Annotated in this window: 413 protein-coding genes, 15 tRNA genes, 1 other RNA gene, 2 pseudogenes and 1 riboswitch (2 of these 432 cut by a window edge); of the genes and pseudogenes, 199 read left to right on the top strand and 232 right to left on the bottom strand. The window is 56.0% G+C overall.

Annotated features, from left to right (window positions below):
- Positions 1 to 279, top strand: the final stretch of a protein-coding gene (locus ACWPW2_RS07040; RefSeq protein WP_454122063.1) for an enoyl-CoA hydratase-related protein. The gene continues 1464 nt to the left of window position 1, outside the view; only the last 279 of its 1743 coding nucleotides appear in the window; the start codon falls outside the window, past its left edge; the stop codon is at positions 277 to 279.
- 79 nt (positions 280 to 358) lie between these two features.
- Complete coding sequence (locus ACWPW2_RS07035; RefSeq protein ID WP_094193033.1) at positions 359 to 733, top strand: MysB family protein; 375 nt, start codon at positions 359 to 361, stop codon at positions 731 to 733.
- Here ACWPW2_RS07035 and ACWPW2_RS07030 read toward each other — a convergent pair whose 3' ends face one another.
- From ACWPW2_RS07030 to mdoG, 3 genes are all read right to left on the bottom strand, one after another.
- Positions 734 to 952, bottom strand: a complete 219-nt coding sequence (locus ACWPW2_RS07030; protein ID WP_370277280.1) for a YceK/YidQ family lipoprotein — start codon at positions 950 to 952, stop codon at positions 734 to 736.
- A gap of 76 nt (positions 953 to 1028) precedes the next feature.
- A complete protein-coding gene (mdoH, locus tag ACWPW2_RS07025) occupies positions 1029 to 3557 on the bottom strand; it encodes a glucans biosynthesis glucosyltransferase MdoH (RefSeq protein WP_124968721.1) in 2529 nt (842 codons plus the stop codon).
- Positions 3550 to 5085 carry a glucans biosynthesis protein MdoG gene (gene mdoG, locus ACWPW2_RS07020; protein ID WP_454122060.1) on the bottom strand — a complete coding sequence of 512 codons (1536 nt, stop codon included), beginning with the start codon at positions 5083 to 5085 and terminating at the stop codon, positions 3550 to 3552. The genes mdoH and mdoG overlap by 8 nt, the downstream gene beginning before the upstream one ends.
- A gap of 275 nt (positions 5086 to 5360) precedes the next feature.
- Between mdoG and mdoC the strand changes: the two genes are divergently transcribed.
- On the top strand, positions 5361 to 6509 hold the full coding sequence (mdoC, locus tag ACWPW2_RS07015) for a glucans biosynthesis protein MdoC (protein ID WP_454122058.1): 1149 nt from the start codon (positions 5361 to 5363) through the stop codon (positions 6507 to 6509).
- 20 nt (positions 6510 to 6529) lie between these two features.
- On the opposite strand, the gene ACWPW2_RS07010 is transcribed toward mdoC, so the two are convergent.
- The 6 genes from ACWPW2_RS07010 to ghrA all read right to left on the bottom strand — a co-directional run bounded on the left by ACWPW2_RS07010 (position 6530) and on the right by ghrA (position 11543).
- A complete protein-coding gene (locus ACWPW2_RS07010) occupies positions 6530 to 8023 on the bottom strand; it encodes a phospholipase D-like domain-containing protein (RefSeq protein WP_454122056.1) in 1494 nt (497 codons plus the stop codon).
- On the bottom strand, positions 7956 to 8498 hold the full coding sequence (gene ymdB / locus ACWPW2_RS07005; RefSeq protein ID WP_187802069.1) for an O-acetyl-ADP-ribose deacetylase: 543 nt from the start codon (positions 8496 to 8498) through the stop codon (positions 7956 to 7958). The genes ACWPW2_RS07010 and ymdB overlap by 68 nt, the downstream gene beginning before the upstream one ends.
- A 127-nt stretch (positions 8499 to 8625) precedes the next feature.
- Positions 8626 to 9120, bottom strand: coding sequence for a DUF1097 domain-containing protein (locus ACWPW2_RS07000; protein ID WP_454122054.1), 495 nt, complete (start codon positions 9118 to 9120; stop codon positions 8626 to 8628).
- Positions 9121 to 9204: 84 nt separating this feature from the next.
- Positions 9205 to 9765 carry a TorD/DmsD family molecular chaperone gene (locus tag ACWPW2_RS06995; protein WP_054803140.1) on the bottom strand — a complete coding sequence of 187 codons (561 nt, stop codon included), beginning with the start codon at positions 9763 to 9765 and terminating at the stop codon, positions 9205 to 9207.
- A gap of 19 nt (positions 9766 to 9784) precedes the next feature.
- The gene (locus tag ACWPW2_RS06990) at positions 9785 to 10522 is read right to left on the bottom strand and encodes a PHP domain-containing protein (RefSeq protein ID WP_454122051.1); all 738 of its coding nucleotides are present in this window, start codon (positions 10520 to 10522) and stop codon (positions 9785 to 9787) included.
- 82 nt (positions 10523 to 10604) lie between these two features.
- Positions 10605 to 11543, bottom strand: a complete 939-nt coding sequence (gene ghrA, locus ACWPW2_RS06985; RefSeq protein WP_454122049.1) for a glyoxylate/hydroxypyruvate reductase GhrA — start codon at positions 11541 to 11543, stop codon at positions 10605 to 10607.
- Between the two features lie 238 nt (positions 11544 to 11781).
- Between ghrA and ACWPW2_RS06980 the strand changes: the two genes are divergently transcribed.
- The 3 genes from ACWPW2_RS06980 (at position 11782) to ACWPW2_RS06970 (ending at position 12801) form a co-directional block, all read left to right on the top strand.
- Positions 11782 to 11869 (top strand) — tRNA-Ser (locus ACWPW2_RS06980).
- A gap of 660 nt (positions 11870 to 12529) precedes the next feature.
- Positions 12530 to 12617, top strand: a tRNA-Ser gene (locus tag ACWPW2_RS06975).
- A 46-nt stretch (positions 12618 to 12663) separates the two neighbouring features.
- Positions 12664 to 12801: non-coding RNA, RtT sRNA (locus ACWPW2_RS06970), on the top strand.
- Positions 12802 to 13256: 455 nt separating this feature from the next.
- Here the strand turns inward: ACWPW2_RS06970 and phoH are convergent.
- From phoH to efeU, 4 genes are all read right to left on the bottom strand, one after another.
- The gene (gene phoH / locus ACWPW2_RS06965; protein ID WP_023481530.1) at positions 13257 to 14045 is read right to left on the bottom strand and encodes a phosphate starvation-inducible protein PhoH; all 789 of its coding nucleotides are present in this window, start codon (positions 14043 to 14045) and stop codon (positions 13257 to 13259) included.
- 534 nt (positions 14046 to 14579) lie between these two features.
- Positions 14580 to 15863: an iron uptake transporter deferrochelatase/peroxidase subunit gene (efeB, locus tag ACWPW2_RS06960; protein WP_454122046.1), complete on the bottom strand. Its 1284-nt coding sequence runs from the start codon at positions 15861 to 15863 to the stop codon at positions 14580 to 14582.
- A gap of 2 nt (positions 15864 to 15865) precedes the next feature.
- Positions 15866 to 16993: an iron uptake system protein EfeO gene (efeO, locus tag ACWPW2_RS06955; protein ID WP_454122044.1), complete on the bottom strand. Its 1128-nt coding sequence runs from the start codon at positions 16991 to 16993 to the stop codon at positions 15866 to 15868.
- Between the two features lie 49 nt (positions 16994 to 17042).
- Positions 17043 to 17876: an iron uptake transporter permease EfeU gene (gene efeU, locus ACWPW2_RS06950; protein ID WP_023481492.1), complete on the bottom strand. Its 834-nt coding sequence runs from the start codon at positions 17874 to 17876 to the stop codon at positions 17043 to 17045.
- Positions 17877 to 18158: 282 nt separating this feature from the next.
- On the opposite strand from efeU, the gene ACWPW2_RS06945 reads away from it, so the two are divergent.
- Positions 18159 to 19343, top strand: coding sequence for a NupC/NupG family nucleoside CNT transporter (locus ACWPW2_RS06945; protein WP_042713519.1), 1185 nt, complete (start codon positions 18159 to 18161; stop codon positions 19341 to 19343).
- 39 nt (positions 19344 to 19382) lie between these two features.
- On the opposite strand, the gene ACWPW2_RS06940 is transcribed toward ACWPW2_RS06945, so the two are convergent.
- Together ACWPW2_RS06940 and putP are read right to left on the bottom strand one after the other, a co-directional pair.
- Positions 19383 to 19811, bottom strand: a complete 429-nt coding sequence (locus ACWPW2_RS06940) for a DUF3574 domain-containing protein (protein ID WP_023481675.1) — start codon at positions 19809 to 19811, stop codon at positions 19383 to 19385.
- 99 nt (positions 19812 to 19910) lie between these two features.
- Positions 19911 to 21419: a sodium/proline symporter PutP gene (putP, locus tag ACWPW2_RS06935; RefSeq protein ID WP_454122041.1), complete on the bottom strand. Its 1509-nt coding sequence runs from the start codon at positions 21417 to 21419 to the stop codon at positions 19911 to 19913.
- Between the two features lie 418 nt (positions 21420 to 21837).
- Between putP and putA the strand changes: the two genes are divergently transcribed.
- Entirely contained in the window at positions 21838 to 25800 is a 3963-nt protein-coding gene (gene putA, locus ACWPW2_RS06930; RefSeq protein WP_454122040.1) for a trifunctional transcriptional regulator/proline dehydrogenase/L-glutamate gamma-semialdehyde dehydrogenase, read from the top strand.
- A 144-nt stretch (positions 25801 to 25944) separates the two neighbouring features.
- Here putA and ACWPW2_RS06925 read toward each other — a convergent pair whose 3' ends face one another.
- The 6 genes from ACWPW2_RS06925 to ACWPW2_RS06900 form a co-directional block, all read right to left on the bottom strand.
- Positions 25945 to 26493 (bottom strand): SIS domain-containing protein, encoded by a 549-nt coding sequence (locus tag ACWPW2_RS06925; protein WP_376748468.1) that lies wholly within the window; start codon positions 26491 to 26493, stop codon positions 25945 to 25947.
- Between the two features lie 50 nt (positions 26494 to 26543).
- On the bottom strand, positions 26544 to 28181 hold the full coding sequence (locus ACWPW2_RS06920; RefSeq protein WP_454122038.1) for an FGGY-family carbohydrate kinase: 1638 nt from the start codon (positions 28179 to 28181) through the stop codon (positions 26544 to 26546).
- A gap of 16 nt (positions 28182 to 28197) precedes the next feature.
- Complete coding sequence (locus ACWPW2_RS06915; RefSeq protein ID WP_023481569.1) at positions 28198 to 29151, bottom strand: ABC transporter permease; 954 nt, start codon at positions 29149 to 29151, stop codon at positions 28198 to 28200.
- Between the two features lies 1 nt (position 29152).
- The gene (locus tag ACWPW2_RS06910; RefSeq protein WP_023481635.1) at positions 29153 to 30139 is read right to left on the bottom strand and encodes an ABC transporter permease; all 987 of its coding nucleotides are present in this window, start codon (positions 30137 to 30139) and stop codon (positions 29153 to 29155) included.
- Positions 30132 to 31631 carry a sugar ABC transporter ATP-binding protein gene (locus ACWPW2_RS06905; RefSeq protein WP_454122035.1) on the bottom strand — a complete coding sequence of 500 codons (1500 nt, stop codon included), beginning with the start codon at positions 31629 to 31631 and terminating at the stop codon, positions 30132 to 30134. Before ACWPW2_RS06905 ends, ACWPW2_RS06910 begins: the two co-directional genes overlap by 8 nt.
- A gap of 107 nt (positions 31632 to 31738) precedes the next feature.
- Positions 31739 to 32722 (bottom strand): autoinducer 2 ABC transporter substrate-binding protein, encoded by a 984-nt coding sequence (locus ACWPW2_RS06900; protein WP_023481662.1) that lies wholly within the window; start codon positions 32720 to 32722, stop codon positions 31739 to 31741.
- Between the two features lie 406 nt (positions 32723 to 33128).
- On the opposite strand from ACWPW2_RS06900, the gene ACWPW2_RS06895 reads away from it, so the two are divergent.
- Positions 33129 to 33524 (top strand): lysozyme inhibitor LprI family protein, encoded by a 396-nt coding sequence (locus ACWPW2_RS06895; RefSeq protein WP_454122032.1) that lies wholly within the window; start codon positions 33129 to 33131, stop codon positions 33522 to 33524.
- On the opposite strand, the gene rutR is transcribed toward ACWPW2_RS06895, so the two are convergent.
- Positions 33521 to 34147 (bottom strand): HTH-type transcriptional regulator RutR, encoded by a 627-nt coding sequence (gene rutR / locus ACWPW2_RS06890; RefSeq protein ID WP_023481850.1) that lies wholly within the window; start codon positions 34145 to 34147, stop codon positions 33521 to 33523. The two genes, ACWPW2_RS06895 and rutR, sit on opposite strands and share 4 nt — an antisense overlap.
- Before the next feature lie 183 nt (positions 34148 to 34330).
- Complete coding sequence (locus tag ACWPW2_RS06885; RefSeq protein WP_023481335.1) at positions 34331 to 34516, bottom strand: con-10 family general stress protein; 186 nt, start codon at positions 34514 to 34516, stop codon at positions 34331 to 34333.
- A gap of 445 nt (positions 34517 to 34961) precedes the next feature.
- Here ACWPW2_RS06885 and ACWPW2_RS06880 point away from each other — a divergent pair.
- Positions 34962 to 35077, top strand: a pseudogene (locus ACWPW2_RS06880) (NAD(P)H:quinone oxidoreductase); the annotation flags it as partial.
- Between the two features lie 42 nt (positions 35078 to 35119).
- Positions 35120 to 35347 (top strand): YccJ family protein, encoded by a 228-nt coding sequence (locus ACWPW2_RS06875; RefSeq protein ID WP_023481800.1) that lies wholly within the window; start codon positions 35120 to 35122, stop codon positions 35345 to 35347.
- A 41-nt stretch (positions 35348 to 35388) separates the two neighbouring features.
- Here the strand turns inward: ACWPW2_RS06875 and agp are convergent, their stop codons facing one another.
- Complete coding sequence (gene agp, locus ACWPW2_RS06870; RefSeq protein WP_454122029.1) at positions 35389 to 36636, bottom strand: bifunctional glucose-1-phosphatase/inositol phosphatase; 1248 nt, start codon at positions 36634 to 36636, stop codon at positions 35389 to 35391.
- 145 nt (positions 36637 to 36781) lie between these two features.
- Positions 36782 to 37498: an SDR family oxidoreductase gene (locus ACWPW2_RS06865; RefSeq protein ID WP_454122027.1), complete on the bottom strand. Its 717-nt coding sequence runs from the start codon at positions 37496 to 37498 to the stop codon at positions 36782 to 36784.
- Between the two features lie 162 nt (positions 37499 to 37660).
- On the opposite strand from ACWPW2_RS06865, the gene ACWPW2_RS06860 reads away from it, so the two are divergent.
- A complete protein-coding gene (locus ACWPW2_RS06860; protein WP_454122025.1) occupies positions 37661 to 38554 on the top strand; it encodes an AraC family transcriptional regulator in 894 nt (297 codons plus the stop codon).
- Between the two features lies 1 nt (position 38555).
- Here the strand turns inward: ACWPW2_RS06860 and ACWPW2_RS06855 are convergent, their stop codons facing one another.
- Positions 38556 to 39938 (bottom strand): diguanylate cyclase, encoded by a 1383-nt coding sequence (locus ACWPW2_RS06855; protein WP_454123599.1) that lies wholly within the window; start codon positions 39936 to 39938, stop codon positions 38556 to 38558.
- A 381-nt stretch (positions 39939 to 40319) separates the two neighbouring features.
- Here ACWPW2_RS06855 and ACWPW2_RS06850 point away from each other — a divergent pair, with 381 nt between their 5' ends.
- Entirely contained in the window at positions 40320 to 40889 is a 570-nt protein-coding gene (locus ACWPW2_RS06850) for a helix-turn-helix transcriptional regulator (protein WP_080263019.1), read from the top strand.
- 48 nt (positions 40890 to 40937) lie between these two features.
- On the opposite strand, the gene ACWPW2_RS06845 is transcribed toward ACWPW2_RS06850, so the two are convergent.
- The 18 genes from ACWPW2_RS06845 to ACWPW2_RS06760 all read right to left on the bottom strand — a co-directional run bounded on the left by ACWPW2_RS06845 (position 40938) and on the right by ACWPW2_RS06760 (position 60232).
- Positions 40938 to 41939, bottom strand: coding sequence for a hypothetical protein (locus tag ACWPW2_RS06845; RefSeq protein ID WP_454122022.1), 1002 nt, complete (start codon positions 41937 to 41939; stop codon positions 40938 to 40940).
- A gap of 10 nt (positions 41940 to 41949) precedes the next feature.
- Positions 41950 to 42882, bottom strand: a complete 933-nt coding sequence (locus ACWPW2_RS06840) for an ACP S-malonyltransferase (RefSeq protein WP_454122020.1) — start codon at positions 42880 to 42882, stop codon at positions 41950 to 41952.
- An 11-nt stretch (positions 42883 to 42893) separates the two neighbouring features.
- Positions 42894 to 44282, bottom strand: coding sequence for a hypothetical protein (locus ACWPW2_RS06835; RefSeq protein WP_454122018.1), 1389 nt, complete (start codon positions 44280 to 44282; stop codon positions 42894 to 42896).
- Complete coding sequence (locus tag ACWPW2_RS06830; protein WP_454122016.1) at positions 44279 to 45046, bottom strand: outer membrane lipoprotein-sorting protein; 768 nt, start codon at positions 45044 to 45046, stop codon at positions 44279 to 44281. The genes ACWPW2_RS06835 and ACWPW2_RS06830 overlap by 4 nt, the downstream gene beginning before the upstream one ends.
- 13 nt (positions 45047 to 45059) lie before the next feature.
- Positions 45060 to 46358: an ABC transporter permease gene (locus ACWPW2_RS06825; RefSeq protein WP_454122014.1), complete on the bottom strand. Its 1299-nt coding sequence runs from the start codon at positions 46356 to 46358 to the stop codon at positions 45060 to 45062.
- A gap of 11 nt (positions 46359 to 46369) precedes the next feature.
- Positions 46370 to 47026 carry a hypothetical protein gene (locus ACWPW2_RS06820; protein ID WP_454122012.1) on the bottom strand — a complete coding sequence of 219 codons (657 nt, stop codon included), beginning with the start codon at positions 47024 to 47026 and terminating at the stop codon, positions 46370 to 46372.
- Positions 47010 to 47717 carry an ABC transporter ATP-binding protein gene (locus tag ACWPW2_RS06815; RefSeq protein ID WP_279791888.1) on the bottom strand — a complete coding sequence of 236 codons (708 nt, stop codon included), beginning with the start codon at positions 47715 to 47717 and terminating at the stop codon, positions 47010 to 47012. Before ACWPW2_RS06815 ends, ACWPW2_RS06820 begins: the two co-directional genes overlap by 17 nt.
- The gene (locus ACWPW2_RS06810) at positions 47714 to 48628 is read right to left on the bottom strand and encodes an ATP-binding protein (RefSeq protein WP_454122009.1); all 915 of its coding nucleotides are present in this window, start codon (positions 48626 to 48628) and stop codon (positions 47714 to 47716) included. The genes ACWPW2_RS06815 and ACWPW2_RS06810 overlap by 4 nt, the downstream gene beginning before the upstream one ends.
- Positions 48629 to 48701: 73 nt before the next feature.
- Entirely contained in the window at positions 48702 to 49928 is a 1227-nt protein-coding gene (locus tag ACWPW2_RS06805; RefSeq protein WP_454122007.1) for a beta-ketoacyl synthase N-terminal-like domain-containing protein, read from the bottom strand.
- A 4-nt stretch (positions 49929 to 49932) separates the two neighbouring features.
- Positions 49933 to 52491 (bottom strand): beta-ketoacyl synthase N-terminal-like domain-containing protein, encoded by a 2559-nt coding sequence (locus tag ACWPW2_RS06800; protein ID WP_454123597.1) that lies wholly within the window; start codon positions 52489 to 52491, stop codon positions 49933 to 49935.
- A gap of 97 nt (positions 52492 to 52588) precedes the next feature.
- Positions 52589 to 53746, bottom strand: a complete 1158-nt coding sequence (locus ACWPW2_RS06795) for an aminomethyltransferase family protein (protein WP_454122005.1) — start codon at positions 53744 to 53746, stop codon at positions 52589 to 52591.
- 30 nt (positions 53747 to 53776) lie between these two features.
- Positions 53777 to 54058 (bottom strand): acyl carrier protein, encoded by a 282-nt coding sequence (locus ACWPW2_RS06790; RefSeq protein WP_454122003.1) that lies wholly within the window; start codon positions 54056 to 54058, stop codon positions 53777 to 53779.
- A 14-nt stretch (positions 54059 to 54072) separates the two neighbouring features.
- Positions 54073 to 54621 (bottom strand): 3-hydroxyacyl-ACP dehydratase FabZ family protein, encoded by a 549-nt coding sequence (locus ACWPW2_RS06785; RefSeq protein ID WP_454122001.1) that lies wholly within the window; start codon positions 54619 to 54621, stop codon positions 54073 to 54075.
- Positions 54622 to 54624: 3 nt separating this feature from the next.
- Positions 54625 to 55380: an SDR family NAD(P)-dependent oxidoreductase gene (locus ACWPW2_RS06780; RefSeq protein WP_454121999.1), complete on the bottom strand. Its 756-nt coding sequence runs from the start codon at positions 55378 to 55380 to the stop codon at positions 54625 to 54627.
- A gap of 19 nt (positions 55381 to 55399) precedes the next feature.
- On the bottom strand, positions 55400 to 55783 hold the full coding sequence (acpS, locus tag ACWPW2_RS06775; RefSeq protein WP_454121997.1) for a holo-ACP synthase: 384 nt from the start codon (positions 55781 to 55783) through the stop codon (positions 55400 to 55402).
- 5 nt (positions 55784 to 55788) lie between these two features.
- Positions 55789 to 57429: a ShlB/FhaC/HecB family hemolysin secretion/activation protein gene (locus ACWPW2_RS06770; protein WP_454121995.1), complete on the bottom strand. Its 1641-nt coding sequence runs from the start codon at positions 57427 to 57429 to the stop codon at positions 55789 to 55791.
- Positions 57430 to 57492: 63 nt separating this feature from the next.
- Entirely contained in the window at positions 57493 to 59919 is a 2427-nt protein-coding gene (locus tag ACWPW2_RS06765) for a two-partner secretion domain-containing protein (RefSeq protein WP_454123595.1), read from the bottom strand.
- Positions 59920 to 59998: 79 nt separating this feature from the next.
- Positions 59999 to 60232 carry a hypothetical protein gene (locus ACWPW2_RS06760; RefSeq protein ID WP_454121993.1) on the bottom strand — a complete coding sequence of 78 codons (234 nt, stop codon included), beginning with the start codon at positions 60230 to 60232 and terminating at the stop codon, positions 59999 to 60001.
- A gap of 1100 nt (positions 60233 to 61332) precedes the next feature.
- Between ACWPW2_RS06760 and ecpA the strand changes: the two genes are divergently transcribed.
- From ecpA to ACWPW2_RS06725, 7 genes are all read left to right on the top strand, one after another.
- Positions 61333 to 61914, top strand: coding sequence for a common pilus major fimbrillin subunit EcpA (ecpA, locus tag ACWPW2_RS06755; protein WP_023481615.1), 582 nt, complete (start codon positions 61333 to 61335; stop codon positions 61912 to 61914).
- A 53-nt stretch (positions 61915 to 61967) separates the two neighbouring features.
- Positions 61968 to 62636 carry an EcpB family pilus assembly chaperone gene (locus ACWPW2_RS06750; RefSeq protein ID WP_023481619.1) on the top strand — a complete coding sequence of 223 codons (669 nt, stop codon included), beginning with the start codon at positions 61968 to 61970 and terminating at the stop codon, positions 62634 to 62636.
- 18 nt (positions 62637 to 62654) lie between these two features.
- A complete protein-coding gene (locus tag ACWPW2_RS06745) occupies positions 62655 to 65186 on the top strand; it encodes a CS1-pili formation C-terminal domain-containing protein (protein WP_454121990.1) in 2532 nt (843 codons plus the stop codon).
- Positions 65176 to 66816 carry a fimbrial adhesin EcpD gene (gene ecpD, locus ACWPW2_RS06740; protein ID WP_454121988.1) on the top strand — a complete coding sequence of 547 codons (1641 nt, stop codon included), beginning with the start codon at positions 65176 to 65178 and terminating at the stop codon, positions 66814 to 66816. Before ACWPW2_RS06745 ends, ecpD begins: the two co-directional genes overlap by 11 nt.
- Positions 66761 to 67483, top strand: a complete 723-nt coding sequence (locus ACWPW2_RS06735; protein ID WP_034813946.1) for a fimbria/pilus periplasmic chaperone — start codon at positions 66761 to 66763, stop codon at positions 67481 to 67483. The genes ecpD and ACWPW2_RS06735 overlap by 56 nt, the downstream gene beginning before the upstream one ends.
- Positions 67484 to 67774: 291 nt before the next feature.
- Positions 67775 to 68641: a winged helix-turn-helix domain-containing protein gene (locus tag ACWPW2_RS06730; protein ID WP_279791906.1), complete on the top strand. Its 867-nt coding sequence runs from the start codon at positions 67775 to 67777 to the stop codon at positions 68639 to 68641.
- Positions 68634 to 69113 carry a hypothetical protein gene (locus ACWPW2_RS06725; protein ID WP_454121985.1) on the top strand — a complete coding sequence of 160 codons (480 nt, stop codon included), beginning with the start codon at positions 68634 to 68636 and terminating at the stop codon, positions 69111 to 69113. The genes ACWPW2_RS06730 and ACWPW2_RS06725 overlap by 8 nt, the downstream gene beginning before the upstream one ends.
- Positions 69114 to 69227: 114 nt before the next feature.
- Here ACWPW2_RS06725 and ACWPW2_RS06720 read toward each other — a convergent pair.
- A tRNA-Ser gene (locus tag ACWPW2_RS06720) sits at positions 69228 to 69315 on the bottom strand.
- 139 nt (positions 69316 to 69454) lie between these two features.
- Positions 69455 to 71083 carry an ABC transporter substrate-binding protein gene (locus ACWPW2_RS06715; RefSeq protein ID WP_454121983.1) on the bottom strand — a complete coding sequence of 543 codons (1629 nt, stop codon included), beginning with the start codon at positions 71081 to 71083 and terminating at the stop codon, positions 69455 to 69457.
- A gap of 268 nt (positions 71084 to 71351) precedes the next feature.
- On the opposite strand from ACWPW2_RS06715, the gene yccA reads away from it, so the two are divergent.
- Both yccA and tusE read left to right on the top strand, forming a co-directional pair.
- On the top strand, positions 71352 to 72011 hold the full coding sequence (gene yccA / locus ACWPW2_RS06710; protein ID WP_023481827.1) for an FtsH protease modulator YccA: 660 nt from the start codon (positions 71352 to 71354) through the stop codon (positions 72009 to 72011).
- An 88-nt stretch (positions 72012 to 72099) separates the two neighbouring features.
- Entirely contained in the window at positions 72100 to 72429 is a 330-nt protein-coding gene (gene tusE, locus ACWPW2_RS06705) for a sulfurtransferase TusE (protein WP_454121980.1), read from the top strand.
- On the opposite strand, the gene yccX is transcribed toward tusE, so the two are convergent.
- Positions 72426 to 72707, bottom strand: a complete 282-nt coding sequence (gene yccX, locus ACWPW2_RS06700) for an acylphosphatase (RefSeq protein WP_023481878.1) — start codon at positions 72705 to 72707, stop codon at positions 72426 to 72428. The two genes, tusE and yccX, sit on opposite strands and share 4 nt — an antisense overlap.
- Positions 72708 to 72798: 91 nt before the next feature.
- Between yccX and rlmI the strand changes: the two genes are divergently transcribed.
- Together rlmI and hspQ are read left to right on the top strand one after the other, a co-directional pair.
- Complete coding sequence (gene rlmI, locus ACWPW2_RS06695) at positions 72799 to 73989, top strand: 23S rRNA (cytosine(1962)-C(5))-methyltransferase RlmI (protein WP_454121978.1); 1191 nt, start codon at positions 72799 to 72801, stop codon at positions 73987 to 73989.
- 60 nt (positions 73990 to 74049) lie between these two features.
- Positions 74050 to 74367 carry a heat shock protein HspQ gene (gene hspQ, locus ACWPW2_RS06690; RefSeq protein ID WP_023481608.1) on the top strand — a complete coding sequence of 106 codons (318 nt, stop codon included), beginning with the start codon at positions 74050 to 74052 and terminating at the stop codon, positions 74365 to 74367.
- A gap of 29 nt (positions 74368 to 74396) precedes the next feature.
- On the opposite strand, the gene ACWPW2_RS06685 is transcribed toward hspQ, so the two are convergent.
- Positions 74397 to 74810, bottom strand: coding sequence for a CoA-binding protein (locus ACWPW2_RS06685; RefSeq protein WP_279792713.1), 414 nt, complete (start codon positions 74808 to 74810; stop codon positions 74397 to 74399).
- A 136-nt stretch (positions 74811 to 74946) separates the two neighbouring features.
- Between ACWPW2_RS06685 and mgsA the strand changes: the two genes are divergently transcribed.
- The gene (gene mgsA / locus ACWPW2_RS06680; protein ID WP_023481788.1) at positions 74947 to 75405 is read left to right on the top strand and encodes a methylglyoxal synthase; all 459 of its coding nucleotides are present in this window, start codon (positions 74947 to 74949) and stop codon (positions 75403 to 75405) included.
- A 25-nt stretch (positions 75406 to 75430) separates the two neighbouring features.
- Here the strand turns inward: mgsA and helD are convergent, their stop codons facing one another.
- Positions 75431 to 77485: a DNA helicase IV gene (helD, locus tag ACWPW2_RS06675; protein WP_454121975.1), complete on the bottom strand. Its 2055-nt coding sequence runs from the start codon at positions 77483 to 77485 to the stop codon at positions 75431 to 75433.
- A gap of 122 nt (positions 77486 to 77607) precedes the next feature.
- Between helD and ACWPW2_RS06670 the strand changes: the two genes are divergently transcribed.
- Together ACWPW2_RS06670 and yccS are read left to right on the top strand one after the other, a co-directional pair.
- The gene (locus tag ACWPW2_RS06670) at positions 77608 to 78054 is read left to right on the top strand and encodes a YccF domain-containing protein (RefSeq protein ID WP_279791917.1); all 447 of its coding nucleotides are present in this window, start codon (positions 77608 to 77610) and stop codon (positions 78052 to 78054) included.
- 14 nt (positions 78055 to 78068) lie between these two features.
- Positions 78069 to 80195, top strand: a complete 2127-nt coding sequence (yccS, locus tag ACWPW2_RS06665; protein WP_454121973.1) for a YccS family putative transporter — start codon at positions 78069 to 78071, stop codon at positions 80193 to 80195.
- On the opposite strand, the gene ACWPW2_RS06660 is transcribed toward yccS, so the two are convergent.
- Positions 80192 to 80812, bottom strand: a complete 621-nt coding sequence (locus tag ACWPW2_RS06660; RefSeq protein ID WP_023481698.1) for a TfoX/Sxy family DNA transformation protein — start codon at positions 80810 to 80812, stop codon at positions 80192 to 80194. The two genes, yccS and ACWPW2_RS06660, sit on opposite strands and share 4 nt — an antisense overlap.
- Before the next feature lie 216 nt (positions 80813 to 81028).
- On the opposite strand from ACWPW2_RS06660, the gene sulA reads away from it, so the two are divergent.
- Both sulA and ompA read left to right on the top strand, forming a co-directional pair.
- Positions 81029 to 81538, top strand: a complete 510-nt coding sequence (gene sulA / locus ACWPW2_RS06655; RefSeq protein ID WP_023481514.1) for an SOS-induced cell division inhibitor SulA — start codon at positions 81029 to 81031, stop codon at positions 81536 to 81538.
- 367 nt (positions 81539 to 81905) lie between these two features.
- The gene (ompA, locus tag ACWPW2_RS06650; RefSeq protein WP_023481315.1) at positions 81906 to 82955 is read left to right on the top strand and encodes a porin OmpA; all 1050 of its coding nucleotides are present in this window, start codon (positions 81906 to 81908) and stop codon (positions 82953 to 82955) included.
- 86 nt (positions 82956 to 83041) lie between these two features.
- Here ompA and matP read toward each other — a convergent pair whose 3' ends face one another.
- Positions 83042 to 83494, bottom strand: coding sequence for a macrodomain Ter protein MatP (gene matP, locus ACWPW2_RS06645; RefSeq protein ID WP_023481810.1), 453 nt, complete (start codon positions 83492 to 83494; stop codon positions 83042 to 83044).
- Positions 83495 to 83676: 182 nt separating this feature from the next.
- Here matP and ACWPW2_RS06640 point away from each other — a divergent pair, with 182 nt between their 5' ends.
- Both ACWPW2_RS06640 and fabA read left to right on the top strand, forming a co-directional pair.
- The gene (locus ACWPW2_RS06640) at positions 83677 to 85422 is read left to right on the top strand and encodes a Lon protease family protein (protein ID WP_312119747.1); all 1746 of its coding nucleotides are present in this window, start codon (positions 83677 to 83679) and stop codon (positions 85420 to 85422) included.
- Positions 85423 to 85506: 84 nt separating this feature from the next.
- Positions 85507 to 86025 carry a bifunctional 3-hydroxydecanoyl-ACP dehydratase/trans-2-decenoyl-ACP isomerase gene (gene fabA / locus ACWPW2_RS06635; protein ID WP_023481591.1) on the top strand — a complete coding sequence of 173 codons (519 nt, stop codon included), beginning with the start codon at positions 85507 to 85509 and terminating at the stop codon, positions 86023 to 86025.
- Positions 86026 to 86094: 69 nt separating this feature from the next.
- Here fabA and rmf read toward each other — a convergent pair whose 3' ends face one another.
- The 6 genes from rmf to rlmKL all read right to left on the bottom strand — a co-directional run bounded on the left by rmf (position 86095) and on the right by rlmKL (position 94028).
- On the bottom strand, positions 86095 to 86262 hold the full coding sequence (rmf, locus tag ACWPW2_RS06630; RefSeq protein ID WP_023481470.1) for a ribosome modulation factor: 168 nt from the start codon (positions 86260 to 86262) through the stop codon (positions 86095 to 86097).
- Positions 86263 to 86517: 255 nt separating this feature from the next.
- The gene (gene pqiC, locus ACWPW2_RS06625) at positions 86518 to 87090 is read right to left on the bottom strand and encodes a membrane integrity-associated transporter subunit PqiC (protein ID WP_094420316.1); all 573 of its coding nucleotides are present in this window, start codon (positions 87088 to 87090) and stop codon (positions 86518 to 86520) included.
- A complete protein-coding gene (pqiB, locus tag ACWPW2_RS06620) occupies positions 87087 to 88727 on the bottom strand; it encodes an intermembrane transport protein PqiB (protein ID WP_270220624.1) in 1641 nt (546 codons plus the stop codon). Before pqiB ends, pqiC begins: the two co-directional genes overlap by 4 nt.
- Positions 88717 to 89988 (bottom strand): membrane integrity-associated transporter subunit PqiA, encoded by a 1272-nt coding sequence (pqiA, locus tag ACWPW2_RS06615; protein ID WP_023481363.1) that lies wholly within the window; start codon positions 89986 to 89988, stop codon positions 88717 to 88719. Before pqiA ends, pqiB begins: the two co-directional genes overlap by 11 nt.
- Before the next feature lie 11 nt (positions 89989 to 89999).
- Positions 90000 to 91907: an ABC transporter ATP-binding protein gene (locus tag ACWPW2_RS06610; RefSeq protein WP_454121967.1), complete on the bottom strand. Its 1908-nt coding sequence runs from the start codon at positions 91905 to 91907 to the stop codon at positions 90000 to 90002.
- Positions 91908 to 91919: 12 nt separating this feature from the next.
- Complete coding sequence (rlmKL, locus tag ACWPW2_RS06605; protein ID WP_454121965.1) at positions 91920 to 94028, bottom strand: bifunctional 23S rRNA (guanine(2069)-N(7))-methyltransferase RlmK/23S rRNA (guanine(2445)-N(2))-methyltransferase RlmL; 2109 nt, start codon at positions 94026 to 94028, stop codon at positions 91920 to 91922.
- A 100-nt stretch (positions 94029 to 94128) separates the two neighbouring features.
- On the opposite strand from rlmKL, the gene ACWPW2_RS06600 reads away from it, so the two are divergent.
- Positions 94129 to 95238 carry a YcbX family protein gene (locus ACWPW2_RS06600; RefSeq protein WP_454121963.1) on the top strand — a complete coding sequence of 370 codons (1110 nt, stop codon included), beginning with the start codon at positions 94129 to 94131 and terminating at the stop codon, positions 95236 to 95238.
- On the opposite strand, the gene zapC is transcribed toward ACWPW2_RS06600, so the two are convergent.
- A complete protein-coding gene (zapC, locus tag ACWPW2_RS06595) occupies positions 95235 to 95777 on the bottom strand; it encodes a cell division protein ZapC (protein WP_454121961.1) in 543 nt (180 codons plus the stop codon). The genes ACWPW2_RS06600 and zapC overlap by 4 nt on opposite strands.
- A gap of 167 nt (positions 95778 to 95944) precedes the next feature.
- On the bottom strand, positions 95945 to 96955 hold the full coding sequence (gene pyrD, locus ACWPW2_RS06590; RefSeq protein ID WP_454121959.1) for a quinone-dependent dihydroorotate dehydrogenase: 1011 nt from the start codon (positions 96953 to 96955) through the stop codon (positions 95945 to 95947).
- Between the two features lie 249 nt (positions 96956 to 97204).
- Between pyrD and ssuE the strand changes: the two genes are divergently transcribed.
- The 5 genes from ssuE to ssuB are packed head-to-tail and all read left to right on the top strand — an operon-like array spanning position 97205 to position 101455.
- Entirely contained in the window at positions 97205 to 97780 is a 576-nt protein-coding gene (gene ssuE, locus ACWPW2_RS06585) for an NADPH-dependent FMN reductase (protein ID WP_279791932.1), read from the top strand.
- Positions 97773 to 98744 (top strand): sulfonate ABC transporter substrate-binding protein, encoded by a 972-nt coding sequence (locus tag ACWPW2_RS06580; protein WP_128483252.1) that lies wholly within the window; start codon positions 97773 to 97775, stop codon positions 98742 to 98744. Before ssuE ends, ACWPW2_RS06580 begins: the two co-directional genes overlap by 8 nt.
- Positions 98741 to 99886: an FMNH2-dependent alkanesulfonate monooxygenase gene (gene ssuD, locus ACWPW2_RS06575; RefSeq protein ID WP_128483253.1), complete on the top strand. Its 1146-nt coding sequence runs from the start codon at positions 98741 to 98743 to the stop codon at positions 99884 to 99886. Before ACWPW2_RS06580 ends, ssuD begins: the two co-directional genes overlap by 4 nt.
- 7 nt (positions 99887 to 99893) lie before the next feature.
- Positions 99894 to 100682 (top strand): aliphatic sulfonate ABC transporter permease SsuC, encoded by a 789-nt coding sequence (ssuC, locus tag ACWPW2_RS06570; protein ID WP_454121956.1) that lies wholly within the window; start codon positions 99894 to 99896, stop codon positions 100680 to 100682.
- A complete protein-coding gene (gene ssuB / locus ACWPW2_RS06565; RefSeq protein WP_454121954.1) occupies positions 100679 to 101455 on the top strand; it encodes an aliphatic sulfonates ABC transporter ATP-binding protein in 777 nt (258 codons plus the stop codon). Before ssuC ends, ssuB begins: the two co-directional genes overlap by 4 nt.
- A gap of 805 nt (positions 101456 to 102260) precedes the next feature.
- On the opposite strand, the gene pepN is transcribed toward ssuB, so the two are convergent.
- Positions 102261 to 104873 (bottom strand): aminopeptidase N, encoded by a 2613-nt coding sequence (gene pepN, locus ACWPW2_RS06560; protein WP_454121952.1) that lies wholly within the window; start codon positions 104871 to 104873, stop codon positions 102261 to 102263.
- A gap of 263 nt (positions 104874 to 105136) precedes the next feature.
- Between pepN and pncB the strand changes: the two genes are divergently transcribed.
- The 4 genes from pncB to ACWPW2_RS06540 all read left to right on the top strand — a co-directional run bounded on the left by pncB (position 105137) and on the right by ACWPW2_RS06540 (position 110956).
- Positions 105137 to 106339, top strand: coding sequence for a nicotinate phosphoribosyltransferase (pncB, locus tag ACWPW2_RS06555; RefSeq protein WP_454121950.1), 1203 nt, complete (start codon positions 105137 to 105139; stop codon positions 106337 to 106339).
- Between the two features lie 159 nt (positions 106340 to 106498).
- On the top strand, positions 106499 to 107899 hold the full coding sequence (gene asnS / locus ACWPW2_RS06550) for an asparagine--tRNA ligase (protein ID WP_454121948.1): 1401 nt from the start codon (positions 106499 to 106501) through the stop codon (positions 107897 to 107899).
- A 606-nt stretch (positions 107900 to 108505) separates the two neighbouring features.
- Entirely contained in the window at positions 108506 to 109579 is a 1074-nt protein-coding gene (ompF, locus tag ACWPW2_RS06545) for a porin OmpF (protein WP_023481877.1), read from the top strand.
- A gap of 186 nt (positions 109580 to 109765) precedes the next feature.
- On the top strand, positions 109766 to 110956 hold the full coding sequence (locus ACWPW2_RS06540) for an amino acid aminotransferase (RefSeq protein ID WP_454121946.1): 1191 nt from the start codon (positions 109766 to 109768) through the stop codon (positions 110954 to 110956).
- Positions 110957 to 111003: 47 nt separating this feature from the next.
- On the opposite strand, the gene ACWPW2_RS06535 is transcribed toward ACWPW2_RS06540, so the two are convergent.
- From ACWPW2_RS06535 to cmoM, 7 genes are all read right to left on the bottom strand, one after another.
- Positions 111004 to 111651, bottom strand: coding sequence for an MBL fold metallo-hydrolase (locus tag ACWPW2_RS06535; RefSeq protein WP_023481588.1), 648 nt, complete (start codon positions 111649 to 111651; stop codon positions 111004 to 111006).
- Positions 111652 to 111677: 26 nt separating this feature from the next.
- Positions 111678 to 112226, bottom strand: a complete 549-nt coding sequence (locus tag ACWPW2_RS06530) for a YcbK family protein (RefSeq protein WP_312119780.1) — start codon at positions 112224 to 112226, stop codon at positions 111678 to 111680.
- A gap of 188 nt (positions 112227 to 112414) precedes the next feature.
- On the bottom strand, positions 112415 to 114220 hold the full coding sequence (gene ldtD / locus ACWPW2_RS06525; RefSeq protein WP_279791943.1) for a L,D-transpeptidase: 1806 nt from the start codon (positions 114218 to 114220) through the stop codon (positions 112415 to 112417).
- Positions 114221 to 114400: 180 nt separating this feature from the next.
- On the bottom strand, positions 114401 to 118849 hold the full coding sequence (gene mukB / locus ACWPW2_RS06520; RefSeq protein ID WP_454121942.1) for a chromosome partition protein MukB: 4449 nt from the start codon (positions 118847 to 118849) through the stop codon (positions 114401 to 114403).
- Positions 118849 to 119553: a chromosome partition protein MukE gene (mukE, locus tag ACWPW2_RS06515; RefSeq protein ID WP_454121940.1), complete on the bottom strand. Its 705-nt coding sequence runs from the start codon at positions 119551 to 119553 to the stop codon at positions 118849 to 118851. The genes mukB and mukE overlap by 1 nt, the downstream gene beginning before the upstream one ends.
- Complete coding sequence (mukF, locus tag ACWPW2_RS06510; protein WP_023481712.1) at positions 119534 to 120856, bottom strand: chromosome partition protein MukF; 1323 nt, start codon at positions 120854 to 120856, stop codon at positions 119534 to 119536. The genes mukE and mukF overlap by 20 nt, the downstream gene beginning before the upstream one ends.
- Positions 120849 to 121643, bottom strand: coding sequence for a tRNA uridine 5-oxyacetic acid(34) methyltransferase CmoM (gene cmoM, locus ACWPW2_RS06505; RefSeq protein WP_023481626.1), 795 nt, complete (start codon positions 121641 to 121643; stop codon positions 120849 to 120851). The genes mukF and cmoM overlap by 8 nt, the downstream gene beginning before the upstream one ends.
- 118 nt (positions 121644 to 121761) lie before the next feature.
- Between cmoM and elyC the strand changes: the two genes are divergently transcribed.
- On the top strand, positions 121762 to 122541 hold the full coding sequence (gene elyC / locus ACWPW2_RS06500; RefSeq protein WP_454121937.1) for an envelope biogenesis factor ElyC: 780 nt from the start codon (positions 121762 to 121764) through the stop codon (positions 122539 to 122541).
- Here the strand turns inward: elyC and ACWPW2_RS06495 are convergent.
- The 14 genes from ACWPW2_RS06495 to ACWPW2_RS06430 all read right to left on the bottom strand — a co-directional run bounded on the left by ACWPW2_RS06495 (position 122518) and on the right by ACWPW2_RS06430 (position 138341).
- A complete protein-coding gene (locus tag ACWPW2_RS06495; RefSeq protein WP_124968859.1) occupies positions 122518 to 123411 on the bottom strand; it encodes a YcbJ family phosphotransferase in 894 nt (297 codons plus the stop codon). The two genes, elyC and ACWPW2_RS06495, sit on opposite strands and share 24 nt — an antisense overlap.
- Before the next feature lie 133 nt (positions 123412 to 123544).
- On the bottom strand, positions 123545 to 124294 hold the full coding sequence (gene kdsB / locus ACWPW2_RS06490; protein WP_124968861.1) for a 3-deoxy-manno-octulosonate cytidylyltransferase: 750 nt from the start codon (positions 124292 to 124294) through the stop codon (positions 123545 to 123547).
- Positions 124291 to 124473, bottom strand: coding sequence for a Trm112 family protein (locus tag ACWPW2_RS06485; RefSeq protein WP_124968863.1), 183 nt, complete (start codon positions 124471 to 124473; stop codon positions 124291 to 124293). Before ACWPW2_RS06485 ends, kdsB begins: the two co-directional genes overlap by 4 nt.
- Positions 124474 to 124523: 50 nt before the next feature.
- Positions 124524 to 125756 carry a winged helix-turn-helix domain-containing protein gene (locus ACWPW2_RS06480; protein ID WP_454121934.1) on the bottom strand — a complete coding sequence of 411 codons (1233 nt, stop codon included), beginning with the start codon at positions 125754 to 125756 and terminating at the stop codon, positions 124524 to 124526.
- A 45-nt stretch (positions 125757 to 125801) separates the two neighbouring features.
- On the bottom strand, positions 125802 to 126779 hold the full coding sequence (lpxK, locus tag ACWPW2_RS06475) for a tetraacyldisaccharide 4'-kinase (RefSeq protein WP_454121932.1): 978 nt from the start codon (positions 126777 to 126779) through the stop codon (positions 125802 to 125804).
- Entirely contained in the window at positions 126776 to 128524 is a 1749-nt protein-coding gene (gene msbA / locus ACWPW2_RS06470; protein WP_023481332.1) for a lipid A ABC transporter ATP-binding protein/permease MsbA, read from the bottom strand. The genes lpxK and msbA overlap by 4 nt, the downstream gene beginning before the upstream one ends.
- Positions 128525 to 128560: 36 nt before the next feature.
- Positions 128561 to 130825: a ComEC family protein gene (locus ACWPW2_RS06465; protein WP_454121929.1), complete on the bottom strand. Its 2265-nt coding sequence runs from the start codon at positions 130823 to 130825 to the stop codon at positions 128561 to 128563.
- Positions 130826 to 131042: 217 nt separating this feature from the next.
- On the bottom strand, positions 131043 to 131327 hold the full coding sequence (gene ihfB, locus ACWPW2_RS06460; RefSeq protein WP_007374142.1) for an integration host factor subunit beta: 285 nt from the start codon (positions 131325 to 131327) through the stop codon (positions 131043 to 131045).
- Positions 131328 to 131506: 179 nt separating this feature from the next.
- Positions 131507 to 133180 carry a 30S ribosomal protein S1 gene (gene rpsA, locus ACWPW2_RS06455; protein WP_023481457.1) on the bottom strand — a complete coding sequence of 558 codons (1674 nt, stop codon included), beginning with the start codon at positions 133178 to 133180 and terminating at the stop codon, positions 131507 to 131509.
- A 121-nt stretch (positions 133181 to 133301) separates the two neighbouring features.
- Positions 133302 to 133985: a (d)CMP kinase gene (gene cmk, locus ACWPW2_RS06450; RefSeq protein ID WP_023481374.1), complete on the bottom strand. Its 684-nt coding sequence runs from the start codon at positions 133983 to 133985 to the stop codon at positions 133302 to 133304.
- Between the two features lie 163 nt (positions 133986 to 134148).
- On the bottom strand, positions 134149 to 134916 hold the full coding sequence (loiP, locus tag ACWPW2_RS06445) for a metalloprotease LoiP (RefSeq protein ID WP_023481474.1): 768 nt from the start codon (positions 134914 to 134916) through the stop codon (positions 134149 to 134151).
- A 134-nt stretch (positions 134917 to 135050) separates the two neighbouring features.
- Entirely contained in the window at positions 135051 to 136334 is a 1284-nt protein-coding gene (gene aroA, locus ACWPW2_RS06440; protein WP_454121926.1) for a 3-phosphoshikimate 1-carboxyvinyltransferase, read from the bottom strand.
- 66 nt (positions 136335 to 136400) lie between these two features.
- Positions 136401 to 137486: a 3-phosphoserine/phosphohydroxythreonine transaminase gene (gene serC / locus ACWPW2_RS06435; RefSeq protein WP_454121925.1), complete on the bottom strand. Its 1086-nt coding sequence runs from the start codon at positions 137484 to 137486 to the stop codon at positions 136401 to 136403.
- Positions 137487 to 137648: 162 nt separating this feature from the next.
- A complete protein-coding gene (locus ACWPW2_RS06430; RefSeq protein WP_023481687.1) occupies positions 137649 to 138341 on the bottom strand; it encodes a DUF421 domain-containing protein in 693 nt (230 codons plus the stop codon).
- A 137-nt stretch (positions 138342 to 138478) separates the two neighbouring features.
- Here ACWPW2_RS06430 and ycaO point away from each other — a divergent pair, with 137 nt between their 5' ends.
- From ycaO to pflA, 4 genes are all read left to right on the top strand, one after another.
- Positions 138479 to 140239, top strand: coding sequence for a 30S ribosomal protein S12 methylthiotransferase accessory factor YcaO (gene ycaO, locus ACWPW2_RS06425; RefSeq protein ID WP_279791965.1), 1761 nt, complete (start codon positions 138479 to 138481; stop codon positions 140237 to 140239).
- A 405-nt stretch (positions 140240 to 140644) separates the two neighbouring features.
- Positions 140645 to 141502 (top strand): formate transporter FocA, encoded by an 858-nt coding sequence (gene focA / locus ACWPW2_RS06420; RefSeq protein ID WP_034813933.1) that lies wholly within the window; start codon positions 140645 to 140647, stop codon positions 141500 to 141502.
- 51 nt (positions 141503 to 141553) lie between these two features.
- Positions 141554 to 143836, top strand: coding sequence for a formate C-acetyltransferase (gene pflB / locus ACWPW2_RS06415; protein ID WP_023481517.1), 2283 nt, complete (start codon positions 141554 to 141556; stop codon positions 143834 to 143836).
- Between the two features lie 192 nt (positions 143837 to 144028).
- Positions 144029 to 144769 carry a pyruvate formate lyase 1-activating protein gene (gene pflA, locus ACWPW2_RS06410; protein ID WP_023481584.1) on the top strand — a complete coding sequence of 247 codons (741 nt, stop codon included), beginning with the start codon at positions 144029 to 144031 and terminating at the stop codon, positions 144767 to 144769.
- A gap of 76 nt (positions 144770 to 144845) precedes the next feature.
- Here pflA and ACWPW2_RS06405 read toward each other — a convergent pair whose 3' ends face one another.
- From ACWPW2_RS06405 to lrp, 6 genes are all read right to left on the bottom strand, one after another.
- Positions 144846 to 145994 (bottom strand): MFS transporter, encoded by a 1149-nt coding sequence (locus ACWPW2_RS06405; protein WP_454121924.1) that lies wholly within the window; start codon positions 145992 to 145994, stop codon positions 144846 to 144848.
- A 298-nt stretch (positions 145995 to 146292) separates the two neighbouring features.
- Positions 146293 to 147585, bottom strand: coding sequence for a serine--tRNA ligase (gene serS / locus ACWPW2_RS06400; protein ID WP_054803087.1), 1293 nt, complete (start codon positions 147583 to 147585; stop codon positions 146293 to 146295).
- 92 nt (positions 147586 to 147677) lie between these two features.
- Positions 147678 to 149021: a replication-associated recombination protein RarA gene (gene rarA, locus ACWPW2_RS06395; protein WP_023481842.1), complete on the bottom strand. Its 1344-nt coding sequence runs from the start codon at positions 149019 to 149021 to the stop codon at positions 147678 to 147680.
- 9 nt (positions 149022 to 149030) lie between these two features.
- Complete coding sequence (gene lolA / locus ACWPW2_RS06390; RefSeq protein ID WP_454121923.1) at positions 149031 to 149642, bottom strand: outer membrane lipoprotein chaperone LolA; 612 nt, start codon at positions 149640 to 149642, stop codon at positions 149031 to 149033.
- Between the two features lie 117 nt (positions 149643 to 149759).
- The gene (locus ACWPW2_RS06385; RefSeq protein ID WP_454121922.1) at positions 149760 to 153902 is read right to left on the bottom strand and encodes a DNA translocase FtsK 4TM domain-containing protein; all 4143 of its coding nucleotides are present in this window, start codon (positions 153900 to 153902) and stop codon (positions 149760 to 149762) included.
- A gap of 120 nt (positions 153903 to 154022) precedes the next feature.
- Positions 154023 to 154517 (bottom strand): leucine-responsive transcriptional regulator Lrp, encoded by a 495-nt coding sequence (lrp, locus tag ACWPW2_RS06380; RefSeq protein ID WP_000228469.1) that lies wholly within the window; start codon positions 154515 to 154517, stop codon positions 154023 to 154025.
- A gap of 550 nt (positions 154518 to 155067) precedes the next feature.
- On the opposite strand from lrp, the gene trxB reads away from it, so the two are divergent.
- The 5 genes from trxB to infA all read left to right on the top strand — a co-directional run bounded on the left by trxB (position 155068) and on the right by infA (position 160948).
- Positions 155068 to 156033 carry a thioredoxin-disulfide reductase gene (gene trxB / locus ACWPW2_RS06375; protein WP_023481757.1) on the top strand — a complete coding sequence of 322 codons (966 nt, stop codon included), beginning with the start codon at positions 155068 to 155070 and terminating at the stop codon, positions 156031 to 156033.
- A 114-nt stretch (positions 156034 to 156147) separates the two neighbouring features.
- Positions 156148 to 157914 carry a heme ABC transporter permease/ATP-binding protein CydD gene (gene cydD / locus ACWPW2_RS06370; protein WP_454121921.1) on the top strand — a complete coding sequence of 589 codons (1767 nt, stop codon included), beginning with the start codon at positions 156148 to 156150 and terminating at the stop codon, positions 157912 to 157914.
- Positions 157915 to 159636 (top strand): heme ABC transporter ATP-binding protein/permease CydC, encoded by a 1722-nt coding sequence (gene cydC, locus ACWPW2_RS06365; protein ID WP_454121920.1) that lies wholly within the window; start codon positions 157915 to 157917, stop codon positions 159634 to 159636.
- A 102-nt stretch (positions 159637 to 159738) separates the two neighbouring features.
- Positions 159739 to 160440: a leucyl/phenylalanyl-tRNA--protein transferase gene (aat, locus tag ACWPW2_RS06360; RefSeq protein WP_454121919.1), complete on the top strand. Its 702-nt coding sequence runs from the start codon at positions 159739 to 159741 to the stop codon at positions 160438 to 160440.
- Between the two features lie 289 nt (positions 160441 to 160729).
- Positions 160730 to 160948: a translation initiation factor IF-1 gene (gene infA, locus ACWPW2_RS06355; protein ID WP_001040187.1), complete on the top strand. Its 219-nt coding sequence runs from the start codon at positions 160730 to 160732 to the stop codon at positions 160946 to 160948.
- 611 nt (positions 160949 to 161559) lie between these two features.
- On the opposite strand, the gene clpA is transcribed toward infA, so the two are convergent.
- The 3 genes from clpA to ACWPW2_RS06340 form a co-directional block, all read right to left on the bottom strand.
- The gene (clpA, locus tag ACWPW2_RS06350) at positions 161560 to 163848 is read right to left on the bottom strand and encodes an ATP-dependent Clp protease ATP-binding subunit ClpA (RefSeq protein WP_023481807.1); all 2289 of its coding nucleotides are present in this window, start codon (positions 163846 to 163848) and stop codon (positions 161560 to 161562) included.
- 31 nt (positions 163849 to 163879) lie between these two features.
- Positions 163880 to 164200, bottom strand: coding sequence for an ATP-dependent Clp protease adapter ClpS (gene clpS, locus ACWPW2_RS06345; RefSeq protein WP_023481436.1), 321 nt, complete (start codon positions 164198 to 164200; stop codon positions 163880 to 163882).
- A gap of 330 nt (positions 164201 to 164530) precedes the next feature.
- Positions 164531 to 165688: an esterase/lipase family protein gene (locus ACWPW2_RS06340; RefSeq protein WP_312119855.1), complete on the bottom strand. Its 1158-nt coding sequence runs from the start codon at positions 165686 to 165688 to the stop codon at positions 164531 to 164533.
- A 573-nt stretch (positions 165689 to 166261) separates the two neighbouring features.
- Here ACWPW2_RS06340 and cspD point away from each other — a divergent pair.
- Complete coding sequence (cspD, locus tag ACWPW2_RS06335) at positions 166262 to 166483, top strand: cold shock-like protein CspD (RefSeq protein WP_023481381.1); 222 nt, start codon at positions 166262 to 166264, stop codon at positions 166481 to 166483.
- A gap of 64 nt (positions 166484 to 166547) precedes the next feature.
- Here cspD and macB read toward each other — a convergent pair whose 3' ends face one another.
- Together macB and macA are read right to left on the bottom strand one after the other, a co-directional pair.
- Positions 166548 to 168494 carry a macrolide ABC transporter ATP-binding protein/permease MacB gene (macB, locus tag ACWPW2_RS06330; protein ID WP_454121918.1) on the bottom strand — a complete coding sequence of 649 codons (1947 nt, stop codon included), beginning with the start codon at positions 168492 to 168494 and terminating at the stop codon, positions 166548 to 166550.
- Positions 168491 to 169606 carry a macrolide transporter subunit MacA gene (macA, locus tag ACWPW2_RS06325; RefSeq protein ID WP_454121917.1) on the bottom strand — a complete coding sequence of 372 codons (1116 nt, stop codon included), beginning with the start codon at positions 169604 to 169606 and terminating at the stop codon, positions 168491 to 168493. Before macA ends, macB begins: the two co-directional genes overlap by 4 nt.
- A gap of 159 nt (positions 169607 to 169765) precedes the next feature.
- Between macA and ACWPW2_RS06320 the strand changes: the two genes are divergently transcribed.
- The gene (locus ACWPW2_RS06320; protein WP_454121916.1) at positions 169766 to 170722 is read left to right on the top strand and encodes a VirK/YbjX family protein; all 957 of its coding nucleotides are present in this window, start codon (positions 169766 to 169768) and stop codon (positions 170720 to 170722) included.
- Here the strand turns inward: ACWPW2_RS06320 and ACWPW2_RS06315 are convergent.
- Positions 170719 to 172377: an ATP-dependent endonuclease gene (locus ACWPW2_RS06315; protein ID WP_279791986.1), complete on the bottom strand. Its 1659-nt coding sequence runs from the start codon at positions 172375 to 172377 to the stop codon at positions 170719 to 170721. The two genes, ACWPW2_RS06320 and ACWPW2_RS06315, sit on opposite strands and share 4 nt — an antisense overlap.
- Before the next feature lie 177 nt (positions 172378 to 172554).
- On the opposite strand from ACWPW2_RS06315, the gene ACWPW2_RS06310 reads away from it, so the two are divergent.
- The 3 genes from ACWPW2_RS06310 to hcr all read left to right on the top strand — a co-directional run bounded on the left by ACWPW2_RS06310 (position 172555) and on the right by hcr (position 176230).
- A complete protein-coding gene (locus tag ACWPW2_RS06310; protein WP_454121915.1) occupies positions 172555 to 173454 on the top strand; it encodes a lysine exporter LysO family protein in 900 nt (299 codons plus the stop codon).
- 144 nt (positions 173455 to 173598) lie between these two features.
- Positions 173599 to 175251 carry a hydroxylamine reductase gene (gene hcp / locus ACWPW2_RS06305; RefSeq protein WP_454121914.1) on the top strand — a complete coding sequence of 551 codons (1653 nt, stop codon included), beginning with the start codon at positions 173599 to 173601 and terminating at the stop codon, positions 175249 to 175251.
- Between the two features lie 10 nt (positions 175252 to 175261).
- The gene (gene hcr, locus ACWPW2_RS06300; RefSeq protein WP_454121913.1) at positions 175262 to 176230 is read left to right on the top strand and encodes an NADH oxidoreductase; all 969 of its coding nucleotides are present in this window, start codon (positions 175262 to 175264) and stop codon (positions 176228 to 176230) included.
- 281 nt (positions 176231 to 176511) lie between these two features.
- Here the strand turns inward: hcr and ACWPW2_RS06295 are convergent, their stop codons facing one another.
- Positions 176512 to 176940 (bottom strand): DoxX family protein, encoded by a 429-nt coding sequence (locus ACWPW2_RS06295; protein ID WP_124968905.1) that lies wholly within the window; start codon positions 176938 to 176940, stop codon positions 176512 to 176514.
- Positions 176941 to 177092: 152 nt separating this feature from the next.
- Here ACWPW2_RS06295 and poxB point away from each other — a divergent pair, with 152 nt between their 5' ends.
- From poxB to ACWPW2_RS06275, 4 genes are all read left to right on the top strand, one after another.
- On the top strand, positions 177093 to 178811 hold the full coding sequence (gene poxB / locus ACWPW2_RS06290; protein WP_454121912.1) for a ubiquinone-dependent pyruvate dehydrogenase: 1719 nt from the start codon (positions 177093 to 177095) through the stop codon (positions 178809 to 178811).
- A 38-nt stretch (positions 178812 to 178849) separates the two neighbouring features.
- Positions 178850 to 179848, top strand: a complete 999-nt coding sequence (gene ltaE, locus ACWPW2_RS06285) for a low-specificity L-threonine aldolase (protein ID WP_454121911.1) — start codon at positions 178850 to 178852, stop codon at positions 179846 to 179848.
- 9 nt (positions 179849 to 179857) lie between these two features.
- On the top strand, positions 179858 to 181294 hold the full coding sequence (locus ACWPW2_RS06280; RefSeq protein WP_454121910.1) for a DUF2867 domain-containing protein: 1437 nt from the start codon (positions 179858 to 179860) through the stop codon (positions 181292 to 181294).
- Between the two features lie 90 nt (positions 181295 to 181384).
- Positions 181385 to 182398 (top strand): NAD-dependent epimerase/dehydratase family protein, encoded by a 1014-nt coding sequence (locus ACWPW2_RS06275; RefSeq protein ID WP_023481285.1) that lies wholly within the window; start codon positions 181385 to 181387, stop codon positions 182396 to 182398.
- 5 nt (positions 182399 to 182403) lie between these two features.
- Here ACWPW2_RS06275 and ACWPW2_RS06270 read toward each other — a convergent pair whose 3' ends face one another.
- A complete protein-coding gene (locus ACWPW2_RS06270; RefSeq protein WP_279791996.1) occupies positions 182404 to 182964 on the bottom strand; it encodes a WG repeat-containing protein in 561 nt (186 codons plus the stop codon).
- 35 nt (positions 182965 to 182999) lie between these two features.
- Complete coding sequence (locus tag ACWPW2_RS06265; protein ID WP_312119886.1) at positions 183000 to 183845, bottom strand: N-acetylmuramoyl-L-alanine amidase; 846 nt, start codon at positions 183843 to 183845, stop codon at positions 183000 to 183002.
- A 100-nt stretch (positions 183846 to 183945) separates the two neighbouring features.
- On the opposite strand from ACWPW2_RS06265, the gene ACWPW2_RS06260 reads away from it, so the two are divergent.
- The 6 genes from ACWPW2_RS06260 (at position 183946) to artJ (ending at position 188441) form a co-directional block, all read left to right on the top strand.
- Positions 183946 to 184461, top strand: a complete 516-nt coding sequence (locus tag ACWPW2_RS06260) for a lipoprotein (RefSeq protein ID WP_023481341.1) — start codon at positions 183946 to 183948, stop codon at positions 184459 to 184461.
- 209 nt (positions 184462 to 184670) lie between these two features.
- Positions 184671 to 185399, top strand: a complete 729-nt coding sequence (gene artP / locus ACWPW2_RS06255; protein ID WP_023481454.1) for an arginine ABC transporter ATP-binding protein ArtP — start codon at positions 184671 to 184673, stop codon at positions 185397 to 185399.
- 19 nt (positions 185400 to 185418) lie between these two features.
- A complete protein-coding gene (gene artI, locus ACWPW2_RS06250; RefSeq protein WP_454121909.1) occupies positions 185419 to 186150 on the top strand; it encodes an arginine ABC transporter substrate-binding protein ArtI in 732 nt (243 codons plus the stop codon).
- A gap of 6 nt (positions 186151 to 186156) precedes the next feature.
- Entirely contained in the window at positions 186157 to 186873 is a 717-nt protein-coding gene (gene artQ, locus ACWPW2_RS06245) for an arginine ABC transporter permease ArtQ (RefSeq protein WP_023481425.1), read from the top strand.
- The gene (gene artM, locus ACWPW2_RS06240; RefSeq protein ID WP_023481628.1) at positions 186873 to 187541 is read left to right on the top strand and encodes an arginine ABC transporter permease ArtM; all 669 of its coding nucleotides are present in this window, start codon (positions 186873 to 186875) and stop codon (positions 187539 to 187541) included. Before artQ ends, artM begins: the two co-directional genes overlap by 1 nt.
- A gap of 168 nt (positions 187542 to 187709) precedes the next feature.
- The gene (artJ, locus tag ACWPW2_RS06235) at positions 187710 to 188441 is read left to right on the top strand and encodes an arginine ABC transporter substrate-binding protein ArtJ (RefSeq protein WP_023481799.1); all 732 of its coding nucleotides are present in this window, start codon (positions 187710 to 187712) and stop codon (positions 188439 to 188441) included.
- Between the two features lie 321 nt (positions 188442 to 188762).
- Here the strand turns inward: artJ and ACWPW2_RS06230 are convergent, their stop codons facing one another.
- The 11 genes from ACWPW2_RS06230 to ACWPW2_RS06180 all read right to left on the bottom strand — a co-directional run bounded on the left by ACWPW2_RS06230 (position 188763) and on the right by ACWPW2_RS06180 (position 200177).
- Complete coding sequence (locus ACWPW2_RS06230) at positions 188763 to 191090, bottom strand: FdhF/YdeP family oxidoreductase (RefSeq protein WP_454121908.1); 2328 nt, start codon at positions 191088 to 191090, stop codon at positions 188763 to 188765.
- Positions 191091 to 191201: 111 nt separating this feature from the next.
- Positions 191202 to 192329 carry a 23S rRNA (uracil(747)-C(5))-methyltransferase RlmC gene (gene rlmC, locus ACWPW2_RS06225; protein WP_454121907.1) on the bottom strand — a complete coding sequence of 376 codons (1128 nt, stop codon included), beginning with the start codon at positions 192327 to 192329 and terminating at the stop codon, positions 191202 to 191204.
- Between the two features lie 42 nt (positions 192330 to 192371).
- Positions 192372 to 192848 (bottom strand): YbjO family protein, encoded by a 477-nt coding sequence (locus ACWPW2_RS06220; RefSeq protein WP_454121906.1) that lies wholly within the window; start codon positions 192846 to 192848, stop codon positions 192372 to 192374.
- A gap of 66 nt (positions 192849 to 192914) precedes the next feature.
- Positions 192915 to 193760: a putrescine ABC transporter permease PotI gene (gene potI / locus ACWPW2_RS06215; RefSeq protein ID WP_023481845.1), complete on the bottom strand. Its 846-nt coding sequence runs from the start codon at positions 193758 to 193760 to the stop codon at positions 192915 to 192917.
- Positions 193757 to 194710 (bottom strand): putrescine ABC transporter permease PotH, encoded by a 954-nt coding sequence (potH, locus tag ACWPW2_RS06210; RefSeq protein WP_023481728.1) that lies wholly within the window; start codon positions 194708 to 194710, stop codon positions 193757 to 193759. The genes potI and potH overlap by 4 nt, the downstream gene beginning before the upstream one ends.
- Before the next feature lie 9 nt (positions 194711 to 194719).
- A complete protein-coding gene (potG, locus tag ACWPW2_RS06205; protein ID WP_023481693.1) occupies positions 194720 to 195853 on the bottom strand; it encodes a putrescine ABC transporter ATP-binding subunit PotG in 1134 nt (377 codons plus the stop codon).
- Between the two features lie 139 nt (positions 195854 to 195992).
- Positions 195993 to 197105: a spermidine/putrescine ABC transporter substrate-binding protein PotF gene (potF, locus tag ACWPW2_RS06200; protein WP_312119914.1), complete on the bottom strand. Its 1113-nt coding sequence runs from the start codon at positions 197103 to 197105 to the stop codon at positions 195993 to 195995.
- 349 nt (positions 197106 to 197454) lie between these two features.
- Complete coding sequence (locus ACWPW2_RS06195; RefSeq protein WP_454121905.1) at positions 197455 to 197937, bottom strand: YbjN domain-containing protein; 483 nt, start codon at positions 197935 to 197937, stop codon at positions 197455 to 197457.
- Positions 197938 to 198022: 85 nt separating this feature from the next.
- A complete protein-coding gene (gene rimK, locus ACWPW2_RS06190) occupies positions 198023 to 198925 on the bottom strand; it encodes a 30S ribosomal protein S6--L-glutamate ligase (RefSeq protein WP_454121904.1) in 903 nt (300 codons plus the stop codon).
- 73 nt (positions 198926 to 198998) lie between these two features.
- Positions 198999 to 199721 (bottom strand): oxygen-insensitive NADPH nitroreductase, encoded by a 723-nt coding sequence (gene nfsA, locus ACWPW2_RS06185; RefSeq protein ID WP_139965040.1) that lies wholly within the window; start codon positions 199719 to 199721, stop codon positions 198999 to 199001.
- 84 nt (positions 199722 to 199805) lie between these two features.
- Positions 199806 to 200177 (bottom strand): inner membrane protein YbjM, encoded by a 372-nt coding sequence (locus ACWPW2_RS06180; RefSeq protein ID WP_242388855.1) that lies wholly within the window; start codon positions 200175 to 200177, stop codon positions 199806 to 199808.
- A 280-nt stretch (positions 200178 to 200457) separates the two neighbouring features.
- Between ACWPW2_RS06180 and ACWPW2_RS06175 the strand changes: the two genes are divergently transcribed.
- Positions 200458 to 202143, top strand: a complete 1686-nt coding sequence (locus tag ACWPW2_RS06175) for an aspartate:alanine antiporter (protein WP_023481407.1) — start codon at positions 200458 to 200460, stop codon at positions 202141 to 202143.
- 230 nt (positions 202144 to 202373) lie between these two features.
- On the opposite strand, the gene ACWPW2_RS06170 is transcribed toward ACWPW2_RS06175, so the two are convergent.
- From ACWPW2_RS06170 to ACWPW2_RS06150, 5 genes are all read right to left on the bottom strand, one after another.
- A complete protein-coding gene (locus tag ACWPW2_RS06170; RefSeq protein ID WP_454121903.1) occupies positions 202374 to 202703 on the bottom strand; it encodes a hypothetical protein in 330 nt (109 codons plus the stop codon).
- A 72-nt stretch (positions 202704 to 202775) separates the two neighbouring features.
- The gene (locus tag ACWPW2_RS06165) at positions 202776 to 203360 is read right to left on the bottom strand and encodes a hypothetical protein (RefSeq protein WP_454121902.1); all 585 of its coding nucleotides are present in this window, start codon (positions 203358 to 203360) and stop codon (positions 202776 to 202778) included.
- Between the two features lie 243 nt (positions 203361 to 203603).
- On the bottom strand, positions 203604 to 203777 hold the full coding sequence (locus ACWPW2_RS06160) for a hypothetical protein (RefSeq protein WP_454121901.1): 174 nt from the start codon (positions 203775 to 203777) through the stop codon (positions 203604 to 203606).
- A 32-nt stretch (positions 203778 to 203809) separates the two neighbouring features.
- Positions 203810 to 204274, bottom strand: a complete 465-nt coding sequence (locus tag ACWPW2_RS06155; protein WP_454121900.1) for a hypothetical protein — start codon at positions 204272 to 204274, stop codon at positions 203810 to 203812.
- 75 nt (positions 204275 to 204349) lie between these two features.
- Positions 204350 to 204817 (bottom strand): hypothetical protein, encoded by a 468-nt coding sequence (locus tag ACWPW2_RS06150; RefSeq protein ID WP_454121899.1) that lies wholly within the window; start codon positions 204815 to 204817, stop codon positions 204350 to 204352.
- Positions 204818 to 204983: 166 nt separating this feature from the next.
- Here ACWPW2_RS06150 and ACWPW2_RS06145 point away from each other — a divergent pair, with 166 nt between their 5' ends.
- Complete coding sequence (locus ACWPW2_RS06145; RefSeq protein WP_270220574.1) at positions 204984 to 206186, top strand: MFS transporter; 1203 nt, start codon at positions 204984 to 204986, stop codon at positions 206184 to 206186.
- 30 nt (positions 206187 to 206216) lie between these two features.
- Here ACWPW2_RS06145 and ACWPW2_RS06140 read toward each other — a convergent pair whose 3' ends face one another.
- Complete coding sequence (locus tag ACWPW2_RS06140; RefSeq protein WP_454121898.1) at positions 206217 to 207449, bottom strand: MdfA family multidrug efflux MFS transporter; 1233 nt, start codon at positions 207447 to 207449, stop codon at positions 206217 to 206219.
- A 251-nt stretch (positions 207450 to 207700) separates the two neighbouring features.
- Between ACWPW2_RS06140 and ybjG the strand changes: the two genes are divergently transcribed.
- A complete protein-coding gene (gene ybjG / locus ACWPW2_RS06135) occupies positions 207701 to 208309 on the top strand; it encodes an undecaprenyl-diphosphate phosphatase (protein ID WP_454121897.1) in 609 nt (202 codons plus the stop codon).
- 64 nt (positions 208310 to 208373) lie between these two features.
- Entirely contained in the window at positions 208374 to 209132 is a 759-nt protein-coding gene (gene deoR / locus ACWPW2_RS06130; protein WP_023481309.1) for a DNA-binding transcriptional repressor DeoR, read from the top strand.
- 29 nt (positions 209133 to 209161) lie between these two features.
- Here the strand turns inward: deoR and dacC are convergent, their stop codons facing one another.
- Positions 209162 to 210364: a serine-type D-Ala-D-Ala carboxypeptidase gene (gene dacC, locus ACWPW2_RS06125; RefSeq protein WP_270220572.1), complete on the bottom strand. Its 1203-nt coding sequence runs from the start codon at positions 210362 to 210364 to the stop codon at positions 209162 to 209164.
- Positions 210365 to 210597: 233 nt separating this feature from the next.
- Between dacC and ACWPW2_RS06120 the strand changes: the two genes are divergently transcribed.
- Positions 210598 to 211227, top strand: a complete 630-nt coding sequence (locus ACWPW2_RS06120; RefSeq protein WP_454121896.1) for a glutathione S-transferase family protein — start codon at positions 210598 to 210600, stop codon at positions 211225 to 211227.
- 153 nt (positions 211228 to 211380) lie between these two features.
- On the opposite strand, the gene ACWPW2_RS06115 is transcribed toward ACWPW2_RS06120, so the two are convergent.
- From ACWPW2_RS06115 to ACWPW2_RS06105, 3 genes are all read right to left on the bottom strand, one after another.
- Positions 211381 to 211536 carry a PQQ-dependent sugar dehydrogenase gene (locus tag ACWPW2_RS06115; protein ID WP_454121895.1) on the bottom strand — a complete coding sequence of 52 codons (156 nt, stop codon included), beginning with the start codon at positions 211534 to 211536 and terminating at the stop codon, positions 211381 to 211383.
- 49 nt (positions 211537 to 211585) lie between these two features.
- Positions 211586 to 212692, bottom strand: a complete 1107-nt coding sequence (locus tag ACWPW2_RS06110) for a PQQ-dependent sugar dehydrogenase (protein WP_454121894.1) — start codon at positions 212690 to 212692, stop codon at positions 211586 to 211588.
- A 130-nt stretch (positions 212693 to 212822) separates the two neighbouring features.
- Entirely contained in the window at positions 212823 to 213206 is a 384-nt protein-coding gene (locus ACWPW2_RS06105; RefSeq protein ID WP_023481846.1) for a biofilm formation regulator BssR, read from the bottom strand.
- 183 nt (positions 213207 to 213389) lie between these two features.
- Here ACWPW2_RS06105 and ACWPW2_RS06100 point away from each other — a divergent pair, with 183 nt between their 5' ends.
- Positions 213390 to 213755, top strand: coding sequence for an SH3 domain-containing protein (locus tag ACWPW2_RS06100; protein ID WP_454121893.1), 366 nt, complete (start codon positions 213390 to 213392; stop codon positions 213753 to 213755).
- Between the two features lie 10 nt (positions 213756 to 213765).
- Here ACWPW2_RS06100 and ACWPW2_RS06095 read toward each other — a convergent pair whose 3' ends face one another.
- Positions 213766 to 214815, bottom strand: coding sequence for an NAD(P)-dependent alcohol dehydrogenase (locus ACWPW2_RS06095; RefSeq protein ID WP_454121892.1), 1050 nt, complete (start codon positions 214813 to 214815; stop codon positions 213766 to 213768).
- 110 nt (positions 214816 to 214925) lie between these two features.
- Here ACWPW2_RS06095 and ACWPW2_RS06090 point away from each other — a divergent pair, with 110 nt between their 5' ends.
- Entirely contained in the window at positions 214926 to 215309 is a 384-nt protein-coding gene (locus ACWPW2_RS06090) for a winged helix-turn-helix transcriptional regulator (RefSeq protein WP_054804100.1), read from the top strand.
- A 17-nt stretch (positions 215310 to 215326) separates the two neighbouring features.
- Complete coding sequence (locus ACWPW2_RS06085) at positions 215327 to 215908, top strand: histidine phosphatase family protein (protein ID WP_279792031.1); 582 nt, start codon at positions 215327 to 215329, stop codon at positions 215906 to 215908.
- Here the strand turns inward: ACWPW2_RS06085 and ACWPW2_RS06080 are convergent, their stop codons facing one another.
- Positions 215909 to 216802, bottom strand: a complete 894-nt coding sequence (locus ACWPW2_RS06080; RefSeq protein WP_454121891.1) for an alpha/beta hydrolase — start codon at positions 216800 to 216802, stop codon at positions 215909 to 215911.
- A gap of 133 nt (positions 216803 to 216935) precedes the next feature.
- Complete coding sequence (locus ACWPW2_RS06075; protein ID WP_454121890.1) at positions 216936 to 217601, bottom strand: DUF2625 domain-containing protein; 666 nt, start codon at positions 217599 to 217601, stop codon at positions 216936 to 216938.
- Between the two features lie 192 nt (positions 217602 to 217793).
- Between ACWPW2_RS06075 and ACWPW2_RS06070 the strand changes: the two genes are divergently transcribed.
- Positions 217794 to 218252 (top strand): YbjP/YqhG family protein, encoded by a 459-nt coding sequence (locus tag ACWPW2_RS06070; RefSeq protein ID WP_454121889.1) that lies wholly within the window; start codon positions 217794 to 217796, stop codon positions 218250 to 218252.
- 10 nt (positions 218253 to 218262) lie between these two features.
- On the opposite strand, the gene ACWPW2_RS06065 is transcribed toward ACWPW2_RS06070, so the two are convergent.
- Together ACWPW2_RS06065 and ACWPW2_RS06060 are read right to left on the bottom strand one after the other, a co-directional pair.
- Entirely contained in the window at positions 218263 to 218865 is a 603-nt protein-coding gene (locus ACWPW2_RS06065) for a LysE family translocator (RefSeq protein WP_454121888.1), read from the bottom strand.
- A gap of 14 nt (positions 218866 to 218879) precedes the next feature.
- The gene (locus tag ACWPW2_RS06060) at positions 218880 to 219266 is read right to left on the bottom strand and encodes an NUDIX hydrolase (protein WP_454121887.1); all 387 of its coding nucleotides are present in this window, start codon (positions 219264 to 219266) and stop codon (positions 218880 to 218882) included.
- A 104-nt stretch (positions 219267 to 219370) separates the two neighbouring features.
- On the opposite strand from ACWPW2_RS06060, the gene ACWPW2_RS06055 reads away from it, so the two are divergent.
- Together ACWPW2_RS06055 and ACWPW2_RS06050 are read left to right on the top strand one after the other, a co-directional pair.
- Positions 219371 to 220120 (top strand): DeoR/GlpR family DNA-binding transcription regulator, encoded by a 750-nt coding sequence (locus ACWPW2_RS06055; protein WP_454121886.1) that lies wholly within the window; start codon positions 219371 to 219373, stop codon positions 220118 to 220120.
- A gap of 15 nt (positions 220121 to 220135) precedes the next feature.
- The gene (locus ACWPW2_RS06050) at positions 220136 to 220885 is read left to right on the top strand and encodes a nucleotidyltransferase domain-containing protein (RefSeq protein ID WP_454121885.1); all 750 of its coding nucleotides are present in this window, start codon (positions 220136 to 220138) and stop codon (positions 220883 to 220885) included.
- Here the strand turns inward: ACWPW2_RS06050 and ACWPW2_RS06045 are convergent.
- Entirely contained in the window at positions 220882 to 222216 is a 1335-nt protein-coding gene (locus tag ACWPW2_RS06045) for an aminotransferase-like domain-containing protein (protein WP_454121884.1), read from the bottom strand. The genes ACWPW2_RS06050 and ACWPW2_RS06045 overlap by 4 nt on opposite strands.
- A 102-nt stretch (positions 222217 to 222318) precedes the next feature.
- On the opposite strand from ACWPW2_RS06045, the gene ACWPW2_RS06040 reads away from it, so the two are divergent.
- The 4 genes from ACWPW2_RS06040 to rimO all read left to right on the top strand — a co-directional run bounded on the left by ACWPW2_RS06040 (position 222319) and on the right by rimO (position 225424).
- A complete protein-coding gene (locus ACWPW2_RS06040) occupies positions 222319 to 223209 on the top strand; it encodes a DMT family transporter (protein ID WP_454121883.1) in 891 nt (296 codons plus the stop codon).
- 72 nt (positions 223210 to 223281) lie between these two features.
- Positions 223282 to 223626, top strand: coding sequence for a cupin domain-containing protein (locus ACWPW2_RS06035; protein ID WP_454121882.1), 345 nt, complete (start codon positions 223282 to 223284; stop codon positions 223624 to 223626).
- A gap of 8 nt (positions 223627 to 223634) precedes the next feature.
- On the top strand, positions 223635 to 223946 hold the full coding sequence (locus ACWPW2_RS06030) for a hypothetical protein (protein ID WP_454121881.1): 312 nt from the start codon (positions 223635 to 223637) through the stop codon (positions 223944 to 223946).
- Positions 223947 to 224098: 152 nt separating this feature from the next.
- Positions 224099 to 225424 carry a 30S ribosomal protein S12 methylthiotransferase RimO gene (rimO, locus tag ACWPW2_RS06025; RefSeq protein ID WP_023481461.1) on the top strand — a complete coding sequence of 442 codons (1326 nt, stop codon included), beginning with the start codon at positions 224099 to 224101 and terminating at the stop codon, positions 225422 to 225424.
- 218 nt (positions 225425 to 225642) lie between these two features.
- Here the strand turns inward: rimO and ACWPW2_RS06020 are convergent, their stop codons facing one another.
- On the bottom strand, positions 225643 to 226578 hold the full coding sequence (locus ACWPW2_RS06020; RefSeq protein ID WP_454121880.1) for an aromatic alcohol reductase: 936 nt from the start codon (positions 226576 to 226578) through the stop codon (positions 225643 to 225645).
- Between the two features lie 85 nt (positions 226579 to 226663).
- On the opposite strand from ACWPW2_RS06020, the gene ACWPW2_RS06015 reads away from it, so the two are divergent.
- A complete protein-coding gene (locus tag ACWPW2_RS06015) occupies positions 226664 to 227065 on the top strand; it encodes a winged helix-turn-helix transcriptional regulator (protein ID WP_454121879.1) in 402 nt (133 codons plus the stop codon).
- 201 nt (positions 227066 to 227266) lie between these two features.
- Here the strand turns inward: ACWPW2_RS06015 and ACWPW2_RS06010 are convergent.
- The 7 genes and pseudogenes from ACWPW2_RS06010 to gsiA form a co-directional block, all read right to left on the bottom strand.
- A pseudogene (locus ACWPW2_RS06010) lies at positions 227267 to 227785 on the bottom strand (LysR substrate-binding domain-containing protein); the annotation flags it as partial.
- Between the two features lie 285 nt (positions 227786 to 228070).
- Entirely contained in the window at positions 228071 to 228436 is a 366-nt protein-coding gene (locus tag ACWPW2_RS06005) for a hypothetical protein (RefSeq protein ID WP_454121878.1), read from the bottom strand.
- A gap of 273 nt (positions 228437 to 228709) precedes the next feature.
- Positions 228710 to 228934, bottom strand: a complete 225-nt coding sequence (locus tag ACWPW2_RS06000; RefSeq protein WP_454121877.1) for a hypothetical protein — start codon at positions 228932 to 228934, stop codon at positions 228710 to 228712.
- Between the two features lie 243 nt (positions 228935 to 229177).
- Complete coding sequence (gene gsiD / locus ACWPW2_RS05995) at positions 229178 to 230089, bottom strand: glutathione ABC transporter permease GsiD (RefSeq protein ID WP_034813897.1); 912 nt, start codon at positions 230087 to 230089, stop codon at positions 229178 to 229180.
- A 2-nt stretch (positions 230090 to 230091) separates the two neighbouring features.
- Positions 230092 to 231012 (bottom strand): glutathione ABC transporter permease GsiC, encoded by a 921-nt coding sequence (gene gsiC / locus ACWPW2_RS05990; protein WP_042716730.1) that lies wholly within the window; start codon positions 231010 to 231012, stop codon positions 230092 to 230094.
- A 49-nt stretch (positions 231013 to 231061) separates the two neighbouring features.
- A complete protein-coding gene (gsiB, locus tag ACWPW2_RS05985; protein ID WP_454121876.1) occupies positions 231062 to 232600 on the bottom strand; it encodes a glutathione ABC transporter substrate-binding protein GsiB in 1539 nt (512 codons plus the stop codon).
- A 33-nt stretch (positions 232601 to 232633) separates the two neighbouring features.
- A complete protein-coding gene (gene gsiA / locus ACWPW2_RS05980) occupies positions 232634 to 234505 on the bottom strand; it encodes a glutathione ABC transporter ATP-binding protein GsiA (protein ID WP_454121875.1) in 1872 nt (623 codons plus the stop codon).
- Between the two features lie 170 nt (positions 234506 to 234675).
- Here gsiA and moeA point away from each other — a divergent pair, with 170 nt between their 5' ends.
- The 6 genes from moeA (at position 234676) to ACWPW2_RS05950 (ending at position 242629) form a co-directional block, all read left to right on the top strand.
- Positions 234676 to 235908 (top strand): molybdopterin molybdotransferase MoeA, encoded by a 1233-nt coding sequence (moeA, locus tag ACWPW2_RS05975; protein ID WP_454121874.1) that lies wholly within the window; start codon positions 234676 to 234678, stop codon positions 235906 to 235908.
- Between the two features lie 2 nt (positions 235909 to 235910).
- On the top strand, positions 235911 to 236681 hold the full coding sequence (moeB, locus tag ACWPW2_RS05970; protein ID WP_454121873.1) for a molybdopterin-synthase adenylyltransferase MoeB: 771 nt from the start codon (positions 235911 to 235913) through the stop codon (positions 236679 to 236681).
- A gap of 151 nt (positions 236682 to 236832) precedes the next feature.
- Positions 236833 to 237732 (top strand): glycyl-radical enzyme activating protein, encoded by a 900-nt coding sequence (locus ACWPW2_RS05965; RefSeq protein WP_454121872.1) that lies wholly within the window; start codon positions 236833 to 236835, stop codon positions 237730 to 237732.
- Between the two features lie 4 nt (positions 237733 to 237736).
- On the top strand, positions 237737 to 240169 hold the full coding sequence (locus ACWPW2_RS05960) for a formate C-acetyltransferase/glycerol dehydratase family glycyl radical enzyme (RefSeq protein ID WP_454121871.1): 2433 nt from the start codon (positions 237737 to 237739) through the stop codon (positions 240167 to 240169).
- Between the two features lie 234 nt (positions 240170 to 240403).
- The gene (locus ACWPW2_RS05955) at positions 240404 to 241219 is read left to right on the top strand and encodes a Cof-type HAD-IIB family hydrolase (protein ID WP_454121870.1); all 816 of its coding nucleotides are present in this window, start codon (positions 240404 to 240406) and stop codon (positions 241217 to 241219) included.
- Positions 241220 to 241369: 150 nt separating this feature from the next.
- A complete protein-coding gene (locus tag ACWPW2_RS05950; RefSeq protein WP_454121869.1) occupies positions 241370 to 242629 on the top strand; it encodes a DUF1479 domain-containing protein in 1260 nt (419 codons plus the stop codon).
- Here the strand turns inward: ACWPW2_RS05950 and ACWPW2_RS05945 are convergent.
- Complete coding sequence (locus ACWPW2_RS05945; RefSeq protein WP_200134047.1) at positions 242626 to 243699, bottom strand: LacI family DNA-binding transcriptional regulator; 1074 nt, start codon at positions 243697 to 243699, stop codon at positions 242626 to 242628. The two genes, ACWPW2_RS05950 and ACWPW2_RS05945, sit on opposite strands and share 4 nt — an antisense overlap.
- Before the next feature lie 304 nt (positions 243700 to 244003).
- Here ACWPW2_RS05945 and ACWPW2_RS05940 point away from each other — a divergent pair, with 304 nt between their 5' ends.
- Positions 244004 to 245305, top strand: a complete 1302-nt coding sequence (locus tag ACWPW2_RS05940; RefSeq protein ID WP_023481536.1) for an MFS transporter — start codon at positions 244004 to 244006, stop codon at positions 245303 to 245305.
- Between the two features lie 15 nt (positions 245306 to 245320).
- On the top strand, positions 245321 to 247687 hold the full coding sequence (locus tag ACWPW2_RS05935; RefSeq protein WP_454121868.1) for a glycoside hydrolase family 31 protein: 2367 nt from the start codon (positions 245321 to 245323) through the stop codon (positions 247685 to 247687).
- A 418-nt stretch (positions 247688 to 248105) separates the two neighbouring features.
- Here ACWPW2_RS05935 and ACWPW2_RS05930 read toward each other — a convergent pair whose 3' ends face one another.
- Positions 248106 to 249698, bottom strand: coding sequence for an ABC-F family ATPase (locus tag ACWPW2_RS05930; RefSeq protein WP_023481823.1), 1593 nt, complete (start codon positions 249696 to 249698; stop codon positions 248106 to 248108).
- Between the two features lie 207 nt (positions 249699 to 249905).
- Between ACWPW2_RS05930 and ldtB the strand changes: the two genes are divergently transcribed.
- Positions 249906 to 250826: a L,D-transpeptidase gene (ldtB, locus tag ACWPW2_RS05925; protein WP_023481393.1), complete on the top strand. Its 921-nt coding sequence runs from the start codon at positions 249906 to 249908 to the stop codon at positions 250824 to 250826.
- 183 nt (positions 250827 to 251009) lie between these two features.
- Here the strand turns inward: ldtB and ACWPW2_RS05920 are convergent, their stop codons facing one another.
- The 9 genes from ACWPW2_RS05920 to mntR all read right to left on the bottom strand — a co-directional run bounded on the left by ACWPW2_RS05920 (position 251010) and on the right by mntR (position 261684).
- A complete protein-coding gene (locus tag ACWPW2_RS05920) occupies positions 251010 to 251726 on the bottom strand; it encodes a GntR family transcriptional regulator (RefSeq protein WP_054804087.1) in 717 nt (238 codons plus the stop codon).
- Between the two features lie 16 nt (positions 251727 to 251742).
- Positions 251743 to 253062 carry a PTS sugar transporter subunit IIC gene (locus ACWPW2_RS05915; RefSeq protein ID WP_454121867.1) on the bottom strand — a complete coding sequence of 440 codons (1320 nt, stop codon included), beginning with the start codon at positions 253060 to 253062 and terminating at the stop codon, positions 251743 to 251745.
- Between the two features lie 23 nt (positions 253063 to 253085).
- Positions 253086 to 254462 (bottom strand): glycoside hydrolase family 1 protein, encoded by a 1377-nt coding sequence (locus ACWPW2_RS05910; RefSeq protein WP_279792083.1) that lies wholly within the window; start codon positions 254460 to 254462, stop codon positions 253086 to 253088.
- Positions 254463 to 254662: 200 nt separating this feature from the next.
- A complete protein-coding gene (locus tag ACWPW2_RS05905) occupies positions 254663 to 255703 on the bottom strand; it encodes an aldo/keto reductase (RefSeq protein WP_454121866.1) in 1041 nt (346 codons plus the stop codon).
- Positions 255704 to 255803: 100 nt separating this feature from the next.
- Positions 255804 to 257327, bottom strand: a complete 1524-nt coding sequence (locus ACWPW2_RS05900; RefSeq protein ID WP_124969010.1) for an efflux transporter outer membrane subunit — start codon at positions 257325 to 257327, stop codon at positions 255804 to 255806.
- A gap of 1 nt (position 257328) precedes the next feature.
- Positions 257329 to 258900 (bottom strand): DHA2 family efflux MFS transporter permease subunit, encoded by a 1572-nt coding sequence (locus ACWPW2_RS05895; protein WP_076769596.1) that lies wholly within the window; start codon positions 258898 to 258900, stop codon positions 257329 to 257331.
- Positions 258897 to 260006 carry an HlyD family secretion protein gene (locus ACWPW2_RS05890; RefSeq protein ID WP_076769595.1) on the bottom strand — a complete coding sequence of 370 codons (1110 nt, stop codon included), beginning with the start codon at positions 260004 to 260006 and terminating at the stop codon, positions 258897 to 258899. The genes ACWPW2_RS05895 and ACWPW2_RS05890 overlap by 4 nt, the downstream gene beginning before the upstream one ends.
- A gap of 101 nt (positions 260007 to 260107) precedes the next feature.
- A complete protein-coding gene (locus tag ACWPW2_RS05885; RefSeq protein WP_054804084.1) occupies positions 260108 to 261217 on the bottom strand; it encodes an anion transporter in 1110 nt (369 codons plus the stop codon).
- Positions 261214 to 261684 carry a manganese-binding transcriptional regulator MntR gene (mntR, locus tag ACWPW2_RS05880; protein ID WP_187801874.1) on the bottom strand — a complete coding sequence of 157 codons (471 nt, stop codon included), beginning with the start codon at positions 261682 to 261684 and terminating at the stop codon, positions 261214 to 261216. Before mntR ends, ACWPW2_RS05885 begins: the two co-directional genes overlap by 4 nt.
- A gap of 186 nt (positions 261685 to 261870) precedes the next feature.
- Here mntR and mntS point away from each other — a divergent pair, with 186 nt between their 5' ends.
- Positions 261871 to 262002: a manganase accumulation protein MntS gene (gene mntS / locus ACWPW2_RS05875; protein WP_023481863.1), complete on the top strand. Its 132-nt coding sequence runs from the start codon at positions 261871 to 261873 to the stop codon at positions 262000 to 262002.
- Between the two features lie 277 nt (positions 262003 to 262279).
- Complete coding sequence (locus tag ACWPW2_RS05870) at positions 262280 to 263869, top strand: phosphoethanolamine transferase (protein WP_454121865.1); 1590 nt, start codon at positions 262280 to 262282, stop codon at positions 263867 to 263869.
- Positions 263870 to 263937: 68 nt separating this feature from the next.
- Here the strand turns inward: ACWPW2_RS05870 and ompX are convergent, their stop codons facing one another.
- Positions 263938 to 264453, bottom strand: a complete 516-nt coding sequence (gene ompX / locus ACWPW2_RS05865) for an outer membrane protein OmpX (RefSeq protein ID WP_023481426.1) — start codon at positions 264451 to 264453, stop codon at positions 263938 to 263940.
- 358 nt (positions 264454 to 264811) lie between these two features.
- Here ompX and rhtA point away from each other — a divergent pair, with 358 nt between their 5' ends.
- From rhtA to ybiO, 6 genes are all read left to right on the top strand, one after another.
- Positions 264812 to 265702 (top strand): threonine/homoserine exporter RhtA, encoded by an 891-nt coding sequence (gene rhtA / locus ACWPW2_RS05860; protein WP_454121864.1) that lies wholly within the window; start codon positions 264812 to 264814, stop codon positions 265700 to 265702.
- A gap of 294 nt (positions 265703 to 265996) precedes the next feature.
- On the top strand, positions 265997 to 266500 hold the full coding sequence (gene dps / locus ACWPW2_RS05855; protein WP_454121863.1) for a DNA starvation/stationary phase protection protein Dps: 504 nt from the start codon (positions 265997 to 265999) through the stop codon (positions 266498 to 266500).
- 367 nt (positions 266501 to 266867) lie between these two features.
- A complete protein-coding gene (glnH, locus tag ACWPW2_RS05850; protein ID WP_094420411.1) occupies positions 266868 to 267614 on the top strand; it encodes a glutamine ABC transporter substrate-binding protein GlnH in 747 nt (248 codons plus the stop codon).
- 86 nt (positions 267615 to 267700) lie between these two features.
- Positions 267701 to 268360, top strand: coding sequence for a glutamine ABC transporter permease GlnP (glnP, locus tag ACWPW2_RS05845; RefSeq protein ID WP_023481646.1), 660 nt, complete (start codon positions 267701 to 267703; stop codon positions 268358 to 268360).
- Positions 268357 to 269079: a glutamine ABC transporter ATP-binding protein GlnQ gene (gene glnQ, locus ACWPW2_RS05840; protein ID WP_023481528.1), complete on the top strand. Its 723-nt coding sequence runs from the start codon at positions 268357 to 268359 to the stop codon at positions 269077 to 269079. Before glnP ends, glnQ begins: the two co-directional genes overlap by 4 nt.
- 115 nt (positions 269080 to 269194) lie before the next feature.
- Positions 269195 to 271432 carry a mechanosensitive channel protein gene (gene ybiO, locus ACWPW2_RS05835; protein ID WP_454121862.1) on the top strand — a complete coding sequence of 746 codons (2238 nt, stop codon included), beginning with the start codon at positions 269195 to 269197 and terminating at the stop codon, positions 271430 to 271432.
- Here ybiO and rlmF read toward each other — a convergent pair.
- Entirely contained in the window at positions 271422 to 272357 is a 936-nt protein-coding gene (rlmF, locus tag ACWPW2_RS05830; RefSeq protein ID WP_128483335.1) for a 23S rRNA (adenine(1618)-N(6))-methyltransferase RlmF, read from the bottom strand. The two genes, ybiO and rlmF, sit on opposite strands and share 11 nt — an antisense overlap.
- Before the next feature lie 94 nt (positions 272358 to 272451).
- Between rlmF and ACWPW2_RS05825 the strand changes: the two genes are divergently transcribed.
- From ACWPW2_RS05825 to ybiJ, 3 genes are all read left to right on the top strand, one after another.
- Positions 272452 to 273066, top strand: coding sequence for a flavin reductase family protein (locus ACWPW2_RS05825; RefSeq protein ID WP_054804079.1), 615 nt, complete (start codon positions 272452 to 272454; stop codon positions 273064 to 273066).
- Between the two features lie 594 nt (positions 273067 to 273660).
- Positions 273661 to 273927 carry a DksA/TraR family C4-type zinc finger protein gene (locus tag ACWPW2_RS05820; RefSeq protein ID WP_279792105.1) on the top strand — a complete coding sequence of 89 codons (267 nt, stop codon included), beginning with the start codon at positions 273661 to 273663 and terminating at the stop codon, positions 273925 to 273927.
- 285 nt (positions 273928 to 274212) lie between these two features.
- Entirely contained in the window at positions 274213 to 274473 is a 261-nt protein-coding gene (gene ybiJ, locus ACWPW2_RS05815) for a DUF1471 family protein YbiJ (protein WP_054804628.1), read from the top strand.
- Between the two features lie 108 nt (positions 274474 to 274581).
- On the opposite strand, the gene ybiB is transcribed toward ybiJ, so the two are convergent.
- Together ybiB and dinG are read right to left on the bottom strand one after the other, a co-directional pair.
- A complete protein-coding gene (ybiB, locus tag ACWPW2_RS05810) occupies positions 274582 to 275550 on the bottom strand; it encodes a DNA-binding protein YbiB (protein WP_454121861.1) in 969 nt (322 codons plus the stop codon).
- A gap of 25 nt (positions 275551 to 275575) precedes the next feature.
- Entirely contained in the window at positions 275576 to 277717 is a 2142-nt protein-coding gene (gene dinG / locus ACWPW2_RS05805; RefSeq protein WP_454121860.1) for an ATP-dependent DNA helicase DinG, read from the bottom strand.
- Between the two features lie 323 nt (positions 277718 to 278040).
- On the opposite strand from dinG, the gene licT reads away from it, so the two are divergent.
- From licT to ACWPW2_RS05785, 4 genes are all read left to right on the top strand, one after another.
- Complete coding sequence (gene licT, locus ACWPW2_RS05800) at positions 278041 to 278877, top strand: BglG family transcription antiterminator LicT (protein WP_023479241.1); 837 nt, start codon at positions 278041 to 278043, stop codon at positions 278875 to 278877.
- A gap of 159 nt (positions 278878 to 279036) precedes the next feature.
- A complete protein-coding gene (locus ACWPW2_RS05795) occupies positions 279037 to 280869 on the top strand; it encodes a beta-glucoside-specific PTS transporter subunit IIABC (RefSeq protein ID WP_289746888.1) in 1833 nt (610 codons plus the stop codon).
- Positions 280870 to 280880: 11 nt separating this feature from the next.
- A complete protein-coding gene (locus tag ACWPW2_RS05790) occupies positions 280881 to 282353 on the top strand; it encodes a glycoside hydrolase family 1 protein (RefSeq protein ID WP_094420419.1) in 1473 nt (490 codons plus the stop codon).
- A gap of 9 nt (positions 282354 to 282362) precedes the next feature.
- Positions 282363 to 283754 (top strand): glycoside hydrolase family 1 protein, encoded by a 1392-nt coding sequence (locus ACWPW2_RS05785; RefSeq protein ID WP_454121859.1) that lies wholly within the window; start codon positions 282363 to 282365, stop codon positions 283752 to 283754.
- A 772-nt stretch (positions 283755 to 284526) separates the two neighbouring features.
- On the opposite strand, the gene rhlE is transcribed toward ACWPW2_RS05785, so the two are convergent.
- Positions 284527 to 285957, bottom strand: a complete 1431-nt coding sequence (gene rhlE / locus ACWPW2_RS05780) for an ATP-dependent RNA helicase RhlE (protein ID WP_454121858.1) — start codon at positions 285955 to 285957, stop codon at positions 284527 to 284529.
- A 282-nt stretch (positions 285958 to 286239) separates the two neighbouring features.
- Between rhlE and cecR the strand changes: the two genes are divergently transcribed.
- Genes cecR through ACWPW2_RS05755 form a run of 5 tightly spaced genes read left to right on the top strand, consistent with a single transcriptional unit; the run spans position 286240 to position 291886 of the window.
- Complete coding sequence (cecR, locus tag ACWPW2_RS05775) at positions 286240 to 286914, top strand: transcriptional regulator CecR (protein WP_454121857.1); 675 nt, start codon at positions 286240 to 286242, stop codon at positions 286912 to 286914.
- The gene (hlyD, locus tag ACWPW2_RS05770) at positions 286914 to 287909 is read left to right on the top strand and encodes a secretion protein HlyD (RefSeq protein ID WP_139965379.1); all 996 of its coding nucleotides are present in this window, start codon (positions 286914 to 286916) and stop codon (positions 287907 to 287909) included. The genes cecR and hlyD overlap by 1 nt, the downstream gene beginning before the upstream one ends.
- The gene (locus ACWPW2_RS05765) at positions 287902 to 289641 is read left to right on the top strand and encodes an ATP-binding cassette domain-containing protein (RefSeq protein ID WP_454121856.1); all 1740 of its coding nucleotides are present in this window, start codon (positions 287902 to 287904) and stop codon (positions 289639 to 289641) included. The genes hlyD and ACWPW2_RS05765 overlap by 8 nt, the downstream gene beginning before the upstream one ends.
- Positions 289631 to 290764 (top strand): ABC transporter permease, encoded by a 1134-nt coding sequence (locus tag ACWPW2_RS05760; RefSeq protein ID WP_312123005.1) that lies wholly within the window; start codon positions 289631 to 289633, stop codon positions 290762 to 290764. The genes ACWPW2_RS05765 and ACWPW2_RS05760 overlap by 11 nt, the downstream gene beginning before the upstream one ends.
- Before the next feature lie 9 nt (positions 290765 to 290773).
- Positions 290774 to 291886 (top strand): ABC transporter permease, encoded by a 1113-nt coding sequence (locus tag ACWPW2_RS05755; RefSeq protein WP_454121855.1) that lies wholly within the window; start codon positions 290774 to 290776, stop codon positions 291884 to 291886.
- On the opposite strand, the gene ACWPW2_RS05750 is transcribed toward ACWPW2_RS05755, so the two are convergent.
- Positions 291839 to 292258, bottom strand: coding sequence for a YbhQ family protein (locus tag ACWPW2_RS05750; protein ID WP_023479034.1), 420 nt, complete (start codon positions 292256 to 292258; stop codon positions 291839 to 291841). The genes ACWPW2_RS05755 and ACWPW2_RS05750 overlap by 48 nt on opposite strands.
- A gap of 133 nt (positions 292259 to 292391) precedes the next feature.
- Here ACWPW2_RS05750 and ACWPW2_RS05745 point away from each other — a divergent pair, with 133 nt between their 5' ends.
- From ACWPW2_RS05745 to ACWPW2_RS05735, 3 genes are read left to right on the top strand one after another with little or no spacing between them, the layout of a single operon-like run.
- Entirely contained in the window at positions 292392 to 293153 is a 762-nt protein-coding gene (locus tag ACWPW2_RS05745; RefSeq protein WP_270222229.1) for an endonuclease/exonuclease/phosphatase family protein, read from the top strand.
- Positions 293150 to 294394, top strand: coding sequence for a cardiolipin synthase ClsB (clsB, locus tag ACWPW2_RS05740; RefSeq protein ID WP_023479029.1), 1245 nt, complete (start codon positions 293150 to 293152; stop codon positions 294392 to 294394). Before ACWPW2_RS05745 ends, clsB begins: the two co-directional genes overlap by 4 nt.
- Positions 294394 to 295359: a lysylphosphatidylglycerol synthase domain-containing protein gene (locus ACWPW2_RS05735; RefSeq protein WP_023479030.1), complete on the top strand. Its 966-nt coding sequence runs from the start codon at positions 294394 to 294396 to the stop codon at positions 295357 to 295359. The genes clsB and ACWPW2_RS05735 overlap by 1 nt, the downstream gene beginning before the upstream one ends.
- Positions 295360 to 295938: 579 nt before the next feature.
- On the opposite strand, the gene ACWPW2_RS05730 is transcribed toward ACWPW2_RS05735, so the two are convergent.
- The 7 genes from ACWPW2_RS05730 to moaA all read right to left on the bottom strand — a co-directional run bounded on the left by ACWPW2_RS05730 (position 295939) and on the right by moaA (position 300184).
- The gene (locus tag ACWPW2_RS05730; protein WP_454121854.1) at positions 295939 to 296649 is read right to left on the bottom strand and encodes a Bax inhibitor-1 family protein; all 711 of its coding nucleotides are present in this window, start codon (positions 296647 to 296649) and stop codon (positions 295939 to 295941) included.
- A gap of 61 nt (positions 296650 to 296710) precedes the next feature.
- Positions 296711 to 297418, bottom strand: coding sequence for a Bax inhibitor-1/YccA family protein (locus tag ACWPW2_RS05725; protein WP_023479511.1), 708 nt, complete (start codon positions 297416 to 297418; stop codon positions 296711 to 296713).
- A 64-nt stretch (positions 297419 to 297482) separates the two neighbouring features.
- Positions 297483 to 297935 (bottom strand): molybdopterin synthase catalytic subunit MoaE, encoded by a 453-nt coding sequence (gene moaE / locus ACWPW2_RS05720; protein ID WP_023479530.1) that lies wholly within the window; start codon positions 297933 to 297935, stop codon positions 297483 to 297485.
- A 1-nt stretch (position 297936) separates the two neighbouring features.
- Positions 297937 to 298182 (bottom strand): molybdopterin synthase sulfur carrier subunit, encoded by a 246-nt coding sequence (gene moaD, locus ACWPW2_RS05715; protein ID WP_454121853.1) that lies wholly within the window; start codon positions 298180 to 298182, stop codon positions 297937 to 297939.
- Positions 298175 to 298660 (bottom strand): cyclic pyranopterin monophosphate synthase MoaC, encoded by a 486-nt coding sequence (gene moaC / locus ACWPW2_RS05710; protein ID WP_023479526.1) that lies wholly within the window; start codon positions 298658 to 298660, stop codon positions 298175 to 298177. Before moaC ends, moaD begins: the two co-directional genes overlap by 8 nt.
- A 3-nt stretch (positions 298661 to 298663) precedes the next feature.
- Positions 298664 to 299176, bottom strand: a complete 513-nt coding sequence (moaB, locus tag ACWPW2_RS05705; RefSeq protein WP_454121852.1) for a molybdenum cofactor biosynthesis protein B — start codon at positions 299174 to 299176, stop codon at positions 298664 to 298666.
- Between the two features lie 18 nt (positions 299177 to 299194).
- The gene (gene moaA, locus ACWPW2_RS05700) at positions 299195 to 300184 is read right to left on the bottom strand and encodes a GTP 3',8-cyclase MoaA (RefSeq protein WP_454121851.1); all 990 of its coding nucleotides are present in this window, start codon (positions 300182 to 300184) and stop codon (positions 299195 to 299197) included.
- Positions 300172 to 300330, bottom strand: a riboswitch (molybdenum cofactor riboswitch). It overlaps the preceding gene by 13 nt.
- A 281-nt stretch (positions 300331 to 300611) precedes the next feature.
- On the opposite strand from moaA, the gene yvcK reads away from it, so the two are divergent.
- The 4 genes from yvcK to pmrB all read left to right on the top strand — a co-directional run bounded on the left by yvcK (position 300612) and on the right by pmrB (position 305055).
- Complete coding sequence (yvcK, locus tag ACWPW2_RS05695; RefSeq protein ID WP_454121850.1) at positions 300612 to 301520, top strand: uridine diphosphate-N-acetylglucosamine-binding protein YvcK; 909 nt, start codon at positions 300612 to 300614, stop codon at positions 301518 to 301520.
- Positions 301521 to 301628: 108 nt separating this feature from the next.
- Positions 301629 to 303272, top strand: coding sequence for a phosphoethanolamine transferase EptA (eptA, locus tag ACWPW2_RS05690; RefSeq protein WP_454121849.1), 1644 nt, complete (start codon positions 301629 to 301631; stop codon positions 303270 to 303272).
- Entirely contained in the window at positions 303269 to 303943 is a 675-nt protein-coding gene (gene pmrA, locus ACWPW2_RS05685; RefSeq protein ID WP_042713847.1) for a two-component system response regulator PmrA, read from the top strand. The genes eptA and pmrA overlap by 4 nt, the downstream gene beginning before the upstream one ends.
- On the top strand, positions 303943 to 305055 hold the full coding sequence (gene pmrB, locus ACWPW2_RS05680) for a two-component system sensor histidine kinase PmrB (RefSeq protein WP_454121848.1): 1113 nt from the start codon (positions 303943 to 303945) through the stop codon (positions 305053 to 305055). Before pmrA ends, pmrB begins: the two co-directional genes overlap by 1 nt.
- 120 nt (positions 305056 to 305175) lie before the next feature.
- Here the strand turns inward: pmrB and uvrB are convergent, their stop codons facing one another.
- Both uvrB and ACWPW2_RS05670 read right to left on the bottom strand, forming a co-directional pair.
- Positions 305176 to 307197, bottom strand: coding sequence for an excinuclease ABC subunit UvrB (gene uvrB / locus ACWPW2_RS05675; protein ID WP_094420432.1), 2022 nt, complete (start codon positions 307195 to 307197; stop codon positions 305176 to 305178).
- A 508-nt stretch (positions 307198 to 307705) separates the two neighbouring features.
- Positions 307706 to 307846, bottom strand: a complete 141-nt coding sequence (locus ACWPW2_RS05670; RefSeq protein ID WP_454121847.1) for a hypothetical protein — start codon at positions 307844 to 307846, stop codon at positions 307706 to 307708.
- Between the two features lie 108 nt (positions 307847 to 307954).
- Between ACWPW2_RS05670 and ACWPW2_RS05665 the strand changes: the two genes are divergently transcribed.
- On the top strand, positions 307955 to 308677 hold the full coding sequence (locus tag ACWPW2_RS05665; RefSeq protein ID WP_454121846.1) for an ABC transporter ATP-binding protein: 723 nt from the start codon (positions 307955 to 307957) through the stop codon (positions 308675 to 308677).
- Here ACWPW2_RS05665 and bioD read toward each other — a convergent pair.
- The 4 genes from bioD to bioB are packed head-to-tail and all read right to left on the bottom strand — an operon-like array spanning position 308619 to position 312261.
- Positions 308619 to 309341 carry a dethiobiotin synthase gene (gene bioD, locus ACWPW2_RS05660; RefSeq protein ID WP_454121845.1) on the bottom strand — a complete coding sequence of 241 codons (723 nt, stop codon included), beginning with the start codon at positions 309339 to 309341 and terminating at the stop codon, positions 308619 to 308621. The two genes, ACWPW2_RS05665 and bioD, sit on opposite strands and share 59 nt — an antisense overlap.
- Positions 309334 to 310083, bottom strand: a complete 750-nt coding sequence (gene bioC / locus ACWPW2_RS05655) for a malonyl-ACP O-methyltransferase BioC (protein WP_454121844.1) — start codon at positions 310081 to 310083, stop codon at positions 309334 to 309336. The genes bioD and bioC overlap by 8 nt, the downstream gene beginning before the upstream one ends.
- Positions 310070 to 311224, bottom strand: a complete 1155-nt coding sequence (gene bioF / locus ACWPW2_RS05650; RefSeq protein WP_454121843.1) for an 8-amino-7-oxononanoate synthase — start codon at positions 311222 to 311224, stop codon at positions 310070 to 310072. Before bioF ends, bioC begins: the two co-directional genes overlap by 14 nt.
- Positions 311221 to 312261 carry a biotin synthase BioB gene (bioB, locus tag ACWPW2_RS05645; protein WP_023479503.1) on the bottom strand — a complete coding sequence of 347 codons (1041 nt, stop codon included), beginning with the start codon at positions 312259 to 312261 and terminating at the stop codon, positions 311221 to 311223. The genes bioF and bioB overlap by 4 nt, the downstream gene beginning before the upstream one ends.
- 85 nt (positions 312262 to 312346) lie before the next feature.
- Here bioB and bioA point away from each other — a divergent pair, with 85 nt between their 5' ends.
- From bioA to ACWPW2_RS05625, 4 genes are all read left to right on the top strand, one after another.
- Positions 312347 to 313642, top strand: coding sequence for an adenosylmethionine--8-amino-7-oxononanoate transaminase (gene bioA, locus ACWPW2_RS05640; RefSeq protein ID WP_454121842.1), 1296 nt, complete (start codon positions 312347 to 312349; stop codon positions 313640 to 313642).
- A gap of 47 nt (positions 313643 to 313689) precedes the next feature.
- Positions 313690 to 314370 carry a type 1 glutamine amidotransferase domain-containing protein gene (locus ACWPW2_RS05635; RefSeq protein ID WP_139569059.1) on the top strand — a complete coding sequence of 227 codons (681 nt, stop codon included), beginning with the start codon at positions 313690 to 313692 and terminating at the stop codon, positions 314368 to 314370.
- Between the two features lie 13 nt (positions 314371 to 314383).
- Complete coding sequence (locus ACWPW2_RS05630; protein WP_128483361.1) at positions 314384 to 314860, top strand: kinase inhibitor; 477 nt, start codon at positions 314384 to 314386, stop codon at positions 314858 to 314860.
- A gap of 112 nt (positions 314861 to 314972) precedes the next feature.
- Positions 314973 to 316256, top strand: a complete 1284-nt coding sequence (locus ACWPW2_RS05625; RefSeq protein WP_124969074.1) for a putative acyl-CoA thioester hydrolase — start codon at positions 314973 to 314975, stop codon at positions 316254 to 316256.
- A gap of 69 nt (positions 316257 to 316325) precedes the next feature.
- On the opposite strand, the gene pgl is transcribed toward ACWPW2_RS05625, so the two are convergent.
- Positions 316326 to 317321 carry a 6-phosphogluconolactonase gene (pgl, locus tag ACWPW2_RS05620; RefSeq protein ID WP_454121841.1) on the bottom strand — a complete coding sequence of 332 codons (996 nt, stop codon included), beginning with the start codon at positions 317319 to 317321 and terminating at the stop codon, positions 316326 to 316328.
- Between the two features lie 155 nt (positions 317322 to 317476).
- Between pgl and ACWPW2_RS05615 the strand changes: the two genes are divergently transcribed.
- On the top strand, positions 317477 to 318295 hold the full coding sequence (locus ACWPW2_RS05615) for a pyridoxal phosphatase (RefSeq protein ID WP_454121840.1): 819 nt from the start codon (positions 317477 to 317479) through the stop codon (positions 318293 to 318295).
- Here ACWPW2_RS05615 and modC read toward each other — a convergent pair whose 3' ends face one another.
- The 4 genes from modC to ACWPW2_RS05595 form a co-directional block, all read right to left on the bottom strand.
- Complete coding sequence (gene modC / locus ACWPW2_RS05610; protein WP_454121839.1) at positions 318296 to 319354, bottom strand: molybdenum ABC transporter ATP-binding protein ModC; 1059 nt, start codon at positions 319352 to 319354, stop codon at positions 318296 to 318298.
- Positions 319355 to 319357: 3 nt separating this feature from the next.
- Positions 319358 to 320047: a molybdate ABC transporter permease subunit gene (modB, locus tag ACWPW2_RS05605; RefSeq protein WP_023479527.1), complete on the bottom strand. Its 690-nt coding sequence runs from the start codon at positions 320045 to 320047 to the stop codon at positions 319358 to 319360.
- Positions 320044 to 320820 carry a molybdate ABC transporter substrate-binding protein gene (gene modA, locus ACWPW2_RS05600; RefSeq protein ID WP_270222212.1) on the bottom strand — a complete coding sequence of 259 codons (777 nt, stop codon included), beginning with the start codon at positions 320818 to 320820 and terminating at the stop codon, positions 320044 to 320046. Before modA ends, modB begins: the two co-directional genes overlap by 4 nt.
- A gap of 177 nt (positions 320821 to 320997) precedes the next feature.
- Positions 320998 to 321159: an AcrZ family multidrug efflux pump-associated protein gene (locus ACWPW2_RS05595; RefSeq protein WP_454121838.1), complete on the bottom strand. Its 162-nt coding sequence runs from the start codon at positions 321157 to 321159 to the stop codon at positions 320998 to 321000.
- 136 nt (positions 321160 to 321295) lie between these two features.
- On the opposite strand from ACWPW2_RS05595, the gene modE reads away from it, so the two are divergent.
- The 9 genes from modE to gpmA all read left to right on the top strand — a co-directional run bounded on the left by modE (position 321296) and on the right by gpmA (position 330864).
- Positions 321296 to 322084 (top strand): molybdenum-dependent transcriptional regulator, encoded by a 789-nt coding sequence (gene modE, locus ACWPW2_RS05590; protein WP_454121837.1) that lies wholly within the window; start codon positions 321296 to 321298, stop codon positions 322082 to 322084.
- Between the two features lie 67 nt (positions 322085 to 322151).
- Positions 322152 to 323621: a molybdate ABC transporter ATP-binding protein ModF gene (modF, locus tag ACWPW2_RS05585; RefSeq protein ID WP_454121836.1), complete on the top strand. Its 1470-nt coding sequence runs from the start codon at positions 322152 to 322154 to the stop codon at positions 323619 to 323621.
- A 179-nt stretch (positions 323622 to 323800) separates the two neighbouring features.
- The gene (locus ACWPW2_RS05580) at positions 323801 to 324730 is read left to right on the top strand and encodes a DUF2167 domain-containing protein (RefSeq protein ID WP_454121835.1); all 930 of its coding nucleotides are present in this window, start codon (positions 323801 to 323803) and stop codon (positions 324728 to 324730) included.
- 2 nt (positions 324731 to 324732) lie between these two features.
- Complete coding sequence (locus tag ACWPW2_RS05575) at positions 324733 to 325428, top strand: site-2 protease family protein (RefSeq protein ID WP_042712013.1); 696 nt, start codon at positions 324733 to 324735, stop codon at positions 325426 to 325428.
- A gap of 216 nt (positions 325429 to 325644) precedes the next feature.
- Positions 325645 to 326661 (top strand): UDP-glucose 4-epimerase GalE, encoded by a 1017-nt coding sequence (gene galE / locus ACWPW2_RS05570; RefSeq protein ID WP_023479508.1) that lies wholly within the window; start codon positions 325645 to 325647, stop codon positions 326659 to 326661.
- A gap of 11 nt (positions 326662 to 326672) precedes the next feature.
- Positions 326673 to 327719 (top strand): galactose-1-phosphate uridylyltransferase, encoded by a 1047-nt coding sequence (gene galT, locus ACWPW2_RS05565; protein WP_312122219.1) that lies wholly within the window; start codon positions 326673 to 326675, stop codon positions 327717 to 327719.
- A gap of 2 nt (positions 327720 to 327721) precedes the next feature.
- A complete protein-coding gene (gene galK / locus ACWPW2_RS05560) occupies positions 327722 to 328870 on the top strand; it encodes a galactokinase (RefSeq protein ID WP_454121834.1) in 1149 nt (382 codons plus the stop codon).
- Entirely contained in the window at positions 328864 to 329904 is a 1041-nt protein-coding gene (galM, locus tag ACWPW2_RS05555; RefSeq protein WP_454121833.1) for a galactose-1-epimerase, read from the top strand. The genes galK and galM overlap by 7 nt, the downstream gene beginning before the upstream one ends.
- 207 nt (positions 329905 to 330111) lie before the next feature.
- Positions 330112 to 330864, top strand: coding sequence for a 2,3-diphosphoglycerate-dependent phosphoglycerate mutase (gpmA, locus tag ACWPW2_RS05550; protein WP_023479514.1), 753 nt, complete (start codon positions 330112 to 330114; stop codon positions 330862 to 330864).
- Between the two features lie 194 nt (positions 330865 to 331058).
- Here the strand turns inward: gpmA and aroG are convergent, their stop codons facing one another.
- Positions 331059 to 332111 (bottom strand): 3-deoxy-7-phosphoheptulonate synthase AroG, encoded by a 1053-nt coding sequence (gene aroG / locus ACWPW2_RS05545; protein ID WP_454121832.1) that lies wholly within the window; start codon positions 332109 to 332111, stop codon positions 331059 to 331061.
- Positions 332112 to 332429: 318 nt separating this feature from the next.
- Between aroG and ACWPW2_RS05540 the strand changes: the two genes are divergently transcribed.
- Positions 332430 to 332813, top strand: a complete 384-nt coding sequence (locus ACWPW2_RS05540) for a YbgS-like family protein (RefSeq protein WP_023479524.1) — start codon at positions 332430 to 332432, stop codon at positions 332811 to 332813.
- A gap of 115 nt (positions 332814 to 332928) precedes the next feature.
- Positions 332929 to 333861, top strand: a complete 933-nt coding sequence (gene zitB, locus ACWPW2_RS05535; RefSeq protein ID WP_034812825.1) for a CDF family zinc transporter ZitB — start codon at positions 332929 to 332931, stop codon at positions 333859 to 333861.
- Here the strand turns inward: zitB and pnuC are convergent.
- From pnuC to sdhC, 26 genes are all read right to left on the bottom strand, one after another.
- The gene (gene pnuC / locus ACWPW2_RS05530) at positions 333858 to 334577 is read right to left on the bottom strand and encodes a nicotinamide riboside transporter PnuC (protein WP_076769566.1); all 720 of its coding nucleotides are present in this window, start codon (positions 334575 to 334577) and stop codon (positions 333858 to 333860) included. The genes zitB and pnuC overlap by 4 nt on opposite strands.
- Before the next feature lie 45 nt (positions 334578 to 334622).
- On the bottom strand, positions 334623 to 335666 hold the full coding sequence (gene nadA / locus ACWPW2_RS05525) for a quinolinate synthase NadA (RefSeq protein WP_034812829.1): 1044 nt from the start codon (positions 335664 to 335666) through the stop codon (positions 334623 to 334625).
- A gap of 615 nt (positions 335667 to 336281) precedes the next feature.
- A tRNA-Lys gene (locus ACWPW2_RS05520) sits at positions 336282 to 336357 on the bottom strand.
- Positions 336358 to 336479: 122 nt separating this feature from the next.
- Positions 336480 to 336555: transfer RNA gene (locus ACWPW2_RS05515), tRNA-Lys, on the bottom strand.
- A 241-nt stretch (positions 336556 to 336796) separates the two neighbouring features.
- Positions 336797 to 336872, bottom strand: a tRNA-Lys gene (locus tag ACWPW2_RS05510).
- 2 nt (positions 336873 to 336874) lie between these two features.
- Positions 336875 to 336950, bottom strand: a tRNA-Val gene (locus ACWPW2_RS05505).
- Between the two features lie 73 nt (positions 336951 to 337023).
- A tRNA-Lys gene (locus ACWPW2_RS05500) sits at positions 337024 to 337099 on the bottom strand.
- 164 nt (positions 337100 to 337263) lie between these two features.
- Positions 337264 to 338070: a cell division protein CpoB gene (cpoB, locus tag ACWPW2_RS05495; protein ID WP_094420453.1), complete on the bottom strand. Its 807-nt coding sequence runs from the start codon at positions 338068 to 338070 to the stop codon at positions 337264 to 337266.
- Positions 338071 to 338079: 9 nt separating this feature from the next.
- Positions 338080 to 338595: a peptidoglycan-associated lipoprotein Pal gene (gene pal, locus ACWPW2_RS05490; RefSeq protein WP_007373922.1), complete on the bottom strand. Its 516-nt coding sequence runs from the start codon at positions 338593 to 338595 to the stop codon at positions 338080 to 338082.
- 30 nt (positions 338596 to 338625) lie between these two features.
- Positions 338626 to 339918 carry a Tol-Pal system beta propeller repeat protein TolB gene (gene tolB / locus ACWPW2_RS05485; protein ID WP_023478234.1) on the bottom strand — a complete coding sequence of 431 codons (1293 nt, stop codon included), beginning with the start codon at positions 339916 to 339918 and terminating at the stop codon, positions 338626 to 338628.
- Positions 339919 to 340048: 130 nt separating this feature from the next.
- Positions 340049 to 341374: a cell envelope integrity protein TolA gene (tolA, locus tag ACWPW2_RS05480; RefSeq protein WP_454121831.1), complete on the bottom strand. Its 1326-nt coding sequence runs from the start codon at positions 341372 to 341374 to the stop codon at positions 340049 to 340051.
- A gap of 39 nt (positions 341375 to 341413) precedes the next feature.
- Positions 341414 to 341842, bottom strand: a complete 429-nt coding sequence (tolR, locus tag ACWPW2_RS05475; protein ID WP_023478226.1) for a colicin uptake protein TolR — start codon at positions 341840 to 341842, stop codon at positions 341414 to 341416.
- A gap of 3 nt (positions 341843 to 341845) precedes the next feature.
- Positions 341846 to 342538: a Tol-Pal system protein TolQ gene (gene tolQ / locus ACWPW2_RS05470; protein WP_023478229.1), complete on the bottom strand. Its 693-nt coding sequence runs from the start codon at positions 342536 to 342538 to the stop codon at positions 341846 to 341848.
- Positions 342535 to 342939: a tol-pal system-associated acyl-CoA thioesterase gene (ybgC, locus tag ACWPW2_RS05465; RefSeq protein WP_034811764.1), complete on the bottom strand. Its 405-nt coding sequence runs from the start codon at positions 342937 to 342939 to the stop codon at positions 342535 to 342537. The genes tolQ and ybgC overlap by 4 nt, the downstream gene beginning before the upstream one ends.
- Before the next feature lie 148 nt (positions 342940 to 343087).
- Positions 343088 to 343381, bottom strand: coding sequence for a cyd operon protein YbgE (gene ybgE / locus ACWPW2_RS05460; protein WP_023478215.1), 294 nt, complete (start codon positions 343379 to 343381; stop codon positions 343088 to 343090).
- Entirely contained in the window at positions 343381 to 343494 is a 114-nt protein-coding gene (gene cydX / locus ACWPW2_RS05455) for a cytochrome bd-I oxidase subunit CydX (RefSeq protein WP_071789428.1), read from the bottom strand. The genes ybgE and cydX overlap by 1 nt, the downstream gene beginning before the upstream one ends.
- 14 nt (positions 343495 to 343508) lie before the next feature.
- Complete coding sequence (gene cydB / locus ACWPW2_RS05450) at positions 343509 to 344648, bottom strand: cytochrome d ubiquinol oxidase subunit II (RefSeq protein ID WP_023478221.1); 1140 nt, start codon at positions 344646 to 344648, stop codon at positions 343509 to 343511.
- Between the two features lie 15 nt (positions 344649 to 344663).
- A complete protein-coding gene (gene cydA, locus ACWPW2_RS05445; RefSeq protein WP_023478219.1) occupies positions 344664 to 346232 on the bottom strand; it encodes a cytochrome ubiquinol oxidase subunit I in 1569 nt (522 codons plus the stop codon).
- An 811-nt stretch (positions 346233 to 347043) separates the two neighbouring features.
- A complete protein-coding gene (sucD, locus tag ACWPW2_RS05440; RefSeq protein ID WP_023478233.1) occupies positions 347044 to 347913 on the bottom strand; it encodes a succinate--CoA ligase subunit alpha in 870 nt (289 codons plus the stop codon).
- On the bottom strand, positions 347913 to 349079 hold the full coding sequence (gene sucC, locus ACWPW2_RS05435) for an ADP-forming succinate--CoA ligase subunit beta (RefSeq protein WP_034811760.1): 1167 nt from the start codon (positions 349077 to 349079) through the stop codon (positions 347913 to 347915). Before sucC ends, sucD begins: the two co-directional genes overlap by 1 nt.
- Positions 349080 to 349202: 123 nt before the next feature.
- On the bottom strand, positions 349203 to 350429 hold the full coding sequence (odhB, locus tag ACWPW2_RS05430) for a 2-oxoglutarate dehydrogenase complex dihydrolipoyllysine-residue succinyltransferase (RefSeq protein WP_023478231.1): 1227 nt from the start codon (positions 350427 to 350429) through the stop codon (positions 349203 to 349205).
- Positions 350430 to 350443: 14 nt separating this feature from the next.
- Positions 350444 to 353251, bottom strand: a complete 2808-nt coding sequence (gene sucA / locus ACWPW2_RS05425) for a 2-oxoglutarate dehydrogenase E1 component (RefSeq protein WP_023478236.1) — start codon at positions 353249 to 353251, stop codon at positions 350444 to 350446.
- Positions 353252 to 353605: 354 nt separating this feature from the next.
- Positions 353606 to 354322 carry a succinate dehydrogenase iron-sulfur subunit gene (locus tag ACWPW2_RS05420; protein ID WP_023478213.1) on the bottom strand — a complete coding sequence of 239 codons (717 nt, stop codon included), beginning with the start codon at positions 354320 to 354322 and terminating at the stop codon, positions 353606 to 353608.
- 16 nt (positions 354323 to 354338) lie between these two features.
- A complete protein-coding gene (gene sdhA / locus ACWPW2_RS05415) occupies positions 354339 to 356105 on the bottom strand; it encodes a succinate dehydrogenase flavoprotein subunit (RefSeq protein WP_034811756.1) in 1767 nt (588 codons plus the stop codon).
- Positions 356105 to 356452, bottom strand: a complete 348-nt coding sequence (gene sdhD, locus ACWPW2_RS05410) for a succinate dehydrogenase membrane anchor subunit (RefSeq protein WP_023478217.1) — start codon at positions 356450 to 356452, stop codon at positions 356105 to 356107. The genes sdhA and sdhD overlap by 1 nt, the downstream gene beginning before the upstream one ends.
- Positions 356446 to 356850, bottom strand: a complete 405-nt coding sequence (gene sdhC, locus ACWPW2_RS05405; protein ID WP_034811753.1) for a succinate dehydrogenase cytochrome b556 subunit — start codon at positions 356848 to 356850, stop codon at positions 356446 to 356448. The genes sdhD and sdhC overlap by 7 nt, the downstream gene beginning before the upstream one ends.
- Positions 356851 to 357174: 324 nt before the next feature.
- Between sdhC and ACWPW2_RS05400 the strand changes: the two genes are divergently transcribed.
- Both ACWPW2_RS05400 and ACWPW2_RS05395 read left to right on the top strand, forming a co-directional pair.
- Positions 357175 to 357282, top strand: a complete 108-nt coding sequence (locus ACWPW2_RS05400) for a hypothetical protein (protein ID WP_420028337.1) — start codon at positions 357175 to 357177, stop codon at positions 357280 to 357282.
- A 203-nt stretch (positions 357283 to 357485) separates the two neighbouring features.
- A complete protein-coding gene (locus tag ACWPW2_RS05395) occupies positions 357486 to 358772 on the top strand; it encodes a citrate synthase (RefSeq protein ID WP_023478210.1) in 1287 nt (428 codons plus the stop codon).
- Positions 358773 to 359228: 456 nt separating this feature from the next.
- On the opposite strand, the gene nei is transcribed toward ACWPW2_RS05395, so the two are convergent.
- The 8 genes from nei to ACWPW2_RS05355 form a co-directional block, all read right to left on the bottom strand.
- Positions 359229 to 360020 (bottom strand): endonuclease VIII, encoded by a 792-nt coding sequence (gene nei, locus ACWPW2_RS05390; RefSeq protein ID WP_454121830.1) that lies wholly within the window; start codon positions 360018 to 360020, stop codon positions 359229 to 359231.
- 12 nt (positions 360021 to 360032) lie between these two features.
- A complete protein-coding gene (pxpA, locus tag ACWPW2_RS05385; protein WP_454121829.1) occupies positions 360033 to 360773 on the bottom strand; it encodes a 5-oxoprolinase subunit PxpA in 741 nt (246 codons plus the stop codon).
- A complete protein-coding gene (gene pxpC / locus ACWPW2_RS05380) occupies positions 360763 to 361695 on the bottom strand; it encodes a 5-oxoprolinase subunit PxpC (RefSeq protein ID WP_312121649.1) in 933 nt (310 codons plus the stop codon). The genes pxpA and pxpC overlap by 11 nt, the downstream gene beginning before the upstream one ends.
- Positions 361689 to 362345 carry a 5-oxoprolinase subunit PxpB gene (pxpB, locus tag ACWPW2_RS05375; protein WP_454121828.1) on the bottom strand — a complete coding sequence of 219 codons (657 nt, stop codon included), beginning with the start codon at positions 362343 to 362345 and terminating at the stop codon, positions 361689 to 361691. Before pxpB ends, pxpC begins: the two co-directional genes overlap by 7 nt.
- 11 nt (positions 362346 to 362356) lie before the next feature.
- A complete protein-coding gene (locus ACWPW2_RS05370) occupies positions 362357 to 363100 on the bottom strand; it encodes a type 2 GTP cyclohydrolase I (RefSeq protein WP_094420463.1) in 744 nt (247 codons plus the stop codon).
- A 9-nt stretch (positions 363101 to 363109) separates the two neighbouring features.
- Positions 363110 to 364522 (bottom strand): deoxyribodipyrimidine photo-lyase, encoded by a 1413-nt coding sequence (gene phrB / locus ACWPW2_RS05365; protein ID WP_454121827.1) that lies wholly within the window; start codon positions 364520 to 364522, stop codon positions 363110 to 363112.
- Between the two features lie 7 nt (positions 364523 to 364529).
- Positions 364530 to 365483, bottom strand: a complete 954-nt coding sequence (locus ACWPW2_RS05360; RefSeq protein WP_034811748.1) for a YbgA family protein — start codon at positions 365481 to 365483, stop codon at positions 364530 to 364532.
- Positions 365484 to 365585: 102 nt separating this feature from the next.
- Complete coding sequence (locus ACWPW2_RS05355; RefSeq protein ID WP_023478218.1) at positions 365586 to 365792, bottom strand: YbfA family protein; 207 nt, start codon at positions 365790 to 365792, stop codon at positions 365586 to 365588.
- Positions 365793 to 366668: 876 nt separating this feature from the next.
- On the opposite strand from ACWPW2_RS05355, the gene kdpF reads away from it, so the two are divergent.
- The 6 genes from kdpF to kdpE are packed head-to-tail and all read left to right on the top strand — an operon-like array spanning position 366669 to position 374456.
- Positions 366669 to 366758, top strand: a complete 90-nt coding sequence (gene kdpF, locus ACWPW2_RS05350; RefSeq protein ID WP_042713160.1) for a K(+)-transporting ATPase subunit F — start codon at positions 366669 to 366671, stop codon at positions 366756 to 366758.
- The gene (gene kdpA, locus ACWPW2_RS05345; RefSeq protein ID WP_454121826.1) at positions 366758 to 368434 is read left to right on the top strand and encodes a potassium-transporting ATPase subunit KdpA; all 1677 of its coding nucleotides are present in this window, start codon (positions 366758 to 366760) and stop codon (positions 368432 to 368434) included. Before kdpF ends, kdpA begins: the two co-directional genes overlap by 1 nt.
- A 20-nt stretch (positions 368435 to 368454) precedes the next feature.
- Positions 368455 to 370503: a potassium-transporting ATPase subunit KdpB gene (gene kdpB / locus ACWPW2_RS05340; protein WP_454121825.1), complete on the top strand. Its 2049-nt coding sequence runs from the start codon at positions 368455 to 368457 to the stop codon at positions 370501 to 370503.
- A 12-nt stretch (positions 370504 to 370515) separates the two neighbouring features.
- Positions 370516 to 371091, top strand: a complete 576-nt coding sequence (gene kdpC, locus ACWPW2_RS05335; RefSeq protein ID WP_454121824.1) for a potassium-transporting ATPase subunit KdpC — start codon at positions 370516 to 370518, stop codon at positions 371089 to 371091.
- Between the two features lie 3 nt (positions 371092 to 371094).
- Positions 371095 to 373782: a two-component system sensor histidine kinase KdpD gene (kdpD, locus tag ACWPW2_RS05330; RefSeq protein ID WP_454121823.1), complete on the top strand. Its 2688-nt coding sequence runs from the start codon at positions 371095 to 371097 to the stop codon at positions 373780 to 373782.
- Positions 373779 to 374456 carry a two-component system response regulator KdpE gene (gene kdpE / locus ACWPW2_RS05325; protein WP_454121822.1) on the top strand — a complete coding sequence of 226 codons (678 nt, stop codon included), beginning with the start codon at positions 373779 to 373781 and terminating at the stop codon, positions 374454 to 374456. Before kdpD ends, kdpE begins: the two co-directional genes overlap by 4 nt.
- 387 nt (positions 374457 to 374843) lie before the next feature.
- Here the strand turns inward: kdpE and pgm are convergent, their stop codons facing one another.
- Together pgm and seqA are read right to left on the bottom strand one after the other, a co-directional pair.
- Entirely contained in the window at positions 374844 to 376484 is a 1641-nt protein-coding gene (gene pgm, locus ACWPW2_RS05320; protein ID WP_023479953.1) for a phosphoglucomutase (alpha-D-glucose-1,6-bisphosphate-dependent), read from the bottom strand.
- A 24-nt stretch (positions 376485 to 376508) separates the two neighbouring features.
- Positions 376509 to 377063 (bottom strand): replication initiation negative regulator SeqA, encoded by a 555-nt coding sequence (gene seqA, locus ACWPW2_RS05315; protein ID WP_076769558.1) that lies wholly within the window; start codon positions 377061 to 377063, stop codon positions 376509 to 376511.
- A gap of 182 nt (positions 377064 to 377245) precedes the next feature.
- On the opposite strand from seqA, the gene ybfF reads away from it, so the two are divergent.
- The 4 genes from ybfF to fur all read left to right on the top strand — a co-directional run bounded on the left by ybfF (position 377246) and on the right by fur (position 379860).
- Positions 377246 to 378010, top strand: a complete 765-nt coding sequence (gene ybfF, locus ACWPW2_RS05310) for an esterase (RefSeq protein WP_454121821.1) — start codon at positions 377246 to 377248, stop codon at positions 378008 to 378010.
- 138 nt (positions 378011 to 378148) lie between these two features.
- Positions 378149 to 378430, top strand: a complete 282-nt coding sequence (gene ybfE / locus ACWPW2_RS05305) for a LexA regulated protein (RefSeq protein ID WP_023479957.1) — start codon at positions 378149 to 378151, stop codon at positions 378428 to 378430.
- Positions 378431 to 378593: 163 nt separating this feature from the next.
- A complete protein-coding gene (gene fldA / locus ACWPW2_RS05300) occupies positions 378594 to 379124 on the top strand; it encodes a flavodoxin FldA (protein WP_023480004.1) in 531 nt (176 codons plus the stop codon).
- Positions 379125 to 379413: 289 nt separating this feature from the next.
- A complete protein-coding gene (fur, locus tag ACWPW2_RS05295) occupies positions 379414 to 379860 on the top strand; it encodes a ferric iron uptake transcriptional regulator (protein WP_187801782.1) in 447 nt (148 codons plus the stop codon).
- Positions 379861 to 379960: 100 nt separating this feature from the next.
- On the opposite strand, the gene ACWPW2_RS05290 is transcribed toward fur, so the two are convergent.
- The 5 genes from ACWPW2_RS05290 to nagE form a co-directional block, all read right to left on the bottom strand.
- A complete protein-coding gene (locus tag ACWPW2_RS05290; RefSeq protein ID WP_454121820.1) occupies positions 379961 to 382615 on the bottom strand; it encodes a beta-N-acetylhexosaminidase in 2655 nt (884 codons plus the stop codon).
- Between the two features lie 41 nt (positions 382616 to 382656).
- Positions 382657 to 384054: a chitoporin ChiP gene (gene chiP, locus ACWPW2_RS05285; protein ID WP_454121819.1), complete on the bottom strand. Its 1398-nt coding sequence runs from the start codon at positions 384052 to 384054 to the stop codon at positions 382657 to 382659.
- 443 nt (positions 384055 to 384497) lie between these two features.
- The gene (glnS, locus tag ACWPW2_RS05280; protein ID WP_076769555.1) at positions 384498 to 386165 is read right to left on the bottom strand and encodes a glutamine--tRNA ligase; all 1668 of its coding nucleotides are present in this window, start codon (positions 386163 to 386165) and stop codon (positions 384498 to 384500) included.
- 83 nt (positions 386166 to 386248) lie between these two features.
- Entirely contained in the window at positions 386249 to 386677 is a 429-nt protein-coding gene (locus tag ACWPW2_RS05275; RefSeq protein WP_454121818.1) for a membrane lipoprotein lipid attachment site-containing protein, read from the bottom strand.
- Positions 386678 to 386791: 114 nt separating this feature from the next.
- Positions 386792 to 388819 (bottom strand): N-acetylglucosamine-specific PTS transporter subunit IIBC, encoded by a 2028-nt coding sequence (gene nagE / locus ACWPW2_RS05270; RefSeq protein ID WP_454121817.1) that lies wholly within the window; start codon positions 388817 to 388819, stop codon positions 386792 to 386794.
- A gap of 327 nt (positions 388820 to 389146) precedes the next feature.
- Between nagE and nagB the strand changes: the two genes are divergently transcribed.
- The 13 genes from nagB to ACWPW2_RS05205 all read left to right on the top strand — a co-directional run bounded on the left by nagB (position 389147) and on the right by ACWPW2_RS05205 (position 396742).
- Positions 389147 to 389947, top strand: coding sequence for a glucosamine-6-phosphate deaminase (nagB, locus tag ACWPW2_RS05265; RefSeq protein WP_023479948.1), 801 nt, complete (start codon positions 389147 to 389149; stop codon positions 389945 to 389947).
- Between the two features lie 59 nt (positions 389948 to 390006).
- Positions 390007 to 391155: an N-acetylglucosamine-6-phosphate deacetylase gene (gene nagA, locus ACWPW2_RS05260; protein WP_023479974.1), complete on the top strand. Its 1149-nt coding sequence runs from the start codon at positions 390007 to 390009 to the stop codon at positions 391153 to 391155.
- Positions 391156 to 391164: 9 nt separating this feature from the next.
- Positions 391165 to 392385 carry a DNA-binding transcriptional regulator NagC gene (gene nagC / locus ACWPW2_RS05255; RefSeq protein ID WP_023479921.1) on the top strand — a complete coding sequence of 407 codons (1221 nt, stop codon included), beginning with the start codon at positions 391165 to 391167 and terminating at the stop codon, positions 392383 to 392385.
- 42 nt (positions 392386 to 392427) lie between these two features.
- A complete protein-coding gene (locus ACWPW2_RS05250) occupies positions 392428 to 393180 on the top strand; it encodes an HAD-IIA family hydrolase (protein ID WP_023479994.1) in 753 nt (250 codons plus the stop codon).
- 256 nt (positions 393181 to 393436) lie between these two features.
- Positions 393437 to 395101, top strand: coding sequence for an asparagine synthase B (gene asnB / locus ACWPW2_RS05245; RefSeq protein ID WP_454121816.1), 1665 nt, complete (start codon positions 393437 to 393439; stop codon positions 395099 to 395101).
- Positions 395102 to 395320: 219 nt separating this feature from the next.
- Positions 395321 to 395397, top strand: a tRNA-Met gene (locus ACWPW2_RS05240).
- A gap of 9 nt (positions 395398 to 395406) precedes the next feature.
- A tRNA-Leu gene (locus tag ACWPW2_RS05235) sits at positions 395407 to 395491 on the top strand.
- A 23-nt stretch (positions 395492 to 395514) separates the two neighbouring features.
- Positions 395515 to 395589: transfer RNA gene (locus tag ACWPW2_RS05230), tRNA-Gln, on the top strand.
- A 38-nt stretch (positions 395590 to 395627) separates the two neighbouring features.
- Positions 395628 to 395702, top strand: a tRNA-Gln gene (locus ACWPW2_RS05225).
- Between the two features lie 28 nt (positions 395703 to 395730).
- Positions 395731 to 395807 (top strand) — tRNA-Met (locus ACWPW2_RS05220).
- Positions 395808 to 395851: 44 nt separating this feature from the next.
- Positions 395852 to 395926, top strand: a tRNA-Gln gene (locus tag ACWPW2_RS05215).
- A gap of 34 nt (positions 395927 to 395960) precedes the next feature.
- Positions 395961 to 396035, top strand: a tRNA-Gln gene (locus ACWPW2_RS05210).
- 122 nt (positions 396036 to 396157) lie between these two features.
- Positions 396158 to 396742 carry a hypothetical protein gene (locus ACWPW2_RS05205; protein WP_454121815.1) on the top strand — a complete coding sequence of 195 codons (585 nt, stop codon included), beginning with the start codon at positions 396158 to 396160 and terminating at the stop codon, positions 396740 to 396742.
- 34 nt (positions 396743 to 396776) lie between these two features.
- On the opposite strand, the gene ubiF is transcribed toward ACWPW2_RS05205, so the two are convergent.
- Positions 396777 to 397949, bottom strand: coding sequence for a 3-demethoxyubiquinol 3-hydroxylase (gene ubiF / locus ACWPW2_RS05200; RefSeq protein WP_454121814.1), 1173 nt, complete (start codon positions 397947 to 397949; stop codon positions 396777 to 396779).
- A 173-nt stretch (positions 397950 to 398122) separates the two neighbouring features.
- Here ubiF and miaB point away from each other — a divergent pair, with 173 nt between their 5' ends.
- The 9 genes from miaB to ACWPW2_RS05155 all read left to right on the top strand — a co-directional run bounded on the left by miaB (position 398123) and on the right by ACWPW2_RS05155 (position 407749).
- On the top strand, positions 398123 to 399547 hold the full coding sequence (gene miaB, locus ACWPW2_RS05195) for a tRNA (N6-isopentenyl adenosine(37)-C2)-methylthiotransferase MiaB (protein ID WP_023480007.1): 1425 nt from the start codon (positions 398123 to 398125) through the stop codon (positions 399545 to 399547).
- Positions 399548 to 399688: 141 nt separating this feature from the next.
- Positions 399689 to 400735 carry a PhoH family protein gene (locus ACWPW2_RS05190; RefSeq protein ID WP_023479981.1) on the top strand — a complete coding sequence of 349 codons (1047 nt, stop codon included), beginning with the start codon at positions 399689 to 399691 and terminating at the stop codon, positions 400733 to 400735.
- Positions 400732 to 401199, top strand: a complete 468-nt coding sequence (gene ybeY / locus ACWPW2_RS05185) for an rRNA maturation RNase YbeY (protein ID WP_454121813.1) — start codon at positions 400732 to 400734, stop codon at positions 401197 to 401199. The genes ACWPW2_RS05190 and ybeY overlap by 4 nt, the downstream gene beginning before the upstream one ends.
- 103 nt (positions 401200 to 401302) lie before the next feature.
- A complete protein-coding gene (gene corC / locus ACWPW2_RS05180) occupies positions 401303 to 402181 on the top strand; it encodes a CNNM family magnesium/cobalt transport protein CorC (protein ID WP_124971495.1) in 879 nt (292 codons plus the stop codon).
- A 5-nt stretch (positions 402182 to 402186) separates the two neighbouring features.
- Positions 402187 to 403725 carry an apolipoprotein N-acyltransferase gene (gene lnt, locus ACWPW2_RS05175; protein ID WP_454121812.1) on the top strand — a complete coding sequence of 513 codons (1539 nt, stop codon included), beginning with the start codon at positions 402187 to 402189 and terminating at the stop codon, positions 403723 to 403725.
- Between the two features lie 802 nt (positions 403726 to 404527).
- Positions 404528 to 405448, top strand: a complete 921-nt coding sequence (locus ACWPW2_RS05170) for an amino acid ABC transporter substrate-binding protein (protein WP_023479987.1) — start codon at positions 404528 to 404530, stop codon at positions 405446 to 405448.
- 158 nt (positions 405449 to 405606) lie between these two features.
- Complete coding sequence (locus ACWPW2_RS05165; RefSeq protein ID WP_312121209.1) at positions 405607 to 406347, top strand: amino acid ABC transporter permease; 741 nt, start codon at positions 405607 to 405609, stop codon at positions 406345 to 406347.
- Positions 406348 to 406349: 2 nt separating this feature from the next.
- The gene (gene gltK / locus ACWPW2_RS05160; protein ID WP_023479932.1) at positions 406350 to 407024 is read left to right on the top strand and encodes a glutamate/aspartate ABC transporter permease GltK; all 675 of its coding nucleotides are present in this window, start codon (positions 406350 to 406352) and stop codon (positions 407022 to 407024) included.
- Positions 407024 to 407749 carry an amino acid ABC transporter ATP-binding protein gene (locus ACWPW2_RS05155; protein ID WP_023479949.1) on the top strand — a complete coding sequence of 242 codons (726 nt, stop codon included), beginning with the start codon at positions 407024 to 407026 and terminating at the stop codon, positions 407747 to 407749. The genes gltK and ACWPW2_RS05155 overlap by 1 nt, the downstream gene beginning before the upstream one ends.
- A 42-nt stretch (positions 407750 to 407791) precedes the next feature.
- Here the strand turns inward: ACWPW2_RS05155 and ACWPW2_RS05150 are convergent, their stop codons facing one another.
- Positions 407792 to 408274 carry a zinc ribbon-containing protein gene (locus ACWPW2_RS05150; RefSeq protein ID WP_023479977.1) on the bottom strand — a complete coding sequence of 161 codons (483 nt, stop codon included), beginning with the start codon at positions 408272 to 408274 and terminating at the stop codon, positions 407792 to 407794.
- A gap of 233 nt (positions 408275 to 408507) precedes the next feature.
- On the opposite strand from ACWPW2_RS05150, the gene leuS reads away from it, so the two are divergent.
- The 15 genes from leuS to lipA all read left to right on the top strand — a co-directional run bounded on the left by leuS (position 408508) and on the right by lipA (position 424199).
- Entirely contained in the window at positions 408508 to 411090 is a 2583-nt protein-coding gene (gene leuS, locus ACWPW2_RS05145; protein WP_454121811.1) for a leucine--tRNA ligase, read from the top strand.
- 14 nt (positions 411091 to 411104) lie between these two features.
- Positions 411105 to 411674, top strand: a complete 570-nt coding sequence (gene lptE / locus ACWPW2_RS05140; RefSeq protein WP_023479965.1) for an LPS assembly lipoprotein LptE — start codon at positions 411105 to 411107, stop codon at positions 411672 to 411674.
- Positions 411674 to 412705 (top strand): DNA polymerase III subunit delta, encoded by a 1032-nt coding sequence (gene holA, locus ACWPW2_RS05135; RefSeq protein WP_042715225.1) that lies wholly within the window; start codon positions 411674 to 411676, stop codon positions 412703 to 412705. Before lptE ends, holA begins: the two co-directional genes overlap by 1 nt.
- Complete coding sequence (nadD, locus tag ACWPW2_RS05130) at positions 412698 to 413348, top strand: nicotinate-nucleotide adenylyltransferase (protein ID WP_454121810.1); 651 nt, start codon at positions 412698 to 412700, stop codon at positions 413346 to 413348. The genes holA and nadD overlap by 8 nt, the downstream gene beginning before the upstream one ends.
- 25 nt (positions 413349 to 413373) lie before the next feature.
- On the top strand, positions 413374 to 413991 hold the full coding sequence (locus ACWPW2_RS05125; protein ID WP_279792243.1) for an adenosylcobalamin/alpha-ribazole phosphatase: 618 nt from the start codon (positions 413374 to 413376) through the stop codon (positions 413989 to 413991).
- A gap of 244 nt (positions 413992 to 414235) precedes the next feature.
- Positions 414236 to 414553, top strand: coding sequence for a ribosome silencing factor (gene rsfS, locus ACWPW2_RS05120; RefSeq protein ID WP_023479923.1), 318 nt, complete (start codon positions 414236 to 414238; stop codon positions 414551 to 414553).
- 3 nt (positions 414554 to 414556) lie between these two features.
- Positions 414557 to 415024 carry a 23S rRNA (pseudouridine(1915)-N(3))-methyltransferase RlmH gene (rlmH, locus tag ACWPW2_RS05115; RefSeq protein ID WP_003858701.1) on the top strand — a complete coding sequence of 156 codons (468 nt, stop codon included), beginning with the start codon at positions 414557 to 414559 and terminating at the stop codon, positions 415022 to 415024.
- A 26-nt stretch (positions 415025 to 415050) separates the two neighbouring features.
- On the top strand, positions 415051 to 416952 hold the full coding sequence (gene mrdA, locus ACWPW2_RS05110; RefSeq protein ID WP_454121809.1) for a peptidoglycan DD-transpeptidase MrdA: 1902 nt from the start codon (positions 415051 to 415053) through the stop codon (positions 416950 to 416952).
- A gap of 2 nt (positions 416953 to 416954) precedes the next feature.
- Positions 416955 to 418067 carry a peptidoglycan glycosyltransferase MrdB gene (mrdB, locus tag ACWPW2_RS05105; RefSeq protein ID WP_023479966.1) on the top strand — a complete coding sequence of 371 codons (1113 nt, stop codon included), beginning with the start codon at positions 416955 to 416957 and terminating at the stop codon, positions 418065 to 418067.
- Between the two features lie 10 nt (positions 418068 to 418077).
- A complete protein-coding gene (rlpA, locus tag ACWPW2_RS05100) occupies positions 418078 to 419316 on the top strand; it encodes an endolytic peptidoglycan transglycosylase RlpA (RefSeq protein WP_454121808.1) in 1239 nt (412 codons plus the stop codon).
- 138 nt (positions 419317 to 419454) lie between these two features.
- Positions 419455 to 420666: a D-alanyl-D-alanine carboxypeptidase DacA gene (gene dacA / locus ACWPW2_RS05095; RefSeq protein WP_023479926.1), complete on the top strand. Its 1212-nt coding sequence runs from the start codon at positions 419455 to 419457 to the stop codon at positions 420664 to 420666.
- Between the two features lie 103 nt (positions 420667 to 420769).
- Positions 420770 to 421033, top strand: coding sequence for a DUF493 family protein YbeD (gene ybeD, locus ACWPW2_RS05090; RefSeq protein WP_017455881.1), 264 nt, complete (start codon positions 420770 to 420772; stop codon positions 421031 to 421033).
- Between the two features lie 87 nt (positions 421034 to 421120).
- Complete coding sequence (gene lipB, locus ACWPW2_RS05085; RefSeq protein WP_094420487.1) at positions 421121 to 421762, top strand: lipoyl(octanoyl) transferase LipB; 642 nt, start codon at positions 421121 to 421123, stop codon at positions 421760 to 421762.
- Between the two features lie 307 nt (positions 421763 to 422069).
- Positions 422070 to 423023 carry a YbeF family transcriptional regulator gene (locus ACWPW2_RS05080; RefSeq protein ID WP_023479963.1) on the top strand — a complete coding sequence of 318 codons (954 nt, stop codon included), beginning with the start codon at positions 422070 to 422072 and terminating at the stop codon, positions 423021 to 423023.
- Between the two features lie 210 nt (positions 423024 to 423233).
- Positions 423234 to 424199, top strand: coding sequence for a lipoyl synthase (lipA, locus tag ACWPW2_RS05075; protein WP_034813118.1), 966 nt, complete (start codon positions 423234 to 423236; stop codon positions 424197 to 424199).
- A gap of 67 nt (positions 424200 to 424266) precedes the next feature.
- On the opposite strand, the gene tatE is transcribed toward lipA, so the two are convergent.
- Both tatE and ACWPW2_RS05065 read right to left on the bottom strand, forming a co-directional pair.
- Positions 424267 to 424464, bottom strand: coding sequence for a twin-arginine translocase subunit TatE (tatE, locus tag ACWPW2_RS05070; protein WP_023479962.1), 198 nt, complete (start codon positions 424462 to 424464; stop codon positions 424267 to 424269).
- Between the two features lie 128 nt (positions 424465 to 424592).
- Positions 424593 to 425381: a deaminated glutathione amidase gene (locus ACWPW2_RS05065; RefSeq protein ID WP_454121807.1), complete on the bottom strand. Its 789-nt coding sequence runs from the start codon at positions 425379 to 425381 to the stop codon at positions 424593 to 424595.
- Positions 425382 to 425470: 89 nt separating this feature from the next.
- Here ACWPW2_RS05065 and crcB point away from each other — a divergent pair, with 89 nt between their 5' ends.
- The gene (gene crcB / locus ACWPW2_RS05060; protein WP_454121806.1) at positions 425471 to 425854 is read left to right on the top strand and encodes a fluoride efflux transporter CrcB; all 384 of its coding nucleotides are present in this window, start codon (positions 425471 to 425473) and stop codon (positions 425852 to 425854) included.
- Between the two features lie 56 nt (positions 425855 to 425910).
- On the opposite strand, the gene cspE is transcribed toward crcB, so the two are convergent.
- From cspE to ACWPW2_RS05025, 7 genes are all read right to left on the bottom strand, one after another.
- Positions 425911 to 426120, bottom strand: a complete 210-nt coding sequence (cspE, locus tag ACWPW2_RS05055) for a transcription antiterminator/RNA stability regulator CspE (protein WP_007373839.1) — start codon at positions 426118 to 426120, stop codon at positions 425911 to 425913.
- Positions 426121 to 426310: 190 nt separating this feature from the next.
- Positions 426311 to 426874, bottom strand: a complete 564-nt coding sequence (pagP, locus tag ACWPW2_RS05050; RefSeq protein WP_454121805.1) for a lipid IV(A) palmitoyltransferase PagP — start codon at positions 426872 to 426874, stop codon at positions 426311 to 426313.
- 170 nt (positions 426875 to 427044) lie between these two features.
- Positions 427045 to 430164, bottom strand: coding sequence for an efflux RND transporter permease subunit (locus ACWPW2_RS05045; protein ID WP_454121804.1), 3120 nt, complete (start codon positions 430162 to 430164; stop codon positions 427045 to 427047).
- On the bottom strand, positions 430161 to 431600 hold the full coding sequence (locus ACWPW2_RS05040) for an efflux RND transporter periplasmic adaptor subunit (protein WP_454123590.1): 1440 nt from the start codon (positions 431598 to 431600) through the stop codon (positions 430161 to 430163). Before ACWPW2_RS05040 ends, ACWPW2_RS05045 begins: the two co-directional genes overlap by 4 nt.
- Complete coding sequence (locus ACWPW2_RS05035; protein WP_454121803.1) at positions 431600 to 432853, bottom strand: TolC family protein; 1254 nt, start codon at positions 432851 to 432853, stop codon at positions 431600 to 431602. The genes ACWPW2_RS05040 and ACWPW2_RS05035 overlap by 1 nt, the downstream gene beginning before the upstream one ends.
- 12 nt (positions 432854 to 432865) lie before the next feature.
- The gene (locus ACWPW2_RS05030) at positions 432866 to 433192 is read right to left on the bottom strand and encodes a copper-binding protein (RefSeq protein WP_454121802.1); all 327 of its coding nucleotides are present in this window, start codon (positions 433190 to 433192) and stop codon (positions 432866 to 432868) included.
- Positions 433193 to 433246: 54 nt separating this feature from the next.
- The gene (locus tag ACWPW2_RS05025) at positions 433247 to 433654 is read right to left on the bottom strand and encodes a DUF2946 domain-containing protein (protein WP_429176959.1); all 408 of its coding nucleotides are present in this window, start codon (positions 433652 to 433654) and stop codon (positions 433247 to 433249) included.
- Positions 433655 to 434000: 346 nt separating this feature from the next.
- On the opposite strand from ACWPW2_RS05025, the gene dcuC reads away from it, so the two are divergent.
- The 4 genes from dcuC (at position 434001) to uspG (ending at position 437411) form a co-directional block, all read left to right on the top strand.
- Positions 434001 to 435374: an anaerobic C4-dicarboxylate transporter DcuC gene (gene dcuC / locus ACWPW2_RS05020; protein ID WP_094193105.1), complete on the top strand. Its 1374-nt coding sequence runs from the start codon at positions 434001 to 434003 to the stop codon at positions 435372 to 435374.
- Between the two features lie 100 nt (positions 435375 to 435474).
- Entirely contained in the window at positions 435475 to 436278 is an 804-nt protein-coding gene (gene rna / locus ACWPW2_RS05015) for a ribonuclease I (RefSeq protein WP_454121801.1), read from the top strand.
- 148 nt (positions 436279 to 436426) lie between these two features.
- Entirely contained in the window at positions 436427 to 436837 is a 411-nt protein-coding gene (gene rnk / locus ACWPW2_RS05010; protein ID WP_042715712.1) for a nucleoside diphosphate kinase regulator, read from the top strand.
- Positions 436838 to 436982: 145 nt separating this feature from the next.
- Positions 436983 to 437411: a universal stress protein UspG gene (uspG, locus tag ACWPW2_RS05005; protein WP_454121800.1), complete on the top strand. Its 429-nt coding sequence runs from the start codon at positions 436983 to 436985 to the stop codon at positions 437409 to 437411.
- A gap of 218 nt (positions 437412 to 437629) precedes the next feature.
- Here uspG and ahpF read toward each other — a convergent pair whose 3' ends face one another.
- Both ahpF and ahpC read right to left on the bottom strand, forming a co-directional pair.
- The gene (ahpF, locus tag ACWPW2_RS05000; protein ID WP_023479972.1) at positions 437630 to 439192 is read right to left on the bottom strand and encodes an alkyl hydroperoxide reductase subunit F; all 1563 of its coding nucleotides are present in this window, start codon (positions 439190 to 439192) and stop codon (positions 437630 to 437632) included.
- Positions 439193 to 439373: 181 nt separating this feature from the next.
- Positions 439374 to 439937, bottom strand: a complete 564-nt coding sequence (gene ahpC / locus ACWPW2_RS04995) for an alkyl hydroperoxide reductase subunit C (RefSeq protein WP_023479935.1) — start codon at positions 439935 to 439937, stop codon at positions 439374 to 439376.
- 364 nt (positions 439938 to 440301) lie between these two features.
- Here ahpC and dsbG point away from each other — a divergent pair, with 364 nt between their 5' ends.
- A complete protein-coding gene (gene dsbG, locus ACWPW2_RS04990) occupies positions 440302 to 441048 on the top strand; it encodes a thiol:disulfide interchange protein DsbG (RefSeq protein ID WP_042715709.1) in 747 nt (248 codons plus the stop codon).
- 4 nt (positions 441049 to 441052) lie between these two features.
- Here dsbG and ACWPW2_RS04985 read toward each other — a convergent pair whose 3' ends face one another.
- On the bottom strand, positions 441053 to 442213 hold the full coding sequence (locus tag ACWPW2_RS04985; RefSeq protein ID WP_454121799.1) for a pyridoxal phosphate-dependent aminotransferase: 1161 nt from the start codon (positions 442211 to 442213) through the stop codon (positions 441053 to 441055).
- Between the two features lie 117 nt (positions 442214 to 442330).
- Between ACWPW2_RS04985 and ACWPW2_RS04980 the strand changes: the two genes are divergently transcribed.
- From ACWPW2_RS04980 to ACWPW2_RS04970, 3 genes are read left to right on the top strand one after another with little or no spacing between them, the layout of a single operon-like run.
- Positions 442331 to 442945: a methylthioribulose 1-phosphate dehydratase gene (locus ACWPW2_RS04980; RefSeq protein ID WP_023479934.1), complete on the top strand. Its 615-nt coding sequence runs from the start codon at positions 442331 to 442333 to the stop codon at positions 442943 to 442945.
- A complete protein-coding gene (mtnC, locus tag ACWPW2_RS04975; RefSeq protein WP_454121798.1) occupies positions 442942 to 443631 on the top strand; it encodes an acireductone synthase in 690 nt (229 codons plus the stop codon). The genes ACWPW2_RS04980 and mtnC overlap by 4 nt, the downstream gene beginning before the upstream one ends.
- Positions 443628 to 444170, top strand: coding sequence for a 1,2-dihydroxy-3-keto-5-methylthiopentene dioxygenase (locus tag ACWPW2_RS04970; protein ID WP_124969185.1), 543 nt, complete (start codon positions 443628 to 443630; stop codon positions 444168 to 444170). The genes mtnC and ACWPW2_RS04970 overlap by 4 nt, the downstream gene beginning before the upstream one ends.
- Before the next feature lie 33 nt (positions 444171 to 444203).
- On the opposite strand, the gene ACWPW2_RS04965 is transcribed toward ACWPW2_RS04970, so the two are convergent.
- Together ACWPW2_RS04965 and ACWPW2_RS04960 are read right to left on the bottom strand one after the other, a co-directional pair.
- Positions 444204 to 444647: a DUF943 family protein gene (locus tag ACWPW2_RS04965; protein WP_454121797.1), complete on the bottom strand. Its 444-nt coding sequence runs from the start codon at positions 444645 to 444647 to the stop codon at positions 444204 to 444206.
- A 45-nt stretch (positions 444648 to 444692) separates the two neighbouring features.
- Positions 444693 to 444920, bottom strand: a complete 228-nt coding sequence (locus ACWPW2_RS04960; protein WP_128483415.1) for a helix-turn-helix domain-containing protein — start codon at positions 444918 to 444920, stop codon at positions 444693 to 444695.
- Positions 444921 to 445026: 106 nt separating this feature from the next.
- Here ACWPW2_RS04960 and ACWPW2_RS04955 point away from each other — a divergent pair, with 106 nt between their 5' ends.
- From ACWPW2_RS04955 to ACWPW2_RS04945, 3 genes are all read left to right on the top strand, one after another.
- Positions 445027 to 445281: a helix-turn-helix domain-containing protein gene (locus ACWPW2_RS04955; protein ID WP_128483416.1), complete on the top strand. Its 255-nt coding sequence runs from the start codon at positions 445027 to 445029 to the stop codon at positions 445279 to 445281.
- 392 nt (positions 445282 to 445673) lie between these two features.
- On the top strand, positions 445674 to 447212 hold the full coding sequence (locus ACWPW2_RS04950; protein ID WP_454121796.1) for a methyl-accepting chemotaxis protein: 1539 nt from the start codon (positions 445674 to 445676) through the stop codon (positions 447210 to 447212).
- 450 nt (positions 447213 to 447662) lie between these two features.
- Positions 447663 to 448118 (top strand): lysozyme inhibitor LprI family protein, encoded by a 456-nt coding sequence (locus tag ACWPW2_RS04945; protein WP_454121795.1) that lies wholly within the window; start codon positions 447663 to 447665, stop codon positions 448116 to 448118.
- A gap of 146 nt (positions 448119 to 448264) precedes the next feature.
- On the opposite strand, the gene melR is transcribed toward ACWPW2_RS04945, so the two are convergent.
- Positions 448265 to 449182: a transcriptional regulator MelR gene (melR, locus tag ACWPW2_RS04940; protein ID WP_042715696.1), complete on the bottom strand. Its 918-nt coding sequence runs from the start codon at positions 449180 to 449182 to the stop codon at positions 448265 to 448267.
- A gap of 234 nt (positions 449183 to 449416) precedes the next feature.
- Between melR and melA the strand changes: the two genes are divergently transcribed.
- The 3 genes from melA to leuA all read left to right on the top strand — a co-directional run bounded on the left by melA (position 449417) and on the right by leuA (position 454158).
- A complete protein-coding gene (melA, locus tag ACWPW2_RS04935; RefSeq protein ID WP_454121794.1) occupies positions 449417 to 450769 on the top strand; it encodes an alpha-galactosidase in 1353 nt (450 codons plus the stop codon).
- 70 nt (positions 450770 to 450839) lie between these two features.
- The gene (gene melB / locus ACWPW2_RS04930; protein WP_454121793.1) at positions 450840 to 452258 is read left to right on the top strand and encodes a melibiose:sodium transporter MelB; all 1419 of its coding nucleotides are present in this window, start codon (positions 450840 to 450842) and stop codon (positions 452256 to 452258) included.
- A 229-nt stretch (positions 452259 to 452487) separates the two neighbouring features.
- Positions 452488 to 454158 (top strand): 2-isopropylmalate synthase, encoded by a 1671-nt coding sequence (gene leuA, locus ACWPW2_RS04925; RefSeq protein WP_454121792.1) that lies wholly within the window; start codon positions 452488 to 452490, stop codon positions 454156 to 454158.
- Here leuA and ACWPW2_RS04920 read toward each other — a convergent pair.
- From ACWPW2_RS04920 to ACWPW2_RS04890, 7 genes are all read right to left on the bottom strand, one after another.
- Positions 454148 to 454909 carry an AraC family transcriptional regulator gene (locus ACWPW2_RS04920; RefSeq protein ID WP_023479958.1) on the bottom strand — a complete coding sequence of 254 codons (762 nt, stop codon included), beginning with the start codon at positions 454907 to 454909 and terminating at the stop codon, positions 454148 to 454150. The two genes, leuA and ACWPW2_RS04920, sit on opposite strands and share 11 nt — an antisense overlap.
- Before the next feature lie 62 nt (positions 454910 to 454971).
- A complete protein-coding gene (locus ACWPW2_RS04915; protein WP_454121791.1) occupies positions 454972 to 455718 on the bottom strand; it encodes an IucA/IucC family C-terminal-domain containing protein in 747 nt (248 codons plus the stop codon).
- Complete coding sequence (locus ACWPW2_RS04910) at positions 455705 to 456502, bottom strand: ABC transporter ATP-binding protein (protein ID WP_454123588.1); 798 nt, start codon at positions 456500 to 456502, stop codon at positions 455705 to 455707. The genes ACWPW2_RS04915 and ACWPW2_RS04910 overlap by 14 nt, the downstream gene beginning before the upstream one ends.
- Before the next feature lie 11 nt (positions 456503 to 456513).
- The gene (locus ACWPW2_RS04905) at positions 456514 to 457545 is read right to left on the bottom strand and encodes a FecCD family ABC transporter permease (protein ID WP_454121790.1); all 1032 of its coding nucleotides are present in this window, start codon (positions 457543 to 457545) and stop codon (positions 456514 to 456516) included.
- Complete coding sequence (locus ACWPW2_RS04900; RefSeq protein WP_454121789.1) at positions 457535 to 458521, bottom strand: FecCD family ABC transporter permease; 987 nt, start codon at positions 458519 to 458521, stop codon at positions 457535 to 457537. The genes ACWPW2_RS04905 and ACWPW2_RS04900 overlap by 11 nt, the downstream gene beginning before the upstream one ends.
- The gene (locus tag ACWPW2_RS04895) at positions 458518 to 459417 is read right to left on the bottom strand and encodes an ABC transporter substrate-binding protein (protein WP_454121788.1); all 900 of its coding nucleotides are present in this window, start codon (positions 459415 to 459417) and stop codon (positions 458518 to 458520) included. Before ACWPW2_RS04895 ends, ACWPW2_RS04900 begins: the two co-directional genes overlap by 4 nt.
- A gap of 38 nt (positions 459418 to 459455) precedes the next feature.
- A protein-coding gene (locus ACWPW2_RS04890; protein WP_454121787.1) for a TonB-dependent receptor crosses the window boundary here: on the bottom strand, positions 459456 to 461373 show its 3' portion. 179 nt of this gene lie beyond the right edge of the window; the window shows 1918 of its 2097 coding nt (coding positions 180-2097); its start codon lies off the right edge, out of view; it ends in the stop codon at positions 459456 to 459458.

The raw sequence follows: 461373 nt of genomic DNA, 5'->3' as shown, positions 1-461373 counted from the left end.
GCCAGCGCGCTTATTGCGCCTGACGCCCTGCCCGATTCGCTTAAGGCCAAAGCGCGTGCTCAGGAGGCGATGCGCCGTGGGCGTCCCCTGTATGCGTATCGCCGGGAGGAGTTGCACAAGATGAGAGGCAACTTCTTCGCGGACGATCTTCACTTCTCTTCTCGCCGTACCGCGTTTGTGATGAAGCAGCCGCCTTGTCAGACACCAGAACATTTGCAGCGGTACAACGCCGCCGTGGCAGCGAGCCTGGGACAAGATAAAAGTAGGGAGGAAGTTTGACGCTGGCATAACCAGCGACTATAGATTTCTGCATGTCTACTATCGTTATCAAGGAGCGTTTTACATGGCTGATTCTGAACTGAACTATTACACAACTCTGGCCGAAGCCATTGACGCGGCGCGCGAAGCGTTTATCGCTAACAACCCCGACGTCGATGAAGATGACCTCAATGTGCAACAGTTCAATGTCCAGAAGTACGTGCTGCAGGATGGCGATATCGTCTGGCAGGCAGAATTCTTTGCCGACGAAGAGCAGCCGGGCGAATGCCTGCCGATGTATAGCGGCGAAGCAGCACAAAGCGTCTTTGATGGCGACTTTGACGAGATTGAGATCCGTCAGGAGTGGCTGGAGGAGAACACCCTGCACGAGTGGGACGAGGGCGAATTCCAGCTCGAGCCGCCGCTGGACACCGAAGAGGGTCAGGCTGCGGCAGACGAGTGGGACGAGCGTTAATTACTCATAGGGGCCGTGCTGGGCGTCTATCGGCAGCAGCAGGGTGTCAAACACCAGCGAGAGCGGCAGATCCAGCACGGTCAGGAAGCGCCATGAGGAGTCACGTACATCCCACTGCACGCCGGGATAGTACTGATTCCCGTGGCCCTGGCCTGGGATCGTCCGGCTGACAATACTGCCGCAGCCGCTTAATACGCACACCATGACCATCACCAGCATCACTCTCACCGCGTCCCCCTTCTGATTATGCAGATAAAAAAATACCGGCTAATGCCGGTATTTTCTTAATGATGGCTTATTTCGCCTTCAGCGCCAGTGGATTAAGCGACAACGTTTCGTAGTGCTTCACCCAGGACAAATAGCGCTCTGGTGATTCCCAGACGCGATAGTGCAGGCGTGAGAGCGTTACCGGGTCGCTTAACAGCACCAGACGACGATCGCGATTGAGCTTCTCAGGCGTTTCATTCAGCGCCTGCTCAACGTGACGGTCGCGGGCAATCTCCAGCACGTTACTGGCACGGTGACGAGCCGTTGCCATTGCCGTCGCCAGCGCGTTGAAGGAGGGGTTAAATACGGCATGCATAAACCCATCTTCCAGCGAGCGCGAGCGGTTCAGCTCCAGATAGCGGTCGGTATCAACCAGCACCTGCGGCGGAGAGTACTCTTCCGGGATCAGGAACAGCTTCCAGCGCTTGGTGCGCAGACCGACCGTTGAGCGGCTCGAGATCACCGACACGAACGGCGAGAGGATCAGCGAGAAGACAATCGGTGCCAGCCAGAAGAGGAAGCGCAGATCCAGCCATGCCATCCCCACTGCCCACACCAGGCCCAGTAGCAGCTGCGAGCCGTGACGCATAAAGGCTTCACCCCACGGCGTGGAGTCATCATCACGCTGCGGCGAGTTCCATACCACTTCCCAGCCGAGGAAGGCGCTGACCACGAACACCGTATGGAACAGCATACGTACCGGTGCCAGCAGCACGGAGAAGAGCACTTCCAGCAGCAGCGAGAGCGTGACGCGGAAGAAACCACCGTACTCTTTCGGCCCTTTGCACCAGACAAGGATGATACTCAGCAGCTTCGGCAGGAAGAGCAGCACCATGGTCGAGGCAAACAGCGCGATAGCCAGTTCAGGACGCCACTGCGGCCAGACCGGGAAGAGCTGGCGCGGTTGCAGGAAGTACTGCGGTTCCGTCAGCGCATGCACCACCTGCAGCGCCGTTGAGAGCGCGAGGAACATAAACCACAGCGGTGCCGAGAGATAGGACATCACACCGGTCAGGAACACCGCGCGGTGAACCGGGTGCATCCCTTTGACCAGGAACAGACGGAAGTTCATCAGGTTCCCGTGACACCAGCGGCGGTCGCGTTTCAGCTCATCAAGCAGGTTCGGCGGCAGCTCTTCATAAGAGCCAGGCAGATCGTAGGCAATCCACACCCCCCAACCGGCGCGGCGCATCAGCGCAGCTTCCACAAAGTCATGGGAGAGAATGGAACCGGCAAACGAGCCTTCGCCTGGCAGCGGTGCCAGCGCACAGTGCTCGATAAACGGCTGCACGCGGATAATCGCGTTATGGCCCCAGTAGTGGGATTCCCCCAACTGCCAGAAGTGCAGACCGGCGGTAAAGAGCGGGCCGTAGACGCGGGTAGCGAACTGCTGGCAGCGCGCATAGAGCGTGTCCATACCGGACGCGCGCGGCGAAGACTGGATAATACCGGCGTTCGGGTTGGCTTCCATCAGGCGCACCAGCCCGGTCAGGCAGTCACCGGTCATCACCGAGTCCGCATCCAGCACCACCATGTAGCTGTACTGGCTGCCCCAGCGACGGCAGAAGTCATCGATGTTGCCGCTCTTACGTTTCACGCGACGGCGGCGGCGACGATAGAAGATCTGCCCTTCACCCTGCACTTCGGCAATCAGCTCCATCCAGGCTTTTTGCTCCGCGACGCAGATATCCGGATTGTAGCTATCGCTCAGGATATAGACGTCGAAGTGCTTCTGCTGCCCGGTGGCTTTCACCGACTCCCAGGTGGCGCGCAGACCCGCGAAGACGCGATCGACGTCTTCGTTACAGATAGGCATGATCAGCGCTGTGCGATGTTCCGGGTTCAGCGGTTCATCGCCCACCGTTGAGGCGGAAATACTGTATTTATCGCGCCCAATCAGCAGTTGCAGGAAGCCCATCAACGCCGTCCAGAAACCGGCGGAGACCCAGCAGAAGAGGACGGCGAAGAGGATCAGGATCCCGGTCTGCAACACATAAGGCAGCAGCTGCATAAAGGAGACCCACAGATCCTGCCCTGCCATATCGGCAGGGTTGATCAGCGCCCAGCCCTGATAAGGCAGGATGGTTTTCATGTACCAGGTCGCAACGACAGTCTGCGCAATCGTCAGCACGAGCAGGATATAGCGGCGGATAGAGCCAACGGTGCGCCACTTTTCCTCGCGAACCTGCTCCTCTTTGGTCAGACGCGACATGTAGCGCGGCAGAACCTCACGACCGCGCAGGCGATCCCAGAAGCGACCAAGGGGGTTGGTGCGCCAGGGATCCGGGAACATCGAGGAGCGTTTGGCTTTCGGCATCGCCTGCAGCTGCGCGCGTCCCTCGTCGTCCTTAGCCAGTTGACCTTGCGCCAGCGAATCCGGCCAGCTGTTTTCCAGCCGCGCGGTCACCGATCCCAGCGGCGTGTCATCTTCACGCTTCCAGTCCGTGTGCTCCGCGTCCAGCGCTTCATGCACGCCGCGAATCGAATCCGTCGGCAGCGCTGCTTTCTGCTCCGCAGGGAGCGGCAGCGCGTCGATATACTCAGTTATCTTATTCATTGGCAGGTAGCTGATAGCTCCAGGTTTCACTCAGGGGCTGATCGGCGTTGACCAGCGCCGCGCGCATATCCGTGGTTTTCTTCGGATCTTTGACCTTCACGCGCAGCGTCAAACGCCAACCTTGGGTCACTGGATTATAGCGAACGACGTTTTCAACGATCTCACCGTTATCGCCAATGCTCGCCTGCGCCGTTACCGGCGTATCCTGCGGCAGTTTTTTCATATCCTGGCCGGTAAAGTCGATCACGAACGCGATGGTACCGTCCGGCTGGCGGATAAGGTTGGACTGCTTCACATCACCCGTTGAGCGACGAGTCTGCTTAACCCAGGCATTATCCGGCGCATGCAGTTTATCTTCGTCACGGCTAAAGGTGATGGTGTACTTGAAGTTCATCTCTTTGCCCGGCTCCGGCAGCTGATCCGGTGTCCAGTAGGCAACGATGTTGTCGTTGGTTTCGTCGTTGGTCGGGATTTCGACCAGCTCGACTTTCCCTTTGCCCCACTCGCCTTTCGGCGTGACCCACGCGCTCGGGCGCTGGTCGTAGCGGTCATCGATATCTTCGAAACGGGAGAACTCACGGCCACGCTGCAGCAGACCGAAGCCCTGCGGGTTTTCCATCGCGTAGCTGCTGACGGCCAGATGTTTCGGGTTGTTCAGCGGACGCCAGATCCACTCGCCGTTGCCGGCCAGCATCGACAGACCGTTTGAGTCATGCAGCTCAGGACGGTAGTTGATTGCCGGAGAGGGCTGAGACGGCCCAAACAGGAACATACTGGTCAGCGGCGCAACGCCCAGTTTGCCCACTTTGTCGCGCAGGTAAACTTTAGACTGCACATCAACCACGCTGTCGCGGCCCGGAATGATGACAAAACGGTAGGCGCCGGTAGCACGCGGGGAGTCGAGCAGCGCGTAGATGGTCAGACGCTTGTCGGTCGGCTTCGGACGCTCGATCCAGAACTCCTTAAAGCGCGGGAACTCTTCGCCGGAAGGCAGCGCCGTATCGATCGCCAGCCCGCGCGCGGAGAGACCATAGACCTGGCCCGCGCCAATCACGCGGAAGTAGCTCGCGCCCAGCATGCTGACGATTTCGTCGTTTTTATCTTTGCTATTGATGGGGTAAAGCACTTTGAAACCGGCAAAGCCGAGATCCTTAACGGTATCTTTATCGTGCTGAATGTTGCCGAAGTTGAAGTAGTCCGGGCTGTACTTAATCTGGTGCACGGCGGTCGCGGTCACTTCATTGATCGTCACCGGCGTGTCGAAGTACATCCCCTGATGATAGAACTCAAGCTTGAACGGTGTGTTGGTCTTGTTCCAGTAAGCTTTATCATGGTTGAACTGGATTTGTTGATAGTCCGCATACTTCATGTCGCGGAACAGTGAGGGCAGATTGCTTTTGGGTGCTTCATAGCTCTTGCCAGCCAGGGATTGCGCCTGTTTTGCGACATCGTCGATAGAAAAGGCCCAGCCTGATGACGTATAAAGTGACAACAGTACTGCTGCCCCTACCCAATGCATTTTCATCATTCGTAATTTAGGTTTCATAATAACTAAGCACTTCCCCCTTTGTGTGCTTAAATCGATCCGATCCATTTTAATGGAAACTCTGGCAATCCGACAACCGAATCCCTGCTTTGTTCTCAGGTACCGTTCATTGATTAAACAAATGCATCCGGCCACCCATTTCCTTTTGCAGTCTTATCCTGGAGACAGGTTATCTGACATAGTGTAGGGTTGGTTTGGAATGTAATCATTATTTGTCTTATGGATAAGACGAAAAGTCTGAGAATGCACGGAGATATATGTCTAAATCCCCCGCACAACGTGAATATTTCCTTGATTCCATCCGCGCGTGGTTAATGCTGCTTGGGATCCCGTTCCACATTTCACTCATTTACTCGAGCCATATGTGGCATGTCAACAGCACCTACCCTTCATGGTGGCTGACGCTGTTTAACGACTTCATTCACGCCTTTCGCATGCAGGTCTTTTTCGTCATTTCGGGTTACTTCTCCTATATGCTTTACCTGCGCTACCCGCTTAAACGCTGGTGGAAAGTGCGCGTTGAACGCGTAGGCATTCCCATGTTGACGGCTATTCCACTGCTGACGTTGCCGCAATTTATTATGTTGCAACATGTAAAGGAGAACACCGCTAACTGGCACACCCTGTCGACTTATGACAAATTCAACACGCTGTCATGGGAATTGATCTCCCATTTATGGTTCCTGTTAGTGCTCGTTATATTAACGACGATCAGCTTGTGGTTATTCCGCGCCATCAAAAACAACGCCGATCGCCTGCTTAACGACATTTCTCTTGGCAAGCTTTCTGTCTGGTTTCTGCTATTGGGCATCGCCTGGGCGGCATTTCGTCGCGGTGTGTTCCTCTTCTATCCGGAAATATTGCGCGACGCGCTGTTTAATTTCACCGTGATGCAGACGCTGTTTTATATCCCCTTCTTCCTGCTCGGTGCCCTGACCTTTATCAGCCCGCGCCTGAAGAACCTTTTTGTCACGCCATCGCCCTGGTGCATGGTGGGGTCAGCGCTGGCGTTTGTCGCCTATCTGCTTAATCAGCGCTACGGCAGCGGCGAAGGGTGGATGTATGAAACCGAAGCGGTAATTACCATGCTGATGGGCTTCTGGATGGTGAATGTGGTCTTTTCACTTGGCCACCGGCTGCTTAATTTCCAGTCCGCGCGCGTCAGCTACTTTGTTAACGCCTCGCTCTTTATCTACCTGGTGCATCACCCACTGACGCTGCTGTTCGGCGCATGGATTACGCCGCATATTCAGTCGAACGTGGTGGGCTTTTTCACCGGGCTGGTGTTTGTGGTTGGCATTGCCATCGTGCTGTATGAGATCCACCTGCGCATTCCACTGCTGCGCTTCCTCTTCTCCGGCAAGCCGCAGGAGAGGACGTCGAAATCACCGGTGCAGGCGGGGTAAAACCCTCGGCTGCTCTGAACTCAGAGCAGCCACTCCACCGGCAGCCAGTAGACCAGACGCACCAGAATGCGCTGCCACAAACGGGTTTGCGGCTCCTTTTTCAGCACAATCTCCTCGCCATCCTGCTGTTCAATCCAGTTGATACGCCCGAAGCGGTCAAGGCGTAGTTGCCAGGTGATATCTTTTTGGCTGCGCAGAAAACGGTGATGGATCTGCTTTGCCAGCGTTTCGCTGTCGATAACAAAGCCCATCTCAGTATTCAGCACCGCGGATCGCGGGTCGAAATTAAACGAGCCGATAAAGACCTTTTCACCGTCAATGCTGAAGGTTTTCGCATGCAGGCTGGAGCCGGAGTTACCGGTTAAACCGCGGTCATGCACCGGATGGATGGGCGCTTCCCCGCGCGTTGGTTTCAGCTCATAAAGCTCAATGCCGTGGCGCAGCAGCTTTTTGCGCCAGCGCGCATAGCCTGCGTGCACCACCGTGACATCGTTAGCGGCAAGGGAGTTGGTCAGAATGGCGATCTTCACCCCTTTACGCGCCAGCTGTAGCAGCAACGCAACGCCCGCGCGCCCCGGCACAAAATAGGCCGAGATAATATCAATCTGCCGGTCCGGCTTGCCCATCACATTCAGCAAACGCTGCGGCAATAACGTGTGCTCGCGCGCTTTGCCCTCCCCTTTACGCGGGTCGTCGCTCAGCAGACGCGTTTTTGCCCACATCAGCGGCAGCGTACCGTTTTCAAGGTGCGCGGCGAAATGCGTAGAAGCGAGTCTCTCCTGGTAGCGCACGGCGGTGATATCTTCCCGCCAGCTCTCCGGCAGGCGAATGCGCTCGGCAATCTCCTCCGGCGACAGGGAGAGCACGCTGCTCAGCGATGAGACCGAGGCCGAGTTCCAGTAGCGCACAAAATCCCGCTCCACCTCTTTCACCACCGGGCCGACCGCCATCACATCGAGATCGGTAAACAGCGGCTCTTCGCCAATGCCAAAATAGGCATCGCCAACATTGCGCCCGCCGACCAGCGTCACCACACCATCAACGGTGAAACTTTTATTGTGCATCCGCCGGTTAAGGCGCGCGAAATCCGTTAAATAGCCGAGCGCGCGCAGTGAGCGAAAGGAGAAAGGGTTAAACAGCCGCACCTGGATATTGGGGTGATTATCAAGCTGGCGCAGCACGCCATCCATACCCAGCGTGTTGTTGTCATCCAGCAGCAGACGCACCTGCACGCCGCGATCGGCGGCGGCAAGCAGCGCCAGCATCAACAAGCGGCCGGAGGTGTCATCTTCCCAGATGTAGTACTGCACATCGAGCGTACGCTCCGCCAGCTCCGCTAACCGGTAGCGGGCGACAAAAGCGTCCATACTGTCATCGAGAATATGCAGACCGCAAAGACCGGGGTGCGCCTCACAAACGGGTGCAACGGCGCGCCCAAGCCGGGAATCAGCGTGCAGGGTCGGCACCGTGTTGGGTGAGTAGGCGTTGATAGAGTCGCAGAGTTTCATCGTCATAGCAGACAAAGTATATCTGCCGTAACAGAGAATAGCGGGTTAGATAATCCGAAACGGTGTTGATGGCGATCTCCGCCGCAGCCGCTTTCGGGTAACCATAGACGCCGGTGCTGATAGCAGGAAATGCAATAGAGGCGTAGCCGTTGGCATCCGCCAGTTTCAGGCTGTTGCGATAGGCATCTTCCAGCAGATGGGCTTCGTTATCACTCCCGCCGCGCCAGACCGGCCCGACCGCGTGGATCACCGCTTTAGCGTTAAGGTTACCAGCGGCGGTAATCACCGCATGGCCCGGCGGGCACTCGCCCTGCTGCTGACGAACCTGTTTGCACGCCTCAAGCAGCGCTGGGCCAGCTGCGCGATGGATCGCGCCATCAACCCCGCCGCCGCCAAGTAAAGAGGCGTTGGCGGCGTTGACAATAACATCCACTTCAAGGGTTGTAATATCCCCCTGAATAACCTGCATACGTGATTCCATTATGGCTCCCTTGTCGGTGCAATACCGAGAACATGCACTAAGTGTATCCTGGCGCAACGGAAATGGTGGAGCCGCAAGCCAGCCGGCAGGAAATATTGTCAGGAAGAGAGATAAAGCGAATGTCGATTTACGCTTTTTTCGCTGCCGCCGCGCGGGATGTTATCCCGCGGGAAGCGAGCCACAGGCCGCTGTTTTTCATGGCATAGCCAAACAGCAGGCCCACCGCCAGCGAAGGGATCACCACTCTCCAGTCGCCCTGCCCGGCAAAGGTGGCGCAGGCGCCAATAAAGGTGCCGGGAACAAAGGAGAGCAGCAGGTTTTTGGCCTGCAGACACATCAGAAAAGCGACGATGCCGGTCATCATGTAGCCCACAATCTCAAGATGGGGAGCCAGTGCGCTACCGTACATAATCACCAGCGCCCAGACCACGCCGCTCATCACTGTGCAGGCAGAGATCATAAGCCCCTTCAGCCCACCCTGCGGACAGGCGAAATAGGCCGTACAGCCGAGAAAACCGGCCCAGCTTAAAAGTCCTGAAGCGACGGCAACCCAGCCCCAAAGGCCGGAGAGAATACCTGTCGTCAATGCGAGTGCGAAGAGTCTGTTCATGGCGCGCATCATAGCAGAAGCGCGCCGCTGCAAAGTGACATTCACCACATAAATTTAAACAACGAACTCATCGTTGCAAATTATTTGTGATCAATATCACTCTTCGTTCTCTGACTCTTCCTGAAGTTCTTCCCACATAGCGGCAATCGCGTCACGGGAGAGTTCGGCCAGCGTGCGCCAGAACGGCGTCGTAGCGTGTGCTTCCACTTTGCCAAAGAAGGTGCCGCACCACGGTAGCAGGTACTCTGCGAAGAGGGTTTCCAGCGCTTCACTCTCATCTTCCGCTGACTGATCTTCCAGCCACGAAGCTGCCAGCAGCAGCGTACCAATATGATCGGCCGGCGCGGCGCTCAGCGGCATGCCGCGGCTGGATAGAAACTCGCGAACTTCCGCTTCGCTCGCCCCTTCAACCCACGCGCTGCGCAGCGGCGAGACGCGACACTCATCGCCGACAAACAGCGCGTTGTAATCGGCGGCCAGCGTCTGGGCATCGCAGCTTTTTTGCAGACGCTCCAGCAGCGCATCCTGCTCAAGCGGCCAGCTCTCTGCCAGCTTTCCTTCGCGGATCATCGTGTAGAGCGGCACCAGCAGCGGATCCTGCGGCTGGCGGTAAAAGAGCGAGCCCAACACGCGGCAGAGGATAGAAAATTCGTTCATTCAGCTATTCCAGTCAGTATTAAAGTTCAGCAAATTCATTAATCGGCGCCATGCCGCGTGATTCAAGGAAACTCAGCATGCGGCGCGGTGATACGTTCAGGATGCGCTCTTCCGGGAAGCCGACCTCATCCAGCACTTTGCGGCACTCCGCAAAGTCGCCCAGCGTAAAGGCGGTGTGCGAGTCGGAGCCGAGCGCCACCCAGCCGCCCGCGTCGCGCACAGCAGCGGCAATAGCGCGGCAGTTCGCTTCACTGCCCTTGCGCGAGTGGATAAAGGAGGAGTTGTTAATCTCCAGCGCCACATCATATTTCGCCGCGGCGGCGGCCACCGCCGGGATATCAATCTCAAATTTCGGATTACCAGGATGGCTAATGATATGCACATTACCGCTGGCAATGGTGGCGATCATCGCCTCGGTATGGCTCGCTTTATCCTGCGGAGGAAAGACCGGCTCATGAAAACCGGCCACGATCAGATCGAGCGAGTCGAGCATCGGCCCGGTGCAGTCGATTTCGCCCGCGCGGTTTTTAATATTGGCTTCAATACCGCGCAGAATGCCGACGCCGTCAACCAGCCGCGGCCAGATGCGCATATTGATAAAGTGCCAGTGGTGAGGGGCATCGGCCATGTCCGGGCCATGATCGGTAATCGCGAAGAGCTTAATGCCTTTGCGTTTCGCCTCGGCAATATAGTCATGCAGCGTGCTGTAAGCGTGGGTGCTGGCGACGGTGTGCATATGCAGGTCAACGGGGTACATGGCTCACTCCTGTAGTCAATTGCGCAAGAATAGCAGCTATTGTTATGCAGTTTAATGAAAACCCGGCGCGACCGGGCTTATCTCAATACCCGCGCGCCCGGTCAACGCGACCGCTTACCGCCTCACCCTGTTCAAGCTGGCGAATGGTGTGGCAGATATAGTCAATCGCTTCCTGCGGGCGGGTTACGGCGGCGATGTGCGGCGTAATGGCGACGCGCGGGTGCGCCCACAGCGGGTTATTCGCAGGAAGAGGCTCTTCACGGAAGACATCCAGCATCGCCCCCTTCACTTTGCCGCTCTCAAGCGCGTGCAACAGATCGGCCTCTTCCACATGCACACCGCGCGCGAGGTTGAGCAGATAGCTCCCCTCTTCTAACTGCGCGAGCAGATAGTGATTGATGATGCCAGCCGTCTCCGGCGTGTTGGGCAGCAGGTTGATTAACACCCGCGTGCCATGCAGGAACTCCCCCAACTCTTGCGCGCCGGCAAAACTGGTGACGCCTGGCAGATCTTTTCGGCTGCGGCTCCAGCAGCGCAGCGGGAACCCCCACGGACGGAGCGCTTCGGCGACTTTTGCGCCCAACACCCCGGCGCCAAGAATGCCGACGGTGAACTCCTCATGCGCATACTCTGCGAGCGGTTGCCACTTCGCCTCACCTTTTAACGCCTGGTAATCATCGAAACGGCGGAACCAGTGCAGCACCTGGCTTACGGCATACTCCTGCATCTGCTGCGCCATGCCGGTGTCTTCAAGTCGAAACAGCGGCACCGAGGCGTCGAGCATCTGCGGATGCGCCTTCAGTTGCCCGAGGATCGCATCGACACCTGCCCCGAGGGCAAACACCGCCTTCAGTTTCCGCCCTTGGAGCATCTCCACGGGCGGATGCCAGACCAGCGCGTAATCGGCGGGGGCGTTATCGCCCGGTGTCCAGACGCGGATGTTGGCATCCGGCAGCGCTTTGTGCAGGGCATTCACCCAAAAGGCGTTATCAAATGAGGGGTGATAAAAGAGGATCTCCATCGGCACTCCGTTCTCTGTTGTCGGTGAGGCATTTTTATGCGGCTGATAAGCATAACAAATATCCTCTCCAGCGCGCGGGTTAAGTCGTAAGGCGAGAAAAAAAGCGTTTTCAGAACGTTTAAGAAGCAGGTTGTTTGAAGTTTGTCTAAACGCACTAATTTATTGCAAAAGTAGATTGACGCGGTTACGGGTTTTCCCTACATTAGCGCCCGTCCCGACGACATCGGGACAACAATGTGGTGAGGTGTCCGAGTGGCTGAAGGAGCACGCCTGGAAAGTGTGTATACGGCAACGTATCGGGGGTTCGAATCCCCCCCTCACCGCCATTCTTCGAAGAAGAGCTCGCATGAAAATGCGGGCTTTTTTTTCGCATGTACCTCCGCGCCAGGGGGGATGAGAACCCCCGACCGGGGTTCGACAACGGGCGACAGCGCGTTGGACAGACCGCGAACGCAGTGAGTGGGCTGCCCGCAGGGCGAGCGAAGTGAGTCAATCCCCCCCGGTGCACGCGTTGATACCGGAGCCAGTGCCTGATGGCGGCTTCGCCTTATCAGGCCTACGTGCCTGGGCCAACACCGAGCCGTGTCCAAATGCCTGATGGCGGCTTCGCCTTATCAGGCCTACGCGTCTGGGCCAACACCGAGCCATGTCCAAATGCCTGATGGCGGCTTCGCCTTATCAGGCCTACGCGTCTCGGCCAACTTTCGTGCCGTGTCCAAATGCCTGATGGCGGCTTGGCCTTATCAGGCCTACGTAATTTTGCCTTCCCAACCATCAAACCAGCGCCGTTCCGTAGGCCGGATAAGCGTGAGCGCCATCCGGCATTTTTATCCCTGCAAATCCCGGCATTCCCACCATCAATCCACGCCGTTGCTCACACCTTAAGCGAACAATCATCACGGCTGAAAATCTGCTTGACCGCTTCAGCGCAACTCCCTATAGTAGCGCCCCGTTGCCCTCCTGTATGGCGGGTGACAATACAATGTGGTGAGGTGTCCGAGTGGCTGAAGGAGCACGCCTGGAAAGTGTGTATACGGCAACGTATCGGGGGTTCGAATCCCCCCCTCACCGCCATTCTTCGAAGAAGAGCTCGCATGAAAATGCGGGCTTTTTTTTCGCATGTACCTCCGCGCCAGGGGGGATGAGAACCCCCGACCGGGGTTCGACAACGGGCGACAGCCCGTTGGACAGACCACGAACGCAGTGAGTGGGCTGCCCGAAGGGCGAGCAAAGCGAGTCAATCCCCCCCTCACCGCCATTATTTAAGATGAGAGCCTGTACGAAAGTACGGGCTTTTTTCTTTTATATTCCCCGAACAGGGGGGATGAGAATCCCCGACCGGGGTTCGACAATGGGCGACAGCCCGTTGGACAGACCACGAGCGCAGCGAATGGGCTGCCCGAAGGGCGAGCGAAGCGAGTCAATCCCCCCCGGTGCACGCGTCGACACCGGAGCCAATGCCTGATGGCGGCTACGCCTTATCAGGCCTACGTGCCTGGGCCAACACCGGGCCACTTCCAAATGCCTGATGGCGGCTACGCCTTATCAGGCCTACGCGCCTGGGCCAACACCGAGCCATGTCCAAATGCCTGATAGCGGCTACGCCTTATCAGGCCTACGCAATCGTGCCTGACAGAGCCGCAAATCCCCTGCCCCACAAAAAATAAAACCCGGTTTCCCGGGTTTTAACGCTAACTGTATCTTGCGCGCCGTTTAATCGTAGGCTTTCAACGTGCGCTGGCAGAGGGCGGAGCGTACGCAGTCGTCTTTATTAAAGCGCACCACACCAATCATCTCGTCCTCTTCAAAACGTGCCAGTGCATCGCTCAGCCCCGATTTGACACCGGAGGGCAGATCGCACTGGGTGATATCGCCGTTGACAATCACGGTCACGTTTTCCCCGAGGCGCGTCAAAAACATCTTCATTTGCGCAGCGGTGACGTTCTGGGCCTCGTCAAGAATGACCACCGCATTTTCAAACGTACGTCCGCGCATATAGGCGAACGGCGCGATCTCCACCTTGCCAATTTCCGGGCGCAGGCAGTATTGCATAAAGGACGCACCAAGACGTTTCAGCAGCACGTCATAGACGGGCCGGAAATAGGGTGCGAACTTCTCCGAGATATCGCCGGGTAAGAAGCCGAGATCTTCATCAGCTTGCAGGACCGGCCGGGTCACGATAATCCGCTCCACATCCTTATGGATCAGAGCCTCTGCAGCTTTCGCCGCGCTAATCCACGTTTTCCCACAACCCGCTTCGCCAGTGGCGAAAATCAACTGCTTAGTCTCAATCGCATGTAAATAATGCGCCTGAGCCTCATTGCGGGCAGCAATCGGAGAGTTATCACGGCAATCCCGCGCCATGCCAATTGCTTCTACACCACTCATCTGCACAAGCGAGGTGACCGACTCTTCTTCACGCTGTTTATGGCTACGTGAATCACGTCTCAGCACGCGTTTCGCTTCACGACGAGCTTTGATCACTGCTTTCTGTCTTCCCATGGATAGCACCTTGAGTTGTTGGTTTACATCACACGCATCGAAATCGACGCGATTATGCGCACGAACGTCTGAGGGTTGGCTTCCTTGTAAGCCATGGCTTGCCTTTGAAAATGACGTGGCGCAACGAACAGCAAAACCGTCTGCCACATCGTCAGAAGGAGTTAAAAAACAGGAGGAGGAGAAATCAGGGGTGAAAAAGTCGTTGCCGGAGGTGTGCTCCCCGGGCCGGGTTTTGCGAGGTCGTTTTGTCTGTCCACTACAGCACTTTACCATCCGCGATCTCCAGAAGACTTCATCACCGCAGGGATAACCGAATGAACTGCTCATCTAAAGCGTAGCATCAATGCAACAATGTTTTTACCAAACATTAACAGCTACGCACTCTGCGTCGTTCCACAGAGTCTCTTCGATGAATATTACAGAAATATAACAGATACTTTCTAATACATTAAAATTATGCGTGGATGGCAGAAAAAGTATGTCAAATTGCTACAGATAACAGAATATCCTGCCCGGACGGGCAGGATAGGATCTTCACGCTTCGAGAAGAGACTGGGCAAGATAGCCCTGCGTTGACTTCACGCCGGGTAAGGCGAAGAAGAAACCGCCGCCGATGGGCCGGATATACTCCTCCAGCGCTTCGCCATTGAGCCTTTTTTGCACGGTCAGGAAGCCTTTCTCCAGATCGTGCTGGTAACAGACAAACAGCAGGCCCATATCCAGCTGGCCAGAGTTGGTGACACCGAGAGAGTAACTGTAGCCCCGGCGCATCATCAGATTCGCCTGCGTCTCTTTCGTCCGCGGGTTCGCCAGGCGGATATGGCTGTCGAGGGCGATAACCTTGCCCTCGGGATCGCTGGCGTAATCGGGCACATCGTGCTCATGCTGCATGCCGAGCGGCGCACCGCCCTGTTTATCGCGCCCGAAAATAGTCTGCTGCTCTTTCAGCGGCGTGCGATCCCAGAACTCAACGTGGAACTGGATAATGCGCACCGCCTGATAGCTGCCGCCTACTGCCCATGCTGGCTCTCCCTGATCGCCGGTCACCCAGACGATCTCATCCATCAGCGGCGCATTGCTGCTGTCGGGGTTCGCGGTGCCATCTTTAAAGCCGAGCAGGTTTACCGGCGTCTCTTTCCCGCGGCTGCGCGCGGCGTGATCGGAGATAAACCCTTCCCGCTTCCAGCGCACGCTGAGCAGATCCGGCGTGTGCTTGATCACATCGCGCAAGGCGTGGATCACCGTGTCCTGCGTGTTGGCGCAGATCTGCAGCAGCAGATCGCCATGGCAGAGCGCGGCATCGAGCGAGTCGTTAGGAAAACGCATCATCTTCTGCAGCTTCTTCGGTTTCTGCGCCGCAAGACCGAATCGTTCATCAAACAGCGCAGACCCGACAGAGACCGTCATGGTCAGGTTATCCGGCGCGATAAACGGCCCGAGAATGCCTGAATCCATCGGCGGCAGTCGCGGGTTTGGTGTCTCCGGCGCCGGGCCGCCCGCCGTCAGGAAAGCAATACGATCGGTGAGCAGGCGAAACAGGCGGATAAGATCCGCTTTATCCGCCGCCAGCACATCAAATGCCACCAGCATCATCGAGGCCTGCTGCGGCGTTAAGATGCCCGCCTGGTGATCGCCGTAAAACGGCTGCTTTTCCATACGCGAGTCGGGCGAGAGCGTTCCCGGCGCGCTTTGTGGTTTTGCCGCATGCGCGACCGGACAACCGCCAGCGAGAGCAAGCGCGCCACCCAGCGCGCCCATCCCTTTTAACAACCGACGCCGCGAAGGTTCGCTGACGTCGTTTTCTTCATGCTGCTTCATTATTAATCCAGTCCAAGTACGCCGCGCAGCTGCGCCAGATCTTCCGCCAGGGTGGTGATTGGCCCCTTCAGCGCATTACGATCGGCATCGGTCAGCTTGTCATAGGTCTCAAAGCCCGTTTTGGTGCGGTACTTCGCTAAAATGGTATTCACTTTCTTGAAGTTGGCATCCACTTTTGCAAGCAGCGCGCTGTTCTCTTTTTGCAGCTGCGGACGCAGCAGGTCGACAATCTTCTGCGCGCCTTCGATATTGGCCTGGAAATCCCACAGGTCGGTATGGCTGTAACGATCCTCTTCACCGCTGATTTTGCTCGCAGCCACCTCTTCAATCAGCCCGGCTGCGCCACCCACCACTTTTGACGGCGGGAAAGCCAGCTCGTTGATGCGGGTTTGCAGTTCAAGCACATCATGATTGAGCTTATCGGCATAGCTCGCCATGTCTTTGACGCTGTTGTCGCCAAACAGCGCCTTCTCAAGGCGGTGGAAACCGGTGAATTTCGGGTCGGCGGCTTTCTGCTCGTAATCATCTTCACGGGCATCGATGCTGCCATCAAGATCGGAGAAGAGCTCAGCAATCGGCTCAATGCGCTCGTAGTGCTGGCGCGTCGGCGCGTAGAGCGCTTTCGCTTTTTCGATATCGCCCGCTTTCACCGCATCGGTAAAGGCTTTAGTGCCGGAGACCAACTGCGCGGTTTCGCCAACGACATAGGCTTTATAGGCGGTGATCGCCTCGCCAAGGCTCAGCAGTGCATCGCCTTTCGCCGCGTCAGCCGTCGCTTCACCTTTGACCACTAATTTCCCTTTCGGGTTGGTTAACAGACCGCAGGTCATCTCATATTCGCCCGGTTGCAGGTTGGCAGTAAGCTTCTGGCTAAAGCCCGGCGCGATGTTTTCGCGCTCCTCAACCACCATCACGCCTTTAAGGATCTCCCACTCCAGCGCTTTCTGGCTGTGGTTGAGGATCACAAACTGCGTTTTACCGGCGTTGACCGTCAGGTTCATCGGTTCGCACTGCTTATCCGTCACCGTCACTTTTACCTGCGGCACATCCGCTGCCTGTGCCCCGAACGCGCACGCCATCAGCGCGGCGACCCCGATTTGTACTGCGCTACGTCGAAAAAGAATTGCCATGACCCTTCCCTTTAATAAGTGTGTTGTAACTAAGAATCGTTATAGAGGCTTACGGCGCAGCGCGGGAGGGCTGCGCACCGGCACGCGGCGGCATGACAAACAGCACCAGCGCCGGGATTAAATAGAGGAAGTAGACCGCCACTTCGCTGACGCTTGGGGTCTCCTGGTAACCAAAAATGCCCTCCAGCAGCGTGCCGGTCAGCGAATGGGTGGTCAGTACGTTACTTAAATCAAAGGCCACATCCTGGAAATGGTTCCACAAGCCCGCTTCGTGGAAAGCGCGGATTGCACCTGCGGCAAGACCAGCGGCGACAAAAAGAATAAACAGGCTGGTCCATTTGAAAAACGCGCCGAGATTGAGACGTACGCCGCCCCAGTAGAGCAGAAAACCGAGCACCACGGCGGTGGCAAGACCGAGCACGGCGCCAAGCGGCGGCCAGATGCCGACATCTTGTTGAAACGCTGCCAGCAGGAAGAAGACCGACTCCAGCCCTTCACGGGCGACGGCGAAAAAGACCATCAGGATCAGCGCCCAGCCGTGGTTATTGCTGCGCGCCAGCGCGGTATCAACGGCCTGCTCCAGCTGCACTTTGACGTTGCGCGACACGCGGCGCATCCAGAACACCATCCATGTGAGGATCACTACCGCAATCGCCGCGACGATTCCCTCAAACAGTTCCTGCTCTCTTTGCGGGAACTCGCCGGTGGTTTCATTAATGGCGATGCCAAGCCCCAGACAGAGCGCGGCGGCGAGAAAAACGCCGACCCACATCACGCTGATCCAGCGTCCGCGTTGGGTGCGTTTCAGATAACTGGCAATCAGGCTTACAATCAGCGCCGCTTCCAGGCCTTCACGCAACATAATAAGGAATGGGACAAACATAGAACCGCCTTTGTGTTATGCACCGTCAATGGTTGCAAAGAAAGGTAAATTGCATTGATAGTGATTATCATTACGCCAAGAAGAAACTCAAGCGAAAAATATGTTGAGAATGATAACCGGATGTAACCGGCTAGCAGGCTAATGATTCCCTCGTTCGCTTTATGCAGAAGCCGTTGAAAAGCAGCAAAAAGTTAGCTAACGAAGCATTATCTTTCTGTTTACCGCCCCGCACGCCTGTGGCTAAATAAACGCCCGTTTCGTTTACCTGGCTACGCCCAAACTATGCTCAATTTTCTACATTTTCTGCTGGCGCTGGTGGTGATCCTCGCGCTGGCCTGGCTGGTGAGTTTTGACCGCAAGCGCATTCCGTTTCGTTTCATCCTGCAACTGATTGTGATCGAACTGGCGCTGGCCTGGTTCTTTTTACATGCCCAGAGCGGGTTAACGCTGATTAAATATGTCTCCGGCTTCTTTGAGGTGCTGCTGAAATTTGCCGCCGAAGGTACCGGTTTTGTCTTTGGCGGCATGAGCGAAAAAGGGCTGGCGTTTATCTTCCTCGGCGTCCTCTGCCCTATCGTCTTTATCTCCGCGTTGATTGGCATTTTGCAGCACTGGCGTATTCTGCCGATCTTTATTCGCCTGATTGGAACACTGCTCTCGAAGCTTAATGGCATGGGCAAACTCGAGTCCTTCAACGCCGTTAGTTCGCTTATCCTTGGCCAGTCGGAGAACTTTATTGCTTATAAAGGCATTCTGGCGGATCTCTCCTCACGCCGGATGTTCACCATGGCGGCGACGGCGATGTCGACGGTATCGCTGTCGATTGTCGGTGCCTATATGACAATGCTCGACGCCAAATATGTGGTCGCAGCGCTGCTGCTCAATATGTTCAGCACTTTTATCATTCTGTCGGTGATTAACCCATCGCGCGGGCAGGAAGAGGCGGAGATCAAGCTCGAGAAGCTGCATGAATCGCAAAGCTTCTTTGAGATGCTCGGTGAATACATTCTTGCCGGTTTCAAAGTGGCGATGATTATTCTGGCGATGCTGATTGGCTTTATTGCGCTGATCAGCGCCGTTAACGCCCTCTTCTCAGCGCTGTTTGGTATCAGCTTCCAGCAGCTGCTCGGCTACGTCTTCTACCCGCTGGCGTGGCTGATTGGCATCCCGCTAAGTGATGCGCTTCCGGCTGGCAGCATTATGGCAACCAAGCTGGTGGCGAATGAGTTTGTGGCAATGATTGAACTGCAAAAGGTCGCGGCGCAGATGAGCCCACGCGGGCTGGGCATTCTTTCCGTCTTCCTGGTCTCTTTCGCCAACTTTGCCTCTATTGGCATCGTCGCAGGTGCGATCAAGGGGCTGAACGAGCAGCAGGGTAATGCGGTTTCACGTTTCGGACTGCGGCTGGTGTATGGCGCGACGCTGGTGAGCCTGCTCTCCGCAGCGTTTGCCGGCGTAGTGCTCTAAGGTGAGATTTCCCTCTCCCGTTGCGGGAGAGGGACTCTGTCAGAACTGTACGCAGACCGCCTGGTCGACGCGCATCACTGACTCCTGGGCGAAACGCGATTTATAGACTCCGCGCAGCTCATCAATTTCTTTATCGCTTTGCGCATCCTTAGCGTGGATCAGCATCAGGGCTTTACTCGGCTCCCGCGCCACTTTGCCATCGTTACCAAGCCACTGGCCGCGCGCATCAAACACCGTTAACCCTTCGCGAAAACGCGGCGTCACATCGCCATCAACAAACTGCTGCCACTCCTGGGCGGTGATCGCCTTGCCTGCCGGGCGATTAAGACCGAAATAGAGCGTCGTTTGCTCCATCCGATCTGCCGGTGCGCACTGCTGCGCCAGTAGTTGCGGCTTTTGCGCGGGTGCATTACAGCCCGCCAGCAGACCTGCCACCATCAATGCCATCGCCACTTTTATTGTTTTCATTCCCCTGCCCTCACGGTTAATTGTCGGGAGATATCAGCGCAATCCTCATGATTTAGCAACAAAAAAACCCGCCGCAGCGGGTTTTATTAACGAGAGTACTTACTTCGCCTGCGCGCGAACCGGCGGCGCAGAGTGGTAATGGGCATCCGCTTCTGCGAAGCGCTGCTGCATAGCGGCAGACGGCGCTTTGCCGATCAGGCTGAAGACCACAATCCCGAGGCTGCCGAAGATGAAGCCAGGGATGATTTCATACAGGCCCAGCCAGCCGAAGTGTTTCCAGACGATAACGGTGACAGCGCCGATAATCATCCCCGCCAGCGCACCGTTACGCGTCATGCGTGACCACATCACCGAGAGCAGCACTACCGGGCCAAACGCCGCACCGAAACCGGCCCACGCGTAGCTTACCAGGCCAAGCACGCGGTTTTCCGGGTTTGCCGCCAGCGCAATCGCCACCAGCGCGACCACCAGCACCATCGCACGACCAACCCACACCAGCTCTTTCTGGCTTGCCCCTTTACGCAGGAACGCTTTGTAGAAATCTTCCGTAATCGCGCTGGAGCAGACCAGCAGCTGGCAACTCAGGGTCGACATCACCGCTGCAAGGATCGCAGAGAGCAGGATACCGGCAATCCACGGGTTAAACAGCACCTGCGCCAGCTCAATAAAGACGCGCTCGGCGTTCTGGTTTACCGCGCCCGCCAGCGACGGGTTGGTATCAAAGTAGGCGATGCCGAAGAAACCGACCGCCACTGCGCCCGCAAGGCAGAGGATCATCCAGGTCATACTGATGCGACGCGCATGCACAATGGTGTGGTGGGAATCGGCCGCCATAAAGCGCGCCAGAATATGCGGCTGACCGAAGTAGCCCAGCCCCCAGCCCATCAGCGAGACGATGGCGACAAAGTTGAGGCCTTTCAGCATATCGACGTTTTCGATGCTCTTCTGCTTGATCACTTCCAGCGAATCGCCAAAACCGCCGACGGAGATAATCACAATCACCGGGGTGAGGATCAGGGCGAAGATCATCAGGCTGGCCTGCACGGTGTCGGTCCAGCTAATCGCAAGGAAACCGCCGATAAAGGTATAAATAATCGTTGCCGCCGCACCGGCCCACAGCGCCGTTTCGTAGCTCATGCCGAAGGTGCTTTCGAACAGACGCGCGCCCGCCACAATGCCGGAAGCACAGTAAATGGTGAAGAAGACCAGAATTACCACCGCCGAGATAATGCGCAGCAGACGGCTGTTATCTTCAAACCGCCCGGTAAAGTAGTCCGGCAGCGTCAGGGCGTTATTGTTCGCTTCGGTGTGAACGCGCAGACGCCCCGCCACCAGCTTCCAGTTGACCCAGGCACCGACGGTCAGGCCAATGGCAATCCAGCTTTCAGAGATGCCGGAGATAAAGATCGCTCCCGGCAGCCCCATCAGCAGCCAGCCGCTCATATCAGAGGCACCGGCCGATAACGCCGTCACTAATGGCCCAAGGCTTCGACCGCCGAGAATATAGTCATCAAAGTTTTTTGTTGATCGCCAGGCAATAAAACCGATCAGGATCATGCCAAAGATATAAATAAGAAAGGTCACCATCATCGGTGTGCTTATTGCCATCAAAATAGTCTCCAGGATCTTCGTCGACAAATATCACTTTGCCGCTTTTATCCATCGCCGGAACGTAGCGACGGTGCGTATGTATTATTAGAAGCGCCCGTATCCTGCCGGAAGCCTCCGTTATTCACAATTGATTTAACACACCATTTACATCGAAGATATGCCTCGGGGAATAGGATTTTGTTATAGGTTGCACTCCATCACATTTTTAAAGGTTGCACCTTTGAAAAGTGTTAGCAACCGCATAAATCCTGGCTTTCCAGCAGATTGCATCGTTCCTGTTACCTGTTTAGCTAATTAACAATTCATTCATTTCTCACCTTGCCAGCCAGCTCACAATTAACAAGGTTGCACAAAGTTGCAACATGGTGGATATTTCAGCCTATTGTGCAAAACACCATATAAACAGGAGCAACGCATGGGCACCACCACCATGGGGGTCAAGCTTGACGACGCCACGCGCGAAAGGATTAAAGCTGCCGCAGCGACCATTGACCGCACGCCGCACTGGTTAATTAAACAAGCCATTTTTAATTTCCTCGAAAAGCTGGAGAGCAGCGAAGGATTACCTGAACTGGCGGGCGCCCAGGCGCACAGCGTGCAGGAAGATGAAGCCAGCGCGGTGATTGACGAAAGCCCGCAGCCGTTCCTCGACTTTGCCGAGCAGATCCTGCCGCAGTCGGTCTCCCGCGCGGCGATCACCAGCGCCTGGCGCTGGGCGGAAACAGATGCCGTGCCGATGCTGCTTGAGCAGGCGCGCCTGCCGCAGCCGGTGGCCGAGAGTGCCCATAAGCTGGCGTACCAGCTGGCAGAAAAATTGCGTAATCAAAAAACCGCGACCGGCCGCGCGGGCATGGTGCAGAGCCTGTTGCAAGAGTTCTCCCTCTCCTCGCAGGAGGGCGTAGCGCTGATGTGCCTCGCCGAAGCGCTGCTGCGTATTCCTGATAAAGCGACGCGCGATGCGCTGATCCGCGACAAAATCAGTAACGGTAACTGGCAATCCCATATTGGCCGTAGCGCCTCGCTGTTTGTGAACGCCGCCACCTGGGGTCTGCTGTTTACCGGCCGCCTGGTCTCTACCCATAACGAAGCCAATCTCTCCAGTTCGCTGAACCGCATTATTGGCAAGAGCGGCGAGCCGCTGATCCGTAAAGGGGTCGATATGGCGATGCGGCTGATGGGCGAGCAGTTTGTCACCGGAGAGACCATCGCCGAAGCGCTGGCCAACGCCCGTAAGCTGGAGGAGAAAGGGTTCCGTTACTCCTACGATATGCTCGGCGAAGCGGCGCTGACCGCCGCCGATGCGCAGGCCTATATGGTCTCTTACCAGCAGGCAATCCACGCCATTGGTAAAGCCTCGAACGGACGCGGCATCTATGAAGGGCCGGGCATCTCCATCAAGCTTTCCGCCCTGCACCCGCGCTACAGCCGCGCGCAGTACGACCGTGTGATGGACGAGCTCTATCCACGCCTAAAATCCTTAACCCTGCTGGCGCGTCAGTACGATATCGGTATCAATATCGATGCTGAAGAGGCCGACCGGCTGGAGATCTCCCTCGATCTGCTGGAAAAACTCTGCTTCGAGCCAGAGCTGGCGGGCTGGAACGGCATCGGCTTTGTGATTCAGGCCTACCAGAAGCGCTGCCCGTTTGTGATTGATTACCTGATTGAACTGGCAACCCGCAGCCGTCGCCGCCTGATGATCCGCCTGGTGAAAGGCGCCTACTGGGACAGCGAAATCAAGCGTGCGCAGATGGAAGGTCTTGAGGGCTATCCGGTCTATACCCGTAAGGTCTACACCGATGTTTCCTATCTCGCCTGCGCGAAAAAACTGCTGGCGGTGCCGAACCTGATCTATCCGCAGTTCGCTACCCACAACGCCCACACGCTGGCGGCGATCTACCAGCTGGCCGGGCAGAACTACTATCCGGGCCAGTATGAGTTCCAGTGCCTGCACGGTATGGGCGAACCGCTCTATGAGCAGGTGGTCGGTAAAGTCGCCGATGGTAAGCTCAACCGACCGTGCCGTATTTACGCCCCGGTCGGCACCCATGAAACCCTGCTGGCCTACCTGGTGCGCCGTCTGCTGGAAAACGGCGCTAACACCTCGTTCGTTAACCGTATTGCGGATAACACCCTGCCGCTGGATGCGCTGGTCGCCGATCCGGTTACGGAAGTGGAAAAACTCGCCGCCCAGGAGGGCCAGGTAGGCCTGCCGCATCCGAAAATTGCCCTGCCGCGCGCACTCTATGGCGAAGGCCGTATCAACTCGGCCGGTCTCGATCTGGCGAACGAACACCGTCTGGCTTCCCTCTCCTCTGCCCTGCTTAATAGCGCGGCGCAGAAGTGGTATGCCCATCCGATGCTTGAAGAGGCAGTAATGGAAGGCGAAGCGATTGCGGTTATCAACCCGGCAGAGCCGAAAGATGTTGTCGGTTATGTGGTGGAAGCGAGTGAAGCGCAGGTAAACCAGGCGCTGGAGAACGCGGTTAACCATGCGCCCATCTGGTTTGCTACGCCTCCGCAGGAGCGCGGTGCCATTTTGCAGCGCGCCGCAGTGCTGATGGAAGACAACCTGCAAACGCTGATTGGTATTCTGGTGCGCGAAGCGGGCAAAACCTTTAGCAACGCGATTGCGGAAGTACGTGAAGCGGTCGATTTCCTGCACTACTACGCAGGCCAGGTCAGCAGCGATTTCGATAATGAGACCCATCGCCCGCTCGGGCCGGTGGTCTGTATCAGCCCGTGGAACTTCCCGCTGGCGATCTTTACCGGGCAGATTGCCGCCGCGCTGGCGGCCGGTAATAGTGTGCTGGCGAAACCGGCGGAGCAAACCCCGCTGATTGCCGCCCAGGGCGTGAAGATCCTGCTTGAAGCGGGCGTACCGGCGGGCGTGCTGCAACTGCTGCCAGGCCGCGGTGAAACGGTAGGCGCACAGTTGACCGGCGATGCCCGCGTACGCGGCGTGATGTTTACCGGCTCGACCGATGTCGCCACGCTCTTGCAACGTAACATCGCCACCCGCCTCGATGCCCAGGGTCGTCCGACGCCGCTTATCGCCGAAACCGGCGGTATGAATGCGATGATTGTCGACTCCTCGGCGCTGACGGAACAGGTGGTGATTGATGTGGTCGCCTCGGCGTTTGACAGCGCGGGCCAGCGCTGCTCGGCGCTGCGCGTGCTCTGTCTGCAGGAGGATATTGCTGACCATACGCTGACCATGCTGCGCGGCGCGATGGCCGAGTGCCGGATGGGCAATCCGGGACGCCTCTCCACCGACATTGGGCCGGTGATTGATGCCGAAGCCAAAGCCAATATCGAAAAACATATTCAGGCGATGCAGGCGAAAGGCCGCACCGTCTACCAGGCAGTGCGTGAAAATAGCGAAGATGCCCGCGAGTGGCGCACCGGCACGTTTGTGCCGCCAACGCTGATTGAACTGGAAAGCTTTGACGAGCTGAAAAAAGAGATCTTCGGCCCGGTGCTGCACGTGGTGCGTTATTCACGTAACCAGCTCGATCAGTTGCTGGAGCAGATCAATGCTTCCGGCTACGGTCTGACGCTGGGTGTACACACGCGTATTGATGAAACCATCGCTCAGGTCACCGGCAATGCTCACGTGGGTAACCTCTATGTGAACCGCAATATGGTCGGTGCCGTGGTGGGCGTACAGCCGTTTGGCGGCGAAGGGTTGTCGGGCACCGGGCCAAAAGCCGGTGGGCCGCTCTATCTCTATCGCCTGCTGAGCAGCCGCCCGGAGAATGCGGTGCTGAAGACGCTTACCCGTCACGACGCCGAGCGCCCGCTCGATGCGCAGGTGAAAACCGTGCTGACCCAGCCGCTGGCAGCGCTGACCGCGTGGGCCGCCACGCAGCGCCCGGAATTACACAAGGTGTGCGAGCAGTTCAGCGAACTGGCGCAGGCCGGTACGCAGCGCCTGCTGCCAGGCCCAACCGGGGAGCGCAACAGCTGGACGCTGGCACCGCGCGATCGCGTATTGTGCGTGGCCGATAACGAGCAGGATGCGCTGGTGCAGCTTGCCGCCGTGCTGGCCTCCGGAAGCCAGGCGCTGTGGCAGGACGACACGCTGCATCGCGATCTGGTGAAACAGTTACCGGAAACCGTCAGCCAGCGGATTAAATTCGCCAAAGCGGAGAGCCTGATGGCGCAGCCGTTTGACGCAGTGATTTTCCACGGCGACTCCGATCAGCTGGTGCATCTGTGCGAAAACGTTGCAGCACGCGATGGCGCGATCGTCTCCGTTCAGGGCTTTGCGCGGGGTGAAACCAATATTCTGCTCGAACGCCTGTGGCTGGAACGCTCCCTCAGCGTTAACACCGCAGCAGCCGGTGGTAATGCCAGCCTGATGACGATTGGTTAAGTCGGTGAAATGCCCGATGGCGCTGCGCTTATCGGGCCTACGGTGTGGTGTTTCAGCCGCAGTTGTAGGCCGGATAAGGCGTTAGCCGCCATCCCATCCGACAGCGTGTCGGGAGTGACAGAATCGTTGTAATAAAAAAGCGCCTTACGGCGCTTTTTTTCGTAGTGTTAAACCGACATCGCCGCCGGGGTGCACAGCGAGCAATGTCTCTTTTGAGTACCCGCTTTCGCTCATCAGGCAGGCGCAGGCGGCGTCAAAAATCGCCAGCACCAGCACGATGGAGGTGGTAGCCAGCATATTGAGCGGATCGATCTCGCGCTGCACGCCGGTGGAGATCACAAGCCTTGATGCCAGCGCTATCGCCGAGGAGGGGTTTTCCGTCACGCAGAGGACAGGCGTATCTTTCATCGCTAACCCAGGCAGCAACCGCGTTAACTCGTCAGAATTGCCGCCGCGCGAGAGCATAATCACCAGATCGTCTGGCCCGACAAAACCGAGATCGCCGTGTGCAGCATCGGTGGCGTTGAGGTAGATAGCCGGGCGCTCGACGCAGGCCAGCATATGGGCGATTTTACGCGCCGCAATGCCGGAGGTGCCCACGCCGGTAACCACAATCTTTCCTTTGCAGCCGCGCAGTTCAGCCATCAGTGCCGCCCAAGTCGCGGGATCAAGATGGCGGCTCAGCGCGGCCATCTCTTCGCTGTAGATGCGCCAGGCATCGCACGCCTGCTGCCAGCTTTCGCTCATGCCTCCTCCTGCATCAACGCGCGGTACTTCATATGATCCGCGTACATCTCATGGAAGACGGTGTATTTACGATCGTAGTAAAGCTTGATGCGATTAGTCTGCGGCGTCACGGTTTTACCAATGCGGCTCATCGCCGACATCGCCTCCGGGAAGCTGTCAAACACACCGGCCGCAATAGTGCCCATCATCGCGCCGCCAAGCAGCATCGCTTCGCTCTCCTCCGGCAGCAACATCGCGCAACCGGTAGCATTGGCGTGCTCCTGCACAAAGATCGGATTTTTGGTACCGCCGCCGCTCGCCATTACCGTATCAATGCTGTAACCGCTTTGATTCATGGTTTCGATAATATGACGCGTGCCGAGGGCGATAGCCTGAATGGTCGCCAGATAATGCAGCGCCAAATCTTCCGGCGTGCGCGACAGTTTCAGCCCGCTAATCACGCCGGTCAGCGTCGGGTTGGCGCGCGGGGAGCGGTTGCCGTGGAAGTACGGCAGGATATGAATATCGCGGGTCAGAAAGGCGATATTCTCCGGCTCGCCCGCCATTTTGCGCAGCAGCGCATTGAGCACTTCATAAATGGTCTGCCCCTGGGTTTTAGCCTGCGCGAGCAGCGTTTCGTAACAGGGGTGAGACTGAATGACGTGATCGATCAGCGCCCCGGTTGCCGACTGCCCGCCCTCGTTCAGCCAGTAGCCCGGCAACACCGCCGAGTAGTAAGGCCCCCAGACGCCACCGATAAAGCGTGCCTGCGGCGAAATCGCCATATGCCCGGTGGAGGTGCCGCCAATCAGCGCGACGCGGCGGTCAAAATCGGCCATCTCACCCGACGGCCCGCTGGCACCAAGTGTACCCAGCGTACCGGCGTGGGCATCGATAATCGACACGCTGACCGCCGTGCCCGGCATCAGCCCCATCTCGGTAGCAGCGCGCTGCGACAGCCCGCGGCCAAGCGGTTCGCCCATCGTTTTCACGTAGCGGCCAATCTTCTCTGCGTCGTGTTCAAGCAGATCTTCAAGGCCAATCTGGCGGAAGTAGCTGGTATCCCACTTATCTTCATGGCCCATATAGGTCCATTTACACACCGTCGAGCAGAGCGAACGGGTATCGTCGCCGGTGGCGCGCCAGGTGAGAAAATCGGGCAGATCGAAGAAGAAGCCCGCGTTCGCCCAGGTGTTTGGCATGTGCTGTTTCAGCCACAGCAGTTTGGGCGTCTGCATCTCCGGCGAGATAATGCCGCCGACATAATCCAGCACCCGGTGATGGGTGGCGTTGATGCGATCCGCCTGCGCAATGGCGCGGTGATCCATCCAGACAATAATGTTCTGCTCGCTGCGCCCGGAGGGGCTGATGGTCAGCGGGTTGCCCTGTTTATCCAGCACCACCAGCGAACAGGTGGCGTCGAAGCCCAGCCCTTTGACCTGAATCGGGTTGATATCGGCCTGATTGATGGCATCGCGCACGGCGTTACAGACTGCCTGCCAGATGTTGTCGGAGGATTGCTCGACGAAATCGGCCTGCGGGCGATAGATCTCAATGCTCCTGCTGGCCTGGCTGACCATCCGGCCCGTCAGGTCAAAAATGCCCGCGCGGGCGCTGCCGGTCCCTACATCCACACCAATAAAGTAGCTCGCCATTTTTTTTCTCCCGAAATCAGGCTTTACGATTCTGTAATGCGATAAAGAGGATCAGCACCGCGCCCCAGAGCGCCATCGTCAGATAGCTGCTGATACCTAATAAATTAAAGCCACTTTCCAGCATCTGCAGCACCACCAGCGCCAGCACCAGCCCAAGCACGCGGCCAAAGCCGCCGTCCGGGTTAATGCCGCCGAGCACCGAGGCCAGAATGGTTACCAGAAGATAGGATTCGCCATACCCCGCTTTCGCGGAGTTAAATTTCGCCATCATCAGAATGGCGGCAACCCAGCCGAGCAGCGCGGAGATGACATACACCGCAATCTGCACGCGCACGGTGTTGACACCGCTATAGCGCGTTGCCTGTTCGTTCGAGCCCACCAGATAGAGGCTGCGCCCGAGCGTGGTGTGCTCCAGCAGCACCCACAGCAATAACGCCACCACTAAAAAGAGCAGCAGCGCCACCGGAATACCAACAATCGTGGCGTTACCGAGGTACTGGATCGCCGCCGGGAAGCCAGAGATCACCGTGCCGTTAGAGAGCAGAATATTGAGCCCGGAGATCAGCGTCATGGTGCCGAGGGTCGCGAGGATCGGCGAGACGCCCACCCAGGCGACTAAGGTGCCATTCAGCACGCCAATCGCCACCGCCGTCAGCAGCCCGGCAAACAGGGCTAACGCCAGAAAGAGTGGATTATCCGGGTGCATCACAATTACCGCCGCCATCACCAGCGAACAGGCGTTAGCCCCGGCGATAATGGAGAGGTTGATGCCGCCGGTAAGCATAGTGATCCCCATTCCGAGCGCCAGCATGCCGAGGATCGGCAGTTGCGATCCGATGGACTGGAAGTTAGCGACGCTGAAAAAGCGCCCGCCGAGCAGGAAAGAGAAGATCAGCGCGACGACGACAATAATCACGCACTGCAAGCGGATGATGGCATCACCGGGCAGGATTCGGACGATGGATTTCATCTTATAGCTCCCTTGCGAGTTTGCGTTTTTCATGCCACGCGGTGGCGCTGATACTGACCAGAATGATCGCGCCGCTAAAGACCGTGTGCCAATAAGAGGAGACGCCAAGCAGCGTTAAGCCGTTTTGCAGGAAGGCGAGCAGGATCACACCGAGCAGCGTACCGATTAAGGTACCGCGCCCGCCGGACATGCTGGTTCCGCCCAGCACCACCGCCGCCAGCACCGTCAACTCATAACCAAACAACGAGTTAGGTGCCACCGACTGGGTGATCTGCGCCTGTACCACCGCCGCAACGCCCGCCAGGATGCCCATATAGCCGTAAACATAAAAGTGCAGCTTCAGCAGGTTCAGCCCAAGACGCGACGCCGCATCGCGGTTGCCGCCCATGGCGTAGATCTGCCGTCCCAGACGGGTGTAGTTCATCAGCACGGCGGTAAAAATAATCGTCGCGCCAAGGCAGATCAGCGGCAGGGTCAGGCCATAGTCATAGCCGTCCGCGCCGGTAAAGGTGAACCAGCTGATGCCGTTCATAAACCAGTCCGGGAAGCCATACAGCCAGGTGCCTTTGGTGGCGTAGACCAGCAGACCGTAAAAGAGGTTCAGGGTGGCAATGGTGATGATGATGGCCGGTACGCGCAGCCAGTAGACCAGAAAGCCGTTGATCAAGCCGAGCAGTAGCCCCACAGCCATCGCTAACGCCAGCGCAAGCACAAAGTTGCCGCCGTGGGCAATCACCCAACTCGCCATCGCGTACTGCGCAATCGCCGTCATCGCCGGGAAGGAGATGTCGATGCCGCCGGAAATCAGCACCACAAACAGCCCACAGGCCAGAATGCCGAGGATGGCATAACTGGTGGCGACATCCGTTAAATTGCCGAGGGTGAAAAACTCATCGGTGCGGATCGTCAGACCGACCGCCAGCGCAACCACCAGCACGCCAAGCCAGAACTCATGTTGCCCAATCAAGCGGGCGAGCGAGTTACGCATTGACCACCTCCGCGATCTCCTCTTCGCTACAGCGGTGCGGATTGAACTCCGCCACCAGTTCACCCCGGCGCATCACCAGCACGCGGTGGCTGTTGTAATAGGCTTCCGGGATTTCATCACAAATCATCAATACTGCCATTCCCTGCTCTGCCAGCTGGCGGGCAATCTGATAGATGCCCTCTTTGTTGGCGATATCGACGCCTACGGTCGGCGAATCGAGGATCAAAATCCGCGGCTGCGTGGCGACCCATTTTGCGATAGCAATACGCTGGGCATTGCCGCCGGAGAGGGTTTTCACCGGCAGTTGCGGGTCGGAGACTTTGATATTCAGGTTACTGATAAGATCCTTTACCAACTGTCCGGCTTTGGCGTGATCGAGCAAGCCGCTGCGGGTATGGAGTTTGTCGAAAACCGTGACAATGGTGTTGTCATAGATCGACTGCTCCATAATCAGCCCCTGAGTTAAACGATCTTCCGAGACATAGCCGATACCGTGGCGAATGGCGTCATGGTTATTACGCATTTTTACCGGCTTATCATTAATGCGGATTTCGCCATCTTCAGGCTTCGTCATGCCAAACAGGCTCATGCAGAGTTCGGTGCGCCCGGAGCCCAGCAGCCCGACAATCGAGACGATCTCGCCGCCGCGCAGCGACAGATTGATATCGCGGTATTTTCCTTTACGGCTTAAGTGGCGCAGCTCCAGCATCGGCGGCTGGTCAACCGGTGGTTTTTCCGGTAGCGGGCTGTAGTGGAAACGCTGCCCGGTCATCAGATAGGCCAGTTCGTGGCTATCGAGTTCGCTGGCGGGCCAGGTGCCGACCAGCTTGCCGTCGCGCATCACGCTGATGCGATCCGCCACTTCCATCACCTCATCGAGGCGGTGGCTGACAAACACGACGCAGATACCGGCGGCTTTCAGTTCATTGACCACGCGCAGTAACCCATTCACTTCCTGACGGGTTAAAGACGCGGTTGGTTCATCCATGATCACCAGCCGGGCTTCGGCGGCAATCGCGCGGCAGATCGCCACCAGTTGGCGGTCGGCGATAGAGAGTTTTTCGACCTTTTTATCCGGGTCGAGGCGCACGCCAATGCGCGCCATCGCGGCCAGCGCCTGTTTGCGCATCGCACCGCGACGCACCCAGACGTCGCCGCCGGGCAGATAGCGATGCAGGGCGATATTTTCCGCCACGCTGAAATTGGGGAATAACGAGAGATCCTGGTAGATCACCTGAATGCCATAATGGGCGGAGAGCTGCGGCGTCAGCTGATGAAAGAGCTTGCCATCCAGCTCAATTCTGCCGCCTTTTTCCGGGTGATAGACACCGGAAATCACTTTGATGATGGTGCTTTTCCCGCAGCCGTTTTGCCCTGCCAGGCAGTGAACTTCGCCTTTTTTGAGGGTTAAATTCACCTTATCCAGCGCCAGCACGCCCGGGAATTGCTTGCTGATATTCTCAAGAGTGATAAATGCGGTGGGGTCGGTCATCGACAATACCTCTGCCAGCGCCCGTGAAGGACGCGAGGATGAAATCTGCGGCGGAAGAGCCGGCCTGAAAGGCCGGCGTTCCGGTTCCCTGGTGTGGCCAGTAAGGCTCAGAAACCGAGTGTTTTAGCGTTTTCTTTTGTCACTTCGAGGATCTTATTAAAGCGGATCACTTTCTTATTCATATCAACATCGGCTTTGCCCAGCCCCTCGATAGAGAGATCGGACGTCACTTCTTTTCCTTGCAGCAGCTGGTCGGCGACGGTCACCAGTGCGTAACCGGCATCACGCGGGTCCCACAGCAGTGCTTTTTTGATGTCGCCGCGCATCAGATAAGGTGCAGCCTGCGCCGGCATCGCGATGCCAACAACCGCCAGTTTATCCTTCGCGCGTTTCTTCTGAACGGCCTGCCCTGCGCCAATCGGCCCAAGCGATCCGAAACCAATTACCCCTTTCAGATCCGGGTAGGTTTTCATCAGGTCAAGGGTGGTGGCATAGGATTTATCAATGCTCTCTGCCACCGGCAAACGCGAGGTGACTTCAAACATATCCGGGTACTTCTCTTTCTGGTATTTGATGGCGTAATCAGCCCAGGCGTTGTGCAGCGGCACGGTCAGCGAGCCGACGTAAATGGCGTAACCGCCCTTACCGCCCATATCTTTTGCCAGCTCATCGACGTTAGCCTGCGCATACTTTTCGCTATCGATGGTTTCAATATCCCACTGGCCGATCTGCTGGTCCGGGGATTCGTGGGTCAGTACCACAATGCCTTTGTCGCGCGCTTTTTTCAGCACTGGCTCCAGCACCTTCGCGTCGTTTGGCACCACGATAATGGCGTTAACGTTTTTCGCGATCAGATCTTCGATCACTTTCACCTGCTGTGCCGGATCGGGTGTGGAAGGCCCGGTCTGGTAAGCATTAACATCCAGTTTTTTTGCCGCTTCGTTGACGCCGGTCTCCATGCGGTTAAACCACGGGATCCCGGTCACTTTGGCAACAACGGCAATCTCATACTTCTGGGCGGCAAAAGCCTGCCCCGAAAGCATGCTGGCAGAAATCATCGCTGCGCTAATCAGGGCGAGTTTGAATTTCATGGTTGTACCTTTCTTAAGGGAAAGTCGCGGTGAGAGATTAACAACGAAGGGAAGAGGCAAAACAGCGAAAATGCCATAAATGTGATGCATGCCCAAAGTTGTTATATTAAAGATAATTTATGGTTAAATTAAAGTTAAAAGAAGAAATGTCTGCCCCTGATTGCGCGCGAGGTTTGTTAAATAAAGAACCAATGACAACTTCTTATTAACATTTAATTAACTAAAACCTTTTTAAGAGGTTTTTATGTGCCCGATTCTGGCGTGTCTAGCACGCAGGAAAATATCAATTTTGTGAGCTGAAACGAATAGAGCAATCCATTCATCAGGTTGGCTGATGGCAAAGTGACATTTTTTAAAGGCTGTGTTAATAAATTTGCTGAATGAATTTGATAAGGAAGGGAAGACAATGAAACGATGCTTGTTGATGCTGAGCGCGCTACTGCTCAGCCAACCCCTCTACGCTGATGAGTGTGATAACGCCTCAACGCAGGGGGAACTCAATAGTTGCACCGCAGCGCAATATCAGACCGCGGACAAAAAGCTTAACCAGACTTATCAGGAGGCGCTGAAGCGTTCGTCGCCGCAGCAGGCTGATTTACTGAAAAAAGCGCAGAAAAGCTGGATAGCCGTACGCGACAACGACTGCGCGTTTGTCAGTTCCGGCTCAGAGGGCGGCAGCGTTCAACCGATGGTGCAAAACCAGTGCCTGGCGGATAAAACCAGTGAACGCGAAGCGTGGCTCGCCTCACTGTTGCAGTGCGAAGAGGGCGACATGAGCTGCCCGCTTCCGCCCGCTCATTAACGCACGCGGATGCCTTCAATAATCATGCGCTGAACGTTGTCGACGGTGCGCTGAAAAAAGGCTTCGTCCTGCAGGGTCGCGCCGGTGACCGCTTCCACCTGGGTGGCGAAATCGGCGTAGTGCTGCGTGGCCGCCCAGATCATAAAGATCAGATGGTGCGGATCGACGGCAGTGAGTTTGCCGCTGGCGATCCAGCCGGCAATGATCGCTGACTTCTCCTCCACCAGCGTTTTCAAATCACCAGTCAGCTCCGCTTTCAGCAGCGGCGCGCCCTGCAACATTTCATGGCAGAAAAGACGGGAGGCCTGCGGATGATCGCGCGATACCTCCAGCTTCAGGCGTATGTACTCTTTGATCGCCGCAAGCGGCTGTAAGTCTGAACGAAATGCTCTGAGCGGGGCCAGCCAGACATCCAGCAGTTGACGCAGCACGGCGACGTAGAGCGCCTCTTTTGACGGGAAATAGTAGAGGAGATTGGTTTTAGAGACACCAGCCTGATCGGCCACCTGCTCCACGCGCGCGCCGTGGAAGCCGAGACGGGAAAAAACTTCCAGCGCCGCGCTGAGAATAGCCTGCCGTTTTTCGCTGACTGCCCGTGTACGTTTACCCACTTCCTTTGCCATACCCACTCCATCACCCTAACCTGGCTGCAGCATAGCAAAGGTCGCCGTCTGGCTCGACCCTCTGAGCAGCTTTATCCGCTGGAAGATTGAAGATGGCGTGGGCGATCGGAGGCGAAAAAAAACCGCCGGGTCTCCCCGGCGGCGGGCATTTTCGATAACCTCCAGGGTTACCGACAGGTCGCGCTAGCTGTTGCCGTTATTGCTCCGGCTACCATGACTGTTTTTGCCCCCTTTTTTACCTGCTTCTGAGGCGCGCTGAGGATCGTTTTTAAAGTTCCCCCCGCTCTGCTGGCCGCCTTTGCGACCTGCTGCTGATGCTCTTTCACGGTCTTCAGCGAAGTTACCTGAACCACCACGATGATTTGCCATCTCTTCACCTCCAGTCGGTGTTAGTGAAATATCAGACATCTTTCTGCATTCAGTAAAAGAGAACTCTTTCACCTCACGACGTTAAAGCTAACCCTTTAACTGCGCCGCGTGAGAATAAGCTTAGTGGAACGCGGCCCATCGGCGAATGTTCATTAACATTTTGCAACAGCTTCGGGGCCGAGCGGCAGAAGTGACTTAAGCGAAACCAATAAATAATTCTTATGTATAGGGAAATTAACAGGGTTAAAAATGTGTCAAAACGTAACAATCAAATCGCGCGGGGAAATAGTCTTAATTATCAGCAATGACGCGTGTCGGTTTGCACTCTCGCTATCACGTCATACCCTTAAGGGGATGCGGCTTATCGCTGCGCAGTGAACGTTTCACGAGGAACAGCCAATAGCGGCACTGGCGCAGTCAGGAACATACAATTTCCTAATCCTGAACTACGCTTGCTCATCATGGGATGATGATTGTTCCCATCGGCAACGCCGCGAAAGAGCTGTCTGATATTTCGCATCTTGCGGCAGCACGCCTTATGGCGCGACAACGATTGCCGGCATGGCAGTCAAACTGAACGGCTAACTTTAACAGGAGGCGCTTATGCCAACTCAGGAAGCAAAAGCTCATCGCGTGGGTGAATGGGCCAGTCTGCGTAATACATCGCCAGAAATCGCCGAAGCGATCTTCGAACTGGCTGATTACGACGAGGTTCTCGCCGAGAAGATTTGGGAAGAAGGCAGCGATGAAGTGTTGATGCGCGCCTTTGAAAAGACTGACAAAGACTCCCTCTTCTGGGGTGAACAGACCATAGAGCGCCAGAACGTCTAGCGCTTCGGCTCCCCCATTTTTTGGGGGAGCGTACCTGCTTTTTACTCCGCGACTTTGCGCATCACTTCACTGAATTTTTCCATCGGACAGAATCCGTTACTGTCGGTCGGGCAGCCTGTTAGCTCCAGCGTGTAACGTTGCACCGGCGAATCAAATCCCATTTTTGCTACGTTACGCATCTGCTCGGCGGTGAAGTAGAGATACTCAATCTTCATCAGATCGCGGTTGCTCTTACCATCATGCCAGCGCTGGAACACCACTTTGCCGCTAATGGGCGTCTGCTCGAACTGTCCGGGCAGTTGCCACGGTTTGGCGTCCAGCGCCGCCAGCAGCGAGGCGATATTGGAGTCATGGCCAACCAGCAACGTCACTTTCGGCGCAGCGGCGGGCTTCTCCACCAGCTGTTGATCGAGGTAATTGAGCAGCGGTTTTGCCACATTGCGCGCCACCTCTGGCGTGGTAAAGAGAATCGACTGATAGCTGTTTTTCAGCTTCTCCAGCAGTTGCCACTGCTTGTCGCTTTTAATTCCGCCAAAGGCAACTTCATCCTGCGGGAAGCCTTCGTAATATTGCAGGGTAAATGCATCCACCAGCGCATTTGCCGTTTTTAGCGGCCCGCTAACGGAGGGCTCCAGCCGGTAATCGGCGCGGAAGGTATCCTTTCCATCACTGAGGGTGCAGGGTTTGTCGCTTTGCGCTTTGCAAGTTGGCGAAGCCGGATAATCGACAATCTGCTCCAGCAGCTTATAGCTCTCAGTCAGATCGACACGCTGGCGGCTAGTCTCCATTGCTTCAACCGCTTTCTGGCGAAAATCGTCGCTATCTTCAGTGATAACCGGGTTAAACAGCGGGTCCATTTCACCCATTTTGCGCTGATGGAAGATCGGCACATCGCAGGCAATAAAGACGTTACTGACAAAGAATTGCGCGGTGTCGTGGGTGCGCGGCAGGCTGTTTGCCCAGGCGAAAAACTGTTTCTTTGTCGGGCACTGTTCGGTAGAGAGCACTTTTTCGTGGGTCATCCACTTACGCATCTGGTGGGCAAAAAAGATCTCCACCAGCGCGCCGCGATCCGTTAACTCCCCGCCCGCCACTTTCCAGGTTGGCCACGGTTTGGCGGTGGCCTGCGCCAGCGCACTGCCGTTATTTGCCAGCGGCGCGCGAATACCGTGGCGGCTGACAATCACCACCTGTTGCAGGCTGTAGCCCTCCGGTGTCGTTTGTTGCGCCATCGCGCTGGGTAATGCCACGGCCGCGGCGATGGCGGCTGACCAGAATAAACGTTTCATCCCTTGTCCTTGTATCTCAAAACGATGAGGCAAGTGTGACACAACCGCGCAGGGAGTGGATGCAGGCAACCCCGCTTTAATCACATCAGCCGCCCTGGATCACAAAAAAAGGAGCCGCGAGCGGCTCCTTGCAACGGTGCAGATCTCAGTAAGGGCTTTGGGTATGGCGCACAATGATCTCGCTGACATCGACGCTGTCCGGCTGCTCAATGGACCACGCAATGGCATCGGCAATCGCCTCTGCGGGTAATGCGATACGGCGAAAACCCTCCATCGACGCTTTTGCACTGGCATCGGTAATATGATCGGTCAGTTCAGAGGCGACCACACCCGGGCTTACTACCGTGACGCGAATGCAGTCGCTCTCCTGGCGCAGCCCATCGGAAATGGCGCGAACAGCAAATTTGCTGGCGCAATAAACGGCAGAGAGCGGAAAGACCGCATGCGCGCCAATAGAAGCCACGTTGATGATCTGCCCTGCCCGCTGCTGCTGCATGGTCGGCAGCACCGCCGCGATGCCGTTCAGTACACCGTGAACGTTGACGTCGATAGTCTGACGCCACTCCTCCATTTTCAACGCCGCCAGCGGTGAGAGCGGCATTACGCCAGCGTTATTGATCAGAACATCGATGCGGCCATATTGCTGCAGCGCAACTTGCGCCATCTGCGCCAGGTCTTCCGCCTGGGTTACGTCAATAGCTAAACAGTCGATACTACCCAGCTCATCACGCAGAGCCTGCAAACGCTCAATGCGGCGCGCGCCAATAACCAGCTGATGACCCGCCTGCACCAGGCGACGTGCAGTCGCTTCACCAATCCCACTGCTTGCGCCAGTGAGCAGAATAATTTTGCGATTACTCATCTCTCTTCTCCTGTATTAAGTGACGCAAGCAGGTTAACCAGCGCGCGACTCGCAAAACAGGCGCATTCTTATCCCATGATTGCCTGTTTCTCTTCACATTGTTCACTTGTTGCGCGTGAATCGGCAGAATGCTTGCTTAAATATCAACACTTGTGAGGAACAATGATGGAGGAGATGGTGGCGCTGCTGCGGGCGCTTGCACCGCAAGAAGGCTGTACACGCTCGGCGCTGGAGAGCGTCTGCTTTATGCGCTCAGACCGCCCGCTGGCGCGCACGCCGGTGGTTTATAAACCCTCTATTGTTATCGTCTGCCAGGGGCAGAAGCGCGGTTATCTGGCGAATCGCGTTTATCACTACGATAAACAGCACTACCTGGTGTTATCGGTGCCGCTCCCCTTCTCGACGGAAACGGACGCCAGCCCTGAGAAGCCGCTACTGGCGCTGACAGTGGATCTTGATATGACGGTGCTCTCTGAATTGATGCTGTCGCTGGATCTTCCGCCCGGTCGCGCAGAGGCGGCACCGGAAGGCATTATGTCAACGCCGCTCGAAGCGGATCTTGCCGATACGGCAGTGCGATTACTGAAAGCGCTCTCGTCAAAGCAGGAGGCGCAGGTGCTGGGGCCGCAGTTAGTGCGGGAGCTCTATTACCGTGTGCTGATGGGCGAACGTGGCGATGCGCTGCGTGCGGCGCTGGTTAATCAGGGGCAGTTTGCAGCGATTGCTAAAGTTTTGCAGCGTATCCATACACACTTTACCGAGCCGCTGCATATTCCGACGCTGGCAAAGGATGCAGGCCTTAGCGTGCCTGCGTTTCATAAACACTTTAAATCCGTCACCAGCACCTCACCGCTGCAGTACATCAAGTCTGTGCGGCTTAACCAGGCGCGCTTGTTGATGATTCGCGATAACGCAACCGCTGCGGGTGCGGCTTTTCACGTCGGCTATGAGAGCCCTTCACAGTTTAACCGCGAGTTTCGCCGCCTGTTTGGCCGCAGCCCACGAGAAGAAGCCAATGAAATGCGAGCCTCTTTCGCGCTCTTTCCTCCTGTGTAATTTACTCTGCGCCTTGCCAGATATGGACACAGTTGCGGCCGCGCTCTTTGGCAATATAGAGCGCTTCATCAGCCCGCTGAATAAAGCGCTCGTAATCGGGGTGTCCATCGAACATGGCAGCTCCTATGGAGAGGGAAATCGGTACCCGCTCACCCTCAGGCGTTTTAACGATGGTTTTTTCGACACGAGAACGGATACGTTCGGCAATTCGATGGGTATCAAACTCGGTCGCTTCAGTTAACAGGATCACAAATTCATCGCCGCCATAACGAAAAACATAATCGCTGCTGCGCACGTTGTCATAAAACGCACTGGAGACTTTACGCAGGATCTCATCCCCCATCGGATGTCCCCAGCTATCATTTATTTGTTTAAATTTATCGACATCAATGATTAATACTGACAGCGGTGTCGAGGCCCTTTGCGCATGGGAAATTTCGCGCTTGAAAATGGTTGGCATAAATCGACGGTTAAGTAACTTCGTTAAGACATCCATACCTACTTCGTGACGGGAAACCTCTTCAAAGAGCTCCCGCAATAATGTGATTATTTGCACCACATTTTTTCTTACGGAAATAAGAAAGCTGACGCGCAGCGCGCGGTTGCTTAATGAGCGGGGTGTCGCCCGGGTAGAGCGAAATATTTCATCAAGCTCTTGCAGAAGACGGGAAATATGGCCAACCTCGGCAATCCCACTAAAATAGTGGCGTCCTTTGTGGTTAAACCATAAACCAAAATCGGACTGGCTGACGGACAGCGTATTGCCTAAATCAGCATCCATAATGATTTTATAAATTAGATCTATCTCCCAGCTGAGTAGCGCCGCGGTTTGCCGCTCTTTCTCCTCTTCTGCATTCTCCATCAGCGAGAAGATACGGTAATTTTCATCCTCTTTTGCTGAGTTATGCTCGCTGAAAGAGAAGGCTCGTGACATCACTTCCATTGCCAGGTCGATGCTGTTTATCGCATGGTGATAGACCTGCAATTTCTCTTCGGCGGTAAACTCACTTTCAATAATCACCGGGTAGAAGAGCTTCTTAAGCACGCGAAAGCCCATCTCGACCAGCTCAACGGAGATTCCAATACGCGCATGCACTTCGGCAACCGTATGCTGCTGCTGAATCAGGTGCTCGATATCATCCGGTGTGCAGGCTAATACTTCTTTTATCCAGCGCTCCAGCGCGGATTTAAGATGTATTTCAACCTGGGCATTAGAGAGAAATTCACGGGCATGGGGATCGGTTAGTACGATGCGGTAGAAGGTTTCACTGAGATCGTGGGCGTGGGTGTAAGCCACTTCAGCAGTGAGACGGCGAATATGCTGATCGGTCTTTTCTAATAGCGTGAGCCATTCGCCCTTCATCGATTTAAGATAAGTTTCCATCATTCAGACCCTTACGGTAGTTAACACATCTTACGTTCAGGATGTTGCAAACAAACGTCCATCGACGCAGATCGACAGGGCCAGAATTAGCGTGGCACCGCCCACATATTCCCTCTTTTAGCGTCCGGGCGGTCCTCGCTCACGATTTACAAATTACATGGTAAAACAGCGTGTTAGAGTTCATTTTAACCATGTAAGAAGGCAATAGTAGAAACGTACCGAAATAGAGTATAGCCCGTTCAATTGCTATCACAACCTGGAATAATAACCTGGGCTGAACGTTAAGATCTTATTTAAGACTATTTAATTACGGCTTCTCGCAGGAGCAATTTACAATCAGAAACACTCTCCCAGGCATTATTCTATATGGTAATTAATCATATGAAGATCTATACAATAAGCGACGATGTATATTTTCAGAACGGAATGATTTCATTGGCTAATGCAAGAGGCTGGACAATCGAAGCGCAACAATTCAATCCGCAATTACTCACCGAACTTACTCTGGACGATGTTGTTATTCTCCACCTCGATAAAAAGAACATGGCTTATGCTAAAGCCATCTCCCCTCTCAATAAAGTGTGCAAGCTGCTCGTTATCTCTGGCACAACGCGCAATATTTTGATCGACGAAGCCGATATTGTGCTTAAAGCTCAGGACTCGCTAAATGAGATTAGCCACGCGATTAAAAAACTCGCCAAACTCAGGAAAGAGGCCACGCATAAAGAAAATGTCCTCAGCGATATTGAAAGGATCGTGTTGAATGAATCGCTAAAGGGAAAAAACATTCACCTTATTGCCAAGCTGCTCTCTATTTCACCAAAACGGGTCTATGCCTACCGAAATAAAGCATGCAAAAAGATGGGCGGAAAAAAGATCAGCGATCTTCTGCTGATCAAAGATAATTTACTGGAGCATGCCCACCTTTCATCCCCTACTCTCTCTCCTTAAACTGGCAATGTCCGTCTGCAGTGTGTAACCACTACAGACGGACATGCACTACCAGAGCTGCGACTGCTTGTTGATCTCATCCCAGCGAAAACACATATCACACGCCATCAGAAAATCGTTGTGCCACAGCCTGTAAATATGCAGGAAGATAAACGCGAGGCACGGCAATAAACACAGCAGAAAATAGGCTTCGAAGAGGATAGCCAGGCCCGAGAAATCGAGTAATAAGCTGGTCAGGGCGATCCAGAGCACTTCAATCAACAGTAAGCCCAGGATCCGCAGCCAGAAAGGCGTACCCGTATTGGTGAACCGCGGTAACGGGCTGGCGAAATAGAAGTCAATTTCGCGCATAAAGAGGCGTCCGAGAAAGATATAGCGCCTCGATAGCCGTACAAAAAGCAGATTCATCGCCAGCACAATCCCGCAGAGCACCAGCATCGCGACCATGAGCGGCGCAAAGAACAGCCCCTGTTCGAGGGAGAATTCAGGCTGCTTTTTAAGCGGCACAATGGTTAACAGGCTTACGCTCAGGCTAATCATCAGGTAGCGGGCAACATAACGGTGAAGATGCTTAAATCGCAGCGTTTCATTCACCTCTTGCCCGATCAGCTTGATATAAGTGCTGCGGATAAAACGAAACACAACATAGAGAAAGAGCGGCGATAGCGCAGCCAGCAGAGGCAGCACCTGCTCTGGCGTAAAAAATAAAAGCGCCGCCTGCGTGATAAGCCAAAAGAGCGCTCCGCTCAGCAGGCTGGCGATCGCCGGTCGCGACAGCGCCCTTTCCAGTCGCCCCGCTTTTTTGCCAATGAAGAAGGAGAGATCGATATTTTTAATCACGCATTTATACGTCCAGTAGGCTTGTAGTTCCCAGATAAAATGAAACATCACCAGCCCAAGGATCGCACTGATCATCAGCGTATCCTGTGATGTCAGATTAAACGCCGCGTTTTTCCAGTATAGCCCCAGCAGCAGATAGATAATGATGCAGAGCAGCGGCAGGATTTTTTTGTCCTGGTGGCGAATAAAAGTCAGGTAATCAGGTATCACGAGGGCGTCCTCACGCTGATAAAAGCGTTTTACAGTGCCGGGACATCGCGGGCGTAAAACCGATAAAGTCAGTGAGCATCTGTGCGAGGTAAGCTTTATTGCTGATCTCAACAAACTGCACGCCCGGCTTATGAATAAGCCATCCCTCAATTGCGTCACGCCATTTAACGGTGTGAGTCAAATGGAGCGCGAGATTTTCTTTGATCTGCTCAGGATCATACTCTGCCTTGCCGGAAACATTCATTACCACCGTATGGCGCGGTGGCGTAACGTCTACCCCGGCGAGATAGTCCCGCATCAAGGCAACGCCCGCTGTCATCAAACGCGTATGCCACGCGCCGCTAACGCCGAGTTTGACCGATTCGAATCCGTTCTCCAGCAACAGACGAGAAAAATCACGTAGCGGCGCGCTAGCCCCGCCAATGACCTGCTGCTTTGGGCTGTTATCACAGCTGATATCAACAATTATCCCGGCATGGTCGATCAGTTCGCGCAGGCGCAGAACATCAATACCTTTCACCGCCGCCATCTCGCCTTTATGCAGACGGCTAATGTCATGCATAACCTTCGCGCGAAAGTGGATCGCCTCAAACAGACTCTCCAGGGAGAGCGCACCTGCGGCATACAGGGCGCTATATTCACCGACGCTATGCCCGCAGGAACCCACTATCGTACAGGGATCCATTTTTGGCTGGCAGAGGGTATAAAGCGAGACATTAATGGCCGTCACCGCCAGCTGCTGCACCGTAGTCTGAATTAGCCGGTTCATCGGGCCTTTCAGGCACAGGCGACGAACATCAATCCCCGATACATCGCTGGCGCAATCCCAAATATGTCTGGTTGCCGAAGTGAGATCCCATAAGTCAGCACCCATGCCGATTGCCGGATTTCCCTGCCCGGCGAACAGTAATACGAGCGGTTTTTCTGTTTTGTATTCACTCATCTTTCATGTCCTTATAAGAGATAGTTAAGCCCCAGATAAAATCCGACGGTTTTGCCAAAAAAAGCGAATTCCGTATCCTGCTTACCGAGCCCGGCCCAGCCGCTAGCATAGAGATTAAGACTGTCGTCAAAGGCCGCTACAGGCGTCGAAACGTGTATACCAAGCAGAGAGCTGTTATCACGCATATTCATCGTGATATAGGGCTGGAGCGCTACGTCCTTCTCGCTGCGAAAACTGCCATAAGCGCTCAAATAGTGTTTTCCCTGCAACTCTCCTCTGTTGGCGGCATTCCCTATTTCCGCTCCCATCAGATATTTGTATGCATCAAAGATCTGATCTAATAACGCCGACTGCGATGCTCTGTTCAGATAACGTGAAAACTCCACCTGCTGTTGCCATTCATTCTCTGAATAGCCTTCACTCTGGAAGTAGTATTCAAGCCCCAGCACAGCGAAGTCGCGGGTGGTGTATTGCGCGCCTAACGCCACTTCAACTCCCGCCTTGCGCTCTGCGCGATAAAGCGAAGAGGGAAATTGATAATCAACGACCTCTGCGGCACGTTCAGGCGAAAAATGGCGCCATTGCTGAGCGTTGTGCAACGCCACCTCGCCGTTAAAAGTGAGCGCTGGTGTGTAACTGAAGCTGTCCGAGAGCGCGAGAGAGCGCTTGTCGCCCAGCAACAGGCTAATAGCAGGCGTGTGGTTCGCCAGGCGATAGTCGGTATAACTTAAGAGATACCGCGCCTGAGCGTTGCCGCGCCGGTTTGCTGACCAGTGGCTGGATGTTTCATACCGCTGGTTAATGGTTGCCAACTGAGGCGCAACCGTAAATGCGAGGCTGTAGTCGCGTTGGTTATCAACTAACCGCGCCCCCCATGACGATTCGCTATAGTTCGACCGCATAGCGGGATCGTAAATACGGGTGCTTTTAAAGCCTGCGTAATAGTTGCTCATCAGGGCTGCGGGCGATTTGAGAAAAAAGAGCCCCGGCGTTGCCGTTAACTTCCCGGCTTCCAGGCGAAGCCGGTCTGAGAGGGTGTAATTGAGTTGTAACCTGTTGAGCAGCACACGCGATCGCTGCTGATCCTCTTCAAAAGAGCCGGGCAGATGCCATGCATAATAAACAAGGCCATAGAGGGAAAAATCAATATCCAGACGGTTTTCAATGACCGCACACTTGCTGCTGAATTTTATCCCGGCATCCTGAAAAGCATTTGTCGGTGTATAAGCTCTTTCTCCGGCGGTGCTCCACGGCGAAGCGGTTCGCTTTATATAAGAGGTTTGCAGCATCAGCGCGGTTTCGCTATTTGCGGCCACCTCATCGCCTGAGAGACAGGACGCCTGTGAGAAAGAGGTAAGTAATGACAAAGGAATAAGCAGAGTATTAATGAGCGTTTTCACCTGACACCCCGCTGGATAGCTTCCCTGGTAAAGTAAAATTCGGGCAAAGACTCAAGTCTGACATCGCTATATTCCATAACGGTAAATCCCTTGTGGTGGCGTGCATCATGCACAATGATTTTCATTGGCCGCGCTTCTCCGAGCACGGTCTGGTAATCCAGATAACTCACCTCCTTAAGTAATTTCTCATCCTGTGAATAAAAGGAGGCGGTATAAGGACGAAAGCTCTCTTTCTCGACCAGATAGATAATTTTGGGATAGGTTGTCGCGGCGGTTTTCCGTTCAAGGGAGAGTCGATAACAGAGACGCTTTCCACAAGCCGTTTCGCCAGTGAGTTGAGCGTTATAGGCGTAATCGAAATTGGTGACAATGACATCGCTATTCGCGATCTGCCCGACTAAGCGCTGCTCAGGCGAAACAGGCATTGGACGACGTAACTCCGGGGAGTAAAACCATAAGTCATACCAATCCGAGAGCATAATTTTGCCTTTATCTCTGGCAGGATAGATAAAACGCACAAGGGATCTTGCATCCGCAGGCTGGCCATTTTCGGGCTTCATAAAGCGCATCGACACATCGAAAATCTGTGTATTGACCGCCTCAGCGGCCTTTTCTTTATATTCACGCACCGTGACGGTATAGCGAAACGGTTGATTTGGGGAGCGTATTTCGTCAGCCCGGCGGATAATGTCCTGCGCCGGCGTCGCATTGCAGACCGCAGGGATTATCGCCAGCGCGATAAAACATAGAGAGAAAATATTCATCAGCTGTCCTGTTTTATGAAAATTTAAAAGCATCGGCCAGGTTCAGTTTCGCTGCGCGTAATGAAGGACGCAGGGAAGCGAAAGTCGCGGTAATAACCGGTAAGAAAAAGGTAAACCAGACCGTATCCACATCCGTGGTTTTAATAAATGCGGTATACCCCTGCGACTGTCCCGGTGAGGGCGGCATCGCAATACCTTTCACATTAATAAGCCAGGCAAGGGCAAACCCTATCGCCAGACTTCCTGCTGCGCCAATAATGCCAATAAATATCCCTTCAAGAATAAATAGCCGCGTAACATGCCATGGCCTTAGCCCGATAGCGCGTAAGGTGGTAATTTCCCGGGTACGCTCAACGATATTCATGGTAAGGGAGTTACCGATCATAAAAATAACAACTACTGCAACAAGAAGTTTAATAAAGAAGTAAATGCCAGAGAGAAGTTCTTCGACCTGCTGATAAAATGGCGAGACGCTATTCCACTCTTTTACGATCAACGGTAAATGATGTTGGGCAATAAAATGCCGAAGTTTAACCGCAAAGCCTGAGACGTTTTCTGTATTGAGCAGAATCAAAACCTTACTGACGCCCTCAGTTCCCATCAGGCGCTGTGCTGTCGTTAACGGCATCTTTATTGCCGTATCATCGTAGTCTTTAATGCCGGAGGTAAAAACACCTCGTACTTTTAAAGAGATAGCCCCCTGGCCTCCCTGGGCATTCACCACCATAATATCCAGCCAGTCGCCATACGCGGCGTTAAGGGTTTTGGCCAGACCGCTTCCAGCGGTCACTTCGTCCGTTTTTACACGTGACAAATCGCTACCGCTGATCAAATTATCGAATGAGCCAAGCTTTAATGCGGCTAAAGGTTCGACGCCAAGACCGGAGAAGTAACTGGTGGTTTCGTTTTCATATTGTGAGGCCACGCCAGTAAACTCAAGTTGGCCTGAAATCGTCGAAATATCAGCCGATAACTCTGGCTGGGCAAGAATGGTTTGCTTTAACGCAGCATAATTCTCAATTAAGCTCTGGCTCCTCTTTGCACTCTCAAAATAGGCCGGATTATAAATTTGCACATGACCAATATTGGTACGAATGGTTTGCTCTTTCAAAATCCAGAAGGAGTACTGAATAAAACCGCCATAAAGAAAAATGGCGACACCGCCAAGCATTATTGCGGCCAGTGTCGATAAGGTACGCCGCCGATGGCGAAAAATATTTAATAAAGCAAACTGCGCATCTTTGAAGCGGAAGAGTAAACAAAAAACAATAAAAAGCAGGACAGAGCTCATCGCCAGATTAATAAATAACATGGTGTATTCCTTTACTTCTCTTTCAATAGTGGCATAACGACCTGCGTCAATTCCTGCAGATCCCACTCTGGTGCGGTGCCAGACGCTAAGAGAGTATATTTCTCCACGCGCGTTCCCAATTTCCTTAAATCGTTTAACAGAATCGCGGCATCGTGCGTTCGCCCGCAATCAATGAGCGCGCGGTAGCGCATATAACGAATGGGGATGAGCATATTCTCATCAAATAAGTCTGTTGCATTCACCAGGCGTTCGGTGTCATGCAGAGCGATGATGCACCGGCCGTTTTTTGCAGGTAAGTAAGCATCAATACGCGCACGTAAATAGTGCAATCGCAGATTATCGTCGTTTGACTCCACTGCTTCATCGAGAAAGAAAAACCCGGTTTTTGCATACTCTGCGGCGTGGATAAAGTCATTTATCGCAGCATAGTGTTTTGCCTGTTGTAGTACGCCGTAGGCGTAAAAGATCAGCGAGGCGACATGGTGTTCGCGGCGATATTCATTCCATAATGCGGAGGTGGTTTCGGCCAACGCCTGCTCCTGTGCAGGAAAACCCTGCGCTATTATCTTCTCAACTTCAGACGCTGGGGCGGCAAATGCCGCGTTCACCACCAGCGATAAGCCGATTATTACTCCGTTAAGTCCATCGCGTTTACCGGGCCGAATCATAAGTTAATTCTCCATCCGTGATTTCAATAACCCGCTTTGCCCGATCCTTGAGCTGGGTGGAATGCGTGGAAACAATAAAGGTGGTTTGTGTTTGCTGATTAATGTTTAACAGCAAATCCATGATCGCCTCGCCGGTGGCTAAATCCAGATTGCCCGTCGGTTCATCGGCGACAACAACGCCAGGCTGATGCGCAAGCGCGCGGGCAATCGCCACACGTTGCTGCTGACCACCGGATAATTGACCGGGTTTTCGACGTGCAAGCTGCGCGAGGCCGACGCTGTCGAGCGCATGTAGTGCACGCGCTTTCGCCTCTTTTCTATCGCAATAGCCGTTGAGAACCAGCGGATAAAAAATATTATCCAGCACGTTCAGTACCGGGATCAGATTGAAGAACTGGAAGATAAAGCCGAGATGTTGACCACGAATCGCGGCCATCTCCTTTTCAGGAAGGCCGTTGAGCAGATGATTTAAAAAAATAACCTGTCCTGCGCTCGGTTGATCAATCCCCGAGAGGATATTAAGCAGCGTACTTTTGCCACTGCCGGAAGGGCCGCACAGCGCGATAAATTCCCCTTTCGCAATCTCGAGGCTCACGCTTTTCAATGCGCTAACCTGGCTTTCACCTGTGCCAAATTGTTTTGAGATATCGCTGAGAACAATGGCAGGTAGAGCTTTTACGCTGTTTTTCATGCGCCTTCCTTTTCCATTTCGAGCCAGCTGTCGAACCAGGCGCTACCACCGAAGCTGTCCTTTACGATAGTGCGTATTTTTGTCCCGCGAGGCGCATTTTGTTGCAGGAACTCCCAGCTCAGAGCGGGGGTTAAACAGCCGCTGGCACCAAAAATCGCGCTGAGATCAATGACGTTTACCCCCTGTTCAGGCGCCCTGGGATTCGTCATCGGTCCGGCCTGCGCAAACAGATCGATATCGCTCGCATTCTCGTAGAGTTCACGCTGAGTTTGTGCGCCATCCTGCCAGCTATGGTAATTTCCGCAGCGAATTTTGATGCCACCTGCGCGACGGCTAAAAATAAAGCAGCCGGCACGCTCAACGCAGAGGTGAATGCCGCTTTTTTGCTGCGCCCTTTTATTTCCGCCCTCACCCGTTAATGTTGCCTCGGAGAAGACCAGCAGCGGTATCGCACGCCAGGCCGCGCAGACCACCACAAAATCAAACATATTCCAGCGAAGATAATCCTGCGCCCAGCGCATCGCGGCGATCAGCGATAATTTCTCGCCGCGCATTTTGCAACTAACATCTTTGATGGCGAATTTCTTCAGGAGATTTTTCGGCAGGGTATCGATGGTGGAGGTGTGCAATGCGCTGCTTATATTTTCAAAAATTGCACTCTCGCCCCACGCATCAACGTAGATAAACGCGGTACGTGATTTTAATAACAGCATCCGCTCTTTTGCGCCCAGGCTCTGTAATGCACTTTCCGCTGCCTGCTCAAGCGCTTCGATATAGTGGATATAGTCCGGTTTACGCACCATTTCTCGTGCATAGACCGCTTTGCTGGTACCGAAGCGTTTAAAACCCCAGCCACGCTTAGCCGTTGCTTTTAAAGACTGGTTGTAGAGATGGGATTCCCAGACGTTCAACCACCCGGGAGAGTAAATATAGAAATCATCTCCGGCTCGGTCATCGTAAAGGCATTGAGAAACATTGCATCGCTCATAGCCTTGCCTCCCCTTTCGCGAAGAGAGAGAGGACAACGCCGATAATGGAGCCATCCACGCCGAGACCGGTTTTTAATAGATGTGATTTTTGATGAGGCAGCACGGACTGATTAATTAATAGCTGATGAGATATTTCATCACTTACTTCATCATTCGCCACTGCCGGAATTAACTCTCCCTTTCGTAAAGCCTCTGCACCGATAATGAGATCGATAAGACCGGAGCCAGTAGCGGTATACCCCAGCATCCCTTTGTAGGCCAGGACCGGTATCGTCTGCTCGCCCACCAGCATTGAAATCGCTTTCGCCTCCGATGTATCGCTGGTCGAAGATCCATTGCCGTGCGGAATAATGGCGCAGAGTTGATCCGGCGTCACCGCTGCTTCACTCAATACACTGCGCATCACTTTTAATAGATTAGAACTGAGCCAGCCAGCATCGTGGCTACGCCCGGCACTGGTCTGGATGTAATTTGATTTTAACCGGACAGCGTTCTTTCGCTTCTGACCGCCACGGTATCTATGGCGCTCCAGTAACATCACCGAAAAACCTTCTGCAAATAAGACAGCCTGACTGTTTTTACCAAACGGTTGCACCACTCTGCTTGCCAGCATCGACTGGTTTTCCAGGAACCAGATATCCTGGGTATTAATTTTTGAACAATTAATAACGCAAACCAGATCAAGGCCACCGCTCTCAATTGCATGACAACCCAAATGAAGGGCCGTCAACGCGGAATTACTGGTGCAGTTCATCGCGGCGGGCAGGATTTGCAGGCGGTATTTTTCTGCCAGTTTGAAAGCCAGATAATCCTGGGACATATTTTTGACATGCAGATTTTTTATCGATGCGGAAAGCGCAACGTCTTCAGTATCGTTTTTGTCGTAAAAGGATTTGTAATCCATCGCATCGACTCGCGGCCCGAGGCCAGTCACATAGACTCGGACAGCCCCCCCCGCCAACGCGGCAGGGGGTAAGGCTGCCTGCGCCAGTGCCTCTTCGATTAAGCGGTAGATCAGGTCAAGATCAGACTCCTTCATTGCATTAAGCCTGGCTACGCTGACATTACGCTTAAATCCGCATTTGATTGCCTCTTCTTCACTGGCAAACCACGGCGTGGTGTTAACGCGGATGCCCTGTCGCAGATTATTCATCAACTGAGCAGGATGATGAGCATAAGGTAATGAAAGGCTGTAGCCGGAAATCAAAGCTGCATTTTCCACTGCGCTATCCTTTTATAACCATCGCGTAGTAGTTGCCGCCCTCTGTTGCGCCGACCAACAGCGCATGGCGAACAGCAAGCGTCAGCGGCTGGCGCACAAAATTAATTTGATTATCGAAGAAGGACTCGGTGCCAGGAATCGCCGGTACGGTTTGCGTTTTGATGCACTCGGTAAGCACCAGCAGGTTCAACAGACCGGCCGACGACGCGACAAAACCGAAGCAAGCGTTGTAGTTAACAACCGGCACCTGCGGGTGCGACTGATGGAAAACGGCATAAAGGGCATCTATCTCAACCTGCGAATGCGCAGGCCCGCCATGGCTGCTGCCGCACACCAGATCGATCTCGTGGGCCTCCACCCCAGCATCGGCAAGGGCACGTTGAATAGCCAGCACCATAGCTTCGGATTTTTCGCCTGATTGGGCAGGATCAAACCAGCTGTTATCACAAGATTTGCCGTAGCCAATGATTTCGGCCAGTACTTCAACACCGCGCTCGCGAGCAGCCTGCGGCTCCTCAAGCAACAGCATGCAGGCACCTTCGCCGGGTACATACCCTTTTGCCTTCGCGCTATAAATTTGATAATCGGCCGCGTCGGCGATCATGGCGATTTTCTGCGTAACGGCATCCATATAGAGCGCCATCGAGGGAAAAAACTCATCCGCGCCGCCGACAATGACCTGTGGTTGCAGATTCTGCCGCACGAGTTCATAACCATAGGTCAGTGCGCCAAGCGCGGCATTTTCACCGGTTGCCAGCGTCGTGGTGTAGCCTTTGATCCCTTCGGAGATGCCACAAAAAGTGGCAATTGCGTTCATTAGCGAACCGGGAAATTCCGAAGTACGAACTTTGCGCGGATCGGGTTTCAGGCTTTGCAAATATTTATAGGTTGTCTCCTGCGGTCCGCGTGACATCCCCATCACCATGCCGAGGTTTTCACCGTCGCGCTTAATTTTGCGTTTACCGCTGTTCAACGCCTCAGAGAGTGCTACCAGCGCAAAGGTCCCGCCACGAGTGGCTTTACGAGAATCAAAGCGGCGCAGATATTTACGGGGTTCCAGATTGCTCACCTGGAATGTTTTAAAATGTGCCTCCTCTTCCGGCAGCTTTCCCGTACCCAAGGCGTGCTCACTGCCAAAGATGTTCCTCAACTGGTCGGTTTTCTCCAGAACAGCTAATAGCTCACGCGCCTCTGCCAATGTGTCCTGTGGGAATATCACGTCGCCCAGGGTTCCGGTGGCGCTGCCCTGCCAGATGTTATGCAGAATGTCGCTTACCGTGTGGCCAATAGCGGTAACGGCGCCAGCGCCGGTTATCGCAACACGTTTGGGGGAATAGTTAGTTACAGGGACTGTGCCCGGTCGGGTACTGATAACCATGCAGCAGTTATTACCGCCAAACGCATAGTTGTTTTTCAAAAAAAGATTAACCTGTTTCTCTCTGAACTCATTTGCAACGTAATCAAGATCGCAATTCGGACGCGGGAGAGAGAAGTTGAGCGTAGGCAAAACGATATTGTCAGGTAGCGTGACCAGACAGGCGATTAACTCAACGATGCCGGCTGCGCCGATGTTATGTCCGAAGTAGGATTTTGTTGAGCTGACAAGCAAATCCTTGCGATGAGCGAAGACCTTGTTCATCGCCATGGTCTCGATCCGGTCGTTGGCTTCCGTTCCGGTACCGTGCGCATTGACATAATCAATCTGATCAGGGGTAACGCCTGCGTTCTCCATCGCTTTGAGCATAACCTGCACCGCCCCATTAGCTCGCGGGTAAGGTCCGGTCTCATGGTAGGCATCGCAGGAGGTGGCATAAGAGAGGATTTCGCCATAGATAGTAGCCCCGCGCGCTATGGCATGTTCGTACTCTTCCAGCACTAACGCCCCTGCGCCTTCGCCGATTGACATGCCCGGCTGGCCAGAGAAAGGTGTGCAGACATCGGGATGCATAACGTTAAGGGCATAGAAACCGGCGAAGGTCGGCAAATAGATCGGTTCCGTTCCCACGGCAAGCATGGTTTTGCTCTTCCCGTTTTGCAGATAATCGAACGCTATACCGATGGCATTAGGGCTGGCGGTGCAGGCGGTCGCCACCAGTTCCACCCCGCCTTTTAGACCAAGCAGCGTTGATACACTTGAGCAGCATGAGGCGAACCCGCCGGCATAAACGGCCTTACGCAGGGAAAAATCTTCAATGCGCTGTTCAAATAGCGGCAGGAAGGCTTCCGTGCCCGCAGAGGAGACACCAACAATTAACCCCGTCTCTTCAAGAGCACATGAGTTTGCGATGAGGCCCGCCTGATTTAATGCATCCTTGCCCACTTTATAGGCCCAGAGCGCAGCGTTATCTAATGACTGCACAATTTCGTCTGCCAGCTCAGGGCATTGGATGTCGTGCAACACTTCAGCTGCCCGGGCATTTTCGAACCAGGTTTCAAAACGTTGGCTATCCGTCACGCCGCACTTCTTATTAAGAAGTGCGCATTTAAAATCCTGAAGGTTTTCTGCCAGAGACGAGAGGATGCCCATCCCGGTAATAACGACTCTTTTTCTATTAATCTTCATCATGCTTCCCTGCAGCGGCAGTGAGAACAGACTGCCTGGTTCGATGCGGGTAACAACGCCAGCTCGCGCGTTTACTGATGGCTGACGTTGCGGACGATTAAGCGTGCCGTGCCTTCGTGGCATCGACATAGCTGTGCTCTGTCGGGCGGACCAACAAACTTAAGTTATAAAGAAAGGGAAGATTCTGTGTTTTCGCCGGGATCTTCGCTGCAGCGGTTTCGATAGTGAAACCTGAAATATCTGACCAGGCGTAATCATGATCGAGCAGCGCAAGGGCAATTGAAGTTCCCAGCGCGGGAGAACAGACAGACTTAACGATTACGCCGACCTGCTGTTCATCGACCAACACTTTGTCGTTGGAGGAGATCATGGCGCTCTCAGTCAGTGGACAGATACCAACAATTTTACGTTTCGCAGGCTCCAGGGAATGTTCGGCAGCAGCCTCTTTGCCGATAAACCCCTCCTTGTCGTATTGCACTGCCCACTGCATTTGCAACTCAACCGGATGACGGCTGAACTCACCATAGATATTTTCATCCCAACACATATTCTCAATGCGTACAGTGCGCTGATAATCAAGACCACCGGTTTTTAAATGATACCTTTCACCTCTATCAACAAGCGTTGACCATGCATCAACGAGTGTAGGCTGCGGGCCAATTAACAGGTAACCAAATTCACCATGCTTGCCACAGCGAAAAATGATTAGCTCACCGTCCTGATTGATATATTCATGGTAGGGTAAGCCGATAATATCGAAGCCATAAACTTCAGCCAGTAACTCCCAGGAATAAGGGCCTTCAACCATCAGTGCCCCCCACGCCTCTTCTGTCATTGACTTGATAGCAGGCATTTCGGAGATCTCGAGATATTCAGCATGTTGCAAGAGGTTATTCAGAGAGTTGATTATGTCGGAGGCCGAAATATTTTCTGACAAGATGTAGTAACCGTCAGGGGTACATAAAATATAGATATCACCTTTGATAGTGCCATCCTCATTAAGTACCAGGGAATAAAGGCCTTGTTCATCGCGAATAATAGAGACATCAGCCGAGGCCAGATGGTTAACTAAAGCCCATGCATCATCACCCATCACGCTTACTATCGACATGTGAGAGTAATCAACCAGCAGGGCATTCTCTCTTACCGCTTTATACTCGATAGCAGGTTCGTGATAAGCAGCAGGAATCAGATGGTTATTAAAAATGCCCATTTTAGCCTTGCCGGCCAGATGTAAGTCATGCAGCGATTTCATAATAGTCCTTATTAAAATAGTTAACCGAAATTAAGCCTGACGTTTCGTTATCACAAAAGAAGCAAGGCTGTTAATGCTGCGCATATAAGACGGATTGTCACTTTCACTTACCTGAATATCAAAAACCTTGTCCAGCATTACAATAATCTCGGTCGCATCGACCGAATCTAATTTCAGGCCATTGCCAAATAAGGGTGTATCATCGTCAATTTGCGATGGTTCACGAGGAATATTTAAGCGCTGGATGATCTCTGTTTTGATGGTGAAGAGGACATCTTTACGCTCTTCAATTTTACTCTGCATTACTGTCATGCTTTTCATCCCTGTTATTTAGTTTCTCGAAAATTGATAATGGTGCCATCGCTAATCTTTTTCTTACCAACATTTGCCGTAACGGAGTAGTGTTTGAACCCGGCAGGATCAGTGAAAGCGGGCTTGCTTATCACTTCGATGGTATCTCCTGGATAAGCAATATCCTTGAATTTTAAGTTCTGAGATGCCAGAACGCCATGGACTTGAGCGCGACGCTCGCGGATAATTTCGGTTAGTTCTGGCCTGTGAATAAAGCTATAAATATCACGTAAACTGGTTAATGACATACCGAAACGTTCTGCAAAGATGTCGCAAACATCGCTAATAAAAGAGAAATACTCACTCGCCTGGCCGAATATTTCCGCAACAATGACACCCGGCATAATAGGATTTTCGGGAAAATGTCCAACAAGATAAGGATCGTTATAGGTAACATGCTTGATTACCCGAATATAACCATTATTACCATATTTATAATCCTCTATGCGATCGACCATCATAAGAGGCTGGCGCCAGGCACCCATCTCAAGAAATAGTTTTGGAGGAATAGTATATTTTGACATAAATCACCGCATGACCAGCCCGCCATCAATCACGATGGTTTGCCCCACAATATAACTGGATGCTGAAGAAGATAACCAAACAATGGTATTAGCGACTTCGTTACAGTTTCCTAGTCGCTTGAGTGGTATAGAGTTTGTTACATCTCGAACGACGGTTCTTGAGACTTTCTTTACCATCTTTGAAGCAATCATACCCGGTGCCACGGCATTTACACGGATTCCACGCGGGGCAAGTTCAGCAGCAAGTGACCGGGTAAAACTGAGTAAGGCCCCCTTAGAAGCGCTGTAATTTGCTTGCCCTACACTGGGAATAATTCCAGCTATAGACGCAACATTAATAATCGTCGCGCCTTCTGCGCTTCGTAAGAGTTTCAACATCTCTTTTGTAAGATGAAAGGCACTTAACATATTGGTTTCAATGACAGTATTGAAATCGTCAAAACTCATTGAGGAAAAAAGATTATCTTTGACGATACCCGCATTGTTGACGAGAACGTCGAGTTGCGTGATAGCGGAACTAAGAGTGATAAACAGCTCACTTACACTCTCAGGAATAGTAAGATCGCACTGCAAAATAGTTAAACGGTGGCCGTTTTGATGACGTCCACTTAATATACGAAGGGGATCAGCGCTGCTTTTAAATATGGTATAAACGTTACAGCCCTGATCCAGATATTTCTCACATATTGCTAACCCGATGTCTCCGCTTGCGCCAGAGACAAGCACATTCTTAGTATCCAAATCCTTATATGTATACATTTTATTCCTTTGTCTTTCATCAGGAAATAATCGTTACCGCAACAGCATGTGTTCGACAGTGGGATATACTGAGAGAGATATGTTCGATATCTCGCTCTTTGATTATCTGTGCTATCCGGCCGGAAAGGGAAAAATAGGGGCATCCGAAGCGATCATGCCGGATCTCCATATCCTGAAAGGTTATCCCTTCTCGGAACCCCAAACCTAAAGCCTTAACGAGAGACTCTTTAGCAGCCCAAAAACCTGAAACTCTCTCATAATCCATCTCCTCTGCAATAAATTTTTTTCTTTCAGAAAGAGAAAAGACACGATGAAGAAAACCATCCCCTCCATTGTTTATTGCCCGCGTAATCTTACTTACTTCAACAATGTCCGTACCAATGTAAAAGCTTTTTTTTTCCATAGTAATTAAAGCTGATAACTGATGTTAAATTTTGCCGTAAAATCATCGACGATCATTTTTGATGGCGAGAGCAATGGAAGCGACAGGGATAGGTCATATCCCAAAGACTGAACGTTTCCTTTTACTCCTCCAGTAGCCCCCATGAGTTTGTCGCCCCCATAAATTTGCCGCGTAGATTGGCTCCCACCTACTTGCCCATAATCAACTCCGAAGAAAGTAGTTAATCCCTTGAAGGCAGTTGTAAAGTTAAGAGTATTTTGTATGTAGAAACCATTTATCGCATCAACACCAGAACTGTTTTCAAACCCTCTGACATTCCAGCGATTACCAATATTAAACTGATCCTGAATTGTTAGTGTCGCAGGACTGTATTGCGCACCGATGGACATCTCATACCAGGCAGGCAGCGATGACAACTTCAAAGCTTTTAAATAGTTCATATTTAAATTATAGATATGACTGGCACGGTCCACGTCGCCAGATAACATATCTGGTGTTTCTTTGCCATCCAGCCATTTGACAAATCGCTGCCAACTTATTGTTGAGTCTAATGAGGCACCGTCAAACCCCTGAATATAATTGAACGCCAGCTTAATGTTGCTCATATCGCGTTTCTGCATGGCCAGTTTGATGCCGCCAAACTCATAATCGGCTTTTCTTTTAAAAACTTCTAAGCTTGCGGAAATCTTCTTTGACATATCTCGAAAAAGCAAGCGCGAGGTTTTAAAGCTGTAATACTTATTCCTGCCAATATAATCATAATCCCAGTCAGCAATGGGTATATTTTGATCCGAGACGCTTGCGCTATAGGTAAATTCGTAGTCCCAAAATCCATATGGCAAGGAGTACCAGGCGGTTATATTTTTGTACCCTCCAGTTATGCTACTCGCTCCCGAAAGATAACCTACATCACTTATACCAGCAAGATTAAAGAGATAAAATGCGCCACTAGATATATTTTGCCCTGTATTTTTATCCCCCCAGTTACTATAGTTCGCTTTGGCGCTCCAACTCTTCGTACGGTGAGTATTTATAATGATATCGCTATAACCGCTTCGACCTCCGGGCGCAACATTTATTTTAACATCAACTGCCGGCGTCCTTTGTAAGTTTTCAAGGCCTTGCTCTATATCCCTTAGATTAAGAATATCACCCTGTTTAAAAGGGAGAATATGAGCATTAACGTCACCGCTTTCAATCAAAATACGTTCTATCCGGCCAGGAGTAACCGTTATGGCAAGCGCACCTGTAGTTAAATCTTGATTAGGAATGTCAACACGCGTGGTGACAAAGCCGGCATTAATAAAATAGTCTTGAATAATATTAACAAAACTTCTAATCCCATTAATACCAAGACATTCGCCAGTAAATTTATTCTTAATACCTTTAATATTCAGATCATTTATAAAATCATTATTAAGAGTAATTTTGGTTATGCGATAACATACTTTATCCTTAGGAATCTGGATATTATCAATGATCAACTCTCTTTTTTCAGAGAAAACATCTTTCTTCTCAATTTTATTTTCACGCAAAAGGTTTGAGTCGTTGCGCTGCTGCTCCCTCGCAAACTTATCCAAATTGTCTGCTGCGGTCACATGAAAACAAAAGAAAAAAATTAGAAAATGAATTTTATAGAGTTGCACTATTACGATCGCTCTCATTCAATTTAAAGCAGCAGCGGCGCTGCTGCTTTAATAATTTTTACATCATAAACCAACGATAGTGCCTGAACCGGTCAACTGTGAGGTTGTAAGTACAAGTCCCCTTTCACCACCTAAAACAGCATTAGATCCAGAGTTGTGTATTAATTTCGAAGTAATTACTGCGTTGCCTTCAGTAAAAATATTTTTGTAATTATAGATCGTGCGAGCAGCATTGACATCGAGATAATCCCAGGCAACGACATTACCATAGTTAGTTAAATCAACTGCGGCTTTGATAAACGCGGAACTACCGACCATATTGCCTTTGCTGCTATTGACAATACTGCCATCTGATTCAACATAAAGTACGGTTCCTGCTGCAATATTTTTTTCGTTGGTAAGGGTGCCACTTGTATCAACTTCCAATGTATTATCAGAAGAAATTGTATTGTAATTATGCAACGCCCCTGCAACACGAACTAAAGCATTCTGCTTACTGCTAACCCATCCATAATTGTTAAAACTACTCCCAACAATTAATGAAAGATATCGATCGGATGATATTATCCCTGTTGCATCATTGTTTTCGATGGTACCAGAGCTGTAGTTGGACAGAGAATCAACATCGATACTAAGATCGCCGGCACTGTGGAGAGTGGCATAATTATTAATCAAGCGCTTTGCATTAATTTTTGCATCACCGCCACTGGCTATCAAGGCACGATAATTATCAATTATTTCTACGACATTCAAGTTTAACGGACCATGCTCAGCAATAATACGGCTATGCGTGTTATTAATAGACTGAGCGTTGATTGTTACGCCATTAGTGCCAATTAATCCACCAATTTGGCCCGGTATTCCGAAGTAATTACCATACCACGATCCGAAATCTTCACCATAGGTGTTATTAACATTGGTCTTAGCATCAATATTGAGAATATTATTTGCAACCATTAACCCATGATAGTTATCAACGTCTGCTTCGGTTTTGATTGAGATATCTTTACCAAGAATCATCCCACCAACGTTTTTGACGTTTTTAGCTTTAATGTCAACGTTACCGAATTGTGAACTTACTAAACCAATGTGGTTGTTAAAATACCCAGACAAATCTATTTTAACCCCACGATCTCCCATAATTTGACCGACATAAAGACTATTGTCCATTGTAGAACCGATAATCGAGACGGTGTCTTTCGATAGCAGCCTTCCACTTGAGTTGTCGATATTGCCAATGGCAGAAAGCGACACGGCTTTATCAGCGGCTATTTTCCCATTACGATTGTTAATCGTACTGCTACTTTCCAGTGAGATTGTCCCTGATGAACTTATTCCACCAGTCGAATTATTAATCGTGCCTGCTTTTAATTTTATTCCGTTGTCACCTGCAATTAACCCTAAGGAATCGTTGCTAGTAGCATCAGCAGTGATATTGTCTTTATTGATAAAATACTTAGCCGTTTCAATCTGAATGCCACCGGCTTGAGACCTAATAAGACCTTTGGTGTTATCAATATTTCCGGAACTAATTATATCAATCTTACCAGCAGATTGAATTTCGCCTCCAACATTGGTTATCTCAGAAGTTTCGAATGCAAGGCCGCCCCCCCTGATCTGCCCAGTCCGGTTATCTAACTTACCTGTTTTCAGCGCGACAACAGTTGCTTCCAGACCTGCAGAACTGCCCTTACCACTGTTGATTAACGTTTTGCCATTAGTATTGATGCCTAACACACCGCCAGAAGCAATTTTACCGTTTTTATTATCTAACTCGCCACTATCTATGTAAATATCGGACTCTGAGGAAATACTACCGGCACTGGTATTATTTAAGGAATTATTTGTCGTATTAATAAATACCTGGCCTTTACCCGATATATTCCCACCGATGTTTTCCAGCACACCATTAGTTTTGATGTTAGTACCGCCAACCGATTGGACCTCACCGCCAGTGTTAATAAACTTACCATTTACGTCAATATGGATATTATCAGCACCACCTGCAAGAGTACCTGTATTTCTTACACCTACTCCGCTTTCAGTACTGATTAGATTGATGCGGTTAGCGTACATGCCACCCAGATCTGACACGTCCACGGCGTAAGTGTTTCTGACACCGCTTGCCGTTACATGTCCCAAGACCTCTGCATCTTTATTAATATAATTATTACCGGCGATGACGGTGAGTTCATCGGTGACAATTTGCCCTTGAACTGCAACAGAGCGAGCAAGAATCTCTGTGGGCGAAGAACTCATTAGTCCTTTGAGAGTGATAATACCGCCGCCAACTGAATAACCTCTCAACAAGCCGTTCTGAATATCCGGTTTACCGGTTGTGATAGTGGCTTTACTGGTGTTGATAAAGCCGCTTCCCATGCTTGTGGAGATACCATTAGGATTAGCAATAACTAAATGAGCCTTGTCTCCTGCGACTTCCATCAGGCCTTCAAGCATACTGGTCTTATTAGAAGTGACTTCATTAAGGATGACTTTGGCGCTACCAGAGGTAAGATTGCTATTACCCGCGATGGCTCCCCCAATTACAGTATTTGTACCAGAAGAGCTATTATTGAATAATTACGCCGTTCTTACCAACATTGAAATCATCATAAACGTTATGAGAAAGGCCATTATCATTTGGATTGGCAATATTGATTACGGGTACGCCATTTGAATTTGCTATAGTACCATTTTTGATATTAAGATCGGCTGCTTGAGCAAAAACCGGTAGAGCGAGTAGAATAGATGCCGCTACTGGATTGAATCTCATCAAAACCCGTGTTTTTCTTTCACCTTTCATTGATTTCCTACCTATAATTTATGCAACTTATTAAGATGAGTTTAGTCGCTTACTAAATCGACTTTTTAAGTACTTCATGCAGGCATCTAAACTCGTTATGCAGATTAAAAGTATCCTGACACTGGAGCTCCGATATTTATCTTAACGCTAATTTCAGCATGCGAAATTGAACTAGCCATACAAAAAAAATAATACACGTTCCTGACTAAGTTTAAGTAACGACAGACGTGTATTTATCTTACACCCTTCTAAATCCTGAAGAGCTAATAGGAATTTTTTAATTATTGCTAAAGAACGCATTAAAACAAGTGAATTATCCTTAAAAAAAAGCCTGGCACTTACTAGAGAAATTTAAGGTGAATTTCTATTTTATCATTTAATTCAAAGCATTATGCAAAACAAACATAGCACTCATGAATTTAAGAACCTTTCACATAATTAACATGGATTTTTCACTAGCAAAAACACCCTATATTAAAAAATTCACATGAGTAGCAAAAATGAGTACTTAGCTTTCCTCTGGCTATATAATCCCATAGAGATTGCACTGTTAGCATAAGAACTCTTCCACATAGCCACATGCTTAACATTTATATTATTTTGTGAAATCAACATCGGGGCTTGAGTTCTTAAAAGGAAATGGCATGATATATTTCTTAAATAATAAATACATCATTTAAATAATGCTTATGCTGTTCTTAAAAAGGGATAAGAGATCTTATCAATGTGACATCTATACGCTACGAAAATGTTATCAACGCAGCAGGAAACCGCATTCCCCCATGTAAAAAGAGATCAATAATTTAACACATATTATTTATTGGTTAGATAACAATTTATTACTACCCAATCATTTTGCGTCAAGGTTATTATTTTCGTCGGAAGCAGTGGCTTTACGTGAGATTGCGATTGATTCGAGTGTTCACTTGTTCGCTATCGAGCGTAAATGTACAGTATTGACTTGTTATTAGCACACTTATGCAAGTTATATCCTTTAGCTTCTTTTAATCGGATTACATAGTAGTGAATTCCGACTAGAAAAAAGCCTTGTTAATACAAGGAACCTTCAAGGTTAAAACCATTAAGAGTAAGGTGCATTTATGAAACGTAAAATTTTAGCGCTTGCATTGTTGTCTTCTTTTAGCATGGGTGCAGTTCAGGCAGCCGATACTACAGCACAAGCTGTGGCGACATGGTCCGCAACAGCAAAGAAAGATACTACCAGTAAATTAGTTGTAACGCCTCTGGGAAGCCTTTCATTCCAATACGCTGAGGGCGTTAAAGGGTTCAATACTCAAAAAGGTCTTTTTGACGTTGCAATTGAAGGAGATTCAAGCGCAACGGCATTCAAACTAACCTCACGATTAGTAAGTAACACGCTAACGCAGCTTGATGGATCAGGGTCAACGCTGAATGTTGGAGTTAATTACTTCGGTAATGCGGTCGATAAAACGTCTGATACAGTTCTTGTTGACACCGTTACAGGTAAAAGTGGTGGTCTGAGCAATATTGCTTCTAATTATAATAAAGCAGGTCGCTTTGCTGGTCAGGATGCATTTACATTCTCAATTGCAAATGCAACTACTGACGGCACAACGCCTGCAACTGATTTGAGCGTATTGCCAGAAGGTATCTGGAGTGGCGATGTTAGCGTCCAGTTTGATGCAACCTGGACTAGCTAATTCCATTAATTGAGGAGCGAGGGACCGCTCCTTTTTTTTTAGGAGAATGAATTATGAAAAAAATTTTTTTTGCGTGTAACCTTTCTTTAACTGTAATGATGCCGGCTTATGCGTTAGACATTGGTGATATATCCTCTTTTATGTATAGCGACAGCTCTGTTATCAGTAAAGAGATAAAAAACTCCACTGATACAGGACGCCTTATTAATATCAGAGTTGAAAGAATAACCAACCCTTTAGAGGGAGGTAGCATCATTCCTATGGAGAGTAGAAACGAACTTCTTTTGACACCAGGAAGTTTATTACTTCCCGCTAAAAGCAATGAGACTATCCGTTTTTTCTATAAAGGACCCGCTGACGATAAAGAACGTTATTACCGGATTCTTTGGTCCGATCAATCGTTGAGCGAAGGTAAAAGGAGCAACGCGAAGCGTCATGCTGTTGCCACAGCGTCAGCGCTTATTAGTTCTATATTGGTTGTCGCGCCTCGTAAAGCAAAGTACGAATATAAATATTCAGCAGGAAAAATCACCAATCCAGGAAATGCGACATTACGTATTATCGCCTATGGCCCATGCTTGAAACCAGCTGATGGGGAGTCTTGCAAAGAAAATTACTATCTTATGCCCGGAAAGTCGCGAACATTCACGCGAGTAAATGTTGCAGATAAAAGTGGCCGCGTAGCATTTTGGCAAGAGAATCATTTCGTTTCAGTCAAATAGTTTTGGGAGATGTTGTCTGTGCGCATTGTCGAGAATAAAATCCTTCAAGCTTGCGTTACTTATACAGTCATTTTCTTTGCTGGCATGAATGAAGTTAATTCTTCTCCTCTTCAGAGTTTACATGTCGCCGGCATCATGGTTCCTGATGCCTTTAGAAAAGCATTACAAGATGGTATGAGTATCCCATTATACATCCATCTAAATGGGGTTTCTGGTACACAGGATGATCAGCGTATCGGCACAGCTTCCATTTGGCTCGATGATAATATGGTAAAAGTACGTTTAATCGAGCTTGAAGATCAGAATGGCAATGCGTCTTTAAATGATCTCACACGGTCAAAAATTAATAGTCTCAAAGATATTCCATTTAATGAAGAGTCTAAAATACCCCTTACCGCTAATGCCTGGTTGTATCTAAACTTCCAGCAACTTACGTTGCAAATGATTGTCACTCAGCAAGCACTTAAAACCCTTTTTCGCCCTAAACTCGAGGATATCGGTGATTCAAGTGCAGCAAATCTGAGTAGTACACTTAGTTATAACTTTGGCATTTATAACAATAAGATGAAGGGAGGAGACAGTAGTACTTCAAATTATCTTTCATTCGATTCTGTTACAGCGTTGAAAGAGCACCATTTAATGATGAATGGCACTGTATACGGCCTGGGATCGAATTCCCAACAGGCTCAACTCTATCGTGCCATGTACGAACGTGATTTTTCAGGCTATAGACTTGCTGGTGGCATGTTAGACTCCTGGAACTTACAGTCTCTTGGATCGGTCACTGCGCTTCCTTCTGGAAAAATCTATGGTTTTTCCTGGGGCAATCATGCGCAGTCAACGGTCTTCAATGATTCGCACTCCGTTATCCCCGTCATTGTTTTCTTGCCCTCTGCTGGCGAAGTTCATCTTTCCCGGGAGGGTAAACTTCTCAGCGTACAGAACTTCAGTATGGGCAGTCATGAGGTTGACACCAGCGGCCTCCCCTATGGAATTTACGATATCAAAGTCGATGTGATCGTTAACGGTCAACATATGAGCCAAACTATTCAACGTGTTAACAAGCTTTTTGCGCGAGGTAAATCTGCGGGAATGCCATTCCGCTGGCAATTTTGGGGAGGCAATATACATATGGAGCGATGGGAGACCGGCGAAAGGGATGTCCAGAAAGCTAAAAATAGTCTTCTGCTAGGCTTGTCCACTTCCGGTGGGCTTAATGCGTTAGCCTGGATGGCTTCAGCATACAACTATGACTCAGTGACTGTCGGAGAACTTCAGCTCTCATGGCCTATTACCGAAACTTTACAGATCAGCATGCAAAATATGTTAGCTACAGATGGGTCCTGGAGTTCCATTAGTAGTCTAAATGCAACTATGCCCGGAAAATTTAGTTCTATATGGTTAAGCCAGGAAAAAACATCAATAGGAAATACCCTTCGGCGCAGCGATGCTACTAATATCGCAATTGGCGCATCATTAAATCTCAGCGCGCTTTGGGCTCCGCTAGGTTCCTTAAGTGCAAGTTATAACAAAGATCGCCAACATAATAGCCATTATTATACTGCTGATTATACGCAGACCCTTTACAACGGACAGTTTGGTTCATTAGGACTACGCGCGGGCATGCAACGCTACCAACACAGCAATAGCCGGCAAGCAGTGCGCATGCAAAAATATGTTGCTTTTGATTTTCTGCTCCCGCTCGGAAGCGCTTTTCGAGCCGGCATAACACAACAGAATGGCTATGCTATGGCAAACATTTCAGCTCAGAAGCAGTTCGAGGAGGGTGATGCTATACAAGCTATTGGTGCCGATATTTCCCGCGGTATTTCTGGAAAAAATAGTAATAATAAGAATTTAAGTGCCACTGCATGGACGAAATATGAGAATCGTTTTTCAACAGGTACATTAAGTGTCAATAGCGGCCTTGATGGATACTTAAGCACAAACTTTACGGCTAATGGTAGCATCGGCTGGCAAGGAAGTGAGATAGGTATGAGCGGCAGCACTGAGGGTAACGCTGGCGTGATATTACGTACTGACATTGAACATGATGGCCAACTCACTGCAAGGGTTAATGGTCGTCTTTTCCCATTGCTGGGTGAACGTAACTACCTTCCTTTGGATCCTTACTCACGTTATGAAATTGAGATTCTTAATAGTAAAAAATCTATCGATAGCTATAACATTGCAAATGGTAGAAAAGGTCAATTTACACTCTATCCAGGCAATGTTGTAACAATGGTGCCTGAAATCAAACAGATGGTAACCGTTTCGGGCCGGATACGCGCAGAGGACGGAACACTGCTTGCTAATGCCCACATTAATAATCACATAGGGAGAACACGCACGGATAGTAATGGCGAGTTCGTGATGGATATTGATAAAAAATTTCCTACTGTTGATTTCAACTACGACGACAACAAACTTTGCGAAGCAGATCTTGATATTAGTAATGCTCGAGGTGCAGTTTGGGTAGGCGATATTATTTGCCAGGGGTTGAAAACGTTCGCCAGTACAATGGTTGATGGAGAGGCTAATGAAGGTTAATTCATATTGGTTCCTAGCTTTTGTTTTAGTCTTCTTAAAAGTTAATATTGCAGAAGCCATTACCAAAACAGTCTTTTCCGACGCGCCTACTCGTGAATATGTTTTCGTAGAAAATAATAACAACGATAATTTTTTTGTTACTCCTACTGGTGTGCTGGATCCACGAATGACGGGCTCCAACCGCTGGACGGGACTAAAATACAATGGTTCCGGAACTATTTATCAGCAGAGTCTTGGTTATATTGACAATGGCTATAATACGCTTTTGTTGAGCAACCGTCGTTTCGATATGTGGCTGGAAAACGCGCCGACATCCCATTTAATTACTGGGTTACGCTGCATTAACTGGTACAAAGGCTGCGATATGGCGACGAGCTTGATTTTGCCAGAAGCTACAGATGCGGCAGGATTTTATGGCGTGTCTGTACCATCAGGAGGAGCTAAATGGATGCATGGGATGATGAGCGATCAATTTTATCATTATCTGAATAATGCTTCCGTGGGAAGTAACTTCACCATGACCATTAACACTTGTACTACTGTAGAAAGTTATAGCGCTAAATCTGGTCAACGCTGCCGCTATATGGGCTCTGGTAACTGGTACGTTCGCAAAGTGTCTTATACAAAAGGCGCTCATCTGAAGTTTGAGAACACTAACGGTATTTCAGAAGTCTTCATTAACAGCGATGGTGTTCCAACACTTGGCGAAGGCAACTCTGGCTGTTATCCCCTGGTTATTGGAAAGCTTTCCGGTCTGGCCTGCAAAATGCTCACCTATTCCTTACGTGACAATGGAATGAGCAACTCCACAATAAAAGTCTTTCCATCAATAAACAAACCTGCACTCGAATCTGCGATTAATACCGCGGATATGCAATTTAGTCTGGACAGCAACACATGGAAGACCGTGAGTAAAACAAGTCATTACTTCACATTTAACGAAATGAAAGGAAAAAAAAGTATTTATATTTTCTTTTCCCATAATTTTTTCAAGCAGATGATTAAATTGGGCATCAGCGACAGTAACACTAACGATCTTTTTAATTTCAGAATGCATAACGCTCTTGCACCTGAATCAGGCTGGTATGAGTTTTCCACTTCCAGTCAGCTTATCATCAAGCCGAGAGAGTTTAGTGTGAGCATAATTTCTACTGATTATGTCCAACACCCCTCCCGCTCCGGGAGAATTGGTAGAAACAGCCCTTCACTTGATTTTGATTATATCGTCACGACAAACGGTAAAACTTCCGCTGATGAAGTACTAATTAGCGTGACAGGCCCAACACAAAAGATCCATGGGCGTTCCTGGTGTATATTTAAATCATTCAAAAATCTGACTCAGGTTCCTTTTCCCGCATCGTTAACGTATAAAACCAGAAATGGGGTTAATAAAACATACGATGTCGGCTGCGATGGGCTATGGCGCGATATGACTGATGCGTTTTGGTTATCAACACCATGGTTTAGCTCAAACGGGGCAATGGGGTTGATGAATAAATCAAATGTTCGCTTCTCCATTCCCATGAACGATGAGCGCTCTCTCTATACATTAAATGATTCAACATGGTTCGGGGATGTTAGCGCATCGGGAGAAATTAGAATTAAGGCGACCTGGCGCAATGTTAATTAAAAAATTGATAAACTATTTCTGCTTTATTTTCTTGCTAACGCCATTTTTTGCAAATGCCATTTATGTCGGCAATCAAACCTTTTCGATTGATGCCGAAAGTAGTATGTTTGCTAAACTGGTGGTAAATAATAATAAATCCCCTCGCCTTTATCGTATAAGTATCAGGGCGATTGACAGCCCAGGCACTTCTGAAGTTTATTCTCAACCTGCTGATGGGGAGCTATTGTTTGCACCACGACAGATGATGCTGCAATCAGGGGAGAGTGATTTCTTCAAGTTTTATTATCATGGTCCTGCAGATGATAAAGAACGTTACTACCGTGTTGCATTCGAAGAGATCCCACCTCAAAACAGAACATCAAAGAGCGCTAATGACAGCATCATAAGTATGGTGCCGGTGATAGTAATGGACACAATTCTTGTCGTGAGACCTCGTAAGATAAATTTCAAATGGTCTCTGGATCATTCTAAAGGAGAGGTAGCTAATAAAGGAAACACCTGGTTTAAGTTGCTATTAAAACCTGGATGTGGAGCCAGTGAGGATGCCAGTACAACATGGTATCTCCGGCCTGGAGAGAAACTCAACAGTGGTCACGTTAAAAAGGCAGGTGAAATATTCATACTTTATAACGAGGCCTTTATAAAAGTACATGATAAATGCTCCTAACTCATCACTGAAGTTTATATTTTTAATGTTTATTATCCGTTCAGCCACCCACGCATAAGCAAATAGATTCTGAATTTAACAAGAAATTCATTTCAGCATTCATCACGTTAAGCTTTCATATAAGAAAATTGATGATTTGAGATCTTAAAGCCACCTAATCAATATTCATTTAAGTCATAAAAAAATATGGAAATTGCTCTCCCATCATGTTGAAATTACCGGATGGAGTAATGACTGTCTTAAATATGGAATGTTGATAAGGAACTCAGCTCTGGCTGCGTTGATAGGCATATGCACTGGATTATAAACGAATATATTGAATTCAGGCCCGTTTTAAAGAAATTAACCTCCCTTAAAAACCCTGAAGTGAGTGTGATCTTAACCACACCAGCAAGTCGGTGTCTTCTATTATTACTTGAAGCCTCTCCCGAAATTGTCTTACAGCAAGATTTTTTCAAGAAAGTATGGGAAGAGGAAGGTATGTTGGTTCCCGCCAATACCCTCTATCAGAATATTTCTATTGTCCGCCGCGGACTGCGTGCAGTGGGCGATACGGATCAAAAACTCATCGCCACCATCCCTCGTAAAGGCTTTCAAATTGATGATGGCGTCAGAATCATTAAACAGGATGATATTGTCAGGACAGATAACAAGATTGAACTTCCCACTCTTGACGTCCCGAGCCCTGCTCTTCCCGAAAGGAGTGTAGTTTCAGAGGATGTAGATGCTTCACCCGAGCCTGGGTTACCTCCGGCTTCCCAACCATTACCTGGCGAAGATGACAATAGAATTAAGAAATTACTTTTACCTCTCCTGCTGGTTCTTATCTCTTTTGTCACTGGTTTCATTGTCACGAGCTTCATTTGGTACAAGCATGCTGAACCTGCCTTCTTTAACACTTATACGCTTACAGAAACGGACAGCGGCTGTCATCTTCACACCAGGAATGACATTCATGATAACAATAATCCCTATTCAAAATACAAAACCTTAATTCTGAATACGGGATTGAGTTGCAAAAGCTATCCCTGGGTCTATTTCCCTCTTTCCGTAACCTCACCCACTTTGACCGCGCTAGCTTGTAAAAAAAAATATACAACGGAATCTTCGCCAGGATGTATCTCTCTCCATATTACTGGAATAAACCGAGATGACTAAAAAGAGGGTTAGCTTATTAATAATTTTTCTGTTTGCAGGTTTCGGATTCGGCTATCTGTACCTCATGGTAACGACGCACTCCCGCGCTGCGGAAACCTGCACGGCGGTTGTTGTTGTTTTTAACAAGGATGCGCAAGCTAATTTGACACTCGACTTTATGTACAACAGACGAACCCACAGCGGTATCGTCTCTGTCAGCGGGCGTTACCGTCATCCCAACTATATGGAGGACACGATAAGGAGGGATGTTGCTTATACGTGGGTTGAGAACAAAAACACTTTTCACCTTTTATCAACCAATATTAATAAGGTCGATAACGTTGAAACTTTACCTGAAGATGTTATCGCTACTGTCCTGCCGGCCTTTTATGTCTACCCTAACAGGCGGGTAAATTATGCAATTCAACCGCAAGGAAGTAGCAGTTTTCTATTCAGTGTCGGTAAACGACCTTTGTTTGTCTGTACCAGGTGATTGGCGATAAAGCCGTAAGCTGGCTCTTTAATAGTTTTTAAGTGGCGTATAGCGGGGCTTTCTTGCGAAGCAAAAAAAACAAGGGGTTACCTTTCGGTAACCCCTTATCAGATATGGCGGAAGCGCAGAGATTCGAACTCTGGAACCCTTTCGGGTCGCCGGTTTTCAAGACCGGTGCCTTCAACCGCTCGGCCACACTTCCGGTGTGAGGCGCACTATAAACATCCTCGCCCTTCATGTAAAGCGTGATAATGTTCGTTTGCGCGAAAAACGTTCAAACACACGTTAATCGCTCTAAACATCAACATAGTGCTCAATAAAGAAGCGGCTACGATATAGATCTAGTGCTTTTTGATGTACATATCCTGAGTAAGGTAGTAACCCAGCGGATCGGGATTGAAACCACCCACCCATGGTTTCACCAAATGTGTGCGTACATAGTGGTAAACCGGTATTGCCGGTACATCACGCGCCAGAATGTCTTCTGCTTGCTGATAATATTTTCCTCGCTCAGCAACATCTTTCGCCTTCGCCGCATTATCCAGCGCCTCATCATAGGCCGAATTGCTGTACTTGCTTGTATTCTCACTACTTCCGGTACGGAAGTTATTCAGGAAGGTTGCTGCATCATCGTAATCTGCGATCCATGCGTAGCGCACAGCGTCAAAATTGCCGGTATGCATCGTATCCAGCATTGTTTTCCATTCCTGATTCTGCAGTTTTGCCTCTACTCCAAGATTTTTTTTCCACATTGAGCTGGCAGCAATGGCAATACGTTGATGCGTCTCCATCGTGTTGTAGAGAAGGTTAAAACTCAAAGGGTGCGCTTCATTAAAGCCTGCCTCGTTTAACAATTTCTTCGCCTCTGCGAGGCGTTTTTCGCGAGGCCATGTTGAATAATCTGGCGGAGATAACTTAACTCCGCCGATCTCTGGCTGGCTGATGACCCATGCCGGCCTTTGGCCCTGCGCCATCACTTTGTCAGCAATAATATCTTTATCTAACCCCATATTGAGCGCGCGGCGCAGGCGTGGATCGTTGAAGGGGGGTTTAGTGGTATTGAACTCGTAATAGTAGGTTGCCAGTTGAGGCTCAACGCTGACCTGCTCGCCAAACGTTTTACGTAGCTGGGCAAACTGATTCACAGGAATTGTGTAAGTAATATCAATTTCCCCGGCCTTGAAGCGGTTCACATCCGCAGTTTCCGCGCTAATGGGGAGGTAGGTAACTTTATTAATCACTGTCGCCTTATTGTTCCAGTAGCGAGTGTTACGTTCCGCCACAATGCGTTCGTTGACTACCCAGTCGGTAACTTTATAAGCCCCGCTGGTCACGATATGTTCTGGTTTTGTCCACTTATCTCCGAAGCGGTTAACAAGCACTTGATCGATTGGAACCAGTGAGGGATGCGCCAACATAGGTAAAAAAGAGGCAGTCGGTTGAGTCAGAGTTACCTCGAGAGTCGAGTCATCCACTGCTTTGACACCCAATGAATCAACTGGCTTTTTACCTTGTGAGATATCAGCTGCGTTGAGGATATGCATATTGCCCGGATAGCTGGCGTAAGGAGACGCCGTTTTCGGGTCAACAAGACGCTGCCAGCTCCAGACTACATCCTTTGCAGTAATCGCCGTACCATCCGACCAGGTGATCCCCGGGCGTAAATGAAATGTCCAGACAGTGTTATTTTTGTTTTCCCATTTTTCGGCTAAAAGCGGTTCGATAGAGCCATCCTTTTTGACTGTCAGCAGCCCGTCGAACATATCGCGAATAATGTTAAACTCAATGTCACTCTCGACTTTGTGCGGATCCAGCGATGCCGGCTCGCTGCCGTTGTTGCGCACTAATTCCTGTTTTGCCGCCAGTTCAACCCCCGCGGGTACGCTTGCCGCGTAAACCTGTGTCGTTGCGCACATCATCCCGACTGCAAATAAAACGTGAGTAATGTTGTTTAGTGTTTGTGGTTTCATATCCATTCGCCTTTGAAATTTGTTATATACCGACGCAATTACACTCTTAACGTGCTAAAGATTAGACGGCAAAACATTTCGAGCGATATAAGAGATAAATATGGCTCTACATCACATTTGTTCCCAGAATCTTCTAATCACATTTTTTATCGATAAAACAGGCGTCAGCAGCTGCTGCGATGAGTAAAGATGGGTAAAACGACTTTTACAGCAAGCAAGACTTTCCTAGACTCCACTTCTAATTACATCCGTCATAAGAGAGTGGCTTATGGATCGTCTAATTACTTCTTCGCGTGACCGCAGCTCCCTGCTGAGCACGCACAAAGTTCTTCGTAATACCTATTTTCTGCTCAGTCTGACACTGGCTTTTTCTGCGATCACAGCAACTGCAAGTACCGTACTGATGCTCCCTTCGCCGGGTCTTATCCTGACGCTGGTGGGGATGTATGGTTTGATGTTCTTAACCTACAAACTGGCGAATAAGCCGAGCGGTATTATTGCTGCGTTTGCTTTTACCGGCTTCCTTGGGTATATCCTCGGCCCAATGCTGAACGCGTATTTGTCTGCCGGCATGGGTGACGTCATTGCGCTGGCGCTCGGCGGTACCGCGTTGGTCTTTTTCTGCTGTTCAGCCTATGTGCTGACAACCCGCAAGGATATGTCCTTCCTTGGCGGTATGCTGATGGCGGGTATCGTGGTTGTGCTGATCGGGATGGTTGCGAATATTTTCCTTCAGCTCCCTGCCCTGCACCTGGCAATTAGCGCAGTGTTTATCTTGATCTCAACTGGCGCGATTTTGTATGAAACCAGCAACATTATTCATGGTGGCGAAACGAACTATATTCGTGCGACCGTGAGCCTCTATGTATCGCTGTACAACATTTTTGTCAGCCTGCTTAGCATTCTGGGTTTCGCCAGCAGAGACTAACGACGACCCCTTCTCAATCAGGCCCCGCTTATGCGGGGCCTTGTTTTTTGTTACACTCCCGCCGTCATAAACAGCCGTTGTGGAAACTATGTTGATCTTTGAAGGTAAAGAAATTGAAACAGATAGCGAAGGCTATCTGAAAGAGACATCGCTGTGGAGCGAAGCTCTGGCAGAGGCGATCGCAGAGACGGAGAGCATTTCTCTCTCCCCGGAGCATTGGGAAGTGGTGCGTTTCGTGCGCGACTTTTATCTGGAGTTCAATACTTCGCCTGCGATTCGCATGTTAGTAAAGGCAATGGCCAATAAATATGGCGAAGAGAAAGGCAACAGTCGCTATCTCTATCGTCTCTTTCCAAAAGGGCCGGCTAAACAGGCCACGAAAATTGCAGGCCTGCCTAAACCGGTTAAGTGCATCTAGTAGCGGATCCCAAAATCGCTCCACTCTCTGTCGGGTTGATGAGGCTCGGTCAAAACCTTATCGACCCGCGCGCTACGCGGCCCACCCGCTTTTAACCACTCGATCAGTTTGTTGACATTCTCAGCCTCACCGCAGGCAACCACCTCAACACTGCCGTCATCCAGATTTCGCGCATATCCGACCAATCCCAGACGCTGCGCTTCGTGTTGCGTGGTGTAGCGAAATCCAACGCCCTGTACGCTGCCATATACCCAGGCGATTGTGCAAACTTGAGCCATATCTTATCTCCATCAATGCGGGCGCGTTGCATTTACCCGGCGAACCCGTGACAATAGCGCCCATTTTCTTCAGCCGACAGAATAGCCAAATATGAGTGTACGTTTAGTGTTAGCCAAAGGACGCGAGAAGTCATTGTTGCGTCGTCATCCCTGGGTGTTTTCCGGCGCCGTGGCGCGAATGGAAGGCAAAGCCAGCCTCGGAGAAACCGTGGATATTGTCGATCATCAGGGTAAATGGCTGGCCCGCGGAGCGCTCTCTCCCGCTTCACAAATCCGCGCACGCGTCTGGACATTTGATAAAGACGAAAGCGTTGATATCGACTTCTTTACCCGCCGCTTACAGAAAGCGCAGCAGTGGCGTAACTGGCTCGCCGGACGCGATGGTCTGGACAGCTACCGGCTGATTGCAGGCGAGTCTGACGGCTTACCCGGCGTAACAATCGACCGTTTCGGCAACTTTCTGGTGCTGCAACTGCTGAGCGCCGGTGCGGAATATCAGCGTCCCGCGCTCCTTTCGGCATTACAAACGCTCTATCCGGAATGCGCTATTTACGATCGCAGTGATGTCGCGGTGCGAAAAAAAGAGGGGCTGGAGTTAACACAAGGCCCGGTGCTGGGCGAGCTTCCCCCTCCGCTGCTGCCAATCGAAGAGAACGGCATGAAGCTGTTTGTTGATATTCAGGGCGGGCACAAGACAGGTTATTACCTCGATCAACGCGACAGCCGCCTGGCGACCCGTCGTTATGTGGCTGACAAACGCGTGCTTAACTGCTTCTCTTACACTGGCGGCTTTGCCGTCTCCGCACTGATGGGCGGCTGTCGCGAAGTCGTTAGCGTAGACACTTCACAGGAAGCGCTGGATGTTGCGAAGCAGAACGTCTCCCTGAATAAGCTGGATCTGAGTAAAGCGGAATTTGTACGCGATGATGTGTTTAAACTGCTGCGTAAATATCGCGATCAGGGTGAAACCTTCGACGTGATTGTGATGGATCCGCCGAAATTCGTTGAAAACAAAAGCCAGCTAATGGGTGCATGCCGCGGCTACAAAGATATCAACATGCTGGCTATTCAGTTGCTCAATCCCGGCGGCGTGCTGCTGACCTTCTCCTGCTCAGGTTTGATGACCACCGATTTATTTCAGAAAATCATCGCTGATGCCGCCTTAGATGCCGGGCGTGATATACAATTTATAGACCAGTTCCGCCAGGCCGCCGATCACCCGGTGATCGCAACCTACCCGGAAGGGCTTTATCTGAAAGGGTTTGCCTGTCGCGTCATGTAAGTTGAAATCTGGAGCCGCGCCCCCATATTTGGGGTTATCTAAGGTTCCCGGGAGGTGACAATGATAGCCAGCAAATTCGGTATCGGTCAGCAGGTTCGCCACTCACTGCTGGGGTATCTTGGCGTAGTGGTCGATATCGACCCAGAGTACTCGCTTGATGAGCCGTCAGCCGACGAGCTGGCGGTCAATGACGAGTTACGCATACTGCCCTGGTACCACGTAGTGATGGAAGATGACGACGGTCAACCCGTCCACACTTATCTGGCCGAAGCGCAGCTCACCAGCGAAATAACGGATGAGCATCCTGAACAGCCTTCAATGGATGAACTGGCGCGCACCATTCGGCGTCAGTTACAGGCACCAAGGCTGCGAAACTGATCGTACCCCGCAACCGGCGGGGTATTTTTTTATTTAGCCAAACCCAGCCGCGGGATTTCAATCGCCGGGCAGCGATCCATCACTACGTTTAACCCCGCTTCCTGCGCCAGCACAGCAGCCTGCTCGTTAATCACGCCCAGTTGCATCCATAACGTTTTCGCCCCCACGGCGATCGCCTCTTGCGCAACGTCCCATGCGGCTTCAGAGTTGCGGAACACATCCACCATATCAATTTTTTCTGGCACTTCTGCCAGCGTGGCATACCCCTGCTGCCCCAACAGCGTCGTTCCCGCCACTTTTGGTGAGACTGGGATCACATGATAGCCCTGATCTAACAGGTACTTCATGACGCGGTAGCTGGGACGATCGGGTTTGTCGCTTGCGCCAACCAGAGCGATGGTGTGCGTAGCGCGTAAAATCTCGGCAATATCGGTCTCTTTCATCATTTCCTCCGCTTGATTTCACAAAGTGTAAATCAATCGGGGTAACTCAACCATTTTCTGTTTTTTTTATTCGCTTCTCTTGCAGCATCAAGTGCTTCCAGTAATCTGTAGCAAACATCATTGACGGAAATAGATCATGGAATCAACCACTCGTACGCTACCCGTACGCAAGAACATCGCCCTTGTCGCGCACGATCACTGCAAGCAGTTATTAATGAAATGGGTTGAGCGGCACCAGCCCGTGCTGGCAGCACATCAACTGTATGCAACCGGCACTACCGGCAATTTGATTCAACGTGCAACCGGGCTGGAAGTGAATGCGATGTTAAGCGGCCCGATGGGTGGCGATCAGCAGGTCGGCGCACTCATCTCTGAAGGTAAAATCGACGTACTTATTTTCTTCTGGGATCCACTAAACGCGGTACCTCACGATCCTGATGTAAAAGCCCTGCTTCGCCTGGCAACGGTATGGAATATTCCTGTGGCAACCAACCTCTCAACCGCCGATTTTATTATCGAATCCCCGCAATTTAACCACAGCGTTGATATTTTGATTCCAGACTATCAGCGCTATCTGGCTGAGCGGTTGAAGTAACGTCAGGCGGCAAAGCCGCCTGCGTTCAGGGCTTCCTGGCAACGGGTACATCCAGCGATTTGAGTATTTCAACAAAGCGTGATGGTTCATCCTTGTTGAAGAGTAACCATACGCGTTTACGTGCTCGCGTCAGTGCAACATAGAGCAGACGACGCTCTTCCGCGTCAGGAAATTCCTCTTCCTCAGGCAAAAGCGCCTGTTCCATAATTGATTCCCGCGCTGGAGCAGGGAACCCGTCCGGCCCCTCTTTTAACCCAACAATAATGACATAGTCCGCCTGCTGCCCTTTGCTGGCATGGACAGTCATAAAATCCAGTTGCAGTTTCGGCCATCGCGTAACCGCTTTGTCGAGGCTTTTCGGCCTGGCGTGATGATAGCGGGCCAGCAGCAGGATCCGCTCCTCCGGCTTCGCGAAGCCGCTTAGCTTATCGAGCAGCGCATCAAGTTGATCCTCTGCCAGCAGCGTCACGGATTTTTTATCACCTGCCAGCAAGCTGTTAAGCGGCTTGGCAAGCTGCGCGGGGTTTTGCTGAATAAAGCGGTTCGCCACTTCACCGATGCGGGAATTAAAGCGATACGTTGTATCAAGAGCACAGAGATCGCCTTCACCAAAATAGTGATGAAAAGCGGTGGTAAGCGAAAGTTGCGCGCCGCTGAAGCGGTAGATGGCCTGCCAGTCATCGCCGACTGCAAAAAGCGTTGTTTGCGTATTCTGTTTGCGTAACGCCGCCAGCAGAGCAGCGCGCTGGGGTGAAATATCCTGGAACTCATCCACCAGAATATGCTTCCACGGGCTGATAAAGCGTTCTTTTTCCAGCACGTTGATGGCCTGATGAATAAGCCCCGAAAAGTCGACGGCGTTCTCTTCCTTAAGCGCGGTCTTCCATGCTTTTAGCAACGGAGCCATTAATTTGATGCGTTTGGCAAAGAGATCGCGTATCTCTTCCGGCGCGCTGGCGATCATTTCCGCCTGAGCGCCGCCATGCATGCGCATCAAACTTATCCAGCGATCCAAACGTGGTGCAACTCGCCGCTGTAACGCCTCGTCATCCCAGTAATTCCCTTCAGGAATATGCCAGCCCAGTTCCTCCTCCAGCCACTGCCGCCACCCTTTAGCCTGCGCTTTTTTCTCGCTGCACTGCTGCACCCAGGTCTGGGTTAACAGCGCCAATCGTGCGTTAGTGTCGTTTTCCAGCTCGCTCAGTGCAGGCACTTTCTTGCTGCCTTGCTGAATGATATAGAGAGCCAGCGCATGAAAAGTTCGCGCGGTGATCTCATCGCTATGCAACCGCTCGCGAATGCGCTCATCCATCTCCTGGGCTGCTTTACGGCCAAAAGCGAGCAGAAGAATTTGATCGGCAGATGCCTCGCCGCGTGCCAGTAGCCAACCGGCGCGCGCCACCAGCACCGAGGTTTTGCCGCTGCCAGCCCCAGCCAATACCAGAAGAGAGTGCTCGCCATTGACCACGGCTCTCGCTTGCGCCGGATTCAGAGGCGAGCTTTCAACCTGTTCAAAAAAGCTCGCATACTGCTTCAACATCGTTTCGGTAAAGGCGTGATTATGTTCCGCCCGACGTCCTTCAACATCCAGCAACCATGCCTGGCACTGTTGCCAGAGCGTGCGGCAATTATCAAATTCTGACAGACGGCTGGTGGGTATCGGAAGCGCAGAAAAAGCCTCCTGCAGCTGATGCTGTACGCCGGTCAACTGGCTACGCGTCAACCATCTGGACGGATCGATACGTTCAGAGATAAGCGCCAGCTGTCCCGACAGGAGTTCTGCCGCTACCTCGCTCATCTCCGCGCTCCAGCTGCGCCAGCGTTCATTCAGAAGGTGGTAAAAACGCTGCGTGTCACTCCACTCGGTGCCATGCAAGCGCACCACTTTGTTATCTGCCAGCTGAAATTCCATCTCTCCCCAAACCAGGCCCCGCTTACACTCAATCGCCAATAATTGGTTGAAGGGAATGAGGTATTCATGGCGGTCGCCCGCTACTTTTATACCTGCATGCAGGATGGTCGCGCGATCGTAAGGGTGCTGCGCCAGGCGTTTTCCCAGGGAAGTCGCTTTCAGTTCCATCTCTTGGTGATCTCAGCTTGTGACAATTATTGCCAGTTTACCTGTCAGAGAATTGGTGCTCCAGTCCAAAAAATCGTTACAATTGCCGCAATGATCAGTACCCGGAACTCAAATGAGGTTTTATGCGTACCATTTTGAATATCCTGAATTTTGTCCTCGGTGGTTTTGCCACGACACTGGGCTGGCTGGTGGCAACTGTTGTTAGCGTGCTGTTAATCGTGACCCTTCCGCTCACGCGTTCATGCTGGGAGATCACCAAGCTCTCCCTGATTCCGTGGGGAAATGAGGCGGTTCATGTCGATGAACTCTCTCCAGACGGTAAGAATGGTCTGCTGAACGCGGGGGGAACCTTACTGAATGTTGTCTGGTTTATCCTGTTTGGCTGGTGGCTTTGCTTGATGCATATCATTGCTGGCGTGACTCAATGCCTGACAATTATTGGCATCCCGGTTGGTGTGGCGAATTTTAAAATCGCCGCTATCGCGTTATGGCCGGTAGGGCGTCGTGTTGTTTCCGTTGAAACGGCACGGGCTGCACGTGAAGCCAACGCGCGTCGTCGTTTTCAGTAATCGGATCCCCTCTTATGTTGAGCCCCTTGCTTCGCCGTTACACATGGAACAGCGCCTGGCTGTATAACGTCAGGATCTTTATCGCCCTTTGCGGCACCGCCGCGTTACCGTGGCACCTTGGCGAAGTTAAACTGACCATTCCATTAACTCTTGGCGTGGTTGCCGCGGCGCTGGCCGACCTCGATGACCGCCTTACCGGGCGGTTAAAAAACCTGGTCATCACGCTGGTCTCCTTTTTTATCGCTTCGGCATCGGTGGAGTTGCTATTCCCCTGGCCATGGCTATTCGCGCTTGGCCTGGTAAGCTCAACTATCGGCTTTATCTTGCTGGGTGGGTTAGGTCAACGATATGCCACTATTGCCTTTGGTGCGCTGCTGATTGCTGTTTACACCATGCTGGGCGTCTCGCTTTTCGAGCACTGGTACCAGCAACCCTTGCTGTTGCTGGCTGGCGCCGTGTGGTTCAACCTACTGACGCTGGTCGGGCATCTGGTTTTCCCCGTTCGCGCACTACAGGACAATCTGGCGCGGTGCTATGAGCAGCTTGCCCACTATCTGGAGTTGAAATCACGCCTTTTCGACCCTGATATTGAGGAACCCAGTCAGGCACCTTTATATGAACTCGCCTTATCAAATAGCCAACTGGTCACTACGCTTAATCAGACGAAGGGCACAATGCTCACGCGTTTACGAGGCGATCGTGGACAGCGAAGCACGCGCCAGGCGCTGCATTACTACTTTGCGGCACAAGATATCCATGAACGCGCGAGCTCATCGCACATTCAGTATCAAACCCTGCGCGAGCATTTTCGCTATAGCGACGTTATGTTCCGCTTTCAACGCCTCCTTTCGATGCAATCTCAGGCCTGCGCACAGCTCTCCCGCGCTATTTTGCTACGTGAACCCTATCAGCATGACAGCCGTTTTGAACGGGTATTCCTTCACCTTGACGCCGCGCTGGCGCGGATAAAAAGCAGCGGGGAAACCACTCCCGAGCATGTCAAAGCGCTCGGGTTTTTACTGGATAATCTACGCGCCATCGACGCACAACTGGCAGCGATTGAATCAGGACAGCCTCATCCTCAGGCGCATGGCGAGACGGAAAATCAGCTCGCCGACGACAGCCTGAACGGCTTAAACGACGTCTGGTTACGCCTGCGCCAAAACCTGACACCCGAATCTGCCCTGTTTCGCCATGCGGTGCGGATGTCCGTCGTGCTCTGTATCGGCTACGCCTTTATCCATCTGACCGGTTTACAACATGGCTACTGGATCCTGTTAACCAGCCTGTTCGTTTGCCAGCCGAACTACAATGCGACGCGCCATCGTCTGAGCTTGCGCGTCATCGGCACGCTGGTTGGCGTGGCGATAGGTTTGCCGGTGCTCTATTTTGTTCCTTCGCAAGAGGGGCAGTTGCTGCTGATTGTTATTACCGGCGTGCTCTTTTTCTCATTCCGCACGGTGCAATATGCCCATGCCACAATGTTCATCTCGCTGCTGGTATTACTCTGTTTCAACCTGCTCGGCGAAGGATTCGAAGTGGCTATCCCGCGCATCATTGATACGTTAATTGGCTGCGCTATCGCCTGGGCGGCAGTGAGTTTTATTTGGCCGGACTGGCGCTTCAGAAACCTTGCGAGCGTCACGGAGAAGGCGTTTAATGCCAACTGCCGTTATCTTGACGCGATCCTCGAGCAGTATCATCAGGGGCGCGATAACCGGCTGGCCTATCGCATCGCCAGGCGTAACGCTTACAACCGCGATGCTGAACTGGCTTCGGTCGTGTCGAATATGTCTTCAGAACCTGGCACCTCACCTGAACTACGTGAAGTGGCGTTCAGATTGCTTTGCCTTAATCAGACCTTTATAAGCTACATTTCTGCGCTGGGAGCTCATCGCGAGCAATTAACCCAACCTGAAGCGTTGCGTCTACTGGATGACGCGGTGTGTTATGTAGATGATGCCCTCCATCATTCGCCTGCCGATCAGGGGCGGGTGCAGGATGCGCTTGCTGATTTATCGCAGCGCATCAAGCAACTGGATCCGCGCCCTGACAGCAAAGAGCCGCTGGTATTACAACAGGTTGGCCTGTTGATAGCGTTATTGCCGGAGGTTTCTCGTTTAAAAAACCAAATAGTTTAGAGAGGGTTAGCTCCTTTATTCATCACATCATTAGACCACTCAAGCAGCGCCTGCCGTCGACTTGCCGGAAGCGCTGCTTCATGAATGCCGACAATGGCCCCTTCCAGTGCAAATAACACTTTTACACTGAGCTGTTTGTTCATTTTCCGAAGTCGGAGCCAGCAAACTTTTGCACCAAGTAGCCGCAGGATTTGCGCATCTTTGATGCCGGCCTGCTGCAATTGAAACTCGAGTTGACTGGAGATATTGGGTAGATCGCGCAGACGAAAAAGTTTTTCGCGCTGCGCTTTCTCCCGTTTTGCCGCATCAAGCGCAAGCGTAGAAAGCTTCAGCAGCAAGCCGCGGTCACCCCATACACTATCGCTGACATAAAAATAATTTAACGATATCTGACGCCCCCGCTTGTTGAGACTTAAAAGTGGTGCACGCCGGACTACATCATACTGTGCGCTTTCATCACAGGCGCGTAAGTAAAGTTCCCCCTCGGCTATCATCGCAAAAACGATGTTATCCACTGCAAGGCTATAACCACCAAAGTGGGCGCGATGGCTAATTTGACCGAGTGAAGTGAGATATTCGCGCGATTGATATATCCGTTGATAAGATAAGTCTTCCATGATTTTTCCTTTATAAATCACCTGGTAATGCGTTTTTCCGTAAGCGGATCCAGTAATCAGGAACATAGGCAACTGTGCGCGCGACGGCAAGCAAATTTTGTATTGAGCCGCATTCACAAAACAAAAATGCGAGATGCTTTCAGAAATTGAGGTTGATCTTTAAACACTGTACGGGTACTGTATGTTTATACAGTAACTCAGAGGGCTGGATTGCTTATGCACACTTCAGGCTATGCAAATCGTTCTAAAACATCCGCTTCCGCGATTAATACATTGAACCAGAGCGAATCGACTACTCTCGCTACCGGGCTGATTAGCGAAGTGGTTTACCATGAAGACCAGCCCATGATGACTCAGTTATTACTGCTGCCATTGCTGCAGCAGCTTGGTCAGCAGTCACGCTGGCAGCTGTGGTTAACACCGCAACAGAAATTAAGCCGTGAATGGGTTCAATCTGCGGGCTTGCCGTTGACTAAAGTGATGCAGATTAATCAACTCTCTCCCGGGGTCACGCTGGACTCCATGATCCGCGCGTTACGTACCGGTAATTTCAGCGTTGTCATCGGCTGGCATACTGAGGAGTTGACGGAAGATGAGCATCGCCGCCTGGCATCGGCAGCCGAAGAGGGCAATGCGATTGGCTTTGTTATGCGTCCAATTCGTCGCAATCCCCTCGCTGCGAGACAGCTTTCCGGGATAAAAATTCACTCAAATTTGTATCATTGAGTAAATTTAGGACTTTTCCTGGGATTATTTTTCGCCTCGGCCAGCATCCCCTATTTATTAGCTAAATAGAGCCGCAAAGCTTGTGCGGCGTGGTTTGCCACTCATCAATGATGAACGATATTTGAGCACAAATGTTAAATTTTGTGTACACAAAGCCTTTTTTTTCATATGCCTGACGGACTTCACACTTGTAAGTTTCCAACTACGTTGTAGACTTTACATCGCCAGGGGTGCTCGGCATAAGCCAAAGATATCGGTAAAGATATCTGCAGAGTTGTCAGTGAGCAATGCCCCCGGTGAAGGATTTAACCGTGACTTCTCGACGAGATTTCCATGGCGATTTTTGGATGATAACGAGGCGCAAAAAATGAAAAAGACAGCTATCGCGATTGCAGTGGCACTGGCTGGCTTCGCTACCGTAGCGCAGGCCGCTCCGAAAGATAACACCTGGTACACCGGTGCTAAACTGGGCTGGTCTCAGTTCCACGATGTTGGTAACAACCAGATCCCTAACAATGGCCCGACTCACGAGAGCCAGTTAGGCGCTGGTGCGTTCGGTGGTTATCAGGTTAACCCGTACGTTGGCTTTGAAATGGGCTATGACTGGCTGGGTCGCATGCCGTACAAAGGCAGCGATGTAAACGGCGCATTCAAAGCTCAGGGCGTTCAGCTGACCGCTAAACTGGGTTACCCGATTGCTGATGACGTTGATCTGTACACCCGTCTGGGTGGTATGGTTTGGCGTGCAGACGCTAAAAACAACCAGGGCTTCAAAGATCACGATACCGGCGTTTCTCCGGTCTTCGCTGGTGGTGTTGAGTGGGCAGTTACCCGTGATATCGCTACCCGTCTGGAATACCAATGGACCAACAACATTGGTGACGCGAACACCGTTGGTGGTCGTCCGGACAACGGTCTGCTGAGCCTGGGTGTTTCTTACCGTTTCGGTCAGCAGGAAGATTCCGCACCGGTAGTTGCTCCGACTCCGGCTCCGGCTCCGGAAGTACAGACCAAGCACTTCACTCTGAAGTCTGACGTTCTGTTCACTTTCAACAAAGCAACCCTGAAACCGGAAGGTCAGCAGGCACTGGATCAGCTGTACAGCCAGCTGAGCAACCTGGATCCGAAAGACGGTTCCGTAGTGGTTCTGGGCTTCACCGACCGCATCGGTTCTGACTCTTACAACCAGGGTCTGTCTGAGAAACGTGCTCAGTCCGTTGTTGATTACCTGGTTTCTAAAGGTATCCCGGCTAACAAAATCTCCGCACGTGGCATGGGTGAATCCAACCCGGTTACCGGCAACACCTGTGACAACGTGAAAGCACGCGCTGCTCTGATCGATTGCCTGGGTCCGGATCGTCGCGTTGAGATCGAAGTTAAAGGTATCAAAGACGTTGTAACTCAGCCGCAGGCTTAAGTTCTCCGTCAGAAAAAACCCCGCCATTGTGCGGGGTTTTTTATTATGTAGCGGCTGGATATGGGAAGAGTCAGGAAGCCCGGTGACTACTCTTTTCCGAGCAGCGCCTGCAGGTCGTGCTTTATGGTCGACATTTTCGAGGCATACTTCTCTTTATGCTCTGCATCCTCAATCAACTGGACAATCGTTTCGGAAAGCGTCTTCCCGCGGCGCTGTGCCAGCCCCGCCAGTCGTTGCCAGACAACAAACTCCAGGTCGATTGATTTTTTACGCGTATGCTGATGCTCGGCATTGAAATGCCGCTTACGACGCGCACGAATAGTCTGCTTCATGCGGTTGATCAACGCCGGATTAATATGCTGCTCTATCCAGGCGTTAACGCGCACGGGCTCATTTTCGAGGGTCAATAAATTATCGACGGCCTCTTTAGCCGCGCTGGCTTCCACATAGCGGGTGATTAACTCCCCTTCACGGTGCTTTTTAACCAGATACTTCCATTTCCAGCCGCTTTCGAGATTTTCCAGTTGTTGATATTTCATTTCTCTCTCAACGTAACCGCGTAACTGAGTCCAGAATATCAGTTTTTTAAGACTCTGCTCAGAAGAAATCACCAGGAAGAGTCGATCTGCCGGGTCAGGCTGGCTGAAAGTTGTAATCATTGTGTGATGCGCCAGCGTTTACGGTATAATCCCGCCTTTTACAGCTAACTAAAAAAACGACTTTGACCACTACAAAACTTGAATGGAACGACCTGGTTCCTGATACAGATAGCTATCAGGACGTGTTTGAATCGTCCGCATTAGCGAGCGAAACGGACTTCTCACTGGCCGATACTCAGCCCCGATTGCACTATGCGCTTGAGCAGTTGCTCTACCCGCGCGCAACATCGCGCTTTTTACTGACAAAAGCGCCAGAAGAAGCCGAATATCTCACGCTTATTGGTGAAACGCTCACCTCGCTTCTGCCTGCCACGCACACCCCTTTAGGCGGGCAGTACGATATTAACGGCTCAACTGTGCGTTTCGAACCCACTACTAATCCCGCGAGTAATTTCGTCGGTAAGCAACCTGTTGTGGTTGCCGACTGGGTTGAAGCCGAGCAGCTTTTCGGCTGTCTGCGTCAGTTTAATCAAGAGATCACCCTCCAGCCAGGCCTGGTTCATCAGGCAAACGGCGGCGTATTGCTGATTTCGTTGCGTGCTCTTTTAGCCCAGCCACTCCTCTGGATGCGCCTGAAAACCATGGTTACGCAGCGCCGTTTCGACTGGGTGTCATTTGACGAGTCGCGCCCGCTACCGGTGTCGGTGCCGTCAATGCCGCTGGATCTGAAAGTGGTGCTGGTCGGCGAGCGCGACTCGCTGGCAGAGTTCCAGGAGATGGAGCCGGAACTCGCTGCCCAGGCGATTTACAGCGAATACGAAGAGACCTTGCAGGTTACAGATAGCGACACGCTGCGCGTATGGCGTCAGTGGGTGGAACAAACGGCCAGCGCCGCACAGTTACCGACGCCGGCAGCGGATGCCTGGGCCACGTTAATTCGTGAAGCCGTGCGTTATACCGGCGATCAAGAAACATTACCGCTCTGCCCTTTGTGGCTCTCGCGCCAACTGCGCGAGGTTGCGGCATTAACGGCTGACGACACCTTTGATAACGATGCCCTGACCTCGATGCTTGCTCAGCGTGAGTGGCGAGAGGGTTTCCTTGCCGAGCGGATGCAGGATGAGATCCTGCTCGAGCAAATCCTTATCGAAACCGAAGGTGAACGTATCGGCCAGGTTAATGCCCTTTCAGTAATTGAATTCCCGGGCCATCCGCGCGCGTTTGGCGAACCCTCGCGCATCAGCTGCGTTGTGCATATCGGTGACGGTGAATTCAATGATATTGAGCGCAAAGCAGAACTCGGCGGGAACATCCATGCGAAAGGGATGATGATCATGCAGGCGTTTCTGATCTCAGAGCTGGATCTTGAGCAACAGATCCCGTTTTCGGCGTCGCTCACCTTTGAGCAGTCCTACAGTGAAGTAGATGGCGACAGCGCTTCAATGGCTGAGCTCTGCGCACTTATCAGTGCGCTGGCAGAGGTGCCGGTTAATCAACGCCTTGCTATCACCGGCTCTGTCGATCAGTTCGGTCGTTGCCAGCCCGTTGGCGGTTTAAATGAAAAGATTGAAGGCTTTTTCGCCATCTGCCAGCAGCGTGAACTGACCGGCGAGCAAGGGGTCATCATCCCTTCAGCGAATGTGCGGCATTTATGTTTACGCCAGGAGCTGCTGGATGCCATTGAGGCGAAGCAATTTTCCATCTGGGCAGTGGATGATGTGACAGATGCGCTACCCTTATTGATGGGTCTGGCATGGGACGCTGAAGGGCAAACCAACCTCAAGCAAATCATTCTCGAACGCATCGCGCAGGCAACCCAACAAGAGGCTCGCCATCGCTTTCCCTGGCCGTTACGCTGGCTAAACTAGTTCACTGTTAACTGATCGGACTTGTTCAGCGTACACGTGTTAGCTATCCTGCGTGCGAAATTACAAATAAGGCTTATTAAGAACATGGTAGATAAACGCGAATCCTATACAAAAGAAGATCTTCTTGCCTCTGGTCGCGGCGAACTGTTTGGCGAAAAAGGCCCGCAATTACCGGCTCCGAATATGCTGATGATGGACCGTGTGGTCAAAATGTCTGAGACCGGCGGTAACTTCGATAAAGGCTACGTAGAAGCTGAACTGGATATCAATCCGGACCTGTGGTTCTTTGGTTGCCACTTTATCGGCGATCCGGTTATGCCGGGCTGCCTCGGTCTTGATGCTATGTGGCAGCTGGTTGGTTTCTACCTGGGCTGGCTGGGCGGTGAAGGCAAAGGTCGTGCGCTTGGCGTAGGTGAAGTGAAATTTACCGGTCAGGTTCTGCCAACAGCGAAAAAAGTCACCTACCGCATCCATTTCAAACGCATCGTAAACCGTCGTTTGATCATGGGTCTGGCTGATGGTGAAGTGCTGGTTGACGATCGTCTTATCTACACAGCATCCGATCTGAAAGTCGGTCTGTTCCAGGATACCTCTGCTTTCTGATAGCAGCGCTACCCTGCCAAAACGCGAAACCTCCGCATTGCGGAGGTTTCTTTTTCTAAAGAGACAGAATCAGGCAGTCACTGCCCTGTCCTCCATGGCCTGTCGCCAGCCTCCAAGCCACTCGGACCTTTGATTCAGGGTTTGGTACGGACACATCTCTTTAGAGCGTCCCGTAATACCAGCCTGATAACCACGTTGATGTGCCCGTTCCAGGCGATCGCGTTTTTGTCTCTTCATGCCTCGTTTCCCTCATTCTTTTATCTGGTGGAAAAGAAAACAGTGGTCACTTAATGTGCAACCACAGGTCACAAATACCCTGAATGGACCGCGTCGTCAATGCGCAAAATTCACGCCAGTGTCATAAATGTGACCTGGACAAAACTTCATTTGTACAACAAACGCACGTTTCCCTGACTAAGTTTCTGAGCTCAAAAACAAAAAAAGCCGCAACAGGTGAAGTCCCGTTGCGGCTCGTTTGATCATTAAATCTACTTATGGCAGACGATTCAGCTCCGCGGCGATACTGGCGGCTTCCTGCTGCCAGCCCTGAGCCAGCGTTTTCACCATCGCATCGTAACCATCTTCTTGCTGTTTAAGCTCGATGTGGAAAGGTCGCTTAATCAAACTGCCCTGATGCTTGAGCAGCCATTCGCCGCTAACAATAACGCGCCCGTCATAGCGGCCGTGAAAACCGGTTACCGTCACATTCAGCGTATCCTGCTCGCTACCCAGCGGCTGCGATGCCACAACCCAGCCGGGTAAGGCGTTGCCCAGATTCGCCACCAGCGTATTACGTAACTGCTGATCGAGCGGGCTGGCCCAGAGGTTGTTATTGGCAATAACGTATTGAACATCGCTGGTTTGATACACCACGCCATTTCCCGCCAGGTAATCCGGCACAGAGACCTGCTCAACCCAGAGCTGGCGGTTACCCTGGGTTTGCCCGGTCATCGACTGCGTCGTGGTTACCGACGGCGAAGGTAGCTGGTAGTAACTTTTGTTATCGCCGCCGCTGCTGCAGGCGGCTAATAACAGGACAAGCATCGCCAGTGCGCTCTTTCTCATTGTTTCGCCCTCTTCGGCTGCGGATCGTCTTTCCCTTTCGCTTCGAATACCAGCGCATTGCTCTTATCGTTCAGCGTCTTCAGCACCGGCTGAAGCTCCCGTAACACCTGATCCAGACGCTGCATATCCGCCACCATCTTGTTGTAGGCGGCCGATCCCGGCTGGAAGCCCTGCATACTGCGATTAAGCTCGCGCAGCGTGGACTGCATGTCCGCCGGAAGCTGCTGCATCGACTGGCTGGCAGTCAATTTATTCAGGTTATCCAGCGTCGTTTGCAGACGTTTAAGAGTTTGCTGGCTCTCCGTCAGCGTGTTTGTTGCCTGCTGAATCATCGGATTGAGCGGCAGGTTGTTAATCTTATCCAGCGTATCCATCAGGCGCTGCTGGATCTGCGCCAGGCCGCCACTCATCGTTGGAATGATGGGGTAGCCCTCAAACTCAGTAAACTCTTTCATCGGCGGCGCGTTGTTGTAGAAGTCGAGATCGACATACAACGCGCCGGTGACGATATTACCGGTCTTCAGGGAAGCGCGCAGGCCACGATTAAGCAGCTCTTTCATATGCGCGGTCATATCCGCATCCTGTCCCAGCTGATTCGCCAGCCGCTCAGGCTCAATGCGGATCAGAACCGGAATGCGGTAATCATCGTTCAGTGCCTGGCGCATGCCCGGGTTAAAGAACGGCACCTTGCTCACGGTTCCGAGACGAATACCGCGGAACTCCACCGGCGCACCCGGCTGCAGGCCGCGAATCGAATCCTTAAAGAACATGAGATAGTCGACATGGTCGGTATAGAGCGAATCCTGAATACTGCGCTGATCGTCATAGAGTTTGAAGGCGCTCTTCTCGGCCACCGGCTGTCCTAAGTCCAGCCCATCCGGGATATCAAAACTAACGCCGCCGCCAAACAGCGTCGCCAGCGATCCCATTTCGACACGCATGCCGGCAGAGGTGAGATCGACGGCGATACCGCTATCTTTCCAGAAACGGACATTGCTGGTCACCAGCCGATCGTTCGGCGCATTGATAAAGAGCTGGTAGGTCATGGTCCGTTTTTGCGTATCAAAGTTACTGGTTTCAACCGAACCTACACGATAGCCACGGAAAAGCACCGGATCGCCGGGTGAGAGCTGTCCCGCCTTGTTGCTGTCGAGGATCACGCGGATGCCTTTAGCATCCGGCGGCGCCAGCGGAGGGGCATCCAGCAAGGTATATTGATCGGGCACGCTGCCTTTAGCACCCGGCTGAAGTTCAATATAGGCACCCGAAAGCAGCGTTCCGAGGCCGCTGACTCCTTCCCGACCGACCTGCGGTTTTACCACCCAGAATACTGAGTCGTTATGCAGCAGTTTTTCCATGCCGGAGTTGAGCCGTGCTTTGATCTCCACATGGGTTAAATCATCGGTCAGCGTTGTACTCTCTACGACGCCGACATCCACGCTGCGGCTCTTGATCGTCGTTTTCCCGCCGACAATGCCCTCAGCATTAGTGGTGATCAGCGTCACTTCCGGACCCTGATGGCTGTAGTGATAAAAGAGGATCCAGGCGCCAATCAGCGCGGTCACGATCGGGAAAATCCAGACCGGTGACCAGTTCCTTACTTTTTGCACCTGGGCTTCGCCCTGTTTATTCTCCATGCTCTGACAACTCCTCATGGTGCGTTTGTGGCTCCCGATCCCAACTGAGACGCGGGTCGAAAGTCATCGCCGCAAACATCGTGATAATAACGACCAGCGCAAACATTAGCGCACCCATTGCAGGATAGATATTCATCAGCCCGCCAATGCGAACTAACGCAGATAGCACTGCAATAACAAAGACATCAATCATTGACCAGCGGCCGACAAACTCGACCACTTCATAAATAAAATGCATCCGTTCGCTGTCACGTCTGCCATAACCCTTCGCATCAATACAGAGCCAGGCAATACCGATCATTTTCAGCGTCGGCACCATAATGCTGGCAATAAAAATCACCAGCGCCACGGGATAGGAGCCTTCGCTCCATAACAACACCACCCCCGCCAGTATGGTCGATGGCGTCGGATCGCCCAGCAGATCCGTTATCATGATCGGCAAAATATTAGCAGGCAGATAGAGCATGATCGCCGTGACAAGCAGCGCCAGCGTCCACTGAATGCTGTGGCGTCGCCGGGCATAACCACGCGTATGGCAGCGCGGACAAACCGGATTATCCATCGGCACGATTGCCGTACAGCAGGGACACGAGCGCAGCCCCTGACGGATGCCGGTGATGCCCACACGCAGAGGTTGTTCAAGTACAGGCGCAGGCGCGATGTCATCCCACAGCCAGTGGCGATCGACGCACTGAAACGCGCGCAGTTGCAGCAGGCAGAAGAGGCACCAGGGAATAAAGCTGCTGCCGATGCCGATATCGCCATATGCCATCAGTTTAACGAAGCTCACCAGCACGCCGGCAAGAAAAATCTCCGCCATGCCCCAGCTTTTTAACTGAAACAGCACCCGCGCCAGCGCGATTTTAAGGCGAAAATCCATCCGCACTCGGTTTACCAGCAGCAGGATAGTAATAAGGCAGAAGGCAGGCACCAGCTGGACGAAAAGCAGAAAGAGCGTGCCGAGGCTGGCGTAATCTTCTGAGAACATGACGCTTGGGATCTCAAGCAGCGTCACCTCGCTACTAATGCCCGCCACCTGCATATTGACGAAGGGGAAAAGATTGGAGAGCAGCAGCATAAACAGAGCGACGAGGGCGTACGCCGTCGGGCGCTGCCGCGGCTCCTGCCATTCGGTCGTCAGAGTTGTGCCGCAGCGCGGGCACGCCGCCCGGTGTCCATGTTGCAGCGTCGGTAACGCCACCAGCATGTCACATTGCGAGCAGAGAATGTGGCGCGTGCCATGGTGGTGGTGTTCACACATACCGCTTTCCTCTATGCGCCGTTTTTCAGCGCCTCCAGATACTCCCAGCGTTCAAACGCCGCTTCCAGTGCCTGCTCGGCTGACGCCATGTCAGCGAGGACTTTTTGCGTATGATCGTGCGGCTGGCTGAAGAAACTCGCATCGGCCACCTGCGCCTGCAAGGTTTCCAGCTCGGCTTCCAGCTGTTCCAGCTTTTGCGGCAGCTGTTCCAGCTCACGCTGCAGGTTATAGCTTAGTTTGCTGGCGCTGCGTTTAACAGTTTCTGCTTTGGCGGCAGGCGCCTCGGCACTTTTCTGCACCGCAGAGTGTTTAAACGCCTGCGAAGCAGCCTGCTGGCCGCGCGCATCATGATAGCCGCCAACATACTGACCAATGCGCCCTTCCCCTTCGAAGATCCAGCATTCGGTCACCGTGTTGTCAACAAACTGACGGTCGTGGCTCACCAGCAGAACCGTGCCCTGGTAGCTATCAATCAGCTCCTCCAGCAGTTCGAGGGTCTCCACGTCCAGGTCGTTGGTCGGTTCATCGAGAATCAGCAAGTTGCTGGGTTTCAGGAACAGACGCGCCAGTAACAGGCGGTTACGCTCCCCGCCTGACAGCGCGCGCACTGGCGTCATTGCCCGCTTCGGATGGAACAGGAAGTCCTGCAGATAGCCAAGGATATGGCGCGGCTTGCCGTTGACCATCACTTCCTGCTTACCTTCCGCCAGGTTATCCATTACGGTTCTGTCGGGATCAAGCTCAGCACGATGCTGGTCGAAATAGGCCACTTCAAGCTTGGTACCAATGTGAACGCGGCCGCTATCGGCTTTCAACTGTTCAAGCATCAGCTTCAGCAGGGTCGTTTTACCGCAGCCGTTGGGGCCAATCAGCGCAATTTTATCGCCGCGCTGCACCTGGGTGGAGAAGTCACGCACCAGCGCTTTACCATCGATGCCGTAATTAACATGCTCCAGTTCGAAGACGATCTTGCCGGAGCGGGATGCCTCCTCGACCTGCATTTTTGCGCTGCCCATCACCTCACGGCGCTCGCTGCGCTCGCGGCGCATCGCTTTCAGTGCGCGCACGCGCCCTTCGTTACGGGTACGACGCGCTTTAATGCCCTGACGGATCCACACCTCTTCCTGCGCCAGCTTGCGATCGAACTCAGCGTTTTGCAGATCCTCTACGCGCAGCGCTTCCTCTTTCTCCAGCAGATACTGGTCGTAATTGCCCGGATAAGAGACCAGCTTGCCGCGATCGAGATCGACAATGCGCGTCGCCATATTGCGGATAAACGAACGGTCATGGGAAATAAAGATAATGGTGCCGCCGAAAGACTTCAGGAACCCTTCCAGCCAGTCGATGGTTTCGATATCGAGGTGGTTGGTTGGCTCATCCAGCAGCAGCACGCGCGGCCCGCTGACCAGCGCGCGCCCCAGCGCCGCTTTACGCAACCAGCCGCCGGAGAGCGCCGAGAGCGACATATCAGCCGTCAGGCCGAGCTGCGCCAGCACTTCATTAATACGGTTTTCCAGCTGCCACAGACCGTGGTGATCCAGCATCTCCTGCACGCGCGCCAGCTCAGCGAGGTTTCTGTCGCTCGGATCGGTCATCACCAGGTGAGAGACCTCGTGATAACGCTTGAGATACTCTGCCTGCTCTTCGATACCTTCGGCAACGAAATCGTAGACGCTGCCGCTGACATTGCGCGGCGGATCCTGCTGCAAACGTGCAACAACTAAATCCTGTTCATAAACAATGCGACCATCATCGAGATTCACTTCCCGGTTGAGGATCTTCATCAGCGTCGATTTGCCTGCGCCGTTACGGCCCACCAGACAGACGCGCTCATTCTCTTCGATATGCAGTTCCGCATTATCGAGAAGCGGTGCGTCGCTGAATGAGAGCCACGCGCCGTGCATACTAATTAATGACATCTATTTATCCTCTCAGGCTGCGGTAATCAGCCAGCAGTTGTGGATTTGACGATTGCGGGCAAAATCCTGCGACTGCGTTTTTTGGGTAATTTCTTGTGCTTTAAGCCCCAGCTTCGCCAGCCCGTCGAGATCCATACGGAAACCGCGTTTGTTATTGGAGAACATAATGGTGCCCCCTTTACGCATCAGGCGCTTCAGGTCTTCCAGCAGGCGCATATGATCGCGCTGCACATCGAAAGACTCTTCCATACGCTTAGAGTTGGAGAAGGTTGGCGGATCGATAAAGATAAGATCGAACTGCTCATCGGTCTCCTGCAGCCAGCCGAGGCAATCGGCCTGGATCAGGCGATGCGCGCGACCGCTCAAGCCATTCAGGCGCAGGTTACGCTCCGCCCACTCGAGATAGGTGCGGGACATATCGACGGTGGTGGTCGAGCGCGCGCCGCCCAGACCCGCATGAACGCTGGCGCTGCCGGTGTAAGCGAAGAGGTTAAGGAAATCTTTGCCTTTGCTCATCTGGCCCAGCATGCGGCGGGCAATACGGTGATCGAGGAACAAGCCGGTATCCAGATAATCCGTCAGGTTGACCCACAGGCGCGCGTTATATTCGCTCACCTCGATAAAGTCGCCCTTCTCATTCATCTTCTGGTACTGATTATTGCCCTTCTGGCGCTCACGAGTTTTCAGCACCAGCTTGTTAGGCGCAATGCCGAGCACGTGAATGGTGGCGGCAATAATATCGAACAGGCGTTGACGCGCTTTTTGTGCATCGATGGTTTTCGGCGCGGCGTACTCCTGCACCACTACCCAGTCGGCATAGCGGTCGACGGCAACGTTGTAGTCCGGCAGATCGGCATCATACAGGCGATAACACTCAATCCCCTCCTGACGCGCCCACTTCTCCAGCTTCTTAACGTTTTTACGCAGGCGGTTAGCGTAATCTTCCGCCATCGCTGGCGCTTTCGCTTCGCCGGTGTTTTCCGCCAGATGGTAGTTTTTCTGTACGCAGTCGAGCGGGCCATTTTTGGCTTTGAACTGACGATCGGCGCGCAGCTGCAGGCAGTTGAGCAGATCGACCGAGGCGCTAAACAGCGACAGGTTCCAGCCGCCAAACTGCGCCTTCAGCAGACGGCCCAGCAGGCTGTGCAGGGCAATCAGCGCCGGTTCGCTCTCCAGACGCTCGCCGTAAGGCGGGTTACTGATAACCGTGCCATACGGGCCTTGCGGCATCGGGTTGCTGAGCTGCGCGACATCTTTGGCTTCAAAGGTGATCAGCTCGCCAATTCCGGCACGACGGGCGTTTTTACGGGCATTCTCAATGACACGGGCATCGCTGTCGGAGCCATAAAAACGGGACTCATACGCTGCCAGCCCCTCGCGTGCGCGGTTTTGCGCATCGGCTTTCACTTCACCCCAGATGGCATCGTCATGCTGCGCCCAGCCGCTAAAACCCCAGTGACCGCGGTGCAGGCCGGGGGCGCGATCGGTTGCCGCCATGGCAGCTTCAATCAGCAGCGTACCGGAGCCGCACATCGGATCGAGCAGCGGCGTGCCCGGCTGCCAGCCGGAGCGCATCACAATGGCTGCGGCCAGGTTCTCTTTGATCGGCGCGATGCCGGTACGATCGCGGTAGCCGCGCAGGTGCAGGCCCTCGCCGCTCAGATCGAGCGAGATATGCGCCGTTTCCTGGTTCAGCCAAACGTTAATGCGCAGATCCGGCATTTCACGTTCGACGTTCGGGCGCGGCAGGTTTTTGCGCGTAAAGCTGTCGACGATCGCATCTTTCACTTTCAGCGCGCCGTACTGGCTGTTACGGATCTCATCGTTCAGCCCGCTGAAGTGCACGGCAAAGGTCGCGCCCGGGTTGAAAATCTCTGTCCAGTTGATCGCCTGCACGCCGAGATAGAGATCAAGGTCGCTGTAAACCTTGCACTCTCCCAGCGGCATCATAATGCGCGAGGCCAGGCGGCTCCACATCAGGCTTTGGTACAGGAGCCGCGTGTCGCCTTCAAAATGGACACCACCCTGAACCACGCGGCACTCCATAGCACCGAGTTTTTCAAGTTCAGTTTTTAACAGCTCTTCCAGCCCACGGGCCGTACTGGCAAACAGAGAAATCATAATGTCACTTACACTCTACGAAAATTGTTGCGCATTATAGCTAATCTCGCCCTCATGTCATAAAGTTGAGGGCTTATTTTCGTCTAACAGGGAGGAAGACGTGCCTACGCTTTCACGTCTTTATATCCATCCGGTGAAATCCATGCGCGGTATTGGCCTGACGCATGCCCTCGCCGATGCCAGCGGCCTCGCGTTTGACCGGGTTTTTATGGTCACGCAACCTGATGGCACCTTTATTACCGCGCGTCAGTTTCCGCAGATGGTGCGTTTTCTGCCCTCGCCTTTAACGGATGGCCTGCATCTGACCGCGCCCGACGGCAGTAGTGCGGTGATCCGCTTTGCCGATTTTTCCCCCGACGCCGCACCTACCGAGGTGTGGGGCAACCACTTTACGGCGCTGATTGCCCCTGCGGCCATCAACCAGTGGCTGAGCGGCTTTTTCGACCGCGAGGTGCAGCTACGCTGGGTGGGCACAAATCCGACCCGCCGCGTTAAGCGCCACGAAGAGGTCCCCCTCTCCTTTGCCGATGGCTTTCCCTATCTGTTAACCAATGAAGCCTCGTTGCGCGATCTGCAACAACATTGCCCTGCCAGCGTACAGATGGAGCAGTTTCGCCCCAACCTGGTGGTGACCGGGGCGCAGGCGTGGGAGGAGGATAGCTGGAAAGTGGTGCGCATTGGCGACGTGGTGTTTGACGTGGTTAAACCGTGCAGCCGCTGCATCTTCACCACCGTCAGCCCCGAGCGCGGCCAGAAACACCCTGCCGGCGAGCCGCTCGCCACGCTGCAAAAGTTCCGCACGGCGCAGGATAATGGCGACGTCGACTTCGGTCAGAATTTAATTGCCCGCAACAGCGGCGTAATTCGCACCGGCGATGAGGTTGCGGTACTGGCCACCAGCCCGGCGAAAGTATATGGCGCGGGGGCGGTAGTTGAATCACTTGAACCGGAGGCGCAACCCGCAGGCACGGTGGATATTGAGTGGCAGGGTCAGACCTTTCGCGGTAATAACCAGCAGGTGCTGCTGGAGCAGCTGGAAAACCAGGGGATCCGCGTGCCCTACTCGTGTCGCGCAGGCATCTGTGGCTGTTGCCGGATACGTTTAGTGGAAGGGGAAGTGAGTGCGCTGAAACAGTCAGCGCTGGGTGAGGATGGCACTATCCTCAGTTGCAGCTGCGTACCGAAAACGTCGCTACGGCTGGAACCTTAAACCGCCTGCTCGAAAGCGAGGCTCGCGGCATTAAGCTGCGGCTTCAGGCGATCGTTCATAATTTTTATCGCATCGCCCAGCTGCATCGTGCGCCCGGCAATCACCACGCCGGGCTGCGCCAGCAGGCAGAGCGTCGCGTTCTCTCCCGGCTCTACCACCAGCAAATTCACGCACTCTTGCGTATCGCTTAACCAGACGCAGGCACCGTCGCCAGTGGCGGGCGTCCACGGGGAGTTGTGGCTCAAAAAGTGCCAGCTTTTCGGCATTTGCGGTTTAAGAAAGCGGATTGCCACCAGCGCATTGAGCACCAGCTCGGCGCGTTGCTCATTAGATAATTCTAAATCGCGGCATTTTTCATCGAAGGAGAAATAAAGCGCAGCGTCATCAACACAAAAACCAGACGGGGAAAACGCATCAGGCGTCAGCATTTTACGGGCGAATCGGGAGCGAAATAACATACCATTGGCTAAATCGAGCATCATACGATCGTGCTCTTCATCAAAATACCAGCGCCAATTATCGTCAGGTTTAATTCGCATTGTTTCCCCCTTTCCCCCTAAACATCCTGTTGTTTTTTCATCCGTTGTGCCGCCTCGCTTATTAACTTAATAATTGAAGACTGAAATGTTTAAATTAGCAACAGTGACGGAATATAAAACAACCAGGGCCGGAAATAAAGCCCTGGTTGCGCAGGAGGGGAAAAAGATCAGAGGTGGGTGACGATCTCTTTTACCAGTGGTGGGCCTTTAAAAATAAAACCAGAATAAATTTGCACCAGCGAAGCGCCCGCTTCCATCTTCTCGCGTGCGGCGATCACCGAGTCAATTCCACCGACGCCAATAATCGGTAAACGCCCGGATAATTCTTGTGACAGACGTCGGATAATTTGCGTACTTTTTAATTGCAGAGGGCGTCCACTTAAACCACCGGTTTCATCATAGTGCTTCATTCCCTGAACCAATGCCCGGTCGAGGGTGGTATTGGTGGCAATAACGCCATCAATATTGTGACGAACTAAACTGTCAGCGACCTGGATTAGCTCTTCTTCAGAAAGATCGGGCGCAATTTTCACCGCCACCGGAACATATTTATGGTGGCGAGCTTGTAGATCATTCTGCTTAATTTTAATGGCGCTGAGTAAATCATCCAGCGCTTCGCCATATTGCAGCGTGCGCAATCCAGGGGTGTTTGGTGACGAGATATTGATGGCGATATAACCGGCATAGGGGTAAATTTTCTCCATGCAGATCAAGTAGTCATCTTTACCCTGTTCCACCGGCGTATCTTTATTTTTGCCAATATTAATGCCGAGCACGCCGTCAAAATGCGCCTTTTTGACATTCTCAACCAGGTTGTCGACGCCAAGATTGTTAAAGCCCATGCGGTTAATCAGCCCTTCAGCCTCCACCAGGCGGAAGATCCTCGGCTTATCATTTCCCGGTTGCGGGCGAGGCGTCACGGTGCCAATCTCAATTGAGCCAAACCCCATCGCGCCCAGCGCATCAATACACTCACCGTTTTTATCCAGACCAGCGGCCAGGCCAAGCGGATTTTTAAAGGTCAGTCCCATACACTGCACCGGTTTTGCCGGTACACGCTGGCGGACAAGCGCTTCCAGCGGCGTGCCGGTAATACGGCGCAGCTGCTGAAACGTTAATTCATGCGCGCGTTCTGGATCGAACTGGAAAAGGGCTTTACGAACGAAGGGGTAGTACATGAACTCTCCTGGATTCCCGGTGTGCAAACCGGGGGCGTATTATCAGGGAAAGCGCAGCGAAAGGGAATTGACCTGTGGCAAAAAAAGCCCATTCCGCGCAATCGTTTTCCTCTCATGCCCTCTCTTTATGCAAATTTCAGCAACTTTTCCCCGAATAAATCATTTAGGGGAATAAACCGCCTCTGTCACACTGCCTGAAATTGTTATCAATGTTATCTAAAAGCAAACATTTGGTTATAAGGAGTAAGCATGCGCGTTGTCACTCTGGCCGGCAGTCCCCGCTTTCCCTCGCGCTCCAGCGCACTTCTGGAGTATGCCCGCGATCGCCTTACCGCGCAGGGCGTTGAGGTAAATCACTGGCATCTCCATAACTTTGATCCTGAAGACCTGCTCTATGCCCGCTTCGACAGCCCGGCACTGCAAACCTTTATTGAGCAACTCAGCACGGCCGACGGGCTGATTGTCGCCACACCGGTCTATAAAGCAGCCTATTCCGGCGCCTTAAAAACCCTGCTCGACCTGCTTCCTGAGCGCGCGCTGGCAGACAAAGTGGTCTTACCGCTGGCAACGGGCGGCACGGTAGCGCATCTGCTGGCGGTGGATTACGCCCTGAAACCGGTGCTGAGCGCCCTCAAGGCACAGGAGATCCTCCACGGTGTTTTCGCCGACGACAGTCAGGTGCTCGATTATCAACATAAACCGAGCCTGACGCCCAATCTGCAAGGCCGGCTGGACAGCGCGCTGGAGACCTTCTGGCAGGCGCTGCATCGCCGCGACATTAAAGCCCCGGATTTCCACGCCCCGCAAGGAGTTGCTCATGTTTAACCGCCTCTCGTTTTCTGCCACCGGGCTGCTGCTTGGCGGGCTGCTCACCCTCTCTGCCTGGGCGCAGGCCGCCGAGCCCGCGCCGGAGGCTTTGCGTATTGGTTATCAAAAAGGGAGCGTCAGCATGGTGCTGGCGAAAAGCCACGGCCTGCTGGAGCAGCGCTATCCGCATACCAAAATTTCCTGGATTGAGTTCCCGGCCGGGCCGCAAATGCTTGAAGCGCTGAATGTCGGCAGTATCGATCTCGGCAGCACGGGCGATATCCCTCCGATTTTCGCCCAGGCTGCGGGCGCAGACTTGGTCTATGTCGGCGTCGAGCCGCCGAAACCAAAAGCGGAAGTGATCCTCGTGGCTGAAGATAGCCCGATCAAAAGCGTGGCGGATTTGAAGGGCCATAAAGTCGCGTTCCAGAAGGGCTCCAGCTCTCATAACTTGCTGTTGCGGGCGCTGCAACAGGCCGGGCTTAAATTCAGCGATATCCAGCCGGTGTTCCTCAGCCCGGCAGATGCCCGTGCCGCGTTCCAGCAACACAATGTCGATGCCTGGGCTATCTGGGATCCCTACTACTCTGCCGCCCTGTTACAAGGCGGTGTACGGGTGCTGAAGGATGGCACCACCCTCAAACAGACCGGTTCGTTTTACTTAGCCGCGCGCCCCTATGCCGAGAAGAACGGTGCCTTTATCCAGGGCGTACTCGATACCTTCAGCGCAGCGGATGCATTAACGATTAGCCAGCGCGACGAGAGTGTCGCTCTGTTTGCCAAAACCATGGGGCTGCCGCAGCCAGTGATCGCCACCTATTTCGATCATCGCCCGCCGACCAAAATCACCCCGGTGAACGAGGCAACGGCCGCACTGCAGCAGCAGACCGCCGATCTTTTCTATGAAAACCATCTGGTACCGAAAAAAGTCGATATCCGTAGCCGTATCTGGCAGCCGACCCAAGAAGGAGCGAAATCATGAGTCTGAATCTGTTCTGGTTTTTACCGACCCACGGTGATGGTCACTACCTTGGCACCGACCACGGCGCGCGGCCGGTTGATTATGGCTATTTGCAGCAGATCGCCCAGGCAGCCGACAGGCTCGGCTTTAGCGGCGTGCTGATCCCCACCGGACGATCCTGTGAAGATGCCTGGCTGGTGGCCGCCTCGTTGATTCCGGTTACACAACGTCTCAAATTCCTTGTTGCGCTGCGCCCGAGTGTTATCTCCCCCACCGTGGCCGCGCGTCAGGCGGCGACGCTCGACAGGCTCTCCAATGGACGGGCGCTGTTTAACCTGGTGACCGGCAGCGATCCGCAGGAACTGGCGGCCGATGGTGTGTTCCTCGATCACAGTGAACGGTATGAGGTGTCGTCGGAATTTACCCATATCTGGCGTCGTTTGCTGGAGGGCGACACCGTCGATTTCACCGGTAAGCATTTGCAGGTACGCGGCGCGAAGCTGCTCTTCCCTCCGGTACAACAGCCGCGCCCGCCCCTCTACTTCGGCGGATCCTCCGATGTGGCGCAGGATCTGGCGGCAGAGCAGGTCGATCTTTATCTCACCTGGGGCGAGCCGCCGGAGCAGGTAAAAGAGAAGATTGAGCAGGTGCGCGCGAAGGCCGCTGCCCACGGGCGAAAAGTGCGCTTCGGTATTCGCCTGCATGTGATTGTGCGCGAAACCAATGCCGAGGCGTGGCAGGCAGCGGATCGCCTTATCTCACACCTTGATGATGCAACAATTGAAAAAGCGCAGGCAGCCTTTGCCCGTCAGGACTCGATTGGTCAGCAGCGTATGGCCGCCTTACACAACGGTCGTCGCGATAAGCTCGAAATCAGCCCTAACTTGTGGGCCGGGGTCGGTCTGGTGCGCGGCGGCGCGGGCACAGCGTTAGTGGGCGATGGCCCGACGGTTGCAGCGCGCATCAACGAATATGCCGCTCTCGGTATCGACAGCTTTATCCTCTCCGGCTATCCGCATCTGGAGGAGGCGTATCGCGTCGGCGAACTGCTCTTCCCGCATCTGGATGTGGCTATCCCCGAGATCCCGCAGCCGCAGCCGTTACAGCCGCAGGGTGAAACGGTGGCCAACGAGTTTATTCCGCGTAACGTGGCACAAAGCTGAGGTTGTGATGGCGAAAGAGAATAAGTGGTTGTTGCGCCTGGCTCCCTGGCTGCTGCCGGCGCTGATTGTCGCGGTCTGGCAACTCGCCTCGACCTTCGGCTTGCTCTCAAGCCGTATCTTTCCGTCGCCGGAAGGGGTGGTGGAAGCGTTCTGGACGCTGAGCGCCAGCGGTGAGTTGTGGCAGCATCTGGCGATCAGCGCCTGGCGCGCGGCGATTGGTTTCTCCATCGGCGGCAGCATTGGCCTGACGCTTGGGCTGATTAGCGGTCTCTCACGCTGGGGAGAGCGCCTGCTGGATACTTCGATTCAGATGCTGCGTAACGTGCCGCATCTGGCGCTGATCCCGCTGGTGATCTTGTGGTTCGGTATTGATGAGACGGCGAAGATCTTTCTCGTCGCGCTCGGGACACTGTTTCCGATCTATATCAATACCTGGCACGGGATCCGCAATATCGACCGCGGACTGGTGGAGATGGCGCGCAGCTATGGTCTCTCCGGCTTTGCGCTCTTCGCCCATGTGATCCTGCCTGGTGCCCTGCCGTCGATTATGGTTGGCGTGCGTTTTGCGCTCGGCTTGATGTGGCTGACGCTGATTGTCGCCGAAACCATCTCAGCGAATGCCGGTATCGGTTATCTGGCGATGAACGCGCGCGAATTTCTGCAAACCGATGTGGTGGTGGTGGCTATCATTCTCTACGCCCTGCTCGGCAAGCTGGCCGATATTAGCGCGCTGGCGCTGGAGCGCCTGTGGCTGCGCTGGCACCCCGCATACCATACGAAGGAGGCGACAGCATGAATACTGCCCGACTGAATCAAGGCATCCCGCTGCTATTAAATGGCGTCACCAAACGGTATGGCGCCAATACGGTGTTAAATGGGCTCGATCTACATATTGCCGCCGGGCAGTTTATCGCGGTGGTGGGCCGCAGCGGCGGCGGGAAAAGCACGCTGCTGCGTCTGTTAGCCGGGCTGGAGACACCAAACAGCGGTGAGCTGCTGGCAGGCACGACGCCCCTTGCCACTATTCAACACGATACGCGCATGATGTTTCAGGATTCACGGCTGCTGCCGTGGAAATCGGTAATTGATAATGTTGGTCTCGGGCTGAAAGGTCGCTGGCGTGAGTCAGCAGAAACCGCATTACGCTCGGTGGGGCTGGAGCAGCGCGCGGCAGAGTGGCCGGCGGCGCTCTCCGGCGGGCAAAAACAGCGGGTTGCGCTGGCGCGTGCGCTGGTACATAAACCGGGATTGCTGCTGCTTGATGAACCGTTAGGCGCGCTGGATGCCCTCACCCGGCTGGAGATGCAGGCGCTGCTCACGCAGTTGTGGCAGGAGCAGGGATTTACGGTGGTGTTGGTGACGCACGATGTCAGTGAAGCCGTGGCAATGGCAGACCGCGTGTTGCTGATTGAGGAGGGGAAAATTGGCCTTGATGTGAGTGTCGATTTGCCGCGCCCACGCCGCCTCGGCTCGGTCAGGCTGGCCGAACTGGAAGAGCAGGTGTTGAACCGCGTGATGCAGCGCGGCGAGTCCGAAAACAACGTTGTGCCCCGAACCCGCCACGCATGATGTTATGTATATTAAGTTAACGCACACCAGACCGTAGGCCCGATAAGCGCAGCACCATCGGGCATCACTGCCGCATGGCGGCTGACGCCTTATCCGGCCTACAACCGAACCGATGCGCCCTTTCTCGCAATGCCGTGCGGAACCGTAGGCCCGATAAGCGCAGCGCCATCGGGCATCCTGCCGGATGGCGGCTGGCGCCTTATCCGGCCTACAACCGAGCCCATGCACCCTTTCCCGCAATGCCGTGCCGGAACCGTAGGCCCGATAAGCGTAGCGCCATCGGGCATTACTGCCGGATGGCGGCTGACGCCTTATCCGGCCTACAACCGAACCCATGCACCCTTTCCCGCAATGCCGTGCAGAACCGTAGGCCCGATAAGCGCAGCGCCATCGGGCATCATTGCCGGATGGCGGCTGACGCCTTATCCGGCCTACAACCGAACCCATGCACCCTTTCCCGCAATGCCGTGCCGGAACCGTAGGCCCGATAAGCGCAGCGCCATCGGGCATCATTGCCGGATGGCGGCTGACGCCTTATCCGGCCTACAACCGAACCCATACATCCTTTCCCGCAATGCCGTGCCGGAACCGTAGGCCCGATAAGCGCAGCGCCATCGGGCATCATTGCCGGATGGCGGCTGACGCCTTATCCGGCCTACAACCGAACCCATACATCCTTTCCCGCAATGCCGTGCAGGAACCGTAGGCCCGATAAGCGCAGCGCCATAGGGCATTACTGCCGGATGGCGGCTGACGCCTTATCCGGCCTACAAAGCGCGCAGGCCGGGTAAGGTGCTCCATACAATTACGCCAGCGCTTTGCTGACTTTCTCGTAGAGATCGCCGGAGAGATTCGGCAGCGCTTTCAGCTGTTCCAGCGCTTTACGCATCAACGCCTGACGACCTTCATCGTAACGCTTGAAGCGGATGAGCGGCTCAATCAGACGCGACGCGACCTGCGGGTTGCGGCTGTTAAGCTCCGTCAGCATTTCGGCCAGGAAGCGATACCCGCTGCCATCTTCAGCATGGAACGCCGCCGGGTTGCTGCTGGCAAAGGCGCCAATCAACGAGCGGATACGGTTCGGGTTGCTGAGGGTGAAAGAGCGGTGTTGCAGCAAGCCGCGCACCGTTTCCAGCGCATTCGCCGCCGGGCTGGTGGCCTGCAGAATAAACCACTTATCCATCACCAGACCGTCCTGATGCCACTTGTCATCATACTCCTGCATCAGCAGATCGCGGCCAGGCAGCTGGGCGGCAACCGCCGCCGCGAGCGCAGCCAGCGCATCGGTCATATTATCCGCCTCATGATACTGCTGGCTGACCAGTTTATCCGCCAGCTGCGCATCGCCAAAGGCGAGATAACGCAGGCAGGTATTGCGCAGGGAGCGCTTGCCAATATCCTCATGCTCCACACGATAGCTGTCGAGTTTGTTGGCGTTGTAGACCGCGAGGAATTCATCAGCCAGTTCAGTGGCCAGCGTGCGGGTCAGCGCTTCACGAACGGTAGCGATAGCCACCGGATCGATGATGTCGAACAGTTCAGCAATCTCATTTACCGACGGCAGGGTCAGGATCTCAGCGGCAAGCGCCGGATCGATCTGCGCATCGAGCAGGATGGCGCGGAACGCATCGGCAACATGCAGCGGCAGCGAGAGCGCCAGCCCCTGCTGATGACGCGCAACGTTCAGCTTGATATGCGTCGCCAGCAGGCTTTGTGCCGCATCCCAGCGCGAGAAGTCGTTCTTCGCATGGCGCATCAGGAACGTCAGTTGCTGATCGCTCCATTTATACTCCAGCTTCACCGGTGCCGAGAAGTCACGCAGCAGCGACGGGACAGGCTGGAAGTAGACGTTATCAAACACGAAGGTCTGCTCCGTCTGCGTCACGTTCAGCACGTTGTGTACCGGATGGCCCTCTTTCTGCAGCGGGATCACCTTCCCTTCGTTATCGTAAAGTTCGATATCAAACGGAATATGCAGCGGCAGCTTCTCTTGCTGCTCCGCCGTTGGCGGCGTGCGCTGGCTGATGGTCAGCGTGTACTGCTCGGTGTTCGGGTTGTAATCATCCTGCACCGAGACAATCGGCGTGCCGGCCTGGCTGTACCAGCGGCGGAAATGAGAGAGGTCGATATTGGACGCATCTTCCATCGCCTGCACAAAATCATCGCAGGTTGCCGCGCTGCCGTCATGGCGCTCAAAATAGAGCTGCATCCCTTTCTGGAAATTCTCTTCCCCCAGCAGGGTGTGCAGCATACGGATCACTTCCGCCCCTTTTTCGTACACCGTCAGGGTGTAGAAGTTATTCATCTCAATAACTTTTTCAGGGCGAATCGGGTGCGCCATCGGGCTGGCATCTTCGGCGAACTGCATGCCGCGCATGGTGCGCACATTATTAATGCGGTTAACGGCGCGGGAACCGAGATCGGAGCTGAACTCCTGATCGCGGAACACTGTCAGCCCCTCTTTCAGGCTCAGCTGGAACCAGTCGCGGCAGGTAACGCGGTTACCGGTCCAGTTATGGAAATATTCATGGCCAATCACGCGCTCAATATCGAGATAGTCTTTATCCGTCGCGGTATCGGTACGAGCGAGAACATATTTGGAGTTGAAGATGTTCAACCCTTTGTTCTCCATCGCGCCCATATTGAAGAAGTCGACGGCCACGATCATATAGATGTCGAGATCGTACTCCAGACCGAAACGCTGCTCGTCCCACTTCATTGAGTTTTTCAGCGAGGTCATTGCCCACGGCGCGCGATCGAGATTCCCGCGATCGACATAAAGCTCCAGCGCCACTTCACGACCGGAACGGGTGGTGAAAGTGTCGCGCAGCACGTCAAAATCACCGGCCACCAGCGCAAAGAGGTAGCAGGGTTTTGGGAACGGATCCTGCCACTGCACCCAGTGACGACCATTGTCCAGCTCGCCCTGATCGACACGGTTGCCGTTAGAGAGCAGGAACGGGTAACGGGCTTTATCGGCAATCAGTTTGGTAGTAAAGCGCGCCAGCACATCCGGGCGATCGAGATACCAGGTGATATGACGGAACCCTTCCGCTTCACACTGGGTACAGAGCGCTTCACCGGATTGATAGAGCCCTTCGAGCGCGGTGTTCGCCGCCGGGCTGATCTCGTTAACGATGCGTAAGGTAAAACGGTCCGGCAGACCGTCGATCACCAGCTGACCGCCCTCTTCTTTATAGTTCGTCCAGGGTTGGTCATTAATATGCAGGGAAATCAGGGTCAGATCGCCGCCATCAAGGCGCAGCGGCGCAGCAGATGCGCTTTGGCGTGACACGTTGCTCAGCGCGGTGACGACGGTTTTCGCGGCGTCAAGGTCGAAGGTCAAGTCAATATCACTAATCAGGTAGTCCGGCGCACGGTAGTCGTGGCGGTATTTGGCTTGTGGCTGTTGTGTCATAAAAAACCTTTAGCATCTTCTGTTGGTTACGGTTCCAGTCTATTCCGGTTGCTACAAACGCGCCACGCAGAATGTTTATCTTTTCAGAGGGAAAAGCTCTGTCTGCTACATTTTTATAACAGTGGGCACGAAAAGCCATCGACCCTTTTCCGACGATATGGTGTGATGGGGTTCACTAAATGAGTAAACAAGGTATACTCCAGCGACTTACTTGCTTTGTTTAATCTACTAAACGCTCCTGTAAGAGGATGCTACTGCGCGCCATGACTCAACTCGCTTTTTCTGGTCTGCAAACGCTGCTGGATACCGATGCCTACAAACTGCACATGCAGCAAGCGGTGTTCCATCACTACTATGATGTGCATGTCTCGGCGGAATTTCGCTGTCGCGGCGACGACCTGCTGGGCATTTATGCCGACGCGATCCGCGAGCAGGTTGATGCGATGCGCCATCTGCGCTTGCAGGATGACGAATTCCTCTGGCTCTCCGGCCTGCCCTTCTTCAAACCTGACTACCTCGCCTGGCTGCGTAACTTCCGTTACGACCCGCAGCAGGTCACCATCAGCAACGATAATGGCAAGCTCTCGATTCGCCTCTCCGGCCCGTGGCGCGAGGTGATTATGTGGGAAGTGCCGCTGCTGGCGCTGATCAGCGAAGTGGTGCACCGCTGCCGCTCGCCTGAAGCGGGCGTCCAGCAGGCCCTGCTGCATCTGGAGAATAAACTGGAAGATTTCGCTGCGCGCACCGCGTCGCTGGATATGTCCGGTTTCCGGCTGATGGATTTCGGCACCCGCCGCCGCTTCTCTGCCGATGTTCAGCAGGCGATTGTTGAGCGGCTTAAACAGGAGCCGTGGTTCGTTGGCACCAGTAATTACGATCTCGCCCGTCGCCTGTCGCTGACGCCGATGGGTACGCAGGCCCATGAGTGGTTCCAGGCGCATCAGCAAATTAGCCCCGATCTGGCGACCAGCCAGCGTGCCGCGCTGGCTGCCTGGCTTGCTGAATACCCGGATAAACTGGGCATCGCCCTGACGGATTGCATCACCATGGATGCTTTCCTGCGCGATTTCGGCCCGGAGTTCGCGACCCGCTATCAGGGGCTGCGCCATGATTCTGGCGATCCCGTTGAGTGGGGCGAGAAAGCGATTGCTCATTATGAAAAGCTCGGAATCAACCCGCTGTCGAAAACGCTGGTCTTCTCCGATAACCTCGATCTCAATAAAGCGCTGGATCTCTACCGCCATTTCGCCTCGCGTATCCAGCTTGGCTTCGGCATCGGCACGCGACTTACCTGCGATATTCCGGACGTTAAGCCGCTCAATATCGTCATTAAGCTGGTGGAGTGTAACGGTAAACCGGTGGCGAAATTATCCGATAGCCCCGGCAAAACGATTTGCCACGACAAAGCGTTCGTCCGCGCGCTGCGCGAGGCCTTCGACCTGCCGCAGGTGCGAAAGGCGAGTTAATCATCAGGGAGCCAGTCGGCTCCCTTTTTTCATGACAAATTATTAATGCTGCCTGCGAATTCTGCTTGTCTGATGGCGCTCGCCAGGTAACATAGGTGATCCCGCCCATTTCGGGTGGACAAGTGTTTATTTTTTCCGACTATTAATAGAGAGAATATTATGAGCGTTGTGCCTGTAGCCGACGTATTCCATGGTCGCGTTGCCGTTGACAGTGAAGTGACGGTTCGCGGATGGGTGCGCACCCGCCGAGATTCTAAAGCTGGTATCTCCTTCCTCGCCGTTTATGACGGCTCCTGCTTTAATCCTGTACAGGCCGTTATTAATAATTCTCTGCCCAATTACAATGATGATGTTTTGCATCTGACTACCGGCTGCTCGGTTGTGGTTACCGGCAAAGTTGTGGCCTCGCCGGGCGAAGGTCAGAGCCTGGAGATCCAGGCAACATCCGTAGAAGTGACCGGCTGGGTTGAAGATCCGGACACCTACCCGATGGCGGCAAAACGTCACAGCATCGAATATCTGCGTGAAGTCGCACACCTGCGCCCGCGCACCAACCTGATCGGTGCCGTCGCGCGCGTTCGTCATACGCTGGCGCAGGCGCTGCACCGCTTCTTCGACGAGCAGGGCTTCTTCTGGGTCTCTTCTCCGCTGATTACCGCCTCCGATACCGAAGGCGCTGGCGAAATGTTCCGCGTCTCGACGCTGGATATGGAAAACCTGCCGCGTAACGCTGAAGGCAAAGTTGATTACGACAAAGACTTCTTTGGCAAAGAGGCGTTCCTGACGGTTTCCGGTCAGTTGAACGCAGAGACCTATGCCTGCGCGCTCTCTAAGGTTTATACCTTTGGCCCGACTTTCCGCGCGGAAAACTCCAACACCAGCCGCCACCTGGCGGAGTTCTGGATGCTGGAGCCGGAAATCGCCTTTGCTAACCTCGACGATAACGCACGTCTGGCAGAAGCGATGCTGAAATATGCCTTTAAAGCGGTGCTGGAAGAGCGTCTGGACGATCTGCAGTTCTTCGCCGAGCGCGTTGATAAAGATGCTATCGGTCGCCTGGAGCGCTTTATCGCGGCTGACTTCGCGCAGGTGGATTACACCGATGCGGTAGCCATCCTTGAGAAGTGCGGTGAGACGTTCGAAAACCCGGTTTACTGGGGTGTCGATCTCGCCTCTGAACACGAACGCTATCTGGCTGAGAAGCACTTCAAAGCGCCTGTCGTTGTTAAAAACTACCCGAAAGAGATTAAAGCGTTCTATATGCGCCTTAATGATGACGGTAAAACCGTGGCGGCGATGGACGTGCTGGCACCGGGCATTGGCGAAATCATCGGTGGCTCGCAGCGTGAAGAGCGTCTCGACGTGCTGGACGCGCGTATGGCTGAAATGGGCCTCAATAAAGAGGACTACTGGTGGTATCGCGATCTGCGCCGCTACGGCACCGTACCGCACGCCGGTTTTGGTCTCGGCTTTGAACGTCTGATCGCCTACGTCACTGGTGTGCAGAACGTCCGCGACGTGATCCCGTTCCCGCGTACGCCGCGCAACGCAACCTTCTGATTGCGTCAATGTCAAACAAGGCCAGCATAATAGCTGGCCTTTTTATTATCTGCTGTCAACTTTTGTTAACGCGATCACACTTTATCCCGCCAGACAAATCGCCCGTTATACGTTTCTTTGCGTTTTTTTACGCCTGAATTCCTTCGCAACAAAAATCACGACCGTGAATATTTCAAAGTGTTTCATTAGGATGATTAGCACATTTGGTTAAAATTAGCACAGCTATCTGGACGTCTAAACTCAAATATAAGAAAAAGCCTTATCTGCCTCTTTTGTGCATAAGGTATGCCTTTATCTCAATTAAACATAAGTAATTCATATAAATAGGAAAGGTGACGCTGTTTTTTTAAGCGGCAGATGCGGAAGTTAGAGATGGTTCACAAAGTTCCGTTAAATACACAAATTATTACACAATATTTCTTCTTGTTACTTCTTTAAGACATTTGTAGCACTTTCACGCTAGCGAAACGTTTACTTGTTTGGAAAGATGCCTCTCAGACACAGAAAGACACCAAACTCTCATCTGTAGTTCCGTAAATTTTTTTTGACGGATTTACACGGCGGCAGTGGCAGGTGTCCAAAAAAAACCAATGAGGGTAATAAATAATGATGAAGCGCAATATCCTGGCAGTGGTTATCCCTGCCCTGCTCGTAGCGGGCGCAGCTAACGCTGCTGAGATCTATAACAAAGATGGCAACAAAGTTGATATCTATGGTAAAGCGGTTGGTCTGCACTACTTCACCAAAGATAATGGCGCTAATGGTTATGCTGGCAACGGCGACCAAACTTACGCTCGTCTGGGCTTCAAAGGCGAAACCAAAATTAACGACCAGCTGACCGGTTACGGCCAGTGGGAATATAACTTTGCAGGCAACAACTCTGAAGGTTCAGACGCACAGACTAATAACAAAACCCGTCTGGCATTCGCAGGCCTGAAATTCGGCGACGCGGGCTCTTTCGACTACGGTCGTAACTACGGCCTGGTATATGACGCAATCGGCGTAACCGATATGCTGCCAGAGTTCGGTGGCGACACCGGCAACAGCGATAACTTCTTCTCCGGTCGTAACGGTGGTCTGGCAACTTACCGTAACAGCAACTTCTTCGGCCTGGTTGACGGTCTGAACTTCGGCGTTCAGTACCTGGGTAAAAATGAGCGTACCGTGGTTAACCGCTCTAACGGCGACGGCTGGGCAACTTCTCTGAGCTACGACTTCGACGGCTTCGGCATTGTCGGTGGCTACGGCGCGGCTGACCGTACCAATGCCCAACAGAGTCCTACTCTGCTCGGACATGGCGACAAAGCTGAGCAGTGGGCAACCGGCGTGAAGTATGACGCAAACAACATCTACCTGGCAGCTCTGTACGGCGAGTCCCGTAACGCAACCCGCATTAATGGCGGTTACGCGAACAAAACTCAGGACTTCTCCGTTGTTGCTCAGTACCAGTTCGACTTCGGTCTGCGTCCGTCCATCGCTTACTACAAATCTAAAGCGAAAGATGTTGAAGGCGTAGGTAGCGAAGATTACGTTGACTACATCGAATTGGGCGCAACCTACTACTTCAACAAAAACATGTCCACCTATGTTGACTACATCATCAACCAGATTGATAAAGACAACAAACTGGGCGTAGGTTACGACGACACCGTAGCTGTGGGTATCGTTTACCAGTTCTAATCAGTCACCCTCGACTGTTATAGGCATTTAAAACAGGGCTTCGGCCCTGTTTTTTTATGCCTGCGGCAAAAAGCGCGACGACTTTTGAAAAGCGTCGCGCTTTTTATTGCAAACGGTTGGCAATTCCCCTGCCAGCCGTTAACCTGATAACGGAATTCCCTTCTGTCATCAAAATGGAACCTCGTCATGTTTGAGAATATTACCGCTGCCCCTGCCGACCCTATTCTGGGCCTGGCCGATCTGTTTCGCGCCGATGAACGCCCGCACAAAATTAATTTAGGCATCGGTGTCTATAAAGATGAAACCGGTAAAACGCCGGTGCTGACTAGCGTGAAGAAAGCAGAGCTCTATCTGCTGGAAAACGAAGCCACCAAAAACTACCTCGGCATCGACGGCATTCCAGAATTTGGCCGCTGCACCCAGGAGTTACTCTTCGGCAAAGGCAGCGCCATTATCAATGACAAACGCGCACGGACGGCACAAACCCCAGGCGGCACCGGCGGTCTGCGCGTTGCCGCAGATTTCCTTGCCAAAAACAGCAGTGTAAAACGCGTCTGGGTCAGCAACCCGAGCTGGCCGAACCACAAAGGCGTGTTTAACTCTGCCGGCCTGGAAGTGTGCGAATACGCTTACTACGATGCACAGAACCATACCCTCGATTTTGAAGGCCTGCTGGCCAGCCTTGAGCAGGCGCAGGCGGGTGACGTAGTGCTGTTCCACGGCTGCTGCCACAACCCGACCGGTATCGATCCGACGCTGGAGCAGTGGGAAGCGCTGGCGAAGCTTTCTGTAGAGAAAGGATGGCTGCCGCTGTTCGATTTCGCCTATCAGGGTTTCGCTCGCGGTCTGGAAGAGGATGCTGAGGGGCTGCGTGCCTTCGCTGCGCTGCATAAAGAGCTGCTGGTCGCCAGTTCCTACTCGAAAAACTTCGGCCTCTACAACGAGCGTGTAGGTGCCTGTACGCTGGTCTGCGCCGATGCAGATACTGCCGATCGCGCATTCAGCCAGATGAAATCGGTGATCCGCGCAAACTACTCCAACCCGCCAGCCCACGGCGCGTCAGTGGTTGCAACTATCCTCAGCAACACTGCCCTGCGTGCGATCTGGGAGCAGGAGCTGACCGATATGCGCCAGCGCATTCAGCGTATGCGTCTGCTGTTTGTGAATACGCTGCAGGAGAAAGGCGCAAACCGCGACTTTAGCTTTATCACCCGCCAGAATGGCATGTTCTCATTCAGCGGCCTGACCAAAGAGCAGGTGCTGCGCCTGCGTGAAGAGTTCGGCATCTATGCCGTGGCTTCCGGGCGTATCAACGTCGCCGGCATGACGCCGGACAATATGGCCCCGCTGTGCGAGGCGATTGTCGCCGTCCTGTAAGCAAGACGCAGGAAGTAAAAAGGGTCGCTTACGCGACCCTTTTTTGTTTACCACACCGGTTGTTCATCCTGCAGGAACGGGTTGTGCAACCGCTCATTCCCTAATGTCGAGAGTGGCCCGTGCCCCGGAATAAAGGTCACGTCATCACCAAGCGGCAACAGCTTATGCTTGATGGAGTGAATCAGTTGCGCGTGATCCCCTTTCGGGAAATCGCTGCGCCCTACGCCGCCTTTAAAGACCACGTCGCCAGAGATCAGCAAACGTGACTGCGCGTCAAAAAAGACGATATGCCCCGGTGTATGTCCCGGACAGTGCAGCACCTGCAGGCTGATATTGCCTACGGCTACGCTGTCGCCTTCATTTAACCAACGATCGGGCGTCAGCGGCTGGCAATCTTCGAGGCCAAACATGCGGCTCTGCGCCGGTAATCCCTGTAGCCAGAACTCATCTTCTTTTTCCGGGCCAATAATTGGCACACCATAATGCTGCGCCAGTTCCGCCGCCGCACCAACATGATCGAGATGACCATGCGTGAGCAGGATTTGCGTCACCGTCACACCACACGCATCCACTTCCTGAATAATGCGCTCTGCGTCTCCGCCGGGATCGACCACGGCAGCGACTTGCGTCTGTTCACACCAGATTAGCGAGCAATTCTGGGAGAACGCGGTAACCGGAATAATACGATAGTTCATACTGCTCCTGTAGCTCAGACTGAGTTTTACCAGTGCCTTACCGGCCCGGTGTCAATATGCACAAAATTGCTTTTGGGGTAGTATCCTACACCACCCGCGCGCAGAGATAACGCAGCTTTGCGAATATTACTCAGGGAAATCCCTTCAATATGGAAATCCATCGCCTGGCCTTTGGTGTGATAGCTTTTTTTCGCTACACCGCGGCTATGAGCGCGCAGCTCATTGTTGGTATCAACAGAGCGATAACCGGAGATGAGTTGGACAGGTTTATTCGTGCCTAACAGGCCTTGCAGGCGGAACAGGTGATCAAAGAGCTGAGGATCCATGCGCGTAATTTTATTTGCGCGGTAATCACGGAAGAAATGGTTGAGTTTTGCTAATTCATCCTGAATATAGCCTCTACCATCAAAGAACTCAGCTTTAATAGACTCCCCGGTATTAAGATTATTAAGTCTTAAAATACGCGGGCGCGGCGTGGAGAGCGTTGCAAAAGCGGGAGTGGGTAACAGAGCAACACCTAGTGTAACTCCACCCAACGCCAGCAATTTGCGGCGATTAGCGTCAAATTTATCCATGATAATCAGATCTACAGAAAAAGTGCATTGAACGATTTTTATGCACTGCTTTAGCGCACGAGAGGCACCTTACCGGGCAACAAACGCCGCGTCAAGGCGGCCTCTCCCCAGCAATCCCGGGCTCTGTAGCCTGAACTACCCGGGAATTGCCTGTCACTATGACAACGGAAAATCGCAAACTGCTTCATTTACCTGATTAATTTTTCAGCTTTCGCCAGAACAAGCGCACCGGTGCGCGCCGTCAGATCATAATTGTAAATATCTGTGCGGTATTGCGTGCGTCCATCAGCCCCAACAAACGCGGTCAAATAGTAAAGATTGACCGGAATATCGTGGCGAATATTCACGTAACGCGTATCGCCCTGCTTTAACGCATCCGAAATACGCGTATCGCTCCAGCCCGCATCCTGCAACAGCATATTGGCAAGCTCAGAGGATTTATTCACCCTCACGCAGCCGGAGCTAAGCGCTCGGGCCTGTTTCTGGAACAGAGCGTGGTTCGGCGTGTCATGCAGGTAAATCGCGTCAGAACTCGGCATATTGAACTTATAACGCCCAAGCGAGTTGGTCACGCCTGGTGCCTGCTGGAAGCGGAAAGGCAAGTTGGATGGCGTAATCGTCGCCCAGTCGACCATGGTCGGATCGATCGGCTCTTTGCTGTTCCAGCCGCGCAGTACGGTGTAGCCATGGCGTTCAAGGTAAGTGGGATCGTTCCACAGCTTCGGCAGGATATCTTTGCGCGCCAGCGTCGGCGGCACGTTCCACGGCGGGTTAACTACTACGTTGTTAAGTGCGCTGCTCATCATCGGCGTTTTGCGGTCCGGGCGGCCAACAATCACTCTCGACGACAGCACTTCATTGCCGTTGAGGTAGTAGACCAGCGAATACTCCGGAATGTTGACCATAATGCCGGTCGAGAGCGTCGAGGGCAGCAGGCGCAGACGCTGGATATTGAGCGCCAGCAGACCGGCGCGCTGCGCAGGCGTAACGTTCAGCCAGTCGCGCGTGCTTTTACCGATCACGCCATCAGCATGCAAACCCTGCCAGGCCTGAAAACGTTTTACCGCCTCAACCAGTGTGCGGTCATAAGCCTCGCGTGCGGCGGGCTTTTTCTTAGGTGCCGGTTCTGCCGACGGGCTGACCGCGGCATTGCCATCCGGCAGCGCAATCTCCGCGCCGCTCTCCAGCATGCCGTTGCGCTGCAGGATCTCGCGCAGCGCCGGAACGTCATTGCTCCACTGCCCCGGGCGCAGCGATGCTGTGCCGGTCATCTCAGGCCACGGGCGTGAATCCGCCACCAGCGTCAGCAGGGATTGATGCATCGCCGCATATTGCGGGTGATGCGGGGCCAGCGTGGCAATAAAAGCTGGCAGCGAGCCGTTATCCAGCGCGGATTGCCACTGGTTGATGACTGAGATAGCAGGCGTCGCGAGCGCATAAGGTTTATCGCTGTAGAGCCAGCGCTGGCCCTTCGCCTGGATACCGGCCACAAATTGCAGATAACCCATCATCGCGTCGGAGAGGACGACATCCCGCGCCATGCCGGTCACATCCGGATTGGTCAGCAGTTCGACCCAGGTAGTGAACTGCGGTTGAAAGCCGCCAATGGCCACTTCCGCCAGCTGCTGCTGGAAAGCCTGAACCGCCTCGCGGTTTTCCCACATCGGCTTCTGACCGCGCGCGGCATAGAGTGCCGCAAGCTGATCCATATAGGCAGGCGTCCAGTTTGCCGGCAGCTGAGATTGCAGCTGTGCCCGCACGTCGGCAACCGAGACACCGTTCGGATAGGGTTTTACACCGATCATCATCGCCGTCGCCGGAGATTGCTCCAGTGGCTGCGGTAATAGAGTGGGCTGATCGCCCGGCGTTGCCGAGGTATCAACCGGTACAACTTCAGGCTCATCGGCCTGCGCATTAAACAGCGGAGCGAATGCGAATGCCAGGCACAAACTCAACGCCGACATTCGACGACCATACGACTTCAAAAGCAACATCCCTGCCCCCTGTTCTCACCTTGCATGTGACTAAATGTCACCTTTTTCTCAGTATATAAAGACAAAAAAACATTTGTCTGACCTACTGTAAAGAAGTTTAAAGATTAAACGCCGACTGGCAATCTTTTTCAGAAAACAAAAAGAGCGGCACTGAGGCCGCTCTTTATTATTGTGCTGTGATTACGAGACCTCAGCCGTCCCGGGGAGCGTTTCCGGCAGCTGCGGGGCAAAGCCACGCAGGCCAACAACATGCACATGCTCCTGATTCTGCACCACTTTACGCACCAGCTTGTAGGTGGTGCCTTTCTCCGGGCTGATATTCTCCGGCGCCGCGATAATCAGCTGCATCTCCAGACGCTCGCACAACTCGAACAGCGTGGCGATAGAGCGGGCATCAAGACGCGCAGCTTCATCAAGGAACAGCAGGCGACAAGGCGAGATATCTTTACCGCGCAGGCGGCGGGCTTCATCTTCCCAGCTCTGCACCACCATCACCAGAATCGACATCCCGGTACCGATCGCTTCCCCGGTCGATAGCGCGCCCGACTCGGCGCGCAGCCAGCCGTCGGAGCCACGGTTAACTTCCACTTCCATCTCCAGATAGTTGCGGTAGTCGAGCAGCTCTTCGCCAATGGTCTGCGGCGTACGCTGGCCCATATCGATTTGCGGGTTGAGGCGCTGATAGAGCTTCGCCAGCGCTTCCGAGAAGGTCAGGCGGCTGCTGTTAAACAGATCCTGATGCTGCTCGTGCTGCTCTGAAAGCACATTCAGCAGCGTGGCGTGGGTCTCCCGCACGTTCACGTTTAAGCGCACGCTGTTGACTTGGCCGAACGAGACGCTCTGCAAACCCTGGTTGAGCATGCGGATACGGTTCTGCTCGCGCTGAATGGTTTTGCGAATAATATTCGCCACGCTGCGGGAGCTGATCGCCAGCTTCTGCTCGCGGGAGGTGAGCTCTTCCGTCAGGCGGCTCAGCTCAATCTCCATCTGCTCAATCGCTTCGACCGGATCGTCGGTGCGAATAATATCCTGACGGATACGCTCGCGCAGATGCTGGTAGACCGCGACAAAGAACTGGATCTTGCGCTCCGGGCGTTTCGGATCTTCCGACATGCGCAGCACATCGCGCAGGTGTTCATTATCTGATACCGCCAGGCGCAGCGCACCAAGGGCCTTATCCGACATAGAGCGCAGCTCGTCCGCAGAGAGGTAGGCCAGCTCGCGGCGGTGAAGACGACGCTCAACGCCGTTATCTTTCACCATGCGCATCACCGCGCACCAGCCCGCTTTCGCACTCACCACCTGCTCACGCATTTCGTGATAATCGCGCTCCAGACGGCGTAACTTGCGCGTCAGGTTATCCATCTCGGCTTCGCAGAAGGTGAGCGCTTTTTCCAGTTGATTGCGGCGCGAGCGGTTGCCGGAGAGCTGGGCATGCAGTTCGTCACGGCGCTGACGCGCGCGCTCCTCTGCCCCGCTGTCGGCGCGCACGCCGATATCCTGTAACTCTTTTTGCAGGTCGTTAAGCAGCTCTTTTTTGGTATCAAACGAACTCTTCAGCGAGGCGAGTACCTGGTTGTACTGGCCATACTGCGCGGCATGGCTGCGCATCGCTTCGCGCGCGCGGGTACGCTCCGCTTCAGCCTGCTCCAGGCGCTGGCGCAGCTTCTCGTTGAGATCGTTATTGCCGTTAAACATCTCGGCGGAATCGGAGTAGCTGAAGTGCGCCCGGCGTTGAACCACTTCCGCCAGCGCGAAAGCCTGCTGGCGCGCATCACGCTGTACCTGCTGCGAGGCGGCGTAATCAGCTTTAAGCTGCTCAAACTGCTCGGGGTCGCTCTGCAACACAGAGACCATCGGCTCAAGTTTCGCCAGCTGATTGCCGAACTGCTGAATAAAGCGCGCGGCTTCCTGCGCTTCATCCAGCCGCTCCTGGATCTCATCGACGCGATCGGCGAGGGTCTCATCCGCCAGCAGGCTCAGGCGCGGCAGCAGGCGGTTAAGCTGGGCCACGCCCTCTTTCGCCTGCTCGAACTGAACGCGATTCTGCTGGTTATCATTTTCATGATTGCTGATGGCACGCTCCAGCTCGCCGCGGCGGCTGTTGAGGCTGCGGATTTCCGCTTCCGGATCGTCGTCAAACGCCACGCCGATATGGCTGCCGATAAAGCGGCTGAAGGCCTGATGCAGGCGCTGGGTTTTCTGCACGTCAAACGACAAGGTGGCGAAACGTTCCGCCAGCGTTTCCCGCTCGGCGTGCAGGCTTTCAATCCGGCTTTCACGCGCGGCGCGACCAAAGATCGGCAGCGTCGGGAAGCGGGAGTAGCGCCACTGGCGGTCGGCAATTTTCACCACCACCGCTTTTTCCAGCTCATCCACGCTGAACACGCTGTCATCGAAGGATTGCGGATCCCCTTCGATCAGGTAGAGATCTTCCGGGCAATCCTCCAGCCCTTCGAGCATCCCCGCAACCAGCGAGAGATCCGGCACCACGATAGCGTGACGCGACGGGCCATACAGCGCCGAGTAGTAAGGGGCATCTTCAAGGCTGACGTCATCATAGATTTCCGAGAGCAGGACGCCGCCAAAGCGTTCGGCCAGCGCATTGAGGCGCTGATCTTCCGCACCGCCCGGCTGGCTTAAACGCTCGATCTCATCATCGACCGCGCGCTTACGTGCGCCAATCTCATCGCGCTCAACGATAGCTTCGCGCTCGCGCTCCAGCAGCTGTTGCAGATACTCGGTAACGTCCTGGCTCGATTCAAACTGCTCGCCGCTCTGTTCACACAGTTGCGACAGGCTGTTCTGCGCCGCCAGCCAGATCGGCGCACGTTTGGTAAGAGACTGAATGCGCGACTGCAACTGCTCCAGCTCCTGGCGCAGCGCCATACGCTGCTCACTGGCGGCAGAAACGTTGTCTGAGAGCGCGGCAATCTGCGCTTCCAGCTGCTGATGCAGCGCTTCCAGCTCATCGGCATCAATCTGTTTGCCCTGACGTTTGCAGAACTCCGCCAGCAGGCGCTCGGCGTCCTGCTGCTCGCGCAGGCGCTGCTCCAGCTCCGTCAGGCGCATGCGCAGCGGCTGAACCTGTTCCGCCAGATGGCGCTGGTTGACCGCATCGCGCAGCAATTCACGCGCCACGCTCCAGGCTTCATTACGCGCCAGCGGGCCATTAATGGCAGCCACCAGCTGATACGCCTGCTCAAACTGGCTGTGCGCCGTTTGCGCGACGCTGATTTTTTGATCCAGCGACAGCAGTTTCTCGGTTGCTTCCTGCTCTTTCGCCTGGAAGGTCTCCAGCCACTCATCGGCGCTGTCAATGGTCAGATCCGGCAGATGGCAGAGGGTTTTCGCCCGCTCCAGCGCCTGCAGAGCCTGGTTGTACTGGATCGCGCGGGTCTGCTGAACGTCCAGCGCCTGCTGGTAATCCGCGAGCTGGTTTTTCAGCTCATCCACTTCCAGCTCGGCCGCTTCGGCGCGCGCTTCGTTATCTTCCTGGCGCTCGGCGGCTTCCGCCACCACTTCCTGCTGCTCTTCGAGGCGGATCTGCAACTCTTCCAGATCGGCTTCGTAGCGCTCAATTTTTTCCTGCTGACGCAGCGCGGTCTGCACGAGGTTCAGGTGATCGCTGGCGGCCTGGTAATCGGCCTCCAGATCCCCTTCCGCACCGCTATGTTCCGCCAGTTCGCGCGCCATATCGACATGCTTATACTGCTCGGCGGCCAGCTGCTTGCGCGAGGTGAAGAGATCGCGGCGATACTCCAGCGCTTTATCCAGATGCACCCGGCGTTCGTTGGCGTGGCGCATATAGTCCGCTGCCACATAGTCGGTGGCTTCGCTGATCAGGTGTTTAAACAGATCGCGGTCGGACTGGGTAACGCGGATCGCCTCCAGCGTCATGCGGTTTTCGCGCAGCGCCGCTTCCATATCCTGGAACGCTTTACGTACGCCGCTGTTTTCTGGCAGCAAGTAGTCGCGCAGGGAGCGGGTAATGGCGCTGGAGATCCCGCCATAGAGCGAGGCTTCAATCAGGCGGTAGAACTTGCTGCGATCGGAGGCGGAGCGCAGACGACGCGCCACGATCCCCAGATCAAACATCAGCGAGTGGTAATCAGTGATGGAGTTGAACTGCTTAAACTGCACCCCTTCCATCGCGTCGAGCTTATCTTTCACTTCCTGCAGCGTCAGGACACGCGCCTGGCGCTCATTGAGGGTTTCCGTCAGCAGTTGCGTTGGCAGCACAGCGGTCGGTAAGCCCTGAATGGCAAAAGGTTTAATATCCACTTTGCGATCGCGACCGGCGACCTGCTGCAAACGCACGCCAACCAGCACGCGCTGGTTGCGGGAGTTGATCACATCCAGCACTGAATAACAGACACCGGCTTTCAGTTTGCCGTGCAGACCCTTATCGCGTGAGCCTGAAGTTGCGCCCGCTTCAGTGGTGTTACGGAAGTGCAGCAGCGTCAGATCCGGGATCAGCGCCGTGACAAACGCCGCCATGGTAGTCGATTTCCCGGCCCCGTTACCGCCTGAAAGGGTGGTGACCAACTCGTCGAGATCAAAGGTGCGGGCAAAAAAGCCGTTCCAGTTAATCAGCGTAAGCGAACGAAATTTACCGCGATCAATCATTACTCATCCTCCGAGCTGTCCGGCTGGTTCTCTTCAGGCTCATCGTTGAGCTGCAGGTGATTTTCCACAGGCATCGCTTCACCGTCGCGGATCATGCGCAGCTGTGCTTCACGCGCATCGTCACCCGAACGCACATCGGCACCAAAGCGGAACACCGATTCGGTAATGCGGAACTTGCTGCTGTCATTGCCCATAAACCAGATCATGCCGAGACGGCGCAGACGGTTGAGGGAAGAGCGCACCTTTTCCTGCAGCTTCTGACGGTCGAGATCGGAGCCGGTTGAGCGGTTGTTCACCAGCTTCAACAGCTTGTTTTCATCCGCCAGCGACAGCAGCTCGTCATAGAGCTCCTGCTGGGTAAAAATCCCCTCGTTAGCCAGACGCTCCGGGCTGAGATAGAGGTAGCACAGAATTTTGCCAACCATCATATCCAGCTCAGAGAGCACCGAACGTGGGATCAGGGTGGTGGAGCGCGGGCGCAGATATAAGAAACCTTCCGGCGCGCGAATCAGCTCCACGTTATAACGGGCGTAAAACTCCTCGAGATACTCCTGGAAATCCATCAAAAAGGCGTGATTATCCAGCTCGTCGAGGCCAATATGCCGCCCTGAGCGCAGTGCGCTATCCAGCGCCGGAAACAGCGGGTTTGCCAACGCTTGTGCCAGTTTAACCGGCATCACTTGTTCAATATTTGTCGATGACATGCGCCTGTACCTTGGCTCCGTAATCATTAATCGGCTGCCATTTCGGTGGCAGTCCGGTGAAATCTGCTTGCGCTACGCCGAGGCGTACCGCCTGATCAACTACGATGCGCGCGATGTCAAAATGACGCGCGCGCGGGTATTGCGCCAGATACTCGCGGGCCACAAGGCCGAGATCGAGCGGCACACCTTTGGTTTTATAGATAGCCAGCTGCTGTTCGATCAGCGCCGCGAGCTGTTCGCGAATCTCGTTAAACTCCTCGAACTCCATCTCACTCGGCAGCTCACCGGTCACCTCTTCGTCGCGCAGCGCCATCTCTTCATCGCGCATATCCAGCAAGCGGTCGGCGCTGGCGTGGGTTAATGCCCACGGCGCATCGAAATAGCTCTGCACCGACTGGCGCAAACGCTGGGCAAAGACGCGGTTTTTATCCATATCAATCGCGGTACGGATAAATTTATGCACGTGGCGGTCGTAACCGATCCACAGATCGATGGACTGCTGCCCCCAGCTGACAATACGGTCGAGCTTGCTTTGCAGGTTAAAGACCAGCTGATCGAGGAACTCGAGATCGTCGCGTCCCATCGTGGCTTCCTGGATGCTCAACAAGTTGGTCTGCAACTTATCACCGGCCGCTTCGAGCGTATCCTGCAGTTCGCGCAGCGTCCCGGAGGTTTCAGAGAGCAGTAGCTCACAGCTGGATATAGCGGCGCGCCAGTCCTTATTCAGCAACTGGGCGATATCATCTTTCACCTGCTGCTGTTGCTCATCCATGATGCGCTGCGTGAGATCGATGCTGTCGAAAATCTCTGCAACAGAGTATTTCAGCGGCGCAAAGACGTTCCGGTGCCAGTGAAACTCATCCCCGCCCTCTTCTGCCGCATCGGCGGCGCGCTTCAACTCAGCCGCCACAATAGAGAGCTGCATCGAGAGGCGCAGCGTGGAGAACTCGCGCTGGCGAATATAGTAATCAGTAATACCGATGCCCAGCGGCGTCAGGCGGTAGATGGCGTTGCCCTCTGCCTGCTCGCTGGTAAAGCGGTTCAACAAACGCTGGCGCACCATATCGTTAATCGCGTTGTTCGCACGCTGGTTAACGGTTTCGCTGGTTTGCTCAAACGCTTCACTCACATGACGAAAGGCATCCACCAGCTCGCCTTCACTCATTTCACCATCAAGACGCTCGCCGTTCAGGGTGGCGACAGCCAGCAAAAAGGAGAGCCTGTCGACCGGCAGCGAGATGGAGAAATCATTTTTTCTGGCCCAGGCAACCAGTTCGGGGACTGTCTGGGAAAATTCACTCATCGTTTGTCCTTCCATCGATTTGCGGCTTACGGGCTGTCACGTGAATATAACGGCCGAGGCTAATATAGGGTTCCTGCCGGCAGTAGCGGGTCTCCAGCTCCAGCAGCATCTCGAAACTGCGCTGCTGCTGAGTTTTGTCGCGCAGATAGTCATGGAAGACACGCACGCCGGTTTTGCCGGTTATCTGCCAGCCAATCTGCTCAAGCCAGCGGTAAACCTCGGCGGGCGCACGCGGGTGATCCGGGGAGAGCGTACGCTTCTTCCGCTTCGGCATTCCCACCTGCACATAGTCAAAGTTCCCTGCCACCATGTTATGCATCAGCAGGCCGTCAGCATTGTAAAACATCAGCGACAGCGCACCGCCCGGCCTTAATACCGACCACAATTTTTGCAGCACGGCGACGGGATCGGCGACCCATTCAAGAACCGCATGGAACAATATCAGATCAACCGGCGATGCCAAATGCTGAGCAATATCCTGAACCGCGCAGTGTACAAAATGCATGTTACCGCTGACGCCTTTCTCTTCTGCCGCGGCCTGCGCGCGTTTAAGCATCTCCTGGGACACATCGCAGAGGGTCACATGGTGACCAAGCTGCGCCATACGGATCGCCGTTTGCCCCTCGCCGCCGCCCGCGTCAAGCACGTGCAACGGGCCATCATTCATTTCTGCCAGTAATATATCAAGATCCTGCCACAGGATCGCCTGACGCAGCAGACCTTTTGTCGTGCCGTAAATGTTGCGCGAGAATTTCTCGGCGATATCGTCGAAATTGCGATCCTGCATGGCCGCCCTACGCTCCTGGCAAAAGCGCTATTTTGTCACAGCCGTGCCGATAATGAACCTATCTGGTGTAAGATCCGCGGAAATCGCCTGCTGTATGCTCAAAAAGGAGACGGATACAGTGCTTTTCATACTAAAAAAAATCACTGGCGGCCTGCTGCTGCCATTGCCACTTTTACTTTTGGTTATCGGGGCAGGAATTGCGCTGGTCTGGTTTAGTCGCTGGCAGAAAACCGGCAAGGTTTTTATCAGCGTCGGCTGGCTGATACTGCTGCTTTTAAGCATCCAGCCGGTGGCGGATCGCCTGCTGAAACCAATTGAGGAGAGCTACCCCACCTGGCACGGTAGCGAGCGGGTGCAGTACATCGTTGTGCTGGGCGGTGGTTATACGTGGAATGACGCCTGGGCGCCAAGTTCGAACCTGATTAGTAACAGCTTGCCGCGGCTTAATGAAGGGATCCGCTTATGGCGGGCTAATCCCGGAGCCAAAATGATCTTTACCGGCGCGGCGGCCACCACCAACCCGGTCAGCACTGCTGAAGCGGGTGCCAGAGTCGCCGAGAGCCTCGGCGTGCCGCGCAGCGATATCATCACCCTTGATCAGCCTAAGGATACCGAAGAGGAAGCGGCTGCGGTTAAGCAGGCTATCGGCGATGCACCTTTCCTGCTGGTCACCTCCGCGTCGCATCTGCCGCGGGCGATGATCTTCTTCCAGCACGTCGGGTTAAAACCGCTGCCCGCGCCGGCAAACCAGCTGGCCATCGACTCACCGCTTAACCCGTGGGAGCGTGTGATCCCTTCCCCGGTCTGGCTGATGCACAGTGACCGGGTGGGTTATGAGACGCTGGGGCGCATCTGGCAGTGGCTAAAAGGCAGTTCAGGCCAGCCAGGGGAGCAGTGATTTCGAGGCCAGATCGACATTGGCGCGGTTAAACCGACCGGTATTTACCAGCTGCGCCACTTCGTCCCACAGCAGATAGAGCCAGCGCCGCCAGATAAACGACTCGGCAACCGGTGCGCGCTGTAAATAGTGCCACAGCAACCCTTCCGCCTGCGGGCCATCCACCAGGCGGAAGAGTTCATACTCTCGCGGTGCCCACAGCATAATGCCGGGGCCAACCATCGCCAGTAGCTGATCGCTGCGGGCATCTTTCAGCATGCTGCGCAGGTTAAAACTGCCGTGCACCAGCACGCAATTATCGTTAAATCCTTCAAACAGCGCCGGCAGGCATTCGCGGGTGCGAAACAGCAGGCGCTTATCCTGCATCGTCAGCCCGGTATTTTGATATTGATTGAGGGTGGTCCAGAGCACTTCGACGCGCTGACGATACCAGGAGGGCCAGATATTTTCCTGAGTACTGTCGACAGTGCCCACGCAGCCGTGACTATCCTGACGATGCCAGGAGAGCAGCCCCTCGACAATTTGATCTTTGAGCTGCTCCCAGCGCTCCGGCGTGCGCGCAGGTGCTTCAACCGGCACGCCGCGCAGGCGTTCAATCAGCAACACGTCAGGACCGGGGTGCTCTTCGTGGGTCATTACGCCATAAACCACCGGCATACGTACCGTGCCGCTGCGGGCGAGCATCGAGATTTTCCATGCCAGCTGCTGCGCCAGCCCCGGGGTGGTAAAGCTTCTTGCCATCAGCGGCATCGGGTTTCCCCGGCTGTCATACAGAGACCAGAGCGCCGAATCAGGTTTTTCACTGACGCACTCCATGCGGCTTAATTTCTCTCCCAGCAGATGACTGAGTTCGGCGCGAAGTTGTTCCATAGCAATGCCCCTACAAAAACGACTGCTTTTATAATGAGCGCCATACCGGAAGATGTCACCCCAATGAGATCAAATCAGGGTGATTATTTGACGAGATAGAGCAAATCCCCCCCGCCCGGAGGGGATGAAAGGATTAACGCATCGCCTGGCGAACGCGTTCGAGATCCTCTGGCGTATCGACACCGGTGCCGGGCACTACGCTTGCAACATCGACGTGGATTTTTTCGCCGTACCACAGAACGCGCAGCTGCTCGAGCATCTCGATCTGCTCAAGCGGGCTGGTTTGCCAGCTGACATAGCGGCGAATAAAGCCGGCACGATAGCCGTAGATGCCGATATGACGCAGGAAGCTGTCGCCGATGGTCTCACGCGAGGCGGCAAAACGGTCGCGATCCCACGGAATGGTGGCACGCGAGAAGTAGAGCGCATAGCCCTGCGCATCCATCACCACTTTCACCGCATTGGGGTTGAAGGCCTCTTCCGCACTCTCAATCGGCACGGCCAGCGTCGCCATACCGACATCGCGGCGCGCAGCCAGATTGTCTGCGACCTGGCGAATGATCGCCGGCGGGATCATCGGCTCATCGCCCTGCACGTTAACAATCACCGTCTCATCGCTGAAACCGCATTTTTCAACGACTTCAGCAAGACGTTCGGTGCCGGACTGGTGATCGGCGCGGGTCATGCACACTTCGCCACCCACCGCCTGCACTGCCGCCATCACCTCTTCGTTATCGGTCGCTACGATAATGCGCTCTGCGCCAGATTCACGGGCACGCTCCAGCACGTGCACCACCATCGGTTTACCGTTGATGTCGACCAGCGGCTTACCCGGCAGGCGCGTCGAGGCGTAGCGCGCGGGGATAATCACCACAAAGCTCATGGACGGCTCTCTTCTGGGGTTAAAGCGCGGGCTTCGTTTTCCAGCAGCACCGGAATGCCTTCGCGTACCGGGAATGCCAGGCTGTCGACTTTGCAGATCAGCTCCTGCTTATCCTGGGTGTAATTGAGTTTGCCGTTGCAGACCGGGCAGGCAACTATTTCGAGTAAACGGTGATCCATCTTTCCTCCTGAGAAACCGATGATGAGCAGATTGAACTTATCATAGGCAATTATGACGCCGCGTCTATCTCCAGACCGGCACGCGATGATGAAAACAGGCCATCGGGCAGATGGGAAAAGGTGATGCGCTGCGCACCTTGCCAGCGCGCAAAGTCGGTAATCGCACGCTGTAACCCCTTCTCCAGCTGAAGTGACGGCGCAAGGCCCTCTTCAAGAAACAGCGCAATCACCTCCAGCACGCCGGTTCTGCGGTGCATTTTCGCATCCATCCGCCCGACCAGCTGCCCCCGGTGCAGCAAAGGCAGGACAAAATAGCCATATTGCCGCTTCGGCGCCGGGGTATAGCACTCCAGCCGATAGCTGAAGCCAAATAGTTGTTCTGCACGCTTGCGATCCCAGACCACCGGATCAAACGGCGAGAGCACCGCACTGTGGGTAGCGGTCAGCTTGCCCGCCTGCGCCTGTTCCAGCAGCGGCAGCAGAGAGGCGTGGAGCCACGCCGGGCCAAGCCCCTCGACATCAACCGGTAGAATGGTTTGCGCCTCTTGCATCTGCGCCAGCGCCTGAGCAAGCGCGGGGCGACGCAGTCGATAGTAATCCGCCAGCCACTGCGCACGAAACAGGCCAAGGCTGCGGGCGCTCTTTTCCAGCATGATGGCTTCGGCCTGCTCCTGAGAGAGCAGATCGCGCACATCGTCCCACTGCGGCATCACGCGCTGCGTCAGATCGTAGACGCGCTGGAAATTACGCCGCTCGATGACCATCACTTTACCGGCGGTGAACAGCCCCTCCAGATGACGCTTATGGGGTTTCCACTCCCACCAGCCGCTGGTGCCTTTACGCGGATGTTCAAAATCAGCGGATCGCACCGGACCATGCTCCTCAATGTGCGCGATAAGCTGCTCAATCTCAGCCGCGTGCTCCTGCATCCACGCCTGGCGATACTTCCATCCCATTTTGTCGGGTGCCAGCATGCGGTGACGGACGAGGGCAAAATCCTCGCGTGGCAGAAAGCAGGCTTCATGCGCCCAGTACTCCATCAGCTCGCCGTTGCGCAGGGCATCATCCAGCCAGCGCGGCTCAAACGCGCCGAGACGGCTGAACAACACCAGATAAGGGCTTCGGGCGACGATATTAATGGTATCGATCTGCAACAGCGACATGCGCCGGATGGTCGAGAGGATATCCTCCGGTTTTGCACGTCGGGAAGGTTTTCGCAGCAGGCCCTGCGCGGCGAGATGAAGATGGCGAGCGGCGGTAAGCGAAAGTTGCGGCACAGACATAGGCGTTCCTGTTAATCAAACAGGGCGCAGCCGAGGCGGCTATCCTCAGCGCACCAGTGTGAGCAGATCCAGCAATAATTTTTCGGCCGCGTCGCCCGCAAGCTCGGCATCAACCGGCAGATACCACCAGTCAGGCTGGGCAAAAGGACGACACTTAACGGCATCCTTTTCCGTCATCACCAGCGTTTCTCCAGGCTGAAGCAGCGCGTCGACATCCTTCTGTGCCAGCGCCTGGTGATCCGCCAGCGCTACGCTGCGCTTAAGCGTCGCCCCACACTCGGCAAGGGTGGCGAAAAAGCGTGGAGGATGGCCAATGCCGGCCATTGCAACAATCTGGTCAAGCTCGTTTACCGCACGGCGTTCGCCCGTCAGCAGGTTGACCGCCAGACCCGGGCGCAGACGCATGGCGATTTCGCCTGCCTGCGGCGCGCCGCCGTTGGCGATCACCGCATCAACGCTTTTCAGGCGCGACGCACGTTCGCGCATCGGACCCGCCGGCAGCCACCAGCCGTTGCCGAAGCGCCGCACGCCGTCTACTACCACAATCTCTTTATCACGCGCCAGCCGATAGTGCTGTAAACCATCGTCGGTGACGATCAGCTGCAGCGGATGCTGCGACAATAACGCGTTGACCGCTTCACATCTGTTCGGCGAAACCGCCACTGGAGCTCCGGTACGCTGATAGATCAGCACCGGCTCATCTCCCGCCTGCTCTGTTGAGGTTTCAGGCGTCAGCAGCAGCGGATAGCGATCGGCTTTACCGCCGTAGCCGCGCGAGACAACCCCAACATGGACACCGCGCTGCTGTAGCTGCTCGACCAGCCAGATAACCACCGGCGTTTTGCCGTTGCCGCCCGCCGTCAGGTTACCGACTACAACTACCGGCACCGGTGCCCGCCAGGCTTTTTTTAATCCAATGCGATAAGCAAAACGGATTGCGCCGCTCACCAGGCCATAGAGCCAGGAGAGCGGCAGCAGCAACAGCCACAGCGGGGATTCACCGGACCAGATGCGCGCGATCATTCGCCAAACTGCATCTTATGAAGCTGCGCATACGCACCGCGCTGCGCCAGCAGCTCGGTGTGGCTACCACGCTCGACGATGCGGCCATCTTCCACCACCACAATTTCGTCGGCCTGTTCGATGGTCGACAAACGGTGCGCGATGACCATCGAGGTGCGGTTTTTCTGCAGCTCGTTCAGCGCCGCCTGAATAGCGCGCTCGGACTCGGTATCGAGTGCAGAGGTCGCCTCATCAAGGATCAGGATCGGGCTGTCGCGCAGCAGCGCGCGCGCAATGGCGATACGCTGACGCTGGCCGCCGGAGAGCAGGACACCATTTTCGCCAATGATGGTATCGAGACCGTTATCCATCTTATTGATAAAGTCGAGGGCATAGGCCATTTCAGCAGCACGCTCAATCTCTTCACGGCTGTACTCTTCCGTACGCGCATAGGCAATGTTGTTCGCCACGGTATCGTTGAAGAGGTGGACGTTTTGCGAAACCAGTGCGACCTGATTACGCAGTGAGGAGAGCGTATACTCGCGCAGGTCGTGACCATCGAGCAGGATTTCACCCTCATCAATATCGTAGAAGCGCGTAATCAGGCTGGCCATAGTGGTTTTACCTGAGCCAGAGCGCCCCACCAGTGCGACGGTTTTACCGGCCGGAATAGTGAGATTGATATTACGCAGCGCCGGGGTTTCACGCCCGGGGTAGGTAAAGGTCACATTGCGGAACTCAAGATCGCCACGCGCGCGTTCCACGTTGCGGGTGCCTTCATCTTTCTCTTGCTCGCTATCGAGGATCGCAAACAGCGTCTGGCATGCCGCCATTCCGCGCTGGAACTGCGCGTTGACGTTGGTCAGCGATTTCAGCGGGCGCATCAGCGCAATCATTGACGAGAAGACCACGGTGATAGTACCGGCGGTCAGCGTCGCCATGACGCTCGGGAAGCTCGCGGCGTAGAGCACAAAGGCCAGCGCCAGAGAAGCGATAAGCTGAATGATCGGGTCGGAGATGGAGGAGGCCGAAACCATTTTCATCCCCTGCAGGCGCATTCTGTTGCTGACTTTGTCAAAGCGGCTTGCTTCCACTTCCTGGCCGCCGAACATCAGCACCTCTTTGTGCCCTTTAAGCATCTGCTCTGCGCTGGTAGTCACCTGCCCCATGGTGTTTTGCATATTCTTACTGATATTGCGAAAACGTTTGGAGACGACGCGAATGGCGATCGACACGATCGGTGCCAGCACGATCAGAATCAGCGACAGCTGCCAGCTGTACCAGAACATCATGATAAACAGGCCGATGATTGAGGCACCTTCGCGCACCACGGTGATCAACGCGCCGGAGGAAGAGGACGCCACCTGCTCTGAGTCATAAGTGATGCGTGAGAGCAAGGTGCCGGTGGACTGTTTGTCGAAGAAGGAGACCGGCATGCCCATCATATGGCTGAACAGGCGACGGCGAATGGTCATCACCACTTTGCCGGAAACCCAGGAGATGCAGTAACTCGAAATGTAGCTGGTGATACCGCGCAGGATCATCAGGCCAATTACCACCAGCGGCATCCATAGCAGCACTGAGCGATCCGTTTTACCAAAACCATCGTCCAGTAACGGTTTGAGGAGCGATAACATGAAGGTATCGCTGGCTGCGTTGAGGATTAACGCGATCGCCGACACGATCAGCCCCGCTTTAAAAGGCGCAATAGTCGGCCATAGACGGCGGAATGTCTGCCATGTAGAGAGATCTTTGTCGTTATGCATTCAAAAAACCAGCACTTGTTGAAATAGCCGCATATTCTACCCGTTATCTTGGGGGACGCCAAACCACTGATGATACCAACGTGGTAAAAGTTGATCGCGTAAGCTGTGGATTTCCCAGCCCTGAGGCGAAAATGAGACGGTAATCTGCCCCTGGTGAGGCGTGTCGTACCACTGATAGCCCTGCTGCTGGTAGCGTTTTTTTACCTTTGCCGAAGGCAAGCGCCAGGCGTTATAACGCGAGGCTGACGCCAGTGCCGCCGTGCCACCGACACGCTGTACAAAAGGCAATATCGAAGAGCTCTGGCTTCCGTGGTGAGGCACCTGCATCAGTGTAGCCTGCAAATGCGCCCAGTAATGGCTGAGCATCGCCATCTCCCCCTGCCCTTCGATATCTCCGGTGAGCAGCACGCTATAGCGACCATCCTCGACTTTCACCACGCAGGAGCGGTTATTGCCCTGCGTACGCGTCTCTTTTAGGGGCCAGTGCGCGGTAAAGGTTAACCCCTGCCATTGCCAACGCTCGCCGCGAAAACAGGGCGCATGCCCTGCCCTGCCTAGAGGACTTCTGATCCACAACTGCGGCCAGACCTTCAGCAACGAATCCAGACCACCGCGATGATCGAGATGATCGTGACTGAGAATAATTCCCTCCGGCTGCAGCCCATGCCAGCGCAGCCAGGGCGCGATCAACTGTGCGCCACTGTCGCCGCCCGGCCAAGCGGTGCCGGTGTCATACAACAGCGCTTTTCCCCGACGCTCTATCACTATTGCCAGGCCCTGCCCGACATCCAGCATATGCACTGACCAGTTATCAGGCCGCGCGCTGCGCCAGACGGGATAAGCGAGCAGCGTCAGGCAAGCCAGAGAGATAGCAGGCAGCGTGCGCCACAGGCGAAAACGTAGCGCAACCAGTAACAGCCACGGCGCCCAGGCGAGCCATTGCCAGCGCGTATCAATATTGACCCAGCCGGACGGCAGCCCGCGTAAAAACGTAAACAGCGCCTCCAGGCTCATATCCGCCAGCGCCCAGCAGAGCGACTGAAAAACCATGGAGCCGGACAGATGCAGCAGCATCCCGGCCAGAATAAGCGGCACTGTCACAAACGTCACCAGCGGGACGGCAATCAGATTCGCCACCAGCGCGCTCAGGCTCAGACCATGAAAGATAGCGAGCTGCATTGGCAGTAAAAGCAACAGCATCCCGACCTGCAGATGCAGCAGGTTTAGCGCGCCTCGCCCGAGCCGCGTGCGCATCTTCAGCGGCGCAGGAAACCACTGAAACCAGAACAGCAAAGCTGCAACGGCAAAAGCGGAGAGCCAGAGGCTATCGGAGAGCACCGCAAGCGGATCGATAAACACAATCGCGGCCACGCAGCATATCCACACCTGCCAGGGCGACCACTGCCTGCCGGAAAGACGCAGCAGCGCCCAGACGCAAAGCGATATTGCCGTGCGCAGCGCTGGCGGTTGTAACCCCGTAAGCCACGCGTAGCAGACCGCGCAAACCAGTCCGGTTAAGAGTGGAAAACGCCAGTTAATCCAGTGCGCAGGTAAGAGAAGCTGTACCGCTCTGGCAAAGAGCCAGCCAAGCATCGCAGCCAGCGCGATGTGTAAGCCGGAAATCGCCATCAAATGCGCGGTTCCCGTCTGGCGGAAGGTCTCCTTTATCTCCGGGCTAAGCGCTGTGCGCTCACCCATACCGAGCGCAAGAATAACGGCTTTCCACTGCCGTTCAGCCAGCACTTCGCTCAGCGAGTGAAGATAGTCTGCACGCCAGCTGCAGCGCGATTGCAGTAAGCTGGCATCGATAAAGCGACCGGTGAGCGGTTGATGCGAGGCCAGCGCGTAGCGCTGCGCATCGAAGCCGCCTTCGTTCAGTTGCCCATGAACGGCCCGCGCGCGAATGGTCATCGCCCAGCGCTGCCCGGCGCAGGCCGGGGCGGGCAGATATTGCCCATAGAGCGTAATGCCCGGCGCGGCAAGAAGCCGCTTACCATCAAGACGCAGGATTTTCCCCTGGTGACGGGTCGCATTATCGCTGTGAGTAATTTCAAACTCGATGTGCCGATGTGCGGCTGGCAGATGCTGGGCCGGCCAAACAGCCTGCATTGCGGCAAGGATCCCCCACGCAAAAAAAAGCAGCGTCATGCCAGCGTAGCGCAATACGAGGTAGCGTTGGCAACCCAGCAGAAATCCAGCAATGATGACGCACCAGAGTGTGCTGATGCCCGGCAGTGCCGGCAGCCAGGCAAGCGGCATAATCCCGAGCGTAATACAGGCAGCCAGCGCGGTCAGTCTCATCCTTACCTCCGTGTTATGAGGCGCAGTATGAGATGCAGAGATAGCGATGTCAGGAGCGTTTTCCGCGGCTTGCGGCACGTGTCGGGGGGTGTTTACAGGGTTACACTACAGCGACATATTTTTGCGAGGTAGGCCGAAAAAATTAGCGATGCTAAAAACGAAAAAAGCACCCCAATGGGTGCTCTTTCGACGAGTAAACGTTAGCGTTGGCTAAGGCTTATTCATAAATATTGGCGCGGTCACGTAATTCTTTACCCGGCTTAAAGTGCGGAACGTATTTACCTTCCAGATCCACTTTATCGCCTGTTTTTGGGTTACGCCCGGTGCGTGGTGCACGATAGTGCAGGGAGAAACTGCCGAAACCGCGGATCTCAATGCGCTCGCCCTGGGCAAGAGTAGAGGCCATATGCTCCAGCATCTCTTTCACTGCATCTTCAACAGCTTTAGCCGGAATATGCGATTGCTGGCTTGCAAGTCTTTCGATCAATTCTGACTTGGTCATGATTGCTCCGGTCTCCTTCAACGCAAGGTTAGCTTAGTAGCTTGAACAAGGGCGGCCGTAGCCGCCCTTTGTCATTGATTACAGGACGAATCTTGTAATCTGTCAAGTTGCTCATCATCAATTGCGCTATAACGGTCGACTTACGTCGCGCTACAGCGCAAATGAGACAGCGTACTTGATTACTCGCCTTTAGCTGCTTTGAAAGCTTCAGCCATAGCGTTAGAGAAGTTGCCTTCTTCCTGTTTGTTGTTAACAGAAGCGATTGCATCTTTCTCGTCAGCTTCGTCTTTCGCACGAACAGACAGGCTAACTACGCGGTTTTTACGGTCAACGCCGGTGAATTTAGCTTCAACATCGTCGCCAACATTCAGAACCAGAGTTGCGTCTTCAACGCGGTCACGGGAAGCTTCAGAAGCGCGCAGGTAACCTTCAACGCCGTCAGCCAGTTCTACGGTTGCGCCTTTAGCGTCAACTGCAGTGACTTTACCGTTTACGATTGCGCCTTTCTTGTTCAGTGCAACGTAGTTGTTGAACGGATCTTCTGCGAGCTGTTTAACGCCCAGGGAGATACGCTCACGCTCTGCGTCAACCTGCAGAACAACGGCTGCGATTTCGTCGCCTTTTTTGTATTCACGAACTGCTTCTTCGCCTGCAACGTTCCAGGAGATGTCAGACAGGTGAACCAGGCCGTCGATACCGCCGTCCAGGCCGATGAAGATACCAAAGTCAGTGATAGACTTGATTTTACCTTCAACGCGGTCGCCCTTGTTGTGGGTTTCAGCGAACTGCTGCCACGGGTTGGATTTGCACTGCTTCAGGCCCAGGGAGATACGACGACGTTCTTCGTCGATATCCAGAACCATAACTTCCACTACGTCGCCAACGTTAACAACTTTGGACGGGTGGATGTTTTTGTTGGTCCAATCCATTTCGGAAACGTGAACCAGGCCTTCAACGCCTTCTTCGATTTCAACGAAGCAGCCGTAGTCGGTCAGGTTGGTCACGCGGCCAGTCAGCTTGGTGCCTTCCGGGTAGCGTTTAGCGATAGCAACCCACGGATCTTCGCCCAGCTGTTTCAGGCCCAGGGATACACGGGTACGCTCGCGATCGAACTTCAGCACTTTAACAGTGATTTCGTCGCCAACGTTTACGATTTCGCTCGGATGCTTAACGCGTTTCCATGCCATATCAGTGATATGCAGCAGGCCGTCAACGCCGCCCAGATCAACGAATGCACCGTAGTCAGTGAGGTTCTTAACGATACCTTTAACTTCCATGCCTTCCTGCAGGTTTTCCAGCAGCTGATCGCGCTCTGCGCTGTTTTCGGATTCGATAACCGCACGACGGGAAACAACAACGTTGTTACGCTTCTGGTCAAGCTTGATTACTTTGAATTCAAGCTCTTTGCCTTCCAGGTGCAGAGTGTCACGGACCGGACGAACGTCTACCAGGGAACCCGGCAGGAACGCACGAATACCGTTGAGCTCAACAGTGAAGCCGCCCTTGACTTTGCCGTTGATAACACCGGTAACAGTTTCTGCGTCTTCGTAAGCTTTTTCCAGCGTGATCCAAGCTTCGTGACGTTTCGCTTTCTCACGGGACAGCAGGGTTTCACCGAAGCCGTCTTCTACTGCATCCAGAGCAACGTCAACTTCGTCACCAACCTGGATTTCCAGCTCGCCCTGGGCGTTTTTGAACTGCTCAGCCGGAATGGCGGACTCAGATTTCAGACCGGCGTCAACCAGTACGATATCTTTGTCGATAGCAACAACAACACCGCGGACAATGGAACCCGGGCGGGTTTCGATTTCTTTCAGGGACTCTTCAAAGAGTTGAGCAAAAGATTCAGTCATATTGATAATCTTCAGGATTCTTCAATTTAACGTCCACCTGGCTTCATGCCGGATGGGGTTGTTTCACATGCCTGCTCACAATCCATTGCAGCAGGGGGTACTACGAATTCGGTCGCATATGTTATGCGAGAGCCAACTTTTGGCGGGCATATTGTAGCGCTTTTTCAATCACTTGCTCAATGCTTAAGCGGGTAGAATCCAGCACTAAAGCATCGGCAGCGGGAACCAGCGGTGCAACAGGACGATTACGATCGCGGTCGTCTCGTTCCTTTATCTCAGCCAAAAGGCGTTCAAAGTTAACACTAAAGCCCTTCTCCTGCAACTGTAGCATGCGGCGATGCGCACGCTCGTCCGCCGAGGCGTCGAGGAAAATTTTTACCGGCGCATCGGGGAAAACCACCGTGCCCATATCGCGGCCATCGGCAATAAGGCCGGGCGCTTCACGGAAGGCGCGCTGGCGACGTAACAGCGCCTCACGCACGCGCGGGAACGCGGCAATCTGCGACGCGGCATTAGCCACTTCCTGGGTACGAATCTCGCCGCTGACATCTTCGCCTTCGAGGATCACTTCCAGATGACCGTCGGTTGAGACAAAACGCACATCCAGGTGCACGGCGAGCGGCACCAGTACATCTTCCGAAGAGACATCAACGTGATGATGCAGTGCGGCCAGCGCCAGCACACGATAAATTGCGCCTGAATCTAACAGATGCCATTGCAACGCTTCCGCCATTGCCTTGCAAAGCGTGCCTTTTCCCGCACCGCTTGGCCCATCAATGGTGATTACCGGGGCAATTGCCGTCATCTTTTTCTCCTTAATCAAGGCATGTCGTTATATAACGCCGCGCATTATACGCGCCAACGCGCACGAAAGTTACTGCTGCGTGCGAATAACGGAAGAGTATGAGGCTGAGTGTAGATTAATTGCGCGGGAGTACGGGCTGATTTGCACCAGCCCGGAATAAAACTTACTTCTTGCTATCTGCGGCGATACGGTCGCGGATATGCTTCGCACGCTCGGCTGACGGCGGGTGAGAATCAAACATTGATTTCTCAGAACCGGCATCAAGCTTCGCCAGCTTGTCAAAGCTGGTGACCAGACCCTGACGGCTGATGTTACGTTTTTTCAGCAGATCGTAGGAGAAATCATCCGCTGCGGACTCCTGGCTACGGGAGAAGGCAGAGTTGATCAGGTTCTCACCCAGATCGCCCAGCTGAGACTGGGAGAGCTGTGCACCTGCCGCGCTGCTGGCGGAGATCGCATCACGCGCGGCCAGTGTGGCGTACGCGGTTTGCATCGCTTTACGGCTATGACCCAGCGCAACGTGGCCCATTTCATGGCCCAGAACCGCTTCAACTTCGTTGTTGGTCATCATGTCCATCAGACCGCTATAGACACGGATACAGCCGTTCGCCATCGCCCACGCGTTCACTTCTTTAGTCATATAGACTTTGTAAGTGACCGGTGTGCCATCGATGTTGTTGCCCAGCGCTTTAGCAATCTTGTTCAGACGCTTCGCGTAAGTGCTCGATGCAGGCGCGATGGTGTTTTGCTTGTCCATCTCAGCACATGACTGCTCAGAAAGCGTTTTCACATCCGCGTCGCTCAGCGTCGCCGCTTTATAAGCAGACATACCGGATTTGGTCAGCGCATCCGTATCAATACCACCCATGTTCTTACAACCAGAGACAAGCGTTGCTGCTACGAGGCAGCTAAAAATCATTGTTTTTTTCATTGACAGTCCATGTATTAACTAACTGAATTGAGGGAAAGAGTCCCGCGCAAATGGTAGCACAGCGCAGCGGCTTTTCACCCTCTTAACAATGGCAGGTGATTGCGCCCCGCAGAGGATGCGGGGCGGTAAGAACATCAGGCAAGCGTACTGATACGCGCTAACTGCTCGAAGTAATCCGGGAAGGTTTTCGCCGTGCATTTCGGATCGAGAATGGTGACCGGCGTATCCGACAGCGCCACCAGCGAGAAACACATCGCCATGCGGTGATCGTTATAGGTGCCAATCTCTGCAACCTGCAGCGCGGCTGGCGGCGTCACGCGAATAAAGTCTTCGCCCTCCTCCACCGTGGCGCCCACTTTACGCAGCTCCGTCGCCATGGCGAAGAGGCGATCGGTCTCCTTCACGCGCCAGTTGTAGATATTACGCAGCGTGGTGGTGCCTTTCGCGAAGAGCGCCGTGGTGGCAATGGTCATCGCCGCATCGGGAATGTGGTTCATGTCCATATCGATGGCGTTCAGCTCGCCGCGCGAACAGGCAATATAATCTTCGCCCCAGACTACGGTCGCGCCCATTTTTTCCAGCACGTCGGCGAAACGAATATCGCCCTGCACGCTATTACGGCCAATACCGGTCACCTTAACCGTTCCTCCTTTAATGGCCGCAGCCGCAAGGAAGTAGGAGGCAGAAGAGGCATCGCCCTCAACCAGGTAGTGCCCCGGCGACTGGTAGTGCTGCCCGCCACGCACGACAAAACGCTGGTACTGCTGGTTATCAACGTCAACGCCAAAAGTTTTCATCAGATGCAGAGTAATGTCGATATAGGGTTTCGACACCAGATCGCCTTTGATGGTGATCACCGTATCCTGCGGTGCCAGCGGCGCGGTCATCAGCAGCGCGGTTAAGAACTGGCTGGAGACGCTGCCATCAACGCTCACTTCGCCGCCGTTAAACCCGCCGCGCAGGCGCAGAGGCGGATAGTGCTCCTGCTCGAGATAGTCGATCTTCGCCCCGCCCTGACGCAGCGCGTCAACGAGATGGCCAATCGGGCGCTCTTTCATGCGCGGCTCGCCGGTCAACACCACATCGCCGTCGCCAAGGCAGAGCGCGGCGGCCAGCGGACGCATTGCCGTGCCGGCATTACCGAGGAATAACTCAACTTTTTCTGCCGCCTTCAGCGGGCCGCCCACGCCGGTCACTTCACAGCGGGTGCGATCGGCTGACAGCGTATAGTGAACCCCCAGCGTAGTCAGGGCATTGAGCATATGGCGTACATCGTCGCTGTCCAGCAGGTTGGTCAGCACGGTAGTGCCACGGGCAAATGCGGCAAGCAGCAAGGCGCGGTTTGAAACACTCTTTGAACCAGGCAGATTGATGGTGCCATCCACGCGCGCGATGGGTTGTAACGTCAGGGATTCCATGAAACTTCACTCTCTACGGACAAAATAAAACCCCGCAGCGGGGCTACGGGGATCGTCATTACTGCATTAACCGTGACGGCGTTCGAACTCAACCATAAAGTCCGTCAGCGCCTGCACGCCCGCCAGCGGCATGGCGTTATAGATAGAAGCACGCATGCCGCCCACCACACGGTGGCCTTTCAGCGCGTGCAGACCAGCTGCGAAGGACTCTTCGAGGAAGAGTTTATCGAGCGAGCTGTCAGCCAGCTGGAAAGGCACGTTCATGCGCGAGCGGTTGGCCTTCGCCACATCATTACGGTAGAAATCACTGCCGTCGATCACGCCATACAGCAGATCGGCTTTTTGCTGGTTGATGCGGTCCATCGCCGCCACGCCGCCCTGCTGCTTCAGCCATTTGAACACCAGGCCGGAGAGATACCAGGCAAAGGTCGGCGGGGTGTTGAACATTGAATCGTTATCGTTAAGCACGCTGTAATCAAGAATCGACGGGCAGGACTGGTGCGCCTTACCGAGCAGATCTTCACGTACAATCACCAGCGTTAATCCTGCCGGGCCAATGTTTTTCTGCGCACCGGCGTAGATCACGCCAAAGCGGCTGACATCAAGCGGAGCAGAAAGAATGGTAGAGGAGAAATCCGCTGCCACTACTACATCGCCAAAGTCCGGCGTTTCGTCAATGGCAATGCCGTCGATAGTTTCGTTCGGGCAGTAGTGCAGATAGGCTGCGTTGTCGCTCAGCTGCCAGTCGCGCATCGGTTTAACCGCGCGCAGGCCGTCGAGAGTGGTTTTGGCATCAATGACGTTTGGCGTGCAGTACTTCTTCGCCTCTTTGACCGCACTTGCCGCCCAGTAACCGGCATCGACATAATCCGCGGTGGTTTTATCACCCAGCAGATTGAGCGGAACGCCAGCAAACTGGCCGCGGCCACCGCCGTGACAAAACAGCACTTTATAGTTGGAGGGGATATTGAGCAGATCGCGAAAATCTTTTTCTGCCTCTTCCGCCACCTGGATAAACTCTTTGCCACGGTGGCTGATTTCCATCACCGACGTGCCGAGACCTTGCCAGTCGCACAACTCCTGCTGAGCCTGCTTAAGCACATCCGCCGGTAATACGGCCGGGCCAGAACTAAAATTGAAAACCTGCGTCATTTCCCCTTACCACCCTATAAAGCAAAACGTTTTTCCTGTGACATCGGTTTTATCATTCACCGCCACAGGCCGCAACGAGTAATCAGAGGCAGGGGAAAGTTGTGCGTCCCATCACATAGCAGAATGTTTTGTCAGTCGAAAGCAGATCCGATAAAAACCCTGTTATGTGACGCGAATCGCCCTGCTGGCCTTCGACCATTCCGGATTTGCGCAGCGCGGGCAGGCTTTTTTTTCACCCGCCTGCAACGCAGAAATTTTACTGCAGCGGACGCAAACATAATCGCCCGCTTCCGGCACGGTGATAAAACGCTCGCTGCACCCCTCTGGCAGAATGCACAACCCGGGTTTGACCTCTTCATCAATGTAGTAATAGACGCTGAGCTGACCGTTGGTCTCCATGATCGCCAGCCGCACCTGCCCGAGCTGTTCGACGCCGCTGTTGCGCAGCTCCATAAAGAACTCAAACTCTGTCATGTTCTCTTTATGCAGCCTCTCCCACTCCAGCTCGCCCTCTTTAATAATGACGATCGGCTTACCCTCCAGCAGATCCTCAAGCTTTTCGCTGTGCGACATCAGCCACATCACCAGACGGTAGAGCAGCGCGAGAGTAATAAAAACCACCAGCACCGGCAGCATGGGGACATCATCATAGAACGCGACGTCACCCGCCGCCGAACCGAGAGTCAAAATAATCAACACTTCAAACAGCGACATCTGCCGTACGCCGCGTCGACCGGTGATTTTAAGGAACAGAAAAACCAGCACAAAGGTGTAGAGACTGCGCAGCGCTACTTCGCCCAGAAATTCGAGGGGAACTTTGTCGAGCGCCATGCGATGCAGGTCAAACGCTTTCATTTTTATTGCCTTAACAGTGAGTTACTCCTGATAAGCATAGCCAGAACTTTTATTTTCGCCGCACCACGAAGGACGATAGCGCCTGCCACGTAAAACCCGTATCATTGCGCGCTTTACGTACGAAAAAAGTGACCGCCATGACCCAAACATTTATCCCCGGTAAAGACGCCGCGCTGGAAGACTCCATCGCCCGCTTTCAGCAGAAACTGACCGATCTCGGTTTCAATATTGAAGAGGCCTCCTGGCTAAATCCTGTGCCAAACGTCTGGTCGGTGCATATCCGCGATAAAGAGTGCGCGCTCTGCTTTACCAATGGTAAAGGCGCCACGAAAAAAGCGGCGCTGGCCTCCGCGCTCGGCGAATATTTCGAACGTCTCTCCACCAACTACTTCTTTGCTGACTTCTGGCTTGGCGACGCCATTGCCCAGGGGCCGTTTGTCCACTATCCGAATGAGAAGTGGTTCCCGCTGCCGGAAGATGACTCGCTGCCGGAAGGCATTCTCGATGCGCGTCTGCGCGCCTACTACGATCCGGAAAACGAACTGGCCGCCGGTATGCTGATTGATCTGCAATCCGGTAATGAAGAGCGCGGGATCTGCGCCCTGCCGTTTACCCGCCAGTCGGATGAGCAGACGGTCTATATCCCGATGAATATCGTCGGCAACCTCTATGTCTCCAACGGCATGTCGGCGGGCAACACCCGTAATGAAGCGCGTGTGCAGGGGCTGTCTGAAGTTTTCGAACGTCACATTAAAAACCGCATTATCGCCGAGAGCATCAGCCTGCCGGAGATCCCGCAGGAGGTGCTGGCGCGCTATCCGGGTGTGGTCGAAGCGATTGCCAAACTGGAAGCGGAAGGTTTCCCAATCTTTGCCTACGACGGCTCGCTGGGCGGCAACTATCCGGTGATTTGCGTGGTGCTGTTCAACCCGGCGAATGGCACCTGCTTCGCCTCGTTTGGCGCGCACCCGGACTTCGGCGTAGCGCTGGAGCGTACGGTTACGGAACTGCTGCAGGGCCGCGGTCTGAAAGATCTGGATGTCTTTACCCCGCCGACCTTCGATGATGAAGAAGTGGCAGAACACGCCAACCTTGAAACTCACTTTATCGACTCCAGCGGTCTCATCTCCTGGGATCTGTTTAAACAGGATGCCGATTATCCGTTTGTCGACTGGAGCTTTGCCGGCACCACGGAAGAGGAGTTCGCGACGCTGATGAGTATCTTCCAGAAGGAAGATAAAGAGGTTTACATCGCGGATTATGAGCACCTGGGCGTCTACGCCTGCCGTATTCTGGTGCCGGGCATGTCTGATATCTATCCGGCGGAAGATCTGTGGCTGGCGAATAACACCATGGGTACGCACCTGCGCGAAACCATCCTCTCCCTGCCTGGCAGCGAGTGGGATAAAGAGGCCTATCTCGATCTTATCGCTCAACTGGATGATGAAGGTCACGATGACTTTACGCGCGTGCGCGAACTGCTGGGTCTGGCAACGGGCAAAGATAACGGCTGGTACACCCTGCGCATTGGCGAGCTGAAAGCGATGCTAGCGCTGGCGGGCGGCGATCTCGATCAGGCACTGGCCTGGACCGAGTGGACGATTGAGTTTAACGCCTCAATCTTCAGCCCTGAGCGCGCCAACTACTACCGCTGCCTGCAAACGCTGCTCCTGCTGGCGCAGGAAGAGGAGCGCCAACCGCTGCAATACCTTAACGCCTTTGTGCGCATGTATGGCGCACAGGCCGTGGAAGCCGCCAGTGCCGCCCTCAGCGGTGAAGCGTCGTTTTACGATCTGCAGCCTGCCGACGGCACCCTGCAGGCATTCCCGGCTCATCAGTCGCTGTTAGCCGCTTACGAAAAATTACAACGTGCGAAAGTCGCTTACTGGTCTAAGTAACGATAAATAACACTACAACCGGTAGGCTTATTCGCAAGTCTACGCTATATTACGGGGCAATTTTATTGCCCCTTTTTTATTATATTTTGCTGATGAATCTTAAATGTAATATTTAAGTTAACCGCGGGTGAATATAATTATATTTTCAGCGTTAACATTGTTACTTCTAATAGCAATTACTCCATATTAATTAACCATTAACGGAGGAGTGCACAAAAAAATTCAACGCTTCTTATAAATTTTAAAATTTATTTTTATTTTGATAATCAACACGTTACTCCGCTTTAGCAGAAAAACCATACGCTTTGCGGTCGTATAAGCCAGGCGAGATATGATCCATATCAATTTGTCTTCTATAATGCTTTGTTAGTATCTCGTCGCCGACTTAATAAAGAGAGAGTTAGTGTGAAAGCTGACAACCCTTTTGATCTTATACTTCCAGCAGAGATGGCCAAAGTGGCCGAAGAGGCTGGTGTCTATAAAGCGACTAAACATCCGCTTAAGACCTTCTACCTGGCGATCACCGCCGGTGTGTTTATCTCCATTGCGTTCGTTTTCTATATAACGGCTACCACCGGTACAGCAACGATGCCTTACGGCATTGCTAAACTTATCGGCGGCATCTGTTTCTCACTTGGGTTGATTCTCTGCATTATCTGCGGCGCCGACCTCTTTACCTCCACGGTGCTGATTGTTGTGGCAAAAGCCAGCGGGCGCATCACCTGGGGGCAACTGGCTCGAAACTGGATCAACGTTTACGTTGGTAACCTGGTGGGTGCGCTGCTCTTCGTCTTATTAATGTGGCTCTCCGGCGAATATATGGTCGCCAACGGCGGCTGGGGCTTAAACGTATTGCAGACCGCCGACCACAAGGTGCACCACACCTTCGTCGAAGCGGTGGCGTTAGGTATCCTCGCGAACCTGATGGTCTGCATGGCGGTATGGATGAGTTACTCCGGCCGCAGCCTGATGGATAAAGCAATGATTATGGTGCTGCCGGTTGCGATGTTTGTCGCCAGCGGTTTTGAGCACAGTATCGCGAACATGTTTATGATCCCGATGGGCATCGTGATTCGCAACTTTGCAAGCCCGGAGTTCTGGACCGCCGTAGGTTCCAGCCCGGAAAGTTTTTCTCACCTGACCGTAATGAACTTTATTACCGATAACCTGATCCCGGTAACAATCGGGAACATCATCGGTGGAGGCTTACTGGTCGGGTTGACATACTGGGTCATTTACCTGCGTGGCAACGATCGTCACTAAAGATCGTTTCAGGCAGTAAATAAAAAATCCACTTAAGAAGGTAGGTGTTACATGTCCGAACTTAACGAAAAATTAGCCGCAGCCTGGGAAGGTTTTACTCAAGGTGAATGGCAAAACGCTGTAAACGTACGTGATTTTATCCAGAAAAACTACACTCCGTACGAAGGTGACGAGTCCTTCCTGGCGGGCGCGACCGACGCGACCACCAAGCTGTGGGACAAAGTCATGGAAGGCGTGAAACTGGAAAACCGCACGCATGCGCCAGTTGATTTCGACACCTCCGTTGCTTCCACTATCACCTCTCATGATGCGGGCTACATCAACAAGCAGCTTGAGAAGATCGTTGGTCTGCAGACCGAAGCACCGCTGAAACGCGCGATCATCCCGTTTGGCGGCATCAAAATGGTTGAAGGTTCCTGCAAAGCGTACAACCGCGAACTGGATCCGCAGCTGAAAAAAATCTTCACCGAATACCGCAAAACCCACAACCAGGGCGTATTCGATGTTTACACCAAAGACATCCTGAACTGCCGTAAATCTGGCGTGCTGACCGGTCTGCCGGACGCCTACGGCCGTGGTCGTATCATCGGTGACTACCGTCGCGTTGCGCTGTACGGTATCGACTTCCTGATGAAAGACAAATATGCCCAGTTCCAGTCTCTGCAGTCTGACCTGGAAAACGGCGTAAACCTGGAAGCGACTATCCGTCTGCGCGAAGAGATTGCTGAACAGCACCGCGCGCTGGGTCAGATCAAAGAGATGGCAGCAAAATATGGCTGTGATATCTCCGGTCCGGCAACTACTGCTCAGGAAGCAATTCAGTGGACCTACTTCGGCTACCTGGCTGCGGTTAAGTCTCAGAACGGCGCTGCGATGTCCTTCGGTCGCGTCTCCACCTTCCTGGACGTTTACATTGAACGTGACCTGAAAGCGGGCAAAATCACCGAGCAGGACGCACAGGAAATGATTGACCACCTGGTCATGAAATTGCGTATGGTCCGCTTCCTGCGTACTCCTGAGTATGATGAACTCTTCTCTGGCGACCCGATTTGGGCAACTGAATCTATTGGCGGTATGGGCGTTGATGGCCGTACGCTGGTTTCCAAAAACAGCTTCCGCTTCCTGAACACCCTTTACACCATGGGGCCGTCTCCGGAGCCGAACATCACCGTTCTGTGGTCTGAAAAACTGCCGCTGAACTTCAAAAAATTCGCTGCTAAAGTCTCCATCGACACCTCTTCTCTGCAGTATGAGAACGATGACCTGATGCGTCCGGACTTCAACAACGATGACTACGCGATTGCCTGCTGCGTAAGCCCGATGGTTGTTGGCAAACAGATGCAGTTCTTCGGTGCCCGTGCAAACCTGGCGAAAACCATGCTTTACGCTATTAACGGCGGCGTGGATGAAAAACTGAAAATGCAGGTAGGTCCGAAATCTGAACCTATCAAAGGCGACCTGCTGAAGTTCGACGAAGTGATGGAACGTATGGATCACTTTATGGACTGGCTGGCTAAACAGTACGTCACCGCCCTGAACGTTATCCACTACATGCACGACAAGTACAGCTACGAAGCCTCTCTGATGGCGCTGCACGATCGTGACGTGGTACGCACCATGGCTTGCGGTATCGCTGGCCTGTCGGTTGCAGCTGACTCCCTGTCTGCTATCAAATATGCGAAAGTTAAACCGATTCGTGACGAAGACGGTCTGGCTATCGACTTCGAAATCGAAGGCGAATACCCGCAGTTTGGTAACAACGACGCACGCGTCGATGACATGGCGGTTGACCTGGTAGAACGTTTCATGAAGAAAATTCAGAAACTGACCACCTACCGCAACGCGATCCCGACTCAGTCGGTTCTGACCATCACCTCTAACGTTGTGTATGGTAAGAAAACCGGTAACACCCCGGATGGTCGTCGCGCTGGTGCACCGTTTGGACCGGGTGCTAACCCGATGCACGGCCGTGACCAGAAAGGTGCTGTTGCCTCTCTGACCTCCGTTGCAAAACTGCCGTTTGCCTACGCGAAAGATGGTATCTCTTATACCTTCTCTATCGTGCCAAACGCGCTGGGTAAAGATGATGAAGTGCGTAAAACTAACCTAGCAGGCCTGATGGATGGTTACTTCCACCATGAAGCCTCAATCGAAGGTGGTCAGCACCTCAACGTCAACGTTATGAACCGCGAAATGCTGCTCGACGCGATGGAAAATCCGGAGAAATATCCGCAGCTGACCATCCGCGTTTCCGGTTACGCTGTACGCTTTAACTCCCTGACTAAAGAGCAGCAGCAGGACGTGATTACCCGTACTTTCACCCAGACCATGTAATGGTATTGGCTGAAAGAAGCTTGTAAAAAGCGTACACTAAAGGCTCCACGTCTGTGGGGCCTTTTTCACAACCACAGCCTGCTTCGTCAGCCATCTGTTTACCGGATGCCTGCCAAAACAGACTTAGTGCAGAAGGAATGAAACTGCACAGACACAGGCCCCGGATGGGCCACATCTGGAGAAAACACCGCAATGTCAGCTATTGGTCGCATACACTCCTTCGAATCCTGCGGTACGGTCGACGGCCCGGGCATCCGCTTTATTACCTTCTTTCAGGGCTGCCTGATGCGCTGCCTCTACTGCCATAACCGTGATACCTGGGATACCCATGGCGGTAAAGAGATCACCGTTGAAGAGCTGATGAAAGACGTGGTGGCCTATCGCCACTTTATGAATGCTTCCGGCGGCGGCGTGACCGCCTCGGGCGGCGAAGCGATTTTGCAGGCGGAGTTCGTCCGTGACTGGTTCCGCGCCTGTAAAAAAGAGGGTATTCACACCTGCCTTGATACCAACGGCTTTGTTCGCCGCTACGATCCGGTGATCGATGAACTGCTGGAGGTCACCGATCTGGTGATGCTCGATCTGAAACAGATGAATGATGAGATCCACCAGAATCTGGTCGGCGTCTCCAACCATCGCACGCTGGAGTTCGCCCAGTATCTGGCGAAGAAAGGGATTAAGGTCTGGATCCGCTACGTCGTCGTGCCGGGCTGGTCAGATGATGACGACTCCGCGCACCGTCTCGGCGAGTTTACCCGCGACATGGGCAACGTCGAGAAAATCGAACTGCTGCCCTACCACGAGCTTGGCAAACACAAATGGGTGGCGATGGGCGAAGAGTATAAGCTGGATGGCATTCACCCGCCGAAGAAAGAGACCATGGAGCGCGTGAAAGGGATCCTCGAGCAGTATGGCCATAAAGTGATGTACTGAGCCGCAAAGCAAATAAAAAAAGCCACAACGTTATGTTGTGGCTTTTTTGTTGTCTGCCGGATGAGCCGGAGAACCGTCAGGCGTGTGCCACCGGCGTCGGGTGGTGGCCCGCTTTGCGCATCAGCATCACCAGGTAGACCAGCGATACGCCAGCAATCATCACAAACAGCAGGCTGTCAGAGTAGCTCTGCATCAGCATAGAAGTGAGCGTTGGTCCGAGCAGGCTGCCGATGGTATAGCTCAGCAGCAGCGCCTGATTCATTGCCACCAGCTGATGGTGTTCAACTTTTTCACAGGCCCAGGCCATTGCCACCGGGTAGAGAGTAAAGCCTGCCGTGCCCAGCGCAAAAAGCGCCGGTGCCATCGCCGCGTTGCTCAGCATGCCGAAGCAGCCGATGATCACCACAAAAACCTGCACGCGGAGCACCAGTAAGCGACCAAAGCGGTCGGCGATGCGGCCAATCGGCCACTGACCGATAATCCCGGCGCTGACCATCAGCGCCATCCAGAAACCAATGCCGGAGTCGCTGACGCCCTGGTGTGACAGATAGAGCGGCATCAGACCATAGAGCGAGCCGAGAATAATCCCGGAGATAATGCACCCATTAACGCCAAGGCGCGCCTGACGCAGACGCAGCATCGGCCAGATAGAAGAGGCCACCTGCTCTTCGCTGTGCTGATTAACGATACGCGTAAAGAGCAGCGGCAGCATTGCCGCCAGCACCATACCGGTAACCCACGGCAGCACGCTCATCAACTCGGTTGGCAGTTTGCTGACCATCAGTTGGCCAAGCACGGTGCCGATATAGTAAACCATCATATAGGCCGCCAGCAGGCGACCACGGTTTTGAGAGGTGCCGCTGGACATCAGCGCGCTCTCCACCACCACCCAAATCATGGCGCAGCCGACGCCGGCGATAAAACGCCAAATCATCCAGCTCCAGAAACCCACCATCAGCCCTAACCCGACGCAGCCTGCGGCGAAAATCAGCGACGCGATGTAGTAGCTGCGGTTAAAGCCCATCTGGCGGATCAGTCGACCGGTCAGTAATGTGCCCAGCAGGTTGCCGGTGAAATAGGAGGAGCCAACCATGCCGACCTGCCAGGTAGGCAGATTTTCATGGGCGAGCCAAAGGGGCACGAGCGTGTTCAGCGTCGCGATAGCCAGGGTCAACAGCATCAGGCCACAGAGCAATAAAAGCACTGGCCGGGTATAGGTGGTCATGGGTTAAAACCGTGAGGAAGTTCAGATTGCGTGCGCATCATGCCACCGGCAAAAACATTGTCAATCCACTGTTTTTCGCCAGCGAGCGCTTTTTATCGACTACGATTTGTAAAACTTATCCTCTTTGCCACTTAGCGCGTATCGCCGCGTTATATCTCCCTGATAAAGCATCATTAATTAATAAGCAGCGCCAATATTTCAGTTGAAAAAATTCATGAAGATTAATGGTTGAGACGCACGAAAAACTCAATAAAAAAAGCGCCCGCAGGCGCTTTTAAAATGTGCTGTATCGGCAAGATTAACCGATGTACTCCAGCCCGTTCATATAAGGGCGCAGTACTTCCGGCACCTCAATGCGGCCATCAGCCTGCTGGTAGTTTTCCAGCACCGCAACCAGCGTACGCCCCACTGCCAGACCAGAGCCGTTCAGGGTATGCACCAGACGGGTTTTCTTGTCGGACTTGCTGCGGCAGCGTGCCTGCATGCGGCGCGCCTGGAAATCCCAGACGTTGGAGCAGGAGGAAATTTCGCGGTAGGTGCCCTGCGCCGGAACCCACACTTCGAGATCGTAGGTTTTGCAGGCGCCAAAGCCCATATCGCCGGTACAGAGCAGCACTTTGCGGTAAGGCAGACCGAGCAGCTGCAGCACTTTCTCTGCATGCCCGGTAATCTCTTCCAGAGCCGCCATGGAATCTTCCGGGCGAACCACCTGAACCAGTTCGACTTTATCAAACTGGTGCATACGGATCAGACCGCGCGTGTCACGACCATAAGATCCCGCTTCAGAGCGGAAGCACGGTGTATGCGCGGTCATTTTGATCGGCAGACTCTCTTCATCGATAATTTCATCGCGCACGAGGTTGGTCAGCGGCACTTCCGCAGTCGGGATCAGCGCGTAGTTGCTGCTGTCGGACTCCTCTTCCAGCGGACGGGTATGGAACAGGTCGCCGGCGAACTTCGGCAGCTGGCCGGTCCCGTACAGGGTGTCGTGGTTAACCAGGTACGGCACGTAGTTTTCCGCGTAGCCGTGCTGCTCAGTGTGCAGATCGAGCATGAACTGCGCCAGCGCGCGGTGCATACGGGCGATCTGCCCTTTCATCACCACGAAACGAGAGCCGGTCAGCTTCACCGCAGCGGCGAAATCCAGGCCGCTGTGCATTTCACCGAGGGTGACGTGATCGCGGATCTCGAAATCAAACTGGCGCGGCGTGCCCCAGCGGCTGACTTCAACGTTATCATTCTCGTCACGGCCAACCGGTACGCTGTCATCAGGCAGATTAGGAATGGTCAGCGCGATATCGCGGATCTCAGCCAGCAGCGTTTCCAGCTCGGCTTTCGCCGCGTCCAGCTCTTCACCCAGCTTGTTCACTTCCAGGCGTAATGGCTCGATATCTTCCCCGCGTGCTTTCGCCTGGCCGATGGATTTCGATCGTGAGTTACGCTCTGCCTGCAGATTTTCAGTATTGACCTGCAGGACTTTACGACGCTCTTCGAGCGCGCGTAATTTCTCTACGTCCAGCTTAAAGCCCCGGCGTGCCAGTTTTTCAGCGACTGCGTCTGGCTCGGTACGCAGCAGATTGGGATCGAGCATGCTTTTCCTGTGCTTATCGAATTGAAATAAAAGGAACCCGACCGCAGAGTGCGATCGAGGGTATGAGCCGTAACCTTACCGCAACGCCCGCACTAGCGGTAGCGTTTTATAGGGCTTTTATGATCCTGTTCAGCGAGCCAGGCGAGCTTTTCGCCAATCTTGCCTTCAAGACCTCTGTTCGTCGGCTGATAGTAGCGCGTTTCTGCCATTTCCTGCGGGAAATACTCCTCCCCGGCGGCAAAGGCATTGGGCTCATCGTGGGCATAGCGATACTCCTGCCCGTAACCCATCTCCTTCATCAATTTGGTCGGTGCGTTGCGCAGATGCGGCGGCACATCATAATCGGGGCGCTGTCGCGCATCGGCCATCGCAGCCTTGAAAGCTTTATAGACGGCGTTACTTTTCGGTGCACAGGCCAGGTAGACAATCGCCTGCGCAATGGCGCGCTCTCCTTCAGCCGGGCCAACGCGGGTAAAGCAGTCCCAGGCTGAGATAGCGACCTGCATAGCGCGCGGATCGGCATTGCCGACATCTTCGGAAGCGATTGCCAGGCAGCGGCGTGCAACATAGAGCGGATCGCCGCCAGCCGAGATAATGCGCGCATACCAGTAGAGCGCAGCGTCCGGCGCGCTTCCGCGCACCGATTTGTGCAGCGCGGAGATGAGATCGTAAAAACGGTCGCCTTTATTATCAAAGCGCGCGCTACGCTCACCGGCAATCTCGGTAAGCAACTCAGGGTTGAGCACACGCTTGCCGCTCTTATCGAGCTCGGCCATGTCCGCCATCATCTCAAGCGTGTTGAGCGCACGGCGCGCATCGCCGCCTACCAGCTCGGCAATCGCCAGCCGGGTTTCGTCCGGCAAAACGATATCCTGGCCGCCGTAGCCGCGCGCTTTATCTTCCATCGCCTGCGTCAATACCTGTTCAATATCCTCTGTGGTGAGCGATTTGAGCAGGTAAACGCGCGCACGGGAAAGCAGTGCAGAGTTGAGTTCAAACGATGGATTTTCGGTGGTCGCGCCGATAAAGGTGATGGTGCCATCTTCAATATGCGGCAGAAAAGCATCCTGCTGGCTCTTGTTGAAACGGTGGACTTCATCGACAAACAGAATGGTGCGGCGTCCGGCATTGCGATTCTGGCGGGCGCGCTCTATAGCTTCACGGATCTCTTTAACGCCGGAGGTGACCGCAGAGATGCGCTCGACATCAGCATCGGCATAGCGCGCAATCACTTCCGCCAGCGTGGTTTTGCCGGTGCCCGGCGGTCCCCAGAGGATCATCGAGTGCAGATGACCGGCTTCGATGGCGCGCGGCAGGGGTTTGCCCGGAGCCAGCAGGTGCTGCTGACCAATGTACTGCGCTAAATTTTCTGGCCGCATACGCGCGGCCAGAGGTTGAAACGTGTTCTCGGAAAAATCGAGCGACATGTTACTCATGCACGCCTCTTACTTGCGTTGATCGTCAACCGTTACGCCCTGCGGCGGGGTAAAGGTGAATTTCGATGCATCGACAGCGCCGTTCTGCTGCGCTTTCAGCTGGTAGCTGCTGCGCTGGTCATCCTGTTCGATGGCGCTGAACTGATGGATGGTGCCGTCGCGGCCGACGTTAATAGTGAACTGTTTCAGGTTACCGTTGCTGCTTTTTGGCGTCAGAACAAAATCATCGCCCTTCTGCGCAATGTTGTACTGCTGCCAGTCGCTGCTCTGGTTACGGGCAATCAGCATAAACGGCGTGTTGCTGGTAGCATCTTTCAGCCAGGTTGCCGTCGCCTGTTCAACAAACGGGTTGTAGAACCACAGCGTTTTGCCGTCGGAAACCAGTACGCTCTCGTCCGGCTGGGTCATATGCCAGTTAAACAGGTTCGGGCGTTTAACCCACAAATCACCCTGGCCTTCCTGTACCGCAGCGCCGCTGCCGTCGGTCACTTTCTGGGTAAAGCTGGCGTGGAAGCTGCTAACTTTATCGAGGCGGCTTTTCAGATCGCTTGCCGCGTCAGCCCAGACATTGCTGACCACTAAGGAGCCCATCAGTGCACAAACCATGGCGATTTTTTTCATTGTCATTCCTCTGATACGTCACTCCCGACGTGGGAGAATCCTTCTGTCACTCTAGAAAGCGAAACGCCAGAGTGACAGAAGAAAAAACTGAATTTGCAGTATTTACCTAACTTTGCATCACTCAAACGGCGGCGGAGCCAGCACTTCACGGTTACCGTTGTGCCCCTGCTCGCTGACGATCCCCTGCGCTTCCATCTGTTCAATAATGCGCGCCGCACGGTTGTAGCCGATGCGGAACTGACGCTGCACGCCGGAGATCGAGGCTTTGCGCTTTTCGGTGACAAAGTTAACGGCCTGGTCGAACAGTGGATCCAGCTCTTCGCCGCCGTCAAAACCACCGCCGCCGCCTTCGCTTTCGCTGTCGGAGGTGATGCCGTCAACGTATTGCGGACGCCCGCGCGCTTTCCAGTCCTGCACCACGGCGTGAACTTCCTGATCGCGGACAAACGCGCCATGGACACGCACCGGGGCAGAGGTTGAGTTCGGGCCGGAGTAAAGCATATCCCCCATGCCGAGCAGCGATTCTGCGCCACCCTGATCGAGGATGGTACGGGAGTCGATCTTGCTCGATACGGTAAAGGCGATACGGGTCGGGATGTTGGCTTTAATCAGGCCGGTGATCACATCCACTGAGGGGCGCTGAGTAGCCAGCACCAGGTGAATACCGGCCGCACGCGCTTTCTGCGCCAGGCGGGCAATCAGCTCTTCCACCTTTTTACCAACCGTCATCATCAGATCGGCAAACTCATCGACCATCACCACGATGTACGGCAGTTTTTCCAGCACCGGATGTTCGGTTGCCATGCTGTCGCCCGGCTTCCAGTAGGGATCCGGGATCGGACGCCCCATCCGCGCGGCTTCGGCGATCTTCTCGTTGTAGCCCGCGAGGTTACGCACGCCCAGCGCAGACATCAGCTTGTAGCGGCGCTCCATCTCATTGACACTCCAGCGCAGCGCATTGGCGGCGTCTTTCATGTCGGTGACCACTTCGGTCAACAGATGCGGAATGCCTTCATAGACCGACAGCTCAAGCATTTTCGGGTCGATCATGATGAAACGTACATCTTCCGGCGTCGCTTTGTAGAGCATGCTGAGGATCATGGCGTTCACGCCGACCGACTTACCGGAACCGGTGGTACCTGCGACCAGCAGGTGCGGCATCTTCGCGAGATCGGCAATCACCGGATCGCCGGCGATATCTTTACCCAGCACCACGGTGAGCGGCGACGGGCTTTCGCGGAACTTCACGCAGTCCAGCACTTCACGCAGGTAGACGGTCTGGCGCTTCTTGTTCGGCAACTCGAGGCCAACGTAAGGTTTACCCGGGATCACTTCCACCACGCGCACCGCAACGGTCGAGAGCGAACGCGCCAGGTCGCGTGACAGGTTGGAGATTCGCGCCGCTTTCACGCCAGGCGCGAGGTTTAGCTCAAAGCGGGTGATTACCGGACCCGGCGAGTAGTTCACCACGTCCGCTTTAATACGGAAGTCCGCCAGGCGAGCTTCAACCAGCCGCGCCATCTGCTCAAGCGCGAAGGTATCCACCGGCTCCACTTCCGCTGGCGGCTGCGTTAACAGATCGAGCGACGGCAGCGGCGTGGTCGGTTTCTGCACCGGACGGCTGTCGCCGTTACGCATCAACAGCGGATGGATCAGGCTCTCCTGCGGCTGAGGAGCAGATTGCTGCTGCGGCTGCTGATAATGCTGTTGCGGCTGCTGAACGGGCTGACCATAGGCAGGCGGCTGCACCGGCTGCGCGGCGGGCTGCTGATAGTGCTGCTGCGGCTGCTGGGCAGGCTGGCCATAGGCAGGCGGCTGAACCGGCTGCGCGGCGGGCTGCTGATAGTGCTGCTGCGGCTGCTGGGCAGGTTGACCATAGGCAGGCGGTTGAACCGGCTGTGCGGCAGGCTGTTGATAGTGCTGCTGCGGCTGCTGGGCAGGCTGACCATAGGCAGGCGGCTGAACCGGCTGCGCGGCAGGCTGCTGATAGTGCTGCTGCGGCTGCTGGGCAGGCTGCTGGTACTGAGGCTGTGCAGCGGCTTGTGGCTGCGGCGTGAACAGCGGTGCGGTTGCGCGCTCAACAGGGGCCGTGTTCATCGGCGAGACGTCGGCATCTTCCGGCGTATAGGCCTGCTGCTCACCGCCGTAGCGCTGCTGCTGAGATGCGGCGAACTGGCGAGCCAGCTCCGCCTCTTCAGCTTCGGCTTCATTAAACTCAGGCTGAGGAGCGTCAAACTGCGGCGTTTCATGCTGATACTCTTCACCGTAGCGATCGTGCTGCGTGGCGGCGAACTGACGCGCCAGCTCGTTTTGCTGGAGCATATCAGCATCATCATCAGAGAGATGTTGATCTGGCTGACGCACCTCATCTTCGCGCGCGCGCTCTTCAGCCATGCGCTGCGAAGGCAGTTTAATGCCATAGGAGGCCAGCTCACGACGCGTCGGCACCCGCACGCGGTTAGGACGCGGCAGCTGCGGGCCAATGCCCTCTTTTACCTGCGGGCGCGGCGCGCCACCGGCGAGACCAAACACCGGCGCGCTGGCTGCTGCTGCAGCGGCAGTTGAAGCAGCCTGAGCGGCAGTGGGCAGAACGCTCTCAGCCGCAGGCGCAATGGCCGGATCCACAGCAGGTGGAGCAGGCATCGACGGCGCGGCTGGTCGGGCTACCGGCTCTGGCTCGGCAGGCTCCGGAATAGGCTGATACCAGGCGGCCAGCTGCTCACGCTCACGCGCACGTTTCTCTTCCACTTCTTCAAAGTAGTAGAGCGGCGGACGGGTATGCTTCGTCTCTTCCACGGCAGGTTCAGGTTCAATAACCGGATCCGGCGCGGGGGCGATTTGCGGTTCAGGCTGCCACTGCTGGGCAGCAGGCTGCGGCTGCCAGTAGACCTCTTCCTGCTGCGGCTGCGGCGTTACCGGCGCATCTGGCGTCCACGGCTCTTCCGCGATTGGCTGCTGCCACTCTGGAACGGCCTGCGGCTGGTAAGCAGCCGTTTCGTCATAATGCGCTGGCTGCTGATAAGCGGCCGGGGAATCACCCTGCATCGGTGCTTGATATACAGCTTGTTGATCGGGGTGCATCGGCGGTTGATAACCGGCCTGCGGATCGCCATGCATTGGCGCCTGATAAGCGGCCTGTTGTTCGGGGTGCACAGGGGGCTGATAGGCGGCCTGTTGATTAGGATAGCCTGGTGCCTGCTGCGCATGCTGCCATTCAGCGGGCTGCGGCGTTTGCATAACCGGCTCCGTCGGCGCAGCGAAGCTTTGCGCAGCAACGGTTGTCGCAACGGCAGCCGCCGCAACGGGTTCAGTCACGCTGCGACCATTAAGCAGCGGATCGTACTCCTGCTCAACTTCCGTCGCGCGATGTCCCGAGAAGAGCACATCGTCTGGCTGCGCAGGCACACCGCGCGCGCTGTAGGCGATCTCCTCGTCATCATCCATCCGCTTGCCGGAGAAGAGCGCTTCGTCGGTTTTGCGCCCCATCGGGTTGGCGAACTTCTCAGCAATGCGTTTACGGCGCGCCAGCGCACCGCGCAGAATGCGGGCGCGGCGGGATTCGCGAGGCGCATCGCTTGCCTCGTCCTCGTCATACTCATCCTCTTCTTCATACTCTTCATCATCAACCCATGTGTCATCGCGACGGGTGCGGTTGGTGGCAAAGGTGAGAATATTGAGAATAACGCTGCCAATTTTTTCAGCGATGGTGACCCATGACCAGCCGGTAAAGAGCGTCAGCCCGGCGGCCCAGATGCAGAGCAGCGCAAGCGTTCCGCCGCTGCTGCGCAGCAACGGCTGCAGCGTGGTGCTGAGCAGGCTGCCGATCACGCCGCCCGAGGCGAAATACCAGATATCATCCGCGTTGATCGCCGCCAGCCCGCAGGAGGTGAGGATCAGCGCCAGCGCGCCAATCAGGCGTAGCGAGACGGCGAAATAGTCGATGTAATCTTCAGTGGCGCGATGACGCCAGGCAAACCAACAGCCGCCGATAATAATGACCGGAATGGTGTAGGCCATAATGCCAAAGATGAAAAACAGGGTATCCGCCAGCCATGCGCCGGGCACGCCGCCAAGATTGTGGATCGGCTCATGCCATGCGGTCTGCGACCAGCTTGGATCGGATGGGTTAAAGCTGAGAAGCGCCGCCATCAGCCAGATGGCAGAAAGGGAAACGAGGATCAGCAACGCTTCGAGGAGTCGGCGTCCGCTGCTTAGCTTGTTAAAAGTGACTTCTTTGTCTTCGGTGTATTCCTGGCTCAAGACAGGCTCTCCAGGTCCTTGATGCTAAAACGGACAACAGCGCCGGGTCTCCCCGGCACTGTTGCTGTATGGATTAACAGGAGTGTAATCAAAAAACAGCGATTGTGCACCTGTTCCGTATTAGCGCGTCTTAATAACCAGACGATTACTCTGTTTGACCTCTTCCATCACCACATAGGTGCGGGTGTCATTTACGCCTGGCAGGCGTAACAGCGTTTCGCCCAGCAGTTTGCGGTAGGCCGACATATCCGGTACGCGCGTTTTCAACAAGTAGTCGAAATCACCAGAAACCAGATGACACTCCTGAATTTCTTCAAGTTTTTGTACTGCAGCGTTGAATTGTTCAAACACATCAGGTGCGCCACGATTCAGAGTAATCTCAACGAAGACCAGCAGTGATGCATCCAGATAATGCGGGTTAAGCAGCGCCGTATAGCCCTGAATAAACCCCTGCCTTTCCAGCCTGCGCACGCGCTCAAGGCACGGCGTTGGCGAAAGCCCTACTCGTTTAGAAAGCTCGACGTTGGAAATACGCCCATCTTTTTGCAGTTCATTTAAAATATTGCGGTCAATGCGGTCGAGATCTTTGCCAGGGCGCTTCTTGCTATCTACCATTATTATTGTCTCTCTGTATTCCTTCCCTACTCCTGTCTTGACCCTGTGCACTTCACTGTTCAGGATCTTTGCCCGTCGTATTGTGCCGCGCGCCAGCATGCTGACCGTTGCATAATCCCAGGGGCTGTGTTGAGAAGACCGGTGCCTGCGGCAGCTATCGATATCACGGATGGCGTCTGTCCACGCCATGCGTAGATTTCGCTAGCCCGGTAAAATGGCATTTACATGCGTAAACGTGCGTTACGCGCGAAATACTGCTTTTTTTCTTCCTTTGATGTTTTCGCAAAAGCGCAGGGGATTGTCAAAGCAAAACATCTTTTTTTAGTACAACATGCCAGATATTCATCAAGGTCGATTCCTTATCCTCATTTATTCATCTTATAACTGCCTTTTTCTCAGTAGAAGTTGTTATGTTTTCGGCCTAAATCATTGCCCCGCCATCGGTCCTTTCTATCACACACATCGTTAACAAAATCGCTACGCCCTTTTTTTACGCCCGCAAATTCCCTACAATCCAGCCCAATGTCTGCCAAACAATAATGAGGATCTCATGGGGACGGCCAAACACAGTAAGCTGCTTATCCTTGGTTCAGGCCCTGCCGGTTATACCGCAGCGGTCTATGCTGCGCGTGCAAACCTGCAGCCGGTGCTGATCACCGGTATGGAAAAAGGCGGTCAGCTCACCACCACCACCGAAGTGGAAAACTGGCCGGGCGACCCGCACGATCTGACCGGCCCGGGTCTGATGGAGCGCATGCATGAACATGCGACCAAATTTGATACTGAAATCATTTTTGACCATATCAACAGCGTCGATTTACAGAACCGTCCGTTCCGCCTGATTGGCGATAGCGCCGAGTACACCTGTGATGCGCTGATCATCGCCACCGGCGCCTCCGCGCGCTATTTAGGCCTCGCCTCCGAAGAAGCCTATAAAGGCCGTGGTGTCTCTGCCTGCGCCACTTGCGACGGTTTCTTCTACCGCAACCAGAAAGTCGCGGTTATCGGCGGCGGCAACACCGCAGTTGAAGAAGCGCTCTATCTGGCGAATATCGCCTCTGAAGTGCACCTGATCCACCGCCGCGATACCTTCCGCGCGGAGAAGATCCTGATCAAGCGTCTGATGGATAAAGTTGAGAGCGGCAATATCGTGCTGCATACGCACCGTACGCTGGAAGAGGTGACGGGCGATCAGATGGGCGTTAGCGGTCTGCGCCTGCGCGATACGCAAAACGCGGATAATATCGAGTCGCTGGACGTTGCCGGTCTGTTTGTCGCTATCGGCCATAGCCCGAACACCGCGATCTTTGACGGTCAGCTTGAGCTGGAAAACGGCTACATCAAGGTGCAGTCCGGTATTCATGGCAATGCGACGCAAACCAGCATTCCTGGCGTGTTTGCCGCAGGTGACGTGATGGATCATATCTATCGTCAGGCGATCACCTCCGCGGGCACTGGCTGTATGGCCGCGCTGGATGCTGAACGCTACCTCGACGGGCTGGCTGTTCAGAAATAATCTTTACAAGTCAGTAACAAAGGTAAATAAGGCGACATTAAGTCGCCTTTATTTTTGCACCGTTGTAACATTGCGCAGGCTAAAAATCCGATAACTTCACCTGCAAAGCGCGCAATGAATAAAACCCGTCAGCAAGAACTCACTCGCTGGTTAAAACAGCAAAGCATTATCTCCCGTCGTTGGTTGACGCTCTCCCGCCTGCTTGGCATGGTCAGCGGCGTCCTGATCGTCGCGCAAGCGTGGCTGCTCGCCAGCATTCTCAACCATATGATTATTGAGCACATTCCGCGCGAGGCACTGCTGCTGCCCTTTGCGTTGCTGGTGCTGGTCTTTATTCTGCGCAGTTGGGTAGTCTGGCTACGCGAACGCGTAGGATTTCATGCTGGGGCGCAGATCCGCTTTGCGATACGCCGCCGCGTGCTGGACCGTCTGCAACAGGCCGGGCCGGCATGGATTCAGGGCAAACCCGCCGGTAGTTGGGCGACGCTGATCCTTGAGCAAATCGACGATATGCATGACTTCTACGCCCGCTATTTGCCGCAAATGGCGCTGGCGGCGAGCGTCCCGCTGCTGATTGTGATTACCCTTTTCCCGATTAACTGGGCGGCAGCGCTGATCCTGCTTGGCACCGCGCCGCTGATCCCGCTGTTTATGGCGATGGTCGGGATGGGCGCAGCCGATGCCAACCGCCGCAACTTTAAAGCGCTGGCGCGCCTGAGCGGCCACTTCCTTGACCGCTTGCGCGGCATGGAGACGCTGCGTATTTTTGGCCGTGGCGAAGCTGAAACGGAAAGCATCCGCCGTGCGTCGCAGGATTTTCGCAGCCGCACCATGGAAGTGCTGCGCCTGGCATTTCTCTCCTCCGGGGTACTGGAGTTTTTCGCGTCGCTCTCCATTGCGCTGGTCGCCGTTTACTTTGGCTTCTCCTACCTGGGCGAACTCAACTTCGGCCATTACGGTACCGGCGTAACGCTGTTTGCCGGTTTCCTCGCGCTGGTGCTGGCGCCGGAGTTTTTCCAGCCGCTGCGCGATCTCGGTACCTTTTATCATGCGAAAGCGCAGGCAGTGGGAGCGGCGGATAGCCTAAAAACTTTTATGGAAGCGCCGCTCGCCCATCCGCAACGCGGCGATATCACGCTCAACGCGGGTGAACCTATTACCCTGACGGCAGAAGAGTTAATCGTTAAATCGCCTGAAGGCGCGGTGCTGGCCGGGCCGCTTACCTTTACCCTCTCCTCAAAAGCACGGGTTGTGGTGGTCGGGCGCAGCGGATCGGGAAAAAGCTCGCTGATTAACGCGCTGTTAGGATTCCTGCCTTATGAAGGCTCGCTGCGCGTTAACGGTATTGAACTGAGCGCGATCGATCCCGACAGCTGGCGCAACGCGATAAGCTGGGTCGGCCAAAACCCGCAGTTGCCTGCCGCCACGCTGCGCGAGAATGTGCTGTTATCTCGCCCGGATGCCAGCGAAGCGGCCTTACACGCTGCGCTGGATAAGGCGTGGGTAAGCGAGTTTCTGCCCCTGCTACCGGAAGGACTGGAGACGCAGCCTGGCGATCAGGCCGTTCGCCTCTCCGTCGGCCAGGCGCAGCGCATTGCCGTTGCCCGCGCCCTGCTCTCCTCATGCCAGTTACTTTTGCTGGATGAACCTTCCGCCAGCCTTGATGCCCACAGCGAGCAGCGTGTGATGCAGGCGCTGAACAGCGCTTCGCGCCAGCAAACGACGCTGATGGTGACCCACCAGTTGGAAAACCTCGCAGAGTGGGACGCCGTTTGGGTGATGCAGGAGGGACGCATTATTGAACAGGGCAGCTATGCCGAACTTGCCGCCGCCGGAGGCGTGTTTGCCGCGCTGCTGGCACACCGTCAGGAGGAGATTTAAATGCGCGCCTTGCTGCCTTATCTCGCATTATATAAACGCCACAAATGGATGCTGACGCTGGGCGTGGTGCTGGCGGTCGTTACGCTGCTGGCCAGTATTGGGCTGTTGACGCTTTCCGGCTGGTTCCTGTCGGCCTCGGCGGTGGTCGGCGTCGCCGGGCTGTATAGTTTCAACTATATGTTGCCCGCCGCTGGTGTGCGCGGGGCGGCGATCACCCGTACCGCCGGGCGCTATTTCGAGCGGCTGGTCAGCCACGATGCCACGTTCCGCGTGCTGGAACATCTGCGCGTCACTACCTTCAGCAAGCTGTTACCCCTCTCCCCCGCCGGACTGGCGCGTTTTCGTCAGGGTGATGTGCTTAACCGTGTGGTTGCCGATGTCGATACGCTTGATCACCTCTATCTGCGCGTCATTTCGCCGCTGGTGGGCGCGCTGGTGGTTATTATTGTGGTACTGGTCGGCCTGAGCGTGCTCGATCTCTCGCTGGCTCTGATGCTAAGCGGCATTATGCTGGCGACGCTGCTTATTCTGCCGCCCCTCTTTTATCGCGCCGGCAAAGCGACGGGGGAAAACCTCACCGCACTGCGCGGGCAGTATCGTCAGCAATTGACCAGCTGGTTACAGGGGCAGGCAGAGCTGACCATTTTTGGTGCCAGCCAGCGTTATCGCGAGCAGCTGGAAAACACCGAATTAAGCTGGCACGAGGCGCAGCGCCGTCAGTCCGATCTGAGCGCAGTATCGCAGGCGTTGATGCTGACGATTAGCGGCGCGGCGGTGATTATCATGTTGTGGTTCGCCTCCGGTGATGTCGGCGGTAATACCGAGCCTGGCGCCCTGATCGCGCTGTTTGTCTTCTGTGCGCTGGCGGCATTCGAAGCGCTCGCCCCGGTTACCGGCGCTTTCCAGCACCTTGGGCAAGTTATCGCGTCTGCCACGCGGGTGACGCAGCTTACCGACTGTCAGCCGGAAGTCACGTTTCCTGCAACGCGCACCGCCGTGCCGCAGCAGGTTAGCGTGGCGCTTAGCGATGTGTCGTTTAGCTATCCGGGACAGCCGCAGCGGGCGCTGGAGACTCTCAGCGTGTCGATTGCCGCAGGCGAGCATGTTGCCATTTTAGGCCGCACGGGCTGTGGTAAATCGACATTGCTGCAACTGCTGACACGCGCCTGGGATCCGCAGCAGGGCGAGATTCGTCTACAGGATCGGCCATTAAGCTCATATGCCGAGGCCGATCTGCGCTCGCTTATCAGTATGGTGCCGCAGCGCGTTCATCTGTTTAGCGCCACGCTGCGCGATAACTTACTGCTGGCTTCGCCGCAGGCAAGCGATGAGGTGCTGAGCGCGACGCTGGAACGCGTGGGTCTGGAGAAGCTGCTGGATGAGAATGGCCTTAACGCCTGGCTCGGTGAAGGCGGGCGTCAGCTCTCCGGCGGTGAACTGCGTCGTCTGGCGATTGCACGCGCGCTGCTGCATGATGCCCCGCTGGTGTTACTGGATGAACCGACTGAAGGGCTTGATGCCTCAACCGAGAGCCAAATCCTTGATCTTCTTAATGAAGTGATGAAAGGCAAAACCCTGTTAATGGTCACCCATCGTCTGCGCGGGTTGGCAAATTACGATCGGATAATTGTAATGGACAACGCGCAAATAATTGAGCAAGGTAATCACGCAGCGTTAATGGCGAAACAGGGGCGGTACTACCAGTTTAAGCAGCGTCTGTAGCGGTTTGACTCATTTTCGCTCTCGCGTCGCCAATACTGAAGCGAGGGCGAAAGATGACGATATTAACAGAAGTCACTTGTCGCATTGTGGAGCGTTGCGGTCATGCGCCTGGTTCAGCTTTCTCGTCACTCTATTGCATTCCCTTCGCCGGAAGCGGCGCTGCGTGAACCCAACGGCCTGCTGGCGCTCGGTGGTGACCTAAGTCCGGCGCGCTTGCTGATGGCCTACCAGCGCGGGATTTTTCCGTGGTTCTCACCCGGCGACCCTATTCTCTGGTGGTCGCCCGATCCGCGCGCCGTATTATGGCCGGAAAACTTTCACGTCAGCCGTAGCATGAAGCGCTTTCATAAAACCTCACCTTATCGCGTGACGCTGAACCACGCTTTCGGCCAGGTCATTGACGGTTGTTCAGACGATCGCGACGAAGGCACCTGGATTACGCCCGATATCGTCATGGCCTACCATCGCTTACATGAACTGGGCCATGCGCATTCGATAGAAGTATGGGAAGGCGACGAGCTGGTGGGTGGGATGTATGGCGTTGCGCAGGGTTCGCTTTTCTGTGGTGAGTCGATGTTCAGCCGACGCGTAAATGCCTCAAAAACGGCCTTGCTGGCCTTTAGCGAAGAGTTTGCGAGACTTGGCGGTAAGCTGATTGATTGCCAGGTGCTTAATAGCCACACCGCCTCCCTTGGCGCGGTGGAGATCCCCCGCCGCGACTATCTGCAATATCTCGCGGAATTACGTCAGGTAGCGCTGCCTTCGCACTTTTGGGTGCCCCGTCGGCTCTTTCCGGCTCGTTGAAGAATGTTTTCGGCACATTTGTATTCAGAGTGTTATAATGGTCGCTCGTAGCAGCTTTTGCCTGTTGCCCCGCCCCATCCGGGAGTCGTTCGTATCAGGGATGCCCTTCGTTTACTTCTACCGCTCCCCTTTACGGTTGCGCTTTACTGGCGCTCTGGCTGCGGCGTGCGGGGAATCGGCAAAAGCTGTTTTGCTGCGTTTTATCAGCACAAATCTTTACTTAACACACGAACTTCGGCATTATCTTGCCGATTCAAAAAATTATGGTAGTGATACCCCCGAGGATTAGATGGCCAAAGAAGACAATATTGAGATGCAGGGTACCGTTCTTGAAACGTTACCTAATACGATGTTCCGCGTAGAACTGGAAAACGGTCACGTGGTCACTGCGCATATCTCTGGTAAGATGCGTAAAAACTACATCCGTATCCTGACGGGCGATAAAGTGACTGTGGAACTGACCCCGTACGACCTGAGCAAAGGCCGCATTGTCTTCCGTAGCCGCTAAGATCTTCCGCTAGCGCAACTGCGCACCTAATTGAAAGGCCGGGTAATCCCGGCCTTTTCTGTTTCTGCTTCAAGTGTTGTTTCAAAAACCGCTTTTAACGATCAGGGATAGTAGCAGCCACCCCGCTCACGACAGGCTCTCCACTCTGATGTGCCGACGTCTGGCCCCTCTGCGGGATCCTGGCGGCAGAGAGGCCACCATTCGCTGTATACATTGCATACGGCTGCCTTTGCTGCAAGCGGAGCAAGCAGTAAAAAACTCAGCAGAACGGGTATAAAAATAGTCTTCATCTTATCTTCTCCTTTTTGACCAACCTGTGAATCCTTTTCATAGCAATAACCCCTCTCAGTGCTATTGCACATAAAAACAACGTACAAAATAACAGCGCCAATAGCAATATTTTTAATAATATCAGTAAGTTGGGTTAAGATTATTTACACTGTATAGCGCAGTTCGCTCTGCAAATGGAGTTAACCGCACGGTTTAATGCCATGGAGACAAATTGTCTTACATTGACGAAGTGGAAACTGCACGCCGCTTTTTCACGTGCTTATCGGACAGGCATAAAAAAACCGGGCACAGGGCCCGGTTTGATGAGGTTAATGCAGAGATTAATGTGCTGCTTCCGGTTTGTGCTTCTGCGCACTGTGGAAACCATACTCCAGCTCATTCTTCTCTTTATTCAGCGTGACGGTCACCTGGCCGCCATCAACCAGCGATCCGAACAGCAGTTCGTTGGCGAGCGGTTTTTTCAGGTTGTCCTGAATCACACGCGCCATCGGTCGGGCACCCATCGCACGGTCGTAGCCTTTCTCTGCAAGCCAGTCACGCGCTTCCTGGCTGACTTCCAGCGAGACGCCCTTCTGATCCAGCTGCACCTGAAGCTCGACGATAAATTTGTCGACCACCTGGTGAATCACCTCGGTAGACAAATGATCGAACCAGATGATGTTGTCCAGACGGTTGCGGAACTCCGGCGTAAAGATCTTTTTGATCTCTTCCATCGCATCGGTGCTGTTATCCTGGTGGATAAGGCCGATGGATTTACGCTCGGTTTCACGCACCCCGGCGTTGGTGGTCATCACCAGCACGACGTTGCGGAAATCGGCCTTGCGTCCGTTGTTATCGGTCAGCGTCCCGTTATCCATCACCTGCAGCAGGATGTTAAAGACGTCAGGATGCGCTTTTTCGATCTCATCAAGCAGCAGAACCGCATGCGGATGTTTGATCACCGCGTCGGTCAGCAGGCCACCCTGATCAAAACCGACATAGCCCGGAGGCGCACCGATCAAACGGCTCACGGTGTGGCGCTCCATATACTCGGACATATCAAAGCGCAGCAGTTCAATGCCCAGCGCTTTCGACAGCTGTACCGTCACCTCGGTTTTACCGACGCCGGTCGGGCCAGCAAACAGGAAGGAGCCGACCGGTTTATGGTCCTGGCCCAGCCCTGCGCGGCTCATTTTGATCGCTTCGGTTAAGGCCTCAATGGCTTTATCCTGACCAAACACCAGCATTTTCAGACGGTCGCCGAGGCTTTTCAGCGTATCGCGATCGCTCTGGGAGACGCTCTTCTCAGGAATACGCGCGATACGGGCAACCACGGATTCAATATCCGCCACGTTAACCGTTTTCTTGCGTTTGCTGACCGGCATCAGCCGCGCCCGCGCGCCAGCCTCATCGATGACGTCAATCGCTTTATCCGGCAGATGGCGGTCATTAATATACTTCACCGCCAGCTCAACCGCGGCACGTACCGCTTTCGCCGTGTAACGCACATCGTGGTGCGCTTCATATTTCGGCTTCAGGCCATTGATAATCTGCACCGTCTCCTCAACGGAAGGTTCAGTGATATCAATTTTCTGGAAGCGGCGCGCAAGGGCGCGATCTTTTTCAAAGATGTTGCTGAACTCCTGATAGGTCGTGGAGCCCATTACGCGGATCTTACCGCTGGAGAGCAGCGGCTTAATCAGGTTCGCAGCGTCAACCTGCCCGCCGGACGCAGCGCCTGCACCGATGATGGTGTGGATCTCATCGATAAACAGAATGCTGTTGCTGTCCTGCTCAAGCTGTTTCAGCAGTGCCTTAAAGCGTTTTTCGAAATCGCCGCGGTATTTGGTACCCGCAAGCAGTGAGCCGATATCCAGCGAGTAGATAGTGCAGTCGGCCATGATTTCCGGCACGTCGCCCTGCACAATTCGCCATGCCAGCCCTTCGGCAATCGCGGTTTTACCGACGCCCGATTCACCCACCAGCAGCGGGTTATTTTTACGGCGGCGGCACAGCACCTGGACGGCGCGTTCAAGCTCTTTGCCACGTCCAATCAGCGGATCGATTCCGCCTACGCGAGCAAGCTGATTAAGGTTGGTGGTGAAGTTTTCCATACGTTCCTCCCCGCCTGCTTGCTCTTCGCTGCTCGCCTGGCTGCTACTGCTGCTGCCCGCGTCAGAGGATGGACCCGGCTCGTCTTTGCGCGTGCCGTGAGAGATAAAGTTCACCACGTCAAGGCGGCTAACTTCATGTTTGCGCAGCAGGTAAGCCGCTTGCGACTCCTGCTCGCTAAAGATGGCAACCAGCACGTTCGCACCGGAGACTTCGCTGCGTCCGGAAGACTGAACGTGAAACACCGCGCGCTGCAGAACGCGCTGGAAGCTGAGCGTCGGTTGCGTGTCACGCTCCTCTTCGCTCATCGGCAGGACGGGTGTGGTTTGTTCGATGAAGGCCTCGAGTTCCTGCCGTAGCGCCACCAGATCCACGGAACACGCTTCCAGCGCATCACGGGCAGATGGGTTACTGAGCAGAGCCAGTAACAAGTGCTCGACGGTCATAAACTCATGTCGGTGCTCGCGCGCTCTGGCGAAAGCCATGTTTAAACTGAGTTCCAGTTCTTGATTGAGCATAGGCACCTCCCCCAAGTTTTATTGCCTGACGTCAGGCTTTTTCCAGCGTACACAGCAACGGATGCTCGTTCTCCCTTGCATACTTGTTCACCATGGCAACTTTCGTCTCCGCGACCTCGGCGGTGAAAACACCGCAGATAGCCTTACCGTGATAGTGAACCGTTAGCATCAGTTGCGTTGCACGTTCAACATCATAAGAAAAGAACTTTTGTAGCACGTCAATAACAAATTCCATTGGCGTGTAGTCATCGTTCATGATCATCACTTTGTACATCGATGGCGGTTTGAGCGCGTCGCGCAGTTTATCTTCCGCCAATTGCTCAAAATCCAGCCAGCTATTGCTCTTGCCCATCGTTAGCGCTTCATCTTAGGTTACAGGTTCCGGCGCACGTCTAATCGGCCGATTACATGAGTTTAGATGCATTTTCAATCAGCATCAGATGTCAGGCAACTATAATGGATCGCCCTACGTTTGAATAACAACATAAAGTGGGTGGTTATATGAAGACGTCCTGCTAGTGCACATTATATGGCTCGATTATAGGTTTTTTTGGCGATCCTTGCCATTTCACCTGTGTAAAAAGATTTCAATGTATCTTATTTTTCTATTTTTTAATTTTTAAACATCGTGCTAAATAAAAAAACGAACCGCTGAGGGTTCGTCTTTTTATTTATTTCAGGGCTATTTATCCAGCTCCAGTAATGACTTCGCAACATCAGCATAGAAAGCATTAACATAAGCCTGCGGGATGACATCAAATCCCATAAAGTCGAGATGATCCCAATCGTTCATTACCGGGTAATAGCTCCACTGCCCTTTTTTCGGCTGACCATCATAGGGCTTCGCATCGGCTCCAAAGGGGTAATAGCTGGAAACCGAATTCACCAGCCCGTCATTCGTCGTCCAGGTGGCATTAATTAACGACGTTTGCGGATCGGTAATGGTTTTGCCCATATAGGTTGCTGACGGCACCAGCAGCGGATTGGTATAGACGCCGGGGATCTGGAAAGAGGTAAACGGCACGCCAACGGTCGTTTTACCGGTGTGTGAGAAATAATAGACGTTGGGCTTAGTCTCCAGGTACTGCTTATTCGCACTGACGCCAACTACCGAGAGATCGTAAGAGGCAATATCCTTCGAATCCCAGATACTGCTGGTGAAAACATCGCGAATATATTCAGCCAGGCTCTCATCCGGGTCACGACGCAGCCCAAACTGATCGAGTTTAAAATCATAAACAAATGAAGAGAGCGACGATACGCCAGCAATAGTTGCCGCTTTGCGGACCATATCTTCAATCAGGCCAACGATCAGGTTCTTATCTTGTGCAAACGAGCTGCCGTTATTTGGCGTGGCGACGGTCGTGACGCTGAAAACATAATCTTTTCCGCCTTCAAAAAGCGGGGAGATCTCGGTTTCCGGGTGCGATTCGTGGTAAGCGCGCTCCTCTTCACTGCCATCCTGCAACATATCCACCAGCTGGCGGCTGGTTAGCCCGCCCATACTGTGCCCAACGAGGTGGATCTTATGGTGCTCATCCCAGTGCGGATAGATGCCCGGGTAGGTTTTGCCGTAGCGGGCATGGTTCGCTTTCAGGGAGTGGGCGGCACCATAATCAACGGTGCCGCCTTTAATATAGTAATAGAGCTCAACCGCACGATCCCAGTTGCTGGAAACCGGGCCGACAACGGCGGCATAAGACTCAACTCCATTGCTATTTAAATAGGCAATGGTGTCATCAAACCCGCCCCAATATTTGAAACCCAGCATCTCATCGGGGCCCCAGCCTACAACACCATGAACAAAAATAAGGGGATAATGGTTTCCTTTTTGGGCCATGTTTTGTGGAGCCGCGTCGACCGTTTCCGCCGCGACGAAAGAGGAATTAATAAGCGAAGCTGATACCAATAGCGCTAAAGATAACTTCTTTAAAGTTTTCAATGTAACTTCATCCTTTTTTATTTACACCAACGTTGCGTCGCTAATAGTACCTTTCGCAGTGCTTTTCTTTTCAGCCCTTAAAGTGGATTAATATACAAGAATGCTCTCAGATATTTTTTGAATAATCGCATTGGGGAAAAAGAGTGATTAATTTATTTGAATTAGGATAATTCACGTGAATTAATTACTGATTAAATTATATTTTAAACCGCTGGTAATTAATTTTTCTATTGCGCAACATATGACTGTGGAATAGCCATATTCGAGACCTGCATCACATTTTTTCACCATAGCGTTAACTGCTTCAAAAAATTGATGCGCTGTCTCCCAGAATGCTTGCCAAATACTTGACGCGTTATACGAATTATCTAAATTGTAGAGTCGTGAGTTGGCGAGGTTTTGAACAACCCGTCGCTCCGCCACCGGTTCATTCCATCTTACTTAAATAAGTTTTACGAAGGATGTCGAAGCATGGAAATGGGTACTGTAAAGTGGTTCAACAATGCCAAAGGGTTTGGCTTCATCTGCCCGGAAGGCGGTGGTGAAGATATCTTCGCCCATTACTCCACCATCCAGATGGATGGTTACAGAACGTTAAAAGCCGGGCAGACGGTCCGGTTTGATGTACACCAGGGCCCTAAAGGCAATCATGCCAGTCTTATCGTGCCAGTAGAACTGGAAGCGATAGCCTGACGCCTGTGGCTTCGTTGTGTACTAGAGTGCAGTGAAATGCCAGCCCGGTGGGCTGGCATTTTTATTACTCCCGCGCCAGCGCATCCACCGGATCGAGCCGGGCGGCATTGCGGGCAGGAAGCCAGCCAAAGAGCACGCCGGTAAAAGTAGAGCACAAAAACGCCGTTAACAGCGCAACCGGCGAGAAGCCAATCTCCCAGCCGGGCAGAAAGAGCTGCAGGGTGAAAGCAATCAGCATCGACAGCATGACGCCGAGCGCACCACCCACCAGGCAGACAAACACCGCCTCTATCAGAAACTGCGACAGCACGTCGCCCGCACGTGCGCCCACCGCCATCCTGATGCCAATCTCCCGGGTACGCTCGGTGACCGACACCAGCATGATATTCATCACGCCAATCCCGCCCACCAGAAGCGAGATCACCGCCACCAGCGTTAAAAAGAGTTGCAGCGTACGTGTGGTTTTCTCTGCCGTTTTCAGCACCCCGTCCATGTTCCAGACGAAGAAGTCCTTTTTACCATGGCGAAGATTGAGCAGTTGCGTCAGTTGCTGTTCGGCTTGTTCACTGCTGTAGCCCTCATTTACGCGCACGGTAATGGAGTTGAGCCATGACTGGCCCATAATTCGCCCGGCGATGGTGCTGTAAGGCAGCCAGACGCGCAGGATCTTGCTGCTGCCGAACATCGACTGCTTCTCCTCCGCCACACCAATCACCGTCGCCGGCATATTACCAACCAGAATCACTTCGCCCACCACGCTGGCCTTATCCGGGAAGAGCTGCCGCCGGGTATTGCTGTCGAGCACTACCACCTGCGCGCGCCTGCCCTGCTGCTCGGCGTTAAAGGCGGTGCCTTCGCTAAAGGTCATGCCGTAGACGTTAAAATATTGCCCGCTGACGCCGTTCGCGCTGGCTGCTACGTCGATATTGCCGTAACGCAGACGCAGGTTTTGCGATACCGATGGCGTGGCTGAGCGCACCCACGGCTGCTTTTGAATGGCAAGCAGATCGTCATACTTCAGCGCCTGCTGGTTTTGCGGCTCATCATCACCAAAATCTTTGCCGGGGTAGACATCAATGGTGTTGGTGCCGATAGAGCGGATATCCGCCAGCACCAGCTGTTTGGCCGCATCGCCCACCACTACAATCGACACCACCGAGGCGATACCGATAATAATGCCGAGCATGGTGAGCAAGGTGCGCATCTTGTTGGCCGCCATCGCCCGCCAGGCCATGGTCAGCGCCTCCTGGAAACGGCTGGTGAACTGCCGCCAGCCGCCAACGGAGGTGACAACGCCTTCATGTTTTGCCGCAGAGGTGGCGGCGGTTTTTGCCGGGGGATTGGCAATGATTTCACCATCGCGGATCTCAATGATCCGCTCGGCCTGCGCGGCAACTTGCGGATCGTGGGTGACAATAATCACCGTGTGGCCGCGATCGCGCAGTTGATGGAGGATCGCCATCACCTCTTCGCCGGAGTGGCTATCCAGCGCGCCGGTCGGCTCATCGGCGAGGATCACCTGCCCGCCGTTCATCAACGCACGCGCAATACTGACGCGCTGCTGCTGGCCGCCGGAGAGCTGCGAGGGTTGATACTCGCTGCGATCGCCAAGCCCGAGGCGCGTCAGCAACTCTTTAGCACGCGCCAGCCGCGCTTTGCGCTCCGTCCCGGCATAGACCGCCGGCACTTCAACATTCTGCGCAGCGGTCAGGTGAGAAAGCAGATGGTAACGCTGAAAGATAAAACCAAAGTGTTCGCGGCGCAGCTGCGCCAGCGCGTCGCCGCTAAGTGTCGAGACATCCGTTCCCGCCACGCGGTAGGTGCCGCGAGTCGGTTTATCGAGACAGCCGAGAATGTTCATCAGCGTCGATTTACCGGAGCCGGAAGCGCCCACAATTGCCACCATCTCGCCTGCGTTTATGGTGAGGGTAATGCCTTTCAGCACCTCAACCATGCCGTCGCCGGAGGGGTAGCTGCGGCGAATCTCCTTCAGTTCAAGCAGGGCGGTCATTGCGCCGCGTCCTCTTTCCGCTCGCCGATCACCACTTCATCGCCCGCGTCCAGCCCTTTGACCACCACCACATCGGTATCGTTACGCTCGCCGAGGATCACTTCCCGCTCGCGCGTTTCGCCATTGCGCAGCACTTTGACCTTATAACGATTATCACCCACCGGCTCGCCGAGCGCCGCCAGCGGAATGGTCAGCACGTTTTTCTGCCCGGTGAGCTGGATCTGCACCTGCGCAGTCATCTCCAGGCGCAGCACGCCCTGCGGGTTGGGCACTTCAAAACGCGCATAGTAGAAGATGGCGTCGTTGACCTTCTCCGGCGTCGGCAGAATATCTTTCAGTACCCCTTCATAGCGGGTACCCGGATCGCCCAGCACGGTGAACCACGCTTTTTGCCCCGGTTTGAGATGAATCACATCCGCTTCGGAAACCTGCGCTTTCACCAGCATGGTGCTCATGTCCGCGACTGTCAGAATGTTCGGTGCCTGCTGCATAGCAATCACCGTCTGCCCTTGCAGCGTCGTAATTTGTGTCACTTCGCCGTCCATCGGCGCGAGAATGCGGGTGTAATCAAGATTGGTTTTTGCCGTATCGAGCGTCGCCTGGTTACGTTTGATCTGCGCATCGATAGTGCCAATCTGTGCCTGCTTTACGGCGACATCCGTTGCCGAGGTGTCAAGATCCTGGCGCGACACCAGGTGGCTCTGCACCAGTTGCTGCTGGCGTCCGTAAGTCACCTGCGCCAGCTTCAGCTCGGCCTGTGCCTGGCGGCGCTGCGCCCGCAACTCCATCAGTGTCGCTTCCACTTCCTTAATCTGGTTTTCCGCCTGCGCCGGGTCAATGATGCCCAGCAGCTGATCTTTCTTCACCTTATCGCCGATATTGACCGTCAGGCGTTGTAACTCACCGTTGACCTGCGCGCCGACGTCAACTTTGCGAAGCGCGTCGAGTTTGCCGGTCGCCAGCACCATTTGTTGCAGCTCGCCCGGCTTAACAATCAGCGTCTGATACTGCACCACCGGCGCATTTAACTTGCTCCAGAGCCAGAAAGCCGCCAGCACAATGATGGCGATCAGCACAAACAACCCTGTCCTGCGTTTTCCCTTCAGTTTCATAAAATTTCCAGATAATCGGACATGCGATGGAAAGTGCAATTTTAACTAAACCGCGGCTCAACGAAACCTCATCTTCGCATTTTCTCCCTTATCCATTGAAGAGGCGTTGAGTCAGCACCTGATGAAATTGACATCTCTTAATGAAATGTGAGTTGCACCATGTCCGTTATCGCTACTGTTTTTGAACCTCAACGGCCGCTACCGAAAACGGCCTGGCAGCTATTCGCTTCTCTGCTTACCGGCGATCTCGTGCCGGGACCCGCCTGGGAGAAAGGCTCCCACCGGCGTAAATTCCTGCTGCGCTCGCTGGCGATGCCTTTTGCTACCGCACACTTTTTGTCACGTCTCGTTGACCAGCCGCACCTTGCCCGCAAGCTGCATATGCAGCCGGGTCTGCCGTGCCGGTTACATCGCCCCTGGCTCTCCGTCAACCTGACGCGTCAGCAGACCAGCGAGGCGATCTGCTGGCATTACGACAGCTTCAACCGCCTGCTGCCCGAAGGGATGGTGAACAGCTATCTCACGACGTCGGGCTGCACGCTGGCCCGGCTGACCGGGAAAGATGAGCAGAGTTACTCCATCCGTCTCTGGTCAGATGCCGCGCTGGATAAAGAGGGCGAAGCGACGCTCACCTTTTATGACGCGCTGGAGACGCCGCTGGCGCGCCTCACCTTCACCGTCTGCCCGTTTAACGGCTTGACCACGCTCTATATTGGCGGGCTGCAAGGGCCAAAATCCCATGTACCGCACGAAGCGATCCAGGGCGCGACCAAAGCCTGCCACGGGCTCTTCCCGAAGCGGCTGCTGGTGGAAGCGGCAATGATGCTGGCGCAGTTCCTTGAGGTGGAAGCGATCCGCGCGGTAAGCAATGAAACGCACATTTACCAGAGCCTGCGCTATCGCAAGAAAAAACTGCGCCAGCTGCATGCGGATTACAACAGCTTCTGGGCGTCGCTGGGTGGCGTTGTCGATGGGCAGAGAGACTTTGTGCTGCCACTGATGATGCCGCGTAAACCGATTGAGGAGATCGCCAGCAAAAAACGCGCAGAGTATCGCCGCCGGTATGAGCTGCTCGACAGCCTGCAAAGCCAGACTGCCGAGCGCTGCCAGCGTTAATCGGCTCTCCCGCGCGCCAGCCACAGCACGCGGGAGAACATTTTACGCAGCAGCGGCGGGATCGCCTCCACGCCGCGCCTGCCCGCTTCCATCGCCACTTCAATCGCCAGATCCGGTTTTGAGGCACGGTGGATCGCTTTGGTGATGACCCGGTGCGCGTTCATCGGCACGTTTGCCGGCAGCTGTGCCACGCGGTGATAGACATCATCAAACCCTTCGCGATACATAAAGTGCTCCATGTCGCGCGCCGGCAGTTCGGTTAAATGAACGCGCACCTGATCGGGATGGTTATCGAGTACGCCGCGCACGGTGGCGGCATATTTTTTCCCCGCTTCGTCGCCATCCACCAACACATGCCACTCAATGCCCATCCGGCGGGCGAATTTGATCAGCGGCTTCAGCCCGGACTGCGCAAACTCAATCACCTTTATCCCTTCAGCATCAAAGTGGTGCCCGCACTGGCGGGCGAGATCGTTAATCACCCAGGTTTCCGTCTCCCCCTCGACCAGCAGCCAGCAGCGGGCAAACAGCGATGAGGGACGGTTGACGCGAATATGAAACGCGATGCGCCGCCCATCCTCTGCGCTCAGCCCGCCCGGCCCAAGACGCCAGGCCGCAACGCGTGATGACTCACGCACCAGTCGGCAGACATGCTCAACGGGCGTCAGCGACAGCAGTTCACCGGAGTTCGTGGTGGTAATACGTTGCAGCGGCAGCAGGTTTAACAACTGCCAGGCGACGGAGAGCATAATCGGATGCAGCCGCGTTTCGGGATCCTCCACCAGCAACAGCGGACGCGCATCGCGATCGAGGCGCACAGAGCCTTTGGCCTGCAATAGCGTGGAAAAAAAGCCCAGCAGGATCACCCGGTACATGCGCCCACCGGGCTTATCAATCATGCGGTTGATGGTGTCGAGATAGCGCCAGCTGCGCTGCTCATCATGGGAACGGCGGCGCATCAGGCGCGGCAGCGACGTACCGCTGCCCTGCTCGGCAAAGTAGTGCTCAAGCAGTTGCACCATCGCCGATAAGCCGTGGCGGATCTGCGCATCGGTCAGGTTTTGCGGGCGCGAGACCAGCTCGCGGGAGAGAAAATCGAGCTGGCGCGCGGTGCTCTCCAGCAGCGGTGTTTCCGGAGTACCACCACTGCGCAGCCGCCGCATAAAACGCGCATCGCGCAGGCGCAGCACCGGCGAGAGGCGAATCAGCTGGCGCGCCATCTCATCACTGTCACGCAGCGGCAGCAGTTCGCCTTTAGTGTCGAGAAAACCGCGTAGCGTCCTTACTTCGCCCCCGGCCGAAAGCTCCCCTTCATGGCGGTAAAAGAGGCGGTGATAACCATCGTCACTGGGCACCCAGCACTCCGCCAGTGGGCGGTAGCGCCGCGTTTTATGCCGCCCCGGTTCCGATTCGCGAAAGGTGAGAATAATGTGCAGATGGTGCTCGCGGCCGTTGATATCCCCCGGAGGAAACCAGAAGTCATCGCGCACAAAGTGGTAGAGATCGTTTTGCGGCGAGAGCAGTAAAGTGAGCGCATCCAGCAGGCTCGATTTGCCCCACGCGTTCTCACCAATTAACACGTTGTTCTGTTCAAGCTGCAATGAGAGGCGATTAATACCCCGAAATCCCACAACCTCAACTCGCTCCAGAATCATCTCTCATCCTCCTGGTGTGTTGCCCTCTCCCTGCGCCAACAGCATAACGGCATACGGGAAACGCCATTGAAATCTGCATTTGCATAAAATCGCTCACTTTTCGCAGCTTTACTCACTTTCAGCCTTTCTGTAGTGTGTTGCAGTGCATATAAATTTACGTAAGGATTCGGGCTGTTCATGTTTTCAGGATTGTTAATTATTCTTCTGCCGCTGGTGGCGGGCTACCTCATTCCGCTGCGCCACGAGCCCGCGCTCAAACTGATCAATAAACTGCTCAGCTGGATTGTCTACGTGATCCTCTTTTTTATGGGTATCAGCCTCGCCTTCCTTGATAACCTTAGCGCTAACCTGCTGTCGATATTGCATTATTCCGCGGTCAGCGTGGTGATTATTTTACTCTGCAACGCCTGTGCGCTGCTGTGGCTGGAGCGATCCCTGCCGTGGAATCATCACCACCAGCAGGAAGTTTTGCCGTCGCGGCTGGCGATGGCGCTCGAGTCGTTGCGCCTGTGCGGCGTGGTGCTGCTCGGTTTTGTGATTGGCCTGAGTGGCCTTGCGTTTTTGCAGCACGCCACCGAAGCCAGCGAATACACGCTGATCTTCCTGCTGCTGCTGGTCGGTATTCAGCTGCGTAACAGCGGCATGACCCTGAAACAGATTGTGCTTAACCGCCGCGGAATGATCATCGCAGTTGTGGTTACCGCCAGTTCGCTGCTGGGCGGCGTGATCAACGCGCTACTCCTCGATTTGCCGCTGAGAACCGGGCTGGCGATGGCCTCCGGCTTTGGCTGGTACTCTCTTTCCGGGATCCTGCTCACTGAATCCTTTGGCCCGGTGATTGGCAGCGCGGCGTTCTTTAACGATCTGGCGCGCGAACTGATCGCCATTATGCTGATCCCCGGGCTTGTTGGCCGCAGCCGTTCAACCGCACTCGGGTTATGCGGCGCAACGTCGATGGATTTCACCCTGCCGGTGTTGCAGCGCTCTGGCGGGCTGGAGATGGTGCCCGCCGCCATTGTCCACGGGTTCGTACTCAGCCTGCTGGTGCCGCTATTAATGGCGCTCTTCTCTGCCTGATCGCCTTCGGCGGTGGGTTTCTGCCGCCAAACTTGCGCTAAATCAATCTCGGCGTAAATAGCCGCTAAAAGACCTTTCACGCCTTCGCCCGCCCTATTAATCTTAAACATGTATTTTAAATATAACTTTAAAGAAGGTGTGACCATGTTTTGTGTGCAATGTGAACAAACCATCCGTACCCCGGCAGGAAATGGCTGTTCTTACGCGCAGGGGATGTGCGGGAAAACCGCTGAAACCTCCGATCTCCAGGATCTGCTGATTGCCGCCCTGCAGGGGCTTTCCGCCTGGGCCTGCAAAGCGCGCGACTACGATCTGATTGACCATGAGATTGATAACTTCGCGCCGCGCGCCTTCTTCTCCACCCTGACCAACGTTAACTTCGATTCCGTGCGCATTATCGGTTACGCCCGCGAAGCGATTGCCAAACGTGAAGCACTGAAAGCCCTCTGCCTGGCGATTGATCCGCAGGCGCAGGTAGATAACCCGATGGCAGATTTACAGCTGGTGAGCGACGATCTCGGCGCGTTGCAGCGCCAGGCGGCGGAACTCACCCCGAATAAAGACAAAGCGGCGATTGGCGAAAACATTCTTGGCCTGCGCCTGCTCTGCCTGTATGGCCTGAAAGGCGCGGCGGCCTACATGGAACATGCTCACGTGCTCGGTCAGTACGATAACGATCTCTACGCGCGCTACCACAACATCATGGCGTGGCTCGGCACCTGGCCGGCGGATATGAACGCCCTGCTGGAGTGCGCGATGGAGATCGGCAAGATGAACTTCAGCGTGATGAGTATTCTCGACGCGGGTGAAACCAGCCTTTATGGTCACCCGACGCCAACCCAGGTCAACGTCAAAGCGGTGGCGGGCAAATGCATTCTTATTTCCGGCCACGACCTGAAAGATCTCTATAACCTGCTGCAACAGACCGAAGGCACTGGCGTTAACGTCTATACCCACGGCGAAATGCTGCCGGCGCACGGTTACCCGGAGTTGCGTAAATTCAAACATCTGGTCGGTAACTACGGCAGCGGCTGGCAGAACCAGCAGGTTGAGTTCGCCCGTTTCCCCGGCCCGATTGTGATGACCTCCAACTGCATTATTGACCCAACCGTCGGTTCCTATGACGATCGTATCTGGACGCGCAGTATCGTTGGCTGGCCGGGCGTTAACCACCTTGAAGGCGACGACTTTGCCCCGGTGATCCGCCAGGCGCAGCAGATGTCCGGCTTCCCGTTCAGCGAGATCGAGCATCTGATCACCGTTGGTTTTGGTCGCCAGACACTGCTCGGCGCGGTTGATACACTGATCGATCTGGTGAGCCGTGAAAAACTGCGTCACCTCTTCCTGGTCGGCGGCTGTGACGGCGCGCGCGGGGAGCGCAGCTACTTCACCGATTTTGCCACCCAGGTGCCGGATGACTGCCTGATCCTGACACTGGCCTGCGGTAAATACCGCTTTAACAAACTCGACTTTGGCAATATTGAAGGCCTGCCGCGTCTGGTCGATGCCGGGCAGTGTAACGACGCCTACTCGGCGATTATTCTGGCGGTAACGTTGGCCGACAAACTCGGCTGCGGTGTTAACGATCTGCCGCTCTCGCTGGTGCTCTCGTGGTTTGAACAGAAAGCGATTGTCATTTTGCTGACCCTGCTCTCGCTGGGTGTGAAAAATATTGTCACCGGCCCCACCGCACCGGGCTTCCTGACGCCGGATCTGCTGGCGGTGCTGAACGAGAAGTTTGGCCTGCGCCAGGTGACCACCGTCGAGCAGGATATGCAGCAGTTACTGAGCGCATAAGGAGCGAAAAATGAGCATGCCAACCCCTCAATGCCCGTGGCGGATGCAGGTGCACCATATCCACCAGGAGACGCCGGATGTCTGGACGCTTTCACTGCTGTGCCATGATTACTACCCCTACCGCGCCGGGCAGTATGTGCTGGTGAGTATTGGCAACAGCGCCAACACGCTGCGTGCTTATACCCTCTCCTCAACGCCGGGCGTCAGTGAATACATTACGCTGACCATCCGACGTATTGATGAGGGTGCCGGATCGCAGTGGCTGACGCGTGAGGTTAAGCGCGGCGATTATCTCTGGCTCTCCGACGCGCAGGGGGAATTTACCTGCGATAACGAACCGAACGATAAGCTGTTGCTGCTGGCGGCAGGCTGCGGCGTGACGCCGATTATGTCGATGCGCCGCTGGCTGGCGAAGCACCGTCCGCAGGCGGATGTGCAGGTGATTTTCAGCGTACGCTCGCCGCAGGATGTGATCTTTGCCGATGAGTGGCGAAACTACCCGGTGACGCTGGTAGCGGAGCACAATGCCACCGACGGTTTTGTGGCGGGACGTTTAAGCCGCGAACTGCTGAGCGCGGTGCCGGATCTGAGTGCGCGTACGGTGATGACCTGCGGCCCGGCACCCTATATGGCATGGGTTGAGCAGGAGGTGAAAGCCCTCGGCGTTACGCGCTTCTTTAAAGAGCAGTTCTTTACCCCGGTTGCCGAAGCCGCCACCAGCGGGCTGAAGTTCAGCAAGCTGTCACCGATGAAAACTTTCTATGCGCCGGTGGGCAGCACGCTGCTGGAGGCGCTGGAGAGCAATAAAATGCCGGTCAACGCCGCCTGTCGCGCAGGTGTTTGCGGCTGTTGCAAAACGCAGGTGATTGCCGGGGAGTATTCGGTCAGCAGCACCATGACGCTGACCGAGAAGGAGATTGCCGAGGGGTTTGTGCTCGCCTGCTCCTGCCACCCGCAGGGGGATTTGGTTTTAGCGTAAGGTGCAAGTCAACGTGCCGGATGGCGCTGCGCTTATCCGGCCTACAAAAAAGGTGATATGCCTTTGTAGGCCGGATAAGGCGTCAGCTGCCATCCAGCAATGCAGAACATGCTCTGAACCTGTAGGCCGGATAAGGCGTCAGCCGCCATCCGGCAATGCAGAACATGCCCTGAACCTGTAGGCCGGATAAAGCGACAGCCGCCATCCGGCAATGCAGTACATGCTCTGAACCTGTAGGCCGGATAAGGCGACAGCCGCCATCCGGCATTTTTACATCACCATTACTTCCACGCGGGCGCCACGGAATATCGCCCTGCCCCCATAAACGCCACTGCCAGCGCGCCAAGGAAGAAGTAAACAATACTCTCAATTGCCCACGCCCCGGTCACATCAAGCGAACCGGTTTCGCCGATCCCCACCATCAGCCAGGCGACAACCATGGTAAACGCCAGCACCAGCGCCGCCGGGCGGGTAAAAATACCGAGAATAATCAGCACCGGACAGAGCACTTCCCCCACCAGCACACCGTAAGCGATAAACCCCGGCAGCCCTTTGGCCGCCAGCATCCCGGCAATGCCATCAACCCCGCCAATCAGCTTATGCACGCCGTGAAACAGCATCAGCCCGCCCACCGCCAGACGCAGCAGCAAGCGCCCCAAATCCTCATGCGAAAACATCTTATTAACTGAATTTAACAATGATTTAACCATATGAAATTATTCCTGTTTTCGTTGAATGACACCAACCTATGCCTCTTCTTCGTCAAAATAAACCCCTGTTTCACTTATGGGTATAATATTCCCGCCTCGTTACCTGTTGATTGTCTAAGCTTGTAATCGTGATCACAAAAAGGAGCCTCAATATGAAACAGACAGTGGCCGCATATATCGCCAAAACCCTCGAGCAGGCGGGCGTAAAACGGATTTGGGGCGTCACCGGCGACTCCCTCAACGGGCTGAGTGACAGCCTGAACCGCATGGGCACCATTGACTGGATGCCCACCCGCCATGAAGAGGTCGCCGCCTTCGCCGCAGGCGCCGAAGCGCAGGTCTCGGGCGAACTGGCCGTGTGCGCAGGCTCCTGCGGGCCGGGCAACCTGCACCTGATCAACGGCCTGTTTGACTGCCACCGCAACCGCGTACCGGTGCTGGCCATCGCCGCACATATTCCGTCGAGCGAAATCGGCAGCGGCTATTTTCAGGAGACGCATCCGCAGGAGCTTTTCCGTGAATGTAGCCACTACTGCGAGCTGGTCTCCAACCCGGAGCAGATCCCGCAAGTGCTGGCGATTGCGATGCGTAAAGCGATCCTCAACCGTGGCGTCTCCGTCGTAGTGCTGCCCGGCGATGTCGCCCTGCAGGCGGCACCGGAAAGCGCCAGCAGCCACTGGTATCGCGCACCGCAGCCGGTAGTGATCCCCGCCGAGGAGGAGCTGCAAAAGCTGGCGCAACTGCTGCGTTACTCCAGCAATGTCGCGCTGATGTGCGGCAGCGGCTGTGCCGGTGCGCATAAAGAGCTGCTGGCCTTCGCCGGTAAGCTCAACGCACCGATTGTTCACGCCCTGCGCGGCAAAGAGCACGTTGAGTATGACAACCCCTTTGATGTCGGCATGACCGGGCTGATTGGCTTCTCATCCGGCTTCCACGCCATGATGAATGCCGACACGCTGGTGCTGCTCGGCACCCAGTTCCCCTACCGCGCCTTCTACCCTAGTGATGCGAAGATCATCCAGATCGATATCAACCCGGCGAGCCTCGGCGCGCACAGTAAAGTGGATATGGCGCTGGTCGGCGATATCAAAGCGACGCTGGCGGCGCTGGTGCCGCTGCTGGAGCAGAAAACGGATCGCGCCTTCCTCGATAAAGCGCTGGAGAACTACCGCGATGCCCGCAAAGGGCTGGACGATCTGGCGAAGCCGAGCGATAAGGCGATCCACCCGCAATACCTGGCGCAGCGCATCAGTGATTTCGCCGATGATGACGCCATTTTCACCTGCGATGTCGGCACGCCAACCGTCTGGGCCGCGCGCTACCTGAAGATGAACGGCAAGCGCCGGTTAGTTGGCTCCTTTAACCACGGCTCGATGGCCAACGCCATGCCGCAGGCGATTGGCGCTCAGGCCACCTTCCCGCAGCGCCAGGTGGTGGCGATGTGCGGTGATGGCGGTTTTAGCATGTTGATGGGCGATTTCCTCTCGGTGGCGCAGATGAAGCTGCCGCTGAAGATCGTCGTCTTTAACAACAGCGTGCTCGGCTTTGTGGCGATGGAGATGAAAGCGGGCGGCTATCTGACCGATGGCACCGAATTACAGGCCACAAACTTTGCCCGCATCGCCGAAGCATGCGGCATCACCGGCATTCGCGTAGAGAAATCCTCCGACGTTGACGAGGCGCTACAGCGTGCCTTCGCCATTGATGGCCCGGTGCTGATTGACGTCACCGTCGCCAAAGAGGAGCTGGCCATGCCGCCGCAAATCAAGCTTGAGCAGGCGAAAGGCTTCAGCCTCTATATGCTGCGCGCGATCATCAACGGCCGCGGCGACGAGGTGGTTGAACTGGCGAAAACCAACTGGCTCAGGTAAAACAGAGGGCATTACCCATCGCAAGATAAGGAAATGCCGTGATTGATTTACGCAGTGACACCGTGACCCGACCTGGACGCGCCATGCTGGAGGCAATGATGGCCGCCCCGGTCGGGGATGATGTGTATGGCGATGACCCGACGGTTAACGAACTTCAGGCCTACGCCGCTGAACTGAGCGGCAAAGAGGCCGCCCTCTTTTTACCCACCGGCACACAAGCTAACCTGGTCGCCCTGCTCAGCCACTGCGAACGCGGCGAAGAGTACATCGTCGGCCAGGGCGCGCATAACTACCTCTACGAAGCGGGCGGTGCGGCGGTGCTCGGCAGTATTCAGCCACAGCCGATTGATGCTGCCGCCGACGGCACGCTGCCGCTGGATAAGGTCGCGGCAAAAATCAAAGCGGATGATATCCACTTTGCCCGCACTAAACTGCTGAGCCTTGAAAACACCCACAACGGCAAAGTGCTGCCGCGCGACTACCTGCAACAGGCCTGGGCGTTCACCCGCGAGCGCGGGCTGGCGCTGCACGTTGACGGCGCGCGCATCTTTAACGCGCTGGTGGAGTATGGCTGCGATTTAAAAGCGATCGCGCAATATTGCGACTCCTTCACCATCTGCCTCTCCAAAGGTCTCGGCACGCCCGTTGGCTCGCTGCTGGTCGGTGATAAAGCCTATATCGCCCGCGCTAACCGCTGGCGCAAGATGACCGGCGGCGGCATGCGCCAGGCGGGCTTTCTTGCCGCAGCCGGGCTCTATGCGCTGAAAAACAACGTTGAGCGGCTGAAAGAGGATCATGAGAACGCCGCCTGGCTGGCAACACAGCTGCGCGAACTTGGCGTCGATGTGATGCGCCACGATACCAATATGGTGTTTGTTCGCGTTGGGGATAACGCCCAGGCGCTGGGCGCGTTTATGCGCGAGCGCGGGGTGACGATCACCGTGGGCAGCGTGGTGCGGCTGGTGACGCATCTGGATGTCAGCCGCCAGCAGCTTGGCGAGGTGGTTCGCCACTGGCAGGCCTTTTTGCAGCGCTAAGGAGCAAATGTGGCGCAGCGAATCGCGGTGCTCGGTGCCAGCGGCTATATCGGGCAGCGGCTGGTACAAGCCCTCAGCGAGCAGGGTCATCAGGTAAAAGCCGTGGCGCGGCGCTTAGGGCGGCTGCGAAAGCTGGCACTGGCGAATGTCTCGCTGCATGAAATTGACCTCTTCTGGCCGCAGGCGCTGCCCGCGCTGCTGGAGGATGTCGATACCCTCTACTATCTGGTGCACAGCATGGGTGAGAGCGGCGACTTTGTCGCCCATGAGCGGCAGATTGCCCTGAATGTGCGCGACGCGCTACAGGGCTCCGGCGTGAAACAGGTGATCTACCTCAGCTCCCTGCAAGCCCACGAAGGCAGCGACTCCGATCATCTGCTGGCCCGCCAGCACACCGGCGATCTGCTGCGTGCCGCGGGCGTGCCGGTCACCGAGCTGCGCGCCGGGATCATTGTTGGTGCCGGTTCGGCCGCGTTTGAAGTGATGCGCGACATGGTCTTTAACCTGCCGGTGCTGACCCCGCCGCGCTGGGTGCGCTCGCGCACCACCCCCATCGCGCTGGAGAATCTGCTGCACTACCTGCTTGAGCTACTCAACCATCCGGCCAACACGCACCGGGTGTTTGAAGCCGCGGGGCCGGAGGTGCTCACCTATCAGCAGCAGTTTATCCGTTTTATGGCGGTGAGCGGCGTTAAGCGCCCGCTGATCCCGCTGCCGCTGCCCACGCGGCTTATCTCGGTGTGGTTTTTACACCTCATCACCTCCGTGCCGCCCTCCATTGCCAAAGCGTTGATCCAGGGGCTGAAACATGACCTGCTGGCGGACGACCGCGCCCTGCGCGCCTTAATTCCGCAAACGCTGATCTCCTTTGAGGAAGCGGTGCGCCGTACGCTCAAAGAGGAGGAGAAGCTGGTTAACTCCAGCGACTGGGGCTACGATCCGCAGGCTTTCTCCCGCTGGCGTCCGCAATATGGCTACTACCCGAAGCAGGCCGGTTTCAGCGTCACCACCCAGGCCAGCGCGCAGGCGTTATGGCAGGTGATCAACGCTATCGGCGGCAAAGAGCGCTACTTTTTTGGCAATTCTCTGTGGCAAACCCGCGCCGCGCTCGACAGGCTTATCGGCCATAAGCTGGCGCACGGGCGGCCGCAACGCCCCTATTTGCAGGTGGGCGATGCGGTAGACAGCTGGAAGGTGATTATCGTTGAGCCGCAGCAGCAGCTTGCCCTGCTGTTTGGCATGAAAGCGCCGGGGCTTGGGCGGTTAGTTTTTACCGTGACGGACAAAGGCGATTGCCGGGCGCTGGATGTGCGCGCCTGGTGGCATCCGCACGGTATGCCGGGGCTTTTTTACTGGCTGCTGATGTTTCCGGCGCATCTGTTTATTTTTCGCGGTATGGCGCAACGTATCGCCAGGCTTGCGGAAAAAAGCAGTGAAAAAGTCTGAGCCTGTCGCCTTTCTTTTAACAATCCCATTGCATCACGACGTGATTCACGAAAGAATGCGCGCGATAAACGCTTAACACAGTGGATTGCTATGAAGGTTCTGGTCACGGGCGCAACCAGCGGTTTAGGCCGAAACGCGGTCGAATATCTGCGGCAAAAAGGCATTGCAGTCCGGGCGACGGGCCGCAACGAAGCGATGGGTAAGCTGCTCTGCAAAATGGGCGCTGAATTTGTACCGGCGGATTTAACCCAGCTGGTCTCTTCGCAGGCGAAAGTGATGCTCGCGGGTATCGACACTTTGTGGCACTGCTCGAGTTTTACCTCACCCTGGGGTACTCAGGAAGCGTTTGATCTCGCCAACGTGCGCGCCACGCGCCGTCTCGGCGAATGGGCGGTTGCCTGGGGCGTGCGTAACTTTATCCATATCTCCTCGCCGTCGCTCTATTTCGATTATCACCACCACCGCGACATTGACGAAGCCTTCCGTCCACGGCGTTTCGCCAACGAGTTTGCCCGCAGTAAAGCCGCCGGGGAGCAGGTTATCGATCTGCTGGCGCAGGCCAACCCGCAAACCCGCTTTACCATTTTGCGCCCGCAGAGCCTGTTTGGCCCGCACGATAAAGTTTTTATCCCGCGTCTGGCGCAGATGATGCAGCACTACCGCAGCGTTTTACTGCCGCGCGGCGGCGATGCGCTGGTCGATATGACCTACTACGAAAACGCGGTTCATGCGATGTGGCTGGCGAGCCAGACCGAGTGCGACGCCCTTCCCTCCGGGCGCGCCTTTAATATCACCAACGGCGAACCGCGCTCGCTGCGCACCATTGTGCAGACGTTGATTGATGAGCTGGGCATCGATTGCCGTATTCGCTCCGTGCCTTACACCATGCTGGATATGGTGGCGCGCAGTATGGAGCGCTTCGGCGACAAGCGCGCGAAAGAGCCCGCCTTTACGCACTACGGCGTCTCAAAGCTCAATTTTGATTTCACGCTGGATATCAAACGCGCGCAGCAGGAGCTGGGCTACACGCCGATTGTCACGCTCGATGAGGGCATCAGACGCACGGCGTTCTGGCTAAAAGATCACGGCAAGCTGCACCGCTAAGGGACTCAAAACGGCCCGGACCTGATCTCGGAAACTCGCTGGCCGTTTTTATTGATGTAAAACCACTCGCCGCCGCCAAGGGCCATATGTTCGCCCTCGCGCTGCGGTTTGCAGCCGTTACAGACCAGCGCTTTACCCTCCTGAAACTGCCAGGCGTAGTCAAACTGCGGCGCAATATGGTTGCGGAACGAATCGTCCCAGTAGCCCACTTTGCCATTCTGCCGGGCGCGCACCAGCCCTTCGACAAACCAGTCCGGCCCGTTATCGAAATGCACCACCGGCAGGTAGCGATCCGGCGCGCGGACATAGTAATCGGCATCCGGCAGCCCGGCCTGGCGGGTGTAGTCATACAACCCAACCCACGACATGCCATCCACATCCTGACTCTTTTCGAACAGCTCCGGCAGAAACACCAGCTTGCCCTCCTGCAGGGTGGCGCAGTTGGCGAGGGTCTCGACGTTGTCCGTTTTTTTATCCCAGTATGAACAACTAAAGGGCGGTGTCGGCGCACTGTGGGCGGTAAAAGCCGCCATCAGCAGCGCGCCGGTAAGGATGCGTAAACCCATCTCCATTGACCTCGTCATAAGCCGGTCGGCAGAGATCACTCTGCCTGACCATATTTTTCCAGTAAAGCCTCGGCGATCGCTAAGCTTTCGGCGTCAGCTACGCCGTCCCACTTCGCCGGGCGAAAATGCATTTGAAATGCCATGATGACCCGCTTTTGTTGCAGCGGTGTCATATACGATTTGACGTCATAACCATAACGCGCCAGCAGGTCGAGCAGTGCCGCATTGCTGACCCGCGCATACTCCGCGCGGCCATTGAGGTAAAAAGCCACCCGCGCCGGATCGGGCCAGGCACCAATCCCCTGCGCGGCTAACACCTGCCAGGGAAACTGCGGGCCGGGATCCTCTTTGCGCTGCGGGGCGATGTCCGCATGCGCCACCACATTCTGCGGCGGGATGTTGTAACGCGCGACGATATCTTTTACCAGCGGAATCAACGCATTGATTTGTGCCTGCGCAAAAGGAACGAAGGTTTTGCCGCCAGACGCCTTCTCCCAGCCGCGGTTTTCCAGTTCAATGCCGATGGAGGTGTCGTTAATGCGCGTCGATCCGCGCCAGAAGCTGGCTCCCGCATGCCACGCCAGTTTCTGCTCCGGCACCAGTTGCCAGATGCGCGGTTTACCCTTATCGCGCGGCGGATTGGCCGGGATTAAGTAGTGCGAACTGACATCTTTGCCGAGTAGTGTGGTCAACGAGACATCAAAATCATCTGCCGTATAATGGATCACCAGCACCTTGATGCGGGGATAAGCCGCTTGCGCCTGATAACGGGTCACCAGTTGATAGCCAGGTTTCTCAATAACGCCTTTGTTGTCATCTTTTTTATCGCTGGCACAGCCTGCCAGTATTAGCGCCAGTAGCACTATTCCCCACGTTTTCATGCTTCTCCTTTTAACCATCAATGCGTTACCAGACACATTATGAGAGCAATACACTATTCTTGAAAGGTTGCGACTTCTGAACAGAAATAAGGAAATCATTATGCGCTATTCAGTTTTGACTCTTGTTCTGCCGTGCGCGCTGCTGTTGAGCGCTTGTAGCACCGTTGAGCCCGCTTTCAAAGATACCGGCGCACGCGTCAATGCCTGCGTTGAAGGCGGCCCCGACAGTGTGGCACAGCAATTCTATGACTACCGCATTGAACATCCGGGCGCGAACTGGTCTTCTCTGCGTCCTTACCTGAGTGACGATCTGAGCAAAATGCTCACTGCCGCCAGCCGCGACGCGCGCAATAACGTGCTGCTGAAAGGCGACCCCTTCTCCAGCCGTAACCTGGCACCGGAGAAAGCCGATGTCGCCAGCGCCTCAACCATCCCTAACAGCGACGCGCGTAATATCCCGCTGCGCGTGACCTTAACCAAAGGCGATCAGCGCTGGCAGGACGAGGTGCTGATGATCCGCGAAGGCCAGTGCTGGGCGGTCGACGATGTACGCTACCTCGGCGGCACGGTACATGCTCCGGCCGGCACGCTGCGCCAGTCAGTTGAACATCGGTAAGTATTGACTAAACCCATCAATAACCCCCGTAAAATGTCTGGCATTCTGTGAGGAATGCCGACATTTATGCCTGGTTCCCACGTCGACCAGTGTTATGTGCTAACTTTATGTAGAAACCTGGTTTATATTTAAGTTTTAACGCACAAATATTGCATAACTATTCTGTCAACGTTACTATTTGCGGCCTCAATTGCTATCAGACTGCTTCGATGAGTATTAAATTAAACAGCATCAATTGCTTCTACGGCGCACACCAGGCGCTGTTCGATATCACACTGGAGTGCCCGCAGGGTGAAACGCTGGTGCTGCTCGGCCCAAGCGGCGCGGGGAAAAGTTCGCTGCTGCGCGTGCTGAACCTGCTCGAAATGCCGCGCTCAGGCCAGCTGACCATCGCAGGCAATCATTTCGATTTCGCCAAAACCCCTTCTGATAAAGCGATTCGCGAATTGCGCCAGAATGTGGGCATGGTGTTCCAGCAATATAATCTTTGGCCGCACCTCACCGTGCAGCAGAACCTGATTGAAGCGCCGTGCCGCGTGCTCGGATTACGCAAAGATGAGGCGCTGGCGCGCGCCGAGAAGCTGCTCGAGCGTTTACGCCTGAAGCCTTACAGCGATCGCTATCCGCTGCACCTTTCCGGCGGCCAGCAGCAGCGCGTGGCGATTGCCCGCGCGCTGATGATGGAGCCGCAGGTGCTGCTGTTCGATGAGCCGACCGCCGCGCTCGATCCAGAGATCACCGCACAGATCGTCAGCATCATTCGCGAGCTGTCGCAAACCGGTATTACGCAAGTTATCGTGACCCACGAAGTGGAAGTGGCGCGCAAGACGGCCAGTCGCGTGGTGTATATGGAAAATGGTCACATTGTTGAGCAAGGGGATGCGGGCTGCTTTGCCGCGCCGCAGACCGACGCGTTTAAATACTACCTATCTCACTGAAGACTCGGGAATAATGACAATGAAAAAATTACTGATCGCCGCACTTGTTGCCAGCATCAGCCTTAGCGCTACAGCAGCCCAGACCATCCGTTTCGCCACCGAAGCGAGCTACCCTCCGTTTGAATCGACCGACGCCAATAACAAAATCGTCGGTTTCGATGTCGATCTGGCGAACGCCCTGTGTAAAGAGATCGACGCCACCTGTACCTTTACCAACCAGTCCTTTGACAGCCTGATCCCGAGCCTGAAATTCCGCCGTTTCGACGCGGTAATGGCCGGGATGGATATCACGCCGGAGCGTGAAAAACAGGTACTGTTCACCACCCCGTATTACGACAACTCTGCGCTGTTCGTTGGCCAGAAGGGTAAATTCACCGGCATCGACCAGCTGAAAGGCAAGCGTGTCGGCGTGCAGAATGGCACCACGCACCAGAAATTCATTACCGATAAGCACCCGGAAATCACCACCGTGCCTTACGACAGCTACCAGAACGCGCGTCTGGATCTGCAAAATGGCCGTATCGATGCCGTCTTCGGCGACACGGCGGTAGTGACCGAGTGGCTGAAGTCTGACGCCAAACTGGCCGCCGTCGGCGATAAAGTGACTGACAAAGATTACTTCGGCACCGGCCTCGGTATCGCGGTACGCCAGGGTAACACCGAGCTGCAGCAGAAATTTAACGCCGCGCTGGAAAAAGTGAAGAAAGATGGGACTTACCAGACCATCTACAGCAAATGGTTCCAGAAGTAATACTGAATGAATGAAATGTTTCCATTAGCAAGCGCCGCCGGGATGACCGTCGGCCTTGCCGTCTGCGCGCTGATCATCGGCCTGGTGCTGGCGATGATCTTTGCCGTCTGGGAGTCGGTCAAATGGCGACCGATTGCCTGGATCGGCACCGCGCTGGTGACGATTTTACGCGGCCTGCCAGAGATTCTGGTGGTGCTGTTTATCTATTTCGGCTCCTCACAGCTGCTGCTGTTGCTGTCGGACGGCTTTACCCTCAACCTCGGCGTTGTGCAGATCCCGGTACAGATGCAGATTGAGAATTTCGACGTCAGCCCGTTCCTTTGCGGCGTGATCGCCCTCTCCCTGCTCTACGCGGCTTATGCCTCGCAAACCCTGCGCGGTGCGTTAAAAGCGGTGCCTGAGGGTCAGCGCGAGTCGGGCCAGGCGCTGGGCTTGTCGAAAGGGGCGATCTTCTTTCGCCTGGTGATGCCGCAGATGTGGCGTCACGCGCTGCCGGGGCTCGGTAATCAGTGGCTGGTGCTGCTGAAAGATACCGCGCTGGTGTCGCTGATAAGCGTTAACGATCTGATGCTGCAAACAAAAAGTATCGCCACCCGCACCCAGGAGCCGTTTACCTGGTATATCGTGGCGGCGGCGATCTACCTGGTGATCACCCTGCTCAGCCAGTGGGTGCTGAAACGCATCGATCTGCGCGCGACGCGCTTTGAACGGAGGCCGGGATAATGCTTGAGTTTATGCCCGAGCTGTTCAAGGGGCTGCACACCAGCCTGACGCTGACGGTGGCCTCGCTGATTGTCGCGCTGGTGCTTTCACTGCTCTTCACCATCGTGCTGACGCTGAAAACGCCGGTGCTGACGCAGATTGTCCGCGCCTATATCACGCTCTTTACCGGCACGCCGCTGCTGGTGCAGATCTTCCTGATTTACTACGGGCCGGGGCAGTTCCCCTCTTTGCAGAACTATCCGGCGATCTGGCGTCTCCTCTCTGAGCCGTGGCTCTGTGCGCTCATTGCACTGTCGCTTAACAGCGCGGCTTATACCACGCAGCTCTTCTACGGTGCTATTCGCGCCATCCCGGATGGGCAGTGGCAATCCTGCGGCGCGCTGGGGATGAGTAAGAAAGATACGCTGGCGATCCTGCTGCCCTACGCGTTTAAACGCGCGCTCTCCTCCTACTCGAACGAAGTGGTGCTGGTGTTCAAAAGTACATCGCTGGCCTACACCATTACATTGATGGAAGTGATGGGTCACGGGCAGCTGCTGTATGGACGCACCTACGATGTGACGGTGTTTGGCGCAGCCGGTTTAATCTATCTGGTGGTAAACGGCCTGCTGACGCTGATGATGCGCCTGATTGAGCGCAAAGCGCTGGCCTTTGAGCGGCGCAACTAAACTGCATAGGTAATCTGTAGAGGCGAGCTAATGACCCCATTACTCGCCTTTATTTTTATCTTCAATAAAATAATTAAGCATTATAGTTGCATATAAATGCATACACTGGCATTGTTAATCCCATGCCTCCGGGTAACAACAATAAGATAGACAGACAGGAGTTTACTCATGAAAAAAATGATACTGGCCGCCCTTCTCGCTACCGTTTCCGCAGGGAGCTTTGCGGCCGATAAGATCAGCTTCGGCGTGTCGGCGACCTATCCCCCGTTTGAATCCCTGGATGCGGGCAATAAGATTGTCGGCTTCGATATCGATCTGGCGAACGCGCTCTGCAAACAGATGCAGGCCAATTGCACCTTTACCAATCACGCCTTCGACAGCCTGATCCCGGCGCTGAAATTTAAGAAGTATGACGCGGTGATCTCCGGGATGGACATTACCCCTGAGCGTAGCAAGCAGGTGGCGTTTACTGACCCCTACTACGCCAACTCCGCGCTGGTGATTGCCAAAAAAGATGCCTTTAAATCCTTCGACGATCTGAAGGGCAAACGCATCGGTATGGAAAACGGCACCACCCATCAGAAATATTTGCAGGATAAGCACCCGGAAGTGACCACCGTGGCGTATGACAGCTACCAGAACGCGATTATCGACCTGAAAAATGGCCGTATCGACGGCGTGTTTGGTGATACCGCGGTAGTGAATGAGTGGCTGAAAACCAACCCGCAGCTGGGTGTGGCAACACCAAAAGTGACCGACCCGCAATATTTCGGCACCGGTCTTGGCATCGCTGTGCGCCCGGATAACAAAGCGCTGCTGGAGAAGCTGAACGCTGCGCTGAAAGCGATTAAAGCCGACGGCACGTATCAGAAAATCAGCGATCAGTGGTTCCCGCAGTAAGCCATTCTTTGTAGGCCGGATAAGGCGCAAGCCGCCATCCGGCAATCACATCACACCAATACCCAATGGCGCGCTTTTGTAGGCCGGATAAGGCGCAGCCGCCATCCGGCAATTACATCCCGCACCAATACCCGATGGCGCGCTTTTGTAGGCCGGATAAGGCGTAGCCGCCATCCGGCAATGAACCCTGCACAAATGCCTGATGGCGCTTCGCTTATCAGGCCTACGGACGGTCTGATTCTCCCTTCAACCGCCATCCGGCAATGAACTCCGCACCAATGCCTGATGGCGCTTCGCTTATCGGGCCTACGGGTTTTACATTTAACGCCGTGCGCCCGTGGTGGCTACCGGCGTTTCGACGCGCTCCATCGCTATCGGGATGCTTTTATACGCCGGGATGCCGCTTTTGGTGTCGTGGCTGTCCAGCGGCACCAGAATATTGGCCTCCGGGTAATAGGCCCCTACCGAACCGGGTGCCATATCGATCACCACAACCGTCAAGTTATCCATGCGCCGCGAGGTGGGGTTCCCTTCGGGATCGAGCGCCACCACATTCACCTGATCGCCGACGCGCAGTTCGCGTCGCTCCGCCTCATCGGCATTGATAAACAGCACGTCCCGTCGCCCGGTCACGCCGCGATAACGGTCATTCAGCCCGTAAAGCGTGGTGTTGTACTGATCGTGGCTGCGCAGGGTAGTGAGCACCAGGTCGTGGCACTTGAGCGATCGCGGATCCTCATTAATCCCCTGCATCACTTTAAACTCGGCAAAGCCCGACGGCGTATTCCACTCCCGCTCGGAGGCGGCATTACGCAGGCGGAAGCCGCCCGGTTGTTTGACCCGTTCATTAAAATTAGCAAACGCCGGGAAGACCGCTTCGATGGCGTCACGAATATTGCTGTAGTCGTTCACCATCCGGTCCCAGTTCACCACCGTCTGCGGCAGCGTCGCTTTGGCAAGCGCAGCCACCAGCGCGGGCTCCGACTTCAGGTACGGTGAAGCAGGGTTCAACGATCCGCGCGAAGCGTGCACCATCGACATTGAATCCTCCACCGTCACGCTCTGCGCTCCGGATGCCTGCTCATCGGTTTCGGTACGCCCAATCACCGGGAAGAGGTAGTTATGTTTGCCGAGCAGCAGATGGGAGCGGTTCAGTTTGGTCGCCATATGCACCACCAGATCGAGCTTGCGCATCGCCGGGAAAGTGACCTGCGGATCGGAGATCGCTTCAGACAGATTACCGCCCAGGCAGAGCAGCGCATTCACTTTGCCGTCGCGCATCGCCTGAATGGCAGCCACCGCGCCGTGCCCATGCTCACGCGGCGGTTTAAAACCAAACACCCGTTCAAGGCTATCGAGAAACTCAGCAGAGGGAATTTCAGTGATGCCAACGGTGCGATCGCCCTGCACATTGGAGTGGCCGCGCAGCGGGCAGATGCCCGCCCCTTTTTTGCCGATGTTGCCGCGCAGCAGTAGCAGGTTGGCAATCTGCTGCACGTTTTGCGTGCCGTACTGATGCTGGGTGATGCCCATACCGTAGCAGATAATGGTGCGCTCAGAGTCGGCGTAAAGCCGGGCGATGTTCTGGATCTCCTCGCGCTCCATACCGGAGACTTTCAGGATATGGTCCCAGTCGGTGGCGTCGAGATCGGCTTTCAGCTCCGCAAACCCCTGCGTATGCTGGCGAATAAAGACCTCATCGATTACGCCCGGTTCACCGTTCGCCAGCGCCTGCTCGTGCATCGACAGCAGGATCTTCATGACGCCTTTCAGCATCGCCGCATCACCGCCGACGCGCACTTTGTAGTAGGTCGAGGCGAGTTTGGTTGAGCTAAGGGCCAGCATCTCTATCGGGCTTTGCGGTGAGGTAAAGCGCTCAAGGCCGCGCTCGCGCAGCGGGTTAATGGCGACGATGGTCGCGCCGCGTTTAGAGACTTCCCGCAGCGTACCGAGCATGCGCGGATGGTTGGTACCGGGGTTGTGGCCGATGCAGAGCACCAGGTCGCAGTGGTCAAAATCCTCCAGTTCGACGGTGCCTTTACCGACGCCAATCGACTCCGGCAGCCCGACGCTGGTCGGCTCATGACACATATTCGAGCAGTCGGGGAAGTTGTTGGTGCCATATTCACGGGCAAAGAGTTGCCAGAGAAACGCCGCTTCGTTGGAGGCGCGTCCGGAGGTGTAAAACTCCACGCTATTTGGGTCGTCATAGCTTTGTAGCAGCGCGCCAATCTCCTGAAAAGCGGTCTCCCACTCAATCGCCTGATAGGTGTCGCTCTCAGCGTCATATTTCATCGGGTGAGTTAAACGCCCCTCGCCTTCCAGTTCAAAGGCGTTGCGCTCCCACAGTTCGCTGACGGTGTGCGCCGCGAAGAATTCCGGCGTCGCGCGTTTGCTGGTCGCCTCCCAGGAGACGGCTTTGGCACCGTTTTCACAAAACTCAAATGAGGAGGTGTGCTGCGGATCCGGCCACGCGCAGCCGGGGCAGTCAAAGCCCTGCGGCTGGTTTACTTTAAATAGCGCAATCACATCCTGCTTAACGGACATCTGCCCACGCAGCGCATCGGCTACCGCTTTTAACGCGCCCCAGCCACCTGCCGAGCCGCCGTATGGCGCGATCCCTACCGTTGATTGTTTCTGCTCTTTCATATTGCCCCACACTGTTCGCGTCGCTTTTTGCTTAAGCCTGGTACAAAAAACGCGCCTGTGGGGCAAAAAAGTCAGTATTTCGTCGCGCCAAATGGCTTTTAAGCGGAAGAATTAACGCCTGATAAGCAGGGTAAGCACTTCGTAATGGGCAGTATGGGGAAACATATCAAACAGTTGCACGCGCGCAACGCGGTAATCCGCCAGCGCGGCGAAATCCTTCGCCATCGTCTGCGCATTACAACTGGAGTAGATGATCCACGGCGGCGCCATGCGGCTCAGGTAGTCACACAGCTCTGCGCCAATACCGCGACGCGGCGGGTTGACCAGCACCAGATCCGGCACCGACTCTTGCGCCGTGGCGAAACGGGTTGAGTCGAGCGCCTGGAAGTGAAGATTGTGCAGCCCCAGCGCCTCGGCGGATTGCGTCGCGCAGGCGATCGCTTCCGGCGCGATCTCAATCCCGGTCAGCTTCATCTCCGGCGTGGCACAGTGCAGGCCAAAGCCGCCAACGCCGCAGAAGAGATCCCACATATGGTTGACCGGGAGTTGGCGCACCCAGTCCCGCGCCGTGGCGTAAAGCTGGCTGGCGACCGCCGGGTTGGTCTGGAAAAAGCTCTGCGGGCGGATAGCGAGCGGCACACCGTTGAAGTTCTCCGCCAGCGCCTGCTGGTCGGTAAGAAAGATCTCCCTCTCCCCTTCCATGATCGCCATATGCACCGGCTGGATATTTACCGAGATCACCTTCAGCTGCGGCAATTGCGCCTGTAACACCGGCAGCGCGGCGCGCAGCTGTTCAACTTTCGCCTCTGAGCGCAGCACAAAGCGCAGCATCATGCCGCCGTCGAGCTGGCTTTCGGTTAATAAGAGGTATTTCAGTTCCCCGCGTTTGCGCCCCACGTTATAGGGCGTTAACCCGGCGCGGGCGATAAAGGGTTTCAGGGCGGCAAATACCGGGGCGAAGGTATCCGGGTAGAGCGGGCAGGCAGTGAGATCTTCCGGCGTCCCGTCGCGGTGCAGCATGCCGAGCAGCGGTTTTTCAACGCTGCCGCTGACCACCATTTTGGCTTTATTACGAAAGCCCTGCTCCGGGCCGCTCACCGGCTCGCACCATGACTCCACCGCAAAGGGGGCGAGCAATGCGCGCAGGTGATCCATCTTGGTGGAGAGTTGCAACGGGAGCGGCTGGTCGATCCACTCACAGGAGCGGCAGCGACCGGCGTCGAAGAGAGCGCACTGCATAGATAAAGCCTTTCAATTTGCGGGGGCGGGATTGTACCACCGTTATTGCAGACGGAAAAAGCGTCGGCTCGGCGTCGGTACAAAGAGCAGGAACAGCACCAGCAGATCGGGGAGCTTTTGCATCACCAGCGAGTGGAAGATCTCACGCCGCGAACTGCCGGCGATGCTGAAGAGTTCCGGGTAGCCATAGCCCAGTGACGCGGCCCACAGGTAGGCGGTCGAGGTAAGTTGCGTTATCAGATAGAGCCAGCGCGCCCAGCGCCGCCCTTTTATCACCGAGAAGGCGCAGAGGATCTCGACAAAGACCAGCATCAGGCTGCCCAGGAAAATCAGCGTCAGGCTCCAGGTCTGGGCGCTGCGGTGCACGAAGTCGAGCAGCCCGCGCCAGCCGAGCAGGTTCATGATCATCAGCGCGTCGACACAGCGAATGGTAATGATGGCGATAGCCGCCACCTGAACCAGCGCCGGTATATTTGGCGTCGCGTGGTGCGTGGTTTTGTTGAAGAACCCCAATTCCATGATTTCCCTGTGAAAAATGCCGCGCAAGCGCGGCATCAACGACACAATTTCCAGATTCTAATGAGTTCAGCCCTGTCTTGCACGCTGGATATCACGCTGGCGCTGTTTTTCCGCTCTTGCCATCAGGAACCAGGCGATAAGACCGACAATCCCCACCACGCCGAGAATAATTGATGCCAGCGCGTTGATCTCCGGGTTGACCCCCATGCGCACGCTGGAGAAGACCAGCATCGGCAGCGTAGTGGCACCAGGACCGGAGACAAAACTGGCGATCACCAGGTCATCCAGTGACAGGGTAAAGGCCAGCAGCCAGCCGGAGACAATCGCCGGCATGATCATCGGCAGCGTAATCACAAAGAAGACCTTCAGCGGCGTTGCGCCGAGATCCATCGCCGCCTCTTCAATCGAGCGATCCAGCTCGCGCAACCGCGAGGAGATCACCACCGCCACATAAGCGGTACAGAAAGTCACGTGCGCCAGCCAGATAGTGAGCATGCCGCGATCCGCTGGCCAGCCGATGGCGTGTGCCAGCGCGACAAACAGCAGCAGCAGCGACAGGCCGGTGATCACATCCGGCATTACCAGCGGCGCGGTGATCATAAAGGCGAAGCCGTTCGCACCGCGAAAGCGCCCAAAGCGCACCATCACTACTGCCGCAATGGTGCCTAAAATCACCGCCATCGTCGCCGCGCAGGCGGCAATCGTCAGGCTTAAGCCCACCGCGCTCATCATCGCATCATCGTGGAACAACTCGCTGTACCAGCGCGTTGACCAGCCCGCCCACACCGTGACCAGTTTTGAGCTGTTAAAAGAGTAGACCACCAGCATCAACATGGGGGCATAAAGGAAGGTGAAACCTATCACCAGGATCAGGATGCGCCAGGGCGAGCGCACTACCGGTAAATTGCTCATGCCTTCTCCCCCGTCTGTTTCTGCTGATGCTTGTGGAACCACATGATCGGCACAATCAACAGCAGCAGCATAATCACCGCCACCGCCGAGGCCACCGGCCAGTCGCGGTTATTAAAGAACTCCTGCCACAGCACGCGGCCAATCATAATGCTGTCCGGCCCACCGAGCAGTTCCGGGATCACGAACTCGCCGACCGCCGGAATAAACACCAGCATCGAACCGGCGATAATTCCCCCTTTGGTCAGCGGCACAATCACGCTGAAGAAGGTTTTCAGCGGACGAGCGCCAAGATCGAGAGACGCTTCCACCAGCGAGTAGTCAATACGCGTCAGCGCGGTGTAGATCGGCAGCACCATAAAGGGCAGATAGGCATAGACAATGCCGATATAGACCGCGAGATTGGTGTGCAGAATGGTCAGCGGCTGATCGATAACCCCCAGCCAGAGCAGAAAGTTATTCAGCACGCCGTTGTTTTTCAGGATCCCCATCCAGGCGTAGACGCGGATGAGAAACGAGGTCCACGACGGCAAAATCACCAGCAGCAACAGGATATTGCGCGTCGACGGCTTACTGTGCGCCACTGCCCATGCCAACGGATAGCCGAGCAGTAAACAGCAGATCGTCGAGATGCCCGCTACCTGCAACGACTGCAAATAGGCTTCGATATAGAGCGGATCGTCGGTCAGTTGCAGGAAATTGCCGAGATTAAGCGTAATCGTCAGCTGCCCGTCGGCCCACTCCAGCAGATCGGTATAGGGTGGGATTTGGCGCGCCATCTCCGCGAGGCTGATTTTGAAGACGATCAAAAACGGCAGCAGAAACAGCAGCGTCAGCCAGATATAGGGCAGCGCAATCACCAGCTTGCGCCCGTGGCGCATTTGCAGGCGCGCCAGCCACAGCTTTACACCGCCCGGTTTTGTTACGCGGGCCGGTGGCTCGAGTGTACTCATCGCCGCTCCTTAAACCGTCAGAACCACACAACTGTCGGCATCCCAGCAGAGACGCACTTCGTCGCCCCATGTTGGCGCGCCTTTGCGGTAGCGATGCGCGTTTTGCAGCTGGGCGCTGATCATCTGCCCGCTCTGCAACCGCACGTGATAAATCGAGAGATCGCCGAGGTAGGCGATATGCACCACTTCGCCAACGGCAAAGTTGTAGCCATCGGCCGGCGGATCGTCGCACAGCATGATCTTCTCCGGGCGCAGCGCCACGTAGACCGGCACGTTATCCACCACCGAGGCATCGGGGTCAACTTTCAGCGGATGCACCAGCCCCGGCGACTCAATTACCAGACCATCTTCCTGACGATCCTTCAGCAACCCTTCGAAGACATTGACCGAGCCGATAAACTCGGCGCTGTAGCGGGTGGTCGGGTGCTCGTAAATCTCTTCCGGCTCGCCAATCTGCACAAACTTGCCGCGGTTCATGATGGCGATACGCCCGGCCATGGTCATCGCCTCTTCCTGATCGTGGGTCACCATCACGCAGGTAACGCCGACGCGCTCAAGAATATCGACCACTTCCAGCTGCATGCGGTCGCGCAGCTTTTTATCCAGCGCACCCATCGGTTCATCAAGCAGCAGCAGTTTCGGCCGCTTGGCGAGGCTGCGCGCCAGCGCCACACGCTGACGCTGACCGCCAGAGAGCTGGTGCGGCTTGCGTTTAGCAAATTCACTCATGTGCACCAGGTGCAGCATTTCGGCGACGCGGCTGGCGATCTCCGCTTTCGGCAGCTTGTCCTGCTTGAGGCCAAAAGCGATATTCTGCTCAACGGTCATGTGCGGGAAGAGCGCGTAGGACTGGAACATCATATTGATCGGGCGCAGGTAGGGCGGCACGTGAGCGAGGTCGACGCCGTCGAGCATAATCTGCCCGTGGGTCGGCTGTTCAAAGCCTGCCAGCATGCGCAGCAGCGTTGACTTACCGCAGCCCGATGCGCCGAGCAGGGCAAATATTTCGCCTTTATAGATAGTCAGGCTGACATCATCCACGGCGTGCTGGCCGTCGAAGGATTTGGTCAGGTTACGGATCTCCAGCAGCGGCGTCAGAACCTTGCGGCTCTTCGCCTGCGGGCGGGGAATAGCGTCATTCACTACGGTGCTCTCCGGCATAAGCATCACCCTGCTTCAACAGGTTGTCATACAGATGACGGGACAGCAGGTGCGCCCACTGTCCCGTTTTGGGGCGGCTGCACCGGCGCGGTGCAGCGCTTTCACCAGTCAGGTGATTGATTTATTTGCCGCTTTTGACTTTCGTCCAGGCGCGGGTGCGTACGCGGTCAATTTTCGGCTCCTGCACTTTCAGCGTGAAGAGTTTGGCGAAGACATCCGGCGGCGGGAAGATTGCCGGGTTGTTACGCACCTCTTCGCTGATCAGCGGCACAGAAGCTTTGTTACCGTTCGCGTAGTAGACGTGGTCGCTGATGTGCGCCATCACGTCCGGGCGCATCAGGTAGTTAAGGAACTGGTAGGCTTCATCAGTGTTTTTGGCATCTTTCGGCATGGCGAAGACGTCAAAGAAGGCCAGCGCCCCCTCCTTCGGAATGATGTAGTTGATGTTAACGCCGTTCTTCGCCTCTTTCGCGCGGTTAGCCGCCTGCCAGACGTCGCCCGCCCAGCCGATAGCCACGCAGATATCGCCGTTAGCGAGATCGTTAATGTATTGCGAAGAGTGGAAGTAGCGGATGTTCGGACGCAGCTTCAGCAGTAGATCCGTCGCCGGGCCGGTGTAATCATCCGCTTTGGTGCTGTTGGGATCTTTGCCGAGGTAGTTCAGCACGGTGGCGAAAATCTCTTCCGGCGCATCGAGGAAGGAGACGCCGCAGCTCTTCAGCTTCTCAAGGTTTTCCGGCTTCAGCACGATATCCCAGCTATCGATCGGCACATCTTTGCCAAGCACCGCTTTGACTTTATCAACGTTGTAGCCAATACCGGTGGTTGCCCACAGGTAGGGGAAAGCGTATTTGTTATCCGGGTCGTGTTTCGCGACCATTTTCAACACTTCCGGATCGAGGTTTTTCCAGTTCGGCAGCTTGCTCTTATCAAGAGGCTGGAAAACGCCCGCCGAGAGCTGGCGCTCAAGGAAACTGGCGGACGGAACGACGAGATCGAACCCGGTGCTGCCAGCCATTAATTTGCCTTCCAGCACTTCGTTGGAGTCGAACACGTCGTAAACCACTTTAATGCCGGTCTCTTTCTCAAAATTTGCGACGGTGTCCGGCGCAATATAATCAGACCAGTTGTACACATGCAGCGTCTTTTGCCCGGCGGCGAGCGTGCTGGCAGAGAGAGCCATTAACGCACCCGCAACAAGACCCGATACCCATTTTTTTCTTGAGGCACTCATATCTCATTCCTTCTGGAAAGCTCGTTAAGCTACGAACTAAATCTACGCTTTCTGGGATATGCAAGATTCATGCATAGTTTGTCACTCTGCTCTGCGCCGGAGAGTAAAATCACTCCGGCAGACGCCGCATGCTTTTTAAAGCAGCGCAAGAATAACTGTAGCCAGGGTTTGAGGCTATAGGGCAGATAAAAAACCGCCTTTTATCAATTTTTTATGCAATAAGTCTCTATGGGATAAGCCAGAAGGCGAGGAATGATGGTGAATCATTCTTTAAAGAAAGGTTAAAAGCAGAATAAAAAATGTGGCTACGCAGCCGCCGTGGTAGCGGCTACGTTAATCGAGGCGGGAATCAGTGGAGAAAATTGTTCGGTTCTTCGTCGCCGGCCAGCAGATCCTCTTCGCCCGGCGAGAAAAGGAGCTGGTGCGCGTTGGCTTCCATAATCACCATCGAAACCTGCTCTTCGCTCTGGCGCATAAACCATGCGAACTGCTCAAAGGCGATGCCGGGGCCGATGCTGAGGGTCTGGCACACCACCAGCTTCGGCAGATTATCATCCTGCATATCGAGGAAGGCTTTGACCGTCAGCGAGCTGGCGTTGATCGCCGAGAGATCCGCCGCCAGCGCCAGCAGCGCGGAGGGTTTTACTTCCGCCATGGCGGTAAAGAGCAGAACATCATTGACCAGGTCGACTTTCGCATCGAACACGCCGTCAAAATTCTGCATATGCGGCAGGTGCAGCGCCTGGCAGGTGTCGCACTCAAAAAAGTTAATGCTGAGTTGATCAAGCCATTGGCGAAGCGTGTCCAGACCGGGGACGACCAGTGAATCCATAGAAAACGTGCTCTGTTGGGGAAAAAATTGCCCATAGCTTACGCAAAAAGCCGTGGGCGCACCATGCTCAGGCAGGAAAATCCTCTTAGCCGCCGGTTTTCAGGCAGAAGCCGGGCATCGCCTGGCGCTCGATCCAGTGGATCATTCGCCCGGCAATATCCAGCCCGGTGGCTTTTTCGATCCCTTCCAGCCCCGGCGAGGCGTTGACTTCCATCACCAGCGGGCCGCGGTTGGCGCGCAAAATATCGACTCCGGCGACATCCAGCCCGAGCGTGTGCGCCGCTGCCAGGGCGATCTCCCGCTCGCGCGGCGTGATCTCGACCACAGTCGCCTGCCCGCCACGGTGCAAATTGGAGCGGAAATCCCCCGCTTTCGCCCGCCGCTCAATCGCTGCCACCACTTCGTTGCCGATCACCAGACAGCGGATGTCGCACCCTTTCGCTTCCGCAATAAACTCCTGCACCAGAATATGGGCGTTGAGGCCGCGAAAGGCGTCAATCACGCTCTCTGCCGCCTGGCGGGTCTCCGCCAGCACCACGCCAATCCCCTGCGTGCCCTCCACCAGCTTCACTACCAGCGGCGCGCCGCCGACCATATCGATCAGATCGCTGGTGTCATCGGGCGAATGGGCAATGCCGGTGATTGGCAAGTCGATCCCCTGGCGCGCCAGCAGTTGCAGGGAGCGCAGCTTGTCGCGGGCGCGGGTGATGGCAACCGATTCGTTGAGCGGATAGCTGCCGAGGATCTCAAACTGGCGCAGCGCGGCGGTGCCATAAAAGGTGATGGCCGAGCCGATGCGCGGGATCACCGCATCATAATGGGGAAGCTGGCGGCCTTTGTAGTGAATCGAGGAGGCGGCCGGGGTGACGTTCATATAACAGGAGAGCGGATCGAGGATCTCAATCTGGTGCCCGCGCTGCACAGCGGCTTCACGCAGGCGTTTACAGGAGTAAAGCGTTCCATCCCGGGATAATACGGCTATTTTCACCCTGCACCTCGCGCAGAAGACCAGTTAAAAGCCTGCGTATCATACACGCAGCACGGGGCAGGATGAACGGGTATTAGCGCGTTGCCCAGCCCTGTTTATGCAAATAGTCGAGAATAAACGGACGGCTCTCTTTAATGATGGTGCGACGGATATGATCGCTCCAGTTATCGCGGCGCTTATTGCTGTCGCGCGTCATATAGTAGTGCTCAAGCTCCGCGTCGTACTCCGCCAGTTTTTCTTTGTCGAGCGGCTGATAGTGGTTTTCATGCACCAGCATTGAAGCCGGCATACGCGGTTTGATGTCCGGGTTATCGGCAGGCCAGCCGAGGCAGAGACCAAACAGCGGCAGCACCTGCTTCGGGATACGCAGCAGTTCCCCGACCGCTTCGATATTGTTACGGATACCGCCAATATAGACGCCCCCCAGCCCCAGCGATTCCGCGGCGGTAAAGGCGTTTTGCCCCATGATGGCCGTATCGACCACGCCGAGCAGCAGTTGCTCCGCGAGACCCGGTTTTGCTTCCGGGCAGATCTCAAAGTTGCGGTGAAAATCGGCGCAGAAGATCCAGAACTCGGCCGCCTGCGCGATATGCGGCTGTCCGCCCGCTAACGTCACCAGCTGCTCGCGCATGGCCGGATCGGTGATGCGGATAATGGAGCTGCACTGCAAAAAGCTGGAGGTCGATGCCGCCTGTGCGCTGGCGATAATCGCCTCGCGCTGTGCGTCCGTAATCGGCTCATCGGTAAAGTGGCGAATGGAACGATGGGCGCACAGCAATTCAATAGTAGGTGTCATGTTGAATAATCCCCCAGTTAAACAAGTCGTTCAGTATAGGCTAAGCCGCTGCGCTCGTTGTAAGCGGAAGTTGCGAACAACCTGTCAGACGCGCCGCCGTGCGCGCGCAATCCGGTAAACGAAATCGCAGCCAAGGCCGCCGAGAGCGCACCAGAACATGGCGCTGAAGAGCCATGCAACCTCCTGCCAGAAGGTGCGTACCGGGGTAAATAAAATATGAATCAAAATATAACAAAGGGGTGCGGCGAGCAGCGCACCCACCAGCGGCACGATGGCGCGGCGGCGGCGTGAGACCAGACCGCCCAGGATGCCTGGCAGGGTAAAGAGCAGCAAACCGGTCGCCGGATCGCCAGGCGCAGGCAGTTTGCCCTGCATATTCATCACCAGAGTGAGACAAATTGCGATAAAAAGAAGACTACAGCAGATAACGCCGAACCAACTACGCCTGTTCTTCAAACACGCCTCCTGACTTTTTCTCTATCGACGTTTACACCGTTTTAAAGAATGTCGGACGGATAAAGCGTTGCGGCAATTATTGCCTGAATGACACCCGTGCAAACAGACGATTGTCACTAGCCGTTGTTATCTAATGAGATTAAACTAACGGCCAGTTTATGTTTTGTGCGGGATGTCTGGTGTTGCACGGCTTTAATTTATCCGCCAGCGCATAGGCAAAACACTAGCTCAAATCACCATTTCTATCAACAGCTTACAAGTAAACAAGAAGTTAGACTCCGTGAATATAAACGTCGCAGATTTGTTAAATGGGAATTACATACTGTTATTGTTTGTGGTTCTGGCGCTTGGGCTTTGCCTTGGAAAATTACGACTGGGATCTATCCAACTGGGTAATTCCATTGGCGTTTTAGTCGTTTCCCTATTATTAGGCCAGCAACATTTCAGCATTAACACCGATGCCCTGAACCTCGGCTTTATGCTGTTTATTTTCTGCGTTGGCGTTGAAGCCGGACCTAACTTTTTCTCAATTTTTTTCCGCGACGGTAAGAATTACCTCATGCTGGCGCTGGTATTAGTCGGCAGCGCGCTGTTAATTGCGCTCGGTCTCGGCAAACTTTTTGGCTGGGATATCGGCTTAACTGCCGGGATGCTCGCAGGCTCGATGACCTCGACGCCGGTTCTGGTTGGCGCGGGCGACACGCTGCGCCACTCGGGCATGGAGAGCAGCCAGCTTGCCAGCGCGCTGGACAATCTCAGCCTCGGCTACGCCTTAACGTATCTGATTGGTCTGGTGAGCCTGATCTTTGGCGCGCGTTACTTGCCGAAATTACAGCACCAGGATTTACAGACCAGCGCCCAGCAGATTGCCCGTGAGCGCGGACTGGATACCGATGCTCACCGCAAAGTCTACCTGCCGGTGATCCGCGCCTATCGCGTCGGGCCGGAGCTGGTGGCCTGGGCGGATGGCAAAAATCTGCGCGAGCTGGGGATCTATCGCCAGACCGGCTGCTATATCGAGCGTATTCGCCGCAACGGTATTCTCGCCAACCCGGACGGGGACGCGGTGTTACAGATGGGCGATGAGATCTCGCTGGTCGGCTACCCGGATGCCCATGCGCGCCTCGACCCGAGTTTCCGTAACGGTAAAGAGGTTTTCGACCGCGACCTGCTGGATATGCGCATCGTCACCGAAGAGGTGGTGGTGAAAAACCACAATGTGGTCGGCCGCCGCCTGGCGCAGTTGAAGCTGACCGATCACGGCTGCTTCCTCAACCGCGTGATCCGCAGCCAGATTGAAATGCCAATCGACGACAATATCGTGCTCAACAAAGGGGACGTGTTGCAGGTGAGCGGCGATGCGCGGCGCGTGAAAACCATCGCTGACCGCATCGGCTTTATCTCCATTCACAGCCAGGTGACGGACCTGCTCGCCTTCTGCGCCTTCTTTATTGTCGGCCTGATGATCGGCATGATCACCTTCCAGTTCAGCTCCTTCAGCTTCGGCGTCGGTAACGCCGCCGGTCTGCTCTTCGCTGGCATCATGCTCGGCTTCCTGCGCGCGAACCACCCGACGTTTGGTTACATTCCGCAGGGCGCGCTGATGATGGTGAAAGAGTTCGGCCTGATGGTGTTTATGGCCGGGGTCGGTTTAAGCGCCGGGAGCGGCATCGGCAATGGTCTCGGCGTTGTCGGCGGACAGATGCTGATCGCCGGATTGCTTGTCAGCCTCGTGCCGGTGCTGATCTGCTTCCTGTTTGGCGCCTACGTGCTGAAAATGAACCGCGCCCTGCTCTTCGGCGCAATGATGGGCGCACGCACCTGCGCACCGGCAATGGAGATCATCAGCGATACCGCGCGCAGCAACATTCCCGCGCTGGGCTACGCCGGCACCTACGCCATCGCCAACGTGCTGCTTACGCTCGCCGGGACATTGATCATCATTATTTGGCCGGGGCTCGGATAACTCCGAAGCTAAGAAATATTTCGCTTATACGCAGAACTTTTTTGTGGGGTGTCAGTCATAACTAGTGCCACTGCTTTTCTTTGATGTCCCCCGATTGTGGAGCCCATCAACCCCGCCGCTTAGGTTCAAGGTTGATGGGTTTTTTGTTGTCTAAGAATATTTAATTTATGAAACAGTGAATTACATATCCTGTGTTTAGACATTGGCGATGAAAAAACGGCAGGCATTAATCATGATTCTTTTAATCCCCTAGCAAGATGCGCAGCAACTACATCAGCCGAGTGTTCAGTAAGTGCAGTTAACTGCATCTCTTCCCAAGATGAGTAGGTTGTGTTTTGAGTTATGAACGCTTCCCACTCTTCTTCAGGAATAGCTTGAAAGTCTTCGACTGTTTCTATCTTAAACCCTGATGCCTCAAAAAGTTCTTCTAACGAATGGAACCTTGAGCATTTAGCCAAGAAAGCAGAATTAAGCATCTGCTCCAATGTAATTTCTCGTGTTGTGTTATGTAAGCTTTCCGCATTTTCAAAAAACTTATCCAAATCTGTTTTTCCACTCATTTATTACACTCCTTAAATAAAAAATTACAGTAATCATTCTTGAAAATATATTTTCCTTTAGAACGTAAAAACTTATCCTGTTTCAGTCACAAGCCATTGCAGAAGCACAATAAAAATATAAACAAAGCTCGCCATACCCAGAAAAATACAACATTGAATGAATTTTATAAAATATTTGTTCATCACTTTTTGTGGGTATAAAACTATTGACCGTGATACACCCTGCTCACTTCTTGATATAAGAAGTTCGGGAAGTTCAGAATTAACAGACAGCACTTCGCACCTAAAACTCTCCTTAGGTGCAACATATCCAAAGGTCAAAACATATCTGCCATTAGGGTCATAACCCTCTGAGTAAGGTCTAACTGGCCATATATTTAAGTGCATGTTTGATTTAAAGTTAAAAATCAACTCAAAGTTTTTAGCTGCTTCTCGACCTTCGTTTAAAATGATGTAGGCTCGTGTATTAATGACTTGCTTTGGATTAAGGACCTCTCCATTTTCATTTAAAATCGGCTCTTCAATTAAAAAACTAAACTGATGTAACTCACCTACAGATACTTTAGCAGTACCTTTGAAAAAATTATTCAAGAAGAATGTAATTAAAGGCACTAGTATTGAAGTTATTTCTTTTCCATATTGAGAAAAAAAATTCATAATTTAATCCAATTTAAAATTATAGAAAAACATAAAAAATCAGATGAACCTTAATAAAAATAGCACATTAACCTCTTAAAATACTGTGATCACATCTACTTTTTCAGTTCCGTTTTTTTCCTCAAGTCCTCAGGCGAGACGCGCACAGCCTGTATGGTTTGAAGAAAATAAAAACTGAAGAGTTTTTTTGATCCAAACACCGTAGGCTGTTGCGTGGTAGTGTCGTTTTTGTCTGCGACACATTTATTTGTCGGCGTATGGCTGCGCCAGCCTAACGGTGCTGGCGTGATCGTTTTCAGGAGTTGCATAAAACAGGATTATGCGCGGTACGCTCACAACTCGTTTTATAATTTCTGGCAAGGTGAGTACCAATAAACCCATATCATGCAGGCTGGAATCATGGCTTTGATTGTCCATCCCTCTCGCCCCGCATTTTCACGCCCCCACCTTCAAAAACCCATCCTAAACCACATCGCCCAGAGCATATAAACCCCACCTATCAGGAAGAACCCTCGGTAGACGTTAACAATCCCTGACTGGTTGCGCAGATAAAACCTCAGCGGGTTACGGTGCAGGTTGGCTGCATTATGGGTGGTGTGAAACTGCGTCATTTTCTCTGCGCCTTTGCCCGCGAGCGCGATAAAAAAGCTCAGGGCCATAATCGCCATCAGCACCATATAGCTTTTCAGCAGGATCGTCATGGCTGCGACCGTCATCGCGCTGGAGTGGTGTTTAACCAGCACAACCCCATGCTTGCTCAGCGCCATCGCCCCGATATTCAGCGCCAGATGCACCACTATGAATATCCCGAAATATTTCGCATTCGTTTTAAAGGTATTTTTGAGGGTGACCTTGAATACCCACGCAAAAAGCGCCGCCGTCGACGCTAACCACATTACCGTGTTGATAATCATCCCTTCCCTGCCTGCATCATGTTGCTCAGTTTATAAAAAAGGGCCTTAGCGGCCCGGAAAGCGGGTATCCTGCCATCAATCGCGCAGCGTGTTAAAAACTTTTTCGTCCACCCCTCTGTCACGGCATAACAACATTTTGTCGTGCGAGGTTTTGCTGAGGCTGAAGTGTTGCCCATCAAAGTGCAGCCCGATGCCTTTTGTGCCGCAGGTTGATGCGTCTTTAACTCGCCAGATCTTCTGCTCATCCGCCGTAAGCGGATTCCCGAGAATGATAAACAGCGCCTTGATACCGTCTTGCGGATAGGCGAAATGCTTAGGTTGTGTTCCCGTGCTGTGCAGGAAGTAGCATGGCGAATGGAGATCAAGCCCGTAACGTTTTATCGCCCCGTCGGGTGAAGTGACGCTTAACTGGCACTTTTCACCCTCGTCCTGCAACGTCAGGGCGTGCGCTTCATAGGTAAAACTGTCGGTGGTAGTGGATTGCGCATAACCCACATTGCTTGCCAGCAACAATGCAGCTGCGGTCTGAATGATAAATCTCACTTTTATTGCTCCCTCAATAAACTATTGCCCCAATGTATCATTAACGTAACCGTATGCATTTTCTTAATTATATTGATTAACCTCATGGCTGTTATTCACCTCCTGCCACCGTAACCACGCAAAAAATGCTAGTGTTACTTCACCTTACTTTTTTTGATGTGAATCTATGACTGAAAACGCCTCCCGAAAAGCCCTGCGCCATCGCTTATGGGCGCTGTTCACCTTCTTTTTCCTCCCCGGATTATTAATGGCCTCATGGGCGTCGCGTACACCGGCGATCCGCGATGTGCTCTCGGTCTCGACGGCTGAAATGGGCGCGGTGCTGTTTGGTCTGTCGGTCGGGTCGATGAGCGGCATTCTCTCGTCGGCATGGCTGGTGAAGCGCTTCGGGGCGCGCAAGGTGATCCGCGCCAGCATGTCCTTCTCGGTGCTCGGGATGGTGATTTTAAGCATTGCCCTGTGGTTTGCCTCGCCGCTGCTCTTTGCCGTCGGTCTGGCCTGCTTTGGCGGCAGCCTGGGCGCGGGCGAAGTGGCGATGAATATCGAAGGCGCGGTGGTTGAGCAGGAGATGAACAAAACCGTGCTGCCGATGATGCATGGCTTCTACAGCCTCGGCACGCTGGTTGGCGCAGGTGTTGGCATGTCGTTAACTGCCCTGGGCATCAGCGCGGACCTGCACATTCTTCTGGCGGCGCTGGTGGCGATTGTGCCAATTATTCTGGCGATCTCCGCCGTGCCGGAGGGGACCGGGCAAAACAGCGCTGAAGAGCACGCGAATCGTCAAAAAGGGATGCCCTTCTGGCGCGATACGCAGTTGCTGTTGATTGGCGTGGTGGTGCTGGCGATGGCGTTTGCCGAAGGCTCTGCTAACGACTGGCTACCGCTGCTGATGGTGGATGGTCACGGCTTCAGCCCTACTTCCGGCTCGCTGATCTACACCGGCTTTACGCTGGGCATGACCACCGGGCGCTTCTGCGGCGGCTGGTTTATTGACCGCTACAGCCGCGTCGCCGTGGTGCGCGCCAGCGCAATAATGGGCGCGCTGGGCATCGGCCTGATTATTTTTGTCGACAGCGCCTGGGTGGCGGGCTTCTCGGTCATTTTATGGGGATTAGGCGCGTCGCTCGGCTTCCCGCTGACCATCTCGGCGGCCAGCGATACCGGGCCGGATGCCGCAACGCGCGTCAGCGTGGTGGCAACAACGGGTTACCTCGCTTTCCTCGTTGGCCCGCCGCTGCTCGGCTTCCTCGGCGAGCACTACGGATTGCGCAGCGCGATGCTGGTGGTGCTTGGCCTGGTGCTGATTGCCGCGCTGGTGGCACGCGCGGTGGCAAAACCGGAACCGCAAGCCCAGGCGGAACTCGGTTAATAATGCGGCGGCGGCCTGCGGGCTGCCGCCTTATCCTTCCAGCGAATTCCCCATGCGCTTATCGCGCAGAAACACCACCATCAGCCCCAGCCAGATAATACCGTTCAGCAGATTGAACAGGCTGAACAGCCCGTTGCCGCCGAGCAGCCAGGCATGTTTACTCACCTCAATGCCAACGGTGAAGATAAACATCTGCAACATGCCCATCGCCGCTGACACCGTGCCCTTGCTCATCTCGCTGGCGAACAGCGTCAGGCGTACCAGACCGGCGTTGGCAAGGCCAATCCCGAAGGCATAAACGCTTAACCCGGCCGTCATCCACAAATAGGCGTGGGAAGAGGCAAACGTGGCAACCGCTGCCAGCAGCAGGCCAGCAACGATCGGCCAGCCGCCAAGGATGATCAGCGCGCGCACGGTGCGCCGCGAGGTCAGCCGCGCCAGCACCAGGTTGCCAATAATCAGCGCGCCGAAAATCGGCACCTGCAACAGGCCATACTCATAGCTGCTGAGCTGCTCGCCGCTGATGATAATAATCGGCGACTGGGCAATCCACGCCAGCAGCGGCAGGCTGACAAAGCCGATCGCCAGCGCGCCCGCGACAAAGCGCACGTTCTTCAGCACTTCGGCGTAATCACGCCACAGAGATTTAAACGACAGCTTCTCGCCGAGCCGGGTGGCGGTCTCCGGCATCGCTCGCTGAAGCCCGAAGAAAGAGAAGGCCGCCAGCAGCGCAAAGAGGACGAACATCCCCTCCCACGGCGCGGCATGCACCCAGGCTGCGCCCACCAGCGGGCCAAGCAAGGGGGCGATCAGCGCGACGTTCGCCATCAGGGCGGTGATCTTGATACAGACCGCCTCCTCAAACGACTCCTGAATCGCCGCGTACCCCACGGCACCAATAAAGCAGAGGCTGATGCCCTGTAAAAAACGCAGCAGCGTGAACTGCTCAATGTTCTGCGCCAGCAGCGTCGCAAGGCAGGTGACAATAAACCACACCACGCCGGTAAGCATCACCGGGCGACGGCCGATGCGATCGGAGAGCGGCCCTAACAGCCACTGTAAGAACATGCCGCCTGCTAGGTAGGCGGTCATCGAGGTCGGAACCCACTCAATGCCCGCGTTATATTGCTCGACCACCGTTAACATACCGGGCTGAATCATATCGTTGCCGATATAGGTGGAGAATTCGTAAAGCACCAGACAGAGGGGGAATAACAGCGCGCGTCGTCCCAGACGTTGGCCGGAAAGGGTATGGTTTTGCATGCAATCTCTTCCTTTGAAAAATCGCGCAGAGTGTAATCAAAGCCACCGCGCGACGGTAGTGAATTCTCCCGTAAAACAGATAAAGCACTTATTCACTCGTTTAAGGTTTGCTTAAGTGACAGGGCGTACTCTGAGTCCAGGAATCGTCTAACTCTCTGCGGAGTAAGACAAAACCCCTTTACCCTGTGCCGCACCGCTTTTATGGTGAGCGCTTTGATCAATCCGGACTGTCATCAAAGAGTAATCTGTCTATGTTAGAGAGCCTGAATCACACCCTGTTCTACTGGATTAACGCCACGCCCGACTCGCCCGCCTGGCTCCTGACCGTCGCCCACTTTGTTGCCAAAGATCTGATCAATATCGTGCCGCTGCTGGCGGTTGGTCTCTGGCTATGGGGGCCGCGCAGCCAGGTCAGCGCTCAGCGTCAGCTGGTGATCAAAGTGGCGCTGGCGATCGTCGTCAGCCTCTCGCTCTCATGGATTTTAGGCCATACCTTTCCCCACGACAGGCCTTTTGTCGATCATGTTGGTTATAACTTCCTGCCGCACGCGGCGGATGACTCCTTCCCGAGCGATCACGGTACGGTGATCTTCACCTTTGCCGTCGCGTTTCTTGCCTGGCACCGTTTCTGGTCCGGCGCAGCCCTGATGGTGACGGCGTTTGCCATCGCCTGGTCGCGCGTTTATCTTGGCGTTCACTGGCCGCTGGATATGCTCGGCGGCTTGCTGGTCGGCATCTGCGGCTGCCTGAGCGCACAAATTTTGTGGCAGGCCTTCGGCGAGAAGATTTATCACACCGCACAGCAGATCTATCGCCTCTGTTTTGCCTTGCCGATCCGCCGCGGCTGGGTGCGTGACTAAGCGCCAGGGCGCAGGTAAGATAAAGGCCCCGCTTATGCGGGGCTTTCTTTTATTCGGGTGAATTATGGAAACAAGACGTGACGAGCGGATCAACCAGCTGCTGGCGGCGCTCAAGCGCAGCGATAAGCTGCATCTGAAAGAGGCGGCCAGCCTGCTTGGCGTTTCTGAAATGACCATTCGTCGCGATCTCAGTGCCAACAGCGCCCCGGTGGTGCTGCTCGGCGGCTATATTGTGCTCGAACCGCGCTCTGCCAGCCACTATCTGTTGAGCGATCAGAAAAACCGCCTCGTCGAGGAGAAGCGCCGCGCGGCCAGGCTCGCCGCCGCCCTGCTGCAACCGCACCAGATGGCATTTTTTGACTGCGGCACCACCACGCCGTGGATCATCGACGCGCTGCCTCAGGATCTGCCCTTCACCGCCGTCTGCTACTCGCTGAACACCTTTCTGGCACTGCAGGAGAAACCGCTGTGCCGCGCCATTCTCAGCGGCGGCGAATTTCACGCCAGCAACGCCATTTTTAAGCCGCTGAACTTCAATGAAACCCTGAGCAACCTGCGCCCGGACATCGCCTTCTACTCGGCGGCGGGCGTGCACACGGAACAGGGTGCAACCTGCTTTAATCTCGAAGAGCTGCCGGTAAAACACTGGGCGATGAACAGCGCGCAGCGTCATGTGCTGGTGGTCGATCACAGCAAGTTCGGCAAAGTGCGCCCGGCCTGCATGGGCGCGCTAAACCGTTTCGATGTGATTGTCAGCGACCGCCGACCGGATGATGGCCTGGTCAGCGCAGCGAAAAAAGAGCAGATCACCCTTCTCTACTGACCGCGCCCGCCGGGCACGGTCACCTGATGCTACGAGAACCAGCTACCAAACCACTGGTGGAACTTCAGCAGGACAAAATCCCACATCCGGCCAACGAAGCCCGCTTCATTCACCGCTTCCATCACCACCAGCGGGCGCTGCTCAATGGTTTTATCATTGAGCTGGAAGTTGATGGTGCCCACCACCTGCCCCTTTTTCAGCGGCGCTTCAAGCTCCGGCTGGTTGAGGGTGAAGCTCGCTTTCAGGTTTTTAAACTGCCCTTTGGGAATGGTGATCGATCCCGCTTCGCCCGCGCCAAGCTTCACTTCACTGCTGTCGCCAAACCAGACGCGCTGGCTGACAAAAGTGGCGTCAGGTTTTACCGGCGTTACCGTTTCAAAAAAGCGGAAACCCCAGGTGAGCAGTTTCTCTGACTCGTTAAAGCGGATGCGGTCGGTTTTCGCCCCCAGCACCACGGAGATCAGGCGCATGTCGCCCTGCGTTGCTGAGGCGACGAGGTTGTAGCCAGCCCCTTCGGTGGTGCCGGTTTTCATGCCGTCCACGTTCATGCTGGTGCTCCACAGCAGCCGGTTGCGGTTGGGCTGGCGGATCTTATTGAAGGTGAACTCTTTCTCTTTATGGATCGCGTACTCGTCCGGCACGTCGTGGATCAGCGCTTTGCCGAGCAGCGCCATATCGCGCGCGGTGCTGAACTGCCCCGGCGCATCAAGCCCGTGCACGGTTTTAAACGTGGTATTGGTCAGCCCGAGCTTTTGCGCATAGCTGTTCATCAGGCTGACGAAGGAGTCCTGGCTACCTGCGACATAATCGGCGATAGCAATGCTGGCATCATTGCCGGACTGAATAATAACCCCTTTATTCAGGTCCTCTACCGATACATGGTCGCCCGGCTTCAGGAACATCAGCGACGAGCCGCGCAGAGCCGGGTTGCCCGTCGCCCAGGCATCTTTGCCAACGGTGACGGTATCGGTCAGGTGAATTTTCCCTGCTTTCAGCGCCTGGCCGACCACATAGCTGGTCATCAGTTTGGTCAGGCTGGCAGGGTCGAGTTTTTCATCGGCGTTGCCCTCAGCCAGCACTTTGCCGCTGGCGTAATCCATCAGGATCCACGCACGGGCATCGACCGGGGGTGCGGCAGGCGTTTGTTCTACTGCATATAACGAAGGGGAGAAGAGAAACAACAGCGCGGAGCCTGCTGCCAGGCCGCGAAGGGATAGAGAGAACTGCGTCATATAAGCCACCCGAGTATCCTTTCAATAAAACGTAACATCACCGTGCCGTAACAAACGGTGAGTAATAACGCACAAACGAAACGAAAAAAACCGCTACTGGGTAAAGTTTTTAAAGTTTACGCAATAACAGCCTGTTGCGCGCCTGTTGTGCATTATTTTTCTAAGTCGTTGCCAGAACGTTAAGTTTCGCCCACGATAGATTCACTGAAACACACTTTTGCACGGGGGTAAAAATGATCACGCTGTGGGGACGGAATAATTCGACGAATGTCAAAAAAGTGCGCTGGCTGCTGGATGAACTGGAGCTGCCGTATGAGCATATTCTGGCGGGCCGGGAGTTTGGCGTTAATCACGATCCTGAATATCTGGCGATGAACCCTAACGGCCTGGTGCCGCTGTTACGCGACGACGAAACCGGTGCCGTGCTGTGGGAGTCGAACACCATTGTTCGCTACCTGGTCGCGCAGTATGGTCAGAGCCGGTTGTGGCTGGAGTCGCCTGCCGAGCGGGCGCAGGGCGATAAGTGGATGGACTGGTCGCTGAGTATGCTGGCCCCCAAACATAGCCCACTGCTGATGAACCTGGTACGAACGGCAGCAGAAAAGCGCGATCAGGCGGTGATTGCGTCGTCAAAAGAGGCGCTCGATGGCGCGTTACAGCTGCTTGATAATGAGCTGGCCAATACGCCGTGGCTCTCGGGCGAGGCGTTTGGCTGTGGCGATATCGCCGTCGCCCCGTTTATCTATAACCTGTTTAATATTCCCGGCCTGAGCTGGGCGCCGCACCCGCATTTGCAGCGCTGGTATGCGCAGCTTTGCGAGCGCCCGGCGTTTCGCCATAACGTGATGATCCCGGTAACGTGACGGCTTGATTGCCGGATGGCGCTGGCGCTTATCCGGCCTACAAAAGCATGGTGCACGCGTAGGCCGGATAAGGCGCAGCCGCCATCCGGCAAGACAAACCGCACCGGCCCTACACCGGATAACTGCGCGCCATCCGGCACTAACACGGCGCGATTACGATGCCGGACTCACCTTCCACAACTCGCCGTTGCTCTCGTCGGTTAAGACGTACAAATACCCATCTGGCCCGACGCGCACGTCGCGAATACGGTGATTGCGATCGCGTAGGCCGGATAAGGCGCAGCCGCCATCCGGCAAGACAAACCGCACCTGGCCTACACCGGATAACTGCGCGCCATCCGGCAATAACACGGCGCGATTACGACGCCGGGCTCACCTTCCACAACTCGCCGTTGCTCTCGTCGGTTAAGACGTACAAATACCCATCCGGGCCGACGCGCACGTCGCGGATACGGTGATTGCGATCGCCAAGAATGCGGCCATCTTCGCTCACCTTGTTGCCATCGACGCTCATCACAATGACATTCTTATCCTTCAGCGCGCCGATAAAGAGCTTGTTCTGCCACTGCTTAAAGGTGTCCGCATTATAAAAAGCCATGCCGCTCACGGCCGGGGATTCCTTCCAGTAGAAGATTGGCTGCTCGGTTCCCTCGACAATGCCGCCCTTCGCTTCCGGGATCTTCATCCCGCTGTAGTTGATCCCCCAGGTGGCAATCGGCCAGCCGTAGTTTTTACCCTTTTCAGGCACGTTGATCTCATCCCCGCCGCGCGGGCCGTGCTCATTCAGCCACAGCGCCTGGCTCCACGGGTTGATCGCCATCCCCTGCGGGTTGCGGATGCCGTAAGACCAGATCTCCGGTCGCGCGCCCTGTTTGCCTGCAAACGGGTTATCCTCCGGCACCTTACCCTGATCCGTCAGCCGCACCAGCTTGCCCTGCAACTTATCCAGATCCTGCGCCGTCGGGCGCTGATTGTTCTCACCCAGCGCTATCCACAGATAGCCTTTGCCATCAAACACCATCCGGCCACCAAAGTGGTTACCGGTCGAGAGTTTTGGCTGCTGGCGGAAAACGGTCTGGAACTGCTCCAGCTGTTTACCATCGTCACTCAGGCGACCAAAGCCGACGGCGGTTCCCGCTTTGCCATCCTGTCCCGCTTCGGCGTAGCTCAGCCATACGCGCCTTGATGAGGCGAAATCAGGTGCCAGTGCCACATCAAGCAATCCTCCCTGCCCCTGCGCCCAGACTTTTGGCACACCGCTTATCGGATCGGAAAGCCCCTTACCCGCCTGCCAGTGGCGCAACTCGCCGCCGCGCAGCGTGATCAGCATTCCGCCGTCATTGGGTAAAAAGGCCAGAGCCCAGGGGTGATCGAGTTTAGTTTGCAGGACATCGACGTTGACCGCAGCCGGAGCAGCGAGCACAGAGGTTGAGAGAAACACTAATGACAGAGGAAGATGGCGCATACGGCACTCCTTTATTAAGCGGTAAGCCTGGATAAAGGTTAGCCATCGATTTCGCGGCTGGGTTTGCTTTTACAAAAGCTTAAGCATAAAGGGGAGCGGGCTCCCCTTATGGTCAGGGTGTGGAAGCGCTTCAGGCTTCAGCAAGCGGAGAGTGCTCATTCAGGTATTGAATGCTGTAATCGAGGATATTGAGCGAACGCTCCAGCTTATCGACGTTTACCGAGATAAAGTTGGCGCAATCTCTTCGCCCGCTCATCAATGAAACGGCGGCGGAAGAGAGCGCCTCTTCGGCACTGTACATGGCGCTGCGCGTATCGCGATCCTGTATCTCTTGCAATCTTTCGCTTTTATCGCGGATCTCCAGCGCCAGGGCAAAAAACATCTCACGCAGACGATCGTTTTCGTTGACCGACATATACCCTTTCGCTTTGCGCATCTGGATATAGGCCGCAAGGTCTGTTCTGGCAGTCATCAACTTCATTAATAAACGACGAGCGAGTTCATCAGCGGTCATACTTTTACCTCCCTTGTCAGCCATTGGGCAGATCAATAGTATGGCCGCTTTTTGACCAAAAGCATGGGTTTGGTCAATAATATTCTCCTTTTGACGATCTTTTACACAGGCCGCGTCAGCGCTGGGCTGGGCTGCCGTTTCGCTTGTTAAAAAAGCGCTTCGCGACGTCAGGAGATAAGGAGAATGAAAGCAGTCTCTTACCCGGTAAAAAACACCGTAAATGTCATTCGTGACTATCAATCGGCCTATCCCGATCCGCTGACTCTCCGCGAGGGGGAAAGAGCACAAATTAGCCACTGCGATCTGCAATGGCGCGGCTGGATTTGGGCGACATTAGAGTCGGGAAAAGCGGGCTGGGCACCGCAGCAGCTCTTTACGCCAGTCAGCGCCTATGAAGGGATCTGCCAGCAGCCCTACTGTGCACACGAACTCACCGTGCAAAGCGGTGAGCAACTTAAGGTGCATCAGAGCCTTAACGGCTGGTATCTGGCAGAAAAAGCGGACGGTGACCTCGGCTGGGTGCCGCAGGAGCACGTCGCGCTTGTGTAAGGCTGGCGGTTTACCAGCGCGTAGCCTGCATATCGATAACAAAGCGGTATTTCACATCGCCTTTCAGCATGCGGGCGAAAGCGCTTTCAATTGCTTCACCGCCGATCATCTCCACATCCGCCGTGATGCCGTGCTTCCCACAGAAATCGAGCATCTCCTGCGTCTCACGGATGCTGCCGATTGACGAGCCGCTGATGCTCAGGCGGCGAAAGACCATCGGCGTGATGTTTGGTGAGGCATGCGGCTGATCCGGAATACCCACCAGCACCAGGCGACCGTTGGTTTTCAGCGTCGCCAGGTAGGGGTCGAGATCGTGCGGTGCCGCGACGCAGTCGATAATAAAATCCAGCGAGGTTTGGCAGGCGGCCATTTGCGCCGCATCGCGCGAAACAACCACGCGTTTTGCACCGAGACGGCGGGCATCTTCGCCCTTCTCCGGCGAGGTGGTAAAGAGCGTTACCTCGGCGCCCATTGCGCTCGCCAGCTTAACCGCCATATGCCCTAACCCGCCAAGGCCGACGACGCCCACGGCATCACCCGCTTTTACGTTGAAATGGCGCAGCGGCGACCAGACGGTAACGCCTGCGCAGAGTAGCGGCGCAACGCCCGCCAACGGCAGGTTTTGCGGCACAGAGACAACAAAATCCTGATCGACAATCACGCTCTCGGCGTAACCGCCCCAGGTGCTGTCGCCGGTGTATTTATCAATCCCGTTATAGGTGGCGGTAAAGCCCGCTTCGCAATACTGCTCTTCATGCTGTTTGCAGAAGTGGCATTCGCGGCAGGAATCGACCATCACCCCGACGCCAACAATATCGCCAACCTGGAAGGCCGACACGCCCGTGCCAGTGGCGCTGACGCGGCCGACAATCTCATGTCCCGGCACCAGCGGATAGCGGCTTACCGCCCACTCGTTGCGCGCCATATGCAGATCGGAGTGGCAGACGCCGCAGTAAAGAATGTCGATTTTCACATCCTGGTTTTGCAGCGGGCGAAGGGTAATGTCGCCGGATGTCAGCGGTGTTGCGGCATCGACCGCGACCAGTGCATTGATTTTCATAAGGCCTCCAGGTTGGGCTGGCGTTAATAACGTGAAGGCGGCAGACTATAGTCCGCAAGGTTCACAATTGATAGTAGTTACCATTTGGTGACCACAGATGAGGGCTTCTTATGCCAGCCTGGGTTGATGGCAAACTCTTTTTCTACGCGGATTCGCCGCCGCGCCGCCTGATGGACCTCTTCTCGGTCAAGTGGAGCACGATGGTGCTGCATGCGCTCTACCACTGGCCTGATGAGCGCGCCCGCACCGGCGAGTTGCAGCGTAGCTTACAGGGGATCTCCAAAAAAATGCTCTTCCAGACGCTAAAAGAGCTGGAGCAGCGCGGCCTGATCGCCCGCCACGTTTATGACATTGTCCCGCCGAAAGTCGATTATCGCCTCACGCCGCTGGGCAAAACCTTCGCCGGGCCGATTGAGCAGATGTACCAGTGGGGGCTGGAGAACCAGGCCGCGCTGGATGAGATGGAAGCCCATTACCGTAAAGCACAGGGCTAAAACGCACAGGAGCGTAAATGGAGATAGTTTTAATGCGTCATGGCGAGCCTGAATTCAGCGCTCAGCAGGGTTCCGCACGGGTCAAAGCCACGGACATGTCCGGCTGGATTGCAGGCTATGATGCCTCCGGCATCACTGGCGAACCCGATTGCCACGCCGTTCTGGCGGATAAACGCCGCGCTTTTATTATCAGCAGCCCGCTGCCGCGTGCACGTGCGTCGTTACAGGCGATGAACCTCACCCCCGATCTGATAGCCGACGATCTGCATGAAGCGCCCTTACCGGTATTTAACCTCCCCTGGCTTCGCCTCTCGCCGCAGGCGTGGCTGGTGCTGTTTCGCCTCTGCTGGCTCAGCGGCGCGCTGGCAGGGCCGGAATCCAAAAAGCAGACGATGCAGCGGGCAGAGAAAATGGCGCTTACGCTGATCGCCCATGCGCAGCAGCATGAGCGCGTGCTCAGCATGGGGCACGGGGTGATCAACCGGCTGATTGCGCGCGAGCTGGAAAAGGCAGGCTGGGCAAAACGCGAGCACACCGGGAACGGCTACTGGTCATCAGTAACGTTCACTGCCGCCGGGCGCGATAACCCGGCGGCATAATCAGAGCGGCTGTTTCTCCGCCTGCGAGAGCTGAAGTAACGCCGCCTGTAGCGAGGTGGCGAACATCGCCCCGTGCGTCAGGCCGGGGAATAAGCGGTAAGTAGCCGGGACGCCATGCTGATCAAGCTGCGCAAGGGTGCTGCGAACGCGCGGCAGCACGCCAGACTCGCTGTTCTCATCCTGCGCGCGGCGATCCCCGTCCCCCTCCATCAGATAAAGGTGCTTGCCCGCCGCCTGCCGCGGCGAGACCGCTTCCATCGTTTTCAGCAACTGAAAATCATTGCGCGCCAGCGAAGGCACGGCGGAAAAAGTAGTGGTGAAAAAGGAGGAGGAGAGCCAGCTCTCCAGCACGAACAGCCCGCCGTAGGAGTGCCCCCACAGCCCGCGCTGCGCCGGGTTAACAGTAATCCCCTTTTCGACGGCTGGCGCGATAGTCTCCTCCAGCAATTGGCGAAACGCTGCACTGCCACCCCCCGCTCTGCCGCGCAGCTGCTGCGCGTCGGTACCCGGAGGCGTGTAATCATACGCCCGGCTATCGAGATCGAATGGCAGATTGGTTTGATACCCGACCGCCACCAGCACCGGCGGGTTGGCAGCGAAGAGTTTTTGTAAAAACGCCTCCGAAAGCTTATCCATCGCCGCGTTGCCATCCAGCATATAGAGCACCGGAAAACCGCCAGTCGGCGCGCTTTTGTTGGGCACGCCTGTCCAGACTTTGTAGTGGCGTTTTCCATCCCGGGAATCGAACTGCTTTTGCGTGAAGTGATAGTAAGCAGAGCCGCGATCGGCGATGTTCGGCCCGAGCGGTGCCATATCCGGCCTGGCATAACTTGTTTGCCAGGCGAGCAGCAGAGCCAGCGCCACCAGGCGCACGGCGTAAAAACGATAAAGCATAAACCCCTTCTCCCTGTGCATCAGCCATGCACGCTTCCCCGCATCGGCTGAACTAAAAATGAGAGCAAACGTTAATGGGAATCATTATTGATTGCAACAGGTAAGCGGCAGCGGGTGTCGCTGCCCTGCCCCTTTACGACTTAGGGATAGATTCAGCCAGCTCCTGCGCGAGCCGCCACTGCTCTTCAATCGGCGTTATCGTGCGCTTGCGCTCATCCACCGGCAGCTTTGGCTCGGTCCAGAGAAAGGGAAAGAAGGCGTAAACCTGCTCGCCGCCGAGCATACGCACCTCTTCCCGCCAGTTGGGCCAGCGCACCGTCTGGTAGAAGAGCGCCAGATCGCCGCACAGCGCCCACTCGACAAACGCAGAGTAGCCCACTTCCAGCCCTTCCCAGGCCAGCGCATCCGGCGCGAAGTAGTAGACGTTGCCGATATCCTCTCCGAGACCGCCGCCGTTGAGGGCAAAAAAGCCGCCCGATGCATCATCGGCAATCAGTAAGGCAGCGAAAGATCCCGCGTCTGTCGCCGTTTGCGTCCAGCCCATCGGATCGCGCGCCAGCCGCGCACTGCCGGAGCCGAGAATACGCAGCCAGCCATCATCAATCAGCAGCCCGCCGGTTTCATACACCAGCGCCCCCAGCGGGGAGCGGGTGGTAACCTGTAATTGCAGCAGCGCCTGTTCGGCGCGGGCCTCCTCTTTCGTCAGCACCTCGTAAGGGTTGCTGGCCGCGTTAAGCCACTCCTGCACCACCGCCCAGCCGGGATCGTGCACATCGATAAGTTCAGTTAAGGTCTTCATCCGCTCTCCTGCAGGCGAGGTAAAAGTCTTTGCCATCATACCGGAAAGCGGCAAGGCCATAAGGCTGCGAAGCCGCTTTGCACCCTACCAAAATCTGCCCTGCCGGGGCGCATAAAAGGCTTTCTTCCGCCCTGGGCCAATGTCAGGATCAGCGCACTTTTTCTCTCTTCCTCTTTTTGCGCAGGAATCGTCATGCGTCTGATTATCTCTCTACTGCTCGCCTGTTATCTGCCCTTCGCCAGCGCCAATACCGTGACCGACGTACAGAAAAACGTGACCGGGTTCTATAACTACTATCTGCATGCCTTCGAGAACACGTCGCCGGACGAGGTGATTAAAACAGCGGAAATGCGGCACTATGTCTCCGCTAAGTTACTGAGGCGTATAGCTGAAATTTATCAGATGCCGGAGCAGGAGTTGCTGTCGGCGGACTATTTCACCTACACCCAGGATTACGACCCCGCGTGGATCCCGCACCTCAAAGTTTCACCGGCGCGGCCCGATGGCGACAACATGCTGCTGGATGTCTGGCTGGGGATAGAAGATAACAAGCATTCTCATCTTCAGGTCTGGACGCGTAAAGAAGCGGGCGAGTGGAAAATCTGGCGGGTGGTTGACGCCGGAGAGCATTTTGAACAGAAGCTCTACTGACACCGCCCGCTTAGTGCAGCAGTGATAGGGCGGAGAAGATGAGTAACAGCGCGCCGCCCAAAACATTCACCCCTTTTTTGAGCCGTGCCGGATTGGCTTTTTTCGCCGAGAAGACCAGCACATTGCTCAGTGCAATCAGCCATGCGCCCATCACCAGCACATGTACCGTTGCCAGCAGCAAGTAGTGGCTAACATCGCCGCGGCTGCCAGCAAATTGTGACACCACGGTGAGATAAAAAACGATCGCTTTCGGGTTGAGTACGTTCGCCAGCCACGCCTCTTTCAGCGTCACCGTCGGACCGTCCGCGCGGAGCGTCATCTCACTCGTCGTTAACCCGCTGCGGATCAGCTGTACGCCAAGCCACATCAGATATGCCGCCCCCGCATACTTCAGGACGTTAAACAGCGCGGGAGAAGAGACGAGCATCGCCGTCACCCCAAGGCCAATCAGCAGCGCATGGGTGTAGATGCCGAGCGCGGTGCCCGCCAGCGTGCGTAGCAACCCACCCCGCCCGCCGGCCAGCGCGCTGTTCATCGCGAGGGTAAAACTCGCGCCCGGAGAGAGCGCGACGGGTAAAAGCACGGGGATAAACCCCATGATGTTGATTTCCATTACATCCCGTTTCGTTAAGCCGGAGATGACTCCCGCGTTTCGACAGCAGGGATCTCATCAACGGCGCTGTAAATGGTAAGACCCCGCTCGCGCCCGATGCGCACATCGTTATCGGCACCCGCTGAGTCGCCGGGCAGGCGTAAAATGGCATCGCAGTGTTGAATCAGGCGATGGGCGACGGGGTACAAAAAGACCTGGCTAATCTCATCGCCAATCTTCTTCGACCCGGCCGCTTCCGCCAGCGGCATCGCCAGCCACTCGCCAATCACCGGCGTATGGCCTTTTTCGAACACCTTTGCGGCAACCCGCGTCATGGCATCGAGATTCTGTTTGATTAACGCATCATCACCGTTGGTGCCGCTGCGTACGGGTCCGGCAATCAAAATAAGCATGGCGTGCATAGTTTCCCCTGTAAACTGCGTAAAATTAGGATCGTCAGGCTGACAAGTGGCACGCTAACATGCATAATCGTGCAAGATCAAGATCAATCGTGAAAGGGGAAATCGTGTTATCCAGTCAACGTAAGCAGAAGATCCTTGAGATGCTGGCGCGTGATAAGCAGGTATTGTCCCGTGAATTAAGCCAGCACTTTGCTATCTCTGAAGACTCTATTCGCCGGGATTTACGGGAGTTAGCGGCAGATGGCTTGCTGCAACGCGTCCACGGCGGCGCGCTGGCGGTGTCGGCAGCGATTGCGCCATTTGAAGTACGCAAAAGCGTGAACATTCATGCAAAACGCGTCATCGCGCAGAAAGCAGTGAATCTTATTCAGCCGGGCAATATCGTCATCATCGACGGCGGTACCACCTCGGAAGAGATGGTCACCCTGCTGCCACCGGATCTGGCCTTTACCGTGGTCACCCATAGCCCGACCATTGCCGCCGGATTGATTAACCTGCCGAATGTCGACGTGATCGTCATCGGTGGGCAGTTATATAAACACTCGATGGTCACCGTGGGCGCATCAATGATTGAGTCCATTCGCCGCATCAATGCTGACCTCTTTTTTATGGGCGTCACCGGTGTGCATGAGCAGGCAGGCTTTACCACCGGCAACTATGAAGAGGCCTGCGTCAAGCGCGCGCTTTCGGAGCGCGCGGCGGAGACCGTGGTGCTGGCGTCGCCGGAGAAGATCAACTCCGCCTCGGCGTTTGGCATCGGTGATCTGACGCTCGCCAGCACGCTGCTGGTCGATGAGCCGCTCGATGAGAAGATGAGCGCGCTGTTCAAACAATTGCAAGTCAGCGTGCTGTAGCCGGAGGCGCTTTCAATGGTTGATGCCGACGGCTTTATCGCCTGTTTACCCGCCACCCCACTGCAACCGGCGTTTCGCCCGGTCGTCGATAATGTCATCGATCTGCTGTGCGCCAGGCTTGGCGCGCAGGTGCACAGTATTTACCTCTACGGCAGCGTGGCGAAAGGTACGGCGGTGGCAGGTGTGTCGGATCTCGACGTCTGCCTGATTACCCAATGCGCGCTGAACGCGGCGGAGCGCGATCTTCTGCGAGTGATTGCGGAGCATGTGCAGGGGCAGCATCCGCTTATCAGCAAAGTCGATTTTGATTGCGGCACGCTGGCAGAGGCGCTGGCAGACGAAAACCGGTTCAGCTGGGGTTACTGGCTTAAGCACCACTGCCGCTGCGTGGCGGGCGAGGATCTCTCCCTGCGCTTCACGCCTTTTGCCCCCTCGCGCGAGATTGCAGTGGCGGTAAACGGCGATTTCATTCCCGTTGTGCAAGGCTATCTTCAGCAGCTGGCAGAGGCGGGCAATGCGCGACAAATCCAGCGAGCTGCGGCACGTAAACTGCTGCGCGCAACCAACCTTTTACGCCGCGCAGAAGATAATGACTGGCCTGAGACGCTGGAGGAGTACGCCAGCCGGGTTATACAACGCTTTCCACAGCAGCAACAGGCCATTGCATGGCTGCTGCAACAGTGCCACACGCCGGAGGATGACACGGCGCACTTCACCGCTCGTCTTAATGCCCTGATGCGCTGGCTGGATGAGGCGCGCCGCTAGCGGCTTGCTTCATACTCTATCGCTTCGCGGATAGTCAGCAGTGCTTCGCGCAGGGTGTCGATAGCGACCGAACCGAGGGCAACACGCAGCGACTGCGGCGTCGACTGCGCGGTGCAAAAGGGATCGGCGGTTGAGAGGGAGATATTGTTATCCATCAACTGCTTCACCACCCGATCGGCACGCGACTCTTCAGCGAGCGGCAGCCAGGCAAAGTAAGAGTCGGGGTGGGTCACGCACGGCAGCCCGGCCAGTGTTTCTTGCAGGATGCGCTGGCGCAGCCGGGCATCTTCCAGCTTGCGCTTTTCCAGCCGGGCTACCGTGCCATCCGCTATCCAGTGGCTGACCAGCGAGGTCATGAGCGACGGCGCATTCCACGTCGTGGCGCGGATGGCCCGCTCCAGCGCAGGCCGCAGCGCGGGCGGGCAGATCACCACTCCGACCCGCAGACCGGTCGCCACATTTTTTGAAAATCCACTGACATAAACCGTCCTTTCCGGCGCAAAACAGGCGAGCGGCGGCGGCGCGCGGCGAACCAGCCAGGCGTAGGCTGCATCTTCAATGATTAGCAGATCGTGAGCGCGAGCAATATCGGCCAGGGTTTTGCGCGACTGACGGTTCATCACCCAGCCCAGCGGGTTATGCATTGTCGGCATGGTATACACCGCACGAATACGCCGCTGCTGGCAGAGCTGGTGCAATGCGGCCAGATCCGGGCCATCCTGCGCTGCCGGAATTGCCACCAGCTCCAGATGATAAAGCTCGGCCAGCGCCTTAAAACCGGGATAGGTCAGCGCGTCCACCGCCACCACATCGCCCGGTTTAAGCAGCCCCATAACCGTAACGGTCAAACCGTGTTGCGCACCATTCACCAGCAGCAGATCCTCAGCCGCCGGGCGAAACGCGCCCTGCGTAAAGTGCCCGGCGAAAACTTCTCGCTCGGTGATGCGCCCGCCATGAGGCTGATAACGCAGATGCGCCTCAATATTGCCCTCCACCGCCGTGCGTTTGAGGGCCTCGCGCAGCAGCTCGCCCTGCCCGCTCACTGCCGGGTAGTTGAAGTTGAGATCCAGCACATCGCTGGCGACGGCAAGCTGATCGATACCGTGACCGGGAGGGAGCGCAATCTCTCTGACGAAGGTGCCGCGGCCGGTTTCACCGCTGACCAGCCCCATCGCTTCCAGCTCGCGATAGACGCGGGTGGCTGTCGCCAGCGAAATATGCTCCTGCCCGGCGAGGCAGCGGTGCGTCGGTAAACGCGTGCCGGGCGGCAGCTCACCGGCACGGATCTGCACAGCGAAGCGATCAACCAGCTGTTTGTAGCGCGCTTTCATCAAATGTATCCATGACAATAATTTGATTGTCTTAAGTGGCTCAACCTACCATTCAGCCCATCAATGCTCAAGCTCCCACTAATCAGTGATAACGAGGTCAAGATGGCGAATTCCGCGCTAAACAAACCGGCGCATCCCGCGCTGGCAGGCTGGCTAAATGGCCTGCTGGGGGTAGTGATTTTCAGCGGCTCGCTACCCGCCACGCGCATCGCCGTGCTGGAGATGTCGCCCTTTTTCCTCACCTTTCTGCGCGCCTCGCTCGCCGGGTTGCTGGCGATTGTTCTTGTTTGTGTCTTGCGCGAACCGCGCCCGCAGCGCGCGCAGCTTTTCTCGCTGCTGATCGTCTCCGGCGGCGTGGTGATTGGTTTTCCGCTTCTGACCGCGCTGGCGCTACAGCACGTCACGTCCGCCCACTCGATTGTCTTTCTCGGCCTTCTGCCGCTCTGCACGGCGATTTTTGCGCTGCTGCGCGGCGGCGAGCGGCCAAAGCGCGCCTTCTGGCTCTTCTCACTGCTTGGCAGCCTGCTGGTGGTGGCCTTCGCGCTGGCGCAGAGCCACGCCGTTTCGCTGACCGGCGATCTGCTGATGCTGGCGGCGGTGGTAGTGTGCGGGCTGGGCTATGCCGAAGGGGCAACCTTAACCCGTACGCTCGGCGGCTGGCAGGTGATCTGCTGGGCGCTGATCCTGTCGCTTCCGGTGATGCTGCCCGCCGCCTGGCTGACGCAGCCCGGCACGCTTGTTGATATCAGCGCGCAAGCCTGGTGCGCGCTGGGCTACGTTTCGCTCTTCAGCATGCTGATTGGGTTTATCTTCTGGTATAACGGCCTTGCCCGCGGCGGGATTGCCGCCGTTGGTCAGCTACAGCTGTTGCAGCCCTTTTTCGGCCTTGCTCTCTCCGCCCTGTTGCTCAACGAGCGTGTCAGCCCGCTAATGCTACTGGTGACGCTGGGCGTGATCCTCTGCGTGATTGGCTCGCGAAAGTGCGCCCGCTAATTCAGGCAGCTTATGCCGCGCGTCGATGATGGGTATAACGGTAGGGAAAGAGGTATACACCAGGAGAAGTAAATGATTTCAAAAGAGAATGTCGAGCACTATAACTGGGGCGAGGGATGCGACGGCTGGTACCTGGTGAAGCGGCCAGAGATGATGATCATCCATGAGAAAATGCCCGCCGGAACGCAGGAGCAGCGCCATTATCACTCCGTCTCGCGGCAATTTTTCTTTGTGCTCAGCGGCGTGCTGACAATGGAGCTGGAAGGTGCAAAGCAGCATATTGCCGCTCAGCAAGGAATTGAGATCCCGCCATTAGCAAAACATCAGGCGCGCAATGATTCTGACGCGGCGGTTGAGTTTATCGTCTTCTCTCACCCGACCCCGCGCGGTGATCGCACCGATGTCGCGGAGCAGTAAAAGGGTCAATGATGAACCAGAGCGCGGAAGCGATACGTATTCTTACTGCAAATATCCACGTGCCGTATGGCATTTTCAGCATCATTGACGGCAGCGGTTACTTTCCGCCGCTGGCCTTTCTGAATGAGTTCTTGTTACGGGGCAGCGATCCCTGCGACCAGGATTGCCGGATGGGCACCTGGCGCCCCTTTGCGCTGACTTCTGAGGAGTATGCCATCGTTAAAAACTGGTGGCTGGAGACCAACGAAAACGCGGTGGTTACAGACTTTGGCTGTGAGTGCTGGGATGAGTGGGTGCAGGAGATTCTTGATCCTGTCTAAAGTCTTTGCGCACACCCGAAGGCAGCAATCTATAAAGAAGCAAAATAACTTACCGCACGCGATGCCGCTGCGCTGATAATCCGCTATAAATCCCGCCCGGAACTCTGTACAATCCCTCGCCTAAGATCCTATAACTGATTACTTTTTGAACTATGAGCAATGTGAACCTGCAGCCGAAAATCGGCTTTGTCTCTCTTGGCTGCCCAAAAAATCTCGTCGACTCCGAACGCATCCTTACGGAGCTGCGTACCGAAGGTTACGATGTTGTCCCGAGCTACGATGATGCCGATATGGTGATCGTGAATACCTGCGGTTTTATCGACAGCGCCGTGCAGGAGTCGCTGGAAGCGATCGGCGAAGCGCTGAATGAAAACGGTAAAGTGATTGTCACCGGCTGTCTGGGTGCGAAAGAGGATCAGATCCGCGAAGTGCACCCGAAAGTGCTGGAGATCACCGGCCCGCACAGCTATGAGCAGGTTCTCGCCCATGTTCATCACTATGTGCCAAAACCGCAGCACAACCCCTTCTTAAGCCTGGTGCCGGAACAGGGCGTGAAACTGACGCCGCGCCACTATGCTTACCTGAAAATTTCCGAAGGCTGTAACCACCGCTGCACTTTCTGCATCATTCCGTCGATGCGTGGCGATCTGGTGAGCCGCCCGATTGGCGACGTGCTCTCCGAGGCGAAACGCCTGGTTGATGCCGGCGTTAAAGAGCTGCTGGTAATTTCGCAGGACACCTCTGCGTACGGCGTTGATGTGAAGCACCGCATGGGCTTCCATAACGGCGAGCCGGTGAAAACCAGCATGGTTGGCCTTTGCGAACAGCTGGCCAAGCTCGGCGTCTGGACGCGTCTGCACTACGTTTACCCCTACCCGCACGTGGATGACGTGATCCCGCTGATGGCGGAAGGCAAAATTTTGCCCTACCTCGACATCCCGTTGCAGCACGCCAGCCCGCGCATTCTGAAGCTGATGAAGCGCCCTGGCGCGGTCGATCGCCAGCTGGCACGCATCAAGCGCTGGCGCGAAATCTGCCCGGAGCTGACGCTGCGCTCCACCTTTATCGTCGGCTTCCCTGGCGAAACCGAAGAAGATTTCCAGATGCTGCTCGACTTCCTGACCGAAGCGCGCCTCGATCGCGTCGGCTGCTTCAAATACAGCCCGGTTGAGGGTGCCACCGCCAACGAACTGGCGGATCAGGTGCCGGAAGAGGTGAAAGAGGAGCGCTGGAACCGCTTTATGCAATTGCAACAGCGCATCTCCGCTGAGCGTTTGCAGGAGAAGATTGGTCGCGAAATCCTGGTGATGATCGACGAAGTGGATGAAGAAGGCGCGATTGGCCGCAGCATGGCCGATGCCCCGGAAATCGACGGCGCGGTCTACCTGAACGGTGACACCAACGTCAAACCGGGCGATATTGTTCGCGTGAAAGTCGAGAACGCCGACGAGTATGACCTGTGGGGCACACGCGTTTAAGCGATAAAAAAACCCGGCGCCCGCCGGGTTTTTTGTGCTCATTTTGAGCGATACGTAGGCCGGATAAGCGTTTACGCGCCATCCGGCAATTGGTCCGTATTAATGTCATCAGCATTACAGGTTTTTTTGTTCTGAAGAGAAGAGCAACAGATATTAACGATGCCGGCATGTGGTTTTAATCAGCACCGCTTAAAATTATGCTTAACCGTACTTGAATGCTAAATGCCGTGCTGTTTTGCCAGCCATTGACTGGCCGTTGTAGTTGAAATTCCCTGACGGTAATTGTAAGTGTTGCGCTTACTCCAGGCTACGCCGTCTGGCCGTGCGAAAGCCAGCCGGTAATGTGCACCAACATCCTGCGGATTGTGCTGCACATCATCCTGAAGCTTTTGCCGGTCCAGTAATTTTCTGTTTACTTCAGTGCCCCAGTGAGCACGCATTAAATCAGCAAGCTCACTGTAAGTCAGCGTATCGCCTGCAATATAGACAATCTCGTTTTTGAAAGTGGGCTGATGGAAGAAAATGTCCGCCGTCAGCTTGCCAATATCTTCAGGTGTGGTTAGCGTTACCGCGTGCTGCCACTCTCCCAACGCACAGACCGTTTTACTTTGCGCGTCAATCACACCAAAACCAGGCTCAAACAGATAGCTGGTAAAAATACCTGTCGATACAATGACCCACTCTGTTGCGTTTTGCTGGCGTAAAAGGTGGCGAACGTCGAGCTGTTCATCCCAGACTTGTTGTCCACTGCCTTTACCCACTACGTCATAATCAACGCCAAACTGCCAGGGGAAGTAGCGGGCTACAGCCGCTTTCAATACCGCCTGCGTAATTTTTATCTGCGTTCCCGGCCCGCCGACAAAACCACTGCAGTTGATAACGGCGTCGTAAGCAGCAAATAGCTCACTCAGTTCATCAACACTGTTTTCCTGCAGATCGCCCTCTACTACAGCGATTCCAAGCTTCATCAGTTCATCCAGTCGTGCCTTGCGCGAACCAGAAACGGCATGAGCAGCTTCGCTTCTGAGTAACACGCTAAGTTTTACATCGGTATGTTTCTGCGCTTTATTGCTCATTGCTCTCAATACCTGAATACCAAGCTCGCCTGCACCAAGTATCAGAACCCTATTGGTAGGTTTTTTTTCGGTATTCATTGTTGCTTCCTGTTGGATTAAAGCATCATCCTGACAGCTGATATGGGCTGGTTCAATTAGGCACACGCATGATACCGGAGGTGATATGGAGTCTGAGCGGGAAGCGCTATTGCAATTTTCCAGTCAATTTTGTGAGGAATTAAGCAACGATGATGAGGGCCTGAAACGTGAGATCCTGGCCCATGCAGGTAATCGCTGGTCGCTTGGCGTGCTGCATATTCTTGCTACCAACGGACCTCTTCGCTACGGAGAGTTACGCCGCTTCCTTACGGGTGTCACTCAAAGAATGCTGACGCGAACACTGCGCCATCTGGAGCGGGACGGGCTTATATCTCGCTATGATTATGAGGAAAAGTTGCCCCGGGTGGTTTATGCGATTACCGATATGGGCAAAGAGATGCTTCTGCGGATGCTACCTTTGTGGTCGTGGATTATCACATCCGCCAGCTATTTCCGGGAAACAAGAGCAAATTATGACGGTGATTGAATATTTTGGTGACAACATGGCAGAAGAAACCTGAAGGGTTTATGAAGGTTGAAACTCTCATCAAGAGGGCTGCAACATGATATTGCAGCCTGCACTGAGAGGCACCAGGTCCGCTCCTAGCTATTGTTTACACTGACTGCTTTTGCCTGAAGTGCACATAGAGCCACTCTTAGCAGGGCGTTGCGAGAGCTTTGCTCCAATTTATATCGAACAGGCGATGCGCTCACGTAGCCACTGATGAGCGAGGTCACGGTGAACACGTTCGGGCCAGAGCATAACCATCTCAAATCCCGGAACCTCAACAGGTGACTCAATGACCTGCAGCGCATCGTTTTCACACACAAGCCGCCACGGCACCATTGCAACCAGATCGGTACTCTTCAGGACCGCAGTAAGCAGCAGGAAATTTGGCACAGAGAGTGATACACGGCGCGTCATCCCCCTCTCGGCCAGGGCGATATCTGTCACACCATGAAATCCGGCCCCCTCCGGTGAAACAATGGCATGCTCCAGCTGACAGAACTTCTCGAGCGAGAGTGGGCTATGCAAATGAGGATGCCCCGCACGTCCAGCAAGCACATAACGTTCAGTGAACAACGTGCGGCGATGTAAATTGACTGGTGCTTCATCACTTGTCATAAAAGCAAGATCGATCTCTCCTTGTTCCGCTTTCCTTGCTACTTGTGAAGGAGGACTTTGTACAACTGCCATGCGTGTAGCTGGCGCAGCACTGCGTCGCCCGGAACCATCACAGTCTTTGCCGGTCTGGCGTCACCGGAGCAGATTCTGGCGGCGATCGATAAAGCACAGCACTGACGCGCCCGGTCCCGCCGGACTTGTCCAACCCGGCAAAAGTAGGATAATGCCCTCTCTTTGCCGGGTTAGCAGTTATCTCAGATGTCGTCTTTAGCATATCAGTCAGACCGGCTTCCTGCCGGTCTGGTTAAGATTTGCATTTGACGGCACAGTATTAAGAGATGAGTTCAAATCTGAGGTCGGCAATGCTCAGTTACAGAACGTGCGGGGACCTTCATCAAAGCACGTCTGGGTTTTGCCGTTTGCGTCAGTAATGTAGGTGTATTTACCAATGGTTTGCTTTCTGCTGCCATCGCTACCAAAAGTTATGCCACCGGCTTCGAAATATGATGTGGAATGCCCATTTTTATCGTCCGAATAAGTCGTGTTACCAATCTGGTAGGTAGTACTGCCATCATCACCATACACTCTGCCTTCTATTTCCCGATAAGTGGTGGTGCCCTTGCCTGTATCCACGTAAGTATTTCTGCCATCACGATAGATTATTGTGCCCGCATGCACAGAAACAGATGCCAGGGCAACCGCGATAAGCACAGCTTTGAGAGAACTTTTCATGACAAAATACCTTCAATTATGCCGGTGTTCAGCTCTTCACATCATACGCCTACATTATCAGTGGGTAACTGCTTTAACAGTATTTTTTGCATGAGCAGGCAGACAGATGTTTTACAGGCCTGGGGTAACTTGAGAGGCTCAGAAACATGTGCATCATTGCAAAAAAATCCCGCCGGAGCGGGATTTATGATTCCTTAATCAACGATTTTCTATGTAATCCATGCCTACCAGAATAATCGCCCTCATCGGATGCATCAGTTTCAACAACTTTGTTTACGGATAAGCACGCCAGTGGGCAGGTTGATCACGATCCTGAAGGTGGCGCTCACGAGCAACATGCACGGCAAAATCCATAGAGAACGCCCACTCCGCTGCTTCTTTCTGCGTATCCGCCTTATGAACTTCTTTACCATTAACGATTACGACATGATGAGTGGTAGAGGCTGATTTGTCATTAGTTTTTGGGCGGTGTTCAACGAACGCGTGTGTTTTTGACATTGAGACTCCTTATTTAATGTAAAACAGAAATATTTCTGCCCTATATATATGGGGTTAATAATGTCGTGGGGCAAAGCCCAGGAAGTATGACCTACTCACGGTTGAGTATTACATGCCAATGTTAGTCCTACATTCCTGCGGTTATGACAAATGCGAACTTCCGCTCCTCGCTCAGAGCGGACATTAGTTAAATCTCATCTCAATTAGTTGGTGCCCGCGTTAGTTTTATTAACTCCCCCCAGCTCACCCCTTAATTTTCGGGTCCAGCGCGTCGCGCAGTCCATCTCCCAGCAAATTAAACGCCAGTACCGTGACGAAGATCGCCAGCGACGGGAAGAGCGCTACATGCGGGGCGATAACCATATCCGCGCGGGCTTCATTGAGCATCGCGCCCCACTCTGGCGTCGGTGGCTGAGCACCGAGGCCAAGGAACGAGAGGCTGGCCGCTGAGATAATCGAGGTGCCAATGCGCATGGTGAAATAGACCACAATGGATGAGACCGTGCCCGGCAGAATATGGTGGAAGAGGATCACCGCATCGCTGGCACCGATGCTGCGCGCCGACTCGATAAAGGTTTGCTGTTTCAACACCAGCGTATTGCCGCGCACCAGCCGGGCAAACGCCGGAACAGAGAAGACCGCGACGGCGATAATCACATTCGCCATGCCGCTGCCCATAACCGCAACGACGGCAATCGCCAGCAGAATACCGGGAAAGGCGAACAGCACATCGCAGATACGCATAATGATGCGATCCCACCACCCTTCGTAGTAGCCCGCCAGCAGCCCCAGCACCGTGCCGATCGCCGCGCCAATCAGCACCGCAAAGACGCCCGCCGCCAGCGAAATCTGCGCGCCCACCAGCACGCGGCTAAAGATATCGCGCCCGAGCGAGTCGACACCGAACCAGTGTACCAGCGATGGCCCCTCGTTCAGCCGGTCATAATCGAAGTAGTTCTCCGCATCAAAGGGGGCGATCCACGGCGCAATCACCGCCAGCAGGATCAGCAGCAGGACAAACAGCCCGGCGGTCATGGCCACGGGCTGACGGCAGAAGCGTCGCCAGAACTCATGCCACGGAGTGCGCACATGACCCGGTTTTACCGTGGGCATGGCATTTAAAATCGCCTGTCGACGCCAGTTTAACAATCGCATCCTTACTTATACCTGATAGCGGGATTTAGGGCGGCGTAGAGAACATCCACCACTAAGTTGATAAGAATAAACTCCAGCGAGAAGAGCAGCACTTCCGCCTGAATCACCGGATAGTCGCGCATCTCCACCGAGTCGACCAGCAAACGCCCGAGCCCCGGCCAGTTGAAGACCTTCTCCACCACAATCGATCCGCCGAGCAGGAAGCCAAACTGCAACCCCATCATCGTCACCACCGGGATCATGGCATTGCGCAGGCCGTGCTTGAGGATCACCCACTTTTCGCTGACCCCTTTTGCCCGCGCGGTGCGCATATAGTCCTCATTGAGCACCTCGACGAAGGAGGCGCGGGTGAAGCGCGCCATCACCGCCGCCACCGCCGCGCCAAGGGTCAGCGACGGCAGAATATAGTGTTGCCAGCTCTCCGCACCGACGGTTGGCAGCCAGCCCAGCTCAACTGAGAAGACCTGCATCAGCAGCATGCCGAGCGCAAAGGCCGGGAACGAAAGCCCCGTCACCGCCACCGCCATCCCCAGATGATCGGGCCAGCGGTTACGCCACACGGCGGCAGCGATGCCAGCGCCCAACCCAAACAGCATCGCCCACAGCATGCTGGTAAGGGTGAGCAGGAAGGTCGGCATAAAGCGGCTGGCGATCTCTTCCACCACCGGACGGCGCGACGCCATCGACACGCCGAAATCCCCCTGCAGCACGCTGGTGACGTAGTGCCAGAACTGCACCCACAGCGGCTGATCCAGCCCGAGCTGTCGACGCACCAGTTCAATTACCTCGGCGTCCGCTTCCGGCCCGGCAATCAGGCGCGCCGGATCGCCCGGTAGCAGGTGGACAAACAGAAACACCAGCACAGCCACAATCAGCAGCGTCGGAATCAGGCCCAGCAAGCGTTTAATAATATAATTCAGCATCTCATCTTCCCTCACTCCGCCCCCAGTTCAGCAAGGCGGCGTGAGTTATCTATTGCAAATCGGCGTTATCAAAACTAAAGCCGGTATCCGGCATGATGTAAAAACCGATCAGCTTTTTGTTATGCGCGGAAACCAGCTTCTCAACCACCAGCGGCACCCACGGCGACTCTTTCCAGAGGATATCCTGCGCCTCTTTATAGAGACGCGCTTTTTCATCTGTGCTGGTGGTTTTCAGCGCGTCGGCCAGATCTTTATCCACCTGCGGGTTGCTGTAGAAGGCGGTGTTGAACTGCGTCGGCGGCCAGTTCCATGACGCAAACAGCGGCGAGAGCGCCCAGTCCGCTTCTCCGGTCGAAGAGGTCCAGCCGGTATAGAACATACGCACTCCGCTCTGCTTCTGCCCTTTCGCTTCCACTTCCGCCGCGCGTTGCCCGGCATCCATCGCCGTCACCTGCACTTTGATCCCCACCTGCGCCAGTTGCTGTTGCGTGAACTGCAACACCTTCTGCGCGGTACTGTGATTATGGGAAGACCAGAGCGTGGTAGTGAAGCCCTGCGGATAGCCTGCCTCTTTCAGCAGCTCACGCGCTTTGGCCGGATCGTAGGGCCAGGGTTGATAGCTCTGCGAATAGGCAATGGTCGGCGGCAATACGCCGGTCGCAGGCGTTGCAAAACCGGCAAACGCCACTTTCACCAGCGCCTGGCGGTTAATGGCGTAGTTGATCGCCTCGCGCACTTTCGGGTTGTCGAACGGCTTTTGCGTCACGTTCATGCTGATGTAGCGCTGCATAATCGACGGGCTGGCAACCAGCTCCAGCTTACTGTTTCGTTTCAGCACCGCCGCCTGCTCATAGGGGATGGGGAAAGCGAACTGCGCCTCGCCGGTCTGCAACATCGCCGCGCGGGTGTTGTTATCCACCACCGGACGCCAGGTGATGGAGTCCAGCTTCGGCAGGCCCTGCTGCCAGTAACCGGCAAACTTTTTCACCTTCACAAAATCGGTCTGGTTCCACGCTTCCAGCGTATAGGGGCCGGTGCCGACCGGGTGGAAACCGATCTCTTTGCCATATTTTTTCAGCGCCGCCGGTGAAATCATCGCCGATGCCGGATGGGCCAGAATATTGATAAACGCCGAGAAGGGCTGCTTGAGGGTGATCTTCACCGTGCTCTCATCGACGGCCTCGGTGCTGGCGATATTTTTATAGAGGTTGTAGCGCTTAAGGCTGTTCGCCGGGTTGCTGGCGCGGTCGAGGTTTGCTTTCACCGCTTCGGCGTTAAAATCGGTCCCGTCCTGGAACTTCACCCCTTTGCGCAGCTTGATGGTGTAGACCAGCCCGTCGTCGGAGACGGTGTAACTCTCTGCCAGCACATTGACCAGCTTCATCTCTTTATCGAGGCCAAACAGCCCCTGATAGAAGGATTTTGCCACCGCCTGCGAGAGCGTATCGTTGGCGTCATAGGGATCAAGGGTGGTGAAGTTGGAACCGACCGCTACCACCACATCTTTCGCGGCAAACGCCGGGAGGGCGCTCAGCGCGACAACCACGCCTGCAACGGCCCGCCAGTGTCGGGAAATGATCTCTGTCATGCTGCTCTCCTGAAAAACCCTGTCTGTCATCAATTAAAAACGCGACTGCGTGCTGCCGGGCGTCGTTCTGGCGACGAAGTGCCCTGGCCCCACGTTTTGCAGCTGTACGCGCTGCATTGTTTCCCCGCGTTTACGAATATTGCTCGGCATATCATCGGATAAGAGCACCCGCTGCGGCGGCTGGTGGGCAGGATCGGCCACCGGCACCGCCGACATCAGCTTGCGGGTATAGGGGTGCTGCGGATTTTCAAACACCGCGCGGCGCGGGCCGATCTCAACAATCTGCCCGAGATACATCACCGCCACACGGTGGCTGATCCGCTCCACGACCGCCATATCATGGGAGATAAAGAGAAACGCGATCCCCAACTCGCGCTGCAAATCGAGCAGCAAATTGATGATCTGTGCGCGAATCGAGACATCCAGCGCCGAGACGGACTCATCGGCAACCACCACGCGCGGGTTCAGCGCCAGCGCGCGGGCGATGCAAATACGCTGGCGCTGGCCGCCGGAAAACTCGTGCGGATAACGCCAGGCGTGCTCCGGCTTCAGCCCGACGCGCTCCAGCAGCCACTCCACGCGCTGGTGTGCTTCCACTTTGCCGAGAAGATTGTGCACGCGCAGCGGCTCAATAATCGAATCGCCCACCGTCTGGCGCGGATCGAGCGAGGCATACGGATCCTGAAAAATAAACTGAATATCACGGCGCACCAGCTTCATCTTGTGATCCGGCAGGGTGTCGATGCGCTCGCCGTTAAAGGTAATCGAGCCGCCCTGGCTCTCCACCAGCCGCAGCAGCGCGCGTCCGGTGGTCGATTTTCCGCTGCCCGATTCGCCGACAATCGCCAGCGTTTCGCCGGGCCAGAGATCGAAGCTGATGCCCTCCACCGCATGCACCTCTTTGGTGATGCGATTAAGCAAGCCGCCGCGCAGGGGGAAGCGCGCTACCAGGTCGCGAACCTGCAAAATCGGCTCGCCGGGCACCACAGTATCCTGCTCCGTTTCCGGCTCCTGCACCTGCGGGTTTTTCGCCGAGATGAGCGGGAAGCGGCGTGGCAGATCGCTGCCGTTCATCGCGCCAAGCTTCGGTACTGCCGCCAGCAGCGCTTTGGTATAGGGGTGCTGCGGGTTGCGGAAGACACACTCGACGCTGCCGCTCTCCACCGCCTCGCCCTGATTCATCACCAGCACGCGATCGGCGATATCCGCTACCACGCCCATATCGTGGGTAATAAAGATCACCCCCATCGACATCTCTTTTTGCAGCACGGCGATAAGCTGCAAAATCTGCGCCTGGATCGTGACATCCAGCGCGGTGGTTGGCTCATCGGCAATCAGCACCGCCGGGCGACAGGAGAGCGCCATGGCGATCATCACCCGCTGGCGCATGCCGCCGGAGAGCTGATGGGGAAAACTGGAGAGAATGGATTGCGCTTCGGGAATGCGAACCAGGTCGAGCATACGCCGCGCTTCGCGCATCGCCTGCTCGCGGCCCAGTTTCTGATGGAGGCGAATCGACTCGGCAATCTGCTCACCAACCGGGAAAACCGGGTTGAGCGAGGTCATCGGCTCCTGAAAAATCATCGCGATATCCGCCCCGCGCACGCTGCGCATCTGCGAGGAGGAGAGCGTGTTGATATCGACCTTCTGGCGGTTGCGCCGCGTCAGGCAGATATGATCGCAGTTCACTTCGCCGCCCGCTTGTTCAATCAGCTTGAGCAGCGAGAGCGCGGTAACCGACTTTCCGGAGCCAGATTCGCCGACAATCGCCAGCGTTTCGCCCCGTTTCAGATTAAAAGAGAGGTTACGTACCACCGGGGTAAGCTGCTTCTCATGGCTAAATGCGATATTCAGATTGCTGACGTCAAGAACCACGTCTGCCTCTGGTTCAAAGCCTTGCGACACCCCACTCTCCTTTTCTACGATAGCTGCCTTTGTGAAAGACGATTTCTGAATATAGGAAGTCGTTACAACGATGTAAAGCAATGTGATAACAATGAGGTAGACGCAAGTCATATTGACCCCTCCCCTTTTCTGCCATAATGGCCGCTTCTCGCGTTGACTGGATAGAAATTATGGAATCTGCAAATGGCTTGATCTCGCTGGAGACGGCGCTGTCGAAAATGCTGTCACGCATTTCACCGCTCACTGAGCACGAAACCCTGCCGCTGCTCGCCTGTTTTGGCCGCGTAGTCGCGCAAGATGTTATCTCCCCGCTGAATGTCCCCGGTTTTGATAACTCGGCGATGGACGGCTACGCCGTGCGCCTGGCGGATCTCAACGGCGGCAACGCGCTGCCAGTAGCAGGCAGAGCCTTTGCCGGGCAGCCCTTTAGCGGCGAGTGGCCGCAAGGCACCTGCATACGCATTATGACCGGCGCGCCGATCCCGGCTGGCTGCGAAGCGGTGGTGATGCAAGAGCAGACGGAGCAGAGCGACGACGGCATCCGTTTTACCGCTGAGGTGCGCGCCAACCAGAACATTCGCCGCGCGGGCGAAGATATCGCCAAAGGCGCCAGTGTCTTTACGGCGGGCACAAAACTGACCGCCGCCGAGCTGCCGGTGCTGGCCTCCCTCGGCATTGCTGAAGTGAGCGTGGTGCGCAAGGTGCGCGTGGCGCTCTTCTCCACCGGTGACGAACTGCAACTGCCGGGCCAGCCGCTGGCTGAGGGGCAGATTTACGATACTAACCGCCTGTCGGTTCACCTGATGCTGGCCCAGCTTGGTTATGAGGTGATTAACCTCGGGATTGTGCCGGACGATCCGCAGAAACTGCGCGACACCTTTATTGCCGCCGACAGCCAGGCGGATGTGGTGATCAGCACCGGCGGCGTGTCGGTGGGCGAAGCGGACTACACCAAAACCATTCTTGATGAACTGGGTGAAATCGCCTTCTGGAAGCTGGCGATCAAACCGGGCAAACCCTTTGCGTTCGGCAAGCTAACAAATAGCTGGTTCTGCGGCCTGCCGGGCAACCCGGTCTCCGCCACCCTCACCTTCTACCAGCTGGTGCTACCGCTGCTGGCGAAACTGAGCGGCAATTGCGCGGATGAGACGCCGCTGCGTTTTCGCGCGCGCGTTATCGGTGGGCTGAAAAAGTCGCCGGGGCGTCTCGATTTCCAGCGCGGGATTGTCAGCCGCGGCGAAGATGGCACGCTTGAAGTGCGCACCACCGGCCACCAGGGCTCGCACATTTTCAGCTCCTTCAGCCAGGGCAACTGCTTTGTGGTGCTCGAGCGCGAGCGCGGCAACGTAGCGGCGGGCGAGTGGGTAGATGTGGAGATGTTTAACCATCTCTTGGGAGGCTGACGATGGCAGAAGAGCTCAGCGACAGCGAGATGATGCGCTACAACCGGCAGATTACTCTGCGCGGGTTCGATTTTGACGGCCAGGAGCGGTTAAAAGCCGCGCGCGTGCTGGTGGTCGGGCTCGGCGGCCTTGGCTGCGCGGCAGCGCAATATCTGGCGGCGGCGGGCGCAGGCATGATGACGCTGCTCGATTTCGACACGGTGGCGCTGTCAAATCTGCAACGCCAGACGCTGCACGGCGATGCGGATATCGGTAGCGCTAAAGTTGACTCTGCCCGCGAATCGCTGCTGCGTATCAACCCGCATGTCGAGTATGTCACCGTTAATGCCCTGCTTGATGAAGCGGCGCTGTTCGCGCAGATTGCCGCGCACGATCTGGTGCTGGACTGCACCGATAATGTGGCGATCCGCAACCAGCTCAACGCCGGCTGTTTTCAGCATAAAGTGCCGCTGGTCTCCGGCGCGGCAATTCGCATGGAGGGGCAGATCAGCGTCTTTACCTGGGCGGAAGGCGCGCCCTGCTACCGCTGTCTGAGCCGCCTGTTTGGCGAGAATGCGCTGACCTGCGTGGAAGCGGGCGTGATGGCACCGCTGGTCGGCGTTATCGGCTCGATGCAGGCGATGGAGGCGATTAAGGTGTTGACCCATTACGGCACGCCCGCCGCAGGCAAGATCGTGATGTACGATGCGATGCAGTGCCAGTTCCGCGAGATGAAGCTTATGCGTAACCCGCAGTGTGAAGTGTGCGGCGATGGTCCATCGCCCGCGGTTTAATTGCCGGATGGCGGCGGTTTTGTAGGCCGGGTAAGCGCAGCGCCACCCGGCAATTTCCCTTTCGGGCACAAGGCGTAAACCGCGAACCTCATCACAACAACTTTCATTCGAAAGCTATTTAATCTCCATATGAAATATGTGGAGATGGTCGATGATTTTCAATATTCAGCGCTACTCAACCCATGACGGCCCCGGCATCCGCACGGTGGTGTTTCTGAAAGGGTGCCCGCTGCGCTGCCGCTGGTGCCAGAACCCGGAAAGCCGCGCTCGCTCGCGCGACCTGTTGTTTGACCCTCGCCTCTGCCTTACCGGCTGCGATTTGTGCCAACGCGCCGCGCCTGCGGTAATTCAACGCGCGCAAAATCATCTTTTAATCCAGCGTGAAAAGATCACCGATGCAGCGCTGGATGCCCTCACCGGCTGCTGCCCGACCGAAGCGTTGAGTGTCTGTGGCGAGGAGAAATCCGTGGCGGAGATTATGGCGACGGTGCTGCGCGACAAACCCTTTTACGATCGCAGCGGCGGCGGCGTGACCCTCTCCGGCGGCGAGCCCTTTATGCACCCTGAACTTTCAGAAGCGCTGCTGCGCGAGAGCCATCAGCACGGCATCCACACAGCCGTTGAGACCTGCCTGCACGTGCCGTGGCGTTATGTCGAACCCTCTCTGCCATGGGTAGATCTCTTTCTCGCCGATCTTAAACATGTCGATGAGGAAGCGTTTCGTAACTGGACGAACGGTTCCGCCGCGCGGGTGCTTGATAATCTGCAACGCCTCGCCCGCGCCGGTAAAAAGATGATTATTCGCGTGCCGCTGATCCCCGGCTTTAACGCCGATAAAGCCTCCATTGAAGCTATCACTACTTTCGCTGCCGACCAGCTGCGCGTCGGCGAGATCCACTTTCTGCCCTATCACACGCTGGGCATGCAGAAGTTTGACCTGCTCGGCGAAACCTGTACCGCCCCTGAAAAGCCGCTCGACGACCCTGAACTGCTGGCATTCGCCGCGGCATTTGCCCGCCAGAAAGGGCTGGCGATGACATTGCGAGGATAAGATTATGACTCTGATGCAACTCAACACGCTGCCTGAGCGCATCCGCGCGCATAAACAGGCGCTGATCTCGATTGTAAAACCGCCGATCTGCACCGAACGCGCGCTGCACTACACGCAGATTTATCAGCAACATATGGATAAGCCTCTGCCGGTGCGCCGCGCGCTGGCGTTAGCCCATCACCTGGCGCAGCGCACTATCTGGATCAAACATGACGAGCTGATTATCGGCAACCAGGCAAGCGAAGTGCGCGCCGCGCCGATCTTCCCGGAGTACACCGTTTCCTGGATTGAGAAAGAGATTGATGATTTGGCCGATCGCCCCGGCGCAGGCTTTGCGGTCAGCGAAGCGAATAAGCGCGTTCTGCATGAAGTCTGCCCGTGGTGGCGCGGCCAGACGGTGCAGGATCGCTGCTACGGCATGTTTACCGACGAGCAGAAAGCCTTGCTGGCGAGCGGCATTATCAAAGCCGAAGGCAATATGACCTCCGGCGATGCACACCTGGCGGTGAACTTCCCGCTGCTGCTGGCAAAAGGGCTGGATGGTCTGCGTGAGCAGGTGCGCGAGCGCCGCACGCGGATTGATTTGACGCAGCTTGCGGATCTGCACGGTGAGCAGTTCCTGAAAGCGATTGATATCGTGCTTGAGGCCGTCAGCCTGCATATTGTGCGTTTTGCCGACCTTGCGCGCACCATGGCGGCTGACGAGTCGCGCGAAAGCCGCCGCGACGAGCTGCTGGCCATCGCCGAGAACTGTGAGCTTATCGCCCACCGGCCGCCGCGCACCTTCTGGCAGGCGCTGCAACTCTGCTATTTCATTCAGTTGTTGTTGCAGATTGAATCCAACGGCCATTCGGTGTCGTTTGGCCGAATGGATCAGTACCTCTACCCCTTCTGGCGTCGCGATGTGGAGCTGCAACAGACGCTGCACCGCGAGCAGGGCATTGAGCTGTTGCAGAGCTGCTGGCTGAAGCTGCTGGAGGTGAACAAAATCCGCTCCGGCAGCCACTCGAAAGCCTCGGCGGGCAGCCCGCTCTACCAGAATGTCACCATCGGCGGGCTGGCGTGGCACAACGGCCAGATCCGCGACGCGGTTAACCCGCTCTCCTACGCCATCCTCGAATCCTGTGGGCGGTTACGCTCCACTCAGCCCAACCTCAGCGTGCGCTATCACGCCGGAATGAGTGACGATTTTCTCGATGCCTGCGTGCAGGTGATCCGCTGCGGGTTTGGCATGCCGGCGTTTAATAACGATGAGATTGTCATTCCGGCCTTTATCGCGCTGGGCGTGGAGCCTGCTGATGCTTACGACTACGCGGCAATTGGCTGCATCGAGACCGCCGTCGGCGGCAAGTGGGGCTACCGCTGCACCGGCATGAGCTTTATTAACTTCGCCCGCGTGATGCTGGCGGCGCTGGAGGGCGGGCGCGACGCCACCAGCGGCAAAGTTTTCCTGCCACAAAAAGAGGCGCTGTCGGCGGGCAACTTCCGCCATTTTGATGACGTGACAGAAGCATGGGATCGGCAGATCCGCTACTACACGCGCAAATCGATTGAGATTGAGTATGTTGTCGACACCATGCTTGAGGAGAACGTGCCGGATATCCTCTGCTCGGCGCTGGTCGACGACTGCATTGAGCGGGCGAAGAGTATTAAACAGGGCGGCGCGAAGTATGACTGGGTCTCCGGCCTGCAAGTAGGCATCGCCAACCTTGGTAACAGCCTCGCGGCGGTGAAAAAGTTAGTGTTTGAGCAAGGCCTTATCGGCCAGCAGCAGCTGGCAGAGGCGCTGGCGGCGGATTTCGACGGCCTGAGCCACGAACAACTACGCCAGCGGCTTATTAACAGCGCGCCGAAGTATGGCAATGATGATGAGAATGTTGATGCCCTGCTGGTACGCGCGTATCAAACCTATATCGACGAGCTGAAGCAGTATCATAACCCGCGTTACGGACGTGGGCCGATTGGCGGCAAATATTACGCCGGTACGTCGTCGATCTCCGCCAACGTGCCGTTTGGCGCGGCAACCATGGCCACGCCGGACGGGCGCAAAGCCCATACGCCGCTGGCGGAGGGGGCAAGCCCGGCGTCCGGCACCGACCATCTTGGGCCGACGGCGGTGATCAACTCAGTCGGCAAACTGCCGGTTGGCGCGATCCTCGGCGGCGTGCTGCTTAACCAGAAGCTTAACCCCTCCACGCTTGACAATGACGGCGACCGGCAGAAGCTGATGGCGCTGCTGCGTACCTTTTTTGAGGTGCATAAAGGCTGGCATATTCAGTACAACATTGTCTCGCGCGAGACGCTGCTCGCCGCGAAGCAGCACCCGGATCAGTACCGCGATTTAGTAGTGCGCGTCGCCGGGTATTCGGCGTTTTTTACCGCCCTGTCGCCGGATGCGCAGGACGATATTATTGCCCGCACCGAACATACGTTGTGATGTTAAGGTTAGAAACCATTCCGCTTTAACCAGGCATTTCGCATTGCAGGAAGGCGGCAAGGTGGCGCATCCCCGGGAGTTTACAAAAAGTAAATGACCGGGGTAAGCCACCGCAGCCAACACACCTGCGACTCGAAAGACGACGGTTAACTTTCGAATGAAATAAAATTTGTGCTTCAGGTCTCATTCTCTCTAGAATGTTGCTCCTCGTTATGACATTCAGGAGCGCTATATATGACCGTCAAAGTTATCGTCACTGATATGGACGGAACTTTTCTTGATGACGCCAAAAAGTACGATCGCACGCGGTTTATGGCGCAATTCGAGCAACTCCAGCAGCGCAATATCGAATTCGTGGTCGCCAGCGGCAACCAGTACTACCAGCTCATCTCCTTCTTCCCGGAGCTTAAGGATCGTATCTCCTTCGTCGCCGAAAACGGCGCGCTGGTCTACGAACACGGGCAGCAACTGTTCCACGGCGAACTGACCCGCCACGAATCCCAGGTGGTGATGGGCGAGCTGTTAAAAGGCGGCGGTATGAACTTTGTCGCCTGCGGGCTTGAAAGCGCCTATATCAACGAAGCCGCGCCGCACGAGTTTGTCGATCTGATGGCGGAACACTACCACCGTTTAAAGCCGGTGCGCGACTTCACGCAGATTGACGATACGCTGTTTAAATTCTCCCTGAATCTGCCGGACAGCGAGATCCCGGCGCTGGTTGATGAGCTGCACACCTCCCTCGACGGGATTATGAAACCGGTGACCAGCGGCTTCGGCTTTGTCGATCTGATTATCCCCGGCCTGCATAAAGCCAACGGTATTTCGCGTCTGCTCAAGCGCTGGAACCTCTCCCCGCAGGCATGTGTGACGCTGGGTGACAGCGGAAATGATGCCGAGATGCTGCGCATGACCGACTACTCTTTCGCCATGGGCAACGCCACCGACGCGATTAAAGCCATCGCTCGTCACCAGACCGATGACAACAACCACCACGGCGTGCTGAATGTGATTCAGGCCGTGCTGGATAACACTGCCCCGTTCGACCGCTGATCCCCTGCCGACGCCCCGCCGTCGGCACTCTCCCTCTGCCTTTTCCCGCTTTGTGCAATCCATCAATTTTTTAAACTTGCATTAACTTATTTTTAACTTAGATTGTCATTTGTAATCTTAATTACTTTCGAATGAAAGACAGAGGTACCTATGACGTTTACCCATGAAACCCTTCCTGCCGACCACAAAGCCGCCATCCGCCAGATGAAACAGGCGCTGCGTGAGCAAATTGGCGATGTACAACAGCTCTTCGATCAACTCAGCGCGCGGATTAGCGAGCGCGTGGAGGAGATTAAGGCGATAAAAGCACGCGGCGAATCCGTCTGGCCGCAGCTGAACTATGCCGATATCGCCGCCGGGCGTGTAACCGAAGCGCAGCGCGCGTTGATCAAACGTCGCGGCTGCGTGGTGATCAAAGGCCATTTCCCGCGCGAGCAGGCGCTGGGCTGGGATCGCGCGATGCTCGACTACCTGGCGGAAAACCATTTTGATGAGGTCTATAAAGGCCCGGGCGACAGCTTTTTCGGCACGCTGGACGCTTCGCGCCCGGAGATCTACCCCATCTACTGGTCACAGGCGCAGATGCAGGCGCGCCAGAGCGATGAGATGGCGGCCGCGCAATCTTTCCTCAACCGGCTGTGGCGGTTTGAGAGCGAAGGCCGCGCGTGGTTTAACCCCGATATCAGCGTCATCTACCCGGATCGCATTCGCCGCCGCCCGCCGGGCACCACCTCGAAAGGGCTGGGCGCGCATACGGATTCCGGCGCGCTGGAGCGCTGGCTGCTGCCCGCCTATCAGCGCGTCTTTGCCAACGTCTTTAACGGCAATCTGGATCAGTACGATCCGTGGGATGCGGCGCACCGCACCGAAGTGGAGGAGTACACGGTTGAAAACACCACTAAATGTTCGGTGTTTCGCACCTTCCAGGGCTGGACGGCGCTGTCGGATATGATCACTGGTCAGGGGTTGCTGCACGTGGTGCCGATCCCCGAGGCGATGGCCTACATTCTGCTGCGCCCGCTGCTGGATGACGTGCCGGACGATGAGCTGTGCGGCGTCGCTCCCGGCCGAGTGCTGCCGGTTTCAGAGCAGTGGCACCCGCTGCTGATGGAAGCACTGAGCAGCATTCCGCCCCTTGAAGCGGGCGATTCCGTCTGGTGGCACTGCGATGTGATCCACTCAGTCGCCCCGGTGGAAAACCAGCAGGGCTGGGGTAATGTGATGTATATCCCCGCCGCCCCGCTGTGCGAGAAGAACCTGGCTTATGCCCGCACGGTGAAGATTGCGCTGGAGCAAGGTGCTTCCCCCGGCGATTTTCCGCGCGAGGATTATGAGCGCGACTGGTCAGGCCGCTTCACGCTCAGCGATCTGAATGCGCACGGTAAGCGTGCGCTTGGGATGGAGAGTTAAGCATCATACAGCCCGTCGCCGGCCACGGCGGTGCGTCGCTGTCCCGGACGTATCCGCCGCACCGACTCGCGCACTGCCAGCGTGCCGTTTAACAGCAGCGAGCCGGTCGGTGCCTGTGGGCGGATCAGGCGCTGCTGCAATAGCTGCACCGCTTCTGCGCCAAGTTCATCACGCGGAACATGCACCGCGGTGAGCGGCACATCCTGAATCGCCGCGAGGTTAAAGGCGTCAATACTCATCACCGACACATCCTGCGGCACGCGCAAACCCCGCTGGAGCAGCGCCTGCACCGTCCCCTGTGCCATAAAATCCCCGCTGACCAGAAACGCGGTCGGCGGCGTTTTGTTCGCCGGATCGTCCAGCCACTCCGCCACCCGCAGCGCCGCCTCTTTAGCGCTAAAACTGGGTACGGTGATGAGATCCCGTTTGCTGTTAAAGCGCAGGTTCTGCTGCTGCCACGCTGCTTTAATGCCTGCGAGACGCAGATCCATAGTGTAACGGCGCAGGCACATCACATTCACCACATCGCGGTGGCCCATATCAAAGAGATAGCGGGCGGCAAACTCGCCGATGGTGCGGTGATCCGGCGCAATGGAAGGCAGGCGCATACGCCCATCGCGGCAGTTGATCAGCACGCAGGGTTTGCCGATATCCGCCGCCAGCTCATGAATATGGGTATCGTCGATGCCGAGCAGGATTGCCGCCTGGGTCTCTGGCGCATTCATACGCGCCAGAAATTCATTGGCGTCGCTGTCCAGCTCCTCCAGCGCGCAGTAGCGCAGCCGCACGTCGTGTGGCTCCAGCGCTTTATTGATGCTCTGAATCACTCGGTAGTAGAAGATATCGGAGCGCTCATCAAAGGCGCGCTGCGGCGCAAAGACAATCAGGTTATTGAGCAGCAGCCGTCCGGCGGCAATCCCCTCCATCACCCCCAGTTCACGGGCGCAGGCCAGCACCGCCGCGCGCGCTTTTTCGCTGGTGTTGGCTTTTCCCGCCAGCACCCGCGAAACGGTGCTGGTCGACAGATTTGTGCGCCGGGCAATTTCGCTGATTTTGAGCTTTTTATCCATTCTGTGATCTTGCTCCGTTTGTGAAATGGGAAAATTTTCATAGGACGGAAAGCCTGTTATTTATGGCTTTGATTGCAGTGTGCCGCAATATTTGGCTGCTTGATGAGAATCCTTGCACAAAATCGACTTTAGCCGCGCTTTTTTCTCCCCTACGGTAAATGTGTCATACAACTTCCATACTAGTTGTGTGTGTTCTTAAGACAAAAACCAAGAAAAAAATCATCACGCGCGCCTGGCGGTATAACAACTTTTCACCCGGCCGCGATAACGCAACGTCCCTACAAAACGATGAGCGGAGAACACCATGAGCCAGGGGATTAACAACGACGTGGCGGCCACAAGTAGTCGCCGGATCTTCAAAAAATTACGCTGGTGGATGCTGGTACTCTTTCTGTTTGGCGTGACGGTGAACTACATCACCCGTAACTCGCTGGGTATCCTCGCACCGGAACTGAAAACCAGCCTCGGTATTACTACCGAACAATATTCATGGATCGTCGGCGCATTTCAGCTGGCGTATACCCTGTTCCAGCCGCTGTGTGGCTGGTTAATCGATGTGATTGGCCTGAAAGTGGGCTTTATGGTCTGCGCGATCATCTGGGCGCTGGCCTGTATGTTCCACGCTGGCGCAAGCAGCTGGATCCATCTGGCGATTTTGCGCTTTACGATGGGCGCGTCGGAAGCGGCGGCAACGCCCGCTAACGCCAAAACCATCGGCGAGTGGTTCCCGAAATCGGAGCGTCCGGTCGCTGCGGGCTGGGCGGGCGTCGGCTTCTCCATCGGCGCGATGCTGGCACCGCCAATTATCTACTTCGCCCACGCCTCGTTTGGCTGGCAGGGGGCGTTTATGTTTACCGGCGTGCTGGCGCTGCTGTGGGTGATTTTGTGGTGGGCGTTTTATCACAACCCGGACAAGCACCCGAACCTGAGTCGCGAAGAGCTGGCCTTTATTCAGCAGGATAATGAGCCGCCAGCGGTGAAACTGCCCTTCCTCACCGCGCTGAAAAACGTATCCAAAAACAAACGCTTCTACGGCATCGCCATTCCGGCGTTTATGGCGGAACCGGCGTGGGCGGTGCTGAGCTTCTGGGTGCCGCTCTATCTGGCGAAAGAGCACGGCATGGATCTGAAACAGATTGCGATGTTCGCCTGGCTCCCCTTCCTCGCCGCCGATCTCGGCAGCGTCGCCAGCGGCTATCTCACTAAACTCTATACCCGCTGGTTCGGCTGCTCGCGCGTCAACTCGGTAGTTGCCAGTTCCCTGACCGGCGCGTTCCTGATGATCTCGCTGGCCATTGTGGCGATCACCCGCGATCCCTATATCACCATTGTGCTGATCTCGATTGGCGGCTTCGGCCACCAGATCATCTCCTGCATGTTGAGCGCGCTGGTGGTTGAGTCATTCGACAAAGGCCAGATGGCAACCGTCAACGGCATGCGCGGCTCGGCGGCGTGGATCGCCAGCTTCCTCTTCTCACTGCTGATTGGTGTTACCGCCGACAAGATTGGCTTCAACCCGCTGTTTATTGCCATGGGTTTCTTTGACCTGATTGGCGCTATTTTCCTGGTGGCATTTATTGCTGAACGTCGCGCAAAACGCGCCTGATTGTGGAAGTCTGCTATGAAAACGCTGAAGAACTGGACGTTACAAAAACAGAGCGCTCATCACGTTGAGCTATTGGTTGATGAGCAACATACGCTCTGCCTCTATGTGCTGGAAGCGAACCTGTTTCGCGTGCTGATTAAGCGCAAGGGCGAACTGGCGCTGGCGCGCACCTGGAGCATCGCGCCAAAGGATGATGTGCCGTGGGAGGGGCGCAGCCGTGAGGATCTGAGCGGTTTTAGTCTGCCCGCGTGGAAGCTTAAACAGCAGCAGGGGACGCTGACCGTTGAGAGCGAGCAACTGCGAGTGACGGTGCACCAGCCGTTATGGCTGGAGTGGCACTACCGTAATGAAGCGGGCGAGTGGCAGTGGCTGGCAGGCGATCGCCCGACCAGCGCTTATCAAATCAATGCTCACGGTGACGGCGTGGCGCACTACCTCAGCCGTCAAAAGGAGGAGCGTTTTTACGGCCTCGGCGAGAAAGCGGGCAACCTGCAACGTACCGGCCAGCGCTATGAGATGCGCAACCTCGATGCGATGGGCTACAACGCGGCGAGCACCGACCCGCTCTATAAACATGTCCCTTTCACCCTCACCCGCCGGGATGATGTCAGCTACGGGCTGTTTTACGACAACCTCAGCAGCTGCTGGCTGGATCTCGGGAATGAGATCGATAACTACCACACTGCCTATCGCCGCTGGCAGGCAGAAGCGGGCGATATCGATTACTACATTTTTACCGGCGCGCGCGCGCTGGATGTCACCAAAGCCTTTGTGCGCCTGACGGGCAAAACCCTCTTCGGGCCGAAGTGGAGCCTTGGCTACAGCGGCTCGACCATGCACTACACCGATGCGCCGGATGCGCAAAACCAGCTGATGAACTTTATCCGCCTGTGTGAAGAGCATGCAATCCCCTGCGACTCGTTCCAGCTCTCATCAGGTTACACCTCGATCAACGACAAACGCTACGTCTTTAACTGGAACTACGACAAAGTGCCGCAGCCGAAGGTGATGAGCCAGGCGTTTCACGCTGCCGGGCTGAAGCTGGCGGCCAATATCAAACCCTGCCTGTTGCAGGATCACCCGCGCTATCACGAAGTGGCGGAAAAAGGGCTGTTTATCCGCGACTCGGAAAACCCCGGGCCGGAGCGCTCCAGCTTCTGGGATGACGAAGGTTCGCATCTCGATTTCACCAACCCGCAGACCATTGCCTGGTGGCAGGAGGGCGTGACTACGCAACTGCTGGAGATGGGGATCGACTCCACCTGGAACGACAATAACGAGTTTGAAGTGTGGGATGGCGAAGCGCGCTGCGCGGGCTTCGGTCAGGAGATCGCCATCAAGCATATTCGCCCGGTGATGCCGCTCCTGATGATGCGCGCCTCGATGGAAGCGCAGCAACGTTTCGCGCCGGACAAACGCCCCTATCTGATCTCCCGCTCAGGCTGTGCCGGGATGCAGCGCTATGTGCAAACCTGGAGCGGCGATAACCGCACTAACTGGCAGACGCTGCGCTACAACACCCGCATGGGGCTGGGGATGAGTTTGTCCGGGCTCTATAACGTCGGGCACGATGTCGGCGGCTTCTCCGGCGATAAGCCCGATGCCGAGCTGTTTGTGCGCTGGGTGCAAAACGGCGTGATGCATCCGCGTTTTACCATCCACTCGTGGAATGATGACCAGACGGTAAACGAGCCGTGGATGTACCCGGCGGTTACCCCTGCAATCCGTAGCGCCATTGAGCTGCGCTACCGCCTGCTGCCCTATCTTTACACCCTGCTGTGGCAGGCGCATGCCGATGACGAACCGATGCTGCGCCCGACCTTCCTCGATCATGAACACGATGCGCAGACCTTTGAGGAGTGCGACGACTTCCTGCTCGGGCGCGATCTGCTGGTCGCCAGCGTTGTTGAGCCGGGCCAGCGCGAGCGCGCGCTCTGGCTGCCCGATAATGAGAGCGGCTGGTACGATTTTTATACCGGGGCGTGGTACGCGCCAGGCCAGTGGGTGACGCTGGATGCACCGCTGGAGAAGTTGCCGCTGCTGGTGCGCGCTGGTGCCGGTTTACCGCTGAGCGATCGCATTCGTCATGTGGAGGCGAAAAGCGACACCTTCCGCGAACTGCAACTTTTCCCGCTGAAAGGCACCGGGCGCTCCAGCGGCCTGCTGTTTGAGGATGATGGCGAGTCGTGGGGTTATAAAGAGGGCAATGCGCTGTGGTTAAGCTGGGAGATGGTCTGCGACAGCGAAACCATTAACCTTGAGGTTACCGCAAGCGGCGATTACCGCCCGGCGTGGCAGACGCTGAATGTTACCTTGCCCGCCGGGGAAAAGCGCCGGTTAGTGATTAACGGCGAGCCGGCAACGGCGTGGTCATTCAGGTAAAAAAATGCCGGATGGCGGCTTCGCCTTATCCGGCCTACAAAAGCAGAGCGATACCGTAGGCCGGATAAGCGTTTACGCGCCATCCGGCATCGGCTCCTTCGCCGGATGGCGGCTTCGCCTTATCCGGCCTACAAAAGCAGTATCGATCCCGTAGGCCGGATAAGCGTTTACGCGCCATCCGGCATCGGCTCCTTTGCCGGATGGCGGCTTCGCCTTATCCGGCCTACAAAAGCAGTAACGATCCCGTAGGCCGGATAAGCGTTTACGCGCCATCCGGCAATGTGTTCCTTTATTTACCTAAGTATTTCGCGTTGCAGGAAGGCGGCAAACCTGAGTATCCCCGGGAGCTTACTGAAGTAAGTGACCGGGGTACGACGGTGCAGCCAACGCACCTGCGGCGTGAAAGACGACGGTAAATTTATTCGATGCCTTTGGTACGCAAATAATCTTCATAGTTACCGGTGAAATCGACCACGCGCTGCGGCGTAATCTCAATCACGCGGGTTGCCAAGGAGCTTACGAATTCACGGTCATGCGAGACGAAAATCAGCGTGCCCTGGTACATCTCCAGCGCCATGTTCAGCGATTCGATCGACTCCATATCCAGGTGGTTGGTCGGTTCGTCCATAACCAGAATATTCGGTTTTTCCATCATCAGCTTGCCGAACAGCATACGGCCCTTCTCGCCACCAGAGAGCACCTTCGCCGGTTTCTTGATATCGTCCTGGCTGAACAGCAGACGACCCAGGATGCTGCGCACCGCCTGCTCGTCATCGCCCTCTTGCTTCCACTGGCTCATCCAGTCGAACACCGTCAGATCGTTATCGAAATCCGCCGCGTGATCCTGCGCGTAGTAGCCGATGCGGGCGTTTTCCGACCACTTCACCGTGCCGCTCTCTGGCGTAAGCTCGCCGACCAGCGTTTTCAGCAGCGTGGTTTTACCGACGCCGTTAGTACCGAGGATGGCGACTTTCTCGCCCACTTCCATCAGCATATTGAAGTTTTTAAACAGCGGGCCGTTATCGAAGCCTTTCGTCACCTGCTCTACTTCCAGCGCGTTACGGAACAGTTTCTTATCCTGCTCGAAGCGGATGAACGGGTTCTGACGGCTGGAGGCTTTCACCTCGTCGAGCTTGATCTTATCGATCTGGCGGGCGCGGGAAGTTGCCTGACGTGATTTAGAGGCGTTGGCGCTAAAGCGGCTGACGAAGGATTGCAGTTCGGCAATCTGTGCTTTCTTCTTGGCGTTATCCGACAGCAGACGCTCGCGCACCTGGGTGGCGGCAGTCATGTATTCGTCGTAGTTGCCCGGGTAGACGCGCAGCTCGCCGTAATCGAGATCCGCCATATGGGTGCAGACCATGTTCAGGAAGTGACGGTCGTGCGAAATGATGATCATGGTGCTGTCACGCTCGTTCAGCACCTGCTCCAGCCAGCGAATGGTGTCGATGTCCAGGTTGTTGGTTGGTTCATCGAGCAGCAGAATATCGGGGTTAGCGAACAGGGCCTGCGCCAAAAGCACACGCAGCTTCCAGCCGGGGGCGACTTCGCTCATCGGGCCATAGTGCTGCTCTACGGGAATACCGACGCCGAGCAGCAGTTCGCCCGCGCGCGCTTCTGCCGAGTAGCCATCCATTTCGCCATACAGCACTTCGAGATCGGCCACTTTATAGCCATCTTCTTCGCTCATCTCGGCGAGGCCGTAAATGCGGTCGCGCTCCTGCTTCACTTCCCACAGCTCGGCGTGACCCATAATCACGGTGTCGAGCACGCTGAAGGCTTCGAAAGCGAACTGATCCTGGCGCAGCTTACCGATGCGCTCATTCGGATCGAGAGAGACGTTACCCAGCGACGGCTCTAAGTCGCCGCCGAGGATCTTCATAAAGGTGGATTTACCGCTCCCGTTCGCGCCGATCAGGCCGTAACGGTTGCCGCCGCCAAATTTGACGGAAATGTTTTCGAACAGCGGCTTACTGCCGAACTGCATGGTGACGTTGCTGGTGACTAACACGGCGATATCCTGAAATATGTGACAAACGCCATAGTATGCCACAATTCCGAATTAGATTCTTGCCCCCTGTACTGCCGCTACACTGCAAACAACGGGAAAAAAGTGTGATTTCGTCAACATCTGAATTCCCTGGACGGGGGAATGCACATATAATGCGCTTCCTGCATTCTCAACCCAACGGCCAGTGTGGCAATAATCTCGCACAACATGAATATGAAATTAAGAACTCTCTTCGCGGCGGCCTTTGCTGTCGTGGGATTTTGCAATAGCGCGTCTGCTGTGACTTATCCGCTGCCGACTGATGGCAGCCGTTTGATCGGTCAGAACCAGGTCGTAACCATTCCTGAAGGCAATAACCAGCCGCTGGAATACTTTGCGGCTGAATACCAGATGGGTCTCTCCAACATGCTGGAAGCTAACCCGGGCATTGACGCCTATCTGCCGAAAGGCGGCACGGTAATGAACGTTCCGCAGCAGCTGATCCTGCCGGATACCGTTCATGAAGGGATTGTGATTAACAGTGCGGAGATGCGCCTCTACTACTATCCGAAAGGCACCAACACGGTGATCGTGCTGCCAATCGGTATCGGCCAGTTGGGCAAAGATACCCCGATTGCCTGGACCACCAAAGTCGAGCGTAAAAAAGCCGGTCCGACCTGGACACCGACGGCAAAAATGCACGCCGAGTATCAGGCAATGGGTCAACCGCTGCCGCCGGTTGTTCCGGCAGGCCCGGATAACCCGATGGGTCTCTACGCGCTCTATATTGGCCGCCTGTATGCAATCCATGGTACCAACGCCAACTTCGGTATCGGCCTGCGCGTGAGCCACGGCTGTGTGCGTCTGCGTAACGACGACATCAAATTCCTGTTCGAGAACGTGCCGGTCGGCACCCGCGTGCAGTTTATTGATGAGCCGGTAAAAGCGACCACCGAACCGGATGGCAGCCGCTATATCGAAGTTCACAACCCGCTCTCCACCACCGAAGCGCAGTTTACCGGCGGCGAAATCGTGCCGATCGCGCTGACCAAAGCGGTGCAGGCGGTGACCAGCCAGGCGGACGTTGATTCAAGCGTTGTTGACCAGGCGATCCAGAACCGTTCCGGTATGCCGGTACGTCTGAACTGATTTACGGTCGGTTTGAATGCCGGATGGCGCTGCGCTTATCCGGCCTACAACTGATTTAAAAAGCGGAGCTTCGGCTCCGCTTTTTTTATGTTGATTGCCGGATGGCACAAGCAATCAGTGTTGATGTATCGCGTAGGCCGGATAAGGCGTAGCCGCCATCCGGCAATAATAAAAACAGCGCTTTTATCCGTGGTTAACCACAATCACCCCGCCGTGATCGTAGCGGTAATGGCAATGGGCATACTCCAGCGGCGTGCCATCTTCCAGGTAGATAACCTGTTCCACCTCCAGCACCGGATCGGTCTCGTCGCAATTGAGGTACTGCTTATCTTCTTCGCAGGGCTTCAGCGCGCGGACAATGCGGTACGACCCCATGATTTTTAGCGCCAGATCGTCCTGCACATAGCGAAACACCGAGCTTTCGAGATGGCTGCGATTGAGCCCCGGCACCAGGTTTACCGGCATCAATGTGAACTCCAGCGACACCGGCTCGCCCTCCAGCAGACGCAGGCGCACAAAGTCATACACCGGCTCATCCGGCCCCACCAGCAGCGAGGCCTGCTCCTTTTCACTGGCAAAACGCAGATCGAAGCGCACGATCTTGCTCGTCACTTCACCAACGTTCTCCCAGGTTTTGGTGGCACCAAAATAGTCGCTGCCCGGCAGATCCCAGCGCGACAGCTGGAGGAAGTTTTTGCGGATAAAGGTGCCCTGCCCCTGGCGGGTATAGACCAGCCCCTCAACAATCAGCTGACGCATCGCCTGCTGGATGGTCATGCGGCTGGTATTAAACTCCGCCGCCAGCGCGAACTGATCCGGCAGCGGCGCGCTGGCAGGATACTGCTGGCTGAGGATGCGCCGCTTAATTTCCCGCGCGATGGTGATATATTTTGCCGCCATGACCCGTCCCGGTAATTTAATCTATCCCATTGTTTCTTAAGGCCACTCTCTCGGCAATTTTGAGGAAAGGCAGGTAGAAGAATACACCAAAGATGATGATTATCAACTGAACCACTACCGCCCGCCAGTCGCCCGCCGTCGCCAGCCAGGCGCTTAAAATTGGCGGTGTCGTCCACGGGATCATCACCACGCAGCGCGCCATCCAGCCCATCGTGGTGCAGAACCAGGCGAACCAGATACCCAGCGCCGGCAGCAGCACAAAGGGGATCATCAGCGGCAGGTTAAAGACAATTGGCAGGCCGAAAATCACCGGTTCGTTGATGTTGAACAGCCCCGGTGAAATGGCCAGCCGCGCTACCTGCTTTGCCGACTGCTGCCTGGCAAAGATAAAGATAGCGATCAGCAGCGACAGCGTGCTGCCGGTGCCGCCAATCATGCCGAAGGTCGGCACAAAAATGCTGTTGATGATATGCGGGATCGGCTGGCCGTTGGCGAAGGCGAGCATATTCTCATTGGTGTTAATCAGCAGCAGCGGTTCGAGAATCACGCCGTTGACCACCGTCTGGTGAATGCCGAGCGTAAAGAGGAAGTTGCCGAAGCTGTAGATAAACAGCGTGCCCGGCAGGCTGGTGTTGATCTGGCGCAGCGGCTGTTGAATCAGGGTGGTGATGAGATGGATCAAATCCGTATGCAGCAGGTTCGCCAGCAGCGCCGCCACCATCGCGAAGATCGACAGGGTGATGATGGTCGGGATCAGCGCCGAGAAGGATTGCCCCACCGCCGACGGCACATTATCGCCGAGGGAAATGGAGAAGCGCTTCACGCTGGCGACGCGGATAAACAGCTCCGTCGAGAGCAGGCCGATAATCACCCCGGCGAAGATGCCGGTGGTGCCGATATTGGCAAACGACAGCATCTGCGCGACGCTCACCGTGGTTTTACTCCCCACCGGCACCACGTCCAGCTGCATCGGCATCATGATAATAAAACTGGCAATCGCAATGACTACCGCCGAGACCGGGTTGCCGAAGTTCTTATTGCGCGCCAGCGACCAGGCGGTCATTGGCGCAATCAACAGGGCCGCGATATTCAGCGTGCCGTTAATGACCGCTTCGCCCCACACCTTAAAGCGTGCCAGCGTCTCGCCCTCCAGCACCCAGGGGAAAATGACGTTATTGATCAACACCGCCAGCCCGGCGAGGATGAAAATCGGCATCACCGCCGCGAACGCGTCGCGCAGGGATCGCAGATGCACCTGGTTTGCCAGGCGGGCGGAGAACTCCACGAACTTATCGACGAATAACTGCATTTTCGGCGTGATTTTTGTCTCAGACATTGCGCTGCCCTCTTATCACTGCGTTACATGTCACGCCCGTTGCTACGGATCACCCGTTGCAGCCAGCGGTAGCTCTTTTTCGGTACGCGTCGCATATCTTTCAGGTCGTGGTTATCGCGGTTGACGTAGACCACGCCGTAGCGTTTACGCATATCGCCCTGGGAGCTGAGGATGTCGATAAGCCCCCAGCCGAGATAGCCAATCACCTGCGCGCCATCTTCAAACATCGCATCCTGCATCGCTTGCAGGTGATCGCGGTGATAGGCAATGCGGTACTCATCATCAATCGGGTTGACGCCGTCCCACTCCTCAATCACGCCGATGCCGTTCTCAATCGGGAAGACCGGCAGCCGCCAGTCGTTGTAGTAGCGGGTAATGATGGCGCGAAAACCGAGCGGATCGATCTGCCAGCCCCACTCTGTCGCTTCAAGATAAGGATTGGGCTTGTCGCCTTCATGCAGGTAGTAGTTGACCGGCGTATCCGTGCCAATGGCGTCGCTGTCCAGCGTTTTGCTGGCGTAGTAGCTAAAGGCCATAAAGTCGTTTTTGACGCGCGCAATCTGCGCCAAATCCTCATCACGGTAGATATCGCCGAAGCCCTCTTTCTCCACTACAGCCATTACCGCCGGGCTGTACCCCTGCCCGGCGTAGACGCGCAGCAGGTTCTGATTGAGGAATTCGTCATACTGCATGGCGCAGAAGATATCGCGCGGTTTGCAGGTAGCCGGGTAGATCAGCTGGTGCGCCAGCATGCCACCCATTAATTTGCCGGGCTGGGTATCGTGCAGATAGTGGGTCAGCAGCACGTGCGCCATCATCACATGGTGCTGGATCTGGTAAAGCTCGCGCAGGGTTTTCTCGCCCTTCAGGTAGCCGCCAACCTGAAACGCGCCGGGCATATGGTAGATATTCTGCTCGTTGAAGGTGAGCCAGTACTTCACCTTGCTGCCGAAGCAGTCGATCATCTTCTGGCCGTAACGCACAAAGGCGTCCAGCACGTGGCGATCGACAAAACCGTTATACTTTTCTGCCAGCGCCAGCGGCATATCGAAATGGTAGAGGCAGACCATCGGCTCAATGCCGCGCGCCAGAAGACCATCAATAAAGCGCGCGTAAAAATCGATGCCCTCCTGATTAAATTCACCGTCACCCTCAGGGCAGACGCGGCTCCAGGCGATCTGAAAGCGGTAGCAGTTCATGCCCAGATCCTGCATCAGGTCGAAATCTTCCTCGTAACGGTGATAGGAGTCGGTGGCGACTTTCCAGTCGGAGGCAAATTCGCTGGCTTCGCGGATATCGTAGACCGACATTCCTTTTCCGCCCTCATTCCACGCCCCTTCGGTCTGCATACTGGAGACCGAGTTACCCCATAAAAAGCCGGTCGGTAATGTTCTGCTCATTGCGCTTTCTCCATGACTAGTCATTTCGTATATATGACTAGTCATATAGCGAATGGCGAAAAAACAGGCAAAGAGAGAAGCGCGGTTTTGTGACGCTTTTCGAAAGAATTGTGTGAAACGGGAGAGATGAGCGGTGCAAAGTGCAGCAGGCCGGATAGCGTTAATGCTTATCCGGCCTGTGCTTTATTTCTGAGGGTAAATTACTGCTGATTCAGTTGATTACGGCGATACTCGCCCTGGCGCTCCAGCATCCAGCCGGGGTATTCGCCAGGCAAGGCGCTGACGGCACCAAGCTGTTTAAGCTCCTCGTCGCTCAGCTGCACGCTCGTTGCGGCGAGGTTATCGTCAAGCTGTTCCGGGCGTTTCGCGCCGATAATCACGCTGGTCACCGCCTGCTGATGCAGCAGCCAGGCCAGCGCGATTTGCGCCACGCTGACGCCTTTGCTGTCGGCGATAGCACGCATCACATCCACGCAGTCGAAGGCGCGATCTTTATTCACCGGCGGGAAGTCAAACTCCACCCGGCGACCGCCCGCTTCAGCTTTGCCGTCACGGCCATATTTGCCGCTCAGCAGGCCGCCCGCCAGCGGGCTCCAGACCATCAGCCCGACATTTTCGCTCTGCATCATCGGCACCAGCTCGCGCTCCAGATCGCGTCCGGCAATGGTGTAATAAGCCTGTAGCGAAGCAAAACGCGCGAGGCCGAGGCGTTCGGAGATGCCCAGCGCTTTGGCAATCTGCCATGCCGCCCAGTTGGAGACGCCGATATAGCGCACATGCCCGTGCTGCACCAACGTATCGAGAGCGTAAAGCGTCTCCTCCATCGGCGTCGCCGGATCAAACCCGTGCAACTGGTAGAGATCGATATGATCGAGTTGCAGGCGCTTGAGGCTCGCTTTCACGCTCTGAATAATGTGAAAGCGCGAACTGCCGCGCGAATTGACGCCTGCGGTGCCGGTTTCACCAAACACTTTGGTAGCGACCACCACATTCTCGCGCGGCACCTTCAGGTTTTTTAACGCCTGGCCGGTGATCTCTTCCGAGCGTCCGCCGGAGTAAACATCAGCGGTATCAATAAAATTGATCCCGGCATCAAGGGCGCGACCAACCAGCTCTTCAGCCTGTGCCTGCTGCAGCTGGCCGATTTTGCCCCACATATCCTCCTGACCGCCGAAGGTCATGGTGCCGAGGCAGAGTTCAGAAACAAACAGTCCGGTATTGCCCAGTTTTTTGTAGCGCATGGTAGCGTCTCCTCATCGGTTTTTTGACGCAATCAGTTATACGCTCCGTGCCTGCGCGGCGAATGTGGGGATCCTGCCTGTTTCTTGCCCCATCCTCTGATTATCCGCGCGGCGCGTCGCCAAAGACTTTGTAATCAGGCAGTTGCACGTTCTGGTACGGCTCCCAGCCGCCGCCGAGGGCTTTGTAGAGCGCGACGAGATCGAGGCTGCTCTGCACCCGCGCCTGCTCGCGCTGCTGGCTCGCCTGCGCCAGCTGGCGCTGGGCGTCGAGCACATCGAGGAAGCTGGCAATCCCTTTGCGGTAGCTGTCGCTGGCCAGCGAAAAGGCGTTCTGCAACGCTTCCAGCGTCTTATCGAGGCTCGCTTCACGCTGCTGATCGGCACGGTAGCTGACCAGCGCATTCTCGACATCGTTCAGCGCACTGAGCACCGTCTGGCGATAATTGAGCACTGCAGCACCCTGCTGCGCGCGCGCCAGCTTGACGCTCGACACCAACCGTCCGCCCTGGAAAATAGGGATCGAGACCTGCGGGCCAAAGCTGTAGAAGTGGCTGCTCCAGTCCGTCAGCCAGTTGGTTTCGCTATTGCGCAGACCAAACTGGCCGCTAAGCGTCAGGCTCGGGAAGAGCTGTGCGACGGAGACGCCAATTTGCGCGGTCGCCGCATGCAGCGTCGCTTCCGCTTCGCGCACGTCCGGGCGACGGCGCGCTAAAGTGGAGGGAATGCCGGTTGGCACCACGTCCGGCAAGGCCGGGAGCGGCTGCGTGCCGCGCAGTTCGCTATCCAGCGCACCCGGCGTTTTGCCGAGCAGCACCGCCAGCGCATTCATCGCCTGGCGCTCCTGCGCCTGGTACTGCGGCAGCTGCGCTTCAAGGTTCGCTGCCTGGGCGCGGGCATTCTCCACATCCAGCTGCGGCGATAGCCCGCCCTGCTGGCGATTTTGCGTCAGGGTTAAAGTCTCCTGCGCACTCTGGATCTGCGTATTGAGTGAGGCAATGATGCTCTGCGCGCCGCGCAGTTGCAGCCAGGCGCGCGCCACTTCCGCTTCCAGCGACACCAGCGCATCGTTGCGCTGCTCAATCGCCTGCTGCTGCTGGGCGGTGGTAGCCTCAACCTGACGGCGCACTTTGCCCCACAAATCCAGCTCCCATTGGGCATCAAAGCTGCCCTGGTAGAGATTGACCGGCTGAGTTAACGCGCCGAGCGCGCCGCTGACCGCCGGGTCGGCATTCTCCAGCTGGCCGTAGACATCATGGGATTTCAGCTCCCCTTCCAGCCCCAGTTGCTGGCGCGTCGCCTGTAGCGAGCCGTTCACCGCCGGCAGAAACGCGCCGCCCGCCTGGTTGATCTGCTCACGGGCACCGGCAATGCGCAGCACCGTCTGTTGCAGGGATAAGTTACCGGCAATCGCCCGTTCGATCAGGCTGTTAAGCTGCGGCGAGTTAAAGGTCGTCCACCAGCGCGGGTTGACCGCCTGCGGCGTCGCCCGCGACTTCACCGACGCATCACCCGGATCGTTCCAGCGCGCCGGAGTTTGCGGCTGCGCGGGCTGGTAATCCGGCCCGACCGCGCACCCGGCAAGGCACAGTGACAAAAAGGTAACGGGAAAATGACGCCATGCCATATTAATGTGCTCCTGCGCTGCCTTCGCTCTTGATCGGCGAAAGCAATAGACAAAATGGGATCAACAGAACCGCCACCACACTCAGGATGGTAAAGACATCGATGTAGGCCAGAATGCGCGACTGGGCGACCATCGCTTTGTACATCTGTCCGGTGGCGTTAGAGAAGGGATCGCCCGCCAGGCTGGTGAAGTTGCGCACCGACTCCGCCATTGACCGCAGCGCCAGCTGGAACTGCTCATTAAACGGCGACGTATGTTCAGAGAGGTGCGACATATGCGCCTGCGAACGCTCGGTGATCGCCGCCGTTGAGAGCGAAATGCCGATCGATCCCGCCACGTTACGAAACATAGTAAACAGCGCCGCCGCATCAGCATTGAGTTGCCGCGGAATGGTGATAAAGGCGATGGTGGTAAGCGGCACAAACAGGAAGCCCAGCCCGATCGACTGCGCACTGCGGAACAGCACCAGCGTTTCAAAATCAACATCCGGGGTTAGCGAGCGTGTCCACCAAAATGAAGCGGCCAGGCAGAAGAAGCCGAAGGCGATGATCCAGCGCGTCTGCACCACCGGCATCAGCTTCAACACCAGCGGAATGGTTAACACAATCAATATGGCACCGGGCGAGAGCACCAGCCCTGACCAGGTAGCGGTGTAACCGAGATCCTGCTGCGCCAGCTGCGGGATCACCACCGAGCTGCCATAGAGGATCATCGCCATCCCGGCCATCAGCAGGCTGGAGACGGTAAAGTTTTTATCGGCCATGCAGCGCAAATCCACCACCGGCTTTTTGGCGTACATCAGCCAGTAGATCGCGCCGACAATCCCTACCGCCGTCAGCACCGCAAAGATGCGGGTGAAGTCGGAGTTAAACCAATCCTCATCTTCGCCGCGATCGAGCATCACCTGCAGGCAGCCAAGCCCGAGGGCGATCAGGCCAATGCCCGGCCAGTCGATGGAGAGTTTCTGTTTTGATTTACGCTCCCACGGCGGATCTTCCAGCAGCTGGTAGATCGCCAGCACCGTAACGATGCCCACCGGGATATTGATAAAAAAGACCCAGCGCCAGGAGTAGTTATCGGTGATCCAGCCACCCAGCGTCGGGCCGAGCACCGGCGCGACGATAATGGCGATGGAGGAGAGACCAAAGGCTTTGCCGCGATCTTCCGGTTTGAAGTAATCCAGCAGCACCGACTGCTGCGTCGGTTGCAGGCCGCCGCCGAAGAAGCCCTGCAAAATACGAAACAGAATGATCTCCCACAGCTCGGTGGCGATACCACACAAAAACGAGCAGACGGTAAACATCACAATGCAGATAAGGAAAAACTGTTTGCGGCCAAAGGTACGGCTAAGAAAAGCGGAGATTGGCAGCACAATACCGTTCGCCACCAGGTAGCTGGTCAGCACCCAGGTGGATTCGTCATAACTGGCGGAGAGTGACCCGGCGACGTGCGGTAGCGCTACGTTGACGATGGTGGTGTCGAGGATCTCCATAAACACCGCGAGGGTGACGACCCACGCCACCGCCCACGGGTTACTGGCCGGACGCCAGTTTTCATGACTGTGGTCGGTCATTCCAGCGTAACCTTCGGTTCAACAGAGAGGCCAAGCGGTAACGGTTTGTTCGGATCCAGCCCCTTATCAATGACGATCTTCACCGGCACGCGCTGAACGATCTTCACAAAGTTACCGGTGGCGTTTTCCGACGGGAAGGCGGCGAACTTCGAGCCGCTCCCCTGCTGGATACTGTCGACATGCCCTTCCAGTTCCAGATCCGGCCAGGCATCGACGGTGACCGTCACTTTATTACCCGGACGCATGCGCTCCAGCTGCGACTCTTTAAAGTTCGCCGTCACCCACACCTCCTGGGAGACCAGCGAAAAGAGCGCGCTTCCGGCCTGCACCAGCGTGCCGGTTTGCACATTACGCTTGGTGACATAACCATCGAACGGCGCGCGGACGTTAGTCCATGAGAGGTTGAGGTTAGCGGTTTCCAGCTGCGCTTTCGCCTGCGCGACCTGCTGCTCGCGCGCCTCGACGTTGGTCTCCTGCTGGCGGATCTGCAACTGCACCTGCTCGGCCACTTCCAGTTGCGCCTGCGCGCTGGCAAGCTGCGCCTGGGCACTGCGCAACTGCGCATTAGCGGTATCAATGTTTTGTTGGGTGGTCGCGCGGGGATCGACACCGCGTTGACGTTTGTAAGCGGCTTCAGCGTTAGCCAGATCGGCCTTCGCTTTCAGTACCTGCGCGCGGGCTTCATCCCGCTGCGCCGGGTACTGCACTTTGGAGAGCGCGAGCTGCGCCTGCGCCTGGTGAAGCTGCGCGGTCGCCAGCCCAAGCTGGGCCTGCGCCTGATCGCGCTGGGCGGTAGCATCGCGCGGATCGATCACTACCAGCAGATCGCCCTTTTTCACCCGCTGGTTATCTTTCACCCGCAGATCGGTGACGTAGCCCGCCACTTTCGGCGCAATGGTCACCGCATCGCCGTCGGTGAAGGCGTCATCGGTGGTCTCCTGGTTGCGGGTTAATAACCACCACACCAGCGCCACAACAACCATCACTACGACGACAATGCCGAGAATAATCAGCGGCTTCTTTCCGGGGCGTTTGCGGGGTTTGTCGTCTTGCTGCTCTTTTTCGTCGTCCTGAACGTCGTCAGGTTGAGTTCTCTTTTCTGCCATAATCTCGCAACGTTCCTGTCAGGTAACGGCGCCGAGGGTGCGCCGTTTACTAAACTTAGGCGGTTGCTATACATTTGCCAGGATAAACTGACAAATCAGCACTATATGACTAAGAGTAATCCGTATCCGACCAGCGCAGCCCACACCAGCAGCGGCATGGAGTAGAGATGGAAGCGCCACCAGATGCGACGATTATTCGCCATACGCAGGGCGATCAGGTTCGCCAGCGATCCCGGCAGCAGGCCAAAACCACCGACGTTAACTGCCCAGGCGAGCAGCGTATCGGGCGGCACATAGTTGAGCAGCAGAATGGTCGCCGGCACATTACTGATAAACTGCGACAGGCCAATCGCGGTCAGCCATAAGCCCGGCTGTGAGAGCTGGCCGGTGCTGGCAAGTGTCGCGTGCAGCGCAGGCAGCTGGGTCAGCAGATGGACGTCGATAAACATGGCGATAAAGACCAGCAGCAATGTCCAGTCGACACTGAACACCACCCGGCGCGCCAGGAAGAGGAAGCCGACGGCGATTATCGCCAACCCCCACAGCTCCTGCTTCAGCTCAAGCGCGGTGATAAAGACCAGGTAGAAGCCAAGGCAGCTCCAGACCAGCTTCGGTTTCCACTCGCTCGAACTCTGCCCGCTATGGTAAGTCAGCGCTTTCGCGGAGAAGCAGAACCAGCACAGCACCAGCAAGGTGATCATCATGGCCAGCGCCAGCGGTGCCATCTGCCAGATGAAGGCCGGGAAAGAGAGCCCCGAACGGCCCCAAATCAGGATGTTCTGCGGGTTACCGATGGGCGTTAAAAGCGATCCGGCGTTGACCGCCAGCGCTTCGAAGATGATCAGCCGGTTAACCGGGATTTCGCACAGCTTCTTTAGCGTGATGGTCAGCGGCACGACAATAAAGAGCGCCACATCGTTAGTCAGGAAGGTAGAGAGCACCGCCGCCGCCAGCACGAGGAAGATCGCCAGCTGACGTTCATGCTGAAAACGGCGCACCATGCGTCGGCCAATCACATCAAAATAGCCGCTCAGCTCCACCCCTTTGGTCAGCAGCATTAACCCACTGAGGGTAATAATGGTGTGCCAGTCGATGGCGCCGGGCCACTTCTTTGGCGCAAAGGGCACAAAGAAGCATAAGGCGACGCCAATTAACAGTAACAGGTGGAGAAAGCGGTCACGCGCCAGGGCGCGAATAAAAGGGAGGTTCATTCAGATGGCGTCTCGTGTTGCTGCGTGAAACGACGGAAACATTCAAGGGTCTCTTCACTGACGTGGTGCTCCATCCCTTCCGCATCGCGCCGGGCGATATCCGGGCTGACGCCTAACACCAGCAGGAAACTCTCAACGATTTGGTGGCGTTCGCGGCTCTCCTGCGCCAGCTTCTCCCCTTCGGCGGTGAGAAAGACGCCGCGCCACGGGATCTGCTCGATAAGACCGACCGAGGCGAGCCTTTTTAACATTTTCGCCACCGTGGGCTGCGACACGCCGAGGCGCGCGGCCATATCCACCTGACGGGCTTCCCCCACTTCGCGGATCAGATCGGAGATGAGTTCAACATAGTCATCAATCAGCTCGCGGCGGTGCGCTTCGCGGACCTGGCGGAAACCTTCGACATGCTCTTCGACATTAACCAGCGTCACTTTTTTTATTGTTTGCTTACCTGCGCGACGGTTCATAGTGCTTCCCCTGACGGTGAGACGCTGTGCAGCATCATATAAGAGAGGCGCATTGTAAACCATCCGTGAATCAGTACAAAAAATTAACGTATTAGCCGTAGCTATGTAATATAGCCTGTGCTATATCTGTATGTAATGCGTTCACCTTTCATGGATCGAAGGGGTCCTAATCATCAGGAGGTGACAATGAATGAGTTCAAGAGGTGTATGCGCGTGTTTAGCCACTCTCCCTTTAAAGTCCGTTTAATGCTGCTCAATATGTTGTGCGATATCGTCAACGGTAAGCCGCAGCAGAACGAAGATAAACCTACCCACTGATGCGGCGTCGCGGTACGCCGCTTCATATTTCTGTCATCTTATCGCTTCATACTGACCTGTTTTCCCCAAAATCCGCGTATTTTTGCTGGATTTGCAATCACTCTCGCAAAACAATCTCTTAGCTGCTGTTGACCTGGAACCCGCCGCGCTTTATCTTTGCGCAGCCCTGCACTCAATGCGCACCGCAGACGCGGATCCCCTCCCCCTCTCAGCGCGCTGTCCGGCAGGTTTTGGCCCTTACGCCAGGGTGAGCACATGGCGTTTCACGAAATCATCTATGAGCGTAATCCTTAAAGAGTCCGTTGCCCTGCGCGGTCAGTCGATCAATCCGTGGATTGGTTTCTATTTCCTGCAGTCACTATTAATTAACTTTGCCCTTGGCTACGAATTCAGCGTGCTGTATGCGGTGGTCTCCACCTGCGCGCTCTGCGTGCTCTGGCGTCATGCGCCGCGTGCGCAAAAAATCTTTCTGACCATTACCACGCTGGTCGCCGCCAGCTACTTTCCGTTTGGTCAGGCTTATGGCGCGCCCAACTTCAACACCCTGCTGGCGCTGCGTTCCACCAATATTGAAGAGTCGTCAGAAATTCTGACCATCTTCCCGTGGTATCACTACGTGATTAGCGTTGGCATCCTCGCGCTGGGCGTGATTGCGCTGCGCCGCCGGGTGTTGGTGCCTTCGACGCCGTGGCTGAAGTGGGACACGCTGGGGGTAATCTTTTGCGTCGCCTCCTACTTTATCGGCCCGGTACAGAACCATTTTCGCGGCTTTGAGTTCCGCCTGATCGACACCGGCGTGCCGGTGCTGCGCTTTGTGCGCGATGTCGCCTACAACTACCACGAAGTGAAGGTAGAAGAGGAGAACATGGCGCAGCTCTCCGGGATGAAAGATACCTGGACGGTCACCGCAGTTAACCCGAAGTATCACGTCTATGTGGTGGTGATTGGCGAGAGCGCGCGCCGCGATGCGCTGGGCGCTTTTGGTGGGCACTGGAACAATACGCCGTTTGCCAGCCAGGTGAATGGCGATCTCTTTACCGACTATATTGCCGCCAGCGGATCGACACAGAAGTCCCTCGGCCTGACCTTAAACCGTGTGGTCAACGACAAGCCGCAGTATCAGGATAACTTTGTCACGCTGGCGAGCCGCGCCGGTTTCCAGACCTGGTGGTTCTCAAACCAGGGACAAATTGGCGAATATGACACCGCCATCGCCAGCATTGCCAAACGCGCCGATGAAGTGCAGTTCCTGAAACGGGGCGACTTTGAAGCGGATAAAAACACCCGCGATGAGGATCTGTTAAAGCTCACCAACCAGGTGCTGAGCGTACGGCGTAATCAACCGCAGCTGATTGTGCTGCATCTGATGGGCTCGCATCCGCAGGCGTGCGATCGCACCGGCGGCAAGTACAACGAGTTTGTGCAGTCGAAAGAGACCTCCTGCTACCTCTACTCCATCACGCAAACCGACGATCTGCTGGGCAAGATCTACTCCCAGCTGCGCAACAGCGGCGAGAGTTTCTCGATGGTCTACTTCTCCGATCATGGTCTGGCGTTCAAAGAGCGCGGCAAAGAGGTGCAGTACCTCGCGCATGACGACCATTTTCAGCAGAACTTCCAGGTGCCGTTTATGGTGGTCTCAAGCGATGCGACAAAACATCGTCTGATTAAAGCGCGCCGCTCCGCCAACGACTTTTTGAGCTTCTTCTCGCAGTGGACCGGGATTACCGCCACGCAGATCAAAAATGCCTACCCGTTTATCTCCGGGAAAAAAGCGGGGCCCGTCTACGTAACCAACTTTAAGTTACAGAAAGTGGACTATAACCATCTCGGCACCGACCTGTTCGACACGCGCAGCAGCCGTTAACGGTCTATGCTTTTTGCAGGCAAAAAAAATCCGCCCCTTGAGGCGGATTTTTATTATCGCAAAAGCGATTAGAAGCGGTAACCAACACCAGCGATCCAGGTGCCAACGTCAACGCTACGGATACGGCTCTGCTCGTAGGAGAAGTCCAGAGCAACGTTTTCCATCGGGTTGAACTGCAGACCAGCACCGTAAGAAACGCCGTAGTCGCTGGTGTCAGACACTTTAGCAACGTCAGCAGTCTGCTGGAATTTACCGTAACCAACACCAACTACACCGTAGATGCTCGCCCAGTCATTGATGCGGAAAGCCGGACCAGCAGTGATGCCGTAGTACTGAGCTTTGTTATAAACGCCTTCACCGGTAGTACGATCTTTTTCGGTGTAGGTGAAGGAACCGATAACGCCCAGCGGGTTGTTATCCTGCTCGTAACGGTATTTCAGGTTGAAACCGTTGGTTTTGTTAGCAATACCCTGAGCGTCGCTCTGAGCATAACCGCCGGAAACAGTAGAAGTTGATGCTACTGCGGAACCTGCAGAAACCGCCAGAAGAGCGGCCAGTGCTGAAAGACATGCAATTTTTTTCATAATCCACCTCAAATGTGCTTCAAGAAATCCTGGGTACTACGCATTTAAATATATCAAAAATTATAAGGAAACTCTTTGAGAGAAATAGAGTCTAAAGCGTTCTTTCATGTAACAGAAAGTTTCCGCTTCTTAACAACCCATTCATTAAAAAGCACTTTTCTCAAGAGTCGGACTATTATGGTACCTGTTCTGGAATTCGTTCATCCAGATTATTCTTAAATAAACAGGCCAATAATCGACCGCCCGACGGCCATTATACGGATTTTTTCAGCCTTTTTTACAACCAACCATCAACCGTCTGAATACTATTTCAAGTAGACTGTCGGCTCTGCTTCACCAGACACTTAACGGAGAAAGGATGCCTGTTTTGCCGCGTAAACTGCCGGTGTGGGTACCGGTTATCATACTGCTTATCGCTATGACCTCGATTCAGGGAGGGGCGTCGCTGGCGAAATCGCTCTTTCCTCTGGTCGGCGCGCCCGGCGTCACCGCGCTGCGTCTTGCCCTCGGCACGCTTATCCTGGTCATCGTCTTTAAACCCTGGCGCCTGCGTTTCACCCGCGAACAGCGTCTGCCGCTGCTCTTTTATGGCCTGTCGCTCGGCGCGATGAACTACATGTTCTATCTGGCGATCCAGACCGTGCCGCTTGGCGTGGCCGTGGCGCTGGAGTTCACCGGTCCGCTGGCAGTTGCTCTTTTCGGCTCCCGCCGGGCAGTTGATTTTATCTGGGTGATCCTCGCCGTGCTGGGGCTGTGGTATCTGCTGCCGCTGGGCCAGGATGTGGCGCATGTTGATTTAACCGGCGCGGCATTTGCGCTCGGCGCGGGGGCCTGCTGGGCTATCTATATTATTAGCGGGCAACGCGCGGGCGAGGATCATGGCCCGGCGACGGTTGCGCTGGGTTCGCTGATTGCCGCCATCGTCTTTGTGCCTCTTGGCGCATTTCAGGCGGGCGAGGTGTTGTGGCACTGGTCTATTTTACCGCTCGGTATTGCGGTGGCGATTCTGTCGACTGCATTGCCCTACTCCCTTGAGATGATCGCCCTCACCCGTCTGCCGACGCGCACCTTCGGTACACTGATGAGCATGGAACCAGCGCTGGCTGCCGTTTCGGGGATGATCTTCCTCGGCGAGACGCTTGCGCTCCAGCAGGTGCTGGCCTTGATGGCGATTGTGATTGCCTCGATGGGGTCGACATTAACCCTGCGCCGCGAGACCACAATAAAAGAAGTGGATATTGGTAAATAATAATTATTCAGCATGAGATTTCGCTCATGCTGAATATTCATTCAGACCTTTGACATTATTTTTTACGCTTTAAGTAAATTCTTTATTAATTAGAATTATTCTTAGTTATCTGCTGTCTCTTTATTAGATTTATCTTACATTTCATTCGATTAGTTGCGTATTTTCGAAATCGTGACCTATATTTAAATCACGCTATCGAACTGATAGGCATAGCCAAAACCGACTACGGTTCATCTGGTGCTATACTTAGTTCCGGTAATTACCTGGGACACAAACATCAAGAGGATATGGATTATGAGTACCGCTAAACTGGTAAAAACGAAAGCGTCTAATCTGCTTTATACCCGTAACGATGTATCGGACAGCGACAAACAAGCGACCATTGAGCTGCTGAATCGCCAGGTGATCCACTTCACTGACCTGTCTCTGATCACCAAGCAGGCCCACTGGAACATGCGCGGCGCGAACTTTATCGGCGTGCACGAAATGCTGGATCAGTTCCGTACTTTGCTGGTAACGCACCTTGATACCATGGCAGAGCGCGCGGTTCAGCTGGGCGGTGTTGCACTGGGTACCACTCAGGTGATCAACAGCAAAACGGCACTGAAAAGCTACCCGCTGGATATTCACAGTGTGCAGGATCACCTGAAAGAGCTGGCCGATCGTTACGCGGTGGTCGCGAACGACCTGCGTAAAGCCATCACCGAAGCGAAAGATGAAGATACCGCAGATATCTTTACCGCCGCTTCCCGCGATCTGGATCAGTACCTGTGGTTTATCGAAGCTAACATCGAATAAGCCAGATCTTTTCGTTATCGCTCTGACCCCTGCGCCTCCGGTGCGGGGGTTTGCACTTTTATGGTGCAACACTTCTCCCCCTTCCCGCCAGAAAGTTACCGCTTCGTAATTATCTCATCACAAAATTGTTAATAAGTGATTGTTTCTCGCCCACGTTGTGCGCTAAATAGCAGCACTGCCGACAATCTCGCGCGAGCGCACCAAAAGAGTGACTCAAAATGGTGCATTGCGGTGTCATTGCTACACTTATTGTGCAACCGGTTAAAGCTTCGCCTTTACAAAACAATAGGTTGTAAACCTGGCATGATTTTTTCATACTGCGTTCATTCTCGCAGGGGCTCGCTCCCCCGATACAAAAGGAAACACTATGAAGTCTGTATTGAAATTCTCCCTGGCCGCACTCGCTCTCGCCTTTGCTGTTTCTTCTCAGGCTGCTGATAAAAAACTGGTTGTGGCTACCGATACTGCATTCGTTCCTTTCGAATTCAAAAAAGGCAATGAGTACGTTGGTTTCGACATCGACCTGTGGGCTGCCGTGGCGAAAGAGCTGAAGCTGGATTATGAACTGAAGCCGATGGACTTCAGCGGCATCATCCCTGCCCTGCAAACCAAAAACGTTGATGTCGCACTGGCGGGCATCACCATTACTGAAGAGCGTAAAAAAGCGATCGAGTTCTCCGACGGCTACTACAAAAGCGGCCTGCTGGTGATGGTGAAAGCCGACAACAACGACGTTAAAAGCGCGAAAGATCTCAACGGTAAAGTGATCGCAGTTAAGAGCGGCACCGGCTCCGTGGATTACGCGAAAGCGAATATCAAAACGAAAGATCTGCGCCAGTTCCCGAACATCGATAACGCTTACATGGAGCTGGGTACCGGCCGCGCTGATGCGGTTCTGCACGATACGCCAAACATCCTCTACTTCATCAAAACTGCCGGCAACGGTCGTTTCAAAGCGGTAGGCGACTCTCTGGAAGCGCAGCAGTACGGCATCGCCTTCCCGAAAGGCAGCGACGATCTGCGTGAGAAAGTGAACGGCGCGCTGAAAACCCTGCGTGAGAACGGTACGTACAACGAAATCTACAAAAAATGGTTCGGTTCAGAACCTAAATAATTATTAAAAAATAAAAGGTTAAACGTCGGGGGCGGCTTTCGTCCCCGCGCTATTTGTCTCTTCTACGGTATACAGGAATTAATCACATGCAGTTTGACTGGAGCGCCATCTGGCCCGCCATTCCGCTTCTACTGGACGGGGCCAAAATGACCTTGTGGATTTCGATCCTCGGTCTGGCTGGCGGTATCGTTATCGGCCTGATGGCTGGTTTAGCCCGCACCTACGGCGGGTGGATCTCAAACCACGTCGCCCTCGTATTTATCGAAATTGTCCGCGGCACGCCGATTGTCGTGCAGGTGATGTACATCTACTTCGCCCTGCCGATGGCGCTGCCGGATCTGCGCATCGACACCTTCACCGCCGCGGTGGTGACGATCATGATCAACTCGGGCGCTTATATTGCCGAGATCACCCGTGGTTCGGTGCTGTCGATCCATAAAGGCTTTAGCGAAGCGGGCATGGCGCTTGGTCTGTCGCGCCGCGAAACCATTCGCCACGTCATTATGCCGCTGGCGCTGCGCCGCATGCTGCCGCCGCTTGGCAACCAGCTGATCATCAGTATCAAAGATACCTCGCTGTTTATTGTTATCGGCGCGGCTGAATTGACCCGCCAGGGCCAGGAGATCATCGCCGGGAACTTCCGCGCGCTGGAGATCTGGACCGCCGTCGGGGTTATCTATCTCATCATTACCCAGGCACTCAACATCGTGCTTCGCCGTCTTGAAAAAAGGATGAAAATCCTGTGATTGAATTTAAAAACGTTTCCAAGCACTTCGGTAAAACCCAGGTGCTGCATGATATCGACCTCAACATTACTCAGGGCGAAGTGGTGGTGATTATCGGGCCGTCCGGCTCCGGTAAATCGACCCTGCTGCGCTGCATCAACAAGCTGGAAGAGATCACCAAAGGCGATCTGATTGTTGATGGTCTGAAGGTCAACGACCCGAAAGTGGATGAGCGCCTGATCCGCCAGGAAGCGGGCATGGTGTTCCAGCAGTTTTACCTCTTCCCGCACCTGACGGCGCTGGAGAACGTGATGTTTGGCCCGCTGCGCGTGCGCGGCACCAACAAAGCGGAAGCGGAAAAGCAGGCGAAAGCGCTGCTGGCGAAAGTGGGTCTTGCCGAGCGCGCCCATCACTACCCGTCAGAGCTCTCCGGTGGCCAGCAGCAGCGCGTGGCGATTGCCCGCGCGCTGGCGGTCAAACCGAAGATGATGCTGTTTGATGAGCCAACCTCGGCGCTCGATCCGGAATTGCGTCACGAAGTGCTGAAAGTGATGCAGGATCTGGCCGAAGAGGGAATGACGATGGTGATCGTGACCCACGAAATCGGCTTTGCCGAAAAAGTGGCCTCGCGTCTGATTTTCATTGATAAGGGCCGCATTGCCGAAGATGGCAACCCGCAGCAGCTGATTGAGAATCCGCCCAGCCAGCGTTTGCAGGAGTTCCTGCAACACGTCTCCTGACAGCCAACCCCTCCACCCGGAGGGGTTTTTCTTTTGCGGATTGTGCGTAATTTCCTCTCGCCCTCCCCCGGCACCTATACTTATCCTTTTGCGGGATTTTCTCACCGGAGGAGCTATGCCGTGGATTTTGTTACTGATTAGCCTGCTGTGCGCGCCGCTTCAGGCCGCGACCATACCCGGCGTTACCGCCGCAACCACCACTTCCACCTCAGCGCAAACCAGCGAACCCGATGTTGAACAGAAAAAAGCAGCTTATGGCGCGCTGGCCGATGTGCTGGAGAATGACGAATCACGCAAAGAGCTGATCGACCAGCTGCGTAAAGTCGCCACGACACCGCCGCAGGAGCCAGTGCCGGTCATCTCGCCGCCCGCCATTGAAGAGCAGAAAACGGTGCTGGAGAAGGTTACCGAAGTGGCGGATTACTATGGCGAGGCACTCTCGACCCGTTTTGCCCAGCTGTGGCGCAATATCACCGGCTCGCCGCATAAAGCCTTTAACCCGCAAACTTTCACCAATGCTGCCAGCCACTTCATGCTGCTCGCGGTGCTGGTCTTCGCCTTCTGGTGGACAGTGCGCTTCTGCGTCTCGCCGGTTTACCGCCGCATGGGCGCGTGGGGGCGGCGTAAAAACCGCGACAGCAGCAACTGGTTACAACTGCCGTCGATGATTGTCGGGGCTTTTATTATCGACATCATTCTGCTGGCGCTGACACTGTTTGTCGGCCAGGTGCTGCGCGCCAACCTTAACGGCGGTAACAGCACCATCGCCTTTCAGCAGAGCCTGTTTCTCAACGCCTTCGCGCTGATTGAGTTTTTCAAAGCGATCCTGCGGCTTATCTTCTGCCCGCGCATTCCCGATCTGCGCCCGTTTCATATTCGTGATGAGACGGCGCGCTACTGGCACCTGCGCTTAAGCGCGCTCAGCAGCCTGATTGGCTATGGGCTGCTGGTGGCGGTGCCGATTATCTCCAATCAGGTGAACATTCAGTTCGGTGCCCTCGCCAATGTGGTGATCATGCTCTGCATCACCCTCTGGGCGCTCTATCTGATTTTCCATAACAAGCGCGAAATCCAGCACAACCTGATCCTGCTGGCAGACCGCTCGCTGGCCTTCTTCAGCCTCTTTATCCGCGCCTTTGCACTGGTGTGGCACTGGCTCGCCAGCGCCTACTTCATCGTGCTCTTCTTCTTCTCGCTCTTCGATCCGGGCAACAGCCTGAAGTTTATGATGGGCGCGTCGTTGAGCAGCCTGGCGATCCTCAGCGTCTCCGCGTTTATCTCCGGCGTGCTGTCGCGTTGGCTGGATAAGACCATCACCCTGTCGCCGCAGGTACAGCGCAACTATCCGGAGTTGCAAAAGCGGCTTAACGGCTGGTTATCTGCCTCGATGAAAACTGCCCGCTTCCTGGTGGTCTGCACCACCATTCTGCTGCTGTTAAGCGCGTGGGGGCTGTTCGATTTCTGGCACTGGCTCAATTATGGTACCGGGGAGAAGGCGGTCGATATTCTGATCCGTATCGCGCTGATCCTCTTCTTCTCCGCCGTCGGCTGGACATTGCTGGCGACGATTATTGAGAACCGGCTAACATCCGACATTCACGGTCGCCCGCTGCCCAGCGCGCGCACGCGTACGTTGCTGACGCTGTTTCGCAACGCGCTGGCGGTGGTGATCAGCACCATAACGGTAATGATTGTGCTTTCAGAGATTGGAGTGAATATCGCGCCGCTGCTGGCGGGTGCCGGGGCGCTGGGTCTGGCGATCTCGTTCGGTTCGCAGACCCTGGTGAAAGATATTATCACCGGCATATTTATTCAGTTTGAAAATGGGATGAACACCGGCGATCTGGTGACCATCGGTCCGCTCACCGGCACGGTGGAGCGGATGACTATTCGTTCCGTCGGCGTGCGCCAGGATACCGGCGCGTACCACATCATCCCGTGGTCATCGATCACCACCTTCGCCAACTTTGTGCGCGGGATTGGCTCAGTGGTGGCGAACTATGATGTCGATCGTCATGAGGATACAGACAAAGCCAATCAGGCGCTGAAGGATGCGGTGGCGGAACTGATGGAGCAGGAGGAGATCCGCGGTTTGATTATCGGCGAGCCGAACTTTGCCGGGCTGGTCGGGCTGACCAATACTGCCTTTACGCTGCGTGTCACCTTCACCACCCTGCCGCTAAAGCAGTGGACGGTGCGTTTCGCCCTCGACACGATGGTGAAAAAACATTTCGATCTCGCCCACGTGCGCCCGCCGGTGCAGACCTACCAGATGGTGTCAGCACCGGAAGGGATCGGGCAAGCGCAACCGGCGGCGAACTCCGGTACGCCGCCCGCACAACCTACCCTTTAAAGCGACTCTGCGCCCAGCGTTTACGCTGGGCCTCGTCGAGGAAGCTCCAGGCGATAAAGCGGCTCTGCTTCTGCCCCTGCGCCATCTCTTTTTTCACCACTTTTACCGCGCCGACCTGCGTCAGTGCGCGGTAGAGCTCCGGCAGGTTGTCGCCGCGCGACACCAGCGAGGTGAACCACAACACCTGGCGGGCAAACTGCTTGCTCTCGGCAATCATCGTTTTGATAAAGGCGACTTCGCCACCTTCACACCACAGCTCCTGCTGCTGGCCGCCGAAGTTGGCCGCGTCCGTCACAGACTGGCCGAGGTTGCGCCGCTTGCGCTCGCTGTTTGCCTGCGCGCTCTGCGCCGAGTCATGGAAAGGTGGGTTACAGATAACGGCATCGTAGGACTCATTTTTATGAATGATACCGGTGAGGATCGCCGCCATATCTTTCTGGCGACGCAGGCGCACCGCGCGGGTCAGGCCAGGGTTGGCGGCGATGATCGCCTGCGCGCTGGCAAAGGCTTCGGCGTTGACTTCACTGCCGGTAAAACGCCAGCCATATTGATGGGCGCCAATCAGCGGATAGATGCAGTTCGCACCGGTGCCGATATCGAGCACGCTGGCCTGCGCCGGAATGGTACCGTTATCGCTCTCTGCCAGCAGATCGGCGAGATGGTGCAGATAGTCTGCGCGACCCGGCACAGGCGGGCAGAGAAAGCCGTCCGGGATATCCCACTCGCGCACGCCGTAGAAATGCGCCAGCAGCGCCTTATTCAGGGCTTTCACCGCCTGCGGATCGGCAAAATTAACGGTCTCTTCCCCGTTCGGATTGCGCGTGATAAAGGCGCGCAGCGACGGGTTGACGGCGCACAGGGCGTCGAGGTCGTAGCGGCTGTGGTGGCGGTTACGCGGGTGCAGACCCGGCTTCTGGGCATTCATGGCATTCTCCTGTTAACAGCGGCGTAAGATACCCGTTGACGCCAGCCGGGTAAATAAGGGAGCCTGAAGAAACTTTTTGCCATCAGGAGACGCTATGTATTTTTATGAGCCCGCGAAAGGTCATGGCCTGCCGCACGACCCGCTGAATGCCATTGTCGGCCCGCGCCCTATCGGCTGGATCGCCTCGCTGGACGGGCAAGGCCGCCGCAACCTGGCGCCCTATAGCTTCTTCAACTGCTTTAACTACCGCCCGCCAATTATTGGTTTCGCCAGCAGCGGCTGGAAAGATAGCGTGCAGAATATCGTCGAAAGCAAAGAGTTTGTCTGGAACTTAACCACCCGCGATCTGGCGGTACAGATGAATGAGACCTCCGCGTCGCTGGCGCACGGCGAAGATGAGTTTGCCCGCGCCGGGCTGACCCCGGCAGAGAGTCGCCTGGTGCGCGCCCCGCGCGTGGCGGAAAGCCCGGTTAACTTTGAGTGCCGCTTGTCGCAGTGCATCCAGCTCACCGCCGCCGACGGCAGCCCGATTGAGAGCTGGCTGGTGCTGGGGGAAGTGGTGGCGGTGCATATCGATGAGTCGCTGCTCGAAGAGGGCATTTACCAGACGGCGAAGGCGCAGCCGGTGCTGCGCGCCGGAGGGCCGTCCGCTTATTACGGTATTAGCGAGGATCAGCGTTTCGATCTGGTCAGGCCGGATAATCGTTAAGTTAACGCCGCCAGGCTATTATCGACGGGCCTACAAAACGGATATTCCTGAAACGGCGTAGGCCGGATAAGCGTTTACGCGCCATCCGGCATTATCTCCGCGGCGCCATTGCCGGATGGCGGCTTCGCCTTATCCGGCCTACCAAAACGAGCCTACCGCAACACCAATATTGCTTTTACTACCGGTTTCACAGCGAGGGGTTGTGTCCCCGCTGAAATCGGCGAACCGAAGCGTGAATGACAAGGTCTGGACGCCATGGATGGCGGACAGAGGCGAACCGAGGCATGGAGCGAGTCCCGTAGGGGCGAGCAAGCCGAGTCGAGCCGGCCGCAGTCAGGCACGCGGGAGGTGAGCGCAGTGCGCAGCACCGATTTCCTCGCGGGGCCGCGGGGATTGACAAGGGGAGCGCGGCCGCTTCCCTTGTCCCGTTCACCGCATAAAAGATTAATGAAACTCCCGAACGCCTGGTGAACGGAACCATTCCACCATGGCAACATGCCATCCCCATTGCCGGATGGCGGCTGCGCCTTATCCGGCCTACAAAATTGCCCCCCGCTATAGCGTCTATACTTAATAGCTATACAGGAGGAAATTATGGCTTCAGGTTGGGCAAACGACGATGCAGTACAGCAGCAGATCGACAGCACCATTGAGGATGCGGTCGCCCGCGCGCGCCGGGACATCCCGGGGGGTGAGAGCCTTAAAGAGTGCGAGGAGTGCGGTGAAACCATTCCGGAAGCGCGGCGAAAAGCGATTCCCGGCGTACGGCTGTGCGTGAAATGCCAGCAGGAGAAAGATTTACATAACTCGACATATTCAGGATATAATCGCAGAGGATCGAAGGATAGCCAGCTACGCTGACTTTTCCTGACGCCTCCCGGCGGGATAAGCACTTACCTTTACCTTCATACTTTTCCGCTTCGCTTGTCGCAAAATGTGCCGCTTATCTCCGAACAGAGATCGAGTCCGCCCACTTCTTGCTTTTTTATCTTTTTAACCTTTACGTTTCAAAAACTTAACTATTATTCAATTTTTTAGAACAAGGCTTTCAATTCTCTTCGATTTTCTCGCTGATAAAAAACTGTGATACTTATCACATCGACGGAACATCGTCCCAAATTCAGTATAACCTGCGAGAGAAACCCTATGAACGCCATTAAATATGCTGTTGCTGCTGTCGCACTATCCACCCTCTCTTTCGGTGCTTTTGCGGCTCAATCTGTTAACCCTGCTCAGGCAGGCGAGCTGAACAAAATCGGTGTGGTCTCCGCCCACGGCGCAACCACGCTGGACGGCCTTGAAGCACGCCTGGCAGAGAAAGCCAAAGCGGCAGGCGCTTCTGGCTACAGCATTCTGTCTACCACCGGCAATAACAAGCTGAGTGGCACAGCGGTTATCTATAAGTAACCTGACCCGCGTTTTACCCCGGCATTTTAACCCTCTGCCGGATGCACCACCCTCATTGACCCTTATTGCCCTTTGCATGGTCCGTCCAGGATTGCGACGGGCTTTTTTTTATCCAAATGTCGCCGCGACCCGCGCCAGCCCCTCTTCCAGCGTTTGCACTTCACCGCTCGCCAGCAGGCAGCAGGCCAGCTGCACCTTTAATGACTCCGGTATTGCTTCGCGTCCGCTCAGGCAGTGCTCGATCCAGCGCGCGGTGCTCTCCGCATCTTTCGCCGCACCGCCTGAAGCAGGTTCCAGCGCCGCGTCACTGCGGGCAAAGAGCACGCGCTCGCCCGCGGGATCGATCAGGTTCATCTGCGGGCAGCGCTGCGGGTTGGCGTACACCTCCCCTTCGGTGCCCTGCATCAACAGGCCGCGCCCGCCGATATCAGCGAAAAATTTGCCCACGCGGGTCAGGTATTCCGGGTGCGACACGCTGGAGAGACGCAGCGCCGCCTCTTCAGCAAAGGGGGTCGCCAGCTTCGCCAGCGTGTGCGCACTATTACGCACGCCCATACGCCAGCGTAGCCCCAACTGATCCTCCAGCGGCGGGCAGAGGGCGCTTACCGGAATATAGACCGGTTGATGCCCCTCCAGCTTTGCCTGCGCCTGCCCGGCAAGCGTGGTGGCTTCAATGCCCAGCAGGGCGAAGATGGTTTCGCTGACGACGCGGGTCGGATCTTCGCTGACGCCGTGCACCACCACCGGAAAGCCCAGTTTGCTGAGCAGAATCGCCAGCAGCGGCGTCAGGTTCGCCTGCTTGCGCGCGCCGTTATAGCTCGGGATAACAATCGGCATCGGTTTCGCCACCGGCGGCGTCAGCTTCATTGTCCGATCCTGCATCGCCGCGTAGAAGCCGCGCATTTCGGCCTCGCCTTCCCCTTTAATGCGCAGCGCAATCAGGATCGCGCCCATCTCCAGTTCCGGTACCTCGCCGTTGAGCATCCTCGCGTAGAGGCTGCGGGCGGTGTCAATATCAAGGTCGCGGGCATGATTTTTCCCCCGGCCAACCTCTTTAATGATGGTGCGGTAATCCATGGACTCTCCTTGCGTGCTCACATCGTTAACGGCGCTTGCGGCGCTTCTGTTCTGGTTTCTTCACTATAACGTCAGGCATCGGCGGTTGGGAAATTGGAAATATTGGCAGTGCATCAAGCAGGCGTTTCCCATAACTCTTGGTCAACAGCCGCTTATCGTAGATCACCACTTCACCGCGACACTCATGGCTGCGGATCAGGCGCCCGACCTGCTGAATCAGGTTAAACGAGGCGCTCGGCAGGCTCTGCACTTCGAAGGGATAACGCTTAAGACTCTTCAGCCACTCCCCTTCGGTGATGACTACCGGGCTGTCGATGGGCGGGAAGGCAATCTTATGGATATGCACCTGGGTGAGGTAATCCCCCTTCAGATCCAGCCCCTCGGCAAAGGATTGCAGGCCAACCAGCACGCTGCGCTCGCCGCCATCGATGCGTTTTCGGTGCAGCTCCACCAGCCGGTAACGGGGCTGATCGCCCTGCACCAGCAGCAACAGACGCAGGTCGGGCACATACGTGAGGAAGAGCTGCATCGCGCGCTGGCTGGCGAAGAGCACCAGCATTCCGCGGTGCGCTTTGCTCTCCACCTGCTCACGGAACCAGGTTGCCATCTCGGCGATATGCTGCTCTTCGTTCTCCATCAGCGGCTCGTAGCGCATCTGCGGAATAATAATCTTGCCCTGCTCAACATGGTTGAACGGCGAGTCGAGGCTGACAAAGCGGTCACCCGCTTTCTCTTTCAGCCCGCTCATCTCCTGCAAGCGGTGGAAACTGTTGAGCGAACGCAGGGTCGCCGAGGTGACGACAATATGCGGCACGCTGCGCCAGAGCAGCTTTTCCAGCTGGTCGCTGACGCGAATACCGACGCAGTGAAATTGCAGGTGCAGTTGCCCGTCGCGCACGTCGCGCGTGACCCATTTTGAGACCGGCGCGCCGGAGGCCTGTGCCATCGACGCCAGCCGCCAGAGCTTGCTCTGGCTCTCAAACATCCCCAGCGCGCGGTTCATCTGCAAAATCACCCGGTGCAGACGCACAACGTCATGGCTGCCGGTTTTCTCGCTGAGATCGTTGAGAAACAGCTCCGCCAGCCCGCGCAGCATCTCGGTCAGTTTCGCCAGCCGCTGGCAGATCTCCATCACTTCATCCGGCAGTTCGCCCATCGTAAAGCGGTGCTCTGCCTCCTGACCGGCGGGGAGATAGAGATTGAGAATGGCGTTGAGGGAGGAGATCAGCTCAAACAGCTCTTCGCAGTGGGCGTTGAGTCGCTCGGGGATTGCCAGCGGCGGCAGGGTTTTCGGGCGAAACTGCTCGAGGCAAGTCGCCACCAGTTTGGTAAAGAGGTCGAGCTGTAGCTGATACCAGCCGGCGGTGATCTCCGCCGACATCTCCAGCGCATCGCGGGCGACATCCGGCAGATGGTGGCCCTCATCGAGCACCAGCAGCAGGTTTTTCGGCTCCGGCAGCACCGCTTCGCTCTCCATCGCCGCCATCACCAGCGCGTGGTTGGCAACGACCACTTCCGCTTCCTGGATCTCCCGACGCGCCACAAAGAAGGGGCACTCGCGGTAGTAGTGGCAGTTGCGGTTCAGGCAGCCCGCTTTATCGGTGCTCAGGCGTCGCCAGAGATCGTCGCTGATAGCTTTATCGGTGTGATCGCGCAGGCCATCCCACTTGTAGCTGTCGAGATCGGCTTTCAGCGATGCGCAGCGCGTCTGCTCCTCTTTGTTGCCGGGCGTCAGTTCGTCATCAAGAAAGGCCAGCAGATCCTGCTGATTGGGATCGCTGCTGGCGAGCGCGGCGAGATTGCGCGGGCAGACATAGCGCCCGCGGCCAAAGGCGGCGGTAAAGCGTAAATCGGGAATAATTTTGCGCAGCAGCGGCAGATCTTTACTGGAGATCTGATCCTGTAGGGCGACGTTGGCGGTGCTGACCACCAGCGTTTTCTGCTCTTCACGGGCAATCGCAATGCCCGGAATAAGGTATGAGAGGGTTTTCCCGACCCCGGTCGGCGCTTCAATCGCCAGATGGCGGCCCTCATCGCCCGCCAGCGTTTTTGCCACGTCAGCAATCATCTGACGCTGCGGCGCGCGGGGAATAAAGTCCGGGATCTGTTGTTGCAACGCCTTATACCAGGCGGCAATTTGCGCTTTTAACGCGGCGGTAAGGGCCATTCGATAACCTGAAGTACTGTATAAACGGCCACTATTGTGGCACCTTTTCGCCCGCAGGGGCGAACGCTTTTTGCCGTTATGGAAGGCTGCTCGTAAATCGCACGTCAGGCAGACGATACTTTTCGCAAAGCCGATCACAAATTGGCAGATCCATTTATGAAACCGCTTCCCGACGCGTTGAACATTTATATGGTCAATGCTAGCTTTTTATCTGCATTACGCTTGTTACCGAATATCGGGCAAAACCTAAATGCAGACTGAGGGGATCAATCCGTCCCTGGCTGTATTTACGTTTTGCCCGTTTTTGTTTGCAGGAGTTGGCGATGCTGGTCAAACAAATATTAAATAATAACGTTGTCAGCGCCCTCGATGAGCACGGCTTTGAGGTAATTCTGACCGGGCGCGGCCTCGGGTTTAATACCCAGAGCGGTGACCGCGTCAATATGGACGCCATCGAGAAGATATTCCACTTGAAAGACTCCCAGCTCTCGGCCCGCTTTAAAGATCTGGTGAGCGAAGTGCCGGTGGAAATTGTCCAGCTAACGGCGGATATTGTCGCCCTCGCGCGCGAAACGCTGCCGCACAAATTAAGCGACGGGCTGTATGTCACCCTTGCCGATCACCTCCACTTTGCCCTCCAGCGCAGTGAAAAAGGCGAGAGTTTAGCCAACCCGCTGGAGTGGGAAGTGCGCCACTTTTACACCGCCGAGTACGCCATTGGCCGCCAGGCGCTGGGCATGGTAGTAGCGCGCACCGGCACGCTGCTACCGGACAGCGAAGCGTGCAGTATCGCCCTGCATATCGTCAACGCCGGGCTGAACGATACGATGGGAAAAACCACGCAAATCACCCGGCTTATTTATCAACTGCAAAATATCGTCAGATACTTTTTTACTCTGCCGCCCGATGAGCACACCCTCAATTACCAGCGCTTTATTACCCACTTAAAATTTTTCGCGCAGCGGGTGATTGCCGGGGAGGTATTAAACAACGATGACGAGGAGTTATTTGCCATGGTTGAGCGCCGCTACCAGACAACGCTGAAGTGCGTAAATGCCATCAGCGAGTTTGTCGGCAAACATTATCACCACACCATGAGCAACTCCGAGAAGCTTTATCTGACCGTGCATATCGAAAACGTGGTGCAGCGGTCGGCGTAATTCACCCGGCAGGCGGATATGCCTGCGGCGTGAAAAAATGAATTCCATCCAGGCTTGTTACTGTTAAATCAGGCAAACCCCAGAGGAAACAAGGTATCGGCCGAGGCCGATGTTTGTTGATGACGCCGGAAATTCGGGCGTCTGTCTGGAGGAATGAGCATGAACTACCCGCAAACCGCGCAGAAGATCATTGCGCATATCGGCGGCAAGGAGAATATCCTGTCGCTGTTTCACTGCATCACCCGTCTGCGTTTTCTCCTTCACGACCATGACAAGGTCGATCGCGCGGCGCTGGAAGCGCTGGATGGCGTGATCGGCGTGAATATCTCTGGCGATCAGTACCAGCTGATTATCGGTAACGAGGTCGCCCCGCTCTGCGAAGCGCTGCTCGCGCAACTCCCCGGCGTCTCGTCCAGCGCCAGCAGCAGCAAACGGCGTAATCCGGTGTCGGTGGTGCTGGAGGGGTTATCGAGCATCTTCTCACCGATCATTCCGGCGATTGCCGGGGCCGGGATCCTGAAAGGGGTGCTGGCACTGATGGTCGCTATGCAGTGGCTTCAGACCAGCAACCAGACCTACCAGATCCTGCTCGCCATCAGCGACGGCGTCTTCTACTTTATGCCGCTGGCGCTGGCCTTCAGCGCCGGGAATAAGTTTGGTGCCAACCCCTACGTCGCCGTGGCGCTCGCTGCCACCCTCTTCCACCCGGCGATCCAGACGCTGTTTAAATCCGGCGCGCCGGTGAGCTTTCTCGGCCTGCCGGTGCCGACGGTCAATTACGCCTCGACGGTGATCCCGATTCTGCTGGCGGTGTGGCTGTTAAGCCGGGTGGAGAAGCTGATTGACCGCATCATGCCCGGCGTGCTGAAAACGATGTTCGTGCCGCTGCTGAGCCTGGTGATTGTCGCACCGATTACGCTGATGGTTATCGGGCCGCTCGGTATCTTCGCCGGCAATGCGCTCTCCGGCGGCATTATCTGGCTGGTGGAAAACATGGGTATCGTCGCGGGCGTGGTGGTGGGCGGCACGCTATCGATGATCATCATTACCGGCATGCACTATGTGCTGGTGCCAATCATGATCAACAACATCAGCACCATGGGTTTCGACCCGTTCAAAATCCTCTTTTATGTCGCCAACCTCGGCCAGGCGGGCGCGGCTTTCGGCGTGTTTATTCGCGCACGCGATAAGAAGCTGAAGTCGCTGGCGCTCTCCACCAGCTTCAGCGCGATGATGGGCATCACCGAACCGGCGATGTACGGCGTTAATATCCGCTACAAACGCCCCTTTGCCGCCGCGCTGTTGGGCGGCGCGATTGGCGGCGGCTTTGCGATGGCGATGGGGGTGAAAACCTACGCCTTTGCCCTCAGCGGCTTGCCCGGCCTGCCGGCGCTGGTCGGCCCGACCTTTCTCTGGGCGATTGTCAGTATCGCGCTCTCCTTTGTCTCCGCTGCCGTGCTGACGGTGATCCTCGGTTTCGAAGAGAAGGTGGTAGCAGGCGTCAGCCCGGTGAAGATCGCACGCGAGGAGGAGCGACTCTTCGCCCCGGTTAGCGGCACGCTGAAAGCCCTCAACACCCTGAGCGACCCGGTCTTTGCCGATGAAATTTTCGGCAAGGGGCTGGCTATCGACCCGAGCAACGGCGAGCTGCGTTCACCGGTCAACGGCAAGGTGGAGTCGCTGTTTGAAACCCACCACGCGCTGGCGCTGGAGAGCGATACCGGTGCCGAAATCCTCATCCACATTGGTATCGACACAGTGAAACTCGGCGGCAAGCATTTTACAAGCCATATCGAGGCCGGGCAGAACGTCGAGGTGGGCGATCTGCTGGTCAGCTTCGATCTCGCCGCGCTGCGGGCAGAGGGGATTGATCCGAGCGTGATCGTGGTGGTCACCAATAGCGAACAGTACGGCGATATCAGCCCGGTGAAAACAGATGGCGATGTCGCCAGCCGGGACGCATTTCTTACATTGACCGCAAGCGCGGCCTAAGGAGCACACCAGTGGCTTATTCGAAATCATTTCCGGAAGGGTTTTTATGGGGCGGCGCAACGGCGGCCAACCAGCTTGAAGGGGCATGGAACGTCGACGGCAAAGGGCTCTCCGTCTCCGATGTCTACACCTTCGATATCAACACGCCGCGCGAGCGCTGGCTCGATCAGTGGCTCGGCATGACCCACGCGCAGGTGCGCGAAGCGCAGGATCCGGAGAGCAAAAAGTACTACCCGAAGCGCAAAGGCAACGACTTCTACCACCATTTCAAAGAGGATATCGCGCTGTTTGCCGGTATGGGCTTCAAGTGTTTTCGTATGTCGATTGCCTGGACGCGCATCTTTCCGCGCGGGGATGAGACCACGCCCAACGAAGCGGGCCTGGCGTTTTATGACGAGGTGTTCGACACGCTGCGCGCGCACGGCATCGAGCCGATTGTCTCCCTCTCCCACTACGAGATGCCGTTGGCGCTGGTCACCGATTACGGCGGCTGGCCGAACCGCCAGTTGGTCGATTTCTATGTCCGCTTCGCCACTACCGTCTTTACGCGCTATCGCAAAAAGGTGAAGTACTGGATGACCTTTAACGAGATTAACTGCGTGAAGCACCACCCCTATGTCAGCGTCGGGGTGATTGAGGAGGACAACCCGCATCTCGAGCAGGATAAGTACCAGGGCGCGCACCACCAGTTTGTTGCCAGCGCGCTCGCCACCAAAGCGTGCCACGCGATTATTCCCGGCTCGCAGATGGGCTGCATGATCAGCTACCAGATGCTCTACCCGCACACCTGCCACCCGGATGATTTGCAGGCCTGCGAAGAGATGCAGCGCGTGTCGCTCTTCTTCAGCGACGTGCAGGCGCGCGGCTACTACCCCGCCTACACCGATCGCATGCTGGCGGAAAAAGGGGTGACGCTGCAAAAAGTGGTTGGCGATGATGAGATCCTGCGCCAGCACCCGGTCGATTTCGTCTCGTTCAGTTACTACATGTCGAGCACCGTCAGCGCCAACCCGGCATTGCATGACGGCGCAGAAGGCAACCTGATCACCGGCGGCATTCGTAACCCGCACCTCACCACCAGTGAATGGGGCTGGCAGATCGATCCGAAAGGGCTACGGCTGGCGCTCAATCAGCTCTATGACCGCTACCAGAAGCCGCTGTTTATTGCCGAAAACGGCCTCGGCGCGGTGGATACCGTTAATCCGGATGGCTCCATCGACGACGATTACCGTATCGACTACCTGCGCCAGCACGTGGTGCAGATGCAGGAGGCGATTGCCGACGGCGTTGATCTCTTTGGTTACACCTGGTGGGGGCCGATTGATGTGGTCAGCGCCGGGACGGCGCAAATCTCCAAGCGGTACGGCTTTATCTATGTCGATCAGGACGATATGGGCAACGGCAGCCAGGCGCGCTCGCTGAAGAAAAGCTACCACTGGTACAAAAAACTGATCGCCTCGAATGGCGAAGACTTAGCGGATTAAGGAGCGGATATGTCTGTTTTCCCGAATGACTTTTTATGGGGCGGCGCGATTGCCGCCAATCAGGCGGAAGGCGCATGGGACGAGGATGGCAAAGGGCCCTCTATCGCCGACGTGGTGCGCGGCGGTATCGCTTCCGGTAAACATGATGCGGTGATTGACCCGAACCTCTACTACGCCAGCCACCAGGCGGTCGACTTTTACCATCACTACAAAGAGGATGTGGCGCTCTTCGCCGGGATGGGCTTCAAATGCTTTCGCACCTCGATTGCCTGGTCGCGCATCTTCCCGCGCGGGGATGAGACCACGCCCAACGAGGCGGGGCTGCAATTTTACGACAACCTGTTTGATGAGCTGCTGAAGTACGGCATTGAGCCGGTGATCACGCTCTCGCATTACGAAACGCCGCTGGCGCTCTATCAGGAGTATGGTGGCTGGAAAAATCGCCAGCTTATCGACTTCTTCACCCGCTACTGCGAGACGGTGTTCCGTCGTTACCAGGGCAAGGTCAAATACTGGATGACCTTTAATGAGCTGAACAACATGAACCGCATGCCGTTCGCCACTGGCGCGGTGGATGTTGACGCCAGCCCGCAGGAGATTTGGCAGGCGAACCACCACCAGTTCGTCGCCAATGCGCTGGCGAACAAGCTCTGCCACGAGATCATGCCCAATGCCCTTATCGGCTGTATGTTGTCGCTGAGCACCGTCTACCCGGCGAGCTGCAACCCGGAGGATATCTTCTCGACCCTGCAGCTGCGCCGCCGCTCGCTGCTCTTCTCCGATGTGATGATGCTGGGCGAATACCCGGCTTATGCTAAACGGCTGCTGAACGATCTGGGGGTGAAGCTGGAGATGGCAGAGGGCGACATGCAACTGCTCAAAGCGTACCCCTCCGATTACCTTGGCTTTAGCTACTACCGCAGCGTGCTGCACCAGGCGGGCGGGCAGTTCCGCGTCGATACCGGCGGCACCGCCGGGCTGGACAATCCGTTCCTGGAGAAGACCGAGTGGGGCTGGCCTATCGATCCCCTCGGTTTTCGTATCGTCTGTAATGAGCTGGCGGACCGCTACCGCAAGCCGCTGTTTATCGTTGAAAACGGTTATGGCGGTGTTGATGAGGTGCAGGCCAACGACGAGATTAATGACCAGGCGCGTATCGATTATGGTCGCCGCCATATTCAGGCGATGGCCGAGGCGATTGCGGATGGCTGCGAGATTATGGGTTACACCTGGTGGGGACCGATTGATATTGTCAGCGCCGGCACCGGCGAGATGAAAAAGCGTTACGGCTTTATCTATGTCGATAAAGACAACGAGGGCAACGGCACGCTCAAGCGCAGCAAAAAGCGCAGCTTCAGTTGGTATCAGCAGGTTATCGCCAGTAATGGGGAGGTGTTGTAGGCCGAATAAGCGTGTAACGCGCCATCCGGCAATAGGTGCGACACGTTGCCTCGGTGGACGGGGTTCTGTAGGCCGGATAAGGCGCAGCCGCCATCCGGCAATGGGCCTGGCATATGGCATTTTGTGGAATGGTTCCGTTCACCAGGCGTTGGGGAGTTTCATTAACCTCTTATGCGGTGAACGGGACAAGGGGGGGACCGCTCCCCCCCTTGTCAATCCCCGCGGCCCCGCGAGGAAATCGGTGCTGCGCACTGCGCTCACCTCCCGCGTGTCCGACTGCGGCCGGCTCGACTCGACTTGCTCGCCCGTTCCGGGACTCGCTCCCTGTCTCGGTTCGCCTCTGTCCGCCATCCATGGCGTCCAGACCTTGTCATTCACGCTTCGGTTCGCCGATTTCAGCGGGGACACAACCCCTCGCTGTCATATTGCAGATATAAAGCCGCACCAGTGTCGCTGAAAGCGCGTTTTGGTAGGCCGGATAAGGCGCAGCCGCCATCCGGCAATGGCGCTGCGGAGATAATGCCGGATGGCGCTCACGCTTATCCGGCCTACTCGGTTCCAGCGGCTTCGTTACCGTAGGCCGGATAAGGCGCAGCCGCCATCCGGCAATCGGTGCCGCGGAGAGATTGCCGGATGGCGCTCACGCTTATCCGGCCTACGCCGTTTCAGTAAGATCGTGTCAGCGGCACCATAAAAAAACCGCCATCCGGCGTAATGCCCAATGGCGGCTTCGAGTGCCGGATAAAACTACCCGGCCTGAACGGAAACTGATTTACGCGGAAGCGGGTTTACGCGGACGACGACGGCGTGCGCCGTTGTTTGCCGGTTTCGCTGCACCACCATCAAGACGGCGATTGCCCACGGGCTTCGCGGCTCCACCTTCCGATTTCGCGGCTGCGCCGTCGTTGCTACGACGCGGATGACGCGCTTTCTGCGTCTCGCCTTCGCTACGGCGCGGTGCGGACTGGCTGCGACCGCCGCCACCGCCCTGCCCGCGTCCACCGCCGCCCTGACGGCCGCCGTTCTGACCACGGCCATTCTGGATCGGCTCCGCTTTGATTGACGGATCTGGCTCATAGCCTGCAACCGCAACACGCGGGATCTCTTTTTTCAGCAGGCGCTCAATGTCGCGCAGCAGTTTATGCTCATCGACACAGACCAGCGACAGCGCTTCGCCGGTCGCGGCAGCACGGCCGGTACGCCCGATGCGGTGTACGTAATCTTCCGGCACGTTCGGCAACTCATAGTTGACGACATGCGGCAGCTCTTCGATATCGAGGCCGCGCGCGGCGATATCCGTTGCCACCAGCACGCGAATCGAACCGGATTTAAAGTCTGCCAGCGCGCGGGTACGTGCGCCCTGGCTCTTGTTACCGTGGATCGCCGCACTGGTGATGCCATCTTTGTTCAGCTGCTCAGCCAGGTGGTTGGCACCATGCTTGGTACGGGTAAAGACCAGTACCAGCTGCCAGTTACCTTCGCCAATCATCTGCGACAGTAGTTCCCGCTTGCGTTTCTTATCCACGAAGTGAACGTGCTGCGTCACCTGCTCGGAAGCGGTGTTACGGCGCGCAACTTCGATCTCCAGCGGGTTGTGCAGCAGTTTTTCTGCCAGCTGTTTGATCTCATCCGAGAAGGTCGCGGAGAAGAGCAGGTTCTGACGCTTCGCCGGCAGCTTCGACAGCACGCGGCGAATATCGTGGATAAAGCCCATATCCAGCATACGGTCAGCTTCATCCAGCACGAGAATTTCCACGCTGTCGAGCTTCAGGGCGTTTTGGTGTTCGAGATCGAGCAGACGACCCGGGGTAGCCACCAGGATGTCAACGCCGCCGCGCAGTTTCATCATCTGCGGGTTAATGCTGACGCCGCCGAAGACGACCATCGAACGAATATTGAGATACTGGCTATACTCCTGCACGTTCTCACCGACCTGCGCCGCGAGTTCACGGGTTGGGGTCAGGATCAGGGCGCGTACCGGACGGCGGCCTTTCGCGTGAGGCTGGCTCTGCACCAGGCGTTGCAACAGCGGCAACGTAAAACCGGCGGTTTTACCGGTACCGGTCTGGGCGCTGGCCATCAGATCGCGGCCTTGCAGCACCGCAGGGATCGCCTGCTGTTGAATAGGGGTCGGCTCGAGGTAACCCTGCTCCGCAACTGCGCGCAGGATATCCGGATTCAGGCCAAGGGCATCAAATGACATAACAACTCCGCACCGCCCCGACCTGTCACAGGTGTAGTTTTCGAGGAGATAATAGGTAGACTGATGACAAAAACCACAATGTCATGAAGGTGCGGAGTGTATCAGCTTTTGTGATCCGGCGCATAAAATATCCCACGTCAATGACTCAGCAAGATATCTTCCCGCTTCATTCTCTGAAAAAGGCATAAATTTAGCCCCCCTCACATTTCCTGCGCAAAAATTGGACAACATATTTCCGCCGTCGTAGAGTTAATCAATCGATTGATTAATTTTATAACTCCCATGAATAGCACACCGACCACCACTAAAGGCGAACAGGCCAAAAATCAGTTGATTGCCGCTGCTCTGGCGCAGTTTGGCGAGTATGGCCTGCATGCCACCACGCGGGATATCGCCGCTCATGCCGGGCAGAACATCGCCGCCATCCCTTACTACTTCGGCTCGAAAGAGGATCTCTACCTCGCCTGCGCGCAGTGGATTGCCGACTTTATCAGCCACCATTTTCAACCCCACGTGCAGGCCGCCGAAGCGCTGTTTGCCGAGCCTGAACCAGACCGCCCGGCGATCCGCGCGCTGATCCATCGCGCCAGCAAAGAGATGCTGACGCTGCTGACCCATGATGAAACCCTCAACCTGAGCAAATTTATCTCCCGCGAGCAGCTCTCTCCCACCCGCGCGTATCAGATTGTGCATGAGCAGGTGATCGACCCGATGCACCAGCATTTGACGCGCCTGCTCGCCGCCTACACCGGCCAGGATGCCGACAGCACGCAGATGGTGCTGCATGCCCACGCCTTAATCGGCGAGATCCTCGCTTTCCGTCCGGTGCGGGAAACCATTTTGCTGCGTGCAGGCTGGACGCAGTTCGACGAAGAGAAAACGGAAATGATCTTTCAAGTCATCACCTGCCATATCGATTTTATTTTGCAGGGATTAACGCACAGGAGTCCGGAGTGATGAAAAAGCGTAGCGTTGTGGTGTTACTCAGCGTGGTGCTGCTGGCGATGCTGGCTGGCGGTTGGTACTGGTATCAAAGCAGGCAGGACGACAGCCTGACGCTGTATGGCAATGTCGATATCCGCACCGTTAATTTAAGTTTTCGCGTCGGCGGGCGGCTGGCGGCGTTGCAGGTGGATGAGGGCGACAGCGTACAGGCCGGGCAGAAGCTCGGCGAAATCGACCGCGCGCCTTATGAAAACGCGCTGTTGCAGGCGAAAGCCAACGTCTCTACTGCCGAAGCCAAATATGCGTTAGCCACCGAAGGCTACCGCGCCGAGGAGATTGCCCAGGCGGCCTCCGCCGTGAGCCAGGCGCAGGCGGCGTACGATTACGCGCAGAACTTCTACCAGCGCCAGCAGGGGCTGTGGAAAACAAAAGTGATTTCAGCAAACGATCTGGAGAACGCCCGCTCGGCGCGCGACCAGGCGCAGGCAACGCTCAAATCGGCGCAGGATAAATTGCGCCAGTTCCGCGCCGGTAACCGCCCGCAGGAGATCGCCCAGGCGAAAGCGGGCCTCGAACAGGCGCAGGCCGCACTAGCGCAGGCGCAGCTTGATTTGCAGGACACTACGCTGGTCGCGCCGAGCAACGGCACGGTACTGACCCGCGCCGTCGAGCCGGGCAGCATGCTTAACGCTGGCAGCAGCGTGTTAACCCTGTCGCTGACCCGCCCGGTGTGGGTGCGCGCCTATGTTGATGAGCGCAATTTGCACCAGACGCGACCGGGTGCCGAAATCCTGCTCTACACCGATGGCCGCCCGGATAAGCCCTATCACGGCAAAATCGGCTTTGTCTCACCGACCGCCGAATTTACCCCAAAAACCGTTGAGACCCCGGATCTGCGTACCGACCTGGTCTATCGCCTGCGCATTATCGTCACCGATGCCGATGATAACCTGCGCCAGGGGATGCCGGTGACGCTGCGTTTTGACGGCGAGGCGCGTCATGAATGAGCGGACTATTCAGATCGACGGGCTGGTAAAACAGTTCCCCGGCATGGAGAAACCGGCAGTGGCGCGGCTGGATTGTAAAATCCAGGCCGGTTACGTCACCGGGCTGGTCGGCCCGGATGGCGCGGGCAAAACCACGCTGATGCGCATTCTGGCCGGGTTGATGAAGCAGAACGAAGGCCGCGTGCGTGTGCTGGGCCTCGACCCTATCAACAATGACAGCGAACTGCACGCCGTGCTCGGCTATATGCCGCAGAAATTTGGCCTCTATGAAGATCTGACGGTGATGGAGAATCTGATCCTCTATGCCGATCTGCGCAGCGTCACCGGCGAGAAGCGCCAGCAGATGTTTACCCGCCTGCTGGCGTTTACCTCCCTCGGCCCCTTTACCGACCGGCTGGCGGGCAAACTTTCCGGTGGTATGAAGCAGAAGCTGGGGCTGGCCTGTACGCTGATCGGCGATCCGCAGGTGCTGCTGCTTGATGAGCCAGGCGTCGGCGTCGACCCCATCTCGCGGCGTGAATTGTGGCAGATGGTGCATGAACTGGCGGGCGACGGGATGCTGATCCTCTGGAGCACCTCCTATCTTGATGAAGCGGAGCAGTGCCGCGATGTGCTGCTGATGAACGAGGGCGAACTGCTCTATCACGGCGAGCCGAAAGCGTTAACCCAGAGCATGGCCGGGCGCAGCTTTCTGCTCACCAGCCGCGATGAGAATAACCGCCGCCTGCTGCGGCGCATTCTCAGGCTGCCACAGGTGAGCGACGGCGTGATCCAGGGGCGCTCGGTGCGCATGATCCTGAAAAAAGGGGCCGATGTGCAGGCGATTCACGCCGCGCCAGAGATGCCGCCGCTGGAGATTGAGGAGACCGCTCCGCGCTTTGAAGATGCCTTTATCGATCTGCTGGGCGGCGCGGGTGCGGCCGAGTCGCCGCTTGGCAAGATCCTGCACTCGGTGAACGGCGACGCGGAAGAGACGGTGATTGAAGCGAGATCCCTCACCAAAAAGTTTGGTGACTTCGCCGCCACCGATGAAGTCAATTTTGCCGTCAAGCGCGGCGAGATCTTTGGCCTGCTCGGCCCGAACGGCGCGGGCAAATCCACCACCTTTAAAATGATGTGCGGCCTGCTGGTGCCGACCGCTGGCCAGGCGCTGGTACTGAATATGGATCTTAAAGTCAGCTCCGGTAAAGCGCGCCAGCGCCTCGGCTATATGGCGCAGAAGTTCTCCCTCTACGGCAACCTGACCGTAGAGCAGAACCTGCGCTTCTTCTCCGGCGTGTATGGCCTGCGCGGCAGCGCGCAGCAGGAGAAGATGGCGCGAATGAGCGAAGCGTTTGGCCTGGAGACCATTGCCCGCCACGCCACCGATCAACTGCCGCTCGGCTATAAGCAGCGTCTGGCGCTGGCCTGCTCGCTGATGCACGAGCCGGACATTCTTTTTCTCGATGAGCCGACCTCCGGCGTTGATCCCCTCACCCGCCGCGAGTTCTGGCTGCACATCAACAGCATGGTAGAGAAAGGGGTGACGGTGATGGTCACCACCCACTTTATGGATGAGGCGGAGTATTGCGACCGCATCGGGCTGGTCTACCGCGGCAAACTGATTGCCAGCGGCACGCCGGACGAACTGAAAGCGCAGACCGCCGATGACAACCACCCGGATCCCACCATGGAGCATGCGTTTATCACGCTGATCCAGAACTGGGATAAGGAGCATAGCAATGCGCGTTAACGCCCTCTCCTGGCGGCGCGTACGGGCGCTGTGCGTCAAAGAGACGCGGCAGATCGTGCGCGACCCGAGCAGCTGGCTGATTGCGGTGGTGATCCCGCTGCTGCTGCTGTTTATTTTTGGCTACGGCATCAACCTCGACTCCAGCAAGCTGCGCGTCGGCGTGCTGCTTGAGCAACGCAGCGATGAGGCGCTCGATTTTACCCACGCGCTCACCGGCTCGCCCTATATTGACGCCACCATCAGCAGCGATCGCCAGCAGTTGATCGAGATGATGCAGGCCGGGCGCATCCGCGGCCTGGTGGTTATTCCGGTCAACTTCGATGCGCAGATGGCAAGACCTGGCGAGGAGGCACCGATTCAGGTGATCACCGACGGCAGTGAACCGAATACCGCCAATTTTGTGCAGGGCTATCTCCAGGGGATCTGGCAGCTCTGGCAGGCGCAGCGCGCGGAGGATCGCGGAGAGAGTTTCACGCCGCTGATCGATGTGCAGACCCGCTACTGGTTCAACCCGGCGGCCATCAGCCAGCACTTTATTATTCCCGGCGCGGTGACCATTATCATGACGGTGATTGGCGCGATCCTCACCTCGCTGGTGGTGGCGCGCGAGTGGGAGCGCGGCACTATGGAGGCGCTGCTCTCTACCGAGATCACCCGTGCCGAGCTGCTGCTCTGTAAACTTATCCCCTACTACTTTCTCGGCATGCTGGCGATGCTGCTCTGTATGCTGGTGTCGGTCTTTATTCTCGGCGTCCCCTATCGCGGCTCGCTGCTGATCCTCTTCCTGCTGAGCAGCCTGTTTCTGCTCAGCACGCTCGGTATGGGGCTTTTAATCTCGACCACCACGCGCAACCAGTTTAACGCCGCGCAAGTGGCGCTGAACGCCGCGTTTCTGCCGTCAATTATGCTCTCTGGCTTTATTTTTCAGATCGACAGTATGCCGGCGATTATTCGAGCGGTGACCTATATCATCCCGGCGCGTTACTTCGTCAGCACGCTGCAAAGCCTCTTTCTCGCGGGCAATATTCCCATGGTATTGACCATTAACATGCTGTTTTTGGTGGCCTCCGCCGTGATGTTTATCGGCCTGACGTGGCTGAAAACCAAACGCAGGCTGGATTAAGGAGAAGCCATGTTTCACCGTTTATGGACACTGATCCGCAAAGAGTTGCAGTCCCTGCTGCGTGAACCGCAAACCCGCGCCATTTTGATTCTGCCGGTGATTTTTCAGGTGCTGCTCTTCCCGTTTGCCGCCACCCTTGAGGTGACCAACGCCACTATCGCTATCTATAACGAAGATAACGGCAAGCACGCGGTGGAGCTGACCCAGCGTTTCGCCCGCGCTAAAGCCTTTACCAACGTGCTGCTGCTGCACAGCCCGCAGGAGATCCGCCCGACGCTGGATACGCAAAAAGCGCTACTGCTGGTGCGCTTCCCGGCCGATTTTTCCCGCGATCTCGACAGCGGCACACCCGCGCAGATGCAGCTGATTCTGGATGGGCGTAACTCGAATAGCGCGCAGATCGCCGCCAACTATCTTCAGCAGGTGGTGAAAGATTATCAGCAGGAGCTGCTGGCCGGGCAGCCGAAGCCGAAGCCGAATAACAGCGAGCTGGTGGTGCGTAACTGGTACAACCCAAATCTCGATTACAAATGGTTTATCGTGCCGTCGCTGGTGGCGATGATCACCACCATCGGCGTGATGATTGTCACTTCGCTGTCGGTAGCGCGCGAGCGGGAACAGGGCACCTTCGATCAGTTATTGGTCTCGCCCCTCGCCACCTGGCAGATCTTTATCGGCAAAGCGGTGCCGGCGCTGATTGTCGCCGCATTCCAGGCGACGATTGTGCTGCTGTTCGGCATTCTGGCTTACCAGATCCCGTTTGCCGGATCGCTGCTGCTCTTCTACTTCACGATGCTGGTTTACGGCCTGTCGCTGGTCGGGTTTGGGCTGTTGATCTCATCGTTTTGCGAAACGCAGCAGCAGGCGTTTATCGGGGTGTTTGTCTGGATGATGCCGGCGATCCTGCTCTCGGGGTACGTTTCGCCGGTGGAGAACATGCCGGTGTGGTTGCAGGACTTAACCTGGATTAACCCGATCCGGCACTTTACCGATATCACCAAGCAGATCTATTTGAAGGATGCCAGTCTGGAGATTATCTGGGGAAGCCTGTGGCCGCTGATCGCGATTGCCCTGTCAACGGGCACCGCGGCCTACGCCATGTTTCGTCGCCACACGGCCTAGCCGTTTCTCTTTAGTTAAGAGTGAGACCACCGCCGGGCCGCCAAGGATGGCCAGCCCGGCAAGCGCCAGCAGATAGTTGTTTTGCAGCACCCGCGAGAGCAGCCAGATGGCAATAAGGGATGCGCCAAAATACCAGGTGGTGGTCAGCTCCTCCAGCACATCGCCGATGCCGCGCCAGCCCGCGTCATGATGGCGCTGGAAAAAGAGCATCAGCAGCACGGTGACGCCATAAAGCACGCACAGCCCCAGCCCCACGTGCACCAGCCTGCCGCTCATCCAGCCCATCACCAGTATCGCCACAATCATCAAATGCAACATAATCTGCCAGCAACTCAGGCCTGTTGCGACACGAACACGTTGTTGCCACTTCATGGCATCTCTCCGCAAGGATTTTACTCTTACAGAAGAGTACCCCGATCTACAGAAAATTCTGTAACCCCGGCTTTTTTTGTGACAGGGACTACAATTTATTTCTATACAGGAGAGTGATGCTGGCAGGAGATTTATGACCCAACACGCGCGACCATTTTCATTAAAAGTATTGACGATTAACACACACAAAGGCTTCACCACCTTCAACCGGCGCTTTATTTTGCCCGAGTTGCGCGATGCCGTGCGCCTGGTGAGCGCGGATATCGTCTGCCTGCAAGAGGTGATGGGCGCCCACGAAGTGCATCCGCTGCGCGTTGAGAACTGGCCCGATACCACCCATTACGAATTTATCGCCGACACCATGTGGAGCGACTTCGCTTACGGGCGCAATGCGGTCTATCCTGAAGGGCACCACGGCAATGCGGTGCTCTCCCGCTATCCGATTGAACACTACGAAAACCTCGACGTCTCAGTAGACGGCAGCGAAAAACGCGGCCTGCTCTACTGCCGGATTGTGCCGCCCGATTATGGCGGCGCGGTACATGTCCTCTCTGTCCATCTTGGGCTGAAAGAGGCGCATCGCCAGGCGCAGCTCAAAATGCTGGCGGAGTGGGTTAACTCTCTGCCGGAAGGCGAGCCGGTGCTGGTGGCGGGGGATTTCAACGACTGGCGGCAAAAAGCCAACCAGCCGCTTAAAGCGCAGGCCGGGCTGGAGGAGATCTTCACCCGCGCACATGGTCGCCCGGCGCGCACCTTCCCGGTCAGTCTGCCTTTGCTACGCCTCGACAGAATTTATGTCAAAAACGCCAGCGCCACTGCGCCAACCGCGCTGCCGCTGCGCAACTGGCGTCATCTGTCCGATCATGCCCCCCTGAGTGCGGAGATCCATTTATGAAATGTAGCTGGCGGGACGGTAACCGCATCCAGTTGCTGGAAAATGGTGATAACTACTATCCGGCGCTCTACGATGCGATTGATAACGCGCAACAGAAAATTATTCTCGAAACCTTTATCTGGTTTGAAGACAAGGTGGGCAAAGAGCTGCACAGCGTGCTGCTGCGCGCCGCCCAGCGCGGCGTCAGTATTGAGGTGCTGCTCGACGGCTACGGCTCTCCCGACTTAAGCGAATCCTTTGTCAGCACCCTCACCTCGGCGGGGGTGATTTTCCGTTATTACGATCCGCGCCCACCGCTGCTCGGGATGCGTACCAACGTCTTTCGTCGCATGCACCGCAAAATTGTGGTGATCGACAACACCGTCGCCTTTGTCGGCGGGATTAACTACTCGGCCGAACACCTCTCCGATTATGGTCCCGAGGCGAAACAGGATTACGCCGTGCGCGTCGAGGGGCCGATCGTCGAAGATATTCTGCAATTTGAGCTGGAAAACCTGCCCGATAACGCCCCGGCGAAACGCTGGTGGCAGCGCCGCCGCCATCGCCCGGAAGAGAACCGTAAGCCGGGCGAAGCGCAGGCGCTGTTTGTCTGGCGCGATAATGACGACCACCGCGACGATATTGAACGTCACTATCTGAAGATGCTGGCTAACGCCCGCCGGGAAGTGATTATCGCCAACGCCTACTTCTTCCCCGGTTACCGGCTTTTGCACGCGATGCGTAACGCTGCCCGTCGCGGTGTCACCGTGAAGCTGATTGTGCAGGGCGAGCCGGATATGCCGATTGTCAAAGTGGGCGCGGAGCTGCTTTACAACTACCTGCTGAAAGGCGGCGTGAAGGTGTATGAGTATCGCCGCCGTCCGCTGCACGGCAAAGTGGCGCTGATGGACGATCACTGGGCGACCGTTGGCTCCAGTAACCTTGACCCGTTAAGCCTGTCGCTCAATCTCGAAGCGAACCTGATTATTCACGATCGCGAGTTTAACCAGACGCTGCGCGACAACCTGCAAAAGATTATTGAGCAGGATTGTAAGCAGGTGGATGAGTCAATGGCGCCGAAGCGCACCTGGTGGAACCTGGGGAAAAGCGTGGTGGTGTTCCACTTCTTACGCCACTTCCCGGCGCTGGTCGGCTGGTTGCCGGCGCATACCCCTAAACTGGCTGAAGTGGGGCCGCCGGTACAGCCGGAGATGGAAACCCAGGACAGAAACGAAGCACAGCACTCGGGAGCAAAACCCTGATGTCAACATCACATCCGCGCTGGCGGTTGGCTAAAAAAATCCTCACGGTGATCTTTTTTATCGCCGTTATTGTTCTGCTGGTGCTCTACGCGCAGAAGGTGAACTGGGAAGATGTCTGGAAGGTCATTCGCGATTACAACCGCACCGCCCTGCTGAGCGCGGTGGCGCTGGTGATCCTCAGCTATGTGCTGTATGGATTTTACGATCTGCTGGGCCGCGCCTACTGCGGCCATAAGCTCGCGAAGCGCCAGGTGATGCTGGTGTCGTTTATCTGCTACGCCTTTAACCTGACGCTCAGCACCTGGGTTGGCGGGATTGGCATGCGTTATCGCCTCTACTCGCGGCTTGGGCTGCCGGGCAGCACCATTACGCGCATCTTCTCGCTCAGTATCACCACCAACTGGCTGGGCTATATTCTGCTCGGCGGGCTGATCTTTACCTTTGGCGTGGTGGAGATCCCGGCGCACTGGTATATCGACGCCTCGACGCTGCGCATTGTCGGCGTGGTGCTGCTGCTGATTATCGCCGTCTACCTGTGGGGCTGCGCGTTTGCGAAACGCCGTCACGTCACCATTAAAGGTCACAAGCTAGTGCTGCCGTCGTGGAAATTCGCCGTCGCGCAGATGGTGATCTCCAGCGCTAACTGGATTGCGATGGGGGCGATTATCTGGATCCTGCTTGGTATGCGCGCCGACTTCTTCTTTGTGCTTGGGGTGCTGCTGGTCAGCAGTATCGCCGGGGTGATTGTGCATATCCCGGCGGGCATCGGCGTGCTGGAAGCGGTGTTTATCGCCCTGCTCGCCAGCGAGCATGTATCGCAGGGGATTATCATCGCCGCCCTGCTCGCCTACCGGGTGCTCTACTACTTCCTGCCGCTGCTGCTGGCGCTGATTGGTTATCTGCTGCTGGAGGGCCGCGCGAAGAAGCTGCGGGCGAAAAACGAGAAGGCGATGGCGCAGCAGTGATAGTGCCGTCCCATGAAACGGCGTAGGCCGGATAAGCGTGTCACGCGCCATCCGGCATGTTCGGCGGCGCTCATGCTACATGGGTGGAATGATTCCGTTCACTATGCGCTGGGGAGTTTCATTAATCTCTTAAGCGGTGAACGGGACAAGGGAAGCGGCCGCGCTCCCCTTGTCAATCCCCGCGGCCCCGCGAGGAAATCGGTGCTGCGCACTGCGCTCACCTCCCGCGAGCCTGACTGCGGCCGGCTCGACTCGACCTGCTCGCCCGTTCCGGGACTCGCTCCCTGTCTCGGTTCGCCTCTGTCCGCCATCCATGGCGTCCAGACCTTGTCATTCACGCTTCGGTTCGCCGATTTCAGCGGGGGTCAACACCATCGCTGTCATATTGCAGATAAACGTCGCATCGATGTCGCTGTAGGCTCGTTTTGGTAGGCCGGATAAGGCGTAGCCGCCATCCGGCAATCGGTGCCGCTGTATTAATGCCGGATGGCGCGTAAACGCTTATCCGGCCTACGCGGTTTCAGCGGCTCGATACACGTAGGCCGGATAAGGCGCAGCCGCCATCCGGCAATCGGTGCTTTAGCGCGACGCGCTGGACGATCCTGATGAAACCAGAAACATCAGCGTTTGAAGTATGTCGAGAAAGGCGGTCGCCGCGCCGAGCCAGATGCTGAGCGCACCGCGGGTTGCGCAGTGCTGCACCGTGACAAACTGCTGGCGGTAAAGCCCGCGTGCGCTGTCGAGGATCTGCGGGCTTTTGCGCGCGCTCACAACGCTAAACAGCACCACCAGAAAGAGGCTTGCGCACCACTGTGCCACGCCGCCTGCCAGCGCAAGATTAATCACCACGGCAAGCGCGCCGCCTGATACGGCCAGCAGCCAGTAAAAACGTCCGTTGCGCAGCCGCTCACCATAGAGATGTGCAATCAGCGCGCCGAGGGCAAACATCCCGCCGGTCACGCCGTAGAGCACCAGACAGAGTTGCAGCGAAAAGAGGCTCGCGGCCAGCAGGCCGCCGATGACGCTCAGCAGCACCAGCCCGCCGATGGCGTGTAGCGTCTTCATGCGCTCAAACAGCATGCTGAGGGCGAAAAGCGTGATAAACCAGAGGATCGCCAGCAGCACGATGATCGCGCTGTGTTCAGTGAACTGCGGCAGCGCCAGCAGATCGAGCACCAGCCAGCAGAGCGCCGCGCTGAGCGCCATCCCCGCCGCCAGCCACAAACAGGCCTTCACCAGTAACTCAACGGGCGTTACCTGCACCGGGGTTATCCAGCCAAATACTCTCACCGCTCCTCCGTGAAAAAGGCAAAAAAATCCCGGCCGCAGCCGGGATGGAGTACGGCGTAACTTATCGGCGGTTGCCGAAGATACGCAGCAGCATCAGGAACAGGTTGATAAAGTCGAGGTAGAGCGTTAACGCGCCCAGAATCGAGTATCTGCGCAGCTCGGCGCTGTTGCTGACATCGATCTGCTCACCGATCCCTTTCAGCTTCTGCGTGTCATAAGCGGTGAGGCCGACGAAGACAATCACACCGATATAGGTGATCACCCACATCAGCGCTTCGCTCTTCAGCCAGAAGTTGACCAGCGAGGCGAGCACAATCCCAATCAGCCCCATAAACAGCATATTGCCGAAGCCGCTGAGATCGCGCTTGGTGGTGTAGCCATAGAGGCTCATCACGCCAAACATCCCGGCGGTGACCACAAAGGTGGCGGCAATCGACTGCGAGGTATAGACCAGCAGAATGCTGGAGAGGGTCAGGCCGGTGAGCGCCGAATAGAGCATAAACAGGCCGGTCGCCAGCGCGGGGCTCAGTTTATGGATCATGCCGGAGATGACAAACACCAGCGCCAGCTGGGCGATAATCAGCCCGAAGAAGGTAATCTGGCTGGAGAAGACGAAGCTCATGATCGCTTCGCTGCGCGCGGCGTACCATGCGACAAAGGCGGTTAACAGCAGACCGCAGGTCATCCAGCCATAAACCTGCGCCATATAAGTTTGCAGCCCGCTACGGCTGCCCTGCACGATAGAATCGGAACGGGGGAAACGGTCCATAATCACTCCTGATTGATGGGTTAACAATGCAGTAAGGTTAACACATCAATCGGCACCCTGCGTGCTACCAGCGTTTCGCTGCCTGCTGATCGCTGTCGCGCGCTTCCACCCAGCGTTCGCCTTCCGGCGTCGCTTCGCGCTTCCAGAAGGGCGCGCGGGTTTTCAGGTAGTCCATAATAAACTGCCCGGCCTCGAAAGCGCTGCTGCGGTGCGCGCTCCCTACGCCAACAAAGACAATCTCATCCCCCGGCCAGAGTTCGCCGATGCGGTGATAAACGCTTACCCGCCCGAGCGACCAGCGGCTGCGCGCCTCGTCGACGATCGCGGCCAGCGATTTTTCCGTCATCCCCGGATAGTGCTCAAGGGTTAAGGCGCTGACGCTGTCGCCCAGATTGTGGTTGCGCACTTTGCCGGTAAAGGTCACCACCGCGCCATCTTCATCGCGCGCGGCCAGCCAGCTGTACTCCTCGCCAACGTTAAACGCGGCGCGGTCGACACAAATTCGCGTTTCGCTCATCTCAGCCTCCGGTCACCGGCGGGAAAAAGGCCACTTCATCGCCGCTTGCCAGCGGATGGTCGAAACTGACCAGCGTCTGATTCACCGCTGCCAGCAGCTTGCCCTCTTCCAGCGCCAGCGCCCAGCGGTCGCCCTGCGCGGCAAGATGCTGGCGCAGCGCTTCAACGGAGGGAAAAAGCGTCTCAACGTTGAGGGTGTCACAGTCCACCAGCTCGCGCACCTGCGCGAAAAACAGTACTTTAAGCATCGCTCTCTACCCTGAAATCACCCGATTTGCCGCCGCTTTTCGCCAGCAGGCGCAGCGGGCCAATCACCATATCTTTCTGCACCGCTTTGCACATATCGTAGATCGTCAGCGCAGCGACCGAGGCAGCGGTTAAGGCTTCCATCTCGACGCCGGTTTTGCCACTCAGGCGGCAGACGGATTCGATGCGCACGCGGTTATGCTCCGGCTGCGCCTGGAGCAGCACTTCTACTTTGCTCAATAACAGCGGATGGCAGAGCGGGATCAGCTCCCAGGTGCGTTTCGCCGCCTGGATACCGGCGATGCGCGCGGTGGCGAAGACATCGCCTTTGTGGTGGCTGCCGTCGACAATCATCGCCAGCGTCTCTGGCAGCATGGTAACAAAGGCTTCGGCGCGCGCTTCGCGCACGGTTTCCGCTTTGGCGGAGACATCCACCATATGCGCTTCGCCGTCGGCGTTAATGTGGGTCAGTTGCGACATAACTTACTTCTTCAAATGGGAGTAAAAATTACACGGGCGCGTACGCGCATCGAGCTGCGGTTCAATGACATTTTCCCATGCGGCGCGGCACGCTTTAGTCGAGCCGGGCATGGCGAAAATCAGCGTCTGGTTGGCGACGCCCGCCAGCGCGCGGGATTGCAGCGTCGAGGTGCCGATCTCTTCAAAGGACAACATGCGAAACAGCTCGCCGAAGCCCTCAATTTCGCGGTCAAACAGCGGCAACAGCGCTTCGGGCGTCTGGTCACCTTCGGTGAAGCCGGTTCCGCCATTGATTAGCACCGCCTGCACCTCATCGCTTGCGATCCACGCCGACACCTGGGCGCGAATGGCGTAGCGGTTCTCTTTAACGATCGCTTTATCAACCACCTGATGTCCGGCATCGTGCGCGGCGTCGCGCAGATAGTGACCGGAAGTGTCATCCTCTTCGCCACGACGGCTGGAGACCGTCAAAATAGCAAGCCTGACCGGGATAAACTCAGCGCTGACCTGGCTCATCTCTCTCTCCTTGCGGCGTTACCCGCCGATATATGAAAGGTTTTGCGTAATGCCCGTATTGCCCTGATGCAGGAAGTGGGTCTGCTTTTTCTGGCTGAGCGCCGTGGCGATACGATCTTCAAGCCTGCCCTGCTCCTCGTCTGCCTGCAGCAGATCGCGCAGATCGACGCCGCCATCGCCAAACAGGCAGAGGTGCAGTTTGCCGGTGGAGGAGACGCGCAGGCGGTTGCAGCTGGCGCAAAAATCTTTTTCGTAGGGCATGATAAGCCCGATCTCGCCTTCGTAATCCGGGTGGCAGAAGACCTGCGCCGGGCCGTCGCTGCGCTGGCGCAGTTGGTGGATCCAGCCGCGTTTAAGCAGCTCGTCGCGCAGCACCATGCCGGAGAGGTGGTGTTTGCGGAACAGATCGCTCCCCTCGCCCGTCTCCATCAGTTCAATAAAGCGTAGCTGGATCGGCCGCGTCTGGATCCAGTCGAGGAAGGTATCGAGCTGGTGATGGTTCACGTCGCGCATTAGCACGGTATTGACCTTCACCTTCGAAAAGCCGGCGCTAAAGGCGGCGTCGATGCCCGCCATCACCTGGCGAAACTTATCCTGCCCGGTAATGGCGTGAAACTGGCGAGCATCGAGGCTGTCGACGCTGACGTTGATCGCCGTCAGACCGGCGTCGCGCCACTGGGCAACGTCGCGGGCCATGCGGTAGCCGTTAGTGGTGACGGCAATCTGGCGAATGGCGGCGTTTTCCCGCACCGCGGCGATGATGTCGGTGAAATCGCGGCGCAGAGAGGGCTCACCGCCCGTCAGGCGCACTTTTTCCGTGCCCATAGCGCTAAAGGCGCGGGTCACGCGGCGAATTTCATCGAGGCTGAGAAAGCCGTTGTTATTGACGCTGCCGGGCTTGTAGCCATCCGGCAGGCAATAGGTGCAACGAAAATTGCACACGTCGGTAATCGACAAGCGCAAGTAATAGAACTTGCGCGCGAACGCGTCAGTCAGTTGTGAGGCCATGTACACCTTTCCAGATTCGGGAGATGCAGTCATTTCTTCCTGCACCCTGGCAGCAAGAGCTATTGCTCTGCTACGGCCAAAGCACCATATCTTTAGTTAACGATCCTTAAGACACAGGTGCAGAGGCTTGAGTGTATCCTCATCGTCTTTCGGGCTGCATCAGTGAGAAGCAAGCCAAAATCCATTGAGGAGGGTTATGTTAGGCACGCTAACATGCTGTGGCGATAGTAGCGCGATCGCCCGGCTTTCGCCATTGTGAATATCGTTATATAAATCACTACATAGCGACATAATCGTGCACAATGGCTACAGAGTACGTGAAAATCGCTTTTTTGCTTTGATATGTGTCATTTTACGCGGTGCGCGGCATCGTCTTTTAGTGGTATTTACGCTAACGTAGCGCGATAAAAAATCATAAGGAACAATTATGCGTAATCGCACCCTCGCCGACCTGGATCGCGTTGTCGCGCTTGGCGGCGGGCATGGTCTTGGGCGGGTGATGTCTTCGCTTGCCTCACTGGGATCGCGCCTCACCGGCATTGTCACCACCACCGACAACGGCGGCTCTACCGGGCGTATTCGCCGCTCCGAAGGCGGCATCGCCTGGGGCGATATGCGCAACTGCCTCAATCAGTTGATTACCGAACCGAGCGTCGCCTCGGCGATGTTTGAGTACCGTTTTAGCGGTAATGGCGAACTTTCCGGCCATAACCTCGGAAACCTGATGTTAAAGGCGCTGGATCACCTCAGCGTGCGCCCGCTGGAAGCAATCAACTTAATTCGCAATTTATTGAAGGTGGATGCCTTTTTAATCCCGATGTCCGAGCAGCCGGTCGATTTGATGGCGACGGACAGCGAAGGCAACGTGGTGTATGGCGAGGTCAATATCGACCAACTGCATGCGCCGGTGCAGGAGCTGATGCTGTCGCCGAAAGTCCACACCACCCGCGAAGCGGTGCAGGCGATTGCCGAAGCGGATCTGATCCTGATTGGCCCCGGCAGCTTCTACACCAGCCTGCTGCCACTGCTTTTGCTTGATGAGTTAGCCCAGGCGCTGCGCCGCACGCCTGCGCCAGTGGTCTATATCGGCAACCTCGGCAAGGAGCTCAGCCCCGCCGCTGCCCGTCTGACGCTGGCGGATAAGCTCTCGATCATGGAACGGTACATCGGCAAGCGCATTATCGATGCCGCCGTGGTGGGGCCAAAAGTGGACGCCAGCACGGTAACTGACCGGCTGATTATTCAGGAAGAGCTGGAGGCGAGCGATATCCCCTATCGCCACGACCGTGTCCTGCTGCGCAACGCGCTGGAGAAAGCGGTGCAGCAGCTTGGCTAACGCACCGGCGGGGCAAAATCAGCCCCGCCAGAACCTTTGCTTAATTTCTTAAGGTTGTCTTAAAAAACCCCTGTCACCATAGCGCTATTCACATTATGGAATTTGGCTATGCGCACGCTTTCGCTCTACCGGCCCTCTTTAAGCCGCCTCTCTCTGCTTACCCTTGCGGCGCTCTATATCGCGCTGGTGCTCAATATCGTCTTTTACCGCCAGGCGTTTCGTCTGCTTCCGGTCGACTCACTGCATAATGCACTGGTGTTCCTCACCATGCCGCTGGTGGCTTTTAGCGTGATCAACATTGTGCTGACACTGGCGTCGTTTCTGCGCCTCGACCGGCTGCTGCTGAGCCTGTTTATCCTCGTCTGCGCCGCCGCACAGTACTTTATCTCCACCTTCGGCGTGATTATTGACCGCTCGATGATCACCAATATCCTCGACACCACCGCGGCGGAGAGCTTCGCCCTGATGTCGGGCAAAATGGTGATGACGCTGCTGCTGACCGCCCTGCTGCCGGTGCTTATCGCCTGGTGGATCAAGATCAAACCGACTCGTCCGCTGCTGCGCGGCATTACGTTGCGTCTGCTTAGCGTGGCGATCTCCGCGCTGATTATCGTTGCCGTGGCGGTGCCGTTTTATAAGGATTACGCCTCGCTGTTTCGCAACAACAAAGAGCTGGTGAAATCCCTCGGCCCGTCGAACGCCATTGCAGCCTCGCTCTCCTGGTATGTTCATAACCGCATGGATAACCTGCCGCTGGTGCGCATCGGCGAAGATGCCCACCAACTCCCGCAGATGAAGAGCGGCGCGCGTAAAAACCTCACTATTCTGGTGCTGGGCGAAACCTCGCGTGGGGATGACTTCTCGCTTGGCGGATACGATCGCGAGACCAACCCGCTGCTGAAGCAAGATAATGTTATCTACTTCCCCAACACCACCTCGTGCGGCACCGCAACAGCGGTCTCCGTGCCCTGCATGTTCTCCGGCATGAGCCGCGCCCATTATGACGATCAGCTGGCGCATCACCAGGAGGGGCTGCTTGATGTAGTGCAGCGCGCCGGGATTCAGGTGCTGTGGAATGAGAATGATGGCGGCTGTAAAGGGGCCTGCGACCGCGTGCCGCACCAGGATATGACGCAGCTCAATCTGGCGGATTACTGCATCAAGGGCGAGTGCCAGGATGAGATCCTGTTTCGCGATCTGGCCCGCTATATCGATCAACTGCCGGGTGACGGGCTGATTGTGCTGCACACCATAGGCAGCCACGGGCCAACATACTACAACCGCTATCCGGCGCAGATGCGCAAATTCACCCCCACCTGCGATACCAATGAGATCCAGACCTGCTCCCGCGAGCAACTGGTGAACACCTATGACAACACCATCGTCTATGTCGACTATATTGTTGATAAAGCGATTAAATTACTGCAATCAAAACAGGACAGGTTTACCACCAGCCTGGTTTACCTCTCCGATCATGGCGAATCACTGGGTGAAAATGGCGTTTACCTGCACGGGCTGCCCTACTCCATCGCGCCCGCCACGCAGAAACATGTGCCGCTGCTGATTTGGCTGTCGCCGGATTACCAGACGCGTTACGGCATTAACAGCCAGTGTGTCTCGAAAAATGCGCGGGAGAAGGCCTACTCGCAGGACAACCTCTTCCCGACCATGTTGGGTATACTGGGCGTCAGCACCACGGTCTACCATCCTGAAGACGATATCCTTACGCCGTGCCGGGAGCAGGTGAAATGAAAATTCTGGTGATTGAAGATGATGCGCTGCTGCAACAGGGGTTAATTCTCGCGATGCAGAGTGAAGGCTACGCCTGCGATGGCGTCTCGACCGCCCATGAAGCGGCGCTCTGCCTGGCGGGTGGCCACTACAGCCTGATTGTGCTCGATCTCGGCCTGCCTGATGAAGATGGCCTGCATCTGCTCAACCGGCTGCGCAAAGAGAAATATACCCTGCCGGTGCTGATCCTCACCGCCCGCGATACCCTCGACGATCGCGTGGCGGGGCTTGATACCGGGGCGGATGATTACCTGGTAAAACCCTTTGCCCTCGACGAGCTTAATGCCCGCATCCGCGCGCTGCTGCGCCGTCACCACAATCAGGGTGATAACGAGATCGTTCACGGCAACCTGACCCTGAATGTCACTCGCCGCCAGGCGTGGCTGGAGGGGCAACTGCTGGAGCTGACGCCAAAAGAGTACGCGCTCTTATCGCGCCTGATGCTGAAAGCCGAAAGCCCGGTGCACCGCGAAATCCTCTACAACGATATCTACAACTGGGATAACGAGCCGTCGACCAATACGCTGGAGGTGCATATTCACAATCTGCGCGACAAGATCGGCAAGTCGCGCATCCGCACCGTGCGCGGCTTCGGCTATATGCTGGTGGCACCGCAAGAGCGGCCTGAGTGATGGCGATGTTCGACTTTCGTCACTGGAGCCTGCGCCGCCGGCTGCTGCTGACCATCGGCGGCATTCTGCTCTTCTGCCAACTGGTCAGCGTCTTCTGGCTCTGGCATGAGAGCGAAGAGCAGATCCAGCTGCTGGTGCAGACGGCGATCCACAACCACAACAACCGCAAACATATTGAGCATGAAGTGCGTGAAGCGGTGGCGAGCCTGCTGGTGCCCAGCCTGCTGATTATCGGCCTCGCGCTGCTGCTCTGCATGCAGGCGGTAAAAGCGATCACCCGCCCGCTCTCCGAACTCCAGCAGGAGCTGAATAAGCGCACGCCAAATAATTTGCAGCCTATCACTCTCGATCAGAGCGTCAGCGAAGTGGAGGCGGTCACCTCAGCGATTAACGATCTGGTCTCGCGCCTGACCTTGACCCTCGACCGCGAACGGCTCTTTACCGCCGATGTCGCCCATGAGCTGCGAACACCGCTTGCCGGGCTGCGTCTGCACCTTGAACTGATGGCAAAAAGCAGCGGCATGCAGGTCGAGCCGCTGGTGCAGCGTCTCGATCAGATGACAGAAAATATCGCCCAGCTGCTGCTTTTAGCGCGGGTGGGGCAATCTTTTTCCGCCGGTACCTATCAGCAAGTGACGTTATTAAGTGATGTGGTGCAGCCAATGGAAGAGGAGCTGCGCACCATGCTGGCGGCGCGCGACCAGCGTCTGGTGATGCCGGTTGACGGCGAAGGAATGGCGGTAGCGGGCGATGCCACCCTGCTGCGACTGCTGGTGCGTAACCTGGTGGAGAATGCCCATCGCTACAGCCCGGTCGGCAGCACGATCGCTGTACGGCTGGAGCAGGCGGAAACGCCGGTGCTGGCGGTAGAAGATGAAGGACCGGGAATTGATGAGAGCCGCAGCGGCGAGCTGAGCAAAGCGTTTGTCAGAATGGACAGCCGTTACGGCGGTGCCGGTCTCGGCTTAAGTATCGTCACGCGTATCGCGCAACTGCATGACGCGCAGTTTTTCCTGCACAATCGGCTGACACAAAATGGGGTGCGGGCGTGGGTCAAATTCAGCGCGCCCGACCGGGGGACGATCAGTAGCTCAGCAGCCAAAAATGGGTAAAACCGAGCACTACCGCCAGCGCGCAGGCGACGGCAAAACACTCACGAACGGTAATTTGTTGCATCACGCTCTCCTCCACGAAAACTGAGGAGAGTGTGACAGGGCTATGTTAAGTCAACATTAAGAGGCGACAATAAACAGCTCGCGCAGTTGATGAAGCTGATCGCGCACCTTCGCCGCCTCTTCAAACTCCAGATTCTGCGCATGCTGCATCATCTGCCCTTCCAGTTCATGAATTTTCTGTTGCAGCGCTTTCGGCGTCAGGCCCAGATCGGATGCATCTGCCTCCACCGGCGAGCGGGACTTGCCGCGCCCTTTGGCTTTGGTTTTCGCCAGCCCCTGGCCCAGCGCCAGAATATCCACCACCTTCTTGTTGAGCCCCTGCGGCGTAATGCCGTGCTCTTCGTTGTAGCTCTGCTGCTTCTCGCGGCGGCGCTCCGTTTCGCCAATCGCTTTCGCCATCGACGGCGTGATCTTATCGCCGTAGAGAATCGCTTTGCCGTTGACGTTACGCGCCGCACGACCAATGGTCTGGATAAGCGAGCGTTCGGAGCGCAGGAAGCCCTCTTTATCCGCATCGAGAATGGCAACCAGCGAGACTTCCGGCATATCCAGCCCCTCACGCAGCAAGTTGATGCCGACCAGCACATCGAACTCACCAAGACGCAGGTCGCGGATAATCTCCATACGCTCGACGGTGTCGATATCGGAGTGCAGGTAGCGCACCTTCGCGCCGTGCTCGACCAGATATTCGGTCAAATCTTCTGCCATGCGTTTGGTCAGGGTGGTCACCAGCACGCGCTCGTTGATCTCGACGCGCTTGCGGATCTCGGACAGCAGATCGTCGACCTGGGTCGCCACCGGGCGCACTTCGATAATCGGATCCAGCAGGCCGGTTGGGCGTACCACCTGATCGATCACCTCTTCGCCCGATTTCTCCAGCTCGTAGTTGCCCGGCGTCGCGGAGACGTAGATGGTCTGCGGGGCCAGGGCTTCGAACTCTTCAAACTTCATCGGGCGGTTATCGAGCGCCGACGGCAGACGGAAACCATACTCCACCAGCGTCTCTTTACGCGCCCGGTCGCCGCGATACATGCCGCCGATTTGCGGAATGGTGACGTGGGATTCATCGACCACCAGCAGCCCATCGGCAGGCAGATAGTCAAACAGCGTTGGCGGCGCTTCGCCCGGCCCGCGCCCGGAGAGGTAGCGCGAGTAGTTTTCGATGCCGGAGCAGTAGCCCAGCTCGTTCATCATCTCCAGATCGAACTGCGTGCGCTGGGTAATACGCTGCTCTTCCAGCAGTTTATTGTTCTCCAGCAGAAACTTCCGCCGCTCCGCCAGCTCGACTTTGATCTCTTCCATCGCCTGCACGATGCGCTCGCGCGGCGTCACGTAGTGGGTTTTCGGGTAGATGGTAAAACGCTGAATGACGGATTCAATATGGCCGGTCAGCGGATCGAAGAGCGACAGGCGCTCAACCTCTTCGTCAAACAGCTCAACGCGCAGCGCCAGATCGTCCGACTCCGCCGGGAAGATATCAATCACTTCGCCGCGCACGCGGAAGGTGCCGCGCTGGAACGCCTGGTCGTTACGGGTGTACTGCAACTCCGCCAGCCGGCGCAGGATCGCGCGCTGATCGATGATCATGCCATTGGTGAGGTGCAGCATCATCTTCAGGTAGAGGTCAGGATCGCCCAGACCGTAGATGGCGGAGACCGATGCCACCACGACCACATCTCGCCGCTCCAGCAGCGCTTTGGTGGCCGAGAGACGCATCTGCTCGATATGTTCGTTAACCGACGCATCCTTCTCGATAAAGGTGTCCGAGCTGGGTACATAGGCTTCCGGCTGATAGTAGTCGTAGTAGGAGACGAAATACTCTACCGCGTTATCCGGGAAGAACTCTTTCATCTCGCCATAGAGCTGCGCGGCCAGCGTCTTGTTGGGTGCCAGCACCATGGTTGGGCGTTGCAGATCGGCAATCACATTAGCCACGGTGAACGTCTTCCCTGAACCGGTTACCCCGAGCAACGTCTGGTGCGCGAGCCCGTCTTCCAGCCCTTCCTTGAGGCGACGGATTGCTTCAGGCTGATCGCCGGAGGGGCGAAAAGCGGAATTCAGTTTGAACGGTTTACTCATGAATGGCACCTGATGAGGAGTGGGGCAGGTAAGACAGTTTACTCACCATGCGCATTTTTGCCAACCGAAGATACTGGATGAAAAAACAGTAGCAGGCAAGCCGATCTCATCTACCGCAGTGCAAAACATCGCATTGTGGCTGCGATTGGACGATCGGTAAGCGATTAAACCTCGCGTTAAAGGTTATCCCCAGAATTTTTGCCCTTTTAACATTTGTCAAGATGATGTTTGACGCTTTTATGGCAGTCGGTGACACTTTTCTTACACCCATTGCTTTTATTTAAACGTTTGATTAAAAAAGAAAATATTAAAAAGGCGGGTTTCACACCAATTCATGCGCAGGCCGCGCCGCCTCTCGCTTGCCACACGTTTTCTAACTCTAATACACAAGGTTATCCACAGGAATAGTGGATAACTGCCGCCAGCCCATACCCCCCGCCCCTCGCCAAACACCCCCTCTGCGGCAAAAAGGGTGCGGGAAAAATTTTTTATCGACTCTTTTCGACAATTATCGGCTAACGATGCGCAGGATCCGCCTGGGATCCTTCTCACAATTTCCCCCGCCGTTGCACCACCAGCCGCTGCGGTAAGCACTGGCAAAGTGCAGAATTTTTACCTGGGTTTGCGCGCCATCACGTTTTTTTCGCACGCTTTCTCAGCCGTCTCCGAAAAAAATGCCCTTTTCACGTTCTGGCAAGCCTTTTGCAGTTGACCGTAGTGAAAAGCAGTCATACCTGATGGGAACAAGGAGCGGATCATGTTGAGCTTACATGCGGTGAACCACTATTACGGCGACCAACATACGTTATGGGATATCGATCTGGAGTTAGCCCCCGGCCTCTGCACCTCGCTGGTCGGGCTGCCGGGTATGGGAAAAACCACGCTGGTGAACTGCATTACCGGCAACCTGCCGGTGGAGAGCGGCAGCATGATCTGGCAGGATGCGGGCGCGCCGCCGCGCGATCTGCTGACACTGCAGGCCGAGCACCGCAGCGCGGTTGGCATCGGCTATGTGCCGCAGGACAGGCGCATTTTTTCGCAGCTGACGGTGGAGGAGAATCTGCATGTGGCGATGCGCGCCGCCGGTGACGCAGGCCAGAGCCTGAGCCGCGAGATCTTCGATCTCTTCCCGGAGCTGTATGGGCTACGCCAGCAGCGTGGTGCGACGCTGTCGGAGGATAACCAGCAGCAGCTGTCGATGGCGCGGGCGCTGGTAACGCGCCCACGGTTGTTGATCCTCGATGAACCGACGCGCGGCCTCGGCCAGGCGTTTATCCATAAACTGGGGAATTTGATCGTGCGGCTCAATCAGGAGTTTGGCATGTCGATCTTGCTGGCGGAGCAGCAGCTGTCGCTGATCCGCCGGGTAGCGGATCGTTTCTGCCTGCTGCACCGCGGGCGGCGCGTGGCCGGGGGCGATATCAGGCAGTTAGATGATCCTTTGCTGGCGCACTGGATGTCGCCGGAGTCAGTACGCTGAGATCGAGATAGTGGCCGGTTGCGGCGGTTTCCGGCGCATCCGCCAGCCACGGGATCTCACCGATCAGCGGCGCGGGCAGCACGCGTTGCAGCGTCGCCATATACTCCTGGTGGCGTTTACCCGGCTTGACCACATCATTAGCGATCCACCCTGCCAGCCTCAAGCCTGCCTGCTGCACTGCCTGGGCGGTCAACATCGCATGGTTGATGCAGCCAAGCTTGACGCCAACCACCAGAATCACCGGCAGGCGCTCTGCGGTGGCCCAGTCGGCAAAGGTCAGCGTCGGCGAGAGCGGCGTAAACCAGCCCCCTGCCCCTTCCACCAGCAGCCAGTCGGCCTGCTGCTCCAGCTGGCGTAAACCGGCTGACATCACTTCCGCCTCTATCGGCTGATTCAGGTCGGCGCTAACAATGTGCGGCGAGGTCGGCTCGGCAAAGGTATACGGGTTAACTGTCTTATAGGTGAGCAGCAAACTGCTGTGGCGCTGCAACGCCAGCGCATCGCTGTTGCGCAGCCCATCGGGGGTCATCTCGCTGCCGGAGGCGACCGGTTTATAGCCCGCACTGCGCAGCCCGCGCAGGTTCGCCGCCTGCAACAAGGCGCAGCTCGCCACGGTTTTACCCACTTCGGTATCGGTTCCGGTCACAAAATAGCGTTCAGTCACGGGTTATCACTCCCCAGAAAAGTTGATAGGTCAGCGGGAACTTGCCCTGCTGTTGCGGCCAGGCTTCCTGTAAGCGCTGCAACTTGCCGCGCGTCAGCCCCTGCTGGCGACCAGCATGCAGATGGGTGGCACCAATCCCTTTAAGGGATCGCAGGGCGCTGGCGGCATCGGCAAACCACAGGGTGACGGTGTCAATGCCGCAGCGCAGCGGCCAGTCGCGCAGCGCCTGCTCAATCTCCGTTGCGGGCAGAAAGCGGTTGGCGTGGGGCAAGCTGTCCAGCGCGCGCCAGGCCTGGTTCAGCTCCGGTAACGAGCCGTCTGCCAGCGTGGTAAAAGCGATATGCCCGCCCGGTTCGGTGACGCGGCGCAGTTCGCTCACTGCCTGGCGCAGATCGTCGCACCACTGCACCGCGAGGTTGCTCCACGCCAGCGAAAAGGTCGCGTCTGCCAGTGGCAGCGCTTCGATATCGCCGGTGACATAACGCGCGGCGCTCTGCTGCTGGCGGGCTTCTGCCAGCATAGCGGGCGAGAGATCGAGCGCCGTGACATCGCAGCCTTGCGCGCGCCAGTAGCGGCTCATCGCTCCAGGCCCGCAGCCAGCGTCAATCACCCGCGCAGGATTAATGTCGCCCAGCTGCGCCAGCAAACAGTCGGCGCTGAGCCGCTGTAACTCATCGTGTCGCGCGTAGCTTTGAGCCGCGCGACCAAAGGCGGCGGCCACCGCCTGTTTATTCACCGCCATGCAGCGCCTCCAGCAACCTGTCGATATCCTCTGGCTGATGCGCGGCGGTTAAGGTCAGGCGCAAACGCGCCGTGCCCGGCGGCACCGTTGGTGGGCGGAGGGCAGTTGCAAATAGCCCCTGCTGGCGCAGAGTGTGGGCGAGGCGCAGCGCGCGGCTGTTGTCGCCAACAATCAGTGGCTGAATGGCGCTGTGCGAATCCGTCACTGCCAGATCCAGCCCGCGCACGCCGTCACGAAAACGGCCAATCAGCGCTGCCAGCTGCGCACGGCGCGCGTCGCCTTCAGCAGAGCGGATCACATCGAGCGCGGCGCTGAGCGCCACCGCCTGCGCGGGGGGCATCGCAGTGCTGTAGATAAGATGGCGGGCGAACTGCACGAGGTAATCGGCAACCGCTTCGCTGCAAAGTACCGCCGCGCCGCTGACGCCGAAACCTTTGCCGAAGGTGACCACCAGAATGTCAGGCTTCACCCCCTGCAAATGGCAACTGCCGCGCCCCTGCTCGCCAAGCACGCCGATGCCGTGGGCATCATCCACCATCAGCCATGCCTGCGCCTCACGCGCGGCATCGGCAATCGCCGCCAGCGGTGCGCTGTCGCCATCCATGCTGAAGATCCCTTCGGTGACCACCAGCTGCTGCCCGCTGAGCGGTTTGCTCAGCAGGCTCGCCAGCTGCCCGACATCATTGTGGGCAAAACGGCGCAATTGCGCCGGGCTGAGGGCGGCCGCTTCCAGCAGCGAGGCGTGGCTCAGCTTGTCGGCGACGATGCGATCCTCTTTGCCGGTGAGCGCCGCAATGGTGGCCTGATTGGCGGCAAAACCGGAGATAAAGAGCAGCGCGCGGTCGTAACCGAGCCACTGCGCCAGTTCGCGCTCAAGTTGATGATGCGCAGCCGTATGGCCAACAACATGGCCCGAACCGCCGCTGCCGACGCCATACTGCGCCGCGCCCTGCTGCCAGGCGGCAATCACCTGCGGATGCTGGCTTAAACCGAGGTAGTCATTACTGGCGAAGTTGCAAAAACGCTCGCCCTCAAGGGTTAACCAGCGCCCGGCACCCTGCTCAACGGTGATACGACGGCGCAGGGCATCTGCCGCGCGCCGTTCGCTGAGCGCGGCTTCGATTCGCTGCTGCCAGTTCATAGGGTCGCCGCGTTGTAGTACTGTTCCGTGTCGGCGTGAAGCAGTTGCTGCTCAATCTCCTGTTGCTGTTCGTTATCGCCATTCAGCACCTGGGTCTGCTGCGGATTGAGACCCAGTTTCTGGAACAGAAGCAGATCTTTATCCTCTTCCGGGTTTGGCGTGGTCAGCAGTTTGCAGCCGTAGAAGATAGAGTTGGCCCCCGCCATAAAGCACATCGCCTGGGTCTGCTCGTTCATCTGCTCGCGCCCGGCCGAAAGGCGAACGTAGGAAGTGGGCATCATGATGCGCGCCACGGCGATGGTGCGAATAAAATCAAAGGCGTCGACATCGTCGTTATCCGCCAGCGGCGTGCCTTTCACCTTCACCAGCATGTTGATCGGCACGCTCTCCGGCGGTGTTGGCAGATTGGCGAGCTGCATCAGCAGCCCGGCGCGATCGGTGACGGTTTCGCCCAGCCCGACAATGCCGCCGGAGCAGACTTTGATCCCGGCATCGCGCACTTTATCCAGCGTGTCGAGACGCTCCTGGTAGGTGCGGGTGGTGATGATGTTGCCGTAGAACTCCGGCGAGGTGTCGAGGTTGTGGTTGTAGTAATCAAGCCCGGCGTGGGCCAGACGCTGCGCCTGGCTCTCATTGAGGGTGCCAAGGGTCATGCAGGCTTCCAGCCCCATCGCTTTCACTCCTTCCACCATCTGCTCCAGATAGGGCATATCGCGATCGTTCGGGTTTTTCCACGCCGCGCCCATGCAGAAGCGCGTTGAACCGGCGAGCTTCGCTTTGCGCGCCGACTCCAGCACCTGCTCCACCTCCATCAAACGCTCCGACTCAAGGCCCGTTTTGTAGCGCGCGCTTTGCGGGCAATATTTGCAATCTTCCGGGCAGGCACCGGTTTTGATCGACAGCAGCGTGCTGACCTGCACCTGGCGCGGGTCAAAATGCTGACGGTGAATTTGCTGCGCCTCGAAAAGCAGATCCAGCAGCGGTTTTTCAAATAAAGCAGTAACTTGCGACAGTGTCCAGCGTGTGTGGTGAGCCATCTGGCCTCTCCAAAAGTGTGATTAAATCGTTATTCGGTGTAGACTCGTAAACCTAAAACTTTTTAATTTGGTTTACAAGTCGATTATGACCCAGGACGATTTAGCTTTTGATCGGAGCCATATCTGGCATCCCTACACCTCCATGACCGCTCCTCTCCCCGTCTATCCGGTCGCCTTCGCGCAGGGCTGCGAACTGCATCTCGCCAGCGGCGAACGGCTGGTGGACGGCATGTCATCCTGGTGGGCGGCGATCCACGGTTACGGCCATCCGGCGCTGAACGCGGCGATGAAAATGCAGATTGATGCCGTCTCTCACGTGATGTTTGGCGGCATTACCCATGCGCCCGCCGTGGCGCTGTGCCGCAAACTGGTGGCAATGACGCCCGAGGCGCTGGAGTGCGTATTTCTCGCCGACTCCGGTTCGGTGGCGGTGGAAGTGGCGATGAAGATGGCGCTGCAATACTGGCAGGCGAAAGGCGAGTCGCGGCAGCGCTTCCTCACCTTCCGTAACGGCTACCATGGCGACACGTTCGGTGCGATGTCGGTGTGCGATCCCGATAACTCGATGCACAGTTTGTGGAAGGGTTATCTGCCGGAAAACCTCTTTGCGCCCGCGCCGCAGAGCCGTTTTGATGGTGAGTGGGATGAGCACGATATGGTGGCGTTTGCCCGCACTCTGGCGGCCCATCGCCATGAGATCGCTGCCGTTATTCTGGAGCCGATTGTGCAGGGCGCGGGCGGCATGCGCATGTATCATCCCGAGTGGCTGAAGCGCATCCGTAAGATGTGCGATCGCGAAGGGATCCTGCTGATCGCCGATGAGATCGCCACCGGCTTTGGCCGCACCGGTAAACTTTTCGCCTGTGAGCATGCGGGTATCACGCCGGATATTCTCTGCCTGGGTAAAGCGCTGACCGGCGGGACTATGACCCTCTCCGCCACGCTGACTACCCGCGCGGTGGCAGAGACCATCAGCAACGGCGAGGCGGGCTGCTTTATGCACGGCCCAACCTTTATGGGCAACCCGCTGGCCTGCGCGGCGGCAAACGCCAGCCTGGAGATTTTGCAGCGCGGCGAGTGGCAGGCGCAGGTCGCCGCCATCGAAGCGCAGCTGAAGGCGGAGCTGGCTCCCGCCGCGCAGGCCGCAAGCGTCGCGGATGTGCGCGTACTCGGGGCGATTGGCGTGGTGGAAACGCGCTCACCGGTGAATATGGCGGCGTTGCAGCGCTTCTTTGTTGAGCAGGGCGTCTGGATCCGCCCGTTTGGTCGCCTGATCTATCTGATGCCGCCCTATATCATCACCCCGGAGCAGCTGTCGCGCCTGACCCAGGCGGTGAACGCCGCCGTGCTGCGCGCGGATCTCTTCGCCGACGAGGCGTAAAAGATGCACTACACTTTTGGGTTACTGACCTGAAAAATGGAGGATATATGGCAATTCTGATGGTTCTGACCTCGCACGACACCCTCGGCGACACCGGCAAGAAAACCGGTTTCTGGCTCGAAGAGTTTGCCGCACCCTGGTATATCTTTCAGGATGCAGGCGTAGAGGTGGTGCTCGCCTCACCGGCGGGCGGACAGCCGCCGCTCGACCCGACCAGCGATGCGCCGGATGCGCAGACGCAGGACACCGAGCGTTTCCGTAAAGATGAAAAAGCGCAGCAGGCGCTGGCAAATACCCTGCCCCTGAGCAGCATCAACATCAGCGATTATGACGCGGTCTTTTTCCCGGGCGGCCACGGCCCGCTGTGGGATCTGGCTGAGCACCCCGCCTCTATCGATCTGATTGAAAAATATTGGGCGGAAGGAAAACCGGTCGCGGCGGTCTGCCACGCACCGGGCGTGCTGCGCCATGCGAAAAAACCGGACGGCACGCCGCTGGTGCAGGGTAAACGCGTCACCGGTTTTACCAACAGCGAAGAAGAGGCGGTTGGCCTGACAAAAGTGGTGCCGTTCTTAGTGGAAGATTCACTGAAACAGGCAGGCGGGCAGTTCGAGCGCACCGATGACTGGGGCGTCTATGTGGTGACCGACGGCCATCTGGTCACCGGTCAGAACCCGGCCTCCTCTGCGGCAACCGCCGAAGAGTTACTGAAACTGCTGCACCTTTAAGCAAGGAGGCCACATGAAGCTACTCAGCCATAATTTTCGTGACGGCGAGAAGCTGCCGCTGCGTCACGTGTTTAACGGCATGGGCTATGCGGGCGATAATATTTCGCCCCATCTGACATGGGATGAGGTGCCTGCGGGCACCAAAAGCTTTGTTGTCACCTGCTTTGATCCTGACGCGCCAACCGGCTCCGGCTGGTGGCACTGGATTGTGGCGAACCTGCCGGCGGATACGCGTGTGCTGCCGCAGGGTGCCGGATCCGGCAGTGCCGCATTGCCGGAAGGGAGCGTGCAGACGCGTACCGACTTTGGCAGCGCCGGATATGGTGGCGCGGCACCGCCGAAGGGCGAAACCCACCGCTATATCTTCACCGTTCACGCGCTGGACGTGGAGAAACTGGATGTCGACGAGAACGCCAGCGGGGCAATGGTCGGCTTTAATGTCCATTTTCACACCCTCGGCAGCGCCACTCTCACCGCCCTTTTCAGCTAAAAGCCAGGGTTTTACAGCCGATTTAACAAATCGGCTTCCCGTTTCGCTCAACTTAGTATAAAAAAGCAGGCATTACGCTATCCCCTTTAACTTGCATAGTCTGGAGCACCCCTTGAACACATCATCGGTTTCCCGTCTGGCGCTGGCGCTCGCTTTTGGCGTGACACTGACCGCCTGTAGCTCGACGCCGCCCTCTGAGCGTCCGTCTGAACAAACTGCGCCGGGCACCTCCTCGCGCCCGATCCTAAGCGAAGCTGAAGCGAAAAACTTCACCGCCGATCGTTACTTCACCCCGCTGGCCGCCAACAGCGCCGCGTGGAAACCCTATGCTATCCGCGTGCCGGAAAAAGCAGATTTCGTGGTCGGGCCTGCCGGTACGGCAGGTGTAACCCACACCACCATTCAGGCCGCAGTTGACGCTGCTATCAATAAACACGCCAGCGACCGCCAGTACATTGCGGTGATGCCGGGTGAATATGAAGGCACGGTCTATGTGCCTGCGGCATCGGGCAGCGTGACCATTTACGGTACCGGTGAGAAAGCGGCGGATGTGAAGATCGGTCAGGCGATCGATTCTGAAATGGATCCGACCAGCTGGCGCCGCCTGGTCAACCCATCGGGCAAATATATGCCGGGCAAACCAGCATGGTATATGTTTGATGCCTGCCAGCGCAGCCGCGCGGCGACCGTGGGCGTGATGTGCTCCGCCGTGGTCTGGTCGCAGAACAACGGCCTGCAACTGCAAAACCTGACCATTCAGAATACGCTCGGTGACAGCGTCGATGCCGGTAACCACCAGGCGGTGGCTCTGCGCAGCGATGGCGATAAAGTGCAGATCAACAACGTCAATATTCTTGGTCGCCAGAACACCTTCTTTGTGACCAACAGCGGCGTGGATAACACTCTGCGCAGCGATCGCCAGACCCGTACGCTGGTGACCAACAGCTACCTCGAAGGCGATGTGGATATCGTTTCCGGGCGCGGCGCGGTGGTGTTTGATAACACCGACTTCCGCGTGGTCAACTCGCGTACTCAGCAGGCAGGCTATGTCTTCGCACCGTCTACCCTGTCGAACCTCTATTACGGTTTCCTCGCCGTGAACAGCCGCTTTACCGCCGCCGGAAACGGTGTCGCGCAGCTGGGCCGCTCGCTGGATATCGACAGCAGCACCAACGGCCAGGCGGTGATCCGCGATAGCGTGATTAACGAAGGCTTTAACGTGGCGAAACCGTGGGGCGATGCCGCCGTATCGGGCCGCGCCTATGCGGGCAACACCGGCACTGCGGATGATAAAGGCAACATCCAGCGCGATTTGAACGATGCCAAGTTCAACCGCTTCTGGGAGTTCAACAACCGCGGCCTCGGCAGCAAAGTGGTTGCCGAGCCGAAGAAGTAATTCAGCGCTCAAAACAAAAAACCTCGCCACGGCGAGGTTTTTTTATGCCCGGAGATTAGCTTCCGGTCATTACATGGCGTTAATGACCACCCACATCGGGCCCTGGCCCACGGCGTAACGCGCTTTTTCAGTCAGCAGACCCTGCGCACCGGCAATCTCATACAGCGCGATGTGATGGGATTTCTGCCCGGCGGCAACCAGGTATTTCCCGCTGTTATCGATATTGAAGCCACGCGGCTGGGTTTCCGTCGGCTGGAAGCCCTCAACGGCGATAACGCTGCCATCTTCCGACACGCTGAAGATGGTCAGGGTGCTGGAGGTGCGATCGCAGGCATAGAGATGACGGCCATCCGGCGTGATATGGATATCCGCCGCCCAGCGGGTATCGGTAAAGTCCGGCGGCATCATATCCACGGTCTGCACGCACTCGGTTTTGCCATGCGGATCGCTAAGCTGCCAGACATCGACGCTGCTATTGAGTTCGTTAACGCAGTAGGCGAAACGCTTATTCGGATGGAAGGCCATATGGCGCGGGCCTGCGCCCTCAACGGTGGTCACTTCCGACGGCTCCTGCGCGGTCAGCGCGCCCGTTTCACCGAGGGTAAAGAGACAGATGCGATCCTGCTTCAGGGCAGGGACAAACAGCGTACGGTTGTCCGGGGAAATATTGGCCGAGTGGCACCCTTCCAGCCCCTCTTCAAGGTGTACGGTCTCGCCCGGAATGCCATCATTAAGGCGCACCACGCTGACGCTGCCCGCATTGTAGGAGGCGCTAAACAGGAAACGCCCGCTGTGATCGGTAGAGATATGGGTCGGGCTGCCGGAGAGCGGCGCTTCTGCGGCGTAGCTCAGAACGCCATCTTCAGGGGAAATACGGTACGCGAGAACGCGAAATTCAGGGCGAACGCCAACATAGAGGTAACGTTTATCCGGGCTGACAACCATCGGCTGCACCTGGCCTGGCACATCGACAACCTGCACCAGCGTCAGGCTGCCTTCGGAATTCAAACGCCAGACGTGGATCTGCTGACTTTCGGGGCTGGCGGTATAAACGGTCTGTTTCATGAACACTCCTTTCCTCTAATTCTTCTCTGCGTTAAGTAACCAGGATAGCCGTTTTTGCGGCGTGATGCTGAATTTCGCCCTCAGATTTTGCGCATGCGGCGACGGGGTGTACCATCCCCGGACACGAAATTTCACCCTCAACTACGGGAAACGATATGACCTCGCGCGTAATAGCACTTGATTTAGACGGTACGCTTTTAACCCCGAAGAAGACGCTTCTGCCCTCTTCCCTTGAAGCGTTAGCACGCGCAAAAGCCGCCGGGCATCTGCCCATTATCGTGACCGGTCGGCACCATGTCGCTATCCACCCTTTTTATCAGGCACTGGCGCTGGATACACCTGCAATTTGTTGTAATGGCACCTATTTGTATGATTATCATGCAAAAAAGGTGCTCGCCGCCGATCCGCTACCGGTTAACCAGGCACAACAATTGATCGCCCTGCTGGAAGAGTACCAGGTGCATGGCCTGATGTATGTCGATAACGCCATGCTGTATGAAAAGCCGACCGGCCATGTGCTGCGCACCAACGCGTGGGCCGAAGCGCTGCCGCCCGAGCAGCGCCCGGTCTTCCAGCATGTTGACTCCCTGCGCGCCGCGGCCGCAGAGGTGGAGGCTATCTGGAAATTCGCCCTCACCGATGAAGATACCGGCAAACTGAAGAACTTTGCTCACCATGTTGAGCAGACGTTAGGGCTGGAGTGCGAATGGTCATGGCACGATCAGGTGGATATCGCCCGCGCCGGTAACAGCAAAGGCAAACGGCTGGCCGAATGGGTCGCCGCGCAGGGCTTATCAATGCAGGATGTGGTGGCCTTTGGCGATAACTATAACGATATCAGTATGCTACAGGCCGCAGGTACCGGTGTGGCGATGGGCAACGCCGACGATGCGGTGAAAGCCCATGCCAATGTGGTGATTGGCGATAACACCGTCGATAGCATCGCCCAATTTATCTATCAAGAACTGCTTTAATCAGGCGGTAATCGACACGCTTTTGATTTGCGCATAGAGCCACTGGCCGGGTTTGATACTGAGTTCATCCCGCGCCCAGGGGCTGATGCGCGCCCACAGGGTTCTGCCACCAACATCCAGCTGCACTTCCACCTGCCCGTCGACATCGAAACACTGCACGATTTTGGCGCGCAGAATATTGCGGATGCTGGTATTCATCGGCGGCTGGAGCACCAGTGACACATCGGTCGCCTGAATGCGGATACGCAGCGCGCTTTTCAGCGGCCGGTCGATCTTATTGACCCAGATATGCTGATCGCCCAGCGCCAGCGCGGTCATCGCGTAGTGCGGATGGTGTTCCAGCACCAGCACTCTCAGCACGCTGCTCTGCTGCTCCGGCGGCAGCCACGGGTTCATTACGCTGCTGCCCCATACATCTTCGAGGCTGCCAAAGGCTTTTACTTCGCCCGCTTCCAGCACCATCACTTTATCTGCCAGATGCAGGATCTCATCCAGCGAGTGGCTGACATAGAGCATCGGGATATTGATCTCCTGCGCCAGCCGTTGCAGGTAGGGCAGCAGTTCGCGCTTGCGCGGGATATCCAGCGAGGCCAGCGGTTCATCCAGCAGCATCAATTCCGGCGCGGTCAATAACGCCCGGCCAATCGCCACGCGCTGCTTTTCACCGCCGGAGAGGCCGCCGGGCAGCCGGTCGAGCAGCGGCTCGATGCCAAGCAACGCCACCAGTTTGTCAAACTGAGCGGCCATCGATTTCGCCATACCGTAGCGCAGATTGCCGCGCACGCTGTAGTGCGGAAAGAGGCGCGCATCCTGAAAGACATAGCCGACGCGGCGCTTTTCGGGCGGCAGACACACTTTGCGTTCAGTATCGAACAGCACGCGATCGTTAAGCACGATGCGGCCTTCTTGTGGCTGCGTCAGGCCGCCGATGGCGTTAATCAGTGAAGTTTTTCCCGCGCCCGAGACGCCAAAAATCGCGGTGATGCCGCTGGCGGGCAGCGTTTCGGCGATATGCAACCGATGGGTGCCCAGCGTCTGGGTGAAATTAAGCTCCAGCATCGGTTATCTCCCCGTCCGTTCGCGGCTCACGCGCGCCAGCCACTCTGAAATCAGCAGTGAGATCAGCGCCAGAATAATCGAAATAATGCACAGGCGCGCGGCGGCGCTCTCGCCCCCCGGCGTCTGAATTAAGGTGTACATGGCAGAGGGAATGGTGCGGGTTTCGCCTGGAATATTAGAGACGAAGGTAATGGTGGCACCAAACTCGCCGAGGGAGCGGGCAAAGGCCAGCACCGTGCCGACAATAATTCCCGGCAGGGTGAGCGGTAAGGTAATGGTGAAAAAAACGCGCCAGCGACCGGCTCCCAGTGTGCGGGCAGCCTGTTCGAGTTTGGTATCGACACTCTCCAGCGCGAGGCGAATGGCGCGCACCATCAGCGGGAATGACATCACCGCAGCGGCTAACACCGCGCCGCGCCAGCTGAAGGCGAAAGTGATGCCAAACCAGTCATAGAGCCATTGACCGACGATGCCACGGCGGCCCATGGCGATCAGCAGCAGGTAACCGACCACCACCGGCGGCAGCACCAGCGGCAGATGCAGCACGCTGTCGAGCAGCGCTTTGCCCGGAAAGGTGCGGCGCACCAGTAGCCAGGCAAAGAAGATCCCAAAGGGCAAACTGAGTAATACCGCCAGGGAAGAGACTTTAAGGCTCAGCAGAACAGCCTGCCATTCAGGATCGGTCAATATCATTCGTGCGTTGTAAATCCGTAACGTTTAAAGATTTCAGAAGCCTGCGGGCCTTTCAGATAGTCATAAAACGCGCTTACGGTTGCGTTTTTATGTCCATCGACAATCGCCAGCGGGTATTCCACTTTTTTATGCGACGCTTCCGGGAAGGTGCCCACCACTTTCACCCCTTTGCTGGCCACCGCGTCAGAGCCGTAGACAATGCCTAACGGCGCTTCGCTGCGCTCCACCAGCGCCAGCGCGCCGCGAACATCCTCCGCAGGTGCCAGTTTCGGCGAGAGGGTTTCCCAGGCGCCCAGTTTTTGCAGCGCCTCTTTGGCGTAGATACCGGCCGGAACATGCTCCGGATCGCCCACCGCCAGACGGCCGCCTTTCAGCAGGCTGTTCCAGTCGGTTTTCGCATCAATCTTGATCTCGCCCTGCGCGCTGCTTTTCGGCGCAACCACCACCAGGCTATTGCCGAGCAGGGTTTCACGGCTCGCACTATCTACCGCTTTTTTCTCGACCGCGTAATCCATCCACTTCTGGTCGGCCGAGATAAAGAGATCCGCTGGCGCGCCCGCTTCAATCTGGCGGGCAAGTGTGGAAGAGGAGGCGAACGAAGAAACCACCTTAACCTGCTTCTCTTTGGTGTACGCGGCGGCAATATCCTGCATCGCGTTGGTCAGCGAGGCGGCGGCAAAGACGGTAATTTTACCCTCCTGCGCCACGGCCTGCCCTGCTACGACAAGTGTTAATGCTGCGCCAACCAGCAGACGTCGCCCTGTGTGTGCCATTTTTGACTCCTCTCATTTTCGTTATATAAAAAAAAACATAACGATAGTATCAGAGAATGGCAGCGGGCCGGAAATACCCATCAATAATTAAAACCTACCTAACTATATCGGCAGAAAGGGAAAAGATCTTGAATGGCAGAGAGCGAAACGCCCACAAAGTGGGCGTTTGGGAAGGGATTAGCGCGACGGGGTGGTGGTATTGCGGCGCTCTTCGCGATGTCCAACGGCGGAAAAGACGTTGAACACTTCACCCAAGCCATAAATCAGACCGAGGATAATCGCCATAACCACCGGCACCATAATCACGGCAAAAACCAGGCTTTTCAACAGCTCTAACATGGTCGTCTCCAGAAAGTGGGAATGCGGCATTCTAGCCTGAACATGGTGTAAAACACTCGCCTTTTGTGCGATTGCCTGGCACTAGGCGCGTCGGCGCTTTTCCTTCACAATAGCCCTTTTGCGAGGGAAGTGCGTCATGCAGGCTGAAATTCTCCTTACTCTTAAACTCCAGCAGCGCCTCTTCGCCGACCCGCGGCGCATCGCTTTGCTTAAGCAAATTGAGCAAACCGGCTCCATCAGCCAGGGCGCGAAGAACGCCGGCATCAGCTACAAAAGCGCGTGGGACGCCATCAATGAGATGAACCAGCTTAGCGAGCAGACGCTGGTTGAGCGCGCCACCGGCGGTAAAGGCGGCGGCGGCGCGGTGGTAACGCGTTACGGGCAGCGTCTGATTCAGCTCTACGATCTGCTGGGGCGGATCCAGCAAAAAGCTTTTGATGTGCTGAGCGATGACGACGCCCTGCCGCTCGACAGCCTGCTGGCGGCCATCTCACGCTTCTCCCTGCAAACCAGCGCCCGCAATCAGTGGTTTGGCACCATTACCGCCCGCGACCACCAGCAGGTGCAGCAGCATGTCGAGGTGTTGCTGGCGGATGGCCAAACCCGGCTTAAGGCAGCGGTCACGGCGCAAAGCGCTGAACGCTTAGGGCTGGAGGCGGGCAAAGAGGTGCTGGTGCTGCTAAAAGCGCCGTGGGTGAATGTGACCTGCGATGCGCAGCGTGCGGCGCAGGCAGATAACCAGATAACCGGCGCGATTGCCCATATTGAGCACGGCGAGGCGCAGAGTGAAGTGCTGATCGCCCTGCCCGATGGCCAGACGCTTTGCGCTACGGTGCCAAATGCGCAGGTGGAGGATATGCAGGAACAGCAGCAGGTGACGGCATTTTTTAATGCCGATCGGGTGATTCTCGCCACGTTGTGCTGAGGGCATTGACAAGCCAGGCCATTGCACGTATCCCTGAGTTTCTGTGCTGCAAAACCTGGGATACATCATGTCGTCATTGCAAATTTCGCAAGGTACGTTTCGTCTTAGCGATACCCGCACGCTGCATCTTGAAGATCTCCGCCTGCAGGCCGGAGAGAGCTGGGCCTTTGTCGGTGCCAACGGCAGCGGCAAATCGGCACTGGCACGCGCGCTGGCGGGTGAGCTGACGCTGCTTAACGGCGAGCGCCAGTGCCACTTCACCCGCCTTACCCGCCTCTCCTTCGAACAGCTGCAAAAGCTGGTCAGCGAAGAGTGGCAGCGTAATAACACCGATATGCTCTCGCCGGGCGAAGAGGATACCGGGCGCACCACCGCCGATATTATCCAGGATGAGGTTAAAGACCCGTCGCGCTGCGCGGCGCTGGCGGCGCAGTTTGGCATTACCCATCTGCTTGAGCGGCGCTTTAAATACCTCTCGACCGGCGAAACCCGCAAAACCCTGCTCTGCCAGGCGCTGATGGCGCAGCCGGAGCTACTTATTCTTGATGAGCCCTTTGACGGGCTGGATGTCGACTCCCGTCAGCAACTCGCCGGGTTGCTGGCCCGTCTGAATGCCGATGGCTACACGCTGGTGCTGGTGCTCAACCGCTTCGATGAGATCCCGGCCTTTGTGCAGCATGCGGGCGTACTGGTGGATTGTGCCCTGACGGAGACCGGTGAGAAAGAGGCTCTTCTTCAGCAGGCGCTGATTGCGCAACTGGCACACAGCGAACAGCTGAGCGGCATGACGCTACCGGAGCCGGACGCTGCGCCCGCCCGCGCAACGCTCGATCCCACCGCAGCGCTGATTGTACTTAACGACGGCGTGGTCTCCTATGATGACCGCCCGATCATTAATCACCTCTGCTGGCAGGTGAATCCAGGCGAGCACTGGCAGATCACCGGCCCGAACGGCGCGGGGAAATCGACGCTGCTGAGCCTGATTACCGGCGATCATCCGCAGGGTTACAGCAACGATTTAACCCTGTTTGGCCGCCGTCGCGGCAGCGGCGAGACCATCTGGGATATCAAAAAACATATTGGCTATGTCAGCAGCAGCCTGCATCTCGATTACCGCGTCAGCACCACGGTGCGCAATGTGATCCTCTCCGGCTATTTCGACTCGATTGGGATTTATCAGGCGGTCTCCGATAAGCAGCACAAGCTGGCGCAGCAGTGGCTCGATATTCTCGGCTTTGATGCCCGTACCGCCGATGCGCCGTTTCACAGCCTCTCCTGGGGGCAGCAGCGGCTGGCGCTGATTGTCCGCGCGCTGGTTAAACACCCGACGCTGCTGATCCTTGATGAACCTTTGCAGGGGCTGGACCCGCTTAACCGACAGCTGGTGCGCCGCTTTATCGATGTGCTGATCGGCGAAGGCGAAACCCAGTTGCTGTTTGTCTCCCACCACGCCACCGACGCGCCCGCCTGCATTACCCACCAGCTGGCGTTTATTGCCGACGGCGAGGGCTACCGCTACGCCTTAACACCACAATAATTGGGGGGCTGCTTCGCCTCCTGGCTGTGTGCTGTAATAGCGCCCGCGCGTTTTCGCGTAAAAAAAATAATGATCGCTTACTGGCTTGCTGATGACGCCCCCGTTATCGGCGGCCAGTTTTTGTTATGGCAAGAAAAAAGCCCGCCGATGGACGACGGGTCAATATAAACGGGACCTTTATGACTCAATATCTCTCCCTTCCCCGCGCCCTTACACTGGTCGCGGCGCTCTGCTTTGGTTTCAGCACGCTGGCTTTTGCGGAAGAGGCAGCACCGGACCCCAACGAAGCAAAAATCAACCAGGCCGTAGAAAACATGCAGCGCGTTAGCGTGCCGGGCCCGCATAAAGTCACGCTGGGTAACCAGGCGGTGCTGAATCTTCCGGAAGGTTTTACCTACATTCCCCCGCGGCAGGCAGCGGAATTTATGCGCGAACTGGGCAACCACGTCGATGAGAGCGCCTTTTACGGGCTGGTGTTCAATGATGCCATCTCCGGGTTCGTCTCTATCGAGTATGACAATGCGGGTTATATCAAAGATGACGATGCCAAAGACTGGGACGCAGCCGAACTGCTGAGCAACCTGCAGGAAGGGACCAAGGAAGGCAACAAGATGCGCAGCGAGAAAGGCATTCCGCCTATCGAAGTAGTCGGCTGGGTTGAGAAGCCGAGCTATGACGCTGCAACGCATCGCCTGATCTGGTCCGCTGCCATTCGCGATATCGGCAGCAACGTTCCGCTGAAAGAGCAAGGCGTGAACTACAACACCTACCTGCTCGGGCGTGAAGGATATCTCTCGCTGAACCTGGTGACCGATCGCGGTACCGTGGAGCAAGAGAAGCCGCTGGCGAAAACCTTGCTTAACGCCGTGACCTTTAACGACGGCAAAAAATACAGCGACTTCAACGCTTCGACCGACAAGATTGCCGAATATGGCCTGGCAGCACTGATTGGCGGCCTGGCGGCGAAAAAACTTGGTCTGCTGGCAATTATCGGCGTGACCCTGCTGAAGTTCTGGAAACTGGCGCTGATTGCGCTGGCGGGCGCAGGCATGGGCATCAAGAAGCTGCTGTTCCGTAAAAAAGACGACAAATCTAAGATCGTCGAATAAGCATGAAGCTGCTGTTTCTGCTGTTTAAAGGCGCAACCCTCGGCAAGCTGCTGCTTTCCGGGGGGACAATGCTGCTGTCGGTGGCGACCTATGCGCTGGCCTTCGGCTGGCCCTACGCCACCGGCTTCGTGGTGCTGCTCTTTTGTCATGAACTGGGCCACTATCTTGCGGCGCGCCAGCGTAACTTGCCGGTGGGTCTGCCGATGTTTATCCCTTTCGTCGGTGCCTGGGTGGCGCTAAAAGAGGAGTTTCCGGATGCGGAAACGGAGGCGTGGGTCGGTATCGCCGGCCCCCTGCTCGGCTCGCTTGCCGCGCTGGGCTGCTACTATCTGGCGGAGTACTTCGACAGTTCGATGCTGATGGCGGTGGCTTACGCTGGCTTTTTCCTCAACCTCTTTAATCTGATCCCGGTGCCGCCCCTTGATGGCGGGCGCATTACCGTCGCCATTTCGCGCAAGATTTGGTATCTCGGCATTCCGCTGCTGCTCGGTTTCTTTTATCTGCACCCCAGCCCGCTGCTGCTGATTGTCTGCCTGCTGGCGGCTTCGCAAATCTGGACCAGGCGCAAAGAAACGCCCAATTTAACCGCACTCAACCCTGGCAAACGTCTGGAATATACCCTTTTGTACTTTGGGCTGATTGCCTGGCTCTCCCTGATGACCTATAACCTCCACGGGGCGCTGGCCAGCTTTCGCTGACTTTCCCTGCGTCGCTGCAGCGCAGTGACGTCATTTTCAGACTAATCACACTCGTCGGCGCAGCCCGGTAAATACGCGGCTGTCCCGGCGTTTATGCGGCATTGCGGGCGGTTGAAAAATCAGTGTAAACGATTCCACTATTTTATCCCATGTCACACTTTTTACCGCTCTGTTATGCTAAGGTTAATTCATATCAAATGCTTGATGGAGTCAAATATGCGAGTTCTGGTTACTGGTGGTAGCGGTTACATAGGAAGCCACACCTGCGTGCAACTGCTGCAAAACGGTCATGACGTTATCATCCTCGACAACCTCTGCAACAGTAAGCGCAGCGTTCTTAACCAGATTGAGCGCTTTGGCGGTAAACGGGCGCTCTTCGTTGAGGGCGATATTCGCGATGAGGCGCTGCTGGCTGAGATCCTGCACGACCACGCCATCGAAGCGGTGATCCACTTTGCCGGGCTGAAGGCCGTCGGCGAATCCGTTGCCAAACCGCTGGAGTATTACGACAACAACGTCAACGGCACGCTGCGCCTGATTAACGCCATGCGCGCCGCCAACGTGAAGAACTTTATCTTTAGCTCCTCGGCAACCGTCTATGGCGACCAGCCGAAAATCCCTTATGCCGAAAGCTTCCCGACCGGCACCCCGCAAAGCCCGTACGGCAAAAGCAAACTGATGGTTGAGCAGATCCTCACCGACCTGCAAAAAGCGCAGCCGGAGTGGAGCATCGCGCTGCTGCGCTACTTCAACCCGGTGGGCGCGCATCCGTCAGGCGATATGGGTGAAGATCCGCAGGGGATTCCGAACAACTTAATGCCCTATATCGCGCAGGTGGCGGTGGGCCGCCGCGAATCGCTGGCGGTGTTCGGCAATGACTACCCGACAGAAGATGGCACCGGCGTGCGTGACTATATCCACGTGATGGATCTGGCCGACGGTCACGTTGCCGCAATGCAGCAGCTGGCAGGTAAACCGGGCGTCCATATTTACAACCTCGGCGCTGGCGTCGGCAGCAGCGTGCTTGATGTGATTAACGCCTTCAGCAAAGCCTGCGGCAAACAGATTGCCTGGCACTTCGCGCCGCGCCGCGACGGCGATCTCCCGGCCTACTGGGCGGACGCCACCAAAGCCGACAAAGAGCTGAACTGGCGCGTAACACGCACCCTTGATGAAATGGCAGAAGATACCTGGCGCTGGCAGTCACGCCATCCGCAGGGCTATCCCGATTAACAGGAGTGGTAATGTCGCAATTTAACCCGGTCGATCACCCGCATCGCCGCTACAATCCGCTGACGGATCAGTGGATTCTGGTCTCTCCGCACCGTGCGAAACGCCCCTGGCAAGGGGCGCAGGAGACGCCGTCTAAACAGACGCTGCCTGCGCACGATCCGGACTGCTTCCTCTGTCCGGGCAATACCCGTGTCACCGGGGATAAAAACCCCGATTACACCAGCACCTATGTCTTTACCAACGACTTTGCGGCGCTGATGACCGACACGCCGGATGCGCCAGAGAGTAACGACCCGCTGATGCGCAGCCAGAGCGCGCGCGGCACCAGCCGGGTTATCTGCTTCTCGCCGGATCACAGCAAAACGCTGCCGGAGCTGAGCGTGGCGGCACTGGAAGAGGTAGTAAAAACCTGGCAGCAGCAGACCGCTGAGCTGGGGAAAACCTACCCGTGGATCCAGGTGTTTGAGAACAAAGGCGCGGCGATGGGCTGCTCCAACCCGCATCCGCACGGGCAAGTGTGGGCTAACAGCTTCCTGCCGAATGAAGCCGAGCGCGAAGATCGCCTGCAGAAAGCCTACTTTGCCGAACACCGCTCGCCGATGCTGCTCGATTATGTGCAGCGTGAGCTGAAAGATGGCAGCCGCACGGTGGTGGAAACCGAGCACTGGCTGGCGGTAGTTCCCTACTGGGCCGCCTGGCCGTTTGAAACGCTGCTGCTGCCAAAAGCCGCCGTTCAGCGCATTACCGAGTTAACCGACGCGCAGCGCAGCGATCTTGCGCTGGCACTGAAAAAACTGACCAGCCGCTACGACAACCTGTTCCAGTGCTCCTTCCCCTACTCGATGGGCTGGCACGGCGCGCCGTTTAATGGCGAGGATAACGCCCACTGGCAGCTGCATGCGCACTTCTACCCGCCGCTGCTGCGCTCCGCCACGGTGCGTAAATTTATGGTCGGCTACGAGATGCTCGGCGAAACCCAGCGCGATCTCACGGCAGAACAAGCGGCCGAACGCCTGCGCGCGGTCAGTGATATCCATTTTCGCGAATCCGGAGAATAACAATGAGCCTGAAAGAGAGAACAGACGCGCTGTTTGCTGAGACATTCGGCTACCCTGCCACCCACACCATCCAGGCCCCGGGCCGCGTCAACCTGATTGGCGAACATACCGATTACAACGACGGCTTTGTGCTGCCCTGCGCCATCGATTACCAGACGGTGATCAGCTGCAAAGCGCGCGACGATCGCACCGTGCGCGTGGTCGCTGCCGACTACGACAACCAGCGCGATGAGTTTTCGCTGGATGCGCCGATTGTGGCGCACGACAGCCAGCAGTGGTCCAACTATGTGCGCGGCGTGGTGAAACATCTGCAACAGCGCGATGCCAGCTTCGGCGGCGCGGATCTGGTGATCAGCGGCAATGTGCCGCAGGGCGCGGGCTTAAGCTCATCTGCCTCGCTGGAAGTGGCGGTTGGTACCGTCTTCCAGCAGCTTTACCATCTGCCGCTGGACGGGGCGCAGATCGCGCTCAACGGCCAGGAAGCGGAGAACCAGTTTGTTGGCTGTAACTGCGGCATCATGGATCAGCTGATCTCTGCGCTTGGCAAGAAAGGCAGTGCGCTGCTGATCGACTGCCGCTCGCTCGGTACTAAAGCGGTCTCTATGCCGGAAGGCGTGGCGATTGTCATTATTAACAGCAACTTCAAACGTACGCTGGTGGGCAGCGAATACAACACCCGCCGCCAGCAGTGCGAAACCGGCGCGCGTTTCTTCCAGCAAAAAGCGCTGCGTGATGTCAGCCTCGATCAGTTCAACACGGTGGCGAATGAGCTGGATCCGCTGGTCGCGAAACGTGTACGCCATGTGCTGACCGAAAACGCCCGCACCGTGGAAGCGGCCACCGCGCTGGAGAAAGGCGACCTGCAACGGATGGGCGAGCTGATGGCGGAATCCCACGCCTCTATGCGCGACGATTTCGAAATCACCGTGCCGCAAATCGATACGCTGGTAGAGATTGTCAAAGCAACCATCGGTGATAAAGGCGGCGTGCGCATGACCGGCGGCGGCTTTGGCGGCTGCGTCGTTGCGCTGGTGCCGGAAGCGCTGGTGCCGGAAGTGAAACAGGCGGTCGAAAGCCAGTATGAAGCGAAAACCGGTATCAAAGAGACCTTCTACGTGTGTAAACCTTCTCAGGGGGCAGGACAGTGCTAAATGAAACGGCTGCGGTAGCACCCGATGGGCTGCCGGTACGACTGATCACCCTGCGCAACGGCGCGGGAATGGTGGTGAGCTTAATGGACTGGGGCGCGACGCTGCTCTCTGCGCGCGTGCCGATGAAAGATGGCAGCGTGCGCGAAGCGCTGCTCGGCTGCGCGACGCCGGAACACTACTGGGAACAGACCGCCTATCTCGGTGCCTCTATTGGCCGATATGCGAACCGCATTGCGAAGAGCCGCTTTACCCTTGATGGCGAGACCTGGTCCCTGACCCCAAGCCAGGGCGAAAACCAGCTGCACGGCGGCCCGGAAGGGTTTGATAAACGCCGCTGGCGCATTGAGCGCCAGAACGACAGCGAAGTGCTCTTCTCCCTCACCTCGCCGGATGGCGATCAGGGCTATCCGGGCACGGTCAACGCCACGGCGCACTTCCGTCTCGGTGATGATAACCGCATCACTATTGAGTACCGCGCGACCACCGACAAGCCCTGCCCGGTCAACCTGACCAATCACGCCTATTTCAACCTTGATGGCGCGCAGGGCGATGTCCGCAACCATACGCTGCAACTGCTGGCCGATGCCTATCTGCCGGTGGATGAGATGGGCATTCCGACCGGCGATCTGAAGAAGGTTGCGCTGACCAGTTTTGATTTCCGTACGCCAAAAACCGTGGCGGAAGAGTTCCTCAGCGATGAGGATCAGCGCGTGGTGAAAGGTTACGATCACGCCTTTTTATTGCAGGCGCAGGGGGATGTGAATACGCCTGCGGCACACCTGTGGTCGACGGATAAGCAGCTGCAAATGTCGGTTTATACCAGCGCGCCTGCGCTGCAATTCTACTCCGGCAACTATCTGGAAGGGACGCCTGCGCGCGGCGGGAAAACCTACAGCGCGTGGCAGGGCCTGGCGCTGGAGAGCGAGTTTTTACCCGACAGCCCGAACCGCCCGGACTTCCCGCAGCCGGATTGCACGCTGCGACCTGGCGACGAATATGTCAGCCGGACGGAGTATCACTTTATTCCGCTCTGATAGACAGCCCTCCTCGCGGAGGGCTTTTTTTTGCCCTTTTTGCTGAAATATGCGCCACTTATCCTCAAAACAATAACCCTCGATTCACAAGCAGCTTACACTCTGCGCCTATTTTCGCTATGGTTAAGGGTAATCGTTGCCGGGCAGTGCGCTTCGGCAATACAATGAGAATCGTTATCATTAAATCAGGCTCACAGGAGTAAGTGTATGGCTGTTACTAAGCTGGTTCTGGTTCGTCATGGCGAAAGCCAGTGGAACAACGAAAACCGCTTCACCGGTTGGTACGATGTTGATCTGTCAGAGAAAGGTGTTGGCGAAGCGAAAGCGGCAGGCAAGCTGCTGAAAGCTGAAGGCTACGCGTTTGATTTTGCTTATACCTCTGTGCTGAAACGTGCCATCCACACGCTGTGGAACGTTCTGGACGAACTGGATCAGGCATGGCTGCCGGTTGAGAAGAGCTGGAAACTGAACGAACGTCACTACGGTGCGCTGCAGGGTCTGAACAAAGCAGAAACCGCTGAGAAATATGGCGACGATCAGGTTAAACAGTGGCGTCGCGGCTTCGCCGTTACCCCGCCGGCGTTGACCAAAGATGATGAGCGTTTCCCGGGCCACGATCCGCGTTACGCGAAACTGACCGAACAAGAGCTGCCGCTGACTGAAAGCCTGGCGCTGACTATCGATCGCGTCATTCCTTACTGGAATGAAACCATTCTGCCGCGCCTGAAAAGCGGTGAGCGCGTGATCATTGCCGCACACGGTAACTCCCTGCGTGCGCTGGTGAAATACCTCGACAACATGAGCGAAGAAGCGATCCTTGAACTGAACATCCCGACCGGCGTACCGCTGGTGTATGAGTTCGACGAAAACTTCAAACCGATTAAGCACTACTATCTGGGTAACGCGGATGAGATCGCCGCGAAAGCTGCTGCAGTAGCAAACCAGGGTAAAGCGAAGTAATAAAAAAGCCGGACATCGTTGATGCCCGGCTTTCAACTCTCAGGCCCGGTACGCTTCGCGCTGCCGGGCTTTTTGCTGCGTAAAATTGCCGGATGGCGCGTAAACGCTTATCCGGCCTACGCGGTTTCAGCGGCTTCGTTACCGTAGGCCGGATAAGGCGTAGCCGCCATCCGGCATACAAAATAGAGGGCCCGTTAACCGCGGCGCGCTTTGACCGCTTGCGCTAACTGGCGCAGCACCGTATCGGTATCTTCCCAGCCGATACAGGCATCGGTCACGCTTTTGCCGTAAACCAGCGCATCGCCGCTCTCAAGGCTCTGGTTGCCTTCTACCAGATGGCTCTCAATCATTACGCCCATGATCGCCTTGTCACCGCCTGCGATCTGCTGGCAAACATCTGCGCTCACCTCCATCTGCTTTTTGAACTGCTTGCTGGAGTTCGCATGGCTGAAGTCGATCATTATCTGCGCCGGCAAGCCCGCTTTTTCCAGCCCTGCTTTCACGTCGGCGACATGCTTCGCGCTGTAGTTCGGTTCTTTGCCGCCGCGCAGAATAATATGGCAATCGCCGTTGCCCGCCGTGTTAACGATGGCGGAGTGACCCCATTTGGTCACGGAGAGGAAGCAGTGCGGTGCGCCTGCGGCATTGATAGCGTCAATCGCTACTTTAATGGTGCCGTCGGTGCCGTTTTTAAAACCAACCGGGCAAGAGAGGCCGGAGGCGAGCTCACGGTGTACCTGGGATTCGGTCGTGCGCGCGCCAATCGCGCCCCAGCTCATCAAATCCGCCATATATTGCGGGGTGATCATATCGAGGAACTCACCCGCCGCCGGAAGCCCGCTGTCGTTGATTTCCAGCAGCAGTTTGCGCGCAATGCGCAGGCCGTCATTAATGCGGAAGCTGTTATCCATATGCGGATCGTTAATCAGCCCCTTCCAGCCAACGGTGGTGCGCGGTTTTTCGAAATAGACGCGCATCACGATTTCCAGTTCGCCCTTCAGTTCGTCACGCAGTGCCAGCAGGCGCGAAGCATACTCTTTTGCCGCCACGGGATCGTGAATGGAACAGGGACCGATAACCACTAACAGGCGGTCGTCGTTGCCACGCAGGATTTGATGAATTGCCCGGCGCGCCTGAGAGACCGTTCTGGCAGCGGTTTCGGTAGCGGGGAATTTTTCAAGCAGCGCGACAGGAGGGAGTAACTCGTTGATCTCTTTGATGCGTAAATCGTCGTTCTGATAAGTCATGATCTTTCCAGTGTGAACATGTTTTTTAGAAGAAAAGCAATCTGACCAATCTATCTCGCTCGCGCCGTACTGTAAACGCGATTTTACACTTAGCCCGGATAATTCCTGGAATCGACGGAAAGTGGTGGGAAAAGTAGCAAGTCGCCACATCCCGACTACACTTTTTAACTGTAAATACCTTTGTTTTACATTTTTTCGTTATTCCATGCTGCTACTTATGGCACGTATGGCATCTTTCACCACTGAGCGTGCGATGGGTTCGCGCATATTCTGCCGACGTCCCGCGCGGCATTAGACGACCAGCACAGGAGCATCATGATGAAAATGAATAAATTAGCGACGCTTTTACTGACCACCACACTGACTCTGGCAGGCGGCGCGGCATATGCAGCTGACGCATCCTCTTCTAGCTCCAGCAACGGCGATGCCAACGCAGCAGCGAAGGCAGGCCAGGTTGCGCCTGACGCGAAAGAAAACGTTGCGCCAGGCAATGTTGATAACAGCAACATCAACACCGGCAACACCAATACCAACTCCACCTCTACGCAGATGCATCACAAATCTGGCCATATGAGCAAAGAGGAAGTGCACAAAAACACCATGTGTAAAGATGGTCGTTGCCCGGACGTGAATAAAAAAGTTGAAACCGGCAGCGGTGACAACAGCAAAGTGAATACCAAAACTGATGGCACCACCCAGTAAGGCGTGATGCTGAAGTGAAGAAGGAGAGCTGAGGCTCTCCTTTTTTTATTTCTTAAAACTCAAAATCTGCAATGATGTAGGCGTTTTCTCAACGGTCAAAAGGATAGATCCCATCATGGCGCACGATCACTCGCATGGCTCATCGGATGCCAATGCTCGCCGTCTGTTACTGGCCTTTACGGTCACCGCTGTTTTTATGGTTATTGAGGTGGTGGGCGGGATTATTTCCGGCTCGCTGGCGCTGCTGGCCGACGCCGGACATATGCTCACGGATGCCGCCGCCCTGCTCTTCGCCCTGCTGGCGGTGTGGTTCGCCCGCCAGCCACCGAGCGCAAAACGTACCTTCGGCTGGCTACGTCTGACGACGCTTGCCGCCTTTATCAACGCCCTGGCGCTGGTGCTGATAACGATATGGATTGTCTGGGAAGCGATCCTGCGTTTTAGCCACCCACAGCCGGTTGCCGGAATGACGATGATGGCGATTGCGATCGCCGGCCTTGTGGCAAATCTGCTCTCCTTCTGGCTGCTGCATCGCGGCAGCGAAGAGAAGAACCTGAACGTGCGCGCCGCCGCGCTGCATGTGCTGGGCGATCTGCTTGGCTCCGTTGGCGCGATTGTCGCAGCAGTGGTGATCATGGTGACAAACTGGACGCCCATCGACCCGATTCTGTCGGTGCTGGTTTCTGCGCTGGTGCTGAAGAGCGCGTGGCGCTTGATGAAGGAGAGCGTCAATGAATTGCTGGAGGGGGTTCCCGCTTCGCTGGATATCGGTGCGTTGCAGCGCCACTTGCGCCGTGCGATTCCAGAAATTCGCGATGTGCACCATGTGCACGTCTGGCAGGTGGGTGAAAAACCGCTGATGACCCTGCATGTGCAGGTGATCCCGCCGCGCGATCACGATAAGTTGCTCGGCGAGATCCACCACTTCCTGGCGCACCATTATGAGATTGCTCATGCAACGGTGCAGATGGAGTATCAGCCCTGTAGCGGCTCAGACTGCCGTCTGGGCGACGTTACGGCCGATCCCCACCACGGACATCATCATTAATGTGAAAGCGCGCGAGAGCCACGCTCGCGCGCGCTGTTAATCCACATCCGGCTGCCGTTCAGGGCGATAAAGGTGAGGATCATATACTCCAGCGACATCGCCCACACGCCCTGGCGTGCAAATATCACCACGCTTATCACGTTGATAATCACCCACAGCAGCCAGTTTTCGACATATTTGCGCGTCATCAGGATCATCGCCACGATAGAGAGCACCATCATGCAGGAGTCCCAGAATGGGAAAGCATCAGGCTGCAGCGTTGGCATCGCCACGTTCAGCCCGACGGCCTGCATGATATTGACGGCGATACGCGTCAGGAAGGCAAAGACCGGGTTGATAAACAGTGTCATCAGGCCAATCGCCACCACGCAGGCGGCAAGCCAGCCGAGGGCTTTGCTGCGCGGCAACCAGCGGATTTGTAGCTCGGCCTCATTCTGCGAGGTCTGGCGCGACCAGGCATACCAGCCATAGATATTGGCGGCGAAGAAGAAGAGTTGCAGCAGCAGGCTGGCGTAGAGCTGGATCTGGAAGAAGATGATGGCGAAGAGCGTGACGTTAATCAGACCAAAAGCGTAGTTGCTGATTTTCTCAAGGCTGGCGAGCCAGATACAGAGCAAACCCGCCAGCGTGCCTGCGGCTTCAATCCATGAAAGGTCATATCCCCCGGCACCGATCGGAATGTGCACGAGGATGTTTTGCGTACTAAAAAAGTCCATTCTTTCCCCAGAGCGTAGTGTTACGCATTGATGTCTATGAAAATGTTAAGGTCGAAGTGTAGCTGCAAAATCGAGCATGCGGTTAAGCGGCAGCAGCGCGCGTTCACGCAGGCTGGCCTCCACTTCTATCTCATGCGCCGTTCCGCCCTGCTCCAGCCCGTCGGCAATGGCTTTCAGACCGTTCATCGCCATCCACGGACAGTGGGCGCAGCTGCGGCACGTCGCCCCTTCGCCAGCCGTTGGCGCCTCGATCAGCGCTTTATGCGGCACGGCCTGCTGCATTTTATAGAAGATCCCGCGGTCGGTGGCGACAATCAGCTGCGAGTGGGGCAACGTTTTTGCGGCCTGGATCAACTGGCTGGTCGAACCGACCGCATCGGCTAACTCTACCACCGCTTGTGGCGATTCAGGATGCACCAGGATTGCGGCGTCGGGATAGAGTGCCTTCATGCGGCGCAGCGCCTGGGTTTTGAACTCATCATGGACGATGCACGCCCCCTGCCAGCAAAGTACGTCCGCGCCCGTCTGCTTCTGGACGTAATTGCCGAGATGACGATCCGGTGCCCAGATAATTTTTTCGCCGAGGCTATCAAGGTGCTCAATCAACTCTACCGCAATGCTTGAGGTGACCACCCAGTCGGCGCGAGCTTTTACCGCCGCCGAGGTGTTGGCGTAGACCACTACTGTGCGATCCGGGTGCGCATCGCAGAAAGCGTTAAACGGCTCAATGGGACAGCCCAGATCGAGCGAGCATTCAGCTTCAAGCGTCGGCATCAGAATCGTTTTTTCCGGGCTGAGGATTTTCGCCGTTTCCCCCATAAAACGCACGCCCGCGACCAGCAGCGTTGAGGCGGAATGACGCGCGCCAAAGCGCGCCATCTCCAGCGAATCGGAGATGCAGCCGCCGGTCTCTTCCGCCAGTTGCTGGATTTCCGGGTCGGTGTAGTAATGGGCGACCATCACCGCATTGCGCTCTTTCAGCAAGCGTTTGATTTTATCGCGGTAAAAGGCTTTTTCCGCAGGGTTCAGCGGCGCGGGTTTGGCAGGAAAAGGATAGATTGCGGCTTCAGGATCAAACATTACGCTCATGATGCTCACTCGTTTTGCATGCTTAACATGATAATCCTAACAGCGGCCTGATATGGCTTCCTGAGCGGCCGATGTTTTATATACTAAACAAGATACCCGATCGCAGAGGTATTGTCGCGGTGAATTTATTCGCAGTGGGAAGTGGGTGGTGTGGATTATTGCCTGCTGGCGCTGCGGGTGCGTAGGCCGGATGAGGCATTCATGCCGCCATCCGGCAGTGCGTTCAGGGCTAAAACAGAATGCCTGCTGGCGCTGCGCTTAGCAGGCCTACGAAAACCGGGTGTGGAGAGGAGTTGTAGGCCGGATAAGGCGTAGCCGCCATCCGGCAGTGCGTTCAGGGCTAAAACAGAATGCCTGCTGGCGCTACGCTTAGCAGGCCTACGAAAACCGGGTGCAGCGAAGTGTTGTAGACCGCATAAGGCGTAGCCGCCATCCGGCAGTGCGTTCAGGTCCAAACAGATTGCCTGCTGGCGCTGCGCTTAGCAGGCCTACGAAAACCGGGTGTGGAGAAGTGTTGTAGGCCGGATAAGGCGTAGCCGCCATCCGGCAAGAAGAGCGCAGGAAATTTTCAAATCGCAGATAGCAAAAAAGCGCCTTTAGGGCGCTTTTTTACATTGGTGGGTCGTGCAGGATTCGAACCTGCGACCAATTGATTAAAAGTCAACTGCTCTACCAACTGAGCTAACGACCCTTTGCAGGGATTCTTCGAAGTGGTGGATCGTGCAGGATGACTCGGCTTTTGCCTCGCCCTACTGGGCCGTTGCTGACGCAACGTTATCCTTCACGTCTGACACCTTCACCAATTATTAAAATTGGTGGGTCGTGCAGGATTCGAACCTGCGACCAATTGATTAAAAGTCAACTGCTCTACCAACTGAGCTAACGACCCATACAGGGTAGCGACTTCGAAGATAAATCTTTGGAACACGTAATGCGTGGCAATTGTTCAGGATGAGTCGGCTATTACCGGCGGGCGGTTGCTTACGCAACGCTATCCTTCACGTTTGACACCTTCACCAATTATCAAAATTGGTGGGTCGTGCAGGATGACTCGGCTTTCGCCTCGCCCTACGGGCCGTTGCTGACGCAACGTTATCCTTCACGTTAAAACTCTTCACCAGATTTAATAGTGGTGGGTCGTGCAGGATTCGAACCTGCGACCAATTGATTAAAAGTCAACTGCTCTACCAACTGAGCTAACGACCCGGTGGTGGGTGATGACGGGATCGAACCGCCGACCCCCTCCTTGTAAGGGAGGTGCTCTCCCAGCTGAGCTAATCACCCGATACTGCGCTGGATACTGCTAAATGGTGGTTCGTTACTTTCGTAACGTTAACCTCTCCACCGCGAGGTTAAGTGGTGGGTCGTGCAGGATTCGAACCTGCGACCAATTGATTAAAAGTCAACTGCTCTACCAACTGAGCTAACGACCCACTTTTGTGCTGCTTCCGGGTTAAGAGATATCCCGTGGCAACGGCGGCATATATTACTGATTTAAGAACTCAGCGCAACAACAATTTCGACGCGTATTGTTTAACTGCTTATGATTCATGCGACAAGACCAGAAAAACCGCGTTTTCTGGTCATGCGCTATGCATTACATCGAAGCAAGGCGTTTTTGCGCCTGTTTCGCACCATCGGTACCAGGGTATTTGCTGACCACCTGCTGGTAAACCGCTTTGGCTTTTGCAGTATCGCCCTTGTCTTGCATAATCACGCCGACTTTAAACATCGCGTCTGGCGCTTTCGGCGACTTCGGGAAGTTCTTCACTACCGAGGCGAAGTAATAAGCCGCGTCGTCTTTCTTACCCTTGTTGTAATTCAACTGACCGAGCCAGTAGTTGGCGTTCGGTACATAGGTTGAATCCGGGTACTTTTTGACGAAGTTCTGAAACGCAGCCAGCGCATCATCCTGGCGGGATTTATCCTGCACCAGGGCGATAGCCGCGTTGTAATCGGTATTGGCATCGCCGCTTTGTACCGGTGCGCCTGAAGCCGCTGCACCGTTGTTTGCGCCTGCATCCGCTGCCGGAGCCTGCGCTGCCGCACCGCTCTGATCGCCGGAAGCCTGCTGCGTCTGCCCTGCTGCTGCACCGCTGCTCAGATTGCCGATCTGCTGCAGAATTTGCTGCTGGCGTTCAACAACCTGATTGAGCTGATACTGGCTTTCCTGGATCTGTCCGCGCAGGGAGTCAATATCGGCCTGATTATCAGAGAGCTGCTGCTGAAGTTGGGTTAAAAGCTGGCTGTGAGCATTGGAAATACGCTCAAGTTGAGTGACGCGGTCTTCGACCGAGCCTGAGCCGACACTACTGATTGGCGCCTGAGCATTAGCGGCCCAGGGGGCCGCTATGCCAACCAGTAACGACAGACTCAACAGATGATGTCTGAAGTTACTGCTCATGCAATTCTCTTAGTAAACCAGTACGGCGCGACGGTTTTTAGCGTAAGCCGCTTCGTCGTGACCCAGTACTGCAGGTTTTTCTTTACCGTAAGAAACGATGGAGATCTGGTCAGCAGAAACGCCTTTACCCTGCAGGTACATTTTAACGGCGTTAGCACGACGTTCGCCCAGGGAGATGTTGTACTCCGGGGTACCGCGTTCGTCAGCATGACCTTCTACGGTCACTTTGTAGGACGGGTTGCTACGCAGGAAGTTAGCGTGAGCATCCAGCATCGCTGCAAAGTCAGAACGGATGTCGTACTTGTCCAGATCGAAGTAAACGATGTTGTTCTGCTGCAGCTGCTGCATCTGCAGACGCGCCTGCTCTTCAGAGGACATGTTACCGCTACCGTTCATGCCAGTGCCGGCACCCATCATGCCTTCGCCGCTCTGGTCGCTGGTGTTGTTCTTGTGAGAAGAACATGCAGCGATTGCCATAACAGGCAGAGCCAGCATCAGGCCTTTCAGCACTTTGTTCAGTTGCATTTCTTTGATTCCTTTAATATTTATTTATTATCACAGATACGGAGACCAGGCAGGGAATTTAACCTGTCCATCAGTCGCCGGAATACGCGCTTTGAAACGCCCATCTGTAGAAACCAGGTTCAGCACGGAGCCCATCCCCTGAGAAGAGCTGTAGATGACCATAGTGCCGTTAGGTGCCAGACTTGGCGTTTCATCCAGGAACGTTGACGACAAAACTTGCACGCCACCCGCTTCCAGATCTTGTTTAGCAATGTGCTGCTGACCACCGTCAGAGCTAACCATCACCATAAATTTACCGTCGCTGCTGACATCCGCATCCTGGTTCTGAGAACCCTGCCAGGAGATACGCTGCGCTGCGCCGCCATTGATATTGATTTTGTAAACCTGCGGACGACCGGCCTGGTCAGAGGTAAAGGCCAGGTTCTGGCTGTCCGGGAACCAGGTTGGTTCGGTGTTGTTGCTGCGACCGTCGGTAACCTGACGGATCTGGCCGGAACCGATGTCCATCACATAGATGTTCAGGCTGCCGGTTTTTGACAGGGCAAACGCCAGCTTGGTGCCATCCGGCGAGAAGGCCGGTGCGCCGTTGTGCCGCGGGAACGAAGCTACCTGACGAATGCTGGCGTTAGCCAGAGTCTGGATAACCAGCGCGGAACGACCGCTCTCAAAGGTCACGTATGCGACTTTTGAACCGTCCGGGGACCAGGCCGGGGACATCAGCGGCTGCGGCGATTTGTGGACGAGGAACTGGTTGTAGCCATCGTAATCAGAGACGCGCAGTTCATACGGGAACTGAGTGTTCGCGGTCTGCACGACATAGGCGATACGGGTACGGAATGCGCCTTTAATACCGGTCAGCTTTTCGAATACTTCGTCGCTGGCGGCATGGGCAGCATAACGCAGCCACTGCTTGTTCACTTTGAAGGAGTTTTGCGCCAGCACGGTACCCGGCGCGCCGCCGGTGTCGACCAGCTGGTAAGCGACGTTGTAGCTGCCATCAGGATTCGGCGTCACCTGACCTACGATGACCGCATCAATACCGAGCGCGGACCATGCAGCGGGCTGCACTTCCTGCGCGGTACCCGGCTGCTGCGGTAAACGGGAGCGATCCAGCGGGTTGAATTTACCGCTGTTGCGCAGATCCGCCGCAACGATACCGCCAGCGTCCTCAGGCGCAGCGCCTGGGCCTGCCCACTGGAACGGCACAACGCCAATCGGGCGTGCCGAGTCTACCCCCTGGGTGATCTCGATACGTACTTCTGCATGCAGCACCGCTGCCCACAGCATCAAAAAACCAAATGCAACACGTAATGCCTGCTTCATCATATCTCCCTTATCCGGGCAAAAAACCCGCGATAATTTAGCAGAATTTTAACAAACCAATAAGACAAAACTACCCGCGTTGGAACCGCCTTCGCATACTTTCCTCACGGGATCGCGAGGAAAGTGTACCTCAAGGTTTGAAGTCCAGCGGCGCATTTTTGAACACTTCATACACAGCCTGACTTGGTGGCTTCGGCATTTTCGCCTGTCGCGCCGCGGCCAGCGCGGCCTGACAGAGCGCCGGATCGCCCCCTTCAGACTGAATATCTAACAGCGTCCCATCAGGAGCCAGTTTGATACGTAACGTACAGGTCTTCCCGGTGTAGGAGGATGCATCATAGAAGCGGCTCTCAATCGCCGTTTTAATCTGCCCTGCGTAGTTACTTATATCGGCTCCGGATGCACCGTTGTTCTTAGTGTTACCCGAACCCGCCGGCGCTGCATTGTTGCCTTTCGCTCCGCCGCCCGTTTTCGGTGCATTCTTACCGGAGCTGAGATCGCCAAACAGATCGTCAACGCCTTCCGCGGCGGCAGCTTTCTCTGCTGCGGCTTTTTTGGCAGCCGCTTTCTTATCGGCGGCGGCCTTCTCGGCGGCAGCTTTCTTCTCAGCGGCGGCTTTTTCCGCAGCCGCTTTCTTCTCGGCTGCGGCTTTTTCCGCTGCAGCGGCTTTCTTCTCCGCTGCGGCTTTCTCTGCGGCAGCGGCCTTCTCAGCGGCAGCTTTTTCAGCCGCGGCGGCCTTCTCGGCTGCGGCTTTTTCAGCAGCAGCCTGTTTAGCCGCTTCCGCCTGCGCTTTCTTCTTCGCGTCGGCTGCCGCTTTCGCGGCTTCTGCTTCGGCTTTCTTCTGTGCGTCAGCGGCGGCTTTCGCGGCCTCCGCTTCGGCTTTCTTCTGTGCATCGGCGGCGGCTTTGGCTGCATCCACCTGCGCTTTCTTCTGCGCGTCCGCTGCGGCTTTCTTCGCCGCCTCTTCCGCCGCTTTTGCCTGCGCATCCGCTTTGGCTTTCGCGTCAGCTGCTGCTTTCGCTGCCGCTTCTTCAGCCTGTTTCTGCTGCTGTTGCGCCTGCTTTGCTGCCTCTTCTGCCTGCTTCTGCTGTTCGGCCTGCTCGCGCGCGGCTTCCTGCGCTTGCAGACGCTCTTTCTCGACCTGCTTCAGACGCTCCTGCTCGGCGGCCTGCTTTTCACGCATCTCCTCCGCCTGCTGCTGCGCCTGTTTTTCACGCTGCTCTTCCGCGCGTTTAGCGCTCGATTGCTGGTGCTGTTGGCGGTTGTAGTTCTCCACTACCGCGCCGGGATCGACCATTACGGCGTCGATCGACGAGCCGCCACCGCCGCCCGCCGACGCTTCAATATGCTCATCGAACGAACTCCAGATCAGCAGCGCCACCAGAATTACGTGCAGCACGGCTGAAATGAGTATCGCTCGCTTAAGCTTGTCGTTTTGTACGGTTGCCTTTGACACTCTCGGTTCCCAAAAACTGTCCGCCTGTTAAGCCGGTGATCAGATAGGCTGCGTCATCAAGCCAACCGATTTCACACCCGCGCTATGTAACAGGTTCAGCGCTTTAATGATTTCGTCGTACGGCACGTCCTTCGCCCCGCCGATTAAGAACACGGTTTTCGGATTGGATTGCAGGCGACGCTGCGCCTCCGCAATAACCTGCTCCGGCGGCAGCTGATCCATACGATCTTTCTCTACCACCACGCTGTATTGCCCGACACCGGAAACTTCAATAATCACCGGAGGATCGTCATTGGTACTGACGGTCTGAGAATCCGTCGCATCCGGCAGATCGACCTCGACGCTTTGGGTGATGATGGGCGCCGTTGCCATAAAGATCAGCAGCAGCACCAGCAGCACATCGAGCAGCGGCACAATATTGATTTCGGACTTCAGGGCACGCTTGCTCCGCCCACGGGATCTGGCCATGGCTTACTCCTTATTGCTGTCGCTGCTGGCAAACGCCTGGCGATGCAGAATAGCCGTGAACTCTTCCATAAAGTTGTCGTAATTCTGTTCCAGTTTGTTGACGCGCTGGTTCAGACGGTTGTAGGCCATTACCGCCGGAATTGCCGCGAACAGGCCGATAGCGGTCGCAATCAGCGCTTCGGCGATACCCGGTGCAACCATTTGCAACGTCGCCTGTTTCACCGCGCCCAGCGCGATAAAGGCGTGCATGATCCCCCAGACGGTACCAAACAGACCGATATAGGGGCTGATGGAACCAACGGTACCGAGGAAAGGAATATGATTTTCGAGGCTTTCCAGCTCGCGATTCATCGAGATACGCATCGCCCTGGAGGCACCTTCAACAATCGCTTCCGGCGCGTGGCTGTTGGCGCGATGCAGACGGGCAAACTCTTTAAAACCGCTATAGAAAATCTGTTCAGAGCCGCTCAGATTATCGCGACGGCCCTGGCTTTCCTGATAGAGACGAGAGAGTTCAATGCCGGACCAGAACTTATCTTCGAACGCTTCCGCTTCACGCCCTGCGGCGTTGAGGATGCGGGTTCTCTGGATAATGATTGCCCAGGATGCGATTGAAAAACCAATCAAAATCAACATGATAAGTTTGACCAGAAGGCTCGCCTTCAGGAACAAATCAAGGATGTTCATGTCAGTCACTGCTTAAACTCCGCGACAATAGACTTGGGAAGCGCACGAGGCTTCATTAAGAGTGGATCAACACAGACAACCAGCACTTCAGCTTCGTTCAGCACTTTGTTCTCTGCGTTGACGATCCGCTGCGAGAACACCATAGACGTTCCACGCATTGATGTTATTTCCGTTTGGACGTCGAGCATGTCGTCGAGTCGGGCGGGTGCAAAATACTCCAGCGTAATTTTGCGCACCACGAACGCGACCTGCTCTGCCAGCAGAGCCTGTTGGCTAAAGTGATGGTGGCGCAGCATCTCGGTGCGGGCTCTTTCATAAAAAGCAACGTAGCTGGCGTGGTAAACCACACCACCGGCATCAGTATCTTCGTAATAGACACGAACCGGCCATCGAAACAGCGTTGTATTCACTTTACATCCCGGTAATGCAAAAAAGGTTAGAGCTTTTAAACTTCGCTACTATACGCGCGGGCAAGGTGCTTTGGAATGGGTTGTGGTAAACGGAGAGTAAAAATTTATGGGCTTTTGCAAGCCCATCGGGATAGCGGATATTTCTTATTCAAAAGAAGAAGAAAAGCAGACCTGCAAGCAGCACAACATCAGCAATCAGCGGGCAAAACAGCCCCTGCCAGTGCAGCGCGCGAGGACGAAAACCGACGCCGTGGATCACACCGGCGCAAACGGCCCACATCAACAGCAGACCATGCCAGATCTCAAGCTCGCTGGTTTTCGCCGCAAAGCGCGACGGGTCCCAGAAAATGCACCCTGCCAGCAGCAGCGCCATTATTAAGGAAAGGGCCCGTAACGGGCCCTTGTCCATTACCGCATAGAGCTTTGCGATAACCTTATCCATCAATGTTCTTCTTGACCGGCTTTGGTTGCTTCAACATGTTCCAGCGCCAGCGCGGTGATCACACCAAAAGCACAGGCAAGAAGCGTTCCTAAAATCCAGGCGAAATACCACATATTCAGCTCCTTACTTAGTACATAGAGTGGGTGTTGCTTTCGATCTGCTCTTTGGTAATACGACCGAACATTTTCCAGTAACACCAGGTGGTGTAGAGCAGAATGATCGGTACGAATACCGCAGCAACCCAGGTCATCAGGTTCAGCGTGCGCTGCGTCGAGGTCGCATCCCACATTGTCAGGCTGGCGTTCAGCATGGTGCTGGACGGCATGACGAACGGGAACATCGCGATGCCTGCGGTCAGAATGATGCACGCCAGCGTCAGGGACGAGAAGACAAAGGCGAAGGCTGATTTATCCAGACGCGCAGTCAGGATAGTCAGCAGCGGCAGCGCCACGCCCAGCGCCGGAATCGCCCACAATACCGGAGTATTGTTGAAGTTGGTCAGCCAGGCACCCGCCTGTACCGCAACTTCTTTGGTCAACGGGTTCGAGGCAGCATGGTGATTCATCGCAGAGGTGATCACATACCCGTCAATACCGTACACCACCCAAACACCGGCCAGCGCGAAGCAGACCAGGGTCACCAGGGCTGCAATCTGTACCGTGGCGCGTGCGCGCAGGTGCAGTTCGCCGACGGTACGCATTTGCAGGTAGGTTGCGCCCTGGGTCAGGATCATCGCCACACTCACTACACCGGCCAGCAGACCAAACGGGTTCAGCAGCTGGAAGAAGTTACCGGTATAGAAGAGGCGCATGTCGCCATCCAGGTGGAACGGTACGCCCTGCAACAGGTTACCGAACGCCACGCCAATCACCAGCGGCGGCACGAAGCTACCGATAAAGATGCCCCAGTCCCACATGCCGCGCCAGCGCACATCTTCAATCTTCGAACGGTAATCAAAGCCAACCGGACGGAAGAAGAGTGAGGCCAGCACGAGGATCATCGCCACATAGAAGCCGGAGAAGGCTGCCGCGTAGACCATCGGCCAGGCAGCGAACAGCGCGCCACCGGCAGTGATAAGCCAGACCTGGTTGCCGTCCCAGTGCGGCGCGATGGAGTTAATCATCACGCGGCGCTCGGTGTCGCTACGCCCCAACACGCGGGTCAGCATACCAACGCCCATGTCGAAGCCATCGGTGACGGCAAAACCGATCAGCAGAATGCCCACCAGCAGCCACCAGATAAAACGTAATACTTCATAATCGATCATTTCACGACTCCTGTCTTAGCGTGCCGGCTGAGTAGTCACAGTGGACTGCTCGTAGTGATAGCGACCTGTTTTCAGGCTGCTCGGCCCAAGGCGAGCAAATTTGAACATCAGGAACACTTCGGCCACCATAAACAGCGTATAAAGGCCGCAAATCAGAATCATTGAGAACAGCAGATCGCCGACGGTCAATGAGGAGTTGGCAACGGCTGTCGGCAGCACTTCACCAATCGCCCACGGTTGACGACCGTATTCCGCCACAAACCAGCCTGCTTCGATCGCAATCCACGGCAGCGGAATGCCATACAGCGCGGCGCGCAGCAGCCATTTCTTCTCACCGATACGGTTACGGATCACCGTCCAGAAGGAGATGCCGATAATCAGCAGCATCAGCACACCACTGGCAACCATCAGGCGGAAGGCGAAGTAGAGCGGCGCAACGCGTGGAATAGAGTCCTGGGTCGCTTTCTGGATCTGCGCTTCCGTCGCGTCGGTAACGTTCGGGGTATAGCGTTTCAGCAGCAGGCCGTAACCAAGATCTTTCTTCACATTATTGAACTGCTCACGTACCGCCGGATCCGCGGAGCCGGAGCGCAGCTGTTCAAGCAGCTGGTACGCTTTCATGCCGTTACGGATACGCTCTTCGTGCTGCACCATCAGGTCTTTCAGGCCAATAACCGGCGTGTCGACAGAGCGGGTAGCGATAATGCCGAGCGCAAACGGGATCTGGATAGCGAATTTGTTCTCTTGTTTATCCTGATCCGGAATACCAAACAGGGTAAACGCTGCCGGAGCCGGTTGGGTTTCCCATTCAGCTTCGATGGCCGCCAGTTTGGTTTTCTGCACGTCACCCATTTCGTAACCGGACTCATCACCCAGCACGATAACGGAGAGGATTGCCGCCATACCGAAGCTGGCTGCGATAGCAAAGGAGCGTTTCGCAAAAGCAACGTCGCGACCGCGCAGCAGGTAGTAGGAGCTGATACCGAGAATAAAGATAGCGCCGCAGGTGTAGCCGGAAGCCACGGTGTGCACAAATTTGACCTGCGCAACCGGGTTAAGCACCAGCTCAGAGAAGCTCACCATCTCCATACGCATGGTTTCGAAGTTGAAATCAGAGGCGATGGGGTTCTGCATCCAGCCGTTGGCGACGAGGATCCAGAGTGCGGACAAGTTGGAGCCCAGAGCAACGAGCCAGGTTACCGCCATGTGCTGAACTTTGCCCAGACGATCCCAACCGAAGAAGAACAGACCCACGAATGTGGATTCGAGGAAGAAGGCCATCAGACCTTCAATGGCCAGCGGCGCACCGAAAATATCCCCAACGTAGTGAGAATAGTAAGACCAGTTAGTCCCGAACTGGAACTCCATGGTCAGACCGGTCGCCACGCCCAGCGCGAAGTTGATCCCAAACAACTTGCCCCAGAACTTGGTCATATCTTTGTAGATCTGTTTGCCGGAGAGGACGTAGACCGTTTCCATAATTGCCAGCAGGAACGCCATACCAAGCGTCAGCGGCACAAACAGAAAGTGGTACATCGCGGTCAAGGCAAACTGTAAGCGTGACAGTTCGACTATATCTAACATCATGACTCCTTGCTCATCGCATGAAGACTCCGAGAGTAAACCCCCGTTAGCGAAGGTTCACACGCATGCCCCAATACAAATTTGCTGCACTGTTTTATTCACTCTCCCAAATGTCGGGACAATGAATAAAAAAAGTTACAACCAGGTTAATAAAAAATTCGAATTGATCTCGCGAATATATTACTCCGCAAAACCCTAACAATAAAAAGCATTTATTGATTATGTTTTACGTTTTACGACGGCGATCAATTAATCCCCAACTTTGCACTTCGCGGTCAATTTGATCGGCGACAATTTAACTAGTTTTGACCGCTTTTCCAAGCTTTTAAATATTGATTTAAATCATTTATTATTGACGGTGTTAATTTTGTATTTAAGGTGTCCGGCGGGTAAAAACAGTGTTAATAATATGTTTACTGTAACGCAATTTATGGTTATCAATTGACGGATAAAGCGAAGAAAGGCAGGTTACTTTACGCGGTAAGTTAAAACAGGAAAAGTACGTGAGTCCAAAGTGAAACTTCCCAACTACTCCCATATTGATTTTACAAATATTTCACTTATCCAATTAATATAATTAACACCGCTTCGTTATCATTAAAAATAACCATCATTAAAAGGCGAGGCTGAGCGCTATTATTCATAACTTTTATAATTTGCTATCAGGTCGAGGGATAATGCCGCATACGCCCTCCCCTGCCTGCCGCGCTTTTTTACTACGTATAGACACGGGCAATAAAAAAGGCCGCTCCAGGAGCGGCCAACCATGTCGAATTGCGCTGCTCCCCTGCAAGGGGGAGCGATGGTTTTTTTATTTAATTACGGTTTTCAGAGCGTCGCCGATATCGGCCAGGCTGCGCACGGTTTTCACGCCAGCAGCTTCCAGTGCGGCGAACTTCTCGTCCGCCGTACCTTTACCGCCTGCGATGATGGCGCCTGCGTGGCCCATACGCTTGCCTTTCGGCGCGGTAACACCGGCAATGTAGCCAACAACCGGTTTGGTGACGTGCTCTTTGATATAGGCTGCGGCTTCTTCTTCCGCGCTACCACCGATCTCACCGATCATCACGATCGCTTCGGTCTGCGGATCTTCCTGGAACAGTTTCAGGATGTCGATAAAGTTAGAGCCCGGGATCGGGTCGCCGCCGATGCCCACACAGGTGGACTGACCGAAACCGTAATCCGTGGTCTGTTTAACCGCTTCATAGGTCAGGGTACCTGAGCGGGAAACGATGCCGACTTTGCCCGGCTGATGGATGTGGCCCGGCATAATGCCGATTTTGCACTCGCCTGGGGTGATCACGCCCGGGCAGTTCGGCCCGATCATACGCACGCCGGCTTCATCCAGCTTCACTTTCACCGTCAACATATCCAGCGTCGGGATACCTTCAGTGATGGTGATAATCAGCTTAATGCCTGCGTCGATCGCTTCCAGGATAGAGTCTTTGCAGAACGGAGCCGGAACGTAGATAACCGTTGCGGTCGCGCCGGTCGCTTCTACCGCTTCACGCACGGTATTGAAGACCGGCAGGCCGAGGTGCGTGGTGCCGCCTTTGCCTGGCGTTACGCCGCCAACCATCTGCGTACCGTAGGCAATCGCCTGTTCGGAGTGGAATGTACCCTGGCTTCCGGTGAAGCCCTGGCAGATAACTTTGGTGTTCTTATCGATCAAAACAGACATTATTTCCCCTCCACTGCGGCAACAACCTGCTGTGCTGCATCCGTCAGACTTTTCGCTGCGATAATATTCAGGCCGCTGTCAGCCAGGCGCTTGGCACCCAGTTCAGCGTTGTTACCTTCCAGGCGTACCACTACCGGCACGTTCACGCCCACTTCTTCTACTGCACCGATGATGCCGTCTGCGATCAGGTCGCAGCGCACGATGCCGCCGAAGATGTTAACCAGAACGGCTTTCACGTTCTCATCGGAGAGAATGATTTTGAAAGCTTCGGTTACGCGCTCTTTGGTCGCGCCGCCGCCAACGTCAAGGAAGTTAGCCGGTTCGCCGCCGTGCAGTTTAACGATGTCCATGGTGCCCATCGCCAGGCCTGCGCCGTTAACCATGCAGCCGATGTTGCCGTCGAGAGCAACGTAGTTCAGCTCCCACTGCGCAGCCTGTGCTTCGCGCGGGTCTTCCTGAGACTGGTCGCGCATTTCGCGCAGATCCGGCTGGCGGAAGAGTGCGTTACCGTCCGCGCCCAGTTTGCCGTCGAGGCAGATCAGGTCGCCCTGCTTAGTGATCACCAGCGGGTTGATTTCGATCAGCGCCAGGTCGCGCTCAAGGAAAATGGTCGCCAGACCCATAAAGATTTTGGTGAACTGCTGAACCTGCTTACCTTCCAGACCCAGTTTGAACGCCAGGTCACGCCCCTGATACGGCATCGGGCCGGTCAGCGGATCGATAGTGGTTTTGTGGATCAGGTGCGGGGTCTCTTCCGCCACTTTCTCAATCTCAACACCGCCTTCGGTGGAGGCCATGAACACCACGCGACGGGAGCTACGATCAACCACTGCGCCCAGGTAGAGCTCTTTGTCGATATCGGTCGCCGCTTCAACCAGAATCTGGTTAACCGGCTGGCCGTTAGCGTCTGTTTGGTAGGTTACCAGGCGTTTACCCAGCCAGTGCTCCGCGAATGCGCGGATCTCTTCTTTGCTGTTCACCACTTTTACGCCGCCCGCTTTACCGCGGCCGCCTGCGTGAACCTGGCATTTTACGACCCACGGGCCTGCACCAATTTTCGATGCCGCTTCTTCGGCTTCACGCGGGGTAGTACAGGCGTATCCAACCGGAGTCGGCAGACCTGACCGGGCAAAAAGCTGTTTCGCCTGATACTCATGTAAGTTCATCTGTTCTATCCATCCTTCAGGTAATCATTATCAGGGTGTCTGCGGGTCGGGGTGCCCTGTTTGCCGGATCCGCCCACAGTCAGGTGATGACTTCAGGCCCGGCATCCGCCGGGCCCTGGCCGACTACACGTCCAGCAGCAGACGGGTCGGATCTTCCAGCAGCTCTTTGATGGCGACCAGATAGCCCACAGACTCACGGCCGTCGATCAGACGGTGATCGTAAGAGAGCGCCAGGTACATCATCGGCAGGATCTCAACCTTGCCATCAACCGCCATCGGGCGATCTTTAATGGCGTGCATGCCGAGGATTGCGCTCTGCGGCGGGTTGATGATCGGGGTGGACATCAGCGAGCCGAAGACGCCGCCGTTGGTAATGGTGAAGTTACCGCCGGTCAGATCTTCCACGGTCAGCTTGCCGTCGCGCCCTTTCAGCGCCAGCTCTTTAATTTTCTTCTCGATATCTGCCATGCCGAGGGTGTCGACATCGCGCAGCACAGGGGTCACCAGGCCACGCGGCGTGGAAACAGCCATACTGACATCGAAATAGTTGTGGTAAACCACATCATCGCCATCGATAGAAGCGTTCACTTCCGGGTAGCGTTTCAGCGCTTCAACCACCGCTTTCACGTAGAAGGACATAAAGCCCAGACGGATGCCGTGACGCTTCTCGAACGCGTCGCCGTACTGCTTACGCAGATCCATAATCGGCTTCATGTTGACTTCGTTGAAGGTCGTCAGCATGGCGGTGGAGTTTTTCGCTTCCAGCAGACGCTCGGCTACGCGTTTGCGCAGACGGGTCATCGGAACGCGTTTTTCGGTGCGGCCAGCCGGGGCCGGGGCCGGGGTGCTGGCAGCAGCCGGAGCTGCCGCTGGTGCAGCGCTCTGCGCCGGGCCTTTCGCCAGATGCTTCTCAACATCTTCACGGGTCAGACGACCACCAACACCGGTACCTTTGATGTCGCTGGCTTCCAGGTTGTGCTCGGCCAGCAGGCGACGGATCGCCGGGCTCAGGGCATCATTGTTCTGCTCTTCCAGCGAGGCCTGCTGACGCTGCGCCGGTGTAGACTCTTTCTCTTCAGATTTAGCACTGCTCTCTTTGCCTGCGCTGTTGCCCTCTTTCAGACGGCCCAGAATCTGGCGGGAGGTAACGGTTGTGCCTTCCTCTTCCAGCACGGCATCAAGGATGCCGTCCGCTGACGCCGGCACTTCCAGTACCACTTTGTCAGTTTCGATTTCTACCAGCACTTCATCACGTTTAACGCTATCGCCTGGTTTTTTGTGCCAGGTTGCAACGGTCGCGTCAGCAACGGACTCAGGCAGATCGGGAACAAGAATATCTACGCTACTCATTATTTATCCTTTAATTAATTGACGTTCAGCGCGTCATTTACCAGATCTTGTTGCTGTTTCTGGTGAACGGAGAGGTATCCCACCGCCGGAGAGGCGGAGGCCGGGCGACCTGCGTAACGCAGACCAGCCCCAAACGGAATCACATCACGGAAGTGATGCTGGCTGCAGTACCATGCGCCCTGGTTCAGCGGCTCTTCCTGGCACCAGACAAAATCATGCACATGCGCGTACGGCTTCAGCGCTTCCTGCACCGCCTGGTGCGGGAACGGATAGAGCTGCTCGATGCGGACAATCGCGACATCTTTCTGGTCGTTCTTACGACGCTGTTCCAGCAAATCGTAATAAACCTTACCCGAACAGAGGATAACGCGTTTCACGCCCTGCGGATCGAGATCGTCTACTTCGCCAATCGCTGGCATAAAGGTGCCGTTTGCCAGCTCATCAAGCGTTGAAACAGCCTGCGGATGACGCAGCAGGGATTTAGGTGACATCACAATCAGCGGACGGCGCATACCGCGCAGCGCCTGACGACGCAGCATGTGGTAAACCTGCGCCGGGGTCGACGGCACGCAAACCTGCATATTCTGCTCGGCGCAGAGTTGCAGATAACGCTCCAGACGCGCGGAGGAGTGCTCCGGGCCCTGCCCTTCATAGCCGTGCGGCAGCAGCATGACCAGGCCACACATACGGCCCCACTTCTGCTCGCCGGAGCTGATGAACTGGTCGATAACCACCTGCGCACCGTTGGCGAAGTCGCCGAACTGCGCTTCCCAGATGGTGAGCGTGCGCGGCTCAGCGGTGGCGTAGCCATACTCAAACGCCAGCACCGCTTCTTCCGACAGCACGGAGTCCCAGACGCGGAACGCGCCCTGGCTGTTATGCACGTGCGCCAGCGGGGTGTAAGTCGAACCGTTAGTCTGGTTATGCACCACAGCATGACGATGGAAGAAGGTACCGCGCCCGGAGTCTTCACCGGAGAGACGTACCGGAATGCCCTCATCTACCAGCGTGGCGTAAGCCAGCGTTTCCGCGCCGCCCCAGTCGAACAGCTTCTCGCCGTTCGCCATCAGCTGACGGTCAGCGTAGATTTTCGCTACGCGGGACTGCATCTCAATCGCGTCCGGTACGGTACTGATGCGCTTCGCCAGCTCTTGCAGGCGCTTCATCTCCACCTTGTTCGGGTAGCTCTCATCCCACTCGTGGTTGAGGTACGGCGACCAGGTGAAGGAGTGCATATTCATCGGACGCCATTCAGCGACCACGCACTCACCGGCGTCGAGCGCATCGCGGTAGACGTTAGCCATTTCGGTGGCGTCTTCAGCGGCGATGGTGGTTTCCTGCTCCAGACGGCTGGCGTAAATCTGACGCGGCGTCGGGTGCTTTTTGATTTTCTGGTACATCAGCGGCTGGGTTGCACTCGGCTCATCGGCTTCGTTATGGCCGTGACGGCGGTAGCAGACCAGGTCGATAAAGACATCGCGTTTGAAGGTATTACGGAAATCGAGCGCCAGGCGGGTCACAAAGGCCACCGCTTCCGGATCGTCCGCGTTAACGTGGAAAATCGGTGCCTGCACCATTTTACCGATATCAGTACAGTACGGCGTAGAGCGCGCATCCAGCGGGTTCGAGGTGGTGAAGCCGACCTGGTTGTTGATAACAATACGCACGGTGCCGCCCACTTCGTAGCCGCGGGCTTTGGACATGTTGAGGGTTTCCTGCACCACGCCCTGGCCTGCGACCGCCGCGTCACCGTGAATGGTGATCGGCAACACTTTGTTGCTGCTCGGCTCGTCGAGGCGATCGAGACGCGCGCGCACGGAACCGATAACTACCGGGCTTACGATCTCGAGGTGCGACGGGTTAAACGCCAGCGCCAGGTGAACCAGGCCGCCTTCGGTTTCAACGTCGGACGAGAAGCCCATATGGTATTTCACGTCGCCGGTGCCGAGATGCTCTTTATGTTTACCGGCAAATTCGTCGAACAGGTCCTGCGGCTTTTTGCCCAGCACGTTAACCAGCACGTTCAGACGGCCACGGTGCGCCATGCCCAGCACTACTTCGCGGGTGCCGCTTTTACCGGCGTGGCGGATCATCTCTTTCAGCATCGGCACCAGCGCGTCGCCACCCTCAAGGGAGAAGCGTTTCGCGCCCGGGAATTTCGCACCCAGATAGCGCTCCAGCCCTTCGGCGGCGGTCAGTTCGCTTAAGAAGCGCTTTTTCTCTTCTGCCGAGAAGCTGGATTTACCGGTGGCCGACTCGATGCGCTGCTGGATCCAGCGTTTCTCTTCGGTGCTGGTGATGTGCATGTACTCCGCGCCGATGGAGCCACAATAGGTCTCTTTCAGCGCGTGGAGCAGCTCGCCCAGCGGCATAGTGTCTTTGCCGATAGCAAATGACCCGACATTGAAGCTGTTCTGGAAATCGGCTTCGGTCAGGTCATGGAATGCGGGATCGAGATCGGCGACCCTCTCCTGCTGCCATAATCCCAGCGGATCGAGATTCGCATGCTGGTGACCACGGAAGCGGTAGGCGTTAATGAGCTGCAGGACTTTGACCTGCTTAACGTTGGTATCGGGGTCGGAAATCGAGGGGGAGTAACGTGAAGCGTCCTTCGCCAGCTGGCGGAAGTAATCACGCGTTTTGGAGTGGAACTGATCCGGTTTGACTCCGGTACCTGGTAACTGCTGGAACATAGATCGCCAGTTCGCATCTACCGAGTCAGGATCGGTTAAGAAGTCTTCATAGAGCTGTTCTATCCAGCTCTGGTTAGACCCAGAGAGGTAAGAAGAGTCCAGCCAGGCTTTCATTGCGCCGTTCTGCATCGTGATCCCTTAAGCATTGTTATGCTTACTTCGCCGTGGATAACTTCGACGTACACGTACGCGCACGTCCCAGGGTTCACCTGCGGGTTCTTTGACCCGCGAAGGAACCTTTAAAAACAGCCTAATCTTCGTTGTTCGGGCTGCGACGGCGTTGGCTGCCTTTACTCATTCCGGTCACATAACTCCCCGGGATGTGCTCAGTTGCTGCCTTGTCTCGCGCCAAACATCTCAATTATGTTTCAGTGGCGGTTTTTAGAGGTTTCTGCTGCTTTTACTCGCCCGGTGCGCTTGCGCTTACCGGGCTACTCAATACTGTAGGCCGGATAAGCGCAAGCGCCATCCGGCTTTACTTTTTTATGCACTGCGTTGCAACAACATTGACTTAATGTGGCCAATGGCGCGCGTCGGGTTCAGCCCTTTCGGACATACACTGACGCAGTTCATGATGCTGTGGCAGCGGAATACGCTGAAAGCATCGCTCAGGCCATCGAGGCGTTTGTCCGTTTCCGTATCGCGGCTGTCGATCAGGAAGCGGTACGCCGCCAGCAGGCCTGCCGGGCCGATGAATTTCTCCGGGTTCCACCAGAACGACGGGCAAGAGGTCGAGCAGCAGGCACAGAGAATACACTCATACAGACCATCGAGTTTCTCACGCTGTTCAGGCCCCTGCAGGTGCTCACGCGCCGGCGGATTTTGCCCATTATTCAACAGGTAAGGCTTAATTTTTTCATATTGGGCATAGAACTGCCCCATGTCCACCACCAAATCGCGAATTACCGGCAGACCCGGCAGCGGGCGGATCACAATCTTCTTCTTGCCGTTGCCAAGCGCGGAAATCGGGGTGATACAGGCCAGCCCGTTTTTGCCGTTCATGTTCAGACCATCGGAACCGCACACCCCTTCACGGCAGGAGCGGCGGAACGACAGCGTGGAGTCGGTCTCTTTCAGCTGCATTAACGCATCAAGCAGCATCATGTCGCGACCCTCTTCCGATTCGAGGGTGTAATCCTGCATACGCGGCGCGTCGTCGACGTCCGGGTTATAGCGATAAATCGAGAATTCGAGTTTCATCAATCCTGTCTCCGCATTAATAAGTACGAATCTTCGGCGGGAACGCCGGACGCAGTTTCGGTTCCATATTGACGCTGCGACGCGTCATAGATTCCGTCTCTGGCAGGTACAGGGAGTGACACAACCAGTTCTCATCGTCACGATCCGGATAGTCGAAGCGGCTATGCGCGCCACGGCTTTCGGTTCGGAAGTTGGCAGAAACCGCCGTTGCATAGGCCGTTTCCATCAGGTTATCCAGTTCCAGACACTCAACGCGCTGGGTGTTGAACTCGCTGGAGGTGTCGTCCAGACGGGCGTTTTTCAGACGCTCGCGGATCACTTTCAGCTGCTCCAGGCCCTTCGCCATCGCATCGCCTTCACGGAAGACCGAGAAGTTGTGCTGCATACACTCTTGCAGCGCTTTACGAATGGTGACCGGATCTTCGCCATCGCGGTTGTTATTCCAGCGGTTAAGGCGCTCAAGGGAGGCGTCGATATCGGAATCGCTGGCATCACGCAGCGCGCCCTGCTCGGCGATAGACTCCTGCAGATGCAGGCCCGCGGCGCGGCCAAACACCACCAGGTCGAGCAGCGAGTTGCCGCCCAGACGGTTGGCGCCGTGTACCGATACGCAGGCAATTTCGCCGACCGCGAACAGACCCGGAATAACAACGTCTTCGCCCTGGGCGTTAACGGTCAGCGCCTGGCCGGTTACTTTGGTCGGAATACCGCCCATCATGTAGTGGCAGGTCGGGATAACCGGGATCGGCTCTTTGACCGGATCAACGTGGGCAAAGGTGCGCGACAGTTCAAGGATCCCCGGCAGGCGCGATTCGAGCACCTCTTTACCGAGGTGATCGAGTTTCAGCTTGGCGTGCGGGCCCCATGGGCCATCGCAACCGCGGCCTTCGCGAATTTCGATCATGATCGAGCGCGCAACCACGTCGCGGCCCGCCAGATCTTTCGCGTTCGGCGCATAACGCTCCATAAAGCGCTCGCCATGTTTGTTCAGCAGGTAACCGCCTTCACCACGGCAGCCTTCAGTGACCAGCACGCCCGCACCGGCGATACCGGTCGGGTGGAACTGCCACATCTCCATATCCTGCACCGGAACACCGGCACGCAGCGCCATCCCAACACCGTCACCGGTGTTAATGTGTGCGTTGGTGGTGGACTGGTAAATACGCCCCGCCCCGCCGGTTGCCAGCACGGTTGCGCGCGCTTTGAAGTAAACCACTTCACCGGTTTCGATACAGAGCGCGGTACAGCCGACCACCGCGCCATCCTGGTTTTTCACCAGATCGAGCGCATACCATTCGGAAAAGATGGTGGTGTGGTTTTTCAGGTTCTGCTGATAAAGGGTGTGCAGCAGCGCGTGACCGGTACGGTCAGCTGCGGCCGCCGTACGTGCCGCCTGCTCGCCGCCGAAATCTTTCGACTGACCGCCAAACGGACGCTGATAGATACGGCCATCTTCCAGACGGGAAAACGGCAGGCCCATATGTTCCAGCTCAAGAATCGCTTCCGGGCCGGTTTTACACATATATTCAATGGCGTCCTGGTCACCGATATAGTCGGAGCCTTTTACCGTGTCATACATGTGCCATTCCCAGTTATCTTCATGGGTATTGCCCAGCGCAACGGTGATACCGCCCTGCGCAGAGACAGTGTGGGAACGGGTTGGAAAGACTTTAGAGAGCAGCGCACAGGTTTGCCCGCTCTGGGAAATTTGCAGCGCCGCGCGCATACCTGCGCCACCTGCGCCAATTACAACAGCATCAAATTCTCTGACTGGCAGTTTCATTACACACCCCACACCACAACGAATCCATAAATGACGTACGCGAGCAGCGCAACAACAATCACCAGCTGCAGCAGCAGGCGCGTTGCAACGTGTTTAACGTAGTCGGTCAATACCTGCCACATACCGATCCACGCGTGGATCAGGATGGAGAAGAGCGCCAGCAGGGTAAAGACTTTCGTGAAGGCGGAGGAGAAGAAGCCCGTCCAGACACCCCAGGTCACTTCGCTGTGCAGCGCGAAAAAGCCGACCATGTAGATGATGTATAACGTCAGGACAATAGCGGTAGCACGGACGAGAATAAAATCATGTACGCCGTTGCGTCCTAATGCGGAGGCGTTGCTTACCATACGAGGACTCCTGCGAGAATTGAAAGCACGACAGTGATCACAAAAGAAATATTAGCGGAACGTTTTCCTGCGGCGAAGTTCTCTTCCAGCCAGCCAAAATCCATAAACATGTGGCGAATGCCGCCGACAGCGTGATACGCCAGCGCGGTAAGGATGCCCCAGAAGATGAATTTGACGAAGAAACTGCTCATGATGGCAGAAGCGGCCTGGAAGCCCTCTTCAGATGACAGCGACAAGCCCAGTAACCACAACAGAATGCCGAGCGCCACAAACGTGATGACACCGGAAACGCGGTGGAGAATGGAAGCTATAGCCGTAACAGGAAACTGGATCGTTGTTAAATCCAGATTGACAGGTCTTTGTTTTTTCACATTTTTTATCATGAATAACGCCCACATGCTATTCTTATAGTTTCCTTCCTCCGGTCTGCGTGCGGGTCAGACAGCGTCCTTTCTATAACTGCTCGTCATGCAAAAAATGTGCTTCCAGATGCTAAACGACAGGTTACAACGCTGGGTGGCTCGGGATGGCAGGGTATTCCGGAGACCTGGCGGCAGTATAGGTCGTTCACAAAATCATTACAATTAACCTACATATAGTTTGTCGGGTTTTATGCAGAACAGTGACCGAGGTCACGATAACAACATTATTTTAAAATTTAATCATCTGATTTGACAAAAGTTAAACATTCTTGTTACAAACTACGCCAGAAAGAACTTATAATGCTTAAAAGTTATGGGGTCTTGCTTTCACCTGAGAATAAGTTATGTAACAGTGTGATGGTATTGACCGATTTAATTAGGACAGTTATTAGTGATATACAGGTTTGATAAATTCGGACTGCTAAGACGCTGATTTGCTGTTTTTTCACTGTATTTTCAATGTATATCTGCACGCGCCTATCGCTCTGTACCCTGGTATCTCCTCTTCGCAGAGCAGCGAGCTATATAACAATTCGTTAACATTGACGGTCAAGTGAAGGCAAACCCGGTGGCTGGCGGTCTTAAGCAATAAGGCGCTAAGGAGACCGTAAATGGCTGATAAGAAAGCAACCATCACCTACAATGGTGACGATGCTATTGAACTGGATGTGCTACAAGGCACGCTCGGTCAGGATGTTATTGATATCCGTAGTCTCGGTTCAAAAGGGGTTTTCACTTTTGACCCAGGTTTTACCTCAACCGCATCATGCGAATCGAAAATCACCTTTATCGACGGCGATGAAGGGATTCTGCTGCACCGTGGCTTCCCCATTGATCAACTGGCGACTGAGTCCAACTATCTGGAAGTCTGCTATATCCTGCTGTACGGCGAAAAACCGACTCAGGAGCAGTTTGAAGAGTTCACGCTGACGGTAACCCGCCACACGATGATCCATGAGCAGATTACCCGTCTGTTCCACGGTTTCCGTCGCGACTCGCACCCGATGGCCGTGCTGTGCGGTGTGACCGGCGCGCTGGCAGCGTTCTATCACGACTCGCTGGATGTGAACAACCCGCGCCACCGTGAAATCGCCGCGTTCCGTCTGCTTTCCAAAATGCCGACCGTGGCCGCGATGTGCTACAAGTACTCCATCGGTCAGCCGTTTGTTTATCCGCGCAACGACCTCTCCTATGCGGGCAACTTCCTGCACATGATGTTCTCCACGCCGTGCGAACCGTACGAAGTGAACCCGGTTCTGGAACGCGCCATGGATCGTATTCTGATCCTGCACGCTGACCACGAGCAGAATGCGTCCACCTCTACCGTGCGTACCGCAGGCTCGTCGGGCGCGAACCCGTTTGCCTGTATCGCGGCTGGTATCGCTTCCCTGTGGGGACCGGCGCACGGCGGCGCGAACGAAGCCGCACTGAAGATGCTGGAAGAGATCAGCACCGTTAAACACATTCCGGAATTCCTGCGTCGCGCCAAAGATAAGAACGATTCGTTCCGTCTGATGGGCTTCGGTCACCGTGTCTATAAGAACTATGACCCGCGCGCTACCGTAATGCGTGAAACCTGCCATGAAGTGCTGCGTGAACTGGGCACCAAAGACGATCTGCTGGAAGTGGCGATGGAGCTGGAGCACATTGCGCTCAACGACCCGTACTTCATCGAACGCAAACTCTACCCGAACGTTGATTTCTACTCTGGCATTATTCTGAAAGCGATGGGGATCCCGTCGTCCATGTTTACGGTGATCTTCGCGATGGCGCGTACCGTGGGCTGGATTGCGCACTGGAACGAGATGCACGATGACGGTATTAAGATTGCCCGTCCGCGTCAGCTCTATACCGGTTACGAAAAACGCGAGTTTTCGTCAGATCTGAAAAAAGATTAATCCCCGCTAATGCCCGGTGGCACTCCGCTTACCGGGCCTGCACCTGCACTACCCCGTAATATTGCCCGATGGCGCTTTGCTTATCGGGCCTACGATTACACTTCCCCGCTCAATGACACGATGACGCTGCGCTTATCGGGCCTACGATGCACTGGCATGCACCGGAACAATTGCCCGATGGCGCTGCGCTTATCGGGCCTACGAATGCACTGGCATGCACCTGAACAATTGCCCGATGGCGCTGCGCTTATCGGGCCTACGATTGAACTGGCATGCACCTGAACAATTGCCCGATGGCGCTGCGCTTATCGGGCCTACGATTGAACTGGCATGCACCTGAACAATTGCCCGATGGCGCTGCGCTTATCGGGCCTACGTTGGTTGAGGTGGTTCGATCCCGTAGGCCGGATAAGGCGCAGCCGCCATCCGGCACGTTCTCGTTTATCGCTGACTCGTTTACCGCTGGCACCCCGGGCACCAATAAAAGGGTCGTGAGGAGAGCGTCGTCTTCTCAATGATCCCGCCACAACGCTCGCACTTCTTCCCGGCCCGATGAAACACCTTAAAGCGAAACAGCGCCCCGTGATGCTTCTTCTCATCGACACGCCCACGGGTTTGATACGAGAGACGCGGGATCGCCAACAACGCCTCTGCCAGCAGATCCAGCTCGCTCTCGCTAAGCTGCTCTGCTTTGCGCTGCCCGGTCAGCCCGCTGTGCCAGAGAATTTCGACGCGCAAATAGTTACCGAGTCCCGCGAGAAACGCCTGGTCGAGCAGCAGCCCGGCAAACTGCCGACGCCGATAGCGCGGCGACAGCAAACGCGCTCTCACCTCCTCCACCGTCAGGCGCATATCCAGCACGTCCGGCCCTACGCGCAGCAAAAAGGGGTGCTGCGCCAGTTGCTCCGGCGTCAGCAGCGCAATCTCCGAGGCGCTGTAGAGCAAAATCGCTTTATCTGCCGCCTGCAAACGTACGCGCAGCACGCGGTTGGTTTCCGGCACCTCGCCCGCCTTCACCACGCGCCAGACGCCGTAAAGCTGATTGTGGCTATAAAGCGTTAACCCGCCGGAAAAGTGCGTTAACAGCGCTTTGCCGCGTGTCTCGATGGCATCGATCTGCTGCCCCACCAGCCCGGCGGCATAATCAGTAAGATGCGGCTGGGCAAACCAGACCTCGGTCAGCGGTTTCCCCTTAATCGCGGCTTCCAGCGTATCCGCCGCGCGGCGGATCTCCGGTCCTTCCGGCATGAAAACTCCTTATCAGCGTGATGAAACGGTAATGCCTTCGGCAATAAACGCGGCGCGTAAACGGCGGGCAAAAGCCAGCGCATGCGCGCCATCGCCATGCAGGCAGACCGTTTGCGCATTAACGGGCGCATAGTCACCCTCAACGCTTTTGACGCGCCCGCGCTGCACCATCTCGAGCGTCTGCGCCAGCGCCAGTTGCTCATCTTCAATTAACGCGCCCGGCTCACCGCGCGGCACAAGCTGTCCACTGGGCTGATAACCGCGATCGGCGAATACCTCTTCACGCGTCGCTAACCCCAGCCGCTCGCCTGCGCGGATCAGCTCGCTGCCCGCCAGCCCGACCAGTTTTAGACCGGGATCGAGATCCCGCACTGCGCTGGCGATAGCATCGGCAAGCGCCGTATCTTGCGCCGCCTGGTTGTAGAGCATGCCGTGGGGTTTCACATGCGAAAGGCTCGCGCCGCGGGATTTCGCCAACGCCCCCAGCGCACCACACTGGTAGAGCACTTCGCTATAGACCACGTCCGGCGCGGTGGTCATTCTCTTGCGGCCAAAATTCTCGCGATCGAGAAATGACGGGTGCGCACCGATAGCGACGTTATTCGCCAACGCCAAATCAATGCAGGTGAGCATGGTAGCGGCATCGCCGGCGTGAAAGCCGCAGGCGATATTCACTGAGCTCACCACCTGCATCAGTTCGCGGTCGTTTTCGGCAAAGCCTTCGCCGATATCGGCGTTTAAATCAATCCGCATCGCGCAGCCGCCACGCCAGTTGATCGAGGAACAGGCGCTGTTCGCGCCGTGCCTGCAACGCTTCGTCGAGCGAGCACTGCACAAAGTGCACGGGCTGACCGAGGCGAATTTGTGCCAGACGGTAGAGATCGGCTTCGATAATGCAGGCAATACGCGGATAACCACCGGTGGTCTGGCAGTCATTCATCAACACGATCGGCTGACCATTTGCGGGCACCTGGATAACGCCGGGCAGCAGCCCGTGGGAGAGCAGATCCCGCTCGGTTGTGCGCACCAGCGGCTGGCCCTGCAGGCGGTAGCCCATGCGGTTGCTCTGCGGATTGATATGCCACGGCAGACGCCAGAATGCCTCCTGGGAGGCGGCATCAAATTCGTGATACTCCGGCCCCGGCAGTGCGCGGATACGGTTCGTCCACAACAACTGTTTCACGCCCTGCTGCGCGCTGAAGTCCCGCGCAGGTGTGCCGAGCGGCAGCGTGTCGCCATCGCGCAGCAAGCGCCCCTCCAGCCCGCCGATAGCGGTTTTCAGATCGGTACTGCCCGATCCCATTACTTCCGGCAGATCGAAACCGCCGGCGACCGCGAGATAGCTACGCACGCCAAAGCGCGGGCGATTCAGCACCAGCCGCTGCCCGGCCTTCGCCGCAAAGCGCCAGCCGGTCCAGACGTCCGAGCCATCAAGCGTCGCATCGCAGCCCGCGCCGGTGAGAGCAAACCAGCAATCGCGGGCGAACTCCACTTCGCACTGGCCGAGGGTGATCTCAAGTGCGGCAGCATCCGGCGCGTTGCCGACCAGCGCATTGGCAATCTCCAGCGCCGGGCCATCGAGCGCGCCGCTGTAGCTGACGCCGGACTGACGCAGGCCGATGCGTTTGCCGCCCTGCAACGAGGTATACATCCCCGCGCGAAGAATTTTTAACATACGCCCTCCTTGCGCGGGATAAAGCGCAGCGTATCGCCAGGCCGCAGCAACGACGGCTCCGCTAAGCGCGAGTTAAACAGCGTCAGATCGGTACGCCCAATCAGGTTCCAGCCGCCGGGGCTCTCCAGCGGGTAAATCCCCGTTTGCGCGCCGCCAATGCCGACCGACCCGGCAGGCACGCTGACGCGTGGCTCCGCCCGACGTGGCGTCGTGAGCGCCTCCGGCATGCCGCCGAGATAGGGGAAACCGGGCTGAAAACCGATAAACCACACCCGGTATTCGATGGAGGCGTGCAGCTCCACGACCTGCTTCTCGCTCATGCCGCAGTGGTCGGCGACCCGCGCCAGATCCGGCCCGGCCTCGCCGCCGTAAACCACCGGGATCTCAATCGCCCGCGACTCCGGCTCCAGCGCCTCGCTCTCTTCCCACCAGCGTTGCAGATGCTCAATCGCATCCAGCGCCAGCGTGGTCGGATCGCGCAGCACCACGGTAACGTTATTCATCCCCGGGATCGCTTCCACCACCTCCGGGAATGTCGCCAGCCGCTGCGTCAGCCGCCAGATACGCTTTTGCGTCGCCAGCTGCACCGGCGGCTCCAGCTCCAGCACGACGGCGGTTTCGCCTAACAGATAACAACGCGCTCGCTGCACTTGCCTGCTCCTTACGCCGGGTTAGGGATATCGATAAAGGTCACATCCAGATCGGTATTGGCGGTGAGCCACTCGCCGAGGGCGCGAATGCCGCCGCGCTCGGTGGCGTGGTGCCCGGCAGCGAAAAAGTGCAGCCCCTGCTCGCGCGCGGAGTGAATGGTCTGCTCCGACACTTCGCCGGTGATAAAGGCATCGACGCCGAAGGCCGCAGCTTTATCAATAAAGCCCTGACCGCCGCCGGTACACCACGCCACGCGCTTGATGGTGGCAGGCCCGGTATCGCCGCACCACAGCGGCTTGCGCCCGAGACGCGCTTCGATCCATGACGCCAGTTCGAGACCGGGAACCGGCATCGACAGCTCGCCCCACGGCACCAGCGGTTCAATCTCCCCCTGCACCGTAATACCAAGCAGTGCGGCAAGCTGCACGTTATTCCCCAGCTCCGGATGGGCGTCGAGCGGCAGATGCCAGCCGTAGAGGTTGATATCGTTCGCCAGCAGGGTTTTCAGGCGGTTACGCTTCATGCCGCGAATGATCGGCGCTTCGTTTTTCCAGAAGTAACCGTGATGCACGATCACCGCATCAGCTTCAAGGCGCACGGCTTCATCCAGCAGCGCCTGGCTTGCGGTCACGCCGGTGACGATTTTGCGGATCTCTTCTCGCCCTTCAACCTGCAGGCCGTTCGGGCCGTAATCGCTGAACGCCGCACTGTTGAGCTTTTCGTTAATCAATTTTTCCAGTTCGGTATTTTTCATGCTCACTCTCTACCCTTTTCGCGCGGCTTCATAGGCCGCCAGCGTGGCGCTTCGCGCCTGTTTATGATCGACAATCGGGCGTGGATAATCGAGCTTAACGCCCTGCTTATCTGCCCAGACCCAGGGTTGATGAATAGCCTTCGGCGGCACGTTTTTCAGCTCCGGCAGCCAGCGGCGAATAAACTCACCGTCCGCATCGAAGCGCTCGCCCTGGGTGGTCGGGTTGAAGATACGGAAGTACGGCGCGGCATCGGTGCCGGTTGAGGCCGCCCACTGCCAGCCGCCGTTATTCGCCGCGTAATCGCCATCCACCAGTTGAGCCATAAAATAGCGCTCTCCCACCCGCCAGTCGATAAGCAGGTCTTTGATCAGGAAGCTGGCGGTAATCATACGCAGACGGTTATGCATCCAGCCAGTCTCATTCATCTGACGCATCGCTGCATCAACAATCGGATAGCCGGTGATCCCCTTTTTCCACGCCTCCAGATGCTGCGGGTTATCCTGCCACTGCAACTTCTCCGTCCACGCGATAAACGGGCGGTGCTTGCACAGCGCCGGATAGTAGGTAATGAGATGACGATAAAATTCGCGCCAGATAAGCTCGCTCAGCCATACCGCGCCCGGCCCGCCCTCCAGCACACCCGGCTGCTCAGCGAGCAAGCGGTGCAGGCACTGGCGCGGCGAAAGCGCGCCGATGGCGAGGCTCGCCGAGAGACGACTGGTGCCTTCGATAGCGGGGAAATCGCGCTGCTGCTCATACTCTGCCACCTGGTGCTGGCAGAAGTGACGCAGTCGGGCGATGGCCTGCTTCTCATCAGGCGGGAAGAGTTTTTCGTCAAAGGGCTGCTGCGGGTAGTTGAGCGACAGCGGTTCAACCTTGATCGCCCCGCCCTCGCGCGGCTGCGGCGCAGCAACGCACTCCGGCAGATCCTCTTTTAAACGGCGCAAAAAGGCGTTTTTAAAGGGGGTGAAGACTTTAAACATCTCGCGATTGCCGGTCATTACGCTGCCGGGTGCCAGCATCACGCTGTCATCAAACCCCTGGCAGGCGACGTTGGGGATCGCTTTCTCCACCGCCGCATCGCGCTGGCGCTCATTTAGCTCGTACTGATAGTTGTAAAAAAGATGGCTGACCTGCTCCTGCTCGCAGACCTCAGCGACTGCCTGCACGCTGGCGGCAAAGTCATCCACTTCGCGGTAGATAAGCTCAATGCCGCGCCCGGCGAGCGCCTGTTGCAGTGCATTGAGATGGGACTCAATCAGTGCAGCCTGTCGCGGTGCCATCAAGTGCTGTTGCCACTGCTTCGGCGTGGCGATAAAGAGGGCTTTTACTGTTGCGTTCGCGCTGCGGCAGGCCGCCGCCAACGCGAGGTTATCGTGCACGCGCAAATCCGTGCGAAACCAGACCAGATGAGTGGTCATAATGCTCCTAATGTCCGTAACGTAAGCGCAGCGCTTCCGGCCAGGGGTCAAAATAGCGCTGTCCGGAGAGATAAGCGTCCGGGAATTCTGCCATATAGTGTTTCAGTAAGGTGACGGGCGCCAGCAGCGGCTGAATGCCCTGCCGGTAGCTGTCGATAAGCTTCGACAGCTCTTCACGCTGGCGGGCATTAAGCTGTTTGCGGAAGTAGCCCTGCACATGCATCAGCACGTTGGTGTGGTTACGGCGAGTGGCCTGGTGTGAGAGCAGATCCATCAGGCGTTGGCGATACTCCACAAACCACTCGTCGAGAGAGGCCCACTCATGGATGGCGGCGACAAAACGCCCCAGTTCGCGGTATTTCGGCTGCGAATGCGCCAGCAGCAGCAGCTTGTAACGGCTGTGGTAGGCGATAAGTTCGCCACGCGTCAGGCCACGCTCGCGCACGCTGTTCAGTTCATGCAGGGCGTAAATACGCTCAACAAAGTTCTCGCGAATATGGGGATCGTGCAGGCGACCATCCTCCTCCACCGGCAGCCACGGATGGGTCTCCATCAGAATGTCGGTAAAGATGCCGCGCCCGGCTTTGCGGTTGTTTTTGCCATCCGCGTCGTATACGCGCACCCGCTCCATGCCGCAGGAGGGGGATTTGGCGCAGACGATGTAGCCGCACAAATGGTCGAGACGACTGACGCGCTCGCGGGAGAAGTGCGCCATCTGCTCGGTTAAATCTCCTTCCCGCTTGTCGCTAAAGCGCAGCGAAACTCCGCTCTCCTCTTTGACCAACCGCAGCGCCGGACGTGGCACCGGCAGGCCAATGGCCATCTCCGGGCAGACTGGCTCAAAACGCATCCACGGTGATAGCTCTTCAACTGCGAAGGCAAGCCGCTTATGGCCGCCGTCAAAACGGACTTGTTCCCCTAATAAACAGGCACTGATGCCGACAGGGATTTTCTCACTCATAGCGACTCCTTGATTAGACATAGTCATTGTAGTCAAAGGCCGCAGGTAAAAAAAAGCCACCGCAATTGCGGTGGCGCGATCGGGTTGCTGTGTGTAGCCCGATTAATAAAAGTCGCAGGTTACTTTTTCTGCTTGATCCATCCATACCGGTTTTTCGCTGGTTTTCGCCCAGACGCGGTGCAGATAGCTATAGAACCGTGCGCGATCCTTCCAGAACAACATCACCGGCAGTGCCAGCAGGCCCGCCGCAACGGCGAAAGCACGACGCATCAGCACAATGTGCGCTGGAAACATTTTGTATGTGTTCATAAATCTCTCCCCTTTGTCAGGCCGGTATCGGTCACCGGAAAAAAGTTACCGCAGCGGTAAGTGAGTAACGAAAAAACGCTGCGAGACTGAAATCTGCTCAAAATAATACCGGTTTGTTTGTAATTTTACTACTCATCCGACCACTATTTTTAGCTGGTGCGCATTTATTTACACGCAATCCGTAAATAAGTTACAAAACGGTTAAATTAATAATAACCATTAGTTAAATAATGGTTTTGAATATTGCATTTTCAAAATGGAGCCACTGAAACCGCGTAGGCCGGATAAGGCGGAGCCGCCATCCGGCATTTTATCAGCGGCACCATTGCCGGATGGCGGCTTCGCCTTATCCGGCCTACCAAAACGAGCCTACCGCAACACCGATATTGCCTTTACCTCCGGTTTCACAGCGGCGGTGTTGACCCCCGCTGAAATCGGCGAACCGAAGCGTGAATGACAAGGTCTGGACGCCATGGATGGCGGACAGAGGCGAACCGAGACAGGATGTCGAGTCGAGCCGGCCGCAGTCAGGCACGCGGGAGGTGAGCGCAGTGCGCAGCACCGATTTCCTCGCGGGGCCGCGGGGATTGACAAGGGGAGCGCGGCCGCTTCCCTTGTCCCGTTCACCGCACCGGTGATAAAACATTCCGCCCAATACCTGGTGAACGGAACCATTCCACCAATCCAACATCCGGCAATCGGTGCCGCGGAATATTCCGGATGGCGCTCGCGCTTATCCGGCCTACAACGACAAAACCGCTTATTTGTTCATCATTTTTATACTTTTTTTACACCCTGCCCGCCGATTTTTGCGAAATCTTTGCGTCTGAAAAATTAGCCTCTCTGCACATCCTTAAATCACCCCGGAGGTGAACTGTGAGTGCAGGCGTGCTAATCGGCATCGTGCTGGTTTTCCTGTTATTGGGCTACCTGATTTACGCCCTAATAAACGCGGAGGCATTTTAATGGCCGCTCAAGCGTTTCTTCTGGTTGCCGGCTTTCTGCTGGTGCTGTTCCTGCTGGCGCGCCCGCTTGGATCGCTACTGGCAAAGCTGATTGCCGGTCAGCCGTTGCCGGGCGTTGGCGTGGTGGAAAACCTGCTCTGGCGCGGGTTGGGCATCGACACTCGTGAAATGAGCTGGCGGCACTACCTGCTGGCGATCCTGTGGCTTAATCTGCTGGGCCTCGCCCTGCTGTTTGCCCTGCTGATGCTGCAAGGCATCCTGCCGCTGAACCCGCAGAACCTGCCTGGCCTCTCCTGGCACCTGGCACTCAACACTGCGGTCAGCTTTGTCAGCAATACCAACTGGCAATCCTACGCCGGTGAAAGCACGCTGAGTTACTTTAGCCAGATGGTCGGCCTGACGGTGCAGAACTTCCTCTCTGCCGCCACCGGCATCGCGGTAGTGTTTGCGCTGATCCGCGCCTTCGCCCGCCGCAGCATGGAGACGCTGGGCAATGCGTGGGTCGATCTGACGCGCATTACGCTCTGGGTGCTGCTGCCGCTGGCGCTGCTGATCGCTCTCTTTTTCATCCAGCAAGGCACGCTGCAAAACCTGCTCCCCTACCAGCCCTATACCTCCCTTGAAGGAGTTCAGCACCTGATGCCGATGGGCCCGGTCGCCTCGCAGGAAGCGATTAAAATGCTGGGCACCAATGGCGGCGGCTTCTTTAACGCCAACTCCTCCCATCCGTTTGAAAACCCGACGGCGCTGACCAACTTTGTGCAGATGCTGGCGATCTTCCTGATCCCTGCCGCGCTCTGTTTCGCCTTTGGTGAAGCGGTGAGTGACCGTCGCCAGGGGCAGATGCTGCTGTGGGCGATGTCGATAATCTTTGTCGCCTGTGTGGCAATTGTGATGCGGGCCGAGTGGCTAGGTAACCCGCACTTCCTGACGCTCGGCGGCGACAGCACCATCAACATGGAAGGTAAAGAGAGCCGCTTCGGCATTCTCGCCAGTAGCCTTTATGCCGTGGTGACTACCGCCGCATCCTGCGGTGCGGTCAACGCCATGCATGACTCCTTTACCGCACTCGGCGGCATGATCCCGATGTGGCTAATGCAGATTGGCGAAGTGGTGTTTGGCGGCGTCGGCTCAGGCCTCTACGGCATGCTGCTGTTTGTCCTGCTGGCAGTGTTTATCGCCGGGCTGATGATTGGCCGCACGCCGGAGTTCCTCGGTAAAAAAATTGATGTTCGCGAAATGAAGATGACCGCACTGGCGATCCTCGTCACTCCGGCGCTGGTGTTGATTGGCACGGCGCTGGCGATGATGACCGACGCCGGACGCAGCGGCATGTTCAACCCCGGCATTCATGGCTTTAGTGAAGTGCTGTACGCCGTCTCCTCCGCCGCCAACAACAACGGCAGCGCCTTTGGTGGCCTGAGCGCCAACACGCCTTTCTGGAACTGTCTGCTCGCCTTTTGCATGTTTGTCGGCCGCTTCGGCGTGATTGTGCCGGTGCTGGCGATTGCTGGCTCGCTGGTGAGTAAAAAGATCCAGCCCACCAGCTCCGGCACCCTGCCGACCCACGGCCCGCTCTTTATTGGCCTGCTGATCGGCACCGTGCTGCTGGTTGGCGCATTGACCTTTATTCCTGCCCTGGCCCTTGGTCCGGTGGCGGAATACCTTCAGTTTTGAGTCTGGCGGAGACCACAATTATGAGTCGCAAACAACTGGCCCTGTTTGACGCGAACCTTGTTCGCCAGGCGCTGATGGGTTCCTTAACCAAATTAAGCCCGCAGGTGCAGTGGCGTAACCCGGTGATGTTTATCGTCTGGATCGGCAGCCTGCTCACTACCTTGCTGGCAATCGCCATGGCAACTGGTCACCTGGTCGGTGACGCGTGGTTTACCGGCGCAATCAGCCTCTGGCTGTGGGTGACGGTGCTGTTTGCTAACTTCGCCGAAGCGCTGGCGGAGGGGCGCAGTAAAGCACAGGCCAACAGCCTGAAAGGGGTGAAAAAGACCGTCTTTGCCCGCAAACTGCGCGCGCCGCAGCACGATGCGCCGATGGATCATGTTCCGGCAGATGAGCTACGCAAAGGGGATATCGTGCTGGTTGAAGCAGGCGACATTATTCCCTGCGACGGCGAGGTGATCGAGGGCGGCGCGTCGGTGGATGAGAGCGCCATCACCGGTGAATCCGCACCGGTTATCCGCGAGTCTGGCGGCGATTTCGCCTCCGTGACCGGCGGCACACGCATTCTGTCTGACTGGCTGGTGATCCAGTGCAGCGTCAACCCGGGCGAAACCTTTCTCGATCGCATGATTGCCATGGTTGAGGGCGCCCAGCGCCGCAAAACGCCTAACGAGATCGCGCTGACCATTCTGCTGGTGGCGCTGACCATTGTCTTCCTGCTGGCGACCGCCACGCTGTGGCCCTTCTCCGTTTACGGCGGCACGGCGGTCAGCGTCACGGTGCTGGTTGCGCTGCTGGTCTGCCTGATCCCGACCACCATTGGCGGCCTGCTGTCGGCAATTGGCGTGGCGGGGATGAGCCGCATGCTGGGTGCGAATGTGATCGCCACCAGCGGTCGCGCCGTCGAAGCGGCAGGTGATGTCGATGTGCTGTTGCTGGATAAAACCGGCACCATCACCCTCGGCAACCGCCAGGCGTCGGACTTTCTGCCCGCGCGCGGCGTTGATGAGAAGACGCTGGCCGATGCCGCCCAGCTCTCTTCGCTAGCCGATGAAACCCCTGAAGGGCGCAGCATTGTGATCCTCGCCAAGCAGCGCTTTAACCTGCGCGAGCGGGATATGCAGAGCCTGCAAGCGACCTTCGTCCCCTTTACCGCGCAAACGCGCATGAGCGGCATTAACGTGCAGGATCGCATGATCCGTAAAGGCTCCGTGGATGCGATTCGTCGCCATATCGAGGCCAATGGCGGCACCTTCCCGGCGGATGTTGAATCTATCGTGGAAAATGTGGCCCGCCAGGGTGCGACGCCGCTGGTGGTAGCGGAAGGGGCCAACGTGCTGGGCGTAATTGCGCTGAAAGATATCGTTAAAGGCGGCATTAAAGAGCGCTTCGCCCAGTTGCGTAAGATGGGCATCAAAACGGTGATGATCACCGGCGATAACCGCTTAACTGCCGCAGCGATTGCTGCCGAAGCGGGCGTGGATGACTTCCTTGCCGAAGCAACGCCGGAAGCGAAGCTGGCGCTGATTCGTCAATACCAGGCCGAAGGTCGGCTGGTGGCGATGACCGGCGACGGCACCAACGATGCGCCAGCGCTGGCGCAGGCGGATGTCGCGGTGGCGATGAACTCCGGTACCCAGGCGGCGAAAGAGGCGGGGAACATGGTCGATCTCGACTCGAACCCGACCAAGCTGATTGAGGTGGTGCATATCGGCAAACAGATGCTGATGACGCGCGGGTCGCTGACCACCTTCAGTATTGCCAATGACGTGGCGAAGTATTTTGCCATCATCCCTGCGGCGTTTGCGGCCACCTATCCGCAGCTCAACGCGCTGAATGTGATGCATCTGCACTCCCCCTCTTCGGCGATTTTAAGTGCGGTGATCTTTAACGCGCTGGTGATTGTGTTCCTCATCCCGCTGGCGCTGAAAGGCGTGAGCTACAAGCCGCTGACCGCCTCGGCGATGCTGCGCCGCAACTTATGGATTTACGGGCTGGGCGGTCTGCTGGTGCCGTTTATCGGTATCAAAGCAATCGATCTGCTGCTCACGCTGTTCGGTCTGGTTTAAGGAGTGAAAAAGATGGCTTTATTACGTCCCGCCTTTCTGCTTTTAATACTGCTGACGTTTATTACCGGCGGGCTCTATCCGCTGCTGACCACCGCTTTTGGGCAGTGGTGGTTTCACGACCAGGCGAACGGCTCGCTGATCGAGCAAGGCGACACGGTTCGCGGCTCCCGTCTGCTTGGCCAGGATTTTACCGCGCCGGGCTATTTTCACGGTCGCCCTTCCGCGACTGCCGATGCGCCCTATAATCCGATGGCCTCGGGCGGCAGCAATCTGGCGGGCAGCAACCCGGAGCTGGATAAGCAGGTGGCCGAACGCGTGGCGCAGCTGCGCGCGGCAAACCCGCACTCACCCAAAGCGATTCCGGTGGAGCTGTTAACCACCTCCGCCAGCGGGCTGGATGGTCAGATTTCACCGCAGGCGGCCAGCTGGCAGATCCCGCGCGTGGCGCAAGCGCGCGGCTTGTCGGTGCAGACGGTCAATGATTTGGTTAATAAATACACCGAAACACCGCTGGTTAATTTCCTCGGTCAGCCGGTAGTGAATGTGGTTGAACTTAATCTGGCGCTGGATGCGCTGAAGGATAAATAACGCATGAGTGATGAGCCGTTGCGCCCCGATCCCGACCGCTTGCTGGAGCATGCTGCAACGGCACACCGGGGCAAGCTGAAGATCTTTTTCGGTGCCTGCGCCGGGGTGGGTAAAACCTTTGCCATGTTGCAGGAAGCGCAGCGGCTGCGGGCGCAGGGGCTGGACGTGCTGCCGGGCGTGGTAGAGACGCACGGGCGCAAAGAGACCGCCGCGCTGATGGCGGGTCTGCCCCTGCAACCCGTGCGGCGCATCGCCCATCGCGGGCGCGTGGTGCATGAGTTTGATCTGGACGCCGCCCTCGCGCGGCGTCCGGCGCTGATCCTGATGGATGAGCTGGCGCACAGTAACGCCCCCGGCTCGCGTCACCCGAAACGCTGGCAGGATGTGGAGGAGCTACTGGAAGCCGGCATCGACGTTTTTACCACCGTCAATGTGCAGCACCTGGAGAGCCTGAATGATGTGGTCAGCGGCGTGACCGGCATTCAGGTGCGCGAAACGGTGCCCGATCCCTTTTTTGATAGCGCTGATGAGATTGTGCTGGTCGATCTACCGCCGGACGATCTGCGCCAGCGGTTGCATGAAGGCAAAGTCTATATTGGCGGCCAGGCAGAGCGCGCCATTGAGCACTTCTTTCGCAAAGGCAATCTGATTGCGCTGCGCGAGCTGGCGCTACGGCGCACCGCCGACCGGGTCGATGATCAGATGCGCGCCTGGCGCGATCGCCTCGGCGAAGAGAAGGTGTGGCATACGCGCGACGCCATTCTGCTCTGCGTCGGTCACGGCGCGGGCAACGAGAAACTGATTCGCACCGCAGCGAGGCTGGCGGCAAAGCTCGGCAGCGCCTGGCATGCGGTCTATGTTGAAACCCCTACCCTGCACAAATTACCGGAGTCACAGCGGCGGGCGATCTTAAGCGCCCTGCGGCTGGCCCAGGAGCTGGGCGCAGAGACCGCGACGCTCGCCGATCCGGCGGAAGATCGCGCGATACTGCGCTACGCCCGGGAACATAACCTCGGTAAAATCCTGATTGGCCGCCGCGATAACCGCCGCTGGTGGCACCGTGAATCCTTTGCCGACCGCCTGGCGCGCCGCGCGCCGGATCTCGATCTGGTGATTATTGCCCTCCAGGAGAGCACCCAGCCGCTGCCTGCGCGTAGCGGCGATTCCCGCCCCTTTTTCGACCGCTGGCGCGTGCAGCTTACCGGTTGCGCGGTCGCGCTGGCGCTTTGTGCGGCGATCACCTTTATCGCTTTGCAGTGGCTGACGGCGTTTGAGGCCACCAACCTGGTGATGATTTATCTGCTGGGCGTGGTGCTGGTGGCGCTCTTCTATGGCCGCTGGCCATCGGCCTTCGCCACGGTGATTAACGTCATCAGCTTCGATCTCTTTTTTATCTCGCCGCGCGGCACACTGGCGGTGTCGGATGTGCAGTATCTGCTCACCTTCGGCGTGATGCTGACCGTCGGGCTGGTGATTGGTAACCTTACCGCCGGGGTGCGTTACCAGGCAAGGGTGGCGCGTTACCGTGAGCGGCGCACGCGTCATCTCTATGAGATGTCGAAAGCGCTGGCGGCGGGACGCAATAATCAGGATATCGCCGCCACCAGCGAAACGTTTATTCACTCCACTTTTGAGGCACGCAGCAAACTGCTGCTGCCGAATAGCGAAGGTAAACTGGCGGCAGTGACGGAAAACCAGGGCATGACGCCGTGGGATGATGCCATCGCCCGCTGGAGCTTTGATAAGGGACAGCCTGCGGGCGCAGGCACCGATACGCTGCCCGGCGTGCCGTATCAAATTTTGCCGCTGAAAAATGACGATACGGTCTATGGCTTGCTGGTTGTCGAGCCGGCGAATTTGCGCCAGTTGATGATCCCGGAGCAGCAGCGTCTGCTGGAGACCTTCACCCTGCTGGTGGCGAACGCCCTTGAGCGCCAGGCGCTGGCGACGCGCGAAGAGCAGGCGCGGCTTGCCAGCGAGCGCGAGAGTCTGCGCAACTCGCTGCTGGCTGCCCTCTCCCACGATTTGCGCACCCCGCTGACGGTGTTGTTTGGTCAGGCGGAGATCCTGACGCTGGATCTCGCCAGCGAAGGGTCAAAACATGCCCCGCAGGCCAACGAGATCCGCCAGCATGTGCTCAACACCACCCGCCTGGTTAATAATCTGCTGGATATGGCGCGCATCCAGTCTGGCGGCTTTAATTTAAAACGTGAGTGGCTGACGCTGGAGGAAGTCGTCGGCAGTGCGCTGCGTACCCTTGAGCCAGTGATGGGTGGGCGGCACATTGCGCTGTCGCTGCCCGATCCGCTGATGCTGGTGCATGTTGATGGCCCGCTGTTCGAGCGGGTGTTGATCAATCTGCTGGAAAACGCCGTGAAATATGCCGGATCCGGCGCGCAGATTGGTATTGAATCGCACAGCACACCGAGCGAGTGGACGCTGGAGGTGTGGGATAACGGGCCGGGGATCCCGCCGGGCCAGGAGCACGCCATTTTTGAAAAATTTGCGCGCGGCACCAAGGAGTCGGCCATACCCGGCGTTGGCCTGGGGCTGGCGATTTGCCAGGCGATTGTCGAGGTGCATGGCGGCACCATCGACGCGCAAAACCGCCCGCAGGGAGGCGCGCGCTTTTATGTTACACTCGCGCGGGAAACGCCCCCGCAACTGGATGAATTACCCGAGGATCTGTGATTAACGTTCTGATTGTCGAAGATGAACAGGCCATCCGCCGCTTTCTGCGCACCGCGCTGGAGGCTGAAGGGCTGCGCGTGCACGAAGCAGAGACGCTGCAGCGCGGGTTAATTGAAGCGGCAACGCGCAAGCCGGATCTGGCGATCCTCGATCTCGGTTTGCCGGACGGTGACGGACTCGATTTTATCCGCGATGTGCGCCAGTGGAGCCAGATGCCGATTATCGTTCTGTCGGCACGCATCGAAGAGAGCGACAAGATCGCCGCGCTGGATGCTGGGGCAGACGATTACCTCAGTAAACCTTTCGGCATTGGCGAATTACAGGCGCGGCTGCGGGTTGCGCTGCGCCGCCATGCCGCCAGCACGCCGGGCGAACCGGTGATTACCTTTGGCGATATTTGCGTTGATCTTGCCAGCCGCCGCATCCAGCGCGGCGAGGAGGAGATCCACCTGACGCCGATTGAGTTTCGCCTGCTGGCGGTGCTGCTCAATAACCACGGCAAAGTGCTGACCCAGCGGCAATTGTTGAGCCAGGTGTGGGGGCCGAATGCCGTTGAGCATAGCCACTATCTGCGAATTTATATGGGGCATTTGCGCCAGAAGCTGGAGAGCGATCCGGCGCGCCCGCGTCACCTGTTGACCGAGACCGGGATTGGGTACCGGTTTATGTTGTGAGGCCTGATTTACAAGGCTGATTGCCGGATGGCGCTACGCTTATCCGGCCTACGGGTTACATGTTCCGCGCCGTTTGATTGCCGGATGGCGGCTTGCGCCTTATCCGGCCTACGGGTTGCGTGTCCTGCGCGGTTTGATTGCCGGATGGCGCTACGCTTATCCTGCCTACGGGTTACGTGTTCCGCGCCGTTTGAATGCCGGATGGCGCTGCGCTTATCCGGCCTACGGATTAGGTGTTCTGCGCGGTTTGATTGCCGGATGGCGCTGCGCTTATCCGGCCTACGGGTTTCGGATTTAGTGTTTGATGCAGTTGTAGGTCGGATAAGGCGTCAGCCGCCATCCGACATAAAAAAGGCTCCCGAGGGAGCTTTTTTATTGTGCCGCGATTTACGCGTTTTTCAGCACTTCGCTGACAATTTCTACCGCTTCTTTCTCAATCAGCTTACGGTGTTCGTCGCCGAGGAAGCTTTCGCAGTAGATTTTGTAGGCGTCTTCGGTGCCTGACGGACGCGCGGCAAACCAGCCGTTGTCGGTCATCACTTTCAGGCCGCCAATCGAGGCGCCGTTGCCCGGTGCTGCGGTCAGGCGAGCGGTGATCGCATCCCCTGCCAGCGTGCTGGCGCTCACCATTTCAGGCGAGAGCTTAGAGAGCGCCGCTTTCTGCGCGGAAGAGGCCGCAGCCTGCAGACGGTTGTAGCTTGGCGCGCCAAAGCGGGCAGCCAGTTCGTCATAGTGCTGCTGCGGGTTTTTACCGGTCACCGCAGTGATCTCCGCCGCCAGCAGGCACATGATGATGCCATCTTTATCCGTAGACCACGGCGTACCGTCGAAGCGCAGGAACGAGGCACCCGCGCTCTCTTCGCCACCGAAGCCGAAGCTGCCGTCGTGCAGACCATCAACAAACCACTTAAAGCCCACCGGCACTTCCACCAGCTTACGGCCAAGGTCGTTAACCACGCGGTCGATCATCGCCGAGGAGACCAGCGTCTTACCGACTGCGACATCTTTGCCCCACTGCGGACGATGCTGGAACAGGTAGTTGATCGCTACCGCCAGGTAGTGGTTCGGGTTCATCAGACCAGCCGGGGTTACGATGCCGTGGCGGTCGTAATCCGGGTCGTTGGCGAAGGCCAGGTCAAACTTATCGCGCAGCGCCAGCAGACCGGCCATCGCACACTCGGAGGAGCAATCCATGCGGATCGCGCCATCTTTATCGAGGTGCATAAAGCGGAAAGTCTGATCCACTTCATCATTAACGATGGTGAGGTCGAGCTTGTAGTGCTCGGCGATACGTTTCCAGTACTCAATACCGGAGCCGCCCAGCGGATCGACGCCCAGCTTCAGGCCCGCTTTCTGGATCGCCGCCATATCGACGATCTCCGCCAGCCCTTCAATAAACGGCTGCACCAGATCTTTTTCAGTGACGTGACCGGAAGCCATCGCCGCATCCAGCGAAATGCGTTTCACGCCTTTCAGACCGTCAGCCAGCAGCGCGTTAGCGCGATCTTCCACCACTTTGGTGACGTTGGTGTCGGCCGGGCCGCCGTTCGGCGGGTTGTATTTGATGCCGCCATCTTCCGGCGGGTTATGGGACGGCGTAATCACGATACCATCCGCCTGCGCGCCACCATTTTTGTTGTGCACAAGGATTGCATTAGAGATGGCAGGCGTCGGCGTAAAGCCGTTATTTTCCTGCACGATGATATCGACGCCGTTGGCAGCCAACACTTCCAGCACGGAGATAAACGCCGGCTCAGAGAGGGCATGCGTGTCTTTACCGACATAGCACGGCCCGGTGATGCCGTTTTTCGCACGCTCTTCGGCAATCGCCTGCGCAATGGCAAGGATGTGCGGCTCGTTAAAGCTGTGACGCCATGCGCTACCACGGTGACCTGAGGTACCAAATTTCACCGCATGGTCAGCGTTGCCAACTTCCGGTTTCAACACATAGTACTGCGCAGTCAGCTGCGCGACGTTAATCAAATCGCCCTGTTGCGCAGGTTGGCCCGCGCGCGGATGGTTTGCCATTGCTTCGTCCTTTTAATGCAAGGATTAAATTGTGCCGCAAACTTTCTCAATCAGCTCCGCCGGGAACTGCATTGATTGCATGATGTGTTCAATCATGCTGCATTTACGGCCCGTATTCGTGTTGGTGATGACCCAGTAAGGGGTGTTCGGCACTTGCTTCGGCTTGGTCTGGTTGCCGTTCTGCAGCAGGGTGCGCTCATCAGCGGCAAAGTATACGCGCGTGCGACCGTGCAGAGATTCAGTGGATTCCGTAAACCCTTTGTCATCGAGTGAATAGAGTGTAGACAGGATTAGCAGAAAGCGATTGACCGCTTTTTTCTGCTCGGCGTATTCGTCCGAGAGCAGAAGCTCGCGAACAGCACGGACCTTATCCCGGGTGGTGTTGGCCGGTTTCACCTCTTCGACGACGCTTGCAGCGCGTGTCTCTTTCACCGGCGCGGCGGGCGCTGCAGAGGGAGACGATGATGCGGCGGAGAACTTCAGCATACGCCGTAAAATCTCGGATGCGCTCTCGCCAATGTGCTTGGTATGGCTGGCAATGTAACTGTAGAGCTCATCATCAACTTCAATCGTTTTCATCTTAATCCAGTGCTATATAAAATCTGAATACAAGTATTGGGATTATAAAGTGAAATCCCAACAGCGGATAGGTACACCCCAGGATGGCGGCAAAACTCAGAGTAATGCTTAGCCTTGCAGCCGGGCGGCAGAATGTTCACCATAATAACCTAACCCGTTGGAGTGAAAAAAAGAACTTTGCCATGAAATTGAACACGCGCGCGCAAACTGCACAACATCCGCACAACAATTCCCCGATTGTGCTGGTTCACGGCCTTTTCGGCAGCCTCGATAACCTCGGCGTGCTCGCCCGCGACCTGGTGCAGGATCACGATGTGCTGCAGGTGGATATGCGTAATCACGGCGTGTCGCCCCGCTCACCGGAGATGAACTATCCGGCGATGGCGCAGGATCTGCTTGATACGCTTGATGCCCATCAGATTGAAAAAGCGACCTTTATCGGCCACTCCATGGGCGGCAAAGCGGTGATGGCGCTAACTTCACTGGCACCCGATCGCATCGATCGCCTGGTGGCGATTGATATGGCGCCCGTGGATTATAAGGTGCGCCGTCACGATGAGATCTTTGCCGCTATCAACGCCGTCAGCGAGGCGGGCGTTTCGTCGCGCCAGCAGGCGGCGGCGCTGATGCGCGAGCAGCTTAATGAAGAGGGCGTGGTTCAGTTTTTACTGAAATCCTTCGTTGACGGTGAGTGGCGCTTCAACGTGCCGGTGCTGTGGGATCAATATGCCAATATTGTGGGCTGGGAGACCATTCCGGCGTGGGATAAGCCTGCCCTCTTCGTCTGCGGCGGCAACTCCTCTTATGTCACCGATGCCTACCGCGATGCGCTGCTGGCGCAGTTTCCCCAGGCGCGGGCGTATGTCATTGCCGGTGCCGGGCACTGGGTGCATGCAGAAAAACCTGATGCGGTGCTGCGGGCCATCCGCCGTTATCTGGCAGAGTAAGGCCAACTGATTAAAAAGGCGGCGACCGGTCGTTTCAACGCGCCCGGTCGTTGGCGTGCCGATGTTGGTGATGTATGATGGCGCGCTATTCAGCCCGGGCAGCGGCCCGATTGCGTGTTTTCCCGTAGTATTCATATCATGGCTAAAGAACAAACGGACCGTACGACACTAGATCTGTTCGCGAATGAGCGTCGCCCGGGACGGCCGAAGACCAACCCGCTCTCGCGTGATGAACAGTTGCGCATTAATAAACGCAACCAGCTTAAACGCGATAAGGTTCGCGGGCTTAAGCGCGTCGAACTGAAACTGAATGCGGAAGCGGTGGAAGCCTTAAATGAGCTGGCCGAAGCGCGTGAGATAAGCCGCAGCGAACTTATCGAAGAGATGCTGCTGGCGCAGCTTAAAGCCCTGCGCGGATAGCGATTCTTCTGAATCCTCATCAAATTCCCCTTTTCGTGTGGCATACAGTGCAGTCCGCGGCAATAGCAGTTTCCGCGTTCTTCTCTGTTCTGCTATGATTGCCCTTATCTGTGGGCTTAGCGCTCCCCCTATACTCATTAAGATTCAAGAGGTTATTTTACTCATGGCAATTACAGGCATTTTCTTCGGCAGCGACACCGGCAACACCGAAAACATCGCCAAAATGATCCAAAGCCAGCTTGGTAAAGACGTCGCCGATGTTCATGACATTGCCAAGAGCAGTAAGGAAGATATCGAAGGGTATGACATCCTGTTGCTCGGCATTCCGACCTGGTATTACGGTGAAGCGCAGTGCGACTGGGATGACTTCTTCCCGACGCTGGAAGAGATTGATTTTAATGGTAAGTTAGTGGCGCTGTTCGGCTGCGGCGATCAGGAAGATTACGCTGAGTACTTCTGTGATGCGCTGGGCACCATTCGCGACATTATTGAACCGCGCGGCGCGACGATTGTGGGCCACTGGCCGACTGCCGGTTACCATTTCGAAGCTTCAAAAGGCCTGGCTGATGACGATCACTTTGTAGGTCTGGCGATTGACGAAGACCGTCAGCCAGAACTGACCGCCGAGCGCGTGCAGAAGTGGGTGAAGCAGGTTTCTGAAGAGCTGCATCTTGATGAAATCCTGAATGCCTGATTTTTATGGCGCAATCTGCTGGTTGCGCCGTATCAATAGGTAAAAGCAATCGAAATAATTGCTACATTTTTTTAACTTTCCTACTCATCCCTGTACAATAAGCGCTGCTTAACGTAGTACGCCCGACCGGGAGTTGTCGGCGATACCACGTTTTAAAAGCTTACTTTACTTGAGGGCTTGCAGTTTTCATTTATACATGGCAGTTCTATAATGATACGCATTCGCCCGGGTGCATTCCTTATAACTTCCGAGAAGGAAGTGAATCGTATAGCAACAGGACAGATTCCGCATGACTGACAACAATACCGCATTAAAGAAGGCCGGCCTGAAAGTCACGCTTCCACGTTTAAAAATTCTGGAAGTGCTTCAGGAGCCGGATAACCATCATGTCAGTGCGGAAGATCTTTATAAGCGTCTGATCGACATGGGTGAAGAGATTGGTCTGGCAACGGTGTACCGTGTGCTGAACCAGTTTGATGACGCCGGGATTGTCACCCGTCACAACTTCGAAGGCGGCAAGTCTGTTTTCGAACTGACGCAGCAGCATCACCACGATCACCTTATCTGCCTCGACTGCGGTAAAGTTATCGAATTCAGTGATGACTCCATCGAATTGCGCCAGCGCGAAATTGCCGCTCAACACGGCATCCGCCTGACGAACCACAGTCTCTACCTTTACGGCCACTGCGCCGAAGGTGACTGCCGCGAAGATGAACACGCGCACGACGCAAAATAAGTTCTTCTGAACGTTAAAAGCCAACCGTCAGGTTGGCTTTTTTTATGCCTGCCGGCTGAGCGGCGCGTTAAAAGGTTACGCCGCTCAGAGAGGAAAGCGATCAGGCTTTCAGGCTATCGACGCGGCTGACGCGCCTGCCATCCGGGCTTAAGGTGCGCAGCTGAATTTCTCCTTTAACCTGTGGACGGGATTTCGCTTCATAGTGCTGCCATGTTTTGCCGCGATCGAGGGAGTACTCGACCACCAGCCCCGGGAAGCGGATGTTGACCTCCAGCACACCGTCAACAATTCGCGCCCCTGGCACCGGCAGACGATAATGGATGCCGGCTTTATCCAGCTTCGCCAGCTCGCGATGTCCCAGCAGATTGGCAAAACGCTGCCAGTCTGCCGTTAAGGCCTTCTGATCGACCCACTGCGTCTCGCCGCCTTTGTATTCACGGCCCGCCTGGTAATCCAGCTCCCAGCTTGCGCGGTGCCATGCCCGCTCAGCGACGGCGACCAGACGCGGATAGATCATATACTCCATCTGCTCATCCGTGCGCACCACTTCGCTCCACAGCTCGGCGGAAAGCCCGTAGGCGCCAGGCCACGGCTTGTCTGATTTGGCGCTGAACGCGTTGCCGTCACGGTCGACCGACGTTTCCGCATTTTGCGGCATGTTGTCCGGTGCAAAACTGAAGATCTTGCGCTCATCGCTGAAACGCGTCCCCCAGTAGTAGCCGCTTTCATCCGGGTGAACTTCACTCGGGAAGTCGAGATAGACGTAGTCCGGGTTGGAGACCACCACGCGGAAGCCTTTGTTCGCCCAGTCATTGACGGAATCGAAACCGCCCCAGTAGAGCGCATCCCAGAAGTTGACATTCACATGTCTGGTGGCAAAAACAGAGGCGTCTTTGGCATCTTTAAGCCCATCCTGCCACGCCTGCATCACATCAATGCCGTGCGCCTTAACCAGCTTGCTCACCTCAGCGCCAAAGTAGCTGGAGAGGTGCTCAACGTCGCTCACTTTCCCGGCTTTGATCATCGCCTGGCAGGCCTCCGATTTCGCCCACGGCTTATCCTGCCTGCTCTGATCGATGATGCCTTTACCCGGCTGCGGATCTTTCACATCCGTATAGCCAGCCCCCAGGTAGATATTTTTCGCTTCATCGCCGCCGAAGTGCCAGGTGTGTAGCGGCAGACCCGCTTCTCTGTGCATCTGCTGGATTTCGCCCATCACCTTATCGACAAAGTTGCGCGAGGAGTCCAGGCAAGGATTGAGATAACCGGTGCGATCGTAGAACTGTACGCCAGCGGTAACAGAGGTATCCGTCGGATCGAGCAGGCGGTAACGGCTCGCCTCGCTCTCTTTACCCTCTTTTATCAGGCGATGGTAACGCGCCTCCATTGAGATGACCGCCGCGCGCGCATGGGCGGGCATATCGATCTCCGGGATCACCTCAATGTGCCGCGCTTTGGCATATTTGAGGATCTCGATATAGTCGGCGCGGGTAAAGTAACCGCTGCCGTTGTTATCACGATCCGGCCCGGATCCCAGCTGCGGCAGCAGGCACTGCTTCTCGCTCAGATCGTGGCAGCGCTGGCTGCCAATCTCAGTCAGCTCCGGCAGCCCGGGGATTTCAATGCGCCACCCTTCATCGTCCGTCAGATGGAAGTGGAATTTATTCAGCTTGTAGGCTGCCATCTGATCCAGCAGGCGCAGCACCGCCGCTTTGCTGTGGAAATTACGCCCGACATCCAGATGAATACCGCGATAGTCGAAGCGCGGTGCATCTTTCGCCATCAGAGCGGGGATGGTCATCGCCCCCTGCGCGGGGAGAAGCGAAAGCAGGGATTGCAGGCCATAGAAGACGCCGCTCTGATCAAAACCGGTCACCACCGCCTCTTTATCACTGATACGCAGCTGATAGGCACCGTTGATCGCCTCCTCACTCTTGAACGCTTTACGCACAATTTCGGTACGTAGCGGATAACTCCCCTCTTCCACGCCGAGCATGGCGAAGCGCGCTTTAATGGCATTTTGCGCATCAGGCATCAGCGCTGAAAGGTCAAATTTCATCCCCTGGCTGAGATCGATATCCCGACCGTAAATTTTTACCTCGCGCGGCGTCGGCACAATCTGCCCGCGCAGCGAGGCGAGGTTCATCGCTTTGATATCGCTGTTTTGCGCAAAGCGTGCTTCAGCGGTCATCAGGATATTTTTATCGTCCGGCGTCCGCTGCCATTGCTCGCCAAGCGGTGTGACGAACTGGGCAAGATCTTCCGTATTGGTATTGGCGATGGTTTTTGGCGTCGCTTCCTCACCTGTGACATACCAGCGCGGCAGCACATCGGTAATAAAGAGTTGCCAGTACTCATTAATGATTGGGATCTCAACGGACTGATTCGCCGGAAAACCAGTAAATTGCCCGGTAGGCTCAAGCTTATGCAGATCGCCCATGATATGGGTCACTTTGAACTGCGGGTTCGCGACTTGCAGAACGGGGCGAATACTGTGGAAGTAGATAGCCCACTCGTTATCGGTCACTGCCTCGCCTTTGTTGGTGAGCGTGATCACCGCTTTGTTGCAGGAGGCCCAGTCTGCGCCGAGCTTCGCACAATCAACGCCATGCTGTGCGGCAAAGTTATCTTTTACGGCGTAGTTCAGATTGAACTGGCTGATGGCGTCAACCGTGCTCTGGCTTGCCAGTGCCGCGCCGCTGCCAAGCAGCGCTGTGACTGCGCCCGCCAGCAGGCTTAAACGTGCTGTATGCATTCTCTGTTCCTTAAGGTTGCCAATGCCCGGCAACAAATTAATTAGAAAAGGGTAAACGGCGCGATGACCATCAATTTCACGTCGCGCTCATCCTGGAAAATGTTGCCGTAGCCGCCGGCATAGCTCGGGATAGCGGCGTGGTTGTCATACTGGGTAAAGTGCAGTTTAAACATCGTCCCTTTGGCGCGCCCCTCTTGCAGGGTATAGATGGCATCCAGGCTATATGCGGACTCTTTCAGACGATAACCGGCGCTGTACCACGCATCCGGCACGGCCATTTCGGCCGGTTTTGCGCCCCAGGCGTAGGCGTAAGAGGCCCCAATTTGTAAGCCGGGCAAGTTGCAACTCTCCAGATCGTACATCGCCCCCAGGAAGAGCGCTTTTTCGCCATTGGCATTGAAGTCGGAGCGGTTATCCCACCAGATATCAAGACGACCATTAGAGGAGGCATAGGTTGGCGTCATGCGCTGCAAAAAGTAGCCCTGCTGGCCTTCTGCTTTTACCCATGTTCCTTCGAGGCGCAGCGCGAGTGGTCCGACCGTGTAACCGAAGGTCAGCGCCTGCAGCCAGGCGGTGCCGTCGTAAAGATCGTTGATGCCGCGATCGCTGACTTTGTCGCGGGCACCATAAAACTGATAGCTGGTGCTGAACGGTTGATTTGCCACATCCAGCTGGTAGCTGGCTTTTGCAAAATATTGATCGACATAGCCCTGCGCCTGGCCAAACGCAGCCTCCAGCACGAGGTTATTTTTGAAATCATATTTTGCGCCGAGCGAATGGAGATAATCGACCCGGTGCTCTCTGTCGTTTTGCCAGAACTTATCCATCTCGATATGCCATGGCGCTTTATATCCATTGGCCCACATATACGAAACGCTCAGCGCGCCAGCATCGCCATAGTCGTTATTAATGCCCGCTTCCGCGCCCTGGTAGGTGCCCGGCATAAAACTCCAGTGCGGCGCTAATAGCGTCTGCCCGGTGGGTTGAATATAACCGGCGCGCGCCCAGAGAGCGCCATATTTGAATTTTGCTGCGGCTTTATAGAGGCTGATGCCGCTTTTATCACCGGACCAGCGCTCTTTATAGGCTTTATTACTGGCGGAGAAAGCAATTTCATTTGGGTGAGCGCTATCTCCGTTTTCCGCCATTTCAATCGCCGTAAAGGCAGCGATATCCAGGCCAAACATATCTGCCGCATAGCCTGATTGAAAATCCAGCCTGGCATTCCACGTGGCGTGAGAGAGGTTCGTTTTATATTTATTATCGAGAATATCTTTACGGTCGCGCTCACGCTGCCAGTAATAGATCCCGCCGGTGAGCGTTGAGTCATCAATAAAACCGCTTGCCTTCGCCTGCGCGGGAAGCGCCAGGCCTGACATGGCGATAACGGCGGCAATAGCCAGCGATAGCGAACTCCGTTTACCTGCAAACGCGCACATACATTGATTCCTTTTAAATGTAAAAATCCCCGCCGCGGCGGCGATAAAAATTAACAACAGGAAGTCTGTTATAGATATTCCCTAAGTAAACAACAGCACAAAGCCTATTTTTCGCGTTGTGAATTATCAACGTCTTTTTAAGCAAAAATAACGGAGTATGACGAAGTGCACAGAATTAAATGAGGATTAAATATCGTTTCATAAACCACGCAAATAAATAACCAATCCGTATTCAGTCGATATTTAATTCTTTATTAACGAGAGGGTTTTATCACTATTCTGATTACTGCTTCCGCAACATTCCAGAAATAAAAAAGCAGAACACCAACAGAGGGAAGATATTAATTTTCGGCACGAATATGTATTAATTGTAATGCGCAGGTTAATAATAAAAAACGCCGCAAGAAGCGGCGTTATTTCATAGTGGCCACTGATTGGTGCAATCAGTCGCCGATTTTAGCCCAGGTATCACGCAGGCCTACCGTGCGGTTAAACACGAGTTTGTCCGCGGTGGCATAGCGGCTATCGAGGCAGAAGTAGCCTTCGCGCTCAAACTGATACGCTTTGCCCGCCTGCGCCTCTTTCAGCGATGGCTCGGCAAAACCCTGTTTAATGACCAGCGATTCCGGGTTGATGGTGGCGAGGAAATCCTCGGCGGCTCCCGGGTTTGGCACGCTGAACAGACGATCGTAGAGACGAATTTCAACCGGCTGCGCATGCTGCGCGCTGACCCAGTGGATCACGCCTTTAACCTTGCGGCCATCGGCAGGATCTTTACTCAGCGTCTCGGCGTCGTAAGAGCAGAAAATGGTGGTGATGTTGCCTTCGGCATCTTTCTCAACGCGTTCCGCTTTGATCACATAAGCGTTGCGCAGACGCACCTCTTTGCCGAGCACCAGACGTTTGTACTGCTTGTTAGCTTCTTCGCGGAAATCAGCGCGATCGATCCAGATCTCACCGCTGAACGGCACTTCACGGGTGCCCATCTCCGGCTTGTTCGGATGGTTCGGCATGGTGACGATTTCGCTGCTGCCCTGCGGGTAGTTTTCGATAACCAGTTTCACCGGGTCGATAACCGCCATCGCGCGCGGCGCGTTTTCGTTGAGATCTTCACGAATGCAGGATTCCAGCGACGCCATTTCAATGGTGTTGTCCTGCTTGGTCACGCCAATGCGCTTGCAGAATTCACGGATAGAAGCAGCGGTATAGCCACGACGGCGCAGGCCAGAGATGGTCGGCATACGCGGATCGTCCCAGCCCTCAACGTGCTTGTCGGTCACCAGCAGGTTAAGCTTACGCTTGGACATCACGGTATATTCGAGATTCAGGCGCGAGAATTCGTACTGGCGCGGGTGAACCGGAATGGTGATGTTATCCAGCACCCAGTCATACAGACGACGGTTGTCCTGGAACTCCAGCGTACAGAGGGAGTGGGTGATCCCTTCCAGCGCATCGCTGATGCAGTGGGTAAAGTCGTACATCGGGTAGATGCACCACTTGTTGCCGGTTTGATGGTGTTCAGCAAATTTAATACGGTAGATAACCGGGTCGCGCATCACGATAAACGGCGAAGCCATATCGATTTTCGCACGCAGACAGGCCTTACCCTCTTCAAAACCACCCGCACGCATCTTTTCAAACAGCGCCAGGTTCTCTTCTACGCTGCGATCGCGGTACGGGCTGTTTTTACCCGGCTGCGTCAGCGTGCCGCGGTATTCGCGGATTTCATCGCCGGTCAGTTCGTCAACATAGGCCAGGCCTTTGTTGATCAGTTCAACCGCGTAGCTATACAGCTTATCGAAGTAGTCTGAGGAGTAGCAGATGTCGCCAGACCAGTGAAAGCCCAACCACTGCACGTCGTTTTTGATTGACTCAACGTACTCGATATCTTCTTTTGCCGGGTTGGTATCATCGAAGCGCAGGTTGCACTGGCCGTTGTAATCCTGTGCGATACCGAAGTTCAGGCAGATGGATTTCGCGTGGCCGATGTGCAGGTAGCCGTTCGGCTCCGGCGGAAAACGGGTATGGACGGTGGTGTGTTTACCACTGGCCAGATCTTCATCAATGATCTGGCGGATAAAGTTAGTCGGGCGGGCTTCAGCCTCACTCATCACAGGTTCCTCAAGGCGTAAACAACGTATAACGGCATATGATCTAATAAGAGAGCGCAGGAAACAACCTTTACTTATACAAATCACTGATGCTCAGGGGAAAGGTATTCAGGCTCGTCGCCATGGCGACAGTGCTCTGTTGTGACCGCTTTTGTTAGTATTACCGGGCTATTTATTATCTCGCTTCCCCCTCCACGAGTCAGGTATCCGGGCGCTTCGATACACCATGACCATTCAAACTGCTCTGTACCGTGGATCCAGAACACAATTGGCGACCATCTGGCGCGTTTTTCAACCTTGATATGCCCCTCGGCATCGGCATGAAACGGCTCCGGTGGATCCTGAATAGTGGGCGGAAAACGTATAGTCTGCAGCCACAACGTCGCATTCGTAAGGGGTTTGCCGTCGCGATTAAGTACATCCACTTCATAATGCGGGCGAATAGTTGCGTAACGCGGAATACAGCCGCTTAGCGCCGTCGTCATTACCAGCGCGTAAAAAATCCTTTTCATTATTCACCTCTGTAAAATAGCGGCGTCAGTATGGCACTGATTAAACGACGGGTAAAAAAAAGCGGCGGAGGAGATCCCCCGCCGCTTAAGGCTAATGTGCCGACTCAGGAGCAATCAGCCTTTAATTTCGTACAACGGTGTCTGACCCGCAACGACATGACCTTGCGCCTTAATGACAAGGCCGCTGAAATCATCAATATTGCTGACGACAACCGGGCTAATCATTGAGCGGGCATTGGCATTGAGGTACGCCAGATCCATTTCGAGGATCGGTTGACCGGCAACCACTTCCGCGCCCTCTTCAACCAGACGGGTAAAGCCCTGACCGCCCAGTGCAACCGTATCAATGCCCATATGGACAACGATCTCGGCACCTTTTTCAGTCTCCAGGCAGAAGGCATGGTTGGTGTTGAAGATTTTCACAATCGTACCGGCCGCCGGAGAAACTACGGTTTTATCCGTCGGTTTTACCGCCACGCCGTCGCCTACCGCTTTGCTGGCAAAGGCTTCGTCCGGCACCTGCTCCAGCGCCACTACCTCACCGGTAACCGGGGATAAGAGTTCGGCAATCACGACTGAATTCGGCACCGCCTGCGGTTTTGCCGCGGCGGCTGGTGCTGTCTGAGCCGGCGCTGCATTGCTGCTTGCCGCGGCCGGGACATCCCCTGCCGTTTTCATGGCGTTGGCAATTTTCTCAGCCACAAAGCCGACAATAATCTGCACGCTGGTTTTATTGAGACGAATCACGCCGGTTGCGCCCAGGCGTTTCGCCATCGTTTCGTTGACCAGTGAAGAGTCATTCACGTTAAGACGCAGACGGGTGATGCAGGCATCAATACCGGTCAGGTTCGCCGAGCCGCCGACGGCAGCAATGTACTGACGCGCCAGGCCGCTGACATCCTGCTCGCTGTTAGCGCTGATATTGACATCCTGACCATCGGTTTCATCCCCGGCAACGGCCAGTTCACGACCCGGGGTCAGCATGTTGAATCGCTTAATGGTGAAGCGGAATACCACGTAGTAGATAACAAAGAACACCAGACCCTGCGGGATCAGCATCCACCACTGGGTCGCCAGCGGGTTACGCGAAGAGAGCACCATATCCACCAGCCCGGCGCTGAAGCCGAAACCGGCAATCCAGTGCATGCTGGCTGCGATATAGACAGAGATACCGGTCAGAATGGCGTGAATGACATACAGCACCGGCGCCACGAACATGAAGGAGAACTCCAGCGGCTCGGTGATGCCGGTAAAGAAGGCGGCGAAAGCACCGGCCATCATAATACCGAGCACTTTGGCCTTGTTCTCAGGACGCGCGCACTGGTAGATCGCCAGCGCCGCACCCGGCAAGCCGAACATCATGATCGGGAAGAAGCCCGCCTGATAACGCCCGGTGATCCCCACCGTCGCTTTACCGGCTTCGATAGACTGCGCGCCGCCGAGGAAGTTAGGGATATCGTTAATACCCGCCACGTCAAACCAGAAGACCGAGTTCAGGGCGTGATGCAGACCGACCGGGATCAACAGACGGTTGAAGAAGGCGTAAACACCCGCGCCGACAGAGCCGAGTTTCTGAATATGTTCACCAAAGCTGACCAGGCCACTAAAGACCACCGGCCAGATAAACATCATGATAAAGGCCACAGCGATCATCACAAACGAGGTGATGATCGGCACCAGACGGCGGCCGCTAAAGAAGGAGAGCGCTTTCGGCAGTTCGACGGTGCTGAAGCGGTTGTAAAGCTCAGCGGCGATGATCCCGACCAGAATACCGACAAACTGGTTTTCAATTTTGCCGAAGGCCGCGGGAACCTGATCCAGCGGAATTTTTTGAATCATCGACACCGCGGCAGGCGAGCAGAGGGTCGTTAACACCAGGAAGCCGACAAAACCGGCCAGCGCCGCAGCGCCATCTTTATCTTTGGACATCCCATAAGCGACGCCGACCGCAAACAAGACACCCATATGGTCGATGATCGCTGAACCGGATTTGATAAACAGCGCGGCCAGGGCGTTTTGGCTTCCCCAGCCAACAGGGTCGATCCAGTAACCGACCCCCATCAAAATCGCTGCTGCGGGCAGCGTGGCGACCGGCACCATCAGCGCGCGGCCAACCTTCTGTAAATAGCCTAAAATACTCACTTTATTCCCCCTATGAGCTCAACGTGAGCCCACTGAAACAGTTGTTTTTTATTGTGTAACGAACCCTGAACTGATGCCTGTTTTTCCACTACCTGACGAAGTGTCTGCAAAATTAATTCGCCTCGCAAATTAAACGCGCATTTTCTGTGATAAAAATCACTAACTATCGTTATCACCGTTCCTCAATACTGGCAAACAACAAAAACTTATTTTAAGATCAAAAATATCAAAGCGGATCGCTCCCTTCTTATGACGAAACCAGGTTACGCTTAACGCTGAGCCAGAAGGCGCACCGCCAATGCTTTTCATTAAACTTTGAGGTGAACAATGAGACTGATTCCCCTGGCGACAGCTGAACAGGTCGGTAAATGGGCCGCCCGCCATATCGTCAACCGCATTAACGCATTCAACCCCACCGCCGATCGTCCTTTTGTACTTGGCCTGCCAACGGGCGGAACGCCGCTTACGGCCTACAAAGCATTAGTTGAAATGCACAAAGCGGGCCAGGTCAGCTTTAAGCATGTGGTCACCTTTAACATGGACGAATATGTTGGCCTGGCGAAGGATCATCCGGAGAGTTACCACAGCTTTATGCACCGTAATTTCTTCGATCACGTTGATATTCCTGCTGAAAACATTAACCTGCTCGATGGAAACGCGCCCGATATTGACGCAGAATGCCGTCGTTACGAAGAAAAAATTCGCGCTTACGGCAAAATTCACCTGTTTATGGGCGGCGTAGGCAACGATGGTCATATCGCTTTTAACGAACCGGCATCGTCGCTGGCATCGCGTACCCGTATTAAAACGTTGACCCACGATACCCGCGTAGCGAACTCGCGCTTCTTCGACGGCGATGTTAATCAGGTGCCTAAATATGCCCTGACCGTAGGCGTTGGCACGCTGCTCGATGCCGAAGAGGTGATGATTCTGGTGCTGGGCAACGTCAAGGCGCAGGCGCTACAGGCGGCCGTTGAGGGTAACGTCAACCATATGTGGACCATCAGCTGCCTGCAGCTGCATCCGAAAGCGGTTATCGTCTGCGACGAGCCGTCCACGATGGAGCTGAAAGTCAAAACGCTGAAATACTTCAACGAGTTAGAAGCGGAAAATATTAAAGGTCTGTAAGTCTGTATCCGCTTCGCAGGCAACTGCGGAGCGGCACTCATCGTTAACCGGGGGTTGTTATGTATGCTTTAACCCATTGCCGAATCTTTACCGGCCATGAAATTTTGGATGACCATGCGCTCGTTGTAGCCGATGGCCTGATTGAACGCCTTTGCCCACAGGCTGAGCTACCAGCGGATATTGAACAACGATCGCTGAATGGTGCCCTCCTCGCCCCTGGTTTTATTGATGTGCAGCTCAACGGCTGCGGCGGCGTGCAGTTTAACGATACCGCCGAGGCCGTCAGCGTTGAGACGCTGGAGATCATGCAGCGCGCTAACGAGAAATCCGGCTGCACCAGCTACCTGCCGACGCTGATTACCACCAGCGATGACCTGATGAAGCAGGGCGTGCAGGTGATGCGCGACTACCTCGCAAAATACCCGAACCAGGCGCTGGGACTGCATCTGGAAGGGCCGTGGCTCAATATCATCAAGAAAGGGACCCACAATCCGGACTTCGTGCGTAAACCGGATGCGGCGCTGGTCGATTTCTTATGTCAAAACGCGGATGTGATCACAAAAATCACCTTAGCGCCGGAAGTGGCGGGATGCGACGTGATCCGCAAGCTTGCCGACGCGGGGATTGTGGTTTCCGCTGGTCACTCCAACGCCACGCTGAACGAGGCGAAAGCCGGTTTCCGCGCCGGTATCACCTTCGCTACCCATCTCTATAATGCCATGCCGTACATCACCGGGCGCGAGCCGGGGCTGGCGGGCGCAGTGCTTGATGACACAGATGTTTACTGTGGCGTGATTGCCGATGGGTTGCATGTCGACTACGTTAATATTCGCAATGCGAAGCGGCTGAAGGGAGACAAGCTCTGTCTGGTCACCGATGCTACCGCACCCGCAGGTGCACAGATTGATCAGTTCATTTTTGCTGGTAAAACAATATACTACCGAAATGGATTGTGCGTAGATGAAAACGGAACGCTGAGCGGCTCGGCCCTGACGATGATCGAAGGGGTGCGTAACCTGGTCGAGCATGTCGGTATTGCGCTCGATGAAGCGCTGCGTATGGCCACGCTCTACCCGGCTCGCGCCATTGGCGTTGACAAAAAGCTGGGCACTCTCGCCGCAGGCAAGGTGGCGAACCTGACGGCATTTACGCGTGATTATGAAATTATCAAGACCATCGTTAATGGTAACGAGGTCGCCACTGCATAAAGAGACGGTATGACATCAGGCGGACAAGCTCAAATTGGTAACGTTGACCTCGTAAAACAGCTTAACAGTGCGGCGGTTTACCGCCTGATTGACCAACACGGCCCCATCTCACGCATACAGATTGCCGAGCAGAGCCAGCTTGCTCCCGCCAGCGTGACAAAAATCACGCGTCAGCTGATTGAACGCGGGCTGATCAAAGAAGTCGATCAGCAGGCCTCCACCGGGGGCCGCCGCGCCATCTCCATCATTACCGAAACCCGCCATTTCCAGGCTATCGGCGTGCGCCTCGGGCGCACCGACACCACCCTTACGCTCTACGATCTGAGCAGCAAAGTGCTGGCCGAAGAGCACTACCCGCTGCCGGAGCGCACGCAGGAGACGCTGGAGCACGCCCTGCTCAACACCATCAGCCAGTTTATCGACGCCAATCAGCGTAAAATCCGCGAGCTGATCGCCATTTCGGTGATCCTGCCGGGGCTGGTCGATCCGGAAAGCGGTGTGATCCGCTATATGCCGCATATTCAGGTGGAGAACTGGGCGCTGGTTGAGGCGCTGGAAAAACGCTTCAAATTGACCTGTTTCGTTGGGCACGATATCCGTAGCCTGGCGCTGGCCGAGCACTATTTTGGCGCAAGCCAGGATTGTGAAGACTCCATTCTGGTGCGCGTGCACCGCGGCACCGGCGCGGGGATCATCTCCAGCGGTCGTATCTTTATTGGTCGCAACGGTAATGTCGGCGAAATTGGTCACGTGCAAGTGGAACCCCTCGGCGAGCGCTGCCACTGCGGTAACTTTGGTTGCCTGGAGACGATTGCCGCCAATGCCGCCATTGAGCAGCGGGTCCGCCATCTGTTACAGCAGGGTTATCAGAGCCGCCTGAAAGAGGAGGATTGCTCAATCAAAGCCATCTGCAAAGCCGCCAACAAAGGCGATGCGCTGGCCTGCGAAGTGATTGAGTATGTCGGGCGTCACCTCGGCAAAACCATCGCTATCGCCATTAACCTCTTCAACCCACAAAAAGTGGTTATCGCCGGTGAGATCGTTGAAGCAGAAAAAATCCTGCTGCCCGCCATTGAAGCCTGTATCAATACGCAGTCACTGAAGGCGTTTCGCAAAAATCTGCCGGTTGTGCCCTCTACCCTCGATCACCGCTCTGCGATTGGCGCCTTTGCGCTGGTGAAACGAGCGATGCTGAACGGTCTGCTGCTACAGCGGTTGCTGGAAAACTGACAGGGTTTATAGTTAACACTTATTTTTTTATCCGGACACTCCATGACCATTCAGAATGTAATCTGCGATATTGATGGCGTGCTGATGCACGATAACGTTGCCGTTCCCGGCGCTGCCGAGTTTGTTACCCGCATCCTTGAGAAAGAGATGCCGCTGGTATTGCTGACTAACTACCCTTCTCAGACCGGTCAGGATCTGGCTAACCGCTTTGCCTCCGCGGGGATTGATGTGCCCGCCAGCGTCTTTTACACCTCGGCGATGGCAACAGCGGACTTCCTCAAGCGCCAGGAGGGGAAAAAAGCCTATGTCGTCGGCGAAGGTGCTCTGATTCATGAGCTGTATAAAGCTGGTTTCACCATTACCGATATCAACCCGGATTTTGTCATCGTCGGCGAAACCCGCTCCTATAACTGGGAGATGATGCACCGCGCAGCCTTCTTCGTCGCCAATGGCGCGCGCTTTATCGCCACCAATCCGGACACGCACGGCCGCGGTTTCTACCCCGCCTGCGGCGCGCTCTGCGCCGGTATTGAGAAGATCTCCGGCCGCAAGCCTTTTTATGTTGGCAAACCGAGCCCGTGGATCATTCGCGCCGCGCTGAACACCATGCAGGCGCACTCGGAGCAGACGGTCATTGTCGGCGATAACCTGCGCACCGATATTCTGGCTGGCTTCCAGGCCGGTCTGGAGACCATCCTGGTGCTCTCCGGCGTCTCGCGGCTCGACGATATCGACAGCATGCCGTTCCGGCCATCGTGGATTTACCCCTCGGTCGCCGAAATTGATGTGATCTGAACGTAACCACGCCTTTGGGCGTGGTTTTTCATTTTTGCAGCATCAAAAAGCCACTTCGTTTAATAAATAGCGCTTAATTTTGAATAATCATCAATAAACCAGCGCAATACATACGCAATTTTCAGCATTCCTCAATCACCGTTGCACTTTTTCATTTCCTGCGGCTAAAAGGCTTGCGCCCAGCCCGTCTTTTGCGGCATTTTGGCTATAAGCACACAACATTACAGCAATGCCCTCAAGGTTAACGGAGAAGTCTATGTGTTCAATTTTTGGCGTACTGGATATCAAAACCGACGCAGGCGAATTACGTAAAAAAGCGCTGGAATTATCCCGTCTGATGCGCCACCGCGGCCCGGACTGGTCCGGCGTTTATGCCAGTGACAAAGCGATTCTCTCCCATGAGCGTCTGTCGATTGTCGACGTCAACGCCGGTGCGCAACCACTCTATAACCAACAAAAAACACATGCGCTGGCCGTTAACGGTGAAATTTATAACCACCAGGCGCTGCGCGCAGAGTACGGCGACCGCTACGCCTTCCAGACCGGCTCCGACTGCGAAGTGATCCTCGCGCTCTATCAGGAAAAAGGGCCAGCCTTCCTCGACGAATTACAGGGTATGTTTGCCTTCGTGCTTTACGACAGTGAACAGGATGCTTATCTGATTGGCTGCGACCATATCGGCATCATCCCGCTCTATATGGGTCATGACGAACACGGCAACCTTTATGTCGCCTCTGAAATGAAGGCGCTGGTGCCGGTTTGCCGCACCATTAAAGAGTTCCCGGCGGGTAGTTACCTGTGGAGCAAAGAGGGTGAAATTCGCTCTTACTATCAGCGCGACTGGTTCTCCTATGACGCCGTAAAAGATAACGTTACCGACAAAGAGGCGCTGCGCCAGGCGCTGGAAGATGCGGTGAAAAGCCACCTGATGTCCGACGTGCCGTACGGCGTGCTGCTCTCCGGCGGGCTGGACTCCTCGGTTATCTCTGCGATTACTAAAAAATTCGCCGCCCGCCGCGTGGAAGACCAGGAGAAATCAGAAGCCTGGTGGCCGCAGCTGCACTCTTTCGCCGTCGGCCTGAAAGGCGCGCCGGATCTGAAAGCGGCGCAGGAAGTGGCGAACCACCTTGGCACCGTGCACCATGAAATTCACTTCACCGTGCAGGAAGGTCTGGATGCGATCCGCGATGTGATCTATCACATTGAAACTTATGACGTGACTACCATTCGCGCCTCGACGCCGATGTATCTGATGTCGCGCAAAATCAAAGCGATGGGCATCAAAATGGTGCTCTCCGGTGAGGGTTCTGACGAAGTCTTCGGCGGCTACCTCTACTTCCATAAAGCGCCGGATGCTAAAGAGCTGCACGAAGAGACGGTGCGTAAACTGCAGGCGCTACATATGTTTGACTGCGCCCGCGCCAACAAAGCGATGTCCGCCTGGGGCGTGGAAGCGCGCGTACCGTTCCTCGATAAGAACTTCCTCGACGTGGCGATGCGCATTAACCCGCAGGATAAGATGTGCGGCAGCAACGGTAAGATGGAAAAACATATCCTGCGCGAATGTTTTGAATCCTACCTGCCGGCAAGCGTGGCATGGCGTCAGAAAGAGCAGTTCTCCGACGGCGTGGGCTACAGCTGGATCGACACCCTGAAAGAGGTGGCGCAGCAGCAGGTGACGGATCAGCAACTGGCGACCGCCAGCTACCGCTTCCCGTACAACACACCTTCGTCGAAAGAGGCCTATCTCTATCGTGAAATCTTTGAAGAGCTCTTCCCGGTCGCCAGCGCCGCCGAGTGCGTGCCGGGCGGTCCGTCCGTGGCCTGCTCATCGGCTAAAGCGTTCGAATGGGACGAAGCGTTCAAAACCATGAACGATCCATCGGGCCGCGCAATCGGTGTGCACCAGTCAGCCTACTGATGAGCGATGGTTATGCATACAGGCCCTGCGGGGCCTGTTGTTTTTGTGTCGCTGATTTCACGCAGAAAATCGTTTTTTGTTGAATAAAGCAACATGCTGTTCGCAACCTAACCAAACAGTCACATTCCGGCAATTTTCGATGAAAAAGGTGTTGACGCTCTCAGGCTCAATACGCATAATGCGCCCCGCAACGCCGATAAGGTAACGCGAAAAAAAGATGGCTACGTAGCTCAGCTGGTTAGAGCACAGCACTCATAATGCTGGGGTCACAGGTTCGATTCCCGTCGTAGCCACCATCTTTTTTTGCGGGAGTGGCGAAATTGGTAGACGCACCAGATTTAGGTTCTGGCGCCGCAAGGTGTGCGAGTTCAAGTCTCGCCTCCCGCACCATTCCCAAAGAAGCGTTGCACGGATGGGGTATCGCCAAGCGGTAAGGCACCGGTTTTTGATACCGGCATTCCCTGGTTCGAATCCAGGTACCCCAGCCATCTCTTCTTCGACTCCTGCGTTTTAACGCGTTAGTCGTTGGGGTATCGCCAAGCGGTAAGGCACCGGTTTTTGATACCGGCATTCCCTGGTTCGAATCCAGGTACCCCAGCCAGTCGATGACTGGGTAAGCAGTAAAATTTGGCTACGTAGCTCAGCTGGTTAGAGCACAGCACTCATAATGCTGGGGTCACAGGTTCGATTCCCGTCGTAGCCACCATATTCAAGGCGTAATGCTAAGGCATTAAACCGAAAAAGATTTGTTGGGGTATCGCCAAGCGGTAAGGCAGTGGATTCTGATTCCACCATTCCGAGGTTCGAATCCTCGTACCCCAGCCAACTTCAAAGACGCTTGCTTCGGCAAACGCACTTTTGGGGTATCGCCAAGCGGTAAGGCAGTGGATTCTGATTCCACCATTCCGAGGTTCGAATCCTCGTACCCCAGCCAATCAAAACAAAAAAGCTCGCTTCGGCGGGCTTTTTTGTTTTCTGCCTCCTGACAATCAGTAGCTGTTAAGCGCCTGAATGGCATGCTAATTTGAGCCATCTTCCTCCCGTCGGGTGCGCACCATGAATTATCAAACTACGGCTCTGTGGTTTTACTCCCCCTATCACCTGCTGCTGGTGTTCGCGGTTATTGCCGCAACATTTCTCAGCCTGACCGCGCCAATCCTCTATTTTCTGGTTATCGGGCTGCTGTTTCCGGTGCTGGTCTCGATGCGCCTGCATATCCTGAGCGAGAACGGCAAGGCAACGTTGATGAAAGAGCGCGAGGAGTGGATGGTCTACGTGCAGGGGATCCCGGTGCATGAGAAGCGCGCCTCGCTGAAAAACCCCTGCTTTCCCACGCCTGAGCGGCTGCGCCAGTTTTTTATGCGCGGTTTTATCGCCAGAGCGGTGATCCAACTCGCGGCCATCGCTATGTTGATCGACCAGGCGCGCGCCAATCCGCTGGTAAGTTATGAAGGCCTGGCGGCGGGCACCATGCTGGTTCTGCTGCTGATACCGCTCTATCGCACAGCGCGCGCCATCAGCGACGTGCATGCAGGAAAATGGGCGTTGCAGGAGATTGACGCGGCGACGGGCTATCAGGCCTATTTCGTAGACAACAAACAGGTGAAGACGGCACTCGACAGGATGCTTGCGGTGCCGTAACAGTGTGCGCGAGCGAAACGTCGCCCGCGCGCTCTTACAAGCCTAAGGCGTATTTCAGCGCCTGGCGTTTCAACCCTCCGGCGCGCTCTGCCGCCATCAGGCCAATATTGCGTAACACACGCAGCGGCCCGAGATCGTTACTGAACCCGGCATAAAAGAGATCCATCCCGCTCTGCATAATGAAGTTATCCGCCCTGCGCCGCGTCTGGTAGCGTTGCAGCACCTCACGGCTGGCCCAGGCTTCGCCGTGGCTGCGGGCGCGCGACAGCACATCCAGCAGCGCATCAACGTCGCGATAACCAAGATTCACCCCCTGCCCCGCTAGCGGATGAATGGTGTGCGCCGCATCGCCCACCAGCGCCAGCCCCGACTGCACATATTGCAGCGCGTGGCGACGCACCAGCGGGAACGACGCCGCAGAGACCGCTTTAACGCGCCCCAGCCGCGGCGGAAAGTTGCGGGCGATCTCCTGCTCCAGCTGCGTCATGGAGAGGGTTTGTAACTGGCGGATGCGCGCAGGCTTGTCGTACCAAACCAGCGACGCCCAGCGATCATAAAGCGGTAAAAAGGCGTGCGGCCCGTTCGGCGTAAAGTGCTGCCAGGTCGAATCGCCCGCGTCTTGCTCGCACTCGACGCTTATCAGCATGCAGGATTGATCGTACTGCCAGGCATGAATACCAATGCCCGCAGACTGGCGCACCCAGGAGTTGGCACCATCCGCGCCAATCAGCAGCTGCGCCGTCAGCGTATCGCCATTTTCAAAACGGATGGTTTGCCTCTCATCACTGGCTTCACGCCCGCTCAGCGTCTCTGTGCTCAGCGTCACCTGCGGATGCGCCTGCAGCGCTTGCCATAAGGCGTACTGCAGAACGCTGTTTTCCACCATATACCCGAGCAGCGGCAGCTTCAGCTCACTGGCGTCAAACAGCACGTGGGCGTTTTCCCACTCCCACGTCTCCAGCTGTCGGTACGGGTGGCAACGCATCGCTTCGATGCTCTCCCAGACGCCCAATCCGCGCAGCAGCTCGACCGAGGCGGCGCTGATCGCCGAGATGCGCACATCCGGCGGCGCGCTGGCATCAAAGGGCGCAGGAGTCTGTTTATCAATTACCGTGACGGCAAAACCCTGTTGCGCCAGCCCTAACGCCAGCGCCCCGCCGACCATACCGCCGCCAACAATAGCGACCTCTGTGGAGTGATTTGTCATGGCGAAGTGTCCTTTTAGATGAATGGCCTAAGTCTACCGGATTTTTGCGCTCTTGCCGCCCCGCCAACCGTCATACTGGTCAGGGCGCAACCAAAGCATTACAATACGCGGCCTGCAATCCTGGCTTATACCCGTCATACTCCGGGTATACGAACTTACGCAAGAGCAAGTCGATGACAAAAAAACTCCATATTAAAACCTGGGGCTGTCAGATGAACGAATATGATTCATCAAAGATGGCCGATCTGCTGGATGCCACCCACGGCTATCAACTGACCGAGGTTGCGGAAGAAGCGGATGTGCTGCTGCTCAATACCTGCTCAATCCGCGAAAAAGCCCAGGAGAAAGTTTTCCATCAGTTGGGTCGCTGGAAGCTGCTGAAAGAGAAAAACCCGGAGCTGATTATTGGCGTCGGCGGCTGCGTGGCCTCGCAGGAGGGCGATCACATTCGCCAGCGCGCCCACTATGTCGATATCATTTTCGGGCCACAAACCCTGCACCGTCTGCCGGAGATGATCAACTCCGTGCGCGGCAACCGCAGCCCGGTCGTCGATATCAGCTTCCCGGAAATTGAAAAATTCGATCGCCTGCCGGAACCGCGCGCCGAAGGCCCGACCGCCTTTGTTTCGATCATGGAAGGGTGCAACAAATATTGCACCTACTGCGTGGTGCCTTACACCCGCGGCGAAGAGGTGAGCCGTCCTTCCGACGACATCCTGTTTGAGATCGCCCAACTGGCAGCGCAGGGCGTGCGTGAAGTTAACCTGCTTGGCCAGAACGTTAACGCCTGGCGCGGTGAAAACTATGATGGCACAACCGGCACCTTTGCCGATCTGCTGCGTCTGGTCGCCGCGATTGACGGCATTGACCGTATCCGCTTTACCACCAGCCACCCGATTGAGTTCACCGATGATATCGTCGACGTCTATCGCGATACGCCGGAGCTGGTGAGCTTCCTGCATCTGCCGGTGCAGAGCGGTTCCGACCGCGTGCTGAACCTGATGGGGCGTACCCACACCGCGCTGGAGTATAAAGCGATCATTCGTAAGCTGCGCGAGGCGCGTCCCGATATTCAGATCAGCTCTGACTTTATCGTCGGCTTCCCGGGCGAAACCACTGATGATTTTGAGAAGACCATGAAGCTGATTGCCGATGTCAATTTCGACATGAGCTACAGCTTTATCTTCTCTGCGCGTCCGGGTACCCCGGCTGCCGATATGGTTGACGATGTGCCGGATGAAGAGAAAAAGCAGCGTCTCTATATCCTGCAAGACCGCATTAACCAGCAGGCGATGGCCTGGAGCCGCCGCATGCTGGGCACCACGCAGCGTATTCTGGTGGAAGGTACTTCGCGTAAGAGCATCATGGAGTTGTCTGGGCGTACCGAGAACAACCGCGTGGTGAACTTCGAAGGTACGCCGGAGATGATCGGCAAATTTGTCGACGTCGAGATCGTGGATGTTTATACCAACTCCCTGCGCGGCGTGCTGGTGCGTACCGAAGAGGAGATGGGATTGCGCGTTGCAGAATCTCCGGCTTCGGTGATCGCCCGTACCCGTAAAGAGAATGAGCTTGGCGTAGGCACGTATCAGCCGTAAAACCTCAGGCCTGCCATTTCTGGCAGGCCTTGCTTTTCCCCGCAATCACCCCAACATGCTGTCTGATGCTTGCGACTTCTGGCGTTGACGTAAATACTTGCCAGAGGGTCGCGACGGCGACACATATCAAAGAGGAACAGTTTGAACATAGATACGCGTGAAATCACCCTTGAGCCAGCGGACAACGCACGTCTGCTAAGTCTGTGCGGCCCGTTTGACGACAACATCAAACAACTGGAGCGGCGACTGGGCATCGAAATCAACCGCCGCGATAATCACTTCAAACTCACCGGACGCGAAATTTGCGTCAACGCGGCTGCCGATATTCTGCACACGCTGTATGTCGACACTGCACCCATGCGCGGTCAGACCCAGGATATCGAGCCGAACCAGATCCACCTGGCGATCAAAGAAGCCCGCGTGCTGGAGCAGAGCGCCGAGAGCGTGCCGGAGTACGGTAAAGCGGTCAACATCAAGACCAAGCGCGGTGTAATTAAGCCACGCACGCCGAACCAGGCGCAGTACATCGCTAACGTGCTCGATCATGACATCACCTTTGGCGTCGGCCCGGCGGGTACGGGTAAAACCTACCTCGCGGTCGCAGCCGCCGTGGATGCGCTTGAGCGCCAGGAAGTTCGCCGCATTCTGCTGACCCGCCCGGCGGTGGAAGCGGGTGAAAAACTCGGCTTCCTGCCCGGCGATCTCAGCCAGAAGGTCGACCCTTACCTGCGCCCGCTCTATGACGCGCTGTTTGAGATGCTTGGCTTCGAGCGCGTTGAGAAGCTGATGGAGCGCAACGTCATTGAGGTTGCCCCCCTCGCCTATATGCGCGGTCGCACCCTGAATGATGCCTTTATCATTCTCGATGAGAGCCAGAACACCACCATCGAACAGATGAAGATGTTCCTGACGCGTATCGGCTTCAACTCAAAAGCGGTGATCACCGGCGACGTCACGCAGATTGACCTGCCACGCAGCACCAAATCGGGCCTGCGCCACGCTATCGAAGTGCTGGCGAATGTCGATGAGATCAGCTTCAACTTCTTCCACAGCGAAGACGTGGTGCGCCACCCGGTGGTAGCACGCATTGTTATCGCCTATGAAGCCTGGGAAGAAGCGGAGCAAAAACGGAAAGCAGAACTGGCCGCCGAGCGTAAGCGCGAAGCCCAGGATCAGGAGCAGAAATGAGTCAGGTGATCCTCGATTTACAGCTGGCCTGCGAAGATAACAGCGGCCTGCCGGATGAAGCGCAGTTTCAGGCCTGGCTGGACGCGGTGATCCCGCAGTTCCAGCCGGAAGCGGAAGTGACCATCCGTCTGGTCGATAGCGCAGAGAGCCACGAGCTGAACCTGACCTATCGCGGGAAAGATAAGCCGACCAACGTGCTCTCTTTCCCGTTCGAAGCGCCGCCCGGCATCGAAATGCCGCTGCTGGGCGATCTGATCATCTGCCGCCAGGTGGTTGAGCAGGAGGCGATTGAACAGGTTAAACCCCTCGAAGCCCACTGGGCGCATATGGTGATCCACGGCAGCTTACACCTGCTGGGGTATGACCATATTGAGGATGAGGAAGCGGAAGAGATGGAAGGGATCGAGACAGAGATAATGCTTGCTCTGGGCTATGAGGATCCGTACATTTCCGAGAAGGAGTAGTCTGTGCGCCAGTTCGCTGGCGCATTGGCACAAAATGCCGTCCGGCGCTGAGTTTACGCGTGACGAGCGACAATTCAACCAACATGAGAACCCACACGACGCCATGAGCGACGATAACTCACACAGTAGCGACAACACCACCAGCAAAAAGGGATTCTTCTCCCTTTTACTCAGCCAGCTCTTTCACGGCGAACCGAAAAACCGTGATGAATTACTGGCTCTGATCCGAGACTCCGGGCAGAACGAGCTTATCGATGAAGATACGCGCGACATGCTCGAAGGGGTGATGGATATTGCGGACCAGCGCGTACGCGACATCATGATCCCCCGTTCACAAATGATCACCCTGAAACGCAACCAGACGCTGGACGAGTGTCTCGATGTCATTATCGAGTCCGCCCACTCGCGTTTCCCGGTCATTAGCGAAGACAAAGATCACATCGAAGGGATTCTGATGGCTAAGGATCTGCTGCCGTTTATGCGCAGCGATGCCGAAGCATTCAGCATGGAAAAAGTGTTACGCCCGGCAGTGGTGGTACCGGAGAGCAAGCGCGTTGACCGCATGCTGAAAGAGTTCCGTTCCCAGCGCTACCACATGGCTATCGTTATTGATGAGTTTGGTGGTGTCTCCGGTCTGGTCACTATCGAAGATATTCTTGAGCTGATCGTCGGCGAAATCGAAGATGAGTATGACGAAGAAGAGGATATCGATTTCCGCCAGCTGAGCCGTCACACCTGGACGGTGCGCGCGCTGGCGCCGATTGAAGACTTTAACGACACCTTCGGTACCCACTTCAGCGATGAAGAGGTCGATACCATTGGCGGTCTGGTGATGCAGGCGTTTGGTCACCTTCCCGCACGCGGCGAATCTATCGACATTGATGGTTACCAATTCAAAGTCGCTATGGCAGACAGTCGACGTATTATTCAGGTCCATGTCAGAATGCCGGATGATTCTCCGCAACCGAAACTGGATGAGTAATGTAAATGGTATTTGCCGCCTTGTTTGAGCGCCAGCGCGTCCGTCTGCTGCTGGCGTTACTGTTCGGAGCCAGCGGAACGCTGGCTTTTTCACCTTATGACCTCTGGCCCGCCGCGCTTCTCTCCCTGATGGGCCTGCAGGGCTTAACCCTTAACCGCCGTCCGTTACAGGCCGCCTGGATTGGCTACACCTGGGGGCTTGGCCTGTTTGGCAGCGGCGTGCACTGGGTCTATGTCAGCATCGCGCAGTTTGGCGGCATGCCCGGCCCCATCAACGTCTTTATCGTCGCGCTGCTGGCGGCTTATCTGTCGCTCTATACCGGCCTGTTTGCCGGCCTGCTCTCGCGCCTGTGGCCGAAAACCAGCTGGCTGCGGGTGGCGGTTGCCGCACCGGTGGTGTGGCAGATCACCGAGTTTCTGCGCGGCTGGGTGCTGACCGGCTTCCCGTGGTTGCAGTTTGGCTACAGCCAGATTGACGGCCCGCTAAAAGGCCTGGCACCGGTGCTCGGCGTCGAGTCGATTAACATCCTGCTGATGGTAGTGAGCGGCCTGCTGGTGCTGGCGCTGGCAACCCGTAACTGGCGTCCGCTGGTGGCGGCGGTTGTGCTCTTCGCCCTCCCCTTCCCGCTGCGTTTTATTCAGTGGTATCAGCTGCTGCCGGATCGCACCACCCAGGTGACGATGGTGCAGGGCAATATTCCGCAGTCAATGAAGTGGGACGCAGGTGAGTTGCTCAATACGCTGAAGATTTACGCTGGCGCGACTGAGCAGGTGCTGGGCAAGTCGCAGCTGATTATCTGGCCTGAGTCGGCAATCCCGGATCTGGAGATTAACCAGCAGGGTTTTCTCAACCAGATGGATAAAACCCTGCGGGCGAACAATGCCACGCTGATTACCGGTATTGTCGATGCGCGCCTCAATCAGCAGAATCGCTACGACACCTACAACACGGCGATTACGCTGGGAACCGGCAGTCCGTACAGCTATCGCTCAACGGATCGCTACAACAAAAACCACCTGGTGCCGTTTGGCGAGTTTGTGCCGCTGGAATCGATTCTGCGACCACTCGCGCCCTTCTTCGATCTGCCGATGTCCTCCTTTAGCCGCGGCCCTTATGTGCAGGCACCGCTTTCGGCTCATGGGTTAAAGCTGACGGCGGCGATCTGCTACGAGATTATCCTCGGCGAGCAGGTGCGGGATAATTTCCGCCCGGACACCGACTTCCTGCTGACCATCTCCAACGATGCCTGGTTTGGTAAGTCGATTGGGCCATGGCAGCACTTCCAGATGGCGCGTATGCGTTCGCTGGAGCTGGCGCGCCCGCTGCTGCGCAGCACCAATAACGGCATTACCGCCGTGATTGGGCCGCAGGGCGAGATCCAGGCGATGCTTCCGCAGTTCACCCGCGAGGTGCTGACGGCGAAAGTAACCCCCACCAGCGGGTTAACGCCGTATGCGCGAATGGGTAACTGGCCGGTGTGGATTATCACGGTCCTGCTGGGCTTTGCCGCGCTGGTGTTGGGCCTGCGTCAGCGCCGCCGTTAATTTTTCGCCGCTGATTGCCGGATGGCGCTTCGCTTATCCGGCCTACAAAATTTCGCACTTCACCGTAGGCCGGATAAGGCGTAAGCCGCCATCCGGCAGCGACCTCATACCTTTGCCGGATGGCGCTGCGCTTATCCGGCCTACAAAACTTCGCACTTCCCCGTAGGCCGGATAAGGCGTAAGCCGCCATCCGGCAGCGACCTCATATCTTTGCCGGATGACGCTGTGCTTATCCGGCCTACAAAATTTCGCACTTCCCCGTAGGCCGGATAAGGCGTAAGCCGCCATCCGGCAGTCACCTCATATCTTTGCCGGATGACGCTGCGCTTATCCGGCCCACAAAATTTCGCACTTCCCCGTAGGCCGGATAAGGCGTAAGCCGCCATCCGGCAGCTGCCTCATATCTTTGCCGGATGACGCTGTGCTTATCCGGCCTACAAAACTTCGCACTTCCCCGTAGGCCGGATAAGGCGTAAGCCGCCATCCGGCAATTTCTTCTGCACCCACCAAACTGGCATGCCGCTTGCTTATATCTACCCCGTGACGACAAAATCTGCCCGTGCGTAAACGGGTCGCACCGGCAGGGATCGGTCGCAGCACTATTCTGGTGCAATGTGAGATTTTTGCCTCTAAACGGTGCGGCGCGCCTCGCAAAAATAAACAATACCGCAGCAAATTCTTTACATTAAGCCAGACTAAATGTAACAAACACACACGACACTGCACGAATATGTAGCAGCACATAACAACAACACAACGGGTATCACTGTGCTTTACGCACTGACGATAAAGGAGTCTGGATATGCAATTACGTAAACTGGCCGCCGCCATGCTGGTGATGGGACTGTCCGCCGGTCTGGCACACGCCGAAGAGGCGAAGCCTGCCGACGCAGCGGCTCAGCAATCGACGCTGGATAAAATTGCCAAAAACGGCGTTATCGTCGTCGGTCACCGTGAATCTTCCGTACCGTTCTCCTATTACGACAACGCACAGAAAGTTGTCGGTTATTCACAAGACTACTCCAACGCTATCGTTGAAGCGGTGAAGAAGAAGCTCAACAAGCCGGATCTGGCCGTTAAGCTGATCCCTGTCACCTCGCAGAACCGTATTCCGCTGCTGCAAAACGGCACCTTCGACTTTGAGTGCGGCTCCACCACTAACAACGTCGAGCGCCAGAAACAGGCGGCCTTCTCTGACACCATTTTCGTGGTCGGCACCCGTCTGCTAACCAAAAAAGGCGGCCCGATCAAAGATTTCGCCGACCTGAAAGGCAAAGCCGTGGTTGTGACCTCCGGCACCACCTCCGAGATCCTGCTTAACAAGCTGAATGACGAGAAGAAGATGGATATGCGCATCATCAGCGCGAAAGATCACGGCGACTCCTTCCGTACGCTGGAGAGCGGTCGCGCGGTGGCCTTTATGATGGATGATGCCCTGCTGGCCGGTGAGCGCGCGAAGGCGAAGAAACCGGATAACTGGGAGATCGTCGGCACGCCGCAGTCGAAAGAGGCTTACGGCTGTATGCTGCGCAAAAATGACCCGGAATTTAAAAAGCTGATGGATGAGACCATCGCGCAGTACCAGACCTCCGGCGCGGCGGAAAAATCGTTCACCAAGTGGTTTAAGAACCCGATTCCACCGAAAAACATGAACCTGAACTTCGATCTTTCTGACGACATGAAAGCGCTGTTCAAAGAACCGAATGACAAAGCTCTGAACTAATTAAAACCATTAGGGGCGGGTTTACCTGCCCTCTCGATTGTCGAAGCTGCACGGACAGACTATGCGTTGAGTGGCCGTTCCCCACTCAGCGTGAACATTCGCACTTCACACAATCTTCGAGGGTAGCGCTGCTACCCTTTTTTTTCTGGAGTAGATTTATGTCCATAGACTGGAACTGGGGAATATTCCTGCAACAGGCCCCGTTCGGCAACACCACCTATCTTGGCTGGTTATGGAGCGGTTTTCAGGTCACCATCGCGTTGTCGGTGACGGCCTGGATCATCGCCTTCCTGGTCGGCTCTCTGTTTGGCATCCTGCGCACCGTTCCCAACCGTGTCCTCTCCGGAATCGGCACCTTATATGTGGAACTGTTCCGTAACGTGCCGCTAATTGTGCAGTTCTTTACCTGGTATCTCGTGGTGCCGGAGCTGCTGCCGGAAGATATCGGCATGTGGTTTAAGGCGGAGCTGGATCCCAATATCCAGTTCTTCCTCTCGTCGATGGTCTGCCTTGGTCTGTTTACTGCCGCTCGCGTCTGCGAGCAGGTGCGCGCCGCGATCCAGTCGCTGCCGCGCGGGCAGAAAAATGCCGGGCTGGCGATGGGTCTGACGCTGCCGCAAACCTACCGCTACGTGCTGCTGCCGAATGCCTACCGCGTGATCGTCCCGCCGATGACCTCGGAGATGATGAACCTGGTGAAAAACTCGGCCATCGCCTCGACCATTGGTCTGGTGGATATGGCGGCGCAGGCGGGCAAGCTGCTCGATTACTCCGCCCACGCCTGGGAATCTTTTACCGCTATTACCCTCGCTTACGTGGTGATTAACGCCGTGATTATGCTGGTGATGAACCTGGTTGAACGCAAAATCCGCCTGCCGGGCAATATGGGAGGCAAATAACGATGTATGAGTTTGACTGGAGTTCAATCGTCCCTTCCCTGCCTTATCTGTGGGCGGGATTGCTGGTGACGCTGAAAATCACCGCCATCGCCATTGTGTTCGGTATCGTCTGGGGCACGCTGCTGGCAGTGATGCGACTGTCGACCTTCGCGCCGCTGCGCTGGTTCGCCAAAAGCTACGTTAACGTCTTCCGCTCGATTCCGCTGGTGATGGTGCTGCTGTGGTTCTATCTGATCGTGCCGGGTTTCCTGCAAAACGTGCTGGGCCTGTCGCCGAAAACCGATATCCGGCTTATCTCGGCGATGGTCGCCTTCTCGATGTTTGAGGCGGCGTACTACTCGGAGATTATCCGCGCCGGGATCCAGAGTATCTCCCGCGGGCAGTCGAGCGCGGCGCTGGCGCTCGGTATGACGCACTGGCAGTCGATGAAGCTGATTATTCTGCCGCAGGCGTTTCGCGCCATGGTGCCGCTGCTGCTTACCCAGGGCATCGTCTTATTCCAGGACACCTCGTTAGTGTATGTCCTGAGCCTGGCGGATTTCTTCCGCACGGCCTCCACGATTGGCGAGCGTGACGGTACGCAGGTCGAGATGATCCTGTTTGCCGGCGCTGTCTATTTTGTTATCAGTTTGAGTGCTTCGCTGTTGGTCAGCTGGCTGAAGAAAAGGACCGTCTAATGATTTCCCTGAAAAATGTTTCGAAATGGTATGGCCACTTTCAGGTGTTGACCGACTGCTCCACCGAAGTGAAAAAGGGCGAGGTGGTGGTAGTTTGCGGCCCGTCGGGTTCCGGTAAATCGACGCTGATCAAAACCGTCAATGGCCTTGAGCCGGTGCAGAAAGGCGAGATCCTGGTCAACGGCACCAAAGTGAATGACAAGAAAACCAATCTCGCGGAGCTGCGCTCCCACGTCGGGATGGTGTTCCAGCACTTTGAGCTCTTCCCGCACCTGTCGATTATCGAAAACCTGACGCTGGCGCAGGTGAAAGTGCTGAAACGCGACAAAGCCGCCGCGCGCGACAAAGGGCTGAAGCTGCTGGAGCGCGTTGGGCTGACGGCGCACGCCAATAAGTTCCCGGCGCAGCTTTCAGGTGGTCAGCAGCAACGCGTGGCGATTGCCCGTGCGCTCTGCATGGATCCGGTAGCAATGCTGTTTGATGAACCGACATCGGCGCTCGATCCGGAGATGATCAACGAAGTGCTCGACGTGATGGTCGAACTGGCAAACGAAGGGATGACGATGATGGTGGTGACCCACGAAATGGGCTTCGCCCGTAAAGTGGCGAACCGCGTGATCTTTATGGATGAAGGGAAAATCGTCGAAGACTCAGAGAAGGACGCCTTCTTTAACGATCCGAAATCGGATCGCGCAAAAGACTTCCTCGCCAAGATCCTGCATTAATCCCCTTACGCCTGCCCGCGCTGTGTGGGCAGGCGCTTACTGTTAAGGTTCGAACGGACGGCGCTGGAACTGATCGTGGCCGCATTTCGGGCATAACGGCAGCACATCCGGCGTATAGACCGCCAGATGGAAATGGCACTTCTCGCAGACCAGGTTCCCCAGCCCAACCACTTCCCCGCTGTGATAGACACCGTGGTGATTGAGATCCTGAAATACCTCGCGCCACTCCAGCTGGGTTTTATCGGTAATATCCGCCAGCTCCTGCCAGATGCTCTCTTTGATCACCCGCATAAAGACGCCGTCGGTGACCTCACTCTGGCTTTCGTTGTAGCTGCGGGCGAACTCTTCCAAATCGCGACGAATGGCGCGCATTAACTCATCCGTCTCGGTTCGCGTTAACTCACCGGTCTGTGTGACCCTCAGGCGAGCCTGTTCAACCAATGCGTCAATATCGCGATCGCCATTACGCAGGCGCTCGGTCAGTGAAGCGACCAGTTCACGGTAAAATTGCGCAACCTTGCTCATCGTTTCGCCTCCGGTTAAGTGATTCATTTTAATGATAGACGTTAATTTCCCCTGCCTATGCCGAGCCGCCTGTTGCGTGATGAAAAAGTGATGTGGCGCAGAGAAGGGCTATTTCGACGGCGCTTTTCGGAAAGGCTGTTTTGAGGCTGGCGTTTGGGCTATGCTATGCCGACTAAAAACCACCTATTAACGCTACATTTGTAGCTGTAGCAAAAACAGGACTACTGGCTGCCATGCAAGAGCAATACCGCCCGGAAGAGATAGAATCCACCGTACAGCGTCACTGGGAAGAAAAGCGCACATTCGAGGTCACCGAAGACGAGAGCAAAGAGAAATACTATTGCCTGTCGATGCTTCCCTATCCTTCTGGCCGACTACACATGGGCCACGTCCGTAACTACACCATTGGCGATGTGATCGCCCGCTACCAGCGCATGCTGGGCAAAAACGTGCTGCAGCCGATTGGCTGGGATGCGTTTGGCCTGCCGGCTGAAGGCGCCGCGGTAAAAAACAAAACCGCCCCTGCGCCGTGGACCTACGACAATATCGCCTACATGAAAAACCAGCTGAAAATGCTGGGCTTCGGCTACGACTGGAGCCGTGAAGTGGCGACCTGCACCCCGGAATATTACCGCTGGGAGCAGAAATTCTTTACCGAGCTCTATAAAAAAGGGCTGGTCTACAAAAAAACCTCCGCGGTGAACTGGTGCCCGAATGACCAGACTGTACTCGCCAACGAACAGGTTATCGACGGCTGCTGCTGGCGCTGCGATACCAAAGTTGAGCGTAAAGAGATCCCGCAGTGGTTTATCAAAATCACCGCTTATGCCGACGAGCTGCTGAACGATCTGGATAAACTGGATCACTGGCCGGATACCGTCAAAACGATGCAGCGCAACTGGATCGGCCGTTCTGAAGGGGTGGAGATCACCTTTGATGTGCAGAACAGCGACGAGAAGCTGACCGTTTACACCACCCGCCCTGACACCTTTATGGGCGTGACCTATCTGGCCGTTGCCGCTGGTCACCCGCTGGCGCAGCAGGCCGCCCAGAGCAACCCTGAGCTGGCGAGCTTCATCGACGAATGCCGCAACACCAAAGTCGCGGAAGCCGAAATGGCGACGATGGAGAAAAAAGGCGTCGATACCGGCCTGAAAGCGATTCATCCGCTGACCGGTGAAGCGATTCCGGTCTGGACGGCAAACTTTGTGCTGATGGAGTATGGCACTGGCGCGGTAATGGCCGTTCCGGGTCACGACCAGCGCGATTATGAGTTTGCCAGCAAATATCAGCTGAATATCAAACCGGTCATCCTGAATGCCGACGGCAGCGAGCCGGATTTCAGCGCCCAGGCGCTGACCGAAAAAGGCGTGCTGTTTAACTCCGGCGAGTTCGACGGTCTCGACTTCAACGCTGCCTTTAACGCCATTGCTGACAAGCTGGCAGAGAAAGGCGTTGGCGAGCGTAAAGTGAACTTCCGACTGCGCGACTGGGGCGTTTCCCGTCAGCGTTACTGGGGTGCGCCAATCCCGATGGTGACCCTGGAAGATGGCACCGTGATGCCGACGCCGGAAGACCAGCTGCCGGTGATCCTGCCGGAAGATGTGGTGATGGACGGCATTACCAGCCCGATCAAAGCCGACCCGGAGTGGGCGAAAACCACCGTTAACGGCCAGCCTGCGCTGCGCGAAACGGATACCTTCGACACCTTTATGGAGTCCTCCTGGTACTATGCGCGCTACACCTGCCCGCAGTACAACGAAGGGATGCTGGATCCGAACGCGGCGAACTACTGGCTGCCGGTTGATATCTATATCGGCGGTATCGAACACGCCATCATGCACCTGCTCTACTTCCGCTTCTTCCACAAGCTGATGCGCGATGCGGGCATGGTCACCTCTGACGAACCGGCTAAACAGCTGCTGTGTCAGGGCATGGTACTGGCAGATGCCTTCTACTACCTCGGCGAAAGCGGCGAGCGTAACTGGGTGTCGCCGAAGGACGCTATCGTCGAGCGTGACGAAAAAGGCCGTATCGTGAAGGCGACCGATGCTGCGGGCCATGAGCTGGTCTACACCGGAATGAGCAAGATGTCGAAGTCGAAAAACAACGGCATCGACCCGCAGGAGATGGTAGAGCGTTACGGCGCGGATACCGTGCGTCTGTTTATGATGTTCGCCTCCCCGGCAGATATGACGCTGGAGTGGCAAGAGTCTGGCGTTGAGGGGGCAAACCGCTTCCTGAAACGCGTCTGGAAACTGGTCTACGAACACACCGCCCAGGGTGCCGTTGCGCCGCTGGATCTGGCTGCGCTGAATGACGATCAGCAGGCGCTGCGCCGCGATGTGCATAAAACCATCGCCAAAGTCTCCGATGATATCGGCCGTCGTCAGACCTTCAACACCGCCATCGCGGCGATCATGGAGCTGATGAACAAGCTGGCGAAAGCGCCGCAGGAGAGCGAGCAGGATCGCGCTCTGATGCAGGAAGCGCTGCTGGCAGTGGTGCGTATGCTCAACCCGTTCACCCCGCACGCCAGCTTCACGCTGTGGCAGGAGCTGGGCGGCGAAGGCGATATCGATAACGCGCCGTGGCCGGTTGCCGACGAGAAAGCGATGGTTGAGAACACCACGCTGGTCGTCGTGCAGGTTAACGGCAAAGTGCGCGGTAAAATCACCGTCGCTGTCGATGCGACAGAAGAACAGGTTCGTGAACGCGCAGGCCAGGAGCACCTGGTGGCGAAATATCTTGAGGGCGTTACCGTACGTAAAGTGATTTATGTACCGGGCAAACTGCTCAATCTGGTCGTTGGTTAAGCGCGGGAGGAAGCGTGCGATATCTGGCAACACTGTTCGTAACCCTGGCGGTGCTCGTCACCGCCGGATGCGGCTGGCATCTGCGGAGCACAACCCAGGTGCCGCCGGAAATGAAAACCATGATCTTTAACTCCGGCGATCCCAATGGACCGCTGAGCCGCGCTATCCGTAGCCAGCTGCGCCTCAACGGCGTCACGCTGCTCGATGACAGCACAACGCGTCAGGATGTGCCGTCGCTGCGTCTGGGTTCAGTGTTTATGGGGAATGACACCGCCTCCGTCTTCCAGAATGGCCAGACGGCGGAGTACCAGATGGTGCTGACCGTTAACGCATCGGTACTGATCCCGGGTCACGATATCTACCCGATCAGCACCAAAGTGTACCGGTCGTTCTTCGATAACCCGCAAAAGGCGCTGGCAAAAGCGGCCGAGCAGGAGATTATCGTCCAGGAGATGTATAGCAAAGCCGCAGAGCAGCTGATTCGCCAGCTGCCGAGCGTGCGCACGGCGGACGAAAAAAACACGCAAAATGAGATCTCTTCATCTTCACGCGTGAAGTCCGCCCCGGCAACGCCAGGTAGCTGATGCTCAGGCTTTATCCGGAACAACTCCGCGCGCAGCTCAATGAAGGGCTGCGCGCGGCCTATCTGCTGCTCGGTAACGATCCGTTACTGCTGCAAGAGAGCCAGGATGCGGTGCGGCAGGTTGCCGCTACGCAAGGCTTCACTGAACACCACACCTTCTCGCTCGATGCCAGCACCGACTGGGATGCCATCTTCTCCATTTGCCAGGCGCTGAGCCTTTTTGCCAGCCGACAAACCCTGCTGTTACAGCTGCCGGACAACGGCCCGAACGCCGCGATGAACGAACAGCTGGCAAAGCTGGTTGGCCTGCTGCATGAAGATCTGATCCTGATTGTGCGTGGCAATAAGCTTACCAAAGCGCAGGAGAACGCCGCCTGGCTTAGCCAGCTTAATACGCAGGTGGTGCAGGTCAGCTGCCAGACGCCCGAACAGGCGAACCTGCCGCGCTGGGTTGCCGCACGGGCAAAACAGAACAAGCTGGAGCTGGACGACGCCGCCAATCAACTCCTCTGCTACTGCTACGAAGGCAATTTGCTGGCGCTGGCGCAGGCGCTCGAGCGGCTGGCGCTGCTGTGGCCCGACGGCAAGCTTACCCTGCCCCGCGTCGAGCAGGCGGTTAATGATGCAGCGCACTTCACGCCGTTTCACTGGGTCGATGCCCTGCTGGCCGGTAAGAGCAAGCGCGCGTTACATATTCTGACCCAGCTGCGGCTGGAGGCGTGCGAGCCGGTGATCCTGCTACGTACCGTGCAGCGCGAGCTGCTGCTGCTGGTCACGCTGAAACGCCAGATGACGCAGATGCCGCTGCGCGCGCTGTTTGATAAACACCGGGTGTGGCAAAACCGTCGCGGCGCGACCACTGAGGCGCTGAACCGGCTGAGTGCCGATCAGCTTCGCCAGGCGGTGCATCTGCTGAGCCGCATTGAGCTGATCGTCAAGCAGGATTACGGTCAGTCGGTGTGGGCGGAGCTGGAGGGGCTTTCTCTGCTACTCTGTCACAAAGCCCTCGCAGACATCTTTATTGATGGTTGATATGAAACAGTTACACGCGCTGTTTGGCGGCACCTTCGATCCTGTCCATTACGGTCACCTGAAACCGGTGGAAGCGCTGGCAAATCTTATTGGCCTGTCCAAAGTGACGATCATGCCCAATAATGTGCCGCCCCATCGCCCGCAGCCGGAGGCGAACAGCCAGCAGCGCAAAACCATGGTCGAGCTGGCCATCGCTGATAAACCGCTCTTCGCTCTTGATGAGCGCGAGCTGATGCGCGATGAGCCCTCCTACAGCGCGGATACGCTACAGGCGTGGCGACAGGAGCACGGCGAGCAGGCATCGCTGGCCTTTATTATTGGCCAGGATTCATTGCTCACCTTCCCGAGCTGGCATCGCTACGACACCATTCTTGATAACTGCCACCTGATTGTCTGCCGCCGCCCGGGTTATGCCCTGACGATGAGCGAAGAGGCGCATCAGCATTGGCTCGACGCGCATCTGACCACCCGCGTGGAGGATCTGCACACTCTGCCCGCCGGCAAAATCTATCTTGCCGAAACGCCGTGGTTTGATATCTCTGCCACGCAGATTCGCCAGCGGCTGGCTCATAATGAGCCGTGCGACGATCTGCTGCCTGCCGTCGTGCTCGATTACATCCATCAGCAGGGCCTCTACCGCTAAACCGCGCGATCAACAGGAGAAGTGCATGCGACTCTGGTTAATACGCCACGGCGAAACCGAAGCGAACGTGGCCGGGCTCTACAGCGGACATGCCCCGACGCCCTTAACGCCAAAAGGCGTCGCGCAGGCACAAACCCTTCACGACCTGCTCCACGCCGTGCCCTTCGATTATGTGCTTTGTAGCGAGCTGGATCGCGCCCGGCAGACGGCTGCGCGCGTGCTGGCATCACGGGATATCGACATTCACACCACGCCGCTGCTTAATGAGATGTTTTTTGGTGACTGGGAGATGCGCCACCACCGCGATTTAACGCACGAAGATCCCGAGCGCTACGCCGCCTGGTGTACCGACTGGCAGCATGCGGTTCCGACCAATGGCGAAGGTTTTCAGGATTTCTCGGCGAGGATCGAGCGCGTGGTGACGCTATTGCAGGATCTGAAACAGACGCAAAAAAATGTGCTCATCGCCAGCCATCAGGGGGTTATCAGCCTGCTGATTGCCCGTTTATTGAGTATGCCTGCCTCGTCGCTGTGGCATTTCCATATTGACCAGGGCTGCTGGAGCCGGGTGGATATGCGCGACGATTTTGCCACGCTGCGGGTGCTAAACAGCCGCGCGGTCTGGCATCCTGACGAGAAGTAGCCGCTTTTTTATCCATCTCTTAAGCTGTAGTGATTCGGTGATTGACAGGACCCCGCAGGCTGCTATTCTCCGCGCGCAGAAATTGTTTTACAAAATTGGCGATGCAATCGCGCGGCCAGGATGGGATGATAGCCCACTTTTCATGTCGCGAAGCCTGGACTTTTGTCCCGACATCCGCCGTCTTTCAGGTATAATGTCAGGCTGTTTATGACCAGTACATTTTTTACTCACCCAGGGGGAACACTTGCAGGGTAAAGCACTCCAGGATTTTGTTATCGACAAAATTGACGACCTGAAAGGTCAGGACATCGTCGCCATTGACGTTCAGGGCAAATCGAGCATCACCGATTGCATGATCGTCTGTACCGGCACTTCAAGCCGCCATGTTGCTTCTATCGCGGATCACGTGGTTCAGGAGTCCCGCGCAGCGGGCATGCTGCCACTGGGCGTAGAGGGTGAAAGCGCCGCCGATTGGGTGGTGGTTGATCTGGGCGACGTGATGGTCCATGTCATGCAGGAAGAGAGCCGTCGTCTGTACGAGCTGGAAAAACTCTGGGGTTGATGCGTGAAGCTGCAACTCGTCGCCGTCGGCACAAAAATGCCGGACTGGGTACAGACAGGTTTTACCGAGTATCTGCGCCGTTTTCCGAAAGATATGCCGTTTGAGCTGGTGGAAATTCCCGCCGGCAAGCGCGGCAAGAATGCGGATATCAAGCGGATCCTCGATAAAGAGGGTGAACTGATGCTGGCCGCCGCCGGCAAAAACCGCATCGTCACCCTTGATATCCCCGGTAAACCCTGGGATACGCCGCAGCTGGCACATGAGCTGGAGCGCTGGAAGCAGGACGGACGCGACGTCAGCCTGCTGATCGGCGGCCCGGAAGGGTTATCTCCCGCCTGCAAAGCGGCAGCTGAACAAAGTTGGTCGCTCTCTGCGTTGACACTTCCTCACCCGCTGGTGCGTGTGCTGGTTGCCGAAAGCCTGTATCGCGCATGGAGTATCACGACCAACCATCCTTATCACCGTGAGTAACGAGTCTTAGGCGGATTTAGCAGCGGATGAAATTACAGAACTCTTTTCGCGACTATACGGCTGAGTCCGCGCTGTTTGTGCGCCGGGCAGTTGTCGCTTTTACGGGGATATTGCTGCTTTCCGGCGTGCTGATCGCCAACCTTTATAACCTGCAAATCGTCCGCTTTGCGGACTATCAAACCCGCTCCAACGAAAACCGCATCAAACTGGTGCCCATCGCGCCCAGTCGCGGCATTATTTACGATCGCAACGGCACGCCATTGGCCCTTAACCGCACCATCTACCAGGTGGAGATGATGCCGGAGAAGGTCGATAACGTGCAGCAAACCCTCGACGCGCTGCGCGATGTGGTCGATCTGAACGATGATGATATCGCCAACTTCAAAAAGGAGCGCGCGCGCTCGCACCGCTTTACCTCGATCCCGGTGAAAACCAACCTCACCGAAGTGCAGGTGGCGCGCTTCGCCGTTAACCAGTACCGCTTTCCCGGCGTGGAAGTAAAAGGCTATAAGCGCCGCTACTACCCCTACGGCTCAGCGTTGACCCACGTGATCGGCTATGTGTCGAAAATCAACGATAAAGACGTCGAGCGGCTGGATAAAGATGGCAAACTCGCCAACTATGCCGCAACCCACGATATCGGCAAGCTCGGCATTGAGCGCTACTACGAAGATGTGCTGCACGGGCAGACCGGTTATGAAGAAGTGGAAGTGAACAACCGGGGCCGCGTGATCCGCCAGCTGAAAGAGGTGCCGCCGCAGGCGGGACACGATATCTATCTGACGCTTGATCTCAAGCTCCAGCAGTACATTGAAACCCTGCTCGCCGGTAGCCGTGCGGCGGTCGTGGTGACCGATCCGCGCACCGGCAGTATTCTGGCGCTGGTCTCGACGCCAAGCTACGACCCGAACCTGTTTGTTGACGGTATCTCCAGCAAGGATTACTCCGGGCTGCTCAATGATCCGAACACGCCGCTGATTAACCGCGCCACTCAGGGCGTCTACCCGCCAGCGTCAACGGTTAAACCCTATGTTGCAGTCTCCGCGCTCAGCGCCGGGGTGATCACCCGCAATACCAGCCTGTTCGATCCCGGCTGGTGGCAGCTTCCGGGTTCCGAAAAACGGTATCGCGACTGGAAAAAATGGGGACACGGGCATCTGAATGTCACCAAATCCCTGGAAGAGTCCGCCGATACCTTCTTCTACCAGGTCGCTTACGACATGGGCATCGACCGGCTCTCCGAGTGGATGGGCAAGTTCGGTTACGGTCACTACACCGGCATCGACCTTTCGGAAGAGCGCTCCGGCAACATGCCGACCCGCGAATGGAAACTGAAGCGCTTTAAGAAACCCTGGTATCAGGGCGATACCATCCCGGTCGGCATCGGCCAGGGGTACTGGACCGCCACGCCGATCCAGATGAATAAAGCGATGATGACGCTGATTAACGACGGCATCGTGAAAGTGCCGCACCTGTTAATGAGCACCGTTGAGAACGGCAAAAAAGTGCCGTGGAAGCAGCCCACGCAGCCGCCGGTGGGTGATATTCACTCCGGCTACTGGGAGATTGCCAAAGATGGCATGTATGGCGTGGCGAACCGCCCTAACGGTACCGGTCACAAATACTTCGCTAACGCGCCTTACAAGGCAGCGGCGAAATCGGGTACCGCGCAGGTCTTTGGCCTGAAGGCGAACGAAACCTATAACGCCCACCGTATTGCCGAGCGTCTGCGCGACCATAAATTGATGACCGCTTTCGCCCCGTACGACAATCCGCAGGTCGCCGTCGCCATGATTCTGGAAAACGGCGGCGCAGGTCCGGCCGTGGGTACCATCATGCGGCAGATCCTCGACCACATTATGCTTGGCGACAACAACACCGAATTGCCGGCGGAAAACCCCTCCACGGCCGCGGCAGAGGACCAATAATCATGACGGATAATCCGAACAAAAAATCGTTCTGGGATAAGATCCATCTCGACCCAGCGCTGCTGCTGATCATCCTCGCGCTGCTGTTTTACAGCGCGATCGTTATCTGGAGCGCCAGCGGCCAGGATATCGGCATGACCGAACGTAAAATCGGCCAAATCGCTATGGGGCTGGTGGTCATGGTCGTGCTGGCGCAGGTGCCGCCGCGCGTCTATGAAGGCTGGGCGCCCTATCTCTATGTCTTCTGCGTGATCCTGCTGATTGCCGTTGACGCCTTTGGCGCTATCTCCAAAGGCGCGCAGCGCTGGCTCGATCTCGGCGTGGTGCGTTTTCAGCCCTCGGAGATTGCCAAAATCGCCGTACCGCTGATGGTGGCGCGCTTTATCAACCGCGATGTCTGCCCGCCGTCGTTGAAAAATACCGGCATCGCGCTGGTGCTGATCTTCGTCCCTACCCTGCTGGTGGCGGCGCAGCCGGATCTCGGCACCTCGATTCTGGTGGTGCTCTCCGGGCTGTTTGTGCTGTTTCTCTCCGGCCTGAGCTGGCGGCTAATCGGCATTGCCGCGCTGCTTGTCGCCGCCTTTATTCCGATAATGTGGTTCTTCCTGATGCATGATTATCAGCGCCAGCGCGTGATGATGCTGCTCGATCCGGAGACCGATCCGCTCGGCGCGGGCTACCATATTATTCAGTCGAAAATCGCTATTGGTTCCGGCGGTCTCAGCGGCAAAGGCTGGCTGCACGGCACCCAGTCGCAGCTGGAGTTTCTGCCGGAGCGCCATACGGACTTTATCTTCGCCGTCCTGGCAGAGGAACTTGGCCTGGTGGGGATTTTGATCCTGCTGGCGCTCTACCTGCTGCTGATTATGCGCGGGCTGTGGATCGCCGCGCGGGCGCAAACCACTTTTGGCCGGGTGATGGCCGGCGGTTTGATGCTGATTCTGTTCGTATATGTGTTCGTAAATATTGGTATGGTAAGCGGTATCTTGCCGGTGGTAGGCGTTCCGCTGCCGCTGATCAGTTACGGGGGTTCCGCCCTCATCGTACTCATGGCCGGGTTTGGTATCGTGATGTCGATCCATACCCACAGAAAAATGTTGTCCAAGAACGTTTAAGAGGTGCGCAATGCATAAGCTTTGGCCTGGGATCTGTATAGCAGCAGGGTTACTGGCGGCCTGTACGAGTAATGATAATCAGCAACAGACGATGGTTGCGCCACAGCCTGCGGTCTGTAACGGCCCGGTGGTGGAGATCAGCGGCGCGGAGCCGCGCTATGAAGCCCCCAACGCCACGGCGAATCAGGATTATGAGCGCGACGGTAAACGCTACACCATCGTGCAGGATCCCTCCCGCTTCAGCCAGGCGGGCTTTGCCGCCATTTATGACGCCGAGCCGGGCAGCAATCTGACTGCCTCCGGTGAAGCGTTCGATCCGATGCAGCTCACCGCCGCGCATCCGACGCTGCCGATTCCAAGCTATGCGAGGATCACCAACCTGGCGAACGGCCGCATGATTGTGGTGCGCATCAATGACCGTGGCCCGTACGGCAGTGACCGGGTTATCTCGCTGTCGCGTGCTTCTGCCGATCGCCTGAACACATCGAATAACACCAAAGTGCGCATCGACCCAATTATCGTCGCGCAGGATGGCTCGCTCTCCGGTCCGGGAATGGCCTGTACCAAAGTGGCGCAGCAGACCTATGCCCTGCCCGCGCGCCCGGATTTGAGCGGGGGTAGCATGAGTGCCGCGCCGCAGCCGAACGCCGCCCAGCCGATGCAGCCGATTGCCTCGCAGCCGAGCGACGCGCAGCCAGTGGAAACGCAGGCCAACGTGCAGCCGATCAGTAACGATACGCTGAAAAGCGATGATCCGACCGGTGCCCCGGTGCGCAGCGGCGGTTTCCTCGGTGCGCAAACGCCGCTCGCCTCTGGCGTGCTGGAGAGCAGCGAACCCGCGCAGCCTGCGATGAATACCAGCACCCAGCCTGCTACCGCTACGCCGGTGAACCAGACAGAGACGGTCACGCAGACGGCTGCGCCCGCCACGCGTAACTCCCCGGTGACGGCACCTGGTTCGGTGCAGGGCACCGTTCACAGCGCGGCTCCAGCCGCCAGTGCGCCTGCCGCCGCAGCAGCCAGCGGAAGCTATGTGGTACAGGTTGGCGCAGTAAGCGATCAGACCCGTGCGCAGCAGTATCAGCAGCGTCTGGCGCAGCAGTTCTCCGTGCCGGGCCGCGTGACGCAGAATGGCGCGGTGTGGCGTATCCAGTTAGGGCCATTCAGCAATAAGTCTGAGGCCAGCGCGCTGCAGCAGCGTCTGCAGAGCGAAGCGCAGTTACAATCTTTTGTAACGCGCGCCCAGTAGTCGGGAAAGGTGTCTGATTTTGTCAATTTGTGTAAGTATGATTCACACTCTCACGCGCAAAGTCAGATGCCTGCCGGTATAGCTTTTGCTATAGTAAGGCACTTTTTTTAACTCCATCACGGATGTCGTTGTTCGACCATGAAGACCACTTTTTCCGCTCGTTTCGTGCAGCGCCTGGCGCTCACCACGGCGCTGACCGCAGCTGCCCTCTCCGCTGCGCATGCCGATGACCTGAACATTAAAACCATGATCCCAGGCGTTCCGCAGATCGATGCGGAGTCCTATATCCTGATCGATTACAACTCCGGCAAAGTGCTGGCGGAACAGAACGCCGATGCACGTCGCGATCCGGCAAGCCTGACCAAAATGATGACCAGCTACGTTATCGGCCAGGCGATGAAAGCGGGCAAGTTCAAAGAGAGCGATGTGGTGACCATCGGTAATGACGCGTGGGCCACCGGCAACCCGGTGTTCCGCGGCTCTTCGCTGATGTTCCTGAAACCAGGCATGCAGGTGCCGGTTTCCCAGCTTATCCGTGGTATTAACCTGCAATCGGGCAATGACGCCTGCGTGGCGATGGCCGACTACGTCGCCGGGAGCCAGGACGCGTTTGTTGGCCTGATGAACAGCTACGTCAACGCGCTGGGTCTGAAAAACAGCCACTTCCAGACCGTACATGGCCTGGATGCTGAAGGTCAGTACAGCTCCGCCCGTGATATGGCGCTGATTGGCCAGGCGCTGATCCGCGATGTACCGAACGAGTACTCCATCTACAAAGAGAAAGAGTTCACCTTCAACGGCATCCGCCAGACCAACCGTAACGGTCTGCTGTGGGATAACAGCCTGAACGTTGACGGCATCAAAACCGGTCATACCGATCGCGCCGGGTACAACCTGGTGGCCTCGGCAACCGAAGGCCAGATGCGTTTGATCTCCGCCGTGATGGGTGGCCGTACCTTTAAAGGGCGTGAAACCGAGAGCAAGAAACTGCTCACCTGGGGCTTCCGCTTCTTTGAAACCGTCAGCCCGCTGAAAGCCGGGAAAGAGTTCGCCTCTGAGCCAGCCTGGTTCGGCGACAGCGATCGCGCCTCGCTGGGCGTGGATAAAGATGTCTACCTGACCATTCCGCGCGGTCGTATGAAAGACCTGAAAGCGAGCTATGTGCTGAACAGCAGCGAGCTGCATGCGCCGCTGCAGAAAAACCAGGTGGTCGGCAGCATCAACTTCCAGCTGGATGGAAAAACCATTGAACAGCGTCCGCTGGTGGTGTTGCAGGAGATCCCGGAAGGGAACTTCTTCGGCAAAATCATTGATTACATTAAATTGATGTTCCACCACTGGTTTGGCTAAAGATTGCGCACTTGAAAGTGTGATCTTTGCCCCCATATACTGAATATCTCAAAAAACTCCTGCCCCTGTGGCAGGAGTTGTTATTTTTTACGCCGGAGCTGACATGAAAACCAATCTTAAAGAACTGCTTGAATTCCCGACACCTTTTACTTACAAAGTGATGGGTCTGGCGAAGCCTGAGCTGGTTGACCTGGTGGTTGAAGTGGTACAGCGCCATGCGCCAGGTGATTACTCTCCGCAGGTAAAACCGAGCAGCAAAGGCAACTACCACTCGGTCTCAATTACCATCAACGCGACGCATATTGAACAAGTTGAAACGCTGTACGAAGAGCTTGGCAATATCGAAATTGTTCGTATGGTGCTGTAAAAGTTAGTGACGTTACCCGGAGCCATTCGGGTAACGTTTTCGCTGTGATATACTCCCCGCACTCTTTTCTCCGCCGGAGATGCCGTTTTGTCTCAGGACACCATTCTTATCCGCAATCTTGGTTTACAGCCCTACGCGCCTGTCTCTCAGGAGATGCACGACTTCACCGATCGTCGCGATGACGACACGCCAGACGAGATCTGGCTGGTGGAACACCCGCCCGTTTTTACCCAGGGCCAGGCCGGCAAAGCCGAACACGTGCTCGCCGCGGGTGACATTCCGGTCATTCAGAGCGATCGCGGCGGCCAGGTGACTTACCACGGGCCAGGCCAGCAGGTTATGTACGTCCTGATAAACCTTAAGCGCCGGAAAATTGGCGTGCGTGAACTGGTTACGTTGCTGGAAAACACGGTAATCAATACCCTGGCGCAGCTCGATATTGTGGCAAATGCACGCCCGGATGCGCCGGGTGTCTATGTCGATGGCAAGAAGATCTGCTCGCTCGGTTTGCGCATCCGCAAAGGCTGCTCATTCCATGGCCTGGCGCTGAATATTGATATGGACCTCGCGCCGTTTATGCGCATCAACCCGTGCGGTTATGCCGGAATGGAAATGACCCAGGTCAGCAAACTTGTTGAAAACGCCAGCATGGATAAAATAAGGACAATTCTTATCCAGCACTTTTTAGCGTTACTAAACAATCCGCCTCATCAATATATGAGCGCTTAATGTATGATGTATCACGGCCCGCAATTTGTGCGGGTCGTTATATATTTGCCCTGTTAACGCTTTACAATAGAAGCCATATTCTCTATTTTCAACCTGCCTGCCCTCTCTGGCTAATATGCGTTACCATGCTTCGCCAGACTTCTTACATATGCTTCAGGCCAATTGTTTTCCGACTGCATTGCCCGGCATCGTGATGAAAAAATCTACGTAATGATGAGACGAGACAGGACGTTAACTCAGTTTGCTGATGAACAAAAAAAACAAATTCAACTATCATTCATATTGCGAATGAAAACGGAGCACAAGCGTGGATAATAAGAGCCTGCCGGAAAAGCGAATAACAGTGCGTCCCCAGGATGATAAGCCGCAAGTCTTCCGAACCCTGCGCAATATTGATCTCAATTTATTGACCATTTTTGAGGCGGTATATGTCCATAAAGGGATCGTTAACGCCGCGAAAGTGCTGAACCTGACGCCGTCTGCTATTAGCCAGTCAATTCAAAAACTGCGTTCAATATTTCCCGATCCACTTTTCATTCGCAAAGGTCAGGGCGTCACACCGACCGCTTATGCCGCCCATCTGCATGAATATATCAGCCAGGGGCTGGAATCCATTCTCGGCGCGCTCGATTTAACCGGCAGCTACGATAAGCAGCGCACGATAACGGTGGGTACCACGCCCTCTATCGGCGCGCTGGTGATCCCGGTGGTCTTTCAGGCGATTAAAGAGAGCGCTCCGCATCTGATGATGCGTAACATCCCGATAAACGATGCTGAGAGCCAGCTCAGCCAGTTCCAGACCGATCTGATTATTGATACCCATATCGCCAGTTCGCGCACCATCAATCACCACGTGCTCTTCTCCGACCGGCTGATGCTGGTGTGCCGCAAAGATCACCCTTGCCTGAACGAACCGATTAATGAGCTGGCATTGCAGAAGTATGAGCACACGCTGCTGATGCTTGAGGGGCAAAACCTGAGCGCGCTGCGCCAGCGGATGCAGGATCTCTTCCCCGAACGCCAGGTCTCGTTTAGCAGTTACAATATGTTCACAATCGCTGCACTGATTGGTAACAGCGATCTGCTCGGGCTGATGCCCTACCGTTTATACGAACTGTTCCGACACTGCTGGCCGCTGGTCGAGATCCCCTTCCCGCCGGTCAACAACGAGCGCCTGGATATTTCGCTTTACTACAATAAGTTAAGCCTGCGCGACCCGGTGCTGGAGAGCGTGGTAGATGTGATCAGACGGGCGTTTTAACGCCCGCTGGCACCAGGACAAGTGATAAATGGCCTGCGGGCCTTTAGCACAAAACAACAACTATTTCACAATTTGGCAGTCCGTCAGGCTGCTTTATCCCCGCCAGAGATGGTATACTGCGCCTACGTTAATTCAAAAATAGTTGATAAATACAACTTCTCCTTGAATTGAAATGCCTTCTTCGTCACCCGCAACTGGAACACGCACGCTATGAGTAAACCCATTGTGATGGAACGCGGTGTAAAGTATCGCGACGCCGATAAAATGGCGCTTATCCCGGTAAAAAACGTGGCAACAGAGCGTGAAGCCCTGTTAAGAAAACCGGAATGGATGAAAATCAAACTCCCGGCCGACTCCTCCCGTATCCAGGGTATCAAAGCTGCCATGCGCAAAAACGGGCTGCACTCTGTTTGCGAAGAGGCCTCCTGCCCGAACCTCGCTGAGTGTTTCAACCACGGTACCGCCACGTTTATGATCCTTGGCGCCATCTGTACGCGTCGCTGCCCCTTCTGCGATGTGGCGCATGGCCGTCCTGTTGCGCCCGACGCGAACGAACCGCTGAAGCTGGCGCAGACCATCGCCGATATGGCGCTGCGTTATGTGGTGATCACCTCCGTTGACCGTGACGATCTGCGCGACGGCGGCGCTCAGCACTTTGCTGACTGCATTACCGCGATTCGTGAGAAGAGCCCGACGATCAAAATCGAAACGCTGGTGCCGGATTTCCGCGGCCGTATGGATCGCGCGCTCGATATTCTGACCGCCACGCCGCCGGACGTTTTCAACCACAACCTGGAAAACGTACCGCGTATCTACCGCCAGGTGCGCCCGGGCGCGGATTACAACTGGTCGCTGAAACTGCTGGAGCGTTTTAAAGAGGCGCACCCGGAGATCCCGACGAAATCGGGCCTGATGGTCGGTTTAGGCGAAACCAATGCGGAAATCATTGAAGTGATGCGCGATCTGCGTCGCCATGGCGTGACCATGCTGACGCTGGGCCAGTATCTGCAACCGAGCCGTCACCACCTGCCGGTGCAGCGCTACGTCAGCCCGGATGAGTTTGAAGAGATGAAAGAGGAAGCGCTGGCGATGGGCTTTACCCATGCCGCATGCGGTCCGTTCGTCCGCTCGTCATACCATGCGGATCTGCAAGCCAAAGGTATGGAAGTGAAGTAACACTTACTTACACTCAAAACAGAAAAACCGGCTGATAGCCGGTTTTTTTTCGCCTGTCGTGGCGCGATTACTCTTTGTGAGAGAGTTTCTCTGCTGTGACAACGTCTGCGTCTTTCTTCGCGGCGTCATCATCGTTCATGGCCTTTTTGAAGCCCTTGATCGCTGCACCAAGATCGCCGCCCAGTGTACGCAGTTTCTTGGTCCCAAACAGCAGAACCACTAACGCGGCCACGACCAGCAGTTTAGTAATACTAATCTCACCCATAGATACCTTCTTTCATAAAACAGGCTGTAAAAAGCACCGTTGATAACCTGACACCATTAACGGTCATTCAGTGCGCGCACACAATAGCAATCTGTAACGAGATGAATCAAGCACTGATTAAAAAAACATCACAACAATTGAGGATGCGCAAAACGGCGATTGCGTAAAAGGGGAAGTTTTTCCCGCGTTTGCGCCACGCGCTCAGCCGTCACCTCGGCAAAAATTAGCTGTGCCTCCTCGGCTGCTGCCGCAAGCGTAACACCTTGCGGATCGACGATCCGGCTTTGACCAATATTCTTGTTGCCGCACTCGCTGGCAGCCACCAGATAACAGGTGGTGTCCAGCGCTCGTGCGGTAAGCAGCGTCGCCCAGTGCATCTCTTTTAGCGGCCCGCGCACCCACGCAGCGGGCAGCACCAGCAATTCAGCACCCTGTAACGCCAGCGATAATGCCAACTCCGGGAAACGCAGATCGTAACAGGTCATTAGCCCCACCTGCATCCCTTCCACCTCAATCAGCGTCGGCAACGAGTTTCCGGCATCGACCCGCGCAGACTCCTGCATGCTGAACGCATCATAAAGATGCAGCTTGGCATACTGCGCGATGATCTCCCCGCCGCGCAATACCACCAGCGTATTAACCGCCCTGCCCGCTGTCGACGGAACGTGGACGGTCAGCACAGTGGTCATGGTGTTGCGGCGGCTCTCTTCGCAAAGCAGGCTCAGAAAGCCCTCATCAAGCCGCTGCGCGGATTTCACCGACATATGCGGGTCGTTATCATCCCGCGCCAGCAACGCTTCTGGCAGCACTAATAGAGACGCCTGCTGACGCGCAGCCTCTGCCATCAGTTCCACACACGTACGGGCGTTAGTTTGCCACACGGGTGTGACAGCAAATTGTCCGGCAGCAACAATCATCTCGTTTCTCCTTACAGTATTGCCATAGCCAGTTTTCGACCACGACGGTAAACTCGTCATATTCACTTATCAGATAGCAGGATAGCTCAGTGTTACAACTCCTTTTAGCGGTATTTATCGGCGGCGGCACGGGCAGCGTGGCGCGCTGGATGCTGAGTATGAAACTCAACCCGGTTCATCAAATCATTCCGCTCGGTACGCTGACGGCGAACTTAATTGGCGCATTTATTATTGGTGCCGGGCTGGCATGGTTTAACCGTATGACGCATATCGATCCTGTGTGGAAAGTGCTGATAACCACCGGGTTTTGCGGTGGGTTAACGACCTTCTCTACCTTTTCGGCGGAAGTAGTCTTTTTACTGCAGGAGGGGCGCGCAGGCTGGGCGCTGCTGAATGTCGCCGTTAACCTGTTGGGATCGTTTGCCATGACCGCGCTGGCTTTCTGGCTCTTCTCAACCGCTAACGCGAACTGAAGGCAATAAAAAACCCGCCTTGAGGCGGGTTTTGGAATTCTTGCTGTACGCGCTGATTAAACAGGCATTACGTTAGCAGCAGATGGGCCTTTGGCACCGTTAGTGATTTCAAACTCAACGCGCTGACCTTCGGCCAGGGTTTTGAAACCATTGCTCTGGATTGCAGAGAAGTGTACGAACACGTCTTTGCTGCCATCTTCCGGAGTAATGAAACCGAATCCTTTGGATTCATTAAACCACTTAACGTTACCTTTAATCTTAGACATCAAAATTACCTTTACATGAAAATACGACACAAATGCTGTGTCGGGTATCAGTACAACAATTGTCGCGAGTTTTGTCCAGTCGTTATTCGCGAAAAAGTGATAAATGTCGCGAACTTTTTTTCCAACGCCGCATTATCCCGCGTTTTTCGCGCTGTTTACTCTTTGTTCGCAACAACTCCCGACACAGCGATCAAAACTGAAAGCGCATCCAGGCGAAGTAAACGTTACCGTTGTTGTAAGTGCCGGGAATGTAGGTCATCTGGAACGTCGCCGGTCCATAGCCAATGGAGGCCAGCGGCAGCAGCACCGGGATCGGAATGTACTTCCAGTTATCGCGCGCGGTGACACCCGCGGTGTAACCAAGACCCAGATGGAAATTCTCATCCGCCAGCGGGCGCCAGGTCTTTTCCCAGCCGTAGCCGCCAATCGGCTCCCACTTGTTAAAGGAGTCTTTGAACGCCATCAGGTAGAGCCCGTGCCAGTTCCCTTTCTCATCCCAGCGATCCTGACCAAAGCCTGCACCCCACGGACGCTCGTTATAGCGATCGGTTTTGTCCTTGTCATAGGCGAAACGCGCATGCCAGGTGATGGCAGGCACATAGAGATCGTAGTTATCCGGCTGCTGCCACGTTTGCTTAACGTTGTCAGCGAAAACGGTGTACCAGGGTTTGTCTGCTGCGTGAAGTGTTGGAATCAGTAAAACCTGTAAACACAAAAAGACAGCGAAATATTTAAATTTTTTATAAACAGCCACAACAAATTTTCCATATAACAAATCAACTTCTATTTTCCGACACCTTACCTTAATAGTTCCTTAACGAAATTAGTGTTGTTCTTAAACCTGCCAGGAAGAGTCCCATTTTATGGCTAGTTACAAAACTTAATAAAGTATCAAGCGCCCCATTGCCGGGGCGCATATTAAGGTCAGCGTTTTCGATGGAGTAAATAATAGAGCGCAGGAATCACCAGCATTGAGAGCAGCGGAGCGGTGACCATCCCACCGATCATCGGTGCCGCGATACGGCTCATCACCTCTGCGCCGCTGCCGCCGCCCCACATGATCGGCAGCAGCCCGGCCATAATGGTCGCCACCGTCATCACTTTCGGGCGCACGCGTAATACCGCCCCCTCATGTATTGCGAGAAGCAGTCGTTTATTAGGTTCATCGGATTCAGAGATGCGATATTTCTCAAGCGCATGATTGAGATAGAGCACCATAATAACCCCGAACTCCGCCGCCACACCGGCCAGCGCAATAAAGCCGACGGCGCCTGCCACCGATAAGTTATATCCCAACAGCCAGAGCAACCAGACGCCGCCTATTAATGCGAAGGGCAATGTCCCCATAATTAATAAGACATCGCTCACCCGTTTGAAGGTAATAAACAGCAGGAGAAAGATAATCATCAGCGTCACCGGCAGCACGACTTTCAACTTCGCCGTCGCGCGTGCAAGATACTCAAACTGCCCGGACCAGCTAAGCGTAACGCCCTGCGGCAACGCTACCTGCTGCGCCACCCGCTGCTGCATCTCCTCTACCGCCGATTTCAAATCACGCCCGCGCAAATCGACGTAGATCCAGTTCGATAAGCGCGCATTCTCGCTCTTCAGCATCGGCGGCCCCTCGGTAATCACCACCTCTGCCAGATCGCCGAGCGCAATCTGGCTGCCGCTGGCGGTGATCACCGGTAATGCGCGCAGATCGTCGACGTTCGCCCGAAGATCCCGCGGGTAACGCACATTGATGGGAAACCGCTCGCGCCCCTGCAACACTTCGCCAATCTTCTCGCCGCCCACTAAGGTTGAAACCAGCGACTGCAACTCCTGCACCGAGACGCCATAGCGCGCGGCCTGCTGGCGGTTAATGTTGATATCAACATAGCGTCCGCCCGCCAGCCGCTCCGCCAGCGCGGAGGTGACGCCCGGCACGCTTTTCACCACCTGCTCAATCTGCTGCGCCACGCGCTCAATATCGGCAATATTATTGCCGTTCACCTTAATCCCTACCGGGCTTTTAATGCCGGTTGCCAGCATGTCGAGGCGGTTGCGGATCGGCGGCACCCAGACATTGGCGATGCCCGGCACGCTGACGGTTCTATCCAGCTCATCGATCAGTTTTTCCGGCGTCATGCCGGGCCGCCACTGCGCGCGCGGCTTGAAGCGGATAGTGGTCTCCAGCATGGTCAACGGCGCAGGGTCGGTCGCGCTCTCTGCCCTGCCCGCCTTACCAAATACGCTCTCCACCTCCGGCACGCTTTTGATCAAACGGTCCGTTTGTTGCAGCAAACGCCCCGCTTCCCGGGCGGAAATGCCCGGCAGCGTCGAGGGCATATAGAGCAGATCGCCCTCATCCAGCGGCGGCATAAACTCACTGCCAAGGCGGCTGAGCGGCCAGGCGGTCGCCAGCAACAGCAGCAGGGCAATGGCGAGCGTTGCTTTCGGCCACGCCAGCACCCTATCGAGCAGCGGTTCATAAAGCCGGATCAACACGCGGTTAATCGGGTTGGCCTTCTCATCAGGAATGTTGCCGCGAATAAACAGCGCCATCAGCACCGGCACCAGCGTAATGCCAAGCCCGGCGGCGACAGCCATCGCCCAGCTTTTGGTGAACGCCAGCGGCGAGAACATCCGCCCCTCCTGCGCCTCCAGCGAGAAGACCGGAATAAACGACAGGGTGATGATAAGCAGGCTGCAAAAGAGCGCCGGGCCGACCTCCACCGCCGCCTGCTCGGAGAAGCGCCAGTAATCGCCCCGCTCCGGCAGGCGGCCAGGGTTATCGTGCCGCCAATGCTCCATCACTTTATGCATGTTCTCAATCATCACAATCGCTGCATCAACCATCGCGCCGACGGCAATCGCGATGCCGCCAAGCGACATGATATTGGCGTTGATCCCCTGGTAGTGCATGACGATAAACGCGCCGAGAATGCCCAGCGGCAGCGAGACGATCGCCACCAGCGCCGAGCGAAAGTGGAACAGGAACAGCGTGCAGACCAGCGCGACAACGATAAACTCTTCAATCAGCTTATGGGTCAGCGTGCCGACGGCGTTCTCAATCAGCGTCGAGCGGTCGTAAACCGGGACAATCTCTACGCCCGCGGGCAGCGTTTTTTCTATCTCAGCAAGCTTCACTTTGACCGCATGAATGGTCTCCAGCGCATTCTTGCCGTAGCGCATAACAATCACGCCGCCCGCCACTTCGCCTTCACCGTTATACTCCGCCACGCCCCGGCGCAACTCTGGCCCGAGACGTACGGTCGCGATATCGGAAAGCATCACCGGCACGCCGTCGCGGCTGGCGATCACCGTCTGGCGAAAATCCTCCGGCTGGCGCAAGTAGCCGCTGGTGCGCAGCATAAACTCCGCTTCGCCCATCTCCAGCAGCGCGCCGCCACTCTCCTGATTCGCCGCCTGCACCGCGCTTACCAGTTGCTGATGGGTGATATTGAGCGCGCGCATCTTTTGCGGGTCCGGCACAATCTGGTACTGGCGCACCATGCCACCGACGCTGGCAACCTCGGCGACATTGGGCACAGTTTTCAGCTCAAATTTAAGCGTCCAGTCCTGCAAGGCGCGCAGATCGGCGAGGTTATGCTTGCCGCTGCGATCCAGCAGCGCATACTCATAGATCCAGCCAACGCCGGTGGCATCCGGCCCGAGACCCACCTCCACCCCGGCGGGGAGCGATGCCTGAATCTGGCTCAGGCTCTCCAGCACCCGCGACCGCGCCCAGTAGAGATCGGTGTCGTCGTCAAACAGCACATACACATAGGCGTCGCCAAACATCGAGTAGCCGCGCACCGTTTTCGCCCCCGGCACCGAGAGCATGGCGGTGGTCAGCGGATAGGTCACCTGATCCTCAATCAGCTGCGGCGCTTTGCCCGCATAGCTGGCACGAATAATCACCTGCACATCTGAGAGATCGGGCAGCGCATCAAGCGGCGCGCGCTGTAACGACCAGATGCCCCAGCCGGTGAGGAGAAGCGCCGCCAGCAGGACCAGCAGGCGGTTGCGTAATGAGGCGCGAATCACGGCAGCAATCATTTCGTCGCCTCCGGCATCAGATGGGTAATGACCGCGCCCGCTTCGTCATCCAGCGTGAAGCTGAACATCACCTTATCGCCCACTTTCACCTGCGGATCGGGTTCTTTGAGCACAAAGTCCATCGTCATCGCTCCCCAGTTCAGCTCAGCGATCGGTTGATGGCTGAGGGTGATGGTGCCGTTATCTACCGCCTGCACCACGCCGCTGGCGCGATATTCCGGCGTTTTTTTGATGACGGGCGATGGCTCTGGCAAGGCGCTGCGCAGGCTCGCTTCAGAGTCGATCAGGAACTGGCCGGAAGTAACTACCACATCGCCCTCCTGCAACCCGGAGAGGATCTCGCGCCAACCCTGCGCGCGCCGTCCGGCCCTCACATTTACCGCACGGAAATGCCCCTCACCGGTTGCCAGCAGCACGCGGCTGGCGCGTCCGCTTTCGATCAATGCCTCTTCCGGGATTGCCAGCACCGCGGGCTGCTGCGCCGCTTCCGGCTGGGTGACGGTCAGGAACATGCCGGGTTTCAGCTTCTGCTGCGGGTTATCCAGCACAATGCGCGCTTGCAGCGTGCGCGTGGCGCTAGCCAGCTGCGGCAACAGTTCGCTGACGCGACCGTGGAAACGCTCGCCCGGCCAGCTTTCGCTGGTCGCTTCCACCTCGCTGCCAACCGTCAGCGCCTGCGCCTGGCTTTGCGGATAATCGACCACCAGCCAGACCGGGTCGAGGCTCGCCAGTTCAAACAGCGTTTGCGTGGCGGCGACCTGCGCCCCTTCCCGGGTATCAAGTTTAGTGACATAGCCGTCGCGCGCGGCGCGAACGATCAGTCGGGTCTGCGCTTTGGCACTGCGCTCCACCGCGCGAATCACCTCTTGCGGCATAAACTGCAGCGCCAGCCGTTCGCGGGCGGCGCGCGTCAGTTCGCTGTCGCCAAGTTGGCGCACCGCCAGATACTCCTGCTGAGCGCTGGTCCACTGCGGGATCCAGAGCTGCGCCAACGCCTCGCCCTTTTTCACCCACTGCTGCGGCGCGCGGACAAAGAGTTTCTCCACCACGCCCGCCGCCGGAGACGGCACGATCTGCATCGCACGCTCGTCGGTAGTCACCGTGGCAAACGCAGAAAAAGCGCTGGTAAGCGGCCGTTTCTCCACCTTCGCGGTGGTCATGCCAAGGTTTTGCTGTTGTTGGGCGCTGACGCGCACGCCACCGTCAACAGGTGCGTCATCGGCATATTTCGCCACCAGCGGCATATCCATAAAGGGCGATTTGCCCGGCTTATCGAAGCGCTGATCCGGCACCATCGGGTCGTACCAGTAGAGCACTTTGCGCGCCTGTGGCGGCTGGCTGCTATCAGCGGGCACGCTCTCTTGGCGACCCGCAAGATAACCGGCGCTGGCCGCCACGCAGGCAGCAACCGCTACGGCTAACAGGGTTCTTTTCATCACATCACCTCCTGCGGGATAAGCCAGCGGATCGCCGCCCACTGCTGCGCCATCGTTTTTTCGGCCTGGTTGAGCGCCAGTTCACCGTCGAGCACGCTGCGGCGCGCCTCAAGCAGCGCCGGGAGATCGGACTGCCCGGCGCGGTACTGGGCCGCTAACAGCGCGGCACGGCTACGCAAAAGCGGCAGCACGTCATCCCGCTGGCGCTGCCAGAGGGTTTGCGCGGCGTTGTACTGGGCAATCAGAGTGTGAAGTTCGGCGAGATGCTCACGCCCGGCGAGCGCCAGTTGGTCATTGGCCTGCATGGTGCGGGAGACGTCAGCGGCGTGATCTTTATCCTGGCGGCGGGACTGAAACAGCGGCAGATCGACGGTAAACATCACCCCGGCCATATCTTCATACCCCTCGGCACGCCGCCCATACCACACCTCCACCTCGACATCGGGCAGTGCGGCAATCGCCGATTCTGCCGAACGGGCTTTGGCGCGGTTGGCAACGCTTGCAGCAGTAAGGATGTCGGGATGCTGGCGAATGGCCTCTTCCAGCGTTTTCTCATCGGCGGGCAGGCGCTGATAGCGGGGAAGCTCGCCGCTGACGGTGGTGATCGGCTGCCCGGTCAGTTGCATCAGCCGGGTTTGTGCCAACTGCACATCCCGCTCGGCAAGGGTGACCTTATCGCGCATCGCGCTCAGGCCGATTTGAAAGGCGAGCACGCTATCCGGCAGGGCATTCCCCGTGCCGACGCTGGCGCGTTGCGCGCCCTGCTGACGCGCGGTTTCTGCCACTAATTGCCGGGCGGTGTGCAGCGCCCGCTGTGAGAGCGCCAGCTCAAGCCACGCCTGGGCGGTATCGCGCTGCAGCGCTGCGCGCACCGCGTGGGATTTGGCTTCGATGCTGCGCGCTTCGGCCAGCAAGGTGTCGGCCTTACGATCGCGTTTTTCCGCGCTGACATACTGCTGCATCACGCCAATGCGCTGCATGGTCATGCCTTCGCGGGTCAAACGGCGGTCGTTATTGCCCTGCACCGGCACATTCTCAATGCCGAATTTGAGTTTGGGATCGGGCAACTGGCGGGCGGAATCGGCCATCGCATCCAGCGCGTGAGCTTCGTTGCGGTTGGCAGAAAGCTCAGCAGAGTAGCGCTCTGCGGCGGCGAGGGTTTGCGTCAGCGTTAGCGACTCCGCCTGCGCGGCGGAGCAGATAAGCGCAAGGCAAACCCCGCCGAGCCGCAGGCTCAGCGAGTATCGTTTCATGGTTACTCCCGCTTACGGTAACGGCGTTACAGAGATAAGGGTGTAACCCCGATCGCTCTGGCTGAAGCTGAAGCGAACGTTATCGCCCACCTTCACCTGCGCCAGCGGATGCTCCGGCGCAACCGTAAACTGCATGGTCATCGGCGGCCAGTTCAGCGCAGGGATAGCCTGATGGGCGATAGAGATCGCCTGCGGGGTGATTTTTTTGACACTGCCCTGGCTTTGATAAACCTGAGCGGGCATCGCGTGATGGTGCGCCATGTCATGCGTTTGCGCGTTGGCGCTGAGATACGGGAAAAGCAGGATGCCTGAGAGCAGGCAGAGTAAATAGCTACGCATAGAAAATCTCCTGTTAAACATTAATGAAATTCAAATCAATGTGTTAACAGGTCTCTATTCGCGAAAACGGCAGAAGCGGATGGTGGCAGGGGGCCCGGCGGCAGGCGGAGTTAATACCCAGCTGCGCGAAGTGATAGCAGAACAAACAGGTTCGGCAATCGCCAGCGTCAGCGTGGCGGGCAGCGCCGCCAGTGAAGGGTAATGGCTCTCTTTTTGCACCTGATCGGGCACGCAGTGCTTCTCGCAGAGCGGCGCTTTCATCGCGTGGGCTTTGGGCGCGTCATCACCCATTGCCAGATGGTGCAGATGCTGCTGCGCCATCGCTTCACCCGGTACCGGGAGCGCACAGCCGTGAGAGGCGATCGCCATCTGGCTCTGGATCAGCAGCCAACCCAATGCGATAAGCAGCATTAATAAATGCCGCTTAATAAAGCGCAATCGGTAGAGCCAGGCTGCGTGCATAACATTACCGTGGGTGAGTGAAGGTAACGGCGAGTATAAGCAGCCCGCTTTCTATTTTTAAAGGCTTTTTTAGTGAATTTTGCTGTCAAATCAAACTGAAACGAAAAACGCCAAAACAATTAACCAACCGTTATCACGAATAAAACATAACTGCCGAAATTCATTAGCCTGAATTATCGTTTCGCCCGTATTTATTTTTCTGATTTATAACAATTCACGTAATATTGCGCGCAATGCAGCGCTTTGTTGATTTTAATCAGCTATCACGCCGCCGTTATTCGGCACATTGCGGTGCAGCCTTTTGCTTACTTTACTTTTTTTTGTCCAACCTCCGGGACCCAATATGATTTCAACCCTGATTGAGCTGTTGATCGGCGTCGTGGTAATTGTCGGCGTCGCCCGCTACATCATTAAAGGCTACTCCGCCACCGGCGTACTGTTTGTCGGCGGTCTGGCGTTATTGATCGTCAGCGCGCTGATGGGCCACTCAATATTACCCTCCAGCGCCACCAGTACCGGTTATCGCGCTACCGACATTGTCGAATATATAAAAATCCTGCTGATGAGCCGCGGCGGCGATCTCGGCATGATGATCATGATGCTGTGCGGTTTTGCTGCCTACATGACGCACATCGGCGCTAACGATATGGTGGTTAAGCTGGCGTCGCGCCCGCTGCGCTTTATCAACTCGCCCTATATCTTGATGATTGCCGCCTATTTTGTCGCCTGCCTGATGTCGCTGGCGGTCTCTTCGGCAACCGGCCTTGGCGTGCTGTTGATGGCAACGCTCTTCCCGGTGATGGTTAACGTCGGCATCAGCCGCGGCGCGGCGGCGGCGATTTGCGCCTCCCCGGCAGCGATTATTCTCTCGCCCACCTCCGGCGATGTGGTGCTGGCCGCGAAAGCCGCAGAGATGCCGCTGGTTGATTTCGCCTTTAAAACCACCCTGCCGATCTCTATCGCCGCGATTATCGCCATGGCCATCGCCCACTTTTTCTGGCAGCGCTACCTCGATAAGAAAGAGAACATCGTCAGCGAAATGCTGGATGTGAAAGAGATCACCACCCGCGCGCCCGCGTTTTACGCCATTCTGCCCTTTACACCGATCATCGGCGTGCTGATTTTTGACGGCAAATGGGGCCCGGAGCTGCATATTATTACCATCCTAGTGATCTGTATGCTGATTGCCGCAGTGCTGGAGTTTTTGCGCGGCTTTAATACGCAGAATGTCTTCAGCGGGCTGGAAGTGGCCTGGCGCGGCATGGCCGATGCCTTTGCCGGTGTCGTGATGCTGCTGGTTGCCGCAGGCGTCTTCGCCCAGGGGCTGAGCACCATCGGCTTTATCCAGAGCCTGATCTCGATTGCTACTTCGTTCGGTTCAGCGAGCATTATTTTGATGCTGGTGCTGGTGATCCTCACCATGCTGGCAGCAATGACGACGGGTTCCGGTAATGCGCCGTTTTACGCGTTTGTGGAGATGATCCCAAAACTGGCGCGCGAAGCGGGCATCAACCCGGCCTATTTATCGATTCCAATGTTGCAGGCCTCCAACCTCGGTCGCACCATTTCGCCGGTTTCAGGCGTGGTGGTGGCGGTTGCCGGGATGGCAAACATTTCGCCGTTTGAAGTGGTAAAACGCACCTCCGTGCCGATCCTGGTTGGCCTGGTGGTGGTGATTGTGGCTACCGAAATACTCGTGCCTGGCGCAGCGGTTCACTAACCCTGCCGGGTTTCAGAAGTTGAAAAAGCGCCTGCCCGGCGCTTTTTTTATGGTTTAATAACCTATGGCAATTATCTGGACCCATTAATCAGGAACTGAAATGTTTAAAAAGGGACTCTTCATCAGCACAGGCATTGCCGCGCTACTCTTTACTTCTGCCTATGCCGCACCGCTGCAACCGAAGCAGTATGGCGATTTTGATCGCTACGTGCTGGCGCTCTCCTGGCAGACCGGTTTTTGCCAGAGCATGCACGACAACGGGCGCGACGAGCCTGACGAGTGCCGCCTGCAAAAATCCCCGGACGACGAAGCCGATAATTTGACGGTGCACGGTTTATGGCCGGGCCTGCCGAAATCGATCGCCGCGCGCGGCGTCGATAACCGCCGCTGGATGCGTTTTGGCTGCGCCACGCGCCCGATCCCCAATATGCCGGAAGCGAAAACCAGCCAGAAATGCGCGGCGGCAGAGACCGGTTTATCGCTGGAGATGGCAGATAAACTCAACGCCGCCATGCCCGGCTCCGGCGGTAACTCCTGCCTTGAGCGTTATGAATATGCCAAGCACGGCGTCTGTTTCGGCTTCGATCCCGATGACTATTTTGGCGCGATGGTGCGTCTGAATCATGAGATCAAAACCAGCCCGCTCGGAGTGTTTCTTGCCAATAACTACGGCAAAGCGATCACCCGTACCGCCTTTGATGCTGCCGTCGCCGAGGCTTACGGTAAGCAGGGCGTGAAAGCGGTGAAACTCACCTGTAACGGCAACCCGGCCTATTTGACCGAGATGCAGGTTGCCATCAAAGCCGAAGCGATTAACACGCCGCTCTCTGGCCGCTCGCTGCTGCCACAGCCGCACCCCGGCAACTGTGGGGATCACTTTATCCTCGACAGCGCGGGTTACTGATTGCTGCGGAATAATCATAATTGAGGCAAATGTGCGCCTGGTCACTTCACAGCATGGGGCCGGGTTAGTATCATCAGCTTTAGACAAACCCTCGCTGCCCGTCGGCGAGGGTTTTTCTTTGGATCAATCACCTGACACGGAGTAAGAGATGTCCAGACCTGCCATTATCATTAATGAGCGAGACGCTGAGCGCCTCGACCGCTTGCTGGAGCAGCCTGCACATGCCAGCCTTGCGGTCGCGGATGCGCTGAATGAGGAGTTGGATCGCGCCAATATGTGCGCGCCAGAAGCGATGCCGCATGATGTGGTGACGATGAACAGCACGGTAAAATTCCGCGAGCTGAAAAGCGGTGAAATCCGCGTGCGTACGCTGGTCTACCCGGCGCAGATGACAGACAGCGCCACGCAGCTGTCGGTACTGGCCCCGGTGGGCGCGGCGCTGCTAGGTTTACGTGTTGGTGATTCAATTCACTGGACGTTGCCGGGGGGAACCACCACCGACCTTGAAGTGCTGGAGCTGCTTTACCAGCCTGAAGCCGCTGGCGATTTCATGCTCTGATCCCCGCCCTGCTTTGTTTTGCAGAGGATGCGCCCGCATCCTCTTTCCGGCGCCCGCCTTTGTTCAGATTTGCCACCCATGCAGCAAAATCCCCCCTCTCTTTGTGCTTCAATTCCTGGGACATAACTCACAGGGAGACGCGTTTATGTACCAGACAATCATTATGCCGGTCGATATTTTCGAAATGGAGTTAAGTGATAAAGCCGTTCGTCACGCCGAATTCCTCGCCCAGAGCGAAGGTATCATTCACCTGCTGCATGTGTTACCCGCTTCTGCCAGCCTCAGCCTGCACCGTTTCGCCGCCGATTTACGCCGCTTTGAAGAGCATCTGCACCAGGAGGCACAAACCCGCCTCGAGAGTATGCGAAGCCATTTTTCCATCGATCCCTCGCGCATTCATACCCACGTTCGCTTCGGCAGCGTGCGCGATATGGTCAATGAGCTCGGCGAAGAGCTGCATGCGGATATGGTGGTGATCGCCTCGCGCAACCCGTCCATCAGCACCCATTTGCTCGGCTCCAACGCCTCAAGCGTGGTGCGCCACGCGCATATCCCGGTGTTGGTCGTGCGGTAGATTGTGCTTATTGCCGGATGGCGCTGACGCTTATCCGGCCTACGGGATCGTGCGCGTTGTTGTTAAGGGGATCGCGGTCTTTTGTAGGCCGGATAAGGCGCAGCCGCCATCCGGCAAAAAAGAGGCACCCAACCCGCAACCCGGCTTCATCCGGGCAAAAAAAAGCTGCCTTGCGGCAGCTTTTTATATGCAGGTGACTCTTACTTTCTTATTTTTGCTTACGCTTTGGTACGGATCAGGTAATCAAACGCGCTCAGCGACGCTTTGGCACCTTCGCCGGTAGCGATAATGATCTGTTTGTACGGCACCGTGGTGCAGTCGCCCGCCGCGAACACGCCTTTCACGCTGGTTTCGCATTTGGCGTCGATGATGATTTCGCCCATGCGGTTGCGCTCAATCGCGCCTTCCAGCCAGGTGGTGTTCGGCAGCAGACCGATCTGAACGAAGATCCCCGCCAGCGCAACCTGATGTACATCGCCGCTCACGCGGTCGCGGTACTCAAGGCCGGTCACTTTGGTGCCGTCGCCTTTCACTTCGGTGGTCTGCGCGTTCAGAACAATGTCGACATTCTTCAGGCTGCGAACTTTATCCTGCAACACCTGATCCGCTTTCATCTCCGGAGCAAACTCCAGCAGCGTCACGTGTTCAACAATCCCGGCCAGATCGATAGCCGCTTCCACGCCGGAGTTACCGCCGCCGATCACCGCCACGCGCTTGCCTTTAAACAGCGGGCCGTCGCAGTGCGGGCAGTAGGTCACGCCTTTGGTGCGATACTGATCTTCGCCCGGCACATTCATGTTGCGCCATTTCGCGCCGGTCGCAATGATCACGGTACGCGCTTTCAGCACCGCGCCAGACGCGGTTTCAATCTGATGCAGGCCGCCTTCAACCGACGCCGGAACCAGCTTGCTGGCGCTCTGGCTGTCGATCACGTCAACATCATAATCCGCAACGTGCGCTTTCAGGGCACCCGCGAACTGCTGGCCTTCAGTTTTCGGCACGGAGATGTAGTTTTCGATATCAACGGTATCCAGCACCTGGCCGCCGAAGCGTTCGCCCATCAGACCGGTACGAATGCCTTTACGGGCAGAGTAGACAGAGGCCGCTGCGCCCGCCGGGCCGGAGCCGACAATCAGCACATCGTAAGCGTCGCGTTTGTTCAGCTCTTCCGCCGCACGTTTTTCCGCGCCGGTATCAATTTTCGCCACGATCTCTGTCAGCGTCATACGACCCTGACCAAACTCCTGGCCGTTAACGTAGACCGCCGGAACGCCCATCACGTTACGATCGGTGATTTCGTTCTGGAAAGTGCCGCCGTCAATCGCCGTGTGCTTGATGCGTGGGTTCAGCACCGACATCAGGTTCAGCGCCTGCACCACGTCCGGGCAGTTGTGGCAGGAGAGCGAGTAGTAAGTCTCGAACTCGAAGTCGCCGTCGATATCGCGGATCTGCTCCAGCAGCGCCTGCGCTTCTTTCGACGGATGACCGCCGGTCCACAGCAGCGCCAGCACCAGCGAGGTAAACTCATGCCCCAGCGGAGAGCCAGCAAAGCGCGGGCCAGTGTGCGAGCCTGGGTTGGTGATCAGGAAAGAGGGCTTACGCACCGCCAGGGTGTTGTCCTCTTTAAAGGTCACTTTGTCAGAGAGCTCGGCGATTTCGCCCAGCAGCTCTTTAATCTCATTCGATTTTGCGCTGTCATCCAGCGTCGCGATCAACTCAACAGGCTTGGTCAGTTTCTCAAGATAAGCCTTGAGCTGGGTTTTCATTGTGGTGTCGAGCATGTCGGTATCCTTCTCTTAAAACATCATCATGCAAGCTGCCTCATTGGAGCCGCCTGGATGCAACTTGAATCATGGTGTGTGGAAGAAAAACGGGTGCATTGCACCCGTTTTACGCCGGGTGGCGCTACGCTTACCCGGCCTACGTTTTGCAGACCGGGAGAGACTTTGCGCCGCCGGAAATTTAGATTTTGCCAACCAGGTCCAGGGACGGAGCCAGGGTCGCTTCGCCTTCTTTCCACTTAGCCGGGCACACTTCGCCTGGGTGAGAAGCAACATACTGAGCCGCTTTGATTTTACGCAGCAGGTCAGATGCGTCACGGCCGATGCCTTCAGCGGTCACTTCGATAGCCTGGATGATGCCCTGCGGGTCAACGATGAAAGTACCGCGGTCTGCCAGACCTTCGTCTTCACGCATGATTTCGAAGTTACGGGTCAGGGCACCAGTCGGGTCGCCGATCATCGCGTATTTGATTTTCGCGATGGTGTCAGAGCTGCTGTGCCATGCTTTGTGCGTGAAGTGGGTGTCGGTGGAAACAGAGTAAACGTCAACGCCCAGTTTCTGCAGTTCTTCGTAGTGGTCAGCCACGTCGCCCAGTTCGGTCGGGCATACGAAGGTGAAGTCAGCCGGGTAGAAGAAGAAGACGCTCCAGCGGCCTTCGGTATCTTTCTCGGTTACTTCGATGAATTCACCGTTTTTGAACGCCTGGTTTTTGAAAGGTTTGATCTTGGTGTTAATTAAGGACATCTATACTTCCTCCGTGTTTTCGTTGGGGCATAAGTTAACGAACTTTGCTTACGACGGCTAATGCGTTTGCATTATCAAATCAATAAGCGTTAGCTAACAAACGCCAACGAACAACTCTGTGAACAGACATTAGCCAAAAGTAAAAAGGCCACCGGTACGGGTGGCCTCAATATCTGAAATACCCGCGGGTGACTTCAGTGCCAGCACGCTGGCTGTGCGATACGCCTGCCATCTGTCGACGGCAAACAGGGTTGATTACACCACTCCCCTGGGAGTTCGACAATCATTATTCCCTGTCTCTTGCCTATGGCTGTGATAGGTTTAGCCTTTCTTACCTTTAGCCCCTGAATTGATAAGGATTTTTATGCTCAAGCGCCTGTTAATGCTCACCCTGCTGCCGCTGACCCTGCACGCCGAAGATCTGCCCGCGCCGGTTAAAGCCATTGAAAAGCAAGGCATTACCATCATTAAATCCTTTGACGCACCGGGCGGCATGAAGGGCTATCTGGGTAAATATCAGGAAATGGGTGTCACCATCTACGTCACGCCGGACGGTAAACACGCCATCTCGGGCTATATGTATGACGAAGCGGGCACCAATCTTAGCGAAAAGCTGTTCAATCAGGAGCTTTATGGCCCGGCCGGGCGCGAACTCTGGCAGCGGATGGAGAAAGCAGACTGGATCCTCGACGGGCAAAAAACCGCGCCGCGCGTGGTTTACGTCTTTGCCGACCCTTACTGCCCCTACTGCAAACAGTTCTGGCAGCAGGCGCGCCCGTGGGTGGAGTCCGGCAAGGTGCAGATCCGCACCTTAATGGTCGGCGTGATCAAACCGGAAAGCCCGGCGGCCGCAGCGGCGATCCTCAGCGCGAAAGATCCGGCCAAAAGCTGGCATGAGTATGAGCAGTCGAACGGCAAAATGGTGCTGGCGCTGCCGAAAACCATTCCGCCGGCGATCATGCGCTCGCTCAATCTCAATCAGAAAATCATGGACGATCTCGGGGCCAACGCCACACCCGCTATCTACTATATGAATGAAGAGAACGTGCTCCAGCAGGCGGTCGGCCTGCCGGATGCGGAAAAGCTCAAAACAATTATGGGCGAGAAGTAAGACGTTACAGCGTGCAGAGACGCTCTGCCGCCGCCAGCAGCGTCGATTCCTGTTTCGCAAAGCAGAGGCGAATCAGCTTATGCGGGAAGGGATCGGCGCAGAACACCGACAGCGGAATGGCCGCCACGCCCACCTCTTTCGTCAGCCACTGGCAAAACGCGACATCATCGAGATCGGAGATGGCGCTGTAATCCGCCAGCAAAAAGTAGGTTCCTTCGCAGGGCAAAATCTCCAGCTTGCTCTCACGCAACGCATTCACCAGCACATCGCGGCGCGCGCGGTAAAACGCCGGCAACTCGCGGTAGTGCTGCGGCTCGGCGCGCAGCATATCAGCCAGCGCCAGCTGCGCCGGGGTGTTCACCGAAAAGGTTAAGTACTGGTGCACTTTGCGCAGTTCGGCGCTGATGGCGGCGGGCGCAATGCAGTACCCCACTTTCCAGCCGGTCATGTGATAGGTTTTGCCAAACGAAGATACTGCAACCGCGCGCTCGCGCAGCTGCGGATGCTTCAGCACGCTGGCATGCCCGCCCTCGGCAAAGCAGATATGCTCGTAGACTTCATCGCTCAGCACATAGATCTCCCGATCGGCAATCGCCTGCCACAGCGCGGCAAAATCGGCCTCCTGCCACACCGTCGCCGACGGGTTATGCGGCGTATTAACAATCACCAGCCGGGTGCGATCGCTGAGCAGCGCGGCAAAAGCCTGCCAGTCAACGCGAAAGTGCGGCGGTTGCAGGGCGATGCGCTTCAGCACCCCGCCTGAAAGCTCAACCGCAGGCGCGTAGCTGTCGTAACTTGGATCGAAACAGATCACCTCATCGCCCTCGCGCACCAGTGCGGTGATCGCCGCATAGAGCGCTTCCGTCGCCCCGGCGGTGACGGTAATGTCGCTGTTCACGTCTGGCTGATGGCCATACAGTTGAGCAGTCTTCTCGGCAATGGCCTCGCGCAATGCCTGCACGCCGGTCATCGGCGCATATTGATTTGCCCCCTGCGCAACGTGATACGCCAGCCGCTCCTGCAAATAGCGCGGGCCGTCAAAATCCGGGAAACCTTGCGACAGGTTAATCGCCTGATGCTGCTGGGCGAGCGCGCTCATTTGCGTGAAGATAGTGGTGCCTAAAGCGGGGAGTTTACTCTCAGGAATCAAAGGGTTATTGCGCATCTTTTCGTGCCTGCTGTCGAGACTCAAGTTGCCGCCACTATAACACGATGCTAGTATTTGGCAATCAAGACGCTTAGACGTCTATATCACAACGATATTCCTGATAAGGAAAACGCGATGACCGACAACCTGCAACTCCAGCAACTTGTTTCTGCCTGCCACTGGATCGGCGCTAAAGGGTGGGCACCCGCGACGGGCGGTAATATGTCCCTGCGCCAAAGTGCCGAATGGTGCTGGCTGAGCGAGTCCGGCAAAGATAAAGGCAGCCTGACGCCGGAGGATTTTTTGCAGGTTTCCATCGCCGATAACCATGCGCCATCCGGACGCAAACCCTCCGCCGAAACCGGCCTGCATACCCTGATTTATCGCCTCTACCCTGACGCTAACGCGGTGCTACATGTGCACACTGTCAACGCCACCGTGCTGTCGCGGGTGGAGAAAAGCGCCGCGCTGCAACTGAGCGGGTATGAGATGCAAAAATCCCTCAGCGGGCAGCAGACGCACCTCGATAGCGTGCCGATTGCCATTTTCGACAATGATCAGGATATCGACGCGCTCGCCGGGCGCATCGCCGCTTATGCCGAATCAAACCCGTTACGTTATGGTTTTCTGCTGCGCGGCCACGGGTTAACCTGCTGGGGGCGCGACGTCGCCGAAGCGCGCCGTCACCTCGAAGGGCTGGAGTTTTTATTTGAATGCGAATTGCAACGCCGACTGCTGGAGAGATTATGATCCGCGCGATTGTCACCGATATAGAAGGCACCACCAGCGATATCCGCTTTGTGCACAACGTTCTCTTCCCCTACGCCCGCGAGCGGCTGGCGGGTTTTGTCACCGCGCAGCAGTATCAGGAACCGGTCAGCACCATTCTCGATAATCTGCGAGAAGAGATTGCGCAGCCGAACGCCACCAGCGCCGAGCTTATCGAGGTGCTGTTCGCGTTTATGGATGAAGACCGCAAATCGACGGCGTTGAAAGCATTGCAGGGCATTATTTGGCGCGATGGCTACATAAACGGCGATTTTACCGGCCACCTCTACCCCGACGTGCTGCCCGCACTGGAGAACTGGAAGGCGCAGGGCATTGATCTCTATGTATATTCCTCTGGCTCCGTTGCTGCGCAAAAACTGTTATTTGGCTACAGCGACGAAGGTGATATTACTCATCTCTTCAGCGGCTATTTCGACACGCTGGTCGGTGCCAAGCGCGAAGTGCAGTCCTATCGCAATATCGCCGCACAGCTTGCGCTACCGCCCTCTTCTATTCTCTTCCTCTCCGACATTCATCAGGAGCTGGACGCTGCCGAAGAGGCCGGTTTTCGCACCACGCAACTGATTCGCGATGATGATGACGCAGCCAGCCATCATCACCAGGTTAACTCATTCAGCACCATCAAGCCGGAGCAGATCCCCTCATGAGCGCACTGACGATTTACACCGACACCGATGCCAGCACGCCGGTATGGCACAGCACCGACGCCACAGAGATTCAGCAGAAGCTGAATGCGAAAGCGGTGCGCTTTGAGCGCTGGCAGGCCGACCGCGATTTGGGCGCTAACCCAACACCGGAAACGGTGATCAACGCCTATCAGCACGCTATCGACAAGCTGGTGGAGGAGAAAGGCTACCAGAGCTGGGATGTGATCAGCCTGCGCGCCGACAACCCGCAAAAAGAGGCGCTGCGCAGCAAATTCCTCAGCGAACACACCCACGGCGAAGATGAAGTGCGTTTCTTTGTCGAAGGTGCCGGGCTCTTCTGCCTGCATATCGGCAACGAAGTCTACCAGGTGCTGTGCGAGAAGAACGATCTCATCTCCGTTCCCGCCGGCACACCGCACTGGTTCGATATGGGTTCAGAACCGAACTTCACGGCGATCAGGATTTTTGATAACCCCGAGGGGTGGATCGCGCAGTTTACCGGTGATGCGATTGCGGATGGGTATCCGAGATTGGCGTAAACAAAAAGGGCTCCGCAGAGAGCCTTTAATCTTTTAATCGACCTTCTTCAGTTCACCGCTCTGCCTGAGAATGTACGCATCGTCATCAATATCGAACTGGATATCGCCATTTTTTCGGTAACGGACAATCATCAAAATATCTTTATCAAGGCAGTTCTTAGGTGCCTTCATATCGTCAAAACAGAGGCGATCCTCTTTGCCTGACTCCTGATAGCCTTCGCCAAAACGGTAGATGTAGTAATTCAAAGCGCGATTATGGATTTGCGCGTCATCTTCGTTGGCGAGGATATTTTTGCTTTCATCCCGCCACCACGCAATTTTCTTCGCATCTGATAGTGGCAACTGGTCAACGACAACAACCGGGGCGTAGTTATCTTTATGAATGGCAATGATTTTTACGGGAACGGTGATGAATACATAGTAAAAAATGAGTAAAGCACCCGCCATAAAGCAGCAAATCGATATTCCCTTTTTCATGCAAAAACTCCATATGGAGGGGCAATGAATCTTGTGTCATGCCATTCACTTAATGATTTTTAGTACGTCTTCCACCGCCAGCCCCACCAACCTCGCCAGATGTACAAACTCCACCACATCCAGCCTCCTTTCGCCGCTCTCGATTTTGGCGATAAAGGATTGTGGTCGCCCGAGCGCCTCAGCAAGCTGCATCTGCGTGATGCCCTGCGCTTTACGCGCTTGCTTAAGTGCCGCGATAACGCGCTGGTACTCGTCTGAGTAGACAGAAGCCATAAATTCGATCCCTTAAAAATATCCTGAAATCGAATATCTACCCATTGCCATTTTATCCCAAAACAGGATAATTGAGTGCATAACAGCCACGTGTAAGGAGAACACTATGGAACATCAGAACTGGCACCATGCTGACATTCTCGCCGCGCTGAAAAAGCGCGGGATGAGCCTGGCGGCGTTATCGCGTTCAGCAGGGTTATCATCGTCAACGTTAGCTAACACGTTGTATCGCCCCTGGCCGAAGGGTGAATACATCATTGCTCATGCTCTCGATCTCACTCCCGACGCCATCTGGCCGGAGCGCTACAAAGATGCTCAAGGGAACAAAATCAGGCGTCGTTTGCGTCAGGTTCCTTGCTAAGCGTTGGATATAAAACAGAGCTTTTCTTCCTACTGCCCAATTTTTTGGGCGGTAGTCTATTCAGGCACTCTTTTGATTTACCAACTTTATAATTAAGTTTAAATTAAAAACAATTTAAATACACTAAACTCTAAAGCTAATAAAGATTGAGAATGTACAATATATCCACAAGTCCCCATCAAAACAGGCGGAATATATTATATAAAGCATTCACAACACATTTATTTAGCCTTATTAACCTTTGTATTTAATCACTATTCCCCCGCAATCCGTGTCGAGATCAAAAAAGGCTTAAAAGACTCCCTTTTTTATAATGTTCTGGCTGAAGGTTTCACTTTAGTCGCCGATAAAAATAGCATCCGCGTTGGATATGGATTGCACCTGAGGCCGTTATGACTATTTTAAGAAAATTAATTATTGTTTTTGCCATCACCTTTATTGCGATGCTTGTGCTGGGCGGATTAAGCATCAGGGCATTAGATAATGCGCAAACGCGTTTTGACTATGTTGTGTCAAATAGTCTGCCGAGCATCAGCAAGCTGAGCGAAGCGGTGCAGCACCGCGAAGAGGCAAGACGCCAGATCCTGATGTCTCTGCTGGTGACCGATGAAGCGGTGTTTACCAAACATATGGCGCAGGCGAAAGATGAGTTAAATAAAACTCGCCAGATCTTTGATGAGTACCAGGCCAATTTGGTCAGCGATCCCGTCGACGGTCAATTACTGAAAAAGACGCGTGATATTTTTGATGATTATGTGCAAAAAACCGAGGCGATGTCTGATACCTACCATAACCAGGGAATAGAAGCGGCGCGTCTGATGGTCTCCGACGGCGGTGTTACTGCCAATGCATCAGTGGCATTAAGTGCCGGTTTAAAAGAGATGCTGGCGCATAATTATAGTATTGCGAAAGAGTATGCCGAAAATAACCATACGCAATATATCAATACCTTCTGGCTGTTAGTGGGCACGATTGTCTTTCTGGTTGCGCTGGTCGCGGTCTTCGCCACGGTTATTCTGCGCTACTTAAGTAAAGGCTTAAAAAGTTTGCAGGAGAGCATGGGATTAATCAGCCGCTCTCTCGATTTAACCCATAAAGTGGCGCTGAATAATAACGATGAACTCGGCGCGACGGCAGCAAGTTTTAACGCGCTGATGGATAAAATCCGCCACGTATTAGCCAGCGTAAAAGATGCCAGTAACGAAGTGGATACCGCCGCCAGCGAGATCGCCAAAAGCAATGATGATCTCTCTTCGCGCACCGAGTCTCAGGCATCGTCGCTGGAGCAGACCGCAGCCAGCATGAATGAGCTGTCGGTAACGGTGAAACACAATATGGACAACGCCAAAGAGGCGAATACCTATATCGGCCGCGTGCAGACGATGGTCAATGAGAGCCACCGCGAACTCAGTTCGCTGCAAAAATCGATTGATGATATTTCGGCTTCTTCCGCGAAGATTTCGGAAATTACAGACATCATTGACGGCATTGCGTTCCAGACCAATATCCTGGCGCTTAACGCCGCCGTTGAAGCCGCCCGCGCGGGTGAGCAGGGTAAAGGTTTTGCGGTGGTCGCAGGCGAAGTGCGCTCGCTGTCCCAGCGCTCATCCGTTGCGGCGCGCGATATTCGTGGTCTGATTGATGAAGCGATTAAGAATGTCGGCCAGGGGGTGAATTACGCCGCCAATGTCACCACGCGCATGAACGATGCCCTCGGCGCAGTGGATGAAACCACAGTGCTGATAAACCAGGTGAATAACTCATCCACCGAGCAGAGCTACGGTATTGAGCAGGTTAACGTCGCCGTCAGCCAGATGGAAGGCAACCTGCAACAGAACGCCGCGATGGTGGAAGAGATGGCCACCGCCGCCAACTCGCTCAGCCACCAGGCCGGCAAGCTGTTGAATGATGTGAACGCCTTTAAGCTGTAACCGAAATGCCATTGCCGGATGGCGGCTCACGCCTTATCCGGCCTACGTAATTCCCCGCCGGATGATGCCCAACATAACTCCGGCATTTTTGTAGGCCCGATAAGCGCAGCGCCATCGGACAATGCGCCGGATGGCGGCTCACGCCTTATCCGGCCTACGTAATTCCCCGCCGGATGGTGCCCAACATTATTCCGGCATAACCGTAGGCCCGATAAGCGCAGCGCCATCGGGCAATGTGCCGGATGATGCCCAACATAATTCCGGCACATCCGTAGGCCCGATAAGCGTAGCGCCATCGGGCATCTGCATTTGACAATCCTTCATGCCAGTAGCAAAGATAACTCGCCGCAATAAATGGTCTGCCGCGCTGAGAAGCCTTAATTAATGGCATATATAAAACAGCGATTACAGGGCTACTGAACCTATCGACGTAAGGATGATGCTCCCAGGATGAAACGCCTTTCTCCCCTTCTCTTTTTACTCTCTCTTCTGCCATCAATCTCTGGTGCGATGCCACTCCACATAGGGAGTGAATTACAACACTGCCTTAGCCTACCCGCGTATGGGCACAATACTGATACGCAAGAGAAATGCAAAAGCGCATTGTTGAAAAGCTCAAGCGACTCGTTAAATCACGCCGTTCATTTGCTGCACGAGAATATAGCCAGCAACTATGACGACCCTTACCGCCTCAATGACAGCGAGGGCAAAAAAATCAAAGATATCTTCTGGGAGAACTTTCAGGAGTCTCAACAAGCCTGGGTCATCTCAAGAGATAAATTATGTACGGCGAACGCAGCGTTAGTCGGAGAGTGGGCGGCAAGCCGGGATGAGTTAAAAACGCAGTGCATTCTCGATCAAAACAGAGATCGGCAGCAGTTTATAAAAATGACATGGCTAAAGTGATCACCTTTCACACCTTGGCTCTGGTTTCATCGGGCAATCGCCGGATGGCGGCTAACGCCTTATCCGGCCTACATAGCCAGCGCATTCCGTAGGCCCGATAAGCGTAGCGCCATCGGGCAATGCGCATATCTGGCAGACCCGCCACTTCACCCCGCATGCTGCTGGCGTCGCAGCTGGCTGAGCTTTCGGTATTTCTGCGGCGGCATGCCGACATACTTCTGAAAGGTGCTGTAAAAGCGGCTGCTGGAGCCGAACCCGGCGGTGAGCGCGATATCAAGGATCGTTTTATCGGTATCGCTCAGCAGTGCTCGAACGTGGTTGATGCGCATAGCGGTGATGTACTGCTTCATGGTCAGTTGCATCACGCGCTGGAAAATGCCCATCGCATAGTTGGGATTGAGCTTCACATGCTCGGCGATGGCGTTAATCGTCAGCACCTGATCGTAATTGACCGCAATAAACTCCAGCATCTGGCTGACGTAAAACTGCGCATGGCGCGAGACGCTGTTTTTATGGGTGCGCGAGGTTTTATTGACGAGGATCGGCTGCCAGCCGGAGAGGCTAAAGCGCTTGAGCATCAGGGCAATCTCCTCAATCGCCAGCTGGCGCAACTGCTCGTTGTCGCTGTTGAGTTCATGCTGCCAGCGCTGCACTTCAAACGCGCTTAGCTGCTGGGCGGCGAGGGATTTGATCACCATCCCGTGGGTGACGTGGTTGATCAGTTCACGATCCAGCGGCCAGGAGAGAAACAGGTGCATCGGCAGGTTAAAAATCGCCATCTGCGTACAGTCGCCGGGGCGCGTTAGCTGGTGCGGGGTACAGGCCCAGAACAGGGTGATATACCCCTGTTTAATGCGCACCACTTCGTTATTGATCAGGTACTCGACATCGCCATCAAACGGCACATTCACTTCCACCTGGCCATGCCAGTGGCTGGCGGGCATCGCCAGCGGCGCGCGCAGCTCAATCTCCATACGCTGGTATTCCGAGTAGAGCGACAGCGGGCCGCGCGTGGTTTTCTCATCCCCGCTGCACATATCTGCTCTGATAAGTTCTTTTGCCATCGATCCTTCCCGCATCATCACTTTCGCGCTTCACCGCGCCCTCACCTGCTCTAGTTTAGTGAAAGCCGTTGCCATTAACTCTGCTTAAGCGCCCATTTTCTCCCGGAAACTCAGATCGCGCGCGGCGCATTACGCGATCTGAGTTTTCGGGAATCTCCCGCCGGGAAGAAGGCAGATGGCGCAGGCCTGCCGTGCCACGCTCAGAACGTACAACCACATCTGGGAGAAAGGTTCATGTCTGCACCAAAAATCACTTTTATCGGCGCCGGTTCCACGGTGTTTGTCAAAAACATTCTCGGCGACGTGTTCCAGCGTCCGGCACTGAAAAACGCGCAGGTAGCGCTGATGGATATTGACGCCACGCGCCTTGAGGAGTCGCACATCGTGGTGCGCAAACTGATGGATTCGGTCGGCGCTTACGGGAACATCAGCTGCCATACGGATCAAAAAACGGCGTTAAAAGAGGCCGATTTTGTGGTCGTCGCGTTCCAGATTGGCGGCTACGAACCCTGCACCGTCACCGATTTTGAAGTGTGTAAACGCCACGGTCTTGAGCAGACCATCGCCGACACCCTCGGCCCCGGCGGCATCATGCGCGCCCTGCGCACCATCCCTCACCTGTGGCAGATTTGTGAGGATATGACCGACGTCTGCCCGAACGCGACGCTTTTGAACTACGTCAACCCGATGGCGATGAATACCTGGGCGATCTATGCCCGCTACCCGCATATCAAACAGGTTGGATTATGCCACTCGGTGCAGGGCACCGCGGAGGAGCTGGCGCGCGATCTCGATCTCGACCCGGCCTCGTTACGCTACCGCTGCGCCGGGATCAACCATATGGCCTTTTACCTGTCGCTGGAGAAAAAGCAGCAGGACGGCAGCTATGTCAGCCTCTATCCCGAGCTGTTGCAGGCCTATGCCGAGAAACGCGCGCCGAAGCCAAACATGCACGGCAACCCGCGCTGCCAGAACATTGTGCGCTATGAGATGTTCAAAAAGCTCGGCTACTTCGTTACCGAATCCTCGGAACACTTTGCTGAATATACGCCGTGGTTTATCAAGCCGGGACGCGAGGATTTACTTGAACGCTACCAGGTGCCGCTCGATGAGTACCCGAAACGCTGCGTGGAACAGCTGGAAACCTGGCAGAAGGAGCTGGCGGAGTACAAAACCGCCGATCGCATTGAGGTGAAAGCCTCGCGGGAGTATGCCAGCACCATTATGAACGCCATCTGGACCGGCGAGCCGAGCGTAATCTATGGCAACGTGCGTAACGATGGGCTGATCGACAACCTGCCGGAAGGGTGCTGCGTCGAAGTGCCCTGCCTGGTCGATGCTAACGGCATTCAGCCGACCAAAGCCGGCAAGCTGCCCGCTCATCTTGCGGCGATGATGCAGACCAACATCAATGTGCAGACGCTGCTCACCGAAGCGGTGCTGAGCGAAAACCGGGATTATGTCTATTACGCCGCACTGATGGATCCGCACACCGCGGCGGTGCTTGGTATCGATGAAATCTATGCGCTGGTGGATGACCTGATCGCAAGCCACGGCGAGTGGCTGCCCGCGTGGCTGCATCGCTAACGCATTAGCCGGGCCGCGCGCCCGGCGGTTTTGCAACCCTTCCGACACTGAAAGAGGCAATCGGTACCCTATGAGTATTTCAATCACAACAAAGCTCAGCTACGGATTTGGTGCATTTGGTAAGGATTTTGCGATCGGCATCGTCTACATGTACTTGATGTATTACTACACCGATATTGTCGGCCTGTCGGTCGGCATGGTCGGCACGCTCTTTCTGGTGGCGCGCATTCTCGACGCGCTGGCCGACCCGATCATGGGCTGGATCGTCGACTGCACCCGCACGCGCTGGGGCAAGTTCAAGCCGTGGATTTTAGTCGGCACGCTGACCAACTCGCTGGTGCTCTATATGCTGTTCAGCGCCCACCACTTTACCGGCACCACGCAGCTGGTGTGGGTATGGGCGACCTATCTGCTGTGGGGTTTCACCTACACGATTATGGATGTGCCGTTCTGGTCGCTGGTGCCGACCATAACGCTGGACAAGCGCGAGCGCGAACAGCTGGTGCCCTACCCGCGTTTTTTCGCCAGCCTCGCCGGGTTTGTCACCGCGGGGATCGCACTGCCGTTTGTGAACGCCGTCGGCGGAGCGGATCGCGGGTTTGGCTTTCAGATGCTGACGCTGGTGCTGATCGCCTTTTTTATCCTCTCGACCATCGTCACCCTACGCAATGTGCATGAGGTCTACTCCTCTGATAAACAGGGCGGTGAACAGAGCGCGCCAATGAACCTGAAAGCGATGCTGCAACTGATTATTAAGAACGATCAGCTCGCCTGCCTGCTGGTGATGGCGCTGGCTTACAACACCGCAGCCAACGTCATCGAAGGCTTTGCGATCTACTACTTCACCTATGTGATTGGCGATGTCGACCTCTTCCCCTACTACATGTCCTATGCGGGCGTCGCGAACCTGCTGATCCTGATGCTTTTCCCGAAGCTGGTAAAACTCTTCTCACGCCACGTGCTGTGGGCGGGTGCATCGGTGCTGCCGATTGTCAGCGGCGGCGTGCTGCTGTGGATGGCGCTGCTCGGCCAGACTCACGCATGGGTGATTTTGCTGGCGGGCGTGCTGTTTAGCATCGGCAAAGCCTTCTTCTGGGTGTTACAGGTGATTATGGTTGCCGACACCGTCGATTACGGCGAATACAAACTCAATGTGCGCTGTGAGAGCATCGCCTACTCGGTGCAGACGCTGGTGGTGAAAGCGGGCGCGGCCTTTGCGGCCTACTTTATCGCCGTGGTGCTCGGGGTGATTGGGTATGTGCCGAACGTGGCGCAGTCCGCCAGCACCTTAATGGGCATGCAGCTGATTATGCTGGCGCTCCCCGCCTGCTTCTTCGTCATCTCGCTGCTGGTCTATTTCCGCTTCTACAAACTCAATGGCGATATGTTACGCCGCATTCAAATCCATCTGCTGGATAAGTATCGGCATGTTGGCAATGCCAATGCACCGCAGACGCCGCCGGTGGTAGGCGACCGGGTGCAGGCGTAAGTGCGCGTTATTGCCGGATGGCGGCTAACGCCTTATCCGGCCTACGCTCTTATCCGACATACACTCCCGTAGGCCCGATAAGCGCAGCGCCATCGGGCAATGCACCGTGCCTTATCCGGTCATCACTTCCCTGCGAATTGTCACTTTTACGCAACAGGTTGTCAGCTGCGCGGGCGCGCGCATCCGCTGCGGTGTGGAAACTAAAACCACACCCTGTGGAGAGCCAAAAATGTTAACTAACCCTGCTGATAAATATCACCCCCATACCCCGCTGCCGCTGCGCGATCGCCGCTGGCCGGATAACGTCCTGACCCACGCGCCGCGCTGGCTGTCGACGGATTTACGCGACGGCAACCAGGCTCTCGCCGAGCCGATGGATGCGCCGCGCAAACTGAAATTCTGGGATCTCCTGCTGGAGTGCGGCTTTAAGGAGATTGAGGTTGCCTTCCCTTCCGCGTCGCAAACGGACTTTAACTTTGTGCGCCAGCTGATCGAGGAGCAGCGCATCCCTGAAGATGTCACCATTCAGGTGTTAACCCAGGCACGTGAGGATCTGATTCGCCGCACCTTTGAATCCTTGCAGGGCGCGCGCCGCGCGACGGTGCACCTCTACAACGCCACCGCGCCGGTGTTCCGCGAGCAGGTTTTCCGCCAGAGCAAGGAGGAGATCGTCGCGCTGGCGGTCAATGCGGCGCGGCAAATCCGCACGCAGTGCGAAGCCGCACCCGAAACGCAGTGGGTGTTCCAGTATTCGCCGGAAACTTTTTGCTTCACCGAAGCGGAGTTCGCGCTGGCGATTTGCGAAGCGGTGGCCGATGTCTGGCAGCCGGATTCCACGCGGCCAATGATCATCAACCTGCCGGCCACTGTTGAAGTGAGCATGCCCAATGTCTATGCCGACCAGATTGAGCACTTCTGCCGCCACTTCTCGCGCCGCGAGCAGGTGTGCATCAGCGTGCATACCCATAACGATCGCGGCACCGGTATTGCCAGCGCCGAGCTGGCAATGCTGGCAGGCGCGGAGCGGGTTGAAGGCTGCCTGTTTGGCAACGGCGAGCGCACCGGCAATGCCGATCTGGTGACGCTGGCGCTCAACCTCTACACCCAGGGCATCGCGCCGGGCCTTGAGTTTAGCCAGATGAAAAAGGTGGTGGAGGTGGTCGAGGAGTGTAATCAGTTGCCGGTTGCGCCGCGCCACCCGTACGCCGGAGAACTGGTGTTTACCGCCTTTTCCGGCTCGCATCAGGACGCGATTAAGAAAGGGTTTGCCGCGCGGCAAAACAGCCCGGCGGATATCTGGCAGGTGCCCTATCTGCCGCTCGACCCGGCGGATATTGGCTGTAGCTACGAAGCGGTTATCCGCGTCAACAGCCAGTCGGGCAAGAGCGGCGCGGCCTGGCTGCTGGAGCAGAACCACGGCCTGACCTTGCCGCGTAAGCTTCAGCAGGAGTTCAGCGGGCATGTGCAGCAGGCGGCGGACAGCGCGGGCAAAGAGATGTCGCAAATGGCGATCTGGAATCTGTTTCGCCAGACCTATGGCCTGGTGGATCATCCACCGCTGGCGTTGATTGAGTATGTCTGCACCAACCAGCCGGGGCAGCGCACCACTCTGCACGCGGAGATCCGCTGGCATAACGAGACGCTGAAGCTGGATGCAACGGGCAACGGTTTTCTCTCGGCGGCGTTAACCGCGCTGTGTCGCAGCCTGCGCGTTGAGATCAATATTGAGAGCTACCACGAACACACCCTCGGCAAACACAGCGACAGCCGCTCGGTAGCCTATGTCTGCTGTACCAACGCGCGCGGCGAGCGCGCATGGGGCGTCAGTATCGACAGCGATATCACCCGCGCCTCACTGCAGGCGGTGCTTAACGCTGCGCAGCCCTTTATCACTGGGTAAAGTAGTCGCCGGGCGGCACGCCCATCACCCGACGAAACATGGCGCTAAAGGCGCTGGGGGTGGCATAGCCGCACTCCAGCGCCACCTGCGTCACCGGCTCGCCGTTTGCCAGCCGCGTCAGGGCGATCAGCAGCCGCGCGCGGCGCACCCATTCGCTAAACTGCAACCCGGTCTGCTGGTAGAAGTGACGCGCGAGCGTGCGCCCGCTCATATTCACCTGCCGCGCGGCGTGCTCCAGCGTCCACGCCTGCGTCGGCGTTTGCCGTATCGCGTCGCACAGCGGCTTTAAGCGTGCCGAAGTCGGCTCCGGCAGGCAAAACGGCAGCGTATTCATCAGCCGGATCTCATCCAGAATCAGCTCATAGATGCGCTCGGCGCGGCTACCGGGCTGGTAACTCTCATCCAGCCGCAACGCCTCGACCATCAGGGCGCGCAGCAGATCGTTGACGCGCACCACCTGGCACACCACCGGTAAATCGGCCCTCGCCAGCGGCTCGACAAACACCCCGCGCGCCTGCACATCGCCCTCAATAAAGAGCGTGTGCACCACCTGCGCCGGGATCCACACCCCGCGTCCTGGTGGCACGATCCAGATCCCCTGCTCCGTCTCCACGCGGATGACGCCGCTCAGGGTGTGGATCAGTTGATCGCAGGGGTGCGAATGCCACGGCTCATGCTCCCCGTGCCGGTAGTCATGGGCGTAGGGGATCAACGCGCGGTGGGAGAAATCGAGTGCAAATGTCTGTTTCACGGCGTGACCGTTGGCGATTGATCAGGAAGCTTTACCATAATCACCGCCGCCTGCGCTGTCACCTACTTAACCCGGCAGAGCGGGCAGTTGAGGCAATACTCCACCGGCTGTGAGGCTTTGTAGTAAAAACAGCAGGTGCGGCGAAAACGCACCGCCTCGCCAGCGCCATTGCGCTGCGCCCGGCGGCGAAAACGCTTAAGCGGGTTCCAGTTCAGGCCGAACAGCGCCGGGTCGGCCTCAGCAATCAGCCAGGCGAAATCCGCCTGCTGACGCGCGGCCTGCGCCTCATTCAGCCCCTCCATGCGCCCTTCATAGAGCGAGTAGACGCGCACCGCGCAGTTCTCCCAGAGGATTTGCGCAGGCAGGCCGCTCACCGCTGAAAGGCGCTGCCAGAGCGGGGTTATAAAGTCGCGAAACAGCCCGCCGACCACCTTTTCGCGCCACGCGTCCCGCGCGCCGGGCGCATAGCCGGTTACGGTAAGCGCGGCGGGGAGTGACGAGGTCCACAAACCGTTGTCATGGGCATACTCCAGACGGCTGGCGTCGAGGGAGAGATGCAGCCCTTTATCAAACACGCTCATCCCATAGAGCACATTCCCGGTCAGCAGAAAGGAGAGCCGCTTGGTCAGCAGCGACGCGGCGATGGCGCGATCCGGTGCGCCAATCAGCGGCATAATCGTATCGAGCACGTCGGCGCAGATTTCGGCGTTAAGCATCTCGCCGCTCACCACGCTGCGTGCATCGGCCTCCTCCAGCGCGCGCAGGCGAAACGCCTTACGCAGGTAAGCGAGTTCGTCAGGGTTCAGCATGGTGATCACCTGGAAACGGAATACACATCGGCGTATGGAAAAAGGGATCGTCAATGATGCGACAGCGCAGGTTAAAGACGTGGCTCACCAACGCTTCGGTCATGATCTGCTGCGGCGCGCCCTCGGCAACAACCCGCCCTTCACGGATAGCGACCAGGTGATCGGCGTAGCGGCAGGCGAGATTGAGATCGTGCAGCACCATAATGATAGTTTTGCCCTGCCGCCGGTTGAGATCGCGCAGCAGTTCGAGGATCTCCACCTGGTGCGCCAGATCGAGCCAGGTGGTCGGCTCATCAAGCAGCAGCGTGTCGGTGGCCTGCGCTAGTGTCATTGCAATCCACACCCGCTGGCGCTGACCGCCGGAGAGCGCTTCCACCGGGCGGTGCTGCAACGCCGTGGTCGCGGTTAAGCGCAGCGCCTCATCGACATGGCGATCGTCCTCAACTGACCACTGCCGCAGCCAGTTTTGATAGGGAAAGCGCCCAAGACTCACCAGCTGGCGCACGGTGATGCCTTCCGGTGCCACCGGCGTTTGCGGCAAAATCGCCAGCTTGCGCGCCACTTTCGCGCTGGAGGTGGCATGAATATTCATTCCGTGGAGAGTGACCGTGCCGGATTGCGGCGTGATTAGGCGCGCCATCGCTTTTAACAGCGTGCTTTTGCCGCAGCCGTTGCTGCCAATCAGCACCGAAACCTTGCCCGTCGGCAGGGTTAAATCGAGCCCGTCGATCACCTGCCGCTGCGCGTAGCTGACGCTCAGTTTTTCCGTTATCAGAGACACAATTTCCCCATTGCTTACGAACGCTGCCTTATCAGCAGCCAAAGAAAGAGCGGCGCGCCGGCCAGCGCGACAAAGATCCCGGCGGGCAGATCGGCGGGGCGAAACAGCGTGCGCGCCAGCAGATCGGCGGCCACTACCATACTGCCGCCGCTGCACGTCGCGACATATGCCTGGCTGAAGATCCCCTGCGCCACCACCAGGCGAGCAAGATGCGGTGCCACCAGCCCGACAAAGGCCATCGCCCCGACCTGCGCCACCGCGCTGCCGGAGAGCGCCACACAGGCCAGCAACAGCAGGAGGCGAATGGCATTCACCCGCACACCCAGCCCGGTTGCCAGCGCATCCTCAAGCTGCAGCGCCTTCAGGTAACGCAGCAGAACGACCAGCAGCGGGATCGCCCACAGGTAGAAGAGAAGCAAGTGCAGCACCTTCGGCCAGCTGGCGGCATAGACGCTGCCGCTCAGCCACACCCACGCGGAAAAGGTGGTAGTCAGCGGGCTGAAGACGAGGATCAGCGTCACCACCGCCCCCGCCAGCGCCGAGACGCCAACCCCGGTCAAAATCATGCGTAGCGGCGTTAACCCGCGCCGCGCGCTTAACAGAAAGATCAGCCCGACGGCGCAGGCCGCACCAGCCATTGCGGCATAAGGCATGCCCGCGCTGCCATAACGCAGGCTAAAAAAGGTGAGCCACAGCAGCGCACCGGCACTGGCGCCTGCCGTGACGCCAAGGGTGTCCGGCGAGGCGAGCGGGTTGCGCACGAGGGTTTGCAAAATCAACCCGGCAAGCCCCAGCCCGCCGCCCGCCAGCAGCGCCAGCGCCACGCGCGGCAGACGCAGCTCATGCAGAATAAAATGCTCTGCGCTGTTATCTGCCAGCAGCAGTAAGCGAAGGGTGTGCAGCAGCGGGATCGGCACATCGCCGACGCTCAGTGCGATAAGCACAATCAGCGCGGCGATTAGCGTGCAGCTCGCCAGCATCAGCAACTGGCGACGCGAGTAGAGGCGGGCAAACGCGCCGCAGCGAAAGAGTTGGCTATCCGGCATGCTGCCCCCGGCGCTGCGCCAGCAGGATAAAAAAGGGTGCGCCGAGCAGTGCGGTCATCACCCCGACCGGCACTTCCTGCGGCAGGATCACCATCCGCGCGGCAATATCCGCCGCCAGCAGCAGCAACGCCCCCAGCAGCGCGCAGGCGGGGAGCAAAGTGCGCACATCACTGCCGAAAAGTTGCCGGGCGATATGCGGCACAATCAGCCCGACAAAGCCGATATTGCCCGCCAGCGCCACCGCGCAGCCCGCCAGCCCGACCACCAGCACGCTCGCCAGCAACCTCACGTGGGCAATGTTCTGCCCCAGCCCACGGGCAATCTCCTCCCCGGCGTTTAATACTCCCATCTGCCCGCCGCAGAGCATGGCGACAATCAGCAGCAGCCCGCCCGGCAGCAGCATCGGGTAGAGATGCGCGAGATCGTTGCCCGCAAGGCTCCCTGCCAGCCAGAAGAGCATGGTGTCGAGGCTCTCCTGATCCATCACCAGAATCGCCTGGGTAAACGCGTTGCACAGGGCGGTGATCGCCACGCCCGCCAGCACCAGCCGCAGCGGGTTAAGCTGGCCGCTGCTTCTCTGGCTGGCAAACCACACCAGCGACCCGGTAATACACGCGCCGGTAAAAGCGAGCAGCAGCGTGGCCCACGCCTCGCCAATGCTGAACAAGGCACCTGCCAGCACAATCAGCAGCGCCGCACCCGCATTGACGCCAAACAATCCCGGCGAAGCGAGCGGGTTACGTGTTAGTGCCTGCATCAGCGCCCCTGCCACCGCGAGGAAGGCACCGACGGCCGCCGCCAGCAACGTGCGCGGTAAGCGCGAGGTGTGAATAATCACATCCCGCGCGAGGGTGGCATCCGGCTGCCACAGCGCGCGCGCAATCTCGCCCGGCGTATAAATTTGCGTACCAATCATTACGCTGAGTGCCGCCATCACCAGCAGCAGCGCAAAGCAGAGCAGAAAATGCCCCTTCATGCCCCCTCCCCCCGCAGCGCGGCGTCGACATCATCAAGCATGTGATTAGCGCCAAGAATGCCGCCGGACAAACTCCACGGCACGCTGTCCACCGTCCACAGCCGCTGCGCCTTCACCGCCCGCAGCTGTTGCCAGAGCGGGTGCGCGGTCAGCGCCTGATAGTGGCGCATAATCGCCGCGCTCTCGGTGCGCAGCAAAATGAAGAAGAGATCGGCATCAAGCAGCGGAATATTCTCGAAGCCGGAGAAGCGCAGCGAGGTGCTGCGCGCCTGTTGCGCGGCGCTGTTCCAGCCAAAACCCAATTCGCTCATTACCGAGCCGGGGAAACTGGCGGCGACGTAGCTGCGAATATGATCGGGGCGCACTTCGATAACCGACACCGTCGGCGGTGCGGCAAAGCGCTGCGCAATGCGCCCGCGTAGCGTCACCACCCGGCTCTGCCACTGGTGCAGCAGCGCGCTGGCGCGCTCTTCAAGGCCAAGCCTGTCGCCAACTACGCTGAGCGTTTTTTTAAACTCAAACACATCATCGAGCAGCGCCACCGGGGCGATTTTCGCCATCAGCGGCGCAACATCCTGGTGGCGAAAACGCGAGGCGAAGATGATATCGGGCTTCAGCAGCACCATCTTTTCCAGCTGCGGCTGCGTCTCCAGCCCGAGCTGCGGCACATTTGAGAAGCGCGGGCGCAGGTAGCGATAGACCGGCTTTTCCGCCCAGGATTCGACAATGCCGCAGGGCGTCACGCCGAGCGCTGCCAGGCTGTCCGTCGCCCCCTGAAAAAGTGAAATGGCGCGCGGCAAGGCGGGCGGCGCGGCAAACAGGCTGGGGGCGATGCCATAAAGCAGCATCGCTTGCAGGCCGCGCCGTCGGGAAAGTGAGATATTCAGGCTATTCATCCGTTACGTTGCCGCTCCCGCGAGGGGAGCGGTGACCATCAGAAGTTAAGGCTGTAACCGAGTGTGGCCGTGCGGCCCCGCCCGGCGAAGTAGCGATCCGGATCGACCGAGGCGCTTTGCGAGTAGTAGGTGACGTACTGCTTGTTGAGCAGGTTAGAGATGCCAAGGCTTAGCTGGCCGTAAGGCAGCTTGTAGCCCACCGCCGCATCGACAATCGCATAGCCGGAGAAATCCTTCTCTTCGTCGTCGAACTTCTTACTCAGCGCCCAGTTAGCCTGCAAGAAGGTGCTCAGTTCGGCATTCCAGTTTGCCGACCAGCTGGCGATGATGCGATCCGGGGCGATGTTAAGACCGTCGAGTTTGGCATCAAGGCTGCCGTTATCATCGCTGTCGTAGCGGCCGCGCATATGCGACCACGCCAGCGTCAGCTTGTGATCAGCGTTCGGCGCGTAGCCCGCGCTCACTTCAACGCCATCGATCTCGGTCTTTTCACGCCGCGCAACAAAGGCGTCGTTTTGCAACTCGACGCGGCTGCCGAGTTTGGAGGTGGATTTGTAGTAGCTGGCCTCAAAATCGAACGGCGCCTGCTGGACGCGGAAGCCGACTTCACTGTTTTTGGTAATGATCGGTTGCAGGCTGTTGTAATCACTCAGCTTCACCCCCGGCGTGTCGATGCCGCGCAGCACGCGGCCAACATCCGGCACGGTAAAGCCTTCGCTGTAGCTGGCAAACAGGCTCAGCGGCGTGACCGGCGTCCAGACAATTCCGGCGTTGTAGAGGGTTTCATCAAACGATGGCGTGCCCCCTTCGACCGTGACGCGATCGTTGGCCCACACCGTCTGGTAGCTGTCGATCTTCAGGCGCGCATATTCGTAGCGAATGCCGCCGCTCAGTTTGACCGACTCCACCGGGGCATACTCCAGTTGCAGGAAAGGCGAGAGATCGGTGTAGTTGATCTCCGGCACATAGGTACGCCCGGTGCTCCACAGATCCTGTTTCGAGTTATCAAACAGCGTGTCGAAGCCCACCGTCGCCTTAATGCGATCGTCCCAGATATCGTCTTTCGTCAGGGCGATTTTGCTGCCGTACTTATCGGTGTAAGCGCGGCTCTGATCGTAGAGCGTACCAAGTGGCGCAATCGCCGGATCCTGGAAGGAGGAGGAGTTGGTCGCACCAAACAGCGCTTCGTAGCGCTGATAGTAGGCCAGCGCAGTCAGCTTCATGCCGGCGAGATTGTAGTTGTCGTAGGTGGTGCCCACGGTCCAGACATCGTTATGCGGCGCGGTGCCTTCCGGCGTGCCTTTGCGTGAGGTGGTCAACCTGCCCGCGTCGCGATCGCCGGTGACGCTGACATAGTTATCTTTATTTTTCAGCCGATAGCGGTTAAGGCTTAACTGCACGCGCTGGTCGTTATCAAGCCAGTAACCCACTTTCGCCAGCAGATCCCACGCGCGGGAGTCCATCAAATCACCCTGGGTATTATCGACGCCAATGGCGTGATTATTCGCATCTTTGAACAACCCTTGATCTTCATAGCTGAGGGCGAAGAGGTAGTCGAGATACTCCTCGCTGCCATTGATGCTGTAATTGGTTTTGTAGGCCAGCGTATCGTGATTAAGTTCAGAGGTCGGCGTGGTGGTTTCGATGCTGAAGTGCTGGTTGGCGGTGCCCGGCTTCGCCCGTTTGGTGATGATGTTGATCACCCCGCCGGTCGCGCCCACGCCGTTACTGGTGTTGGCCCCTTTGATCACCTCAATGCGCTCAATCATCGAGGCATCGACGGTGTGCATTTCACGCCCGGTCGGGCGCAGCGGGTTGGATTGCGGAATACCGTCAATCATCACCAGCGGCGTACGCCCGCGCAGGGTCTCACCGCTGCCGGACATCTTCTGCCGCGACGGCGAAAACGACGGCAGCAGGTTGCTTAAGATCTGCGAGGTATCGGAGGTGAGCTGG

It is taken from the genome of Kosakonia sp. Marseille-Q7440 (assembly GCF_965119485.1).
The sequence above is the reverse complement of the archived record's forward strand: the minus strand, read 5'-3'. Positions and strand labels throughout refer to the sequence as shown.

What these genes read in the sequence shown, in the direction of transcription:
- ACWPW2_RS07030 (WP_370277280.1), bottom strand. Translation starts at nt 952, where the DNA reads ATGCTGGTGATGGTCATGGTGTGCGTATTAAGCGGCTGCGGCAGTATT.
- mdoH (WP_124968721.1), bottom strand. Translation starts at nt 3,557, where the DNA reads ATGAATAAGATAACTGAGTATATCGACGCGCTGCCGCTCCCTGCGGAG.
- mdoG (WP_454122060.1), bottom strand. Translation starts at nt 5,085, where the DNA reads ATGATGAAAATGCATTGGGTAGGGGCAGCAGTACTGTTGTCACTTTAT.
- mdoC (WP_454122058.1), top strand. Translation starts at nt 5,361, where the DNA reads ATGTCTAAATCCCCCGCACAACGTGAATATTTCCTTGATTCCATCCGC.
- ACWPW2_RS07010 (WP_454122056.1), bottom strand. Translation starts at nt 8,023, where the DNA reads ATGACGATGAAACTCTGCGACTCTATCAACGCCTACTCACCCAACACG.
- ymdB (WP_187802069.1), bottom strand. Translation starts at nt 8,498, where the DNA reads ATGGAATCACGTATGCAGGTTATTCAGGGGGATATTACAACCCTTGAA.
- ACWPW2_RS07000 (WP_454122054.1), bottom strand. Translation starts at nt 9,120, where the DNA reads ATGATGCGCGCCATGAACAGACTCTTCGCACTCGCATTGACGACAGGT.
- ACWPW2_RS06995 (WP_054803140.1), bottom strand. Translation starts at nt 9,765, where the DNA reads ATGAACGAATTTTCTATCCTCTGCCGCGTGTTGGGCTCGCTCTTTTAC.
- ACWPW2_RS06990 (WP_454122051.1), bottom strand. Translation starts at nt 10,522, where the DNA reads ATGTACCCCGTTGACCTGCATATGCACACCGTCGCCAGCACCCACGCT.
- ghrA (WP_454122049.1), bottom strand. Translation starts at nt 11,543, where the DNA reads ATGGAGATCCTCTTTTATCACCCCTCATTTGATAACGCCTTTTGGGTG.
- phoH (WP_023481530.1), bottom strand. Translation starts at nt 14,045, where the DNA reads ATGGGAAGACAGAAAGCAGTGATCAAAGCTCGTCGTGAAGCGAAACGC.
- efeB (WP_454122046.1), bottom strand. Translation starts at nt 15,863, where the DNA reads ATGAAGCAGCATGAAGAAAACGACGTCAGCGAACCTTCGCGGCGTCGG.
- efeO (WP_454122044.1), bottom strand. Translation starts at nt 16,993, where the DNA reads ATGGCAATTCTTTTTCGACGTAGCGCAGTACAAATCGGGGTCGCCGCG.
- efeU (WP_023481492.1), bottom strand. Translation starts at nt 17,876, where the DNA reads ATGTTTGTCCCATTCCTTATTATGTTGCGTGAAGGCCTGGAAGCGGCG.
- ACWPW2_RS06945 (WP_042713519.1), top strand. Translation starts at nt 18,159, where the DNA reads ATGCTCAATTTTCTACATTTTCTGCTGGCGCTGGTGGTGATCCTCGCG.
- ACWPW2_RS06940 (WP_023481675.1), bottom strand. Translation starts at nt 19,811, where the DNA reads ATGAAAACAATAAAAGTGGCGATGGCATTGATGGTGGCAGGTCTGCTG.
- putP (WP_454122041.1), bottom strand. Translation starts at nt 21,419, where the DNA reads ATGGCAATAAGCACACCGATGATGGTGACCTTTCTTATTTATATCTTT.
- putA (WP_454122040.1), top strand. Translation starts at nt 21,838, where the DNA reads ATGGGCACCACCACCATGGGGGTCAAGCTTGACGACGCCACGCGCGAA.
- ACWPW2_RS06925 (WP_376748468.1), bottom strand. Translation starts at nt 26,493, where the DNA reads ATGGCCGCGCTGAGCCGCCATCTTGATCCCGCGACTTGGGCGGCACTG.
- ACWPW2_RS06920 (WP_454122038.1), bottom strand. Translation starts at nt 28,181, where the DNA reads ATGGCGAGCTACTTTATTGGTGTGGATGTAGGGACCGGCAGCGCCCGC.
- ACWPW2_RS06915 (WP_023481569.1), bottom strand. Translation starts at nt 29,151, where the DNA reads ATGAAATCCATCGTCCGAATCCTGCCCGGTGATGCCATCATCCGCTTG.
- ACWPW2_RS06910 (WP_023481635.1), bottom strand. Translation starts at nt 30,139, where the DNA reads ATGCGTAACTCGCTCGCCCGCTTGATTGGGCAACATGAGTTCTGGCTT.
- ACWPW2_RS06905 (WP_454122035.1), bottom strand. Translation starts at nt 31,631, where the DNA reads ATGACCGACCCCACCGCATTTATCACTCTTGAGAATATCAGCAAGCAA.
- ACWPW2_RS06900 (WP_023481662.1), bottom strand. Translation starts at nt 32,722, where the DNA reads ATGAAATTCAAACTCGCCCTGATTAGCGCAGCGATGATTTCTGCCAGC.
- ACWPW2_RS06895 (WP_454122032.1), top strand. Translation starts at nt 33,129, where the DNA reads ATGAAACGATGCTTGTTGATGCTGAGCGCGCTACTGCTCAGCCAACCC.
- rutR (WP_023481850.1), bottom strand. Translation starts at nt 34,147, where the DNA reads ATGGCAAAGGAAGTGGGTAAACGTACACGGGCAGTCAGCGAAAAACGG.
- ACWPW2_RS06885 (WP_023481335.1), bottom strand. Translation starts at nt 34,516, where the DNA reads ATGGCAAATCATCGTGGTGGTTCAGGTAACTTCGCTGAAGACCGTGAA.
- ACWPW2_RS06875 (WP_023481800.1), top strand. Translation starts at nt 35,120, where the DNA reads ATGCCAACTCAGGAAGCAAAAGCTCATCGCGTGGGTGAATGGGCCAGT.
- agp (WP_454122029.1), bottom strand. Translation starts at nt 36,636, where the DNA reads ATGAAACGTTTATTCTGGTCAGCCGCCATCGCCGCGGCCGTGGCATTA.
- ACWPW2_RS06865 (WP_454122027.1), bottom strand. Translation starts at nt 37,498, where the DNA reads ATGAGTAATCGCAAAATTATTCTGCTCACTGGCGCAAGCAGTGGGATT.
- ACWPW2_RS06860 (WP_454122025.1), top strand. Translation starts at nt 37,661, where the DNA reads ATGATGGAGGAGATGGTGGCGCTGCTGCGGGCGCTTGCACCGCAAGAA.
- ACWPW2_RS06855 (WP_454123599.1), bottom strand. Translation starts at nt 39,938, where the DNA reads ATGGAAACTTATCTTAAATCGATGAAGGGCGAATGGCTCACGCTATTA.
- ACWPW2_RS06850 (WP_080263019.1), top strand. Translation starts at nt 40,320, where the DNA reads ATGAAGATCTATACAATAAGCGACGATGTATATTTTCAGAACGGAATG.
- ACWPW2_RS06840 (WP_454122020.1), bottom strand. Translation starts at nt 42,882, where the DNA reads ATGAGTGAATACAAAACAGAAAAACCGCTCGTATTACTGTTCGCCGGG.
- ACWPW2_RS06830 (WP_454122016.1), bottom strand. Translation starts at nt 45,046, where the DNA reads ATGAATATTTTCTCTCTATGTTTTATCGCGCTGGCGATAATCCCTGCG.
- ACWPW2_RS06825 (WP_454122014.1), bottom strand. Translation starts at nt 46,358, where the DNA reads ATGTTATTTATTAATCTGGCGATGAGCTCTGTCCTGCTTTTTATTGTT.
- ACWPW2_RS06820 (WP_454122012.1), bottom strand. Translation starts at nt 47,026, where the DNA reads ATGATTCGGCCCGGTAAACGCGATGGACTTAACGGAGTAATAATCGGC.
- ACWPW2_RS06815 (WP_279791888.1), bottom strand. Translation starts at nt 47,717, where the DNA reads ATGAAAAACAGCGTAAAAGCTCTACCTGCCATTGTTCTCAGCGATATC.
- ACWPW2_RS06800 (WP_454123597.1), bottom strand. Translation starts at nt 52,491, where the DNA reads ATGAAGATTAATAGAAAAAGAGTCGTTATTACCGGGATGGGCATCCTC.
- ACWPW2_RS06795 (WP_454122005.1), bottom strand. Translation starts at nt 53,746, where the DNA reads ATGAAATCGCTGCATGACTTACATCTGGCCGGCAAGGCTAAAATGGGC.
- ACWPW2_RS06790 (WP_454122003.1), bottom strand. Translation starts at nt 54,058, where the DNA reads ATGACAGTAATGCAGAGTAAAATTGAAGAGCGTAAAGATGTCCTCTTC.
- ACWPW2_RS06785 (WP_454122001.1), bottom strand. Translation starts at nt 54,621, where the DNA reads ATGTCAAAATATACTATTCCTCCAAAACTATTTCTTGAGATGGGTGCC.
- ACWPW2_RS06780 (WP_454121999.1), bottom strand. Translation starts at nt 55,380, where the DNA reads ATGTATACATATAAGGATTTGGATACTAAGAATGTGCTTGTCTCTGGC.
- acpS (WP_454121997.1), bottom strand. Translation starts at nt 55,783, where the DNA reads ATGGAAAAAAAAAGCTTTTACATTGGTACGGACATTGTTGAAGTAAGT.
- ACWPW2_RS06760 (WP_454121993.1), bottom strand. Translation starts at nt 60,232, where the DNA reads ATGAAAGGTGAAAGAAAAACACGGGTTTTGATGAGATTCAATCCAGTA.
- ecpA (WP_023481615.1), top strand. Translation starts at nt 61,333, where the DNA reads ATGAAACGTAAAATTTTAGCGCTTGCATTGTTGTCTTCTTTTAGCATG.
- ACWPW2_RS06750 (WP_023481619.1), top strand. Translation starts at nt 61,968, where the DNA reads ATGAAAAAAATTTTTTTTGCGTGTAACCTTTCTTTAACTGTAATGATG.
- ecpD (WP_454121988.1), top strand. Translation starts at nt 65,176, where the DNA reads ATGAAGGTTAATTCATATTGGTTCCTAGCTTTTGTTTTAGTCTTCTTA.
- ACWPW2_RS06735 (WP_034813946.1), top strand. Translation starts at nt 66,761, where the DNA reads ATGTTAGCGCATCGGGAGAAATTAGAATTAAGGCGACCTGGCGCAATG.
- ACWPW2_RS06730 (WP_279791906.1), top strand. Translation starts at nt 67,775, where the DNA reads ATGCACTGGATTATAAACGAATATATTGAATTCAGGCCCGTTTTAAAG.
- ACWPW2_RS06725 (WP_454121985.1), top strand. Translation starts at nt 68,634, where the DNA reads ATGACTAAAAAGAGGGTTAGCTTATTAATAATTTTTCTGTTTGCAGGT.
- ACWPW2_RS06715 (WP_454121983.1), bottom strand. Translation starts at nt 71,083, where the DNA reads ATGAAACCACAAACACTAAACAACATTACTCACGTTTTATTTGCAGTC.
- yccA (WP_023481827.1), top strand. Translation starts at nt 71,352, where the DNA reads ATGGATCGTCTAATTACTTCTTCGCGTGACCGCAGCTCCCTGCTGAGC.
- tusE (WP_454121980.1), top strand. Translation starts at nt 72,100, where the DNA reads ATGTTGATCTTTGAAGGTAAAGAAATTGAAACAGATAGCGAAGGCTAT.
- yccX (WP_023481878.1), bottom strand. Translation starts at nt 72,707, where the DNA reads ATGGCTCAAGTTTGCACAATCGCCTGGGTATATGGCAGCGTACAGGGC.
- rlmI (WP_454121978.1), top strand. Translation starts at nt 72,799, where the DNA reads ATGAGTGTACGTTTAGTGTTAGCCAAAGGACGCGAGAAGTCATTGTTG.
- hspQ (WP_023481608.1), top strand. Translation starts at nt 74,050, where the DNA reads ATGATAGCCAGCAAATTCGGTATCGGTCAGCAGGTTCGCCACTCACTG.
- ACWPW2_RS06685 (WP_279792713.1), bottom strand. Translation starts at nt 74,810, where the DNA reads ATGAAAGAGACCGATATTGCCGAGATTTTACGCGCTACGCACACCATC.
- mgsA (WP_023481788.1), top strand. Translation starts at nt 74,947, where the DNA reads ATGGAATCAACCACTCGTACGCTACCCGTACGCAAGAACATCGCCCTT.
- helD (WP_454121975.1), bottom strand. Translation starts at nt 77,485, where the DNA reads ATGGAACTGAAAGCGACTTCCCTGGGAAAACGCCTGGCGCAGCACCCT.
- ACWPW2_RS06670 (WP_279791917.1), top strand. Translation starts at nt 77,608, where the DNA reads ATGCGTACCATTTTGAATATCCTGAATTTTGTCCTCGGTGGTTTTGCC.
- yccS (WP_454121973.1), top strand. Translation starts at nt 78,069, where the DNA reads ATGTTGAGCCCCTTGCTTCGCCGTTACACATGGAACAGCGCCTGGCTG.
- ACWPW2_RS06660 (WP_023481698.1), bottom strand. Translation starts at nt 80,812, where the DNA reads ATGGAAGACTTATCTTATCAACGGATATATCAATCGCGCGAATATCTC.
- sulA (WP_023481514.1), top strand. Translation starts at nt 81,029, where the DNA reads ATGCACACTTCAGGCTATGCAAATCGTTCTAAAACATCCGCTTCCGCG.
- ompA (WP_023481315.1), top strand. Translation starts at nt 81,906, where the DNA reads ATGAAAAAGACAGCTATCGCGATTGCAGTGGCACTGGCTGGCTTCGCT.
- matP (WP_023481810.1), bottom strand. Translation starts at nt 83,494, where the DNA reads ATGAAATATCAACAACTGGAAAATCTCGAAAGCGGCTGGAAATGGAAG.
- fabA (WP_023481591.1), top strand. Translation starts at nt 85,507, where the DNA reads ATGGTAGATAAACGCGAATCCTATACAAAAGAAGATCTTCTTGCCTCT.
- rmf (WP_023481470.1), bottom strand. Translation starts at nt 86,262, where the DNA reads ATGAAGAGACAAAAACGCGATCGCCTGGAACGGGCACATCAACGTGGT.
- pqiC (WP_094420316.1), bottom strand. Translation starts at nt 87,090, where the DNA reads ATGAGAAAGAGCGCACTGGCGATGCTTGTCCTGTTATTAGCCGCCTGC.
- pqiB (WP_270220624.1), bottom strand. Translation starts at nt 88,727, where the DNA reads ATGGAGAATAAACAGGGCGAAGCCCAGGTGCAAAAAGTAAGGAACTGG.
- pqiA (WP_023481363.1), bottom strand. Translation starts at nt 89,988, where the DNA reads ATGTGTGAACACCACCACCATGGCACGCGCCACATTCTCTGCTCGCAA.
- ACWPW2_RS06610 (WP_454121967.1), bottom strand. Translation starts at nt 91,907, where the DNA reads ATGTCATTAATTAGTATGCACGGCGCGTGGCTCTCATTCAGCGACGCA.
- rlmKL (WP_454121965.1), bottom strand. Translation starts at nt 94,028, where the DNA reads ATGATTTCTCTGTTTGCCAGTACGGCCCGTGGGCTGGAAGAGCTGTTA.
- zapC (WP_454121961.1), bottom strand. Translation starts at nt 95,777, where the DNA reads ATGCGAATTAAACCTGACGATAATTGGCGCTGGTATTTTGATGAAGAG.
- pyrD (WP_454121959.1), bottom strand. Translation starts at nt 96,955, where the DNA reads ATGTACTACCCCTTCGTTCGTAAAGCCCTTTTCCAGTTCGATCCAGAA.
- ssuE (WP_279791932.1), top strand. Translation starts at nt 97,205, where the DNA reads ATGCGCGTTGTCACTCTGGCCGGCAGTCCCCGCTTTCCCTCGCGCTCC.
- ACWPW2_RS06580 (WP_128483252.1), top strand. Translation starts at nt 97,773, where the DNA reads ATGTTTAACCGCCTCTCGTTTTCTGCCACCGGGCTGCTGCTTGGCGGG.
- ssuD (WP_128483253.1), top strand. Translation starts at nt 98,741, where the DNA reads ATGAGTCTGAATCTGTTCTGGTTTTTACCGACCCACGGTGATGGTCAC.
- ssuC (WP_454121956.1), top strand. Translation starts at nt 99,894, where the DNA reads ATGGCGAAAGAGAATAAGTGGTTGTTGCGCCTGGCTCCCTGGCTGCTG.
- ssuB (WP_454121954.1), top strand. Translation starts at nt 100,679, where the DNA reads ATGAATACTGCCCGACTGAATCAAGGCATCCCGCTGCTATTAAATGGC.
- pepN (WP_454121952.1), bottom strand. Translation starts at nt 104,873, where the DNA reads ATGACACAACAGCCACAAGCCAAATACCGCCACGACTACCGTGCGCCG.
- pncB (WP_454121950.1), top strand. Translation starts at nt 105,137, where the DNA reads ATGACTCAACTCGCTTTTTCTGGTCTGCAAACGCTGCTGGATACCGAT.
- asnS (WP_454121948.1), top strand. Translation starts at nt 106,499, where the DNA reads ATGAGCGTTGTGCCTGTAGCCGACGTATTCCATGGTCGCGTTGCCGTT.
- ompF (WP_023481877.1), top strand. Translation starts at nt 108,506, where the DNA reads ATGATGAAGCGCAATATCCTGGCAGTGGTTATCCCTGCCCTGCTCGTA.
- ACWPW2_RS06540 (WP_454121946.1), top strand. Translation starts at nt 109,766, where the DNA reads ATGTTTGAGAATATTACCGCTGCCCCTGCCGACCCTATTCTGGGCCTG.
- ACWPW2_RS06535 (WP_023481588.1), bottom strand. Translation starts at nt 111,651, where the DNA reads ATGAACTATCGTATTATTCCGGTTACCGCGTTCTCCCAGAATTGCTCG.
- ACWPW2_RS06530 (WP_312119780.1), bottom strand. Translation starts at nt 112,226, where the DNA reads ATGGATAAATTTGACGCTAATCGCCGCAAATTGCTGGCGTTGGGTGGA.
- ldtD (WP_279791943.1), bottom strand. Translation starts at nt 114,220, where the DNA reads ATGTTGCTTTTGAAGTCGTATGGTCGTCGAATGTCGGCGTTGAGTTTG.
- mukB (WP_454121942.1), bottom strand. Translation starts at nt 118,849, where the DNA reads ATGATTGATCGCGGTAAATTTCGTTCGCTTACGCTGATTAACTGGAAC.
- mukE (WP_454121940.1), bottom strand. Translation starts at nt 119,553, where the DNA reads ATGTCATCGACAAATATTGAACAAGTGATGCCGGTTAAACTGGCACAA.
- mukF (WP_023481712.1), bottom strand. Translation starts at nt 120,856, where the DNA reads ATGAGTGAATTTTCCCAGACAGTCCCCGAACTGGTTGCCTGGGCCAGA.
- cmoM (WP_023481626.1), bottom strand. Translation starts at nt 121,643, where the DNA reads ATGCAGGATCGCAATTTCGACGATATCGCCGAGAAATTCTCGCGCAAC.
- ACWPW2_RS06495 (WP_124968859.1), bottom strand. Translation starts at nt 123,411, where the DNA reads ATGGAACAACTTCGCGCCGAACTCAGTCATCTGCTGGGAGAGAAATTA.
- kdsB (WP_124968861.1), bottom strand. Translation starts at nt 124,294, where the DNA reads ATGAGCTTTGTGGTGATTATCCCCGCGCGCTACGCCTCGACGCGCCTG.
- ACWPW2_RS06485 (WP_124968863.1), bottom strand. Translation starts at nt 124,473, where the DNA reads ATGGATCACCGTTTACTCGAAATAGTTGCCTGCCCGGTCTGCAACGGC.
- ACWPW2_RS06480 (WP_454121934.1), bottom strand. Translation starts at nt 125,756, where the DNA reads ATGTCTGTGCCGCAACTTTCGCTTACCGCCGCTCGCCATCTTCATCTC.
- lpxK (WP_454121932.1), bottom strand. Translation starts at nt 126,779, where the DNA reads ATGATCGCGCGCATCTGGTCCGGTGAATCCCCGCTGTGGCTGTTGCTG.
- msbA (WP_023481332.1), bottom strand. Translation starts at nt 128,524, where the DNA reads ATGCATAACGACAAAGATCTCTCTACATGGCAGACATTCCGCCGTCTA.
- ACWPW2_RS06465 (WP_454121929.1), bottom strand. Translation starts at nt 130,825, where the DNA reads ATGAGACTGACCGCGCTGGCTGCCTGTATTACGCTCGGGATTATGCCG.
- ihfB (WP_007374142.1), bottom strand. Translation starts at nt 131,327, where the DNA reads ATGACCAAGTCAGAATTGATCGAAAGACTTGCAAGCCAGCAATCGCAT.
- rpsA (WP_023481457.1), bottom strand. Translation starts at nt 133,180, where the DNA reads ATGACTGAATCTTTTGCTCAACTCTTTGAAGAGTCCCTGAAAGAAATC.
- cmk (WP_023481374.1), bottom strand. Translation starts at nt 133,985, where the DNA reads ATGACGGCAATTGCCCCGGTAATCACCATTGATGGGCCAAGCGGTGCG.
- loiP (WP_023481474.1), bottom strand. Translation starts at nt 134,916, where the DNA reads ATGAAAAAAACAATGATTTTTAGCTGCCTCGTAGCAGCAACGCTTGTC.
- aroA (WP_454121926.1), bottom strand. Translation starts at nt 136,334, where the DNA reads ATGGAATCCCTGACGTTACAACCCATCGCGCGCGTGGATGGCACCATC.
- serC (WP_454121925.1), bottom strand. Translation starts at nt 137,486, where the DNA reads ATGACGCAGGTTTTCAATTTTAGTTCTGGCCCGGCCGTATTACCGGCG.
- ACWPW2_RS06430 (WP_023481687.1), bottom strand. Translation starts at nt 138,341, where the DNA reads ATGAAAGCGTTTGACCTGCATCGCATGGCGCTCGACAAAGTTCCCCTC.
- ycaO (WP_279791965.1), top strand. Translation starts at nt 138,479, where the DNA reads ATGACCCAAACATTTATCCCCGGTAAAGACGCCGCGCTGGAAGACTCC.
- pflB (WP_023481517.1), top strand. Translation starts at nt 141,554, where the DNA reads ATGTCCGAACTTAACGAAAAATTAGCCGCAGCCTGGGAAGGTTTTACT.
- pflA (WP_023481584.1), top strand. Translation starts at nt 144,029, where the DNA reads ATGTCAGCTATTGGTCGCATACACTCCTTCGAATCCTGCGGTACGGTC.
- ACWPW2_RS06405 (WP_454121924.1), bottom strand. Translation starts at nt 145,994, where the DNA reads ATGACCACCTATACCCGGCCAGTGCTTTTATTGCTCTGTGGCCTGATG.
- serS (WP_054803087.1), bottom strand. Translation starts at nt 147,585, where the DNA reads ATGCTCGATCCCAATCTGCTGCGTACCGAGCCAGACGCAGTCGCTGAA.
- rarA (WP_023481842.1), bottom strand. Translation starts at nt 149,021, where the DNA reads ATGAGTAACATGTCGCTCGATTTTTCCGAGAACACGTTTCAACCTCTG.
- lolA (WP_454121923.1), bottom strand. Translation starts at nt 149,642, where the DNA reads ATGAAAAAAATCGCCATGGTTTGTGCACTGATGGGCTCCTTAGTGGTC.
- lrp (WP_000228469.1), bottom strand. Translation starts at nt 154,517, where the DNA reads ATGGTAGATAGCAAGAAGCGCCCTGGCAAAGATCTCGACCGCATTGAC.
- trxB (WP_023481757.1), top strand. Translation starts at nt 155,068, where the DNA reads ATGGGGACGGCCAAACACAGTAAGCTGCTTATCCTTGGTTCAGGCCCT.
- cydD (WP_454121921.1), top strand. Translation starts at nt 156,148, where the DNA reads ATGAATAAAACCCGTCAGCAAGAACTCACTCGCTGGTTAAAACAGCAA.
- cydC (WP_454121920.1), top strand. Translation starts at nt 157,915, where the DNA reads ATGCGCGCCTTGCTGCCTTATCTCGCATTATATAAACGCCACAAATGG.
- aat (WP_454121919.1), top strand. Translation starts at nt 159,739, where the DNA reads ATGCGCCTGGTTCAGCTTTCTCGTCACTCTATTGCATTCCCTTCGCCG.
- infA (WP_001040187.1), top strand. Translation starts at nt 160,730, where the DNA reads ATGGCCAAAGAAGACAATATTGAGATGCAGGGTACCGTTCTTGAAACG.
- clpA (WP_023481807.1), bottom strand. Translation starts at nt 163,848, where the DNA reads ATGCTCAATCAAGAACTGGAACTCAGTTTAAACATGGCTTTCGCCAGA.
- clpS (WP_023481436.1), bottom strand. Translation starts at nt 164,200, where the DNA reads ATGGGCAAGAGCAATAGCTGGCTGGATTTTGAGCAATTGGCGGAAGAT.
- ACWPW2_RS06340 (WP_312119855.1), bottom strand. Translation starts at nt 165,688, where the DNA reads ATGGCCCAAAAAGGAAACCATTATCCCCTTATTTTTGTTCATGGTGTT.
- cspD (WP_023481381.1), top strand. Translation starts at nt 166,262, where the DNA reads ATGGAAATGGGTACTGTAAAGTGGTTCAACAATGCCAAAGGGTTTGGC.
- macB (WP_454121918.1), bottom strand. Translation starts at nt 168,494, where the DNA reads ATGACCGCCCTGCTTGAACTGAAGGAGATTCGCCGCAGCTACCCCTCC.
- macA (WP_454121917.1), bottom strand. Translation starts at nt 169,606, where the DNA reads ATGAAACTGAAGGGAAAACGCAGGACAGGGTTGTTTGTGCTGATCGCC.
- ACWPW2_RS06320 (WP_454121916.1), top strand. Translation starts at nt 169,766, where the DNA reads ATGTCCGTTATCGCTACTGTTTTTGAACCTCAACGGCCGCTACCGAAA.
- ACWPW2_RS06315 (WP_279791986.1), bottom strand. Translation starts at nt 172,377, where the DNA reads ATGATTCTGGAGCGAGTTGAGGTTGTGGGATTTCGGGGTATTAATCGC.
- ACWPW2_RS06310 (WP_454121915.1), top strand. Translation starts at nt 172,555, where the DNA reads ATGTTTTCAGGATTGTTAATTATTCTTCTGCCGCTGGTGGCGGGCTAC.
- hcp (WP_454121914.1), top strand. Translation starts at nt 173,599, where the DNA reads ATGTTTTGTGTGCAATGTGAACAAACCATCCGTACCCCGGCAGGAAAT.
- hcr (WP_454121913.1), top strand. Translation starts at nt 175,262, where the DNA reads ATGAGCATGCCAACCCCTCAATGCCCGTGGCGGATGCAGGTGCACCAT.
- ACWPW2_RS06295 (WP_124968905.1), bottom strand. Translation starts at nt 176,940, where the DNA reads ATGGTTAAATCATTGTTAAATTCAGTTAATAAGATGTTTTCGCATGAG.
- poxB (WP_454121912.1), top strand. Translation starts at nt 177,093, where the DNA reads ATGAAACAGACAGTGGCCGCATATATCGCCAAAACCCTCGAGCAGGCG.
- ACWPW2_RS06275 (WP_023481285.1), top strand. Translation starts at nt 181,385, where the DNA reads ATGAAGGTTCTGGTCACGGGCGCAACCAGCGGTTTAGGCCGAAACGCG.
- ACWPW2_RS06270 (WP_279791996.1), bottom strand. Translation starts at nt 182,964, where the DNA reads ATGGGTTTACGCATCCTTACCGGCGCGCTGCTGATGGCGGCTTTTACC.
- ACWPW2_RS06265 (WP_312119886.1), bottom strand. Translation starts at nt 183,845, where the DNA reads ATGAAAACGTGGGGAATAGTGCTACTGGCGCTAATACTGGCAGGCTGT.
- ACWPW2_RS06260 (WP_023481341.1), top strand. Translation starts at nt 183,946, where the DNA reads ATGCGCTATTCAGTTTTGACTCTTGTTCTGCCGTGCGCGCTGCTGTTG.
- artP (WP_023481454.1), top strand. Translation starts at nt 184,671, where the DNA reads ATGAGTATTAAATTAAACAGCATCAATTGCTTCTACGGCGCACACCAG.
- artI (WP_454121909.1), top strand. Translation starts at nt 185,419, where the DNA reads ATGAAAAAATTACTGATCGCCGCACTTGTTGCCAGCATCAGCCTTAGC.
- artQ (WP_023481425.1), top strand. Translation starts at nt 186,157, where the DNA reads ATGAATGAAATGTTTCCATTAGCAAGCGCCGCCGGGATGACCGTCGGC.
- artM (WP_023481628.1), top strand. Translation starts at nt 186,873, where the DNA reads ATGCTTGAGTTTATGCCCGAGCTGTTCAAGGGGCTGCACACCAGCCTG.
- artJ (WP_023481799.1), top strand. Translation starts at nt 187,710, where the DNA reads ATGAAAAAAATGATACTGGCCGCCCTTCTCGCTACCGTTTCCGCAGGG.
- ACWPW2_RS06230 (WP_454121908.1), bottom strand. Translation starts at nt 191,090, where the DNA reads ATGAAAGAGCAGAAACAATCAACGGTAGGGATCGCGCCATACGGCGGC.
- rlmC (WP_454121907.1), bottom strand. Translation starts at nt 192,329, where the DNA reads ATGCAGTGCGCTCTCTTCGACGCCGGTCGCTGCCGCTCCTGTGAGTGG.
- ACWPW2_RS06220 (WP_454121906.1), bottom strand. Translation starts at nt 192,848, where the DNA reads ATGGAATTGGGGTTCTTCAACAAAACCACGCACCACGCGACGCCAAAT.
- potI (WP_023481845.1), bottom strand. Translation starts at nt 193,760, where the DNA reads ATGAGCAATTTACCGGTAGTGCGCTCGCCCTGGCGCATCCTGATCCTG.
- potH (WP_023481728.1), bottom strand. Translation starts at nt 194,710, where the DNA reads ATGAGTACACTCGAGCCACCGGCCCGCGTAACAAAACCGGGCGGTGTA.
- potF (WP_312119914.1), bottom strand. Translation starts at nt 197,105, where the DNA reads ATGAGTGCCTCAAGAAAAAAATGGGTATCGGGTCTTGTTGCGGGTGCG.
- ACWPW2_RS06195 (WP_454121905.1), bottom strand. Translation starts at nt 197,937, where the DNA reads ATGGATTCACTGGTCGTCCCCGGTCTGGACACGCTTCGCCAATGGCTT.
- nfsA (WP_139965040.1), bottom strand. Translation starts at nt 199,721, where the DNA reads ATGACACCTACTATTGAATTGCTGTGCGCCCATCGTTCCATTCGCCAC.
- ACWPW2_RS06170 (WP_454121903.1), bottom strand. Translation starts at nt 202,703, where the DNA reads ATGAGTGGAAAAACAGATTTGGATAAGTTTTTTGAAAATGCGGAAAGC.
- ACWPW2_RS06165 (WP_454121902.1), bottom strand. Translation starts at nt 203,360, where the DNA reads ATGAATTTTTTTTCTCAATATGGAAAAGAAATAACTTCAATACTAGTG.
- ACWPW2_RS06160 (WP_454121901.1), bottom strand. Translation starts at nt 203,777, where the DNA reads ATGGACAATCAAAGCCATGATTCCAGCCTGCATGATATGGGTTTATTG.
- ACWPW2_RS06155 (WP_454121900.1), bottom strand. Translation starts at nt 204,274, where the DNA reads ATGATTATCAACACGGTAATGTGGTTAGCGTCGACGGCGGCGCTTTTT.
- ACWPW2_RS06145 (WP_270220574.1), top strand. Translation starts at nt 204,984, where the DNA reads ATGACTGAAAACGCCTCCCGAAAAGCCCTGCGCCATCGCTTATGGGCG.
- ACWPW2_RS06140 (WP_454121898.1), bottom strand. Translation starts at nt 207,449, where the DNA reads ATGCAAAACCATACCCTTTCCGGCCAACGTCTGGGACGACGCGCGCTG.
- ybjG (WP_454121897.1), top strand. Translation starts at nt 207,701, where the DNA reads ATGTTAGAGAGCCTGAATCACACCCTGTTCTACTGGATTAACGCCACG.
- deoR (WP_023481309.1), top strand. Translation starts at nt 208,374, where the DNA reads ATGGAAACAAGACGTGACGAGCGGATCAACCAGCTGCTGGCGGCGCTC.
- dacC (WP_270220572.1), bottom strand. Translation starts at nt 210,364, where the DNA reads ATGACGCAGTTCTCTCTATCCCTTCGCGGCCTGGCAGCAGGCTCCGCG.
- ACWPW2_RS06120 (WP_454121896.1), top strand. Translation starts at nt 210,598, where the DNA reads ATGATCACGCTGTGGGGACGGAATAATTCGACGAATGTCAAAAAAGTG.
- ACWPW2_RS06110 (WP_454121894.1), bottom strand. Translation starts at nt 212,692, where the DNA reads ATGCGCCATCTTCCTCTGTCATTAGTGTTTCTCTCAACCTCTGTGCTC.
- ACWPW2_RS06105 (WP_023481846.1), bottom strand. Translation starts at nt 213,206, where the DNA reads ATGACCGCTGATGAACTCGCTCGTCGTTTATTAATGAAGTTGATGACT.
- ACWPW2_RS06100 (WP_454121893.1), top strand. Translation starts at nt 213,390, where the DNA reads ATGAAAGCAGTCTCTTACCCGGTAAAAAACACCGTAAATGTCATTCGT.
- ACWPW2_RS06095 (WP_454121892.1), bottom strand. Translation starts at nt 214,815, where the DNA reads ATGAAAATCAATGCACTGGTCGCGGTCGATGCCGCAACACCGCTGACA.
- ACWPW2_RS06090 (WP_054804100.1), top strand. Translation starts at nt 214,926, where the DNA reads ATGCCAGCCTGGGTTGATGGCAAACTCTTTTTCTACGCGGATTCGCCG.
- ACWPW2_RS06085 (WP_279792031.1), top strand. Translation starts at nt 215,327, where the DNA reads ATGGAGATAGTTTTAATGCGTCATGGCGAGCCTGAATTCAGCGCTCAG.
- ACWPW2_RS06080 (WP_454121891.1), bottom strand. Translation starts at nt 216,802, where the DNA reads ATGCTTTATCGTTTTTACGCCGTGCGCCTGGTGGCGCTGGCTCTGCTG.
- ACWPW2_RS06075 (WP_454121890.1), bottom strand. Translation starts at nt 217,601, where the DNA reads ATGAAGACCTTAACTGAACTTATCGATGTGCACGATCCCGGCTGGGCG.
- ACWPW2_RS06070 (WP_454121889.1), top strand. Translation starts at nt 217,794, where the DNA reads ATGCGTCTGATTATCTCTCTACTGCTCGCCTGTTATCTGCCCTTCGCC.
- ACWPW2_RS06065 (WP_454121888.1), bottom strand. Translation starts at nt 218,865, where the DNA reads ATGGAAATCAACATCATGGGGTTTATCCCCGTGCTTTTACCCGTCGCG.
- ACWPW2_RS06060 (WP_454121887.1), bottom strand. Translation starts at nt 219,266, where the DNA reads ATGCACGCCATGCTTATTTTGATTGCCGGACCCGTACGCAGCGGCACC.
- ACWPW2_RS06050 (WP_454121885.1), top strand. Translation starts at nt 220,136, where the DNA reads ATGGTTGATGCCGACGGCTTTATCGCCTGTTTACCCGCCACCCCACTG.
- ACWPW2_RS06045 (WP_454121884.1), bottom strand. Translation starts at nt 222,216, where the DNA reads ATGAAAGCGCGCTACAAACAGCTGGTTGATCGCTTCGCTGTGCAGATC.
- ACWPW2_RS06040 (WP_454121883.1), top strand. Translation starts at nt 222,319, where the DNA reads ATGGCGAATTCCGCGCTAAACAAACCGGCGCATCCCGCGCTGGCAGGC.
- ACWPW2_RS06035 (WP_454121882.1), top strand. Translation starts at nt 223,282, where the DNA reads ATGATTTCAAAAGAGAATGTCGAGCACTATAACTGGGGCGAGGGATGC.
- ACWPW2_RS06030 (WP_454121881.1), top strand. Translation starts at nt 223,635, where the DNA reads ATGATGAACCAGAGCGCGGAAGCGATACGTATTCTTACTGCAAATATC.
- rimO (WP_023481461.1), top strand. Translation starts at nt 224,099, where the DNA reads ATGAGCAATGTGAACCTGCAGCCGAAAATCGGCTTTGTCTCTCTTGGC.
- ACWPW2_RS06020 (WP_454121880.1), bottom strand. Translation starts at nt 226,578, where the DNA reads ATGAATACCGAAAAAAAACCTACCAATAGGGTTCTGATACTTGGTGCA.
- ACWPW2_RS06015 (WP_454121879.1), top strand. Translation starts at nt 226,664, where the DNA reads ATGGAGTCTGAGCGGGAAGCGCTATTGCAATTTTCCAGTCAATTTTGT.
- ACWPW2_RS06005 (WP_454121878.1), bottom strand. Translation starts at nt 228,436, where the DNA reads ATGAAAAGTTCTCTCAAAGCTGTGCTTATCGCGGTTGCCCTGGCATCT.
- ACWPW2_RS06000 (WP_454121877.1), bottom strand. Translation starts at nt 228,934, where the DNA reads ATGTCAAAAACACACGCGTTCGTTGAACACCGCCCAAAAACTAATGAC.
- gsiD (WP_034813897.1), bottom strand. Translation starts at nt 230,089, where the DNA reads ATGCGATTGTTAAACTGGCGTCGACAGGCGATTTTAAATGCCATGCCC.
- gsiC (WP_042716730.1), bottom strand. Translation starts at nt 231,012, where the DNA reads ATGCTGAATTATATTATTAAACGCTTGCTGGGCCTGATTCCGACGCTG.
- gsiB (WP_454121876.1), bottom strand. Translation starts at nt 232,600, where the DNA reads ATGACAGAGATCATTTCCCGACACTGGCGGGCCGTTGCAGGCGTGGTT.
- moeA (WP_454121874.1), top strand. Translation starts at nt 234,676, where the DNA reads ATGGAATCTGCAAATGGCTTGATCTCGCTGGAGACGGCGCTGTCGAAA.
- moeB (WP_454121873.1), top strand. Translation starts at nt 235,911, where the DNA reads ATGGCAGAAGAGCTCAGCGACAGCGAGATGATGCGCTACAACCGGCAG.
- ACWPW2_RS05965 (WP_454121872.1), top strand. Translation starts at nt 236,833, where the DNA reads ATGATTTTCAATATTCAGCGCTACTCAACCCATGACGGCCCCGGCATC.
- ACWPW2_RS05960 (WP_454121871.1), top strand. Translation starts at nt 237,737, where the DNA reads ATGACTCTGATGCAACTCAACACGCTGCCTGAGCGCATCCGCGCGCAT.
- ACWPW2_RS05955 (WP_454121870.1), top strand. Translation starts at nt 240,404, where the DNA reads ATGACCGTCAAAGTTATCGTCACTGATATGGACGGAACTTTTCTTGAT.
- ACWPW2_RS05950 (WP_454121869.1), top strand. Translation starts at nt 241,370, where the DNA reads ATGACGTTTACCCATGAAACCCTTCCTGCCGACCACAAAGCCGCCATC.
- ACWPW2_RS05945 (WP_200134047.1), bottom strand. Translation starts at nt 243,699, where the DNA reads ATGGATAAAAAGCTCAAAATCAGCGAAATTGCCCGGCGCACAAATCTG.
- ACWPW2_RS05940 (WP_023481536.1), top strand. Translation starts at nt 244,004, where the DNA reads ATGAGCCAGGGGATTAACAACGACGTGGCGGCCACAAGTAGTCGCCGG.
- ACWPW2_RS05935 (WP_454121868.1), top strand. Translation starts at nt 245,321, where the DNA reads ATGAAAACGCTGAAGAACTGGACGTTACAAAAACAGAGCGCTCATCAC.
- ldtB (WP_023481393.1), top strand. Translation starts at nt 249,906, where the DNA reads ATGAATATGAAATTAAGAACTCTCTTCGCGGCGGCCTTTGCTGTCGTG.
- ACWPW2_RS05920 (WP_054804087.1), bottom strand. Translation starts at nt 251,726, where the DNA reads ATGGCGGCAAAATATATCACCATCGCGCGGGAAATTAAGCGGCGCATC.
- ACWPW2_RS05915 (WP_454121867.1), bottom strand. Translation starts at nt 253,062, where the DNA reads ATGTCTGAGACAAAAATCACGCCGAAAATGCAGTTATTCGTCGATAAG.
- ACWPW2_RS05910 (WP_279792083.1), bottom strand. Translation starts at nt 254,462, where the DNA reads ATGAGCAGAACATTACCGACCGGCTTTTTATGGGGTAACTCGGTCTCC.
- ACWPW2_RS05905 (WP_454121866.1), bottom strand. Translation starts at nt 255,703, where the DNA reads ATGCGCTACAAAAAACTGGGCAATACCGGACTGTTTGTTTCTGAACTC.
- ACWPW2_RS05900 (WP_124969010.1), bottom strand. Translation starts at nt 257,327, where the DNA reads ATGGCATGGCGTCATTTTCCCGTTACCTTTTTGTCACTGTGCCTTGCC.
- ACWPW2_RS05895 (WP_076769596.1), bottom strand. Translation starts at nt 258,900, where the DNA reads ATGACCGACCACAGTCATGAAAACTGGCGTCCGGCCAGTAACCCGTGG.
- ACWPW2_RS05890 (WP_076769595.1), bottom strand. Translation starts at nt 260,006, where the DNA reads ATGGCAGAAAAGAGAACTCAACCTGACGACGTTCAGGACGACGAAAAA.
- ACWPW2_RS05885 (WP_054804084.1), bottom strand. Translation starts at nt 261,217, where the DNA reads ATGAACCTCCCTTTTATTCGCGCCCTGGCGCGTGACCGCTTTCTCCAC.
- mntR (WP_187801874.1), bottom strand. Translation starts at nt 261,684, where the DNA reads ATGAACCGTCGCGCAGGTAAGCAAACAATAAAAAAAGTGACGCTGGTT.
- mntS (WP_023481863.1), top strand. Translation starts at nt 261,871, where the DNA reads ATGAATGAGTTCAAGAGGTGTATGCGCGTGTTTAGCCACTCTCCCTTT.
- ACWPW2_RS05870 (WP_454121865.1), top strand. Translation starts at nt 262,280, where the DNA reads ATGAGCGTAATCCTTAAAGAGTCCGTTGCCCTGCGCGGTCAGTCGATC.
- ompX (WP_023481426.1), bottom strand. Translation starts at nt 264,453, where the DNA reads ATGAAAAAAATTGCATGTCTTTCAGCACTGGCCGCTCTTCTGGCGGTT.
- rhtA (WP_454121864.1), top strand. Translation starts at nt 264,812, where the DNA reads ATGCCTGTTTTGCCGCGTAAACTGCCGGTGTGGGTACCGGTTATCATA.
- dps (WP_454121863.1), top strand. Translation starts at nt 265,997, where the DNA reads ATGAGTACCGCTAAACTGGTAAAAACGAAAGCGTCTAATCTGCTTTAT.
- glnH (WP_094420411.1), top strand. Translation starts at nt 266,868, where the DNA reads ATGAAGTCTGTATTGAAATTCTCCCTGGCCGCACTCGCTCTCGCCTTT.
- glnP (WP_023481646.1), top strand. Translation starts at nt 267,701, where the DNA reads ATGCAGTTTGACTGGAGCGCCATCTGGCCCGCCATTCCGCTTCTACTG.
- ybiO (WP_454121862.1), top strand. Translation starts at nt 269,195, where the DNA reads ATGCCGTGGATTTTGTTACTGATTAGCCTGCTGTGCGCGCCGCTTCAG.
- rlmF (WP_128483335.1), bottom strand. Translation starts at nt 272,357, where the DNA reads ATGAATGCCCAGAAGCCGGGTCTGCACCCGCGTAACCGCCACCACAGC.
- ACWPW2_RS05825 (WP_054804079.1), top strand. Translation starts at nt 272,452, where the DNA reads ATGTATTTTTATGAGCCCGCGAAAGGTCATGGCCTGCCGCACGACCCG.
- ACWPW2_RS05820 (WP_279792105.1), top strand. Translation starts at nt 273,661, where the DNA reads ATGGCTTCAGGTTGGGCAAACGACGATGCAGTACAGCAGCAGATCGAC.
- ybiJ (WP_054804628.1), top strand. Translation starts at nt 274,213, where the DNA reads ATGAACGCCATTAAATATGCTGTTGCTGCTGTCGCACTATCCACCCTC.
- ybiB (WP_454121861.1), bottom strand. Translation starts at nt 275,550, where the DNA reads ATGGATTACCGCACCATCATTAAAGAGGTTGGCCGGGGGAAAAATCAT.
- dinG (WP_454121860.1), bottom strand. Translation starts at nt 277,717, where the DNA reads ATGGCCCTTACCGCCGCGTTAAAAGCGCAAATTGCCGCCTGGTATAAG.
- licT (WP_023479241.1), top strand. Translation starts at nt 278,041, where the DNA reads ATGCTGGTCAAACAAATATTAAATAATAACGTTGTCAGCGCCCTCGAT.
- ACWPW2_RS05795 (WP_289746888.1), top strand. Translation starts at nt 279,037, where the DNA reads ATGAACTACCCGCAAACCGCGCAGAAGATCATTGCGCATATCGGCGGC.
- ACWPW2_RS05785 (WP_454121859.1), top strand. Translation starts at nt 282,363, where the DNA reads ATGTCTGTTTTCCCGAATGACTTTTTATGGGGCGGCGCGATTGCCGCC.
- rhlE (WP_454121858.1), bottom strand. Translation starts at nt 285,957, where the DNA reads ATGTCATTTGATGCCCTTGGCCTGAATCCGGATATCCTGCGCGCAGTT.
- cecR (WP_454121857.1), top strand. Translation starts at nt 286,240, where the DNA reads ATGAATAGCACACCGACCACCACTAAAGGCGAACAGGCCAAAAATCAG.
- hlyD (WP_139965379.1), top strand. Translation starts at nt 286,914, where the DNA reads ATGAAAAAGCGTAGCGTTGTGGTGTTACTCAGCGTGGTGCTGCTGGCG.
- ACWPW2_RS05765 (WP_454121856.1), top strand. Translation starts at nt 287,902, where the DNA reads ATGAATGAGCGGACTATTCAGATCGACGGGCTGGTAAAACAGTTCCCC.
- ACWPW2_RS05760 (WP_312123005.1), top strand. Translation starts at nt 289,631, where the DNA reads ATGCGCGTTAACGCCCTCTCCTGGCGGCGCGTACGGGCGCTGTGCGTC.
- ACWPW2_RS05755 (WP_454121855.1), top strand. Translation starts at nt 290,774, where the DNA reads ATGTTTCACCGTTTATGGACACTGATCCGCAAAGAGTTGCAGTCCCTG.
- ACWPW2_RS05750 (WP_023479034.1), bottom strand. Translation starts at nt 292,258, where the DNA reads ATGAAGTGGCAACAACGTGTTCGTGTCGCAACAGGCCTGAGTTGCTGG.
- ACWPW2_RS05745 (WP_270222229.1), top strand. Translation starts at nt 292,392, where the DNA reads ATGACCCAACACGCGCGACCATTTTCATTAAAAGTATTGACGATTAAC.
- clsB (WP_023479029.1), top strand. Translation starts at nt 293,150, where the DNA reads ATGAAATGTAGCTGGCGGGACGGTAACCGCATCCAGTTGCTGGAAAAT.
- ACWPW2_RS05735 (WP_023479030.1), top strand. Translation starts at nt 294,394, where the DNA reads ATGTCAACATCACATCCGCGCTGGCGGTTGGCTAAAAAAATCCTCACG.
- ACWPW2_RS05725 (WP_023479511.1), bottom strand. Translation starts at nt 297,418, where the DNA reads ATGGACCGTTTCCCCCGTTCCGATTCTATCGTGCAGGGCAGCCGTAGC.
- moaE (WP_023479530.1), bottom strand. Translation starts at nt 297,935, where the DNA reads ATGAGCGAAACGCGAATTTGTGTCGACCGCGCCGCGTTTAACGTTGGC.
- moaD (WP_454121853.1), bottom strand. Translation starts at nt 298,182, where the DNA reads ATGCTTAAAGTACTGTTTTTCGCGCAGGTGCGCGAGCTGGTGGACTGT.
- moaC (WP_023479526.1), bottom strand. Translation starts at nt 298,660, where the DNA reads ATGTCGCAACTGACCCACATTAACGCCGACGGCGAAGCGCATATGGTG.
- moaB (WP_454121852.1), bottom strand. Translation starts at nt 299,176, where the DNA reads ATGAGCCAGGTCAGCGCTGAGTTTATCCCGGTCAGGCTTGCTATTTTG.
- moaA (WP_454121851.1), bottom strand. Translation starts at nt 300,184, where the DNA reads ATGGCCTCACAACTGACTGACGCGTTCGCGCGCAAGTTCTATTACTTG.
- yvcK (WP_454121850.1), top strand. Translation starts at nt 300,612, where the DNA reads ATGCGTAATCGCACCCTCGCCGACCTGGATCGCGTTGTCGCGCTTGGC.
- eptA (WP_454121849.1), top strand. Translation starts at nt 301,629, where the DNA reads ATGCGCACGCTTTCGCTCTACCGGCCCTCTTTAAGCCGCCTCTCTCTG.
- pmrA (WP_042713847.1), top strand. Translation starts at nt 303,269, where the DNA reads ATGAAAATTCTGGTGATTGAAGATGATGCGCTGCTGCAACAGGGGTTA.
- pmrB (WP_454121848.1), top strand. Translation starts at nt 303,943, where the DNA reads ATGGCGATGTTCGACTTTCGTCACTGGAGCCTGCGCCGCCGGCTGCTG.
- uvrB (WP_094420432.1), bottom strand. Translation starts at nt 307,197, where the DNA reads ATGAGTAAACCGTTCAAACTGAATTCCGCTTTTCGCCCCTCCGGCGAT.
- ACWPW2_RS05665 (WP_454121846.1), top strand. Translation starts at nt 307,955, where the DNA reads ATGTTGAGCTTACATGCGGTGAACCACTATTACGGCGACCAACATACG.
- bioC (WP_454121844.1), bottom strand. Translation starts at nt 310,083, where the DNA reads ATGGCGGTGAATAAACAGGCGGTGGCCGCCGCCTTTGGTCGCGCGGCT.
- bioF (WP_454121843.1), bottom strand. Translation starts at nt 311,224, where the DNA reads ATGAACTGGCAGCAGCGAATCGAAGCCGCGCTCAGCGAACGGCGCGCG.
- bioB (WP_023479503.1), bottom strand. Translation starts at nt 312,261, where the DNA reads ATGGCTCACCACACACGCTGGACACTGTCGCAAGTTACTGCTTTATTT.
- bioA (WP_454121842.1), top strand. Translation starts at nt 312,347, where the DNA reads ATGACCCAGGACGATTTAGCTTTTGATCGGAGCCATATCTGGCATCCC.
- ACWPW2_RS05635 (WP_139569059.1), top strand. Translation starts at nt 313,690, where the DNA reads ATGGCAATTCTGATGGTTCTGACCTCGCACGACACCCTCGGCGACACC.
- ACWPW2_RS05630 (WP_128483361.1), top strand. Translation starts at nt 314,384, where the DNA reads ATGAAGCTACTCAGCCATAATTTTCGTGACGGCGAGAAGCTGCCGCTG.
- pgl (WP_454121841.1), bottom strand. Translation starts at nt 317,321, where the DNA reads ATGAAACAGACCGTTTATACCGCCAGCCCCGAAAGTCAGCAGATCCAC.
- ACWPW2_RS05615 (WP_454121840.1), top strand. Translation starts at nt 317,477, where the DNA reads ATGACCTCGCGCGTAATAGCACTTGATTTAGACGGTACGCTTTTAACC.
- modC (WP_454121839.1), bottom strand. Translation starts at nt 319,354, where the DNA reads ATGCTGGAGCTTAATTTCACCCAGACGCTGGGCACCCATCGGTTGCAT.
- modB (WP_023479527.1), bottom strand. Translation starts at nt 320,047, where the DNA reads ATGATATTGACCGATCCTGAATGGCAGGCTGTTCTGCTGAGCCTTAAA.
- modA (WP_270222212.1), bottom strand. Translation starts at nt 320,820, where the DNA reads ATGGCACACACAGGGCGACGTCTGCTGGTTGGCGCAGCATTAACACTT.
- ACWPW2_RS05595 (WP_454121838.1), bottom strand. Translation starts at nt 321,159, where the DNA reads ATGTTAGAGCTGTTGAAAAGCCTGGTTTTTGCCGTGATTATGGTGCCG.
- modE (WP_454121837.1), top strand. Translation starts at nt 321,296, where the DNA reads ATGCAGGCTGAAATTCTCCTTACTCTTAAACTCCAGCAGCGCCTCTTC.
- modF (WP_454121836.1), top strand. Translation starts at nt 322,152, where the DNA reads ATGTCGTCATTGCAAATTTCGCAAGGTACGTTTCGTCTTAGCGATACC.
- ACWPW2_RS05580 (WP_454121835.1), top strand. Translation starts at nt 323,801, where the DNA reads ATGACTCAATATCTCTCCCTTCCCCGCGCCCTTACACTGGTCGCGGCG.
- ACWPW2_RS05575 (WP_042712013.1), top strand. Translation starts at nt 324,733, where the DNA reads ATGAAGCTGCTGTTTCTGCTGTTTAAAGGCGCAACCCTCGGCAAGCTG.
- galE (WP_023479508.1), top strand. Translation starts at nt 325,645, where the DNA reads ATGCGAGTTCTGGTTACTGGTGGTAGCGGTTACATAGGAAGCCACACC.
- galT (WP_312122219.1), top strand. Translation starts at nt 326,673, where the DNA reads ATGTCGCAATTTAACCCGGTCGATCACCCGCATCGCCGCTACAATCCG.
- galK (WP_454121834.1), top strand. Translation starts at nt 327,722, where the DNA reads ATGAGCCTGAAAGAGAGAACAGACGCGCTGTTTGCTGAGACATTCGGC.
- gpmA (WP_023479514.1), top strand. Translation starts at nt 330,112, where the DNA reads ATGGCTGTTACTAAGCTGGTTCTGGTTCGTCATGGCGAAAGCCAGTGG.
- aroG (WP_454121832.1), bottom strand. Translation starts at nt 332,111, where the DNA reads ATGACTTATCAGAACGACGATTTACGCATCAAAGAGATCAACGAGTTA.
- ACWPW2_RS05540 (WP_023479524.1), top strand. Translation starts at nt 332,430, where the DNA reads ATGAAAATGAATAAATTAGCGACGCTTTTACTGACCACCACACTGACT.
- zitB (WP_034812825.1), top strand. Translation starts at nt 332,929, where the DNA reads ATGGCGCACGATCACTCGCATGGCTCATCGGATGCCAATGCTCGCCGT.
- pnuC (WP_076769566.1), bottom strand. Translation starts at nt 334,577, where the DNA reads ATGGACTTTTTTAGTACGCAAAACATCCTCGTGCACATTCCGATCGGT.
- nadA (WP_034812829.1), bottom strand. Translation starts at nt 335,666, where the DNA reads ATGAGCGTAATGTTTGATCCTGAAGCCGCAATCTATCCTTTTCCTGCC.
- cpoB (WP_094420453.1), bottom strand. Translation starts at nt 338,070, where the DNA reads ATGAGCAGTAACTTCAGACATCATCTGTTGAGTCTGTCGTTACTGGTT.
- pal (WP_007373922.1), bottom strand. Translation starts at nt 338,595, where the DNA reads ATGCAACTGAACAAAGTGCTGAAAGGCCTGATGCTGGCTCTGCCTGTT.
- tolB (WP_023478234.1), bottom strand. Translation starts at nt 339,918, where the DNA reads ATGAAGCAGGCATTACGTGTTGCATTTGGTTTTTTGATGCTGTGGGCA.
- tolR (WP_023478226.1), bottom strand. Translation starts at nt 341,842, where the DNA reads ATGGCCAGATCCCGTGGGCGGAGCAAGCGTGCCCTGAAGTCCGAAATC.
- ybgE (WP_023478215.1), bottom strand. Translation starts at nt 343,381, where the DNA reads ATGGATAAGGTTATCGCAAAGCTCTATGCGGTAATGGACAAGGGCCCG.
- cydX (WP_071789428.1), bottom strand. Translation starts at nt 343,494, where the DNA reads ATGTGGTATTTCGCCTGGATTTTAGGAACGCTTCTTGCCTGTGCTTTT.
- cydB (WP_023478221.1), bottom strand. Translation starts at nt 344,648, where the DNA reads ATGATCGATTATGAAGTATTACGTTTTATCTGGTGGCTGCTGGTGGGC.
- cydA (WP_023478219.1), bottom strand. Translation starts at nt 346,232, where the DNA reads ATGTTAGATATAGTCGAACTGTCACGCTTACAGTTTGCCTTGACCGCG.
- sucD (WP_023478233.1), bottom strand. Translation starts at nt 347,913, where the DNA reads ATGTCTGTTTTGATCGATAAGAACACCAAAGTTATCTGCCAGGGCTTC.
- sucC (WP_034811760.1), bottom strand. Translation starts at nt 349,079, where the DNA reads ATGAACTTACATGAGTATCAGGCGAAACAGCTTTTTGCCCGGTCAGGT.
- odhB (WP_023478231.1), bottom strand. Translation starts at nt 350,429, where the DNA reads ATGAGTAGCGTAGATATTCTTGTTCCCGATCTGCCTGAGTCCGTTGCT.
- sucA (WP_023478236.1), bottom strand. Translation starts at nt 353,251, where the DNA reads ATGCAGAACGGCGCAATGAAAGCCTGGCTGGACTCTTCTTACCTCTCT.
- ACWPW2_RS05420 (WP_023478213.1), bottom strand. Translation starts at nt 354,322, where the DNA reads ATGAAACTCGAATTCTCGATTTATCGCTATAACCCGGACGTCGACGAC.
- sdhA (WP_034811756.1), bottom strand. Translation starts at nt 356,105, where the DNA reads ATGAAACTGCCAGTCAGAGAATTTGATGCTGTTGTAATTGGCGCAGGT.
- sdhD (WP_023478217.1), bottom strand. Translation starts at nt 356,452, where the DNA reads ATGGTAAGCAACGCCTCCGCATTAGGACGCAACGGCGTACATGATTTT.
- sdhC (WP_034811753.1), bottom strand. Translation starts at nt 356,850, where the DNA reads ATGTGGGCGTTATTCATGATAAAAAATGTGAAAAAACAAAGACCTGTC.
- ACWPW2_RS05400 (WP_420028337.1), top strand. Translation starts at nt 357,175, where the DNA reads ATGCTTAAAAGTTATGGGGTCTTGCTTTCACCTGAGAATAAGTTATGT.
- ACWPW2_RS05395 (WP_023478210.1), top strand. Translation starts at nt 357,486, where the DNA reads ATGGCTGATAAGAAAGCAACCATCACCTACAATGGTGACGATGCTATT.
- nei (WP_454121830.1), bottom strand. Translation starts at nt 360,020, where the DNA reads ATGCCGGAAGGACCGGAGATCCGCCGCGCGGCGGATACGCTGGAAGCC.
- pxpA (WP_454121829.1), bottom strand. Translation starts at nt 360,773, where the DNA reads ATGCGGATTGATTTAAACGCCGATATCGGCGAAGGCTTTGCCGAAAAC.
- pxpC (WP_312121649.1), bottom strand. Translation starts at nt 361,695, where the DNA reads ATGTTAAAAATTCTTCGCGCGGGGATGTATACCTCGTTGCAGGGCGGC.
- ACWPW2_RS05370 (WP_094420463.1), bottom strand. Translation starts at nt 363,100, where the DNA reads ATGAAAAATACCGAACTGGAAAAATTGATTAACGAAAAGCTCAACAGT.
- phrB (WP_454121827.1), bottom strand. Translation starts at nt 364,522, where the DNA reads ATGACCACTCATCTGGTCTGGTTTCGCACGGATTTGCGCGTGCACGAT.
- ACWPW2_RS05360 (WP_034811748.1), bottom strand. Translation starts at nt 365,483, where the DNA reads ATGAGTGAGAAAATCCCTGTCGGCATCAGTGCCTGTTTATTAGGGGAA.
- ACWPW2_RS05355 (WP_023478218.1), bottom strand. Translation starts at nt 365,792, where the DNA reads ATGAACACATACAAAATGTTTCCAGCGCACATTGTGCTGATGCGTCGT.
- kdpA (WP_454121826.1), top strand. Translation starts at nt 366,758, where the DNA reads ATGGCCGCTCAAGCGTTTCTTCTGGTTGCCGGCTTTCTGCTGGTGCTG.
- kdpB (WP_454121825.1), top strand. Translation starts at nt 368,455, where the DNA reads ATGAGTCGCAAACAACTGGCCCTGTTTGACGCGAACCTTGTTCGCCAG.
- kdpC (WP_454121824.1), top strand. Translation starts at nt 370,516, where the DNA reads ATGGCTTTATTACGTCCCGCCTTTCTGCTTTTAATACTGCTGACGTTT.
- kdpD (WP_454121823.1), top strand. Translation starts at nt 371,095, where the DNA reads ATGAGTGATGAGCCGTTGCGCCCCGATCCCGACCGCTTGCTGGAGCAT.
- pgm (WP_023479953.1), bottom strand. Translation starts at nt 376,484, where the DNA reads ATGGCAAACCATCCGCGCGCGGGCCAACCTGCGCAACAGGGCGATTTG.
- seqA (WP_076769558.1), bottom strand. Translation starts at nt 377,063, where the DNA reads ATGAAAACGATTGAAGTTGATGATGAGCTCTACAGTTACATTGCCAGC.
- ybfF (WP_454121821.1), top strand. Translation starts at nt 377,246, where the DNA reads ATGAAATTGAACACGCGCGCGCAAACTGCACAACATCCGCACAACAAT.
- ybfE (WP_023479957.1), top strand. Translation starts at nt 378,149, where the DNA reads ATGGCTAAAGAACAAACGGACCGTACGACACTAGATCTGTTCGCGAAT.
- fldA (WP_023480004.1), top strand. Translation starts at nt 378,594, where the DNA reads ATGGCAATTACAGGCATTTTCTTCGGCAGCGACACCGGCAACACCGAA.
- fur (WP_187801782.1), top strand. Translation starts at nt 379,414, where the DNA reads ATGACTGACAACAATACCGCATTAAAGAAGGCCGGCCTGAAAGTCACG.
- ACWPW2_RS05290 (WP_454121820.1), bottom strand. Translation starts at nt 382,615, where the DNA reads ATGCATACAGCACGTTTAAGCCTGCTGGCGGGCGCAGTCACAGCGCTG.
- chiP (WP_454121819.1), bottom strand. Translation starts at nt 384,054, where the DNA reads ATGTGCGCGTTTGCAGGTAAACGGAGTTCGCTATCGCTGGCTATTGCC.
- glnS (WP_076769555.1), bottom strand. Translation starts at nt 386,165, where the DNA reads ATGAGTGAGGCTGAAGCCCGCCCGACTAACTTTATCCGCCAGATCATT.
- ACWPW2_RS05275 (WP_454121818.1), bottom strand. Translation starts at nt 386,677, where the DNA reads ATGAAAAGGATTTTTTACGCGCTGGTAATGACGACGGCGCTAAGCGGC.
- nagB (WP_023479948.1), top strand. Translation starts at nt 389,147, where the DNA reads ATGAGACTGATTCCCCTGGCGACAGCTGAACAGGTCGGTAAATGGGCC.
- nagA (WP_023479974.1), top strand. Translation starts at nt 390,007, where the DNA reads ATGTATGCTTTAACCCATTGCCGAATCTTTACCGGCCATGAAATTTTG.
- nagC (WP_023479921.1), top strand. Translation starts at nt 391,165, where the DNA reads ATGACATCAGGCGGACAAGCTCAAATTGGTAACGTTGACCTCGTAAAA.
- ACWPW2_RS05250 (WP_023479994.1), top strand. Translation starts at nt 392,428, where the DNA reads ATGACCATTCAGAATGTAATCTGCGATATTGATGGCGTGCTGATGCAC.
- asnB (WP_454121816.1), top strand. Translation starts at nt 393,437, where the DNA reads ATGTGTTCAATTTTTGGCGTACTGGATATCAAAACCGACGCAGGCGAA.
- ACWPW2_RS05205 (WP_454121815.1), top strand. Translation starts at nt 396,158, where the DNA reads ATGAATTATCAAACTACGGCTCTGTGGTTTTACTCCCCCTATCACCTG.
- ubiF (WP_454121814.1), bottom strand. Translation starts at nt 397,949, where the DNA reads ATGACAAATCACTCCACAGAGGTCGCTATTGTTGGCGGCGGTATGGTC.
- miaB (WP_023480007.1), top strand. Translation starts at nt 398,123, where the DNA reads ATGACAAAAAAACTCCATATTAAAACCTGGGGCTGTCAGATGAACGAA.
- ybeY (WP_454121813.1), top strand. Translation starts at nt 400,732, where the DNA reads ATGAGTCAGGTGATCCTCGATTTACAGCTGGCCTGCGAAGATAACAGC.
- corC (WP_124971495.1), top strand. Translation starts at nt 401,303, where the DNA reads ATGAGCGACGATAACTCACACAGTAGCGACAACACCACCAGCAAAAAG.
- lnt (WP_454121812.1), top strand. Translation starts at nt 402,187, where the DNA reads ATGGTATTTGCCGCCTTGTTTGAGCGCCAGCGCGTCCGTCTGCTGCTG.
- ACWPW2_RS05170 (WP_023479987.1), top strand. Translation starts at nt 404,528, where the DNA reads ATGCAATTACGTAAACTGGCCGCCGCCATGCTGGTGATGGGACTGTCC.
- ACWPW2_RS05165 (WP_312121209.1), top strand. Translation starts at nt 405,607, where the DNA reads ATGTCCATAGACTGGAACTGGGGAATATTCCTGCAACAGGCCCCGTTC.
- gltK (WP_023479932.1), top strand. Translation starts at nt 406,350, where the DNA reads ATGTATGAGTTTGACTGGAGTTCAATCGTCCCTTCCCTGCCTTATCTG.
- ACWPW2_RS05155 (WP_023479949.1), top strand. Translation starts at nt 407,024, where the DNA reads ATGATTTCCCTGAAAAATGTTTCGAAATGGTATGGCCACTTTCAGGTG.
- ACWPW2_RS05150 (WP_023479977.1), bottom strand. Translation starts at nt 408,274, where the DNA reads ATGAGCAAGGTTGCGCAATTTTACCGTGAACTGGTCGCTTCACTGACC.
- leuS (WP_454121811.1), top strand. Translation starts at nt 408,508, where the DNA reads ATGCAAGAGCAATACCGCCCGGAAGAGATAGAATCCACCGTACAGCGT.
- holA (WP_042715225.1), top strand. Translation starts at nt 411,674, where the DNA reads ATGCTCAGGCTTTATCCGGAACAACTCCGCGCGCAGCTCAATGAAGGG.
- nadD (WP_454121810.1), top strand. Translation starts at nt 412,698, where the DNA reads ATGGTTGATATGAAACAGTTACACGCGCTGTTTGGCGGCACCTTCGAT.
- ACWPW2_RS05125 (WP_279792243.1), top strand. Translation starts at nt 413,374, where the DNA reads ATGCGACTCTGGTTAATACGCCACGGCGAAACCGAAGCGAACGTGGCC.
- mrdA (WP_454121809.1), top strand. Translation starts at nt 415,051, where the DNA reads ATGAAATTACAGAACTCTTTTCGCGACTATACGGCTGAGTCCGCGCTG.
- mrdB (WP_023479966.1), top strand. Translation starts at nt 416,955, where the DNA reads ATGACGGATAATCCGAACAAAAAATCGTTCTGGGATAAGATCCATCTC.
- rlpA (WP_454121808.1), top strand. Translation starts at nt 418,078, where the DNA reads ATGCATAAGCTTTGGCCTGGGATCTGTATAGCAGCAGGGTTACTGGCG.
- dacA (WP_023479926.1), top strand. Translation starts at nt 419,455, where the DNA reads ATGAAGACCACTTTTTCCGCTCGTTTCGTGCAGCGCCTGGCGCTCACC.
- ybeD (WP_017455881.1), top strand. Translation starts at nt 420,770, where the DNA reads ATGAAAACCAATCTTAAAGAACTGCTTGAATTCCCGACACCTTTTACT.
- lipA (WP_034813118.1), top strand. Translation starts at nt 423,234, where the DNA reads ATGAGTAAACCCATTGTGATGGAACGCGGTGTAAAGTATCGCGACGCC.
- tatE (WP_023479962.1), bottom strand. Translation starts at nt 424,464, where the DNA reads ATGGGTGAGATTAGTATTACTAAACTGCTGGTCGTGGCCGCGTTAGTG.
- ACWPW2_RS05065 (WP_454121807.1), bottom strand. Translation starts at nt 425,381, where the DNA reads ATGATTGTTGCTGCCGGACAATTTGCTGTCACACCCGTGTGGCAAACT.
- cspE (WP_007373839.1), bottom strand. Translation starts at nt 426,120, where the DNA reads ATGTCTAAGATTAAAGGTAACGTTAAGTGGTTTAATGAATCCAAAGGA.
- ACWPW2_RS05045 (WP_454121804.1), bottom strand. Translation starts at nt 430,164, where the DNA reads ATGATTGCTGCCGTGATTCGCGCCTCATTACGCAACCGCCTGCTGGTC.
- ACWPW2_RS05040 (WP_454123590.1), bottom strand. Translation starts at nt 431,600, where the DNA reads ATGAAAAGAACCCTGTTAGCCGTAGCGGTTGCTGCCTGCGTGGCGGCC.
- ACWPW2_RS05035 (WP_454121803.1), bottom strand. Translation starts at nt 432,853, where the DNA reads ATGAAACGATACTCGCTGAGCCTGCGGCTCGGCGGGGTTTGCCTTGCG.
- ACWPW2_RS05030 (WP_454121802.1), bottom strand. Translation starts at nt 433,192, where the DNA reads ATGCGTAGCTATTTACTCTGCCTGCTCTCAGGCATCCTGCTTTTCCCG.
- ACWPW2_RS05025 (WP_429176959.1), bottom strand. Translation starts at nt 433,654, where the DNA reads ATGCACGCAGCCTGGCTCTACCGATTGCGCTTTATTAAGCGGCATTTA.
- rna (WP_454121801.1), top strand. Translation starts at nt 435,475, where the DNA reads ATGTTTAAAAAGGGACTCTTCATCAGCACAGGCATTGCCGCGCTACTC.
- rnk (WP_042715712.1), top strand. Translation starts at nt 436,427, where the DNA reads ATGTCCAGACCTGCCATTATCATTAATGAGCGAGACGCTGAGCGCCTC.
- uspG (WP_454121800.1), top strand. Translation starts at nt 436,983, where the DNA reads ATGTACCAGACAATCATTATGCCGGTCGATATTTTCGAAATGGAGTTA.
- ahpF (WP_023479972.1), bottom strand. Translation starts at nt 439,192, where the DNA reads ATGCTCGACACCACAATGAAAACCCAGCTCAAGGCTTATCTTGAGAAA.
- ahpC (WP_023479935.1), bottom strand. Translation starts at nt 439,937, where the DNA reads ATGTCCTTAATTAACACCAAGATCAAACCTTTCAAAAACCAGGCGTTC.
- dsbG (WP_042715709.1), top strand. Translation starts at nt 440,302, where the DNA reads ATGCTCAAGCGCCTGTTAATGCTCACCCTGCTGCCGCTGACCCTGCAC.
- ACWPW2_RS04985 (WP_454121799.1), bottom strand. Translation starts at nt 442,213, where the DNA reads ATGCGCAATAACCCTTTGATTCCTGAGAGTAAACTCCCCGCTTTAGGC.
- ACWPW2_RS04980 (WP_023479934.1), top strand. Translation starts at nt 442,331, where the DNA reads ATGACCGACAACCTGCAACTCCAGCAACTTGTTTCTGCCTGCCACTGG.
- mtnC (WP_454121798.1), top strand. Translation starts at nt 442,942, where the DNA reads ATGATCCGCGCGATTGTCACCGATATAGAAGGCACCACCAGCGATATC.
- ACWPW2_RS04970 (WP_124969185.1), top strand. Translation starts at nt 443,628, where the DNA reads ATGAGCGCACTGACGATTTACACCGACACCGATGCCAGCACGCCGGTA.
- ACWPW2_RS04965 (WP_454121797.1), bottom strand. Translation starts at nt 444,647, where the DNA reads ATGAAAAAGGGAATATCGATTTGCTGCTTTATGGCGGGTGCTTTACTC.
- ACWPW2_RS04960 (WP_128483415.1), bottom strand. Translation starts at nt 444,920, where the DNA reads ATGGCTTCTGTCTACTCAGACGAGTACCAGCGCGTTATCGCGGCACTT.
- ACWPW2_RS04955 (WP_128483416.1), top strand. Translation starts at nt 445,027, where the DNA reads ATGGAACATCAGAACTGGCACCATGCTGACATTCTCGCCGCGCTGAAA.
- ACWPW2_RS04950 (WP_454121796.1), top strand. Translation starts at nt 445,674, where the DNA reads ATGACTATTTTAAGAAAATTAATTATTGTTTTTGCCATCACCTTTATT.
- ACWPW2_RS04945 (WP_454121795.1), top strand. Translation starts at nt 447,663, where the DNA reads ATGAAACGCCTTTCTCCCCTTCTCTTTTTACTCTCTCTTCTGCCATCA.
- melR (WP_042715696.1), bottom strand. Translation starts at nt 449,182, where the DNA reads ATGGCAAAAGAACTTATCAGAGCAGATATGTGCAGCGGGGATGAGAAA.
- melA (WP_454121794.1), top strand. Translation starts at nt 449,417, where the DNA reads ATGTCTGCACCAAAAATCACTTTTATCGGCGCCGGTTCCACGGTGTTT.
- melB (WP_454121793.1), top strand. Translation starts at nt 450,840, where the DNA reads ATGAGTATTTCAATCACAACAAAGCTCAGCTACGGATTTGGTGCATTT.
- leuA (WP_454121792.1), top strand. Translation starts at nt 452,488, where the DNA reads ATGTTAACTAACCCTGCTGATAAATATCACCCCCATACCCCGCTGCCG.
- ACWPW2_RS04915 (WP_454121791.1), bottom strand. Translation starts at nt 455,718, where the DNA reads ATGCTGAACCCTGACGAACTCGCTTACCTGCGTAAGGCGTTTCGCCTG.
- ACWPW2_RS04905 (WP_454121790.1), bottom strand. Translation starts at nt 457,545, where the DNA reads ATGCCGGATAGCCAACTCTTTCGCTGCGGCGCGTTTGCCCGCCTCTAC.
- ACWPW2_RS04900 (WP_454121789.1), bottom strand. Translation starts at nt 458,521, where the DNA reads ATGAAGGGGCATTTTCTGCTCTGCTTTGCGCTGCTGCTGGTGATGGCG.
- ACWPW2_RS04895 (WP_454121788.1), bottom strand. Translation starts at nt 459,417, where the DNA reads ATGAATAGCCTGAATATCTCACTTTCCCGACGGCGCGGCCTGCAAGCG.